Raw genomic sequence first — 461,373 nt, 5'->3', positions numbered from 1 at the left:
CTGTGTTTAAAAACTTAATTCGCAGAGCACTTATTTATCCAAACCTTTTTCCTTCAGAAAATTCGACATCAGGTCGGCGATTTGCAGGTTATTCAAGTCGGAAAACGGGAAATGGGTATTGCCCCGGATGCCGAGTTCCGGCAGATGCACGACGGTTACGTCGCCTCCATGTTTATTGACGGCATCCCGCCACAACCTCGCCATGGCAAGGCGCACCCGCCATCCATCCGCGCCGGGGTTGGGAGAGGGTTTTTCGGGAATATTGTCGCCGTAGTAGATGATGATGGGGATTTTGGTGAGTTTCATAAAATCCGACATCGGCACTGCCACTGCTTCGAGCGTACCGCCGGAACTGGGCATCGGCGCAGGCACTTCCCCTTCCGGGAACAGAAAGCCGCTTCCCGGCTCATAAGACACAATCGCCTTTACGTTTTGATTTTTAACGGCGGTGATCCATCCCATTCCACCTGAGTGAGAATGGGTGACAAGAATGGCGGGGCCAATTTTATCAAACAGCGCCGAAGCGGCATCCGTCGTCACATTTATGTCGATAGGTCCAATATTGGGCGTCATGGACCGGAAATATTGGTTCAGCGTGTTGGTGTCGCGGGCGAATTGTACGCCGTCAAAATAATTGGGCCATATACCCACCCGAAAGATGCCAAACCATTGTTGTTCGTCGGGCGTAGGCGCGATGGTGGCTGGTACCGTGCTGCGGCCTGCATCGCCCCGTCTGGGTTGGTCGAGGAGATACACGCCGAAGCGGCGGCGCAGGAAAATATTTTGAAAACCCTCCCTTCCATCGGGCGTAGTTTCCCAGGTTTTGGAAAACTGACCGATGCCATGCCACATGACCAGGGGCAGTTTTCGGGCTTTCGCGGGAATTTGATAAAAAATATATGCATGGTCGCCGCGGAAGGTTTGTCCATCGGGCGTTGGCTTGTAGGGGTCGAATGTTCCGGGGTTGGCGATTACCGTGCCGCCTACGGCGAAGCTGCCTTGTTCCTGAATCGTGAGCGGGCTGTTGCCCGTGTTGTCTTTCATGGATGCGCATGCAGCAAAAAGAATTGAGGCTGTAATTGATAAAAGGACGAAGCCTATTTTTCGGTTTGTCATTTTTTTGTTTTTGAAAATTCTTTGCTAATGTTGGATGCTATGGGTGTCTCGCACACTGCTGAATGTCAAATCCAGCAACTTCCAATCACCCCCTTGTTTTTTGTAAATTTCGGTAACCGTAAATTGATTCGACACCTCTTCGCCGCGTACCACCGCCAGCAGCGTGATGCGGTTCCAGAGTATGGCGGTGTCGTCAATCATCTCCACTGCCACATCGTGGACATCGGCTTTTTTGTACCAAATACTTCCGGTTTTGATGATTTCGAGCTCCCTGTCCTTGTTCCATGTTCCGCTCATGTGGACAAATTTCGATTGCTTGTGGAAGAGCGGTTCAAGTTTATCCACATCGTTGTCCGCCATCCAGTGCCATTTATTCTTTGAAAGTTCTATGATTTCCTGCTCAACATTCTTAAGATTGGCCTGATAAAAGCTGACCAACTTATTCACCGCCTGCGAAACATACTCCGGCTTCCAATAGGTCTCGATGTGCGTTGCGCCATTTATTAGGAACAATTCCTTGCTTTTTGCATTGGTCGCTTTTCTAAATGCGTCATCGGTCATATAGTAAGTGTCGGCTTTGCTTCCGGCAATCATTAAAAGGGACTGGTCAATCAAATCCATATTAGTGCTTGCATCCCAAGCCATTAAATCCAGCAAACTGCTCATGGTGTACCTGAAGGTGGAATTTGGATGGGCGTGGGTTCTATTGTAGTAATAGTGGCCCTCACGATACAAATCAAACGGCATTTTGTCTGCCATCTCATCGGTCCATTGGGCATCGGCGGCATAAAGTGTTTCGCCTCCGGCCGCTTCCAATGCCCGCGCCTCCGACGCTTGCTTTAGACGCTCCTCAATAGTGGCTATTTGTGAGTTCATAAAACCATTCCGCCGCACCACCCCTGAATTGAACATACTTACCGTCGCAATTGCTTTAAACCGTTTGTCTGCCTGCGCTGCCTTTAAAGAATAACCGCCGCCGCCACAAATCCCGAGCAGCCCCAGCTTTGCAGTGTCAACACCTTGATATAGAGCTATAAAATCACCCATGGCATAAATATCTTCAATGCGGTTTGCCGGCTTGTCTACATTTCGTGGCGTGCCTCCGCTGCCGCCCTGGTATGCCGCATCTGCCGTGATGGTGATAAAACCCTGCTCCGCCAAACGCTGCGCATACAAACCCGCAACCTGTTCTTTTACGCCGCCGTTGGGGTGTGCAATGACAATTGCAGGATATTTTTGGGTATCATCAAAATTCGGCGGGGTATAAACGTTTGCCGCTATTGCAATATCCTTTATTTTATAGGTGACTGGGTGGATATTGACCTTGCCTTTTACATTTTTGGTAATGGCTCCCTCATAGACCAAAGTCCAAGGGTTTTGTTGATTCGTTTTTTGAGCGTTTACAATGCCCATTACCGTCAATATTGTCAGTGCGATTGATGTGATTTTTTTCATTTTTCCTTTGTTTAATTTAACTTGGGTGGTACGGCGGATTTGCAAACCTGCCGTACCACTTGGTTTGGGCAGATTGACTTCACAGCACAAAGGTCTTGGCGTGTTACTTCAAAGATGGTATATGGATTACGGCATCTTCTACCAATTTTACTGGTTGGGCTGCCCCGGCGGTCAAGCTTTTCCGGAAAGGGCTAATTTTGTTGTTCAAAAAACAATTCCGACGTATGGTACGCACCTACAACTTCAATACGGTCAACGAATACAATGCTTTTAACAACCACAAAACGTTGCATCCCTTGGTGAGCGTGATTGATTTCTCCAGGGCAAACCCCAGGTCCTGGGGCGGAGAAAAGTCTATAAGAATTATCTACGGTTTTTACTGCATTTTTTTGAAGGAGGTAAAATGCGGCGACCTGAAATACGGGCGCAATTACTACGACTATCAGGAGGGCACTTTGGTTTTCACCGCGCCGGGGCAGGTGATGGAATTGGAAAACACGGGCGAAAACTACCAGCCCGTTGGTCACGCCCTAGTGTTCCATCCCGACCTGTTGCCGGGCACTGCGCTTGCCAAAAGTATCGGCGATTATGGCTTTTTCAGCTACAACACGAACGAGGCGCTACACTTGTCGGAAAGGGAAAGACAGATTGTCATGGATTGTTTTTCAAACATCGCGTTCGAGTTGCAACAAACCGTTGACAAACACAGTAAAAAGCTCATCGCCTCCAATATCGAACTGTTCCTGAACTATTGCGAGCGTTTTTACGACCGCCAGTTTATCACAAGGGACAACGCCAACAGGGGTATTCTGGAGAAATTCGAGGAACTGCTCAATGCCTATTTTTCATCGGACAAGCCACAGGAAATCGGCTTGCCGTCGGTCGCGTATTGTGCCCGTGAGTTGAACTTGTCCGCCAATTATTTCGGCGATTTAATCAAAAAAGAAACAGGCAAATCGGCGCAGGAATATGTGCAAAACAAAGTCATCGAAACCGCAAAGAACAGGGTTTTTGACACCAATAAAACCATCAACGAAGTGGCTTTTGAACTGGGGTTTAAATACCCGCAACACTTTAGCAGGCTGTTCAAACAGAAGACCGGAATGTCGCCGAGTGCGTATCGGACGCCCAATTGAGACATTGGAGATTTGACAACTTTTCAAAATGTCGAATCTGGCCTATGCGTTTCTGAATTTCAAGGAGCTGATTTCGACATGCTTTTTGAAAAAATTATTGAAATGCGTCACTTTCGTAAAACCGAGCGTATCCGAAATTTCCGACACATTCCAGTTGCTGTGCCGCAGCATGATTTTCGTGGCAAAATGAAGAAATTCAAAAGAAAGGCCGTCAAAGGGTTTTGACGCGCCAAATGACTTTTACAAATCCGTTACATCGTTTTACACGCAAAAAAGCCGCTTACACCCGTGCCACCCACACTTTTGCTGCATTGTTTCACCAAACACAAACAATGTCATGCAAATTCACATTCTCGTTCTTTTGCTCTTCTTTCAGTCCCTCGTTTCCTGTCAGCAGAATCAGGGAGAAAACCAATCCGTAGCGGCCAGCCTCGCTTTCCTGTCCATCTTAGGCAACCAGCAATGCTCAGAAAAGGCTCCGCCAACGGCGGCAAACATCATTTTTCAATCCACAGACGGGGGGCAGAGCTGGCAGGATGTCAGCGACGGGCTGCCCGAGAAGCTGCCGGTCGGACGTGTTTTTGCCGACGGCAACGAAATCTATTTGGCTTCTGGAAGCGGTTTGTACCACAGAAGCACCGCCCTTGTAGCCCGGGTGTGGGAAAAAGAGGCTTTTCTGGACGAAAATGTCACCGATGTCTTCCCCGGACAGAGCGGGCTGTATGCCAGCAGTTACCAGAACGGTTTTTTCAAAGGGATACTGGGCACGGGTATATGGACACCCATGCACAATGCACTGGAAGACAAAACGGTGCGCACCATTTTGGAAACCCCGGACAGAACAGTTTTCGTCGGCTGCGAAAGCGGTATTTACAAATCTGCCGACGACGGGAAGAGTTGGAAACACATCTTTGCCGACGAGGGGGTCAACAGTTTCGCTGTGTCGGGCGATGTGCTGATTTGCGGCTCCTACAGTGGCTTGATGCGCTCGACCGACGGCGGCGAACACTGGGATTGGGTGCTGACGAGCGACGGTTCGGCATTCAAAACAAAACGCATCGAGGGTGGCTTCGTCACCGTCACCGACGGCGGCACACGGCGGGAAGGCAAGCCGAACAAGCTTTACACTTCTGCCGACGAGGGCAAGACTTGGCAGCGCATAGACGAGGGGCTTTCGCTGGCTCGTGATATTTACGATATAGTGCAAGCGGGTAAATACCTCTTTTGCAGCACCGATGCTGGCATCTCCCGCTCCACCGACGGCGGCAAAACATGGGAGCTCATGCGCCCTCGAACCGACGAAAAGGAGATGTTTCATTTAGCCGTTTCGGGGCAAATGGTTTTTGCCGTGCAGGTGTTCGGGTGCTAAAAAATGCGTGAATCGGCTAAATACCTTTCTCGCTGTGTGTGCTGTTGGCAAGTGGCGACATCAACTGTTCGCTGGGGTTGTGTAAAAAAGCCCCACTCTTTTGAGGCTTTTTGCACAACCCCCAAAAACCTCCTGCCTTTCTTGGCGGGGATGCTTCAGCGGCAACAATTATTTGTTCTGAGATGGCCAGAGGAATGTCAAGCGAATATCAATAACGCTGCAACACCTGTCGCACTTCCTCTACATACCCGCCACCAAAAAGGTTGACGTGAACCAGCAAATAGTAGAGCTGATAAATGCCTATTCGCTCCTCAAAACCAGCCTCTATTGGCCACGCCGCCGCATAGCTCTGATAAAAAACAGGGTCGAAGCCACCAAATAACCTGCTCATGGCCAAATCCAACTCACGGTGCGAAAAGGAAGCGGCGGGGTCAATCAGCACGGGCTTGCTCTCCGCGTTGCAAAGAAAATTGCCGCTCCAAAGGTCGCCATGCACGAGCGCGGGCGGCTCGTGGGGGCAGATGGATTCAAGCCGTTTGCATAGCTGCTCCAAACGTCGCTCGTCGCCCGTGTTCAGGCGCTCAAGTTGGCAAGCCAGTTTCATTTGGGGCAGCAGGCGTTGTTCTGTGTAAAAGGCTGGCCAAGTGTCGTGCCGGGTGTTTGATTGGGGTAGGGAGCCGATGAAATTGTCGTGTGCAAATCCAAATTGCGCGGAGGTGGTGCTGTGCAATACTGCCAACGATTCGCCGAAATGCTCCCAAAAATGACGATTGCGTTGGCCCGGAGCGATGTATTCGAGCAAGATAAAAGCGAATCCTTCCACAGCGCCATGCCCTAACACCTTAGGTACTGCTATCACTTTGGATGCGCCCAGCAACGCTAGTCCCAATGCTTCGGTTCGGAACATTTCAGGGGCCTGCTCCCCTGAGTTGAATTTCAGGAAAAAAGTCGCGCCATTGTGGGTTGCGATCAAGGCTGCCCGATGGATATCGCCCCCCGAAAGTGGTTTTGCGTGTAGCCGGGATGCGTTCAACAATTGCTGAAGATGCGATTGAAGTGGGATAGGGAGCATAATGGTGTAGATTGAAAAAATGAGTACCCAACTTTGGAATTAAATCTATCTTTGCCGCGTTTTCGGACACACAATGTCAGGGCCCGTAGCTCAGGTGGTTAGAGCGGCTGACTCATAATCAGATGGTCGCGGGTTCAATTCCTGCCGGGCCCACCAAAGCACAGCAAAAATGCGAATCGGCCTCCGCTCAATAGAGTGGAGGCCGATTCCTTTTCGCGTCAGGAGCATTGCTTACCGTTTTGCGGTGAAGTCGTACTTTAAGCCCCAGTATTCTTTTATGACCATTTTCACGGAGCCAACAGACACGGGGGTTTCTATCAACAATGGGATGCGATTTTTATCGTCTGACACCCATACGGTCATCTTTGTACCGTCCTTGAACACCTCCCCAGCGATGACATCCGGCTGAAATTTCATGGTGTCGTACTTGCCCATGCCATAAACCTTCTTCTTTGCTTCCTTGCCCATGTACTTCATTTTCAGTGGGAATTCTTCCTTGTCCATGAAAATACGGAATGGAAGAGCGTACCCCGGTTGCTGGCTGGCAAAATCCACGTTGCGCAAATTATAAAGGCTGGAGAGTACGTCGTGCACACAATCTTGCACCGTGTGCTCGGTTTTTGTTTCTGATTCGCCCTTTTTCTTGGAGCGCCAAACGGTCATCTTGCGGTCGCGCTGATTGAAGGAAATTTTTTCAAAAATATGGTAATTGCCTTCATTCACGCTCCGCTCTGAATAATTGGGCAGCAAGGTGTTTTTGTCCACCCAAGAATTGTATTCGTCGCGCACCGAGAAAAACCACTCATAAGAGGGATAGGTGGAGCCAATGGCTTGATAATGCCACTGATTGCCTTCGTCGAAGATTTTGAAGACGACCTCGCCAGCAGGCACCCACACAAAATTGAGGTTGTAGTAAATTTTGTAGGTGATTTTTTCCCCGTTCTGGAAGGTCGTGTTAGTGTTGGCGCAAGGCTCTGGGCCACTGCCTTGAACAGTGGGACTTTGAGGCGTGAAGGCAGTGAGCGAAAGGCCGAGAAAGAGTGCTATTGGTTTAATCGTCATATCCGAGTGATTTGGTGATATTGACGGAAACGAGTGAAAAAGTACCGAGTAACGCGGGCAAAATTAGGTTTATTATCCATAAAACGAAGGTTGCAGACAGGCTACTGATTTCGTTTGCGCCAAAATGAGACCACGCGAAAACGGCAAGGCTACCCCTTACCAACAGGCCTGCCAAGGCTGGCAATGGCACGACCGTTTGCAACAGGTATATCGTTGCCACGCCTGCATACCCTGCTAAAAAGCCGACGTTAACGCCAAAAAAATGCAGCAAAAGGACGTATTGCGTCGAATAGATGGCGTAGCGCAGCACCGACCAGACAAGTATGTTGGTCAACGTGGTGCGTTCGATTTTTTCGAGAAAATAAACATCGCGCAAGTAAGAGGGAAGCCGGTTCAGAAAAGGAATCCGCCGGGCAAGTGGCAGCAAAAGCCGAATGTTAAAAAATAAATAAAACAGCGCCGCGAGCGGCAAGGCCGACAAAACCAGCAAGCCCGCTTGCCAGGAAGTATCCCATGCAAACACCTGCCCCGCAAACCATAAGCCACCCAATATTCCGCTCGAAAGCAGCACCAAGTATTGGCTCATGCTGCCTACCATGTTGGCCAATAGTGCTTTCCATTGGTTTTCTGGCCGAACAAACAAGATACGGGCACCGTATTCGCCCACCCGATTGGGCGTGAAAAGGGCAAAACTCATTCCTGCCAACACTGCTTGTAATGCTTTCCATCGGGTCATTGGCTCCGTTCGGGCGACGAGTGGTTGCCATTTTTGCACTTCCGCCAACCAATTGAATGGAAGCAAGCCGACAGCGCCTATCAGCCACCACGCATTGGCATCGCCCAACTGAAGCCAAAAAGTAGCGGCGATTTCTCCCAGATTGTCCCGCTTGGACAGTTCGAAGTACAATACTGCCGCAGGCAACGCCATCGCCAACGCTTTGAATGAGAAATTGAGCAGACGTTTTTGAACGGAGCGTTTCCCCATCGCCACGCTGCGCGTATTGGAAGAAAACATGGAGCGAAGTGATGTGTGTTTTTTTGGGGGGGAATAAAAATGGGCAATTCACCCAAGAGTGAACTGCCCATCTATGTCTTGACGCAAACTTTTGAGAATTAAAAGCCAGCGTCTTTGTTGCCTTGCATCTTGCCACCCGTGCCTGCGTTCGGGCCTTCGGGGCGAGCCATTTCGGTTTCGCCTTTGGCAACGCGGAATTCCACGCGGCGGTTGGCCAAGCTCGAGCTGCTTACTGGCACCACCGGGCTGCTTTCGCCAGCCCAGTTGAGGATGACGCGGCTGCGGTCAATGCCATGCTGCGCTACCAAAAAGTCAATGGCAGCCTTGGCGCGGTTGTAAGACAGAACGTTGTTGTGGCGCTCTGAACCACGACGGTCGGTGTGACCAACGGCCACTACCTTGATGTTCGGGTTTTGCTTGAGCACAGTAGCGACTTGGTACAGTTTCTCATACTCACTGAAGCGGAGTGCGTAGCTATTGTCAGCAAAGTTCACGCTGGGGAAGAACCAATCGTTGGTCTTTGGCTCCGGGAACTTAATGGCTGCGATTTTCGCGTCAACGATGCGATTCACTTCCGGCTCGGTGGTGTATTTTGGCACTTGGGCTACACCATCAGCATCCACGGGGAAGCCGGGAGGCGAGAAAGGTTCTTTGTCTTTGTAGTCGGGTACTTTATCGCCATCGCTGTCGAGCGTCACGCCACGAGTGTCAACGCGAGCACCTGCTGGGCTATTGATTTCTTGGTCAATAGCGTCAATGATGCCGTCGCCATCCGTGTCGGTCGGGTCGTACACCGGGCGTGCTTCCAACGCTGCAATGGCATCGCCGATTTGCGTCATCGGGTTGGCCCAATAGAGCGGCTCGGATTTTTTCAGACCAGTTTTCTTGTCTGTGCCACCCAAGTTGAAGTTGAGCGAAAGGTGGGGAAACTGGAGAAGGTCACGGTAGGTCGTGACCGGGCGACCGACGTTCTCGTCGCTATCAAGGAGGTCTGCTCTGCCGCCGAAGACGGAGTAAACAGTGTGCTCAAGACCGATGTTGAACCGTGGGCCAACGCGGAAAGCCAAGCCTGCACCCAGTTCGAGGTGGCCAGTGGCGCTCGATTCGATTTTGCCCGATGTAGAGCCATCCGTTTGTTGGATGTTCGTGAACTCGGTGCTGTAGCTGTTCACGCCAACACCAGCAAACACGTTGATGAGCAGCTTGCGGTGTGGCTTGTTGAAGCGGAAATTGTTGACAGCCACGACAACTTGCCCACTGCCCGAAAGCCAAGTGTTCTCGGAAGTGCGTATGCCCTCTTCATTTTTGGTGGAAAAATAATTTCCGTTGAAACGAAGAGAGAAAAGGTGGTCGAGGGACTTGCGCACATGCAAGCCTGCACCGATGCCGGGGAATTTGGCATCAATGTCGCCAACAATGAAGGGTAAGCCCAAGTCCACCCCCAATTCCCATTGATCGGCAGGGGAGAACGAGCGGTAAGTGCCCGTCGGAGTGGATTCCTGTGCGCTAAGCGCGAAGGAAACAAGAGCAAAAAGGAGAGCAGAGAATAATTTTCTAACCGTCATAGGGTCACTGCTTTTTTGAATGAATGAATGTTAACAGTTTCGTAATTGTTTTTGGAAAAAAATGTTCAGCATTGAAGGGTTTTTCGGGAAAATCGGGCGCAAGTTCCCACAAGTTTTTGAAAAAGAGGCACTAAACCCCCAATTTTCTTAGCGCCAAAGATAGAGCGTTGGTGGAAATTTGAAGGGGAACGGCATTTATTTTTAATGTTTCTTCCAATGCACGGCGGATGGTGCTTGAAGTGTCGCCGAAAATGGCTTGGTCTGTCATGGCCGCGTCGGGCTGCATCAGGTAAGCAAAAACCCGCGCCATGCCACAGTTGGCAATGAAGTCAGGAATCACGCCCGTGTGTTCGTCGGCATATCGGGCGGTAGGCCCAAAAAACACCTCGTCGTCCACAAACGGCACATTGGCACCACACGCAATCACCTCCACGCTGCCATTCAAAAGGTCGTCCACTTGAGCACGGGTCACTAGCTTGGAAGCGGCACCGGGAATGAAAATATCGGCACCCATTTTCCAGATTTTTTCATTCGCTTCATCGAATGGCAGCAAGTTGTCCGCATTGAGTTTGTTGCCCAATTTAGCATTGAAAAGGTGCTTGACCTGTTCCAATGTCAGGCCATCAGGGGCCAATATGCCCCCTTCCCGGTCAATGATACCGATGATTTTCGCCCCTTCTTTTGCCAAGTAGCAAGCTGCCGCAGAAGCGACGTTGCCCCAACCTTGTATGATGGCCGTCTTGCCCGATGGCGTTGTGTGGTGGTAAAGGTCATAAAAATGACGCACCGATTCGGCTACTCCGTAGCCCGTGATGAGGTCAGCCACGGCGTGTTTGACGGTGCCGCCTTCAGGCACGAAGTCAGCGTCTTCCACAATCTTGGTGCAGCCATAACGCAGTTGGCCTATAATGTTGATTTGCTGGCCTTCCGTGGGCTTCAAGTGACCTTTCACGATGCCCTCCTGCGGGTGCCAGAGGCCAAGTGCCTCCGTGATGGGCACCACGTCTTTGATTTCGTCCACGTTGAGGTCGCCACCCGTCCCGTAGTATGATTTGAGCAGCGGAAGGACGGCACGATACCAGCGACCCAGTACCGCCCAACGCCGAGGGTCGGCGGGGTCGAAATTGATGCCGCTTTTGGCACCACCTATCGCCGGCCCGCACACGCTGAATTTTATTTCCATCACTTTGGCAAGCGAGATGACTTCTTCGCGGGTCAACCCTTTGCGCATTCGGGTGCCGCCGCCTGCCGCGCCGTTGCGGAGTGAATTGATGACTATCCAGCCAGCTGCATCTGTCTCAGTGTCGTGCCATTCAAAAACGATTTCGGGGGTCTTGGCTTTGTACTTGTTTAGCAGTTCTTCCATGTAGTGTGGTGGTGTTCAGTTTTTTATGGGGGAATAATGGGCATCGGTTGGGCTAATTTTGGATTGGCCTGATTTGGCGGCGCAAAAGTAGAGAAAAAGCAATCGGAAAAGCCGTTGATAAAAACTGTTTACTTTTCGGCAAAAAAACGAGCGGTGTCTTGGCGCCGTCTTACCTACGCTCACAATGTTGCAAAACTGGCTCAAACCCCTTTCGGCATCCTTTATTAAATCCGCGGACTCGCTTTCGGCGACGCATTTTGGGAAAAACATACTCGTTTTTCGGGACCAACTGCCTGACCTGAAGAAAGTGAAGGTCGCATTGGTAGGCGTGGGGGAAAAAGAAGCAAATGTCGTGCGCGAAAACCTTTACCGCACCGCCTGCCCATTTCCCAAAGGCACGGTGGCCGACCTCGGCAATTTGAGAAAGGCAGAGGCTTCGCTGCTCATTCCGGTACTCTATGAATTGCTGTTGGGAAAAGTATTGCCCATCGTCGTCGCAAGTAAGGACGAAATGGCTCGTGCTCAGTTTTTTGCCTATCAGGATGCCAAGGCATTGGTCAACATGGCCGTTGTGGATGAGCGATTTCGATTGGGTGGCAAAGACGAGGTTTACACGCCTTTGCTCTCCCCCGTCCACCCGCTGCTCTTCAATTTTGGTCTTGTTGGCTTTCAGGCACACCAGACCCTGCCGGAACTCTCCCAATTTTTAACCCAACACAATTTTGACGCGGTACGACTTGGCAAATCAAGAGCAGCCATAGAAGAGACAGAACCAGTGCTGCGCGATGCCGACTTGTTGGCTTTTCACTTGGGGGCCCTCAAGCAAAGCGAAGCCCCCGGCGTGACATCTGCTTCTCCATCCGGATATTTTGCGGAAGAAGCTTGCCAACTGTGCAGATATGCGGGCATGAGCGACAAGTTGACCTCTTTCGGCATTTATGGCTATCGCCCCGAACTCGACCGCGACGCACAGACCGCGCAGGTGGCCGCGCAAATGGTTTGGTATTTTTTGGAAGGCTTCTTCGGCAGGAAAAACGACTTTCCGACATCGAAGACGGGCCTTACTGAGTACATCGTCGCGTTCAGGCAGCTGAACTATCAACTTACCTTTTGGAAAAGCTCGAAAAGCGGACGGTGGTGGATGCAAGTGCCAGTAGCGAGCAAGAAAAAATTGGAGCGTCATCGGTTGGTGCCTTGCTCTTATCAGGATTATCAACAGGCTTGTAGGGAAGATTTGCCCGAGCGGCTCATGCAAGCCTTGCAGCGGTTCGGCTAGGTTTTGAAATCCAACAGCAACTGTTTCACTTCCGACTGAAAATTGTCCGCATCGTTGTCGCAGAACACTACCTCGACGGGCAACACGAAAATGGGCGCACGGCTTTCACGCAAAAAAGCCTCGTGGAGCTCAAGCCGTGTCGCGTCTTTTTCGGTCGTCAAGATGACTTTGTTGCGATAGGGTAGCGCGTCGAACCGGCGCAGGATGTCGTTCAAGTCCGTTTCGTCGAAATAGTGGTGGTCCTCGAATTCCATCGTTTGCACCGAGCCTGTTTGGTTTTGCAGATATTGTAGCAAATAGTCCGTGTTGGCGATGGCACTCACCAATAATATATGTGTGTCGAGGTCGAGCGGGCGACGCACTTCGGGGCTGAACAAACCGTAAGGCTGCCCATATTGGTAGCGTGTAAAATAAATGTGCTGACGCGGGTAAGGGTCAATTTCCATCATAAACTCATAACGCTGGTGGGGCGAGAGGTCTGGAGGGCATTTCGTGACGATAATGATATCCGCACGGCGGTATCCGTGCCGCCATTCGCGCAGCCGCCCCGCGGGAAGGAGCCAATCACGGGTGAAAGGGCGGCTGAATTCGGTGAGCAGGATATTCAAAGCCGGAGTGACGGCGAGATGCTGAAAAGCGTCGTCGAGAAGCACGCATTGTATTTCTGGATTGCGGCGCACTAGCTCAGGCACGCCCAAGGCCCTGCTTTCACTGACCCCGATGGGGATTTGGGGAAACTTTCGCTTGAATTGAAGCGGCTCGTCGCCCACCCTTTCGGCGTTGTCAATCACCGTCACCGGCAAAAAACCATAAGTCTTGCGCCCATAGCCTCGGCTCAGCACCGCGACGTTGATGTATTGGTCGAGCCAACGCAACATATACTCGATATGCGGCGATTTGCCAGCCCCGCCCATTGACAGATTCCCGATGGAAATGACCGGGAGGTCGAACCGAACACTGCGCAAAGCGCCTACGCGATAGAGCAGGTTGCGAATACCCACCCCTATCCCATAAAGCAAGGCGAGAGGGAGCAATAATACGCGAATGACGATATCTTCTGACATATCACAGCGGCTCGTTGAATAGGTATGCTGCGCGATTTTTGTTGAATCGGCGACAAAAGAAAAATCCCGAAGGCAAACAACCCTCGGGACTTTTAAGTGGTACCTCCCAGAATCGAACTGGGGACACATGGATTTTCAGTCCATTGCTCTACCATCTGAGCTAAGGCACCAGCCTGCTTGGAAAAGCGGGGGCAAAGATAAAACGACTTTTCGCAAATGCGAAAGAGGTATTTGCGATTTTTTAAAAAATGCCTCAATAGCGTTGGATAATAGACGTTGAGCGTTGGACATTTGGCGTTGAAACAACCATGGCCCACATCACTTTACCAACGTTTCCACCACCATGTTTTCCAATTACTTAGCTGCTCCTTTTGTTCTTGCCACGCTGCTGCTGCTATATCTGGCTTGGGAACGCGATGCGAACTATGCAGTATGGATGATTCCTTTCGTGGTGTCGGCAGCCGTCATCTATATTTTTGCCCCGCAGATAAACTGGTGGTGGTATAGCCGTCGCCCGCCACAATTAGAACCAAGCCTCATTGGCCTGTTGGAGCGTTTTTCTGGTTTTTATCAGAAACTCTCGGCGCCCGACAAGAAGAAATTTCGGGACCGTATCGTGTTGACCCGCATGGGCACCGATTGGGAACCAATGGCTTTTGAGGATGAATCCGTGCCTCCCGATGTCCAATTCGCGCTTGCCATACCGTCCGTGATGCTGACGTTCCGACGCGAAAAGTTTTTGTTGGAAAAATTTGAAAAGGTCGTCGTGTTTCCCCGCCCGTTCGCCACGCCGGAATACCCTTACGACCATGCTTCCGAACTATATGCGCCTGATGGCTGTCTGCTTTTCTCGGCAGAACAGGTGATGCGTGCTTTTGCCGAACCCCAGAATTGGTACAACGTGGCGCTGCACGAATACGCCAAAGCTTATGCGCTCTCCTACCCCGACGAGCCGTACCCGCCTTTTTCAGAATCGGATGTATGGGAAAAACTGGAGACTGCAAGCAAAATGCCGCGTCAACATATCGAATCGGTCATTGGCATCGCGGGAGTGGATGCGCTCCCGGTTGCAATCCATCATTATTTCTCATTCCCGGCATCGTTTCAGTCTGTTTTCCCTGACGAGGCAGCGACGTTCCAGCGCATTTTCGGCTGAGATTTTCGCACCTTTGCAGTGCTGACCTAGCTGACACACCTTAACCTTGCTTAGTGAAATGGGCGGGTTGTTGCTGCAACCTTTTCAAATCCAAATCAGTCGGACATCAACTATGCCTTCTCACCACTCAACCCATTCCTCTCCTCTAAAAATAGGCACACGCGGCAGCAAGCTCGCGCTTTGGCAGGCCGAGTTTACTCGTTCAGAGCTGGCTCGCGTCGGCGTGGAAAGCGAATTGGTCATCATAAAAACACAAGGAGACTTGGTGCAGCATCTGAGTTTCGACAAGCTGGAAGGCAAGGGTTTTTTTACGAAAGAAATAGAGGAGGCGCTGCTGCGCGGCGAGATTGATGTCGCGGTACATTCCATGAAGGATTTGCCTACCAGTCAGCCTGAGGGGCTGGTCATCACTGCTGTTTCGTATCGAGAGAACCCCGCGGATTGGCTTATCGTTCGTGCAGACGCGGTGTCGGAAGGCGCTATTTTCAAGCTTGCAAAAAATGCCGTAGTGGGCACATCTGCCAACCGCAGAAAGGCGCAACTCCTTGATTTTAGGCCCGATGTGCGGCTTCAAGACATCCGTGGCAATGTGCCAACCCGCCTCGAAAAATTGCGAGGCGGCGATTTCGATGCCATTTTTCTGGCAGCCGCCGGCGTGACACGATTGCATCTCGACCTGTCCGGCTTCATTTTGGTCGAGCTCAATCCACGCGAGTTTGTGCCAGCGCCAGCTCAAGGCGTATTGGCGTGGCAAACCAATCGCGACGACACCACCACGCGCCATATTTTAAGAAAGATTCATCACCCGGAGATTTCTGCCTGCACCAATGTGGAACGCAGGGTGCTGCAAATGCTCGAAGGCGGCTGCCAATTGCCATTGGGGGCCTACTGCGAACGCGACGAGGCAGGGCATTTCCATGCCTTCGCGGCCTGCGACATCGGCGGCGCCATGCGTCGGGTACGGTTGTCGTCGAGCACACATTATGGCATGGCTGAAAAATTGGTCACTGAACTGAAAAATGGCCCCGCTTGAATGTTTTTTCAGGTGCCGTCCGAACTCAAATTTGATTGTCTTGTTTCCAAGAAATTGGCAACCATATTTTATCACAAAACGAACAATCGAATTTATGGCCACTTTCAAAAGAATCTTGCCTTTTGCCGCATTTGCTCTCCTTTTGGCGGCGTGTTCCCAATCCTCAAAAGTTGACCCCGCACAAGCCGCAAAAGCTCAAAAACTTGCGGGGAAATACATGGGCATCACCCCCTGCGCCGATTGCGAGGGCATCGAGTACACGGTGACTCTCAATCCCGACTTCACTTACACCGCCTCTATGATTTACAAGGGGAAGAGCACCGACCCATTTTCTTCTTCCGGGAAATGGTCTTATTCCGCCGACGACAAAATAAAGTTGGACATGACCCCGCCAGAGGGCATGAACCAGTTCGAAGTGGGTGAAAATCAAATCACGATGCTCGACCAGCAGGGCAACAAAATCACGGGAGCCTTGGCCGACAGATACATTCTATATCGAGAAGGCTTTGCTCCGCCCCCATCGCCCCACGCCAAGAAAAAAGAGGCTGGCATCAACTTCATTGGCATGGGGACAGAGCCATTCTGGGCGCTCGATATTGACTTTGAAAAGTCAATGCAGTTCAATGTGTTAGGAGGCGACACCATCAACGCCCCTGCCGTGAATGCCAAAAACTGGTCGGGCGGCAATCTGGTATATGAGGCCAAGACCGACAAAGGAACGCTCAACGTCGCCATCCGCAAGGAAGCTTGCAACGACGGCATGAGCGACAACCAGTACGAATACTCTGTCACCGTGAAGTCAGGCAATAAGGAATACAAAGGCTGCGGTGTCTATCTCGCGGGGTCTTTGGGGAGCCTCTGGACGTTGAAAAGCATCAACGGTGCCGCGCCCGACTCGGCTGCGTTCATGAGAGGGAGGCCCGTGCTTCAGATTGATGCTACCCAAGGGCGCTACTCTGGCACTGATGGCTGCAACACCATCAACGGAAAAATTACGATGGACGGCGGCAAAACCACTTTCTCGCCCGGCCCCTCTACCATGATGGCTTGCCCCGGCAATGGCGCAGCCGACTACGTCAAAGCCCTGTTTGGAGTGACGGACCATAAGCTAACAGACACGGAATTGACGTTGCTCACTGACGGGAAGCCTGTGTTGGTGTACGGTTTGTAACGGATGTATTGTCTCGCAAAAGAAAATCTCCGCCACGCGACAAGCGTGGCGGAGATTTTCTCTTAAATACTCCCATGAACGAGCAAGGCAGGCCAAGACCTTTCAAATGAAGAGCGGCTAGCCAAACAGGCCGAATCAAGTCAGTTGAAATACATCAACGTTTTTCTATTTTTTGCGTGGTGAGATTGCGTCGGTTACGGTCGAGGATTTGCACCAGATACATTCCTTTGGGCAATTCGGCCACCGAATACTGTTCGCCTTTGGCAAACTCAAATTCCTTGACTTTTTTGCCCACCAAATTATAGACGACAAGGAAGCCAACGACATCGTTTTTGTCTTGAACAGAAATGAACTCGGTAACGGGATTGGGATAGATGGAAAGATCGGGTCTCGAGTTGCTTTGAGCGCGAAGCGCCACACCTACCAACACGAAGGCGAATAAGAGTAGGATTTTTTTCATAAGCAGATTATGAAGATTAAGGAGACTTCACTGGGAAGCTTAAAAATGAACAATTGGTGTGAGACTGATTAAGTTGGCGCAAATTATGGTGAAAAAACCAAGCCGCCAAAACAAAGTTCGGCACATTGACAAAAAATTAACCCCACAGGCACAATAGATACAGGCGTTAAATCGGGTTTTCCTACCGTTTGTTCGTCATCAACCGCCGCTTATCCTTCAAACCGTCCAATAAATCGAAATATCGCATTTCCGAAAAATTTTGCCTTGCGACGACCTGCGTGAGGCTGACCGTGCGTACCCGCCCGCCCCGATTCATCACATAATCGTTTTCGGGGTCGCCGACGCTGCCAGTCAGGTGGAGGCGGTAGAGGGCGGAGGGCATAGGGTTGGGGTTTTTTGCGAGCCATTCGCGGAACACTTGTTCTCTTCTTGCTTGCATCTCAGGCGGGTAGAGCGTGGCCGAGCACCAAAAATGCGCCCAGTCGGGCGGTAGATTTTTCAGATGACGCTGCGAGCCATCCCAGCGCAATTCCGTGATTATGTTTTTTTGAAAAAACAGAAAGGTAAAAGGCTCGATGCCGTCGAGGTCGTAGTGTTGAAAAAAATCGTCGGGGCGCTCCCATTCAAAGAAATCGAGCAAGAGCAGTCCCCGGCTGCGGCGGTAGGGTGGGTTGTGGTGGTGCCTCAAAAAAGCGCCATTGAGCAGGCAAGCCGTCAGGCCGCTGTTCGAGGCAGCCACCCAAGCCCCACCTGCCTTTGTGTCACGCGGGTAAATGAGCGTTCGCCCCCCCGTTTTTTCCACAGAGATATGCTGTGGAGAGCGGCTGGGCGCTTCGTCTCGATTGTGGGTGAGGATATACCCCGAAGTATTGGGGAAAAAAGTGACAGTGCACATTGGGCACGAATAATTTTGAGACAAAGATATGCCCGGATGAAAAAGATATGCCCGGATGAATATGATTTGCGAGATTGCCTTGATTGACAAATTGAATTGGCATACCGCGTGCCGCCAATTTTCAACATAGTCGAAAGCGCAATCTGCGCAGAATCAAAGGCATCAATCATGATAATCTGACAAATCCCAGCGAATAAAGGTATAAATCTCTGATTTTCAAGCATTTTAAATGGGCATTTTTTCGCAAGCCCGGTTTTTGCCAAGCAAAGATGTTTGAGCAATCGAATTGGATTGGTTGCGTCGTCACGCTGCCATTTTCAGAACATACTCCTGCCATTTTGTCAAAAAAAACGTTTTCCCAACAGATGGAATGAAATGTGATGAGCTTCGCCTTTCCGCGTAAGCTGAAAGCGTATCTTTGCGCCGTTTTTGGCACAACCCATCCCCCCAACACAGGGACTAACCACGACAAAAAATGTTTGGCTTTTTAAAAAAAATAATCGGCAGTAAACAAGACCGCGACCTCAAGCAATATTTGGCCGCCGTCGCCGAAATCAATAATTACTTCGAGCAATATCAGCATCTCTCCAACGACGAACTTCGCTCGAAAACCCTCGAATTTCGTGAGCGCATCCGCGAACATCTCAAAGACATTGATGCCGAAATTGTCTCGGTCAACCAGCAAGCCCTCGATGTCGAAGATTTCAACGAGAAAGAGCGCCTCTTCAAAGAGGTGGATGAACTGCGCAAAGACCGCGACAAGGCCCTTGAAGATATCTTGCTCGACATTTTGCCAGAGGCGTTTGCGGTGGTGAAAGAAACCAGCCGGCGCTTTACCCAAAACGAAACCTTGACGGTCACGGCCACCGACCACGACCGCAATCTGGCTGCCAAACCTGGCAAAAGCTACATCGCCATAGAAGGTGACAAAGCCATCTGGAAAAACAAATGGACCGCTGCGGGTGGCGACATCGTGTGGAACATGGTTCACTACGACGTGCAGCTCATCGGTGGCATGGTGCTCCACGATGGCAAAATCGCCGAGATGGCGACCGGTGAAGGCAAGACCCTCGTCGGCACGCTGCCCGCCTACCTCAATGGCGTGGGAGGAGAAGGCGTGCACGTCGTCACGGTGAACGACTACCTCGCCCGGCGCGACTCAGAATGGGTAGGGCCTATTTACGAATTCCTGCTCCTCACGGTAGATTGCATTGACAAGTATCGCCCGCACAGCCGCGAACGCATCGAGGCTTACCGCTGCGACATCACCTTTGGCACCAACTCCGAATTTGGCTTCGATTATTTGCGCGACAACATGGTGATTTCACCGGAAGAGTTGGTGCAGCGCAAGCACCACTACGCCATCGTGGACGAGGTTGACTCGGTGCTGATTGACGATGCGCGTACTCCCCTTATCATATCGGGGCCAGTCACTCGCGGCGCTGAAGACCAAGAGTACGTCGAGCTCAATCCCGCCGTGAAAAGGCTCGTGGAGGAACAGACAAAATTGGCCTCGCAGTTTTTGAATGAGGCACGCAAGTCCATTTCGGCAGGCAACCTAAGCGCAGAGGCAGGCGGCGGCGGCTTAGCCCTGCTGCGAGCGCACCGCGCACTGCCTAAAAGCCGCGCTTTGGTAAAATTCCTCAGCGAGGAAGGCATAAAAGTACTCTTGCAAAAAACTGAAAACGTCTATTTGCAAGAGAATAGCAAGCGAATGCCAGAGGTGGATGCCGAGTTGTTGTTTCACATAGACGAAAAAAACCGCAACGTCGAGCTCACCGATAGAGGAGTCGAATTCCTCTCACGCTTCAACAACGACCCCAACTTTTTCGTGATGCCAGACATCGGCGAGGAACTGGTGAAAATTGACCGCGACCCCTTTTTGGGCCACGATGAAAAAGTGGAAGCCAAGGAGCGGTTGTCGCAGGACTACGGCATAAAAAGCCGCCGCATCCACGCCATTCACCAATTGCTCAAGGCGTATGCCCTTTTTGAAAAAGACAATGAGTACATCGTGTTGGAAGGCGAGGTGAAAATAGTGGACGAGCAAACGGGGCGCGTCATGGAAGGGCGCCGTTATTCTGACGGATTGCACCAAGCCATCGAGGCGAAGGAAAATGTGAAAGTGGGTGAAATCACGCAAACTTATGCTACCGTCACGCTCCAGAATTACTTTCGTATGTACCACAAGCTCGCGGGCATGACCGGCACCGCCGAAACAGAAGCCAAAGAGCTGTGGGATATTTACAAACTTGACGTGGTGGTCATCCCGACCAACCGCCCCATTACCCGAAAAGACGAGGAAGATTTGGTCTATAAAACGGCTCGTGAAAAGTACAATGCCGTCATTGACGATATTGTGAAACTGCGCGACGCTGGCCGCCCCATCTTGGTCGGCACCACCTCAGTCGAGATTTCTGAGCTGTTGTCCAGAATGTTGAAAATGCGCGGCATTGACCACAATGTGCTGAATGCCAAGCAACACCAACGCGAAGCAGAAATCGTGGCAGAAGCGGGTTTGGCCGGAAAAGTGACGATTGCCACCAACATGGCAGGTCGCGGCACAGACATCAAACTCGGCCCCGGCGTGAAAGAAGCGGGCGGCCTCGCCATTGTCGGCACCGAGCGCCACGAAAGCCGCCGGGTGGACCGTCAGTTGCGCGGTCGAGCCGGTCGTCAAGGCGACCCCGGCTCCTCCCAGTTCTACGTCTCGCTCGAAGACCAGCTGATGCGCCTCTTTCAAAGCGACCGCATCGCCGGGCTGATGGACAAAATGGGGCACAAGGAAGGCGATGTGATTCAGCACTCGATGGTCACGAATAGCATCGAGCGCGCGCAGAAAAAAGTGGAGGAAAACAACTTCGGCATTCGCAAGCGCCTACTCGAATACGATGACGTGATGAACATCCAGCGCGAAGCGATTTACAAAAAGCGGCGCAATGCCCTCTTTGGCGACCGCTTGGCAGTGGACATCAACAATGCTTTTGTGGCCATCACCTCCGAACTGGTGCAGGTGCATCGGGAAAGCGGCGACTTTGAAACCTTCCGACTGGATAGCATCCGCCTCATCGGGGTTGACCCGGAGATGGACCCCACTTGGTTCAAATCGGCACCAGTTGGCACCGTGACAGCCACTTTCCAGCAACAAGTGTTCGACTTGTACGAACACAAATCCAAACAAGTCGGCGAACGTCTTTTACCCATCATACAAGATGTGTATGCCCGCGAAGGACACCGCTACAAACGCATCGTCGTTCCCTTCACCGATGGCAGCATGGGGTTGAACATCAGTGCCGACATGGAGCAAGCCATCAAGTCGGAAGGCAAAACTATCATGCACGACGTGGAAAAAGTGGCCACCCTTGCCCTCATTGACGACGCTTGGAAGGAACATCTGCGCAACATTGACGACCTAAAAGAATCCGTGCAAGGCGCATCTTTCGAGCAAAAAGACCCACTCGTCATTTACAAAATGGAAGCCTACAACCTGTTTGAAGGCTTGATAGGTCACATCAACGCCAACGTGACCTCTTTCCTCCTAAAAGGCTCGCTCGCCCTGCCCGACGAGCAGCAAATGCGCCAACAACAGGCTGCCCAAGAACGCGCCGAAGCCCAACGCCGCGCCCAGTCAAGCCGCCTCCGCGTGAACGCTGGCCAACAAATGACAGAAACGCAGCAGGCTGCCCAGCGAGCGGCCATATCAGCCGGGCACAACGGCCCCGTGCAGCGCGTGCAACCCATCGTGCGAGAAAAAGTGGTGGGCCGCAACGACCCCTGCCCTTGCGGCAGCGGCAAGAAGTACAAACATTGTCACGGGAAATGATTTCCTGAGAAGATATTATTTTCAGCCTGCGAATTTCGATTTGCAGGCTTTTTTGTTTTCGTCACATATACCAATGTTCCGCTCGTATCCCGTCGTTTTGGCTTGGCGCGTTGCCCTCCTGACGCTGCTTATCGCAGGGGCGGCCTTCTTCATCGCGCAGCAAGAGAAAGGCTGGTTTTTGCCCTTCGCCCTATCGGCACTTGCAGCCTTAGTAGCGGCCTTCAGCCTCTTTCGATATGTCAACGACACCAACCGCCGCCTCGCTCGTTTCTTCGAAAGTGTGCGATATTCCGACTTTGCCATTCGCTTTTCCTCGGGAAAAGAAAAGGGTGATTCGTTTGCGGAAGTCAACAGGCAATTCAACGAAGTACTCGAAGCCTTCCGCCAGACGAGGGCTGAAAAAGAGGCCAACCTGCTGTTTTTGAACACCATAGTCCAACACCTCAGCACAGGGCTGCTTGCTTTCGATACGCACATGAATGTGCTTATCAGCAACAACGCCGCGTTGCAGCTACTCGGCGTGTATCGCTTGCACCACCTCAACGACCTGCCAGAGCGACACAAATCGCTGGCGCAATTTGTCCAAAAACTCAACACCAAAGGGAAAATACTATATCAGCCCGAAACAGGCCAACAGCTCTCGGTGCAAGGCGTGAGCGTCAACCTGCAAGGCCGCGCGGTCCGCCTGCTCACACTCCAAAACATACACCCTGAGCTCCAACGGAAGGAAGTGGACGCTTGGCGCAACCTAACCCGCGTGCTTCGCCACGAAATCATGAATTCCGTCACGCCCATTGTCTCATTGGTGGAAACGGCGCAAGACATCGTCGAGCACGATATGCCCAACCACCCCGCCGCCGGCGACCTCGCCGAAGCCCTCGAGGTAGTGGCCGCCCGAAGCCGGGGCTTGGTCCAATTTGTGGAAGCCTACCGAAGTTACACATCCATCCCTCAACCACGACTGGCCGATATCTCGGCAAAAAGCCTGCTCGACCGCGTGGTCGCCATGATGGTGGCCGACGACAAAAACACAAGCATCCACATCGAAACCTCAACCCACCCCGAAAACCTTCAATTGCGAGCCGATGCCGGTCAATTGGAAATGGTGTTGCTCAATTTAGTCAAAAACGCCTGCGAGGCGATTACCCAACAACGAGCCAACCCACCTCTATCCGAACAAGAGGCCAATCACAGCCAGTCAGAAGGCGAGCAGCGTATCGTGCTCCGCGCCAGCGCCGATACCAAAGGCCGCCCCTTCATCGAAGTAGAGGACACAGGCCCCGGCATACCACCCGAACTGCTGGAAGAAATTTTCATCCCGTTCTTCACCACCAAGCCTACCGGCACAGGTGTCGGCCTCAGCATTTCGCGTCAAATCATGCAGCTGCACGGGGGCGACATTCGGGCCAGCTCCTCATCAGGTGGCGGTGCGCGGTTTGTTTTGGAGTTTTGAACAAAACCATCCCCCCGCCAGACCGCCAACACATCGTCCCACCCTTTTGAATTTCACCGCCACCCGTTTTGTCGTCGTTGTGAAATTTTATTCGGTCAAAAATTTCCCTAATTTTCAACTTGTTATGAAAAATCAAGTGGAAAAAGTTTGACAATCCCTTGCACAGCCCACAAGGGAGCTCTACATTTGCGGCCTCTTTGAAAAAAGGGGGTGGAAGGGAGTTTGTTTGGGTGCTGTTTTTCCGTTTATTTTCCAGCATCCGAAAGAATAGTCCCGCCAATGAATCAACCGTTCAACACATCAACAATTTCTCATAAATGGATACGCTGAGCTATCGGACCAAATCCGTCAGTGCGGAACAAGCAGAGCGCAAGTGGTACGTCGTGGATGCCACCAATCAAGCAACAGGCCGCTTGTGCGCCCACATTGCCTCCATCCTGCGCGGCAAAAACAAGCCGACTTTCACGCCACACGCCGACACGGGCGACTACGTCATCGTGATTAACGCCGACAAAGTGCGTTTCACGGGTCAAAAATGGGCACAAAAAGAGTACAAAAACTACTCCCATCACCCCGGCGGCTTGAAAATCACCCTCGCCGAGGAAATGCTGCAAAAACACCCCGAGCGCATCATCGAACGCGCCGTGAAGGGCATGCTGCCCAAAACCAAACTGGGCAACGCGATGATAAAGAAACTCTTTGTGTACACTGGCAACGAGCATCCGCACGCTGCCCAAAAACCAGAGGCAATCCAATTTTGATTTGAGCATGAGATGAACCCGGCAACATGAAGACTGACAAACGAGGTTGTCTTCGCGCCAGTTGCCAAATTCATTTCATCGTCAAATTATCTCATTATCAACATTGTCACATTCAGAATTATGGAAATGATAAATGCTGTCGGGCGTCGTAAAACAGCTGTCGCTCGCGTCTATCTAATGAAAGGGGAGGGCAACATCACGGTGAACGGCAAAGATTACCGCGAGTACTTTCCCCAAATCCACGTCCAGCACAACGTGAAAGACCCCTTCGTGGTGGTGGGAGCCGAAAACATCTACGACCTCAAAGTGAACGTGCGCGGCGGTGGCTACAAGGGTCAAGCCGAGGCCGTCCGGATGGGTGTGAGCCGCGCTTTGGTGAAGCTCAACGAAGAGTTCCGCAAGCCACTCAAAGCCAAGAAGTTCCTTACCCGCGACAGCCGCGCCGTCGAACGCAAGAAGTACGGCAAGCCAAAAGCGCGCAAACGCTTCCAGTTCTCCAAACGCTGATTATTTGCTGATTGGCGATTGTTGGCCCGTTGTTTTTGTCTCAATACTCCAACAATTCCAAGCTGGCACATCAACGATTCAACACATCAACATTTAAAAACTTGCTTTTGAACAATGCAAAAGCCCACCTATAAAGAATTGCTCGATGCAGGCTGCCACTTCGGCCACCTGCGTAAAAAGTGGAACCCGAAGATGACTCCTTACATCTTCATGGAACACAAAGGCATCCACATCATTGACCTGAACCGCACGGCTGACATGCTCGAACGCGCCGCCATCGCTATGAAAGCAATGGCCAAGAGCGGCAAGAAAATCATGTTCGTCGCCACCAAGAAACAGGCTCGCGACATCGTGCAGAAAGCCGCTGAAAGCGTCGGGATGCCTTTCGTCACCGAGCGTTGGCTCGGCGGCCTGATGACCAACTTCGCCACCATCCGCAAGTCGGTGAAAAAAATGCAGGGCATCGAGCGTATGTTGGCCGACACCACCCTCACCAGCATCACCAAAAAAGAACGCCTCACGCTCAGCCGCGAACACGCCAAAATGGTCAAACACTTTGGCGGTATCGAGCAACTCAACCGCCTGCCCTCGGCAGTGTTCATCGTGGACATCCACCACGAACACCTCGCCTTGGCCGAAGCCCGCAAATTGGGTGTCAAGACTTTTGGCATGGTGGACACCAACTCCGACCCGACCTTGGTGGATTTCCCAATCCCCAGCAACGACGACGCTTCCAAAGCCATCGCTTTCGTGACGAACTATCTGACCGAGGCGATTCGTGAAGGCCTGGAAGAACGCAAAGCCGTCAAGAGTGAGGAAAAAGAAGTCGCAGAAGCATGATTTGAAGGCTTTTAGGTCTTGCAACAACATCGAGCCATTCGACTGTTCTTCCAAACGACCTCCCCGCGCCTCTCATTTCATTATTCCTTAATCCCGAAAGAAACCAAGCCTCGCGCAGGGCAAATACCTTTGCGTGTTCAACCATCAATCACTCAACAATCATTTTTTGACAAATAATATGGAAACGGTAAAAATAGCGGTCGCCGACATTCAAAAACTTCGTGAAATCACCGGAGCTGGCATGATGGATTGCAAAAAAGCCCTTGAAGAAGCTGGCGGCGATTTTGAGAACGCTCAGGACTGGCTTCGCAAAAAAGGCATAGCCAAAGCCGCCAAGCGTGAAGATAGAGAAGCCAAAGAAGGCGTGGTGGTCGCCAAGACCAACGACAGCCAAACACGCGGCGTGGTCGTGGCGCTCAACTGCGAAACCGACTTCGTGGCACGCAACGACAACTTCATCGCACTGACCAATAAAATTGCCGACATCGCGCTCGAAAAGTTTCCCGCCTCGCTTGACGAACTGCTGGCCCTTCCCTTTGAGGGCGGTGTCACCATCGGCGAAAAAGTGGGAGAGCAAAACGGTATCGTCGGCGAAAAAATCGAGCTTAGCCGCTACGAGCGCATCGAGGCACCTGCCGTGCTTACCTACAATCACTCGAACAACAAACGTTCCGTGTTGGTCGCACTCAGCCTTGCCGGTCAGGACGAAGCTGGCCGCAACGTTGCCATGCAAATTGCCGCGATGAACCCGGTGTCGGTCGGCAAAGACGACATTGACCCGAAAATCGTGGAAAAAGAAATCGAAATCGGCAAAGAACTCGCTCGCAACGAAGGCAAAGCCGAAGATATGCTCGAGAAAATCGCATTGGGCCGTCTCAACAAATTCTACCAAGAAAGCACATTGCTGAGCCAAAAATATGTGAAGGGCGCGGGCGAAACCGTTGACCAGTACCTGAAATCTCTGAACAAAGATTTGACGGTGCAATCCTTCAAGCACATCTCGCTCTAAACGCGTCTTTTTGCGAATAAAAACATGAGCCACCCTCGAAGCTTCGGCAACGTGGGTGGCTCATCTTATTTTTGCCCTCCCATGCGGCTCTCCGTCATCATCGTCAACTACAATGTGCGCCATTTTTTGGAGCAAGCCCTGCTCTCCGTGCGACGTGCCGTGCGTGGCATAGAGAGCGAGGTGTGGGTGGTGGACAACAATTCTGTGGACGACTCGGTGCGCATGGTGCGAGAAAAGTTTCCCGAAGTCCGCCTACTCGCCAACAAGGACAACCCGGGCTTCGCGGTGGCCAACAACCAAGCCATCCGACAAAGCACCGGCGCATACATACTGCTGCTCAACCCCGACACGCTGGTGGAAGAGGATACCTTTCATAAGTGCCTTGATTTCATGGAGGCCCACCCGGAGGCCGGAGCCTTGGGCGTAAAACTGATTGATGGTAGTGGAAAGTTTTTGCCGGAAAGCAAGCGAGGGTTCCCCTCTCCGTGGGTGGCTTTTTGCAAAACCTTCGGCCTCTCGGCGCTTTTTCCGAAAAGCCGATTGTTCAACTATTACCACCTTGGTCATCGGGGCGAGGACGAAACCTGCGAGGTGGATGTGTTGGCGGGAGCCTTCATGTTCATGCGGCGGGCGGCGCTCGACAAGGCTGGCCTGCTCGACGAGGCGTTTTTTATGTACGGCGAAGACATTGATTTGTCGTATCGGATTGTGCAAGCCGGCTACAGGAATTATTATTTTCCCGAAACAAAAATCATCCACTACAAAGGGGAAAGCACTAAAAAAGGCAGCCTCAACTATGTTCGCACCTTCTATCAGGCCATGATTATTTTTACCCGAAAACATTTTACCGGGCGACGGGCGGGGCTGTTTATCATCATGCTCCAAGGAGCGATATGGCTTAGGGCAGGCATGACCCTGCTAAAAAATATCTGGTCGAAAATTCGCCTCCCGCTGCTCGATGCGTTGTTGATTTACGGCGGGCTTGTTTTTCTGAAAGACTTCTGGGCAAATTATTACTACAAAGAACCGGACTGGTTCAAGACCAACGTTTTGTGGTTCAATTTTCCACTTTATATCCTGATTTGGCTCGGCGCTGTATGGCTCAACGGCGGCTACGACCAACGGTACGACCTGCGCCGGTTGGTGCGGGGCCTCGGCATCGGCACGCTGATATTGGCCGCTGTGTATGGTTTTCTCGACCTTGACTACCGACCCTCTCGGGCATTGGTGCTGATGGGGGCGGTATGGGCCGCGTTGGCAACGGTGGGAGTGCGGGCGCTGACACATTTTATTGAATTTCGCAATTTCCGAATCGGGCGCGACCGTGTGAAAAATCTCGCCATCGTCGGCTCGGCGGGGGAAAGCGCGCGGGTGATGGGGCTGTTGAATCAAGCAGGCGTGGCGAAGAATCTTATAGGGCGCGTCAGCCCAACCCCTGCGCTCAACGAGGCAAGGGAAGGGGAGGGTGACGCGCTGGATGCCTCGGCTGCTTCTTTTTCCAAGGTCTCGGAAGAGGGGGCGCTCGGCGAGGTTTCCCAGCTTGATGAAATCGTTCGCATTTATCGGGTGGACGAGGTGATTTTTTGTTCAAAGAATATGCTAGCGCAGGATATCATGTCGTGGATGACGCGGCTAGGGCCTTCGGTCGCCTACAAAATTGTGCCCGAGGAAAGCTTGAGCATCATCGGTAGCAGCAGCAAAAACGAGCCGGGAGAGCTTTACACCATTGAAATTAGGTACAACATAGCGCAGCCGGGGCAGCGCCGCAACAAACGAGTGTTTGACCTGATGCTGTGCGGCGCTTTGTTGGTCACGCTTCCCCTGTGGCTTGTTTTTTCCGGCCATCGCGGCTCGTTTTTCAAAAATTGGTGGCCCGTCCTATTGGGCAAAAAAACTTGGGTAGGGTATGCCCCATTTGCTCAACACGATGCGCTGCCTCCCTTGAAGTCGGGCGTGTTTTCGCCGTTGGATGAATTGGAAGGCTTGAAAGTCAGCGACAACGCAGGGGCGCGGCTCAATTTTCTTTTCGCCAAGGACTGGAATGTTTGGAGGGATTTGGACATTATTTTACATACGCTCAAATAGATTCTTCAAGCGCCAGTTGGCGACAATTCTCTTTTGTAGGCTCGAATAGTTTTGTCGCATCTTTTTCTCACCTTTTAAATTGAAAAAACGATGCGCAAAACAATCTTACTGTTGCAGCTATTCTTTTCCCTTTCTCTAAATGCACAAGTAGAATTTGCGCCGTTAGGTGCTGTTTGGCACTACGATTTTTATCCAATAGGCCCACCCATTGTTTCCACTTATGTAAAAGTTGAGGTGACTGGTTTGGGCTTCATTCAGGGCAAGCTTTGCAAACGGGTAGTCAGTGCTCATTCTGGCTGCGCCGATGCGTGGGGAGAGGTTTATATGTATGAAGAGGCTGGTAAAGTGTATCGGCTGCTCAATGGGCAATTTCAGCTTTTTATTGACTTCAATGCCGGGCCGGGAGAAGGCTGGTCGGTCGTGACCAACGCGCCTTACGGCAACGACACCCTCATGGTTCAAGTAGATTCCGTGTCGTACGTCACTTACGACGGGATGCAATTGAAAGTGCAGCATGTGTCCTATCCGAACCTTGCCATCGGGGAGCCTAACGGAAGCATCATGGAGTGGGGGCATACTTTCACCGAGCGGCTTGGCAACAGTCAATATATGTACCCGCAGGTGGGGGTGTGCGACCCTCCTGTTTTTGGCATTAGGTGTTATGAGGATAGCGAAATCAATCAATCGTTTGTTTCTTTTCCCTGTGACACGACTACTTTCTACTCAAGCGTGACGGACATAGAAGTGCTTGCGCGCAGTGGCCTGCTGTTTCCGAACCCTGCCCACACAAGTGTCTCTGTCACATCCGAGGTGGATGCGGATGAAGCGGTTTTTCAAAATTTGATAGGTGTGGCACCTGTCCGCCGTCGGCTCGGCCAGTCTATGGAGATAGAAATAGCCGGTTTGGAAGCGGGGCTTTATTTCGTCTATCTATATCGGGGCAAAAGATTGGTCGGGATCGACAAGCTGGTCATATCGAAGCGCTGAGCCTCGCAAACGGGGCATTTCAAATTGTCGCTTAATGTACGCCGGAACAGCGTTCCGATTTACCTGCGACAATTTGAAACGCACCCTCGTAATCTGTCCTCATAAGGATAGCTGACGGAACGTTTCGGCTTAATGACCGCCTCACTTTTGTGCCTTGCTCGCCAGCCAAACGGCAACGGCCAAAAACACAAGGTTGGGTATCCATATACCCAGCATAATCGGCATGGAGCCGCTGGTGGCGAAGGAGATGGCAAACTTGGACAACAAGATGAAGCCCGCCCCGATGCCAATGCCTATAGCCAAATGCAATCCCATGCCGCCGCGCACTTTGCGGCCAGCCACTGCCAGCCCGATGACGGTAAGGATGATGTTGGTGAAAGCGTCGGCGGTTCGGCGGTGCATTTCCACGGCGTATCGTTTCACGTTGGAAAGCCCCCGGCTACGGTCGCGTGCTATGGCTTCTCGCAATTCGGCGCTGGTCATTTCCTCGTTTTGGTTGTGATACCAAGTGAAATCCTGAGGGGTGAGGTTGATGGCCGTGTCAAGGGGTTCGTTGTATCTTTTGTAGCCTTCGCGCAAGCCATCGAACGTGCGGACGCTGTAGTTGTTGAGTTGCCAGCGGTTGGAGTCCTCTTTCCAACTGGCGTTGTCGGCTTCCAAAATACTGACGATGCGGCTTCCTTCAAATTTTTCGAGCCTCAGCCCGCTGGCAGTCTTGCTGTTTTTGTTGTATCCTCTCACGAAGACCTTAGTGTCGGGCGACACCAGAAAATGAACGTTGGATGTTTTCCCTTTGTCCTGTCCAGTCGTCCAGACGTAAGTGCGCTCGAATTTCAACCTCGATTTGTTGAACTCTGGAATGATGAAATGATTGAGTGCCAGATGCAGCGCCGCTATCGTTCCTCCCACGATGAGATAAGGGCGCAAGAGGCGCTGAAAGCTCACCCCTGCATTGAGGATGGAGAGTATTTCCGAGTTGAAAGCTAGCCGCGAGGTGAAAAAGACCACCGCAATGAGCGTGTACATCGGCATCAAAAGACCCGACATGTGCATCACGAAACCGGGATAATAGTCGAGCACGATTTCCTTGACGGTGCAAGGTTTTTCAATGAAGCTCTTGACCTTGTCGCTGAAATCAATGGCTACCGATATGAGCGAGCAAATCAGCAAGGAAAAAAACAGGGTGGAATAGTACTTTTTGGCAAGGTATGCATCCAGCACCTTGATTTTCGGGAAATTCTTGAATGTGTCGGGGAAAATCTTCATCTGCTAACCTCCGTTCGCGGCTCTTAAACGCGGCAAGGTAAGTTTAAGTTGCTCAATGCGCCGACTGTCGGCAGCGGTGACGGTGAGTAATAAATCGTTCCATGCAATCTCTGCGCCGCTCTTGGGAATATCGCCTTTGAGCTCGAGCACGAGGCCTGCGAGCGTGTCGGCGTTGCCACGCACGGTGTCAAATATTTTTTCGTCCAATCCTGCGATGCGGCACACGTCGTTGAGCAAGGTTTGGCCTTCAAAAAGATAATTGTATTCGTCCAGTTTTCTGAATCGCACTTCGCTTTCCTCATCGAATTCGTCGCGGATGTCGCCAGTCACCTCTTCAAGAATATCCTCCAACGTCACGATGCCCGACACGCCGCCGTATTCGTCCACCACCACTGCCATGTGAATTTTTTGCTCCTTGAATTCTCGCAATAGCTCTGCGCCTCGTTTGCTTTCCGGCACAAGCAACAAGTTGGTGCGAATGAGCGATTGCCACTCAAAATCGGCAGTTCTGTCCAAATGTGGCACGATGTCCTTTACATACAAAATGCCTGTCACGTTGTCCAGCTCTTCGTGATAGACCGGAAAACGCGAGAACTCTGCTTCGCGCACGGTGGCGAGGAGTTCGTGAAAATCGGTACGGAAATCCAGCGCCACCACCTTGGAGCGAGGCTGCATGACTTGCTTTACCGTCACGTCGCCAAATTTGACGATGCTTTTGAGGAGCTCCAGCTCGCGTTTCTCACTCGTTTCGGTCATCACTTTGGTGGCGGCCAAATCCGTCGCGGTGGGTTGTTGAGTTCCCTGCGAGGGTGGTTTTTCCCGTTTGATGATGGGTGAAAAAATTTTTTTCCAAAATAAGACAAACCAACCGAGTCGTTGCATCAGGAAAATGGCGTTCCCATTGAGAAAACGCGGATTGTCCACGCTTTTCAGCGCCCAAAATAGCGTGGACAGCGTCAGCGCGAACGCGATGGCCGACACCGACCACAGCAACTCGCCCGGCAGCTCCCACTGCTGCGAGAGGTGATACAATACCGCGCCTTGCGACCGCATAAGACTGGTGGCGAGAAAGATGCTCAGCAGCAATTTCAAAAGGAGGCGAGCCAGCAACAGCGCAGCCATGACGGGGCGAATGTCGCGTGTGAGTGCGTAGGCACGCTGCGCCGCCTTGGAATCATCGGCTCGCAGTTGCTCCGCGTCTTGCGAAGAAAGGGCCACCAACGAGCGTTCGGCGAGCAAGACGAGGAAGTAGAGCAAAAGACCAAGAAGAAACCAACCCATGTCGTGTCAAAAAAGCAAGAGGCAAAAAACGAAAGACAAGCGATTGTCTTCTGTTTTTTGCCTCTTTGTGCATCAGAACGGCAAATCGTCGCCTTCGGTAGGTAATGGCGGGGCCGGGTCTGCCGCTGTGGGCGTGGTGGAGACTTCCGTGTTGCGACTCATGGAGTGCTCGGAAGTAGGGATGCGGAAGTCGCTGCCGCCTCCTGCGCCGCCCTCTTGTTTTTCAAGCATGCGGATTTGATTGGCCACGATATCCGTCACATAGCGGTCTTGGCCTTCTTGCGTGGTGTATTTGCGGTAGGAGATTTTGCCTTCCACAAATACTTGCATTCCCTTTTTGAGGAATTTCTCGGCACGCTCGGCGAGGTCGCGCCACACGACCACGTTGTGCCACTCGGTCTGCTTTTGCCAGTTGCCGTCCTTGTCTTTGTAGTTTTCGTTGGTGGCAAGAGAGAAGCGGCCCACTTTGGTCCCGTTTTCGAGGGTGCGCACCTCGGGGTCTCCTCCGAGGTTGCCGATGAGGGTGACTTTGTTGATCATGGTCAAATGTTTTTAGGTAAAAAAAAGCGAGTTTAAAACAACGATAAAGATAAAGCACTTTCCCTCAAATACTGGTCAATTATTCGAGGCATGGCGATATTTTTTTTCAAATTTGTTTTTGGGATTCGCGTGCATCCTTCGAATGGGGCGCGGTCGAACGTGTCGGACGGCGTGTTTTCGGGGAAGTCAATTTCGCAAAAAATGGCTGTCACGACGCGGTGCGTGAGTGTTTGGCGATATGGTCTTGAAAATCGTATCGAGCCGCCTCTTGGAATCATTGAGTTCAACTCCTCTTCAAGGTTTTTCGGCAAAGCGGGCAGCTCAAGCATGGGGAACTCCCACAGGTTTTGCCATATATCCTTGTCGGTGCGTTTTCGGACAAAGGTGTCGCCCTGGAATTGGGCCACGAGATAGAGGAAAAATCGTTCTTTTTTTACCGGCGCTCTTGATTTTACGGGCAGTGTGGAGACACGCTCAGTTCGCAGCGCGACACAATGATTTTGAAGCGGGCAACTTGGGCATTTCGGCTGTTGCGGCGTGCAGTGGGTCGCGCCAAAATCCATGATGGCTTGGTTGTAGTCGCCGGGACGCGCCGGGTCGAGCAATTGCTGCGCAAGCGCGGCGAATTCTCTCTTTGCGTGCGGTGTGTCAATGGGCGTTTCGATGCCAAAATATCGGGCAAGCACTCGATAGACGTTGCCGTCGAGCACAGCGTGTGGCAGGTCAAAAGCGAAGGAGGCAATGGCGGCGGCAGTATAATCGCCCACGCCTTTGAGCGTGCGGATGTTGGCGAGTGTGTCGGGGAATTGGCCCTTCAGTTCGTCGGAGATGTATTTTGCGGCAAAGTGGAGGTTGCGAGCGCGGGCGTAATATCCAAGTCCTTCCCAAAGCTTCAGCACTTCGTCTTCCGGCGCATTGGCCAAATGGTGGACGGTTGGGTATCGCGCTGTGAATCTGTGGTAATAGGGCAGCCCTTGTTCCACGCGGGTTTGCTGCAAAATGATTTCGGAGAGCCAAATTTTGTAGGGGTCGCGTTCGCCTTTCCATGGGAGCGGGCGGTGGTGCCGGGCAAACCAAGCAAGTAGCTGCTCGCGGAAAAAGAGGTGCTCATTCATCGCCCATTTCTTCGTCGTCTGGCGCCTGTTCGTGTTGAGGAGAGGCGGGCGTGCCGTTGCCGTTCAGGATGCCCATGGCCGCCATGGCGCGTTCGCTGGCGAGCTGTTCGGCGCTTTTTTTATTGAAGTCATCAGCGGTGCCGAGTTTTTTGCCATCCACATACACCGCCACCTTAAACTTGTCGCGCTTTTCGCTTTTGTATTTGGCTACCACTTTGTATTCGATGTTGCGCCCGTTTTTCTGGCACCATTCGAGCAGCTGGCTTTTGTAGTTGTCGTCGAAGCTTTCCAGTTCGTGAATGTCCAGATAGCGTCGCAGGATGCGTCGGATGACGTATTGCTTGGTGCGCTCATACCCTACCTCAATATACACCGCTCCCACAAGTGCCTCGAGTGCATTGCCAAGCATGGACTTGGAGAGTCGGGTTTGGTTGTAATTGGCCAAGAACAAATCCAGCCCCATTTTATCGGCGATTTCGTCCAGCGAGTTGCGCTTCACGATTTTCGAGCGCATTTTTGTCAGAAAGCCCTCGTCGGAGTTCGGATATTTTTTGAACAAATACTCTCCTACGATGGTGCTGAGTACCGCGTCGCCGAGAAATTCGAGCCGCTCGTTGTTGGCGATGGCATAGTCGCGGGTGTTAAAAGTGCTTTTGTGGAAAAAAGCCAGTTTGAACAAGGACAAATGGGTCGGCGTGAACCCAATCAGCGTCTTTAGGCGCCGGGCAAGTTCTTTGTCGGGGTGGAGGTAATAGTTGTAGAAACGTCGAATAAATCGCACGGAGTCAATGTTTTTGGGCGCTAAATGTCACACCTGTCGGAAAATGATGGAGGCATTGTGTCCCCCGAAACCAAACGTGTTGCTGAGTGCTGCTTTCACTTTGCGCTGCTGGGCTTCGTTGAATGTCAGATTGAGTTTGGGGTCTATTTCAGGGTCGTCGGTGAAATGGTTGATGGTGGGGGGAGCGAAGTTATGATGAATAGCCAAGATGCAAGCAATGGCTTCGATGGCACCGGCTGCGCCGAGCAAGTGGCCGGTCATGCTCTTGGTGGAAGAGATGTTGATGCCGCTGGCGTGCGAGCCGAACACCTTCTCAATGGCCTTCAGCTCTGCCACATCGCCCAACGGTGTCGAGGTGCCGTGGGTATTGATGTAGTCAATGTCTTCTGGCTTCATCCCAGCATCCTCCATCGCAAGATTCATCACGTTGATGACTCCGAAGCCTTCGGGATGGGGGGCGGTGATGTGATATGCGTCGGCAGTGGCAGCGGCCCCCACGATTTCACAATAAATCCTCGCGCCGCGTTTTTTGGCGTGTTCGTATTCTTCCAGAATAATCGTGCCAGCACCTTCGCCGAGCACAAACCCATCGCGGTCCTTGTCGTAAGGACGAGAAGCTGTTTTGAAATCGTCATTGCGTTCGCTGAGCGCCTTCATCGAGTTGAAACCACCGATGGCAGTTTTTGTGATGGTCGCTTCCGACCCCCCCGTCACTATTATATTCGCCTTGTTCAATCGAATATAATCGAAAGCGTTCATCAAAGAGTGTGAGGACGAGGCACAAGCCGATACGGTGGCATAGTTGATGCCCCTGAAACCATATTGGATGGAAATCATGCCTGCTGCAATATCCTGAATCATCTTGGGGATGAGGAATGGGTTGTGTTTGGGCACCCCGCTACCGAGGACGTGGTCTTCGATTTCCTTTTCCAAAGTGGCCAAGCCTCCTATGCCCGAAGCCCAGATAACCCCCACCCGGTCTTTGTCAATAGCTTCGAGGTCGAGGCCCGAATCCTTCAAGGCTTCCGCCGCCGTCACCATTGCGAATTGAGTGAAACGGTCAATGCGGCGCACTTCCCGCCTATCGAGATGCTCTTCTGGGTTAAAATCCTTGACTTCACAGGCAAAACGGGTTTTGAACTGCGTTGCATCGAATTGCGTAATTAAATTGGCACCGCTCACGCCTTTTTGCAAACCTTCAAGATAGGCAGCGACGGTATTGCCAATGGGGGTGATAGCGCCAATGCCAGTTACGACGACTCGTTTCATAATGTGTTCAGAATTTGGACGTTATGCTTCCTTCGCAAAAGTATTGTCAAGTCAGAAAGCAGTGATTAGGCTGGCAAAGGTAAGGCTTTGGCTCTAATCCATGTTAGCACTTGTGGCTGGAAAAAGCGAAAGGTTCAAAGCGTGTTTGCTTTGAACCTTCCTGTCAACAAAACTCGGGTTTAGGCGCGTCGGAGCGTTTATCAAATTAGCTGGTGTGCGCTTCGAGATATTCGATGGCCTGACCGACTGTCTGGATTTTCTCGGCCTGCTCGTCGGGAATAGACACATCAAATTCTTTTTCAAATTCCATGATGAGTTCTACGGTGTCGAGCGAATCGGCGCCAAGGTCTTGAATGAAGTTTGCCTCGTTGGTCACTTCGTTTTCATCCACGCCCAGTTTGTCAACGATGATTTTCTTTACGCGTTCGGCTACGGTTGCCATGTTTTTTTAAATCTTTAAGTGAAAAAAAGTCAATTTTTCGAGGGGCAAAGAAACGGCTATCCGTTAGTTTAAAAAAATTTTTCCACTTGAAATTTTACCACACCCCGTTTCGGTGTTATACCATGATTTTGTAAAAATAACACTTTGTCAAAAAAAATCATAACCACCAAATATGCTTGCGAAAGCCCCTTAAAGTCTTTGTTTTGGCGTTCAATTTGCAAAAACTTTACTTTTAGTGGTAGGCGCAATTCAAACAAGTGTCATACTTTTGTTGCGCCCTCTTATTGTAAGTTTTACACTTAAAGTAAAAAAGGCATTATGACGCTCACAGAAGTTGCTACCTTGCTCGAAAAAAACACTCCCTATATGCGCAAAGACGGTTCGCAGAACACCAAAATCGTCGCTACCGTAGGCCCAGCCTGCAATACCTATGATAAGCTGCTTGAATTGGTGAAAGCTGGCGTGGACGTGTTCCGCCTCAATTTCAGCCATGGCTCACATGCCGACCATTTGGAGGTCATCGGGCATATCCAAGCCATTAACGAACAATACAACACCCATATAGGCATTCTTGCCGACTTGCAGGGGCCGAAGCTGCGTGTCGGCAAAATCAGGGACAACGCGCTGCCGCTTGGCTCGGGCGATGTCATCACGATTGTCAACGACGAGCTCGCGCCCGGCACCAAAGAGGGCATCTATATGTCTTACCCCCAATTTGCGGAGGATTGCGAGGTGGGTGAGCGTATCCTGATGGATGATGGCAAGCTGGTGTTTGAGGTGATAGAGACCAATAAGAAAGACACGGTTCGTCTCAAATGTCTGCATGGGGGCATCTTGAGCAGCAATAAAGGGGTCAACCTGCCAGACACCAACGTCAAGCTGCCTTCCATGACCGAAAAGGACAAGGAAGACCTTGATTTCATACTCACGCAACCCGTCAATTGGATTGCGCTTTCCTTTGTGCGGCGGCCAGAAGATATGTACGGGTTGCGCGACGCGCTTCAGCGCAGCGGGCACCAAGCCAAAATGATGGCCAAAATCGAAAAGCCGGAAGCGGTGAAAAATATCCGCGAAATCATCCGTGCCTCCAACGCCATCATGGTTGCTCGTGGCGACCTTGGCGTGGAAATGCCGATTGAGCAATTGCCCATGACACAGAAGGAAATCATCCACTTGTGCATGCAATATGCCCGGCCCGTCATCGTGGCCACCCAGATGATGGACAGCATGATTCACAATCCCTCACCCACCCGTGCAGAGGTGACTGATGTGGCCAATGCGGTGTTGGACGGTGCTGATGCGGTGATGCTTAGCGGCGAGACCTCTGTGGGAAAGCATCCCAAATTGGTGATTCAATACATGTCGCGCATCATAGAGGAGGCGGAGAAACAGTATTGGCCCCAAATCGAAACCCGCAGGCCTTATCCTTCCGCCAAATTCAAATTGTTTCACTCGGATGTCATTTGTTTCAATGCTTGCCGAGTAGCGGAGGAAATTGGCTCGGTTGGTATCGTGGGCCACACGATTTCGGGATACACGGCATTCAAGGTCAGCAGCTTCCGCCCAAAGTCGAAGATTTTTATTTTCAGCAACAACAATAGCCGCCTCAACTCCATGAATCTACTTTGGGGAGTGCAGTGTTTCTACTACGACCGCTTTTCCTCTACCGACGAGACCATCGAGGATTGCATCGAGATATTGAAAAACGCGGGCCATATCAAGACGGGCGACACTATCGTGAACACGGGTTCGATGCCAATGGACAGACGATTGAGCACGAATATGTTGAAAATCACAGAGGTGGAATAACGGAAGGTCTTCGTCTTAATGAAATGAGGGGGTGCTATGTTTGACATATAGCACCCCCCTCTCGTTTGTATGACCAGCTGTTTCTCAATCTCCCCAACCCGGCTCATCTTCCACCACTTTGGGCTGTTTGCGCACGATGCCGTATTCCATCTCCTTCTGGCAGGAGCCGCAGATGCCGTAAAGATTGAGTGAGTGGTGCGTGATTTTGAAATTCAGCAACTCGCCCACCATATCCTTGATTTGCTGCACCCGTGGGTCGCAAAACTCGACTACCTTGCCGCAATTGGCGCATATAACGTGGTCGTGTTGTTTGTAGCCGTAAGACTTCTCGTACTGCGCGAGGTTTTTCCCAAACTGGTGCTTTTTTATCAGGTCACACGAAACCAACAGTTCCAAAGTGTTGTACACCGTAGCTCGACTGACGCGATAATTCCGATTTTTCATGTGGATGTACAGCTGCTCCGCGTCGAAGTGGTCGCTGCGTTTGTAGATTTCCTCCAAGATGGCAAATCGCTCGGGTGTTTTGCGAAAGCCGTTTTTCTCCAATTGAGCGGAAAATATGTTGAGGACTTGCTTGATGCGTTCCTCTTCGGTGCGTTGCGCGGTCATCATATTTCTTTCTCTATTTCGGGCAAAAATACCGCTTAAAACAGTCGGGTGTTGGTGAAAGTTGAAAAGAGGGACCATTTGCCTCAAATTGTTTTATCTTGCCAGCCCGAATCATGGCAAAACCACGCACCATCTTTTTCTGCTCCAACTGCGGCGCATCCTCCCCCAAGTGGCTGGGCAAATGCCCCCATTGCGGCGAGTGGAACACCTATCAGGAAGAAATCATCCAGAAAGAAACAACGACGGAGGAAAAACGAAAATCATGGGCGACCTCTGCCAACGGTGGCCGCGCTGAATCTCCCAAGCCCGTATCACTCCACCAAATCGAGACAGGCCGCACCGTCCGCCTCGCCACGCCCGACCAAGAGCTCAACAGGGTGCTCGGCGGCGGCATCGTGCCGGGTTCGCTCGTGCTCATGGGCGGTCAGCCGGGCATCGGCAAGAGCACGTTGATGCTGCAAGTCGCCATGCACCTGCCCGCTAAAATCCTGTACGTCAGCGGAGAAGAAAGCGAGGAGCAAATCAAGATGCGTGCCGACCGCATCGGTAGCCCTAAGTCCGACTGCTACATCCTGACCGAGACGAACACGACCAAAATCCTCCAACAAGCACAGGAACTCCAACCCCAACTCATGGTCGTGGACTCCATTCAGACCATGAGCACGCCGCACCTCGACTCTGCGCCGGGCGGCATCGCGCAGGTGCGCGAGTGCGCGGGCGAACTGCTCCGCTTCGCCAAAGAGACCAATATCCCTGTCTTCCTCATCGGCCATATCAACAAGGAGGGCGACATCGCCGGGCCGAAACTGCTGGAACACATCGTGGACTGCGTGCTTCAATTCGAGGGCGACCGCCACAACACTTACCGCATCCTGCGCACGCTGAAAAACCGCTTCGGCAGCACCGACGAAATGGGGATTTACGAGATGCAGGCGGTGGGTTTGCGTGAGGTGAGCAATCCCTCGGAACTCCTTTTAAGCCAAAAAGACGAGGAACTTTCAGGCTGCGCCGTCGCCGCCACGATGGAAGGCATGAGGCCAATGCTCATCGAGACACAGGCGCTTGTGTCGAAAGCCGTGTTCGGCACGCCACAGCGTTCAGCCACGGGTTTTGATATGCGGCGGCTTTCGATGTTGCTGGCTGTTTTGGAAAAACGCTGCGGCTATTTTTTCAGCATCAACGACGTGTTCCTCAATCTCGCGGGCGGCATCCGCGTGGAAGACCCGGGCATTGACCTCGCCATCGTCGCCTCGCTGATTTCGAGTTTGCAGGACGTGAGCATTCCGTCCAATATCTGTTTCGCGGGCGAGGTCGGCCTTTCGGGCGAAATTCGCGCCGTGCAACGCGTGGAGCAGCGCATCGCCGAGGCCGACCGGCTGGGCTTCAAAGAAATTTATGTCTCGAAATACGGTATGAAAGGCATTGACCCGAAACGCTACGGCATTCGCATTCAAACACTTGGGAAGGTGGAGGAGTTGAAGCGGGCGTTGTTTAAATGAATTTTCTTCTACCGCAACACCGTCACATCCCCCGTCACCACCTCTACTCGACCCGGCAGCGTTTCCACCTCTGCCCAAAAAGCGTACACGCCCGGCAGCGCCTGTATGCCTTTGAATGAACCGTCCCAACCTTCTGAGGTGTCGTTGGTAAAAATGCCGCGTCGCTCGAAAACCAAGTCGCCCCAGCGGTCGAAAATAGCCAATCGGCGGATGGGCATGGGGTCGCGAGTGAACAAGGTGAAGCGGTCGTTGCCCTCCGAAGAAGCCGGGCGTATCACGTTGGGCGCAAACACATTGGGCACCACCGGGATAAACATACTGTCCACGGCTGGGCAACCTTCCGCGTCGAGTACCGTGACCGCCACCCAAGTGCTTGCCTCAGGCTGGAAGGCGTAGGCGAGGCAGTCCGCGCAGAGGAGGCGCTCGTTTGGCGGCTCCCAAAACGCCGACACGACGGGACGACCGGGCAGGGCTTCCAACTCGACTTTGCCGCCCGGCTTGAGTGGGTTGGGCAACAAACGCACTTTCAACGAGACCGAAAAACTATCCGGCTGGCCCATCATTGCCAACAGTGGCCGATTGTAACAGCCCGTCACATCGCGCGCCACGAGCGGGTATGCCCCCATGGAAAGGCCGCTGAATGTGCTGCTCGGTAGAAATGTGCGTCCATCGTCAATCGAAAACTGATAGGGCGGCAGGCCGCCGTAAGGGGTGCCGAAAGTGATGTGCCCGTCGGAAAAGCCGAAGCAGGATGGTTCTTCCACGGTGTATTCAAATGCGGGAGAGTTGAAATCAATCACAAGGGTATCGGACGCAAAATCAGTGCGACGGCACACGCCCAAATATCCGGTGGCAGTGTATTGGCCGGGTGTGTAAACCACCAAAAACGTGTCTGCCCCATATTGCAGCACCGAATCTTCCAACATCCATTGTACTCCATCGAACACTCCATTGGCCACCAAAGTGTCGGGGCAAACACCATCCCCCGCCACCTTGATTTGAATGTCGGGCCTGAGTGTTTTGCTAAAACCCGAGTAAAACGCCGCGAAACTCGCGGGCTGGTTGCGCCCAAACATAGCGACTTGCACCGCGCCTTCCGCCACCACGCTCAACAAATTGGGGGTGCTGTTTTCGGAAAAAAGATTGAGCCGGCGATAGGTCACGAATTCGGGATAGCCCAACACTGGGGCAGGAGCGCCCATTGTCACCTCCGAACCATCTATTTTCACGGTCACCAAAGAATCTTTCATGGCCACAATCATCAGCCCGCCCTCGAAACGCATGGAGCCGATGCGATTCGGCTCGTATATGTTGTCCACCGCGTTTGGGATGCCGCAGCTGATGGGCGGCACAAAAATCAGCCCGGCGGTGCGCATCGCGTCGTCGCTTTGTGCGGTGCCTCCAATCATTTCATACACAAATACAGGTTCCGAACTGCGGATGTAGAGGTTCCCGTTGGCGGTGTAGGCGGCGGTTGGCGCGATGTAATACTGCCCTGCGTTGAGATTGGCGGCGGGTGTCGTATTGCCATTGAACCACACCTGTGTGCCGTCGCGGTGTGCTATGACGATAGGGCGTTCGAGGATGGAAGAGCCATTTCCCCTGCATAATATGTACTCTTTCCCCACCTGCTCGAAAGGCGCGATTTGGTCAATGCCAATGTCGTGTGCCGTGAACTGCACCGGAGCGCCTACCCACGAGCCGCAATTGACCGCCACAGGCTTGGTGGCTTTGAGCAATGCGCCCATGAGGCCGTTGGGGGGCTGCACGCTCTGACTTGCGATGATATAATTGGAAAAAACAACCGTCTCGCCTTTTTGGAGCGTCACCACGACCGGGCCAGTGGATGGCGTGCTGGTGTTGCCAATTTGAAAATCGGTGTCGGGGTGAAAACCCGATAGCGTCACTTCGGTGTCGTCTTCCGAAGCCATCACGCCGACAAAATTGGAGCGGCGGTCCATGCCATCCACTTCCTGCACCAGATGGCCAACGCGAAACTCGGTACCCAGCGCCGCCCGGCCTTTGCAGGTCAGGTCGCCAGCGTGAAATCCCGACGCGGCATGAACCCTGTAATAGGCATAAAATTTTTTCGGGCCATCTATCACCAGACCCTTTCCCTGCAAGGGGGTGTGCAGCTGGCTGGCCGATACCAAAACAGGCGTGGTGGGTGGCAGCCCCAAATTGAAACGAAACGGCTGCGCGTTGCTTATCTCCGCCGTTGTCACCAAGTTGCCCGCGCCGTCGCGGACGTTCACGGTGAAAGGCTCTGGTTCGGGCGTCGAAAGGTACAAGTATTGAGGCCCCCACTCGTTGCGGGCGTGCATGGGCGGTAGCCAGTGAATGGTGTCCAACTGGGCGAAGAGGGGAGCGGCAAAAGCCATCGCCATGAGGGCGAGCAAGAGTCGAGTTGCTTTCATCACCAAGCGAATTTAATGGCTTAAACTTACTGCCATTTGCGCGCTGCGTCGCTATGGTGGGTATTAAATATCGGAGAAAAGCATGGTTTGGCTTGGAATGTCTTTTGCAGAGAGCGTCACCCCTTTTTTGAAAAAACATAAAACTCCTCATCCACCACTAGTTCGTCCTTTTTGCCCAACTTGCATGGGCTTGATTTCCACTCTGTTGTGGGATGGATGAACTCAAACTTTTTAGGCGAGAGCGCCACCTTCAAGGGCATATCAAACCCCTCCACGCAGTTTGTCCATCGGTATTCCACCTTGCCTTTTTTGAGGCGATATTCGAGCACCGGGATGTCTGTGGTGCGCAGATATTGGTCGAACACCTTTTGCAAGGGTTTTCCCGAATGTTTGATGATGTATGCCTCCACTTGTGTGCCGTCCACCGTTTGGTGGTAAAAATCGCGGTTGAGGCCGCGCAGGATGGAGCGCCACTGCGCGTCGTTGTCCACGACTTGCCGGATGGTGTGGAGCATGTTGCCGCCCTTGTAGTACATATCGGAAGAGCCTTCGTGGTTCACGCCGTAGATGCCCACGATGGTTGATTTGTTCTCAATCATCCGGCGGGTGCCTCGAATGTATTCCGCGCCTGCCGCTTTTCCGTAGTGATATTCGGTGTAAAGCCCTTCGCTGTAATTGGTGAAACTTTCATGCACCCACATATCCGCGATGTCGCGATAGGTGATGTTGTTGGCGAACCACTCGTGCCCCGATTCGTGAATGATGATAAAATCCCATTTTTTGCCCCAGCCTGTGCCAGACAAATCCATGCCGAGGTAGCCGTTGAGATATTGATTGCCATAGGTGACGGAGCTTTGGTGCTCCATGCCCAGATAAGGCGCCTCCACCAATTTGTAGCCGTCTTCATAAAAAGGGTAAGGTCCAAACCAATGTTCGAACGCCCGCAACATCGGCTTCACTTGCTGAAACTGCTTTTGGGCCTTTTCCAAGTTTTTCGGCAACACATAATAATCAAGCGTCAGCACCCCCTTCTCCCCGTGGAAAGTGTCGGCGAAATGTGTGTAGTCGGCGATGTTCACGTTCACGCCGTAGTTGTTGATGGGATTCGACACAAACCACTCGAAGGTGCGCGTGCCGTCGCCGTTGTCGGTCGCTCGGCGGAGCCGACCATTCGAGACGTCCATGAGGCCATTGGGCACGGTGACGATGATGGCCTGCGAGTCAGGCTCGTCGTAGGCGTGGTCTTTGCAAGGCCACCACACGCTGGCGCCAAGCCCTTGGCACGAGGTGGCCACGAAAGGCTGGCCTTTGTCATCTTTCGACCAGCTGAAACCGCCATCCCATGGGGCATTGACGGCTACTCTGGGCTTGCCCGAATACCACACGGTGAGTGACTGTCGGGAGCCAATGGGCTGTTCTTTTTTTAGTTCGACGAAATAGGCGTTTTTGCCTTGCCGAACGACTTCGAGCGGTTCGCCATCTTGTTCGGCGCGTTCGAGCACAAGTGGGGGTTGCAGGTCAATTTGCAGCTGGCGCTTGGGGCTGAGCACTTTGTAGTGTATCTCGTTGCTGCCAGCGATGCTTTTTTCAGATGGATTGACGCTCAATGTCAATTTGTAAAAAGTCAAATCCCACCACGCGCGTTCGGGCGTGATGCTGCCTCGCAGGGTGTCGTCTTTGGTGAAAACGGGCATTTGGGGGTAAGCAAATTGCGCGACGAGCAAAAAAAAGGCGCTAAGGACGAGGGGCTTCGAAGCAGTCATAGTGTGGAGCATGGACATTTATTCGGGTGATACTTTGCCGACGTTCCAAGCAGCGGCTGCGCCATGAGGTAAAGCTCGCAACACTGACGCAATGCCTTGAAAACGTTCGCAGAACGGTTCAAAGTTAGCGCAACGTTTGCTATCAAGGTAGAAAGTTTCTGCTGCTTTATCGGCGGAAGGGAAAAATCGGGGGAGCAACCGCGACCCATTTGCTGTTCGTCGCTGCCAAAAAACATACCTTTGGAGTATTCAAAATCGTTTTGCGTCGAATAAGAGAGCATCCAAAAATTCGCCGTTGAAAAAGGGCGCCAAAGCCCTCCACTTGATATGAAAAAGCTGACATTGCTTTTGGGATTTGTATTCGTGCTGTTTGGCATGGCCTTGGAGCATGTTTGGGATTTTCTTGCTGCGCCAAAAACGGTTTGAACAGGTTATGCCTTGATTCACCAAAATTTTTTTGGATGTTTGCCGCCCCTATTTCATCCCGCCGATAGCCCCGAACCAAAAGCGTTGGCATCTGTTTTGCCATGTTGTCTATCCCTTAGGCCATTCATCCGACCAGCTTTTATGTTATTCGCAACACCAACAAGGGGTGGTGTCTCCGCATCTGCGCATCATTCTATGCTCACGCTCGACCTTTTCACGCCGAACGACGATGCCCGACCTGTGTTCCTGACGGGGACTTTCAACGCTTGGACTACTCGCGACGAGCGCTTTAAGATGTTGAAAGTAAAAGACGGACACTACCAATTCACTTTCAAGGAAATACCGCACACAAGCGAGCCATTCGAGTACAAATATGTGAAAGGCGGCTGGGAGGCCGAGGAGCTTGGGCAAGATGGTTTCCCGCCAGTCAATCGTCGCATGGAAGTGCCGCGTGGCAAAGTGGCCGATGTGGTGCCGCGCTGGAAGCAGCACACCGAGGGCTACGACCCGCAGTTTTATCCCGACATTCAAATCGTGGCCAAACGGTTCAACGTGCCCCAATTGCGCCGCCGCCGCCGCATCGCCGTCATGTTGCCGTGGAATTATCACCAAACCACTCGCCATTATCCGGTGCTTTATCTGCAAGACGGACAGAACCTGTTTGAAGACGACGCGCCTTTCGGCACTTGGGGGGTGGACAAACGGTTGGCCGCACTTGCCCAAAAGGGGAAGGGCGATTTCATCGTGGTGGCCATTGACCATGGCGGCAAAGAGCGCATCAAGGAATTTTCGCCGTATCACTCGTCGCGCTGGGGCGAGGGGCTTGGGCGCGACTACGCCCGCTTTTTGGCGGAAACACTCAAGCCGCACATTGACAAGCATTTTCGCACCTTGCCCGACCGACAGCACACTGGCATCGGTGGCAGCAGCATGGGCGGGCTGATTAGCATCTACGCAGGCTTGATGTTCCCTGAGGTGTATTCCAAGTTCATGATTTTCTCTCCCTCATTGTGGGCTTCTCCCAAAATATACGCAGAGCCGATGTACTTCGCCGCATTCGATTCGCCCACAAAAATTTATCTCTATGGGGGCAGTCAGGAGGGTTCGGGGATGTTGCCCAATTTGAAAAAATTCAAAGAGGCGGCGGAGCGAGCAAGTCGCGGACGCACTCAGGTGCGTCTTGAGACAGACCCGGAAGGGAAGCACAACGAGGCACGTTGGGGGCGTGAATTTCCCAAAGCGGCAACGTGGTTGTTTGGGGATGAGTGATGTCCTCCGCGGGCCGTCATCGGCCAGCCGCATTCAGTCGGGTTTTCACTTTTTCAAAATCGGGGTGTTTCACACCTGCTTCTTCCAAGATTTTGATGTCGCCGAGAAACACGTCGCGGAAAGTGGGGTAGTTGTTGCGCCCGTACTCGCGCTCTTTGAGCGGCTCATACCAATCGCGCCAAGCCTCTTCAAAGCGTCCTTGCAACACGAGGGAGGTGGGCATATTGGTTTTCAGCACCTTATTCTCGACGGTGGTCTCGTCAGGGACGATTTCCAAGCCACGTCTGCTGGCCAACTCTACCGCTTTTGCATGGCTTTCGCGCCGGGTGGAAAGGTGTTGCCATGCAATGGAGGTATAGCGTGAAGCAACCTGCCGGCGAACCCTTGCGCTGGTGTCAATGGCAAACAACTCGTCCTCCAGTTGCCGCAAGACGACAAGGAAATTCAGGAGTTCCTCATGGCTCAGGGAGGTGTCTTTTGCATAAAATTGTGCTTCAAGTGTAGCATCCACCCAAAAATAATTGTCCGAAGTCTGATTGAGCCTTTTGATTTTTTCCATATCAAGCGTAGTGCTTGTTCTTGCGGCGAGCGCCACCATCCGAGCAAAGGTGTAAGCATTTGGCAATACGCCCATTGAGCCCGCCTTGTCATAAAGACGCTTGGCTTTTTCCCATTCGCGTCGGTCGTAGAAGAAATCGGCGCTGCTCAGCACCTCGTCGGCATTTTTCAACAACATGAATTGCTCGAAGTCAACTGTTTGACCAAGGCTATCGGCCATTATCTGTAGGCGATGCAACACAAAGCTGGTGGGCTGAATGCGGGATGCTTTCTCAAGCAAGAGCTGCGCTTTCGACCATTGGCGGGCATTGAAGAAAAAATTGCCGTACTGCTCCAATTCATAAGCATCTTCACTGCTCAAAAAGCGATTGAATTCAGGAGGCTCTTGCCCCGTTTTTTCGGAGATGCGATAAATCTGAAGCAAGTTGTCCGTCCTATGTTGCTTTCGCTCGACCATCTCATATAGATGTTTGGATGGCCCCCATTTTTCAGCGACGTAATACATATATGCTGCTTGACTCAACCCATTTGGCTCGTTGGCCAGCACATCAAATCTACTCATGTCGAACGGTTGACGCAACGTGTCCGCTATCACATTGAGTTGAAAGAGGCTGTGTGCGTTGGCTTGCACGGAAGTCGCTTTTTCATATACCGCTCGAGCGTCCGACCATTGTTTTTTGTTTAGCAAGAAATCCCCGTAGTAGTTCAGCTCGGGGAAGTTGCTGGATTGGAGGAAGCGGCGATTGTCGAATGTACGGCCAGTCTGTTGGGCGATGTCGTACAGATGCGTCAAGGCTCTGGGCGTGTGTCGAGTTGTTTCGAGACGCTCATAAAAAGCCTCTGCCTCATTAGGTTCATTGCGGTCGTAAAAGTAAAAATCGGCAGCTTCGGCCAATATGTCGGGGTCGTTGGAAGCCAACACGCTGTCCCTACTGATGCCTGCGCCCGCTTTTAACAAGTCAGAGACGCTCAAGGCTTTGCTTTGACTGATATAGGTGGTTGGGTTGTCCCACAATATCGTACGGCCCCAATCCGATTCTTCCACAATATACCGACTATCAGGTGTGAAATAAGCTTTATTCACATTGTTTGCGGCACCTGAGAAGGTGCGCAACGGGCGACCGTTGTTGTCCCAGACGATAATTTTATCTCTGCTCCACGCGAGTTTGAAGCGACCATCTGCCGAGATATCGTGGCCCTCCAAGCTTGACAAACCTTCCAATATCTGTGAAACGCGGTAATGCCTATCGAATACCTGTAAGTATTCGCATTTGCCAGCTTTGAGCTTGTAGCTGAGCACGCGGCCATCGGGGAAAAGAAAATTACTTGACCTAATGGGCAAACTACCGCTGTACCGGCCTGCTTCACGGCCATTGCTGTCCAATATGTATGTGATATGGTTGGGATAGGCGTTGGCCGTTGCATACAACAGGCCATTTGAGCCGTAAGCCAGTCTCTCTATGTTGGCAGGCGCTGTCCATCTTTTGGAACGCTGGGTAGGCATATCCCAAACTGTAATTTGTTGATTGTCGTTGGCAATGGCCAATTGTTGACCATCTAAGGAAAAGCTATAAGAATACGATTTTGGCGCATCTACCAATAATTTGCCGCGTTTATCCCATACTTTTAGCCTGTAATCAGGATAATCCTCAATTGCCCAGATGTGGCCAAAAGGCGAAAAACCAATGGAGGAAAATAACCCATTTATCTGTGCTGCCAACACGCCGTTTTTGTCGAATAGATATGTTGACGTATCTCCTTGAATATAAAAATCGGAGCCATCCGGGGAGAATTTAACAGAATGCATATTGTTATACCTAGCATTGGTTTTAGCATCCAACACACCAACTTTTTCTCCTTTGTCATCCCAGATTAGAGCATTCCCTTTGTTATTAACGCTCAATATGCGGTCACCCATTGGCGAAATCAATACAGTGCCAGTAGCCAGCTCATCCGCTCGAAATGTATGCTTCAAGTTCCCATCGTAATCCCAAGTCCGAATCGTGCTATCGGGACAATGGACCAAGAGTTGTTTGCTTTTTGATAAAAAATGAATGTCGTCGGATTGTATGGGGTAGTAAAATGGTGCGTGCAGGGTTGCCACTAAATTTGTGACGGAATCCAGTATCTGTATGCTAGCGCGAGCGTTTTCATACTCGCCCGCTGCTATTCTTTCGCCGTCGGGAGAGATTTTTAAAAAGGAAGCGACCTTTGCGGGAGTCATGTTTTTTTGCCACAGAAGCACCTCCCCTCCATCGCCTACACTAGATAAAACATTTCCTTTGGGAGTGGTAACGATAGAAGAAGACCTATCATGTATCCTGATTTGGGAGAAGGTCTTCCTTTCAATATCGTAAAAGCCTATATTGCCGCTATGAGAAGAGATTGCTAATACTCGGCCATTCTGCACGAATACTATCTTCGCTATACCATAACCAAAGTCCGTGTAGGTTAATGGGAGCTTGGTTGTGGTCAAGTTGACGTAATCAATTAGCATCAATTCGGAGTATTGAAATGTCGCTATCTGACTATTTTTTTCACTGATAGCCAATTTATAGCCCGAATACAACATTCTAACAGAATCCAGCTGACCTGTTTCTATATCCTTTAAAATCAAAAACTGACTCTTTGAGATTATCAGCTTGCTTCCATCGGGTGTGAATTGCACTTCGCTTGCGTGGGTTTTTTTGCCCCATAGTGTGTCAATAGTGCGCCCCAATGTATCCACGAGCACAAAATTAGGATAACCACTATTGCTATACCCGCCCAAAAGGATAAGCGAGCCATCGGGGGAATAGCTTCCTTTAAAGGTATTCTTTTCCAAAAAACTATTGGAGAATTTCCTGACCACGTCTCCGGTCTCTATATCCCATACGGTACAGGTATCATGGACAATTAGCAAATGCTTGTTGTCAGGAGAGAATACAGGTTGGCCCAACATTCCCTTTTGTCGGTCAAATGTTTTTAGTAAAGCCCCATTGTCGCTATCAAGGAGATATATGCTGTCTTGCCCTTTTGAAACGATATACCTTCCATTCGGCGAAAAGACCGCATCTCCTCTCGTTTGGGCATGGATAGGAGCAGCCCAACGCTGCTTTCCATCCAAGCCCCAAAGACGCATGGTGGAGTCGGTTCCGCAAGTGATGAGTGTTGTCCCGTTTGGAGAAAACGCGATGTCGTACACCCTGCCAGTGTGTGCTTTGAAGGGGCGATACACCCATGCGTCGGGGGCGCTGGCGATGCTGTGCATCACGGTTGCCACTCCCGGCTCCATGCAATACTGGCCGGTCGAATCGAGCGACTTTTCCCAAGCCATGGCGGCCAAATGTCGGCCAAGGGTGGGATTCTCTGTTGCTTTTGACAAGGCGAGGGCTGCCAATCGGTTGGCCTCGGAGGAGCGCTCGGCTTTTTGTTTTTCTAGCAGCGTGGTGCGCTCGGCGTTCAAGGCGCGGTAGGCATTGGCTTCTGCTTGGCGTTTGGCGGATTCAGCTTCAAGGCGCTGCTGCTCTATTTTTTCAAAAACGGCCAACACCTTGCGATTCACCTCGGCTGAGGTGGCGGCATCACACTCTTCCTTAGCCGAAAGGTATTTTTTCAGAGCGCGGTCGTACTGCTTGTTTTTTTCAAAATCGGCGGCTTCGCGCAGTAACCTTGCGCAATCGGTATATTGCGCGTTGAGGGGCGCGAAACCCGCCAACCAGCAAAGTGTTATGAAAAGTAGGTGCGTTTTCGGCATGGCAAGTATCATGGTTTGGGTGATGCTGCGATAGTGACGATAATAAGTGATGTTGACCAAAGGCACTATTAGACTTGTTGCGGTGGAGGCCTTTGGCGAAGGGAAAGCCCTCCACCGCAACAACTCTATTCATTGCGCTCCAGCAGGCGCACTTGCTCCAACAGGTCGGCGCGGGTAGAATCCACCCCTAAAGCCGCGCGCAACATTTTGAGCTCGAGCAGCGGCTCTCCGGTGAGTCGGTGTGTTTCAGCCTTTTTCAGGTAGTCATCCACCTGTTTTTGTTTTAGCTCGGCGAGGCTTCGCTCGGCATTTTGTTGCGACATTTCGGCCTTCAATTGTGCGTCGTGGGCCAATCGGCTTTGTTTTATCGCCATGATGGAGGTCACTATGGATACCCCCGCAAGCACGAATCCGATAACGGCATAGCGAGTGGCGCGTTGGCGCTTGCGGCGTTCTTCCGTCAGTTCTGCTTGGCGTTTTCGCTCTGCCTCGGCGAGCTCTGCTTGCCGTCTGCGTTCGGCTTCTGCTTCGGCGGCACGCAGCTCTGCCTCCAAGCGGCGTGTTTTGGCTTTCAAAACCGGGGCCACGAGCGTGTCGTGGCTGAGCTCGTAAGTATATCCCCCCCGCAGGTTAGGCTCTGCCCGTAGCAAATGTGTGTCCACGAGACGGAGCAGCAGGTCGTCGCTGATGCCGTAGGATTCATGGATTTGCACATCGAAGAGGGTAAGCCGCCGTTGCTCTTTTTCATAGACCAGCCCTTCCTCAATAAGTCGTCGGGCGGCCAGCTGTTCTGCGGGGTCGTCTATTTGGGCAATCTGGTTGTCGTAATAGTGCCTAAACACCTGTTCAGGCTCGCCCACGTCGTCTGGCTCGATGAAGTAATCGGCAGACCGGTACACATACTGTTCGATGGATTGACAAAGTATCTGCAACTGGAAGGATTCGATGGGCTGTGTTCCGCCTTTGGTCAGGTAAGCAAGCATCGTATCGAGCGCTGCGGGGGCATACTGGAAGGGCAACGTGGCATAAGAGCCTTCTTTTTGAGCGGGTTGCTCTATGGCAGCACGCGCCTCCGCTGGGCTAAGGGATTGCAGCTCGTATCGTTGCGAGAGTATTTGCGGCACAAAAGTGGAAAGCCGGTCGAGGAGGCTCATGCGGTCGGAGCGGATAGCGCACACGATTCGGATGTTGAGGCGGCTTTCCAACGCCGCTTCTTCCTCGTCGGTCAAGAGGTCGGGTTGGGCAAGCAGAAACAGCTCGGCCATTTTGCGCACGCGCTGTGGCACGGCTGTCTGGAGTAGTTCGGCGAGTTGTCGCCCGAATTGTTGCACCGCTTCGTCGGGATAGGTGAACAGCTCCTCAAATTGGTCGAACACCAGCAAGAATCCCTGTGGCACAGGTGCCGGGTTTTTGCTTGCCGAGTTGGGGGCTAGGGCGTTGAGCTGGCGAGTTTTGGCAGCATACCACAGGGAGCGGTCGTCGGGAAAAATCTTTTCCAAAAAAACAGGCTGGTTGAAGCCGCGCAGCAAAAGTTCGCGCGTAATCTGGACGGGCGCGTCGGTCTTGCTCTCCGTCCATGCGTTGAATCGCACGACGATGGGCTGCCATCGGCCTTCATTTTCCACGCGGGGCAAAAGACCTGCGTTGAGCAAGGAACTTTTCCCCAATCCTGATTTGGAATAAAACACCACCAACTGCTCTATTTGCAACAGGTTGTGCAGCTCGCGCACGGCCTGCTCGCGCCCAAAAAACAAGTGTTGCTGACCCAAGGCGAATGGCCGGGCACCTGGGTAACGGTAGGGCAGGTGGGAAGGGTTTGATTTCATGGGAGTTAGGCAGGTTGCATGGCTGCCTCACGCACCCGATTGATGAGGGCGGCAAGGTCGTAAGTGATTTTTGCGCGTTCCACGTTGTCTTCTTGAGTGTATAGAACCCCCGCTTGTGCCTTGCGTTCCAAATTCTCGAAGCGACTCATCATCAGCACAGCTTGCATTTCCAGCTCGCGGAATGGCGGATGGGGGCTGCGGGCTGGCGACAACAGCACACGGAGCGAGTCGAGTGCGTTGCGGGTATCGCCGTAGGCTATCAGGTTCATGATTTCGTCGGGCGTATTGACCAGTTTGGGGGTTGGCGGGGTGGCATCGGCGGGGGGTGCGGAAGGGCTTTGGCGGAGCATCCCCTTGTCGGCACAGCGTTCGTGAAGCTCCTGCACGAATGCCTGAATGTTCTCTTCCACGAATTGTATTTTAAACTGCTGCTCATACATGGAGCGCGTCGTAGGGTCAAGCGCGTCGGGGGCAGGCGAGATGCGGTCGAAGTTGGCCCCGTCCGCGTGAATGCCCAATACGCGAAGTAGCAACTGCATATACCACTTCCCAAAGGGTATTCCGAGAAAGATATAGTTGTTGGCTTGCAAGAGCTCTGCTTTCAACTCTGTGTTCATACGTCCGCCAGTGAACACCGCTTCCAAATAATCGAACAAATCATTGTGGGTCAGCACCAGCGACTCGTCCTCTTCCACCCAGCCGAGCAGATTGAAGAATACGGGGAGTTCGCTCACGGGTTTTTCCAAGGGCTTTGCCGCTTGGCCATAGTGGTAGTAGGTGGCTTGATGGGCCACCCTATGCGTCGTCAGCACTTTGGAGGGCAGGCGGTCTGGCACAAAAGACACGATGACCTGAAAGGGAATCTGCGCTATTTTTTCAAAAATAGCCTCTGCCTGAGGAAATGGCCCGTTGTAAAAATCGCGCATCTGCGAAATGACGCGCGAACGAAACTTGTTTTCACGAAACAAGAAAAAACCGTCATTTTCGTAGAACGATTGGATGTAGGGGTGTTTGGTGTTTCGAGCGTCCAGCGCGCGACAAAGCGCCTCTTCCAATGGTGTCCCTTCCGCATCGGTGTAAACCTGTGGGCCGATGATAAGGACACATTTCCTGCGGCGGATGGTGTCGGTGATAAAATTCCAGTCTGTTTGCAAGGCGAATTTGGCTTTTTTGTACTGCCTCAAAGTTAATGTGCCGACACGAGATGATGTCAATAAAAAAACGCGGAAAATTTTTGTTGAGTCTTTTTCGCCTTTAATCTGGGCATATCTTCGCCGTTCTCAAACTGACACCATGCGTCATTTATTCACAGCCTTTTGTTGTTTCCTATGCAGTGCTGCGCCGAAGGTGCTCTATTCCCAAACCACTTACCTGCATTGCGGTCGCCTTGTGCCTATCAAAGGCGAACCTCAAACTGCTGTCACTCTCGTGGTGCAAGGCGACACTATCGCTCGCATTGAGCGCGGTTACACCGCTGCGCCAAAGGGCGTGCAACTTATTGATTTGAAAAACAAAACCGTGTTGCCGGGGCTGATTGATTGCCACGTTCATTTTGAATTCGAGCAAAATCGCAATTCCTACAACGAGCGCTTCACGCTCGGCGAGGCCGATATTGCTTTTCGCGCCGCCTTGTATGCCAAACGAACCCTTGAAGTGGGCTTCACGACGGTGCGCGACCTCGGCGGGCGCGGCGTGAACATCGCTTTGCGCAATGCCATCAATAGCGGTTTTGCCGAAGGCCCGCGCATCGTCACCTCCGGCAAAACCCTCAGCATCACGGGAGGGCACGGCGACCCTACCACTGGCGCTCGCGAGGACTTGTTCGACCCTCCTCCCGGCGCGGAAGAGGGCATCGCAGATGGCCCTGATGCTTGCCGAGCCGCCGTTCGCAATCAGGTGAAGCGCGGCGCCGATTGCATCAAGGTGTGCGCGACGGGTGGGGTGCTCTCGCTTGCACGCGACGGGCGACTGCCCCACTATGCAGAGGACGAGCTTGTCACCATCGTGAAAACCGCACGCGACCTGGGCGTGGATGTCGCGGCACACGCGCACGGCGACGAGGGGATGCGGCGCGCGGTGGAGGCTGGCGTTGTCAGCATAGAGCATGGCACCTTCATGAGCGAAGCCACTATGGATGCCATGATAAAACATGGCACTTGGTATGTGCCCACCGTCACGGCTGGCAAAGCGGTGAGCGACAGTGCGCAATTCGCGCAAGGGTTTTTCCCAGAAGTGGTGCGGGTGAAGGCGCTCAACATTGGCCCGCAGATTCAAGCCACGCTCGGCAAGGCATATAAAAAAGGCGTGAAAATAGCTTTCGGCACCGACGCGGGCGTTTTCCCACACGGCAAGAATAACCTTGAATTTGTTTACATGGCCGAATCCGGCATGAAGAACAGCGATGTTCTCCGAGCAGCCACGCTTGACGCGGCTACCTTGCTTCGCCTGCAAGACAAAATCGGCAGCCTCGAACCCGGGAAATTGGCTGATATCGTGGCAGTAGAGGGTAATCCGCTCGACGACATTCGGGCCATGCTCAAAGTGCCTTTCGTGATGAAGGATGGAAAGGTTTTCAAAAACGAATAAAAGGATTGTCATTGTGGTACTGGGCTTTGGCGATGGAAAGCCATCCACCGCGACAACTCTCAAATCACTGCACCCGCCTCCCCTTCCATTCATATTTTTTGAAAAACAAACTTGCCGTTCCAACGATGGGGATGTATAGCGTGTGCAGAAAAAATGACGGGACAAACCACCTCAACAAGTCCGTTCTTTTGAAGAAAAAGCACATTTCACGCAAAAAAACAAAATCGGAAAGTGCCTTGACGCTTATTTGAAAAAGCAACACCCATGCTAAAACTGGCTCAAAAACCAATACGCACAGTGCGAAGTTGAGCCAAATGCTCCAACAGAACAAAAAGACAACCAACAATGCCAGCCTGACTGGCCATTCTGTCAAGACAACATTCTTGGTGCCCCAGCGCAAGCGTTGCTGAAAAAAAGACCTCCAATCGGGTTTAGCCTCTGTGAATACCGTCGCAGAAGGGTTTTTCAAAAAAATGACGCCACCGGGCCATCGAGCCGCTATCTTCTGAAGCAGGAACATATCGTCGCCAGAAGCCAGATGCTCATTGCCGTCAAACCCCCCGACCTCCTCAAACACGGCTTTGCGATACGCGAAATTGGCCCCATTCCCCATGCGCTGCCAACCGTAGAATATACCTGCCCCCGTGATACCCATCAAACCCAGCAAATCAAGCGATTGGAAACGTTGGAGCAGATTGTGTTCGCGGTGGAAGGCGACAGGCGCGACGACTCCCTTGCGATTGGCACCCAATCCCGACACCAACAATCGCACCCAATCTTTGGGCACCTCGCAATCTGCGTCGGTGGTCACGATGACATCGCCTAAGGCATGGGCAATTCCGATTTCGATGGCCTTTTTTTTCCAAGAAAAAATAACAGTCGTAGGCGAAACAAAACGCGCTAAGCGAAGCAGGCTAACGGACAATAGGGGGTGTTGGGCAGAAAATTGCTGCACGATGCCTGCGGTGTCGTCGTCCGAATGGTCATCCACTACGATAATCTCAAGCAAATGGGCTGGATAGGAACCCTCCACAATGGATTGCAGACAGGCTTTGATGTTGGCCGCCTCGTTGCGTGCGGCCACTACCACGCTGACCCGCTCGCTGGGAACCAAATTGTTAGGGGGGCTATGCCATTCGGGCAAGGCCCGCCAGCCGTGCCGATAGAGCAGGAGCAGGCCAGCGTATGAAATTGTCCAAAGAGCGGAAACGATAAGCATACCCCAGACAAAGACAAATCCCCCGTGAACCTGAGATTCACGAGGGATTTGCGCATTTTTTGTTGGCTCACAAGGACTCGAACCCTGAATAACAGAACCAAAATCTGCTGTGTTACCATTACACCATGAGCCAATCGCTTCAAAAGCGGGGCAAAAGTAGGTCGAGATTCGCTACTGTGCAAGGTTGAGCCAAAAAAAATTCTATTTCACCCGCGTCCAATACTGCGTTCGGTAAAACGGACCCAAATAGCCTCGCACTACCAGTGTGTTGGGGTCGCCTTCCTTAAGCCAGATTTTGCAACGGTACCACTTGCCTTTTTCAGGGTCGAGGATATCTCCTGCCTGCCACATGCCTTCCTTCAAGACCATGTTGACAAGAATAATCATGTTGAGCACAGGCTGGTTTTTGCGCTCACCGGGACATTTGTCACAAAGGCGGTCAGCGCGTTCGCGCAAGAGCTTGGTGATTTTGCCATACAGTTTTCCGCCTGCCTCATAAATTTCGACATGGCTCTTTTCTTCGTTGGTTTCGTCGTCCTTTGTTTTCCAAGTGCCGAAGACGCTTTGCGTATGGGCTGCCACAAAAACAAAGATGGCGGCGAGCGTGAGCAGCGTTTTTTTCATAAAAAAGGAGGTTTGAGTTTTGTCATGAAACGGTTATCCGTAGAGTTCATAGTGAATTTGCGAGCGAGCGTAGCCCAATTCGAGCAGCAGATTGGCCACCGCCTCGTCTATCATGTTGCTCCAGCCACAAATATAGAAATCCACGTCGGGACGCACGTTTTTGTAATGCTCCATATATATTTGGTGCACATGACCCCGATAGCCCGACCAGTCGGGTTGGCGCGATAGCGCGATATCGTAGCGGAAACCGGGCATGGTTCGCGTGAGTTCTTCAAATTCGGCGCGATACAGAATGTCGCTTTCGGTGCGCGTTCCAAAAATAAGATGGATGTTCCGATGTGGCTTGCCGCTTATTTTTAGGTCGTGCAGCATACTGCGAAAGGGCGCTACCCCGGTGCCGGTGCAGATGAAAACGAGATCTTTTTCGATACTGTCGGGCAGCACAAACCCGCCGTCTGGCCCTTTGAAGCGAAGGGCCGAGCCGGGTTGCACTTCTTCGAAGAGATATTTGGTGGCGATGCCGTTGTCCGTTCGGACGATGCAGAATTCCAGCACGTTGGAGCCGTCAGGAGCGTTGGCGATGGAGTAGCTGCGCCAGCGTTGTAGGCGCTTGTCGCCGATGGGCAAATCCATCGTGATGAATTGGCCAGCTTTAAAATCAAAGGATTGCAGCTCGGGAACCTCAACGGAAAAGTGATTGACCTGTGGGGCTATCGGCTCGCTTTTTTTCACGCGGCCATCATACCAAGTAGTGGGCATTTTAAAGTGTGTGTGTTTGCCCCATTAACAGTTGTTGGTGGCATCAGGTTCAGCAACATTTGTCAGAAAGGCAACGGAAAGTCGTCGTCGCGATAACCTCCCTGAAAATCGTCCCACTCAAAATCGTCAAAATCTTCGGGTGAGGAAGGCTCTGGGTCGTCGCCTTGCAGCTCGGCATTCACGTCGGGGCGGTAAAAGTAGAGCCAAGCCATCAAGTCCTCTTCCACAGCAAATTTCCGCCAGCGGTCGCGCTCTTCATCGTAGTCCCAATCGAACTCGCTGGGTTCTTCGTCCTGTCTCAGCCATTCGTAGAATTCCTGCACAGGTGTCAATTGGGTTTCTTCCATCTGTTGCCGATGATATTCCTCCCAACTTTCCACCTCGAATTGGGCAGTGTCCTCCACTTCCTTGCAGAAGCAATTGTCAGTATCTCCCAACGGACAAATCCCTTGTGCGCGATGACAGCAGAAATCAATTTCAGCCCCAAAATCATGATGATAACGCACCGTTTCCCTATACATCCACTCCACCATGAGCGTGTAGCGCCGCCGTGCCGTGACACGCGAGGGGCATTCCCAACTGATGCGCCAAGCACGCCACAAATTTTCCAATGCTTTCAGCACATCCGTCACTTGGGCTTTTGTGAGGCGGTCCACAGGCGGAAAAGCATCGGGAGGAAGATTGAACAAATCGCTCAATCGGACAAAGCGCACATACAACCCATCTGTGGGGGTGTCGTCGTCGTCGTCGGAGAAAGGTGAGCGGAAAACATACGAGCTCGACTCTGGCGCAAGGCGTGCAGCCGCTTCCAAATCGGCGAGCAAATGAGCGAGGTAACGTTTCATGACAATAGTTGAAAACTAACGATGTTTCCGACGTTCAAAGTTGTTTCAAAAAAATGGAAGTTTGCTCGAAATACCGTAATTTTTTCAAAAAAAATTTTCGCAACGAGGAAAGACTGCGTCAGTATACATACGGAAACACGAGAGCGAAACGCCGTCGCTTCCCGCATCGGGAGCAAAAATGTGCGAAAAAACTGCAACGTTTTTCCCCCTTGTTCGTCATTGAGCCAAAAAAAATTGATATGCGCTATCTCCTACTTGTCTTGATGCTATGCTTGCCAACCCTTTTCGTCACGGCTCAATCCTGCCCCTGCACAGAGCAATTCGATTGGCTTCGCCAGAAATTGGCGCTCAACTATTCAGGCTACCGCGACAAGGTGACCTCGCACAATCAGGCCGAGTTTGACCGCCACACCGTAGGTTTTCGGGAAAAAATCAGTCAGGCGCAGTCGGATACTGCTTGCCTGAGGCTCATGCGTGAATGGGCGCAGTGGTTTCGAGACGGCCATGTGCAATTATATCAGAAGACAGGGCCAGTCTCCGACAACCCCGCCGAAATCCGCCAGCGGTTTGCGGATTGGGAAAACATCGCGCTCAGCGAAACCGAAGCCCGTGCCTATCTCGACCAAGATGGGCGCGACTCAGTGGAGGGTATCTACGACATGGCGGGGGGCAATTATCGCGTGGCTTTGGTGCGCCGCGAGTCAGCCCGGCGCGATTTTGCGGCAGTCATCCTGCAAGCCGACAGTGTGTGGTGGATGCCCGGGCAGATAAAATTTGAATTGAGGCAAAACGCCCCGGGTACGTTTGATGCCCGCTTCTTCATGCGCGACCACTCTATGCGCGATGCCACAGCGACTTTCGACAATGGGAAGCTGACTTTCTCGGATTTGGGGCCATGGCACAAGCAATACCCCGGCACACCAAGCACGCCCGAAAAGCCCCAAATTTTCACGCTCAAACAACTTGACGCGCAGACTTTGCTGCTCACCGTGCCCACCATGAACGAGACGGTACGATTAGAGCTTGACAGTCTCGTGAAAGCCAATGCATCACTTTTGGAACAAACCGAAAACCTCATCGTTGACTGCCGCAACAACGGCGGAGGGAGCGATATTACTTTTTATCCACTGCGGCCATACATCCTTGCCGGTTCGGTAAAAGGATACAGAGGGCAGATATATGCCACCGAGGACAATGTCGAGAAGTACGACCGATTGCGCAAAGACAAAGGTTGGCCCAAAAAATATCGCCGTCAATTTGCTCGCATCGCTCGAAAAATGCGCCGCAACATGGGTGGATACTTCGGCAAATGTGGCGAGGCGACCATGAGGTCCAAAAATGTGAAACCCTATCCCAAACGTGTCGCCATCCTCATCAATGGCCATTGTGCCAGTAGTTGTGAGCAGTTTGTCTATTATGCCGAACAAAGCAGCCGCGTCACGCTTATCGGCCAAAACACAGCGGGCATCATGGACTACGGCAATTTGCACAATCTTGATTTCCCCTGCAGCCAGTTCGGACTAGCCTATCCCACCTCTCGCTCTTGCCGTGTGGAGATTGGCAAGGCCATTGACGGGACTGGGATTGCCCCCGATATTCGGCTCGACGAAAAGGAAAAGGATTGGGTGGAGTATGCGCGACAGTATCTTTCGGGGAAATAATTAGGTGCCATGTTTGTCCACATGAAGTCACGAAGAGCCATAAATTCGACTTTTCCTTTGAGGCCATGCAGGATATCCTCGAACGCATAGGCCGCAACAAGTCTAATGATATGTTTCACATGCACAAACAGGAAGGCACACAAGACAACCTCTTCGTAGAAAGTTGGAAAACCAACTCACGCAACAATTGGTCAAATTGGTAGAGGATTTCAGCCTTGATGTGTCCACTCAGGTAAAAGCAGCCTAACCCTCCCCCCCAAACCTTTCACGCAACATCTTCTTTAACGCCAGCATCTCATCCCTGAACTGCGCTGCCGTAATGAAGTCCAAATCCTTCGCGGCTTTCTTCATTTTTGACTCCGACTCGGCAATCATTTTTTCCAACTGGCTGCGGGTCGCATAAGCCACCACTGGCTCGGCCGCGAGGGTAATTTCATCTTTTTCAACGTAGTATTTCGTCGGCTCCGAGCCGCGAATGTCGAGGATACTGCGCGTGGCGAGGATTTGTTCCTTCGTTTTGGTCACCGTCGTCGGCGTGATGCCGTGCTCCTCGTTGTAGGCAATTTGAATGGAGCGGCGGCGGTTGGTCTCGTCTATCGTGTTGCGCATCGAGTCGGTGATTTTGTCGGCGTAGAAGACGACGAGGCCGTTCGAGTTGCGGGCGGCGCGGCCGGCCGTTTGTGTGAGCGAGCGGGCATTTCGCAGAAAACCCTCTTTGTCGGCATCCAAAATGGCGACAAGCGAAACTTCCGGCAAGTCAAGTCCTTCGCGCAGGAGGTTCACGCCAATCAACACGTCGAACTCGCCGAGCCGGAGGTCGCGCAGGATTTCCACCCGCTCCAAAGTCTCCACTTCCGAGTGGATGTAGCGGCAACGCACGCCAACTTTGGCAAAATAATTCGCCAGTTCTTCGGCCATGCGTTTCGTCAAAGTCGTGACCAAAGCCCGTTCGCCGACCTCCGTGCGTTTTTGAATTTCTTCCAGCAAATCGTCAATCTGATTGAGCGAAGGCCGCACTTCGATGGGCGGGTCGAGCAGGCCGGTGGGGCGCACCAATTGTTCCACCACAACGCCTTCCGTTTTTTCCAACTCGTAATCGCCCGGCGTGGCGCTCACGAAAATCACCTGATTTATCATGCCCTCGAACTCCTCGAAACTGAGCGGACGGTTGTCCATCGCCGAGGGCAGGCGGAAGCCCCAATTGACGAGCGACTGCTTGCGCGAACGGTCGCCGCCCCACATCCCGCGCACCTGCGGAATGGTGACGTGGCTCTCGTCCACAATCATCAGGTAGTCGTCGGGGAAATAGTCGAGCAGGCAAAAGGGGCGCGTTCCCGGCTCGCGGCGGTCGAAGAAGCGCGAGTAGTTTTCGATGCCGGAGCAGTAGCCGAGTTCTTTTATCATTTCAAGGTCGAACGACGTGCGCTCGCGGATGCGGCGGGCTTCCGCCAGTCGGCCTTCAGAGATGAAGTATTTTTCCTGCGCCGTCATTTCGTCCTGAATAGCTGCCATGATTTCGGTCAGGCGTTCTTTTGGCGCAACGTAGAGATTGGCGGGGAAAATGGCGGCCTCGTTCATGGCGTTGACGCGCTTGCCCGATTGCAATTCAATGCTTTCGATGCTCTCGATTTCGTCGCCAAAAAAAATGACGCGGTAGCCCCAGTCGGCGTAAGGCAGGTTGATGTCCACCGTGTCGCCGCGCACGCGAAAGGTGCCGCGCGCGAAATCCGTCTCCGTGCGCGAGTAGAGGCTGTCCACGAGCGAGTAGAGGAACTGCGTTTTGTTCAACTTCATGCCCTTGTGCAAGCGGATGATGCCGATGGCGTAGTCGTCGGGGTTGCCCATGCCGTAGATGCAGGAGACGGAGGCCACGATGATGATGTCGCGCCGACCGGAGAGCAGCGTGGAGGTCGCTTTCAGGCGGAGTTTGTCCACCAACTCGTTGATTTGCAAATCCTTCTCGATGTAAGTGTCCGTCACCGAGATGTAGGCTTCGGGCTGGTAGTAGTCGTAGTAGGAGACAAAATACTCCACCGCGTTGTCGGGAAAAAAGGTCTGGAACTCGCCGTAGAGTTGGGCGGTGAGGGTTTTGTTGTGGGTCAGCACCAGCGTCGGTTTGTTCAGTTGGGCGACGACGTTCGCCATCGTGAAGGTCTTGCCGGAGCCGGTGACGCCGAGCAAAACCTGCGCGCGTTCGCCGCTTTTCACGCCGTTCACGAGTTGCTCGATGGCCTGGGGCTGGTCGCCGGTGGGCTGGTAGTGGGAAGTGATTTTGAAATTCATAAGCCCACAAATTTCGGGGTTTTTGGCGGAGTTTTTAAAAACTTTTTGTGTTGGAAAAGTTGGGGAGGGGGAGAATTTTTGTGGGGTTTTGTTTGGTGGGTGGGCGGGGTGGGGGTATTTTTGGGCGATTTTCATAAAAACGGCTGCGTGGCAAAAAAATGAAATACGCATTAGTAAATGGTACAAAAACAGAAGCGACCAAAGGCGTCAAAGGTGTTTGTCCAATTTGTAATTCAGAATTGATTGCAAAATGTGGAGAACGTAAAGTAAACCATTGGGCACATAAAGGAACTCGGAATTGCGACCCTTGGTGGGAACCAGAAACCGAGTGGCATCGTACTTGGAAAAATAACTATCCTGCTGAGTGGCAAGAAACAATTTTATTTGAAGAACAGACAGGCGAAAAGCATATTGCAGATGTTCGAACGGTTCATAATCTCGTAATTGAGTTTCAGCATTCACATATTAATCCACAAGAACGCACCTCACGAGAGAGGTTCTACAAAAATATGGTCTGGATTGTTGACGGGACTCGCTTACAAAGAGATTATCCTCGCTTCCACAAAGGAATAGGAAATTTTAGGAGAACAAATCAACAAGGTGTGTATTCTGTGGATTTTCCTGACGAAGTTTTTCCGAGAAGTTGGCTCAATAGTTCAGTTCCTGTAATTTTTGATTTTTGTGGTCTATCTACAATCGCGCAAGACGAAATTAAAAATACTTTATGGTGCTTATTGCCTCAAAAAGATGTGATACGAGCTGTTGTCGTTGGATTAAGAAGAAAAGATTTTGTTCAGATAACACATAATAGAGGTCAATTATTTCCAGAGCCCGAGAAACCACAACAAAGACAGATAACAGCACCACAACAACAATTAAAAGTTCAAATAAGACGTAGAGAAGACACGCATTATTATGACCAAAAAAGAGGAAGATTTGTAAAAAAGAGACGTTTATGAATACGGCGTATAATTCTTGCCGTTGTTGGCGGCTATGCCTGCCCCCTCCCCACCCCCAGCAACGTATCCGTCGGAATGTTCAAGTGCTTGTGCAGGGCGAGTATCATTTTGGCCGTGCGTTTGCGTTTGCCGCTCAGCACTTCCGCTTAGGTGTGGCATCAGAAAATGCTTTCTTTTTGGCTATAAGTTCCGCAACCGGATGCGAACAATCTCGCCCGCGTTTTCCGCCACAAGAATAAATGGAATAGAAAAATCAAGTTCGGAGGCGAGAATAGCGGCAAAAGTTTCTACATGAACTTCCGGCGATTCGTGGCCGGGGCGCAGGTAAACAACTCCGTAGAAAGGCACGTTGTCCCGAAATATCAAAGTACCGAAATCGCTGTCTTCGGAGATAACGACCCGTTGTTCGGCGAGCGCGAGTTCGAGAATTGCCCGGTCGCTAAGCCGAAACAAACGCTCCTCTTTGATGTCGAACACATCAAGCCCCTCCGCTCGCAGGAAAGCGACCAGTTCCTTATCAATGTTTTCGTCGGTCAGGAAACGGAGTTGACGGGTATTCATGTCTGTGCGTGGGTGCGGACTTCAATTACGACTTCGTTGCGAGCAAAACGCGCCGCGTAACGGATGGCTTCTCTGACAAGTTCGGGCGTCAGAAGGGGGTGTTTCCGGGCGATGCTTTCAGGCGTGCCGCCCGTGCCAAGCCAATCCATGATGATTTCCACGCTGATACGTGTGCCTGCTATGCAGGGTTTGCCGCCAAGAATTTCCGGTTCAGACACGATATTGGGAAACGGATTCGTCATGTGCCTTTATTTTTCCACAAAAATAAGTGTTGTTATGAAGTCTTGTCTTTTTTCTTTGCCCCTCACTGTGCAGCCCTCCCCACCCCCAGCAGCGTATCCGTCGGAGTGTTCGAGTGCTTGTGCAGAGCGAGAAACCCATCTACCATCTTGTAACCGCCGACTTTCAATCGGCGGCCAGGCGAATCCTACCAACTACATCTATCATCTTTACCGAACATCCGCATCAAGAAACCAGATGTTGATGCTTTGTAAAGATGATAGATGAAAAGAGAAGTGGCGTGCCCCGCCATTTCAATGGCGGGTTACAAGATGATAGATGTGTTTTCTTGTTCCCACAAGTCTTCCTTTCTCAACACGAAAAATCAGGAACGGCAAACGGCGGCTGCAAAAGTTTTTGTGTGAAAGGTGTTCGATTGGCTGCGATTAAAAAACTTTTTGTTTTTTAAATTTTGTTTGTTTTACTTTCGCCCTAAATTTTTCCACTGCTTTTCTTAACATAAAGGCTATGTCAAATGCAGCAAAAAAAGAGTTGCCGCCCGCACAACGCGAAGCACTCTTCGACACCTTGAAAACCCGTTTTGAAAAAAACATGAACCGTCACAAGGGCTTAGAATGGGCTAAAGTGCAGGCGAGGCTCGACGCGAATCCTGAAAAACTTTGGTCGCTCCATGTCATGGAAGAAACCGGCGGCGAACCGGATGTCGTCGGTCATGATGCGAAGACGGGCGAATACATTTTTTACGATTGCTCGGCGGAAAGCCCCAAAGGTCGCAGAAGTGTTTGTTACGACCGCGCAGCGTGGGAGTCGAGGAAAGAGCATAAGCCAGCAGATAACGCGATGGATATGGCGGCTGCCATGGGCATCGAGATTTTATCGGAAGAACAATATCAGGAGCTCCAGAAACTTGGAAATTTCGATGCGAAAACGTCGAGCTGGCTGAAAACTCCTATCGACATTAGAAAACTCGGTGGCGCCATTTGCGGTGATTTTCGATACGGCAGGGTTTTCATAGGTCACAATGGCGCAGAATCTTACTATGCCGTCAGGGGATTTCGCGGCTCGCTGAGAGTTTAATTTCCCCTATACTATAGCGACGTTATGTGCGTCGTGACAAACACTCAGGCTATGTCTGCTACCCGCCCCCAGCAGCGTATCCGTCGGAATGTTCAAGTGCTTGTCCACAATAAATGAACGCGTTGCGTTTATTTGCCTCCTCCATATCTCGTCGCTTTGTCTAAATACGGCTGTCCTTTTTCTGGCTGCCCCATGTCTTTGTAAGCAGACCCGATGTAGTTGAGCAGCGTCACGTTTTGTGGGTCATATTTCAGTGCCTCCTCCCATTGCTCGATGGCGGCGGGAAAATCGCGCTTCATCGCCATCACGGCACCGAGGTTGCGCCGCGCATCCACGAATCGAGGGTCGAATTTGATGGACTCCCGGTACACCCGTTCAGCCTCGTCCAATTGATTGCGAAGGAAATAGATGAACCCCATGTTGGAGAGCACCTTTGCGTCGTTGGGCCTGTATTTGAGTGATTGTTGGTAGTCGTCGAATGCTTGATCGTACTTTTTCAATCGGAAATAGGCCAAGCCCCTGCTGCCGTATGCATCGTGATATTGCGGGTAGAGTTGGATGGCTTTGGTGTAGGCATCTATGCCTTTGAGCACCCATGTCGAGTCGAGCACTTCGCCCGTTGCTTCGTCGAGGCCCTTTTTGGTCAGTTCGAGGGCGTGGTGGTAGTTCAATTTGGCACCGTTGGGCGAATGACCGATATCGGCGGCATACAGGGTGCCGCTGTCAAACCAAGCCGGGTTGCGGCTGATTGTTTTCACGCTATATGTTGCCAAAAGAATGCCTGCCGCGCCCCAAAGTGCGATGCCTTTGCCGTTGGGGTTCCAAATCTCGCGCAAGTCGTTGACATTGAACAAGCGGCAAAACAAATAAGCCACCGCGAAGGCAAACCCAAGTGATGGCACATACAGCAAGCGTTCGCCATAAGATGTGCCTATTTGAATCAATACATTGCTGAAAAGCGAAAACGTGATGAGGTAGAAGAGTGCTGCGAAAGAGAGAAAGTGCTTTTGCTTGAGGTGGAGCAGCGCCCAGATGCCCATACCGAGATAGGTCAGCACCCCCAACACGGCCCGCCAATCGGCAAATGTGACAGGCGTCATTTGGGGGTAGCCCATATCGTGGACGAGCGGGTGGGGCAGTACGAGCGTCCACAGATAGCGGCCGCACATCATGAATGCTGAGGCGAACCTTTCGCCTTGGTTGGCAGCGCCGACAATGAAGTTGTCGAGCACCGAAAAAATTTCCTTGTGTTGCTGCGCCGCGATGACGTTTTGGCGAGCCATCAAAAACACTGCCGCCGGCAGTAGCATCAGGGCTGTCAGCCGAAGGTTTTTGCCTAGTGAAAGAGAAGTGAAAAACCACATCGTAAGCGGAAAAACCGCGAGAAACGTGATGGCGCTTTCTTTGCAAAAAAGACCAAAGCCGTAAAAAGCAACCGAGGCCAAAAGCCAAGCGCCATGCTTGTTGTCGAAATAGCGCCACAGTGCATAAAGAGAAGCCGTACAGCTCAACAAGGCCAGTATCTCGTCCACGCTTTTGATGTTGGCCACCACCTCCGTATGAACCGGATGCGCCATGAAAATCAAGACCGCCAAAGCGGTCAGGACGGGTGGGTAATTTGTCAAAATCCGGCGCCAAGTGACCCAAAGCAGCCAACCCGTCAAGGCGTAGAGCAACACATTTATCAGGTGGGCAAAGTGCGGGTCGTCAGGGGCGATTTGCCACTGCCAAGCAAAAAGCGTGAGCGGGATGGGGCGATACAGCGAGCCGGGGCTGCTCCAGACCCCATAGCGATATTCGGTGGTGAAGATGGTGCCGATGTTTTTCAGGCCGCCCTTCACGACCCAGTTTTCCTTGATGCTCGAAAAATCGTCAAGACAATAATCGTGTTGCAAGGTGTTGGCATAGAGCAAAAAGCCGAGGGCGGCGGCAAGCAGACCGACCAACCATCCGAGCCTGATTGCGTGCGCGGGCGCATGTATTTTGGGGGGGCTGACGGAAGGCTTGTTTTTCTGAACGGGGCGGGGGGGAGGAGCAGATTTGGCAGATTTTCGCTTCGACATGGCGCATTGATTTTTCCTGAAAAAACCAGCGCCGAAGGTAAGGAGATGCCCAAGAATTTTTTAAACCCCAACAACACACTGCCCAACAAAGCGGTTTTTCCTATACTTGCCTTTTTTGACACTATAAATACGGTTCAATGCCTCTTTTTTCATCTTTCAAATGTCTTCCCCTTGTGTGGGGCACATGGCTGATGTGTGCCCCGGCGCTGCTTTTGGCCCAACGCGGCGTGGATGAAAACCCGCGCAACGAGAGCCTCGCACTGGACGATAATATACGCTCTGCGCAGCTCTATCTCGCAGGGGCGCCACTTTCGCTCCCCATTGTTGACCTCAATGCCCGCGACAATGTGCTGATACTTGAATTCGACCATTTGGGCACCGATTTGAAAGACTACATCTACACCATCGTGCATTGCAACAGCGACTGGCAACCTTCGCAACTCTCTGACCAAGAATACATCGATGGCTTCCCCGAAGACCGTATTTTTGATATAGAGAGCTCCATCAACACGCTTTATCAATACACCCATTACACCCTCTCCTTGCCCAACCAGAACATGCGGTGGGCGCGGTCGGGCAATTATTTGCTGAAAATTTTTGACAACGACGACAACCGAAGGCTGGTGCTGGCGCGGCGTTTCATGGTGGCAGAACCACAGTGGCGCGTGGAGGCAAAATTCGTCAGCCCGGCAGTGGTGAGCAAGCTCAACACGCACCACGAGATTGATTTCACGGTGGCATTTCGGGGCGTTCGTATCGCCAATCCCCAAAATGACGTAAAGGCTTTTGTGCTCCAAAATGGCCGCTGGGACAATGCCATTGGCCCGCTCAAGCCCTTCGTCGCGCGAGGCGAGTCGCTGGTCTACGACTATCAGGATGTGGTGGTTTTTCCGGCGGGCAAAGAGTGGCGATATTTCGATATGCGCTCTTTCGAGTATCGCGGCGACCGGGTGAAGGCCATCAACAACACGGGCGACTACTACGAAGTGACGCTGCTCACCGACCAAGACCGGGCGGGCAGCACCGTCTCCGAACGGATTGATTTGAATGGGCGATACTCCATTGAAAACCAAAACTTCAACCAGACCGTGTTGCAATGCGATTACGCAAAAGTGTTGTTTTCCGTCAGCCAAAACGCGCCTATTTTCGACCGCGACGTGTATGTGTTCGGAGAGCTGACGAATTGGCAACTGAAACCCGAATGGAAGATGGACTACAGCCCAGAAGCCAAGGCATATTTTGTGGAATCACCGCTGTTGAAACAGGGGTTTTACAACTACGAATATCGCGTGGTGAACCCCCTCACGGGCGACATTGACTTGGCGGGCGTGGAAGGCAATTGGTACGAAACCAGCAACCTTTACACCATTCTGGTCTATCACCGGCCATTTGGCGAGCGATACGACCGACTAATGGTGGCCACTTCGTTCGATTCGAGGAGCCGGCAGTGAGGAACGACACTCATCGGGTCACGAACTTACCGTCCGATTCCACGCGCCCGTTGACCGATACCGTGTAGAAATAGAACCCACTTGGCAAGTCGTGTTCCCAAGTGTATTGATTTTCGCCATTCGCGGGCGGGGTGGGTGTTTGAATGTGAGCCAGCAATTTCCCAGCGGCATCATAAACACGCAATCGGACTTGGTCGCCCCGGCGGACGTAGTATTTGAAAGTGAGCGCACCGTCGGTCGGATTAGGGAACACCAAGGTCTTAAAATATCGGCTCGGCGAATAGTCCTCTGCGTTCAAGGTCGCCATCTTTCCATCCATCCATTCCAAGCGATGGACGAGCCAATTTTTCAAATAATCAACATGCTGCTGATAAGTGCCGCAACAGAACGCATTGGGCCATACCCATGTATGCAGCACCGGCCATCGCTGCCAATTGCGCACCTGTGCCTGCGACACCACCCCCGTCAGCGAATCAACCATGCTAGTCACGTGGGTGGTCGCCAGCAAATCGCCGCGCAATTCCTTCCATCGGCTGTGAAGTCGCTGACGAAAAGATGGGTCGTTCCACAAGGTGCGCCACCAAAAGTGGATGACCCAGCCGTCGTTGGGGCAGTGGTTGTTAAAGTCAATGGCCCAGCCGGTGTACGTCTCTCCATTGCAATAATTGGCGTTGCCCATAGCGATATTGAAGTCCCAAACTGGCCCTGCGTGCAGGCGCTCGTCTTTGCTGTCTTTGTCCTTGTGAAAAAAAGTGCTAAGTCGGTAGGCATCCACGTTTTTCGTCAGCTCGTTGATAATGACAAAATCAACAAACGACTGAACATCAAGGTATTTTGGATAGCCATTTGCCGAATCGGCGAAATCCGGCGAGGCCATCAGATTTTCAAAATCCGTCATCCACGTCCTGATGTATTGCCTTTGAGCGGGTTGAATATCGCTGGGTTTTGGGAAATGAAAATGATAATCGGTATTTTGCCAAGCGCCGGGTTGGGGGGGATAAGGGGATGTCCACCCGCCCGTTTGTGAGCCAGTGGATTTGTCCATCTTGATGATGTACCCTCCCGTCAGGTCGTCGCCAGACAGGTCGGTGGCGGTCAGGTTGGCGATGTTGACGCGATTTTTGTCGCGTTTGATGCGCTCCGTCACGAGGTAGATGCCTTCATAGCTGCCATTGAGCACCAATTCGACGAATCGGGTGCGCGAAGCCCAAGGCATGATGCGGCGGGCCATTTCGAGCGTGAAAGCATCGCGCACAAGGCTCTTGTCGTTGAAAGGCGCGAGAAAAGCCCAGTCGTTCTCGGCAGGCATACCTAGAAGCTCGACGTTCAGATTGTTGCCGTTGGCATCGCGGGTTTCCACGGCGTAGGGTTTTTTGTCCGACAAGTCCTGCGAGGTACTGCCCCTTCGTTCAATGCCAATGAAGCCATCATAGCCATTGGGGGCATCGTTGATATGGTTGCTCTGTCCGATACCATTGTCAATGACCTTCATCTGTGCCGTTATCTTTGGCTCATCCGGTATGGATTGGCCATTGGTGGAGATGATGACGATAGGCAAATTGGACGATTGAAAATTGACTTGACCAAAAATGACGGCGGGATAAATCCAGCAAAGCAGTAGTGTTTTTTTCATGGCGGAGACTTTTGTCCATGCAAATTTGAACAAACCAATTGACAAACCAGCAATAAAACTCCACCAAGCCCCCCATGGACGCTCGTTTTTACAATTCGTCCAAGTCATACAACCTGTACGTCTGAATGGCCTCCTCCAATCGCCTCCCAAAATCGGGCACCTCGGACACACCGCGTTTTGAGAGCTCCTTCGCCCATTTTTTCCAGTCTTTACCTGCCGATTTTTTCACGCCCCCGTACCACTCTTGGCTGGTCAGGTGTATGCTGAAATCACGAAAGCTAGCCCAAGCCGTCTCGTAGCGCCGCAAGCAGCGTTCATCTATTTGTGCCGTGCCGCCCTCCCAATCGGACGAACAGGGCAGGGCAAAGAAATTGTTGGTGCGATTCACCCATTCGGCCTTGCCAGCCGTGCTATTCACAAAAGCGCAACCCAGCAACACAGACGAAGGAATGCCAAATTTCTTTCGCTCGCTGATGGCGACCTGCTCGAAGCGCCGAACGAAAGCAATGGATGCCGCCTTGTCGGCCACCGGCTTGGCCGATTTCGCGGGCGCTTCCGACGAAAAATCAAGCATCGCTTGCGCCTCCGTGTCCGTGTATTTTTCTATTTTGGCGGCAGGTTGCTCCTTTTGGCTCGGGGTGGCGGAACCGCTCGATTTGGAAGGCACAAATTTTCTTCCAATGGCCATCAAAAGCAGCAGCACAAGCGCAATGGTAAACCAATTTGTTTTTAAAAATTTCCAGTTCATAGCCGATTCGTTTTACAACGTTTTTTATTAAATTGTTTCAAATTGAACCTCTTGTCGAGGAATTGGCAAAAATTTAGAGCAAATGTAAAACACTTTGTTTTTAATTCAAAGCATTTTTTTGAAAAAATCATACACACCCTCCACTTGTCAAACACCATGCTTCCATGACCCTCTCCAACGCTTCGAACGCTTTAAAAAAATACTTCGGCTACGATGCCTTTCGCCCGTTGCAAGCAGAAATAATCGAAGCCGTTTACAACAAACGCGACGCGCTCGTGCTGATGCCCACGGGCGGCGGAAAAAGCATCTGCTATCAGATACCAGCGATTACGCTTGAAGGCGTGGCGGTGGTGGTCAGCCCACTTATCGCGCTGATGAAAGACCAAGTCGAGGGGCTGAGCGCAACGGGTATTCCCGCAGCGTTCATCAATAGCACGCTCACTTCCGAACAAACACGCAACGTGGAAAACGCACTCATGGCAGGCTATGTCAAGTTGCTCTACGTCAGTCCTGAAAAGCTGGTGTCGCAAAATTTTCAGCCCTTGCTCAAGCGGCTCAAAATCAGTCTTTTCGCCGTGGACGAGGCGCATTGCATCTCTGCTTGGGGGCACGATTTCCGCCCCGAGTACACCCAGCTCCGTTTTTTGAAAGAACAATTCCCCGACGTGCCCATCCTGGCGCTCACCGCCACCGCCGACAAACTGACCCGAAAGGACATCATCGGGCAACTTCAATTGCCCGACCCTGCCATTTTTATAGCCTCTTTCGACCGCCCCAACATCAAACTGACGGTGCGGCCCGGCCAGCGGCGATTGGAACAAATCATCGAGTTTTTGAAACAGCACCCCCAACAATCAGGCATCATTTACTGCCTCGCGCGAAGGACTTGCGAAGAACTTGCCGACAAGCTCAACGCACGCGGATTCAAAGCCGCCCACTACCATGCGGAAGTGCCACCCGCGCAGCGCAGCAAAACTCAAGAGGATTTCATCAACGACCGCACGCCCATCATCTGCGCCACCATCGCTTTCGGCATGGGCATTGACAAGAGCAACGTGCGCTTCGTGATTCACTACAATATGCCGCGCAATCTGGAAGGCTACTATCAGGAAGTGGGGCGCTCAGGTCGCGATGGTTTGCCAGCCGATGCGTTGCTGTTCTTTAGCTATCAAGACGTGATGGTCTATCGCGACATGATTGAGCAAGGCGAGGCGGACGACACGCAGAAAGAGCTGAAAACAGCCAAACTCAATCGGATGTACCAATTTGCCGAAGCCCCCGTCTGCCGCCGAAAGACCGTGCTGTTCTACTTCGGCGAGACTTACGACCGCAACTGCGGCAACTGCGATGTGTGCCTCAATCCGCCGCGTCAGTTCGATGGCACCATTGCTGCCCAAAAGGCCCTATCGGCCATCATGCGCACCAAAGAAAGCGTGGGCATGAACATGCTTGTTGACATCTTGCGCGGCAGCCAACGACGCGACATTTTTGAGCACAAGTACAACGAAATCAAGACTTACGGCGCTGGCAAAGAGCACACCTTCGACGATTGGCTCTACCTGCTATCCCAAATGCTGCATATCGGCCTCGTCGAGATTGCTTACGATGAGCACAACTGCCTGAAAGTGACCGATGAGGGGAAAAAAGTACTGTTCGAAGGCAAAAAGGTATCGCTTGCGATGCCGCAGCCGAAAGTAAAAAGCAAGCCCGGCGAGAAGCTGCCGGTGATGCCCGAAAAGTCGAAATCACAGATGTTGAAGGAAGAGCTCTTTGGGCGCTTGGTTGCCCTGCGTCGCAGCCTTGCACAAGAGCAAGGCGTGCCGCCATATCTCATCTTCAGCGATGCCACCCTAGATGATATGGCTGACAAACGCCCCTTTACCGATGCCGACCTGTTGCAAGTCAGTGGTGTGGGCGAGCGCAAGCTGCAACTTTTTGGCGATGCTTTTATCGGTGAAGTACGGCGATTCGTGCTGGAAAAAACGGAGGAGGGCAATCGCATCACGGGCAGCACTCAGCTCATTTCCTTCAACTTGTTCCAAAAAGGGCATCTGGTGGAGGAAATCGCCGAGATGAGGGGCATCAGCGCCCTTGCGGTAGCAGGCCATTTGGCCACCATGTACGAACGCGGCGAAACGCTCGACATCAGCCAGTGGGTCTCGCCGGAGGAACGCGACATTATTCAAGGTGCCTTGCCCATGTTTGCGGAGCCATTCGCCATGAAGGAGATATTCGAGCATTTTGGCGGGCGATTCAACTACGACAAAATTCGGTTCGCCATCGCTGACTACAAGCGCCATCGAGGTTGACGCGCGATGCCACCAAGGTGTGGCAGGGGTAGGGGCAAAAAAAATGCGGCGCTCGTTTGCGCCGCACGGTTTCCCGTATATAATCTCATGAAAAGTTTCGAATCAGGTGGTCAATGAATTTGCCGCTTCTTTTCATATCGCCGCCGTTTGTTCTCATTGACGATACAAAAGTGCGGGAGGTTGTCCCATCTGCAAAGGACAAAAATAGGCGTTTGTTGAATGGTTTTCGAGGGTTTAGAAGTTGTGTTTTTTTCAATTTTGTTTAAAAAATTACGGTTTTGAATCTTAATTTAAAAAAAAATATGACAGGCGGACGAGGTTATAGAGGTGTTTTGTTGAAAATTTGTTTCGTTGGATAAAAAACTATTGAGTGATTTTTTTTAAAAAAACGTGGTTGCGGGTCCGCAAAGACCAAAAATCGTGAGCACAATTAGGCTGTTGATTCTCCTGAACGCTTTCAGCATGGCTACTGATTTAGCATGTTTTTTTCGCCTAAGCGAGTGGGTTGTACCTTATTGCGAAGAGAGAGTAGCTGGGCGCGAGGTATATGGCGGTCGGAATATGGTCTATGGTTGGATTCCGAGTCAGGAAGAAAATCTTGCCCTTACGAGTAGGCACAAAAAAAACGCGGCGCTCGTTTGCGCCGCGTCGGATTTCCCGTATATAATCTCATGAAAAGTTTCGAATCGAGTGGTCAATGTTTGCCGCTTCTTTTCGTTTTGCCGCCGTTCTCTTTCATTGACAGTACAAAAGTGCGGGTAGTTGGCACAAGTGCAAAGAACATAAAAACGAATTTGTTGAATGGTTATCGGCGCGAGTTTTTTACTAAATCATGTCGTTCTTTGATAAAAGAGCCTTTTTTGACTCAAAAGGGACATATTTATATGCTGAAAAACAAGGCAAAGTTTGAGGGTTTGTTGAAAATTTGATTGTCAAAAAAACTTAATTTTTTTAGAAAAAAAATTTTGAGGAGAAAAAAAATCAAGCCTGTCTCCTGTTTTCACTCCATTTCGAGCAACAATTGGCCTTTATCTACCGCTGCGCCTTGTTGCACCATCACCGCTTTCACCTGTCCATCGTTGGCGGCTTTTATCACGTTTTCCATCTTCATGGCTTCGAGTATCAAGAGCGGGTCGCCCTTTTGCACGGTTTGCCCGGAAGCTGCCATGACGGTGAGGACAAGGCCGGGCATGGGAGCCTTCACGGTGTTTGTTTTTTTGCCGCTGTTTGCGTGAAGGCCGAGTTGTTGAACAAGTCGTTCGTAGTGGTCGGCGATTTTCACCTGATAGTTTGCGCCATTTATCCTGAGTGTGAAACGTCGGGTGGCGTAGTCTGCCTCCAGCAATTCGGCGCGAATGGAGCGCCCGTTGTGCAAAAGGTGGAATTGTCCATCTGCTTCGGCGAGCAGGTCCAAATTTTTGGCATCCTCCGGGAGGGCATCGAACTCATGTCGGTCGTTGACGGAGATGAGAAAAGGCTCTGTGAACATGGGTTGTGATTGATATTGCGTACGAGGGGGCTTTCAAAAGACCTTGCATGTGAGCACGGTAATGTCGTCGGGGTAGGGCTGGCGCTCGCGGTAGTGTTCGATGTGGGCTAGCAATTTGGTATTGAGTTCCTTGGCGCCGAGCGCGGTATGCGCTCGCAGGAAAGTAATTAGTTTTTCCTCGCCGAACTCTTCCCCTGATTTGTTGCTCACGTCGGTGAGGCCGTCTGTGTAGGAGAAGATGAGTGCCTCGCTGGTAAGGCAGAGGCTCCCGATTTCGAGGAACGGCAGCTCTGGGAGCCAGCCCAGCACGGTGCACCCGTTTTTGAGGGGGAGCACCTCGCCATCCGCGAGCAACAACGGCGGGGTGTGGCCTGCGTTGATGTAGTGAAGCGTGCGGTTGGTGGGGTCGTATTTGGCGAGGAAGAGCGTGATGAACTTGTCGCCTTGCGTGACGCGATAGACGGCGGCGTTCAGTTCCTGCACGATTTCTTCCAAAGTGGGTCGGCGTGTGATGAGCGCGTGAAAGTTGGCCTGAAAATTTGCCATCAGCAGGGCTGCCGACACGCCCTTGCCCGTGATGTCGGCGATGCAAAAGGCAATTTTGCCGTCGGGGTATTCCACCACGTCGTAGTAGTCGCCGCCCACCGCGAAGTGTGGCTTATAGATGCTCGAGAGCTGATATTTTTTCCCGGCAGGGAGGCGCGAGGGCACGAGGGTGCGCTGAATTTCGGCAGCCACTTCCACCTCGCGGTTGAGGACTTCTTGGCGGAGCTGCTGTTTGAACAGGCGCTTGTTCTCAATGGCCACCGCAATCACGTTGGTAATAGTGGTGACAAACTGCACCTTGTTGTACACGTCGTCCTCGTCGCCAAACCCTCCCACGAAAGCGTAGGCAATCGGCTCGTTCTTGTGCATCACGGGTATGACGAGGTCGAACTCTCGAATCAGCGGATGACTGCTGCCCTCCACGCCCTGCTTGGTGCGGAAATGGGTGAGCTCGTCGTTCACGTCGTGTTCGAGCAGGCGTTCATCAAAGCCCGAGAAGCTCATGCACTCCCACCGGCCAGCCTCTTTGAAAAAAAGCGCCATTTTGCGGATGCCAATCTCCCAGCGGAGAAAGGAGCTGTACATATTGAACAGCCCGTCTGCAGCCACGTTTTCGTTGATGGCTTGCGTGATGGTGAGCAAGCTGTTGATTTGCAGCTGCTTGAGGTTGACTTCGCGCTCTAATTTTTCAATCCTCGAAAGGGTTCTCTTTATTTCCTGTAATTCAGGCATCAGTTTTAAAAATTCATCGGAAAGGTACGGATACCTATATTTTTGCCATGCTTTTTCCTTAAAAATCTAAAACTTGTGACATTTGCACCCGCAAAGCCGTCATTAGTTGCTTTTTGTTCGCTGTCGCGGTTTTCGACTCTACGAACTGACAACGAACAACTAACAACAAGAAACGAACAACCATCAGCAACCAACAACGAGCAACCAACAACGAGCAACCAACAACGAGCAACCAACAACGAGCAACCAACAACGAGCAACCAACAACGAGCAACCAACAACGAGCAACCAACAACGAGCAACCAACAACGAACGAAGATTTATGGAAGACTTAGCCAAAACAATGACCGAAGCGAAGGCCCACATGGATAAGGCCCTCGAACACCTCGACCACGAACTCGTCAAACTGCGCACAGGCAAGGCATCCACAAGCCTCATCGCCGACCTCATGGTAGAATACTACGGTGCGCCCACTCCGCTTCCACAAGTCGCCAACGTGCAAGTGAGCGATGCTCGCACCATCGTGATTCAACCCTGGGAACGCAATATGCTGGGGCCTATTGAGCGCGTCATCATCAACGCCAATCTCGGCATCACGCCGGCCAACGACGGAGAAGTCATTCGTCTCATGGTGCCACCACTTACGGAGGAACGTCGCAAGGAATTGGTGAAAAAAGCCAAACACGCTGGCGAGGAAAGCAAAGTTGGGGTGCGCAACGCCCGCCACAAAGCCCTCGACCACATCAAAAAAGCAGTGAAGGAAGGGGTGCCCGAAGACATGGGCAAGCGCAAGGAGACCGAGCTGCAAGACCTCGTGAACAAATATGTGGAACAGGTGGACAAAATCGTGGCCGCCAAGGAAAAAGAAATAATGACCGTTTAACTCAAACGGTGCTCGACGCACGATTCACGGTACACGGAAAAACTCCGCACCGTGCACTGTGCACCGTGCACCGTGAACCGTTTCAATAATGAACTTAGAAAAATACCTCGTCGTCGCGGGTGTTCCGGGCGTACACAAATTGATTGCCACGCGAGCCAACGGCGTCGTCATTGAAGACCGAAAAGAAAAACGCACACGCTTCGTGCCTGCCCGACAGCAACAAATAACCCCCCTTGCCACGGTCAGCATCTTCACGGACACGGAGGAAGGCACGGTGTTGCTCACCGATGTCTTTCAAAAAATGCTCGACCAGCTCGAGGAAAACCCTCCCGTGAGCCTCGATTCGGCAAGCCCGATTTTCCGCGACTATTTTACCAAAATTTTGCCCGAACACGACCGCGACCGAGTGCACATCAACGACATCAAAAAGTGCATCAAGTGGTTCAACTTCATGCGCGAAAACGGCATATTTGAAGAAGCCAAACGCGAGGCGGAAGCAGCTGAAGCTGCTAAAGAGGAAGACAAGAAAAAAGAGGAAACCGCCGAGACACAAAAAGATTGATTCGATTAACGTGATTGAATCGAACTCAATCGGCCCAATCGGAACAATCGGAGTACCAATCGGCTCAATCGAATCAACCAACTCAATGTACAAAGGAAAAAAAGTCGTCGTTGTGCTGCCCGCTTACAACGCCGCCAAAACACTCGAAAAAACATACCGCGAAATCCCCCTCGATTTGGTGGATGAGGTGATTCTCTGCGACGACCATAGCCGTGACAACACGGCGACGCTCGGCAAGCAATTGGGCATCCGACACATTATCATCCACGAAAAAAACACTGGCTACGGCGGAAACCAAAAATCGCTCTACAACAAGGCGCTGGAACTGGGGGGCGATATCGTCATCATGCTCCACCCCGACTACCAGTACACGCCGAAGCTCATCCCCTCCATGGTGAACATCATCGGCGAAGACCTCTACCCAGTGGTGCTCGGCTCCCGCATACTCGGCATGGGCGCGCTCAAAGGCGGTATGCCGCTCTACAAATACATTTTCAATCGGCTCCTGACACTCACCCAAAACCTGCTCATTCGCTACAAACTCTCCGAGTATCACACAGGTTATCGCGCCTTCAGCCGCGAGGTGCTGGAGACCATCAACTTCAATGGCAACTCTGACGACTTTGTGTTTGACAATGAGATGCTCTCCCAAATTGTCTATGCAGGCTTCGACATTGGCGAGGTGACTTGCCCGACCAAATACTTTGAAGAGGCTTCAAGCATCAATTTTCGCCGCAGCATGAAATACGGTCTTGGCGTGTTGCGTGTGTCGTGTTCGCATTTTCTGCAACGACTGGGGCTGGCAAAGTTCGAGATGTATCGGCGAATGAAGTGAGCAGGTCCCCTCACCGCGCCACGACCACTTTCCGCGTGGTCACCACCCGCCCCGATTCGGCCACGAACCGGAAGAAGTACACCCCGGCTCCGAGGCGGCTGACATCAATGCGCTGCGTGGTCTGCGCCGCGGCCCAGAGACCGGCGCGCACCACCTGACCCGATGGCGCCACCAGCTGCCAGCGACCCTCCATCGGATGGTGGAGGCTGACGAGCACCTCGTCGGTGGCGGGGTTGGGAGAAAAGCCAATAAAATCTGGTTCTTTTTCGCCTGTATGGGATGAACTTACGGTCTCACAGGTATCATCCTCGCTCCATTGCTTGTAATGTGGCATATTGGGCATGGTGTTGCCGTTTCTCGCTGCCAGTTCGAGGGCATATTGTTGCAAATCACAATCCGCCCCATAGCAGTTTGGGCTATTGATTACATGAAGGTGCCTGTTGGGCGCCCTCCCAGCAATGTATATCTTCCCATCTGGCGCTAGCCTCGCTTGGCAAAAACGTGTCGTTGCAAGAATGTCTGGGGGGGTATTTAACTCTCCGACAAGAATCCGGCTACTGGATATATCGGAAGCCGATATGTCGAATTGCCAGAGTTTATTATGGCATGGGGCATAAATAAAGCGAGAGTTAGAGGAAAAGGCTGCGCCGTTAAAGTTAAAAGTGTCTTGCCCAAAGTCTATTTTTATCGGATTGCTTAACGTGGCGGTATGGTCATCAAAATCAAAGATGCTCAGGCCAAAATAGAAGTTGCCTCTCGCATATTTTAGGTTGTTGGGAGAAAAAACAGCTTGCCCTTGTGGGTCATTATCTCCCCATATCTGCCCGACACATTGGATAAAAGCGGTATCAACCCCGTTCTCAGTTAGCAAAAACGTCCAGTAGCAATTGGAATGTGACTTTGGCTGTATGACCCACCAGTCTTTCCCGTTGGCATGCCTTGCGGCCTGTATCATCCCCCTTGAAAAGGTGTCTTGCAAAAGGACCACATTTTTCTCTACCACCCTCCCCAGCCCATTTTCCATCGCCATGTCTATCACGGAAAAATAGAGTGTAACCGGAGCCAGCGGGAAGAACGGCTGCATGAAATAAGGGTCGCCGATGTCCGTGTAGAACAGGTAATACAGGTGGGAGCTGCCGGGCTTTGGCAAGGCTATAATACCTTGAATTAACGGATTGCCCCCGGTTTTGCAGAAGCTGGCTTCCAAGAGGTCTTTCCCGATAGAGTCTCCATTGGCCATCACCTGATGGGCGGCGTTGGCGATGTAGCAGCCGTTGGAATAGAACAGCAACCTGCCCACGGAATCGCACATAATGGCACAGGAGCCTTCAAATTCCATTTGTTTGTTGACAGGCTCAATTTTCAGCGTGTCGCCATTGAAATTGAGGATAGTGCCGGAAGGGTAAGGGCTGTTGAACCGCCCAAAAATCAATTGATTGCCGTAGCCTTGTTGAGCATTTGCAGAAAATGCAGACAAGATAAAGAGCGAGAAAAAAGAAAGCACGAGGCGCATGACCTTACGAAAGTTTGTGTGGCAAAAAAGAGCAGGCCAGCTCGGTGTAGCTCCGTGCGCACGCTCGAAAACGCGACACCCTTACAAATGTCGGCAAGCCGACGGTGAGAAGCAAGGGAGCGCGAAAAAACTTAACAGTGGGGAGAATGGCGGCATGGCGTGCCTGCCGCCGCTTGCTTGCCAATCGGTGCCGGAAAATCTTGCAACGCTGCCGTTGGTTGGGTTTGCGCCAGAAATGGCAGGGTGGAAAAAACTACAGCCCTGCTCTCAACGTTCCTCGAGTAGTTTTTCCAAATAATGCGTCTTGATGCCGAAACCCGCCTTCAACGCCGCTACTTTTTCCAAAACCATTTCCTTCCGTAGTGGAGCGCCCGCAGTGGCGGCAATCATCACATTCTTAGCCGTGTGTTCGGTGGATATGAACTCGAACACCTGCGTTTTGTAGCCCTCGGCTTCGAGCAGGAGTGCGCGAATGCCATCGGTCACGATTTCTGCCTGGCGCTCTTCGAGTATGCCGTGCCGCAACACGGGGGCGAGTTCGTTGCGCGTGTGCATTTCCTTGCGGATTTGTTTGTGGCAACAAGGTGCCGCGACGATGATTTGGGCTTTGTTGCGGATGCCCGCTGCCAGCGCCAAGTCGGTGGCTGTGTCGCAAGCGTGCAGCGCGATGAGCATATCCAGCCGTTCGGGGCGATAGTCGGCTATATCCTGCGAGATGAATCGAAGTCCCTCGAAACCAGCTGCTTGGGCGGTTTCGTTGCACAGCGCCACCAAGTTGGGGCGCAGCTCGATGCCTGTGATGTGTGGGGTTAGGGAAAGTTTGTTTTTCAAAAAGTCGTAGAGGGCAAAGGTCAGGTACCCTTTTCCCGAACCCATATCGGCGATGTGGGGGGCGGTGGGGAGCGGGCAATCGCGCAGCAGGCTGCCAATCACCTCAAGGTACTTGTTGATTTGGCGCCATTTGTCTTGCGCGTCGGCTCGAATTTGTCCCTGCGCGGTGGTGATGCCCAAGGCGTGTAGCCATGGGGCGGTGGGGGCGAGCATGCGCAGTTTGGTGCGGTCGTGGGTGGTATCGGCGTTGGTCGTGTGTGATGCTTTTTGGGAAGAGAAAGTAGGTTCGCCGTTTTTGGAAAAGCTCAGATGGAAATCGCGAGCGGTGGTGAGCAAATCCGCGTTCAAGAAGGAGTGTCCCAACAGCTGCTCCAATTGTAAGATTGCCGTTTCTATGTCAAAGTTTTTGACCTCGTCGCGGGTTTTGTAACGAAAGGTGAACGATACGAAAAGACCTTTTTTCAAGGTCACAGGTCGGAGGTAGATGTTTTTGAGGTCGGCAGTGGCTGCCGGGGTAGGCTTGCTCAGGATGCATTTGAGCATAGAGCCTGCTTCGAAGGCGGCTCGAAAAGCGGCGAGGAATTGGAAGCGTGGCATGGGAGGGGGTTATCTGTTCGCTTCGCGGCGCAATTGGGCGCGTCGGCGTAGTTCCTCTTCAATCACGCGCTGCGCGTATTCGAGCTCGCCTTTGCTCTCGAAGCGTTTTTTTTGCCAAAAAACGATGAAAAGAAAACCTGCGAAACACAAGGCTGCTGCTCCCAAGGTCGCAAAGGATGGCCATCGAAAACCCACGAAATGAAGTATCACCGCAAGCAGTGCCCAACCGGCCCCCACTACGCCGACGAACATGGCCAATCGTTGGCGGCCTTTGAATAGCGCGAGCCGACTGCGGGTGCGTGCATGGAGTTCCATCAAGTGCTCGGCCCCAAAATGCGTCGGCCCCAATTCGTCGAGTAAACGAAAGTCATCGCTGGCCTCGCGTTCGAGGCGCTCAAAAACGTCGGGCATTTGCGGGCGACGAAACATGGCAGTTACATTTTTTTCACAAGAACGAAAAAACAGGGGCAAAGGTTGGCTGGACTGGAGCGGCGTGATGGATTTTGGCGGACAAAATTCAACTTTTTTTCAATGTGCGTTGACAGGGCCTCTAAATTTATTTTGAGGTGCGTATTTTTCCCCGTCGTTCATTGCCTCTGTTTCTCTAAAACCTCTCAACCGCTCTCAATTTTACACGAAAATCCCAGTTCCGCCAATCGCCAACACACCACTAATCAACAATTCCACAAATCAGTTTTGTATGATAGCGCACGACCCTAAATCGTGGCTCCCTGCCACTTACCGCTTTCAACGCTCCGACACGCTGCGGAGGCTTTTCCCATGGATAATCGCTGTGTGCGTTTATTCGGCCTTTGTCGCGTGGCTTGAGTTGGAGTATTGGAAGTTGAGCGAGGATAGCAACATCCGCAATATCTCCATGATGCACACGCTGTTGGGGTTTGTCATTTCTTTCGCGCTCGTTTTTCGCACCAACACGGCCTACGAACGCTGGTGGGAAGGTCGCAAGCTATGGGGTGCTTTGGTGAACAACAGCCGCAACCTTGCCATGAAACTCGCAGCTATGTTGCCCGAGGGGGATTCGGCTCGTGGCTATTTTCGCATCATAATTCCAGCCTATGCCACCGTTTTGAAAAACCACCTGCGCAGCAACGACACGCGCATCGAGCTGTTCGACCATTTGCCCGACGACGTGCGCCGCAAGCTTGACGCGGATAAGCACATTCCCAACCAAGTGGCCGCCATGATGTTCAGGCAGGTCAGCAATCTACACAAGGAGAAAAAAATCACGGGCGAGCAGATGCTCTTTTTAAATGCGGAGTTGCAGTCGTTCACGGATATCTGCGGGGCCTGCGAGCGTATCAAAAACACGCCGATTCCATATTCTTACAGCACGTTCATCAAAAAATTCATCATCGTCTATGTCGCCACGCTTCCTTTTGGGTATGTGTTCAATTTGGGCTACTATGTGGTGCCTATGGTCGGGTTTATCTTTTATGTGCTGATTAGTTTGGAAATCATCGCCGAGGAAATCGAGGAGCCTTTCGGAGCGGACGAAAATGACTTGCCGTTGGGCCGGATGGCGCAGAGCATCCAAGCGCACATCCATGAGCTTATTTGATGCGTATTCCGAGTTTTTACACTCGTCGGGCGATTTCGATTCGTCCGACGAGTGTAGGAGAGATGCCGCTACAAAATGGCTTTGTTGCGGCGCAATTCGTCCCTCAGGTTGGGTTTCAGCCGGTCGGCAGCCTGCACCAACATATCTTCGTCGCGGGGAAATGGCATGGGCGCGTTGCCGATGCGGCGCTTTGTTTGCTCGCTGAGTGCTCGGCGGTCGCCCGTGAAGGTGCTGGCGTAGTTTTCAAATAAAATTTCGGTGCCCATCTCGCGGGTGTCGAGCAGGGTGTTGCGATAGGCATCATAGATTTCCACCGCGCCGGTCAGCCGGGCTGCTTTTGTTTGATAGACCTCTAGCACATTCGCGTAGATGCACACTTTTCGGGGCACTTTGATGTCATTGCCGAGCGAGTCTTTTTTCACATTGCCCCTTTCGTCGAGTACATATTCCCAGCCGTCCTCTATTTCCTTTTCGTCGGTGTAGGCGCGTTCGTGGACGCGCTCTGGGCTGATGTCCACTTGACGGATTTTGAAAATTGCTTTGTAATCGTATTGAGCGCCGGGCTGTGCTTCAAAGAAAAATGCCTTCCATTCGCTGTCCAAATCGCGCTTGCTCATGGTCGTCACCCGCTCCACGAATGAGCGCGGCAGCATTTTGTCGGAGTGGTTTTTGACTTCAAAGAGGATGTACGAGGTGCCGAGGTCGCGGGCGCGTTCGCTCAGCTGCTCTGTGTCTTTGTAGTGGCGGAAGTATTTTGTCTGCAAATCCTGCAATTCGCGGAAAGCTTCGCGGGCGGCAAGGCGGTCGCCATTTTCGCCTCGGGCGAGCAGGGTCTTGGCGCGGTCATAGACATACTCTGCTGCTTTTTCGCGGCTTTCGCGCTCCAGCGTGGCGATGTCCACAAACTCAAACCGGGCGCGGTAGCCGTCCTTCGACACGAGGGGGGTGAGGGGGCTGACCTTGCGCTGACGGGCCGCCATGTTGCGGTGGATGGCATTGATGCGCTCCCAGTTTTCGGGTCGGCCACTGGCAGCGAGGCGCTCCGTGGTGGCGAGGTCGCGGGCTTGGGCTTTCTGAAAAGCCGCTTCCAACCCTTGCACGAGTTCGGTTTTTTTCTTCGATTTGCCGCGCAATTTGCCGACGCAAAATTCGATGGCGCCATCGTAGTCGCCGCTTTCGATGAATTTTTGTGCGGTGCGGCAGGAAGTCAGCAAAAAAGCCAACAGTAGGAATGAGACGAGTATGTGGGTCTTGGCAAACATGATTTTTTCGTTTTTGTGACTGCTTTCAAAAATCTGCCTGAAAGGTGCAGGGCTTTCTTATCTCGCGTCTTTTAAAAGATGTTAGGGCTTTTGCAAAATTTGTTAAAATCCAAAACGGCTTGCAAACGCTTGTAAATCAACTTTGAAATACATGGAAAAGGTAACTGAGAGTGCTTCAAAATACCGCCATCTGGAAAAAATGAGTGTGCGCGAATTGCTGCTCAACATCAATGCGGAAGACCAGCTCGTTCCTTTGGCGGTGGCGCAGGCCATTCCCCAGATAGAGGCGTTGGTGGAGGCCATCGTGCCGAAAATGCGCGAGGGAGGGCGCCTGTTTTATATCGGCGCCGGCACTAGTGGGCGGCTCGGTGTGGTGGATGCTTCAGAGATTCCGCCCACATTCGGAGCGCCCCCTGAGTGGGTCGTGGGTCTCATAGCGGGGGGGGACTCGGCCATTCGCAAGGCTGTGGAGGGCGCGGAGGACAGCGAGACGCAGGCTTGGCAGGATTTGAAAATATGGCAAGTGGATGAGCTGGACACCGTGGTGGGCATCGCGGCTTCAGGCACCACCCCTTATGTGATTCATGGCCTTAGGGCTTGTCGGGAGCGGGGTATTGCCACGGGCTGCATCACTTGCAACCCCGGCGCGCCGCTATTGGCCGAAGCCGATTTCCCGGTGCTTGCGGTCGTGGGGCCGGAGTTCGTGACGGGCAGCACGCGCATGAAGGCGGGTACCGCGCAAAAGTTGATTCTGAACATGATTTCCACTGCTGTCATGATTCGGCTTGGGCGGGTGCAGGACAACAAAATGGTGGATATGCAACTCTCCAACAACAAGCTGGTGGACAGGGGCACGAAGATGATAGTGCAAGCCACTGGCTTAAGCTACGAGGCTGCCCAAAAGTTGCTGGCGCGATTCGGAAGTGTGCGTGCGGCGTTGAGTGCTTATGGGTCTTGATTGCACAGGCGGGGTTTTTCGCTTCCTCATTTGGCGGCTCCATTCACGGGGCATTGACCGAGTGCGGCACGAGTTCCTCAAGCCTCATTCCCCGCGAGCCTTTTATCAAAATCAGGGCATCGTCGAATCGTTGTTGCGCGAACCAGTCCTTTGCTGCGGCGGTATCGGCAAAATGGATGGCTCCGTGTTTTTGAAAATGGGTGCGGCCAAATTCGGGGCCTACCAACACGAGTACATCGGGACGCTGGCGAGCAGCGAAGCGCACGATGGCTTCATGTTCTTTTAGGCTTTCCTCGCCCAATTCAAGCATATCGCCGAGAATTGCTACCTTCTGTTTGGCCGAGATGGCTTTCAGGCTTTCCAATGCTGGCCTCATGCTTGAGGGGTTTGCGTTGTAAGCATCCAGCAGAATAGTGTTGTCGCCATATTGGAGAAGTTGGGAGCGGTTGTTGGCAGGTTTGTAGTTTTCGAGGGCAGTTTTGATTTTTTCTGCGGGGACTTTGAAATAAACGCCAAGCGCGATGGCGGTCATCACATTGTTGAAGTTGTGATGGCCCACGAGCTGTGTCTGAATTTCCACCACATGGTCAGATTCATCGGATAGAAACGCTGCTCGTATGAAAGGGGCTTCTTCCACGAGCATCACTCGAATCGTCTCTTTATCATCGCCGGGGACAAGTGCTTCCGTTCGGGTGTACTGGATGCGTCGGCGATGGTGTCGTGTCATGGAAGAGAGGTATTTTTCAGATTGGTTGACGAATACCCATCCATTGTGCCGAGCGAGGTAGCGATAGAGTTCGCCTTCGGCTTTTTTCACGCCTTCAAGGCTGCCAAACCCCTCCAAATGCTCCTTCCCGATATTGGTCAACAACCCGTGTGTGGGGCGGGCGATTTCGCAGAGTTGAGCGATGTCGCCGGGTTGGTTCGTCCCCATTTCGAGCACGGCCACTTCCGTGTCGTCGGGCATGGAGAGCAGTGTAAGCGGCACACCGATATGGTTGTTGAAATTGCCTTTGGTATAATGGCACGGGTAGTGGTTGGACAACACCGCCGCGATTAGCTCTTTTGTGGTCGTTTTTCCGTTGGAGCCTCCAATGGCGATGACAGGGATATCGAACTGGCGACGATGATGGGTGGCTAAGTCTTGGAGCAAATGCAGCACGTTTGTCACGAGCAAGCAATTGCTGCTTTTTGCGTAAGCCGGGTCGTCTATCACGGCATACGCTGCGCCTTGTTCCAATGCCTGTAGTGCAAACTTGTTGCCGTCGAAGTTGTCGCCTTTCAGCGCAAAAAAGAGGCAACCAGGCGTGAGTTGCCGAGTGTCGGTGCAGACGACGGGATGTTGTCTGTATATGACGTAAAGCTCTTGTAATGAAAGCATAAGAAGGGCAAAAATAGGTGAATCGCCCGAAGTGTCGCGCCTAAAAAAAATGAGCCATTCCGAACACTGCGGAATGACTCATGCGAAACAATAAGGATTGGCAGCTCCCTACAAAACTAGTAGCGGCGTTTCACCTTTTTCTTCTTTGTTTTGAATTCGTTGCCCTTTTCATCGTTACCGATGGGGTTGCCCGTTCGTGTCATGGCACAGCGGAAGCCAACAGTACGGCTGGCTTTGTCCTCTTCAAGGAAACGGCGAGCACCCGGCGAGAGCCAGAATGCGCGGTCGGCCCAAGAGCCACCTTTGATAACGCGAGCCTTGTCGCTGATGAGGGTGCTGATACCGTAGCGATATTCCACCTGCGATTCTTTGTCGCCGTCGAGGTAGTTGTACACTTCGGGGCGTTTGTAGTTGTCGCGCAGGGCGGTGGTGGTAGTGTCCATCAGTTCATAGATCAAGCGTCCCAAGCTGTCTTTGGTGACAGGCTGTCCCGTTTCCGGGTCGAGTTGTTTGGTCATGAAGATGTTGCCGCGATATGGGTTCAGGTCGTGGTTGGCCACATCCTCCAAGTCGGAAGAAGTCATCGGACGATAGAGGTCGGCAGTCCATTCGTTCACGTTGCCAGCCATGTTGTAGAGACCGTAGTCGTTGGGCCAGTTGTCGCGCACTTTGGATGGGAAGAACGATTTGTCGTTCAAAGCACCGGCCATACCGCCATAGTCCCCACCGCCGCGCTTGTAGTTGGCAAGCATGGCGCCTTGGTACCTGTTGCGCTTCTGATAGCGCACGGTGTTGCCGTCCCAAGGATAGATGCGGCGGTCGGTGATAAGTTCGTCCTTGCTGTTTGCTTGCTTGCCGATGAGCGAGAGGGCTGCGTATTCCCATTCGGCCTCTGTCGGGAGGCGGTATGCGGGCAGCAGGATACCGTCTTCGAGGCGCACGCCGCGCTCGCCGCCTGTGCGGCGGTCTGGCAGGTTTTTGCGGACGGCTGGCTCATATTGGCCCACCAGATAGGCTTCTGTGTTGAAGTTGTTTTCGTTCTTTTGGTCGGGTGTGGGGTCAATGATGCCGCGCTCGATGAGAATCATCTCGTTCACGCGGTCAGTACGCCATTTGCAAAATTCGTTGGCTTGGTGCCAGTTGACGCCCACGACGGGATAATCGTCGTAAGCAGGGTGGCGGAAGTAGGTCTCCACCATTGGCTCGTTGTAGGCCAATTCGTCGCGCCACACGAGGGTGTCGGGCAAGGCGCGTTTCCAGACTTCTGGATAGGTTTCGCCAAACACGCGGTCCACCCAGTAAAGGTATTCGCGGTAGTCAATGTTGGCAATTTCGGTTTCGTCCATGTAGAACGAGGAGACCGTCACGCGGCGAGCCACGTTGTTCCATTCGTAAGTAGCATCTTGGTCGGTGATGCCCATCGTGAAGGTGCCGCCTTCGATAAGGACGAGGTTCGGACCCGTGGCTTGGCCAGGGGTTTTCACTTTTTCAAAGCCACCCCACTTCTGGTCGTTGTACTTCCAACCGGTAGAGGAGGAACGCTCGGTTTTTTTACCGCAGCTAGCCAGCAGGAAGATGAGCAGGACAAAGCTTAACCCGTGAATGAGTGTTTTTTTCATTATTAAAATACAGGTTTAGAAAATTGAGCAGCAAATGTAGGCAAATAAAACATTTCAGAATTCCGGGCTTTCAAAATTTAACGAAAGCTGTTGGGTTCACTGAAACATTCGGATGCAATCGTTGAGGTCGCGGCGCTTCTTTTTGCGCAGATTTTCATTTTGGTCAAACAAAATACCGAGGGTGAGTTCGTAAGTGCCGCCTGAACGCCCCGCCAGCCCAGACACCGTGAGGTCGTAGCTAAGCCCCATCTTGAAAATGCCTTCGCGAAAACCCGCGAGCAAAATGACCGCGTCCGCATTGCGAAAAGTATGCCGATACCACCCTCCCCCGATGAAAGGCCCTAACGCTAGATAGGCTCCGACATTCAATTGTTGGTAAGGCCCTTGGGAAACGAACAAAAAATTCGGGGAGATAAACGAGGTGTGTTTTAGTTTATTGCCCTTTTTAACGAACAGCTCCGTGCCCCCATGCAGGGTGTAGCGAAGCGGCAAACCGCGAGAAAGATTGTCGTTGACGAGCAGGATGCCATCGTTGGGTGTGTTCAGGTGTTTGAGTGCCACGCCGAGGTAAAACCGTTCGCTGAGCAGGAGCATCCCCGCGGAAATGTCGAGTTGTGCGCGCGAGGCGAATTCGGGCGGCACCTCGTCCGTGCCGTTGCCAACGCCGCCGATGGGGTCAATCTGGTCGGGGAAAATAAGTTTTTGCCAGTCGAGATGGGTTTGTTGGGCGCCAGCTTCCATGCCAAGTTTGATGGCCCAATGGTCATTCACGTTGAGCCGATAAGCATATATGGCTGAGAAGCGGGTGGTGCGCAAGATGCCATCGCCTGCATTGTCGCCTTCCAGATTGAATCCAATGCCGCTGTTGAGCCGCTCCAAGCTTTGCTCGTAGAACAATGAATAGGTGCGGTAAGCATTGTTGAAGCCCGACCATTGATTCCTGTAGGCCGCACCCATGCGCGGGGCGATGGCGCTACCCGCAAACCCCGGGTTGATTTGAAGGGGCATGGCATAGAATTGAGAGAAAATCGGGTCTTGCGCTTGTGCGGCGAAGCCCGCCAAAAGAAATAGTGCGGCAAAAAGTTTTCTCATAGTCTGAACAGCTTTGGCGGGAACACGGTGCTTTGGGTTGTCTGACATTCTCACCGCAAATCAGTCCCCCAAGTACAGGGGCCGCTCAGGTGGTTTTGAACGAACAACACTTGCGGTAATCCGAAAATCATGTGATTCAATCAAGCTCATCCCCAAATCCTTTTTAATCTGGGTATAACGACGCGAAGTTCTGTTCAGTTGCGGTGAAAAACAAATGTTGCACGAGGCTTAAATCCCAAAATTGCTTGTTTTGTGCGAATATGCTGGAAACGTGGGACATTGTGGGCATTATCACAATTCTTGGTATTTTTCCGACGTGAAAATCAACAGTATCCAAATCGAGGCAGCATCCCTAAGCAGCGTGGTTGACTTTTACCACCACCTGCTGGGCTTGCCGTGTGTCGCCGATGCGGGCAATGCCTATGTCTCAATTGGCGATGCCACGTTGATATTTTCCGAAAACCCGACTGCAAACGGCATCCATCACTTCGCTTTCAACATACCCTGCAATCAAATACGAGAGGGCATGGCGTGGCTCGAAAGGCTTGGGATTGTGCTCATTGCCAATGATAAAGGCCATACGCGCATAGATTTCCCAGATTGGAACGCGGAGGCTGCCTATTTTTTTGATGCGGCGGGAAACATCGTGGAACTCATCGCCCGCCGCGATTTGATGAACGAAAGCAGCCAACCTTTTGGCCCCAGCTCTTTGCTTGAAATCAGCGAGATTGGCATCGTGGCCGATGATGTGTTGGCGTGGAGCGCAAGTGCCGCGGAACGTTGGGGCATCTTGCCATTTGAGAAGCAAAAACCAAGCGCCGATTTTTCTGCGCTCGGCACAGACCTCGGGCTTTTCATCGTGGTACCGGAAGGACGCAAGTGGTTCCTTACCGACTTGCCCGCCACCAAAACCTCTTTGGTGGCGCGCTTTGAAAATAACAAGGGCGAGATGTTTGCCTACAACAGCCGAGACAGCCTCGGCTGAACACATTTTGCCTTCTGCCGACAAAATCCCACCGTTGGCGGCGCATTTTTAGCCAAACCCTGTGGTTAATTTTTCGATTCACTACTTTTGCCCCTCGTTTTAAAAAACAAAGGAACGGAGGCGGCGTTTAAGCCCCCATCCTTTTAGACAAGGCGTTGGCAGGTGATTGACTTTAAAAACAGACAAGTCAAAAAACGCAGCAGACAATCACCCCCAATCAGTTGCAAATCAGGCTGACTTTCCATTCAAATAACTCAAAATAATGGCACAATTCAATTCGGACGTAGAAGCAGTAGATGCGCTGGCGCAGGCATACAAAGACCTTTCCGCAGAAGTCGGCAAAGTAATCGTCGGACAAGACGATGTGGTACGAGCAGTTATCATCACACTTTTCTCAAATGGTCACGCGCTGTTGGTGGGCGTTCCCGGCTTGGCCAAAACGCTCTTGGTAAGCACGATAGCCGAAGTGCTCGACCTTGATTTCAAACGCATACAGTTCACTCCTGACTTGATGCCCTCCGATATCACAGGCTCCGAAATTCTTGACGAAGACCGCCATTTCCGCTTTTTGCGCGGCCCCGTCTTCGCCAATATCATTCTCGCCGACGAAATCAACCGGACACCTCCCAAAACCCAAGCGGCACTGCTCGAAGCCATGCAAGAGCGTTCCGTCACCGTGAGCGGTTCGCGTCATGTGTTGCCGTCGCCTTTCTTTGTGCTCGCCACACAAAACCCCATCGAACAGGAAGGCACCTACCCACTGCCGGAAGCACAGTTGGACCGTTTCATGTTCAACATCCCGCTCACTTACCCAACCTACGAACAGGAGGTGGAGGTGGTAAAAAACACCACATCTTCTTTCAAGGCCGAATTGCGTCATATCCTGAATAGCGACCAAATCCTCGAATATCAAAAACTGATTCGGAAAATACCTGTGAGCGACAACGTGCTGGAATACGCGGTAGGGCTGGCCTCCAAGACCCGCCCCGGCACCGAACGCGCCACCAAAGAGGCAAACAACTACCTCGGATGGGGCGCTGGCCCTCGCGCAAGTCAATATCTCGTGCTAGGTGCAAAATGCCACGCCGCTATTCGAGGCAAATACTCTCCAGACATCGAGGACGTGCAAGCCATCGCCAACCTTGTGCTGCGCCACCGCATCGTGCGCAACTACAAAGCCGAGGCAGAGGGTGTGACCGAAGAAAACATCATCGAAGCATTGCTGTAATGCTCGACACAACGGGCATCTTGCCCGATATTTTAGCGCAATGGCCAAGGAATGGACACTCGGCGAAAAATCCGCCGAACTGAAAAAAGAGACCGAGCATGCCGTGTTGGTGAGCCTCATCACGCCCGAAGTGACGGAGACCCAAGCACACGAATACATGGATGAGCTCGAATTTCTCGCACATACCGCTGGGGCCGAGACGGTCAAGCGGTTTACCCAACGCCTGCTCCACCCAGACCATCGCACCTTTATCGGCAAAGGAAAAGTGGAGGAAATCCAAAAATACCTCGAGCGCCACGAGGAAGTGAACATGGTTGTTTTCGACGACGACCTTTCGGGCAAACAAACGAACAACCTCGAAGAAGCCTTGAAGGTAAAAATCGTGGACCGCTCCACGCTCATCCTCGACATCTTTGCCAACCGCGCCCAGACGGCACAAGCCAAAACACAAGTCGAATTGGCCCAAATGAAATACCTGCTGCCTCGCCTACGCGGCCTTTGGACGCACTTGGAGCGTCAGCGCGGCGGCATTGGCATGAGAGGCCCCGGCGAAACCCAAATAGAGACCGACCGGCGCCTGGTGCAGTATCGTATCAAGTCCCTAGAGGAAAAACTCAAAGACATAGACCGACAGAGCCAAACCCAGCGCAAAACACGCGGCGAGCTTATTCGAGTGGCGCTTGTGGGCTACACCAACGTCGGGAAAAGTACCCTGATGAACCTTCTCTCAAAATCAGAGGTGCTGGCCGAAAACAAACTTTTCGCCACGCTCGACACCACTGTGCGAAAGGTAGTGTTCGGCACCATGCCATTTTTGCTCTCCGACACGGTGGGGTTCATCCGAAAGTTGCCACACCATCTGGTGGAAAGTTTTAAAAGCACCCTCGACGAGGTGCGCGAGAGCGACATCCTGCTCCATGTGGTGGACGTGGCGCACCCTCAGTTTGAAGACCATGTCCGCACCGTGCAAAAAACGTTGCTCGAATTGGGTGCAGCAGAGAAACCTACCTTGATGGTTTTCAACAAAATAGACCTCTATCGCGAACGATATTTCGACGATTTGCTCGACCCATCCACGCGCAAAGAATTGGAGCAAGACCTGCACGCGCGTCTGCGCGACGCTTTTGGCGAGAACATCTTCGTTTCTGCCAAATCGAAAGAAGGCATGGAGGAATTGCGCGAGCGCATGACGCGCCTCATCAAAGAAGCTTACGTGGTGCGCTACCCGCATCAGGTGAAAAGTTGGTAGCACAAGTGTGATTGACGCTCGCGGCTGCCACCCCACATCGGGAGCAGCCGCGAGCGTCAATCGGCGATGGTCACTCCACCACTAATTTCCTAACCGCGCTGCCCTGCTTCGAGGTCAGGTGCATCACATACACACCCTTAGGAAGGTCCGCCACATCCAGCGTGGTTTGCTCGGCAAATGTACGCTCGCGCACTATCTTGCCTTGAACATCGAGCAATACCAGCGATACGGGCGCAAAATCCGCCACCGTCACTTGCACCCTGCTGGTCGCCGGATTGGGCGTGATGTCCACTTGCAACATTTCCTGAGGAGCTTTCACCGAAGTCAGGCAGCCGGGCGTGTTTCCCCAAATCACGGGAATCGTCAAGCCCAACGAAGCTGTCCAATCGGGACATTCCGTTGGCGAGGCCGACACGGAGTAGTTGCCCGGAGTCGTCACCACCAGCGTGTCGTTGTTGGCTCCGGCTATCGGCTCCCAATCGTTGTACCACTGGATGTTGAGCGTGTAAGGCAGCAGCACCTCCATCCAAACAGTATCACCTGAGCAAATAATCAATTCGCCTTCCGGGCTGATGGAAAAATCGCCAAACGAGGACACCGTCACGGGCAAGAACGCCAAGCCATCCACCAACACCTCCGGGCTTTGTTCGGCGCAGCCGTTGAGCGTGGCCGCGACTGAAATATAAGACGGCGTATCGTAGTAGGCATCCACTTCCAGCGTTTGGCTGGTGGCATTGGGTATCGGCTGTGCCGAACCACCCGAAAAAGGCCGTTTGTACCACTGGTAACTATCGTACTGCTGTGTGCTGAGGATAGAAGTGGACTCGGGGCAAAGCAACAGGTTCCCCGTCACCGTAGGGTCGTGCGGACATTGGGCGTTGGCTCCAGCCCAAAGCAAAAAAGCGGCGGCACCCGCAAGTGCCGCCTTGATGGTCGTTTTCATGCTTAAATGTTTAGTGTTTGAAAAAATCAATTGGCACCATAGACACTTGTCATTTGCGGGAGGGTTGGGCTGAAATTTTTTTTTAGGATTTTTTTAACCAAGCCTGCTGCCATTTTGTCGCAAAAAAACGGGTGGCACAATTCTCGCCAAGCGAACCGCATCACACGAAGGCATCCTACATCCCGGCATTTTTTCTCTCAAACCCACTTTTTTTCATGCTTAATTTTCTTGCAACGGAAGGCGCGGCTGCGAACAGCAGCGAGCGCCGTGGCCGGGCGAATGAGCAAGATGACTACCTGCTCGATGCTTATTCCCAGACCGTCACCGGTGTCGCTCGCCGTGTCAGCAGCGGTGTCGTTCACCTGAAAGTCCAAAAACCAACGCCTCAAAATCGTCGGCAACAACAGCAAATGCCTCCCGGAGGGGCAGGCACTGGCAGCGGCTTCGTCATCAGCTCTGATGGTTTCGTGGTGACAAACAGTCATGTCGTGAATGGTGCCACCCAAATCGAGGCCAGCTTGCCCGATGGGCGTTCGTTCCATGCCCGCGTGGTGGGCGACGACCCAGCCACCGATGTGGCGGTGGTCAAAATTGACGGCGACAACCTCGCCACGCTTTCTTTCGGCGAAAGTGACCGATTGCAGGTCGGCCAAATCGCCATCGCCATCGGCAACCCCTACGGTTTCCAGTACTCCGTGACGGCGGGCGTGGTCAGCGCCTTGGGGCGCACGCTCCGCAGTCAGAATGGCCGACTTATTGACGACGTGATTCAGACCGATGCCTCGCTCAATCCCGGCAATTCCGGCGGCCCTTTGGTGGATTCGTTTGGCAATGTCATTGGGGTCAACACGGCGGTTATTTTGCCAGCGCAGGGATTGTGTTTTGCGGTTGCTGCCAATTTGGCCAAGTTCGTCGTCGGAAAACTAATACTCGAAGGCCGCGTGCGACGAGGTTATCTCGGCATCGCCGCACAGGCCGTGCCGCTGCCCAGCAAATGGACACAAACGCTGGAACTACCCACCAAAGGCGGCATTCAAATTCAAAACGTGGAAGCCGACGGCCCGGCCAACAACGCGGGCTTGAAAGCAGGCGACATCATCGTGCAGTTTGAAGGCAAGCCCATTGACTCGATTGACGAGCTGCACAAGGCGCTCGACGAAACCACCATCGGGCGGCGCTCCAGCCTTTGGGTGCTGCGCGATGGCAGCCTTAAAAGTGTGGCCGTGACACCAGGCGAATTGAAATAAGCGATTCGACCGACGAAATCGCCTGCACGCTCGGCATTGCCCACCATTCAACAGTTAAGTGCTTTCACTCTTCTCTACAATCCCTTACCATTGTGCAAAATTTTCAAACAAACACTTTGAATCATGCACACTATCTTGGGTATCAACGGTACGGTCGGCTTGGGTTTGGCCACCGCGCTTCGCAGACAAAATATACCAGTGCGTGGCGTAAGCCGACGCCCCTTTCCCGGCGACTGGGAACACCGACAGGCCGACGTGACCAATCGCGCCGACGTGCTTAACGCAGTGGATGGCTCCAAAGTCGTATATCTGTTGGTTGGGTTGGAATACAACATCAACATTTGGCGTCGCGATTGGCCGGTGATTATGGAAAACTGCATAGAGGCGTGCCAAGCCAACGATGCCAAGTTTGTATTTCTCGACAACGTGTATTCTTATGGCCTCGTGGAAGGCGCCATGACGGAAGAGACACCCCACCGCCCCAGTAGTGAAAAAGGAAAGGTACGCCAACAGATTGCCGAACGCTTGCTCGAGGCTTTTGACAAAAAAACAATTCGCGGCTGCATCGCACGCGCCGCAGATTTTTATGGCCCCGACTGCCAAACCAGCATCCTGAACCTCACGGTCTTTGAAAGATTGGCAGCGGGCAAATCGGCATTTTTGATGGGACGGGCCGATAAAATTCACACCTATACCTACACGCACGACATCGGGCCAGCACTAGCGCTGCTTGGCACCGACGCTCGCGCCGATGAACAAATATGGCACCTCCCGTCGTCCGCCGAACGCTGGACAGGCGAGGATTGGGTGAAAGCTGCCGCCACGGCCTTTGGTGTGAAGCCCAAGTTCCAGACGACCCCGACTTTCATGTTGCGCATCATGGGCTTGGGGAGCAGGCTTTTCCGCGAAATGGCAGAGATGAACTACCAATTTGCGCACGACTATGTTTTTTCCTCCGAAAAATTCGAGCGCGCATTCGGCATGAAGCCGACATCGTACCGGCAAGGCTTGGACGCAACTGTGGCTTATTATCGGAGCAGAAAAAGCTGAAGCACTCATCCACAAACAATTATGGAGACCTCTCCCGAACTCAACTATCTCGATAGCGCCCGAAAACTTTTCGGGTACTACCGCGAGCTTGGCGACAAGGCACTTGCCCAGATTGACGACGAGCACATTCATTGGCAGCCCTCGCCCGAAAGCAACAGCGTGGCCATCATCGTGAAGCATCTGAACGGCAATATGCGGAGCCGCTTCACCGACTTTCTCACCGCTGATGGCGAGAAGCCTTGGCGCGACCGCGAGGCGGAATTTGAAAACGATTATGCCAACAAGGAAGAACTATTGGCCGCGTGGAACGAAGGCTGGGAATGCTTTTTCGATGCTGTGAACCCTCTCACGGACCGCGATTTGGATAAAATCGTTTATATCAGGAACGAGGGACACACAGTGTTGGAAGCCCTGTCGCGCCAACTCGCCCACTATCCCTACCACATAGGCCAGCTGGTATATCTGTGCCGCCTGTTGGCAGGCGAAAAATGGCAATCGCTCTCGATTCCGAAAGGCGGGTCTCGGGCGTTCAACAATGAAAAATTTGCGCAAGAAAAACAGCGCAAGTTTTTTGCGGAAAAGCGGTGAGCTTCATTGACGCTCGAGCGTTTTCACTCGCATCGTCACCGTCTCCAAAGGCTCGTCGTCGCTGTTTCGAGGAAGTGCGGCGATTTTATCCACCACATCAATGCCCGCGGCGACTTCGCCAAAAACCGTGTATTGCCCGTCCAACTGCGGCGCGCCACCTTTTTGTTTGTAAAGCGCACGCAGTTCGGGGGAGAATTTTTTGCCCAATTGCTGCTCCCACTTGTCCAAGGTGGCATCCGTTTGTGGCCGGCCCTGCACGATGAAGAAAAGCGAGCCGTTGGCCGCTAACGCGCCCCTCAATAACGGACGCTGCGTTTGGGCGGGTGGGGTAGTCGTCAGTTGAGGCACCTCGCGGGCGTAACCGCTCTGCACCACAAAATCGCGCTCTATGCGACGCACGCGAAGGCTGTCGTAGGCACCCAAACGAATCAGCCTAAGGAAAAAATCGCGGTGGCGGGGAGTGTCGTCGTAAAGCCGCACTCGTATGTCGCCCATGCTAGTGTGGATGATTGCCTGCGTGTTTTTCTTTGATTGGCAACCCGTTGTCAGAAAAAGCGCGAGAGAAAGAAAAGCGCAGCGCAGCGCCGAGGCGAGAGATGTTGGGAAGAGCATCAATTGGGCTTGCGGGTCAACACCTTTTTGTCGCCTGACCATGTGAAGGTGTCTGGCACATATATCTTGGCCTCTGGAAGTTCCGTGATTTCGCCATCGGGCGTTTTGACCCTTTTCTTTTTTCGGTCGGGCATTCGAGTGTAAATTTTCACCTCCGGCATCGCAATCGTATCCATCGCCACATCGTATCGCCCTTCTTTAATGAGGTAATCAAGTATCTCAGGCGAGCCGTGCGAAAGCAGCACATTTGTCTCGATGAGGATGGTGCTGCCTGCCCAAGACTGAATGTCGTAGACATCGGCTATGTCAAGATTGACCGTTTTCACCGAGTCCACCTCAAAAACCTGATATATCGTGCGCGACATTTGCGCGTGTGCGGCAGTGGCTGAAACAATGATGATGATGAAGAAAGATAGAAGCAAACGGGTCATGGCAGTGACTATTTTGTGCGCAAAGTTCGCTCAATCACCGGATAAATATACTTCACGCCTTCAAGTTTTCAGCATGAGGAGGGTCGATGAAGGTAGTCAAGGGTTTTTGAGGGTTGATGAGTCGCGCAGCCCACCCTACGTACAGCCGTTCGGGACAGTACCCAAAAAACAATTGCCCGCTCACGTCAACGTGATGCGGGCAATCGAATTGTGTGCGCCGAGCACGTCGGAACGCGCTCTTTATGGCGAGTGAAAAACAATCCCACTACCTTTTGGCCGCAAAAGCCTCAGCATTGGGCATTTCTATTTTCAAATCTTTGGGCACAAACACCACGAACGTAAGTGTTTCGCGCAACTCCTCTCCCTTGATTCTGATTTGTTTCTGCATGTTTGGCGCCGTGATGGACAAGGCATTGCCGTTTGCTTTTGATATCAAGTTGTAACGACCGGCATTGGCGAGCTCGCCGAGCATCGCGTTGTTGCCTGTGGGGATGCTTACAGTAATGTTGATGCGAACGTAGGGGTTGTCCCACACTTTCAAGTCTATGGAACCCGGCAAGTCCAGCACGATGGTGCCTTTTTCTTCCGTGTTGAAAGACTTTGCAAAGGTTTTTTCCGCGGACTGTGCGGCGATGTCGAGGGAAAGCGTGAGGAGGATAATGGCGAGAAGTGCTATTCGTGTTGTCATGGTAAACCTCCTTTAAATTAATTTGTCGGTTCAAAGTAAAGATTTTTTTTTGGAAAAAGCAAGGAATCCGTGAAATTAAATTCTATTTTTCTTTACGAGATATGAAATAGGTTGGTTGGGCGCAGGTTGACTTTTGTGTTAAGCAGAGGCTGGAACGGGACATTCGCTTACCTTCGCGGCAAACAACACCGTAAACAGTCAGGCATGACATCACAAGTCGTTTTACATCGTTTTTTGCCACAACGCAACCTTGCCATGTTTCGCCTTTTCATGGCCCTTGCGCTCTGGTTTCATGGCACATCTGGCACCGCGCAAACTCCATCCGGCAATGCCGCGCTCCAAAATGGGCCCATGCTCGGCCATGTGGATATGCGCGAGGCGTTGATTTGGGTGCAAACCACCGCGCCCAGCACCGTAGTGGTGGAATACTGGGAGACGAGCAACCCATCGGCAAAAATGAAAACCGCTCCCGTCGTCACCACCAAAACACACGGCTTCACCGCAAAATGCGTGGCCGACCAAGTGCAGCCAGGCAAAGCCTATCAGTATGCCGTGCTCCTCAATGAGCAAGCAGTGAAGCTCCCTTTCCCCACCACGTTCAAGACACAACCCTTGTGGCAATGGCGCACCGACCCTCCCGCTTTCTCGGTGGCAACGGGCAGCTGTGCCTACACCAATGAGCCAGTGTATGACCGCCCCGGCAGACCGTATGGCTCCAATTTTCAGATATACGCCAGCATATACCAACAAAACCCCGACGTGATGCTTTGGCTCGGCGACAATGTCTATTACCGCGAGCCGGACTGGTTCACGCGCACGGGCATGGTGCATCGCTACACGCACGACCGCTCCATCCCCGAATTGCAGCCGCTACTGGCCTCCACGGCGCACTACGCCATCTGGGATGACCACGATTTTGGCCCCAATGACTCCGACGGCACGTTCGTTCACAAGGATATGGCATGGGAGGTTTTCCGAGATTTTTGGGGCAATCCCACATTCGGTGTGAATGGGCAAAAAGGCTGCACCACCTATTTTCAATACATGGACGTTGATTTCTTTCTGCTCGACAATCGCTACTTTCGCACCCCCAACGAATGTCGCACCTGCCCTGAGCGCACCTTGTTGGGAAAAGAGCAGCTGAATTGGTTTTTAGGCGCGCTGGCACAAAGTCAGGCACCCTTCAAAATAGTAGCCATCGGTGGCCAATTGCTTACGACGAGCGTGAAGCACGAAACAGCCGCCAACCTTTTCCCCGCCGAGCGCGACACCATTTTGAATTTCATTGAAAGGGAAAATATCAAAGGCGTTGTTTTTCTGACTGGCGACAAACATTTCACCGAACTGAGCGCCATGAAAAACGGTGCGGGCAATTGGGTCTATGACCTTACCACTTCGCCGCTTACCTCAGGCACCAACCCCAATGCAGAAGAAAACAAATGGCATGTGGAAGGCACGCGCGTGAACACGCACAACTTCTCCATGCTCCGCTTCAGCGGCACTCGCACCGAGCGAGCTTTGGAAATCACAAACTACGATGCCGACGGCAAGGAAACGTGGAAAAGAACCATCACAGCCAAGGGAATGAAATGACGCGAGGCGGCGGCGACAGTCGAACTGCTCATTGTTTTCACGAATATCTCAACAAAATCAGCCAAACAAAAAAAGACCTCTAATTCGCACAACCTGTCCCGAAAACCCGGAGCAGCACATTGTTTAACTATCGCACTATACATTGCACAAAATGTCTCCTTTTAATCCGGTAGGGGTGATTGGTGCCGGCAGTTTTGGTACTGCGGTTGCCAACTTGTTGGCGCACAATGCCGACGTATTGTTGTTCAGCCGCAGCCAAGAAACGGTGGATACCATCAATCAGAGCCGTTCCCATCTGGGGGTGGAAATCGCCGAGAGGGTGGCCGCCACAAGCGACTTGGAGGAGGTGGCACGGCGCTGCTCGCTCATCATGCCTATTGTGCCATCCAATAGTTTCAGGCAAGTGACGCAGGCCATCGCTCCCTACCTGCGTCCGCGTCACATCATCATTCACGGCACCAAAGGATTCGACCTCAAAGACGTGGAGGAAGACGAGCTGGAGCGCCCCGGCCTCGTGCTGACCCGCTCCAACGTGCGCACCATGAGCGAGGTGGTGTTGGAGGAAAGCAGCGTGGTGCGGGTAGGATGCCTTTCGGGGCCTAATCTCGCCGCTGAAATCATGCAAGGCCAGCCCACCGCCACTTTGGTCGGCAGCCGGTTCCGCGAAGTCATTCAGGCGGGACAGGTGGCGCTGAATAGCCAGCGTTTTCATGTATTTGGCTCCTACGATATTCTCGGCGCAGAGCTCGCCGGCGCTTTAAAAAACATCGTAGCCTTAGGCTCCGGCATCTTGGGCGGCATGGGCATGGGGCGCAATATCCAAGGGCTGCTCATCGCGCGCGGGCTGGCCGAGATGGTTTATTTCGGCAAATCGCTCGGCGCTTCGAGCCAAGCCTTCATCGGTGTGGCGGGCATTGGCGACCTTGTGGCGACGGCGACCAGCCTCAACAGTCGCAACTACACTTTCGGCACACGCCTTGCTCAAGGGGAAACCACCGCCCAAATCCGCGACACCATGCCCGAACTGGCAGAAGGGGTGCGGACGCTCCGAATCGCCCACCAACTCGCCCGTCAATACAAACTGCATGTGCCGATAACGAATATGCTATACGCAGTTGTTTTTGAGGGCTTCCCCATCGAAAAAGCGTTGGAGTACCTGATGACTTATCCGTATGCGGTGGATGTGGATTTTTTGTAAACGGGCTTGTCAACAAATCGCTAATAGCCCCGTTTTGGCGCATTGATTGCTCTATTTTTGCCCGCGTTTTTTAAAAAACTAAAAATTTTCAAAAACGATGAGGCATTTGAGATTTATCCTGTTACCCCTGCTTTTCGGCGCTGGCATCGCATCGCAGGCACAAACCAATGTAGCCCAAGCCGACTTCGACAGCACACTCATTCAAGTTCAGATAGAAGGCATCCCTGCCGGGAAAACCCGCCTTGTGGGCATCTATGGCGACCGCAATTACTTGGCCGACTCGGCTGATGTGGATGCCAACGGACGCTTCGAGATTCGGCGCAAAGAACCGCTCCCCGCTGGCTTCTACACCTTCCTGCTGCCCGGCGGCAACAAGAATTTTTCCATTCTCATTGACCAAGACCAGCGTTTCGCGCTTCGCGCCAAAGCCGACGACATTGCCAACACAATGCAGGTGAACGGCTCCATCAACACGGACTTGTTCTACAAAAACGCCATGTTTCAGGCCAAACAAGACCCTGAAATCCAGCGAACTTCCGAACTGATGAAAAACAACCCGGAAGACTCGCCGGCCTATCAGCAAGCCAAAGCGCGGCAAAATCAAATCCTCGATGAGCGCAAGGCACATCTCGACGAAATCTACGCCAAATACCCCGACGCTTTTTTCACCAAATTCAAACAAGCAGGCCAAAACCCCGAACTCACCTACCCGCGCAAACCTAATGGCGACCTCGACACATTGGCACAGCTGCTGCAATACCGCAGCCAATTCTGGGAGAACGTGGACTTTACCGACGAGCGACTGCTGCGCACCCCCGTCGTCGGCAACAAACTGCGCCGATACATCAAGGAAATGGTGCCCCAAAACCGTGATTCCATCATCCCCGTAGCCGACGAACTGATTCGCCGCGTGTTGCCCCACAAACCTTATTTCCAATTTTTTGCAAACTGGATTGCCCTGCAATACGAAAACACCAAGACCACAGTCATGGATGGCGAGGCGGTATATGTGCACGTCGTGAAAAACTTCTTCACGCCCGAACTGGCGTTTTGGGACAAGCCCGAAAATCTGGAGAAATTGCAAAAACACGTCTGGGAAATGGAGGCCAGTCTCCTTTGGAAAAAAGGCGCCGACGTGAGGGCAAAGGATATTCTGACCGACAAGGAGAGAAGCATCTACGAACTCACCGCCCCTATCGTGGTGGTGTTCATGTTTAGCCCCGACTGCGAGCATTGCCAAAAAGACGCTCCCAAAATCCAAACCATCGCCCGCAACTGGAAAAGCCGGGGGGTGGATTTCTTTGGCATAGGTGTCAGCACCACGGCTGAGGAGTTGAAAACGTTCACTAAGAAACACGGCTTTGATTTCCCCGTCGTGTTCGACCCCACCAATCGCGCCATTTACGCCAAATACTTCGTGGATATCACACCGGAACTTTACATCCTCAACAAAGACCGCATCATCGTGGCGAAGAACCTCAAAGCCGAGCAATTGGAAGAGGTGTTTCAGCGTGAGCTCAACAAACTGAAATAGGGCAAACTCGCTTTTCGATGGGCATGACGCACGGACAACAACACTGCATCCACACTACCGGACATTTTCAAATTTGCCATGAAGCCGCGAAGACGCAAAGCAGAATACTCACTGATTTGCCGCATTTTGTGCCTTTTTGTCTTTACGGCACAAAAATAATGTTCAGTAGTGCGCACTGCATCCCTTCGAGAGATTATTGACTCATCCTCCTCCGAATTTTTTTTGATTTAAAAATGCCGGATATCCTGCGCCACCTCAGGATATCCGGCATTTTTAAATCATTTTTGAGTTGCGCCAAAAGCCTCATGCTTGATTTTGTCGTCAGAAACGGGGCTGGCAGGCCGTCAAAAAAAGGCGGTTCCCAAGTATCCGTCAATGCGCCATTTCGGCCGACTGTGTATTCAGCATGGGCACATACAGCTCCCCGTTGAGCACGTTGCGCGAGATGACGATGCGCTGCACCTCTGAGGTGCCCTCATAAATCTGCGTGATTTTCGCGTCGCGCATGAGGCGCTCCACATGATATTCTTTCACGAAACCGTAGCCGCCGTGAATCTGCACGGCCTCCACAGTGTGGCGCATGGCGACTTCCGATGCGTAGAGCTTGGCCATGGCTGCGGCTTGGTCGTAGTTGAGTCCTTGGTCTTTCATCAAGGCAGCGCGATAGACGAGCAGTCGGGCTGCTTCTATTTCGGTGGCCATGTCGGCGAGTTTGAAAGCAATGGCTTGATGCTGGCTGATGGGTTTGCCAAAGGCGCTGCGTTCTTTGGAATAAGCAACGGAGAGCTCATAAGCGCCTGCTGCGATACCAAGCGCCTGAGAAGCGATGCCGATGCGACCACCGGAGAGGGTTTTCATGGCGAATTTGAACCCAAAGCCGTCGTCGCCGATGCGATTGGCCTTGGGCACTTTCACATCGGAATACATGATGCTGGTCGTGTCGGAAGAGCGGATGCCGAGTTTGTCCTCTTTTGCCCCGATGGTCACGCCCGGCCAATCGGCCTCCACGATGAGGCAATTGATGCCCCGGTGCGCTTTTTCTGGATAAGTCTGCGCCATCACGAGGTGCAGTTTGGAGGTGGCGCCGTTGGTAATCCAGTTTTTGGTGCCGCTCAAAAGGTAATGGTCGCCCATGTCAACGGCTGTGGTACGTTGGCTCGTGGCATCGCTGCCTGCCTCTGGTTCGGAAAGACAGAATGAGCCAATCCACTCCCCCGTGACGAGCTTTGGCAAGTACTTGCGTTTTTGCTCTTCGGTGCCAAAAGCCTCAATGCCCCAACAAACGAGCGAGTTGTTGACGGACATGATGACAGAGCAGGAGTTGTCCACTTTGCTGATTTCCTCCATCGCCAGCACATAAGAAAGCGTGTCCATGCCTCCGCCGCCGTACTCAGGCGAGACCATCATGCCAAGAAAGCCGAGTTCGCCCATTTTTTTGACTTGCTCTGCGGGGTAGATGCCCTTCGAGTCGCGCTCAATCACGCCGGGCTTTAGTTCGTTTTGGGCAAAGTCGCGGGCCGCTTGTTGCACGGCCAAATGCTCTTCGGTCAGGTGAAACATAGTTTGAAAGATTTGACGGTTCGCTGTTTGCGGTACATGGCTCACGCTGTGTGAAATATGGTACCGGTGAATGATGGGCCAATGCCCCTTGTGTGGTGATTAGGAGCATTTTCGGGGGTAAAAGTACGTCAACTTGCTCGAATCAATCGGAGTGGCCGATTTTTTAGAATTCGTCTGTTTTTTGGTGTGGCTGGCAATAGCTAATCCAATTCGAAGTGTTGCGCAGTCGGAAGCGGTTCTTTCACGATTGCCGCCAGACAAAAAATTGCAGTGAATCGACAGCCATTCTCGCTTTGGCGGGTTCTGAGCTGTCATCCCGGAAGCATGGAAGGGTGACATCTCAAAAACAGGCCGAGGTGTCAGCTTTTTATACCTTGATTCGCTAGGATTTGTTAGATGAACATGATTGATGTTATTGATTTTGAACAGATTGCGATTGCAGCCATGCCCAAAACCTAACGGCGCGAAGTATAGTTCCTCAAAAGATGACACCTCTTACAAACCGAGAATGGCTGGTGAATCGAACTTGCCGAATCCGCAAGCGTCGCAAATCCAATTCCAACCCTGTGCAAACATCTTCGCCGGAGAGCGTTCTGTCAAAACCTTTGAGCTCCTATTTCGAGCCATCTCTCGTCCCTCCCGTTGGCTCGAAAGATATAGGTGATGTGACTATTTAGGCAGGGGCAGCGCCCCGAAAAATTGGTAGGAGATGTTTGAAATTATTTCGTGAGGGGCAGCGCCCCAGAATATGTTTTCGGGGCGCTGCCCTTGTCTAAGTAGTAGCTTTCTGCCTTTGAAACGAAAACGGCGCGAAAGGCAATCAAGCCTTCCGCGCCGCGTCGCGCCAACCAGAAGGTTGGCGTTACAGTTGCGCCTTCACCATCTCGGCAAACGCCGCCACTGTCACAGCCCCTTGGTCGCCCTCGCCTTGCTTGCGCACGGCGACGGTGCCGGCCTCCACTTCCTTTTCGCCCACGATGAGCAGAAACGGGGTGCGCTTCAGTTCGTTGTCGCGGATTTTGCGGCCAATCGTCTCGTTGCGGTCATCCACTGAGCCGCGCAGGTCGTCGGCCTCGAGTTGTTGCTTGACTTGGTAGGCGTATTCCACAAACTTGTCCGACACGGGTAGGATGGCAAATTGCTCCGGCGAGAGCCAAAGCGGGAATTTGCCCGCGCAGTTTTCAATCAGCACACCCATGAACCGTTCCATGGAGCCGAACGGTGCGCGGTGAATCATCACTGGTCGGTGCGATTGGTTGTCTGCGCCGACATACCAGAGGTCGAAGCGAATCGGCAGGTTGTAGTCCACTTGGATGGTGCCGAGCTGCCAAGAGCGCCCCAATGCGTCCTTCACCATGAAATCGAGTTTTGGGCCGTAGAACGCCGCCTCGCCGAGTTCGGTCACGGTTTGGAGGCCTGCTTCCGCCGCCGCGTCAATGATGGCTTGTTCGGCTTTTGCCCAGTTTTCGTCAGAGCCTATGTATTTCGACTTGTCGTTCGGGTCGCGGAGGCTGATTTGGGCGGTGAATTTGTCAAAACCCAATTTTGCCAACACATATCGAGTGAGGTCGAGCGCGCCGAGAAACTCGTCTTTGATTTGGTCTTCGGTGCAGAATATATGGGCATCGTCTTGCGTGAAGCCGCGCACCCGCGTGAGGCCGTGCAGCTCGCCCGACATTTCGTACCGATAAACGGTGCCAAACTCTGCAATGCGCACTGGCAACTCGCGGTAGGAGCGCGGGCGATGGCCATAGATTTCGCAGTGATGTGGACAGTTCATCGGTTTGAGCAGAAACTCTTCGTCCACGTCGGGTGTGTGGATGGGCTGGAAGGAGTCTTTGCCGTATTTTTCCCAGTGGCCGGAAGTGACGTAGAGCTTTTTGCCTCCGATATGCGGCGTGATGACGGGCTGATAGCCGCGTTTGAGTTGTTCTTTTTTCAAAAAATCCTCCAAACGCTGACGCACCGCCGTGCCTTTCGGAAGCCATAGCGGAAGCCCCTGCCCCACTTTTTCCGAAAACATGAACAGCTCCAACTCAGCGCCCAATTTGCGATGGTCGCGTTTTTTGGCCTCCTCCAGCATTTGCAAGTACTCATCGAGTTCTTTCTGCTTGGGGAAAGTGATGGCATAGACCCGCGTCAGCTGCTTGCGCTCCATGTCGCCGCGCCAGTAAGCGCCGGCGAGGTTGAGGATTTTGACGGCTTTGATAGGCTCGGTGCTCGGCAGGTGCGGGCCTTTGCAGAGGTCCACGAAATTGCCTTGCTGGTAGAAAGTGATTTGGCCGTCTTCCAAGCCGTCAATCAGTTCGAGTTTGTACTCGTCGCCTTTTTCCTTAAAAAACTTGATAGCGTCGGCTTTGGAGACTTCGCTGCGTTTGTACTCGCTTTTGTTGCGGGCCAGCTCGAGCATTTTTTGCTCGATTTTCTGGAACTCTGCGGGGGTCAGCATTCGGTCGCCCGTGTCCACGTCATAGTAGAAGCCATTTTCGATGGCAGGGCCGATGCCGAATTTGGTGCCGGGAAACAGCGATTCCAGCGCCTCGGCGAGCAGGTGAGCGGAAGAGTGCCAGTAGGTTTGCTTGCCCTCTTTGTCCTCCCATTTGTGAAAAACGATGGTGGCGTCCTCATTGATGGGGCGCGTCAAATCCCGCACTTCGCCATTGACGGAAGCTGCCAGCACGACGCGGGCAAGACCTTCGCTGATGCTTTTTGCCACGTCGAGCGCGGTGGTTCCGGCGGCATACTGACGAACGTTGCCGTCGGGGAATGTGATGTTTATCATTGAAAAAGTGTGTTTTAGCCCACCCAAACGAAAGGCGGGTGCCTGTGCTCCATACGAACGGAGTAGGCGGTTTGTAAAAAAAAATGAGGCACAAAGGTAGAGGGCGGAAATATGAAAAACGAGGGAACCTGCAACCGCCTGAAAAAATAGGCTTATCGCGGTGGGGGGCGTTCCCTTCGCCAAAGACCTCCACCGCGATAAGCTTAATCATTTTCGTGCGATATAAAGCCCTGTCAAAATCACCCCTGTCCCCGCCAAGTCAAGCGGGCCAATCATCTCGCCGTCGAAAGCGCCCAACCCAATGGCCGCCACGGGCAAGAGGTAAGTGACGGAGGTGGCAAACACGGCGCTGGTGCGCTGCAACAACCAAAAATAAAGAATGGAGCCGCCCACCGTGCCCAACAAAGCGAGATAGGCGATATAGCCCAAGCCTTCCATCCCGCGCTCGTCGCGTTGGGCTTCTTCCCAACCGCCCGACCACCAAAGCCCCGTGAGAAACATCCAGCCCGTCAGCACGAATGCTGCCGACGCGATGCCCGCCGGGTGTTGGTCGCGCAGCCACTTGTTCACCACATTGGCATTCACCGCGTAGCACACCGTTGCTAGGGCGCACAGGCTTGCAAAAAAGGCATTGCCCGACATGTTGCTTTTGCTGTTGAACAAAATCAGCATCGCCGCGCCCAATAGGCCGAGCACCACGCCTATTATTTTCCGTTGGGTAAATTTCATTTCAAAAAACGCCACACCGAGCATGAGCGTGAACAACGGCGTGAGCGAATTGAGCACTCCGGCAAGGCTGCTGTTGACGTGCTGACCCGCCACCGCAAAGAGAAAATTCGGAATGGCCGAGCCGCAAAACGCCACCACAAGCAGGGGCCGCCAGCGTCGCCAGTCAATTTTCGACCAAAAGGCCGCCGCCACGGGGAGGTAAAGCGCCGTGGCCAACACCATGCGCCACATCGCCATTTGAAGGGGGGAGAAGATGGCTACCGAGCGTTTGATGAATAGAAAAGAAGCGCCCCATATCAGGGCCAAAACAAACAAAACGAGCCAGTCGAGGGCGGAAGGGGCGCGGGAGGACATGGGCGCAAAGGACGGGAGTTTTGTCGCACTGTCGTATCGCTTTTTTATCGCGTTTTTCGTCATTTTGTATGCGCTGAATAATAGAATACAGTCCAATCGCCGAGCAGATAAAATGGGGTGCCAAATGCCACCCATAGAATCTACGACCCAACTTGACGAATACTGCTGACCGCGTCTCTGATGAATATGTTGCACCTTATCCCCAACTGTCTTGTCCTTAAATACGTCTTGTCCCAAAAGGCCTATTGGCTGGGTGCGGCAATCGGAATTTTTGCAAAAGCATTAGTATGCCATTCTCTCTCAACTTTTTTTCAGGTAATTTGAACGGTTTTCGGAAAAAAGTAGCCATTGCAGAAATAACACCGGACGAATTGTTTGAGGCACCTTTAATTTGCCGAATCATTGCCCTCCGACCTTTCTCTTTAATTGCACTTTTTCTCACCTTTTCAACAACAACTACTACTTATGAAACATTTTTTTACCCTGCTCCTGCTTTCCACCATTGTGGCAGGGAAGATGGGGGCGCAGTCCTTCATCCCTCCGGTCTGTCAATCAGGCCAGCCAATAAGCTCTCCAACCTGTGTCTCGGCGTGTGTCAACTGCGACATGAACAGCGGTTTTGACGACCAGCTTTTTGCCTTCCCATTTCCTGACATTGTGGTGAATTTTTGCGTTGATGCACCGGGGCAAGGCCCTCTTGTGCTCACGAACGCTCGTTGGTATGCCTTTATCGCGGGCTCGTCATTTGTTGAGTTTTCTTTTAAAACCACAGGTTGCTCAAGCGGCAGCAACATTGACGTAGGCCTTTTTGCTTATTGTCCCACGTCGGGGCCGGGGAATGAGGCGTTAAGTTGCGCCACCCCTCTCGACCCAAATAACCCCACTCTTTCATTCAATGGGTTGAGCGTCGGCGACGTGTATCTGTTGGTGGTGGACGGTGACAACGGTGCTGTTTGCAAATACAGCGTTATTGTCTCACAAGGCTCGGCCAATCCCCCCAATCTGGGGCCTTTGGGTGTAATAAGTGGGCCTACCGAAGTCTGCCCGAAAGCCAAAGTGAAATACAGTGTGCCACCCGTAACGTTTGCCACTACCTACACATGGACGGCGCCTCCGGGTTCAAAAATAGACGGTGGCTCCAACATTGTGACAAAGTATGTGATTCCTGGCACGTTGTTTACCGCCAACACGGTTGAGGTAGAGTTCGGGCCTGTGGGCGGCAATGTCTGCGTGTCGGTCTCGTCGCCATGCAAAGACCCCGTCACCACCTGCCTGCCAGTGACTAACACCGCGATTCCAATTACCGTCTTGGATAGCGAAGTGTACTGCTACGAACAGCTTCCCATTATTTGGTCCGAGCAGCCTTACACGGCGCTGCTCACACCCGGCACTTACACATTGACTTCCACGCCGTATCAATCGTATTTGGGCTGCGATAGCGTGGTGCGGCAGGAGATCAAGGTTCTTCCCCGAAAGTTCAGGGTGTTGCCAGTCAACTACCTATGTGAGCCTGAGTGTTTTTACGTCAATGGATTTGAGTTCTGCGAAACAGGTACTTATCTCGAAATCGTTCCCTCCGCTGATGGATGCGACAGCACTGTCCAATTTTCACTCGTAAAAATCCCAGTGAAGGCAGCGGCGCAGGTATCCGACACGCTCACCTGCACGAAAACCGAAGTGCTTTTGACGAGCAACGGCTCGTCGCAAGGCAACACCGTGTTCTACGAATGGCTCAACCCTTCCGGCCAGACCATCAGCACTCAAAGCACTGCCTTGGCTACCGTGCCGGGCGCTCACACGCTTATCGTGACCAATTTCGGAGGTGGCAAGGCTTGCAAAGACTCCGTAATGGTCATGGTGGCTGCCGACACAACCCTGCCACAGGCTAATGCGGGACCTGACATGATGCTGTCGTGCGCCCAAGCACAGATACAATTGCAGGGTGCAGGTTCCGCCGGCCCTCAATACTCCTACCTGTGGGTTGCATCCAATGGCGGCAACATCGTGTCAGGGGGAGCAACTTTGACCCCCATAGTGAATGCTACGGGCCTGTACATTCTGTATGTGACAGATAATGAAAACGGCTGTGTTTCTTTTGATGTAACAAAAGTCACTGCGCAAACCCTCCCCCCGACAGTCAGTGCCCAAGGTGGCTCCCAAACCTGTGTACAGCCAAGCGTCACCTTGCAGGCCACCACCAATGCCGCAAACCCGACTTTCCTTTGGAACGGCCCTGGCGGCTTTACTTCCAATCAGCAAAACCCAACGGTGAATACGCCCGGCAACTACACCATCATCGTCACGGATGGCGCTACGGGCTGCTCCAACTCAGCCGTCGCTATCGTAGTTGATGATGCCCAACTTCCCGGCGCTTCAGCAATCGGCGACACGCTGACTTGCGCCGACACGGATGTCGTCATCAGCGGCAGCTCGCCAGCCTCGAATCCTACTTTCTCATGGTCAGGCCCGAACGGGTTCGCCTCCATGCTGCAAAACCCAACTGTCGGGCTTCCGGGCAACTACATTTTGACCGTAACAGGTTCAAACGGCTGCTCCAGCACCGCTACCGCTGTCGTCTCGCAAAACATCGCCTTTCCGGGTGCTACGCTTAGTGTTACTGGCAATCTGAACTGCAACAATGCCAACACCAATCTGGTCGCCACCAGCAACCCGCCCGCTAGCATCCTCAACTTCACTTGGACCAACCCCGACGGCTCCACCACTAACACGGGCAACAACCCCGCGCTCAATGTCAATCAGCCCGGTGCTTACAGCGTAATGGTCACCAACACCATCAATGGCTGCACCAGCACCGCCACTACTACGGTGATTCAAAATCCGAACGTGACCGCCTCTGCCGCGGGCAACAACGTGTTGTGCAACGGTGCCCAAAACGGCAGCGCGACCGTCACGCCGGGCGGCGGCAACAACACCTACACTTATCTGTGGAACACGGGTGCCAATACGCCTACCATCAACAACCTCGGTGCTGGCACCTACACGGTGACGGTGACCGATGGCGAAAACTGCACGGCCACCGCAACCGTGACGGTCACGCAGCCTACCTTGCTGCTGGCCAATGCCAGCGCCACCCCGCAAACAGGCAACGGAACCATAGACGGCACTGCTACTGCTGCCCCAACAGGCGGCACCCCGACCTACTCGTTCAATTGGAACACAGGTGGTACCACGGCGACCATCACCAACCTTTTGCCGGGCAACTACTCGGTCACCGTGACGGACATCAATGGTTGCACAGCGGTCGCGGTCGTCACCGTGAACGCATTTAATTGCACCATCGCAGCGACCGTGCAATCGCAAAATGTAAGTTGCGCAGGTGCCAATGACGGTTCAGCCACCATTACCGTTACGAACGGCGTTGCGCCTTTCACTTATTCTTGGAGCAATGGGGGAGAGACCAGCACCATAGAAAACCTGGCACCCGGCTCCTATTCCGGCACCGCTACCGATGCTGCGAATTGCCCGACAGAGGTCTTGGTCTTGATAACAGAGCCTGCCCCGCTGCTGGCCAATGCTTCCTCGACCAATGCAACTGGCCCCGGCATCAACGATGGCACCGCTACTGCCGGCTCAACAGGGGGCACACAACCATATTCTTATTTGTGGACAACGGGCGAAACCACTGCAAGTATTGCGAATTTGGCACCGGGAACCTACGGCGTAACGGTTTCTGATGCCAACGGCTGCACCGCTACCGGGTCAGTGGAAGTGATAGCCAGCGAGTGTGGCCTTTCCTCTGATTTTCTGGCTGTTAACCCCTCTTGCAATGGGTTGACGAATGGCCAAATAACTGTGCTTATCACGGGAGGCAACGGGCCATTCTCTTATCTGTGGAGTTCAGGCGGCACCGCTCAGACGGAGAGCAATCTCGGCGAAGGCACATATACGGTCTCCGTCACAGATGCCGAGGGATGCCAAATAACGAGCAGCGTCGCTTTGACACAACCACCTTTGCTCACAATAGTGACGGAAAGCATAACAAACACCGATTGTGCTGGCCTCCCGAAAGGCTCCGCCACCATATCAGCGGAGGGCGGAACGGGCACTATATCAATCGCCTGGAGCAACGGCCAAACCGGGCCTACCGCTATCAACCTCGTAGCGGGCAGTTTTGGGGCAACCGCAACCGACGCAAACGGCTGTACAGCCACCACCTCGGTTACTGTTAATGCAGTGGACACTGAATCGCCAGTGATTGTCGGCGGGCCAGTTGACGTGGCGCTTGGTTCGACTGGCACCGTGACGCTGACCGCGCAACTGCTTGGCGTGACCGCTACCGACAACTGCGCCGTGAGCAGCATCACGATTGCGCCGACCAATTTCAACTGCACTCAATTAGGGCCGCAATCCATCACGGTGACCGCGACGGACGATGCGGGCAACACAAGCACGGCCATCGTGGTAGTCACCATCATTGACAACTCGCCACCAACCACCAGCTGCCCGCCAAGCATAGTCCGTTGCTTTGGCAACAACGTCGTTCAATACGGCGCACCCGTTGCCACCGACAACTGCCTTGGAAATGGCGGCTTCTGGACACTCTCGGCAGGTTTGCCAAGCGGTGCCACCTTCCCCTTGGGCGTGACGACCAACACCTATACATACACGGATGCGGGTGGCAACGCAGGCTCTTGTAGCTTTGAGGTGACGATTCTCAACCAAATAGTGGTCAACGCCGATGTTACGGACGATTTTAACAACCAGAGCGTCGGTGCGATAAACTTGACCGTCACGGGTGGCCTTCCTCCATACACCTATGTCTGGACCAAGAACGGCCAACCGTTCCCGGCCAACACAGAAGACCTGACAAATCTGGGTGCTGGAGAATACGTTGTTGTTGTCACCGATGCCTTTGGCTGCACGATTCAGAGCCAAACCTTTGAAGTGCGCAACACGGTGGATGCCAAAGAGCCGAACTGGGCTTCGGAACTGCTCATCAGGCCGAATCCGACCAGTGGCCATGTATCTATCATTTTCCCCGACGGGGTAAATGACGAAGTGCAACTAACGGTGCTCGACATGACCGGACGGCGCGTTATCCAACAATTCGCCACCGCACCCACACAATTGGATTTGGACTTGTCCAGCCTGCCAAGCGGCGTTTACCCGATTCTGTTGCGCGTCAAAGATGAAATGCTCGCGCGGCGGATTGTGGTAAGCAAATAATTTTTTCGCAGCCGAAAAAACAAGTTGTCTCCGAAAGAGGCTTTGAATTGTTGCGTTTGAGGCGGCGACTGGTGCAGTCGCCGCCTCATTGCGTTGAAAACCCATCGGCATAAAACAAATCAATGCCCGCCACCCATCGGTGCGGGTGCTTGCCCTCCATCGCTTTTCGCGAGTTTCACAAACAACACCGCTACCGCGCCGCAGAGCAGCAGCGCCCCCGCCAGCCGAATCACATTTTCGGGATTGCCGCCGAGCCAAGCCCGATAGTAGAGCGGCAAGGTGAAAATCTGAATCATCATCGGAATCACGATGAACATATTGAAGATGCCCATGTACACACCCGTGCGTTCGGGGGGGATGCAGCCCGCGAGCATGATGTAGGGGTTGCCCATCATGCTTGCCCAAGCCAAGCCGATGCCGAGCATCGGAATAAACAACATGGGCTTGTTGCTAATCTCCGGGATGCACATCATGCCGATACCCGCCAACGTGAGGCAGATGCTATGCGATATTTTCGGCCCGAATCGCTTGGTGAACGGCATGAGCGCAAACGCCCCAACGAAGGCGATGAAATTGTAGAAGCCGCCAATCTGCCCGTTCATCAGCCCCGCCTCGCGGAAGCCTGCCGATGTTTCTTCCGTAGTGCCAAAAAAAGTGGTGGAGAGCGACAACACGATATATTGCCAATAACAAAACATCGCGTACCACTGAAACAACTTTACCAACGCCAGTTGCTTCATCGTCAGCGGCATATCTTTGATGGCCTCCCATATTTCCTTAAAAGTGTTTTTCAGCCCGAGCGGCGCTTGGCGAATGCGCTCCATCTCCTCTTCGCTTAGTGGGTTTTCCTTTGTGGTCTTCACCGTCCAGAGGATGGAAAAAATGGAAAAGAACGCGCCAATGATGAACGCCGCTACCGTGATGTAAGGGATGTTTTTGGCGTTCACCGCGTCCTTGTTCATGCCGATGAACACCAAAATGGATGGCGTGAGATACGACAGGGTTTGCCCCAAGCCCGTGAAGGCGCTCTGCGTCAGGAAGCCAGTAGAATGTTGTTTTTCATCCAATTTGTCGCTCACGAAAGCGCGGTACGGCTCCATCGTCACGTTGTTCGCCGCGTCGAGTATCCAGAGCAGACCCGCCGCCATCCACAAGGTGCTGCTGAAAGGCATAAAAAAAAGGCTAATGCTGCAAAACACAGCCCCAATGAGGAAATAAGGCGTTCGCCGGCCCAATTTACTCGTCGTCTTGTCGCTCATGGCTCCGATAATCGGTTGCACGATTAACCCGGTCATTGGCCCGGCCAGCCACAGGTAGGGCAGGCTGGCCTCGTCGGCACCCAAGTATTTGTAAATTGGGCTCATGTTGCTCTGCTGCAACCCGAAGCTGTACTGTATCCCGAAGAAACCAAAGTTCATATTGACGATTTGCCAAAAACTCAGGTGCGGTTTTGTGTTTGCCATGATGATAAAAATAATTTGTGGCAAACGTAAGATGGGGAAGCGATACTGGACGAAAAAAATTTGGAACCTTTTACAATCCCGCAAGCCACTGGCACAGCACGGTGGTCGCCTCCGCGATTTTGGGGCAGTGGGCTTCCACAAAATCGTCGTCCGGCTCCCGTCCGGCCGGCAATGCCCGGCAGGCCTCCAACACCTCCCGACCATCGAAATCAACATAGGACAAGCGTGTACTAAAGGTGGATTCCCGACAGCCAAAATCGGAACCGGGCAGCAGGGCCACGCCAGCCTCGTCGAGCAGTAGCCGGCAAAAATCTCGGTCTGTGGCAATGCCGCGCCGATGCAGCGCGTCGCGGTAATGTCCAAAATCGGGGAAGAGGTAAAAGCCGCCTTGGGGGTGTGGTATCTCAACCTTGGCCTGCTGGAGGCGGACGCGCATGTAGCTGCCTACTGCCGCCAATGAGCGACGCACCAAGCCGAGATATTCCTCTATTTCGGGTGTTTCGAGAAAGGCGCTCACGGCAGCGTATTGGATGGGTGCACTGGTGGAGGTAAAGGTTTCGCTGGCGCAAATGGTCATGGCCTGCATGAGGCGTTTCAGCCCATTGGGAAACACAAAAAAGCCTAAACGCCAGCCACCTGCGCCACACCATTTGCTGAGGCCACCACTAATAATGGTGCCTTCGGGATAAAACTGTGCGATAGAGGTGTGCGCTCCTTTGTGGTCGAGTTCGCTGTAAATTTCATCGGATAGCACAATGACCTTGTAGTGCCGCGCTACTTCTGCCATCGTCATCAGGGTCTGCCGGTCATAGGTGGTGCCAGTGGGGTTGGCCGGATAGTTCAGAATGACGAGCCGAGGGCGTTCGGGGTCGGCGGCACAAATCGCCTCCAACTCATCGGGCATGAGCAACAGCCCGTTGGAAATGCGCGTGCCTACGCGCGTCACGCTGCGCCCGATGATTTGCGCCTGTGGCGCATAAGAAACCCAGCTGGGTGCCGGGATGACGATTTCGCCGTAGTACGACAGCTGGAGCAAGAACATGAGCTCCTTCGACCCGGGGCCTATTAGCACCTCATCGGGCGTGGAGCGGGTGCCTTTTCGGTGGTTGACAAAATTGGAAATGGCTTCTCGCAGCGCGGGAAGCCCCCTCACGGCGAGGTAATCTTTTTCGTGGGCGTGTTCTTTCAAGGCGTTCACGACCAAATCCGGCACAGGGAAAGGTGACTGCCCAAAGCCGAGCTTGAACACTTTTTTCCCCTGCCGTTCGAGCAGCTTCGATTTTTCATTGATGGTGACGGTGGCGGAAGTGCTTAACCCAAATAAATTTTGATTGATAACGGTGGGTATGGGAGCGTTTGACAGCATGATTAAAAAACAAGATGATGAGAGGTGAAAAAGGCTAACAAACCCTTTTGTCGAAAGGTTTTGCGGACACAAGGATAGGCACTGCGCCCCGAACAAAAAACGAACCCCACGCAACGAACAACCTTTTGCTACCTTTGCCGGACTACCCCGACCGTATATAGTATAACAACCCGGCCCGTACTATCCGGCATGAAGGTTACTGCCGCCCAACTCGCTCAACTCCTCGAAGGCTCGCTCGAAGGCGACCCGAATGTCACTGTCAGCCGTCCTGCTCGCATCGAACAAGCAGGCGAAGGCGATATTGCTTTTTTGGACAACGCCAAATACGAATCATTTGCCTACACTACCCAAGCATCTATCCTGCTGGTGCACAAATCCTTTCTGCCAGCACAGAAAGTGAAGCCAACCCTGATTCGGGTGGACGACGTGCGCAGCAGCCTTGCCCTGCTGTTGCACAAGTTCGACGTGGATGCCCAACCCAACGGAGCTTCCGTTTCGGAACAAGCCTCTGTGCACAAGAGCGCCAAAATAGGCATTGGCACGAGCGTGGGAGCCTTCGCGGTCATTGAAGAAGGGGCGGTGATTGGCAACAACTGCATCATCTATCCGCAAGTTTTTATTGGGCGCAATGCCCGCATCGGCGATGGCTGTCGTTTGTTCCCCGGCGTGCGCGTACACTTCGATTGCGTGATTGGCGAGCAATGCACCCTTCACGCCAATGCAGTCGTGGGTGCCGATGGTTTCGGGTTTGCGCTGCAAGAGGATGGGTCTTGGAAAAAGGTGCCTCACGTGGGCAATGTGGTACTCGAAAAAGATGTGGAAATCGGTGCCTGCACTTGCATTGACCGCGCCGCCATCGGGAGCACGGTCATCCATCAAGGTGCCAAACTCGACAACCTCATACACATCGCGCACAACGCCGAAATCGGGTACCACACCGCGCTGGCCGCTCAGGTGGGCGTGGCGGGCAGCACGCGCATCGGCGACCATTGTCAAGTCGGCGGCCAAGTGGGCTTTGCGGGGCACCTCACCATTGCCAACGGCACCCGCATTCAAGCCCAGAGCGGTCTCGGCTCCTCGGTCGAAAAGCCCAATACTGCCTTGTTTGGCAGCCCGGCCATTGGCTACAAAGACTTTATCCGCTCGCACGTCGTGTTCAAACACCTGCCGGCGCTCCAGCGCAAAGTGCTTGAGTTGGAGAAAAAGGTGAAAGACCTCGAAGGAAAATGACGCGACCTATCGCGGCACCTCGATTTTTTTCACGATTTCGTCCAGCACCTCGCGGGTGGTGTAGCCTTCCATTTCTCGTTCTGGCGTGAGTATGACGCGGTGATTGAGCGCCGGATAGGCGACGTATCGAATGTCGTCGGGAGTCACGAAATGGCGCCCTGCCATGGCGGCGACGGCTTTGGCCGTTTTCATCAGGGCGAGCGATGCGCGAGGGCTGGCGCCGAGGAAAAGGTCGGCGTTGTTGCGCGTGTTATGGACGATGGCCGCGATGTAGTCCAACAATTCTTCCCGAATATACACCTGCTCGATGATGCGCTGCGAGTCGGCAATTTCCTTGGGGGTGATGACGGCCCCCACCGTCTCGCGCAGCACCCCAGAAAAGTCGTTTTTGAAGCGCCGTAGGATGGCCTGCTCTTCCTCAAGGCTGGGGTAGTCAAGTATGATTTTGAACAAAAAACGGTCGAGTTGCGCCTCCGGCAATTTGTAAGTGCCTTCCTGCTCGATGGGGTTTTGGGTGGCGACCACGAAAAAGGGCGCTTCCATCGGATAAGTCGTGCCATCCACCGTCACTTGCCTTTCTTCCATCACCTCAAACAAGGCAGCCTGCGTTTTCGCGGGGGCGCGGTTTATTTCGTCTATCAGCACCACATTGGAAAAAATAGGCCCGGATTTGAAGTTGAATTCCGACGTTTTCATGCTGAAAACTGGGGTGCCAATCACGTCGGCGGGCATCAGGTCGGGTGTGAACTGGATGCGGCTAAATCCGGTGTGGATAGTGCGGGCCAAAAGTTTGGCTGTCAGTGTCTTGGCGATGCCGGGCACTCCTTCCAGCAAGACGTGGCCACCCGTGAACAGGGCCACAAGCAATTGGTCGAGCAATGCTTCCTGCCCCACGATGACCTGGGCGATTTGCGCCTTCACGAGTTCTGCGCGCCGCATCACGGGGGCCACGTCAAGTGAATGACCGTGCCCCTCCGTCTCGCCCGGGGGGCTGTTGGTTTCCGTTTCGGTAGGCTCTGAGTTTTTTTCTTCGTTTTCAGACATGATGTTCTATGTTGTTTGAACTGGCGAGAGGCAGTTTCGTCCGTTGTCGCGGAAGCATTTGTTGGTTGGAGGATTTTGCCCGCCGTTCTGCCACACTCATTTTGCTTTTTTCCAAAACTGCTCCATCGCAAGGTGCAAATCTACCATCATTTTTTCGGTCGGTTGATATTGCACCGCGGCGATGTATTGGCTGAAAATATCGCGGACGGCGGTCTCGGGCACCTCCGAGACGGCGGCCAGTCGGTGCATGAAATCGCCGTCGAGACGCGGTTGGTGCGTTTCGGGGGCAAGGTGGGCCACCAAGCCATAACGCTCGCGGATTTGATGGATGAACAGTTTCATGCCCTGAACGCAAAGCCCTTGATAGTTTTTTTCCCTAAAATGCAGGTGCGCGATGGTGCTGATGAACTCGTAGGAGGAGTTTTCATTTTTGGGCAAAACAGGGATGATGCGTTGGCGGCGCTTGGCTCGGAAAATCAGCCAAACGAGCGCCAGCCCAACCAACAGGTACCACGCCCATGCCAACGACGGCTGTTTGAGCACATAAGAAAGTGGATGCTCCTCCTCAAGGGAGCGCGAGAAGGCGCTTCGATTGCGCCGACGGGCGACGGCTTCAGGCACTCGGCTCATTGCATCCCAGTAGATATCGCCCTCTGGCAGCCACGAGAGCACACCCTCCACATACTTGCGGGTGTTGGGTTGCAACAGGCTGTAGTTGGAAAAAACGATGGGGTTCGTATGCAGCAAAAATTGCCCCTTCCCGTAAGTGAATTTGGCAAAATTGATAAACGAACGGTTCAGGTAGCCCAACGGAAAGTGGGGCAACGAGTCGCAGAAATACCGCTCTTCGATAAAATGCCAATTGTAGGGTTTGGGCGTGTTTTGGTGGGCGTAGTGAAACATTGCCGAGTCGGTCTTGGGTTCGCGCAGCGACATAATCACCTCGCTGGACACGAGTGTGCCGTAGTCATTCCACACAGCCTCCGGGCATTCGTTGTAGTAGAGGTCGAACATGAGGTCGAACGGGATGGTCTTGCTCGAGACCAATGCCGTGTTGCCCATTTCCACGAATTGGAGCAGGTGTTCGGTACTCGCCGAATCCATGTAGATGGCTTCTCCGACGAATACATAGCTGGCCTGCCCCGTAGCATCAAGCGGCAGCTCTTTCGTGATGCTTTTGTTGAGATTGAGCAGTTTTTTGTTTGGGAAATAAGAGGAGAGCAGGCGGTGAAGAATTTGGGTTCCGTAAGGCTCGGCATTGGTCTCGCTGTATGCCTTTTTCGACCACGCATCGCTCCAGTCGAATCGAGGTCGCCCCGAATCGTAGTTGAGATACAACCCCACCGCCAGCAGCACGACGGCCAGCAGCGCAATGAGCAGTGGTGTGCGATTGGAAGACATTTTTGAGCGCGATTGGGTGTGTGTTGTAACGTGCGTTTTGCTACAAAGTCGCTAAGGCACAAAGGTTTGGAAATCAACCATATTCAGGCGGCGACTTGAAGTCGCCGCCTGAATGGCACACGTTTTCAGCAGGGCGCTTCAACGCCGACTTCGCATTATTTGATGACGCGCATTTTCATCTTCACGTCTTTCACCGGGCGGTCGCCGGGAGCAGTTTGCACAGCGGCGATTTTGTCAATGACATCCAAGCCTTTGATGACTCTGCCGAACACCGTGTAGTCGCGGTCGAGGAAAGGGGTGCCGCCGACTTCGACGTAGGCTTTGCGCTGTTCGGGTGTGTAGTGAAACCCTTTGGATGCCTCGATTTGGTTGAGCGTCTCTTCCTTGGCTGGCCCGCCGCCTTGCACGATGTAAAACTGCGAACCGGATGATTTTTTCTCCGGGTTGTTGGTGCGGGCAGCAGCAAGCGCGCCTTTGATGTGCACTAGCGAATCCACGAACTCGGCGGGGATTTGGTAATTGGGGCCACCCATGCCAAGCGCCTTGCCAGCCGGGGCATTGCGCGAATCGGGGTCGCCGCCCTGGATCATGAAGCCATTGATGACGCGGTGGAAAAGCAGGTCGTTGTAGTAGCCTTCCTCGGCCAGTTTGATAAAGTTGTCGCGGTGTTTGGGGGTGGAGTTGTAGAGTTCGGCGGTCATGGTGCCAAACTCGGTTTCGATTTCCACGAGGCAGCGCTCGGGTGCGGTAATTTGTACCATTTGTTTCTTAATAACTGTTTTAGAGCCTTTTGTGGCTTTGAGTGTGACTTCGTAGTTGCCGCTGTGCGTGTAGCGGTGGACGGGAGCGGCTGCCGTGGAGGTGGCGCCATCGCCGAAATCCCAAGCATAGCTATCGGCTTTCACCGAGTGGTTGAGGAAAGCTACTTCCACCGGGGCGATGAGCTTGCCGGTGGGGTAAGTAAAGTCTGCCACGGGTTTTACGGCGCAGGATGTGAATAGGATGGCTGCGAGTAGTGTGGGGAAAATGAGTTTTTGCATAAAAGATGATGGTTGAAATGTCAGGAAAATAGATTGGCTGCGGCGGGAGCCGCACAAGTCTATGAGCGGCAAAGATGCGACGAAGGGCGGATTCGTCACAATTTACAATTCCCCAGCCAAGAGCCGTAGCCGTATTTCCGTGTCTTTCAGCCCATACAGCACGAGGTTGCGCCGCGCCAAAGCCTGTTCGAGGGTGTTTTGGGCGGTTTGCACTTCGAGGGCGTTCGTCTGGCCGAGGCGGAAACGCTCCGTGCTTACGTTGAGGCTTTCCCGTGCGTTTTTCACGTTGTCTTCCTCCAAGGCGAGCACTTGTTGGTTGGTCTTAAAAAAAATGAGTTGGTTGTCCAGCTCTGCCTCCACCAAGAGGCGTTGGGCTTCCAATACATAGTTGGCTTGTTCGGCTTGTACCCTTGCTACCTCCACTTGGCGTTTGAGGTCGCCACCCGTGTAGAGTGGGACGACGAGGCCGGCGCCCACGGTGAGGCCTGCTTGGGTGTTGTTGAGCAAGAAGCCCGCGCCATTGTCGGAACGCTGGGCGCTGAGTTGGCTGATGCCGGTGATGCGGGGCTTGTTGAGGGTGCGGTTTTCGTCCACGATGAGGGCTGCTACTTCCGCGTTCTTTTTCATGGAAAGCAGGCCGGGGTTTTGCCGCATTATTTTCTCCAAAAGCGCGTCGCGGTCGGGGGTGTAGGTGTTGGCGAGGTTTTCATCCACGTCGAAGGGGGTTTCGGGCGGGCGCACGAGCAGGCGGTTGAGCTCGCGTTTGGCGGCGCTGGTGGCGGCTTCCTGATTGAGCAAGTCGGCGCGGCGCTGGTTGAGGTCAATGCGGGCTTGGAGGGCGTCGGTTTGGGCGGCAAAGCCTGCGGCGAGCCGGGCCTCGGCGATACGCAGCCGCTCTTCGTTGAGCGTGATGACTTCGGCAAAGGCGCGTTCGTTGAGGCGACTGCGCACGATGTTGTAGTAGGTCTGCAACACGATGGCTGTCGTCTGCTGCACTTGGTTTTGGAGGTTCAGTTGGCCGAGCGATTCGAGTTCTTCGAGGCGCTTTTTGGCGATGTGCATACGTCGGCCATCGAAGAGTGTCCAGTTGAGTTGCACGCCTGCGTTAGCCACGTTGAAAGGTGCGCCCAAGGCGTCGAACTCGTTGCCGTTGGCGAGTCTTTGCTGGAAGGCGCTCAGGGTGAAGTTTTCGTTGGCGACGAAATTCACGGTGGGCAACATTCCGGCGTTGGCCTTGATGTTGTTGAGTTTTGCGATTTCGGCATCGGCGCGGCTGAGGCGGATGTCGTAGTTGTTTTCCAAGGCGATGCGCACGGCTTCGCCGGGTGTTAGGATGGGGGCGGGAGCATCCTGACCACGCAAAAACAAGGACAGGAGGAGACAGGGGAGCAAAAGGTGTTTTTTCATACGACAAATGTAAAACGGCATAAACGCTGGATTGGATGTTGGGGTTTTAAAAGTTGGAACAACAGTATGAGGGTGTATTTCAGATTGTCGCTTTTTTACGCCGGGACAACGTTCCGATTTACTTGCGACTATTTGAAACCCACCCCAGTATGAAGCCATGCGCGAAACGGCAACTTAATCCCCATTCGGTCGTTGTAGGGGCATACTTTGCTGGTCATGTCTTACCTGCCACTTTTCCCGCTCAATCTGGTCGCCTTCCCCGGCGAAAAACTCAATCTGCATATTTTCGAGCCGCGCTATCGTCAGCTTATCAATGAGTGTATCGAGCAGAACTCCACGTTTGGCGTGCCTACTTTTCTGAACAACTCGTTGCCGGGCTATGGGACGGAAATGCAAGTGACGGAATTGGTGACGCGCTACGAGGATGGCCGCATGGATGTTCGCACAAAAGGCGTGCGCGTGTTTCGCCTGCTTGATTTTGAAAATCCCGCTCCGGGCAAGTTGTATGCGCACGGCGATGCTTTTTTTTATCCCGAACCTGTTTCCTCTTCGCTCGCGCTGCCTCAATTGGTGGATTTGGTGGAGAAACTTTATGCTATTTTCAAAACAACGCCGCCTTTTGATACCTCGTCCTCACAGCTTTTTTCCTATCAAATCGGGCATGGTGTGGGGTTGCCGCTTGAGGGCGAATACGAGTTGCTGACGTTGGAGAACGAGATGGAGCGCCAAGAGTTTTTGCGCGACCATCTTCGGGAGGTGCTGCCAGTGGTGGAAAACATGGAGCGCACGAAAGAACGCATTCAGATGAACGGGGATTTCAGACAATTTGGGTCGCCTCTGCCTTGAAGGCTCGTTGTGGGTGTGGGCTGTTTTATTACAAGGTTTTTTTTGAAAGATTGGTCAGCCCCAAGCGCAGAGGACTCTGTTGTCAAGCTTATATGTTTTTGACAGGATTTACAAGATTTGCAGGATAGATGCGGCGGATTTGCCGCCAAAAACCCTGTAAATCTTGTAAATCCTGTCAAAAAAGACAGCGCCTGTCGGTCGGGAACATGGGCGGCTATTGAAAAAATGTCTTTGACGTTGGCCGTCATGCCATTTCAGGCTCTTTCTTCTCTTCTTTTTGCTCAACACTTTGCCGCGGCCCTTCTTCCTCATGCGCCCAGGGGGCTTGGTGCCGCTGTTTGCCGCTCAGGAATGTGTACATGGCGGGGATGACGAACAGCGTGAGCAGCAAGGAGAACAACAATCCGCCCACCACCACCATGCCCAACGGAATCCGGCTCGTGGAGGCTGCCCCAAACGCCAGCGCGATGGGCAAGGCGCCGAGCACGGTGGCCAGTGTCGTCATCAGAATGGGGCGCAGGCGGGCTTGGGCGGCCTCGAACACGGCTTGCTTTTTGGGCATTCCCGCGTCGCGTTTCTGATTGGCGAACTCGACGATGAGAATGCCGTTTTTTGTGACGAGGCCGATGAGCATAATCATGCCGATTTGCGAGAAGATGTTGAGGGTGTTCCCCGTGATGGAAAGGGTGAGGAACGCTCCCGCGATGGCCAGGGGCACCGTGAGCATGATGATGAACGGGTCGCGAAAGCTTTCGAATTGGGCAGCCAAGATGAGATAGACTAGGCACAAGGCCAAGATGAAAGCGAACATGGTGTTGCCGCTGCTCTCGCGGAAATCGCGCGAGGCACCGCTGAGGTCTGTCACAAAAGTGTCGTCGAGCAATTTGGCTGCGATGGCCTCCATCGCCTCGATGCCTTCGCCCAGCGTTTTGCCGGGCGCGAGTGCCGCACTGATGGTGGCTGATTTGTAGCGATTGTGGTGATAGTATTGGGGCGGGTTGCTGGTCTCCTCTATGCGCACGATGTTGTCGAGTTGAATCATGTCGCCTCGGTTGTTGCGCACATAAAGGTTTGCAAGGTCGAGCGGTTCGTCGCGGTTGGAGCGGTCCACTTGTCCGATGACTTGGTATTGTTTTCCTTCTTTCAAAAAATAGCCGAAGCGCCGCCCGGAGAGCGCCATTTGCAATGTGGAGCTCACATCAAGCACGCTCACGCCCAATTCGGCTGCTTTCAGGCGGTCAATGGAAACTTGCAGCTCTGGTTTGTTGAATTTCAGGTTCACATCCACATTGGCAAAGGTGGAGTCTTTGCGGGCTTCTTCGAGGAATTGCGGGACAACCTCTTTCAGTTTTTCAAAATTCAAATTTTGCAGCACGAACTGCACGGGCAGCCCGCGCCCGAACCCGACGGTGATGGTCTCTTCTTGGTTGGGGAATATCCGCGCTTCCGGCATTCGGCGGGTCATGGCCAACAGTTGGTTGTATATCTCCTGTTGGCTGCGCTTGCGCTGGTCTGGCTCGGGCAGCAGAAGACTGACAAAACCAAAATTGGTGCTGCTCGCCCCAAAGCCGGGTGCGGTGATGCCAAACACCATTTCATGCTCGGGCACAGAATCCATGATGGTCTTGGCGATGTTGTAGATGATGCTTTCCATCTGGTCGTAGTCTGTGCCTTCGGGCGCAGACACGTTGGAGCGTATGATGCTGCGGTCTTCAAGTGGGGCGAGCTCGCTCTTCAAGGTTTGGCCGAAGTACCAAATCATGCCAAAGCAACCCAGCAGAATGGCCATACTGCTCCACCGATAGCGCATGAAAGAGCGCAGCGCAGTGCCATACACCCTGTCCATTGCTTTGAAAAACGGCTCGGTGGCGTTGTAAAACCACCCGTGTTTCACATAGCCGCCCAACTTTACGTTCAAAACGGGTGTCAGGGTGAGCGACACAAATGCTGAAATCAATACCGCCCCTGCTATCACCACCCCAAATTCGCGGAACAATCGGCCGGTGAAGCCTTGCAAGAAAACCACAGGGATGAACACCACTGCCAGCGTGACGGAGGTGCTGATGACGGCGAAGAAAATTTCTTTGGTGCCTTCTCGGGCCGCCGTCCACTTGTCCATGCCCGCCTCCATTTTTTTGAAGATATTCTCCGTCACCACAATGCCGTCGTCCACCACGAGACCCGTAGCCAGCACGATGGCCAACAGCGTGAGCACATTGATGCTAAACCCAAAAATATACATCAGGAAGAAGGCCCCGATGAGCGACACGGGGATATCCACCAAAGGGCGCAGGGCGATAATCCAATTGCGGAAAAACAGGAAAATGATGAGCACCACGAGCGCGACGGCGATGAAAATGGTCTCCGTGACCTCGCTGACGGCGCGGCGCACAAAGCGCGATTTGTCAATGCCCACGCTCATCACGATGTCGGGGGGCAATTCTTTTTTGATTTGCTCGTAGCGGCGATAAAACTCGTCGGCAATCTCCACCCAGTTGCTGCCCGGCTGCGGGATGATGGCCATAGAGACGCCTTGCACGAGGTTGCGTCGAGCGCCGGTTTCCTCGTTTTCGGGGCCAATCATGGCTTCGCCGATGTCGCGGAAGCGGATGGTTTGCCCCGCTGTTTGCCGCACTATCATGTTGTTGAAGTCCTCCTCCGTTTGTAGTCGGCCAAAAGTTTTCACCGTCATTTCCGTTGCGTCGCCGCGCACTTTGCCGCCCGGCAGTTCCACGTTTTCGCGGTCAAGAGCAGCCTGAATGTCCTGTACCGTGAGGTTGAAGGCCGCTAATTTGGGCGGGTTTATCCAGAGCCGCATGGAGGTTCTTTTTTGCCCAAAAATGGCAACCTGCGACACGCCGGGGATGGTCTGGATTTTCTCCATAATCACGTTTTCGGCGTAGTCGGATAGCTCCATGATGTTGCGCGTGCTGCTCTGAATCGGCACGAACATGATGGGGTCGCCGCTGGCATCGGCTTTGGTGACGACTGGCGGAGCGTCAATGTCTTGCGGCAAATTGCGCAAGGCTTGGCTCACTTTGTCGCGCACATCGTTGGCCGCCTGTTCGAGGTCAACGTTCAGGTCGAACTCGACGGTGATGTTGCTGTTGCCCAATGCCGATGAGCTGGAAATGGTGCGAATGCCGGCGATACCGTTGATGGCTTTTTCGAGCGGCTCGGTGATTTGGCTCTCGACGACCTCGGCGTTGGCGCCGGTGTAGTTGGTGCGCACAGTGATGTTCGGCGGGTCAATGGCCGGGTACTCGCGCACGCCAAGGAAGCCGTAGCCTATCGCTCCGAAAAAGACGATGAGGATACTCATGACAGCGGCAAGGACGGGGCGGCGGAGGGAGAGTTCTGGTAAGTTCATGTTTTAGGATGTGCGACAAGCGGTGTGGAGGCTAGTGAGGGCATGTAGGAAAAAGCAAAACAGCGAAGGGAGAAGATGGTTTTCGTTTCCAATGGCTCTGAGCAGGGCTTTGGCGGATGGGGATGAGCCACACTTCGAGGCCGTTGTTCACGATGAAAATTTCCTCGCGATTGGCCAAACTGTTTTGGATACTTTTGGAGCGTCCTTTTTGTTCCGGCTGGGTTTGGGCGCGTCGTGGCGCACCTCTTTTCTGAAGCGGCTATCGCTCCGAACGATTCTATGGCAGGTTTTGCTCGCGGGCCGTGCTTTTCGATGCGAAAGTAGTGTGTTTGATGGCGAGTTTTCCTCTAATTTCCCCTCCTAAAACTCAATTTCATAGCAACCCGCATCGGGTGTCACCGCGTCGCGGCTTTTGCCGTCCAAGTCCTTGTCAATGCCGGGAATTGGCATGGCATAGCCGTTGGCGATAGAGCGCATGGTGTCCAATCGGAAAAGGCTTTTGTTGGGGTCAATAAAGATAGTGTCCAGTGTGGTCGCGTTGATGCAAGGCTGGCAACGGTCGAAGAAATCCGGGTAGGCCGTTGCTTTGGTCAGGTCGCGCACGCGCACGATGCAATGGTCGAATCGGAAATCGAACTGCGTGGGGTCGTCCAAGCGGTCGAACAAAGTGATTTGGTCGGGTCGGCTACCCATGAAAATGCAGTTTTTGAATCGCGCCTTGAGAGGGTTCGACACGAAATCAAAGCAAAAATCATCGAGGCATAGCGCGTTGCCCATGCGGAGGGCTTCCCCCCGCACACCATAGTTGGCCGCCGTGCAATAAGTGAAGTTGTATTCGCCTCCATACTCCAATTGGATGGAAAAACCCGTGTTGCGATAAAAAAGGCAGTTTTCAGCGTCAATTTTAGCGTGCACCCCGATGAGGGCGCTGCTGGCGGTGTTGTAAATCTGCGTGTTGCGCAGCGTCACGTCCACTGCCGAATCTGCGCGGATACCGATGATGGAGTTGCGCACGATGCAGTGTTCGATGCGGTGCCCTTTGGTGCCTGCTTGCAGCCATATCCCTGTCCATTGGCCGGCTTCCTCCCTGAATTCCGGCTCCAGCCGGTCGCCCTCGAAAATGACAGGATTTTCCAAAGTGCCCTCCACGATGAGCCGTCCCGTGCCGAAAAAGGCCAAAAAGCCATCGTTGTATCGGTAGATGGCGGTGTCTGTCACTTGACGAGCCAACCCGCCATGCACATATACCCTCGTGCCGGCGGGAATGCGCACCGTGCAGTCATCGATGCCCAACACGCCATAAATGACGTAGGGGCGCGGGTCGTCCCACACCCATTCGCCGCCGTTGCAACTGTAACTCACAATGCCGCTTGCCCCAAAACGCGATGGGAGATACACGGCGTTTTGTCCCCAAGCCTCCAGCACGACGGTTTGCAAATTGCCGTTGGTTTCAAAAAACAAATTTTCAGCCAGCACGAAGGGGCTGGCGCTGGGTGGTTCGTCGGGATTGATGGTGACTTCCGCAAACACATAGAGGCTATCGCGGGGGGCGATTTCGATGTCCGTGTGCAGGTTGCCCGGCAGCCCGTCCACGTTCAGCCGAAAACGCGACGACGTGCCTTTTTCCAAATAAATCCTTGAAATGCGAATGCTTTCCCTGTGGCGATTGTAAATTTTCAGGATACGTGTGGCCGACCCCAACTCGGTGAACGTGGTGTCGAAACGCAACGTGTCGGTGCTGAACTCGAGCTGGTCTGCCGGGTCTGTGGTGAATTTTTCTTTCTGACAAAAAGCAAGCGAAAGCAGTAGTGGCAACAAAAACAGGCTATGGCGAAGTCGCATCGTGTGTGTCCGAAAATAAGTTTGGATGTTGGCGGCAAAGGTAGGAAGGGGGTTGCACGGCACGGCGATAAAATCCATATATGCCAAGTGGCGCAAAACTTCGGCGCAGCAGCACCCGTTGAAAGGTGGGCAAAGATAGAGAACGAGTAAAAAGATATTTCGCACTCTCAAGTTTTTTCCCGCACCATTGCTTCCTGCTCTACGGCCTCGTCAGCGAGATAGGGTACCGTGGGCAAGCTTTTATGATTTCAAGAAACAATGCATCGAGGCATAAAGGCTTGGTATGTTATGTAATAGATATCATGTACTTTTATACCTCGCGCCGCCAAGTTTTCAGCATCGTCTAGGGTAACGTTTACTAAACTTTTGAAGTTTAGTAAACGTGATCTCATCCTTCCAACCATGCTGAAAACTTGGCGGCACGAGGTATAGCAACGAGGTTGGCTCAAACCTTTATATTTTCGACTTTGACCGTTGCGCAGGTCTTTTAACTAATCAGATTCAGATTAAAGGAATCAATCGAATAGGTGGTGTAGCTATCTCCTTCAACTCCCGCTACCTCTACAACAACAGGAGTGACACCGCCTTTCAATACGACCTCCATGCCGCCGACATCCCCGCCAGTCGCAAGGTAGTGGCCGTCTATGACGGATTCACCGACCCTTTCCCCGTCACTTTTTTATGATGCAACTCTCCCATGACGGACGCAGCCCGGTGTTCAGGATGCACGATATGACGGGGCGATTGGTGCGCGGGGAGCGCGTCGTGCTGGGGGTGAACGAAATGGAGGTGGGCGATTTGCCGCCGGGGATGTATTTTTGGAGCGTGGAGGCGAAGGACGAGGTGGTGAAAAGTGGAAAAATCGTTAAAATGGAAAAATAAGCATCATTAGATGCTTTGGCTTTGGACAATGTTGGATGGTAATGCTTATTGACGGGGATGCCAATAAGGGCAGCAATCTGCCAGCAGATGTTTGGTTCGCTCAAATCACGTCCGACACACAGGCGCTCCAATCCAGCGGATTTTTAAAACTCAAATAAAAATAAAAAAATCATGAAAAACAAGCTCATCACTTTCGTTTTCGTCTGTTTTACATTTCAGACTCATGCCCAAACCTTCGCTCCCGTCGGCTCAAAATGGGTGTATTGCTACGCAGTCAACGCCGTAGGCGGCGCGGAAGGCTACGACACGTTGGTAGTCGAATCTATCGCCGAAACCCATTTCGATACCTTGCCTTGCAGCGAGCTTCAAGTGACATACTGCTATTCATCGGGAGATTTTGGCTGTGGGCTGGTCTCAAAAGCCACTGTTTGTCAAGACGACAAGAAAATTTACTATCGGGAAGGCGATTCGCTTTATTTGTTACACGATTTTGGCTTAATGCCCGGCGACACCTTGCGCATTCGCTACCCAACGGCACTCGATACTTTCAACCGACTGGCGATAGATTCGGCTTTCTTCGCTAGTCCTTCACTTCGCTATTTTGACATCGTGGTTGTGGATACCACAACGCTCGACCTGAATGGCAATGCAGTGTGGGCGCAGACTTTTGCCGAAGTCAGCGACGATGATGCTTTCCATCCATCTTGGTATAGCGGTCAGTTTCTGGAAGGCATCGGCAGCACGGCGGGTTGGCTGTTCCCACGCGCCATCAATGCTTTGCAAGAAGAGCACATCCCAGTAAGTCTTATCTCTTACACTAGCTCGACCTTGAACGGCAACTTCTTGAATCTTAATGCTTTTTGTCAAACAACATCCACAAAGGGCATCAAGCCTGTATCTTCCGTGAAAGTGTGGCCAAACCCCGCAAAAACAGTGCTGAACCTTGAAGTGCCCACAACGGGCGAAGGTGTTCAGGTCCAGATATTTGATGTGAGCGGCAAAATGCTTGTGACGGCAACAAACTATGCTCTCGACACTATACAGGTGAATATCGCCAGCTTGCCTCCGGGAATCTACTTGTTCAAAGCAATCATGCCGGCTTATGGCATCGCGGCAGGTAGATTTATGGTTGAGTAGGTCATGGGATGGGGCCAAACTCAGCGTACTCCAATGGACTGGCATTTCATGGCTGCAATATGGTTCATGATTCAAATGAACGACAAGGTTTTTTTGGTAGCCTGCCAGCCATCAGGCAGGCTACCAAAAACAAATCCAACAAAGCTTGTCAGTCGGCAGGAAATATGGGGGCCTACAATTTTCCCAAAGTTGCTTGCACGAACCTAGTCAAGGCCTCGCCGCGCAACATTCCTTGCTGGAGCAAAGCGAGGTGGAGGAGGTACTGGGAAAAATTGTTCTGCTCGCCCGTGTCGGCGATTTTCACCAGTTTCTGCGCGATTAAGGGGTGGTTGGTGTTTACCACCACATTGTAAGCATCGAAGGAATCGCCCATTGCGCCCATGCCGTGCATGGCCTGCATTTCTTTCATCCGCCGCATGAACTCCGGCTTGGTGATGATGACGGGTTGGTCGTCGGGCGAAAGGGGGGAAAGCGTGACGGAGGCACCAGCCTGCTTGTTCGTTACCGCTTCAAAACATTGCTTCACCGTCTCTTGCTCTTTTTCCGAGAGTACCGACTCGCGTTTATCATCTTTTTGCACCAAGTTGTCCACCGTGTCGGAGTCCACGCGCACGAACAGCAGATTGAGGTCGCCGCCGCGATATTCGATATGTTGCATCCAATGATTGTCGAGCACCGTATCGAGGAGCAGCACGTCGTAGCCTCGGCTTTCGGCTGCTTTTATTTGCGCGTCGTAGCCCTCCGGGTCGTTGGTATAGATGGCGACGACTTTATTGTGCTTATCGGTCTGGTTGGCCTTGATTTTCTCTTTGTAGTCGTTGAGCAGGAAGGAATCTCCCTTCACGTTTTGCACAAGGACAAAGTTCATGGCGCGTTCTTCAAATTTTTTATCGGAAATCATTCCATATTTTACGAAAACACCCAAGTCGCGCCATTTTTGCTCAAAGCCTTGACGGTCGTTTTTGAAAAGGTCGTGAAGTTTGTCGGCCACTTTTTTCGTGATGTACTCGCTGATTTTTTTGACATTGGCATCGCTTTGCAGGTAGGAACGGGACACGTTGAGCGGAATGTCGGGCGAATCAATCACGCCATGCAAGAGAAGTAGCCATTCGGGCACGATGTTGCGCACGTCGTCGGTGACATAGACTTGATTGCAGTATAGATGGATTTTGTTGCGCGTTACCTCCAAGGCGTTGCCCAATTTGGGGAAATACAAAACACCCGTGAGATTGAAAGGATAATCAATGTTCAGGTGAATCCAGAACATTGGCTCGGGTGCCATTGGGTAGAGCTGGCGATAAAATGTTAGATATTCCTCGTCTTTGAGTTCGTTAGGCTGTTTCTTCCATATTGGGTGCGTCTCGTTGATGATATTGGGCACCTCTCGTTTTTCCTCCTTTTTCTCCTCGCCAGTCTCGACATATTCCGTCTTCGTGCCGAATTGGATTGGCACGGGCAGGAACTTGCAGTATTTTTCCAACAGCCCCTCTATGCGAAATGAGTTGAGGAAATCGGTGTTTTCCTCATTAATATGCAAAATCACGTCGGTGCCGCGCTGCGCTTTTTCCACTTTTTCGATGCTGAACGCCGGGCTGCCTTCGCAGGTCCATTTCACTGCCTCAGCACCTGCCTGCCACGACCGCGTGACGACTTCCACCTTGTCGGCCACCATAAAAGCGGAATAGAAACCCAAGCCAAAATTGCCAATGATGGTGCTGTCCTTGTGTTTTTCCAAGAACTCGGCGGCACTGGAGAAGGCAATCTGGTTGAGATATTTGAGCACCTCCTCCTCAGTCATGCCGACGCCTTTGTCGCGGATGATAAGCTGCTTGTCGGCTTCGTTGAGAATGACCTCAATGGTAGTGTCGCCTATTTCGCCCTTCACCTCGCCCCGATTGGCAAGCGTGGTGAGTTTGGTGGTCGCGTCCACGGCGTTCGACACCAACTCGCGCAGGAATATCTCGTGGTCGGAATAGAGGAATTTTTTGATGATGGGGAAAATGTTCTCGGTCTGTACGGAAATAGTACCTGTCTGCATAATTGTTGATGGGTTGAGTGAGTTGTCTGGCTCTCTTGCGTTTCAAATGGTCGTCTTTCGTACGCCGTAACGCTGTTCAGGCGTGTGCGCCCACAGGGTTCTGATTTACTTGCGACCATTTGAAGTGCAGTCCTCGGGAGCGGTATCGCTATTAAAGCAATCGTTCAGAGTGTGAAAAATGGGCAACGAGGCCTAATCCCCGTTTTCAAAGGGTATGCCAGCCGAATTTTGACTGTCAAAATGTCTTGCGCGGTATTCGAAGGTTTTCAAAAGGCTGAAAAACAGGGGTTTTGGAGACTACCTAAAAAAGGTTGTAAAAAAAATTACGTCGGAAAATATGTGAGACGAGGGCAAATTGGCATGGCTAATTGGCACAGTACTTGTCTTAATCGAACTGCGCTTGTGCGCGGCGGGTCGCCAAAAGTTTTCAGCGATGGCGATTCGGGGAAACGAATGGTGGAATCAAAGTTTCCATAAGATTTAAGGTCAAATGTGGCCTTGAACCCGTGGCGAGGGACCAGTCCGTCTGGGGGGTAGGGCTGGTCTCCTCACCACAATTTTCGTTGAAGAAACACCTTCGAAAATCTTGGTAAACAATTGTTTGATGAAAGCGAAAGGCAGAAAGTTCGGTTGCGGACCTTCTGCCTTTCGCTTTTTTGCTACACAGCCGGATGGTGGGCGTTTTTCATTCGCCTGATTTTGACAGCGGCCAAAACGGCCAAGCTTATCACAAAAAACACCGCCAAAGCAGCCACACTGTTGCGCATCCCGCCCGTGATATTTTCCACAAACCCAAACACAAAAGTGCCCGCCACCGTAGATATCTTGTCCATCACGTCGTAGAAACTAAAGTAGGAAGCGGTGTCCGGCGTGTTTTCAGGCAAAAGTTTGGCGTAAGTCGCTCTTGAAAGCGACTGAATGCCGCCCATCACCAGCCCGACCGCCCCTGCGAGCAGGTAAAAATCGAGACCCGTTTGCACGAAATATCCCGTTATGCAGATGCCCGTCCAGATGATGAGCATGGTCATCATCGAAAATTTGTTGCCCTTCCGCCCAGAGAGTTTCGCCGAAGCCCAAGCACCACCGATGGCGACTATTTGGAGAATCAGTACCAAGAAAATGAGCCTTTGCGTGTCGAAGTGAAGCTCTTTTTCCGCGAACGTGGATGCGAGAAAAAGCACTGCCTGCACCCCCGCGTTGTAGCAGAAAAAAGCGAACAGGAAAGCCTTTGTGTTCGAGTCGCCCTTCACCACTCGCCACACTTTTTTTATTTCCTCGTAGCCCTTGGTCAACAGATTCTCGCGGGTAGTGGGTGGTGCGTCGTTGGGCAAGCGCCGCAGCGGAATCTGCGCGAACCCTATCCACCACAGGCCAACCATGACAAAAGCGGTAGGCACGGCCTGCAAACCGTCGGAGAAGCCGAACCACTCGTAGTTCATGATAACTATAAGATTGACAACCAGCAAGATGACACTGCCGATGAACCCGTAACTAAAACCTTTCGCGCTGACATCGTCGTAGCGGTCTTCGGTGGCGATGAGCGGTAAAAACGAATTGTAGAACACAATCCCGCCGGCAAAGCCAATCGTTGCCAAAACGAACCCCGTCACCCCTACCCATAAGGTTTTCATGCTAGTGAAGAACAGCAACGAAATGCAGGCCAAGGCCCCCAAAGTGGTGAAAAAGCGAAGAAAGACTTTCTTCTTGCCCCCATAGTCCGCGATGCCCGACAGCAGTGGCGAAATGGCGGCGATGACCAAATAGGCAAATGAGATGCTCCAAGCGTAGAGGGTGCTGTTCGACATTTGCAAGCCGAACACGTTGAGCGTGTCGTTGGTTAGTTCAAGAAAATAGCCCGGAAAAATAGCGACAGTGATGACCAGCGCATAAGCACTATTGGCCCAGTCGAAAAACGCCCAGCCATTGATGACACGCTTGTCGTTTTTTTGAGGTGTTATGGCGGCGGCAGAATCAGTTGTTTCCACGACAGGAAAGTTTTTCGTTTTGCAGTATCATGCAAAGGTGGGAGTTCCCGCGCTCGTTGAGTAGGAAACGGAAAAAAATCTTGAAAAAAGCAAGGGCCGACTATTCAAACACCACCTCCACCACATCCTCCACTTTCAGCCCCAACAGCGTGGCGGCCTTGCCCATGTTCACCGCGATTTCGAGAAAACCCGCCATGTTGAACAAGCAAAGTTGTTCGCCCGGCGCCACGTCGCAGTAGTTTTCCGAAAGTTTCGTGATGGGGTCGTTGCGTTTGAAAAAGAGGGAAAAAGCGCGACCGTTCAGGTTTTTTTCAAACACCTCGCGGCGGATGTTGACCACGACGTTTTCAAAATTGTCCACATGAATCACCGTGCCGCGAATGCGCGTGGGCGTGATGACAGGCTGAATGCTGATGCGTTCCAGCAGCGGCGCGGCAAATTCGCCCAACTCGTCGAAGGGCTTGCCAGAGATAAGATGCGCCGTCGCATCGGCGAAGACGGATTTTACGGCAAAATGCTCCGACGCGTCGGCAGGCAAATTGCGGAGATTGGCGGGGTCAAGGTTTTGAAAAAGCAAAGTCAGCAAGCCGTTGTCGGGCGCGAGAAAAAAATGTCCCTCATGGCGGGCGGCCACGAAGCGAAATTCGGGCTGATACACACAGTTGACGCCGACGAGGTGAATCGTGCCTTCTGGAAATTCGCGCCACACATTTTGCACCACAAACGCCCCCTGCACGATGTCGAAAGGCTTGATATCGTGCGAAATATCCACCAACAAGATGCCCGGCGCACGGCTGAGCAACGCGCCTTTGAGCGCGCCGGTGTAGAAATCCTGCGTTCCAAAATCGGTGGTGAGGGTGATGAGTTGCATTTTGGCTTAGTTGTTCGTTCGGAGAAATTTAAGAAACTTAATAGCGCGTTTTTTTGTTGGGAAATCCGCTTGCGCCACTCTATTTTTGTGGGCAAAAGCGGGGTTCGTTTTTTACAAAAGGCAAGGAAGTCCGGCGCGAAAATACCACTGAAAATCAACCCGCTAAGCGCCGTTCGCTTCCCGCTGCCAAAAAAATTAGAGGACTAAAATTTGAGCGAAATCATTCTCACCGTCGAGGGCGTTGACCCTGTGGAGCTGTTCGGCGAAAACAACGCAAAATTAAATCTTTTGCGTAAAGCCTTCCCCGATGTCACGATTACGTCGCGTGGCAACAATCTGAAAATCACCGGAGAAAAGAAGGATGCCCAAGCGGCCAAAGCCAAATTCGAGATGATGGCGCGCTACCTGCGCGAACATCACGAACTGCCCGTGCAAACGGTGGCCGACCTCATGGGCGGCGAAAATCCCTTCGACGTGCGCATCCCCGTCAATGGCGACGGCGCGAGTGGCAACACCATCCTTTTCGGGCGCGATGGCAAGCCCATCAAGGCCAAAACACGCAATCAAAAGCGCATGGTTGAGGTGTGCGAGGTGAACGACATCGTGTTCGCGCTCGGCCCGGCGGGTACAGGCAAGACTTACACGGCGGTCGCCATCGCCGTGCGGGCGCTAAAAAACAAGTTGGTCAAAAAAATCGTGCTGACCCGCCCTGCCGTCGAAGCGGGCGAAAATCTTGGTTTCCTGCCCGGCGATTTGAAAGAAAAAGTGGACCCCTACCTGCGCCCGCTCTACGACGCGCTCGATGATATGTTGCCCATGGACAAACTCAATTTTTTCATGGAAAATCGCGTCATCGAAATCGCGCCGCTCGCCTTCATGCGCGGTCGCACTTTGGACAACGCCTACATCATCCTCGACGAAGCGCAAAACGCCTCGCCGCTCCAACTCAAAATGTTCCTCACGCGCCTCGGCCCTTCGGCCAAGTGCATCATCACGGGCGATTTGAGCCAGATTGACCTGCCAGGCCACCAAAAATCAGGCCTTCGCCAAGCCGTCGGGATGCTCGGCGACGTGGACGGCATCGCGGTCATCAATCTCACGACCGAAGACGTGGTGCGCCACCGTCTCGTAAAGGAAATTATCAAGGCTTACGAAAAAATAGAGGCCGAGGAGCGTGCCCGCAAGGAGCGCAAGAAGGCGGAGCAAAACGCTGACAAGGAGGAACTTGAAGATGCAAAACCTAATGGCGAGCCATCAAAGTCAGGTCAAGCATGAGCAGTGCAGTCGTTTACACCGTCGGCCACTCCAACCATGAGCCGGAAGCCTTCGCCGATTTGCTCCAGCATTTTGGGGTCAATTGCCTCGTGGATGTGCGCAGCGTGCCAGCGAGCGGGCGGTTTCCGCAATTCAACAAGGTGGCTCTGTCCGAATTTTTAAAGGGCAAAAACATCCAGTATCTCCATTTCGGCAAAGAGTTCGGCGCAAGACACACAGCTCCCGAACTGCTGGACGAGGAGGGCAAAGTTGATTTCGAGAAAGTGCGACAAACAGAGGATTTCAAAAGTGGCGTGGCGCGTCTGCGCGCCGGCCTTGAAAAGGGCTACTCCATCGCGCTCATGTGTTCTGAGGCCGACCCTTTCGACTGTCATCGCTTTTCCATGATTTCCGGTTTTTTGGAAAAAAACGGCTTTGAGGTAAAACACATTTTGAAAGACAAAACCCTGAAAACCAACCTCCAACTCGAAAACCAACTTCTGAAAAAATACCACAAGCAGCTGCCGTTCGCACCCTCGTTGGAAGAACAAGTGTCACACGCATACTTGCTGCGCAACAAAGACGTGGCATTCTCGCCATTCAGCGCCGACGCAGACACCGAAGAGCAGATTTGACCACCCGTCAAGCCTAAAAACCGACAACCATGAATGAAAAAATCCTCGCCCTCCTTCACTCTCCTCACCCTTTCGACACCTATTTCAAGAGCGTTTTTGGCATCGTCGAGGCGGCGCGCCAACTTATCGAGTTCGCGGTACCGAAAGAAATTTTGGAAAAAATGGACCTCGACACCTTGACACTTGCTTCCGATACTTATATTGATGAAAAACTGCGGAAGTCAATGTCAGACTTGGTTTATGTCTGCGATTACGAAAGAGGGCAGAAGGCGCGGATATGTGTGCTATTCGAGCACAAAAGCACTCATCCGGGGCGCATGGTCTATCCCCAAGTGGGACGCTATTTGACTGGTGCACAGGAGGAAGACGTGAGGCAAAACAGGGAAAACTTCACGCTGACCATTCCGATTCTTTTCTATCATGGCGAGGACGCTTGGAACCCCAAACCACTCCACTCGCTTTATGGGGCCATTCCCGGCGAGCTCGCCCGTTTTATCCCTGCCTTTGACTTTCTCGTGGTAAACTTGCAGAAAATGAGCCGCGATGAAATACTGGCGATAAGAGAGTTCTCCCTACTGCGCAACATTTTTTTAGCCATGAAACGCGCTTGGGACGACAATTTTTTCCGCAAACATTACCGCGACATCGTTATTTTTGTGGACGAAAACGTGAGAGACGAAGCGCTGCTCTTGTTGTTCGACCTCACATGGCTTTTCGTTCAGCACATCTCATCTCTTAAAACGGAGGATTTTATGGAAATCGCAACTGCATTGCCCCAGCCTCAGGAACAAAAGGCAAAGACCGTCATTGAGCAATTCAGAGAGAAGTTTCAGAAAGAAGGCATGGAAAAAGGCATGGAAAAAGGCATGGAGGTGGCCATGGAAAAATCCATCCGGCAAATCATGCTCAAGCGCCCGCAGATGCCCGACGAAGAAATCGCTGACCTGTTGGATGTCTCTCTTGAAAAGGTCAAAAAAGTGCGTGCCTCGCTGCAACAGTCCTGACCGTGATAAAGCTTTATACCATCGGCTTCACGAACAAATCCGCTCGACAGTTTTTCGATTTGCTTCGCGACGGCGGCGTGACCAAAATCGTGGACACACGCATCAACAACGTGTCACAACTCGCCGGATTCGCCAAAGGGCAAGACTTGGCCTTTTTCGCCGAAGCAGTCGGCGGCATGGGCTACGAGCACAACCTTGATTTTGCCCCCACCAAAGACCTGCTCTCCCAATACCGCGACAAAAAACTCTCTTGGGACGAATACGCCACCGAATACCTCGACTTGCTCGACCGCCGCAAAGTCGCCCAAAAAACCGACATCGAAAGCCTCCACCGCCACTGCCTCCTGTGCAGCGAACACGGCCCCGAACATTGCCATCGCCGTCTGCTGGCCGAGTATTTTCAAGCCGTGCGCCCCGAAATCGAGATTGTTCATTTGGTGTGATTTGAGTGATTGTCTCATTCTCCCAATTCCCTCATTTAAAAGTTGAAAACCATGAAAACGACCTTCATTTGCCTCGCCAATTCGTACAAAGAAGGCGGCCGCTGCGTCGCCGGGATTGAATGTCACAACGGCACACCGCTTTGGAACGAGCATGACAAGCCGCGCTGGATTCGTCCGGTGAGCGCCGACACGCCGCACGGCGAAATTGACTCCCGCCTCTCCTACAAATTGAAACTGCTCGATGTCGTGGAAATGGACGTTTTCGACCCCGTGCCAGAGGGCCATCAAGTAGAAAACGTGTTGTTCAACCCTAATTCTTTGAAAACAAAAGGCGTTTTTCCAGCCCAAGAACTCGAAACACTGTGCGACCAATACCAACCCTTTCTGTTCGGCAATGCCTCCAACGCCGTCTCGGTCGAAGAAGCCAGCGAACTGTCCGAATCCCTCACACTTATCAAGGTAGTTGACTTCCGATTTGCCATAAAGCACAGCCCCTCCAAGCCCGACAAGCCCCACGTCCGCCTACATTTTGATTTCAACAAAAATCAATACAACCTGCCCGTGACCGACCCCATTTTCCTGCGCGAGATTCAATTTGACCAAGACTTTCTGAAAAACGCGCCGCGACTTTACCTATGCCTCTCGTTGGGCATCCTGCATGAGGGGCTGCACTACAAACTCGTGGCAGGCATCATACCAGCGACACATTCTTAACGAACTGTTTGATACCAAAGACATTCATTTCCGGCGAGGCGTACTACTTTTGCATTAGTTTTTCAACGCACACAAACACCCTCCCCGCACATGAAGCAAACCGCTACCCTTTTCGCGCTTGCCCTTTGCATCGCCCCTCTCGCCGACATGGCAGCTCAGGAGTTCCTCGTTCAAATCGCCGCGTATTCCGAAAAAATGCCCGATGCCTTTTTCAAGGAAAAAGGTGTTGAGAAGATCGCTTGCACCAGCCAGATGGGGATGCACAAGTATTTTGCGAGTGCTTGCCTCACTCGCGAGGACGCGGAAAAAATACAGGCGGAGATGATAGGCAAAGGCTTTCCCTATGCCATCATCATTGATTTGGAGGAAGAAAGAGCACTCAACGAAACCCATTGCCCCTACTTGCGCAATGGGAAGGCTTATGCCCAGTTGCTCAAAGGCACAGAGAAAGAGCGAAACATCTTTTTCGATTTTGGGAAACACAGCCTCGACGCCGAAGCAAAAGAGGCGCTCGATTGGGTGTGTGCAAGACTCAAAGAAAATCGCGATTTCAAATTGAAAATAGAAGGCTACACCGATGGAGTAGGCAGCGCCACCGCCAATATGGAACTCGCGGGCAACCGCGCTCGCGCCGCTCGCAACTACCTCATCGGCAAGGGCGTGCGGGCAGATAGGATGTTCATCAAAATTTTTGGTGAGGCAGAGTCTTTGGCACCCAACTCGGAGGAAATCAGCGAAGGCGTCAAGCAAGACCTGCCAGAAAATCGCAAGTGGAACCGCCGGGTCAAACTACTCATCTTCGAGGGTGAGGATGAGGCGGACAACACCACTGGCGGTAAATAATCACCACCTGCGCCGCCCCAACGACAGCACCGTGGCGGCAAGAAACAGCGCAATCACCGACAGGAAATAGACCACATCGCGGGTGTCGAGCACCCCGCGACTCACCGATTTGTAATGGTATTCGATGCCGATGGCCTGCACAATGTCGTCGGTTTTCCCGAAGAAGACAGGAAGCCTGCTGAGAAAATCAAAAGCAAGATAGACAAAGAAGCATAGGAACGTGGCAAGCACAAAAGCCACTATCTGATTGTTGGTGAGCGAGCTGGCAAATATGCCGATGGCCACAAAAGCGGCGGCAAGAAACAACAGGCCAATGTAGGAGCCAAGTATGCCCCCAGAGTCCAAGTTGCCCGGTGGCGCACCGAGCCGATACACCGTGAAATAATAGAGAACCGTTGGCACCAATGCAAAAGCCACCAAGACAAAGCAGGCAAAAAATTTGCCACCCACAATCTGCCAATCAGTGATGGGGCGCGTCACCAAAAGCTCAATCGTGCCCGTTTGTTTCTCCTCGGCGAACGTCCGCATCGTGACCGCGGGAATGAGAAACATGAACACCATCGGCGCGATGCCAAACAGCGTGTCAAGGTTCGCGTAGTTGTTGTCCAGCACACTAAATTCCGGAAACACCCACATGACAAGCCCCATCAGCACGAGAAACACCCCAATGACGATGTAGCCGATGAGAGAAGAGAAAAAGGTGTTTATTTCTTTGCGAAAAATCGAAAACATGATAAGTCAAAAATGCGCGAGCGTCTTGATGAAGCCCGTTTCAGTCGCTAAATAAGAATGGTGTCGCCTTATTTCGTCAGTTGCTGGAAAACTTCCTCCACCGAGTAAGTATCCTTTCTCAATTCCAACAAAGTCAGTTGGTTGCTTACCGCAAAGGCAAAGATGTCGGCCCGAATATCCTTGTCGGCAGGAGCCGTGAGTTGCCACTGGTTGTTGCCAAGGCGCTTCACCGTCTGCACGTTTTTGATTTTCGACAGCAGGCTTTTGTCTGCGCTTTCGGCAAACTCCACCGTGACAATCGTTTGCCCCGTGAACTGTTGTTTCAGCTCATGAATTGGCGCGTCGGCCACCAATTTGCCCTTGTTGATGATGATGGCTCGGTCGCACACGGCCTCTACCTCTGCAAGGATGTGAGTGCTGAGAATTACCGTTTTCTCCTTTCCCAAATCCTTGATTAGCTGCCGAATCTCGATAATTTGGTTCGGGTCGAGACCGCTCGTAGGCTCGTCGAGAATAAGCACCTCCGGGTCATGGAGCATCGCTTGAGCCAGACCCACTCGCTGGCGATAGCCCTTGGAAAGCTCACCGATTTGCTTGTGGCGGTGGCTGGTGAGCCCGGTGCGCTCCACCATTTCATCCACGCGCTGACGAGGATTCGCCACCCGATGAAGCCCTGCCGTGAATGCCAGATATTCGCGCACGTACATATCGCGGTATAGCGGATTGTGCTCAGGCAAATAACCGACGCAGGCGCGGGCTTCCATAGGTTGCTCGCTCACGTCGAAGCCGCACACCTCCGCCTTTCCGCCGGTCTGCGGCAAATAGCCTGTTATGATTTTCATGGTGGTCGTCTTGCCCGCGCCATTGGGGCCGAGAAAACCGAGCACTTCGCCCTTTCGCGCTTCAAACGACACGTCGTCCACAGCGCGCTGGGTGTCGTATATTTTCAGGAGGTGAGTGATTTTGACGGACATAAATTTGGGCTGAACGCTTGTTGGGGTGTTTTTGCATTTTGGGAAAAACAAGCGGCAAACTTACATGAAAATCCCGTTCTCGCAGGAATGAGATGAAAAAACAAACGCCCTGACGAAGCAAGGTAGGAAGCGGACGGGCTAAAAAACGTCCGCCGCAAAACACTTTCATTTTTCATCAAAGCAAAAGGCAAACGAAAACCCACTCATCGCCGTTTGACCGTATATTCCGTCAAAGCTAGTTTCAAAAATCAAAAACCATGCACTCAAAAACATTTGCAACCACCTTGTGGCTATGCTTAGCTGCCCTTGCGCTTCAATCCCAAACGGCCCCCTCCCATGCGGGTCTCGACTCACTCTTGCAAAAACACGTCTCCGAAACAGGACGGGTAAACTACAAAACCTTGAAGGCAGACAAAGACGCGCTGGCTGCTTATTGCCAGACCCTAAGCGACCACCCCGTGCAAGACTCATGGGCACGCGAGGAAAAATTGGCTTACTGGCTCAACGCCTACAACGCCTTCACCCTCAAACTCGTCGTGGACAACTACCCCACCAAGAGCATCATGAACTTCGACGGCGGCAAAACATGGGACGTGAAACGCATCAAACTCGGCGACAAAAAATACAGCCTCAACAACATCGAAAACGACATCATCCGCCCGCAGTTCAAAGACCCACGCATCCATTTTGCCGTCAATTGCGCCGCCAAATCGTGCCCCCCGCTTTGGAATCGCGCCTACACTGCCGAAAACCTCGACTCCGCACTCGATGCCCGCGCGCGTGCTTTCATCAACGACACGAATTACAACACCCTCTCTGACTCCAAAGCCTCGGTCAGCAAGATTTTCGAGTGGTATGCCTCCGACTTTGGAGACCTCAAGAAATACCTGAATCAATACGCGACTACCCGGTTGAAAGGCAGCGCTGTGGTCACGTTCAAAGAGTACGATTGGGGCCTGAACGAGTGATTCGGAACTCCCGTCAACAAGCGCCCCCATGCCGACAATTGGTCGGCGTGGGGGCATTTTTTTGCCCATAGAGCAGCGTCGCGCCATTTTTATGCCCCATAAATACGGCTTGCTTAAACACAATTTTTGAATGACAAAACAAACCAAATTGCCCTTTCGTCGCGGATTTTCTTTTTCAAAATTCTAATGTTAAAAACGTCGGGCAATTGACGGTTTTCCTGTAACCTTGCCAAAAATTTTTAAAAAAAATGAAACGCCGATTTTTTCGCCAATAATGTTTCAAGCAACTGAAAATCATAGAATTAAACTTTATTTTCAGACTGTTGCGCAGAAATAGTTCCTAACAATGCTCCCCCATTTTGTCAAACTGGCCTTTGGTTTGCTAAGGCCGTTTTGCCCAGCAATAATTTCTTTATTTTTCCAATCTTAATCCCTCTTGCAGATGGCATCTAACTACGGACCAAAACAGACCCTCACCCAAAAACTTCAGCAAAAACTCTCGCCCCAGCAGATTCAACTGATGAAGCTGCTACAAATCCCAACGGCCACACTCGAGCAGCGCATCCAAGAAGAACTGGAAGTCAACCCCGCGCTCGAAGAAGGCGACGAAACCGCCGACCTCACCGAGGGAATGTCAGAGATGGACCTCGCCGACGCCGATTTGAGCTACTACGAACGCGAACAAAAATCCGAATCGGGCGAAAACGGGTCTGATGCCGAAACCAACGACGGCGATGCCTCGAGCGACGCGGAATTGCTCGACGAAATAGACCGCGACACCTCGGAAGACTATGCCGATGAAGAAGAAGCCGTCAGCCTTCGCGACGACGACGTGGAGCTTGATGACTATCTCATGGACTTCATAGAAGACGACCCGGCCACCTACAAAACCCGCGACGAAGGACGAGGTGGCGACGAGGAGGAGAAAACAGTGCCGCTCGCCTTTGAAAACACATTCCACGAATATCTCGAACAACAACTCGGCCTGCTCGACCTCGACGACGAGCGCGAACGCGCCATCGCCATGCAAATCATCGGCTCCATTGACGACGACGGCTACCTGCGCCGCGAGACCTCTGCCATGGTGGACGATTTGCTCTTTAGCCAAAACATATCCACCCACGAGAAAGAAATCAATCGAATCCTCACCAAAATACAACAGTTCGACCCGCCCGGCACAGGTGCCCGCGACTTGCGTGAGTGTTTGTTGCTCCAACTCCACCACCGCCTTCGCCAAGATGAGGACAGCTTATCGTACGAAGAAAAACTGGCCGTCCAAATCGCCATTCGCATCATTGACCACTTCTTCGACGAGTTCACCAAAAAGCACTACCAGAAGCTCTGCCGCCAGCTCAACATTGACGAGGAAGACCTCAAATGCGCGGTGGATGAAATACTGAAACTCAATCCCAAACCTGCCAGCGGGTTTGCTACCCGCGGCGACCGGGCGCTCAACTATGTGGTGCCAGACTTTCTCGTGAACAACCGCGACGGCGAGCTCGAGCTCACCCTCAATGCCCGCAACGCGCCCGACCTCCGTATCAACGACCAATACCGCGACATGCTCAAAGCATTCCACGCGGGCCGAAACGGTCGCCGCCCGACGAAGAAGGAAAAGGAAGCCGTCTTGTTCATCAAGCAAAAAATTGATAGCGCCAAATGGTTCATTGATGCCATCAAGCAGCGCCAACAAACCATGATGCTCACGATGGGGGCCATTCTCAAACACCAATACGATTACTTCCTCACAGGCGACCAGAAGAAGCTCCGCCCCATGATTCTGAAAGACATCGCCGACACGACCGGATTGGACATCTCGACCGTGAGCCGGGTAGCCAACTCAAAATATGTCCAAACCGAATTTGGCACCAAGCGCCTCAAAGACTTTTTCTCCGAAAGCCTGAGCACCCAAGACGGCGAGGAGGTCTCTACTTTGGAAGTGAAAAAAATCCTTACCGACATCATCGGGGAGGAAAACAAGCGCCGCCCGCTTTCCGATGAAAAGCTCAAATCCATGTTGATGAAAAAAGGCTACAACATCGCTCGGCGCACCGTGGCGAAATACCGGGAACAACTGAACATCCCGGTGGCACGCTTGAGAAAAGGACTTTGAGCAGCGCGTGAGCAGCGCCATCAACCGAGCACGCTCGCGTTCATCAATTCTTCGATTTCTTCCAACTCGATAGGAATGTTCTCAAACAAATCCACCGGGCCATTGTCGGTGATGAGGATGTTGTTTTCGAGGCGGATGCCGAGGCTCTCGTCAGGAATGTAAATGCCCGGCTCGCAGGTGAACACCATGCCGGCGCGGAATGGCTCATAGCGATGCATAAGGTCGTGCACATCAAGACCGAGATGATGGCTTGTGCCGTGCATGAAGTATTTTTTGTAGGCAGGCTTGTCTTTTTCCTGCTTCTCAATGTCTTCGCGGCTGATAAGCCCAAGCCCAAGCAACTCGCTTTCCATGATTTTGCCCACCTCTTTGTGATATTCCTCCAGCGTGTTGCCCGGCACGAGCATGGTCTTGGCCTCTTTCATCACACGGTGCACGGCGTTATAGACGGCACGCTGGCGGTCGGTGAACTGACCATTCACCGGGATAGAGCGCGTGAGGTCCGCATTGTAATTGGCGTATTCGCAACCAAAGTCCATGAGCACCACTTCGCCGTCCTTACACTGCTGATTGTTCTCGATGTAGTGCAACACGCAAGCGTTCTTCCCCGACCCGATGATAGGCGTGTAGGCGTGCCCGGTGGCACCATTGCGGATGAACTCATGGATGATTTCCGCCTCTATCTCATATTCCCACACGCCGGGCCGGGCGAATTCGAGCACACGGCGAAATGCCTTGCCCGTGATGTCAATGCAGTGCTGAATGGCATCCACCTCCCACTGGCTTTTCACCGTCTGGAGTTTTTTCAGGATAGGCTGAGAGCGGTGAATGGTGTGTGCCGGGTAGCGGTCGCGGATATATTTGGCGTAGCGCAAATCGCGGGTCTCCACTGGCGAGAGATACCGGTCGTTTTCGTTGAGATTCAGGTAGATGCTGTCTGCGAGCAATATCATCTCGTTCACGACCTGTTCGGCCTCGTCGAGGAAATATACCTTTTCGATGCCCGAAGCCTGTTGCGCCTCTTCCTTGGTATACTTGTGGCCTTCCCACACGGCGAGGTGCTCATTGGTGCGGCGGATGAGCAGCACCTCTTTGTGCTCATCTTTGGGGCAATCTGGGAAGAGAAGGAGCATGGTTTCTTCTTGGTCAATGCCAGAAAGCCAGTATAGCCCCGCGTTTTGGCGAAACGGGAAAAATTGGTCGCCAGAGCGGGGCATTTGGTCGTTCGAGTTGAAAACGGCGATAGCGCCTGGTTTCATCTCGCGGGTGAAGCGTTTGCGATTGTGTTGGAAGAGGTCAGGGCTGAGCGCTTTGTATTTCATGACGAGTACGATTATGAAAAATTTCTCGGCGCAAGAATGAGACTTTTGCCGAAATCTACAAGCCGCGCCTTTTGTTAAAATTTAGGTTTGTCATCGCTTGGCATCCTATCGCCGCGCTCCGAGCGCGGCGCGGCCTTGCGCGGCTCGCTGCGGCAATTTTTTTTGTCTTAAAATTTGCCCCAAAACCAAAAGCACTACATTTGCCGTCAGTCGAACGACTCAATTATTTTTCACTCAACATTGACAACAGCGAAATGAATTTCCCAGACAAATTCAGATACACCGAAGACCACGAATGGGTTCACCTCGAAGGGGGCAACGTCGCATTGGTAGGCATCACCGACTATGCGCAAAGCGAATTGGGCGAATTGGTTTACATCGAAGTGGAAACCGTCGGAGAAATCGTGGATGCCCACCAAGTATTTGGCACCGTGGAAGCCGTGAAAACCACCAGCGACCTGTTCATGCCAGTAAAAGGAAAGGTAGTGGAGTTCAATGAACAGGTTGACGATGCCCGCGGCGGCAATCCTGCGATCATCAACGAAGACCCTTACGGCAAGGGCTGGATAGTCAAAATAGAGGTTTCCAACCCCTCCGACCTTGACGCACTGATGACCGCCTCCGCCTACAAGGCGCACGTCGGTCAATAAAGCAACCGTCGCTGCTATTTCCTTTCAACGCTGGCTTTTGGTTACTTTTGTGACGAAGGCCAGCGTCTTGTTTGTCCCTTTGGCGAAGGCCAGTCATACCCAACGAAAAGTGGTTTGCGAAAAAATACCCGTTCAAGTCCTTGAAAATCATTGTTGTCAATCAAGGAAATCTCGCAAATCATTTTCATTTGGGTACACAATAATTTAACCCCTCCCAAACCCGCCGTCTCGGTACTTTTGCCGATTATTGTGAAAAATATCATGTTGGAAAAAGTAAAACTGAGCATCGTCATCCCGACCAAAAACGAGGGCAAGTACATTGGCCAAACCATCGGCCAGTTCGAGCCTTATCTCGAAAAGTACAACCTCGAAATCATCATTTCGGATGCAGACAGCCGGGACGACACGGCAGCGGAAGTGCAGCGTTGGCAGGCAAAATGCGGCGAGCGGGTGCGCCTCGTGACGGGGCCAGCCAAACAAAACATCGCCATCGGGCGCAATCTTGGCGCAGCGCAAGCCAAAGGCGAACTGCTCTTTCACACGGATGCCGATGTGCGCATTCCCAACAAAGACAGGTTTTTTCAAACGGTTTTTGCAAGGTTCGACCAATCCGCCATCGTCGCCGCCACCGTGCCGATATGGGTCTACCCAGAAGAATCGGGGCTGCCGGACAAATTGTACCACATCCTGATGAACTCTGTGATTCGCCTGTCATTCATGGTCGGGGTTTATCTGGCCAAAGGCGAATGTCAGTTGGTGCGGCGCTCGGTGTTTGAAAAAATCAACGGCTACAACGAGACCATTGTGGCAGGGGAAGACTGCAATTTGTTTTACCGATTGCACAAAGAAGGGCGCATCGGGTATTTTTACAGGCTGTCGGTGCATCATTCGCCGCGCCGTTTTCGGGAGTACGGCTACCTGCGCCTGAGTTTGATTTATCTTAGGGAAGGGCTTTCTTTGCTTTTTTTGAGAAAGTCATACATGAAAGAATGGACACCTGTGCGGTGATTTCCGGGGTTGATTCTGAATCGGCCCAATCCCGAAAAAGTCTCCTCGTCCATTGCTGAAGTCCAACATCTATTGACTACACCTTATGACACCCAAGTTTGAAAATCTTACTTCCAACCTTCGTTACGACGCTCCGGCTGCACTCGTTGTTTTTTTGGTGGCCTTGCCGCTTTGCTTGGGCATAGCGTTGGCCTCTGGGGTGCCGCTTTTCGCAGGCATTCTTACGGGGGTGATAGGCGGGGTAGTGGTGGGGCTTATCAGCCGTTCGCCTTTGAGCGTGAGTGGCCCGGCGGCAGGCCTGACGGTCATCGTGCTGGGCGCGGTGGAGAAATTGCCCACGTTTGAGGCTTTTTTGTTGGCGGTGATGCTCGCGGGAGCCTTGCAAATCCTATTGAGCGTGTTAAAAGCGGGTGTTATTGGAGATTTCATTCCGTCCGCCGTCATCAAAGGAATGCTCGCGGCCATCGGGTTGATTTTGATTTTGAAACAAATCCCGCATGCCTTAGGCTACGACCGCGACCCCGAAGGGGATTTGGCATTTGTGCAAAGTGATGGCGGCAACACTTTTTCCACGTTGCTGAAAATGTTCGATAACATCTCTCCGGGAGCGGTCATCATATCTTCTATCTCTCTGGCTTTTCTGTTTTGGTGGGAAGGGGCGTCCCTGCGCAAAAGGGTTCAGTGGTTTCAGTACCTTCCGGGGCCTTTGCTTGTGGTCGCTTTTGGCATTTTAGCCAACATCTTTTTCAAGGCCAACTTCCCAGCGCTCGCCATTTCAGATAGTCATTTGGTCTCCATCCCCGTCGCTGAGTCGTTTGGCGAGTTTTTCAAACAGTTCCATTTCCCGGATTTCACCCAAATTGGGAACAGGGACGTTTGGACCTCAGCGGTGACCATTGGTTTGGTAGCGAGCATCGAGACATTGCTGTGCATAGAGGCCGTGGACAAACTCGACCCGCTCAAGCGCATCTCGCCAACCAACCGCGAGCTCTTTGCGCAAGGCATTGGCAACATGACGGCTGGCCTCATAGGCGGAATGCCCCTGACTTCGGTCATCGTGCGCAGCTCGGCGAACGTCAGTTCGGGCGGACGCACCCGAATGTCCACGATACTTCACGGAGTCTTGCTGGCGCTCTGTGTGATAGCCATTCCGGGTCTGCTCAATAAAATCCCATTGGCAGCTTTGGCTGCCGTGCTCATCTCGGTTGGCTACAAATTGACCCAACCTCGTATTTTTGTGGATAAGTACCAAAAAGGCTGGGCGCATTTGATACCCTTTGTGGTCACTATTGTCGCTATCTTGCTCACTGACCTCTTGATTGGAATTGCGATAGGGCTGTTCGTGGCCGGAGCGTTCATCCTATACAATAACTTTCACTCGGCCATCATTCATATCAAAGAGGGCAACAAACACTTGATTCGGTTCAAAAAGGATTTGTCCTTTTTGCACCGGCACGAACTCAAAAGAGTGTTGAAAAGCCTCACGGAAGGCAGCGACGTGGTGATTGATGTCAGCCGGACGGGTTTCATTGACCTCGACAATATCGAAATCATCAACGATTTTATCCAAACAGCGCATTTCAAGAATATCAACGTATCAGTACATCGCCTCAGCGGCCAAGCAACACAAATCATAAATACTTCTGAAACATGAACACTTACGATCGCTTACTCCTCGAAAACAAAGCATGGGCAAAAGAAAAAGTAGTGGAAGACCCTCAGTTCTTCGAACGCTTGGTCAATGTGCAACGGCCTGAATTTCTCTGGATTGGTTGTTCGGACAGCCGAGTGCCACCCGACCAAATCACCCAAACCCAGCCGGGCGAGATTTTTATCCACCGCAACATCGCCAACTTGGTCGTTCATACCGACCTCAATATGCTCAGCGTGTTGCAGTATGCGGTGGAAGTGCTGGAAGTGAAACACGTCATCGTGTGCGGCCACTACGGATGCGGCGGCGTGAAGGCGGCGTTGTCGCGCCATTCCTATGGCATCATCAACAAATGGCTGCGCAATATCAAGGACGTGTACCGTCTGAACGCCGCGGAAATCGATGCCCTCAGCACCGAAGATGAGCAGGTCAATCGCCTCATCGAGCTGAACATCCAGAGCCAAGTGCTCAACCTTGCAGAGACCTCCATCGTGCAGACCGCGTGGAAAAGACACAATCGCCCCCATTTGCATGGCTGGGTCTATGACCTCCACGACGGCCTCATCAGGACTTTGATGGACATGCCAGCCAATACGCCGCTGCCCTATCCAATCTACCAGTTCGACAACTTGGTGTAAAACCTTCTCCATTACAGCTCGTGACAGTGTTTTTTCAAAAAAACGACATAGCAGACCATACCTCGCCCCATACAGAAGCAAAAAAAGAAGCCCGTGGCGCGTTTGCCACGGGCTTTTTCACTAAACCGTTTCTATTGTATGAAGCTACAATTTGAACTCCCAAACGTGTGCCAAAAAGAAAAAATTTCCCAAACAAGCAAAAAAAATATCGCCTGACCAACAATTCTTTGCCTCAAAAGCCAAAAACACACAAAAAACCCTGTTAAATATTGCTACTTAACAGGGACAAAACAAAAAACAAACACTATGAACAAATGGTGATGAAGTGTCGAAAAAAGATTTGGTAAGGCATCTTTGATTGACCGGAGAGCAAAACGAAGTTTCGCCCGCAAAAGTTTTGGCCAAATACTAAGGGCAAATATACGATGGTTTTAGGGTTCTAAGTGTTTCGACATTTTTGAATTTTTTTTTGCTCGATGGCCATCCCTCTCTCATGCTTCTGAACCTGCCACTTGACCCATTTTTTACCAAAAATCAAAAACCCGCGCACACCTTTGCGAGTTTCTCGTGCCTAACTTTTTTTCCAGCAACTAAGAACATGCATACGCGCAACCCACACATCCTGCTCCTGAGCATCGCCGCCCTATTCGTTGCCTGTGGCTCAGCCGAAGAACAAATCAACCGCCGCGCCAGCGCCGCTCAGGCAGCCAACAACGCCCCTGCCCTCACACCCGATGGCATGGCCATCTTTCGCCAATACTGCGTCCTCTGCCACGGAGCCGACGGCAAGCTCGGACTCAACGGCGCCAAAGACCTCACCGCCACCACCCTGACGCTCGAAGAACGCATCAACATCATCGCTTACGGCAAAAAATTGATGACGCCTTTCAATGAAATACTCACACCGGAGGAAATAAAAGCAGTGGCCGAGTACACGCAAACATTAGTTAGCAAGCAATGACAACAAAGGACTCCCTCATTCTGGTCACGGGCGGCACTGGATTCCTTGGCTCCTATCTCGTGCGGCTGTTGGTGAAAAAAGGCTACCGCGTTCGCGCCCTGCGCCGGGCCTCCAGCCCGATGGACTTGGTACAGGAAGCTGCTTCCGAGGTGGAATGGTTCGAGGCCGATGTCACCGACATCGTGGCATTGGAAGACGCCTATCAGGGTGTCACCCATATCATGCACTGCGCGGCCATCAGCTCCTTCCACCCCCGCGACGCGGAGCGCCTCCAAAAGACCAATGTGGACGGCACGACGAACATCGTCAATCTCGCCTTGGATTTTGGCATCCAAAAATTGATTCACGTCAGCAGCATCGCGGCATTTGGCCGCTCCAAGACCCGCCCACGGTTGGACGAAACCTCCAAATGGGTGCAAAGCAAAGGCAACAGCCGCTATGCCATCAGCAAATACCTAAGCGAGCAAGAGGTGTGGCGTGCCCATGCCGAAGGGTTGCCGGTAGCCATTGTGAACCCCGCCGTCATACTCGGAAGCGGCTTTTGGGAGGCGGGGTCGCCGCGATTTTTCAGCCAGATAGACAAAGGGCTGAAATTCTGGCCAGTAGGCAGGGGAGGCTTCGTGGATGTGCGCGATGTGGCTCAATTCATGCTCCTCCTGCTCGAAAGCGATATTTCGGGCGAACGCTACATCCTCAATGCCCACAACGCGTCCTTCCGCGAGCTCTTTGAGATGATTGCCAACGCCTTGGGCACCAAGCCTCCCCCTATCAAAGTGACACCCCTCCTCGCAGAGGTGGCTTGGCGGGTGGAATGGCTGAAAGAGAAATTGCTGGGCGCGGAACCTGTCGTCACCAAAGAAAGTGCGCGTAGCAGCGTATCGAGCTTTTACTACGACAATGCCAAATCGCGCTCCGTTTTTGGCTTCCAATACCGCCCCTTGGAGCAGACGGTGCAGGAAGTGGCGGCACAATTTCTGGAAGCTAAGAAAGAGGGCATGAAGGCAAAAGTGCTGGCGCTTTGACGCGCTCGATGAAGGAAATTTGAAAAAACTTGGACAGGACAGCAGACATTGATTTTTGACAGGATTTACAAGATTTACAGGATTCTTCGCTGCGAAGCCGCCTCATCCATCCTGTAAATCCTGTCAAAAACATGATGCTCCATCACTTCATGCACGACATCAACTTCGGTGAACAGCACTTTTGGGGGCGCGTTCTGAGTGAAGCGGCGCAGCAATTCCTCCTTCGACTCGACTTTAACAAAGTCGAACTGTACGAGCATTTCCAAAAACGCTTTTTCTTTGTCAAAGGACAGGATGATTCGTGCGGTGGCGGCTGGCATGGCGGGGGGGGCTTTTTGCGAGGGAAAACAATTTGAGCAAGGTAAGTTAGTGGTCGTTTTCGGGATATTGTTAAAAACTTCCCCTCCCGTTTTCCCCAACCGCTCCCTATCTTCGCCCACTTTTTGTACGCCGGAATGGTATTCCGGCAGTGAGCGAGCCGGAATACCATTCCGGCGGACAACCCGAAGAAAATGCGGCTCAAATCATTAGAAATCAAGGGATTTAAAAGTTTTGCCAACGAAACCGTCCTCCACTTCAACGCCGACGTGACCGGCGTAGTAGGCCCCAACGGCTCCGGCAAAAGCAATGTAGTGGATGCCATCCGCTGGGTGCTCGGCGAGCAGAAAAGCCGCGAACTCCGCCTCGACAAAATGTCGTCGGTCATCTTCAACGGCACCAAAAAACGCAAAGAAGGCCAGATGGCGCAGGTCACTTTGACCTTCGACAACACCAAAAACGTCCTCCCCACCGACTACGGCACGGTCAGCATCAGCCGCATCCTCTACCGCTCCGGCGAGAGCGAATACCGCCTCAACGGCGTCACCTGCCGCCTCAAAGACATCACTTCGCTCTTCCTCGACACGGGCATCGGCGCCGACAGTTACGCGATTATCGCGCTCAACATGGTCGAAGACCTGCTCAGCGACCGCGAGCAGGCGCGCCGCCGGATGTTCGAGCAGGCCGCCGGCGTGAGCAAATACAAAGCCCGCAAACACGAAACCCAGCAAAAACTCGAAGCCACCGCCGCCGACCTCGACCGCGTGGAGGATTTGTTGTTTGAAATCGAAGACCAACTCAAAAAACTCGAAAAACAAGCCGAGCGCGCCCGCAAATACTACGACCTCAAGGACGAGTACAAAAAACTCAGCATCGAACTCGCCGTCCACAACCTCGCCCGACACAAAAAAACCTTCAAAGATTTGGAAACCCAAATCGCCCGCGAAGAGGACAACTACCGCTCCACCGAGGCCATGTCGCGGCTTTTGGAAGCCGACATCGAGGCCAAACGCAAGAGCCACGTGGACAAGGAAACCTCGCTCAGCGAACAACAGCAGGAGGTCAACCGCCTCACCGGGCGCATTCGCGGTAAGGAAAACGAAAAGGCGATGCTGGAACAAAAACGCTCCTTCGTCGCCAACGACCTGCAACGCCTCAACGACCAAATCGCCAACAATACCAACCAGTTGCGCACACTCGATACCGAAATCGAAGGCTACCAGACCGACCTGAACTACGAGCGAAACCTCGAGGCCGAACTCGAAGCCGCCCTTTCCGAAGCGCAAAAATTGTTGGAAAAAGTTCGCGCCGACCACAACCTCTTGAAAGGCAACCTCGACGAATTCGTGAAAGAACAACAAGGTTTGGAACGCGAAATCGTCGAGTTGGAAAAAACCAAAGCCATTCAGACCAACCAAATCGAAAACCTCCGCCGCGACGTGGAGCGCACCCTCGGCGACATTGCCACACGCCGCGAGGAGATGAAGGTTTTGGAAAAAAACATCGCCGAACAGGACAAGTCGGAAGCAGCGCAACTCAAGAAAATAAAAGACTTGGAAGCCTCCGAAACCAAACGCAAAGCCGACATCGCCGCCGCCGAGCAGCAGCAAGACGAGTTGCTCAAAAAAATCGCCGCCCACAACCGCCAACTCGACGCCCGCCGCAACGAGTACAAACTCACCAAGAGCATGGTGGAGTCGCTCGAAGGTTTCCCGGAGAGCATCAAGTTTTTGAGCCAGCAAAAAGACTGGGCGAAAAACTGCCCCCTGCTTTCCGACCTGATTTACGTCCGCGAAGAATACCGCGTCGTCATCGAAAACTATTTGGAGCAATACCTCAACTACTATGTGGTGCCCAACGTGGACGAGGCGGCCAAGGCCATCGCCCTACTCGGCCAGAGCCAGAAAGGCCGCGCCAACTTCTTCCTGCTCGACGCTTTCCGCGACTACGCTGCGCCGTTGGCTTTGCTGCCCGGCGGCATCAGGGCGGTGGAATTGGTCGAGGTGGAGGCGCAGTACCGGCCGCTGGTGGAGTTCCTATTGGAGAATGTCGTCATTTCAGACGACCCCGCTTTGCCGTCCCTAATTCCCAATCCCGACCTGACGGTTTTATCCAAATCCGGCACTTATGTTCGCCGCAAATTCAGCGTCTCCGGCGGCTCCGTCGGCCTTTTTGAAGGCAAAAAAATTGGCCGGAAAAAGAACCTAGAGATTTTAGAAAATGAAATAAAAAAACTCGAAACCACTGAAAACCAACTCAACAGCCAACTCGCCACGCTGCGCGCCCACCTGCAAAGCCTGAAAAACGCCGACCAGAGCACCCTGCTCCAACGCGAACGCGAGAGCCTCAATCGCCTCGGTCAGGAGAAGGCCGGGATGCAGGCCAAGTTGGACAACATCGCCGCTTTCGTCGCCAATTTCGACGCACAGGCCGGCGATGCCAACGAGCGCATTGCGGCGCTCACCGAAAGCAACGCGGCCATCGAAAAACAGTTGGCAGAGAAAACCCGCGCCGCCACCGCCGTCCGCGAGCGACTCGCCAACGCTGACGGCTCCTTCCGCGACGTGGCCGAACATTTGAGCCAAACGAGCGCGGCGTTCAACCAGCAAAACATCGAGTTCATTCGCCAGCAAAACAAGGTCAACGCCTTCCGGCAGGAATTGACCTTTCGGGAAAAACGCCGCGAAGAACTTCGCCAAACGCAGGCTTCCGCGCAAACGACTTTGGCACGCAACGCCGACGAAATTCAACTCATCGAGGCTGAAATTCAGCAGATTGAGACGGATTTACAGGCGGCTTATTTGGAAAAAAAGGAAAAGGAAACCTCGCTCAGCGCCGTCGAACAAACGTATTTCAAAGCCCGCAACGAAATCCACGAACTCGAAAACAAGCAGCGCGACAACTTCCGCCAGCAGCAGGATTTGCAGGGTTTGGTGAACCGTTTGAAGGAAAAATTTTCCGACGTCAAATTTGAAATCACGGCCATCGGCGAGCGGTTGCGGGCGGAATTCGGCCTCGGCGTCAACGACGTGATTAACCAGGAACCCGACCCGGCCTACCAGCGCGACACCCTCGAGCGCGAGGTAAATAACCTCAAACGCCGCCTCGACACCTACGGCGAAGTCAACCCGATGGCCATCGAAGCCTACAACGAAATCAAGGAGCGCTACGACACCATCGCCGGGCAGCGCAACGACATTCTCGCGGCCAAAGAAAACCTCGTGCAGACGATGAAGGAAATCGAGGAGACCGCCACCGCCCGCTTCCTCGAAGCCTTCGCCCAGGTGCGCGAAAACTTTATCGGCGTGTTCCGCACGCTATTCACGGAGGACGATTCCGCCGACCTCCTGCTCACCAACCCCGACGCGCCCCTCGAATCGGACATCAACATCATCGCCAAGCCCAAAGGCAAGCGCCCGCAGACCATCGCCCAACTCTCCGGCGGCGAAAAGACGCTCACCGCCACCGCCCTGCTCTTCGCGCTCTACCTCCTGAAGCCCGCGCCCTTCTGCATCTTCGATGAGGTGGACGCGCCGCTCGACGACGCGAACATCGAGAAATTCAACCGCATCATCCGCCAGTTTTCCGCTGATTCACAGTTCATTGTCGTCACCCACAACAAAGCGACCATGGCGGCGGTGGACACGATTTACGGGGTGTATATGCCCGAACAGGGGGTGTCAGCCGTCACGCCCGTGGATTTCAGGAAGTTGGGGCACGAGGCGATGGTGTTTGAGGCGGGGTAGTTTGGGAATTGATTACATTTGCAGTCAAACAAAATACAATGGACAAGAGAAGCCGCTATCGAATTACCGAAGTCAGTCAAGCCAAGCAAGTTTCTAAAGAATATCTGGCTTTGTATGATTTAGATAATGCCGTTGAATTCGGATTGCCCGAGATTGACGACCGTTATCACATTTGGCGGGTCCCGGTGCTTTCCAAGCAAAAAGAGAATATTGGAGAAATTGTGATTGATGCGATTTCAACATTAATAAACGAAAAAAAAACCACTAATCCCGATATCCTCGAATCGAGACTTTTAGGCAGGAAACCTACTGTCAATCACAATGGACATTCAAATGGCAACAGTGCTTTGCCCAAAGTTTCCAACTTGCGAAACACTGTTGGGTTTGGCGATTCCGAGTTGCTTTTGCAAGAAACACCGAACGAATCCATTGACTTGATTTTCACTTCACCGCCATATTACAACGCTCGACCTGAGTACGCTGAATACCTTTCCTACGAAGAGTATCTGTTGAAAATCAAGAAAATAATTCACCAATGCCACCGCGTATTGAATGAAGGGCGGTTTTTTGTGATGAACATTTCTCCGGTATTGATTCGGCGTTCAAATCGAAACGAAGCATCTAAGAGATTGGCTGTACCATTTGACTTTCACAAACTTTTTATAGAGGAAAATTTTGAGTTTATTGACGACATTCACTGGGTAAAACCAGAAGGTGCAGGCTGGGCGACAGGACGAGGAAGAAGATTTGCCGCCGACCGGAATCCGTTGCAGTACAAGCCTGTCCCAGTCACGGAGTACCTCTTAGTTTATCGGAAAAAAACTGATAAACTAATTGATTGGCATATCCGCAAGCATCCAGACCAAAAGTTAGTAGAAGAATCTAAAATCGAGGACGGTTACGAGACAACTAACCTCTGGAAAATCCATCCGGCTTACCACTCAAAGCATCCGGCGATTTTCCCACTTGAATTGGCTGAAAAGGTCATCAAATATTACTCCTTCAAGAATGATGTGGTATTTGACCCCTTTGCAGGAACGGGGACAGTCGGAAAAGCGGCTGTCAAACTTGGCCGACGTTTTGTGTTATTTGAGCAAGACCCTGAATACCTGCAAATTATTAAAGACGACATTCACGATTGGCTTTTAAGTGAGACCACAGATGTGAATTGGCTCAATACCGAACCTGCACCCGTCCGACAAGCTTCATTGTTTTGAAAATGAAAGAGAAAGAGTCCCTTGCAAAGCACATCCCGAAATTTGGAATTTCGATTGCCAAATACTCTGGCGGACAGATGATTGACCGTATTGGACAAGATATCATGCGCGAAGTTGTTGTGTCAATTTTATGTGGTGGAAATGTGCGTTCGCTCACGGAAGGATTGACTCAAAGGCGGATTTTTTTGTCAAATGCAGCATTGCTTGTCAGCTTTCTGCGAGCTTCAAAAGACATCAAAAATTTTGAAAAACAGATATCTGAACTGGCCAGCAGTGAACTAACCACAGAGAAGCTTTCTCAAGAACACAAAATGTATTTGCAGTGGTTTATCGGGCTGACGGGTAAAAGCATACAGAATGTACTGCGCAGTGACCACAACGAACTGACTCAATATTTAAAGGAGTTAGACAACGCTTTGTCGAATGCAGTCACTCAAACTGTTGAGGAGTTTGGGGAAATTGTCGGGCAAATCACTGTTGATAAAGAAAATTATCCGCTCAATTTACAAGCAATTCTACGTCTATTTCTTGCTATCGGCGCACAAACACTTGCTGTGAGAGGCTCAGAAAAATCCATGTATGGCAAGTTATTTGAAAAATTAATCTTGGGCAGCCTTTTAACAATTTTTGGATTCAAAAAAATTGACCCGAAAATTTCAACCGAATCGAAAAAGGTGTTTTGGCTCTCGGAACGCGGCGACAAACGAGAAAGCGATGCTACTCTGCTCATAAAACCTGGACGCGGCGTACGGTTTGATATTGGTTTCATCGGGCCTGGAAACACAGAAATCTCACTCGACAAAGTTTCCCGTTTTGAAAGAGAAATGGATTTTGGGAGAACACAGCATTTTATGTCAACGATAATTCTGATAGACCGAATAGGCGAAAGCAGCAGAATCACAGAACTTGCCAAGCGAATTGAAGGTAATATTGTTCAAATGTCCATGACACATTGGGTCAAGGAGATTGCTCAGATTTTGAAAATCTCCGCCGGGTTCGAACATCCAATTTTGAAAATGAACTCTGAAAGTCTAGTGCTTTTTCTCAAGAAAGAAATGCAAAAGATTGATTTGAAACAATTTGCTTGACTTAAATACTGCGTGGATAGAAATCCTCCCCGTCACGGCCACTTCAAAATCCGACTCAGAAATCTTGCAAACGGTCGCCCCAAAAAACGCCTATATTTGTCGTGCAAAAATTCCAATCCATGACTGACATCCACTGGCAAGACTACATCACTTCTGACTCGGACATCCTGTTTGGCAAGCCCGTCGTCAAAGGCACACGCGTTCCCGTGCACCTTATTTTGGAGAAATTGGGCAAGGGCGAAACCATCGCGGACTTATTGCTCGCCTACCCGCGCGTTTCGGAACAGGCCATTCAAGCCTGTCTTATTTTTGCTGCCGAAACCGTTAAAAATGAAACAGTTGTCTCGGTAGCCGCCTAGGTTTTCCCATGAAAATTGTCGCCGATGAAAGCGTAGATTTCTGAATCGTAGCGGCTTTGCGCGGCGAAGGTTATGACGTTTGGGCGGTCGTGGAGGAAGACCCTAGCATCATGGATAAGCAAGTTTTGAGCATCGCGCTTTTGACCAAAATGCTCTGCTGCTGACAGAAGATAAGGACTTCTGGGAATTTGGTGATTCGACTTCGCTTACCGCATCGCGGGATTTTGCTCATTCGCTTGGGCGATTTTCAATTTGACGTAAGAATTGAATTGGTTCTTCGCGCCATTCGTGACAATCTCGCGGATTTGCCCAATAAATTTGCTGTGCTGGACGGGCGGAGGTTGCGCATCAGAGCAAAAATTTGAAACTCAAAATCAATCCCTAAGGAAAGTCTCGTCGTCACGGCCAATTCAAAATCCGCAACGAAGTCCACGAACTCAGAATAACACCCAAAACTTTCCCGACATCAAAGTCCAGCAAAATAGCGCACCAACTCATGGCCCGCATGGACGGGCTGTTCTTGCCGTTCCGAATGCGCCGGCGCTTTCCCCGTAGCAACAAAATCCAGAATTGCCTGAGTGATGTTGGCAGTGCCCAGATGGTGCCCGCCCTCCGACGGGCTGTATAAGCGGCTGCCTGGCCAAAAATCGAAATAGCGCCGCGCCTCCTTGTAGGGGGTCACGTGGTCGTTTGGGTTGTGCACCAGCAAGCCTTCGATGTGGGCAAGGTTGGCCGTCATCATGGCGAAGTCAAAATGCTCGATGGGTTGCCCTGTGCGCTGTTCGAAGAAGCGAACCATCCGCCAGTAAAGCCCTGGCCACAGCCCCAGCGCCTGTTGGTATTCGCGGAATACCGAGGGGGCGAAACTGAACGAAGCCATGATGGCCATGCGCTGTGGGTGCAGGCGATGGGGCATCCCTTGCAGCGCATAAATGCTGCTGCTGCCGCCAAACGAGTGGGCCACGATGGTGTCTGCTGGGCCATATTCCTCCAAGAGCGCCCTGACAATGGCCGCGTTGAGTGGGATGTTGAGTCGCCCGGCGGGGGCGAGGCCGTGTCCCGGTGGGTCGTAAGCCAGCACTCGGAATCCCGCCGTCAGGAGTTCGGGCACAAAATGCCGCCAGCGCCCTGCATTGTAGCCCCAGCCGTAGCTGAGCAGCACCAAAGGCGCTTGTGCCTCGCCCCAGTGATATTCCACGATGGATTGCCCCGCGACCACTCGCCGCACTTGGCGGGCAGTCTCCAAAAAGGCGCGTTCTTTCTCGCGCACTTTCGGCTTGGGCGGCGTGGAGAAGAGGTTGACGGCCCATTTCACTGCTTGGGCAGGGGCGACCAGTGAGCCGAGATTGAGGCCAAAGCCTATGGATTGATAAATGAGTTTTTGCATGATAATGAAAATTTAGGCAGATACACCGCCGCGCATTTTTTTCCCGAACAGCGCCACCGCCCGCGCCACAAACCGCTCCAGGTGCTGCTCGTCGCCCGTAAGTTTGTACATCGTGACGGAGCCTTCATATTCGAGCAGCAGGCGATAGGCCATTTCGGTGGCTTCTTCTGGCGGCATGACCTCAGAGAGAATATGGGACACCGTGTCTTGCCATTCGGCGAAAATGGTTTGGATTTGCTCGTTGAACAGTCCTTCGCGGCCTGTTTCGAGGGCAGTGTTGGCAAAAAAACAGCCTCGCCGCTCGTACTTGGCCAGCCGATTTTGCCGGCGCAGCAGCTTTTCCAGCCGCTGTTCGGGCGGCAAATCCTCTTGCGCCACGGCAAGCACGTAGCTGCGCAACTCGTCCAGCGCATACTCCACCACAGCTCCCATGAGGCTCTCTTTGGAGGTGTAGTGGTGCATCAGCCCAGACTTGCCCAACCCCGTCGCTTCCGCCAACATGCTGACTGACGTGCCGTAGTAGCCGTGCCGGTTGAACACTTCCCAGCAACGACGCAACAAATCCCTTTTTTCAATTTTTGTAATTGGCATTATACCGAACGTTCGTTCGGCAAAGGTATGATGGAAATTATTTCCTGCGCAAGCTTGGGCGAAAAAAAAATCGCAAGCCCCCAATGAGTGGCCGTAGTTTTGCCCTGTAAGACTTCGCGCAATGAATATATCTCTTCTTGGAAAAAATGCCCTTGTGGGCGGTGCGAGCGCTGGCATTGGCCGCGCCGTAGCCATGGAACTCGCCGCGCTTGGTGCCAACGTGACTTTGTTGGCTCGCACCGAAAGCACTTTAAAAGAGGCCGTTGAGAGCCTTGATGTTGTTCAAGGGCAGAGACATGGCTACATCGCTGCCGATTTTTCAGACGCTTCAAGTTTATTGGAAAAAGTGTACGCTTTGCTCGAACGCCAGCCCATCCATGTGTTGGTGAACAACACGGGAGGTCCTCCCGGTGGCCCCATTACGGCGGCGAGCAGCGAGGCGTTCTTGGCAGCCTATCACAACCACTTGCTGTGCAATCAACTGCTTGCCCAAGCCGTGTTGCCCGGGATGAAGGCTGCCGACTATGGGCGTATCATCAACATCATCAGCACCTCGGTGAAGGAGCCGCTGGACAATCTCGGCGTGTCGAACACCACTCGTTGGGCGGTGGCGGCTTGGGCCAAGACGTGGGCCAACGAGGTCGGGCGTTTTGGCATCACGGTCAACAACGTGTTGCCCGGCTATACCCGCACGGGTCGCCTGTTGGAAATCATTGAGAAACGCGCCTCGTCAAGCGGGCAAACGGAAGCCGCCGTGGAAGAGATGTTCAAAAGCCAAGTTCCACTCCGCCGATTTGCCGAGCCGCAAGAAGTGGCTGCGGCAGTGGCGTTTCTCGCCAGTCCGGCAGCGGGCTACATCAACGGCATCAACTTGCCAGTGGATGGGGGAAGGACGCGGAGTTTGTAGGAAACTGTTTCTAAGCCGTCACTGAAGCGGCACGCACGCCCATTCGGATTTTCTCGTGAGCGAGCGCACGGTGAAGTTGAAAATGCAACGCTGGCCATAACCTACCCGGAGGCCGTCTTTGAGCCATTCTTCTTTTTCCGGGCAATCAGGCTTTCGCGTCACATCGCTCTCCTCTGCTGGCATGAGGAAGTAGATTTTTTCGGCATTGACCACTTCCGGGTCGCCATAGTAGCGCGTGTTGTATATCTGGGTCATGTTGTCCACGTCATATACAAACAGCTCTCGCCCGTCGGGGCCAGTGCCTGTGTCCACGAACAGTTTGTTCTTGCACACGCCTTTGAAAACGCCGGCATCTGGCATCGGAATCACGAAATTGGGGCGGTTGGCATCGCGCAACACGGTGATTTGTTCGCCGGGGGTTTTTGGGTCGCGAGTGATTTTTACGATATAGTGCTGGTAAATGAACTCTTCGGAGTTGGCGGTCAATGGCGACCAAGTTGCTTTTTCACAGCCCTTGAACCCTGCCAGCGAATCCAGCTTGCCCATGGGGAGCGGCTGTTCGGGTTCGGTATTGAGGGGGGTGCTATCGGAGACAATCGTTTGCCCTTCGGGCAACGGGGTGTTTTTGCAGAAGGAGAACGCGAGCAGAAGCGCGGTTCCGGTGGCGAGCAAAAAGAGATTTTTCATGTAAAAAAATGCTTGAGGGATGATGAATACTTGCTTTGCGGCCGCAAAAATCCTGAATTCAACCGTGATAAAATAGCAAATTCAGCTTTTTACCGACAAGCCGTTTTCCCCGGCCCACATTTTCAGGTCGCGTTGCTGAATGGCTGCTGCCATCAAATCGGGTAAAAGCGAGGGGGTGCAGGCAAAGGCAGGGATATCCAGCGTGCCCAAAATGGCGGCATTGTCGTGGTCGTAAGCGGGAGCGCCTTCGTCGCTGAGCGCGAGTAGCGCCACGAAAGTGACACCCGCTCGGCGCAGCGCGGCTGCTTTTTTGAAAAACGCCGCCACGTCGCCTCCCTCGAACAAATCGCTGATGAGCACCAGAATGGTGTCTTGGGGCGTGTGGATAAGTGTTTCGGCATAGTCGAGCGCCTTGGCGATGTCGGTGCCGCCGCCGAGCTGTGTGCCAAAGAGCAGTTCGACCGGGTCGTGTTGGTGTTCCGTCAAATCCACCACGGCGGTGTCGAAAGCCACCACGTTGGTCTGTACCGAACGGATGGAGGCCAGCACCGAGCCCAGTATGCCTGCGTGGACGACAGAGCCAGCCATGGAGCCGCTTTGGTCGAGCAAGAGGACGACGTGGCGCAGTGCATGGCCTTTGCGTCCGTAGCCGATGAGTCGTTCGGGGATGATGGTTTGGAGGTCGGGTTGATAGTTCTTCAGGTTTTGATAAATCGTGCGGCGCCAGTCAATCTCATTGGGGCGAGGGCGGCGATTGCGGGCGCTGCGGTGGAGGGCGTTTTGCACGGCTTCGCGCAGGGGGGAGCGCAATTTTTTTTCCAAATCCTCCACTACTTTTTTCACCACGAGGCGGGCCGTTTCGCGGGTTTTGTCGGGCAGGGCTTTGTTGAGCGACAGCAAGGCGCCCACGAGGTGCACGTCTGGCTCCACGCTGGCGAGCAGTTCGGGTTCGAGCAAGAGTTGGAGGAGGCCGAGTCGCTCAAGCGCGTCGCGCTGCATCACTTGCACCACGGGTGTGGGGAAATAGCGCCGGATGTCGCCTAGCCAACGATTCACGTTCGGGGAGGAAGCGCCGAGTCCACCCTGACGTTTTGCGTCGTAGAGTGCTTCCAGCACTTTGTCCATGCCCTGTTGCTCGGCGGTCAGGCTGACCGTTTGTTCGGCATCGGCTTTTTGTCCGAGTATGAGTCGCCATTTTTCGAGCGGTGTGAGTAGGGGTGTGGTTGTGTTTTTTTCCATGGCAAGTTTCGTGAGCAGCAGGCGGTTGTTTTAAAATGATATTTTGGCGCGTCGGCGGGTTTTGATTTTTTATTGACAAAAAACTAGTAGAAACTTTTTGAAAAAATATTCGCTCTGTTGTTGTGCGAACAAGCGGGAGTTTCGACACCTGATTTTAAAAACAACTTTCACACAAAACGTTTTTGCCAATGAATGCATTTTTATCACTTGGCCGCTGGCTTTTTCCCGTTCCATTTGCCGCGTTCGGACTGATTCACCTTCTCAATGCACAGGTCATGGCTGACAATGTGGTGCCCGCCTATATGCCCGCGAAAATAGTGTGGGTATATCTGTCTGGTCTTGGACTTATCGCGGCAGCCGTGAGTATGTACTTGGGCAAGTACGACAAATTGGCCGCCACACTGTTGGCTGTTTTTCTGCTGTTTGTGATTCTGATGGTGCATCTGCCGGGCGCCATGTCGGGCGGAGAGGGCGCACAAACCTCTGTCTCCATGGTGCTAAGGGATTTGGGCATGATGGCGGGCGCGATGATATACGCGTTGCACCTTGCCATAGACCGCTCGGTGGTGGGGTAAACGACCGCTGATGAACGAATGTATGGAACACGGGTGAAATGGCTTGGATGGGCGCTCCCGCCAATGTCTGTTTTGTCCGCGTTGCTTTTTCACTCGCTTTGCCGATGCGCTCCAAAATAGGGCAAAGCCAAGTCTTTTTCGGCCACGATGACTTGCGATAGGTCTATTCCCCAATCAATTTCGAGCGAAGGGTCGTCGAAGCGGATGCCGCCTTCGTGTGCTTTTGAGTAAAAATTGTCGCACTTGTAGAAAAACTCCGCCGTCTCGCTCAGCACCACATAGCCATGCGCCATCCCTCGCGGCACCAATAGTTGGCGCTTGTTTTCCGCGCTCAGGCGAATGCCATACCACTGCCCGAAGGTAGGGGCATCGTCCCTCAAATCCACCACCACATCGAGCACCTCGCCTTCGAGCACGCGCACTAATTTGGCTTGCGCCATCTCGCCTACTTGATAGTGCAATCCTCTCAAAACGCCTCGCGTGGAGCGGGCTTGGTTGTCCTGCACGAACTGCATGAGCACACCCGCCTCTTCCCAAGTGCGTTGGTTGTAACTTTCAAAAAAATAGCCTCGCTCATCGGGGAAAATGCGCGGCTCGAAAATGATGAGGCCGGGAAAAGGTGTTTTTACGAAAGGCATTTGATTGGTTCGATTAAGACGGTTGATGCGTATTGAGCCGATTACCTGCCCGGCCATGTGCGGCGGAAGGAGTTCGGTTGTGTGCCGATTGTTATTTAACCTGTCTGGCGATTTGGCACATTTTCACGCTCTCGTCACCTTGCTTTCCGTCATTCCCAATGCGCGTTCGCGGCGACGCTGCACGCCCGCTGTCACCAGGATGCTGATTTCATAAAGTAGATAGAGCGGGATGCCGACCAGCGTTTGCGACACCACATCGGGTGGTGTGATGATGGCCGCAACGATAAGTATGGCCACGATGGCATAGCGCCGGAAGCTGCGCAAAAACGCGGGGCCGACCAGTCCAATCTTTGCCAAAAAATAAGCCACGATGGGCATTTCAAAAATCAGCCCCGTGGGTAGTGTGAACATCGTCATGTAGGTGACGTATGAGTCGAGCGTGGGCGACATGACCACGCCGTCGAGCGTGTAGCCTGCCAGAAAGTTGATGGAAAAGGGCGCTATCACATAGTAGCCGAACAACACCCCTAAAAGGAAGAGCAGCGAGCAGATGGCTACCACGCCGCGCACGGCGCGGCGCTCTTCGTCGAGCAGCCCGGGGCTGACGAATTTCCAGAACTCCCAGAAGATAAAGGGGAAGGCGCCGATGAATCCCAGCCAGAACGACACATAGAGGTGCTGCATCAATACTTCGCCCAACTGTCGGGGCAATATCTCGAACGCTACCGGCTTGAAGCACATCTTGTCGCCCAGCCCCACCGTGTGAGAGAGCGAGCACATAGCCTTGTAGGTGGGGAAATCGGCGTGGCGGGGGCCAAAAATCAGGGTGTTGAACACCAAATCCTTATTCATGAAAGCTACCGTACCCACCACGGCGATAGCCAATATGGAGCGCAAGATGTGCTTGCGCAGCTCGGCGATGTGCTCAAAGAAGGACATTTCGCCTCGTTCTTTTTGCAGGCGCTCGGTTTCGTGTTGCTGGTCGAGTGGCATGGTGGATGTTGTGTTGAAAAGCGGTCGTCACGGCGTTCGAACGGGCGGGCAAAGGTAAAGTTGAGCAGAATAATTCGGCGGCCTAAACGCTGTGTTTGGCCGCGAGTTTTGCTTGTGCGCAAAGATTTAACACAATGAGCGCCTTGCAGTCACGTTTATTCGCCATTTTTGCGGCGTTTTTATCCTCTACTTTTAACAATACTCGTTTTTTTTTCACAAAATCCGATTATACAATCAATGAGAAGTCTCCTGCCTTTGCTCTTTGCGTTGCTGTTTTTGAACACGCTGCGCGCTCAACAAGATGGTAGTTATTTTGAGATGGGTTTTTTGTTGGGACTGACCAACTATTCGGGTGATTTGGCGGAAAAAGCCATTGAGCTTAAAGAAACCCAGCCCGGCTACGGGCTTTATTTTCGCTATCACTTCACGAGGTATTTTTCCGTCAAGGCACACGCCTACTCAGGCTCGATTTCGGGCGACGATGCCAACTCCTCTGTCTTGAATTATCGCAAGCTGCGCTTTTCCACTTCTCTCATTGAGATAGGTGCGGTGGGGGAATGGAAAATACTTGGCAGAGAGCGATACACGAACACCGGGATTCACAATTTTTTCATCACTCCATATCTGTTTGGCGGGATTGGCTACACTTTTACTGATGCCAAAGCAGAATTTTACGGCACGCCCGCCGAAGGAGAGTTGTACTTAAAAACATTCCCGCCGGAGGAGGGGCTGCGCAAGAATTTTCTCTTGGCGCCGGTGGGTGTCGGGGTGCAGGCCGATGTGCTCGAACGCCTCGTGCTTGGCGCCGAGATTGGCTTCCGCCCTGTTTTTTCCGACGACTTGGACGGTATTCGCATCAACGGCAACCCCAACAAGGGCGACTGGTACTATTTTGCGGGCATTACTTTTTCGTTCATCCTGAGCGACCCTGAAAAAAAGCGGCACAAGCGCAGTTTTTAATGATTTGTTTGCTGCTTCGGCCTTTCAACTTTTGGCGCTTGCATACCTTTGGCCGCCTCTGTTGAAAGGCCGAATTTTTTTTCTCCATGCAAAACGAATTGCTGCTTGGGTTCATCGTGCTGTATATGCTCGGCACCTTGGCCATTGGCTGGTGGGCCTCACGGCGGGTAAAAACGACCGCCGACTTTGTGGTGGCTGGCAAGCGCCAGCCCCTTTTCATGGCTTCATGTGCCCTTTTTGCCACATGGTTTGGCTCCGAGACCGTGATGGGCGCGTCTTCGGAATTTGCGCAGCACGGCTTGCTGGGTGTCATCGAAGACCCTTTTGGCGCGGCCCTGTGTCTGTTGCTCGCCGGGTTGTTGATTGCCCGCCCGCTTTACAAACTCAATCTGTTCACGTTCAGCGATTTTTTTCGATTGCGCTTCAACAAAGCCGCGGAAGTTACCTCGGCGTTTTTCATGGTGCCATCGTATTTTAGTTGGATTGCGGCGCAGATAGTGGCGCTGTCCATCGTTCTTCAGGCTGTTTTCGGCTTGGAGCGGGCTTTCGGTGTCTTGATTTGCACCTCGCTTGTTTTGATTTACACTTATATCGGCGGGATGTGGTCGGTGACGATTACCGATTTCGTGCAGACCATTGCCATCATCATCGGGCTGGTGGCCTTGACGGTTGATTTGGTGTTGCAAGTGGGTGGTTTTGAGCAGATGGCCGCGGTGGCGCCCGAGGGTTTTCTCCAGTTTTTCCCAGACCCGAAGGCGACCGACATCATCGCATGGTTTGCGGCTTGGATGACGATTGGCTTGGGCAGCATCCCGCAGCAGGATGTGTTCCAACGGGTGATGGCTGCCAAAAACGAGCGCACCGCCGTGTGGTCTTGCTATGCTTCGTCGGTGATGTACCTCACGATTGCGTTCTTGCCGTTGATTATTTGCTACTGTGGTCGGATGCTTTACCCACACCTGCTGGATGACGATGCGCAGATGATGTTGCCCACGATGGTGTTGCAACACAGCGGCTTGGGAATGCAAATTTTGTTTTTCGGGGCGCTTTTGTCGGCGATTCTCAGCACTTGCAGCGGGGCGATGCTTGCCCCTGCGACAGTAGTGGGCGAAAATCTGGTGCGTCCGCTCTATAAAGATGTCACCGACGCGCAGCTGCTTCGCATCATGCGCCTGTCGGTGGTTGGGGTAGCTATCGTGACGGGGAGCATGGCTTTGATGCGCAGCAACATCTACGAGTTGGTGGGCGAATCGTCGGCGTTGAGTTTGGTGTCGCTGTTCACGCCGCTCATTGCTGGTCTGTATTGGAGAGGTGCCTCGGCCACGGGGGCTATCGTGTCCATGATAGCGGGCATGGCAGTGTGGCTGCTAACTGTTTTTATCTTGCCGGAAGAACCAACCGACGAACAGGGTGTTTGGTGGCACATCCCCCCGATGCTCTACGGCTTTGCGGCGAGCATTGTGGGCATGGTGGTGGGTAGCTGGTGGCGACCAGAGCGGCGGGTGGATGCGATGGGCAGCATCACGGCGATGGCAGAACGAGTAAATCAATAGCCCATGTCCCCGTTTTTCAGCCTCAGGGGAGCATGGGTCAATCAAATAATCATGGACAAACGCCGAACATTGATATTACAATTGGAAGTTGTCTGGTGGGTAGCCACCCTTTTCGTCGCGTGGGCGGTGCTCTACCCCATCCGCAAGGCGATGCACGTGTGGCCTTTTGAGTGGTGGAATGTGGCTTTCGTCATCGTGTTGATTACGCTTTCGCGCTACATTTTTTTGTTGAAACACACGTTTTTGGCCAAAAAGCAAATGCTCAAAGTGGCGCTCATGTTGCTGATGGTGCCGCTTGTGTTTATCCTAATCAATGGGCTGCACTCGTTCATGAATTTTGTCGAGGAAAAAACCTGGGACCCGCTCACAGGTCATTTGCCACCTGACGACAAGCAGGCGATTGAGCATTATATTTGGGGAGAAATGCTTTTTTTTGGCGCGGGCAGCATCATTTCGGCACCCATACTCGCTGGTAGGCTGCTCCTTTCCATCTGGCGCACCCACAATCGGGGCACGGTGTGACGGCAGGGAGACGAACAATTTGATGCCGCACTGGGCAGCCTGCTAAAATTGACGATTTCTAAACTTGGCGCTTACGCACTGTTTGCCGCATCATATTCGGCACCGAATTGTTTACCTTTATCCCACGAAGCCCACCAAATTTTGAGTTTGTTTATGGAAATAAAAGAAAAAATGCCTGCCACCACGCACTCGTTGGAGGAGCAGTTTCAGGCAAAAATTGACGCAGACATTCGCATCGAGCCGAAAGATTGGATGCCCGATGCCTATCGCAAAACGCTCATTCGCCAGATTGGCCAGCATGCCCACTCCGAAATCGTGGGGATGCTCCCAGAGGGCAATTGGATAACGCGCGCCCCCTCGCTCAAGCGCAAAGCCATCCTGCTCGCCAAAGTGCAGGATGAGGCGGGTCACGGCCTCTACCTTTACGCCGCCGCCGAGACCTTAGGGGTCGGTCGAGACGAGATGATTCAAGAATTGCACAGTGGCAAAGCCAAATATTCCTCCATTTTCAATTACCCCACGATTACTTGGGCCGACATGGGTGCTATAGGTTGGCTGGTGGACGGTGCGGCCATTTTGAATCAAATACCTATTTGCCGATGCTCTTATGGCCCTTATGCCCGTGCGATGGTGCGGATATGCAAAGAGGAAAGCTTTCACCAGCGCCAAGGCTTCGAAATCCTGCTCACGCTCGCCAACGGCTCGCCCGAACAACGCGCCATGGCCCAAGATGCCATCAATCGCTGGTATTGGCCATCGGTAATGATGTTTGGCCCCTCCGACTCGGATTCGACACACAGCGAACAAAGCATGCGCTGGAAAATCAAGCGCTTTAGCAACGACGAGTTGCGGCAGCGATTTGTGGACATGATTGCGGAGCAGGTGAAAGTGCTCGGGTTGACCATCCCCGACCCTGATTTGAAATGGAATGAGGAGCGCGGTCACTATGATTTTGGCCCGATTGACTGGGAAGAGTTCTGGAATGTGGTGAAAGGCAATGGCCCATGCAACAAGCAGCGCATTCAGACCCGCCGCAAGGCTTACGACGAGGGGGCTTGGGTGCGCGAGGCAGCGTTGGCCTATTCAGAGAAAAAACGTCGGCGCGAGGAAGAGCGGCTGACCACAAAAGCCGCGTGACGGTTGGGCAGCTCGCAATATGAAATCGGCCATCTCGCACAATCGAGATGGCCGATTTCCTTTGGAAGCAATGCAACAACCTTCTATCCCCCGTTTTTCACCAATCGGTTGTGCTCATCGGGGAAAATGGCGATGGGGCTGAACAGTTTGGCTTCTTCCGGTGTCATCAGCGCGTAGGAAATGATTATCACAACGTCACCGACTTGCACGCGCCGGGCAGCGGCACCATTGAGGCAGATGACCCCGCTGCCGCGCTCCCCGCGGATAGTGTAGGTCTCGAAGCGCTCGCCGTTGTTGTTGTTCACGATTTGCACCTTTTCGCCTTCCATGATGTTGGCTGCCTCCATCAACTCCTCGTCAATGGTGATGCTGCCGATGTAGTTCAAGTCGGCTTGCGTGACGCGCACGCGGTGTATTTTGCTTTTGAAAACTTCTATGAACATGGTGTGTCCTTTTCAAAATTTTGGTTGGATAAAAACAACCAGAGGGTGCTTTTGGTTGGGCAAATGTAGAGCCTTAGACGGGTTTCCTACCCCTACGTTTCAGAGTTTTGCAAAGCAGCGGGCGTTTTTGAGGTTCCCTCGAAGAGCAATTTTCTCGTTAACCTACCGTTTTTGCCCCAAAATTGACCAAACCATGCAAAAACGCTTACTGCCCTTCCTCTTTTCTTTCTTCACCTTCGCCCTCTCTGCCCAAGTAATGGGCAACTACGGGGAACAACAAAAGACCTACCAGAACATCAATTTCAGCGCACAATATCGCGGCGTGGCAAAAGCCGCCACTTTCATCGGCGACAACCAGTTGGAAATCACGCTCAACGCCCTTTCCAACCAAAAAGCAAGCTCGTACACGGCCATTTTCAACCTGCTCCAACTCGGCAAAACCGCCGACGAAACCAACTCCCTTCTCAATAACAGGCTTGGCGGCTTCCTCGCGGATTTGAAAAATATGGGCATTCCCGCCGACGACATTTATGTGGACATGGTCAATTTTTTGCCCAAATACGAATACGACATGACCAAAAAACTCTTTTCCAAAAAGACCTACACCGAAATCCCCAAAGGCTTCGAGCTGCAAAAAAACGTTCACATCCGCTACACCGACCCGTCGCTGCTCGACCGCATCGTGACCGCCGCCGCCAAGCAGGAAATTTACGACATCGTGAAAGTGGATTACTTCGTCAAAGACCCCAGCGCCGTCTATTCCCATTTGCGCGAAACGACTTTTGAATACCTCAAAAAAATTGAGAATCAGTATAAAAGCCTCGGCATCCACCTTGACTCTGCCTACCTCGTCACTGCCGAAAACGCATGGGTGGCCTATCCCATCAACCGCTACGAAAAGTATCAAGCCTTCAGCGCTCAACGCCTCGATGCCGACGAAAACAGCAAAATCACCACCGTTGACAAACCCATTTCCCGATTCTACAACGCAGTGCCCGCCAACGACTACGACATTGTCGTCAATCCCGAAATTCTCGAGCCGGCGGTGCAATTTTCCTACAACCTCGTGGCGCGGTTTACCCTTCCACAACGGAAACCGCTTGAAAAAACCATCTTGAAAAAGGAATTCATCATGGTCACGCCCAACGGTGAGGTGAAATCCCTCAAAATTGAGTGAACCTCTTTCAAAGTCGGCTTTCCGGCTTACCTTTGCGCCGCTTTTTCAGCATCAGAATTTTGGCATTCTGTCGGAATCCGTCCGCTTCACGAGGGAAATCGCGGTGTACGCGCGCTTGGATTGGACGGACTCCGAAAGAACAATAGAGGAAATAAAGAATAACGTTCAAAGAAATGCGCCGCACGAAAATCGCCGAGCTCCTTCACATAGACCCGCCAACTGGCGGGATGGAAGTTTTGGTAAAAGGCTGGGTGAAAGCCTTCCGCAACAATCAATTTATCGCCCTAAACGACGGCTCCACTTCGCAAAACCTGCAAGTGGTGGTGGATTTTGAAAATACCGCTCCAACCACGCTCGACCGCATCAAATTTGGCGCGGCCATCGGCGCTCGCGGCCAACTTGTCGAATCGCAGGGGAAAGGCCAAAAAGTGGAAGTGAAGGCCAGCGAAATCACCATATACGGCGACTGCAACCCAGAAGAATTCCCGCTTCAACCCAAGCGACAATCGCTCGAATTCCTGCGCGAGCACGCCCATCTGCGCTTCCGCACCAACACTTTCGCGGCAGTGTTTCGCATCCGCCACGCTTTGGCCTACGCGATTCACAAGTTCTTCAACGACAAGGGTTTTTACCATCAGCACACGCCCATTATCACGGCTAGCGATGCCGAAGGCGCGGGGGAGATGTTTCAGGTGACGACACTGCCGTTGCACAAAATCCCCCGCACCGAAAGTGGTGAAATCGATTTTTCGCAAGACTTCTTCGGCCGCGCCACCAACCTTACTGTGTCCGGCCAATTGGAAGCCGAACTAGCGGCACTCGCGTTGGGCGAGGTTTACACCTTTGGCCCCACGTTTCGCGCCGAAAACTCCAACACCACGCGCCACCTCGCCGAGTTTTGGATGATAGAGCCCGAAATGGCCTTTTATGACTTGGAGGAAAACATGAACCTCGCGGAGGAAATGCTTCAATACGTCATTCGTTATGCGTTGGAACACTGCGCTGATGATTTAAAAATATTGGAAGACCGCCTGATAGAGGAAGAAAAGACCAAGCCACAAGACCAGCGCAGTGAGATGAGTCTGACCGAAAAATTGCGGTTTGTCATTGATAATCACTTCGTTCGACTGACCTACACCGAGGCGATTGATATCCTGAAAAACTCCAACCCGAACAAAAAGGGCAAGTTCCAGTTCCCGGTGGAAGGGTGGGGCACCGACTTGCAAAGCGAACACGAGCGGTATCTGGTGGAAAAACACTTCAAAAAGCCTGTTATCCTGACGAACTACCCCGCTGCGATTAAGGCATTCTATATGCGGCAGGATGAGGCAAAAGAAGGAGTGCCCGGCCCGACGGTGGCAGCCATGGACATCCTATTTCCGGGCATCGGCGAAATCGTGGGCGGCTCGCAGCGCGAAGAGCGACTGGAGAAATTGCAAGCCCGCATGAAAGAGATGCACATACCCGAAAAAGAACTTTACTGGTACTTGGACACTCGGCGTTTTGGTTCTTGCCCTCACGCAGGCTTTGGCCTCGGCTTCGAGCGACTGGTTCAATTCGTGACGGGCATGACCAACATCCGCGACGTGATTGCGTTCCCGCGCTATCCGGGCAACGCGGAGTTTTGAAGGCGGCGAGGCGCGTGGAAGTCATCCGGGTTTATAGTTTTTAACATTTTTTGAAATTTTTTTTGTGGCAAACGTGACGGAATGGACGAAAAAACGTCTGAAATCCGCCTTTTTCGAAAGAAAATGGAAAAAATTTTCCACACCCCCTTGCGCTCGGCATTAAGAAAATCTTAAATTGCACCGTTTTTCAAACTAATCCGCATGAACGCTAACCCAAAATCAACCCTTCGCTAATCCTTATTGCCGACCCGAACTGTGTTAATTTGACTGTGGCGCTTTTCCCTTGACACCGATTTCCCACCCAGCCCAACCTTGATGAAAGCGATAGTAATACCAACAGTCAAGTTATTTTCTAACAAAGATTTGCGAATGAGCGACTTACACACAAATTTGACGTTGCCGTCCAACCCCGATAACGTAGCCAAAGTAGAACCTTTCGTACACGACGTAGCAATCCGCTACAATCTTTCTCCCGATATTCAAGGAAATATACTTGTCAGCCTCACGGAAGCAGTCACCAATGCGATTCTGCATGGCAACCAAGCTGATGGCAACAAGTGCGTGTCCATTTCTTTGCGCCGCCAAAAAGACGCACTTTCGATTCGTGTTTCGGATGAAGGCGCTGGTTTCGACCCCGCGTGCGTGCCCGACCCCACCACATCCGAATGTATCGAAAAATGTGGCGGTCGCGGCCTCTTTCTCATGCGCCATTTGAGCGACGAATGCAAGTTTATCCGCAACGGCAGCACAGTGGAAATGCGCTTCAAACTCTGCTGATTCTCAAGAAATTATTTTCAACATAAGGCCTCCGAAGTTCAAGTCAACTTCGGAGGTCTTGTCTTTGGTCGCCATGCAATTTCCAGAAATAGACAGCCCCGACATCTCTCGGCAGCCTATCGAGTTTTTTTTCGACGACGTGGTATTTAACTTGCCTGAAGAAGCTGCTCTGCGCGAATGGCTCATGGGAATCGCCCAAGCAGAAGGCAAGCCCATCGCCGAGGTCAATTTTATTTTTTGCTCCGACGAACAATTGCGCCACATCAACGTGGAATTTCTCGACCACGACTACTACACGGATATCATTACGTTTGATTTTAGCGACGATGAAGCGACCATGCGGGGAGAGATTTATATCAGCTCGGAGCGCGTGACGGACAACGCACGCGAGCATGGTGTATCATTCCTTCAAGAGCTATGCCGTGTGATGGCGCACGGGGTGTTGCATATTGCCGGATATGGCGACAAAACCCCTGAACAAGAAGCGAAGATGCGAGCGAAGGAAAACTATTATTTGAACGACATCAAAGCCCTGATTGACTGAGCGCGAGAGGCGCTTCGCACACTACCGGATATTTTCAAATTTGCCACGAAGTCACAAAGAATCAAAGCAAAATACTCATTGATTTGCCGCATTTTGTGCCTTTGTGCCTTTAAAGTACAAAAATAATGTTATCCAGTAGTGTGGTGTTTACACCCCTGCGCAAGGGTTGCGAGGTTGACACGCTAAGAGACTGTTTGAATTTACAAAAACGGTGATTTGAGTATTGGGAGTCAGCCAGAAAAAGAAGGTATTGTGGTGTGAAAAAACGCTACTCATCTTCTCTGACTGACACCCAATGGAAGTATGTCGAAAACAAACTTCCACAAGAAATGCTCAAACGCAAGCGCAAATGGGCGTTGCGCCTTTTGTTTGATGCCATCCTTTATGTGCTCAAAAACGGCATTGTGTGGGACGATTTGCCCAAGGATCTCCCCCGCACGACACCGTATATTATTACTTCAAAACTTGGCGAGACGGCGGTGTTTTCGAGTTGTTGAACCTTGAAATGAGCGGCGATTTCCGCCAAAAACAAGGGCGGGAACGTTCCCCCAGCGCGGGGATCATGGATTCGCAAAGTTCAAAAACTATCGCCATTAGCCATCAAGAGTCCGGTTTTGATGCCGGAAAATTGGTCAAAGGGCGCAAAAGACACCTCGTAGTAGATGTTTTGGGCTTGGTTTTGGCGGTTTTTGTCCATTCGGCCAATATTCAAGACCGCGATGGGGCAAAAATGCTGCTCCAACGTTTGTTCGACAACCGATGGGATTTTCCCCGTCTGAAAGTCTTTTTCGCCGATGGGGGGGTACGCCGGACATTTGCTGAGTTGGGTGGACAAAACTTTCAAAAAATTGAACTAGGTTTTGAACATAGTCAAACGAAACGAACCCCACAAATTCCAAGTCCTGCCCAAACGATGAGTCGTCGAAAGAACCTTCGAATGGCTGACTTGGTCGCGTAGACTTTCAAAAGATTATGAACGACGAACTGAATCTCCTGAAGCCTTTATTCATCTCGCTATGATCCGAATTCTGGCTATCAGATTAGCAAAAAATTAAAATTCAAACAGCCTCTCAAAAAGCATGAAAACGATTTTCGATTCTCGATAGGAAGTTGTTTGAGAGCGCGAAGTAACGAAGAATCGAGCGCCTCCCCCATTTTTTCACCCCCATCACTACCTTTGCCACATGGAAAACAGCTCGCACCACGAGGCACCCATTCCGCCTCACCGCTTCCTGCTGGAGGAGATACAAGCATTGCAAACCTTTGAGAAACAAGTGCTTGAAAGAGTGAACTACTACATCTGGCACAACCAGACCGAGGCAGGTACCATACCTCACCGTTTTTTATACGCAGTGGAGCTCCTGTTCGACGGAGGGGAGCCGCTTCTCCTTTCTTCGGGCGATGATTCGGAAGCCATTCGACTGCTCACAGCGGAGGCGCTGACGGAGACAGCCCGCAGGCTACAACAGATGCACGGCAAGCCAGTCATGCAGCGTGCCGTGGCGGGCATCCAACCGCTTTGGCGCGAAGTGGTGGGCAAAATGCTGGAACATATCCGCCTCACGCGCGACGAAGAAGGTCTCTATCTCAACGACTCTATATTGCTCGACTTTGGCGAACACCGTGTGCTGGTGTATCTGAGCGAGCGCGAGGGACTGTTGGCGGCTACTTATTAGACACGCCCATTCCATTTCACACATTCCCGCCGCATCTTTGCGCCTATGGCCCGCATCCTGCTTATCGAGACCGCTACCGAAGTTTGCTCCGCCGCTGTTGCCGTCAATGGCGAAGTGACAGCCATCGTCGAAGAACCACATTCACCCCATCACGCGGCACTGCTCACCATGCAGGTTCGAGCGTGTTCCGAGCGTTCAGGCATCCCGTTGGAGGCGTTGGATGCCGTGGCGGTTAGTCAAGGCCCCGGGTCCTACACCTCCCTGCGAGTAGGCGCTTCCGTGGCAAAAGGCATCTGTTTCGCGCTCGACAAACCTCTCATTGCCATCAACACGCTCCTGTCGCTCGCATGGGCAAGTCGCCAATATATCGCTGATATGCCCAACCCTATTTTCCTCCCTATGCTCGATGCCCGGCGACAAGAGGTTTGGCTGGCTGCCTACGATGCCGACCTGCGGGAAATAGCGCCCGAACAACCGCTCATTTTGGAAAACGATTTGTTTGGGAAGTATTTGACTGACCATTTCCCTTCGCTTGATGGCGCTGTGCTTGTGGCAGGAGGAAACGGTAGTCAAAAACTCGAAAATGTGCCGATGCCTGAGAATACGGTTTTTTCGCCTGTGAAAAATTGTTCGGCACGGCATTTGTCCGAGCTCGCGGAGCGGTTTTTCCAAAATGCTGAATTTCAAAACACAGCGTATTTCGAGCCATTTTATATGAAAGCGCCCAACATCACGACTTCCTCTAAGGCGCTGTTTTAGCAAAAAATGCACTCCGGTTTCAATTTGTTAAATCCGGCGATTGTTTTCGTCAGGCTATCAAGGGTTTTATGTTTTAGGGTAAATTTGTATGTCAGTTTTTAAGAAGGAGAACTGGCACAATTTTGGAAAGCAGTAACCCATCAAAATCCGAGTTTATTATCCTTTCAAAACATTTAGTATGAGAAAAGCAAACGCCGAAACGGTCGCGTTGAAAAATGGGAGCAACATTCCCCTCGATTACATGGAGCTGCGCAAGGCCGCTCTTGTGCTTCGTGCAGTGAATCACAAACTGCGCCAACGCATCATTGACCTGCTCGAAGAGAACAAAACTCTGACGGTGACGGACATCTATGTGAAACTTCGACTCGAACAAAGCGTGGCCAGCCAACACTTGGCTATCCTGCGGCGTGCGGGCGTGGTTCGCACCGACCGGCAAGGCAAGTTTATCTTCTATTCGTTGGACAAAGAGCGCCTCAGTCAGATTTCCTCCTTGGTGGAAGAACTCGCTGCTTAAAAGCCATTTAGCAGATTTTCAACTCGATAGATGCTGTACATTGTCCCGCACAGCGGGACGGTGTGCAGCATTTTTTGTTGGTTCGAGAAACCTTTGATAAGTAGTGGGGGGGAGAGGGATTTTTGAGTTGAACATAGAATCAATGAACCCAAAGCAGCCCATCTTCCCTCCGCCTTTTACCTTACTAGACTAGATCTTTTATGTTGGTTCAAAAAATTATTTCCTCCGGGCACTTGCACACCCGGAGTTTTTATTTGAATCTTTGCATCATTGTACCGATACAATGTTGCAGTCCCAATGACCCCCAATGACCCCCAATGACCCCTAATGCCCCCTAATGACCCCCAATGACCCCTAATGACCCCTAATGACCCCCAATGACCCCTAATAACCCCTAATAACCCCCAATGACCCCTAATAACCCCTCAATGACTTAAAATCACATTATGAACATCCTCCTCCTCGACAACCTCGACTCGTTCACTTACAACCTTGCGGACTTTTTCCGCCAGCTCGGTTGCAAGGTCACTGTCTTTCGCAACACCGCCAACCCAGAGACCATCGCGCAGACACCATTCGACCTCCTCGTGCTTTCCCCCGGCCCCTCCGTGCCGCGCAAGGCAGGTAATTTGCTCAAAATCATCGGTCGGTTTTACCGCGAAAAACCCATCCTCGGCGTGTGCCTCGGCCATCAGGCGCTCATTGAGTTTTTTGGCGGCACCTTAGCGAACATTGCCCCCGTGCACGGCAAATCATCTCCCATTCAGCACGACGGACGAGGCATCTTCACCGGGCTGGAGCAAGATTGCCGAGTGGCGCGCTACCATTCATGGGCTGCCGACACCGTGCCGCCTGAACTCGAAATCAGCGCCCGTGCCCACGACGGCACGGTGATGGCAGTGCGCCACAAACGCCTGCTCATCGAAGGCATCCAATTCCACCCGGAATCGGTGCTAAGCATGAAAAATCAAGTCGGAATGCGGATGCTCCGCAACGTGGTGGCAGGCCGACTCTCCGCTGGCAATCGCATCTATCACACGCTCTCTGAAAAACTGCAAACAGGGACATTGCTCAAAACAAACGCGCTTCGCGCCTTCCTCCAAGCCGTCGAGGAAGGTCAACTCTCGGAAGACCAAAAACAAATCCTGCTCGTCTCCCTCAGCCACAAGCTGCGCAATGCCAACGAGTTATGCGCCTTCATCGAGGCAATCATGGACTTCAAATCCCCAAGTCCCCACATTCCCAAATCCTCATTGACAGACATCTGCGGCACAGGCGGCTCCGGCCTGCCGCGCATCAACACCTCCACGCTGGCGAGCCTCCTGTTGGCACATTGCGGCCTTCCTATCGCCAAGCACGGCAACCGCGCAGCGGCGGGGCGTTTCGGCAGTTTCAACCTGCTGGAACGCCTCGGCGTGCCTGCCTACTTCGCTCCTGAAGAGGCCTCACGGACGTTGGAGGCCACCAACCTCGCCTTTGTGTTTGCGCCCGATGTGCATCCTATTTTCCGGCACTTTGCGCCCGTTAGGGCAAAAATCGGCGTGCCAACCGTGTTCAACGTGCTGGGGCCATTGGTCAATCCCTATCTGCCAGAACGACAATTCATCGGTACCGCCTTCGCCGACTTGATGGAGGTGATTTTTGAAACAGCCATCCAAATGGGCAAACGCCACGTCATCGTCGTGCGCGGGCAGGATGGCTTGGACGAAATATCCGTGAGTGCCCCGACCCGCGTGTTGGAATATCGTGACGGCGAAAAACGCGACTATGAAGTTTCGCCACGAGATTTCGGTCTCTCGCCCCTGCCATTCGAAGCCGTGAGCGCCGCCAACCCCGAAGAATGTCTGCAAATCGCTCAAGCCATGCTCGCGGGCATTCCGACGACAGAACACTACAAATTGGTGGCGGCGAATGCGGCATTCGTTTACACCAAATTTGTGGAAACCATACCCCTGCCAGAAGCCTACGAAAAGATGGAGCGTCTGATTTTTGAAGGCGCGATGGGTGAGGTCTTGGAAAAATACCTGGAATGCACGGAAGCAATGTCAGAACCCGTTTGAACGGCATGAACGATGACCTAACCACCTACTACGACCGACGCGCCACCGAGTACGAGGCTATATACGCCAAACCCGAGCGACAGGCCGATTTGATGGCCGCGACGCAAGTGCTGCAAGCCTTTTTTAAAGAAAAAGAAGTCTTGGAAGTCGCCTGCGGAACAGGATATTGGACAGAAAAAATCGCCCAGACCGCTCGCTCCATCAAGGCAACGGACATCAACGAGAGCGTCTTGGAAATTGCTCGACACAAGCGGTATCCAAACCAAAATGTCGCCTTTGAGGTCGCCGACCTCTATCAACTAAATCTGCTCAGACCCTCGGAAGCCCTGTTTGGAGGGTTTTTGTGGTCGCACATTCCGTTGCAAGCGTTGCCCAAGTTTATTCAAAAAACAAACGAATTGGTTGCGGCAGGCGGCACGGTCGTGATGATGGACAATCGCTACGTCGAAGGCAGCAGCACCCCCATTTTCAGCCGCGACGAAACGGGGAACACCTACCAGCGACGACAATTGCAAAATGGCGAGACCTACCTTGTTTTGAAAAATTTCCCCAATCAAACTGACCTTGAAAACGCCCTTCAAGGAAAATGCTCGACACTGCAATGCATTCAATTTCAGTATTTTTGGATAGCGGTCTGGCAAACCAACACCCCCATCGTGGCATGAGTATTTTAGAAAAAATAGTCGAGTCCAAAAAGCGCGAAATCGAGCGGTTGCACGCGCAGCACGATATACGCGAACTGCAAGAGCTGGTGGCTCAAAATCATCCGAACGCTCCGCCGCGTTTCTACCAAGCCTTCGCCGAAACCCGCGCACGGGGCGAGCATTTTTTCATTGCCGAATTCAAGCGCAAAAGCCCCTCCGAAGGCTGGCTCGACCACGACGCGGACTTGCCCCCCCAAGTGTGTGCCTACGCCCAAGCAGGCGCGAGCGCCATTTCCGTCCTGACCGACGAGCCGTTTTTTGGCGGCTCCTACGCCGACTTGAAATTAGCCGCCCAAACCCTCCACCTTTTACCTTCTTCCACCCTCCATCCTCCACCTTTGTTATTGCAAAAAGACTTTATTCTCAACCCCATCCAAATCTATCTGGCCAAACTGCACGGAGCGGACATCATCCTGCTCATCGCGGCCATTTTGGAGCCGGAGCAATTGGGTTATTTGAAAAAAATAGCTGAATCACTGGGTATGGGCGTGCTCGTAGAGGTACACGACGAGGCAGAACTGGCAAAAATCCAGCACCTTGATTTTCCGGTCTTGGGGGTGAACAACCGCGATTTAAAAACCTTTCGCACGGCGCTCAACCGGGTCAACGTGTTGAAAAAACAGGCGGGCGGAAGATTCGTCGTTGCCGAATCCGGCATCCGCGACTACCGTGATTTTCAGGCCGTTCGCCACGCCGATGGCTTTTTAATTGGGACGGGACTGATGCGAGCAGAAAAATTGCCGACTCGATTTGAAGCTCATTTTCAAGGCCGAGGGAAGTTTCTTTTCAAGGCCTGTGGCATCCGAACGCCGGAAATGCTGACTGCTTTTAGTGACGGGTTGACTTCGAGTCAACCCGTCACCAAAAACTCCCCTGACTTCATCGGCCTCAATTTTTCCCCCGTAAGCCGCCGTCGGGTGGATGCCGAAACCTGTGAGATTTTGAAAAACTCACAGGTTTCAAACGCGGTGGCTGTTTTTTACAAAAACACCGAAACCGACATCCGCGAGACACTCGAAAAATACCCCCTCCATGCCGTCCAGTTGTATGCCCACGAGGTGTCGCCGGAGTTCGTGCGCAGCCTCAAACAGCGAGTCATGCTCGCCATGTCAATACGCGAAACGGCTGATTTGCAGCAACTTGAACCTTTTGCTGCCGACGTGGATTTTTTCATCCTCGACGGAGCCACGCCAGGCAGCGGGCAGCGCGTTGGCGCAGCGATTCCAGCTGGTTTTCCATATCCGTTTTTACTGGCAGGCGGCCTCAACGAGGAAAATCTGGAAGTCATTTTGAGCTATGAAAATTGCCTCGGCGCGGACATCGCATCGGGCATTGAAACAGATGGGCAGGTAGATGTGGGGAGAATACACAGAATCGCGGAGCGGCTGTCAGATTTGAAAGAAATTGTTGAAAAAAAAATTTATTTGGCAAAATAGCCTCTACCTTTGCCCCATCATTTACCAAACCCGGTACTTGTCCGCCCTGGACAACAAGCCTTTCCCAAAAAGGCTTTGCCCCATGAAGGCCCGCCAAAGGCTGGCCGCCGCGTACGATTCCGGCCAATTCAAATTCATGTTATTCAAAGATTTATCGCTCATTGAGCCGCTTCTTCGCGCGCTCGAAACCGAGGGCTACGAGCGCCCCACGCCTATTCAGGAACAAGCCATTCCCCCCGTCCTTCAGCGCCACGACCTCTTGGGTTGCGCCCAAACAGGGACTGGCAAAACCGCCGCTTTCGCCCTGCCGATTCTTCAGATTCTGCACGCTGAACGTACTGCCGCGGGCCAACGCGAAGGCAAACGCCCCATCCGTACCCTCATCCTTACACCCACCCGCGAACTCGCCATCCAAATCGGCGAAAGCTTCACCGCTTACGGCCGAAACGCTGGGGTGCGCAACCTCGTCATCTTCGGAGGCGTGGGCCAAACGCCCCAAACTGACGCGCTCAAACGCGGCACCGATGTCCTCATCGCCACCCCGGGCCGTCTGCTCGACTTGATGAACCAAGGCTACGTCTCTCTGCGTGACATCGGCATTTTTGTGCTCGACGAGGCCGACCGAATGCTCGATATGGGTTTCATCCACGACGTGAAAAAGGTTATCGCCAAACTGCCGACCGAACGCCAGACGCTTTTCTTCTCCGCCACCATGCCACCCGAAATCGCGCATCTGGCTGATTCGATTCTGAAAAATCCGGTGAAAGTAGCAGTCACCCCCATTGCCTCCACCGCCGAAAAAGTGGCGCAGAAGGTGTTTTTTGTGGAGAAAAAAGACAAAAAATCATTGCTCATCCACCTGCTAAAAGACAAAACCATCACCTCCGCGCTCGTCTTTTCGCGCACCAAACACGGCGCGAACAAAATCGCGGGCGACCTTACCAAAGCAGGCATCCGCGCCGAAGCCATTCACGGCAACAAGTCGCAGAACGCCCGCCAAGCCGCGTTGGGCAATTTCAAATCAGGCAGACTCCGCGTATTGGTCGCCACCGACATTGCCGCGCGCGGCATTGACATCGAGGAGCTTTCGCACGTCATCAATTTTGATTTGCCCAACATCCCAGAGACCTACGTCCACCGCATCGGTCGCACGGGCCGTGCGGGGGCGAGTGGCATCGCACTCTCTTTTTGCGACGCTGAGGAAGTGGCATACCTGAAAGATATTCAAAAACTGACGGGCCAGCTCGTACCGGTGGAACGCGACCATCCCTTTGCCGCCGACCTCGCCGCGCCAGGCTTGCCAGAACCGCGAGGCGGGAAAGGTGACGGCAAGAGCGGCAGAAAGCAGCCCGCTCAAGTCACAAAGACTCCCGCGCCACAACGTCCCGGCACGATACCCTTGCCCGAACGCAAACCAGACACCCAACGCCAAGAGCGAAACGGACACCCCGTGCAAGGGGTTGTTGGCAGGGATGCCAACAATGGCAGAGACGGCAGGAACCCCAACAACAGCAGGGATGCCAACAATGGCAGGCAAGGCAGGGATGCCGATAACAGAAGGGCAGAAGGTGTTGTTGGCAGGGATAACGGCAGAAACAGGAACGATAACGGCAGGAGCGCCAACAACGGCAGAAACAATGACCGCCGCGACGACAATAGGCGTAATGAGCAACGCCGCGAACAATCTCAAGGCTCGCGCCGCGACGCTCGCCCTGCTCGCCGCGACGACCGCGACCGCTCGCAACAGAAACCAGCTGCCAAAGAAGTGGCAAGCATCATGCGCAATCGTTTTGCTTCCATACTGGAAGTCGCAAGTATCGAAAAACAGGCCCGCCCGCCCAAGCCGAAGCCAAACTATCGGGACCGCGACGACCGCAATCAGGACAACAAAACGGGTGACAACCGCCCACCCTTCAAAGGCGACAAGAAGAAGCGTTGGTAAGGGCGGCGATTTGCGCACAAAAAAGAGAGCGACGGGCAACCGCCGCTCTTTTTTTGTGGAGAAAAAGCGTTTTGCTCGGTTGTAACCGAGAAAAATGCAAATATTTCTCGGTTACAACCGAGCAAAATGCCTATTTTTGTGTTTAAAAAACGCTGATGCTCATTCGACGTACTTTATTTGACACCATTCTTCAACGGCTTGCGCCGGGCAAAGCAGTCATTTTGTTTGGTCCGCGACAGGCTGGTAAAAGTACTATTTTGGACGAAGTTGGGCGGCACAGCACACTCAAAGTTAGGAGGCTTGACTGTGACGACGCAGCAGTACGGTTGCGTCTGGAGGTTCAGACGCTTCCCAACCTGCAAAACGTTGTGGGAGATGCAGAGCTGCTGCTGATTGATGAAGCACAGCGAGTCAAAAACATCGGTTTAACCTTAAAAATCATCATTGACCAAATCAAAACACCTCGCCTTCTGGTATCGGGTTCATCTGCTTTTGAGCTGGCCAATATAATTAACGAACCGCTAACGGGTCGCAAGTGGGAGTTCATGCTCTTGCCTCTCTCGGCAAGTGAAATGGTGCGACATCATGGGACATTTGAAGAGGAGCGTCATCTCAGGCAACGCATGATTTTCGGGATGTACCCAGAAGTGGTGACTCATCCCGGCTTGGAGCGCCAAACACTTAACCAAATCGCTGGCAGCTATCTTTACAAGGATATTTTTTCATTTCAAGATTTGCGTAAACCAGAGCTGTTCGACAAGTTGCTGAAGGCGCTGGCCTTGCAAATTGGCAGCGAAGCGTCATACAACAATTTGGCAGAGGTAATTTCGAGTGACATTTCCACGGTGCAGCGGTATGTGGATTTGCTGGAGAAATCTTTCGTTGTTTTTCGGTTGCAAGCGTTTAGTCGCAATTTGCGAAATGAGATCAAAAAAAACCGCAAAATTTATTTTTGGGATTGTGGCATCCGAAATGCGCTGGTAGGTGATTTCCGACCGCTCGAACTTCGAAATGATATCGGAGGTCTGTGGGAGAACTTTTTGGTAGCCGAGCGAATGAAGCACAATCTGTTTCGGGAGTTTTATGGCCGTTCCTATTTCTGGCGCACCGTGAAGCAACAAGAAATTGATTATCTTGAAGAATATGACGGTCGCTTGCACGCTTACGAGTTCAAGTGGAACCCTGCCAAAGGCGCTTCTCTCCCCTCGGTGTTTTCAGATGCATATCCCGATACGCAGTTCAAAGTGATACACCCAGAAAACTACCTCGAGTTTTTGGCACCGGATGCAAAAATCATCTAAGCCCTCGCACCAGTATCATTCTTTCGATTGACTTGCGTCATTCTTTCCCCACTCGTGCAGCCAGACTTTTGTGACATCATTAAACAAAAATCACCGCACGATATGAAATTCGAATTCAACCTCTCCATGACCGAAATCATAGTTTCCTACCTGTTGATGATGCTCATCATTTTCATCGGTCTTTTTTCTGGCATGACATGGCTTTGCTTCTTGGCACTTCCCATGTTTTTGCGTGGCTTGATGGGGTGGTGCCCGCTGAAAACATGGCTGAGGCAGACAGCGCATTGAACAATACTTGTTTTTGAATTGAAAGCGGAAAAGTGCAGCGGCTGCCCTTCGCAAGAGGGGTGGCCGTTTTTCCTCGCTAACGAAACAAATTGGGGCCGTTTATCGCACTGATGACGGATTTTGTCAAAAGTTGCAACCAAGCCCTCCAAACCAATCCCTATTTTTGCCACATCCATGAAGCAGTTTTTCTCATTCATACTGGTGTGCAGCATGCTTGGCCAAGCCTCCGTCCGCACGGCTTGGACACTGCATTATCAGTGGAATCGGGCTGTGTACCTGAAAAACTGCGAAAATCGCGACAAACCCGAAATGCAATGCGACGGCAAGTGCTACTTGAAAAAGCAAATGGCCGTCAGCGAGCAGAGCGGACCCAAAGAGCCGCAGCTCCCCGAAGGCTTCCATCAAGTTCGGGATATTCAACTTTTTTTCGAGTCTGCGGCGCTTTTCCCCCGATTCTGTGCTTCGGGTTTGTTGGCCGAATCACGCCCCGCCTATTTGGAGCGGCGCTTGCCAGACGCGCCACACGCGGCCATTTTCAAGCCGCCCGCCGCCTGAGAAATCCACAGATTGACATCAGGTTTTTCACCAAACATTTCTTTTCTTATGCGAACACTGTTCATCGCGGTGGCGTTGCTGGCTATATTGCCAGGTGCGTCGGCTTGTGATGTTTGCGGTTGTTCCATCGGTGGCAATTATTTCGGCATCTTGCCGCAATTCCACCGGCACTTTGTGGGGCTGCGTTGGTCGGAACAGTCGTTCCAATCGGCGCACAGCCGCAATGCCGCAGAGGCTGGGCATTTCGACTCCGACGAGTCGTTTCGCACGGTGGATTTGCTGGGGCGTTTCTATCCGTTTCGTCGGATACAGATGCTCGTGTTGATGCCGTATCATGATTTTCGCCGCCTGGAAGGGGCCCAAACCACGCATACGCAGGGTCTTGGCGACGCATCCATCATGGCGGGTTACATCTTGCTCGACACGGGCGATAGCCTCGACAGAAAATGGCAGCACACGCTGACGCTGAATGGGGGAGTGAAGCTCCCTACTGGCGACCATAACCGCACCAGCCCGGAAGGCAAACTGCTGCACCCAAACCTTCAGTCTGGTTCCGGCACCACCGACTTCATGCTGGCCGCCACCTACACCTTGCGACGCGGCGCGTGGGGGTTCACCGCTGATGCATTGGGCCGACTGAACACCACCAACCGCCAGCATGACTATCGCTTCGGCAACCGTATCAGCGGCTCCGCCAAAGCTTTTTACTGGAAAAACAAGGGGCGTCTCACATTCCTGCCCAACGCGGGTGTCTTTGCCGACGCGGCGCAAGCCAACACGGGCGACCGCGATTTCACGGAAGGCACGGGCGGTGCCATTGCACTTGCGACTGCCGGGCTGGACGTGTACATGGGCCGTTTTTCCACGGGGTTCACTTTCCAACACCCTTTTTGGCAGCACCTCGGCGATGGGAAGGTGCATAGCCGCAACCGTTGGATGGCGACCCTCAACTACATTTTTTGAACACTCTAACCTTCGTTTTCTTAAACACATTTTTCAACATGAAAAAGCAATATTTTCTGCTAATACTCGCGCTGTTGTTTGGCGCCTTCATCTTCGATGCTTGCAAAAAAGACCATGACCACGACGACGACCTCACAGGGGTGGGCGATGTGGAAATAGAGTTCGACCACAGAGCAGGCACCGACGCGCTGGTGTTTGGTTCTGAATATACCAACGCGGCGGGCGAAAAGTTGAAATTCACCACGTTCAACTATTTCGTCAGCAACATCGTGCTCATCAAAGGGGACGGTACTGAATTCGTGGTGCCGCGCAACGATTCCTACTTCCTCGTCAAGCACGACGAGCCGAGCACCCGCGCAATCAAACTGAGCAATGTGCCAGCGGGCGATTATTCGAAGTTGCGGTTCACGATAGGCGTGGACAGCCTCAAAAGCGTGAGCGACATCAGCGAGCGGCAAGGCGTGCTCGACCCTGCGGGGGCAGCCAACGGTATGTACTGGAGCTGGAACTCCGGCTATATTTTCGTGAAAGTGGAAGGCACTTCGCCAGCCGCACCCATCGAGCCGGGTTCGGGCGAGCGCATTTTCCAGTACCACACGGGACTCTACGGCGGCTTCACCACGCCTACGCTCAACAACCTGAAAACGGTGACGCTCGACATCCCACATGGCGACGTGGCAAAAGTGCGCAAGGGACATCACTCGCCGCACTTCCACCTCTTTGTGGACATTTTGGAGATGTTCAAAAATCCGACGAACATCAGCGTGGCGAGCAATCCGACCTCGCACGGTGGACCATTCTCCAAAACGGTCGCAGACAACTACGCGGATATGTTCTCGATTGACCACGTTCACAACTAATTTGTTCACGGCAGGCAAGAGCCTCGTCGCGCGCGGCTCTTGCCTGATTTCAATTTTTTGAAAATGAAGAACTCGTGCATTGTATGGTCGCTACTAGTGTTGTTGCTCGCCTCATGCGGCAAAGACGAACAACCATTTGCCGGAGTGCCACAACCCTCCAATTTTCCGCAACCAGTCTATAACTTGGACAAAAACCCGGTGACGGAAGCGGGCTTTGCGTTGGGAAAGCGCCTGTTCTTCGACCGCCTGCTTTCCCGCGACACCAGCATCGCCTGTGCGGATTGCCACATCTCTTACGCGGCATTCAGCCACCCCGACCACCCCACGAGCCACGGGATAGACAATCTTTTCGGGCGGCGCAATGCGCTGCCCGTGCAGAATATGCTGTGGAGCAAAGAGTTCTTTTGGGATGGGGGCGTGCCCAACCTCGACCTCGTGCCGCTCAACGCCATCGAAAGCCCGGTGGAAATGGACGACAACTTGCCCAACGTGTTGAAAAAGCTGCGCGCGCACCCAGAATACCCTGCCATGTTCGATGCCGCCTTTGGCACGCCGGAAGTCTCCACAGCCAGTTTCCTGCAAGCCCTCTCGCAATTCATGGCCATGCTCGTGAGCGCCAACAGCCCCTACGACAAGTATGTGCGCAACGAGCCGGGCGGCAGCCTCTCCACGGACGAATTGGAGGGTATGGCCATTTTCAAACTCAAATGCGCATCCTGCCACGCTACTGACCTCTTCACAGACCAGACCTATCGGAACAACGGCATCCTCGACGACTTTTCGCTCGACAAAGGCCGGTTTGAGGTGAGCAGCTTGCCCGACGATGTGGGGCGTTTTCGCGTGCCCTCGCTCCGCAACGCGACGGCCACCAGCCCCTATATGCACAACGGAAAATTCAAGACCCTTTCGGCGGTGCTCGACCACTACGCCAGCGGGGTGAAAGACTCGCCCACGCTCGACCCGCTGCTGCGACAGCCCGACGGCACATTGGGCATCCCGCTTTCCGCAGATGAAAAAACAAAACTGCTCGCGTTCCTAAAAACCTTGACCGACGAGGAGTTTTTGCGGGACAGAAGATTTGCGGAGTGAGCTGTTATTTGCAAAACTTTACCAGTTAAAAGTGCCGCGCTGTGTCAAGCGTGGCACTTTTTTTTCGACCTTTGCCGCCACAAAATCTCCCCGCTAATTTCACGACCAAACCCAGTTCGATGAGCAAATTAAAATACCGGCGCCTGCTACTGAAACTCTCCGGCGAAAGCCTCATGGGCACGCAAAAATTCGGCATCGCAGCCGATATGCTTCAACACTACGCTTTCCAAATCAAAGAGTTGCACGACATGGGTGCCGAAATCGCCGTCGTCATCGGCGGAGGCAATATCTTTCGGGGCATTCAGGCGGAGGGGTCTGGCATAGAAGGCGTGACGGGCGACTACATGGGGATGCTCGCCACCGTCATCAACGGCCTCGCCCTGCAAAGCGCCCTCGAAAGCATCGGCATCCAAACCCGCCTGATGACCGCCCTGCGCATGGAGAACGTGGCCGAGCCGTACATCCGCCGCCGCGCCATCCGGCACTTGGAAAAGAGCCGTGTCGTCATCTGCGCCGCTGGCACGGGCAACCCCTATTTCACCACCGACTCCGCTGCCGCCTTGCGTGCCAATGAAATCAACGCCGACGTCATCCTAAAAGGCACGCGCGTGGACGGCATCTACACCGCCGACCCTGAAAAAGACCCCATGGCAGTCAAATTCGACAAACTCACCTTCGCCAAGGTCATCAGCCTCGGCCTCGAAGTGATGGACATGACGGCCTTCACGCTCTGCCAAGAGAACAACATGCCCATCATCGTTTTCGACATCAATCGGCCCGACAACCTGCGGCGCATTGTGCTGGGCGAAGAGGTGGGAACACTCGTGGAAGGGTAATTAAAGTCATTATTTCATGTCATCAAGAGTTATTGACTGTTGGGTTTTAATGACTTTATGACTCTTAATGACCCTTTTCTATGCTCAACATCATCTCCTACAACGTCAACGGCATCCGCTCGGCCATCTCCAAAGGCTTTTGGGAATGGCTTGCCGAAGAATCGCCCAACCTAATATGCCTGCAAGAAACAAAGGCGCAACCGCACGACGTGCCGCTCTTGGAACTTGAGGCGCTCGGCTACCGCCATGCCTTCCATTCCGCCGAAAAAAAGGGCTACAGCGGCGTGGCAACTTTCTCGAAAAAAGCCCCCGACAACGTCGTGTTCGGCTGCGGAATGGAAAAATACGACCGCGAGGGCCGCATCCTTCGCACCGATTTCGACGACTGGAGCCTGCTAAATTGCTATTTCCCCTCCGGCACGACGGGCGAAGAGCGGCAGGCGTTCAAAATGATTTTCCTCGACGATTTTTTTCGATGGATTCAGGAGTTGAAAAAGGAACGCCCGCGCCTCATCGTCGTCGGCGATTACAACATCGCGCACTCTGAAATTGACATTCACGACCCCAAAGGCAACAAAAATACCAGCGGCTTCCGGCCCGAAGAGCGGGCTTGGATGACGAAATGGTTTGAGAGCGGCTTCACCGACGCTTTTCGCTACAAACACCCCGACTTGGTGGAGTACAGCTGGTGGAGTTTTCGCGCCGGCGCGCGCGGCAACAACAAGGGATGGCGGATTGACTATCAATCCGTGTCGGACAACCTGAAGGGCCACATCGCGGAAGTCGGGCATTTGACGCAAGTGACGCACTCCGACCATTGCCCGTTGAGAATGACGATAGACTTGTGATGCGGCTCATGGCGAGCGCTTGTTGCGGAGAAACAAACAATACGACGATTGGGTGGTTGATAGTGCGGGTTCGCGCCGCTCGTTGTTTGTTTGAAAAAATTTAATGGTGCTGCCAAAGGGCGAGGGCGTTCGTTTCCGTCAAAAAATATACCTTTCCCCTCAAAAAAATTGATGTTCGGAACCCATTCGGTCGCTTCCCTTACCTGAGGCATCGAGCAGCAACATTTCCGAACAACCGCGTCCGCCACCGCAACGATGAAAGACCGATTTCTCTCCTGGGCCTCCGCCCTGCGCATCGGAAGCCACACCTTCCCCGCTACGCTGCTGCTCGTGATGTTGGCCACGTTTGCGGCATTGGGGCTGGGGCCGTTGCTCCATTTTGTTTTTGGCACGGGCTGGGTGGCTCCTTTGGTATTGACGCTGCTTCTTTTTTTTGCGTTGATGTTTTTCAAAAATCTGATTTTTAAAAACATATACAAAAACGCGCCCACAGAGGGGGAGGCGGCCTTGTTGGAATATCTGGTACAGCAAAACGTGTCGGGCACTCCCGGCGAGGAAGAGGTAGAGATGGAACTGCTCGAAAATGCGCTTCATCTCAAGCAGGTGCGCGCGCACGACTGCATGGCTCCCCGCCCCGAAATCGTGCACATTGACGTGCGATCATCGGTGGCCGAGCTGCGCCAACTGTTCATAGAGAGCAGCCTGTCGCGCATCCTTGTGACCGAGGGCGAGCTGGACAACGTGTTGGGTTATGTGCATGTGCAACAGCTGTTTTCCAAGCCGAGCAACATCCGCAGCATAGTGATGCCCATCAAGTTTGTGCCGGAGACCATTCAGGTGAATGATTTGCTCAACAAGTTCATCAAAAACCGCACGAACATCGCCTGTGTGGTGGATGAGTACGGCAGTCTCGCGGGGCTTGTCACGCTGGAGGACGCGCTCGAACAACTTTTTGGCGACATTGACGACGAACACGACCAAGAAGAGTTCATCGAGGTGCAAATATCGGACAGGGAGTATCTGTTCTCCGGGCGCCTCGATGTGGATTATCTCAACGAAAAATATCCCGCACTCGCCTTGCCGGAAGGTGACTACAACACACTTTCGGGGTATTTGGTGATGACGACCCAGACGATTCCCGAACAGGGCGCTCGGCTGGAATTGGATGGCAAGACCTTCGTGCTCGAGCTGGTGAGCGACAAGAAAATAGAGACCGTGCGCGTGTTGCTCCAATGAGGCACTGGTGTTGCAAAAGGAAATTCGGCATCTCTCCTTACCCTCAACCGTAATTTTTCATCCCAATATGTTGAAAAGATTTTTTTTCATCCCCCTCTTTGTCGGCATCGCCACGGTGGTCGTAGCCGCGCATATCAGCGGCACATTCAAAAACGCCGCGCCCGGCGACCGGGTCGAACTGTTTGTGCCCCACTACTATGTGGATGGCCGCAGCAGCCATTTCTGGGCCGAGCTGGACGGCCAGCTGTCGTTCGTCATGGAAGCGCAATTGCCGGAGGCACAGTTGGCTTTTTTGAAATACAACGAGGACCGCTTGCCGATTTTTCTCGAGCCAGACGATACGCTGGGTATTCGAGCGGATATTTTTCAGTTCCCGGTGGTCGTCGCCTTCAACGGGCGCGGCAGCGCGAACAACCGCCTCTTGCAGCAGTATTTCAAAATCAACCCGCCCGACTACGACGAACTGAACAACATCCGATTCAAAATCGGCCAGTGGTGGGCGGTGGTGGAACAGGTGATGAACGAGCGCATGGAAGCGTTGTCCCCGACGGATTTCAAGGGTTTCTTGGATAAGCGCCGGGAGGCTGCCTCCGCCCTGCTCGACGACTTTTCGGCCAAACACCCCAACACGCTCACGCCTGCTTTTTTCGACTGGATGGCAGCTGACATTACTTACGATTGGGCCTACCACCTGCTGTTCTATGGCCAGGTGTACGCCAATCGCTATCAGATTCAGCCCCCGTTTTTCGACTTTCTCGACGAGGCTCCCATCATCAGCGAGGCGATTGGCAATGATTGGTACCGCCATTTTTTGCAGGTGCTGATGGCGCGACAAGTGGCAAAGACGGGCCAGTTGGACAATTTCTACGCCCGCCAATACGAGCTGGCCGGGCAGATGCTATCGGGCAAGTCGCTTGCGTTTTTTCACTCTGAGATGATACGCATGGCTTTCACTAGCGAACGCTACCGCGAGATTTTGCCTTATTACACCCAATTTTTGCAAACAAACGAGTACCCGGCCTACGACGCGAAAATCACGGGTCTGTATGAGAAAATAGCCCGTGTGTCGCCGGGCACGGTGGCTCCGCCTTTTACCGGGAATGACTCGGATGGCCGGGCGGTTCGCTTGGCACAATTTCGCGGGCGCGTGGTGTATCTCAATTTTTGGGCGAGCTGGTGCAGCGCCTGTTTGAAAAAAATGGAAATGTTCGACAACTACGCTGCCGAGCTCAACAGCCGGGGCATCGAAATAGTGAATGTATCCATTGACGAAAATCCGGCGAACTGGCGTGCCTCGCTGACGGCACGCGGCTTCAAAGGCTACCATGTGCTGGCATCGTCGGGCTACGACCGCAACATTGCCCTCACTTATGGGGTAGAGACGGTGCCGCAGTATTTCATCATCACCAAAAATGGTTCTTTTGCCGACAAGCCTACTGGCAATCAGCCCGAAGACATCAAACAACAGCTGCTTCAAATCGCGGCGAAGTCCTATTGAATGACAGTAAAAGACAAAGGCATCTACACAGGCTTACTGGAAGCCAAGCAACTGGGCGAAAAACGGCTGGCCGTGCTTTTCGACCCCGATAAGCTCCGCCTTAAAAAGATGGAAGCGGCACTGGAATTGGCCGTCGAGTGTGGGGTGGACTACTTTTTTATCGGCGGCAGTCTGGTGGTGAACAACATGCTCGACGGCCTGCTTGCCCAAATCAGGCAGCGTTGTGCCATTCCCCTTGTTCTTTTCCCGGGCAATTCTTTCCAGCTCAGTTATCGCGCCGATGCCATCCTGTTCCTGTCGCTCATCAGCGGTCGCAACCCGGAGCTGCTCATCGGTCAGCATGTCATCTCCGCGCCTTTTCTGAAAATGTCGCCGCTCGAAATCATCAGCACCGGCTACATACTCGTGGATGGCGGCGTAATGACCTCCGTGCAGTATATGTCGAACACCTATCCCATCCCGGCGCACAAGGACGACATCGCCGTGTGCACGGCATTGGCTGGCGAGTTGCTGGGCTTGAAACTGATGTATCTGGATGCGGGCTCGGGTGCCCAAACGCCCGTCGCGGAGCGGATGATAGAGGCGGTGAGTGGGGCCGTGAGTGTGCCGCTGATTGTGGGAGGCGGCATTCGCACGCCGGAAAAAGTGGCCACCAACCTTCGCGCTGGCGCGGACTTGATAGTGGTGGGCAGCATGGTGGAGCAAGACCCTGCCGTGATAAGGGATATGGCCGCGGCGGTCAGGGATTTTCAGAGGGTTTAGAAGCTGTTTCTCTACCTCTTCTGCCCTTGTTGGCGGGGAGGCCAACAGGGGCACCAAATCAGATATGAAGGGGCAGCGCCCGGGATGTGTTTCGGGGGCTGCCTCTCCCTTAAACATTAGACTTGTCGCGGTGGAGGCCTTTGGCAAAGGGAAAGCCCTTTTTCCGACTGGCTTCGTTAAATTTTTCGCCGAATATGCCCGATTTCGACTGCAAAACTTGCCTCGCCAGTCGAAAAAATGACAATCCCCTTCACTCAAAGCCCTCCACCGCAACAAACCTATTGTTCTTTCTGGTTCAATTTCCGCCAGTGCCATTTCTTCTTTCCCATTCGGCCAAGTCCGACTCGGCTTTTTCCATTTCGCCCAGCGACTTGTAAGCATTGCCCCGGGCACGGTAGGCGCGAGCGAAGTTGGGGTTGAGTTCGAGTGTCCTCGAAAAGTCGGCGACAGCATCGTTCAGGCGGCCCAGATTGAGCAGCGAAAGACCGCGATTGTAGTATTGCTCCGCGTCATTGGGATATTGCTCCAGATACTTGCTCAGGTCGGCCACGGATTTTTCGTATTGTTTCATCATCCCATACAAGCCGCCGCGAAACTTGTAGGATTCATACAAATTAGGATTGATTTCCAAAGACTTGTCAAAGTCCCGGATGGCTTCCTTTATTTTGCCCTTGTTGCCGAAGTGCTTGGCGCGTGCCGCATACATAAGCCCGTTTTGATAATATCCGTTTTCGATGGCATTGCTCACAACGGTGTTGGTGTCTTTCCATACCCCGATTTGCCGAAGGCAAAGTATCACTATCAGGCCAAGCCAAGCAAGGCCTATCCATCGCAGCCCACCTGACAGGCTCGGCCACCGCTCTCGCAGTGCTTGCCATCCTTTCACCAAAATCAGACTGGTGCCAATCATCGCCAAGTAGTTGTAGTGGTCTGCGATGAACTCAAACGTCCCGTGCGACACGAACGGAAGCATAACGGACACATTTGCGAAAAAGAACAACAAGCCAAACCAAAACCATGATGCTTTTTCGCGATAGCGCCAAGCGGCTACGAAACTGACAATCACGACAAATGGCGCAATCAGATAAGGCCACGGTAGATGGCCGTTCACTTTGTCGAACGAGTAGTAGATGTTTAGTTTAAATGGGGCAAGCGTGTTGAACCAGTAAAAAACAGGGGTGTAGCACAACACCTGCAAGCGTTCCAAGAGCGTAAGCTCGCTTCCCGGCGTCTCGGTGACAATGGCCGACTGGGTGCGGGAGTAAATGGTGAGCAGGCCAAAAATCAGGGCTATTAGGAAGAAAGGAAGGTAGCCAAGCATCTGACGCGCTCGTGGCATGGCGGGCTTGCGCCAAAGGTCGAGCACCACAAGCACCAAAGGAAGGGTCACTGCGGCGCTTTTCGAGAGGCAGGCGGCCACGAAAAGCAAGAGTGACAGGTAGTAGGGTTTCGCCTCTGCCGGCCGTTCGGCATAATCGAGATATTTCAAACACGATAGCAAAAAAAACATGGAAAAAAGCGGGGTGCTAAATCCCGCTATCCAAGCGACCGATTCTACTTGAATAGGATGGATGGCGAACAGGAGCGTCACGGCCAATGATGTCTTTGCCCCAATACTCAAGCGGGCCAGCAAACGAAACACCAGCCAGATGTTGAAGGCGTGAACGGCAAGGCTAAATAGGTGATACCAGAAAGGGTTGTCTTTCCCCAACGTGTACGCCACGCCATAAACTGCCCATGTGAGGGGGGCGTACATACCCAAGTTGAAGGAGGAGAACAGTTTGAAATCGCGCACTGCCGGGTTGTCAACAGTAGCAGTATGGTCGTCAATGCCCAGCAATTCATTCGTCAGGCCCGTGCTAAAAACCAATACCCCCAGCACGAGCGGTATCCATGGCATCCATTTATCGGAAATCGTTTGTTTGGGCATTGGCGTTGCTGCCGACTTTGAGGGGCGAGCATGGGGCTTTGGCGCATTTTTTTTTGCCATGAAAGGAAGTTTTGACCTATTCCGGCGAAAGGTACATCGAAGGCTTCCATTCCAGCAATACCCTATTCGCTTCAACGCACCGCCACGCTCAGCACAGGGATTTTGGAATGATTGACCGTGTCCTCCGTGAGACTTCCAAACAGTAGGTGCGACAAGCCCCTTCGCTGATGAGTGCCCATCGCAATCAAATCTGCCCCCACTCGTGCCGCAAATTGCAAAATGGAGGCCTCTTCATTGAAGTTGCTGCCCAAGGTGTGGACGCTGAAGTTATTCAGCCCTGCCTTTTGTGCGAAGGAACCCGCCACCTGCTCTATTTCCTGCTCCGAGCGGAGCATAGCAGGGTTGTTCAAATACAACACCTTGACCGTGAAAGGCCAGTGCCCCTGCCACTCGGCCAATTGCTCGAACACGGGCATTTGGTTTTTCTCCAAAGTAGAAGGCAGCACCACCGTTTTCAGGTCAAAATCACCCGATTCCTCCGGGACGGCAAGCACCGGACATGGAGCCGTGCGAATCACTTTTTCTGTGTTGGAACCCACAAAGAACTCTGCCGCGCCTGTGGCCCCCTTTGTGCCAATCACCACCAAATCGGCCTTGTCCTCTTCCGCCACGCGCCGTATGGACGCATAGAGCAAGCCCTCTTCTATGCGAGTGTCAATGTCAAGTTTTTCAAATCCCGGCTCAGCCACCAAAGACTTTTTGGTGTGCCGAAACTCATCGGCCACCATGTCGTAATAACTTTTCATGTCGTAGGAGCCGATAAAATTGTATTCCGGCAGCACGGGCGCGTAAGCAAGCGCCGTGTTGGTGTGCATCAGCCCGAGCCTTGCGCCGGTTTTGGTAGCTATGGTAGCAGCTACGCGCAGGGCGTGTTTGGCATTTTTGGAAAAATCGGTGGGAACGAGTATTTTTTTCATAAACGGAGGGAGATTTTGTTCGGACAAAAATCTTATTGACTGGATTGACAAGATTTGCAGGATTGTTTTTCAATCCGGTCAATATGGAACCTGAATCCTATCAAAAAAACGGAGTTGCACAAAGGTCTCTTCCCCCTCCAAGCCGTGCCATGACAGGGGTCACGCCGCTGGGTGAGTTTGCTCAATAAGGATATTTCACATCGGTCAGAAACAATCCTTGCGGTGGCACGCTTAGGCTCTTTTTTAGCGGCTGTTGCATATCCAAAGCGGATTTCACGTCGTCCAGTTCTATTTTCCCCAACCCGACGTTGAGGCAAGCGCCCACTATGAGCCGCACCATGCCGCGCAGAAAGCGATTGGCCGTGACGTGGAATACCCAGCGGAAGGCCTCGTGTCGTTCCTCCCAACGAGCCTCCTTCATTTCGCAGTCGAAATGTTCCAGCCCGCTGCCTGTTTTACAAAAAGGAGAGAAAGAAGTGTAGTGAGGCAGCAGTGCCGCCACGCGCCGCATTTTTTCAAAATCAACTTTTCCATGCTGGGGAAAGAGCCAAGCCGTGTCGGTCGCAAATGGGTCTTTCCGCAAGGCGATGTGGTATTCGTAGCTGCGCTCGTAGGCATCATAGCGAGCGTGCGCGTCGGCAGGCACTTGCCTTATGGAGTGCGCGGCGATGTCGTCGGGCAGAATGCTGTTCAGGCCATTTAGAAAAGTGGAGGGCAGAGTGCCTGCTGCGTCGAAATGCGCCACATAGTATCGGGCGTGCACGCCCGCGTCGGTGCGCCCGCAGCCAGTCACCTCAATCGTTTGTCTCAAAATTGTGGAAAGTACCGCCTCTAGCGTGGCTTGTACCGATACGGCATTGGGCTGCACTTGCCAGCCGCTATATCGGGTGCCGAGATAGGATAGCACAATAAAATATCGCGTGGCCGTTGGCAAGCTGGCTTCATACATCGTTTTGTCCCCCTTGCGCTTTCAGATGGCTTTGAATGAATGCGTCGCAAGCTGCATCCAACATATCGAAGACCTCTGCGAATCCATCGTCGTCGTAGTAGGGGTCGGGCACCGAGCGGTTTTGGGTGGGGTAGATTTGGTTGAGTATCAAATCCACTTTGGCTCGATGCTCGTCGTCGCGGGCGTGGCGCAGCACGTCGCGGAGGTTTTGGGTATCCATGACGAAAATGCGGTCGAAGCGGTCGAAGTCGGCGGGCTGGAATTGCCTTGCCCGCTGGTAGGTGATGTCAATGCCGTATTGACGCGCTGTTTTGATGGAGCGGCTGTCGGGTTGTTCGCCCACATGCCAGTACCCCGTGCCGGCGCTGTCCACTCGCCAGTCAAGTCCCGCTTGAATGGCTTTGTGTTGCATGATTCCTTCTGCCAGCGGGCTTCGGCAGATGTTGCCGAGGCAAACCATGAGTATTTTCATTGCACTAAAATATCTTGCTGTATTTCAACAGAAACGCGCCTGTCGTTTGGCCGCCGCGACCGTTGTAAGGCAATTTGGCGGCATCCTCGCTGCCGAAGTTCTTCTGCACTTTCACGTCGTGGTCGTAGAAGTATTCGGCCAGCAAATCCAGCGAAAGGCCTTTGAAGAGGGCGATGCTAAAGTTGTTGGTGAACAGCACGTCCACGTTTTGAGGCTCTTTCAGGTAATTGGAAAACAGTCTCAAGCCATTGGTGACGGAGAGGCGGTCGCCAAAATACTTGTTGTTGTAGGCTGCCTTGAGTTCGGAGCCGAGGCCGAAAAAGGTGTTTTTGCCTTCCTCGTTGCCATGAATGTTGAGGGCGGCGATGTTGTCGTCAGCAACCAAAATGTATTGAACGCCGCAAGGAGAATAGAAAAAAGACAGGTGCGAGTTGGGCTTGTAGTCAATGCCCGGCGCAAAGGTGATTTGAAGCGGGGAGAACAGTTTGGCCACTACTCGGTCTTCGTCGCTCACGGGGGAGAGGTAGTTGCTCTGGTAGGTTTGGAGCAAGAGTGTTTGCGCAAAGAAGTCTGCTGCGACGAACCATTTGTCGCTGCCCATTTTGCGGCCATAGCGGGAGGTGAGGCGCGACACATCCAAGTTTTTCAAAAAACCTCTTGGCAGAGAGGGGTCGGCAGAGCGCAATTTTTGTGCGGAGAGTTGTAGCGAAAAGGCGTTGTTCCAGAACCATTTGTCCTCCTTCCTATTGGCAAACAAAGTGCCGAGGCCACCGATGCCAAAGCGTCCGCCGCCGCCGCCCACGCGCGGGTTGGAGATGCCCATGCCAGCCAAGTCGAGGCCAAGGCCGCCACCCACCGTCCAGCCGAAGGTGTCTTTTTGTGCCATTGATGTCACTTCGTTAAGGCGGGCATCGCTGGCTTCTTGCGCATTGACAGTAAGCAGATTGAAACAAAAGAGCGCAATCAAGATGGTGTAAAGTGCTTTCATGTGTAGAAACAAGTTTTGTGAAAAAAGAACGGGTTAGAGCAATCATTCGCCGGGTTCGAGCAGGTTTTCCTCCTGTCCGTCCGGGTAAAAAACTTCGACCTTTTCGGTAGCCAACTTGCTCAAAGGGATGATGATTTCGCTTTTGTCGGTTTGTAGCGTCAGGGAAGTGGCATCTATCATAATCACTTTGCCGCGCATCCCGATGATGCGGATGTCGTCGCCTACCTGAACTTTGTTGCGGTTGTAGCCACTTGCGAGGTAGTTGGAAAGCAAATCGCGCGAGGCGATGCCGTAGCCCACCGCAAAAGCCAACGCCAATGCCGCGATGATGATGGAAAGATTGAGGGCCATGAAGCCGGTGTTGATTTTGGCTTGGGCCAAGGCGCTGATGGCTACGGTGATGAAAAGAAAGTAGAAGATGGCGGTGGAAATGACTTTGGCGGAAGGCAAGCCCATGGATTGGCAAGTGGTGAGGGCGATGCCGCGCACCATCTCGGCAAGGAAAAGCCCCAGCAACAGCAGGATGAATGCCGAGAAAAGCGCCGGAATGTAGTCCACCAAGTCGCGCACCATCTGAGTGATGGCGGGGATGCCCAAAATATCGGTCGCAAAAATCACGAACCCCAGCATGAGCAGGTAATAGACCATCTGCGACAGCACCGACGACACCTCGATGCGCATTCCGCTGCGCTGCACGATGTCAATGTCGTTGAGCCGTTCGGCGAGGCGGTCAAGGCCCAACCCCGACAACACGCGGCGTATGATTTTGCGGATGCCTTTGGCGATAAGCCAGCCGATGAGCATCACCATCAAGGCAAAGGTCAGTTTGGGGATGGCGGCTGAAAAACGGGCGAGCAATTCCGCGAATACCCCGTTTTTCAGTTGGTCGAGAAAGTCCATACAATGGCAGGAAAGGAAGATTGTGAAAAGAAAGCCGAACATGACAGTTCAGCGGTGTTTTGCTTTCAATTTTGTTTTCGACAAAAAGAGAGGCCTCTTGCGATGGTTCGCAAGAGGCAGCGCGTCAAATTGTTTCTTTGTCCGATGGAAGCAGCCGCTCGCTGTTGGCTCCTCCTCCGCTCGAAGGCGGGCGGCCTTCGGGTATGATGGGCGATGAATACCGCCCTTTGGGGGGGCGGTGTGGGCCGGATTGTTTGGCGCCGGCGATGAGGTGAGCTGCCGTTTGAAGGGCATTGGGGACGAATAGTTCGATTACTCGGCCGAAGTGGGAGAGGGTGTGCGCCTGATGAAGCAAGTTGCGCTCTATTTCGTTGAGCACTTCTTGGTGTTCTTCTTTATTTTCCCAGTCGCCTTGCCATTCTTGGAAATTGTTGGCCATAAGCGGATTAAGTTTTTTGCGCCCGTTGCCGGGTGAGCGGTTAACTTGTAGATTTTTTCGATAAGCAAAAAAAGTATTGGAGCAAGATGCTCTTAAAAATTGATTGTCAGGTGGTGCCCTCTATGGGGTCGGTGGCATACATCTCGTCGTAGATGTGTTGCGCTTTTTGTTTGGCTCGCATGATTTGCATTTTGATGGCGCTTTCCGTCTTGCCCAACACGTCGCCGATTTCCCTTATCTGCAAATCATCAATGTATTTCATCATCAGGATGGCCTTGTCGCCCGGCGGAAGGCGGTCAAGGACTTTGGCCAGCCGTTCCTGCTTCATCTCAAGCAACACGCTGTCAGGTATTTCCACTTCGGGTTCCTTGCTGATTCTGCCCACGTCTTCCGTGTAGAGGAGCGGTATTTTTTTCTTTTTCCGAATGAGGTCAATGCAATAGTTGTAGGTGATTGAATAGACCCAAGTGGAGAAGGATGACTGCTCCGTGAATTTTGAGAGGTTGAGCAAAATTTTGATGAAAATATCTTGCGTGGCATCGCGTGCCAGCCCTTCGTCACCCAACATGGAGATGCACTTGGCAAATACCTTGTTGGCGTAGCGACGGTATAGCATGGTGAAATACGTTGTGTTTTGCCCTTGCAAGTACAAGGCAATCAGCTCTGTATCCGTATAATCTTTTGCCTTTTTGGCGGCGATGGACGACACTTCCGGGTGTGTTTATGAAAAAAAATGAAGCAAAAATACCCCCGCAAAGAGACGAAAAAAGCCGCAAAACAAAGCCGACGCACTTGGTTTTCTTTAAAACCGTTAATGGGACGTTAAAACCTTGTTTGCGTCACAGCCTTGCTCGCACAAACTTTGAGGGAGCGTTTTCTTTGCCGCAAATAAATTTTTTCAAATGAAATTATCGCTTCTCTTTGCTCTTTGCGGCATCGGTTTCAATATCCTTTCGGGGCAAAATGTTCAAATCACCGCTGAGTTTCCTTTTGGCATCCCGCTGCTCCAACCCGACAGTGTGGCAGTCAACACCAACGATTTGTTGAAACGCGACAAACCTACCGTGCTAGCCTTTTGGCTCACTACCTGCCGCCCGTGTCAGATGGAATTGGCCAGCTACGCCCAGCATTGTGCGGATTGGCAGCAAGAGGCCGATTTCCGCCTGCTCGCCGTCTCGATTGACTTCCCCGAACGCTGGCCTCAGGTAGTACAGATGGCGAACGAAAAGGGCTGGCCTTTTCCTGTCTATTGGGATTATTCCCGTGCGTTCAAGTCCGTGCTGCCGGGCGGGTTGAACGGCCTTCCCCAGGTTTTTTTGTTCGACGCGAATGGGACGCTCGTTTGGCACCATAAAAAGTACGCGCCGGGCGACGAACAGACATTGTTTTCCCAAATCAAAAATCTGACGCGATGAAATGGTTGCCAATATGCGCGATGCTCCTGTGGTCGCTCGCCCTCGCTTGCCAACAACAGCACTCGCCCCAGCCCGTCGTACACACGGTGCTCGGCCCAATTCCTGCCGACTCCTTGGGTACAACCCTCATCCACGAGCATGTTTTCCTCGATTGGAGTCCGGTGGGCAGCTATCATCCCGAAACTTGGCAACGCGACACTGCCTTTGCGGCCATCCTGCCCCACTTGCTCGAAGCCAAGTCGCGCGGTGTGCGAAGTTTTTTGGAATGTACGCCCAACTATTTGGGGCGCGACCCTTTGTTGTTGCGTCGCCTGTCGGAAGCAAGTGGGCTGCACATTCTGACCAACACGGGTTACTATGGCGCTCGCAACGACCAGCACGTTCCGGCCTCCGCTTTCAAGGAAACCCCGCAAGCAATAGCCCAACGATGGGTGGAGGAATTTGAAAAAGGCATAGAGGGCACGGGTATTCGACCGGGTTTCATCAAAATTGGCGTGGATGGAGACTCAACGCTTTCAGAGATAGATGCCAAAATAGTGCGAGCGGCGGCGCTGGCTCACTTGCGCACCGGATTGACCATCGTGGGGCACACAGGCGCCAACACGCAGTTGGCCCAACAACAATTGGACATCCTTGCCGCCGAAGGAGTAGCGCCCGACGCTTTTGTTTGGACACACGCGCAGGGCAGCCCCTCAACGTCGCTCACCGAAATGGCCCGACGCGGCGCTTGGGTCTCTCTCGATGGGCTGGGCTGGGTGCATCCCGATACGCACGGGGGCGACTCCACCGAATTCAACCGTTATGTGCAATGGTTGCAGCGCTTAAAAAGCAATGGCCTGCTCCATCGCACCCTTATCGCGCACGATGCCGGCTGGTACACCCACGGCGAACCGGGCGGCGGCCCTTACACACCCCACACCCTTATTTTCGACCTGCTCTTGCCAACGCTGCGCAAACAAGGATTCGGCGAGCGGGATTTTGAGCAATTGCTGGAATCGAACCCCAAAGAAGCCTACCAAGTGAGGGTGCGAAAAAAATGACGCACGCTCCCCGTCCTTTTTTTGAGGATTACCAATGCCCGCAAGGATGCCCTCACAAGATTTCTCTACTTTTGCCCATCAACAAATCAACATTCCACAAATCAACAACTCTCAAAGCATGAGCGCCATCCGTGAAATACTCGCCCGCGAAATACTCGACTCACGCGGCAATCCCACCATCGAAGCAGAAGTTTGGACAGAAACAGGTTTTGCAGGCCGCGCCGCCGTGCCCAGCGGAGCCAGCACCGGCGTGCACGAGGCAGTAGAGCTGCGCGACGAAGATGCCAGCCGCTACCTTGGCAAAGGCGTGAAAGAAGCCGTCAAAAACGTGGAGAAATTGCTCCGCCCCGAGCTCGTGGGCATGGAAGTGACCGACCAAATCCGCATTGACCGCTTGATGATAGAGCGCGACGGCACGCGCAACAAATCGAAAATCGGCGCCAACGCCATCCTCGCCGTCTCGCTCGCCACAACACACGCCGCAGCCGAAGAGCTGGGCCAACCGCTCTATCGCTACCTCGGTGGCGTGAATGCCCATGTGTTGCCCGTCCCGATGATGAACATTCTCAACGGTGGCTCGCACGCCGACAATGGCATTGACTTTCAGGAATTCATGGTGATGCCCGTGGGCGCCGATTCTTTCCGGGAAGGGCTGCGCATGGGGGTCGAGATTTTTCACCACCTGAAAAAAGTGTTGAAAAGCAAGGGATACGCCACCAATGTCGGCGATGAAGGCGGGTTTGCGCCCGGCATCAAAAACAACGAAGAAGCCATTCAACTCGTGATGACAGCCATCGAAGCCGCAGGCTACCGCCCGCTCGACGACGTGGTCATCGCGCTCGACCCCGCCGCTTCCGAATTTTTTGACCAAGAAAAAGGCGAATACGTCTTCAAAAAATCAACGGGCGAACGCCTGTCGCCAAAAGACATGGTAGCTTATTGGAAAGACTGGTGCAATCGCTACCCGATTTACAGCATCGAGGACGGCCTTGCCGAAGACGACTGGTCGGGCTGGAAATCGCTCACCGAGACCCTCGGCCATCGCATCCAACTCGTGGGCGACGACCTGTTCGTCACCAACACCGAGCGCCTGCAAAAAGGCATTGACGAGAAAGTAGGCAACTCCATACTTATCAAAGTCAACCAGATTGGCTCACTCACGGAGACCATCGAGGCGGTCACCTTGGCCACGCGCCATGCTTACACCTCCGTCATCAGCCATCGCTCGGGCGAGACCGAAGACACCACTATCGCCGACATCGCCGTGGCGCTCAACACGGGCCAAATCAAAACCGGCTCGGCCTCACGCTCCGACCGGGTGGCCAAATACAACCAACTACTTCGCATCGAGGAAGAATTGGGCGATGCCGCTACGTATTTGGGAAGGGCGATTTTTGGGCTGTGACAGGAACATGGCATTTTTACGAGCTGTGACCAGAAAACCTCGTCACAGCTCGTTTTTTTGCAGAACCAACCGTGAAATAAATCATAATCCCCCACCGCGGCACAAGCATCAGCGCCCAGCCTTTCGTTTCATTTTCGCAAAAATTCTCCCGCATGAAAATTTCCCTGACAAAAATCGGCACCACCACCCACTGGCTCATCGTGCTTTGCCTGTCCGTAGCCGTCAGTCATTGCAAAATTTTCCAAAAAACCGAAAGCACCGCCCCCCCCCCTTCCAAACCCTCCACCACCCGCGAGTCCACGTTTCGCAAGGAAATAGTGAGCTATGCCGCCGGATTCAAAGGCTCAAAATATACCCCCGCCGGCAAAAAGCCCGAGACGGGTTTCGATTGCTCGGGTTTCACCAGTTATGTGTTCCAACATTTCGACATCTCCCTCTCGCCCGCCGCACGCGAACAGGTCAAACAGGGCGTGGAAAAAGACATCAGACGAGCGCAGCCCGGCGACCTCATCTTCTTCCGCCGAAGCGCCAACGAACCGATTTTTCACGTCTCGCTCGTAAAGTCGAACAACGGCAAAGACCTCGTCGTCATACACAGCACCACCTCGCGGGGCGTCATCGAAGAAGACGTGCTGAACAGCACCTATTGGAAACAATACATTGACTCCGTGCGCGATGTGGTGTCAGAAAAATTTTAGCCGCCACCTATTGCTCCCCGCCCTCGTCAGCGCATGGCTGGCAGCCAGTTGTGGAAAGAACGACGTGCGCCGCGTCGTCACCCCCGCGTTTTATCATTGGAAAACCGTCCTGTCCCTCTCGTCCGCCGAGCTTGCCTGCCTCGACTCTTTGAGGTGCCAAAAACTCTACGTCAAGGTATTGGACATCGGGCGCGCCCCTGCATCGGGGGCCATCCAACCCTACTCCCTGCTCGACATTGCGGACACCGCCGGCCTCGCTCGGTTTGAAGTGGTGCCCACCGTTTTCATTGTCAATGAGGTGTTCAAAAACATCGAGGAAGAGAAAAACGAGTGGTTGGCCCGCAAGGTGGCATCGGCGCTCGTCGCGCCGGAAGCGGAAGGCATCATGCCGCAAACCAACCTTTCGCGCCACCCCTTTTTTGTGGGGCAGCCGGAAAGCAAAACACGCGAAATTCAGTTCGACTGCGACTGGACACCCTCCACCCGCGATGCGTTTTTTCAATTTTTGGAAAAAATAAAAAAACACCTGCCAAGCCACGTTCGCCTGAGCGCCACCATACGCCTGCACCAGTACAAGTTCCCACAAAAAACAGGCGTGCCGCCCGTCGAACGCGGAATGTTGATGTTTTACAACACAGGCAATATCGAGCACGCGAACGCGGCCAACTCCATTTTTCGCTCGGAGGATGTCAGAAAATACCTCGTGGGAGCACCCAAAAAATACCCTTTGCCACTTGACTTAGCCCTGCCCATCTTCTCGTGGGCGCTTATCTACCGCGACGGCGAATTGTGGAAAATCATCCCCGAAGCCCCCGAACAGGCGCTGAGCGACACCAGCCGCTTCCGGCCGAGCAGGCCAGAAACATTCGGCGGGACGCACCCGACCGCCCCCCTCTTCCACATTCAAAAAGGCACATTCCTGTCAGGTCACTATCTTCGCCCGGGCGACCTGCTGCGCGTGGAAGCGATGGCACCCGACACGCTCCGCGAAGCCGCCCGACTGGCAGCCACCGCCCATTTGGCGAACGACGCGACGCTCGCGTTTTTTCACTTGGACACCACAACGGTGCGCCGCTACCCGGTTCAACTGCTCGACAGCGTATGCCAACTGGTACAATTCCCAGCCACAAACAAATAGCCGCGTGCCTTGCGCTCGGCCTGTCCGTCTTGCTTTTTGCCTCTTTCCACCCACACGGCGAACAGGCTGCCACCCCCGTCCAGAATTGCAACCCCGATGCCAAGCCCTTTTATGGCTACTCATTTTTATACCCCGAAATCATCAACGCAAATGCCGCTTACGCCCCCTTCTTTTTGCGCTGGGACGACTATTACCAACAAGTATATTTCAACAGAGACATCCAACGCGACGAAAACGTGCGAGAATGGATAGAGCGATTCTGTGGCCAACCGGAATATGCCGACGTGGAAATGGTGGTGTACGAATCCAACTTTGACGAGCTCGTGCGGCTGCGCAACGCGGCGCTCGACCCCAAAAAAGGCATCGCATTGCCCTACACGATGGCAGGCAACACGTTCGCCGAAATGCTCGCCATCAACGGCTGCACCGAAGTGATTGATTATCTCATGTACGCCAAAAAATGCGAGCCTTACGTCATCGCGCAAGGCGACGGCTGGACGCTCCCCGAACGCGACCCAAAAACGATGCACACGCTGATAAACGAGGGGATGGGGCGCTTCGAGCAAACCGCTTCCAACTTCATCCGCCTGCGCTATGCATACCAGATAATCCGATTGGCCCACTACGCCCGCGACTGGACTTATGTGGAATACCTCTACAACTTCCTCATTCCCAAAATTGACCTGAAAAAGCCCAGCATCATCTATTATTGGATCGTCGGGCATTTGGCTGGCGCCAAACAAAAATTAGGGCAATACCCAGAGGCCGCCTACCGCTACTCGCTGGTGTTTCGGCATTGCCCATCCAAACGGGTGCAGGCTTGGCGAAGCTTGGCCATCCGCGACGACCAAGATTGGGAACAGGCGCTGCGGCTTTGCCAAAACGACAAAGAACGGGCTACCCTCTACGCCATGCGGGCCAGCCGCTCGCGGTCGTTGGCAATAGACGACCTGCCGCAGATTTACCAATTAGACCCGCAGAGCAAACAGCTGGAAATCATCCTCGTGAGCAATTTGCAGGAACTGGAAAAAATATACCTGCGCACTCCCGTCACCGACAAAAAACACGGCCAAGCCATTGGCGACATCAAGCGACAAAACGCTGACAAACTGCTGCTCGATTTGCAGCGATTTGTCCGAACAGTCGTCCGCGAAAAAAAGGCGGAAAACCTCCCGCTATGGCGAGCCGTCGAGGGCTACCTCGAACTCTTGGCAGGCGACCGCTACGCGGCAGGCGCGACTTGGAAACGCTTGGAAAAAGACCTTGGCAAAGCCAAAAAAACCGACAAAAACCTCAGCCGTCAACTCGAAATATGGCGTTGCCTGCTTGATGTGGTCAACCTCGACACCATTGCCGAAGGAAAGGCCGACAGCGTCGCCTACCGAATCAGAGACCGAAAAGTGTTCAGGGAACACGCGCACTTCGAACCCTTTTTGCAAGACTGGCTCTCACAACACTATGCCTCCCAAAACCAACCCGGCAAAGCCATCCTTGCGGCTTACCCCCCCAAGGCCCTGCGCTACAATCCTGACCTCGACATAGTGGACGACCTCCTGAGACTGGCCGAGTCGAGCAATTCGGTGCTGCTCATCCAAACCATGATGATGGACACCAACCCCGACCGTATCCGGGCAGAGCTGCTCGAATTGAAAGGCGCGTATCTGCTAAGCATCGGCGAGCCAGAAGCCGCTTTGTCCACCCTGCGAAAAATAAAGCCAACCGAAGAAGTCCGCCTGCCCAAATTCAGCCCCTTCCGCGAGAAAGTGGGCGAGCGCATCCACCGCGACGTGGCTGATACCATGCTGCTGACACGCAGACAGGTGGCCGAAAAAATCCTTGAATTTGAATTTTTGGCAAAAGCCGCCGAGGCCGAACGCGACCCCATGGCAGCCCGATACTATTACCTGTTGGGGCTGGGCTACTACAATATGTCGTACTTCGGCTACGAGTGGGAAGTGATGGATTTTTACCGCAGCGGCTACAACCAGCTGCGACTGGCGCAAGGGCCAGTGTTTCCCCTGCGCAACTCGCCCAAAGGCAACCGCGAAAACACGGATGTGGGCCGCGCCCTATTTTATTTTGAAAAAACCCTGCGCGTCGCCCCCAACGCGGAAGTGGCCGCCCGCGCCGCCTACATGGCTGCCCGATGTCGGCAAAAACAATGGTTCTGCACCCCCGAATGTACCTATCGCCCCGGCAGCCAGCTCATACCCGTCTTGCCTGCCGAGTATATGTACTATTACAATCTACTCATCACAAGATACTCAAACACAAAATTTTACAACGCAGTGGTGAAGGAGTGCAAGTGGCTGGAGGCGTATGCGCGGTGAGGCCTCCTCTTGTAAGGCGATATTATAGGATTTCGTTCAAAATGATTTCAAGTTCGCGGTCCAAATTCCTATTAAATGGTCTAAACGGTATGCCTAAGTTTTCTAAAACAAGCGTGAATCTTTGATAACCATTGCTTGACCTTAGCTCAACCCAGTTTATCTTAAGCTGATCTAGGGCTTTGTTGCATGAATCCCCTCGCGAAGCCGGCTTCGCGAGGGGATTCATGCAACAAAGCCGTTCAGGGTCAAATTCAAAAGAACTACCAAAAACGGTAATGGCGACCTTGGCTTGCCTGAATTTTTGCAATTTGAAGGGGCTTTTTATGACAAAGTCCGCTTGAGATGGTAAAGTGTCTTTGAATTATACCTTGATTCGCTAGGATTTGTTAGATGAACATGATTGATGTTCTTGATTTTGAACAGATTGCGATTGCAGATATGCCCAAAGCCTAACGGCGAGAAGTATACAAAAGCAACGCGAATCACGGGTTGAAACTTTCAAGCACCTATTCATGGCGATTTTTTTAGAAACTATGCGAATTTGAGGTTGCGACCATTAAAGGTTTGCCCACGTCCAAGAGGAGCCTTGTTTCGCACACCTTGCAAGATGCGCAGATAGAGGCTTTTGGAACCCAATTATAGTTCATTGTAAAAATGCCATGAAAATGCCTATCAACAGTGCCTCCGCGCAAGTCAATGCCCTTTTGCAACAACAATTGGATACCCGCCGAACTCCGGGCATCTATTACGCCTTTTTTGACGCAGACCGCCTCCTGCATGAGTTTACCGGTGGCAAGGCCAATGTAAAAAACGGAACACCCGTAAATGCGCAAACGGTTTTTTACGGATACTCCATGACGAAAACCTTCACGGCGACGGCAGTGATGCAATTGGTCGAACGGGGCAAACTGCATTTGGATGCCCCCGTGAAAAACCATCTGCCCGATTTTGTCTATGGCAATTCAATCCTCGTGCGCCACTTGCTGGCACACAGCGCTGGTTTGCCCAATCCCCTGCCCATCGGTTGGATACATCGAGCGGAAGAGCACGCCGGGTTCGACGAGCGCGGATTTTTCAAGGCCGTGCTCCAAAAACACCCCCAAACCCGGTTCGCGCCCAACGAGAAATTTGCCTACACCAACCTCGGATACATCGTGTTGGGCTGGCTCATCGAACAAGTGTCGGGCATCCCCTACCAACAATATGTGGAGCAAAACATACTGCTCCCGCTTGGCCTTTCAAAACATCTCGGTTTTGCCTGTCAAAGCCACTGGAAAGTAGCTACTGGCTATCAAAAAGCCTTCAGTTTTGGCAACTTCTTGCTCGGTTTTTTGCTGGACAAAAAGCAATTCATGGGCGAAAAAACAGATGGCTGGAAAAGCTTTCGCTCCATCTACCTCAACGGAGCGGCTTATGGAGGGCTTATTGGAATGCCGAGCGGGTTTATCTCTTTTGCTCAAAGTTTGTTGAAACCCGATGGAGGGTTGTTGTCGCAGCAAAGCAAACAAATGATGTGGCAAGAAAACGAACTGAACAACGGAAAAGGCTCGGGCATGAGCTTGGGTTGGTATAAGGGGGGGCTGTATGGACAACCCTACTCCTGCCATGCAGGCGGGGGGGGAGGGTTTTATTGCGAACTCAGGGTTTACCCCGAATCCGGGTTGGGTAGTGCGGTTTTTACCAATCGAAGCGGCTTCTCGGACGAGCGTTTGCTCGACAGGTTCGACGCGCCATTTTTTACAAAATAATACCGTCGTGATTTGTCGGGATTATCCAGATGCCCCCGATGGACATCTGCGTGTTCAAGTCGCGCTTTGTGGCGCGAAAAGCAACATCGCGCCGCAAGCGCCGCCCCGACATCCGTCCCGCCAATAGGTTGCAAGAGCGCCCTCGCATGATTTTCCCTGATTTGATGCCTGACAAGGGCGCGATTCGCGGCTGATTTCACACATTCATGTGATGTTGTGGCACCTCGTCACGCGCCCAACTTTGCAGCACAAAAACAAAAATTTGAAAAAAGCATGAAAACACTTGAATCGAGAATCATCGAAAACCCACTCATCAAAGACCGCGTCACTTTCCTCGAAACATCCGCCGAGACCAACGGGAAATACACCCTTGTGCAAGTAGAGCTTGCTCCCAGCGGCGGCAACGAGCTGCACTATCACAAGACCTTCGAGGAAACCTTCACCGCAGTGGAGGGCGTGCTGGGCATTCAGGTCGGCAAGCAGATAATCCATCTGAACAAAGGCGAAAGCGCCACCGCCCCCATCGGCTCGCTCCACCGTTTTTTCAATCCGTCCGACACCGAAAAGGTGGTGTTCAACGTGCTGCTCCAACCCGGCAGCGAAGGCTTTGAAAGGACGCTTCAGGTGGCCTACGGCCTCGCCCGCGACGGCCGCACCTCCCGCAAAGGAGTTCCCAAAAGCCTTCATCACATGGCACTCATCATCCAATGGAGCGACACCAACCTGCCCGGCGTGTTCAGCTGGCTCGAAAGGGGATTCCGCTTGTTGGCGCGACGAGCCATCAAAAAAGGCATGGACAAAGAACTGATTGAACAGTATTGCCGTATTTGACACATTCCTTTTTCCACACCCCGCGCCGCCAAATTTTGAGCATGGTCAAAAACGCAATCTTTTCAAAATCAAGGAGAGCGGTCATGGCCATCTGATAAAATCCCGGCGAATCACGGTATGAAAACAGGGTGCATGTCAAATTGTCCCTTTCACGTGCCGGAACGCTGTTCCGGCATATATCGGAACAGCGTTCCGATGTGCTTTCGACAAGTTGAAATGCACCCTGTAAAACGCTCGCACCCATTGCTTGACAATTTTGAATTGGAAATGAAAATAGTCACGGAAAGTTTTGCGGTACCCCCCGATTTGCAACCCTACATCGGCTCGTTTTGGTATATGTTGGCCGACGGCCCTGCCCATGAGACATCACCCATACAATACTGCTTGGCCAACGCTATGGTGGAGATGATTGTCCACCTCACCCCGCCATTTCACCATCATGGCTACATAGGTGGCAAATATGCCCAATTTCCAGAGGCTTTCGTGGGCGGCGTGCATGTGGGGCCAGTGTTGTTCCAGATGCAAGGCGGCACGGGGATATTTGGCATTAGCATCAAGCCAGAGACTTTTGTCACACTGTTCGAGCGCCCTATCGGCGAGATGGCTGATAGCTTCGCGGAAGCCCGCTCTATTTTTGGCGATACGCTCGGCGACCTCATCAAGCGTATTCAGGATGCCCCCTCAAACGAAAACCGGGTGCAAGTCGCCATTGAATTTTTCCGTCAACGTGCGGCGCTTCGCACACGGCACGACCGATTCTACTTCACGGAGGCCATGCAATACATCCGCACTTCCACGGGCCAACACTCGGTGGACGAAGTGTGTGAAAAAGTATTTGTCGGCAAGCGCCAATTGCAGCGCATTTTTCAGGAGAACCTCGGCATCAGCCCCAAAACCTACGTCCGCATCGTGCGCTTCAGGAGTGCTTACGATTTTGTGCAGCGCCACCCCAAGACGACTTGGACCGAAATCAGCCACAACTTTGGGTATTCCGACCAGTCGCACTTCATCCGCGATTTCAAGGAATTCACAGGAAAGAACCCAACTTCGTTCCTGACTGGCTTTGCCCCACAAACAAGCACTCCTTTGGCGACAAAGGCTTGACAAATCCCCCCCTTGGGCATCGCATGAATTTTCAGGATTCAAGTGCCACAAACGTGTCACGCGAAGCCCCGCTCACACCTTCATGTGATTTCGGCCCCGTTCGTCCTACCCTTAACTTTGCATCATCAAAAATCAAAAAAAAGGTGGTTTGAAAATCTTGGTACTTACCAAAAGCAACCCGGATTCGACCTCACACCTTTGCGCCATCAAAAACCAACGCTACACCTTGATTCGCCGAGCGTTAAACTTGACAACGCAAAGCATAATCAAACCAAGCAGCCCCATTCATCCCGCTTCAAAATGTCGCTTTTTTTCAAGCCTGCGCAGCCAACGACCCCGACCTTTGTGCCGTGAAAACATGAAACCATGATTGCTTGACAAACATCATAGGAAACCGAAAGCGAGCACATCGCCCCACAACAAAGAATGTCGCTTTTTTTCAATCACGACCTGTGAAAGCACCTGACCTTTGAGCCATGAAAACCATTCTGAAAAACCTGTCGGAAACAGTTTTTTTAATCTGAAAACAAAAACGAAAAAGATGAAAAAAGAACCTTCTTCCCGCCGCGCCGTGCTGCTCCTCGTTTGACCGGGGGGGCGCCGCGCATAAGCGGAGCGAGCAAATGGCGCCATTCGCACCCATGCTCCGGGCATTTTAGCCCGCGTCGGCCACCGCCTTTGCCGACGAAAACTATCCGGTATTTTCATTTTTTTTCAAAGGAGGCTCAGCTGCAAGAGCGGGGCCATAGAGCGCAGTCTGTCCCGCCGTGAGCGGCGGCGATGACGCCACAAGTTCGAACCCTCATTGGTTCGGGATGGGCTGCTTTTTTTCAAGAAAACAAAAACAGTTAACTCAACCATGCTTGCCACAACAATCAAAAAGCCCGTCGCCACAGCAGGCGAAATCCGTTGGCTTAAAAATGCCCAAATCCGATTCCTCATCAATCCCGAGGATACGGGTGGTGACTTCGCCATTGTGGAACTGACCTCCCTCGCTGGCTTGGAGCCGCCCCCACACATTCACCAAAACGAAGACGAAACATTCCTGCTGCAAGAAGGGGAAATGCGCTTCTTCGTGGGCGAGCAAGTGATTGATGCCAAGCCCGGCATGGTCGTTTTCGCGCCTCGCGGCATTCGCCATTCCTTCAAAATCCTGACCCCGGCGGCGCGATTTCACCTGCTCGTTTCGCCCGGCGATTTCGCCAATTATTTCCGCGAAGTCAGCACCGAAACCCCTTTGGATGGCCCAATCGAGCCTCCACCGCCCGCTCAATTGAGCATCTATACCCAGTACCTCGAACGACACTACAACATTCGCTTCTTCCACGACAGCCTTTGAAAACCACACAACTAAAACCCTTTTTTTCACTCATCACCAAACTTTTGAATTAAGCATGAAAGCCCTTCTCTCGAAAATTAACTTGACCGCCCTTGCGCTGCTCTTGCTCGTTTTGCCGAGCCTCAACAGCTGCGAAAAAGACAAGGACGACACCCCAGCCCAACAAACGCACGCCATCGGAGGCAAATGGACTGTTACCTCTTTTCTCTTCGACAACGTGGAGGGCATTGGACTCATCATCGCGGCTTCTGAACTCGAGTTCAAGCCGAGCACTGCCTCCAAAGGCGATTTTTCTTGGAGCATCACCTACAAAAACAACAGCACCAACACGACCACCGGCTCCTACGAAATCGTGGGCAGCAAAATCAAACTCGACACTCGCGGCGACGAAATCCTTGAATACAATTTGGAAATCAATGGCAACGCCCTTCAAATCGCCGGAGATTTCAACCACGATTACATCACCGTGAAAGCTGCGCGGAAGTAGGGGGCACTAGGGGTAATTGTGGGGTCATTGGGGGTCATTAAGGGTAATTAGGGGTCATTCGGGTTCTCAGAGAGTGTTCAGAAAAGTGTGTCAAAACATACCGGATGTTTTCTTTTTACGCAATACACGTCGCGCTTAAAGGAATGTAAATTATTGAAAACCAAAACTCTGTGCCCTTCGTGCCTCTGTGTTTTCTTATCGTCTCCCTTGGGATGACACAGTTTTCTGAACACTCTCGGTTCTCAATGACTCTTCAATAACCCCCAATTACCCTTAATGACCCCCAATAACCCCTAATTACCCTTAATAACCCCCAATTACCCCTAATAACCCCTAATAACCCTTATTCCCTACACACCACTTTTTTCACAATCAAATTTTGAAGCAATGAGCGCAAAAACCCTTCTGGCACTTCCCCTGATGGCAGCCATTTTCTGGCTGAGCAATTGCCAACAACAACCCTCTGACAAACCAGCAACCGCGCAAGCCAACCTGTCCAAGGAAGCACAAGTACAGCGCGGCGAGTATCTTGCCGGATTCGCCATGTGCGACGACTGTCACACACCCAAAATAATGACGGAGCATGGCCCACAGTTTGATATGTCGCGCCGCTTTTCCGGCCACCCCGCAGGGGAGCCATTCGACACGACGGGCATGAAAGATTTGGCGACCACGCGATTCGTCGCGGTGTTTAGCTCGGGCTTGACCGCCTATTTGGGCCCATGGGGCGTCTCTTACGCAGCCAACCTTACGCCCGACGACACCGGCATTGGCAATTGGACAGAGGCGCAGTTCATCAAAGCCATCCGCGAAGGCAAAAGCAAAGGCATGGATGGTACGCGTCCATTGTTGCCGCCCATGCCATGGGAAGTGGTGCGCAACATGACCGATGATGATTTGAAGTCCTTGTTCGCCTATTTCAAGTCGGTGAAGCCCATCCAAAACGTGGTGCCGAATCCGAAGTCGCTTTAAGACAGCGCACGGTTGGCACGGCACATCAGGTCAGGAAAAAGTTGTCGCATCTGCACGGTTTAGGGTGATTGGGAGGGGGGAAATACGGTGACAAAAGGAGCCGAAAATTTCGACTCTGAATCTCGTTTGTTTTTGCCAAGATTGCCCCCCCCCAATTCGCTCCAAACCGAATTGCGACACCTCCCTGCTTGGCATCGAAAAAGACAGCCTCGCAAAAGCCATCATTATCCGTTAACATCTAAAACTTTCACGAAATGAAAAACGCATCTCTTGCGGCGCTTTGCCTTTTGCTCGTCACCGTCACAATGACCAACTGCCAACAACAATCTGTCGAAAAGCAACCGGCGGTCGCCGATGCCACTTCCAAGGAGACACCTCTTCAACGCGGGGAATATCTCTCCAACATACTTGGCTGCGACGATTGCCACACACCCAAAAACATGACCCCGCAAGGCCCGGTGCCAGACATGGCGCGTCGCTTCATGGGACATCCGGCAGAAGAGCCGTTTGAGGCAGGCGACGTGAAAAAAGCCATCGGCGAGCGCTTTGTGGCCGTGTTCAGCCCCGGCATGACCGCCGCCGCAGGGCCGTGGGGCATCTCTTACGCCGCCAACCTCACGCCCGACGACACGGGCATCGGCAACTGGACAGAAGAACAGTTTATCAAAGCAATCCGGGAAGGAAAGTCAAAAGGTATGGAAGGCACCCGCCCCATCCTGCCGCCAATGCCTTGGCCGGGCTACGCCAAAATGACTGACGATGACCTAAAGGCCATGTTTGCTTATTTGAAAACCGTGAAGCCCATCCAAAACGTGGTGCCGAATCCGAAATCGCTTTAAATCGCCAGGGGTTGTTGGAGCCATTTGGCAACGCGCTCCAACAACCCCTCTACGCACACTCCCGATTCCATGTCGCAACTTGTCTCTTTTCTGTCGCAAAATGCGACGGCGGGAGAGGCTCGTGCCTCGGAAATTTGTCTCACTATTCAAACACTCACAACTCACAATGAATATCCTCGAACAAATGCTCGCCCTCGTGGCCCTCGTGGTTAGCGGGGTAGGTATCCGAACCATTTTCAGCGCCGTTGCCTTGCGCCGCCGCTTGAAATAAACGCAGGCCAGAACGCTGTCCCGGCAGCTTCCCCAAACCATTTGGGAGTCGGCGCAACGTTCCGACACATTTTTAAAAATTAAGCTTTTGAAAAAATGAAAAAACTGATTTTCGGCAACTTGCTTGCTATCGCCCTCACCCCAATTTTTGCCCAACCAGTCAGCAAAACCGACGTGCAGGCACTGCTGCGCGAGCTGCCTGCCCCACCCACGACCGTCGCCGAGGCCTACGACCGCGCATATCCCAAAGGCGCCACCAAGCCCAACGCCATCCAACACTACCAGCAGTGGACGGGCAAAGTGGAACGCGCTGGCTCGGAGGTGCAGAACCTCATGGCCGACTTCTATCGGAAATACCCCACCGGCACTCGCCCCGTGGCACAGCCGGTCGCCACCGCCAGTCCCCAACAGCAAGCCTCCATGGATGCCGCCACGACCGAGCTGGCTCAAAAAATGCTCAGCGACCCGGCTTTTGCTCAAAAATTCATGCAAATGAGCGAGCAGGAGCAACACGCCTATATCGCCAAGCTCTTGGCCGATAAGGGTATCAAGCCCGCGAGCGGAACGCCCAACACGAACACCGCTGCCATCGCCGGCACAGACGTGGAATGGATTGCCCTTTGCAACGACTATACCTCGGCTGCCACGGACATGAGCCGGTTGGAGGCACAAGCAGCCTTGCAACAAAAATATCAGGCTCAACACGATGAAGTGCGTGCTTGGACCGAGGCCGAAATCAAAAAACTGCCCCTTTATTCTTTTGGTGAATATGGGCGCGACCACGACCCCGAACAGGTAAAGGCAGTGCGCAAACAGGGGTTGGCCAAACACCGCGAGGTGGCGGAGGCTCTGCTGAAAGAAGCCCTTCCCATGTTCGCCCAACTCCGCCAAGCACTCGAACAACGCACCGCCCCCCTCAACAACGCGCTCAAAAGCGTTCAGTATGGCGCGTCATACGACTTCGGCCATTTCTACACGACGGTGCTTGGTACCCAAGCCATGATACTGGGCGAATTGGATGCCTTACTGAAAAACGAGGTGGGCATCATCAATGAAGTGGCACAGTGGGAGTACGACTGGCGCAACTTTAAGTAAGGGGCATTTTTCAGAACGCGCATGGGGCGATTCGTCGCCCAAAATAGGCGACTCGGCAAATACCATTTGTGGTTGCGCCTTCTGCCAACGCAATTTTGAGGCAACAAAACTTCCAATGGCTAATTAAAACCGACCATTCGCTCAATTGCACCTTGCCCCACCCGAATGCGAACATAGTTTTGCAACGATTTTTGAAATTAAGCTATCACAACGACGAAAACCATGAACGTCCTCTTCCTAATTCAATCGGCCCTGCCCTCGCCCAGTCAGATGAGTGAAGTGCCCGCGCCCGCTCAATGGCCGTTGGTCAGCCCCGAAGAACACCACTTGCTCGAAGCAGCAGCCGTCGGCGAACCAAAAGCCTGCGCCCTGTTGGTGCGGCGCTATCGGAGCGCCGTATATGCCGTCGCGCTCCGTCTCACGGGCAACTCAAGCGATGCCGACGAAGTAACTCAAGATGCTTTTTTGCGTGCATTTCGCTATTTGCCCAAATTTCGCGGCGACAGCAGCTTCAAGACGTGGCTCCTCCGCATCGCGGGTCGCGTCGCCATTGACCACCTGCGTCGCAAGCGGTTGGCGACCGTCTCGCTCGACGCGCCCGAATCGCCCGTCGCCAAGTTGACGGAAAAAAGCCCCAGCGGGTTGCAGCATTTGATGCAAAGCGAGCGCAGCGCCCTGCTCAAAAAGGCCATGGAAAACCTTTCCAAAGAAGATGCCTCAGCCCTGCAACTGTTTTATTTTCAGGAAAAAAGCATACAGGAAATCACCGTCGCCTTAGGTTGGACCGAAACCAACACCAAAAGTCGGCTCAGCCGCGCCCGTCAGCGCCTGCGCGGGGTGTTGCTGGAAAAATATGCCAACGAGTTGGAGGAATGGCATTGAGACAAGCCCATCCACGCCATTGAAAAAGCACAGCCGCTGCCTTGGAGTTTTCCGAGGTGGCGGCTGTTTTTTGGTGCCGCTGTTGTAGCGGAAGCAAATCAGGTTGGTCTGATGCCCAAGCGATTATCTCAAGTTGTTGTGCTCCAACTTTTTGATTTCACTAATCTGCACAACTGGCTGGATATTAGTATAGTTTTTAAAATCACTTACGATGGCATCTCTGTTCTGAGCTATCGCTTTGTTGTACTCATCCACATTCCGCACATAAAAGTAACCAATGGTCACAAAAGGCACCTTATCTCCGGGTGTTCTACCCGCTATGCCCTTGTCAATTTCATAAAACTTTAAGTTTTTGCCTAAAAACCCAGCTACCATTGGCATGTGTTTCTTTTCATAATAATCCATGTCAAAGGTTTTGTCTTCCCCATTAGGGTAAAGTATAGATACTTTGAACATCCCGATTTCTGGAATGGAAGCGTTTTTTGTATGAGTGGTTTTGCAGGCTACCAAGCCTGTAAGGACAAAAATTAGCGAGAGGAATTCAATTTTAGCTGTCATGTAAATTCAATGTTTCGTGGTAAAAACTTAGGCAGGGGCAGCGCCCCGAAACATATTCCGGGGCGCTGCCCCTGCCTAAGTAGTCACGTTCGTTTTAGGGTTGTTTTTTTCAGTTGGATAAGGGGGCAAGGCGACCGAAAATCAGCATCAAGGGGAAAAGTGTCTGCAAAATTCGACGGCGGACGGCTGTCGTTCCAGCCAAATCGCCTACCATTGCGCCCAGTCCCGATATGTCGGGATTCGGTTCTGGTCATGGCGCTTGTGTATAAGGCGTAGGAAACCCAAACGTACACGCTTTTTATTTCTCAACTGCGCACAGGCTCTGTTCCAATCGAAAATTTTTCACGAACCATTGATAATGAAAGAGTTTAAAATAACGACAGCAGATGGCCTGAAAATAAAATTTAGGTTTTATACCTTGATTCGCTAGGGTTTGTTAGATGAACATGATTGATGTTCTTGATTTTTAGCAGATTGCGATTGCAGCCATGCCCAAAACCTAACGGCGCGAAGTATATTATGGCGACAGCAAAGGATTGGATGCCTGTGTAACATCTTCGCAAGAGTCATCGAAAGTGACAAGCAAAAATTGGCCGAACTCGGCAATAGTATATGGAAAAATGGCTCACAAGAGTTGACGATAGCGGGGATAAACGAATGACCATGCAAAAAGCACAAGAAAAATGACCTATACCAAGGTGCGTTTCAGATTGTCGCAATTAAATCGGAACGCTGTTTCGATATGTGTGTCGGAACAGCGTTCTGACGTACAAAAGCGATAATTTGAAATACACCCTATACATAAGTTTTGCCTCTGCTGGCGATGGGCGCGGCGTACTGCGCCAGCAGAAGCGTCGTTTATGCCGTACAATGGAAAAAGAGACCATGATGCCGACCTATAAGATGTGTGTTTGGGTGTTTGTTCGTTCCGCGCTGTCGAGAGGTGGAGGCGGCCTGTTTACGCTTCTCCTTCCTGCGCTGCTTTTTTCTCAAAACCCGACGCAACCGCCTGCCGCACAACAGGACACCCAAAAACTCAAAATCGAGACGGCCTTCCTCGTTGAGTATTTTGTGAAAGGCGACCGCACCATCCAAAAGCTCAGCGGCAATGTGCGGATGCGTCAGGAAAACACCTTGGTTTTCTGCGACACTGCCACCCTCGACCAAGATTTCGCCGTGCTGAAAGGCCAAGTCGTCATAGAGCAAGGCGATTCGGTCAAGGTTTTTGCCGATAGCGCGCACTATCATGCCGGCACCAAGATCAGCGACCTTTTCGGCGACGTGGTGTTGGTGAATGGTATTCAGCAGCTGTTCACCACTCGACTGCGCTACGACATGGCGAACAAAATCGCCACTTACCACACCGGAGCCATGCTGACCAACGGCAAAAGCCAACTCACTAGTACGCACGGCTATTATCACGTGAACGAAAAGGAAGTCTATTTCAAGGGCGATGTGTTGGTGACCGACCCTGAATTCACCATGCGAACCGATACGATGGTGTTCAACACGGAGACCCAAACCTTACGCTTCGTGGCTCCGACTTTGATAAGCCAACAAAAGGGAAGAATCTACACCGAAGGCGGTTTCTACGACATTGAGAATGATTTTGCGGTGTTCGACGTCAACCCGCAATATGAAAAAGAAGGGCAAATCGGTCGCGCTCGCAAAATGCGGTATTCCGGCGAAACCAAAGAATATGTGCTCGAAGGCGATGCCTACATTGAGGAGAAGAACCGCATGACATCGGCGAATGTCATCCGTTACAACACGCAAAACGACGACATCGTGCTGATAGGCGATGCGCATTACCAAGATAGCACGCGCGACATCGTGGGCGAGGAAATCCGCTACAACAGCCAGAACAAACGCTACCAAATCGCCGGAAGGGGCCGTGTGAGCGACCCGCCCAACATCATCGAAGCCGATTCGCTTGATTTCGATGATGCCAATGGCAGCGGCGTGGCCTTGGGCGACGTGGTGTGGACGGACACGACGAGCGATTTCACCATCCTCGCATGGCGCATGGATTACAACAAGGAATCCGACTATCTCAATGCTTATGGCGGCGCGGGCGAGGCGGGTGCCGACGGGAGGCCGCTGATGAAGTCCCTCATTGACCGAGACACGCTGTATTTGGCTGCCGACACGCTGACTTCCTTCAAGCCCGACACCTCTTCAGACACCCGACTGCTGCTCGCCCACTTGGATGTGCGGATTTACAAAAGCGATTTGCAAGCCGTGTGCGACTCGCTCTCGTTCAGTTCGGAAGATTCTATTTTTTGGTTTTACAAGCTACAAAACCTGCCCATCATCTGGGCCGACACTTCGCAGTTTTCCGCCGACACGATTCGGATTTTATTGAAAGACAAAAAATTGGACAGGATATGGCTGCGCCAAAACGCGCTGGTCATCAACTCGGACGATGAATTGCTTTTCAATCAAATCAGAGGGCGATACACCACCGCTTTTTTTCGCGATGACCAAATACGCGAGATGCTGGTGGAGGGCAACGCGCAAGCCGTATATTATGCGCTCGACGACGCACGCGCCTACATCGGCGTAAATGAAACCGAGTGCTCGGAAATGCGCCTCTTTTTTGGGAACAACAAAGTGGAGGGCATCAAATTCTACAACGAACCATCGGGCAAATTCATACCCATGCGAAAGGTGGGCAGGGAGTCGAAAAAACTCGACGGCTTTTTTTGGGAAAAAGCACGAAGGCCTCAAAGTCTGGAAGATTTGTTCAAGCCCTTTTGACCCCGCCCATGAAGAGCGGCTATCTCGCCTTCACCACGCGCACCACTCCGCTTTTCCCGCTTTTTGCCGATTGGAAAAAAAGGCCGTACACCCCCGGCGGAGCATCGCTCAGCTCCACCGTCGTGATGCCATCCAATGGCAGTTGCCCTCGAAAAACCACCCTCCCGTCCATGCTCATGGCCGTCAGCAGCCAAGTAGTGTCGGCCTCGGGTGTCAGCGCCTCGATGTGAATGGAGCCGTCGGTGACAGACGGATAGACCGACAGGGGCAATTGATGGTTTGCATAAGCGAGATGCAATTCGTGCGTGGGGGTCACGATGGGTGGGGTGGTTGTGCCCAAGTCGCAAACCGGGGGGGCAGGCAGGTTGGGGGTATTGTTTGGGCATAGAGGCAACGGGGGAATGCGTTCGTGAATGGAATGTTTTTCGATTGGCTTGCCGCACACCACCGTTCGGATGATGAACGCGGGGAGCTGCACAGCCAGTTCTTCGGCCCATGCCGGCTCTCCGATGTCGTGGCCATAGCCTTTGCCTGTGAGCATGTAATAGTTCCCACCGAGCGCCCTGACGTGCTTTGCGATGCCGCATCCGCCATATACGATGCCGCCGTAGGTTTGGCAACAGGGTACTGGGGGGCCGCTGTCGTAGGCCACAACACCGTCGTTGGTGCCGTGCACGATGCCGACGGCGATGCCCTGTTCCGTTATCTCTTTTGTGCCAATCCAGTCGAGGTCAAGAATTGCGCCCGCCATGGGTATGCAGGCTCTTATGCCAGTCACGGGGTCGAGCGGCTCCCCAAGATACTTGCCGCTCACGCCGGCGCTGGGGATGACCTGCTGTACCTCGTCCTGGTCCATAAACGCGACATTGAGCGCCGTGTAAGCACCTGCACTGTGACCTCCCACAATAATTTTTTCGGGGTCAATATGATAAGTAGCGGCGCGTTCCTGAAGCCAGCGAATCCCGTCGTGCACATCCACCGCCGCCACATAGGCACTTGGCACGAATGAATACGGCCAGCTGACATTGCAGGGGTAATTGGTGGCTCTTGCCACCACACAGTCGGTGCGGTTACAGAGCCTATAGCCAACGGTGGCTGCCACGAACCCCTTCTCTGCCAGTGACTTGGCCAGCCCATCGAAGTCGAGATAACTACCCCAAATGAAATAACCGCCATGAATCAGGATGACCAAAGGGCGGCGTTCGGCGGCGGGCAAATCGGTCGGATAATAGACCCGTAGCCGGATGTTATCGGGCACATTGAAAAACCATTCGTCTATCTGTGGGGCGGTTTTATACACCACGTCGTCGTAGGCCACCGGGCGAGCAGGTTCCGTGAAAACGACGGTATCGCCGATACAGTAGCCTTGAGCGAAGAGTTGAAAAGAGGCAAGCGACAGGGCAAAGGAGACGATTTCTTTTTTCATGTGAGGAAAGATTAAGTGGAATAAGTGTTGACAAAGATGAAAACTCCCGCTATATCCTCGTTCACCCAAAGTCGTGAATTTGCCAATATCCTCGTTCTACCTGTTTTCCGTGAGCGGTTGGGGTGTTTCGGTCGAAAGCCACACCTTTGATTTGCAACAATTTCTTGAAATTTGCGTCCCCTTATCTCGTCGTTGTGAGGCGATGGCGTTCATTTCATCATTTTGCCAAATGACGTTGTGGCGAACGCGCTGCTCAAATGACTGACCTTAATGACTTATTCCCGATGCTTGACCTTACCTTTCAATATCCTGCTTGGTTTCTCATTTTTTGTGCGTTGTTGGGACTGGGCTATGCGATGCTGCTCTACTACCGCGATACGACTTTCCGCGAACAAACACCCCGACTTCACCTGTGGCTGGGCATCATGCGCTGGCTCGCTGTGACCATCCTGAGTGCTTTGTTGCTTTCTCCTTTGCTGAAAAGTTTGCTGACCGAGACGAAGCGACCTGTGGTGGTGCTGGCGCAAGACCAATCGGAAAGCATCGCCGCTGGATTGTCGGGCGAGGCGTTGGAGCAGTACAAACAAAATTGGCAAACGCTGCGCGAAGACCTTTCTGATGATTATGAAGTGCGCGAACTAGCTTTTGGCGATGCCGTGCGCGAAGGGGTGAATTTTGAATTTTCGGATAAAGTGACCAACCTCTCCGAACTTTTGCGCGGCATCTACGACCTTTTTGGCGGACAAAACCTCGGCGCGGTCGTCATTGCCTCGGATGGCGTTTACAACGAGGGCAGCAACCCCGCCTATTCGGACGCACAGCTCTCCGCCCCCATTTATTCGGTGGCTTTGGGCGACACGACTCCAAAGAAGGATTTGCTCGTGAAAAGGGTTTTTCACAACAAAATCGCCTACCTCGGTGATAAATTCACGGTTCAAATTGACGTGGCGGCCACCAATTGCGCCGGGCAGCAAACGGTGCTCAACGTCAGCAAGGTGGAAGGCGAGCAGACGCGAGCGCTGCATAGCATCCCCCTCTCGGTGGTGGGCAGCGACTTTTTCACGACCAAAGAGGTGACGCTCGAAGCCGACCAACCCGGCGTGGCACAATACCGCGTGAGCGTCGCCACGCTGCCGGGCGAGGCCTCCACCGCCAACAACCGCAAGGACATTTTTATTGACGTGCTCGATGCTCGCCAGAAAATACTATTGCTGGCCAATGGCCCGCATCCCGATGTCTCAGCGACCCGGCAGACGCTGGAGGTCAATAAAAACTATCAAGTCACCGTCGGCATGGCAGGCGACCCGGGGCTGGATGTGACCAAGTACGATTTCGTGGTGTTGCACAATCTGCCCTCCAACACAAATGAGATTTCGGGCATCTTGCGCGTCCTCAACGACAAGCGGATACCGCGCCTTTTCATTGCGGGTATGCAGACCAATTTCACGGAGTTGGCAAAGGAACAAGGATTGGTGAGTATGCAGAGCGACGGTCGGCAGAGCGACGACGTGCAGGGAAAGGTGTCGTCGCAGTTTGCTTCGTTCACATTGGACTCAAAAGTGCTGACGGAATTGCCAAAGTTCAATCCCGTCACTTCGGCATTTGGCAAATTTGCCGCCACCCCGCAAGCGCAGGTGCTGCTTTGGAAACGCATCGGCAAAATTGACACCGAACAACCGCTGCTCGCTTTTGGCGAAACCAACGGCATCAAGACTGGCATTTTCCTCGGCGAGGGGTTGTGGCGGTGGCGTTTGTTCGACTATATGCAGCACCAAAACCACGATATTTTTGACGAATTGGTCGGCAAATCCGTGCAGTATCTCTCCCAAAAAGAGGACAAACGCAAATTCCGCGTCAACCTCGACAAGAGCATTTTCAATGAAAACGAGTCGGTCATGTTTGGCGCGGAGCTCTACAATGACAACTATGAGCTGGTGAACGACCCCGATGTGGCCATGAGCATCCGCAACAGCGATGGCAAGGAGTTCACCTACACTTTCAACAAGTTGGGCAAAGCCTACTCGCTCAACGCGGGCATCCTTCCTGTGGGCAACTATACGTTCAGGGCGCTGACAAACTTCAACGGCCAAAATCTGAGTTACGAAGGGCGCTTTAGTGTGCGGCCTATCGAGTTGGAACTGTTTGAAACAACGGCCAATCATTCCGTGCTGCGCCAGTTGAGCGCCCAGTATGGCGGCGAGACGGTGGCACCGAGCGAATTGGCGAGCATCGCGGCAAAAATAAAGGCCAATCAGACCGTGAAGCCCGTCATCTATCAGACGACAAAAACCAATCCGCTCATCAACTTGAAGTGGATATTCGCGCTATTGGCTGGGCTGTTGGCGGCGGAGTGGTTTTTGAGGCGATATTTTGGCTCTTACTGATTTCAAAGCCAAGTCACCTTTTCTTCAATGGGTTGGCGCTTGCCGGGGATTGCCGGCATATTGTGCCATCCGAGGTAAAAGAAGCCGAGACAGCGCTCGCCGGGCTGCAAACTCAAAAATGTGTCAGCTTCCAAAGCCGCCCTTGGGGTGCTCCAATAGCAACCCAGACTCGATGCCGCGCAGGTGAGCCACATGTTTTGAACGGCCATGGCGACGGCGGCGATTTCTTCAAACTCAGGCACTCGCTCTTCCGCGTCGCGCTGCATCACGATGGCGATGACAGCTCCGGCCAATAGCGGGTTTTCTCCGCTTTTTTTCATTTTTTCTTCCGAAAACTGCTCCGGCGGGGTGTTTTTTTGGTAAAAATCCGAGAGGTAAGCGCCCAACTTTTGACGGCTTTCTTCCGAATGAAACACCCGAAAGCGCCAAGGCTCGGTGAGGCGGTGTGTGGGTGCCCAATTGGCGTTTTCCAATAATTGCTCGATAAGGGCGCGTTCGATGGGTTTTCCCGGAATGTAGAATTTCGGGAAAACGGCACGGCGGCGGAGAATGAGGTCGGTGATGTCCGAAACGGTCATGTGAAGAAGATTTTGGCGGCAAGTTATACCTTGATTCGCTAGGATTTGTCAGATGTCCATGATTTATTTCCTTGATTTTGAGCAGATTGCGCTTTTTGCCATGCACAAAACCTAACGGCGCGAAGTATACGCAGCCTCTACTTCTTCCTGTGCGGCTGGCTCCACCTGTGCCTCTTCCTCAGGCGTATCAATGATGTCCAACTCCACGCGCAAGTTGCCGATGATGAATTCTTGGCGTTCTGGCGTGTTTTTGCCCATGTAATAGTCCAAGACGTGGTCGAGGTTGGTGTCTTCGGGCAGGATGACCGGGTCGAGGCGGATGTTCTCGCTGATGAAGTCGGCGAACTCGTGGGGTGATATTTCGCCCAGCCCTTTGAATCGGGTGATTTCGGGTTTGCCGCGCAGTTTTTGAATCGCCTCCTGTTTTTCCGTTTCCGAATAGCAATAATAAGTTTTCTGCTTGTCGCGCACGCGGAACAGCGGTGTGTCGAGGATGTAGAGGTGGCCGTTTCGGACCAAATCGGGGAAAAACTGGAGGAAAAACGTGAGCATCAGGAGGCGGATGTGCATTCCGTCCACGTCGGCATCGGTGGCGATGACGACTCGATTGTAGCGAAGGTCGTCGAGCGAGTCCTCGATGTTCAGGGCGTGTTGGAGCAGGTTGAACTCCTCGTTTTGATAGACGATTTTTTTCGTCAGGCCGTAGCAGTTTAAAGGTTTGCCGCGCAGGCTGAACACGGCTTGTGTGTTCACGTCGCGGGCTTTGGTGATGGAGCCGCTGGCCGAATCGCCTTCTGTGATGAAAATCGTGGTGGCCAGTTTGAGCTCGTCCGGGCCTTTTTCGTTGAGGTGGTATTTGCAGTCGCGCAGTTTTTTGTTGTGGACGTTGGCGGCTTTGGCGCGTTGGTTGGCGAGTTTTTTTACCTCCGAAATTTCTTTGCGCTCGCGTTCGCTCTGTTTGACGCGTGCCTCCATCGCCTTCGCCGTGTCAGGGTTTTTGTGCAGATAATCGTCGAGCGCCTTTGACAGGAAGTCGTTCATCCAGGTACGAATGGCGGGGCCGTCGGGTGCGATGCGCTCCGAGCCGAGTCGGGTTTTGGTTTGGCTTTCGAAGACGGGTTCTTCCACGCGCACGCTCACGGCAGCGATGATGCTTTCACGGATGTCTTTGGCATCATAGTCTTTTTTGAAGTGGGTGCGCACTACTTTCACCAGCGCCTCGCGGAAGGCGTTGAGGTGGGTGCCTCCTTGCGTGGTGTTTTGGCCGTTCACGAAAGAGTAGTTCTGCTCGCCGTAGTGGTTGCCGTGTGTCATGGCGATTTCGATGTCGTCGCCTTTGAGGTGGATGATGGGGTAGCGTGTTTCTTCTGTGCCTGTTTTTTTCTCCAGCAGGTCGAGCAGGCCGTTTTTGGAGTGGAAAGTTTTTCCGTTAAAATTGATTTTCAGGCCTGCGTTGAGGTAGGCGTAGTTCCAAAGTTGTTGCTCCACGTACTCGTTGACCCATCGAAAATGGCGGAACATCCCATTGTCGGGCTTGAACACGATGAGCGTGCCGTTTTCTTCTTTCGTGGGTTCCAGCTTGCTCTCCTTTTTCAGGTTGCCAAACTGAAACTCCGCCCATTTCATTTGTCCCTCTCGCACGGCGGCGACTTTGAAATACTCCGACAGGGCGTTCACGGCTTTCGTGCCGACCCCGTTGAGGCCCACGGATTTTTTGAATGCCTTGGAGTCGTATTTCGCGCCAGTGTTGATTTTTGACACGACATCCACGACTTTGCCGAGCGGGATGCCACGACCGTAGTCGCGCACAGTGACACCTTCCTCGTTGATGGTCACGTCAATCGTGCGACCATAGCCCATCGCGTACTCGTCTATGGCATTGTCGAGTACTTCCTTCAACAGGACGTAGATGCCGTCTTCGGGGGAGGAGCCATCGCCCAATTTGCCGATGTACATTCCGGGGCGCAGGCGGATGTGCTCGCGCCATTCGAGGGTTTTGATTTCTTCTTCGGTGTAGCGGATTTCTGTCATTCCTCGTTGTTCGTTGTTCGTCGAACGCTGTTCGTTCTTGGCCGAACGGGTTTTGGCAGCTTTGTTGGCTGTTTTCGATGTTTTATGATGAGCGCCCAAAGTAACGGATTTTTATAGTTTTGACCTGTGAAAAGAAAAACGACGGGCGAAATTAAAACATTTTTTTCAATAAAAAAACAAATTGTGTTTTTGTGAAAGACAATTTTTCCACTCGTTCTGCCGAATATGCCCGCTTCCGCCCGGGTTATCCGCCACAGTTGTTTGATTTTTTGTTCGCGCACTGCAAGGGGTTTGATTGTGCGTGGGATTGTGCCACTGGGAATGGGCAAATAGCCGTGGCGTTGGCGGGGCGTTTTCGATGGGTGGAGGCGACTGACATCAGCGCCAACCAACTGCATAACGCCATTCGACATCCCAACATCAGGTATAGTGTGGAGGCTGCCGAGCATCCTTCTTTTTCTCCCGATGCTTTCGACCTCGTGACGGTGGGGCAGGCGGCGCATTGGTTTGATTTTGAAAAATTCTATCCAGCAATAAATTATGTGATGAAGCCTGGCGGGTTGCTGGCTTTGGTGGGGTATCAACTTTTGACGGTTGACCCTCCGACGGACGAGGTCATCCAGTATCTGTACCGCGATGTTTTGGGGAGTTACTGGGATGCCGAGCGGCAATTGGTGGATACGGCATATTCAACGATTGCTTTCCCTTTTTCCGAGATAGCGTTGCCCGATATGGCGATGACATATCAGTGGACGCTCTCGCATCTGCTTGGCTATCTTGGCACATGGTCGGCGTTGCGTCATTTTGAAAATAAGAATGGCTGCTCGCCGCTTACCGCGTCTTTTATGGGTTCGCTTCGCAATGTTTGGCCTGAGGGGGTGACGAAGACGGTGAGGTTTCCTGTTTTTGGGAGAATTGGGCGTGTTGGTGTCTGAACGGGCGCAAAGAAGAAGGCACAAGGATTCGCTTTCGGAATCTTTGTGCCTTCGGGAATTGGTGGCGTTGATTGTTCGGTGCTGTCAATTCAGTTTGAACTGCACCATCACCCCTGCGTTCACGGTCGTGATGGGGAAAGATTGGGATGTTTTGGGCACTGTCTTTCGGTAGTCGGTGAACAGGCGGAGCGAGAGGCGCCGATTGAGCGCGTACTCGACCGAGGGGTTGATGCTGATGGTGCGGGCACCGCGTGTGGGCACTGCTTCTTCGAGTTGGTCGAGGCGGTGGTTCACGGTGATGTCGTCGCGTATTTCGAAGTCGAATTTGAAGTTCAAGTCGTTGGGTTGCTGGCCTGTGCCGCCGCGTGGGGGCGGGGGTGTGGGGGCATTTGGCTTGGCTGGTGGTTTTTTCGACTTGCCTTTTTTGGTTTTGTTGCCAGTGAGGAAGCCGATGTTGACGTTTTTCATGCGATAGCCGAAGCCGACCACATAGCCGGAGGAGCGTGTTTCCGCGAGTTGGTAGTCAATGAACGACATGGCGAGGGTGCGGCTTTTTTTGAAGTCGAGTTTGAAGGCCATGTCGTTTTTGAGTTTGACGTCCATGCCAATGAGGGGCGACATCTGTTCATTGATAAGCACCTGGGGTATTTCAAACCGGGCGATATAGTTGAAGCTCAGCTCATCTTCCGTGTATGGGTTATTGGGGTCGTAGAAGATGTCTGTGTTGTAGGAGCTTACTGTTAGGGTGCTTTTATAGCCGTGCGTGATTTGGACGCTGGCAAAATACTTTTTAAGGTTGCCGATTTTTGAGAGGCCGTTGTATGTGAGTCGCCAGTTGGGGGCGGGGCGGGTTTTGAATACATCCAAGCCCACGGTGTTCGGGTCTTGTTTGTTGTATGCGGCCAAGAAGGAGGGTATCAATACTTCCTGATGGATGCGTCCGTACCCTTTTTTGTATTCTCCGGCATCGTCGGGGTCGCCGTGCGGATTGGTGTCGCCTGCCAACACGCCCAACCGCTCTGATATGATGGGGCGGTACGACTGGTAGCGGGCAAATAGGCCGTTGATGTCGTTGTTGAACAGGGTTTGCATGGAGAAATAGGAGACGGTGAAACTGCCGAGGTCGCGTTGGGCGCGAGATATGAAACCCACGGAGTCGGGGTGGAGGTCGAAGTTTTGGTCTTTGAAAAGGAAGGTGTTGTTGCGCACATATTGGCGGTTGCCGGTGACTTCCACGCGGAAGTCCTGAAACGGCTCCAATGTGATGCCGCCGTCAATGTTTTGGGTGTAGTTGCGCATCACTTGTTGGTTGAGTTCGGGGCGGTGGGTTATCCAGCCATTGTCACCCGCGTCTTTAAACCAGCGGTCGGATGGCTGCACGCCTGCCACGAAGGCCCAGCCTGGGGCTTTGAAGCCGCTGCTTTGGCCCATGAGCTCTGGCTCGGGGGTGAATCCGGGGATGACGGTTCCGTAGTTTTCGCTGTATGTGAATCGCGCTTTCCGCACCAGCATGAGCGGGCGCAGGGCGACTCGTTCGGCGGTGGATGGCTGTCGGTCTTTGTTTTTGTCCTTGTCCTTGTCCTTGTCTTTCTTCTTTTTGTCCTTCGGGTCGTCCTTTCCTGTGCCGGATGGGTCGTTGGTGCCTGCGGCTCCGGGTGCTCCTGCCGGGCGCCCGCTTCTGGGGTCGGGCGGGTTGTTTTTGCCCCCGGGGCCACTTCCGCCACTGCCGCCGCTGCCGGGTGCTCCGGGGGTGGGGAGTGGGTTGTTGCGGTCGTTGGTTCTGGGGCTTGATTTTTGTGCGCCGGGCTTGCCGGGCTTGTTTATTTTTGACAAATACTTGCTCTTGTCGTAGAGTTTGGCCAAATCGAAGTCTCCGTTGATTTGGCGGATGTTGTTGTTCTGAATGACGTTGCCGAGGTGGCGTGAATTGACGAATTCTTGATAGTCGCCGGCGTCGAGGTTCTGCAATTTGAGGGATTGTGCCGTCCAGATATAGCCTGCTGTGTAGGAGGCTTTCACCGTCATCCAATCCATGAATGGGAAGAAACGAAGTGGCACGTTCCAGTTGATGCTGGCATTGTGCTGATAGTTTTTCGGACGGCCTAGGTTCCTGATATTCGTCCAGATGGAGTCGCGGCGTTCTTTGTCGGTGTAGGCCACGCCGTCGGGTTTGTATTGATAGGGTTCGTCAATGAGGTTGCGTGCGATGGCGTCGAAGTTGAAGCGCAGGGAGCGCGAGATGTCCCAGCCCACGCTGTAGTCGCGGTCCCAGGTGAAGCGGCGATTGTAGTAGGTGTTCAGTTCGGGGTCTTCTCCTGCGAAGCGCCAGGTTGTCACTTGGGTGATGCGTTCCAAGTCGGTGCCGACGGCGTAGGTGTTGGGTATGGGGTTGAAATTGAATTCCTTGATGAATTTGAGCCACTTTTCGTTTTTCACCAATTTTTTGAAAGGCTCGATGGGTTTTAGCCCTGTCGCATACTGGTAATCAATGCCGCCTTTGTATTGTTTGAGGTGGTCGTTGATGATGAAGGGTGTTCGGCGGCGTGTTTGGTTGAAGGCATAAGTGAGGCTAAAATTCTCGATGTTCCAAGGCATGGGTTTTTTATTGCCTCGCCGTTCTTTGCGCACGTTGGTGAAGTTGAAGCCGCTTATTGTGGTCACGTCTTGCGCCACTGTCCTGATGCTGTCGCGTGCTGCCGGGTCGGTTTCTTCGCGCAATTTGTCTTTCAATTTGATGTCTAGGTCATAAGGGTCGTATTCGGGGTTGCGCGTGATATTGGAGTACTGGACATAGAAGGGTACTTTGATGCCTGTTTTTTCTGGCAAAAACTTGCCCAATTCGAGGTTGGTGGACACGTCGTATTGAATGACTTCCTCGCGCTGGCGTTGGATGAGTCTTTGCTCGATGCTTCCCCAGCCGATGCTGGTGTACATCCCGGCGAGGGAGATGTTGCCGAAGTCGGCTAATTTCATGTCCACCCGTGCTTGCCCGGCCCAGCCGGGTTGTTCGTTGAACCCGTTGAGGCGCAATTCGTTGAGCCAGACTTCCACGCATTGTCGGCTTTGGTCTTCCGACACGTTGCGCACGCCAATCATGGCGCCTTTGACAAAGCCGAGGTTTGGGTTGCCCACCACTTTTACCAGGCCGCGCGGGTTGTCGGGGTCTGGCACGACGTAAGCCGTGTCGAGCCGGGCATTGGCATCGTTGCGTAATTTTTTCACGTCGGTCAGCAACTCTAGCGGGAAGTCGAAGCTGTTCTCTGGCCGCCATACCTCGTCTTTGTATGCGCGGCTATCCGGGTTGCCGTTCAGGTTGTTCACGTCGGAGGGCATGAGCGGCAATTCGTACTCATAGTAGTTGTTCACATAGTCGGAGCCGAGGCGCAGGAATACCGTCAGTTTGGTGGAATCCAAGGGGAACGAAATCGGGTCGCTGGCTTCGGCGTGCACGAACATCTTTAAGCGTTTGAATTGCCTCAAATCCATGTTCAATGGTTTGAAAACAGCTCGTGCATCGCAGTATTGGAGGCTGCAAATTGTCATGGCGAGCGATTGCTCGTTTTGCAACACGTCGGGGAAGGCGCCGACGGATTGTTCACGCGAAATACCAAAGGGGATGGTGTAGTTGAACGGTGTTCGGGCGGAGTTGACCTCGATGCTCACGGCGTTCACGTCGAAGGCGGTGGCGCTCCACGGCTGGTCGGTGGGTTTGCAGGAGAGGATGTCCTGCGTGAAGCGCCGCCACTGGTTGCGGCCCAGTTCGAGTGTGGCAAAACGGAACGTGGTGCGCTCGGTGAAGCCTTTCCAGAACAAACGGATGAAGCGGATGGAACGGAAGTCCTGAATGCCGCCGATGGTTTGGCGGGTCTGTAGGTCGAGTGGCACTTTGAAACGATACCAAACGTAGTAGGGGCCACCTACTTCTTTTTGGAACACCACTGTGTCGGTGATGATGGATTTCAGCGTGGGGTCTTCGAAGTCAATGCCCTCGAAGGTGACGATATTGCCGGATGCGTCGCGGACTTGAACGGCTCCCTTAATCAGGGGGATTTGGTAGCGGAAATAGGATTCGTTTTCGTTGAGCGAGTTGTCGCGGTTAAGGTCTTCGGAGTCGGGGATATTGGTGGCCGATGGGTTGAGGTTGTTGGTGTTGTTGACGGGGGAGTTGCCTTGTTGGTTGTTGAACTTGCGATAGCGGGTCAGCATACCCGGCGAGGTGGATTTGAAGCGCTCGTCGAGGTAATAGATGAAATCGTCGTTGGAAGGGTCGTCAAGGATTTCTGCCTTGGCGTTGGGGCTGAGGTCTGAGCTTTGAATGAGTGCCAGCCAATCGCTGAAGTTGTCTCGTTCGCCGTCATTGTCCAAGCCATCGAGGCCGACGTCTTGCAAGCCGCGTTTGGCGGGGTCGTTGTCGAACGCATTGACGACGGGAGGCAACACGGGCACTCGGCCCCATGGGGTGCGGGCTGTGGTTCCGGTGCCTTGGCCTGTGGGCAGGGCGTTTTCAAAAAACTGCCGTCCGTCGCGCATGATGTCTTCCGAGATGGTGCCGAGGTCAATGTACATGGTTCCGTCGGTAGAGACGTTGCCGGGGTCGTCGGTTTTTTCCATATAGGGGTTGAGCATCCAGAACTCCACGAATTCGATGTTGGCGGCTTCGAAGTCGTTGGTGTTCAATGCTCGCATGATGCCTGCCCAGCGGGTGGCTGGCTCGTTGAGTTTGCCCGATATGCCAATGCCTTTTGTGTAGCCGGGATAGCCGCCGTTCGGCAAGTCGAAGTTGTAGGGGCCTCTGTCGCGGGGATAGACGGTCACATCGAACGAACGCAGGTTGGATTGTTCGAGTGGTGTCAGCTGTCGGTTGGGGAAAATGTCCTGATATTGGATGATGCGCGAGTATGGGTTGACCGCATCAATGCCGTCGCGGGCGCTAGGGTCGGGTACATACCAAGTGATGCCTGCGCGGTTGGCTCCGCGAGCCAAGATGATGTTGGTGTCGAGGAAAGCACTGGATTCGGGGAACAGCTGGTCGTCGCCTTGTGGGGTAGAGGCGATGACCCAAGCATTGGCGGGATTGGCCAGCGGCAAGTTGGCCGTTGTTCCCTCAAAGTCGTCAATATAGACGGTGCCCCCTTTTTCGCCGCCTTGGTTGATGGCGCGGTTGTGTCCGGGTCGGAGGGCTGCTATTTCTGCCTGCGCGGTGATGCTCGATGGTTCTTTGGTGGAAATGAAGGGCAGTTTGTCAACAAGTCTGGTGAGCCAGGGGGCATCTTTTGAGATGTTAAAGTCCAGCCCATACATTTTGTTGTTGATGGGGTCTTCGCCGATATTGACCTTTTGCGTCAGTGGGCGCTCGAAAAGGTTCATGTAGGTGGCCCCGATGTTGATGTCTTTGCTGAGTTCGTAGTCGAATCTCATGCCGAGCATGGAGCGGCTTTGGAAGCCAAATAGGGTGTTGTCCTCATAGCTGACGCTCACGTTTTGCCCCGATTGCAGGATGGCATCGTTCAGGATTTTGACGCGGCCAATGTTGTAGTCCACTTGGTAGTCCTGGCCCTCTATGAGTTGTCGTCCGCCTGCGCTCACACGCACGGAACCTCTTGGCAGGTTGAAGGTGCCAAGCGAAATTTCTGAGGAGGTGCTGGATTTGTATTGGCCTCTCAGTGTGAAACGGTTGAGCTGTTGGAACTCCCGCGCACGGAACAAAGTAGAGTCGTACAGTTGGGGGTAAGCATACCGATTGATGGTTTCTTGCGACACGCCCGAGTTGGCCATCGTGTCAGCCAAATAACGGCCAAAGGGCTCCAACACCGGGAACATGACGCGGCCGCTGCGCAGGTTGATGGTGAGGCCCGGCACGAAGTCGAAAATGCCGTCAGGGCCGGGGTCGCCTTGCAGGTTGAGATTGTCAAGCCCGAACACTTGGAGCAAGGGGCGCGAGCGCAGGTTGGCAGGGAGGGTAGCGTCGTCGAGGAAGCGTTTTTGTCCTTTTCCGGGGTCTTCGTAGAAAATGTCGAATCGGAACTCGTTGGGGTCCACGTTGGCTGCACCGACCGCGTACACGTTTTTCATCATCAAGTCCCATATCGGATAGCGTACGTTGGCTGTGGTGCTTTTCAGCATCTTGAGGAAGAGCACGTTCTGATTGAGCGAGTCGCCGTTGGGCACATCGCTCGTGAACTCACCAATTTTGTATGGCTGTCCATTGTAGGTGTATTCCAATGCCACAGCCACCACTTGGTCGGGTTGCACGTTGAGATTGACGCTCAGGAAGCCGAGTTGTTCGTGGTAAGTATATTCCGCCGGGGAGAGCAATCTGCCGCGCACTTTCTCGAAGTCGCGGATTTGCGTCATGCCGTAGGGGGGCGTGGTCAGTCGGCTCACGATTTTATCGGAAAAGCGGAATGCCTTGTCAGCCTTGATGTCTGCGGCGATTTGCGGGTAAATCTGGTTGTTGCTGTTGTCGGGCAAGGGATTGCCCTTGATGTCTCGTGCTGGCGGTGCCGGAAGCGAAAAATCCGGGCACAATGGGCAATCTGGCACATCGCCGTCGAGGTAAGGGGCGGGTTCGGCCAAGTCCATGATTGCCACGATGTCGCGGACGTTTTCCGTCACCAATTTGTCGTTGGTTATCCAGACCTCCATGCGCGTGATGTTGAACAAGGACATGGGCACGGGTAGGCACGACATGGCTGGCTCGAACTCGTTGCGGTTCCACTGGCTGATGAGGAAGTGGCGGTTTTCGTCGTATTCGTCAATGGGTTTCTCAAACAATTGTACTTGGGCGCCACCTTGCAAGTTGAGGTTTTGTTGTCTGGAGCGTTGTTGCGCCAACAAGAAAGTCCAGCGGAGGTGGCCGAATTTCATTTCTGTTTTCACGCCAAACAGGTTTTGCGCGCCTTTGATGAGGTTGGAGCGCAGCGGCATGGACACGTTGCCAGCCTCTATATTTTGCAAAATCTCGTCTTCCCCAAAAGTCTTGGTGTCATACTTGATTTTCATCTGATTGTCGAAATCGAAAGTCGCCCGCGTGTTGTAGTTGAAGTTGAGGTCGAGCTTTTCGCCGATTTTCCCCGCCGCGCTCATGTTGATATCCATGTCGAAATCGAATATCCCGGTGCGTTGTTGGCGCAGGGTAAGAATGGGGTTTTGAATCTTTTGATAGTTGAAACCAAAGGTCAGGTTGATGTTGCCCTGTGGCCTGACGGTGACCTCCGTGCCGCCGAACAAGCGGTCCACCAAGGAGGTCTTGACATCGAATTTGGCAATTGGGTCAGCAAGGCCGCTACCGCTGCCGTCGCCCGGCATACTCACTCCCTGCAAGCGGTCGAAATAGTCTCGTTGCTGTTTTTCGTCGCGCCATTTCACATACTCGCTAAAGGTCATGTAGGTGGGTGCCCGATAATAGTCGTCGCCGATTTTCTCCGTCACGATGTACATATTGGTCTCGGGGTCGTACTCCACTTTTTGCTCTATGGCTTTGGGGTCTTTCAAATCAATTGGGTTGGCCCCGCCGCTGTTGATGAAATCACCAAAGCGTTCGCCTAAGGGAGGAAAAGTGTCCGACGGAGCAGTGGCTGTTCGTCTGGCGGCCTGAACGTCGGTAGATGCTGGCGAATATTCGACCGCCAACGAAGGTTTTTTTTCCGGGAAAAATATCGTGAGCACGCTTTCTCTTACACTTTCGGGGTGGGAGAAGGCGTACAAAGTGGCGAGGCAAAGCAGTCCGGTTAGCGCAAGAAGGAAATTCTTCTTCGTCATTTTCGATAAAGCAGGTGGATTTGTCGGTGGGCAACTCTCGTGCAGCGGTGACAGAAAAGCTGATTGTGGCAGTGTTTTTTTCTGAAAATCAACGTGTTGTCATTGCTTCGCGCATGAATTGCCGATTGGAAAAAGAATAAGCGTGGGGTTGACGCAGAAAGGCGCGACAGGGTTGCCTGATGCGGTGGGCGATATGCGCACAAAACAGAAGCCCGCACTGCTCTTATGCAGCGCGGGCTTCAAATTATGTTTCATGAATGTAACCTCTTCGGGATGGCCTCTTACTAAAATTCCTTCATCATCGCGCCATAAGCTTCCCGGAGGCTACCAGCTTACCATCGGCGGTAAGCTGGTAGAAGATTACTCCAGCCGGGAGTTGATGTCGGAACAATCGGAAAGTGGGATGATTAAAGAAAGAATCGGTAAGTAATCGGCCTTGGGAATCGTACAATCGCAAGCCAAAGGTTCGCGCTTGCACGCCCTTCACTTCAAAGGTGGCCATATCGTCCATTGGGTTAGGATACACCCGCAGGTCGGCACCCGGATAGTGAATTTCTTTCGTCTTCACGATGAGGTATATCGAATCCTCGCAGACGGTGTGAAAAGTCTGGTTCGTGATAACCGGAGCATTGAAGTCAAAGTAGATAGCAGCGCTGTTGAGGATTTTTGCCCCGCATTCCAAAGTCGGTTTTTGGGATACGCGAAACTTGACAAAACCCTCGCTTGCGCTGCTACCCGGCACAAGATTAATGTTGGGGAGTGTGAACTGCACGATGCCATTTCCATAGACCTCAAAATCATAGGGGTGGCTGGCAGCGCCTGGATAAACCGTGCTTGGGTCGAGTGCCGCGGACAAGGTGTCGCGGATGATGACTTGCTGCACGGTGGTTGTCCCGGTGTTGCGGAACTGGATTAAAAAGTCCAAATCGGTTTCAGGACTGACGTAGTGGGCCACGTCATAGCCTTTGGGATGACCTCTCTTAATAAATGTCGGGTTGTAATCGGTTTCGTTGCTTTCCTGGCAGTCCGTCTCGACAAAAGCGTCGGCATCGTCCTCCGGGAACATGGTATAGAACCCAAGCGATATCGGATTCTGTGTATTATCGGTTTTGCATCCTTCTATTGCCGCTGTCGGATACCCCGCACCCGGATAGCCGGGGCTTTGGGTAGCGATGATGCGGATGGTTTTGTTGTTGGCCTCGCGGCTCCACACTTCCACTTCGCCCAACGGGCCAAGCGTGCCTGGGGGTAGTGTGTAATCGGGGTCGCCTGGGGGGATAAGCATGATTAAATCTTCCGCAATTACATAACTAATAGGTGTAGTTACGGGGTTGATGGTACGATTGAGTAAAGACAAACGCACGGTGTCGCCGTCGCAACGCGCTCTCGCCCCGATTATCGAGCCATCCCAGTTGACGGTTGGCGCGCAAAAAGTGTCGGGATAAATATGTGCTACTGCGCAATGCGTTTGCCCCGTAACAGTGCCGCAGTCCAAAAACGCTGTAAACTTGAAGCCACCGCATTCTCCTTCCGCAAGCGTCCCGATGTTGAACGCATAATTGTTGCTGCCCGGAGGAGTCTCGACACCGGGAATGGTGCTGGAAACCAAGCTCAAGGCGGGGTCTAAGGCGACTTCAACGCGCGTGTTGTTGGATGAGGATGAGCCTGTGTTGCAGTACCGCACGGTGTAAACATTGTCGGCACAGCGACGCAAAATGGGGGTGGCTATATCCACTTCGTTGCGTGGGCACAAGTACTTGGCCCATATGGGTATTAGTGCTGAAATCGTGTCGTAAAATTGGGGCACCGATACTTTCACTACCCCGTTGCAGGCTTCCCAGTTGTCATTGGGCGCAAAAAGCTTGATGTCGTACTGACCCGTATCAACAGCCAGGCGAAAGTTGCCGCCCTGCGTGGATACCGCATAGCGCGAGAAATTGGGGCTTGTGATGCTAACCACCCAGCCTTCCATGTCTTTTTCCCCTGCGTCTTTCGTGCAGTTGACATTCAGGTCCTGAAAGATATTGCCCTCAATATAACTGGTGAAAACCAGACAATTCAAATCGGCTTTGACCAGATAAGCGTTTGATTCGGAAGAATTGAAGAATGGGTTGCTGTAGCCTGCCGCCGCTGCGCCACCATCGGGGGTAGCTACCACTCCAAACCCTTCATCGGCACCTGCTTTCCCCACCAGCACGTCGCACAACTTTTCGCCCTCTTCGTTTAAGCGGGCCAGATACAAGTCCCCCAAGGTACCGCCTGTGTCAATGTCTTTTCTGCCCGCCACAAAAAAGCCTTTGCTTTTGTCGGCGGAGATACTGTTAAAAACCGTTTTGGGGTAAGTTTTTGACCACATAAAGAAGGGGCTGCCGCTGCCATCTATTTTCATCACAAAACCAGCACCTCCTTGACCTTGATTGGTGCTGCCCGCCAGCACAAAATGACCATCCAGTGTCGGTGCGACGGCTCTGGCAATGTCATCCAAATTGGAGAAACCGTAAGTGTTTTCCCAAATAACATCTCCATCTGCGTCGAGCCTGATGGCATAGAACTGAAAATCGCCGGGGAGCGCGGTCTGCACGCGGAAACTGCCTGCAACCACCAAATCGCCTTCGGGGGTCAGTACTATGGCATTGCCTTGCTCCTTGGTGGCAGGCTGTCCAATGGTTTTTTCCCAAAGCACTTCCCCTTTCGCATCTGTTTTGATGAGGTAAACATCCTCTGTCCATTCTCCTGTCACTTGTATCAAATGATTGACGGTGTACCCGACTACCACCAAACTGCCATCGGATAGTTCCACAATTCCCCTCGCCTCATCGTTCTGATTACCGCCGAATATCTTCGTCCATAACACATTGCCGAAAGCATCCGTCTTGAGCAGGTAGGCATTGCGTCCTCCTGGGCCTACCCCCTGTATATTGCCAGCTATGGCATAACCACTGTCGCGAGTGGCTACAATGGCTTTACCCTCTGCAAAGAAGCCTCCCGTGGGATAATTCTTGCTCCATTGCAAGTCGCCATCGGCATCAGTCTTAATCAAGTAAATCTGACCAAGGTTGTAAAAACCTGTCATCACATAGCCACCATCGGGCGTTTGCGTGATGGCGTTCAGTTGGTCCAGTCCTCCGCCACCATACACGCGCTCCCAACCCTGCCCGACAACGAGCGTTGCGAACAGCAGGAATGAGGCAGTCAAAAAATGCTTAAACATGAGATTGCGGATTAGGCTTGGCAATAGCCTTTGTTTGACGATACAAAAGTGCGGGTGATGTTTCGACGGGTAAAAGACAAAAAAAAGCATTTGTTGAGCAGTTTAGAATGGCGATTTTTTTTGAAAATTGAGGCGAAGTTTTCAAAATTTTAAAAAAAAATGAATTTTGAACCTTAAACCTCAAAAAATATTTAGATTATCGATGGCTGTTTTGAAATTTTGTTGAATAGATAATTTAAAAATTTCATGCAAAAAAGTGTTTTGGTGGAGATTCTCCGCTCCCTTGAAAAGAAGGAGATGCGCGACCTCAACAAATGGCTGCAATCGCCAGCGCACAACCAACGACAGGATGTAGTCAGGTTGTTTGACTATCTGGGCAAACATCTCTCGGACGAGGGCGAGTCGCTGGGAAAGGAGGTGGCTTGGCAAGCGGTGTTCCCCGGGCAGCCATACGACGATGCCTATATGCGTCAAGTGATGTACTTTCTGCTGAGGGCAGTAGAGGAGTACTTGGTTTTTTCATACTACACACGCGACGGCGTGCGCTACCAGCTGGCGCTTTCGCGGATTTACCGACGGCGAAAATTAGACAAAGCCTATAAGCAGTCGCATCGCTTGGGTTGGGAAAACCTTCACAAACAACCTTTGCGCAACGATTTTTACCTGCTCAACAAATTCTTCTTCGAGCAGGTGGAATACGAGCATCGCATGAACATCACCCAAAATGCACCAGTCAATCTACAGGAAACAGCCGATGCATTGGAGAGATGGTTTTTGGAAGAGCGTTTGCGCATCAGCAAGGATATGTTGGCACATCAAAGCATTTATCAGAAAATCAATTACGACCATGGATTGCTGCAGGAAGTATTGGCCTATGCTAACAACAAGGCAATGCTGCATGAACCCGCCATAGGCGTTTATTACAATACTTACATGGCGCTCACCCATCCGGAGGAAGAAGCCTATTTTGATGAATTGGAGCGAAGGATACACAATCAAATGGCGTTTTTTAATCGGTCAGAGGTACGGACTCTATATCTCGCAGCATTAAACTACTGTGTGCCAAAAATCAATCAAGGCAGGCAAGACTTTTACAGAAGAGCCTTCGAGCTGTATCGTAGCGGGGTGGAAACAAAAATACTTTTGGAAAACGACAATCTTTCACGATACACCTTTTTGAACACAGTAAGCAGCGCCTTGAAAGTAGGGGAATTTGACTGGGCCGAAAAGTTTGTTGAAAATTTTCAACAGTATTTGGAAGAAAAACAACGGCATGGCACAGTCAACTTTGGTCTTGCTCGCCTCTTTTTTGAAAAGGGGGAGTATGATACCGCACAGCGTTACTTGGTGGCTTTTGAGTATGATGATATGTTGCAAAATATCGTGGCCAAAACCATGCTGCTCAAAATTTACTACGAACAGGATGAGTTTGATGCCTTCGAGTCACTCCTCGAAAGTCTCCGCATCTACCTACAACGCAAGGAAGCATTGGACCCCACCCGTAAAGCTGCCTACAAAAACATGATAAGCTTGATGAAAAAAATGTTGCACCTCAACATCTACTCCAAGCCCCAGAAAGAAAAATTTCGCGAAATGGCCACCCAGACCAACCCGTTGGCAGAGCGGGAGTGGTTGTTGAGGCAGGTGGACGGGAAATAAATTCGTCGTTTCTTTGCAGACTTTTTCACTAAAACACTCAGAATTGAAACAGGGATATAAAGTCGTGTTGCTGGTGCTGCTGGTGCTGCTGATTGACCAGAGTTTCAAATTTTACATCAAGACGAATTTCAGAATCAACGAGCAGGTCTATCTATTCGGCCTTGAATGGGCGCGGCTGCTGTTCGTTGAGAATGAAGGCATGGCCTTTGGCATCAAGTTCAATGTGGACCATGGCGGTTTCGATTATGGGAAACTGATATTGAGCCTGTTCCGCATCCTGATGGTGACGGGGCTGATTTGGTACACCAAAGTGCTGCTGAAAGCCAATGCCCCCATGGGATTTGTCTATTGCGTCGGGTTGATTACCGCCGGGGCGTTGGGCAACATCATTGATAGCACTTTTTACGCGCTTATTTTTAGTGGTGATTACCACGAGGTGGCCCGATTGACGCCTTTTGGCCAAGGTTACGGGCTGGAAGAAGGGCTGCCCATGCGCGGATTTTTGCACGGGCGCGTGGTGGATATGTTGTACTTCCCGATGTTCAACATCAACCTGCCCGAATGGCTCGGGGGGGGCAGTTTCCTGTTTTTTAGCCCCATATTCAATGTGGCCGATGCCGCCATCACGACGGGCGTTTTGAGCATCTTGCTTTTTCAGCGTCGCTTTTTTCGCGATGGTTTTGTGGAGGAGCCTAAGCCCCCTGTCTCCGTGGATGAGGCATTGCTCATCGAAGAAACGACCACACCTGATTTGGAAGAAGACGTAGCGGACACGCCGTCAAAAGAAAAAAACGAGGAGGCTTGAAGTGGCTCGCGTCCCGAACGGCGAATGAACCTTCGTCAACTCAGCTCCCGGCAAGCGCGATACAGGTCTTGCCAGTCGTCGCGTTTTTTCACCACTGTTTCCAGATATTCTTGCCAGACCGCGCCGTCCGTGGCGGGGTCTTTCACGATGGCACCCACAAGGCCGGCGGCAAGGTCGTGGGCGTGAAGTTCGCCATCGCCAAAATGCACGGCGAGCGACTGCCCCTGGTGTATCACCGAAATGGCCTCGGCTGTGCTCAGGGTAGCCGTTGGGCTTTTGAGCCGTTCGCGGCCATCTTCTGTTTTGCCCCCCCGAAGCTCGCGGAATATGGTGACAAGTCGCTGTATCTCGCGCACCGGTGCCGCTTCTGGGGGCAGTTCGAGGGATTTGCCTAATGCGGCCACGCGATTTTGCACGATTGTCACCTCCTCGGCCAGCGTGTCGGGCAAGGGCAGCACTACTGTGTTGAATCGCCGTCGCAAAGCTGCTGACAGTTCGTTCACCCCTTTGTCTCGGTCGTTGGAAGTCGCAATGAGGTTGAAGCCCTGACGCGCTTGCACTTCCGTGTTGAGTTCGGCCACAGGCATCGTTTTTTCGGAGAGCAGGGTGATGAGGGTGTCTTGCACGTCGGCGGGGATGCGTGTTAGTTCTTCCACGCGCACCAACTTGCCTTCGCGCATGGCCGCCATGACTGGGCTGGCGACGAGTGCCTGCTCTGAAGGGCCTTCGGCGAGCAAGCGTGCGTAGTTCCAGCCGTAGCGGAGTGCTTCCTCGTTGAGCCCCGCGGTGCCTTGCACGAGCAGTGTGCTATCGCCGCTGATGGCAGCGGCAAGGTGTTCGCTAACCCAAGTCTTGGCCGTGCCGGGCACACCGAGCAAGAGCAAGGCGCGGTCTGTGGCAAGCGTGGCCACGGCGATTTCGATAAGACGGCGGCGACCATAGTATTTTGGCTCGATGCGCACATCGCCCGCCTGCCCGCCCAGCAGGTAGGTGACGACAGCCCAAGGGGAGAGCCGCCAGTTGGTCGGGCGAGGGCGGTCGTCGTGAGCCGCGAGGGCGGCCAGTTCGTGGGCGTAGGCTTGTTCGGCGTGCGGACGTATGATAGGCGACATGGGTTGTAGTTTTCCGCCCGCTCGGATGAGCATCTGTTCGGACGGGATTTGAAAGTTTGTGGTTTGAAGCCCGCCCGGCCAAGCAGAGCGGACGGGTTTGGCAAAAAATCGCAGGGGCAGGCAGCCTGAACGAGACTTTTGTCGTCAACCCGTACGTTTGTGCGGCAAAACTAATTTTTCCATGCAAATCACTCGATTATCACTTTTGGCGCTATTCGGATTTTTGGCGCTTTTCATTTCTTTTTGCAAAAACAACCCTGTGGAAACGGTGGAAAGCCGCGACAAAGAGGGCCAATTGGAACGCTGGCAACGCCGGAAGCAGGATTTTGCCAAAGAAGGTCTTTACCAGCGTTTTTCAGCCAATGGGCAACTGCTCGAAGAGGCTCGCTACACCAACGACACGCTGGATGGCGAGCGAAAATTTTATTTTCCCAATGGCAAAACAGAAGCTGTGGAGCGTTTTCGCAGGGGGCAATATCACGGCAAGTATCAAAGATTCTACGAGAGCGGCCAGCTATACGTCGAGCAGGAGTTCGTGGATGGCGCGATGCAAGGGCTGAGTATTGTCTATTATCCGAACGGTGCCATCAAAGAAAAAGTAACGATTCGCAACAACACGGAGGACGGCCCTTTCTGGGAATACTGGGAAAATGGCAACTTAAAGGCAGAGGGTATCTATGTCGTTTTTGAGGACGAACCACTGGAACACGGCGAGCTCAAAGAGTACAACGAGAGCGGCGAACTGATTAGAATCGCTCAATGCGACAAAGGTGTCTGCCTGACTACTTGGAAAAAATAGGCGTGATGTCGAAGTCGTCTCACAGGCCATTTCGTCATTGGCAATGAGCAATTTTCAATGACTCATGAGATGCCCTCATCCGCACAACGAACACACAACAATACGACCATGCATATATTTTTACGGACAATCGCCGCAGTCCCGTTGCTTTTTGCTCTTGGCACTTGGCATCACGCAAATGCCCAAATCACGGGAGGTCAACAGGTGTTTTCATTTCTGAAACTTTCTCCCTCGGCCCGCATCACGGCATTGGGCGGAATGCAAATCGCAGTGAAGGACGATGACTTGGCTTTCGCAGCGGCCAACCCCGCCGCGCTGAACCCGGCTATGGATGGTCGCATCACCTTCCAGCACAACTTCTTTTTGTCCGACATTCAGCACGGCTATGTCGCTTATGCCAACGACCTCAAGAAAATCGGCTTCACCGTGCACGGGGGTATCCAGTATGTGGGCTACGGCGACATTCCGTTGGCCGACGAATATGGCAACAGATTGGGCGGCAATGTGCAGGCCTCTGAGACGGCGCTGACCCTCGGCGCAGCGCGTCCACTCACCGACCGCCTATCCTTGGGCCTAAACGTCCGCATGGGCTTCTCCACTCTCGACATCTACAAATCCTCCGCCCTCGTGGCCGATGCTGGTATGCTGTATGCCGACACAGCTCGGCGCTTCACGGCCGCGCTGGTACTGCGCAATGCAGGCACTCAACTCTCCACCTACAACGGCAATCGGGAAGACTTGCCATTCGATGTACAGATCGGCATTACCAAGCGTTTTAGATACTTGCCTTTTCGCTTTGGCATCATCGCCCATCACCTCCACCAGTGGGAAATACGCTACGACGACCCCAATTTTCAGGACGACGGCACCCTCATTTTTGGCGGCAGCCCCACAGCGGGCGTGAGCAACAATGGTGTGGACAATTTTTTCCGACACCTTATTTTTAACGGAGAATTTTTGCTGGGGCGCAACGAGGCGTTCCAGCTGCGATTTAGCTACAATCATCTCCGTAAGAAAGAGTTGTCGGTGCGCAACTACCGGAGCCTCGCAGGATTTTCCGGCGGCGTAGGCATCAAAGTCAGCCGTTTCCGCATTGACTTTGGTTATGGAGCCTACCACCTCGCGGGCGGTGTGGTGCATTTTGGCCTAAATACCAATTTAAAGGAGTTTTTTTAAAACCCATCCGAGCGAGCACCCCCCCGCTCGCTCCGCTTGGCCGGGCAAGCACAAAAAAGCTCAGCCCGTCAGCAACACCGCAATCAGGTAGTCCGCCAACAGGATGAGTATGTCGCTAAACACCACCGCACGGGTGCTGGCTTGGCCGAGCTCGACGCTCCCGCCTTTCACATAGTAGCCTTGATAGCAGGAAACACTTGTAAGGATGAATGCGAACACCACCGATTTCACATACATCATAAACACATTGTACGGCACAAAGAAAGACCGTACCCCTTGAATGTATTCGGCATCGGTGATGAGACCCGTTGGGACGCTCGCCAAATACCCACCGATGATGGCCACAAACGCCGAAAAAGTAACCAACAGGGGAATGACGACCACCGCCGCGAACAACTTTGGGGTGATGAGATAAGCGGCGGTGTTCACGCCCATCACCTCCATGGCATCTATGTGTTCTTTCTGGCGCATCCCGCCGATTTCCGCAGCCATGTTGGAACCCACTTTGCCCGCCAAGACCAGACAGGTAATGGTGGGCGACAACTCTATGAGCGCCAAATCGCGCACAATGTAGCCAATGTAATAGCGTGGTACTAGCTGACCATCTAACTGATAAGCAAACTGCACCGCCGCCACTGCCCCGATAAAAACAGAAATAAGGCACACGATGATGAGCGAACCGACACCGATATCATTCATTTGCCGAGCGGTCTCCTTCCAATACATCGAAAGCTTTTCAGGGCGGCCAAATGCTTGTTTCATCATCAGCAGGTAGCGCCCCAGATGATGCAGATAGTTGTATCTTGAGAGAAAATCCATATTTGCGGCTCGAATGGGCTGCGACTTGAGGGCAGGCTGCCCAAAGGCGATTTTTTAAAAATCCTTGAAGCAAGGAATCAGGTTCAAAGGTTCAAGTTTTTTCAAACTTTGAGGCAAAAAAATTGTCCTGCAAACACGGCTGCCCGCCAACCAATATCAATAACCAATTGCTCATCTCCCACGTTTATGAACAAAACCGCTGTCGTCACAGGTGCCACGAAAGGCTTGGGGCGTGCCATTGCCGAGATTTTTGCCGAACATGGCTTCGACCTCTGCGTCTGCGCGCGCACGGAAGCTGACTTGGATGCCATGCAAGCAGAGTGGAAAACCCGTTTCCCCCACACAAAGCTGCATACCTACCCCGCTGACGTAGGGAAAAAGTCAGAAGTGCAGGAGTTCGCCCGCTTTGTTCAAAGCACTTGGCAACACCTCGACGTGCTGGTGAACAACGCTGGCATATACCTGCCCGGCGGCGTGGCCGACGAGCGCGAAGGCTCTTTGGAAACCTTGTTGGAGACCAACCTTTTTAGCGCCTATCATCTCACGCGGGCCTTGCTTCCAGCCATGCTGTCGCACCGCAGCGGCCACATTTTCAATATGTGCAGCATCGCCAGCCTCATAGCCTACCCGAATGGCGGCGCTTACACCATCTCAAAATTTGCCCTGCTCGGCTTTTCCAAATGCCTGCGCGAAGAGATGAAAACCAAGGGAATCAAAGTGACAGCCATCCTGCCCGGCGCCACTTGGTCGGACTCTTGGCGCGGCGCGGATTTTCCCGAAAAGCGCCTCATGGAAGCAACCGACATTGCCAAAGCAGTATGGGGCTGCTATAATCTGAGCGACGCGGCAGTGGTGGAGGAATTGTTGATACGCCCCCAATTGGGCGACCTGTGAATCTTTTTTTACCGCAAAAACTCCGGGCAGCGAATGTCGCCAAAATAGTACATCATCCCGATGGTGAGGAAGGCATACATATCGTTGCTCTTCCCATTGCCGCGCTGGCGACCGGGCTGCCCGATTTTGGGCTCCAGCGAGCGGTCGGCCAGTTGGGCAGCGATTTCGCCGCGCTGCGCACGGATGTCGCGGATGTCGGCGTAAGATCCGCTCACATCATCCAGATAGTCGGTGAAAAGTTTGCGCCCGCTCAACTCGATGTTGAGGCTCCAGCGATATGACAGGTCCATCTTGAAACCGAACCCGTAGGCAAGCGCACCCTGTGTGGTGTTGTATTCCTCGCCGCGAAACTGCCCTTCCGTGCCCATTTTTGTCAAGTCATAGCGTTTCCCGTCCAACTCGGCGCGAGGGTTGAAATAAAACATCGTGATGCCGGCAAACAAATAAGGCGTGTAGAAAAAATCTCTGTGACCGTGAATGTAGGGCATGAAGTTGAACTCGAACTGAGCCGTGCCATCAATCAAAATACTCTCGAAAGAAAGATTGCGCCGACGCTCAAACTCGTTTTGGGAATCGGCATCGAAGGCACTGATTTTGCCATAGGTGAACCCCAGCCGTGCCGCAAGTCGGTCGTTGAAATTGTAGCGTGCGCCAAAACCACCCGACAAGTGGAGCCGATTGACGCGCCAGTTAGTGTTCAAGTCGCCAAAATAGTTCGAAGCGCCGACCCATCCGCCCACCTCCGTGCCGCGCATCTGTGCGAAAGAAAATTGGCTGGTCAGGACAAGTCCGCCCAAGAGCGCCCAAAATCGAATGTGCTTCATGTTCAAAAGAATATACAGGGAAATACCCTCGAAAATCAATTTTTGAGTAAAAAATCAAGGACATTTCGGGGAACGTCCGCAAAAGTAGCGCGATTTTATGGTTTGTCGCCATCGCCCGCCAAAAACGTGCGCGAAGCAGACTTCGTATAGGTAAGAGAAAGTTTAAAAGGACTGGCGAGTGATGGGCTGACAGGCTACTCTTGTGCTCCGTGATTTTGTGAATACCCTCACCCTGTGGCACACGGTCACGAAGCGCCCCGCTTAGGACACCCATTGCCGCATCACCAGCCTCCCACCTTCCGATACAGCCCCACCGACACCGATGGCGCGGCCAATGCATTGGTGCCGACAAACGCGCCAGCGACAAGGGCGCTTACCCCCCATTTCCCTTTATGCTCCCAAGCAAGGCCAAGCTGTGGAGATACATACTCCACATTATTGGCGAAAAGGCCGTTCGTGGTGCCGTCAGGGTTGCCATTGAAAAAGGACTTGACCCCGGCGAGTTTGGCCGAAGCCAAAAGCCTGCTCTGCACCAGCCAATAACCCGCCTCGACTTGGTAGCGAAACTCTTCGGAAAAACCTTTCGTGCGATGATTGATGCCTGCGAAGCCATTGGTGTACCAACGAGCAGCGCCGTAGCCCCACTCGACGCGGAGTTGTTGGCTCCACTCGCCGTCGCCCGTGTAGAGCAAGTCAGGGTTCGTGTAGTCGCCGCTGGGGATGCCGAGCCAAGCCGAGCCGCTTAGCACGAAACTACCTTTTTTCAAAAAAACGTAGCGAATACCGAGGTCAACATCGCCAAAAGCCGTGTTTTCCAAGCCCGGTTGCAGCACCTCGCCCGTAATCGCGCCCACGCCTTCGTTCACTGTGTTGCGCACCAAAAACGGGACGTATCCGATGGCAGTCAATTTGTTCGTAAGGCCATATTCGCCATAAAAAGCGGTGGTGTAGTTGCCCAGCAAAGTGCGAGAGCCGTTGAGGTCGTAAATGTTGCCATCGGGGCCAAAATAACTGCGAGCGCGTATGAACGAAAAATCAAGTTTGAAAAAGCCGTGACCTTTGGGCTGCGGCCAGCCGTTGGCAAACATAGGCGCGGCGGCGAGCAAAAAGAATGTGACAAGTGCGATAGTTTTATTTTTCATGTCTTTTTGACAGGATTCACAAGATTTACAGGATAAGGCGGGTGGGACGTTTACGAAACTTTCAAAGTTTCGTAAACGTGGTTTCCTAATTTCCAAGCTGCGCCGTGCCGAAACGCACGTTGAACGGGATGCAGTAAATCACCACATAGTTGAAATCAGTAAGCCCCACGCCTGCGGGCACGGCGTATTCTTGTGCGCCGCTGTTGCTGAGCAGGTTGGCGAGTTTCAGGCTGTTTTGCGAGCTCAGCGAGCCGGAGGCTGTTTTTGCCAAATAAACGCCGAGCTGTGGGCCGTTGGACGATTGGAAATCGCTGCCGAGCAAAAGTCGAAGCCCCGCGCCTGTTTGTTGCAGGGTGGTCGTTCCTTTCACCGAATACCCCATGTTGCCCGAAAAAGTGCCGCTGCGCGAAACACCTCCGGCAGGTGTCACTTGGAACGTAACGGGCAGGCTCTTCACCCCGTTGACGGAAGCCGTCACTGCCGATATCCCCTCGCTTTTCCCAGTGGCGATGCCGCTGGCGCTGACGGTCAGCACCGCGAGGTTGGCGCTCGTCCAGTTCACGTTGGGCGAGGGCAGCTCTTGGTTCGCGGCATTGTAGGCTTTGGCGCTCAGTTGGAGATGGGCACCCACGCCGAGAGAGGTCTGGGCAGTCGTGATGACCACTTTTGCCACCGAATTGTTGTTGACCGCGACGGTCACAAGCACAGAATCGGCCAACCCGCCCGGGGCTGTGGCGACGGCCCATGCCTGACCAGCGGCAACAGCAGTCACAAAGCCCGCGGTACTGACCGAAGCCACCGCCGGGGCCGAAGAGCGCCACTCCACAAGCCCAGATTGGTTTTCGCCCAATTCATTGATGTAGGTGCCAGACAACTGGCGGGTCTGCCCGATGGAAAGTGAAATGGCGGCGGGTTCGACACGGAGCGTTGGCTCCAAAATTTCTGGGACGATTTCGGTTTTGACACAAGCGCCCAAAGCAAGCACTGCCAAAAGCGAGAGGAAGAGTCTGTTCCGATGGTTCATACCTGTCGTTTTTTGTTTTTGAAAATGACGACGGTAGAACTTTCAAAATTGGAGAAACGTGGCGCGACGGGGCCTAAAGGCAAGTGACTTGTCGGGGTGGGGACAAACAGAGCCTACCCCGACAACCGCCGCACTGTCTTCGCATCACCCATCACGCTGCTCTCATTGGCATCCTTGCGCTTCGTGTGGACGCGAAGGATGCGCTGGTTTTCGGCTTTCACAAGCGGGTCTTTTTTGTGTTTCCAGAGCATTTCGCGGGCGAAGGCGCTGGTTTTTTCCAAATCCACGACAGGCGCGGGGTAATCGAGGCCGGGCCGGAACTGGTAAAAAGCCGCCTCCAAAGCCGTCACTTTCCACGGTTCGCGGGCGAAAGGCGCGGGCAAATCGGCCAGTTCGGGCAGCCATTTTCTTATAAAAACGGCCTCCGGGTCGTGTTCTTCGGCCTGTTTCACGGGGTTGTAAATCCGAATCGTGTTCACCCCCGTCGTGCCTGCCTGCATCTGAAACTGCGAATAGTGAATGCCCGGCTCGTAGTCCAGAAACATCCGCGCCAAATGGTGGACACCTGCTTGCCAGGGTTGCCAAAGTTGGTGCGTGAGGAAGGAAACGAGCATGGAGCGCATCCGAAAATTGAGATAGCCCGTCGCCGCCACGCAGCGCATACAAGCATCCACGAGCGGAAATCCGGTGCGGCCTTCCTGCCAGGCCGCCACGAGCGCGGGGTCGGTTTCCGTGCGGATGGTGTCGAAGCCCCGGTTCAGGTTTTCAAACTCCATGCGGCACTCGGCCTCGAATTTTTGGATGAAGTGGCAGTGCCAGAACAGGCGTCTCGTGAACTGGCCGAGGTTGTAGCGGTCGCCCGTGTGCTCGGTGGCCGCGCGGGTCGCCTGCCACACCTGCCGCATGCTCAGGTTGCCCCAAGTCAGATAAGGCGAGGTACGGCTGCAACTGCGCCGCGCCTCTTCCGGCTTTGCTATGTGTTTGAAATACTGTGACTTGCGCTCGTGGAGGAAACTGTCGAGGTAGCGCCGGGCGGGATTTTCACCGCCGGGTTGCATTTGTTTTTCGGGCGAAAAAAGGGCGGGTGGCAGCGGGTTTGCCCTGAATTTTTGCAAAAAATCGTCGGGCAAAATGGCGGGTTGCCACTGCGAAAAATCCGGTTCGGCGAAGGGTTGGCTCATGGTGTCCACCCATTTTTGCTCCCAATTTTTTCGGTTAAAAAGCCGTCGTGCCACACCACCTGTCTGAAATTCGCGCCACGCGATGCCGTGTTTTTTGCAAAAATCCGCTACTGCCAAGTCGCGGTCGAAGGTGAGCCGATTGCCTGTTTCCTCGTGCGAAAAAATTGTTTTTACCTCGAAGATGTCGCGCAACGCATCCAGCACGGGCAGCACCTCGCCGTGCAGCCAATACAGCGGGATCCCGCGCGGCGCTAAACGCGCCTCCATGTCGCGCAGGCTTTCCCACACGAATCGCCAGTGCCGCACGTCGCTGTCAGGATGGCGCATCCACGACGGTTCGAAGCAGTAGAGCAGCAGCAGGGGCAGCCTTTCGGCGATGGCCGTTTGAAGCGGTGCATGGTCGCTCAGGCGCAGGTCGCGTTTCAGCCAGACGATGTTCACAGCGGGCAACATGGCGGGAGAAACAATGCACTACGGGAAGTGGTTTTCAGTGAGTATGCCCATACACCCGAAACCCCGCCCAGAAAAACGGGTGCGCTTGCGCTGGGTGTTGGTGTGCGAAATTGATTTGCGCCTTGCGCAGCGCCATATCCTTGGTCATACTTTGTTGCAGATTGCGGTAAAAGTCAACCATGAGGTCGGCCGTGCTTCTGTCGTGTGCCACCCATTGAGAGGCGACCACGCTGCGAGCGCCAGCATACAGAAACCCCCGCACCAAGCCGATGATGCCCTCGCCTCGAAGGAGTCGCCCCCCACCCGCTTCGCAAGCCGAGAGCACCACCATGTCGGCAGCCAGCGCCAACGCGAACAAATCTTTGGCCAACAACAGTTCGCCGTCCGATGAGGCGGCCACGAATGAAAAGTCTCCCTGACGGTCGTCGGCTCGGCTGTGCGTGGCCAAATGGAGCATGGTGTACCGTGGCGCGTCGTTGCGGAAGCGGGTCAGGCTGGTGGCTGAGCCCAGCCAAGTATCGCCTTTCACGAGCGCGGCGATGGCTTGCACCTCTTCGCCAGAATAGGGCAGGGTATGGAAGCGGCGGTTGGCTGCGGCGGTTTGAGCGTCTTGCTGCCGGGAAAATGGAGCAATGCCCAGCCACTTTTTTTCTGCTTTTTTGACAGGTGGTGGCTTGATTTCGAGCAGTAGGTTTGGCGAAAGGGAGTAGCTAAGCGCCTTTTCGCGCAGCCAGAACGGGTAGGTGCGAAAATTGTCCGCATCCATAGGGGCGCCGGACAGGAGTGCCCCGAACGGCAAGTGCCAAAGTTTGCCGTCGGGGATGAGTACGATGCGTTCGGGCAGCACGGCGGCTACGGGCGCTATAAGTTGCTGGTACACCTCTTGTGCGGCAGCCACATAACGGTCCAAGCTGCTGTCGTAAAGGGCATCGGTGGGCATATCGGCGGTGTGGTATGCGCTCAGGGATTGCTGCACCTGTTCCAGCGCATCGTTTAGTGAGGCATCCATTGGCAGCGTGTGTACGAGCAGCGTGTCGCGGGTGCGCACGAAAAGGTGCAGGTTGTTGGCCGTTTGGCTGAAGAGCAGGAGGGCTTGGTCGGGGGCGAGTGTGCGGCGGTGCAGTTCGTCGCTGGGAATGTCGCGGCCCAATTTGCGAAGTTGGAAGTAGGCGGGGTGCTCGCGCTCGATTTGGCGCAACAAGGCATCATATTCCTGTCGCCACTCGGTCAGGTTGCTATTAAGCCAGAGCAGATTGCTGTCTTGGTGTGCGTCGGCCATAAAGCGGGATGTTTCCAGTTCTTTTTCAGCAAAGACGATGCGTTGCCGGAGGCTGCTCTCGGAGAGGATAAGTGTGTCGGATATGCCAGCATACCGAAGCGCACCGAGTTGTCGCATCGCCTCGGCAAGCAGGAAGGCTTTGCTTTTGCCTGCAATTTGAAAGGCCACTTCGGCATGTCGGGCATCGCCAGTGGCGACAAAAAGTGCTAAGCGCGTGTCGAGCCAATGTTCCAATGCGGGGTGGTCGAGGTCGTAGAAAATTTCGCGGGAGCTGTTGACGGTGATTTCCTCCACTTCGTGAAAGAGGGTTTCGGCGGCAAGGGCGGCGAAGTGCTCTGACCGAGACAACAGGGCAATATCGCGTGTTTGCTCCCAGACGCGATATTGCGTTCGGGAGTACAATAGACAAAGTTCGCGGAAATGGTCGCGCGGCAGCACTTCCGATGGGGTTTGCAACGAGTAACCAGCGGCGGCAAATGCTGTGTCGCAGCGTAGCAGACAGGAGCTCCAATCGCCTTGCGCAAGGGACAACTCGGCCAATTTTGTGTAAACGCGGAATAATTGGGCATAGTTGCCGCCCAAATGTTCTTCAATGATGCGCAACACTTGGCGGTAGCACACTTCGGCTTGTGCGTACCGATGTGCCGAGACGTATGCCTCGGCCAATACCTGCAAGGTTCCGATGAGGTGAAAATCCTTGCCGCTATAGTATTTTTCATTGGCAGAGACGCAGGCTTCGAGTTGCTCAATGGCCAGTTCAGGTTGTTTTTCGCGCAGGTAAAACGAGCCGAGGTCTTGTAGAAATTGGATATAGTCGAGGTCTTTTGCGCCTTCTCGTAGGTATATGTCCTTGGCTTCCAGCAGATAGCGCAAGCCAGTCTCGGATTCTTCCATTTGCTGGCAACACCACCCGATTTTCACATACAGGTCAGCGAAGTAAGAGTCGCCGGGCTTCAGCAGGTTTTTCAGTTTGGACAAGGCAAACAGATATTGTTCTCTTGCTCTTGCGAAGTCGTGCAGCCCGAACCAAGCATTTCCGAGATGATAGCCAGCGTAGCCCAAACCCTCGTGGTTTTGTCGGTCGGCATATACTGCACGGGCATTTTCCAATGGAGGAATGGCCGCGTGGAATTTTTTTTCGGCATTCAGCGCCGAACCGATACCTACCCGTACATCGGCCATGACACGCGCAAATCGGACGCTGTCGGGGCGCAGGAGTTCCAAGGCTCTTTCCTCGTGGTGGTGCACTTCCCGAAAACGATATTGCTTGCGAAGGGTCAGACCGATTTGGTGGTGGCAAATGGCTTGACGCAACGTATCGCGTGCGGTTTCAAAAACAGGCAAATTTTGAAAGTACAGGTGGAGGGCCTCTTGCTCCCGGTTGAGTTCCCGCAATCCGCGGGCGACGAACATACGGGCAAAGGCGGTCTTGGGATGGTCTGAGCCGTAGAGGCGCGTAAAAATGTCAATTGCTTTGGTCGCTGAGGTTATTTCCTCCGCATAATGATGGGCATTGTGGTGCTGTCGGGCATTGTTAAGGAACTCTTCTGCCAAAAGCGAGTCGTTCCGCACATCAGAATCGGTTTGGGCAACCGTCCAACTTGGGAGGCTCAGAGCAACTATTAGGCAAAGTATGGAAGTCGTGCGTAGCATCGCTTCATTGCATGGCTGCTTTCAGCTCTCGCGCCTGCTCCCAATACGGGTGCTCTGGTTGGGCCAGCAGGGCATCAAGTTGCTGCCGGAAGGCCGGTTCTTGTTCGGGCATTTCAGCCAATCGGCACAGCAGCAGACCCCATTCGGCGGCGTAGCGGTACTGGCGGCTGCGTTGCTCCGCGAGGGCGCTGAATCTTCCGGCGGCCTCGTCAAACCGGTTCAGGCGGAACAGGGCATGGGCGGCCAAAAATGTGGCGGACTGGGCGCGTTCACCCTCGGCTTGTGCGAGCAGGTCGAGTGCCCGTTGGTATTCGCCGGCACTGTATGCCTCCTGCGCCTCGGCAATCGCATCCGACACGCCCTCGGCTGGAACGCGCCGGTAAGCAGACGGGCTTGGAGCATCCAAGTGGCGAATGGCCAAAAGGCGGTAGTCGGGGCGGGCACGCCGCTTGGCTATGGGTTTTTCCGAAGCGGGTGCGGGCGGTGGTGGCTGGGGTGTTTCGGGTATGACAGGGGTGTTTTTTTGTGATTCCGGTGTGATGGGGGCGGCTCGTGGAGCGGGCGCATTGCCCGGAGGCAAAAGGAGCCAAACCAACACGGCCAAAAATAGGGCACCGACGACCAGAGCGACTTTCCAGCCAAGCGTGCTGCCGTTTGCCGCTCCGCGTCGTTTTTGTTTTGCCCAAGCTTGAAACAACTGGCGGCTATCGGCGGCGATGAGGAGCTCCGAGGCGGCCATCTCGACACGGAGCAAGTTCACGCGACGGGCGAAGTCAGGTTCACTAGTGACCAGTGCCTCCAAAACCGCCCGCTCAGGGGCGGTGAGCCGCCCCTGCAGATAGTTTTTGATGTGTTCGTCTGGTAGTTGTTCGTGCATGATAACCTTGTGCGTGGATGGTGTGATTATGACAATAGCGGGTGTCTCATAAGTCGTTGAACATTGAAAATTGGCCATTGAACATTGAAAATTTCAAAATTGAATGTCCAATTTTCAATGAACAAGGAGGGAATTTCACATTGTCGCTTTTGTGCGCCGGAACGCTGTTGCGGCATATATCGGAACAGCGTTCCGATTTACTTGCGACAATCTGAACAATTGCCTTGGCGAGCCTCCTTTGGTCACCTCTCCATTTCTCCGACAAACCATTTCTCCAACAGTGCCTTGAATCGCTTCCGACACAAAAACGCTTCCTTCTTGGCTACGGCACCACTGGCGTAGCCCATTTGGTTGGCGATTTCCTCCATGGAGTAATCCAACTGATACAGTTTCAAAAGGTTGCGGCATTTATTAGCCATCTGTTCCAACAGTTTTTCCAAGTGGTCTCGGCGCTCGTCAAGGAGGAACGCCAGTTCGGGGTCGCCGCTGGGTGGCGGCTCGGGCGGTGTTTCCATGTATCGGGTGTTGTTTCGTCCGGTTTTTTGCTGCTCGTTGTACCAATGCCAGCGCACGATGCCCATGAAGTAGGCTTCGATGCTGCCCTCGCCCCGATAGTCGCCCAGCCGGAGTTTTCGGTCGAGCACGATGAGTGCTTCCTGAAACACATCCTCGCCGTCTTGTCGGTTGCCGCCGTGCTTGCGCACATGGGCGCTGCATAGTCGGCGCAGTCCCTCATTGTCGAACAAGGCTCGCAAGGCTGCTTCCCGCTGGGCGGGAGCGTTGCTGACGAGTGCAGCGATGATGACTTCCGGTGCGAAGTCGGGGTTGTGCATGTTATGTTGGAAAAGTGGTGGCGTGGTTACCGCTGTGCAAAGGGAAAAATTTTTTTCGAGAAATTTTTATTTGAGACGGTAACCTGTTGGGGGGGTAGGGTAACAATTTGGGGTATGCGGGGATTTCCTGTTTGAATGAGTGATTTTTTCACCTAAAATGACATTTTATGAAAGCATTTTACTGCCTTGTAGCACTGTTTCTTGCGCTCCTATTTTCCGTCTTATAAGCCGACTCTATCTAATGGTAAACGGTGTAGTATTAACCCAAGCAATATGAAACATATCATTCTTTTCAGCCTAATGTTTGCCTGCTTGAACATGGCCGTGGCCCAAAAAGCCAGCCTCCGCTTGCTGCCCGAGGCAGGTCTGTCCTACCCGCTCGGCGATTTCAAGTCGCAGAACGTGTATGCGGCAAAGGGTTACCAATTTGGTGGGCACTTGGACTTGATGTGGGGCAATTTCGGCCTCGGCCTCTACGGCGGCATGGACAAAAACAACATCCAATATGAAGACCTGCTCCCGGCAAGCAACTCCGGCCTGAGCATTGTGAAAACGGCGGATATTGAGCAGGGATATTGGCGGCAATTAGCCGCCGGGTTAGGGCCTGTGTTGAGACTGAATCTCTCGAAGCGGCTCAATTTTGAGTTGTCTTCCAAAGCCGGCGTTGCACAAATCGCTTATCCGAACTACAGCCAATTGGTCAATATCGGCACGCCACCCGTTCAGGAGTTTACGCTATACCAGACTAATAATGAGGCCGTTGCGAAACAGTTCAATCCCATGCTGCTTTCCGCCGGGCGGTTGAACATCGGGCTCGCGCGGAACATTGACCTGTCACTCTCGGGCAATTTTCGCCATGTGCGGGACGTACGCCACGCCTATCGCTTCCTCGATGGCGATTTCAGCCCCAACATGACGAACGAAGCGCTGCTCGAAGCCCTCCGCACAGCGCCCACGGTGGCGGAAGTGCGCAAGTGTCATTTCAACAGCGTAGGCGTGACGGTAGGGCTGGGCATTATATTCGGAGGAAAGAAGGACAGGCCTGATGAAGTCAAAATAGCCCCGCCCGTGCCCGAATACCCGGAAGACGGTGCCACCATTAGTACGGAGGAGGCAGACTCGCTCGTGTTGCAGTGGCAGCGGGAAAAGCCGGAGACCGCCAAGGCGAACTACAACCTGTGGTTGTACAAGGTGGCGGAATCCGGTCGAGGCGCGGACTCCCTGATTCTCAAAACAAAAACGCAGCGGAAGAACTTGCTTGCCTTGCCACAGAGCGTCCGACTGGAGCCGGATCAGACGTACAAGTGGCGGGTGCAGGCGGTGGACGACAATAAATTGAAGCCCTGCCCCGGCGATTGCTACAGCCTGTATGCCACCTTCCAGGTGGGGGGCGACGAGTCTGTTTATTACTACGAATTGCTGACCAAGGATGCCGGCAACTATGTGGAAGCAAAAGGCCAACTGCGGGTCAATTTGCCCAAAAACCTTTACCTGCAAGGGAAGGTAGGCGGCAGTATATTCAATGCCAAAAACGAAGAGGTGCTGAAAGTGGAGAACCTGTTGCCGGGCAACCGCAGCGCTTTTCATACGACCGACGAACAGGGCCGTGTCGCCTTCAGCCTGCGCGGCCTGCCGGTAGGCTATTACCGCCTCGAAGTGCAAGACGAGCAGCACCGGCGGTATTTTCTCAGGTTCAAAATTGGAAAAAGCACCGCGCATGAAAAGGATTAAAAACAGCGTAGGTCTCCTGTGTATAGCATTAGGTCTTGCCATGGCAGGCTGCACGGCCAAGTCAGAACCCGCACGAGCACCTGTGCTGGATTTCATCGCTCTTGCGGACTTTGAAGACGCTCCGGCAGGGTTTAGCCAGGTGTTGCTGCGCATGCAATTGCTCCACACCCGTGCGGACATACTCAAGCACGGCTTGAGCACGCCGGAAGAGCATCAGGCACGGCTTGCTTATTATCGGACGCAATTCCGGGAGGATGTTTTCTTAGTGTCCGGGGCAGATACCATCCCGTGCTACGATGCCCATGCAGAGCGGCTGTACATGGATTTGCCGTACATGAATTTCATCCTGACCTTCAATCATCCCGTCGCCCAAGGCGACGAACTCCTTGTCCGCGACGTGGTCTATTCCGGCCAAACGGTATTGGCGACCATTCAACCTAAAACACAATTGCAATGAGAAAACGAGTCATTTACGCCCGGATTTTATTGGCCATCATGGTACTCCAGGTGGTATCGGGAGTGCCAGCCTATGCGCTTACCGGGGGACCTTCCCAGCCGGAGTTTCAGGCATTTGAACCTATCGGCACCACGGAGATGGTGAACCTACCCGACGGCGGATTCACCTACAACATACCGCTCATGGACATCGGGGGCTACCCGCTGAACCTGTCTTACCATTCCGAAATCACTTCCGACATGGAGGCCTCCTGCGTAGGACTGGGCTGGACGATCAACCCCGGGGTCATCAACCGGAATGTGCGGGCGCTGCCGGATGATTTTAATGGAGGGGAAGATGCCGTTCAAAAAGAATACAACTTGAAAACCAATAGAACTTTCGGTGCCTCACTCGCCTTCAGTTATGAAATATACGGACTTGATGCAGCGAAAGGGATAAACAGCGAATTGAATTTGGGATTGAGGATGGGGGCATTTTACAACAATTATTGGGGCGTCGGTTATGAATTTGGATTGTCGCCGGGCATCTCGTCGGGCGATAAAGGAGCCGGCTCTTTGACCGCCAGTTTGGGGTTCAACATAAACTCTCAAGGCGGCGCCAATTTCACTCCAAGCCTGCGGTATTCTAAAAAAATGGAGGACATAAAAGACATATCCAATTTCGGTATGGCGGCAAGTCTCTCTACGGCAATAAATTCAAGGAACGGCCTGAAATCCGTCAACATGTCTGCCGATTTTTCTCAAAACATAAAAGACCAGCGGATAGGTGACAAGGATGTAAATTACGCCTCGGCAGGCAGTTCCGCTTCGGCTAGTTTCAATTTCGCCGGTAATACGTTCACGCCTGAATTCACCATGCCACAGGCCAACTATTCCGTGTCGGTCAACGTAAAACCAATGGGTATTGAACTCTTTGGCTCTAATGGTGCGCCGAACATCTCTGGATACTACTCGGAACAGGGACTGCGTAGCAAAAAGGTGAATAAAGCGGCTTACGGTATGCTGTATGCTCAAAACGGCTATCAGAATGATAATGCTCTGATGGATTTCAATCGAGAAAAAGACGGCGCCTTCCAGGATTACAGCATTCACCTGCCCATCGTCAATCCGGGCTATGACGTGCTGAGCGTCAACGGACAGGGCATCGGTGGCAGTTTTCAGTTGAAAAGAAGCGACGTGCCCGTGTTTTTTGATGCCAAAAGCGATGCTATTGGGCGCGGCGGTAGCCTTGGGATAGAAATTGGAACCGGCAATACGGCCCACGGTGGCGCCGACATCAAATTTAACATGACCAACAGCATATCGAAGAAATGGAGTAAAAATAACCTTTTGCTGAACAAATACAACTTTGTCGGCAACGCCGGCGAAGGCTATGAAAGCGCCTATTACAAGGCCGCCGGGGAAATGGCCGTAGAGTCGGACGACCAATACTTCGAGTACATCGGCAAGGACCAGCCGGTAACCGCCGTGCTGAAAAAAGGCTCCAAATCTTTTAATGTGGAAACCCGGGACTTTCTTGTCACCGACAAAGGCACCACTGTAAAAACGCCTCAAAATACAGCAGTAACAAGAAAAAAACGCGAGCGCCGCAATCAGGTCGTTTCCTACCTCACCGCCGATGAAGCGGCCATATCCGGCCTCGAAAAGAGCATCAATACGTATGAATTTCCAAATGGCAGCCGTACGTCCGTTTCCCGCAAAGGCCAATACCGCAAAGGGCACCACATCTCCCAGATTGAGGCGGTTCAGCCCGGCGGCATGCGCTACATCTATGGCATACCCGCCTACAACATTTTGCAAAAAGAAGTAACGTTCAGTGTAGCGCAATCTGGAGTTAATTGTAGCGAAGGCGTAGTGATCTATAATGGCGCTAAAGACGGGGACAACAGCCCCAAGAACAAGAAGGGACAGGATAACTATTTCAGCGCCGTTACTACTCCGGCTTACGCGCATTCCTATCTGTTGACGGCTGTATTGGGGAAAGACTACGAAGACCGCACCGGAAATGGGCCTACGGAAGACGATTTCGGCTCTTACACCAAAATCAACTATGCCCGGATGAGAAACCCGGTAACCCAAGACACCGTCTATCACTGGCGCTTGCCTTTCGGGGAACAACGGGCTAACTACAACCCCGGCTTCTACTCCAAGGCCCACGATGATAAGGGAACTTATGTTTATGGGCAAAAGGAGATACTCTATGTGTACTCCATCGAGTCCAAAACCATGGTGGCCGAGTTCCATTACAGCGAACGGTTCGATAGTTACGGGGTAAAAGATGAAAACGGCGGCTTTGCGGCGTACAACCTCAACAAGAAATTGGATAAAATCGTCCTGTATGCCAAACCCGACCGGATTAAAAACGGCACCAAAGCGACTCCTATCAAGACAGTTCATTTTACCTACGACTACAAACTCTGCCCCGGCACGGACAATTCAAAGAAGGACATAAAAGACAACCCCAACGGCGGCAAATTGACCCTGCGAGGCCTGTACTTTACCTACGGCCATTCGCAAAAAGGCAAACTGTCGGAGTACAGATTCCAGTACAAAAACGAGGGCGCCAAGTACAGCAGCAAAGACTACGACCGCTGGGGCTACTACAAAGCCGGAGTTCACCAGAACCTCAATTGCGCCAATCCGGGTAAAAATGACCCGCTCGGCAGCGACGAGTTTCCTTACTCCGAACAGAACGAAAACACGGCCAACGCCAACGCCGGCACTTGGTCGCTCAATCGTATTGACCTGCCCTCCGGCGGTACCATCAAGGTGGATTACAAAGCCAAGCACTACGCTTATGTGCAGGACAGGCCGGCCATGCAGATGATGAATATCGCCGGAGTGGGCAGCGTAAACGGGGACAAACTTTACAGTTTGACCAATCCATTCCAGAACACGTTCAAGGTCTTCTTTTTCCTTAAGAATCAGAACATTACTCCTGCCGAGTTGAAAAGAGACTACCTGAGAGACATCAAATTCAATGACGACCATATTTATTTAAAATGCTTGGTAAAAATGAACTCGGGCCCATTGAACAATGAGCGATGGGAATATGTATCGGTCTATACTCAAATTGCATCTTGTGGAGTCGAAAAACACAATGGCATCAACTATGGGTATGTCAATCTCGTGGCACTTCCTGTAAAAGATGATATAAATCCAATAGGCAACAACATCAACCCCGTCACCAAGTTTGCGCTCCAGTACATGCGCGAAAACCTGCCGGAAATCGCTTATGATCAAGACCCGGTGGACGAAAGTTCTATTCGTTTGGACCTCGGCTTGTTCAAGCCGCTGGCAGCCATGAGCAAACAATTCGTGGATTTGGTGCATGGCTTCAACAACGTCATGATTGCTCGCGGGTATGCCAAAGAAATCTCCCTGAAGCGTTCCTGGATAAGGCTCTACGAGCCTAACGGTGTGAAATTCGGCGGCGGCAGCATGGTGTCTCAAATCGTCATCGAGGACAACTGGGACAAAATGACGGGCGACCCCAACGCCGGCTTCCGTTACGGCCAGGAGTACGACTACACCACCGAGACCATCCGCTCGGACGGCAGCAAAGACACCATCAGCAGCGGGGTAGCCGCGTACGAACCGCTCATCGGCGGCGACGAAAACCCTTGGCGGAAGCCGCACGTCCTCAAGGAAAAGCGCCGATTTGCTGCCGATAACGTGCATTTTGTGGAAGAGCCTTTCGGCGAAGTTTTTATGCCCGCGCCGCAAGTGGTATTCGGCAAGGTAACGGTGCGCAACCTGCAATACGGCAACGTGAAGCGCACCGCCACAGGGCATACCGTGATGAAGTACTACACCGCCAAGGATTTCCCGGTGAAGCCCAACCGAACCAACCTGCAGCGCCTGCCGGAGCGGGTAAGTCCCATTTTCTCCTTGTTCAAAATCAAACTCAAAGAACACATGAACGCCGCGCAGGGCTACCTGATGGAGACCAACAATATGCACGGGCAGCCCATGTCGAGCGAAGTATTTGATGAAAACGGTGAGAAAATCTCCGGGGTGCATTACTACTACAAAACCAAATCGCCCGGAGTATTAGACAACGAAGTGGACGTCATACATGCCGACGGCAGCGTCAAAAAGGGGCTGTTGGGTATCCATTACTCCTTGGCCGGCGATGCCCGACATTCCAAATCCAACACGCTGTCGGCCGGTGTGGCTTTCAATTTGGATGGGTATATGATAGGCATTCTTCCGGTTATGATCCCAATGCCTTGGCCCGACTATGAGGCAAGCGAAGAGCAATTCCAGTCCGTGTCCTTCACCAAACTCATCCACAAGTGCGGCGTACTGGAACGCGTAGAGGCCGAAGACCTCGGCTCGCGCATAGCCACCGAAAACTTGGCCTGGGATGCCGAAACGGGCGAGGTCTTGCTCACGCGCACCTACAACGAGTTCAAAGACCCGATTTATAACCTCAAACTGCCCGCACACTTTGCCTACAAGGGCATGCAAGGGGCTTACCAAAACATCGGGTTTGAAACAAGCATCAACCCGGTGTCGAATGGCTTGGGGAAGTTGACCTCGACCACCGCAGCCAACTATTTTCTGCCCGGCGACGAAGTGCTCCTGAACGGCACGACGAAAGCCTGGGTGCTGCACGTCAACACAGCCAACCAACAACTATACTTGATAGACATCAACGGTCAACCGCTCACTCCCCCCACCGGCAAAATCAAAGTCACCCGCTCTGGCTACCGCAACATGCCCTCCACGCAGATTGGCAGCATCACCTCAATGGAAAATCCCATCAAGGGGAATACACTGGTACTCAATAAAGACACCAAGGTGCTGCACGCCGAAGCCGTGGAGTACAGCGAAAACTGGCAGTCCTTCTGTGGGCCGGCGAAAAACGATGAAGCAAGCAATTGCTTCCGAAAAGACATCCCCGTCAATCCTTTCGTGCGAAATGTGCGCGGCGAATGGCGGCCCGAACGCTCCTGGCTCTACCTTACGGAGCGCGACAGGAAGCCGCTGCCATCCAGCGCATCCAACAACTCCAGTACTGACCTCCGCGACAACGGCGCCTACACGGCCTTCAATTCTTTCTGGCAAAAACCGACAAGTGCCGCCGCCGGCGCGCTATGGCGCAAAGACGACAAGGATTGGATTTGGTCGGCGCTGACCACCCAGATCAACTCCAATGGCACCGAACTGGAATCGCAAAACCGGCTCGGGCTGTATTCGGCAGAAATACTCGGCTACTACCACCAACTCATCACTGGCGTGGCGGCCAACAGCCGATACCGGCAAATAGCTTTTGAGGGCTTTGAGGATTTCGACTACAATGCCGCCTTGCCCTCCGGTTGCCCTATCCCGCGTCATTTCGGAGAGGGGTTTAATAAAGTCAGAATTACCAACAAAACCAGCCATTCCGGCAAGTACGCACTGGAAGTGCCTGGTTCGAGCAAGGAAGTTACCATCAACTACGAAATTTGGGAGAATTGCCCCGGCAAAACAGACGTCCCCGCCCAACGGGCACGCACGCCCTTCGTCTTGTTCGATTGCGAGTGTATCCAGTCTTTTTCCCCCGACCCCGGCAAATACGTGCTGACAGCCTGGGTGAAGGAAGGCAACGGATTGGGCAAGCGGTTCTACGATCAGCACAAGATGGAGGTGTTTACCAGCAGCGGAATAGCAGGCTTGTTTCGGGCGGCAGGCCCCATCATTGACGGCTGGCAGCGCGTGGAAGGGGAGTTTGACATCGCCAAGGGCGATACCCACATTCGGCTCGAACTGGCGGCTTTGGACAAAAATACAACGGTCTATTTCGACGACATCCGCATATTCCCCTTCAACGGGAGCATGAAAAACTATGTGTACGACGACATCTCGCTGAAGTTGCTCGCCGAGTTGGATGCCAACGGCTACGCCAAATTCTACGAATACAACCAGGCCGGCGAACTCATCCGCATGAAGCAGGAAACGGAACGGGGCATCATGACCATCCAGGAATCCAATTACAGCAGTCCAAAAAAATAAAATACCATGCGCACCATCCTATTCAAACTTTCGCTCTTCACCTTCGGCTTTGCCTTTTTGGCAGCGGGCGATCACCCGCAAATGCCGAGCAAACCCGCGCTTTCCGACCCCAAGGCGGTGCTGGAAAACCTGCAGACGTTTTACGCGACGCATCCCTACATATATCACGAGTTGACCTATACGCTCTACGCCGATCACCAGACGGCCACGCCCCACTCGGTTGACCACGGCATTTTCATCCAAAGCGGCGATACGCGCTACGCACGGTTGGCCGCTATTGAAAGCCTCACCACAAAGGATTACACGGTTGCGATTGACCACGACGACCGATTGGTGTTGCTCGCTAACCGCATTTCCCTGCCGCCTACGGCTGCACCGATAGACCCGCTGGAAGTCTGGACAGCCAACCCGGACGAGGTGGAAGTTCGCTACGCGAGCGAGCAGCACGATGTTTTGCTGGTCAGTACGGAGTACGGTGAAGTGCAGCAAGCCGAAATTTGGTACGACAAGCAGACCTTCCAACCGGCCAAAATCATCTTGAAATACCGACGCAGCATCGTATTGGAAACCGATGCCGAAGGCGACCCCGTGCAGCCCCGCATAGAAATCGAGTACCGGAACACTTCCTTCGACGGGCAGGGCCGCGAACGCCTCGACCTGAACGGCTACGTCCGCCGCAAAGGCGAAGACTGGGCGCCCGTTCCCGCCTACCGGGACTATGAGTTCATCAACAACATCCGCGAATTGGCGGTACAAAACTGAACAACATGAAAGCGGCTTTTTTCAAATACGGCCTGTGGGTATTGCCCTTGTTCCATGCGGGTGCGCTCTTCGGAGGCGTGGACCCGGTGCAAACCGTCACCATGTCCGGCAAGTCATTTATATCGGGCAGCGGAATCTTGCCGGTGCAAAAGTCCTTGGTCAACAGCCACCCGGACTTCAACGCCACGACCTATTCCTTCCCCTCGGGTCAGCAAGTGCGGAAAATTGGAAACACCCTGCAACTGTTCCTCAACCCTGATGCTGCTACGCATATCAGTTTTCCGTACGCGCTGGAGGTAGAGGTTGAAATCAAAAAATTTGAACTCGGTGCGGCTGCTCCGAAAGTGGACAAAGTTACCCTGAAAATCAACTACAACCCCAAGGAGCGAACTGAATGGATAGAAAAAGCCAACTACCACTTTGTCAATTGCGGCAGGGTGGAACACCGGGTGCTGACCGTAACCCTGACCGACGGCAATCCCCCAAGCCCGACAAACCTGTCTCCTGCACAACGCCAGTTGGTGTCCACCGTGGTAGGCTTGCGCTCCGAGATGACCGTGGAGCGTTACCTGACTTTCAATTTTCAGGCAACGCCGACCTTTTTGCCGCCGAACCTCCTGACCGCCGGCAACGAATTGGAAATCAAATGGCAGCCCATGCCCGGCGCCGAGTACTATGACTTAGAATGGGCTTATGTGGACGACTACGACAGGGACCCAAACAACCAGGTCATCAAAATCCCGCCAGCGCAACTGGAACTGGACAAGCACTTCAATTTGGCCCGCAACTCCACCCGGGTGCGCATCACGGAAACCCGATACACCTTTCCCTTGGTGTTTGAAAGCGGGTACATCCTCTACCGGGTGCGCGGCATCGGCATGGACTACGACCCCGCCAAAGACATTCTGTACCCCATGACAGGCCGATGGACTACCGACCAGGCCCCGACCGTGGCCGCCTGGCCGCATAAATTCACCATTACGGCACCCTTCGAGCAGGACAAAATCAACTGGCAGGTCGTCGCCTCCTACGCCGAAGAGGGCAAGAGCAAGCGGGTCATCAGTTTTATGGACGGTACCTACCGCGCCCGGCAAACCATCACAGGCCTGAGCACCGAGCAAGAGGCGATGGCGGCGGAGCAGATATACGACCACCAGGGCCGCCCTGCCATACAGGTGTTGCCCGTGCCCACCAACGACCCGACGCTCAAATACTATAAGCACTTCAACCTGAAAGCGCCCGGACAACTGTACAACAGGAACCACTTTGACATTACCAAATACAACTTGTCAGGACCGTGTGAAATATCGGCAGACCCTATGCATGCCGCATCTGGTGCATCCAACTACTACTCACCGGCCAACCCCAAGAAAACCGGCCACAACGCCTACCTCCCCGATGCGGAGGGCTACCCCTTCATACAAACCGAATACACCCCCGACAATACTGGCCGCATCCGCCGGCAGAGCGGCGTAGGGCCGCACCACAAGTTGGGCAGCGGCCACGAGACCGTGTATTACTACGGCACGCCCGTACAGGAAGAACTGAGCATGCTTTTCGGTGTGGAAGTGGGCGATGCCAACCACTACAAGAAAAACGTGGTGCAAGACCCCAACGGCCAACTCAGCGTCAGTTTCCTTGACCTCAAAGGCAAGGTCATTGCCACCGCATTGGCCGGAAACCCGCCCAAAAACGTGGATGCGCTTGACAGTTACAAGCCGTACCAGATGGACATAGACCTGATGGTCTTCAACCAGGCCGACTCTATGGCCAACGAACTTGTCGCTTCCCGGAGTTTTACGGTTACTACCCGCAGCGACTATGTGTTCAACTACTCGGCATCGAGGCCGGCCTTCGAGGCGGCCCTGTGCAAGGGCGCTAAACTGTGCTACGACTGCGTCTATGACTTCGAAGTCAAAATCATTGACAACTACTCCTGCAATACCGTCAAATACCATGAGGTCAAGCAGATCAATCTCCTGCAGTTCAATGCGGACGGGAGCATCGCCGTCAACGACGCCTGCCCCAAAAGCCCCACGTCGTACAACCACTCGTTTACGCTGAAAGACCTGCCCGTCGGCTCCTACACCGTGACCAAAACCCTGAAGGTCAACCCGGCAGCCACCGAGGCTTACGTTCAGCATTACTTAGACCGCTTCAAAAAGGAGTGCGGCGATGTCTATGACAAAATTCTGCAATCCCACCTCAGCAAGGTGGACTCCTCCGCCTGCGACCTCGCTGACGACGAGGAGCCGCTAAACCGCTGTGAAATTGCCCGACAGGGCATGCTGGGCGATGTAAGCCCCGGCGGGCAGTACGCTCACTTGGATTGGGCGACCTATTCGTCCAATGACCCGTTGTCGGTGTTTAACGACCAAAATCGCTTGCCGGAGGCCGGTGCGCATTGGAAAAATTCAAGCCTCACCTACTTCGATGAGCAAGGGAAAGTCGTTCAATTCAAAGATGCTGCCGGAAATCCGGTATCTCATACAAGCCTGACTTTGCAAACCTTCTTGGAGGACTGGTGGCAACCCTCTTTTGCCAATACCCTGCTGCCTTTCCACCCCGAGTATTGCTACCTGCAATGGTGCGAGCAGGATATGCCGTCGTTTGATTTTGATGTGGATCTGGCGCTGATGGCTACCTACAACGAAGCCAAGACAAAAGGGTATTTCGACATAGCCAATCCAACATTGCTTCGGGCTAAAGACCCGTATTTTACCAGTACTGGAGGCGGCACCACTGGAAGCCCGACTTGGGTGTCGCTGATGGATCAGGCAATCAATGTCTATTACCAGAATACTGCGCAGAATATACCAGCGCACAGTATGCTGCAGGTGGCGGTGCGGACCGCCCTTCAATCGGCGAACCTGCCGCATGCCCTGGGCGATGCCAACAATTGGATTGCTAACCCTACCGCGTCTTTGCAAGACTCGGTGTGGAGGCATTTTCGAGCGCTGTATTTAGCGAAAAAAGAAGCACTGCAGTACCGCAGCCGCACTTTCTACGCCGTGAACACCTGTTCCAACAAGGGCGGCTACAACGGCTGCATCGGAGCTGAAAATTTCAACTGGTTCAGCACCGGAGCAGGCAGTGTCGCTTTTAACGGACCATTCAACTCCAACACTTCGCCTGCCACAGCCTGCCATTGGACCACCTACCACCTGTACCAAAACAAAGCCAAGCGCTTTCCCAGCATCTATGACATGCCGTTCGACTTCGACCCCTACGGCGACCCGAATACGGTGCTGCCGCAGTTTGCGGCATGGGCAGGCGGCATGACAGGGGAGTACTGCGACACGTGCACATGCAACAAGGCGCTGACACAGTTTGTGAATTGGATAATAGACACCAAGCCTTACTTAGCCGGTTCGCCTCAAAATACGCCCTTGCCGACCCTTCCGTTTACGGCCGATTTGCTGAAGGTATTCAGCAACTGCAACATACCATCCGTTACGCATTTCAAAGCCGCGCTTCAAACCAATATTAATAATTTGGACGTACAGTTAATCAGCGGAACTGCCATTATCGGCTGGATATTCCTTAGAATTCCTGCCGGCTCCCCCGTAGATTGGAGAAATGCCGACAGCCTGAGTTGTATCAAATACATAGGCATTGACAGTTCATTTCATACTGCTGGCGCCACGCTGTTCAACAGTTCCAAACAGGCGCAGCCGATAAAACTGAGATTCCGACCGGATTGCAGGATCGAACAATGCACCGACCCTGGCCTCGCCTGCCCGACCACTTCGGAAGCCAAGTACCTGGCTACCCTGTTCAACTCCCTCATCAGCCAAAAGATGCTGGACAAGGCCCTGACCCTGAACAGCAACTACCTCAGTCCGGGTTTTGCGGCCTACTTCAACACCCTGCCCAACGTCCAAAGCCCCGTCACCTGGAGCGGCAAGGTCGTGGGCAATACCCTTGATGCCACCCTGTCGAGCAGTCAGGTCAATTGCCGCTTCACACTTGACCTGCCGCCCGGCTTATCCCTCGTAGGCCTCGGCCCGGTGCTCGCCTTCAAACCCGACCACAACCAGACCGACCCTACCACCGGCTACACCTACCACGCCGTCATGCAGGTGGCCCTCCTGAACGGAAACGGCACGGTCAGCATCGGGGTAAAAAGCCACTGTTTCCCCCTGAGTTACTGCGGCAAATGCCCGCCCGGGCAAACCCGCCCCGGCCTCGCCCCGGTTACTCAAGTACCCGACAACAAAGGCCGAAAGCCCGGCAACAAACCTGTAACCGTCAGCCCAGTCCAAGACCCTCCCGGCAACCTCAGCGTTGTGGCTGCACACGACCCCACCAAACCGTGCTACCCCTGCGACCCGTTGGACTATACGCTTACTTACGACAGCCTGACGCTCCCCGGCGGCCTGAATGCCCGCGAGCAAAGCGTGATGGTGTATAAAAAACCGCCCGCCAACCTCTGCGACCCCTGCGTGTGGCCCGACAGCCTGCCCACCATACCCATGCCCAACCCCTGCCTCGAATACCAGATATTGGCCGCCTACGCCAATGCCGAGTACGAATGGCAGCAATACTTGGACTCGTTGGCCGCCGGCATCCGCAACGGCTATGTGCGCCACTGCATGGCCGCAGCAGAAACCTTTACCGCAAAATACACCGACGACCTGCACCATTTCACGCTCTACTACTACGACCAGGCCGGCAACCTCCTGAAAACCGTGCCGCCGGAAGGCGTGAAACCGCTGTCGCCGGCTGCCACCAGCGTGGCCATTGACTACATGCGCCGAAAAGTAAAAACGCCCGTCAACCCCAAACACGAAATGGCGAGCGACTACACATACAACAGCCTCAACCAGTTGCGCAAACAGACCATCCCCGACCACGACGGGCCGAGCGAGTTTTTCTACGACTACCTCAGCCGCATCGTGGTGTCGCAAAACCCGGAGCAGGCACTCCACAAACGCTACAGTTACACCCTCTACGACCCGCTCAACCGGCCCTACGAAACCGGCGAAATCCTGAACGCCGCCACGCCCATGACCCCGGCTTTGGCCAAAAACGAACCCCAACTCAAAAACTGGGTCGCCGCGCAGACCAAGCGCGAGGTGACCCGCACCCAGTACGACAAGCCCCTGCCGGGCATTGCCGCACAGTTTTTCAACGGCGACGACCGCAACTACCGCGACCGCATCGCCTCCGTGACCTACTCCGAACTGGACGGTAGCCCCGTGAAGCACTCCACCTACTACCGGTACGACATCCACGGCAACGTGGCGCAGTTGGTACAGGACGTGCACGGCCTCGGCCCAAAAAGGCTGGAATACGACTATGACCTCATCAGCGGCAACGTGCTGGAAGTGCGCTACCAACCGAATGAGCCGGACCAGTTCATCCACCGCTACCAGTATGATGCCGACAACCGCATCATCACCGTGCGCACCAGTCGCGACGGCCGGGTGTGGGATGCCGATGCCGACTATTACTACTACCGCCACGGCCCGCTGGCCCGCACCGCATTGGGCCAAAATCGCGTGCAGGGCCTCGACTACGCCTATACCCTCCACGGCTGGATAAAGGGCGTGAACAGCGGCGCCCTCAACGAAAATGTGGACATCGGGCGCGACGGCGTGCCGGGGCCTTCCCTGTACAAGACGGCCAAAGATGCTTTCGGCTATGTGCTGCGCTACTACACCGACGACTACAAGCCCATCGCCCCGCCCGCTCTCGGCTGGGAGCCGGCCTACGCGGGCACGGCCTTCCACCGCCCGCAGCGCGACCTGTTCAACGGCAACATCCAGAGCATGATTACCGCCATCGGCGAGCCCGCCGGCGCCAATACGAATTTCAAGCCGCTGGGCTATGCCTACACCTACGACCAACTGAATCGCATCACCTCCATGCAGGCTTACGACGGGCTGAACGCAAAACTCAACAACTGGAACACCCTGGTCTCGGCTGCCTACGCCACGACCTACTCCTACGATGCCAACGGCAACCTGAAAACCCTGTCTCGCAGAGCCGTGGCCGCTACCGGCACGCCATTGGACATGGACGATTTCAAATACCGCTACTACCCCGGTCGCAACCGTCTCGAATACGTGGACGATGCCGTGCCCGCCGGCAACTACCCCGACGACATAGACGACCAAAGCCCCGGCAACTACCGCTACGACGCCATCGGCAACCTGACCGAGGACAAGTCCGAAAACCTGCGCATCCACTGGAACGTGGCAGGCAAGGTGAAGTACATCCAGAAAACTGCCGCCGCCGAGCGCATTGATTTCAGTTACGACCCCACCGGCAAGCGGGTCATCAAAAAAATCACCAACACGGCCACCAAAAAGGAAACCTACACCTACTACGTCCTCGATGCCACGGGCAACGTGATGGCCACCTACACCAACGTGGAAACCCCGCCGCTCAAAAGCAGGGACTACCGCCTGCAATCCCTCTACCTCTACGGCAGCAGCCGCCTCGGTGAGGAGCGCATAGACACGTTCCTCACGGCGCTGAAGAACATGCAAAACCGCCAAAACGACACCGAGTACAGCCACCGCAGCCGCGGCGCCAAGTACTTCGAGTTAGGCAACCACCTCGGCAACGTGCTGGCCACCGTGAGCGACCGCAAACTGCCCTACGACCTCGGCAGCGATGGAAAGGTGGATGGCTACGACGCAGATATGTGGACGGCGCAGGATTATTATCCGTTCGGGAGCGGGATGCCGGGAAGGGAGTTTTCGGAAGGGGGGTATCGGTATGGGTATAATGGGATGGAGAAAGAACTCGGAGAATTTGCAATTGATAACAATTATTCATCTCATTATCGACAGTATGATTCGAGGCTTGGCAGATGGTTTAGCATTGATCCTCGCGCTGACAATACAATTGGTTGGTCACCTTATAATAACAATTTAAACAACCCTATATTCAATAAAGATCCTAATGGAGATGTAATCCCATATCTTATTTATGCATTTGTAGCAGCGGTAATCGTAGATGCGGGAATACAAGCCTCAATAAATTATGCAATAGATCCGAATTCTGGATGGGAAGTCGCAGTTAGCAATATTGATTGGGGGGATGCTTTAATTACTGGAGGTGTGACAGTAATGACAATGGGAACAGGAACTGAAATATCATTAGCAAGTTCCATAAATAATACTTTGACAAAAAAGTTGACTCAAGTAGTAGTCAAAGGAGAAATACTGAAAGCATCTATAGATTATATCCCTGCGAACTCTAATTCATCAGAAGAGAGATTAAAAATTGCATTTGTAAATAAGGATGGGTATGATGTTGCAATTGATTTGGCATTTGGATTTGCAAGCAATGAAGCAACCGACGTTGTTTTAAAAGAATTTAAAATGTCAACAAAATATGACACATATCAAATAAAGAAAAAAAACAATATGAAGCCTGTTGACAGAGGCTATTATTATACAATGGAAGATGTTGCTAACTCTCCATTAACAGAACAAGTAGTCGACAAAGCAATGAACTATTTTTCTGGAGCAGCAAATAAAATTGCTACAAATAAACAATCTGAAAATGATTCTGAGCAGTCAACTAGCCATCAGGACAAGTCAAGCAACAATTCAAAATCAACTTTGAAGATTAAAATGTATGCTACTATGGCCGATGCTTTACGTGTTTCTACTCCCCATAACATAATAACTGATAATGCCAGTTCAGAAAACAAATGACGGTAGTGTCAACCTATGAGTGATTTTGGATAAAAATGATTGATTTCACCACTCGATATTTGGCACTACCCAAATGTTCAGCAACAATAAAAAAACCACAAGGCTGACGAGCGTTTATGACGCAAGCCGGGCATCAGCCAGCCTCTGACTGGCACGGTAAAAAACGAGATAGCGAAATTACGGGCAGGTGGAAGCATCAGCCCAACACAAAACCAATCCTGACAGTATGAATGTACGACATTTTATCTTCTTCCTCTTCCTCTTGCCCTCGGCGGCCCAGGCGCAGAGCGGCGGGTTTATGCTGCGGGTGGAGCAGCGCCCAAAATGTCTGAATCAGAATTCGCAGGATTGGAGAACTTGTAAAACGCGGCACGGTGAAAATTTTAGAAATTCCGAGATTCTGAAAATCCTGATTCAGACAGAAAAATGCCGCAACATGATAAAAGACACACTGACCTACAAAATCATCGGGTGTGTTATGAAGGTACGCAACACGCTGGGGCCGGGCTTTCAGGAGGTATAATCAGGTTTGCGAAACTTTCAAAGTTTCGCAAACCTTTTGCGGGCCTGAAAAACAGAAACGTGACACACATCAGAAAAATCAGCATCATGCAAAATACAACCCATTCCCTCACCAAGGCGACCCTCATTTTGGCCGCCGCCATAGCCCTCCTTCTCTCCCTCCCCGCCTGCCAAAAATGCGAGACCCTCGAGCAGGTCGTCACCCCGCCTCCGGCGCGGTGCGGGGGTGCTTTTTACGCCCTAAAATCCGAATCGGGGGTGAATTTGGCCTTCAGCCTGCACGAGTTCGCCAAGCCCGTGCCGGAGCCGTTTGCGTCGGTCAGCAAGGCCGGGCCTTTTGGTGTGCCGACAATGCTCGGGTTTATCCGCTCCAACTTTTCCGCTTACGACAGCACGAGCAGACGCTATGTGTATTGGCACTATTACGGCACCGGCGACCAGTTCTTTTCTTTCAATGCAGGGTCGGGGCTTCCCACCCTCACACCGGGGCCGAGGATTGACGTATGTCCGGTGTTTCACAAAGGCCGGTTGCACACTATTTACGCGGAGCAATTCAGTGCATCCGAATGGTTTTACAGCATCAATGAGGTCAACCCTATTACTGGATTGGACGGTGTGGGGCTTATAGGCAACAGCGCAACGACCAACAGCCCGCTGCGCCCGGAGTATATGTCAGCCGTTTCCACCGGCGGAGATTTATTCTATTTCCTCTCCGGTACCAACCTCATCGAGGTCAACCTGAACGCCAATACCTCCCGGCATATAGACATTGACCGCTCCTATCATCCCATAGACAACATCGTGCAGTACTTCGGGCTGGAATACAAACGGGACGAGGGCGTGCTTCTGGCTATGAGAAACACCAACAACGCCACGACAGGCGAGGTAAAAACGACGTTGGTTTCCATCCGTGTCACCTCTGGTGATCCGGTAGTGACCACCCTCTTTGATATTTCCGCCGGCCTGCCCGCCGGCCCGGAGCGCTTCGTCAACCCGGAGTTTTACTCCAGCGCATTCGACCCTTGCGACAATACCTATTATGCTACTTCCAAACGGGGATTGGAGATCATCACTACCCGCTTCATTGAGGTCAACCTGCCAAAAAACGAGATGAAGCAGCGCGTGCTGGATGGGTATTGGTATGGGTTGGAGTTTGCGGGGCGATGAAGTCAATTGCTCCCTTCCGAAAACCAACAAAAGCAAATGAATTGCCCTTCACTCCCATCAATTATGAAAAAAGCACTGCTGCTGGCCCTCTTCCTCTTCTGCCTGGTCCTTCCCGCCACCGCCCAATCCTGCCTTCCTGAAGGCATCACCTTTTCCAACCAAGCTGAAATTGACAATTTTCAGGCGAATTACCCCGGCTGTCAGGTCATCGAAGGTGATGTGCTCATTCCCTTGGACGGTATCAGCAACCTGCAAGGATTGAGCGCGGTGCGGAAAATAGCCGGGAGCCTCAGGATATGGTTAGGCTCGTCCATCACAAGTTTGCAGGGCCTTCACAACATAGACACTATCGGCGGTGAACTCTTGGTGTTCGGTGCCGGGATAGTGAATTTTCAGGAAATGCAGCAACTGCGGCATGTCGGCGGCCTGTACATAGGAAGCAACCCGGCCTTGACGAGTTTGGCCGGATTGGAAAACATACATATAATCCCCGGTGACTTGAGTGTTGTGGGAGCCAGCCAACTGACCAATTTAAGCGGCTTGGACAACCTCCAACACATCGGCGGAACGTTCAGCATCGCTACTTACAACGATTCGTTGCTGCAAAACCTCTCCGGCGTGGGCAGTCTGGAAACCATCGGCGGCGATTTGGTCATTTCAGGCAATGCTCGCCTCCCAAGCATCATCGGGCTGAACCGCCTGCGTGCTGTGGGCGGCTTGGTCATCCAGGACAATAACGCCTTGACCGACCTGAGCGGCCTGGACAGTTTGGCTACCGTAGAAAATCATTGTTTGTTGAGCGGCAACAACGCGTTGCTCGCACTTACCGGCTTGCAACGCTTGAGAACCGTGGGCGGCAACTTTGGCTTGAACAATAACCCCGCCCTTGTCAACTGTCTTGGGCTGGAAAGCCTGCAATCCGTTGGCGGAGATTTCACGGTGGCCAATAATGCTGGGCTACAGAATCTTATCGGCTTTGACAGCCTCCGCAGCATCGGCGACAGCCTCATGGTCTTGTTCAATCCTTCGTTGGTGAGCGTGAGCGGTATGCCCATGCTGGATTCTATCGGCGACGCTTTTCGCCTTTCGTATCACGACGCGCTCACGCATTTGGGCAGTTTTGACCACCTTGCATACATCGGGGGCAATTTCCATCTCCAATACAATCCCCTGCTGGCTCAACTGACCGGGCTTGAACACCTCCACTCCATCGGCGGGCATTTTATCATTGACAATACAATCACCGGCTTGCAGGGCTTGGACAATCTGACCTTCATCGGCGGCAATTTTAATGTACATGACGCGCTGACGAGTTTTCACGGGGCGGAAAATCTCGCCCATATCGGCGGCAACCTGACCGTCATCTACAACCCTGTCCTTACCGACTTCGAAGGCTTGAACCAACTCGCTACCGTTGGAGGAAATTTATATGTCAATAAAACGCCGATGCTGCAAAGTTTGAGCGGTTTGGAAAATCTCGTGACAGTCGGCGGGGATTTGATTCTTGACAACCAATCCGGCTTGACGAGCGTGCAGGCCTTGTCGAGTCTGACTTCCATCGGCGGGCAATTTATCACGCCTTACTTGCTGGCGAGTTTCGAGGGGTTGGAAAACCTGCAAACCATCGGCGGCTACTTTGGTTTGCAGGGGCATTGGCACGTGACTGATTTTACCGGCCTCGAAAATCTCAGTTCCATTGGCGGGGCTTTTTATGTGAGGGTTGCGCAGTCATTGACAAGTTTTAAGGGGTTGGAAAGCCTGCAATCCGTCGGGCTTTGGATGCGGATTGAGGACAACCCGGTACTGGCTTCCTTGAAGGGTTTGGACAACCTGGTTTCCATTGGGCCGGAAATCTCGTTTATAGATAATAACCCCAACCTGAGCGAATGTGCCATCTATGGCATCTGTTCGCTGCTCTTCAACAACGACCCCAACGGCACCGTCCTCGCCGTTTACAACAACGGCCCCGGATGTGATTCTTACGCAGAGGTCGTCTCCCGATGCAACACCATCCCGGTGCAGGTGCAGGTATTGCTCGACCACGATGGCGACTGCCTGGCCGGTCCGGGCGATGTGCCTGCTCCTGATGTACAGGTGCGCTTGGTGAGCGGCGGTCAAATGGGCTTGCGAGCCAGCGACGCGGAGGGGCTGCTGCATTTCCGGTATTTCAACACCGGGCCGTTCACGCTTTACCTGCCACAATACCCCTCGGCGAACTGGGCGGTTTGCAAAGACGACATGGTCATTGACCCCGGCCCGGCGCCCTTGCAGGACACCATCAAGGCGACATTCATCCTGGCGCCGGTTCAGCAGGAATGTGCTTCGCTGGAGGTGACCCTCGGCATGCCGTCCAATTTCAGGGGCTGCGTTGCCACATCAGAGATGGAGGTATCCGTGCGGAACACCGGCAATATCCTCGCGGAAGACGTTATCCTTACCCTTGTCAAACCATTGGAGTTGGATATTGTCGCGAGCAACCCGCCGTTCGCGCAGCAAAACGGCGATACGCTGTATTTCGAGTTGGGAGACATGCTGCCCTTGGCTGCCGCCACTGTTAAAATGACGGTAAAGACCAACTGCAATTATTTTATCTTCGAGCGAACGCTATGCGTGGAGGCTTTCGCCCGAACCCTGCTGCCCTGCCCGTTTCTGCCCCCGCCTTCCTCTGAAATCAAGCTGACGGCAAAATGCCTTGCAGACACAACCCTGCGCTTTACCATAAAAAACATCGGCGACGCGCCTACCTCTGCACCGCACGATTACCGCCTTATTCGGAACGAGGAAGTGTTCCAAACCGGCAATTTCAGCCTGATGAGCCAGGAAAGCATGACCGTGGATATGCAAGCGGATGGGGCAACTTATCGCATGGAGGCCACTAAATATGCCAATGGAGCCCTGACGGCTGTCGCGTTGGAGAACTGCGGCGGGTTGACACCTTTCTTAGTCAATGCCTTTTGGCTGGACAGAGGTCCGCCGGAGTATGATTTTGCCTGCCGGGAAGTCGTTGGTGCTTTTGACCCAAACCAAAAAACGGCGGTCCCCACAGGGGTCGGCCCCGAACAATTGGTCGAAGCCAATACCCCCTTTGAATACACCATTGACTTTCAGAACACGGGCACCGACACGGCTTTCCGGGTGCTCCTGCTCGACGTGTTGCCCCCGGGGTTGGACATCAATACGTTCCGGCCCGTTGCCGCCTCGCACGAATATGTCTGGGAAATACGCGGCATGGACACGCTGGAGGTATTGTTCTTTCCCATCGCTCTGCCCGACAGCAACGTGAACGAACCGGCCTCGCACGGCTTTTTCACTTTTGCCATCCAACAACTTGCCGACTTGCCCGACGGGACGGTTTTTGAAAACAAAGCCTCCATCATATTTGACTTCAACCCACCCATCGTCACCAACGTCGTGCGGCATACCATCGGACGGTTGCTCGTGCGTGTGGATGAGCCACAACGGCGCACACCGCTGTGGCGCGTCCTCGGCAACCCCACTGGCGAAGCGGCCACATTTATTTCCACCGAACCCATCGAGGGCGACAAACGCTTCGACCTGTTCGACGCCTCGGGGCGGCTGGTTCGCACGGCGCGGTTCTCCGGGCAGTCCTATGAGTTTCGGCGTGAGGGTTTGCCGGCAGGATGTTATCTCTTTCGGGTCAGCGATGTCGCAGGCAGGGTTTGTGCAGGGAAAATTGTCGCATTGGATTGAGCGACCTCGTTTAAAAAAGGCTCTTTTGGGAAAACTCGCAGACTGTATGGTGCCACTGGCGCGACCCGTGCGGCCAAGCTGTGCTGGGCGTAAGGCACTCGCAATGCAAAGTGGTTTTCAAAAAACCGCACGCTGTGTGTCCAGCGCGGTGTATCGTTGTCCTACCTTTGCCCAAAACCTAACCAACGCACAATGGACATCACCCAACAAGGCTACGTCCGCACCGACGTGACGACCGATGGCGTAGCGCATATCATCTTCTACCACCCCAACCACAACAGCCTGCCAAGTAAGTTGCTGCACGACCTCGTGGCGGCATTTGAGGCCGCAGGGAAAAATCCCGAGGCAAAAATCGTCGTCCTCCGCAGCGCCGAACACAAGACTTTTTGCGCAGGGGCGAGCTTCGACGAACTTGTCGCGATTGACGATTTTGAAACAAGCCTCGCTTTCTTCTCCGGCTTTGGCAATGTCATCAACGCCATGCGGACTTGCCCCAAAATCGTCGTCGGGCGCATTCACGGCAAAGCCGTGGGCGGTGGCGTGGGCTTGGCGGCAGCGACGGATTTTTGCATGGCTTCGAAGTGGGCCTCGGTGCGGTTGAGCGAACTGGCGGTAGGTTTTGGCCCTTTCGTCATTGGCCCGGCGGTGGAGCGGAAAGTGGGCGCGGCAGCTTTTGCTCAAATGGCCTTGAACCCTTCGGAGTGGCTCACCGCCGATTGGGCGAAGTCGAAAAATTTGTTTCAGGAAGCCTTCGACACGGTGGAGCAATTGGATGCCTACCTCGCTCATTTTTGTAAAAACCTCTGCTCGTACAGCCCGGAGGCACTCCGCGAACTGAAGCGGGTGTTCTGGCAAGGCACAGAACATTGGGACGCGCTGCTCCCCGAACGAGCGGCAATTAGCGGCAGGCTGGCACTGTCAGATTTCACGAAAAAAGCGATTGCGGAATTTAAAAAAGGCTGAAAAGCCAATTGTTTTAAGTACGCTCGAACGCTTCCTAAATTTTTTATTCAATGCAGCACACTGACTGGACCTACGAGGATTTTCGCGCTTTCGCGATGCTTTTTGCCGCCAACACCGACGGTTACATCACTGCCGACGAGGAAGAAATAATTGCCCCCACGCTGCCCCCCGACCGCTACGAGGTGGTGAGGCAGCGTTTTTTGGAATGTTCGGACGCGGAAGCGTTGGAAGTCATTCTTGATTGCAAAGAAAAATACTGCGCCACAGACGCGGATAAGGACAAGGTGCTGGCCGATATGAGGGCCATCTACGAGGCGCATCAAGGGTTTGAACATATTGAGCGCGGCGTGCACCACATTTTTGAAAGGCTTTTCAAATAGCCCGATTTGGCCCTTTTGCAGTGCTGCCCTTGCAAGGCTACTGCGCCTTTGCATCCTGTTCAAAGTTCATTTTGAAGCCAATGCGTTGGTTCGGCTCTGGCAGGTCGTCGTCGTAATCCTCCCAGTTGGTAATGTCGGTCATGAACGTTTCGATGTGCCGAAGGATATAGGCATCTTTAAGTTCCTCTGGCCGATAGATGGCGATAGTTTTGGGTGGTTGCGGCTGACCGTACTTTTCGATGTACGGGAAATTGATGAGCACCAGAATCTTTCCATTGAACAACTGCTGATAACCAAGCGAGCCGTTTTGCTTGATGAGGTCGCGGCGCAGCTCGCCGCCAACTGGCTCGCCCAAGCCGCTCTCCGAATGGCCGAGCGTGAGCACCACGGCTTCGAGGTTTTCGATGTCGTTGCGTTCCTCGATTTCACATTCGAGGCCACCCGCCTCGGCCAGTTCCTTGAGCCGGTCAATGATGGTTTGCCGAAGGCCGTTTTGCCAAGCCTCCCGGTAGCGTTGCGTGTTTTCGAGGATTTCTTTGTAACGTTCGACTTTCTTCTTGAAAGCGTTCGTATCTGATTCGGTGTAGGCCATGTGAGAGTGGTTTGGGTGGTTTGAGCACCTTGTCCGGCCAAGCGGAGCGGACGGAGTTGGGGGCGGTTTATTGTCCTTTGGGGGGTGTCTTCTTTTTTTGCACTTTTATTTCGCCGCCCAATTGCAGAATGCTTTCGGGCGGTTCGGTGTTGGCGAACACGCGCAGGATGCGCAGCTGCCGCCCGGCTTTGTCTGCGGTGTTGAACTCTACTTTGATTGCGCCCGTGCCGCCGGGGGCAATAGGCTCTTGGGGCCATTCTGGCACGGTGCAGCCACAAGTCGTTTTCACTTCGGCGATAACAAGCGAATCCGTGCCAGTGTTCGTGAAATGAAAAACGCGTGTCACGACCTCCCCCTGACGGACGGTGCCAAAATCGTAGAACGACGAGTCGAAAGTGACGCTGGTGACGGGGCGGCTTGCGAGGGAGTCAGGCGCGGGGGCATATTGTGCCAAGAGCGATTGAGCCACAAGCAAGCAGGAAGCAAGAGCGGAGATTTTTGTTGCCTTCATGTTTGAGGCAAATGTAAAACAGTTGGTGTTTGCATTGGCAACAAACCCAACATGATTCCTACATCATGCGTCTCGTTTGGTCAATGTTTTTGCCGCGAGCGGGTGTGCAGGCCTTTCTTGCTGCGCACGCTCACCCAATACTGCCCCCGCTTCAACTCACTGACCTGAATGCTCAAAAAAGATTGACCCGGCAAGGAAGGTTGCCATTGCTGGATTAGCCTGCCGCCCAAATCCCCCACCGCAACTTCCAAAAACGCATCCTCCGCATCGAGGAGTTGCAAATGGAGCCAGTCCGTAGCGGCACGCGACGGCTCCCCTCCCGGTGGGGGTGGGGCTGACGCGAGCGGCCAAGTGTTTAGAATCTTTTGTATACCTTGATTCGCTAGGATTTGTTAGATGAACATGATTGATGTTCTTGATTTTTAGCAGATTGCGATTGCAGCCATGCCCAAAACCTAACGGCGCGAAGTATAAAAAAAGGCCTGCCGTTCAATTCTTCCACCGCCAATGAGCAAAACCGCCCTCCACGCTGCCAAATACGCCTTCTCGTTGAGCAGGCCAACCTGACCTCAAAGGGCGAACGCCATGTAGGTATCGCCCGAACGCCGCCCCAGCTTGCCGCCGCCGCAGGCGATGACGACATACTGTTTGCCACCTACCGAGTAGGTTGCGGGCGTGGCAAAGCCACTCGCGGGCAAGTCGGCCTCCCACAACAATTTGCCGTCCGAACGAGCAAAAGCACGGATTTTCTCATCCTTTGTGGCAGCGATGAACACCAATCCGCCCGCTGTCACCACTGGGCCGCCATAGTTTTCCGTGCCCGTGTGGCGGATTCCTTTTTGCTTCAGTTGCGGGTCTTCGCCAAGCGGCACCGTCCAGCGATACTCGCCCGTGTTCAGGTCAATAGCATTCAGTGTGCCCCAAGGCGGCTTGATGGCGGGCTGGCGAGTTTCGTCTTGCAGCCTAATGTAGCCCGTGTGCGTGAACGGAATGCCCGCTTCCTGCTCCGCGGCGTGTTTGCCTCCGTTGGGCGTTGGTTTTTTGTCAGTCAAATAAGCGACGATGGCCTCGCGCTCCGCGTGAGATAGGTGGCCGAACGAGGGCATCGCGCCTTTGCCTTGCCTGACGATTTGGCCGAGAAACTGTTCCGAGCGTCGCGTTTTGATGCCCACCAGATTGGGATTGGCTCCGTTGCCTTGGCGATTCAGCCCGTGGCAGCCCGTACAATGCGTGGCGTAGAGTTTCTCCCCTTGTCCCACTTGGCTGCCGTCGCTTTTAGGCAAGTCCACCATGCGCAACACCCATGGCATTTCGCTGCTGTTCACATAGAGCACCCCCTCTGGGTCAGCTGCCGCGCCACCCCATTCCGCGCCACCATCGAAGCCCGGCAACACAAGCGTCCCGACTCGGCTCGGCGGGCTATAAAATTCTTTTTGCAAATTGGAAAAAACCACTCGCAGGCTGTCGCGCTGCTCCGAATAGGGATTCAAGTCGGCCTCCGTTATGTGTTGGCGGGCAAAAGGCGCGGGCTTTGCGGGAAAAGGCTGCGTCGGCCACACCTCCTCGCCCGGCATCGCGCCCCAAAATGGAACAGGCCGCTCCTCTATTTTGAACAACGGCTGCCCCGTCGTGCGGTCGAACAGGAACACCATGCCCTGTTTGGTGGGCTGCGCCACCGCGTCTATTTTTTTGCCAAAACGACTGACCGTCAGCAACGTAGGCGGGCAAGGCAGGTCGCGGTCCCAAAGGTCATGGTGGGTGGTTTGGAAATGCCAGAGGCGTTGTCCGGTGTTCGCGTCAAGTGCCAAGAGGCAGTTGGCAAAGAGGTTTTGGCCCTTGCGGTTGCCGCCCCAAAAGTCGAACGCCGCCGAGCCAGTGGGAATGAAGACGATGCCACGCTCCGCGTCGAGCGTCATGCCCGCCCAGCAATTGGCACCGCCGACGCGCTGCCAAGCGTCGGGGTCTTGCCAAGTCTCGTGTCCGTATTCGCCGGGGTGCGGGACGGTGTGAAAAATCCAGCGGCGCTGTCCCGTGCGCACGTCGAAGGCGCGAATGTGGCCGGGTGCGGCATCGGCACCTTCTGAAACCCGCATGCCCAAGATGAGAAGGTCGCCATACACCACGCCGGGCGAGGTGTTGACGATGAAAAAATCGTTTTTGTGGTAGTCCAAGTCGCGGCGCAAATCCACCTTGCCTTTGTGGCCAAAAGTGGAATCGGGCTGCCCCGTCGTCGCGTCCAGCGAAATCAAAAAAGTACTGGCGCAGTAGAGCAGTCGTTGGGCCTTCCCATCCGTCCAGTGTGCCAATCCTCGGCAAATGCCTGCCCAAGAGTTTTCGCCGCCGAGCCACTCGAAAGTGTTGAATTTCCACCGTTCTTGCCCTGTGGCGGCATCAAGCGCGAAAATGCTCACGTCGGGCGAAGCACCATACAGCACCCCATTGATGATGAGTGGGTTGTGCTGGATTTGAGTGGTATTTTTCACCGTGTCCGCACCGCCACTTTGATACGTCCAGGCGACTTTCAGACTGGCGACATTGGCAGTGTTGATTTGGTCGAGCCGAGAAAAATGGGTGCGCCCGTCGTCGCCGAGATAGGCGGGCCAGTCGGTATTTGTGGCAGTAAAATGGCAGGCGGAAAAAAGCAAAAAGAAAGCGGCAAGGGAATATGTAAAGTTGGGCATGAGACGGGCAGGTTTAGGGCGGCTAAAATACAAGCCTTAGAGGCTCTAATACTCCGCGCCCTCAAGTCTTGAGCATGGCTACTGCTCAAAATCAAGCAGTGCAATCATAGCCAACTGGCAAATCCCGGCAAATCAAAGTATAAAACAGTTTCTTACCAAAAAGCGGGATTGCCCTACTTTTGAGCTTCAAAACAAAGCATATCCTGCGCATGCGTTCCATTTTTCTTTTGCTCTTGGTGGCATCAAGCTGCCAGTCGAATGTTCGCTCCGACAGACAGGACATGGCACCCAGCGGGCAAGAAGGCGTGCCACCGGGCACGTTGGTTTCCAGCCCGCCACCCGCCACCCCCGCCCCAACGGTGGATATTGATTATTTGCTCGGAAAATTCAACCCAGCCACGCACCCCAATTTTGTGACAGTGGGCAAACCATATTCCGACAAGCCCGGCATGCTCATGCGAAAAGAGGCATTCGAGGCATTCAAGTTGATGCACAGCGCCGCAGAAAAAGACGGTGTGGTGTTGAAAATCATTTCCAGCACCCGCAACTTCGACCGTCAGAAGACGATTTGGGAGGAAAAATGGAGCCGTTTCGCCAAGGATGCCCCCGGCGCCAAAGCCCGCGCCCTGAAAATCCTCGAATACTCTTCCATGCCCGGCTCCTCGCGCCACCATTGGGGCACCGATATTGATTTGAACGACCTGAACAATCCCTCGTTTGAGCAAGGGGGCAAGTTCGAAAAGGTCTATCAATGGCTCAGCGCCCACGCTCACGAATACGGGTTTTGCCAACCCTACACCCCAAAGCGGCCATCGGGCTATTTTGAGGAAAAATGGCATTGGTCGTACCTTCCCCTCAGCAAGTCTTTTTTGGAACAATACGAAAAAAACATTCAAGACGCTGACATCAAAGGCTTCAAAGGCGCGGAAACGGCAGTCGAAATCGGCATCGTGAAAAACTACGTTTTGGGAATAAATCAGGCTTGCAAATAACAGGTTGATGAGGGTTGATAAAGGGGGAATGTTCAGAAAAGCGTGTCAAACCTTCCTGCATGTTTTTTTACACGGCGAACGCTGCGCTCAAAGAAGCGCAATCATTGAAAACCAAAACTCTGTGCCACCGTGTCTCTGTGTTTTCTCATTGCCCGAATTGGGGTGACACACTTTTGTGGACACTCTCCTCATCAACCCTCATCAACCTTCATCAACCCTCATCAACTCTCATCAACCTTCATCAACCCTCATCAACTCTTATCAACTCTTATCAACCCTCATCAACTCTTATCAACCCTCATCAACTCTTATCAACCCTCATCAACCCTCATCAACTCTTATCAACCCTCATCAACTCTTATCAACCCTCATCAACCCTCATCAACTCTTATCAACCCTCATCAACCCTTATCAACTCTTATCAACCCTCATCAACCCTTATCAACTCTCATCAACCCTCATCAACTCTTATCAACTCTCATCAACCCTTATTCAAAATGGCCTACACCGAATCAAATATGCTTCCGCTCGGCACCAAAGCCCCGGATTTTGCCTTGCCCGACACGGTGAGCGGGAAAACCGTCGCGCTGAAAGACGTGGCCGCTGGCGCACGGGCGACGGTGGTGATGTTCCTGTGCAACCACTGCCCCTACGTCCTCTACGTCAACCCCGAAATCGTGAACGTGGTGGCGGAATATAAGTCGAAAGGCGTATCGTTTGTCGGCATCAGCAGCAACGACGTGGTGACCCATCCCGAAGATGCGCCCGACAAAATGAAAACCCACGCGGCGGAAGCGGGCTACACATTTCCCTACCTTTACGACGAAAGTCAGGACGTGGCCCGCGCTTACGACGCGGCTTGTACGCCAGATTTTTATGTTTTTGACCATGATTTGAAACTCTTTTATCGCGGCCAACTCGACCCCAGCCGCCCCAAGCGCAATCCGATTCCCCCGACGGGCGAAGATTTGCGGACGGCGCTGGACGCAGTTTTGGCCGGAAAACCCGCCCCCGCAATTCAACGACCGAGCGGGGGGTGCAACATTAAATGGAAGGAGTAACCAATCCACAAATCCACTATTCATGCGACCACAGCAAATCACCGACGCACAAATCAACGACTTCATCGTCGCCGGACTGAAAGAAGACATCGGCGCGGGCGACCACACCTCTTTGGCGACGATTCCGGCAGACAGCCGCAGCCGCGCCGTGTTGAAAATCAAAGACTACGGCGTGTTGGCGGGCATAGAGCTGGCCGAGCGCATCTTCCGCCACCTCGACCCGACCGCCAAAATGACCGTCCACAAGCCCGACGGCTCCGACGTGCTCTTCGGGCAGACCGGCTTTGAGGTAGAGGCCAACACGCGTGCCTTGCTACAAGCCGAGCGCCTTACCCTCAACACCATGCAGCGCATGAGCGGCATCGCCACGCTCAGCAGCCGCTTCGCCTTCGAGGTCGGCGACTTGCCTGTGAAAGTGCTCGACACGCGCAAGACCACGCCTCTCATTCGCTTTCTGGAAAAATGGGCCGTCAAAATCGGCGGCTGCGAAAACTACAGATGGGGCCTTTATGACTGGATAATGATAAAAGACAACCACGCCGACGCGGCGGGTGGTGTTCGCAAAGCCATCGAAAGAGCGCGTGCCTATTTGAAGGAAAAAAATCTCAATCTCGGCATCACGGTCGAAGTACGCAACTTGGTTGAGTTAGAGGAAGTTTTGAACACGGGCGGCATCACGCGCATCATGTTCGACAATTTTGAAATTCCGATTTTGCACGAAGCCGTCGCTATAGTGGGCGGTCGTTTCGAGACCGAAGCCTCTGGCGGCATCACCCTTTTCAACGTCAGAAAATATGCCCAAACAGGGGTCAATTATGTTTCGGCAGGCGCCTTGACTCATTCGGCGCAACCGCTGGACCTTAGTTTGAAAATTGTTCGTTGATAGTTGTTTGTTCTTCGTTCGGAGAGCGATAGATGGCAAGCAAACAACTGAAAACGAACAACTAAGAACCAATAACTATGAACCAGTAACCAACAACTAAACTCATGTCATCCGACGATTTTTACTGGTACGCCAGCGTGCTGATTTTCATCCCGTGGGCGCTGTTGATTTTTGCTCCCAGATGGCAATACACCGAACCCATTGCCTTTGGCTCGGCGGTCGTGTTGTTGTTGGCGGCGGCTATTTTCACCATTCAATACTTAGTGGGGGCGGAAGGTGGCGGCAGCCTGCGCTCGTTGGATGGATTGACCAACCTGTTCCGCAGCAAGGAAATGCTCCTGACGGGCTGGCTCAACTACCTTTCGTTCTGTCTGCTCGTCGGCACTTGGCAAACGCACGATGCGCGGCAGCTGAAAATCGGGCATATTTTTCTCATCCCCAGTTTGTTGCTCACAATGCTGACAGGGCCAGCGGGGTTGCTGCTCTACCTCGTCGTGCGTTTTTTTAAAACCAAAAAATGGGAAGTCGGGTGATTCACCGCGAAAACGCGGGGAAATTTAAAAGTTGTGTAAAAACTTAGGCATCCAACCCAAGTCAATGTAAAATTGTTTTAGCGAATACATCTGGTTCATGGAGTTATCGAATGACATATCGGTATTGAAGGATTTGGTCATGGTCTTGCTTGCCAAGGTTGAGGCACTGGAATCCGAGAATGCTGCCCTTCGGGCGGAAGTTGCCGAATTGCGTTCGCGCCTAAAGATGAACAGCAAGAACAGTCACAAGCCGCCGTCGTCAGATGGTTTGTCCAAGAAACCGGGCCTTCCCAAAGAGCCGCCCAAAAAGAGCGGCGGCCAGTTGGGCCACAAAGGCAAGACGCTCAAGATGGTGGACACGGTGGACCACGTTGTGGTGCACCATGCCACATCCTGCTCCTGCTGTTCGAAGGATTTTTCCACTGCCGACGTGGTTGAAGTGGCCCAAAAGCGCCAGGTGTTCGATATTCCCGCACCCCGCATGGAGGTCACGGAGCACCAGTTGGGCGTGGCGGTCTGTTGTGGCAGGCAGCATTGGGGCTGTTTTCCGCCCGAGGTAGGCCAGCCTGTGCAGTACGGTTCCCGGATCAAGGCGCTGAGCGTCCTGTTGAACAACGACTACAAACTGCCGCTGGAGAAAATCGAGCAACTCATGGGCGACCTGTGGGGCTGTTCGTTCAACGAAAGCACCGCCCTGACGGCCAACGCTGGCATGTACCAAGCCCTTGAGCCGATTGAGGAACAAATCAAAACGGCGGTTTTGGCCTCCGATGTGGTTCATTTTGATGAAACGGGCATGCGGGTGGAGAAAAAACTCCACTGGTTCCACGTCGCCTCGACCGCGCTGTTCACCCACCTGTTCGTCCACAAAAAACGGGGCAAGGAGGCGCTCGAATCCGAAGCCTCGCTGCTCAAGGACTTCACCAAGCGGGCCGTGCACGACTGCTGGGCCAGTTATTTTGACTTTCAACAGTGCAAGCACGCCCTCTGTGGCGCGCACCTGCTCCGGGAACTGACCAATCTGGCGGAAAACGGCTCAAAATGGGCCTCCCAAATGCACCAGTTTGTCCTGCAACTCTACCAAGCCAGCCAAAAGGGCACCGGGTCGGTGGCCGACCCTCAAACCTGGCGGCACCACTTCGAGCAAATCTGCCAATCGGCCGACAGGGAAGAGCCGCCCCCCAAACAGGGCAAAAGAGGAAAGCCCAAAAACTCGAAGGGACGCAACCTGCTCAATCGCCTGGTCAAGCACCGGGACGAGTGGCTTGCCTTTGCCTTTGAGCAAAACGTGCCGTTCACCAACAACCAAGCCGAGCGCGACATCCGTTGCCTGAAGACCAAACAAAAGGTCGCCACCAATTTCCAAACCTTTAAAGGGGCGCAGCACTATGCACGCATACAATCATTTACCTCAACTCTACGCAAACATTCAATGAACGTGTTCCAGAACCTGACAAACGCTTTTGATAGGAAAACTATCGTTTTTAAGGCTGGCTAAGTTTTTACAAAGTTGTTGATTATCAGAAATAAAACCCGCCGCCCCTTCGCGGCTCAAAGCCCTTGAAGCGACTTACCTTTGTGCCTAAATTTATCCATTAACAAAAGACTCGTTGCGGTGAAGGCCTTTGAGTGAAGGGAAAGCCCTCCACCGCAACGAGTCAAAAAACAACCACTCATTGGATTTTACTGAATTTGGATTCGACCCCGACTTGCTCGACGGCATAGAGGCCCTCAATTTTAAAACTGCTACCCCCATACAGGCGAAAGCTATTCCCGTGATTTTAGAGGGCAAAGACCTTATCGGCATCGCGCAGACGGGCACTGGGAAAACAGCCGCCTTCGTGCTGCCCATCATCCACAAGATATTGGAATCGAACGAGGCCAACTATACGCAGGCGCTCATCATCGTGCCGACCCGCGAGCTGGCCATGCAGATTGACCAAGCCATTGCCGCGTATTCCTATTTCACCGACATCTCCTCCATTGCCGTCTATGGCGGCGGCGGCGGGAAAGATTTTGCGCAAGGCAAAGAGGCCATCACAAGCGGCACCGACATCATCATCGCCACGCCGGGACGGCTGCTTGCGCATATCAATTTGGGCTACGTCAATTTTTCGCGTCTGCGCTTTCTCGTGCTTGACGAGGCCGACAGAATGCTCGACATGGGTTTCATGCCCGACCTCACCAAAATCATCAAAACACTCAATCCCCAACGGCAGAGCCTGCTCTTTTCCGCCACCATGCCACAAGGGGTGATGAAATTGGCCAAAACCCTCTTACGCAACCCCGTCACCGTCAGCATTGCCCTGTCGAAACCCGCCGAGGGGGTCAGCCAGGGAGCCTACATGGTGAACGACCGCCAGAAATTGCCGCTGATAGCCGATATTCTGAAAGACCGCACGGGTCAGCGCATCTTAATATTCTGCTCGAGCAAAATCGCCGTCGGCCAACTCTACCAGCAATTGAAAAGCCGAGGGCTGCCAATTGCCCGAATCAGCAGCGACCTCGAGCAGGAAGAGCGCGAACAGGTGATGCTCGCCTTCCGCAACCGCCAAACCGACATTCTCGTCGCCACCGACGTGCTCAGCCGAGGCATTGACATTGACGGCATTGACCTCGTGGTGAACTACGACGTGCCGCGCGACGCAGAGGACTATGTGCACCGCATCGGTCGCACGGCCCGCGCCGCCCGCAAGGGCGCCGCCCTCACCTTGGTCTCTCACGCAGACTTGGTGCGCTTCAAGCGCATCGAAAAATTGATTGGCAACGAGGTGCCGAAAATCCCCGTGCCGCCACATATCGGCTCAGGCGAGGAGCGCGACCGCCATCGCTCGCGCCGCAAGCCACAGAAGGCGAAACCTGTCAGCACGGGAAAACAAGAGACCGATAAAAAGCCTCCGGGCGAAGGTGAAAAATCGCAAAGAAGGCGACGAAGAAGAAGGGGCAAGGGCAAACCCAAAGTGGGGGGGGATGCTGCATGATTTATCTTGACAACACCGTAAACGCCACCCACGCGCACAGATAGGCCAGCCCACTCATGAAGAAGAACTGGAACAAAGGCCATTTCCAGCTGCCCGTCTCGCGGCGCACCACAGCCAGAGTGCTCATGCACTGCATCGCCAGCGCGTAAAAAACCAGCAGCGAGATGCCTGTCGCCAAAGTATAGACAGGCCGTCCGTCCCTAAAAGTATCCTCTCGCATTTGCCTTCGCAAACGGCTATAACGCTCAAAAGGACGTTGGTTGGCGGCTTCCTCCTCCTCCACCCTGCCCACGCTCTCAAGGCTGTAAATGGTGTACATCGTGCCATTGAACACCTCTCTTGCCGCAAATGAAGAGAGCAAGGCAATGCCGATTTTCCAATCGTAGCCAAGCGGCGCGATGAGTGGTTCTATAGCCTTGCCCACCATGCCCGCGAACGAGGCTTCCAGCCTTTTGGCAGCCACCAAGTCGTCGAGCGAGTCTTGCGATATCTCTGCCGTAGCGGTGGCCTTCACCTGCGCCTCGGCGTTATCCAAAGCGCCGGACGGCCCCGTGTTGCCTAAAATCCACAAGATGACAGAGATATAGAGAATGATTTTGCCTGCGCCGCTGATAAAGGCTTTGACTTTTTCCCACACCGTGAGCCACACGTTTTTCCAGTGGGGCATCCGATAGACGGGGAGCTCCAGCGCGAGATAGGAAGGGTCGCTGGTCCGCAAGAGCTTCTTGAATGTGTAGGCAGCCCCCAAGGCGGCGAGCAGCCCGAAGAAATACATCCCACCAAACACGAGCGACTTGGTCCACCAGCTGCTGTGGGGCAAAGCCACCGGGATGAGCACCAGATAGACCGGGATGCGTGCGCTGCAACTGATGAATGGCGTCACCATTACCGTGATGAGCCGCTCTTTCCAGTTGCTGATGGTGCGTGTGCCCATGATGGCTGGCACCGCGCAAGCACCACCGCCAATGAGCGCCACGATGCTCCGCCCGTTCATGCCAAAGCGGCGCATGGTTTTATCAAAAATAAATACCGCCCGCGCCATGTAGCCCACTTCTTCCAAAATGGTGATGAGCAGAAAAAGCAGCGCGATTTGAGGCACAAAAACCAAGATGCCCTGCAAGCCCGGCAATACCCCTTTGGTCAGCAAGTCGGTGAACCAATTTTCTCTCAAACCCCCGCTAATGGCATCTATCACTACGCCAATGCCGCTTTCCACCCAGCCGCCCGTGATGTCGTATCCAAAAAATATCGCCATAAAGACCAGCAGCATCACGCCAAAAAAGATAAGTGGCCCAAACCAACGGTGCGTCAGGATGGTGTCAATACGGTCAGTAAAAGTGGTGGGCTCGACGGAAGGTTGCGACACCGTCTGCCGCACGATGGGCGTGAAGCGGTCGAAGCGGTCGAGGGTTTCGTCCACCTGCACCCGCAAGGACTGGAAATCTTTGGTCTGCACGATGGCGGCCAATGTCTCACGTTCCTGTTTTTGCAAAAAAGGCAACCAAGCGTGATGATGGGCCAGCAACAAGGCGTGATAGGGGCTACCCGTCGCAACATTGAGCTGTGCCGCATCGGCCACCTGTTTTTCGACCTCCCGCAAAGGATAAAATGCCGATGTGGGGCGTCGGTGGTGCCCGTCGCCGTTCAGCAATTTTTCCAAATCGAGCAACAACTTCTGGATGTTCTCGCCTGTGCGCCCACTGATGGAGACCACCGGCACCCCAAAGCGTTCGGCCAATTTGCCAGTGTTCACTTTGATGCCTGCTTCAGCGGCAGTATCGGCCATATTGAGCGCCATAAGCATCGGCAAGCCCAAGTCAAGCAGCTGCGTAAACAACAGCAAATGCTTCTCCAAGTGTGTCACGTCGGCCACATAGACCAGTGCGTCAGGGTAAAAATCATCCTTGGGATTGGTGAGCACGGTCGTGACGATTTTCTCGTCGGAAGAGGTGGGGTGCAAGCTGTAAGTGCCGGGCAGGTCAATCAAGAGCGCCTCCGCTCCGCTGGGGAAGCGCAAACGACCTTCCTTCACTTCCACCGTCACCCCGGGAAAATTGCCAGTTTTTTGACGCAGCCCGGTCAGTTGGTTGAAAACCGTGGATTTGCCGCTGTTCGGGTTGCCAATGAGTGCTATCTTCGGGACTTTGCCGCGTGCTTCTTTCATGCTTCCAATAAAATGCTCGCGGCCTCCTCTTCACGGAGCGCTAAGCGGACACCATCAACTTTTACATAATAGGCTTCGCCAAAAGGTGCGGGGCGTACCAACTCAATGCGTACGCCAGGCAGTACCCCCATGGCGGTTAATTTTCCCGCCAACGTGGGGTCGGTGAAGGCAAGCGTGAGGGCGCTTTCGTTTTGTTTCAGGTCAGGAACGGTGCGGTAACGGCGCTGCATCTTAGAAAGGGGCTTGGTTAAGGCCAATAATTTAGTCAAAATCTAAACACGGCAAATGTAGAAGCTGTTCGCCAAACGCCAACAAAAATTCTGCAAGGGTTTTGTCAGTTGTTGCGATGATTAGAATCATTGTGCAGACGAGAAAAGCGCGTGAAGGGTGGCAATCGCCAAAAAAATCTCAAAAACAGAAAGTCGCCACCCAAGCCGAGCAAATAGAATTAAATGCTTTAAAGTCGCTGTTAAAAAATATAGTTGACGATGATTTGGTTTTTTTACCAAACAATTACATAGTTTCGCCCCACGAAAAGCAACTTTCATCTTTCACAAACATCAGGACAAAATGGAACAGGTTCTACCTTACCTTCTCAACACATTACTCGGCGCTGGCGGTGGCTATTTGGGCAATATGCTCAAAAAGAACGGCCTCGGCATGGTCGGCAATCTGCTTTCCGGCGCTGTCGGAGGCAACGTGCTTCCGCTCATCGTGTCAGCCGTCATGGGCGGCGGCGGTGGCGACAACATGATTTTGAACATCATCACCGCCTTGATAGGCGGCGGCGCGGGTTCGCTCGTGGGCGGTTTGTTCAAAAAAGCACCGGGAGCAGCGTAATGTGCCGTTGAGAAAACAAGAAAGAAGGCGATTCCGAATGTCGGAGTCGCCTTTTTCGTTGAGGGGCCTATGCCGTCAATACTCAAAACCGAACCCACTTGCTTTTGCTCTTTCCGCTCGCAATGACTTTTTCGATAAACCTCATGCCGCGCACACCATCTTCCACGAGCGGAAAATCGGCATACAGCGGATTGGGCTTTTTGCCCTCAATGTGCGCGCGGACACAATGCGCGAAATTGCGGTAGATGTTGGCAAAAGCCTCCAAATAGCCCTCAGGATGCCCCGCCGGAATGCGGGTGTGCGCCAGTGATTCGGGATAAAGCGGCCCCACGCCCGTGCGGAAAATTTGCGTCTGCCTGTCCAGCCACTTCACGACGAGCGTGTTGGGTTCCATCTGTCGCCATTCAAGCCCACCTTTTTCGCCATAGACACGGATGTTCAGGTTGTTCTCTTCCCCAGCGGAGATTTGGCTGGCGTGCAGGATGCCTTTTGCGCCATTGTCGAAATGAAGCAGCACGTTGCCATCGTCGTCGAGCTGGCGGCCCGGCACGAAAATGCTGATGTCGGCACAGATTTCGGTGATTTTTAACCCCGTGACGTATTCCGCCAGATTTTCGGCATGGGTGCCGATGTCGCCCATTGCGCCGGCGATGCCGCTGCGCTGGGGGTCGGTGCGCCACGCGGCTTGCTTCGAGCCAGTATCCTCGGCCTTGGTGCTGAGCCAGCCCTGCGGATATTCCACCACCACTTTTCGGATGTTGCCCAATTCGCCATGTTTGATCATCTGTCGCGCCTGCTTCACCATTGGGTAGCCCGTGTAGTTGTGTGTGAGCGCGAACACCAACCCGGTTTTTTCCACCAACTTTTCCAGCGCGAGGGCTTCTTTCATGTTGAAAGCCAATGGCTTGTCGCAAATAACGTGGAAACCGTTCTCCAGCGCCATCTTGGCGGGAGCAAAGTGGACATGGTTGGGCGTGACGATGCTGACGAACTGCATCCGCTTGTCGGGGCGGAGGCGTTTTTCGCGCTGAATCATCTCTTTGAAAGTGCCGTAACAACGGTCGGGCGGCAGGCCGAGCTCCGCGCCGGAAGCCTTGGATTTCTCTGGGTCGCTGCTGAAAGCGCCACAGACGAGTTCGATTTCGCCATCCAATGCGGCAGCCATGCGGTGCACCCCGCCAATGAAGGCGCCTATGCCCCCGCCGACCATGCCCATGCGTATCTTTTGTTTCATAATGAGCAGGAGGAGATTGTGTGTAAAATCAGCGATATGCTGCCGCAAAGCAAGGATTTTTTATCTGATTTTTCCACTTTCCGCTGTTCTCTCCATTTTCGTTTTGAAAAATAAAAAAATCCGCGTGTACCTTTGCCCCGTTATGAAAATCGAATGCGCTCTTCTGCATCATCGCCATCATCTCCTGCCTTCCGGCAAGCGATGAGGTATTGGCGCGCTTGAGCATTTGCTCCATTCACCCAACCCGGCTTGTCGTGTACTCGGCAAGCCGGGTTTGTTTTTGCCAACAACCCAACATTATGCTTCGTATTGCCATTCAAAAATCCGGTCGCTTATTCGAGGACTCCGTCGCCCTGCTGCACGACGCGGGCATTTCTTTTGGCAGCAACCCCGGTCGCTTGCTGCGAGCGCAAGCCGACAATTTTCCGCTGGAAATCATTTTCCTGCGCGACGACGACATCCCGGAATATGTCGAGGAAGGGGTGGTGGATGCGGGAATCGTCGGCGAGAACGTGGTTTTGGAAAAACAAAAAAACGTGCGCACCGTCGAGCGGTTGGGATTCGGGAAATGCCGCCTCAGTCTTGCCATGCCCAAAAGCACAGCCTACGACGGCGTGCAAAGCCTCCAAAACCTGCGCATCGCCACCACTTATGGCCGGGTGCTTGCTGCCTTTTTGGAAAAAAACAACATCCGCGCCGACATCCACGAAATCAGCGGCGCCGTCGAAATCGCGCCGTCGCTTGGCTTGGCCGATGCCATTTTCGACATCGTGAGCACGGGCAGCACGCTGTTGGCCAATGGCCTTCGTGAGGTGGAGACCGTGCTCGAATCCGAAGCCTTGCTCGTCGCCAGCTTTGCCCTCGAAACGCCCAAGCAGGAAATACTCGCTCGCCTGCTGTTTCGTCTCCACGCCAACCGCAACGCCAAAAACCACCGATACATCCTGATGAACGCGCCCAACGACCGCCTGCACGAAATCGCCCGCATCATACCCGGCATGAAAAGCCCGACCGTGTTGCCGCTTGCGGTGGAGGGTTGGAGCAGTCTGCACAGCGTGGTGCCGGAAGCCGTTTTCTGGGACGTGTTGGAGCAGCTCAAGGCCGCTGGGGCTGAGGGCATCTTGGTAGTGCCCATAGAAAGAATGATTGTCTGACGCAGCGATGAAAAACATGAAAGTATTAGCCAATCCATCTCAGATTCAACTTGCGGCAGCCCTCACCCGCCCACTTGATGGGCAAGCTGCCGAACGCCGAAGCAAGGTAGCCGCCATGCTGGATGCCATTCGCAGTGAAGGCGAAGCGGCGGTGCGGCGTTTTTCCCGACAATTCGATGGTTTTGCCGCCGAAACGTTTGAGGTCGCCGCGGCAGAACACAAAGCCGCCGAACAACAGGTACCCCCCGCTTTGAAAGCCGCTATTCGACAGGCACACGCCAACATAAAGACCTTTCACGAAGCGCAAAAAGAGGAAGTCCGACGCATCGAGACGATGCCCGGCATCGTCTGCTGGCGCAAGGGTGTGCCGATTGAGAAGGTCGGTCTTTACGTTCCCGGCGGCACCGCGCCGTTGTTTTCCACGGTGCTGATGCTCGGCGTGCCAGCCCAGCTGGCAGGCTGCGCGGAAATAGTGCTCTGCACCCCGCCTCGCCCTGATGGTTCGGTGCATCCGACAGTATTGTTCGCGGCTCGGCAGTGTGGCATACACCGGGTGTTCAAACTCGGCGGTGTGCAAGCCATCGGCGCGATGGCCTATGGGGTAGCCGGGGTGCCAGCCGTGTGGAAAATTTTTGGCCCCGGCAATCCGTGGGTCACGGCAGCCAAGCAGCTTGTGAGCCTTGAAGGAGTGGCCATTGATATGCCTGCGGGTCCTTCCGAAGTTTGCGTGGTGGCCGATTCGACGGCCCATCCCGCTTTCGTTGCGGCGGACCTGCTGAGCCAAGCAGAACACGGTGCCGACAGTCAGGTGTTGTTGATTGCCACATCGGGGGAGTTGTTGGAGCAAGTGGAAGTGGCGCTGAGAACACAATTGGCGGATTTGCCGCGTCGTGATTTTGCCGAAAAATCGTTGGCCAACAGTTGCGCCATTCTGGTGAGCGACTTGCAGGAAGCCATGCGCATTGCCAACCAATACGCACCCGAACACCTGATTTTGCAGGTCGCAGATGCCGCGCAATGGGCAGAAAAGGTCGTGAACGCGGGGTCGGTTTTTCTCGGCGCGTTCACACCCGAAAGCGCGGGCGATTACGCATCTGGCACCAACCACACCCTGCCGACCGAGGGCTGGGCACGGTCATATTCAGGCGTTTCGCTCGATGGTTTTTTGAAAAAAATCACTTTTCAGCATATTTCTCCCAACGGTCTGCGCGCGTTGGCCCCCACGATTGTCGAAATGGCGCGGGCCGAGGGCTTGGATGCCCACGCACGGGCTGTGGAAATGAGACTGTCAACAACGGAATCATCAAGCCAGCCACCCGTTTCAAACATCTGACAATGAGCAACTTTGAAGAAAAAATAAATGCTTTGCTGCGACCCAACATCCGTGGGTTGAAGCCGTACTCGTCGGCAAGAGACGAGTTCAAAGACAGCTCCATGTCCTCGACTCTCCACCCTCCACCCTCCACCTCCCTTTTTCTCGATGCCAATGAAAACAGCCTCGGCAGCCCATCAAGCGACGATTACAGTCGCTACCCCACTTCGCAACAGATGCTTCTCAAAGCCGCCATCGGTACACTGAAAGGCATCGCGCCAAGCCAAATTTTTTTGGGCAACGGCTCTGACGAGGCCATTGATTTGCTGCTTCGGGCTTTTTGCGAACCCGGACGCGACAACGTGATATTGATGCCACCCACTTATGGGATGTATGCGGTGCAAGCCGACATTCACGGCACGGAACAACGGCAAGCGCCGCTGCGCCCCGGCTTTTTGCCCGACGCACAAGCCGTGAAGGCAGCGACGAACGAGGCGAGCAAATTGTTGTTCCTCTGTTCGCCCAACAACCCTACCGGCAATTGTCTGCCCGAAATATTCATCTTGGAAATGCTTCGGGATTTTCCCGGCCTAGTTGTGATTGACGAGGCGTACATGGATTTTTCGACGATGCCCTCGTGGGTGTCGCACTTGCCTCGCTTCCCGAATCTCGTGGTGTTGCAAACGTTCTCCAAAGCATGGGGCATGGCAGGCGCGCGAGTCGGCATGGCCTTCGCCCATCCGCTCATCATCACTGTTTTGAACAAGATAAAGTACCCCTACAACTTGAGCACGGCCAACATCCGATTGGCTGAAGAAGCCATAAAAAACGAGGCCATCGTGAAGAGAAATGTCGGCGCATTGCTTGCCGAACGCGCTCGCTTGGAAAAAGAGCTGCCCAAGTTGGCTTGCGTGAGACAGGTCTTTCCGAGCGATGCCAATTTTTTGTTGGTGCGGATGGCGGATGCGGACGCGGCCTATCGGTTTCTGGTGGAAAACGGCATCGTGGTGCGCAACCGCAGCAAAGAGCTGCATTGCGAAAATTGCCTGCGCATCACCGTCGGAGCACCCGATGAGAACACACGTTTACTGCACACCCTCGACAAATACACACCTTTGTGACCATGCAAAAAATACTTTTTATTGACCGCGACGGAACCCTCATCGTGGAGCCGCAGCCCGACCAACAAGTGGATTCGCTGGAAAAACTCGAATTCGTGCCGGGAGTCATTTTTGCGTTGGCTCGCATCGTCCGCGAATTGGACTATGTGCTCGTCATGGTAACAAACCAAGACGGGCTTGGCACGGATACTTTTCCCGAACACACCTTCTGGCCCGCTCACGAAAAAATGTTGAAAACGCTTGAAAACGAGGGTGTTCGATTCCGGGCAGTACACATTGACCGCAGCTTCCCGCACGAAAACCTGCCCACGCGCAAACCCGGCATTGCCATGCTGCTCCAATACCTGAACGGGGAGGTTGATTTGCCAAACTCTTACGTAGTCGGCGACCGCCTGACCGACGTGCAGCTGGCCAAGAACCTCGGGACGAAAGCGATTTTTTTGAAAAACGCCTCGGGCATAGCGGCAGAGGCGGTACCGGGAGCAGTGTTGCGGCACGCACGTGGCATTGAGTATAATCCCGAAAATCAGGACTTGGAGGCCGCATTGGTGGCAGAACACTGGGAGGAGATTTATCAATTCTTGAAACTGCCGCCTCGCCGTGTGCGCCACCAACGCACCACCCGCGAGACGAACATCACCGTCGAACTAAACCTCGACGGCACAGGGCAAAGCAACATCCACACCGGACTTGGCTTTTTCGACCACTTGCTCGACCAATTGGCGCGACACGGCGGCATGGACTTGACCATCGAGGCCAAAGGCGACCTCCACATTGACGAGCATCACACCATAGAGGACACGGCCCTTACGCTGGGCGAAGCGGTAGCTTTGGCGCTTGGCGACAAAAGGGGCATCGAAAGGTATGGCCTACCGATGGACGACGCGCTGGCGCAGGTCGCTATTGACTTTGGGGGGCGCCCCTGGTTGGTGTGGGATGCCGCGTTTCGCCGCGAAAAAATCGGCGATGTGCCCACGGAAATGTTTCCGCATTTTTTCAAGTCCTTTTCCGATGCCGCCCGTTGCAATCTCCACATCCGCTGCGAAGGCCAAAACGAGCATCACAAAATCGAAGCGATTTTCAAAACATTTGCCAGAGCCTTGAAAACAAGCGCCAAGCGCGACCCCCACAACCCCGAACTGCCCACCACGAAAGGCGTTTTGTGAAGACTTGGCGGAGAGCTGATTTCATCACTATCGAAACCATGTTCAACTTTTAAAAAAAGTCTCGCAACCTTCTACCTTCCAGCTTCCACCCTCCACATCGCGAAACAAACATGACAGCTATTGTAAAATACAACGCCGGGAACGTGCAGTCCGTCCTGTTCGCACTCGAAAGGTTGGGCGAAAAAGCAATATGGACCGACGACCCAAAATTGCTGCGCGGTGCCGCTCGGGTCATTTTCCCGGGCGTGGGCGAGGCATCGTCGGCCATGCGCTACCTGCGCGAACGTGGATTGGACGTGCTGCTGCGCTCGCTGCAACAGCCGGTGTTGGGTATATGCTTGGGCTTGCAACTTTTTTGTCGCCACTCGGAGGAGAACGACACCACCTGTATCGGTATCTTCGACGCGCACGTTCGGCGCTTCAACGGAGCAGCCGCCCACCCCCCCCTTAAAGTCCCCCACATCGGTTGGAATAATTTGTCCCATCTTCGCGGCGCTCTGTTTGACGGCTTGGAAGAAAACAGTTTTGTGTATTTTGTCCACAGCTATTACGCCGAAGAAAACCCGGCGGCAACGGCAAGAGCGGAATATGGCACGAGGTTCAGCGCCGCTTTGCAGCGCGACAATTTTCACGCCGTGCAGTTTCACCCCGAAAAATCGGGCGCGGTGGGGCATAAAATCCTGAGCAATTTTTTGAAAATCAAAGGGTAGCAACAAACAAACTGCCTCGGGCAGCAAATTTTTTTTACATGGAAATCATTCCTTCATTCGACCTGCTGGACGGCAAACTCGTCCGGCTTCGTCAAGGCGATTTTGACCAAAAAACCGAATACTCGGCCAGCCCCCTCGAACTGGCGCTCGAACTCGAAGCCGCAGGCATCCGGCGCCTCCACATGGTGGATTTGGACGGTGCCCGCAGCGGGCGGCCTGCCAACCTGCACATTCTCGCCGACGTGGCGGCTCGCACCCGCCTGCAAATTGACTACGGCGGCGGCTTGCGCTCCATTCCCTCGCTCAAACAAGTATGGGATGCCGGAGCGATGCTTTTCTCCGTGGGAAGCGTGGCGGTGTTGGCACAAGACGAATTCAGTGCATGGGTCGAAAAATTTGGTCCCGAGCGCTTCCTCGTGGGTGCCGATGTGCGCGACCGCCAAATCGCGGTGCATGGCTGGCGCGAGCAAACGGAGGTCTCGCTATTCGATTTCATTCGGAAAATGCGCAGCCTCGGCATCAGCCAAATATCCGTGACCGACATCGCCCGCGATGGCGAGCTCTCCGGCCCGGCACTCGACCTTTACCAGGATATTCTGGGCAAGTTCCCCGATATTCACTTGGTGGCCAGTGGCGGCATCAGCGACGTGTCCGATTTGGAGGCGCTTACGGCGCTGGGGTGTAGCGGCGCCATTGTCGGCAAGGCATTTTTTGAGGGGAAAATACCGCTTCAGTACTTCCGCGTGTTTTCAAAAGTGTAGCCTTGACGAGAGGCCAACGAAACCCAACGAGCCTAAAAATTGGCGACATCCATTCATGCTCGCAAAACGCATCATCCCCTGCCTCGACATCAAAGATGGGCAAACCGTGAAAGGCATCCAGTTTGAGCAGCTGCGCCAAGCAGGCGACCCCGTGGAACTGGCCGCTGCTTACAGCCGTCAGGGCGCGGATGAGCTTGTTTTTCTCGACATCGCTGCCACGCAGGAGGGGCGCACCACTTTTGTTGACCTAGTGCGACGCATTGCCCAAGTGCTCGACATCCCGTTCACCGTCGGCGGCGGCATTGGCTCGGTGGAGCAGGTCGGACGATTGCTGCAAGCAGGGGCCGACAAGGTGAGCATCAATTCCGCTGCCGTGCGCCGACCCGATTTAATCAATGAATTGGCCCAAGCCTTCGGCAGCCAATGTGTCGTGGTCGCCATAGATGCTCGCCCCCACGATGATGGTACTTGGCACGTCTATCTGAACGGTGGCCGCATCGCCACCGAGCGCCATGCACTCGAATGGGCGCAGGAAGTCGCTCGACGCGGCGCCGGGGAAATCCTGCTGACTTCCATGCAACATGATGGCACCCAAAGCGGCTTTGCGCTCGAGCTCACGAGCGCGGTTTCGCAGGCCGTTGCCATTCCCGTCGTCGCTTCCGGCGGAGCAGGAAAAAAGCATCATTTCCTCGATGTTTTCAACGAAGGAAAAGCAGATGCCGCGCTGGCCGCCAGCGTGTTTCATTTTGGCACAATACCAATACCGGAACTAAAACTTTACCTGAAAACGCATGGAATATCCGTTAGACAGCCCTGATGCGGCGACACCTCAAACCCTATCACCCGATTTCGCCAAAATGCATGATGGGCTTGTGCCTGCTGTGGTGCAGGATGCGCGAACGGGGGTGGTGCTCATGCTGGGATACATGGATGAGGCGGCACTCGCTCACACGCAGGCGACGGGACTTGTCACTTTCTTCAGCCGCTCCAAGCAGCGGTTGTGGACCAAGGGCGAAACTTCGGGACATCACTTGCGCCTCCACGATGTGCGCCTCGATTGCGACCAAGACGCTATTTTGATAAAAGCGTTCCCTGCCGGGCCGGTGTGCCACACAGGGGCCGACACTTGCTGGGGCGAACAGAATCGAGCCGTTTCTTTTTTGCTGGAATTGGAAAACATCATACACGAGCGGGGAAAAGCTTCGCCGGAAATGTCCTACACGGCGCGGCTGCTGGCCGAGGGCATTCCCAAAATAGCGCAAAAAGTGGGAGAGGAGGCCGTCGAGACGGTCATCGAGGCAATGGGCGACAACCGCGAGCGGTTGCTCAACGAGGCCGCAGACTTGCTCTATCATTTGCTGGTGCTGCTCGCGGCCAAACAAATGCGCTTGGAGGAAGTGGAAGGTGTTTTGAAAGGGAGGCATTTGAAGGTTGAATCTGCCGTTATCGGTCAGGGACATCCGACAAATCTTGGCGAATCGGGGTAGAAAAAAAAGAGGGAGCCTTCCGGCCCCCCCCCCTCAGGGCAAACGCATCAAAATGGCACAAACCTCGGAGAGGTCAAATGTTGGTAGAAACGCCCCATTTTCGCGGTGTTTACGACCCCAGCGGGGTCGAATGTTGGTGACCTGTTTGCTGCGATAGACATTTGACCTCTCCGAGGTCGTGATAATTATCACAAAAACACACCATCTCTACCAACATTTGACCTCTCCGAGGTCGGTTGTATTTTGATGCGTTTGCCCTGCGGCCCCCCCCTCACTCACTTGTTTTCACATTCCGGGTCGGGTCACATTTTGGGCAACAGCACCGCGTCCACCGAATGAATCACGCCGTTGGACTGGTACACGTCGTAGGTCGAGATATTGGCCGTGTTGCCGTTTTCATCCTTCAACACGATGTTGCGCGGGCCATTCATCATGAACGTGAGTGTGCCGCCACTGACGGTTTTCAGCGAGTTTTCACCCTTTTTGAGTTTTTGAGCAATGGCATCGAAATCAAACCTGCCTGCTACCACATGGTAGGTCAGCACTTTGGTCAGCGTAGCCTTGTTTTCTGGTTTGAGGAGGGTTTCCACCGTGCCGGCTGGTAGGTTCTCGAAGGCATCATTGACAGGGGCAAATACCGTGAAAGGCCCCGCGCCTTGTAGCGTTTCCACCAGCCCGGCGGCTTGCACGGCTGCCACGAGCGTGGTGTGGGCTTTGGAATTGCTCGCGTTTTCCACGATATTTTTTTTCGGGAACATGGCTTCGCCGCCCACCATCACGGTGTTGTCGGTCTTTTGTGCGTTCAGGGCAAGGGTGGTGAGGACGAGTGCGAGCGCGAGGCTGGCATTTTTGAGCAATGCTATCATTGTTGTGCTGTGTTTGAAAAGTGTTTGTTGTGAAAAAATTTGTCTCGAAATCTGTATCGGCACTTACGAGGGTTGTGCGCGATTCGGTTTTTGCGGCCATGAATTTTTCTGTCGCTTCCAAAAGAAGTCGTCTGTTTGGGCGTTCTTTGCGGCTAAATTCGCACGTTATGTCATCAAAAAACATTCGCTCCAAATTAGCCCTTGCGCTGCTCGCCTTGTTCGCGGGTTCCTATTTGGTGTTGTCGCTGCCGCGCTGCAAATCGGACGGTACGCCTCCCGCAAAATCCACCGCGACGCAAACGCCGCAGCCTGCCGCTCCGCCCATTTCGGTGCCGACTTTCAATGCCGACTCGGCTTATCATTTTGTGAAAAAACAAGTTGATTTTGGCCCGCGCGTGCCCAATTCGGAAGCACATCGCAAGTGTGCCGCGTGGTTGGCGAGCGAGTTCAAGCGGCACGGGTTGGAGGTGATAGAGCAAAAATTTCAAGCCCCACATTTCAAAGGCGGAACGTTTGATGGGGTCAATATCATTGGCCAATACAAACCTGAAAACCCCCGCCGGGTCTTGTTCGCGGCGCATTGGGACAGCCGTTTTCAGGCTGACCAAGACACCAAGGATAGGAACAAGCCCATCTTGGGCGCCGACGACGGTGGCAGCGGGGTGGGGGTGTTGCTCGAAATGGCCCGGTTGCTTGCCCAACAGCCGGTGGATATCGGGGTAGATTTTGTGCTGTTCGATTTGGAAGACCAAGGCGATGATTCGGACGACGGCAAAGACAACAGCAAGACGTGGTGCCTCGGCGCGCAGCATTGGTCAAAAAACCTGCACAAACCCGGCTATATGCCCCTCTACGGCATCCTGCTCGACATGGTGGGCGGTGCCAACCCAAAGTTTCAGAAGGAGGCCATCTCCATGCAGGCCGCGCCAACCATTGTGGAAAAGGTGTGGAGCACCGCGGCGGCGCTGGGCTACTCCAACGTGTTTGTGCCGGAGGCGGGTAATGCCGTCACCGACGACCATTATTTCGTCGTGATGAACGCCCGCATACCGATGATAGATATCATCAGCAGGCCCGGAGGCACCAAGACGGGTTTTGTGCCGCATTGGCACACGCACGACGACAATATGGATGCTATTGACAAAAATACGCTCCGCATCGTGGGCGAAGTGGTGACGACTGTGCTCTATCGCACCGCAGGCGGGGTGTTGTGAGTGCGTGTCTATGCCTCACTGCTAAAAGTTGCACACCGGTCGGGCGAATCAAAATCGCCCGGCGAATTGAGCGAGATAGAACTTATGGCCAATTTTTCCCTCCAACGTTTTTTTCAAAAATACACGGGTTTTTTGCGCAACCTGAAGCCTCTGTATGTGCTCAACAATGTGTTGAACGCCCACCGTCTGCGGCACAATCGCATACTTTATCGGCAATACGGCGTGCGCAAAAGCATATTCAGCCCCATCGGCAGCCGCGATTTTGCCGGAAAACAAGCCGCCGACCTTCCGTGGCTCGACCATCCCGACGCTTTGGAGCGTTTGGAGCAAAATGTGGAATTTCTGAAAATGAACGAGCGGACGAAAGGCAAAGTCAGGCAATTCGTGACGGAGGGCTACACGGTGCTGGAGCGTTTTTTCCCACAGGAAGACACGGACGCGCTCAACGAGGAAGTGGATACTTTGCTGAAAACGGGTAAGGCCGAATTCAACTTCACAGGGCGCAAAATTTTCAATCTTTGGGAAACCAGCCGCCTGGCCGACGAGCGGTTTTTTCGTCGCCCGGAGCTGACGCAGATGCTCTCTTTCTTGTTGGGGAAAGAAGTAGTGCCGTTCCAATCGCTCAATTTTACGCTCGGCAGCGAACAACGCGCACATTCGGACTCTATTCACATGACCACTCAGCCACCCGGCTATCTTATCGCGGCGTGGGTGGCACTCGAGGACTGCACGGAGGACAACGGCCCGCTTTTCTACTACCCCGGCAGTCATCGGCTGCCCTACATCACGACGGGCGACTATGATTCGGGCAACACGGCGCTGCTCATCGGCGAACATAGCAACCGCCGCTATGAAGACAAAATAGCGCAAGTCGTGCAGGAAATGGGGCTTCAAAAACAACTGTTTCTCGCCCAACGTGGCGATGTGCTAATATGGCACGCCAACTTGCTCCACGGGGGCAACCCCATCAAAAAGCCCGGCGCGACCCGCCGCAGCATGGTGTGTCACTACTTTGCGGAGGGGGTGGTTTGCTACCACGAACTGTCGCAACGACCCGCCCTCATGCCGAGGCACGGGGTCTGAGGCTTGCCCATCCAAGCGGAGCGGCTGGGAAAATTTCCCACCGCTGTCGCCGCGAGATATTCAGGTGGTGGGGGCGACACGACACATTCTCAATGCGCTGCTTCGAGTACTCATCCAAATATGCCTCGCGCCGTCAGGTTTTGTGCATTCGGTTGGCGACGGTTACTAAACTTTCAAAGTTGAAGTACTGAGACAAAATTATTCAAGCATTTCACACGACGACACAACGGCACAAAGAATTGATTATCAGAAAAATAAAATCGCAGTGTCGCCGTGTCGTTGTGTGAAATAAATCTGTCCGGGTACTTAGTAAACGTGTTTTCGGTTTGGACCATGCACAAAACCTAGCAGCGCGAGGTATAAAAAACCATATTTTCGCGGCGTTATGCGCCTAACCATCCTACAACCCACGCTTGTTTGGGAGAATCCTGTTGCCAATAGAGAAAATTTTGCTCAACAACTCGCCCCCTTGCGCGGACAAACCGACCTTGTGCTGCTGCCCGAAATGTTCACGACCGGATTTTCCATGAATGCCGCCGCGCTCGCGGAGCCAATGGACGGGCCGACGATGCAATGGCTCCGCCAAACTGCCGACGAATTGGGTGCCGCCGTCGCGGGCAGTTTTATTTGCGAGGACGGTGGCCGGTTTTTCAATCGCCTCGTCTTCATGCGTCCGGGTGGGGCGCTCGATTTTTACGACAAAAAGCACTTGTTTTCGCTGGCGGGCGAACCGAATTATTTCACTGGCGGCAAAAAAAGGTTGACGCTGGAGTGGCGCGGGTGGCGCATCTGCCCCTTGATTTGTTATGATTTGCGTTTCCCTGTTTGGAGCCGCAACGCGCCCGGTTCGTTTGCGGGCAGAATGGAGCCGCTCTACGATTTGCTGCTTTATGTGGCCAACTGGCCTGCCCGCCGCGCACACCATTGGCGCTCGCTTTTGATGGCGCGGGCGATTGAAAATCAAGCCTACGTCGCGGGGGCAAACATTGTGGGCACCGACGGCAATGGGCTGGATTACGCGGGGGATTCGGCGCTTATTGATTATTCGGGAGCAATTATTTTTGAGCAAAATGGGCAAGAGGCGCTCCTTACTGCCGAACTATCGTTGGAAAATTTGCGCCAATACCGTTTGCAATTGCCCTTTTTGCAGGATGGCGATGTTTTCCACTTTCGTTAGTAACTTTTTTCCATATTTTGTTTCAAAAGCATGGTTTTCTGAAAAGCGTTTCTACCTTTGCCCCGGCTTTTGTGGATTTTACTCCATGCAATGGTTCTTTTTCAAGTCCTTCCGGTTAACATTTCCGCCATGCGCAAAAGCCGCTTGAACCACTGTACACCCGCAAAAAACATCACTAAAACCAACTTTTCGCCTGTGGCGGGGCGAGCGATGGCAAAAGGCCCATCGTCGAACCAAAACGACATAATTTATGTCAGACTCAATTCCTTCCAGTTGTTGCCCCAATAGACCTTTTGCATTCTTACTCGCTTCCCTCTTCATTTTTTTCACCAGTTCGGCTTTTGCCAACAACACTCCCGGAGTGCCACGCCCCGACGCAGGCGAGCGCATGCTCCAGTTGCGCACTTACATTGCTGGCTACGCTCAAAATTTCACCGGCATCCGATACAAACACGGCGGTGGCGCTTCGGCATCGGGCTTCGACTGCTCTGGCTTCACGAGTTTTGCCTTGCGCGAGTTTGGCATCACCGTGTCGCCCGCATCCTCGGCACAAGCCAAGGAGGGCGAGGAAGTCAGCCTCGATGCGGTGCAGCCCGGCGACTTGGTGTTTTTTGGCCGCCGGGGGCGCGTCACGCACGTTGCCTTGGTGGTGGAGCGCACCGCCGAGGGCATCATCTGTGTGCACAGCACTTCTTCAAGGGGTATCGTGGTGGAGAACATCTCCACATCCGGTTATTGGCGCCCCAAAATCATGTTTGCCCGCGACGTGATTACGCGGCAGGCACTGGACAAACACTTGCTGGATGAAATCGGCATTTCGCCTGTGCTGCTTGCGGCATTTGATGAAATGACCCCGGAGTGCGCCGAGGAGTTTGAACAAGCGTGCCGAGAGGTAAGCCCGTTGCCAATGCTGGCCTCGCTGGATGCGCAGGTCCAGTTCAAAATGGCGTATCGTACAAACTAATTCACCAACTTCAATAGGCTACCATGCCTAAAACTCTGTGCGAGGGGAGCATCGGGGTGGCATTCGAGGCCACCACATCCAAACAAAACGTTCTTTGAGGAAAAAGGGCGCTCCGCGTTGCGGGGCGGCCCTTTTTTCGTCGCCCCCTCCGCTCCGCTTGGCCGGACAAGCCCTCAAGCAACTCAAACAACTCAACCATGCCTAACAACATTCGCATCCGCCCCGCCACCGAAGCCGACTTGCCTGCTATCCACGCCTTGATGTACGAATTGGCGGTGTATGAAAAAGAGCCTGAGGCAGTGTTCACCACTGTGGACGAGTACACGGAGGATTTTAGGAACGGCTTGTTTGAGAGTCATGTCGCCGAGATGGATGGCCAAGTGGTCGGCATGACCTTGTTCTTCATGGCCTATTCCTCTTGGAAGGGGAAAATGCTCTATCTCGACGATTTTGTCGTGACCGAATCGCATCGGCGCTATGGCATCGGGCAGATGCTGTTCGACGCTTTCGTGGAAGAAGGCCGCCGCAGAGGATGTCGGTTGGTCAAGTGGCAGGTGTTGGATTGGAACGAGCCTGCGCTGGCTTTTTACAGGAAAAACGGAGCCATCATCGAGACGGGTTGGTGGAACGGGAAGATATTTCATGCCTCGTCGGATGCTCACCGATAGGTCACGGTTTTGGGGTCACTTATCCTCGTCGCTCTTGGGCTTGAAGCGCCACAGGTCGTGTATCATGACCCCGATGATGATGCCAGCCGGCACAAAAAACACCTCAGTGTGCAGGCGCGGGAACACGCCCACGCTAAACATGGCGCCCGCCAAAAAACTGACCATGACGATGACGCGCAGCAGGGCCTCGCGCTGGATGAGCCGCCTTTTTTCGCCCTCCGAATGAAATATCTCCGCAATGTCAACCCCCAATTCGTTCACGACCCCCGTCATCTGGCTCGCTTTGATGAGCGAGGAGGTGGTGAGGCTGACCATCGCGTTTTGGATGCCGATGGAAAAAAGAATCATGCCCGGAAAAGCCACGGGGTTCAGGGCGGCTGAGTCATCGGCTGCCGAGCCAACATAGATGAAAATGCTGGCCACCACCATGAGCGGCAGCAAATGAAGATAGCGCCATTTGAGCAGTTTTTCGCGCTCCACGCACCAGCCTGCGAAGAAGCCTCCCAGAAAAAACGCGAACAACCACAAAAAGATAGACCCTGCGGTGTTGAGCTTGCCCTCGTACAAGTCTTCGGCGATTTGGGGCAGCAGCCCCGTCACGTTCGTCACTACCACCGAGAAGGTCATCAGGCCAGCGTAGATGACGATGCCGGAGCTAAAGGGATAGATAAACGCATAGAGCATTTTGATGCGGAAAGAACGCCGCCGCACCCGCTCGCTCGGTCGGGGCAACATACTTACCAACGTGGGAGGATAGAGATATTCGTACCAGCGATTTCTCATAAAATGATTACTTGCAAGTGAGGCGGAGCTGACGAAGGACGATTGATGAGGCTGCTCCGACGAGAATTTGCGACTTTTGCCGCGATTCGCAAATTTAACCATAACGCACTAAAATCCATGCGCACTCTTACTTCGTGGCTCCCAATTTCTCCTGATTCTGATTTTTCGCTTCACAACTTGCCTTATGGCGTGTTTCACACGGGCGACGGGAAAGCCCGCGCGGGCATCGCTATCGGCGAGCATATCGTTGATTTGGCAACTGCTGCGGAGGCCGGATTGTTCGGCAAGCGCCGTTTTTTTAAAAAAATATTTGAACAAAACACGCTCAACGAGTTCATCGCGCTCGGCAAGCCCGTCACCAACCGCGTTCGCCAAAAAGTGTTGACGTGGCTCACGCAAGCCGCCGCACCTGAAAATGCCACCCGCCTGTTGGTGGAGCACCGAAAAGCGACCATGTTGCTCCCGGTTCGCGTGGGCAATTACACGGATTTTTACAGCAGCATCGAGCATGCCACCAATGTGGGCAAGATGTTTCGTCCCGACAACCCGCTGCTGCCCAACTGGCGCTGGATTCCGGTGGGCTATCACGGCAGGGCGTCGTCGGTGGTGGTGAGCGGCACGCCTATTCGCCGCCCGTGGGGGCAGATTCTGCCCAAAGACCAAGAAACGCCCGTGTTCAGTCCTTCGCGGCAGCTCGATTTTGAACTTGAAATGGCGTTTGTTATCGGGAAGGACAGCTCTCTGGGAACACCGATAGCGGTGGACAAGGCGGATGAGCATATTTTTGGCTTGGTGTTGTTCAACGATTGGAGCGCCCGCGACATACAGCGCTGGGAGTATGTGCCGCTTGGCCCTTTTTTGGGTAAAAATTTTGGCTCCTCCATCTCCCCATGGATAGTGCCACTCGAAGCCCTCAAACCCTTTCGCGTGAAAGGCCCAAAGCAACAGCCTGCGCCGCTCCCTTATCTGCAACACGGCTCCAAAGGTGGGCACAACTTCGACATTGCGCTGGAAGTAGGCATCAGGGGCGAAGGCGCTGGCACGGAAACCATCGTGGCACGCTCCAACTCCAAATACCTTTACTGGTCCATGGCGCAACAACTGGCGCACCACACCGTGAATGGCTGCAACGTGTGTGTGGGCGACCTGATGGCTTCCGGCACGATTAGCGGGCCTCAATCGGGCACCTACGGCTCCATGCTTGAGCTCTCATGGGGCGGCAAAGAGCCAATTCGGCTGAACGACGGCACCACGCGCACTTTCCTGTCGGATGGCGACACGGTGACGATGCGGGGCTGGGCTGCCAAGGGCGGCCTTCGCGTTGGGTTCGGCGAGGTGAGCGGAACAGTGCTGAAGGCTTTGGATTGAGCGGTGCGCGGCTTTGTTTACAAAAAAGTAAAGATGGAAATGGGAAAAGGATGGGCGAGTGGATTCTATATTTGCCCAATTAGTTCAAACACTACGCCCTCATGAAAAAATTGCTACCAATCATCGCCCTATTTGGCCTTTCATTTCAAATTGCGGCACAGACTGTTCTTTATACCCAGACTTTTAATGGTGTTTCGGTCCCTGACCTGCCCGGTGATTGGTCGGCTACTACTGACCAAATTTTTACCAACAGCGCCACACCTTCATCAGGTTACTCGGGGGCATCTGGTGGCAACAACTTGTTGTCGCGCAATTGCAACCCTAATGGCGAGGAACGGAGTTTTCAAGTGGATGGGATTTCGAGTGTGGGCTATGGAACGCTGACTGTTAGCTTCGGCCACCGGCGGACCAACGCATTCACACCAGCTGTTGCACTTGAATGGAGCAGCGACGGCTCATCTTGGAACACAATAGCTTATAACTCCGCTAACGCTGGTACTACTTGGGCACTGTTTACTTCGGCCACCTTGCCAGAAGACGCGGAAAACCAAGCCAGCCTTAGCTTCCGGTGGACTTATGTCACGGCCGTTGGGAATGTGCCTTGCGACAATTTTGCTGGCAACTACCGTATAGATGATTTTAAAGTTACTGCGGGTTCGGTGCTTCCGGTGGAGTTGATAAGGTTTGCAGGCTACAGGGAGCAAAACACCACCCGCCTCATCTGGCAAACCGCTACCGAAACCTCTAGCGACTTTTTCTCTGTGGAGCGCAGCGCCGATGGCCAACGGTTTGCGGAAATAGGTCGAAAAAGAGGGGCAGGCACCACCTACGAACCTCAATCATACACATTCACCGATGAAACGCCCTTGCCCGGCATCAACTATTATCGTCTTCGCCAAGTTGATTTTGATGGTCGGTTTACTCACAGCAAAGTGGTCACCGTATCGTATGAGCAACCTGCCTCCATCCACCTCTTCCCCTCTCCCGCCGCCGACCGGCTAGCCTTGCAGTTGGACAAACCTTTGTCGGAAGATGCTGTTTGGGCTATGTTTGACCAATCGGGCCGGCTCGTCCAACGCGGCGTGTTTGCCTCGCATCAGCTCCTGCCCGATTTCGACTTGACGACACTCTCTGCTGGTTTCTACACTTTGCAAGTCATCGCCGGACGCGACTCTTTTGCACGGAAGTTTCAGAAACAATAGCCTTTCCTCTCTTGTTTTGTGCTGTCGTTCCAACCCCTCAATACGCTCAACTCCCATGCTCAAACACGTTCTCTTCGACAATGACGGCACCATAGTGGATTCGGAAATCATCGCCGTGCGTACCTCTTTGAGTTTGCTCCGCACTTATGGTCTCCACATAAGCGAGCAGGAATATAGCCGCCGTTTCCCTGGCCTCTTGGAACGCGACATTGTGGCGATTGTCAGTGAGGAATACGGCATCCGGGTGCCCGATGATTATTTTGACCAACTACGCGCCCTGCACATTGCCGCATTCGACACGGAGCTGCGGGCCATAGCGGGCATGCCCTCCCTTTTTAAAAAATTGAAAACTCCCAAAAGCATGGTCTCCAACGGCAGCGTGCGTCATGTGGAGCGATGCCTGCGCCGGGTGCGGTTGCGTGCGGCCCTCGATGGGCATATCTTCTCCGCGGAACACGTGGAACGCCCCAAACCTCACCCCGATGTGTACCATTTCGCGTTGGAAACCCTGCGACTTCAGCCCGCCGACCTCCTTGTGGTGGAGGACAGCCCCACAGGTGTGGTGGCTGCCAAACAGGCCGGGCTTCGAGTGGTGGGTTTTCTCGGCGCGGCGCATATTCACGACGGTCACGACGAGCGGCTGCTTGAGTGCGGCGCCGATTTTATCGCGGCGGATGCGCGGGCATTGGCGCGGCTTTTCGAGCGGTTTGGGGTGCTGTGAGGCTGGAAGGTAAAGTAGGGCGCCCTTGATTTTCAAAAGATGAGAAATGTTTTTGCCGCGCCTAGTGACTCTTCCCTCATCCTTCTCATCCCGATTCAAATTTCTTTCTCACACCGCGGCATATCCTTGCACAGTTGCTCGTTGGCACTCTTTTTGTCATCCGCCGGTAGGCGCAACCGTTCGCTCCACGAAGACTTCTACGGTCGAGCGCACTCGGCTTTTGTCCTCGTAGCGTACCCTCTTTATGAGACTGCTTCAATAAGTGTCTGAGCATCAAGCACTCGGAGGTTTTAGCTCGCCAATCGCATTCGGAAAAACCCAAAGTCCGGTGGCTTATTTGAAGAGAAGGGAGAAAATCGCCAGCGTACCATGCGGTTCAAAATGCCACCCTTATGTTTGTATGGACATAATCACATGGCTATCACCTCGACCATTTAAAACATTCGCGCCCCCGGAACCTCCCATAGAGCGTGGGCAAAGTCGGGAGTGCGACATTTACTTGGTTGGGCTTGTCACAGCGAGCAGCCTTCGGAAATGCGCCAGTTGCGGCAGTCCACCCCTATCGGTTGTTTTGTCGCAACCAGCAGGGCGACAAAGCGAGTTTAACCGTCAATTGGAGGTGGCGGAAAACAAGAGTTCCATGCAATTAAAAATGTAAAAAATATAACATAAAATAATCCGTGAGAGAAATTTATAACACCAAGGTAATCGGAAGTATCGAGCAAGGAACTATTATCAATAGTTGCATTGCTGAAAACTACAATGGTGTTTCAGTCTTTGGGATAATAATCACCCCTCGTTGCGACATAGACAATAATAAGGTCTCAACGGTTCATTACCTGCCTGTCATTAAACTTGATGATTGGATTGCCGTCGATTTCTGGTTGATATTTTCCAGCAGAGCCAAGAATGAAGTAATTGGTAAACTTTACTCAATTCTTGAAAGATACAAATTGAGCCGTACATTGATAAAATCATTTAGCCCAAGTCAACTTCGAGAGACGCTTAAAGACCAAATCAATAAAAAAGACGATTTAGATAAATTCAGCAAATTATTGTCTGATTTAGAAGAAATGTCAAAAAAATTTCACGAAATTGACAATTTAGAAATCAAGCGATTGATTGAATCCTACAACAAAGTATCTAAAAGTGTTTTTAAGGAACTAAAAGAAAATAAAATAAAAGAGTTTTACCTTTTAGAAAGTTGGGAAACCAATTCAGAATACTATGTGGTTTTATTGCGAGAAATAAGAAAACTGACTTATTCATTAGCAAATAAGGTATCTCGTGGTGTGTATCAATATGAGATTTCTGAAAGTGATTTCAGCAATAACGATATTGCCCGAAAACCAGAAGGTGATGAATTTGTCTATTCTACTGCGACGCTTAAATCTCCTCATATTGAGCATTTGATTCAGCAGTTTTTTTGGAATTTTGGCAGAATTGGCGTTGAAAACCATCCAGAAGACCTAGAATCACAATTCCATAACAAGGCTGTAAACTTAATTTGAAATAACATGAATTTTCTTTTTATATCTTATGATGCGATTAAGGAACTCACATCGGTTCATCAATTGCAAAGTTCAGACTTCAACGAAAGTTTAGATATCTGCAAAATCTTAAAAGGAGAGTTGGGGACTTGGAAAAGATTTAATATTATTTTCTCAAAGGCCGAGAAGGGTGGATTCTTTTTTACAACTCAACCAGATATAAAAAAAGGGATTGTGTTTGATTTGACCACATTCAAAGGGTTCGAATCTGCAAAGAACGACCAATTGATAACAATTTTCCAGAAAACACTAAAGTTTGCAATTCGTTATTTTGAAAAATTACCTCCTACAACATGTGAGAGGCATCTACCGGGTACAAGTTTTAGCCTTGTATATCCATTTCCTTGGGTAGCGACGAAAGATGTTTACAGAATTACAGTAGATAGAGATGCTGATTCAGAATGGTTTGCAAAAAGGCTAAAGCAATATTTATTAGTCTTTGCAGATGGAGGCGCAGAAAATATCCAAAAACCATCATATACTATTTTACATAAAGCAGCGGAAGAGGCAATTAATATTTGTAGATATTCATCTGAATTATTTAAGACAGAAACTGCAAATGCTGAGAAAATTCATGCTCTAAAACTTACTCAATTAGAACCACAAAATGATTTATCAATAATTTCAAATATTGGCTTTTCTAACTGGCAACATTATTTAACTAATAATCAAAAAGAATTTATTTTTAAACCTGTTTCTGGACCCGAAAGACTTGAGGGGGCAGCCGGGACAGGTAAAACCCTGACGATGATACTTCGGTGTATCAACTTGATTAAAGAGAATTATGAATCGGGCGGAGTCTATCATATACTATTCATAACCCATTCAATTTCTACAAGAAATCAAATACTTGACATATTTCGGTCAAATTTTGAAGAAATTGACTTATTTTTAGATAAAAGCCATTCATCTGTTAGTGTTACGATTACTACTTTACAAGAATGGTGTATAACATTTTTAGGTGCTAATATCGGAAGCACAGAGTATTTAGACAGAGATGCCCAAGATTCAAAAACTCTTCAGAAGATGTACCTTGATGAAGCAGTATCAAGGGCACTTGCTAATGATTACTCTTCATTTAAATTATTTTGTTCAGAAAATTTTCTCCATTTCTTTGAAAATACTGACAGAGAAGAATTATTGGAGATGATTCAACACGAAGTTGCCGTAACAATAAAAGGAAGGGCAAATGAAGATAAAGAAAAATATCTAAACTTACCTCGTCTAAAATATTCAATACCATGCACAAAAGAAGGCGATTTGAGTTTCCTTTTTTTGATATATCAATATTATCAGGAAATGCTAAAACTTACTAATCAATTCGATAGCGATGATATAATTATTTCTTCTCTGGGGCAACTTAATACGCCAATATGGAGACGACGTAGAGAGAAAGAAGGCTTTACCGCCACATTTGTTGACGAAACGCATTTGTTTAATTTAAACGAACTTTCGATTTTTCACTATTTAAACAAAGAATCGTATAAGCAAAATATTGTTTTTACTATTGATAAATCACAAGCGGTTGGAGACAGGGGACTTGTTGATGATGTGCTTTTTGATGCTTTGGGATTTGAAAATTTGGAGGCAAATGCATCTCAAAGATTAAATACAATTTTTAGGAGTTCACCTGAGATTGTAAACTTGGCATTCACTATTCTATCATCAGGTGCAACCCTATTCACCAACTTTGAAAACCCATTGGAAAAAGCGTCATTTAATTTTACCGAAAAAGAAGAGAAGAAGTCAAAATCACCTCGTTATATTTTGAAGGAGAATGATGATGTTTTAATTAAGGAGGCGTTGCTCGAAGCAGAAAAAATGAAAAAAGAGTTGGAGACGCAAAATTCCAAAATTTTAATAATTTCCACAACTGAATTATTATTAAATAAGTTGGAACAATATACAAGGCAAATAAACAAACCAGTTGAATTACTAAAAAGCAGAGGCGATTTAGAAACTGTTAAATCTGCAATTAGAAGCAACCGCTTTTTAATAGCCGGAATAGACTATGTAGGTGGATTAGAATTTGACGGAGTGATAATCGTGGGTGTAGATAAAGGAAGAGTTCCTCCTATGTCGACTGATAATTACACGGAATCGTCTCATTTTTTAAATTATGCTTGGCATAACAGAATGTATGTAGCGATAACTCGTGCAAAATATGCCCTCATAATAATGGGAGAAAAAAGCAGGGGGGATAGTAAATTACTTGAATCAGCAATTGAAAATGAACTCCTAAAGGTTGAATAAAATAATGCATGGAACAAAGCACTCAACGCCTATGCCGCCCAAACCCAACCCGCAAAGCCAACGCAGGGCGGCACAGCGTGAGTGCCACCGTTCTCCCAAACTAAAATAAAACAAAAAATAAAAACAATATAAACAACATTGAAAATACAAAAACAAAATGTATTAAAAATATAATTAAGGAAACGTACCTTTGCGGCTCAAAAGAATAAGATATGTCATACATAAGAGTTTTAGGTGGAGGGAAGTCGCAGGTAATCAAGGACTTAGCCTTTTGTGCTTTGCTGGAAGGCAAACTTCCGGCTGCCAACAAACAGTTTTCCATCCTTTTCAACGAGTTTGATGATGTGGTGCGGAAAGAAGACAGCCGGATTACAAGAGAGGCGATGAGCAACGTTCACGGTGATTGGTACGAATGGCTTTTGGCAGTATGCGCATGGAATTACTTCGTGAAAAACGAAAACTCCCACTTGGCGATACTTCTGCCAAACGTGATACAGTTCGATGTTGCTACTTTGTACGAGAAAAGGTTGAATAACCTGATTATAGACCTAAAAAAGAAGGTTGCAGAAGTATCGGAAGTTCAATTGATTACATCGAACCCCGATTTTGTAATTATAGACGGAGATTTGGCAAGAGAAGTAATTGGACAAGTTTCTGCAATTGACGAAATAACCCCGGATAACCTGACGGAGCTCGAAGGAACGTACCAAAAGTTCATTGACAAGTGCAATTTTGAGCAAATCGAAGGCTATATTTCAGTTAAGACTTCGCTCCGCCCGGATAGGCGTTTGCAGATTTCGCATGAGGGCAGCCTGATGAAAGCCTTGTACGCCCACCTTCAAACGAGGGAATGGATAACATCGCCGAAAGGGTTGAAATACTATGCTGTGGCGACCAAAATAACGGAGCCGGATAGAAACGCATTGAAAACGGTTGCTACACACTCTTTGACAACAGTTTTCAGTTTGCCACAAGCAGCAGTAGATGAGGTTTACGAGGTCAATACACTTCAACAAGCAAATCTTGCTTTTTCCTCAATTCTAAGTTAGTGGATATTTGCTTTCGCAGGGCAAGACCTAATGCTTTCGCAAGCCCCGGAGGTACGGCATTCCCAATTTGTTTTCCGCAGCTAACAAGGGTAACGTTGGCACGCCCAAAAGTTTTAAATTCCCACTCAAAGGGAAAATCTTGAAGCGCAGCCATTTCAATGGTGTTCAGCCCTCTATCTTCAAACGGATGAATATACATTCCTTTGGCACAGTTGTATGCCGCTGTCCTTATCGTCACGGAAGGGAAATCCGCAATCAATCGCCCGAAAGTGTCATTTCCTTGATGTTTGCCCGTTTTCCAGCAATCAGGGCGGAGTTCGTCCGGCAAAACCTTGAAGTTTTTGCCTTGTTCAACGTAGGTCATGCGCTTTTTGACGATTGGCGAAACGCCCATTACGGCATAGTCTTTCCGTTTGGCATATTCCGAAGGAAGTTTATCAAAAGCCTGTCTGACCGTAACCCAATTTTCGGGCTTTGTTTGAGGAGTAGGCGATAATTCGGAAGTGAACAAATCCCAAGTTCTATTATCTTTTATATGAGTGGGCAACGGAAATGCTGGTTTTTCATCGCCTTTAATGCCAATTAAAATGAAACGTTCCCTTCTCTGCGGTACACCGTAATTGGCAGCATTTAGCAGAGAATAAGAAAGACTGTACCCTGACCCGTTAAATTGGTCGAACATATATTGAAGCACATTAGAATGCTTGCTTTGAGTTATCCCAGCAACATTCTCAAAAATAAAGGCTTCTGGTTCAATTCCTTTGACCATTCTGACAAACTCCAAGAACAAATCGCCGTTTTTCTCATCGTTTTCGCCTTGTTTTTTGCCAATGTTACTGAACGGCTGACAAGGTGCTCCACCGACAACGAGGGCAACTTTGCCTCTTTGAAGTCCTGAAAATTCAAGTAGTTCGTCCACTTCGATTTCACGGATGTCGCCCGGTTGCCTTTCGAGCATCCGACCATCTTTGATTTTCACGGGATTGTCGAACAATAACCACTCCGGACGATTATGGCGCAAAGTAGAGCGGCAATTAATGTCGTTTTCGATACACACGACCGTTCGGAAACCTGCTTGTTCCAAGCCAATATCAAGCCCTCCCGCACCTGAAAAAAGGCTCACTACGGTATAGTCCATACCATTGAGTGTGGCATCATGTGCGGAGGTCGGGATGTAGGTCAGCCCAGTTCTATTGTTCTTGTATCTCATAAGTAGCCTTTTTCTTTGATTTGTAAATTGCACGAGGTTCTTCAACCATATCGGCAGAAATTTCGGGGCAGAAGGATTTGCAGCCTATGGCAACAAGACATTGGACAAGAAATGCAGCACTAAAAGTGCCTCTGGACATTTTGCTATCAATGCTTGCTTTGGTTTCTTCAACCCCTATATCTGCAAGTAAATCAACAAGTTGTTCGTAGGTAATGCCCCTACGCACAATCTCTGATTTGAGAAGTCTTTTAACCTTGTCGTGCCAAATACTTGAAGTCATGGCGCAAAGGTGGAAATAACCGGCATATATGCAAACAAAAGGTCAAAAATAAAAAAAATGGGCATGAACAACGGATGTACGCCTATGCCGCCGAAACCCAACCCGCAAACCCAACGCACGGCGGCACGGCAGCAAGCCAACCGTTAGCAGCAAGTTTAACCGACAGTATGCGTATAAACAAAAAAGCCAAGAAGTGTTATGTTGACATGTAGCGAACTCATAGAGAAAAGAGATAAATTAGCAAATGGCGAAATCGGATTAGAGGTCACAAAAGCAAAATATTGGAATGGCTTCAAAGAAGGACAACGTTCTTGGCATACAAAGGACTGGAAAGAAAGAATATCTGAATTCATTAAAGAGGTAGTGGAAATATTTGACTGACATTGTAATTTTTCGCCATGATAACAGAAGTTCGTCGTTGCCACCGCTGTGAAAGCAGCAACATCGTCAAAAACGGGAAAAACCGCTCCGGCACCCAAACCTACAAGTGCAAAGATTGTGGTTGCTGCCGGGTATTGGACAGCAAGCAGCCCAGCAGGAACCTAGACCCCGAACTGATGGAGCGTGCCTACCAAGAGCGGCAAAGCCTTCGGGGCACAGGCGTTCGCTGAACGTCTCGTATCGGACGGTGCTCAATTGGTTATACTTCGCGCCGTTAGGTTTTGAGCATGGCTGCAATCGCAATCTGCTAAAAATCAAGAACATCAATCATGTTCATCTAACAAATCCTAGCGAATCAAGGTATAAAAAAAGCTTGGCAACTTCCCCCTTTCAAAACCACCATTGAGGAAGGACAAGCCGACGGCCGGTTAGAGGCGGACGAACTGTTCGCTTACATCGCCGTGAAAATCAATCAAGTACGGGTCTGGATTGTTCAGTGCTGTAGAACAAGGCGGATACTCTCCTTTTTCATTGGCGACGGCTCGGTGGGGTCGTGCAAGCGACTTTGGCGCAAACTCCCCTACGAGTACCAAAAATGTCTGATTTTCAGCGATTTTTGGACGGCGTATCAATGTTTGCCCAGCGAGACACACCTCATGGTCGGCAAAGAGACCGGACTGACCAACCATGTCGAAAGGCTGAACAACACCTTGCGCCAGCGCATCAGCCGACTCGTCCGAAAGACCCTCTCTTTCTCCAAAAAGGAGTATATGCTAAACCTGCACTTCAAACTATTCGCATACCACTACAATTTAAATGTTGTCAGGTAAAAATTTCCACCACCGAAATTTCAACGGCTGTAAGCGAGGCACTCAAAAATAGTAAGGAAGAAATTGCCGAAAACGCTCTACTTGAAGGAGCATCCGCCGAGTTTGTTGTAAAAAACGCAGGACTTTCTATCGAAAAAATCGGGCCGTCATCGAACGGCTTGGCCTAAACAAATCAATAATCGCCTACCAACGGATGTGCGCCAATGCCGCCGAAAACCCACCCGCAAAGCCAACGCAGGCGGCGGTGTGCGTGAGTGCAATCGTTCAAAACACATAGTTCAACGTCAAATTGAACCGATATGCTGGCATGGGCAGTCCCGGGGTGCGCACTTTCACCACATCACCATCAATCGCGGCGACCAACTTCGAGCCGATGAAGGGAATATCGCCCACCGTTCCTTGCACCCTGTCGCGGAAAGCCGCGAGGTCTGCCTCAGGGTCGTTGGTGGTGTAGAGGAATGAGCCGCTCAGCCATTTGATATCCACGCCGACAAGAGTGGCATCGAGGGTAAGGAAATCGCCGAGCCGAAACTGAACACCCGAAGCCGCCCCGACACCAAACCCTCCCACACCGCCCTTCACGGTTGTTTTGTAGGGGCTGTCTGCTTGCTGTGTGGTGCGGGTGAGGGAAAAATTGTTGTACCGACCATAAGGCGCGAGATAGAAGCCATTGGGCGCGTTTTTGCCCAAATAAAAACGCTGCTCCAGCACTGCCCCGAAAGAAGTGAAGCGATTGGTGGTGGTGGCAACGTCGTCCTCCAAATCAAACTTGCCCCCCAAGAAACCGGGAGCAGGCGTGGGGCGAGGCACACTTACAAGCAGGGAAAGGGATTTGTTGTGGGCATAAACCCATTCGCCGTGCAGATTGGCTTTGCCGCTTGGCAACAGGAGGCTGAAAGGGGCCAAACCGATGCCAAACCGATTTTCGTGTTCGTGTTGAGAAAATTTTTGTTGCGCGGTGGCATCAATGGCTGCGGCGAGGCAAAACGTGAGGGATAGGAGCAAAGCCAAAAATTTCATCTTGAATCATTTTTTGGCAAAACGAGAGGCGCTCGTTACCTATTGGTGAATGCTGTGTTAAGACAATGTTTTATAGTTAGCGAAAACCACACTAATGGATATTTTCAAATTTGCCACGAAGTCACAAAGACGCAAAGCAAAATACGCATTGATTTGCCGCATTTTGTGCCTTTATGTCTTTGTGGCACAAAAATGATGTCCAGTAGTGTGGGCGGAAACCTTCTTCAATCGTGGGTAGGGCGGCGGCGTTGGAGGGTGTCGGCACGGATGGACGCGCCACCTAAAGACACCCTCGCCCGCCGTCGAGTGCGAACAGGCGTTCTTTCATGGTTCTAACACATATCGGTAACGCCGCTCTTCGTGTTCGCCCCAATTGTCCTTTGCCCAAAATTGGAATTCTATCACGTCGCCCGGTTTGAGCGGGCCGGGGCGAGGCAAAGACAGGTTTTTGATGGTGATGCCCGCATCAAGCGTGATACTGTTGCTCCGAAGGTTTCGGTCGCTTTGCAGCGTGCCTCCAAACGCACCATTGACGTAGTAGGCAAATTCCCAGTCGGTGATGAACTGGTCGTCCGGGTCGGGCGCGGTGGTGACGACCCGCATGGCGAATTGCAAATAATCGCCCGGCGTGCGGGTTCCGCTCTCGTCGTCGTCAAACCAGCGCACGTCAAAGTGAGCGAGGCGGAGCGGGAAAGGAGCGCGGTCGCAAGAGGAAAAGAGCAGGGCAGTTGCCAAAATGGGCAATAAAAGGGTCTTTTTCATAGCTGTTATTTTGGGGCAAACGTAGGGGCAGGCATCCAGCCAAGTCAAGCGTCACAATACGGTTTAGTATGGTTTTAACTTTTAACAACATGGAAACAGGGCTTTAACAGAACGGGAAAATGAGCGGGCCTAACTAATGGCTGGAGGTGTCACCAAAAGTAAATACTGTTAATAATCTTGAAAATCAAAAGTTTGTGAAATATAGCCCTACCTTTGACCCGGCACATCGCCACATCACAATTTCAATTTTTATACATGTACAGTGGAACCGTTAAGTTCTTCAATGAGGCCAAGGGATTTGGCTTTGTTGTTGACAGTGCCTCAAACGAGGAAATTTTTGTTCACGTCACAGGGCTGATTGACAACATCCGTGAAGGCGACAACGTCACGTTCAATACCGAGCGCGGCAAAAAAGGAATGAATGCAGTTGATGTCAAAATCGCGTAAGCGATTCAAGACATTTGATTCATAAAATTTCTGAACCTCCGGTGGGCGACCATCGGAGGTTTTTTATTGGCGGCTTTCCTACCTTCGCCCCGCCGTTCCCAACTAAAACCCACTCAAACCAGTCCGAACTATTTCCCATGCAACTCGACAGTTTTGAAGTCATTGGCGGCCAGCCGCTCAAAGGAGAATTGCAGCCGCAAGGTGCCAAAAACGAAGCCCTGCAAGTCATCAGCGCCGTGCTGCTCACCGACGACCCAGTCACCATCGCCAACGTGCCCGACATACTCGACGTGAACAAACTCATCGAGCTCCTGCGCGGCCTCGGCGTCACGGTGGAGCGCCTCGCGCCCGATACTTGGCGCTTTTGCGCCGGCACGGTGGACATCGCCTACCTGCGTTCCGACGCATTTATGAAAGATGCTGGACGACTGCGCGGCTCGGTCATGCTTATTGGCCCACTGCTCGCGCGGTTCGGACGCGCCACCCTGCCCAAGCCCGGCGGCGACAAAATCGGCCGACGACGCCTCGACACACACTTTTTGGGTTTTCAAAAATTGGGCGCGGAGTTCAAGTACGACGACGAAAAAGACATCTACTACGTGGAGCAACCAAAAGGGGGATTGCAAGGCACCTATATCCTCATGGACGAAATTTCCGTGACGGGCACGGCCAACGTGGTGATGGCGGCTGTTTTGTCGAAAGGCAAAACGACGATTTTCAACGCCGCCTGCGAGCCTTACGTGCAGCAACTTTGCCAAATGTTGGTGCGCATGGGCGCGAAAATCGAAGGCCTCGGCTCGAACCTTTTGCACATCGAAGGCGTGGAACAGCTCGGTGGAACGGAACACCGCTGCCTGCCCGACATGATTGAAATCGGCTCGTTCATCGGCTTGGCCGCCATGACGCAGGGCGACATCACCGTCAAAAACGCAGGCGTGGAGCACCTCGGCATCATCCCCTCCACGTTTGAAAAATTGGGGATTCAAATTGAACGAAAAGGCGACGACCTGCACATCCCCGCTCAAGAGCACTACGAAATCCACACCTTCATAGACGGTTCCATCCTGACAATATACGATGCGCCGTGGCCGGGTTTTACCCCCGATTTGATGTCCATCGTTTTGGTCGTGGCGACCCAAGCCCGGGGCAGCGTGCTAGTGCATCAAAAGATGTTCGAGAGCCGACTTTTCTTCGTGGACAAACTGATTGACATGGGCGCGCAAATCATCCTCTGCGACCCGCACCGCGCCACCGTCATCGGCCTCGACCGCCGCTACCCACTGCGCGGCATCGAAATGACTTCGCCCGACATCCGCGCGGGACAGGCGCTTCTGATTGCCGCACTCTCAGCCAAAGGCCGAAGCATCATCCACAACGTGCACCAGATAGATAGAGGGTATCAGCACATTGACGAAAGGTTGAACGCAATTGGGGCGAAGATTCGGCGGGTGTGAGGAATTGACTTTCGATGACGTACTTTCGCAGCACATTGTTTAGCAAATGATTCAACGTCTTACTATCAAGAACTTCAAAAAATTTGAAGAGGTGTCCTTTGAATTAGGCACTCCTTTGGTATTGGTGGGCCCCAACAACTCAGGAAAAACGTCCCTGTTGCAGGCCATTACTCTCCTTGATGTTGGCCTCCGAAAAATCGCCAGCCAGCCTCGCGGAGGGAAACAGAGAACTGGCATTGCTATCAACCGTCGGGATTTGGCATCAATACCTATTCCAACCGCTAAACTTTTATGGTTTCAAAAAAACGTCCGACAACACGAAAGGGAAAACGGCGGGGGGCTGACAAAAACCAAGAATATTCTAATTGAAATTGTTGCTGAAGGTTTTTCTCAGGGTAAGTCTTGGACAGTTGGGCTGGAATTCGACTATGCAAACGATGAGTCCTTTTATGTTCGACTCCTAAGAAAAGATGAAAAAGGTGAAGAACGCCACAGCCTCCCTCCGGAGGCTTTGTTGACACGGGTAGCCTATCTTCAACCTATGTCAGGTTTGGCTTCACAAGAGGACAGACTTACACGAGGGTCGGTTGACCGAAAAATCGGCGAAGGAAAAACAGCTGATGTAATTCGCAACATCTGCTATCAACTCCTGAACCCAGAAACAAGCGAATATTTAGAACCGGAGGAAGCGTTCAGAAAATGGGATGATACTGCTCGGATTTTGAAACAAAAATTTGGACTATCTATTCAAGCACCGGTTTATTACCCAGAGTCAGGTCTTTTGGAAATGAAATATACAGAGAATGGCGTGGAGTATGACTTGACATCTGCTGGGCGAGGGTTTCAACAAACGTTACTTTTATTGTGCTATTTGTTTGCCCACCCTAACAGCACGATTTTGATGGACGAACCCGATGCACATTTGGAAGTTTTGCGCCAACGAGAAATATACCAACTGATATCTGATGTGGCCAATAGCCAAAATTCTCAATTAATCATAGCTTCCCATTCAGAGGTTGTGCTGAGCGAAGCCGCAGCCAAAGGCGACCAAGTGGTAGCTGTGATTGAGCAACAAGCCATACCGTTGATTGACCGCCACATGGTTCAGCAGGTCAGAAAATCGCTAACAGAGATAGGTTGGGAACGCTATTACAAAGCTAAATTGAAAAAGCATATCCTCTTCTTCGAAGGTGAGACTGACGACCTGATATTGCAGGCTTTTGCCAAGATACTGGGCCACCCGCTCTATGAATTGCTACCGACAGCAAATGTTGATTATTTAGGCAGCAATCAACCAAACGAAGCATTCAAACGCTTTGCCGCACTCAAAGTAGTCGTTCCCGATTTGAAAGGTGTTGCACTTTTCGACAATCTCTACGGCAAGCAGACAAGCCCTGACTCTCTCGTGCCAGTACTTCAATGGCAGCGCTGCGAGGTCGAAAATTATTTTTTGACCCCTGAACTGATGTTGCGCTGGGCAGGACTTAATCGAGATTTGTTTAGTGCGGCGAGTATTGCACAGATGCAACAAGCGATAGAAAACTTGACTGCACCCATTTATTTGAGCAATCGTTCCCATGAGTGGTGGTCCAGAGATCCGCGCTCAACATGGGGTGAAGACGTATTTCGAGAATATTTTGAAAAAAGGCATGAGCCTATGATGATGAGAAAGGGCACTTTTCATCACTTAATTGATTTATTAGAACCTGCGGATGTTGAACCTGAAATTATCGAAAAATTGGATACAATTCTTCAAGTTTTTAAGTAATATCAGCACGCGATTGGGGCGAAGATTCGGCGGGTGTAGATTGATAGCAGCTGAAAACCTGTGCTATTCATGTGATGGTTCGAAGTCAAGACATGAATAAGCGTTCGAACACCAAGGCTCCAACATTTCAGCCCATGATTCGCGTTTCACCGCATTTGACATAAAAACTACAGAAAAAAGGATGATTGGGAACATAAAAAATACTGCATTGCGGGCAATGCTGATATTATTGCTTAGCTCTTGCGCAAGTTTAAAAAGCGGAAAAATCAACTCTCCGTTCGATAAGAGCAATTGCAACCAACAGGTCACGCCGCCCTACGCCAAAGCCGACCTTCCAAAGCCCATTCACGAAATAGAAATTGACACGGCCATTGCAAGCCGCTTTTCGTTTCACGCATTGAACACCGCAAACGCAATCGGAGTGCTCAATCTGTTGACAACGTTTGTAAACCTCCGAAAACAATATGAACAAAACCCAACCATCGAACAACGAATCGAAATCGCCGAACTGTCCCGCAAAATCAACCAAAGAATAATAATTTCCTCGCTTGAAATTTCGGCAGTCGCTTCCGAAATGGACTGCGAGGAAGAACGAGCCGACCAAATCGCAACTTACTTGAAAAGCAAGGAAGATGACGCGGAAACCAAGCTGACGGTCGGGGCCATCATCGTGGGCGCGACGGGGGCCATCGTGGCAGGGGCTTTATTGGCAAGCGGCGACGACAGCAATGCGCCAGAGTTCATAGGGATAGGTGCAGGCTTGATAGAGGCCGCGTTGGGTCTGTCCATTCTTGCCAACAAAAGAAAAGTCGAGTTTTATCATCCAAGAAATGCGCTGAGGGACATTTGGGCGGCACCCGACGTTTCGGAAATTTTCCCGGCATCGGTTTGGTATTACCTCACCTACGAAAACCCCGGCCAAGCATACAAGTCGGTCAGGCAACAACTCGTTGATAAGTGGGTGAGTTTTGGACAAATTGCCGACACCAGGGAAAAAGACAAGGAAAAAGTACACGCTTTGTTCTTTGGCGATGGCGGCCAATACACAGCCGACCAGCTGACCAACAGAGCCAACATGCACGACCAGATTGAGGCACACATCAATCTGATGAAACAAAATCTCAAACTATTGGCGGTAGAGTTTGAGAAAATGCACAACGAATAACATAGGCGGCGGCGATGGGAATGCCCTTTGTTTATCGCCCCTCCCGCAACGCCGCTGCGTAAGCATTCGGCAAAGGACTTTCCTCCACCGCACGAGCCGCTTTTTCCACGTCATAATCGAAACGGGCGAACGTCACGCGGATGCCATCGGCTCGCTTCAGGCTGCTGTGTTCGTCCAACTCGAGCACCACATAGCCTCCTCGAGGGTCGCCATCCTTGGGCTTGCCCACCGAGCCGATGTTGATGGCATGGCGAAAACGCGGCTCAGCATCCGTGACAGCGTTCAGCACGCGGTGATATGGCTTGTGCGTGTGGCCGAAGCAAAGCACATCGGCATTCGCTCCTTCCAAAATGCGCAATAGGCTCGCCTCCTCGCGGTCTTCAAACAGGTATTCATTGATTTTGCGCGGGCTGCCGTGCACGAGCAGCAGCGAAATAGGCTCGCCGTCCTGCATCTCCAATTCGACGCGAATATGCTTGGGCAATTCCCGCAAATACTGGCGTTCGTTGGGCTGCACGATTTGGTTGGTAAATGAAATGGACACCGCGCCATTGGCTTTTTCCGCCTCGGTTTTGTACGCGCAGCCACAGTCGTCGCTTGCCCGGCCAATGCCATAATCGTAGTTGCCGGCAATGGTCGGTATGCCTCGGCGACGAATTTCACGAATGACCTCGTTGGGCCAGATGTTGTAGCCCACCAAATCGCCAAGGCAGAAAATCTGGTCGGGCTGGTGTTTTTCCACATCCTCAAAAAAAGCCTCAAGGGCCGGAAGGTTGGCGTGGATGTCGGAGAAAAGCGCGATTTTCATAGAAAAAGGTGGTCAATAAGGGCGTGTTTATTGTTGCGAAGGGATGCCTCTCTGTCAGGTGCCGTATTTCAAAATCAATGAAATCTGCCCACTATGCCAAGCCGTGTGTGTGCAAATCCGTGCCAGTGCCTCGGCCTTCGTCTTTCGACCGAACTCTTTTGTTTCGATGTAATACTCCCAATCCGTGTCGCTTTGTTTTTCAAGCGCGGCACGCAACACCCGATGAGCCTCCTCCAAATGCGCGAGCAAGGCATCCAAATCCGTGAACTGTCCGTGAGTTCTGGCCAAAGGCCCGACGGTAGAGGCCCGCACCGCGATAGGCTCGCCAAACACATTTTTGGCAAAAAGTTGCTCCACTTCGCCGATGTGTCGAAGCAGCCAACCCAGCGAATTGGAATTGGGGTGCAACCGTCGCGTCAAATCCGCCGGCGCGATGTTGGGCAACTGATTGGTCAGCCGTGTGCGCCCCTCTTCCCAGAGAGCAAGCATGAGTTCAGTCTTGGTCATCATTATGTTTCGATGAGGATGCCTCGCAAGCAAATCCTTACAGGAAGCGCCACTTCATGAGTTCCTACACTGCATGGTTGGGCCTGCCGAAAACAATGCTTGCGAGCCATCCTCAAATCGCTTGATTTAGCAACAGCCGCTACCCGGCGCACAGCAGGCACTGCCTGCCTCGGCGGCCAGATGGCGCATCTCGACTTTGCGCTTTTCCGCCCGGGCCATTTTTTGGGTAGGGTCGCCACCCGGCTTTTCAGCAAAAACCGTGACGCTGAAAATGCCTGTTTTGGACGCGACAAAGGTCTTCAATTCTTCTTCCGAAAGGTACTCGCGCAGGATTTCGTCGGGAATCAAAATCGGCTTTTGCTTTTGCACACTCAAGTTTTCAAAACCCGTTTGGCGAATGATGTTGAGGTATTCGTCTCGTTGGATGGCTCCCGAAACACACCCCGCGTACATCTCGGCGGCGTTGCGCAGCACGTCGGGCAATTCGCCCACAAGCACCACGTCGGAGATGCTGAAATGCCCGCCGGGACGCAACACGCGCCGTATTTCACCAAACACTTTGGGCTTGTCCGGCACGAGATTGAGCACACAGTTGCTCACCACCACGTCCACAGAGTTGTCGGACACCGGCAGGTCTTCAATGTCGCCTTGCCGGAATTCCACATTGTGAAAGCCTCTTTTTTCGGCGTTTTCTCGGGCTTTCTTTATCATGGCTGGCGTGAAATCCACCCCGATGACTTTGCCCGTAGGCCCGGCCTCGGCCCTTGCCACGAAGCAGTCGTTGCCCGCGCCGGAGCCGAGGTCGAGCACCACATCGCCTGCTTGGATTTGGGCAAATTGGGTGGGCAGGCCACAGCCGAGGCCCAAGTCGGCATCGGGATTGTAGCCTTCGAGGTCGGTGTAAGAATCCGACATGATGTTGTAGGTGCCGGGCGTTCCGACACCACAGCAGGAGTTGGCATTGGTGGTTTTGTCCTGCAAGGCAATTTCCGAGTATTTTTCCCGGACGATGGACTTAATCTGTTCTGCGGTTTGCATAGCGTAAAAATTTTAGTTGTGGATGAAAGCAATGGAGATGTGGCAATCGGGGGGGCTTATCGTAGAAAGACGATGGTTTTGGCTAAAAAAATAGCCCATCATGCTTCAGCAGCATGGTGAGCCAGCGGTGTGGAGGAAAAATGATTTCAATATCTGCTCAAATTTTTGGAAGGTCTGGCGGTTGATGCAGTAACAGGATTTCGCCCCGTCCACCGTGCCTTGAATTAGGCCGGCTTGTTGCAATTCTTTGAGGTGTTGCGACACGGTGCTTTGTGCCAAGGGCAACACTTCCACGATTTCGCCGCAGATGCAAGTTTGCCGCCGTGCTAGTTCTTTCAAAATAGCAATTCGCGCTGGGTGGGCGAGTGCTTTGGCGAGTGCCGCGAGCTCCTGTTCGTCGCGCCCGAAGGCTTCTTTTTTAGTGGTGGCCATGTTCGGTTCGGTTCATTTTCATCGCAAAAGTACGATGAACTTTTTGGAAGCCAAATTTTCGAGAAAAAATTTTATCGTTTTTTTACGATTAAACCATTCTCTGCAATCACAACCCCTCATTCCCAAGCGCCTTCATCATCGCTTCCGCCTTCAACAAACACTCCGCATATTCATCTTCCGGCACCGAATCGTACACGATGGCACCGCCCACCTGTGCGGACACATATCGAGCGGCGGCGTTGTAGAGGATGCTGCGAATCACCACGTTGAAATCAAAATCGCCCGCCGGGTCGAAGTAGCCCACTGCGCCAGAATATAGTCCGCGCCGGGTGTTTTCGGAACGCTCAATCAGTTCCATCGCCATCACTTTTGGTGCGCCGGTCATGCTGCCGGGGGGGAAAGCGTCGCGGAGGGCATTGAGGGCATTAGAGTTATTAGAGTCATTAAGGTCATTGGGGTCATTGGGGGCATTGGGGTTATTGGGGTCATTAAGGTCATTGGGGTCATTAAGGTCATTGGGGTCATTGGGGTCATTGGGGTCATTGGGGTCATTTAAAAAATTACTTTTAATGACTTCTAATGACTTCAACGTCCCTGTAATTGTAGAAATCATCTGGTGCACCGTCTCGAAGGTGTAAATGCCGAAGAGTTCTTCCACCCGCACCGAGCCGGGCACGCAGTTGCGCGCCAAATCGTTGCGCACCAAATCCACAATCATCACGTTTTCGGCGCGGTCTTTTTCACTATTCAGCAACTCCTGCCGAATCCTGTCATCCTCGCCAGCGGATCTGCCGCGTTTTCGCGTCCCTTTTATGGGCTGCGAAATCACTTTCCGCCCTTCTTTTTTCAAAAAACGCTCCGGGCTGGCGGAAAGCAGGTATCGGTCGCGCCAGCGCATGAACGTCGAAAACGGCGCTTTGCCAATCGCGTTGAGCCGTTCAAAAACCGCCACCGGGTCGAGCGCGGCATTTTCAGCAAAAAACTCCTGACACAAGTTCATTTCGTACAAATCGCCCTCCACGATGTGTTGGCGAATAGCCTCGACTTTTTGCAAATACTCGGCCTTTGACATTCGTGGCATCAATTGAATTTCTGCATTTTTCTCTTCCGTCAAGCTGCCGGCATCTGGCTCTGCCATTTTTATTTCCTCAAAAACCGCTTTCGGCAATCGCCCGATGGTCTGGATTTCAATGTGGTTTTCCCGAATGCCGATGACGATTTCAGGCTGGAAAAAACCCAAATCCGGCAGTCCGATGCCGTCGAAATTTTGGGAAGACAGTCGCTCCACCTCGTTTTTTAAATCGTAGCCGAAAAAACCGAAAAGCCAATCCCCTCCCCCTTTGCCATCGCGTAAGAAACTCTGCAAGGATTTCAGTTGCTCAAAAGATTGTCCCGCATTTGCTTCCAAAAAAGTTACCGCTCCAGCGGCGGCGAGACATTCCCAACCGCCTGTGGTCAGGCGGTGACTTGAAGTCACCGCCTGACTGTGGCCGTTGCTGTCGAGATACACCGCCAATTCATGCCCCGCTGCCCAGTGAAGCAGTTGTTTTTTCCAAAAAGCAAGGTCGTCGAGTGGGAAAAAAGCGGTTTGTCGCATTCAATGTATTGCGGAACGCTGTTCCGCACCGGTATAAGTTTAAGGGAACGGTTGGTCGTAAGTTCATGCCTGCGGAACAACGTACCGCAATGCAAGCCCCGCTGGCCAATCCAGCGTCGCAGCTTCTTCTTGCGAAACTTTCCAAAGCAGTGCCTTTATTTTCAAGAACGTATCTTTCACCTCACTCTGGCGGATGCCGATTTCGAGCAGGCCGCGCTCGCCGTATTCCTCTCTGAGGATGTTGATGTCGAGTTTTTTAAGGGCATTCATCACGTCGGGCATGAGCGCGTAGTCGAAGTCGAGCACGAAGGTGTCTTTCACAATTTTTTCCACAATCGCCGCGCTGCGCAAAGCCTCGGCGGCAGCTTCGCGGTAGGCATTGATGAGGCCCGAAGTGCCGAGCAAGGTGCCGCCGAAATAACGCACCACCACGACCACCACTTCCGTCAGCCCGAATGCGTCAATCTGCCCCAGAATGGGTCGCCCGGCTGTGCCGCTGGGTTCGCCGTCGTCGTTGGCGCGGAAGTGGCTGCCGTCGGGCGACAGCCGCCATGCGAAGCAGTGGTGTCGCGCCTTGAAGTGTTCCTTGCGCAGCGCCTCCACATGCGCCAGCGCCTCTGCCTCGCTGCTCGTCGGCCATGCGTAAGCGATGAATTTGCTGCCCCGGTCTTTGAATTCGCCGGTAGCGGGAGCCGCAAGGGTGTGGTAGTGGTCTGTCATGGCAGCGAGAAAGCTATTGGCGAGAGGATAGAGGCAAAAGAATCAAACAGATTTTAACTTTCTTCTTTTTTAAGAAATTCGAGCAGCTTGACAAGGTCGTCCGCTATCTCGCCGCGCATTTTTTTCAGTTCATCAGGATGAACACCAATAGAATTGGGGCCCATCGCCACACTGCACATGCCTTGGATTTTCAGGGCTCCTGTTCTTGCCGAGGGGATTCTTGCAAGACTTCGAGCAGCTGACAGGAAGGAGTCAAAATTACCTTGAGCAATGAATCGCTCTGCTTCGGCAACGGCAGTATTTTTATCTTCGTATACCCCATTCAATACTTCTTTGGCATCCATGGGTTCAAACTTGCCCCCTTGTTGGCAGATGAGTTTCGTGTTGTGTTTAGCGTACTGGATTACATCGAGCAAGAGGAATTCAGTGGGCTTTTTAGCGTTTTTGCAATCTTCACATGGGCAGAGGATGAATTCTTTTTCTTCTAAACCTTTGAAGGCTTGCTTAACCTCTTTCAAATGGGCTTGGATGTCCAAAAGCCTTATTTTTTTCCCCTGCCCTGCGATGCGAATACTTATTTCTCTGGTAATTTGATTTTCAATGACTTCGGCCATGGTGCCTTCCTCCCAACGAAGTACAACGCCGTCACGCCAGACGTAATCCTGATAGATGTGGGGGCTCATTTTGGCGATGAACTGTGTGACAATACCGCTTGGCATGAACTCGTATTTATATCGGTACTGAATCAGGCCTTCAGAGGGAAAACCTGCATAGTATTTGGACTCTGGGGCAAGTAATTGAGGGGCGATGTAGGTGTCGCTCATGCCATGTACGCGATAACAAATGCCAAATTGCTCCATGATGGCAAGCAGATTCCGCTCGTGGCCGCGATATCTTTCGCCCGACCAGATTTCTGAAAGCCTATCTTCAGTAAAATGCCCTTGCTGTCGTTGGATAAAATCTTTGTCCAGTGCCTTGTAGACAGCACTAGTGAACCATTCGTTATTCAGAATAATCAAATCTTCGAGCCACTTGATGTTGGGAAAATGTAAAACAATGCCCAGACGGTGAAATGTACTCAAAAGGGTTTCCATTTGGGATTGGTCTTTGACTCCGTTTTGTTCGCAAATTTCTTTGAATTTAGATTTTTTGATATGGTCATCAGATATCTCTCGAAGCGCTTTTCGCACTTTTACCCAATTGGCGGGCAGTTCTCGGCCAAGCACGTCGAGTTTGCAAAATTCTGTCTGAATCCTCGATATTAAATTTCTAAAACGTTCATCGTTCTGAGCAAAATCGACGTCTATCGGTTCTCGAATAAGGTTCTTAAACGGCTCGAATATTCTGTTTTCTAGGGAAATCGTTCGCTGGGCACCTTCTCTGGCATTGAAAACTGTAAGTATCGGGCAACTTTCGCCTGTGCGAAGCGTGACGGCATTTAGCCAGTAAATAAAGGTGGAGGCAACTGTTTCTTTGTCTTCTTTACGATTGCTGCTGAGCAGAACATAAAGAGTGTCTTCTGTAAGGAAAAGTTGATGGGTCGTATAATAAAGTTCTTGGCCGCCGAAGTCCCAAATGTGGGCAATCATGTCCTTTTCTTCGCCTTTTCCTTTCACACGACCTTTAAACGGATACTCTTCGATGAGGATACCTTCGGTGCGCTTGTCGGTTTCGTTGGGAACGCGATGGTCGGGATTTCTAAGCTTGCGGACCAAAGTGGTTTTTCCAGCTTCTCCTGCTCCGACGATGACAATTTTGGCTTCGTACAGATAATCAATTCCTTGCGCAGATGAGGCGGACAAAAAGTCCATCAATTGCTTCCGCCCCCCTAAAATTATCTCAAAGCCTGGGCTTTTAAATGGAATGCTTTGGTCAATAACGATGCAATTACGCATGATGCCATGGTCCACCTCCTTGATTTCCATCCCTTTTTCGAGCAGCGGCAAAAGCGGACGAACATCCCTGATTTTGGTCTTTCGCAAATCGAGCAGCAGCAGATTGGGCATTTCCAATTTGGGCAGCCGGGTAATGTTTGTCTCCTGCAAATCCAGCATCTGCAAGTCTTTAAATCCGGCCAAAATATCTACCGAGCGGTCGTCAATTTTGGTGCGCTTCGCGTCCAATCGGGTTAGTTTTTTAAAACCTCTGATAGGTTGAAGCGAAGAAACTTCTGTCTGATTGATGACCAATTGTTGCAAACTGCCGGCAATCCAAATCTGCGGCAAATCTTTTACCCTAGTATTGTAGGCCTGCAAAACTTCCAGATTGCTCAGATTGGCGATAGGGTCAAGGCTTCTTACATAAGTGTGGTGACAAAGTAAATGGCGAAGTTGTTCCATCTTGTTCAAAGCACTCAAATCTTCCACGCTCGTATTGGAAATGTCCAATTCTTCAATACTCGTCAAACCGGCGAGATTCGTCAAATCCTTCAGCCCCCAACGACCTTCCGCACCTCCGGCGAGCACCAAACGCTTCAATTTCGGAAATGAACTGCCAAACCAAGACGGAATGGAATTTATCTTATTTGCTGTTCCTGAAACAATAGAGCGTTCGGCTATCCAGCGATTGTTTTGATGATTATCTTTATCCTCGTGCCAAGTTTGAAATTCCGAAGAAAAAGTAAGAACCTCAAGGTTCCTTAATTCTTTTATTTCTTCAGGAATTTCGACAAGACCCAAATTCCCCAAATCAAGCCGCGCAAGATTGTTTTTTTTATAGTGTTTGATGACTTCTGCAAGGGTGGTCCGCATACTTCAAAAGGTTTTGTTTTTAACAGGCAATAAATGCAATGCGGCAAATGTGCGGCAAATTTTTTCAAAAGTCACACCACTTATACGGAAGCGGTATTTTTGCCGAAACTGCTCGATTCAATGAATTCCACCACTTTCCAAGCCGCCATTCGCGCCGGCATCCCCGCCCAACTGCCCCCCAAAAAAGAACTTGACCCCACCGTCAGCCACGCGCCGCGCCGCGTCGTGGAAGGCGTTTTGTCGGAAAAAGAAAAAGTGCTGGCCGTGCAAAACGCCCTGCGATACTTCCCCCCGCACTGGCACCGCGAACTGGCGGCAGAGTTCGCCGAAGAACTCGCTCGCTACGGACGCATCTATATGCACCGTCTTCGGCCCGACTACGCGATGTATGCGCGACCCATCGCCGAATACCCTTGCCAATCGCAGCAAGCCGCCGCCATCATGCTGATGATTCAAAACAACCTCGACCCCAAAGTCGCCAAACACCCCCACGAACTCATCACCTACGGCGGCAACGGCGCGGTGTTCCAAAACTGGGCGCAATACCTCCTGACCATGCGCTACCTGTCGGAAATGACCGACCAGCAGACGTTGGTGATGTATTCCGGCCACCCAATGGGACTTTTTCCCAGCCACCCCGACGCGCCGCGCGTGGTGGTGACCAACGGCATGATGATTCCGAATTACTCGAAAAAAGAAGATTGGAACAAATACAACGCGCTCGGCGTGACGCAGTACGGCCAAATGACCGCCGGCTCTTACATGTACATCGGGCCGCAAGGCATCGTGCATGGCACCACGATTACGCTGCTCAACGCGGGTCGTAAAATGGGTCTGGGCGACGACGACTTGCGCGGCAAAGTGTTCGTCACCAGCGGTTTGGGCGGCATGTCGGGCGCACAGGCGCTGGCGGGAGTCATCACAGGCTCGGTCACGGTCATCGCCGAAGTGGACGGCGACGCGGTGCAGCAGCGCCTCACCGACGGCTACATCCAAAGGGAAAATGTCTTCAATGACCTGAATGACCTCATCATCACCCTCGAACGCTGCCGCCGCGACAAGACCGCCGTCGCGCTCATCTATCACGGCAACATCGTTGACCTCTGGGAACGCTTTGTGCGCGACAACATTCGCGTCGAGTTGGGCAGCGACCAGACGAGTTGCCACAATATTCACGACCTCGGTTATTGCCCGGTCGGTTACACTTTCGAAGAAGCCAAACAGTTGTTAATCAAAGACAAAGCAAAATTTCTCGAAGAAGTCCGCGCCACGCTGCGCCGCCACGTCGCGGCCATCAACCTCATGGCCGAGCGCGGCACTTATTTCTGGGATTACGGCAATGCCTTTTTGAAAGAAGCCAGTGAGGCAGGTGCTGATGTTTGGAAAAATCGCGGTGAAGGCATTTTCAAATATCCTTCCTACGTCGAGGACATCATGGGGCCGCTCTGCTTCGATTACGGTTTCGGGCCTTTTCGTTGGGTTTGTTGTTCGGGTTTGCAAGAGGATTTGGACAAAACCGACCAAATCGCAGCGGGTATTTTGGAAAAAATGCTCGCCGAAGCACCCGCCGAGATTCGCGGCCAACTGAACGACAACCTCATCTGGATTCAAAAAGCCAAGCAGCAAATCCCCGTAGTCGGCTCCAAGTCAAGGATTTTGTACGCCGACTCGGAAGGCCGCATCCGCATTGCGCAAGCCATCAACGATGCCATTGCCAGCGGTGAACTGGCCGGGCCGGTGGTGCTGGGCCGCGACCACCACGACGTGAGCGGCACGGATTCGCCCTTCCGCGAAACGGCCAACATCTACGACGGCTCGCGCTTCACGGCGGATATGGCGGTGCAAAACGTCATCGGCGACGCCTTTCGGGGCGCCACGTGGGTGAGCCTGCACAACGGTGGCGGCGTAGGCTGGGGCGAGGTCATCAACGGCGGTTTCGGCATGGTGCTCGATGGCTCGGCGGATTCGGAACGACGGCTGAAATCCATGCTCTTTTGGGACGTGAACAACGGCATCAGTCGTCGCGCTTGGGCACGGAATCCACACGCGCTCAGCACATTGCAACGCACGATGGAGCAGTACTCTGACCTAAAAGTGACGGTGCCGTATCTGGCGGATGAGGCGATGGTGCGAGAGGCGATGGGAAGGGAGAAAGTTTGAGAGGAAGATTTGGTTTGTTAGCTCATGCGAATCACGGGTTGAGGCAAGATGTTGAAAACGTCTGCTATTTGAGTGGTGACTTGAAATCACCGCCTGAATAAGCAATTGAATAGCCTTGTTGCGGTGGAGGGCTTTGAGTGGAGGGGATTGTCATTTTTTCGACTGGCAAGGCAAATTTTGCAATCGAAATCGGGCATATTCGGCGAAAAATGTAACGAAGCCGGTCGGAAAAAGGGCTTTCCCTTCGCCAAAGGCCTCCACCGCAACAAGTCTAATGGATATCAATAAGTCTTGCTCAACACAAGCAACTGATTTTTGATAGCCTCCGGCTGGCTTGTGGGTGCCTTATCGGCAAAATAGCCATTCTTGCCAATGATGAAATACTGTGGTATCGCTTCCACCCCATAGGCTGCGGCGATGTTGAGTCCGCCGCCCGCCGAGGCCAACAAGTTGCGTCCCTTGAACCCTCGCTCAGTGAGCGCGGAGCGCCACTTGGAGGGGTTTTCGTCAATGGAGATATTGACAATCTCGATGCCCAGCCGCTCCAATTCGGCTGCATAATGGTCAAACTTTGCCATTTTCTCTAAGCAGGTGCCGCACCAGCTCGCCCAGAAATTGAGGTAAACGACGCGCCCGCGCATCTGCGCCAGCGACACCTCGTTGCCCTTTGCATCGCTGGCGGTAAACATGGGCGCGGGCAACCCGGGCGACACGCGAGCGACTTTTTCATACAAATCGGTCACTTTGGCCTCGAAGGCTGGGTAAGGGTTGGTCTTGACAAAATCAGTGTAGAAGGGCAGTATTTCCCGGTAGCGCTCGCCGCTGAAAGCAAGCCGAATCATCTCCGAGCGAAAAAATGCGAGGGGCTTATCGCGCAGCACCTCGCCTGCCAGCGCGTATTGACCCGCGTAGAAGTTGTCGGTTTGCTCATCTTTGGCAAGATGCCAGGCGATGAGGGCTTGCAAGAACTGTCGGTACCAGTCGCTGCCAATGGCCTTGCAAAAATTGGGCGCTTCGTATAAAAAATCGAAGAACTCTGGCTGCACGGAGTGTCTTTTGGCAAACACATGACCGTAGAAAAGAAGGTGGTAGGCCCACGAGTAGGTAATCTCGGCGGAAAGCCATTCGACGAACGCGGGTGTCAGTGCCCCCGGCAATGTGGCTGAAAAATCCTTGAGCATGGCGATGTTGGCTGATTTCCGGGCATCGAGAAATGCCTTGAACTCGGTGGGGGCCAAGTTTTCCATTCGCTCGTACATCGGGGGTTCGACGGCTGCCCACCAATGCCCGATTTTCAGTCGGAGATTGTTCATTTCATCATAATCGGGCGGGTTTTCCTTAAAAAATTGTTGCAGCAAGCGGTTGTTCGCGCCAGCGCGGCCTCCCAGAGCCAAAGGCTGCAAAAAGCGGAAAGCATCTGCCTCAATTGTCAGGGTGTCGTTGGGTTCGAGGAAAACGGGCAGGTGGTTGAAATTGAAAACGAGGAAAGCCAACTGTGGCTCTGGCAGCGGCGCTTCGAGCGAAAAGGCCAGCTGCTGGTCTAATTGGACCCAATAGGTGTCGCTGTGGCCGTCCACATAATAATGCGGCACGAAGAGCTCGACCCGGTCGCCCGGTCTCGCATTTTTGAAAAAGCCCGTGATGCGGGCCGATTGCGCTGTGTAGGCGCAAAGTGTAAGCAGGATGACAAAAAGGCGGGTTTTGGCCATGGATGAAAAAATTTGAAAACTCAAGCGAAAGGTAAGCGCGTATCTCCTACGACTTCAACGGACATTCAGATTTTTTCTCCATTTTTTAACAAACGATATTTCCGATGCAAATTTTTACCACCGTGAGCGCAATGGCGCTCTTGTTTCTACCTGCATGGGTGCGGGCGCAGAGCTTGTTTGGCGGTTTTATGAATGGCGATGGCCGCGGTGCCGTGGCCCTTTCGTACACCGCAGAGCGCTATTCTGAGGTCTTTCTTGTGCCAGCGGATGCCGACCGGGTGCCGATTTTCAACAAGATGGAAGTGAACAGCATCAATCTGTATGCTACTTACGGACTGAGTCCTCGGTTGGATTTTGTGCTGAACCTGCCTTACATTCAAGCTAAAGGTCACGCCTCGCAAGCCACGCTCGAGGAGTTGGGTTTCAAAAACGAGCGAAAAGGGCTGCAAGACATTTCCATTTACCTGAAATACAGGATTCGCAGTATCGCGCTGGGAGCCTACCGGATGGATTTCTTGGCGGCGGGAGGTGTCAGAACCCCCGTGAGCAATTACGAAGTGGAGCGGGGGTTGCAGTCTATTGTGGCCATTGGCAATCGCGCTTCGACGCTGAATGGAATAGGCGTGGTTCATTTTCGCACACGCATAGGCTTTTATTTGACGGGACAAGGCGGCTACAGCTATCGCACTGGTCAAGTCCCCGATGCCTTTGTTGGCGAAGCACGAGTGGGCTATGGCACCCGCCGCTTTCAGGTGGCGGCATGGTACGCCCAACAAGTTTCTACAGGTGGCGTGCATATCCTCGGCGAGGGATTCGACGGTTTTTTTCCGGCAACCGATGTGAGCTACACCCGTGCTGGGCTAAACGTGTATGTGCCAACCGTAAGCGGTTTCGGCGTATCGGCTGGCGTGAACAAATACGTCAGTGGGCGCAACGTCGGCAAGGCGATTGTTTTTACCGGAGCCGTCGTCTTTGCTTTTCGGACAAGCTCAAATTGACAATCGCCTCACTTCCTCTTTTCTATCAAAGCTTTTCAAAATTTAACTACCATGTTCCGACATCATACAAAGCTACTCCTTGCCTTTTTTGTGGCCATCCTTTTTGCCGACTCGAGCTGTGTGAAAGACCCTTCTGACGCGCTGCCCTCTATTGCCGATTTGGTCGTGTCGAATCCCGATTTTAACACTCTTGAAGACGCGGCTATTCAATGCAATTTGGTGTTTGTGCTATCCAATCCCAACGCAGGCGACCCTTCGGGCGATTTTACGGTGTTTGCTCCCAACGACAAGGCTTTTGCTCGGCTCAACCTGCTCAACAGCGACGACTTGACGCAATTGAAAACCGATTTCCTGACTCAAACAGTCCTGTACCATGTCTCGAATGGGAACCTGCGCAGCAATGAGTTGTCGGAAGGCAACCAGTCGGCTTCAGTCATAGGCATCTCGCGCCGAATTGTGTTTGCGGGCAACGACCGATATATCAACGGCTCCAAAATAATTGCCACTGATGTGAGGGCTGCCAACGGAACGGTTCATGTGCTTGACAAAGTGTTGCTGGCAACGGGCCTTGACATCGTGCAATCGGCGCTTGCACTGCGTGACACTCAGGTGTTCAAAACGCCCGAACTGACGTTTCTCGTGGAAGCGGTGCTCTATGCCGAACTGGCTGGGGCGCTCAGCGCGTCGCCCGGCAGCCCGTCTTTCACGGTGTTTGCCCCGACCGATGCGGCGTTCAGGCAATTGGGCATTGATTTGGGCGTGTCGCTTGAGGTTCCTTCGGACATCCGCCAATTGCCGAAAGATGTGGTTGCGGCGGTGTTGCTGCATCATGTGGTGGCAGATGGCGGAAAATTCACCTCTGAGATGAATCAAACCAGAATCAAACCGCTTGGCGGAGGCACGGATTTGAGCATCGCCAGATTTTCAAATGGCGACATCGCCATCGGAGGAAGGGGCAACAACTCGCTGGCAAAGGCAGTGATACCCGATATTCTTGCGACCAACGGGGTCATACATCTGATTGACAGGGTGTTGCTGCCTTAGCCGACACCTCTACTTGCAGTTGGCAGGCACCGGGATTTCCTTGTTTTGTTTGTTCACAAAAAACAAATCCACGCAGCCTTCCAGCGTTCGCCCGGTTTTGTAAAGCGCCATGCCTCGCAGGTGGCGAATTTTGTTGTCGGCGGGGAAAAGCCGCACTGCTTTGTCGAGCGCCTCCATGCTGGTGGCGCTCTTTTCTTTTTCGGCGAGTGCCGCGTCGCTCAGCGCCTGATAAATCACTTCCTTGTAGCCTTTGAGCAAGTCTGGGCAGGCTGCGCTGTTTGTGGCGAAAGGCAAGGAGAGATAGTATTGGGTTTCGCTTCCCAGCGCGGGGTATTGCACGCGCCATTGGCCGCTGGTCTCCTGCAAAAACGCGGTGGCGGCTGCCTTGAATTCCTTGCCCAGATTGTTGTAGTCAATCATCTCGAGCACAAACGGGGCACCTGTTTGCTGGTTGATTTTGAACTTGACATCCACGACACCGAATGCGCAGGGCTGGGCGGGGTCTTTGGTTTTCGGGGATTTTAGGTAGGTGTCTTGAAAATACTCGTACCCGGCCTTGCCTGTCGCAAAAAATGGCTTGGGGTCGGCATTGGCCATTTTGACGGTGGGTCTTTCGCTGCTTTTGAGCCTGAAACGGACGGTTGTTCTCAGCAACACGCTCACTTTTTCTCCGTTTTCCTCGCCGGGCAGCCAGACGATGTTTTTTTCCTTCAACAACTGGAACAGGCGCCTGACTTCTTCGCCGCAACCTAGGCCAATGTCGTTTTTCAGCGCGAGGTTGCGGATGTGCCCGTCTCGCCCCACCACAAACTCGACCTGAATATCCCCTTCCAAACCAATTCGGAGCGCGTCTTCGGGGTAAATCAGGTGTTGCAGGAAAAAGTCGTTCAGATGCTCCAACGAGCAATCCCGGATATGTTCGTCCTTGCGGCCTTTTTGCCGGCAGGTGCCGAGCGCGGGCATATCGTCGGGCAATTCATAGATTTCGTCCTCATCTTCTGGTTTGTCGAGCGTCGGGAACGCTTTGTTTCTCCCTTCCCAACTATACACCACCGTCACCATCACGGGAGTGCGTGTCGCCTGTCCGTCGGCGATGGCGGGGAGCCATCGCACGTCGTCGCGTTCCATTTTTTTGAGCACGGCCAGTGCGTTGGCATCATATTCTTTGATGCCCAAATCGAGGATGCGGGGGGAGTGCACCTTGCCGTTGGCATCCACCGTGACCCTTACTCTCACCATCACGGGTTTGAAATCAGGCGACTTGGCCGCGTCGGGATATTGGAGGTTGTCCGTTATGTATTGTTGCAGTTTTTCTTCCGCGCACTTGATTTTTTCCTCGATGGAGCGCCCCGTCAACTCGCAGCCCGGAAAACGAGGCGGTTGGTTCAGCGCATTCAAGGCGCTTTTTGAGCCGTCGTTTTTATCGGCGATGACAATGGCCGCCGCCTCTCCGTTTTGGGCGCAGGCATCTTTGGCGAATGCAAACAGGAAAAGCCCCATCGTCAGGGCGACAACACGGCACACAGGATTGTTGGACATGGTGTTGGATTTTGTATTGAGCGACAGCGATTTGAATGAATTGAAATGGCAGTCATGCTGAAAACTCGACGAAGCGCAGTGTGCAAACGAGGTGGGAGGGTTCAACTTGCACGCACAAAGGGGGGGGAGAGACGCGGCACAGCATTGTCAAAGCCGATTTTCAAGAATGGTGCCATTTGATACGAGAAAGCGCCGCTATTCAGATTTCAAATCAGATGGTTTTTGTCTGCCGTCACCCATTTTGTCTTGGGCATAAAAAAGGTGGCACGGCTAAACAGAATAGCCGTGCCACCGCATCAAAGTGTTTTTTCAATAAGGATAAACGCGCTCAAAAAAAGTCACCTTTCCACACTTGCCTGATATCGCTGCACCGGGTTTTTGATGACAGGCACCGTTTTCAAATAGGCGAAAATCGCGCTCACCTCCTCGTCGGTCAGCATGGAGTGAGGTGCCATCGGGCGCGAGAGCATACCTCCATCGGGCTTTTTGCCGAAGCGCACGGCCTCGATGAATTGTTGTTCTGTCCAGTTGCCAAGGCCTGTTTCTTTGTCCATGGTCAGATTGGCGCTAAACACAGGCTCTCCGGCCTCGTTGCGCATCTCGGTGCCACCGCCGTAGTATCCAAAGCTTTGCTCCGGGTGCAAGGCGTTTGCTTTCAGTATATCGCCCGAGTGACACATATAGCAGTTGCTCAGGTTGTCGGCCACATATTTTCCAAAAGCAATTTTATTGGATGCGTCGGGGATGACAATCGGCTTTTCGGGGAGCGGCGGAGCCTTAAACAAGATGTTAGAAAGGGTTTTTATGAACAAATTGAAACGGTTGGGCGGATACTCGCGGCTGTCGGGCGCAAGGCGCGGGTCGTCGGAGCGCAACCATGCGATGACCGAATAGAGGTCTTCGTCGGCCATCAAGGAGTATTTGGGCATGAAGGGCGGCGACCAGTGTCCGTCTTTGTGAATGCCGGTGCGCAGGAAATAGTAGAGTTCGCCGTCCGTCCAAGCGCCGATGCCGTGCACGGGGTCTTGGGTGATGTTCAGGGTGTTGATTTTGCCGAACATGGGCGGCAGGTCGTTCATGGGCTTGCCCACCAGTTTGCCGTCGGCGGCTGCGTGACATTCCATGCAGTGCATGGCTCCGATGGCCGCCCCGCGTGCCAGCCGTGCGCTGTCGGGTGTCACTTGCAGGGTTTTGACGTGTTCAGGTGGGGCATATTCGTATTGGGGAACACCTTTGAAGTGAAAGAAAGCAAGGCAGGCTGCCAACAGCAGCACGATGCTACCCAATAGGTAGCCGATGATTTTCATAGCTTTTTTCATAAGGAAAGTTGCTTAATTTGAAAGTTGTTGAAGTGCAGGAAGCGCCATGCAAGTGTGGCACGCCCAATGATGTTTTTGATTTCGAGTGCAAAAGTGAAAGGAATGATTAGAGGCGCCAATCACATGAATGTGCGAGTGAATCGGTTTCGTGAGTGGGCTGTTTCACGCGGTGATTTTTTGTTTGTAAATCAAAATGCCTACCCACATTGCCCACACGATTGCAAGAAGCAGGTAGATATTCAGGCCTATTTCCGCCAGCATCTTCAACCCGGCCATGTTGCCCACACTATCCAGTAAGCAAGCCACTCCCAATGCGATACTCACATTCCCGGGTGATTTGAGCTCCGTGCGCAATGCTACGCCAAGCCCTACCCACCATACGCCGCAGAGGAACGTCTCCAAGATGTTCCACATTCCGCCATAGACGATGGCGGCAATGTTGCTGGCATCTGCTTGCAACATTGCTTGTTGCGCTACATTTGCCGTAAGATACGCCTGCATTTGCTGCGGCCACACCGAGGCAAGGATGGCCGCGCCGATGGAACCGATGAGGATGTAAGATAGACCGCAAAATGTGAGCGTGTTTGCCCAAAGCGTTTTTCGGCTCAAATACCCGTGCAGGTAAAAAGCGACGGGTGTGAGCAGCAGGTAGTAACCGAACATATCGAGCAACATCGAACCTTTCACAAGTGCGTGGTTGTGCGAAAATCGCAACATGGACGACGGGTCGGCAAAAGTGTCGAAGTCAAACTCGACGGCTAAAGTGCCTACCAGCATGCTTGCAAAAGCCAAAATGGCAGAGAGCATGGTGAGGGCGCCGACTTGGCGATTGAACTGGGTCGTTGTTTTCATCTTTTAGATTTAAAATGATTGTTGTGATGGACGGTGCAAAAGTCCGGGCGCCTCCTTTCCCAACAAGTCGTATTTTGCGACATAAAAGTGACATCTTGCGACATGGATAGTTCTGCTTCCCTTTGGGTGACGATGCCTATTATCCGCAACATCGTGTATGGCGCGGCGGAACGCGGCGCAGATGTGCAACAGCTCTGCCGGGAAGGCGGCATCACGCCTGAAATGCTGGAAAAGGACGATGTGCTGGCAGGGTTGGAGGTGAACTGCAGCATCATGGAGGCGGCACTGCGGCTCACGAAAGACCCCTTCTTGGGGCTTCGCATCGGTCAAGCCACCTCGCCCGTCGTGCTCGGAATGGTCGGGCTGCTCATGGAGAGCAGCCCCAACTTGCAGACCGCCCTTGTCAACCTTGAGCAATACGTGCGCACTGTCACGAAACTCTACGATTTTTACACGGAAGTGCGCGGTGAGGAGCTCACGCTTTATTGCGAGCCTATCCCTGCTTGGAACAACCTCTCGCCCGAAACCGCCCGCATGAGCGTGGAGCTCTCTTTTTCGGGCACCCTGCATATTGTGCGAATGTTGACCGGCAAAACCCTCTATCCCCTAAGGATTTCGATGCGTTATCCGCGCCCCCGCGACACGCGAGAATATCTGCAAATCCTAAAAGCGGAACCCTCTTTCGGCCAGCCGAGCAACCACATCGTGTTTCGTTTGAAAGATGTGCGGCTTCCGGTCATAGGCCACAACCCCACACTGACGGCCCTGTTCCGCGATTTGTTGGAAAAAGAGATTGCCAAAACCCGTCAGCGCGAATCGTTCGCCAATGAAGTGCGGCGGGCATTACTACAAAATTTCAACACCACGCTGCCTCAATTGACCGACGTGGTGACGGTTTTTAACAGTTCTCCCCGCACCTTGCAACGCAAGCTGAAAGACGAAGGCACGTCTTTTCAGGAAATAGCCGAGTCTGTCAAGCATGAGCTCGCCCTCGGCCTGCTGAAAGACTCTTCGCTGACCGTCAATGAAATCGCCTACAAACTGGGCTATGCCGAGCCAAGCGTGTTTCGTCGGGCATTCAAAAAATGGACAGGGACCAACCCAAAGGCATACATGGGCTGATAAAGGTTGTAAGATTCATGGGAAATGGTCTTTCACCGAACGGTGCTCAATTGGATGCCCACTGGCAAATCGGTGAAACAATAGGCGATATTGACAGCCACAAAAACTTTCGAGCGCCTGTGGATCGGGCGGGCGACATTGGGCGTGGGGGTTGCGGTGCTGGGCCGAGCACCCTATCTTGCGCCCCAACAAACATTCACCGTACCATGAAGCGATTTTACGCCGTTTTGCCCACCATCCCGCTGACGAGGATGGCGACGCTTTTGCTCCTGCTTTCTTTTTTCAACTGCAAAACCCCACAACCCGCCGCGAGCATCCAAGTGAGCACCGCGCCGTTCCTCTGGGAGAACGCCAACATCTATTTCCTGCTCACCGACCGCTTCTATAACGGCGACCGCAAAAACGACCGAAATTTTGGCCGCACCGCGCCCACCGCTCCGCTGCGCGGCTTCATGGGGGGCGACCTCAAAGGCATCACCAAAAAATTGGAGGAAGGTTACTTCGACCAATTGGGCATCACCGCGATTTGGTTCACCCCGGTGGTGGAGCAGATTCACGGTTTCGTGGATGAGGGCACTGGCGCGACCTATGGGTTTCACGGCTACTGGACGAAAGATTGGACCCGTCTCGACCCCAACTTTGGCACCGAAACCGACTTGGCCGAGCTGGTGGAAAAAGCCCACAAGCGCGGCATCCGAGTGGTGCTCGACGTGGTCATCAACCACACAGGCCCCGCCACCGAAAAAGACCCCGTGTGGCCCAATTGGGTGCGCACCGGGCCGCCCTGCACCTACACAGGCTACAAGACCACTATCGAATGTACGTTGGTGGAAAACCTGCCCGACATCAAGACCGAGCGCAACGAACCCGTCGAACTCCCTCCTTTTTTGGTGGAAAAATGGAAGCGCGAAGGCCGCTACGAAAAAGAGGTGGCCGAGCTCGATGCTTTTTTCAAACGAACAGGCTACCCGCGCGCACCTCGTTTCTATATCATCAAATGGCTGACGGACTACATTCGGAAATTCGGTGTGGATGCCTACCGCTGCGACACAGCCAAACACATTGAAGAAAGCGTGTGGGCCGAACTGCGCAAAGAGGCCGACCTCGCCTTCTCCGACTGGAAAAGAAGCAATCCCGGCAAGGTGTTGGACAAGAACGACTTCTTTATGTTCGGCGAGGTCTATAACTACAACATTTCCGCAGGGCGGCTCTATGACTTTGGCGACCGCCAAGTGGATTTTTACAGCTACGGATTTAATAGCCTCATCAATTTTGAATTGAAAAACGACGCGCAAACCCCCTCTTATGAAGCCATTTTTTCCAAATACTCTAACCTGCTCCACAACCAACTCCGCAACCTAAGCGTGGTCAACTACCTCACCTCGCACGATGATGGCAGCCCTTTCGACAAGGAACGCAAAAAACCCTTTGAGGCAGGCACCAAGCTGCTGCTGTGCCCAGGCTCGTCACAAGTCTATTATGGCGACGAGACCAACCGCACGCTCATCGTGCCTGGCACTCAGGGCGATGCCACGCTCCGTTCATTCATGAATTGGGAAGAACTCGCCTCCAACGCTTGGCGCGGCGGCCACAAGGCACAAGACGTGTTGGCACACTGGCAAAAACTCGGTCGCTTCCGCCGGGAGCATCCAGCAGTGGGTGCGGGGGTACACACCATGCTTTCCGAAAAGCCTTATCTGTTCAAACGGATGTACGTCTCCGACCTTTTCTGGGACACGGTAGTGGTTGGATTGGATTGGCCCCGGGGGAAAAAAGAGGTGCCCATGCACGCCACATTTGCCGACGGCACGGTGCTGACCGACTATTACTCCGGCCAGCAAGTCGCGGTGAAAGACGGAAGGGTGGTGCTGGATACGCCGTTCGAAATCGTGCTCTTGGGAAAGTGACAAGGATAAACTTTAAACCCAATTTCTTGCTTTTCAAGCGTTTATTGTTTTCAAATTTGTAAAAAACAAGCAATTCGGAAAAAAGCCTTCGGGTATGCCGTTCCGTACGGATTCTTTTTTGGAATTTGGCAGCTCGAATTTTTCACGTTGAAACTGTTAACCAAAAAGGATTTCTTCCTATGACACGAACTTTCACCTTTAAAAGCGTGCTTGCCGCCCTCTTCCTAACTTGTTGCGCGCACATCGCTTTCGCACAAACTTTCTGGACAGAGACTTTCTCTGACCAAACCACCGCCACCACCAACTGGGTGCATGGCGGCACCAACACGGGTACCCAAACATGGAAATGGAGCAATGTGCCCAATGCGGGTGCTTGGATGCCTGCAGCCTTCAATGCTCCTACTGCTTCCACAGGGTATATGTGGTTCGACTCGGATGCCAACGGGGAAAACTTCCCTCACGATGTCACCCTGACGGGCGTGGGTGTCCCAGCCAATTGCACGGGCAAATCGAACGTCCGCCTCAAGTTCAACACCTACTACCGCAGCTTTTCCGGCACGGAAGTGTGTCGCTTGGGTGTCAGCACAGATGGCACGAACTTCACTTATCACAACATCCCAGAAATTGATGCTTTGGTGCAAGAAGGCGCTGGCACAAGCATCTATCACGGCGTGATTCAAATCGCGCTTCCCGAAGCTGCCAACCAGCCGCAAGTATGGCTCCAGTTCCGCTATCAAGGCGAATACGAGTACTACTGGAAAATAGACGACCTCGAACTCATCGAAGAAACTGGCCCAGTGCCTTGCGACCAAAACCCCAAGGCCATTATTTGCGACAATTTTGACAGCTACAGCACAGCCATCAGACTCGGCCCACAAGCCACCCACTGGACGACTTGGAGCGGCACGGAAGGCGGTACGGAAGATGGCATCGTGAGCACGGAACAAGCTTTCTCCACGCCCAACTCGCTCAAAATTCAAGGCGGTGGCCCACAGGACGTAGTGCTCAACTTGAGCAACAAAACCACTGGCAACTACAGCGTGAAGTGGAAGCTCTATTTTGCCACAGGCCGACTGGGCTACTACAACATCCAAAACGTGGTGCCGATTGGCGCAGGCTCTTGGAACATGGAGGTGTTCTTCAATGCCAATGGCGCAGGCGACATACAAATCAGCAGCGCCTCGGTCGGGACTTTTACCTATCCATACAACACTTGGTTTGATGTGGAACACAGAGTTGACCTCGACAACAACCTGATATCGGTGTACATCAATGGCAACTTCGTGAGAAAAGTGGGCTACCCGAACAACTTGGGCGGCATCAACTTCTACGGCATCAACGCGCAGCACGTTTACTATGTGGACAACCTGGAGTATGTGGAGCTCGACCCTGTCGTGTTCAATGTGGACGAATGTGCAGGCGCAGTGGATTTGTCGCTCTTCTTCGGCCAAGCGCCCACGGTGCCACAAACCACTGGCATTTTCGACAACACCAACGCCACCGTCAGCCCCACCGACCCAGCTGCGCCTAGCTGCTGGTCCGATTTCGTCACAGGCACTGGCCCCGTTGTTCCAAAACTTGACGGCTCCATGTGGTTCACCTTCACAGGCGACGGCAACAAATACCACATCGAAACCGTGCCTTGTACCACTGGCAGCAACTACATTGACGATGGCGACACACAAATGGCCATCTACACAGGTCAATGCGGCAGCCTTACACAGATTCTTTGCAACGAAGACATCTATGGGAACGGCGAGCCTGACTATCGCGCCGGTCTTGACATCGAGACCGTCAACGGCACCGACTACCGTATGCTTATTGATGGATGGAGCGTCGGCAACTTGGTGGCTACTGGACAATTCTGCATCGAAATCACCCGCCTCCCGACCATCACTTGCGCACAAGGTCAAGTGGGCACCTACACCGTATCGAACAACGGTATCGTGTGCGACGCCACATCCACCAACACCGTGCTCACGCTCGGCAGCGGCTATGTCATCCCGACCATCGGCCCAGTATTCGGCATGTCTTGGGCTATCTCTCAGCAACCCATCCCTGCTGGCACTTGGCCTCCTTTGGCCACAGGCTACTGGGGTAGCTTTGCCGTGAACCAGAACCCCTACATACCCAACCTGACCAACAGCGGCACCCCATTGGCACAAAACCAAATTTGGTTTTTCACGCCCATAGTGGTGGCTTCTGCAATTGACAACTCTCCAGCTGACCCTGCATTCCTGCACCAGCTCAATGTTGACAACGCTTGCTTCTTCGTTGGCCAGTCCACTCCGCTAACCCTCCTCGGCCCACTTGACCCATTGGGCGCCACCACGACCGTCACGCCCGCTAGCCCGGGCAGCAACAACGGCGCTATCAACCTGACCATAACAGGCGGCTCTGGTTTGTTTGCCGTCGAATGGACAGGCCCCGGTGGCTTCACTTCGAGCGATGAGGACATCTCTGGTCTCGCAACAGGCACTTACACCGCCATCATCACTGACCTGACGGGGTGCGCTGACGAAATTGACGTGACCGTTTCGGTCACCACTTCGGTGAAAGACCCGGCTTCGGTGAAATCACTCACAGTGAACCCGAACCCGACAGCAAGCACGACACTGCTCAATTTGGTCTTGGAAACAGCATCCGACGTGCGCGTCGAAGTGGTCAACACGCTCGGCCAGACGCTGCAAACCATTGATGCCGGCAAAGTGAACAACTACGCCCAGCAAATTGACCTCTCTCGTTTCAACGACGGCACATACTTCCTGCGCGTCATCGTGAACGGCGAGACAGCCATCCGCCGCGTGGTGCTCAATCGTTAATTCGAGCAATCGCAACCTCCTCCCGAAGGAGTTTTTTGAAAAATCGACAAGAGTCTCCTGCGACTTTATGCAGGGGACTCTTGTCTTTTCCGACCTTACATCCTCTATCCTCCATGCCCGAACCGTTAAAAAACATATTCTCCCGCGCACTCTTGGAGCCTTTCGCAGCAGAAGTGCGGGCCGTCTGGGAAAAATTTGAGCCACAGCACTTTTTGCAAAGCGTGTTCGATATCGAATGGGAATCGCGCGAACTCAAGCAACGAGTGCGCCACATCAGCCATTCGCTCCGCGCCCATTTGCCACCCGATTACCCGGCTGCTTTGGAAATCGTGGTGCAAACGACGCAGCGGTATCTCGCTCGGCACGGCGACAAATTGACCTTTGAATACACATTCCTGCCCGACTTCGTCGAAGCACATGGCGTTGCGGAACCCGACCATTCTATTCCCGCACTTGCGACACTCACCCGATGGAGTAGCGCCGAGTTCGCGGTGCGCCCGTTCTTGCTCCACTATCCCGCTCGGATGCACGCTCAGATGCTCGAATGGTCGCGCCACGAGAGCGCCATGGTGCGCCGCCTCAGCAGCGAAGGCATCCGCCCTCGTCTGCCTTGGGGCATGGGTGTGCCCGCGCTCAAACGCGACCCCGCCCCTATATTGCCTATACTTGAAAACCTGAAAGACGACCCCGCCGAGACAGTGCGCCGCTCTGTGGCCAACAATCTCAACGACATCGCCAAAGACCATCCCGACCTCGTGCTGAGCATCGCGGAACGTTGGTTGGGACATTCGACAGCGACCGATTGGGTGGTGCGCCATGCCTGCCGAGGTTTGTTGAAAAAAGGAAACGCCAGAGCGCTGGCACATTTTGGTTTCCAGCAAGATGTGAAAGGCATTGTGGTGTCGGATTGCGCACACTCCAAACAAGTACGCATCGGCGAGCAACTCAACTTTTCTTTTTGGGTCAAAAACACCGCGACATCGCCTGCGCAAATCAGGCTTGAATATGGCATCGAGTATCAAACCATTTCCGGCAAGCCATCGTACAAGGTTTTCAAAATCAAGGAAATGGAACTGATGCCCAGTCAATCGGAATACATCATTCGCAGGCAGCGATTTCAGGATTTCACCACGCGAAAACACTACCCCGGCCCGCATCGCCTGCGTATCTTGGTGAATGGCATCGCTTCTGCGGAGGGTGTTTTCGAGGTGTTGTGAGGCTCGTGGCAAAGCACGCAAAGGCTCTTGCCCTGCTCTTGCCCTCTTCATTTTCAAATGTTGCGGCGAGCACTTTGCGCAATTGGCTTTACAGAAATGAACTCGTTTCCCGACTTTTGCGGGCGTATGTACTCATTGCTCAAGCCGCTGCTTTTCCTCCTCCCGCCCGAAACCGCGCACCGCGTCACTGTTTTGTTGCTCGATTGGGCCGCTGCCTTCCCACCCACGCGCATTTTGCTGCGCAAGATGTACCGCTTGCCCGACAAACGTTGCGAGCGCCGTGTGATGGGGTTGACTTTTCCCAACCCCGTGGGCCTCGCAGCAGGTTTTGACAAAGATGGAAAACACATCAGAGGAATGGCCTGCCTCGGCTTTGGCTTTGTGGAAGTAGGCACCGTGACGCCGCTTCCGCAAGATGGCAACCCGCGGCCGCGCTTGTTCCGGCTGCTTGCCGACCATGCGCTTATCAATCGAATGGGGTTCAACAACGAGGGGCTTGAGGCGCTGGCAAGGCGCTTGAAAAACCTGCGTGAAAAAGGCGCTCCCAATGGCCTCATCATTGGGGGCAACATCGGCAAAAACAAAGCGACACCCAATGAGCAAGCCGAACGCGATTACCTCCTTTGCTTCGAGGCGCTTTTCCCGTGGGTGGATTATTTTGTGGTCAATGTGAGCTCCCCAAACACACCGGGGCTGCGGGCCTTGCAAGAAAAAGAACCGCTGACCCGGCTCTTGTTGCTGCTGCAGGAAAAAAATCAATCACGGCCCGCGCCCAAACCTATTTTGCTGAAAATCGCCCCCGACCTTACGGACAGTCAATTGGACGACATCGCCGACATCGTGAACACGACTGGCTTGGCGGGAGTGATTGCCACCAACACGACTATTTCGAGAGACCACCTGCGCACGCCGAAGCTCCGCGTCGAGGCGATGGGGGCGGGTGGTTTGAGCGGTGCTCCCCTGCGCGAACGGGCCACCTCCGTCATTCGCTACTTGCGAACAAAACTTGGGAAAGAGGCCGTTATTATCGGTGTGGGGGGCATAGAGTCGCCTGCTTCGGCCCAAGAAAAGTGGGAAGCTGGTGCCGATTTGGTGCAGGTTTACACGGGCTTGGTGTACGAAGGGCCGAGGCTGGTGAGGCGTATCCTTGAAGGGGCGAGGGATAAATAGCAGGTTACTCATCGAACCCTTCCGGCACCAGCAGCTCGAAATAAGACTCGCGCCCGATATGTGGGCAAAATCGTTCGGTGAGTTCTTCCAAAGTACCGCGACCGTTTTTGAGCGGCCGGTAATCTCCGCCACCAAGGCTGAAATACGTTCGGCGCTCGGCTTGAAAAATGCGTTTTTGAGGGTCAATCAAGATGAAACGAAAATTGTCGTCGTACTTTTTCCACATATAAAGCGGCCTTCGTAAGGCTGTTCGTGAATTTCAAAACCATCGGGCAATTCGTCAATCAGGTCGGGATATTGCAGCGACTTGACGATGTAGTAGCGTGTGCCGCCTTTGGCGGTTTCGACAGCGCGGAAGTAGTGGGTCTGGCGGCAGCGGTTGGTGTAGGTGAGAGGCATGGGAGGTGAAAACTAAAATGCTATCGGTTGCGTCAATTTGGGCATCCCGTCATACGTCCTGCCCTCCAATAATCTACCTGATTTTTTCTTGTTGGTGCCGCCCCATTGCTTGAAAAAGAAAGCTACTCTGGCTGTTTCGCATTGATTTTTAATGTCTAACACCCATTCCGTTTTTATCGGGCGAGGTTTGCGACCGCTCTCCCCGCCGACGATAACCCAATCAATTCCCCAAAGGTCGAGGTTCGGTAAAGGACCAATAAGTGGTTCAAGAGAAAGGAATTTGATGAGGGCTGGCGTTTGTTTCAAATACTGAATTCGGTTCTCAACTTTCTGATTTTCAACTGATACGCCCATCCAGATATTTTCTGTCCAAGTCAGTTCACCAGCGACTTCTGCCAATCGTTCGGCTCGTTTGGTCAAAACCTGAAACTGATGCTGACGGCAGTCGTTCATCACGCCAAACACCATTTTGATGTAGTCGAGTGGAACATCTTCATGAAAGAGGTCGCTCATGCTGTTGACGAAAACAACTTTGGGGCTTTTCCACTCGTAAGGTCGCAATAATTCTTCCGGGTGCGTCTTTACCACCTTGAATCCATCTTTGTATTTCTCCAACCCCATGGCTTTCAGCCGCCTTGTCAATACCTCGGCATAGCAGAATTTACACCCTTGCGAAATCTTGGTGCATCCCGTAGTTGGGTTCCAAGTCATTTCTGTCCATTCGATGCGGGAGTGTGCCATGATAGTCAGGTTATTGTGTTGTATTTTCTAACGATTTCATTGGCTATTTTTACTGCGCTTGGGTTATTGGAGGCCATGAGGAAATGAAAAAGAGTAGTATTTGATTCGGTTTTCAAAACGTATGTTTCAGAGACAAATTTGAAAATCGCGCCAAGCCTACTTCGATAAAGTTCGGCCGATTTCTCAATCGCTCTCTCTTCTTTTGTCACAACTGTTTCGGGACCAAATAGCGTTTGTACTTCCTTTTCTTTGTAAAAGAACTGTCGAATTTCATCTCTACCCATTCCCAAAAAAACCTCTAGTTTCCCAAGCCAAGCATCCGAGATGTTTCCGTCATTTTTTAAAAGACGACTGACCCCCATGCCAGTTGGAACTAAAACCCACGTATCAATCGAGAGATTCTTCAAACACTGAATTGCATCCCATTCTAATTGCATTCCGCACGGGTCTATAAAAGCGAGAATCTTATAAGGCTTGCCTTTGGAAGTCTGAAGAAAGCCTGCAAGGGCTTTTAGCTTTGTGTTACAGTCTTCTTTTACAGTATAAATCGTTTTTTGAGGAAAGGCCGACTTGGTACTTTGTTACAAGGTTTTTAGATTGCCTTCATGCAATTCAACGAAGTAGTATTCGTCAAAAGGTCGAGGTTCCTCAATTTCTATACCTCGCGCCGCCAAGTTTTCAGCATCGTCTAGGGTAACGTTTACTAAACTTTTGAAGTTTAGTAAACGTGATCTCATCCTTCCAACCATGCTGAAAACTTGGCGGCACGAGGTATATAATTCGTCGAGCCGCTCCAATAATCTCTTTTCGGTTCTCATCTTTTTCTTTGACAATTAGCCCACTTCCTGCAAATCCATCAAAATACATCAATTTCCAGCCAAATTTATTGGCATAGACGTTCATGATAGTCAAGTAAGCTTTGGCGTACTCAACCAATATTTCAATCTTGTTTTCAGTCCAGTTACCTCCGAAGGAGTTCATAATCAGGATTGGTTTTAGGTTTGGAATGCAAATTTAAAACAAAAAATAAAACACAAAAAGCTTTCCAATTCACCCCGCACTCCCCCCCCAACTCCCTCACCGCCGCGATGAAGTCGTCAGTGTTGCTTCAACATTTCCACAAACTCCTTTTCTCGAAGCATCCGAACTGTTGGGAAAGGGATTTTTTCAAGAATTTTGAAGTGTTTGTCCTCGGTCACAAGGTAGTCGGCTCCGGCGGCAATGGCACAATCCACAAATTTGTCATCGTCAGGGTCGGGGGTAATGAGATTCCATTTGAAATACCGGGTGACGAGCCTCAAATTCGGCAAATGGAGGATAGCGTCAAGAACGGCTGCTGCAAGTTCGGCATTGGTTTGCTCAGTGATAATCTCCTCATATTAAGCAAGAACCTCGGTCGTCACGCACAAGTCAAACTTCCCTTGCCGAAGCGATTGCCATATCAGGTGGGTTTTAGAGCGAGACGAAAAACAAGTCAGCAGAACATTGGTGTCGAGGACAATGCGCATGATTCGGACATCTGTTCAATTTTCCTTTTTGTACGGTGTGCGCATACGGGTTTGCAGTATTTTTTCCACCGTTTCATCATTCCAACCTTTTTCGTCCCAGACTTTATCAGCGAGCGCCGTCACTCGTCGGAATTTGAAATCGAGCAAAATCTGTTTCAGCTCGCGGAGTTCTTCGTCCGAGAGGCCCACGGCAAAGAGTTGGAGCAACTCTTGTTGGGCGGCGTTGAAAGGCGTTTGCATGGCTTCCATGTTATTTCTTTTAGAACTCAAAATTACGGAAAAACTCAATTCACCCCACACTCCACGCCCAACTCCTTCACCGCGGCGATGAAGTCGTTGTCCACGTTCACCTTGCGCGCGGCGGAGCGGAAGGCGAGGCGTTCTTTGTTGGTGAAATCCACCAGTTCCATGCGCAGGTCGTGTTTGCCTTTGTGCGCCGAGCAAAGTTGTTCGATGCGCTCGATGAGCGTGCCCGAAAGGGTTTCGACCGGGATGCGCAGGGTGATGGAGGAGGTTTTTTCCTGCCCGACGGTTTCCAACAGTCTGGCGTTCAGCACGCGAAATTCAAACTCGTCGGAGTTGTAACGCTGCTTGTATTCGCCTTCCACATAGACCGTCGTGCCTTCCTCGAAGAAGGATTTGAATTTGGCGTAGGTCTCGGAAAACATCGTGATGTCGAGCGAGCCGGTGTAGTCCTGCAAGGTGAAACGCCCCCAGCCCGTGCCTTTTTGGCTGATGCGGTGCTCTGCCTTTAGCACAAAACCCGCTACGTTGACCTTGCGATTTTTGAAGTTTTCGACGTTGGCGAGCGGGGTAGCGAAGGTTTCCCATTCGTAGCGAAAATCGTCGAGCGGGTGGCCGGAGAGGTAGAGGCCCACCACGTCTTTTTCTTTTTGCAGTTTCAGCACGAGGTTCCAAGGCTCGGCTTTCGGCACGGGCGGCTCGGCGATGCCGACGGTCTCGGAGAGGTCGCCAAAGAGCGAGTTGACCGACATGATTTTTTCCTCCTGATAGGCCGCGCCGTATTTCAGTAGGTTTTCGATAAATGTTTCGTACTTGTCGGAGGGTTGGAAGAAGGCTGCGCGGTGCAAGGTGGGTTTGCCCGGCGCGATGTTGGTATTTTCAAAACTATCAAACGCGCCGGCAAACACAAGGCTCTCCATCACGCGCTTGTTGACCACGCGCAGGCTGACGCGCCGCATGAAATCGTGAATGTCCTTGAACGGGCCGTTGGCCTTGCGCTCGGCGATAAGCACCTCGACGGCGGCCTCGCCCACGCCTTTCACTGCCCCCATGCCGTAGCGTATTTCGCCTTTTTTGTTTACCGAAAAATTGACTCCCGATTCGTTCACGTCGGGGCCTTTCACGGTCAAGCCCATGCGCTTGCACTCTTCGAGGAAAAAGGTGATTTTGTCAATGTTGCTTTGAGAATGGGTCAGCACCGCCGCCATGTACTCGGAGGGGTAGTGGGCTTTCAGGTAAGCCGTTTGGTAGGCGACGAAAGCGTAGCAGGTGGAGTGCGACTTGTTGAAAGCGTAGGAGGCGAAGGCTTCCCAGTCGGTCCAGATTTTTTCGAGCTTGTCCGCCGGGTGGCCTTTGGCGACCGCGCCCTCGATGAACTGCCCTTTCATCTTGTCGAGCACGGCTTTTTGCTTTTTGCCCATCGCTTTGCGCAGCACGTCGGCATCGCCTTTGGAGAAGCCCGCGAGTTTTTGCGAGAGCAGCATGATTTGTTCCTGATAGACACAGATGCCGAAAGTGTCCTTCAAATACTCCTCCATGTCGGGCAAATCATAAGTCACCTGCTGCCGTCCGTGTTTGCGGGCGATGAAGTCGGGGATGTACTCCAACGGCCCGGGGCGGTAGAGGGCGTTCATGGCGATGAGGTCGTCGAATTTGTCGGGCTTGAGGTCGCGGAGGTATTTCTGCATCCCTGCGCTTTCAAACTGGAAAGTGCCGTTGGTCTCGCCGCGCTGGTAGAGTTCGTAGGTTTTCGGGTCGTCGAGCGGGATGGTGTCAATGTCAATTTTAACCCCGTGATTTTGCTCGATGAGCCGCAGGGCATCGCGGATGATGGTGAGGGTTTTTAGCCCCAAAAAGTCCATCTTGATGACCCCCGAATCCTCGATGATGGAGCCTTCATATTGGGTGATGAGCAATTCGGTTTCCTTGGAGGTGCAAACGGGGATGATTTCGGTCAAATCCTTCGGCGCGATGATGATGCCTGCCGCGTGGATGCCGGTGCCACGCACCGAGCCTTCGAGCACCATCGCTTCTTTGAGCACTGTGCCTTCGGGCGAATCTTCGGCGGCGAGGTATTCACGGAGTTTTTTGGCATTCTCGATGTCCTCGGCCATCAAGCCTTCTTTTTCGCGCAAAGAGCCTTCGCCGTCGAGGGGTGCGGTCAACACTCTTTTGAGCGAGATGCCGGGTTTTTCGGGGACGAGCTTGGCCAAAGCGTTCGACTGGTCGAGCGGCAAATCGAGCACACGCGCCACGTCTTTGATGGACATTTTGGCGGCCATGGTGCCGTAGGTGACGATTTGAGCGACCTGCTGTTTGCCGTATTTTTCCACCACATAGTCAATGACTTTTTGGCGGCCTTCGTCGTCGAAGTCCGTGTCAATATCGGGCATGGATTTGCGGTCGGGATTCAAGAATCGCTCGAACAGCAGTTGGTATTTGATGGGGTCAATGTTTGTGATGCCGATGCAATAGGCCACCGCGCTGCCTGCTGCCGAACCGCGCCCCGGCCCGATGAACACGCCCAGGTCGCGCCCGGCCTTGATGAAGTCCGACACGATGAGAAAGTAGCCCGCGAAGCCCATCGTTTTGATGGTGTGGAGTTCAAAATTGAGGCGCTCCTCGATGTCGGGCGTGATGTTCCTGTAGCGTTCTCTCGCCCCTTCGTAAGTCAGGTGACGGAGGTAGTCGTCCTGTGTTTGGAATTCTTGCGGGATGACGAAGTTGGGCAGCAGGATGTCCTGCTTGAGTTTCAGATGCTCGCACTTGTCCACGATTTCGAGCGTGTTGTCCAAAGCCTGTGGCACGTCTTTGAACAGTTCGCCCATCTCGGCCTGTGTCTTGAAATAGAACTGGTCGTTCCAGAAGGCAAAGCGCCCGCCTTTCATCACCGTGCCTTCTTCCACGAACTCGCGGATGGCGGGCGTGGCTTGTTTCTCGCCCGTGTTCACGCACAGCAGGATGTCGTGGGCGTTCCAGTCCTTTTGGTCCACATAGTGCGAGTCGTTGGTGCAGATGGTTTTCACGTTGTACTCCTTCGACCAGCGCAGCAACACCTCGTTCACCTGGTCTTGCTCCGGCATCTGGTGTCGCTGAATCTCGATGTAGTAGTCCTCGCCGAAGAGGTCGAGCCACCACTCGAATTCTTTCCGCGCCTCCGCTTCGCCTTTTTTCAAAATCGCCTGCGGCACCATCGCCCCGATGCAACAGGTCGTCGCAATCAGCCCCTCGTGGTATTGCAAAATCAGCTCTTTATCAATGCGCGGGTATTTGCCGTAAAGCCCTTCGATGTAGCCGAGCGAGCAGAGTTTCACCAAATTCTTGTAGCCCTCCGGGTTTTTGGCGAGGAAAAGTTGGTGATAGCGACGGTCTTTGTCCTCCTTCGTGAAGGTGCGCCGATGCCGGTCGGTCACGACATAAAACTCGCAGCCGACGATGGGCTTCACGCCTTCGTGTTTGGCGGCTTCGGCCACGAACTGGAACACGCCGAACATATTGCCATGGTCGGTGATGGCGAGGGCTGGCATGCCATCGGCTTTGGCTTTTTTGAACAGCGCAGGGATATTGGCCGCTCCGTCGAGCAGGGAGAACTGGGTGTGGCAATGGAGGTGGGCGAATTGTGGCATGAGCGGTGCTGATTTTGGGCAAATTTAAAACAAAACGTAGCAGACTTGGACAGTATGTGGAAAACTTGTAGTTTGGGAACCTAAAATTCTCCAACTGAATGTCACTGCTGCCAAATGCTGAATTTGCTTTTGTCCCGATGGAAAAATTGAGGGATTACGCGCTCAATCCTGAACACCCCGCTGGAAAGCACAAAGCAGCAGTTTTCAAATCTGTGTTGGGTATGACCGTTGCTGATGCTGACTATTTGAAAGACAAATCATGGAAGCGGTGTTAACACGAGAGGCGATTCCCACGAGATTGGACGAATTTGGTCAGCGATACCAAATTGAATTTGAAATTGAGCGAAATGGCCGAAAAGCAACGGTTATGACTGCTTGGATTTTAGAGCATAACGAACTTGCGCCCCGACTGACAAGTTGTTACATCAAATAAACAAACGATTATGAATCAGGAAATTAAATTGCTCGATGTTGTCGCCCTGTTGAGGCCGATACCTGCCGAAAACTTGAAAGTAGGCCAAGTCGGCACGGTGGTAGAGGTGTTCAGCGACGATGATTTTGAAGTGGAATTTGCAGACAAACAAGGCCGGACGATTGCAATGCTCCCTTTGAAAAGGGCGGATTTGCTGGTGCTGCGGTATGAGTTGGAGGCGGCGTGAAGCTATTCGGAATGGCCGAGGCGTTTGAGGGCTTCTTTAGCATTTTCATTCCCTTGTTTTGCAGCCTTGCGATACCATATTACCGCTTCTTCAATATCTACCTCCATAAATTTTCCTAATTCATAAAGTTCGCCTATCCTAAATTGAGAGAGAGCCCAACCTTTACGCCCCCCTCTAAACAAAAATTCAAAGGCTTTTTTCTCATCCTGTTTAACTAAGCCAGTTATTATATACCTCGTGCCGCCAAGTTTTCAGCATGGTTGGAAGGATGAGATCACGTTTACTAAACTTCAAAAGTTTAGTAAACGTTACCCTAGACGATGCTGAAAACTTGGCGGCGCGAAGTATATGTAGCCAGAGTCGCGTCTGGCTGATGGTCGAGGTGATGACCCGTGTGGCACAAAAGCCCATCGCCAAAAGGGGAGCAATCGTGGCAATCTGAACAATCTCGACCAATCAAGGTGCGTTTTGCCCACTCTTGTCAAAAACTTGTGCGTGAGAAGCAACAATTCTTCGGAAATTAGCCCCTGAATGTTTGTCAAACAGAAACAGTTCCATGAAAAAGACTACGTTTACACTGGTGACGCTCTTGGCATTGGTTGCCGTGCTTCAAGCCCAAACCACCCATTTTTTCCAACCCATCGTCGAAAGCGCCATACCCCAGCGCGATGATGACGAACGAAGCATTTTTCCCTCAAAATATAAAACTTATCTCCTTGACTATGAGGGTATAAAAGCAGCCTTGGCAAAGGCACCGCGCGAATTTACCACTGCCGCAAAAGAGAAAAAATGCGTCGTCCACATCCCATTGGCCGATGGCTCGATGGAGGCGTTCAGTGTGTGGCAAACAGCCATCATGGACGAGGATTTGGCAGCACAACACCCCTATATCCGCACCTTTGCAGGCGAATCACTACAAACACCGGGGCGCACCGTACGGCTCAGCCACACCGCACGCGGCTTCCGAGCGATGGTGTTGCAGCCCGACCTCGGCGTGGTGTATGTGGACCCATACATAGAGGGCAACGGGGCTTATTGCATCGTTTACGACCGCGTTGACCTGCCCCGCGACGAGCGCCGACTGAGCACAGGGGTGACACCCACCGAGGGCGCACCGATAGTGGCCACTGCCGACGCGCCTTACGCACCCACCGCAGAAGCACGAGGCACGTTGCTGACACCCGTGAAACTGAAAGTATTTCGCTACATAGCAGCCACCACAGGACAATTCGGGCAAGATCACGGCGGCACCAAACCGCTCGTGCTTTCCGCCGTGGTGGAATACACCGACCGAACAAATGCTATTTTTGAGCGCGATGCCAACATTCGCCTCCAGCTGGCCGCAGCCACTCAAAACGTGATTTTCCTCAACCCCGGCGACCATCCCTATTCCGGTGTCACGGTGCAAGACTGGATGAGCCAAAACCCAAACGTGCTGAACACTTACTGCAACTTCAACTCGCACGACATCGGCCACGTCTATGCTCGCTACATCACCGGTGGAGCCATCGGAGTGGCAGGTAGCCTGGGAAATGTGTGTGGCACAAGCAAGGCGGCTGGCTGCTCAGCTGGCTATGGCGGCAGCAACTATGGCGACGGATTCATCAGCGTGATAGGCCAAGAGGTAGGACACCAACTCAACGGCGGACACACTTGGAATCGCTGCAACGGTGGCAATGGCCGTCATGGAAACTCGGCCTTTGAGCCGGGCAGTGGCAGCACCATCATGTCTTATCACGGCGCTTGCGGCACGGACAACGTGGATGGCCCCAGCTTGCTCAGCTTTCATTCGGGTTCGGTGGAAGAGTTCCAATTGTTTTACACCCAGCAAAACGGCAGCACTTGCGGCTCGTTTTTAGAAACCACCAACAATCCGCCCGTCGTCACACTGCCATATCAGAACAATTTCTTTATCCCCATCCAAACGCCTTTTGAGGTGAACGGCAGCGCCACCGACCCCGACGGCGACTCTTTGACGTATAGCTGGGAGGGCAAGGACACTGGCCCCGAAGTGGCGCTTGGCGAGCAAGAAGCCAACTCGGCCATTTTTCGCGTCTATGCGCCGGGCAGCGCCACCAACCGCTATTTCCCCCGCCTCAGCACGATACTGTCCAACCAAACGTACAAGGCCGAATTGTTGCCCGAATATACCCGCAACGTGACCCTCCGGCTCGTAGCCCGCGACAATCGGCCCGACGGCGGCGGCGTAGGCTGGGCCGACGTGGCATTCAAGGCCTGGGGCGGTGCCGGGCCGTTTCTTGTGACGGCACCCAACTCGTCGTCCGACATCTGGCGCGTGGGTGAGTATGTGAATGTGACTTGGGACGTGTCGAACACGAATCTCGCACCCGTGAACTGCAAAAACGTCAATATCCGACTCAGTACCGACGGGGGGCAGACCTATCCCATCACTTTGGCATCGGGAGTGGCCAACGACGGTGGCCAGTATGTACTGGTACCCAACCACCTAACTACCGCCGCACGAGTGCGAATTGATGCGGCGGACAATATCTTCTTCGACATCTCCAACGCCAATTTCAAAATCCAGCAACCCACCGAACCCACGCTCACGCTCGGCCTTTCGGCGGATGCCGCGGATATCTGCCTGCCCAATACGTTCACCAGCGAGGTACTGACGGCTGGCTCGCTGGGCTTCAGCAACTCGGTCAGCATCGAGTTGGCGGGCGATTTGCCCCCCGGCGCCACCGCTACTTTCAGCAAGACGACACTCAATCCCGGCGAAAGCAGCACATTGCAGATTGACCTGCAAAACGTGACACAGGAAGGCATCTACACCTTCAACGTGCAAGCCAGCGCCGCAGGTAGCCCTGTGTTGGTGCGCCCCATCACGTTGCGCCTCATTTCCAACGACTTCTCCGCGCTGTCGCTTGCCTCGCCCGCCGATGGCCTCACCAACGCCTCGCTGGCGCAAACCTTGAACTGGAACACCGCACCCGATGCCGAATCGTACGACGTGCAATTCTCCGACACGCCCTCTTTTTCTACCATACTGGCCTCCCAAACAGCCACCACGCTCCCATCCTTCGCCATTCCGTTTTTGCTGGAAAAAGGCAAGGCTTATTACTGGCGCGTGCGCCCGCGCAACGAGTGCGGCATACATGACTGGACGGAGCCATTCTTCTTTGCCACTTTCCCCGAAAACTGCTCCGTGTTCGCGGCCAACGATTTGCCCAAAAGCATAGCGTCCAACGGCACCCCCACCGTGGAATCAAAAATCACGGTGAACGCAGGCGGCATTGTCAGCGACGTGAACGTGCAGCAAATCAAGGGCTTCCACGGCTTTTTCAAGGATTTGGATGCCACGCTTATTAGCCCACAAGGCACCCAAGTCGTGTTGTTTTCGCAGAAATGCGGCAACTACAACGGTTATTTCAACTTCGGCCTCGACGACGATGCGCCGGGGCAGTTACCCTGCCCACCTGCCAACAATGGTCTTTACTACCGCCCCGAAAACCCACTCGCTCCGCTGTATGGCCAAAACAACACGGGCATCTGGACGCTGCGCGTGAAGGACAACGTGGTGACGGGCGGCGGCACGCTCGAAATTTTCAAACTCGAGTTTTGCACCTCCGTGTCGGTCAGCCCGCCCTACCTCGTGAACAACCATCCGCTGCTCCTTCCGCAGGGTACCAACAAACTCATCACGCCTGATTTGCTGCTCGTGGACGACGCAGACAACACGCCCGCCGAACTGCTATACACGCTTTTGACCGTGCCCCAATTTGGTCTGCTCAACAAAATCGGCTTCGGCAACCTGCAGCCCGGCCACCAATTCACCCAAGCCGAGCTGAATGCTGGCCTGCTTCGCTTTTTCGACTATGGCACCAACACGGGCGGCACAGATGGTTTTCGCTTCATGGTGACGGACGGGCAAGGCGGCTTTTTCGGCACACCCAACTTCACCATTCAGCCGTTCAACCCCGTCAGCACGCAGGAGCCAAGCGGCATGCTCCCGTCGTTCAGCCTTTTCCCCAATCCCACCAGCGATGCCGTGTGGCTGACGCTCGACCGCCCGGCAACCTCCGAAATGTGGGTCAGCCTTTTCAGCGCGGCAGGCCAATTGTTGCAAACAACGAATATGCCCAACGGTACCGAACGTTTGCAGATGCGAGTAGGCAGCCTGCCAAAAGGGATTTATCTGGTGCGCGTGGAAGGCGCTATGGGCACGGGTGTGCGAAAATTGGTGGTGGAATAGAGAGGGGGTTCGAGGGCCTGCCCAGCCGCTCCTCTTCTTGGTCGGGCAAGCCCTCGAACAGCCGCTTTCGCTGCCTTCCTAAACATCTCTTGCCCATCGCTTATGACACCACTCGCTGAACGGATGCGCCCCCTGACCCTCGCCGAATTCGTTGGCCAAGAACACCTTGTGGGCGAAGGGGCAGTGTTGCGGCAAGCCATCGAGCGTGGCAAAATCCCCTCTTTCATCCTTTGGGGGCCACCCGGCGTGGGCAAAACGACATTGGCGCAACTGGTAGCCAAATTGCTCAACAAGCCCTTTTTTCAGCTATCGGCCATCAATGCTGGCGTGAAGGATATCCGCGAAGCCATCGAGAGTGCCGACAAGCAGAATTTGTTCCAACAAAGAGGCGCGATACTGTTCATTGACGAAATCCACCGGTTCTCCAAGAGTCAGCAGGATGCGCTGCTCGGCGCGGTGGAAAAAGGCATCGTGACCCTCATCGGTGCCACCACCGAGAACCCATCCTTTGAGGTCATCCCCGCGCTGCTGTCGCGCTGTCAGGTGTATGTCATGCAGCACCTGACCAAAGACGAGCTCATCGGCTTGGTGAATCGGGCGCTCGCACGCGACGAGTCTTTGAAAAACCAACACATCGAAATCGAGGAATACGACGCGCTCTTGCTCTATTCGGGCGGCGATGCCCGCAGACTGCTCAATGCACTCGAACTAATCGCCAACTATCGCCCCGCAGGAGATGCCCCATTCCGCATCACGAACGAAATGGTGCGCGAACTCATCCAACAGAACGCCGCACTCTACGACAAGACGGGCGAGCAACACTACGACATCATCTCTGCCTTCATCAAAAGTATGCGCGGCAGCGACCCCAACGCCGCGGTATATTGGTTGGCGCGAATGTTGGACGGCGGCGAAGACATCGAGTTCATCGCACGGCGCATGGTCATCCTCGCCGCTGAAGACGTGGGCCTCGCCAACCCAAACGCCTTGTTGCTTGCCACCACCACCATGGATGCGATTCGCATGATTGGGATGCCCGAGGCACGCATCATTCTCTCCCAATGCGCCATCTACCTCGCCACCTCTCCCAAGAGCAACTCGGCTTACCTCGCCATCGAAAAAGCGGCTGGAGTGGTGCGACAAACGGGCAGCTTGCCCGTGCCGCTTCACCTGCGCAACGCGCCGACAAAACTGATGAAAGAACTCAACTACGGCTCCGGCTATCAATACGCGCACGACTTTGAGGGCAACTTTGTGCAGCAGGACAACCTGCCAGAAGCAATAGACGGAACCATCCTCTATGAGCCGGGGCAAAACCCCACCGAGGAGCGGACACGAGCAAAACTGAAAGCAGATTGGAAAGGAAAGTATGGGTATTAGTTCGCCTAGCACCCCGCGTACGGTCAGTGGCAGCAGCTGTATTCACATGATTTTTTCCACTTCATAAATCGAGTTGATTTTTCCCGCAAACAAGCAGTAAAAACGAGGCTCGGAGCGCAATAGGGAAATCTCCGTCGGCCGTCCGTCGTCAATGTAACTGGCTTTCAATTTCGACTTGATAGTGAAATAAGAGAACAGATGCTCGAACTGCACCGCGTCGCTGAAATACTGCCGCATCTGGGCAAGCATCTTGTACGCATTGCTATCGGGCCGACGCGGGCACTCGGTGCAAATACCCGGTGCTCCCGGGCGACAGCGCGGGTCGTCGGCCACCTGACAGTCGAAACGCGGCAAGTTGTCGTAACTGATTTTGTGGTGCGTGTAAGCAACCGACGAAAGCGACAGCAACCCACTCAGCCCATAAGGCATAATCGAGCCAAAAGGCCCATCCATCACCGTCAATCCTTTGCCCGCAAACTGCGGGGAAGCCACAAAAGCAATTTCCGAAATCTCGTGAGTCAGTGCCAAATCATCCACGCCAAAAAGCCGATTCACGGCATTGGTGGCGGCATAGGTGGCATTGATGACGACGGGGGTTTGGAGGCTTGCTCGGCCAAGCGCAGCGGACGGGGTAGCGAGGGTTTCGATGAGCCATGTATGACCTTGGGGGGTGGCTTGGTGGACTTGCGTGTTTTTAAAAACGGTGATGCCCAGCGTGTTTTCCACTTGGCTGCGGTAAAACTCTCGGAGCAACACAGGGTCGAACGAGTATTCCTCCGTCAGGTACAGTGCCTCCAAGCGATTGAAATTGAACAGCGGATGCGTAGGCACGCGCTCGCAACGGATGTGGAGATATTGGCAGAAACGCTCGAATTGCAAGGGAGCAGTGAAGGAGCCAAACCGGTCAATAGCGTAGTATTTTTCAAAAGCAAAATTGACGAATTGACGATGCTCGGCAGTGAAACGCTCCTTGTGTTCGTCGCTCAGCGCCGCCGTGGCAATGCTGCGCGGATAATGATACCCCCCATGCAGCCTTGCTTGATTGACCAAAGACGCTTTCTGGAACAACCGCGATTCTTTTTCCAACAATGCCACACGCGCTCCCTTTTTGGCGAGATAGAGCGCGGCATAACACCCGAAGATGCCCCCCCCGATGACGACAAAGTCAAAACGTTGCATACCGCAAAGGAATGGGGTAATGCGCTAATTTGAGAATGGGGCAAGGTGCTAATTTGAGAATGGGGCAATATGCTACACCGAGTATGTTTGGAAAACTATGCCATCCCAATGGAGACAATAAGAAAACACAGAGACAGGGAGGACACAGTGTTTTATTTTCAACAGATTATCAGTCATTTTTGGTTTGAAAGAGGTGTCAAAGACGGCTGGATATTTTCAAATCCACCAAAGTAAAAATCGCCGGCATTGCTTCGTTCTCGAAAGGAAATGTGAACGCGGGCGCGAGGAGTTGCACTTTTCCCCAAATCCCCGACCTTCGCCCTCCAAAAATGCGCACATCCTGTCTCCTCTTGCTCTTATTGCCACTCACAAACTGCAAAACCTCGCGTCCTATGCCGCTATTCACCATTCCGTTTGAGACCAATCCCAACCAAACCCTCACCTACGCCGAAATCATCGCTTGCTACAAGAAAATGGCGAAGGCATACCCGGCTATTTTCAACCTGACGACCGTCGGTAGCACCGACAGCGGAGAGCCGCTGCACATGGCAGTGCTCTCGGTCAGCGGAGAGTTCGACCCACAAAAAATACGGCGCTCCGGCAAGCGCATCCTGCTCATCAACAACGGCATACACCCCGGCGAACCGGAGGGAATTGACGCGACCATCCTGCTGCTGCGCGACTATCTGGGCGACCCAAAACTCCTCAAACTCCTGAAAGACCTGGTCATCGTCGTCATTCCAGTCTATAATGTGGATGGCTGCCTCAACCGCAACTCATTCAGCCGCGCCAATCAGGATGGCCCCGAATCCTACGGATTTCGCGGCAATGCCCGCAACTACGACCTCAACCGCGACTTCGTGAAGTGCGATTCGCGCAATGCCCGCACCTTCAACCACATTTTCCAAACTTGGATGCCCGATATCTTTGTGGACAACCACACCAGCAATGGCGCCGATTACCAATACACCATGACGCTGATTGCCACCCAACACGACAAACTGGAGGCCCCGCTCGGCTCGTTTTTGCAGGAAACAATGCTGCCCGCCCTCTACGGCGAAATGAAAAAGCGCAACTGGGAAATGATACCTTACGTGGATGGCCCCGGCGAAACGCCCGACAGCGGCATCAGCGGCTTTTGCGACTATGGCCGATACTCCACCGGCTATGCCTCCCTCTGGAACACCATAGGCTTCATGCCCGAAACCCACATGCTCAAACCTTTCGCCGACAGGCTGTGGAGCAATTATCACTTCATGGATGTGGTGGTCAAATTCATCATCGCCCACTCCCAAGCACTCGGCAAAGCACGCGCCGAAGCCTTCGAGCGCACCCGCACCAAGCGAGCATTTGTCATCGAATGGACCCTAGACCCCAACCGACGCGACACGCTCCATTTCAAAGGCTACGCGGCCAAATACAAACCCTCGGAGGTGAGCGGGCTGCCGCGCCTGTGGTACGACCGCTCCGAGCCGTACGAAAAACCGATTCCCTACTACAATTACTTCAAGCCCCAAGTCACGGTCGAAAAACCGTATGCCTACATCATCCCCCAAGCATGGGAAAACGTGTTGGAGCGCCTCCGAATCAACGAGGTGGAAATGTATCAGTTGAAAAAAGACGTAGAGATAGAGACGGAGACCTACTTCATCCGGGATTTCAAAACACGCAACCATTGGGAGGGGCACTATTTCCATTACAACATTCAATCGGAGAAAAAGACGATGCGGCGAAAATTCCACAAAGGCGATTTTGTCATTTTCACCAACCAAAACGCCAACCGCTATTTGCTCGAAACGCTCGAGCCAAACGCACCCGACTCTTGGGTGGCTTGGAATTTTTTCGACCCCATCCTCATGCAGAAGGAGTATTTCTCAGCCTACGTTTTTGAAGATTTGGCCGCGCAGTTTTTGAAAGAAAACCCCGCCGTGCGAGCCGAGTTGGAGGCGAAACGCGCCGCCGACCCAGAGTTTGCCGCCAGTGCCTCGGCTCAGTTGGATTGGGTGTATCGCAAATCGCCATGGTACGAGCCATCGCACCGCATGTATCCCGTGGGGCGCGTGGTGAAGGCAGTGGATTTGCCACTAAAATAAGCACGCGGCTCAAAAAGTCTTTTGTCTTTCCCAGTAGTTTTGCTCTTCCACCTCGTCGAGCAAGCCCAAATAATTCAGGTAGCGCAGTTCGCTCACCTCGCCTTGGCGCAGTGCCTCATGCACGGCGCAGCCCGGCTCGTTGCGATGTAGGCAAGCGCCGCCAAACTTGCAGTGCTCGGACAGGGCAAAAAACTCGCGGAAGCTGTGGGCGATGTTAGCCTTGTCTTTGTCGTTGAAGGCCAGTGTTTTGATGCCGGGCGTGTCAATGAGAGCGCCGCCAAAGTCGAGGTCGAACATTTCGGCGAACGTCGTGGTGTGTTGGCCTTTGCCGGAGTAATCGCTGATGTCGCCCGTGCGGAGTTGGAGATGGGGCTGAATGGCGTTCACAAGGCTGCTCTTGCCCACACCCGATTGTCCGCTCATGAGCGTGGTTTTGTCTTTCAACAGATGTTTGAAGTGCTCTAGCCCAATGCCCTGCGGCACTGAGGTCAGCAGGATGCCGTAGCCGATTTTTTCATACACTTCCTTCATTTCGCCGAAGGTTTCCATAGCGGCTTCGTCGTACAAATCGGCTTTGTTGAACACGATGGTGACGGGGATTTCGTCGCGTTCGGTCATCACGAGGAAACGGTCAATGAAGCCCGGTTTGAGGGTAGGCTGCACGATGGTGGTGATGAGCACGGCTTGGTCTATGTTGGCCGCCAGCAGATGCAGGTCGTGTTTGCGGCGTGGCGATTGGCGCACCACATAGTTGCGGCGCGGAAGGATGGTTTTTATCAGCCCTTGTCCAGAGCCTTCAGGCAGCACCTCCACGCGGTCGCCGACGGCGACGGGGTTAGTGAGAGGCACATCGTCGAGGCGGAATTTGCCGACGATGCGACATTGCAGCACTTCGCGGGTCTCGTCCATTCGGACGTTGTACCAGCTGCCAGTGGATTTTATGACGGTTCCGGTTTGCATATTCGCAATGGCTTTGCCTCAGAGAGGGCAAATGTAACCGCTCCCAACACTCCATTGTTAGGAAGCGTTCCTTTGATGCGATAAATCCTTTTTTTGTGAAAACCTTAGACAGGGGCAGCGCCCCGAAAAATTGATAGGAGGTGCGCGATAATAGAGTTGTTGCGGTGGAGGGCTTTGAGTGAAGGGGATTGTCATTTTTTCGACTGGCAAGGCAAGTTTTGCAGTCGAAATCGGGCATATTCGGCGAAAAATTTAACGAAGCCAGTCGGAAAAAGGGCTTTCCCTTCGCCAAAGGCCTCCACCGCAACAAATCTATTGCTCTCCCCGGATTTGAACAGATTGGTGTCGCTGTTGGCATTCCGCCAACAACGGCGCGGCGGAGTGAAGCGCCAAGCCCGGCCACTCGTTCCACCGCTTCTTGGAAAATGTGTGTGGTCACTCAAACAAGCACCGCCCCACCCACATCAGCGCATCCACCCCCTGCACCTCATAGTCCTCATAGCCCGTGCCCCAGGCCACGCGGATTTTGTCGAGCTCGTTTTTGCGAATTTTTTTCACGATAGACGCATCCAAAGCATATTGTGCGCGATAGCTGACAGATTGGCCAGAGGGGTCGAACGTGCCCTCGTCGTTGCGCAGGTTGACTAAGGTGAAAGTGGTGCCATCTATGAATTTCAGAATCGCCACGCTGTTGCGCCCCAGCGAGCCGAAAGTGCGTCGGGCATTGGCATCCTGAATGCGAAAATGAAGGTGCAAACTCACCAGCGAGCCACCGCTCGAAAGGGCACCTTCGCACAGGATATGCGGTTGGTCGGGCGGCAGTATTTTTTTCATCACCGCATTGGTGTAGCGAAAGAGCTCCACGCGCTGCGTTTCGCGGTAGGTTTCCCCCGAAAACTCGTCGCGTGTGCTCACGGCCAGGGCGCAAGGTCGCTGCGGCGGGTTGCGCAACACATCGTCGGCGGGGTCGTAGGGTTTGTATTTCGGGCCGGGCTTGCCGGGCTTTTTCTCTTTTCCCTTGCGCTGCGCGACCGATGCGCTGTCGGTTGTCACGACGACCGAATCGCCCACCCCCGTCGTGCCGAGCATATCGGCAATGGGTTTTTCGGCAGGCGGGTGGAGCAGCGCATCGAGTTCCTGCACCTGCTTGTGTGCCTTTCGGAGGTTTTTGCGTTGGTTGGCCGCATCCATGTTGGCTACTTTTTCGGCGAAGGCGAGGGTTTGCGTGGCTTGTTTGTGATTTTTCTGGGCTGTTTTTTCCGCGCTTTTGGCATTTTTGAGGATGGCCGCCAGGGAGTCGAGTGTGGTTTTGGGGGTGAGGGTATCCTGTTTGGCCGTTTTCCAAGCCTGTTCAGCCGTCTCGCGTTCGGCGGTGGCAGAAGAGGCCGCCTGCGCGAAGTCGGGTTCGAGTTGTCTGGCGACATTCGAGATATTGACCGCCAGCACCGAGAGGTCCCAATCGGGGAGGCTATCCAGCGCGGGCAAGGTGTCGGGCAGGGCGATGGCGTTGTTTTGCGCGGTCAGCGTGGTGCCTGCGAAAAAACCGCAAGCCATGACGATGAGCGGAAGAAATCGGTAGTTCATAAGCAAAAAGACGATTCAGGGCGGAATGTGGGGCTGAAAAGCAGGGCAAGTTCTAATTTCGCGGCAAAAGTAAGCGTCGTTGGGGGCATTATAGACCTTGCGCTTGCCATTCTGGGCGGATTTAGCCAGCATGACAAAAACAGAGTTGCCCTTGACCATTCGCTCAACCATTTTTCACTTGCCTTTTCTTTTTCGCTAATGAAACGTTTTTCCACAGTTTATCTCGTTTTTTCTCTTGTTTTACTTCTAACCGCCTGCAATTCGGGCAACAAGCAAGCACCTGCCAAAACGATGGAATTTACCAAAATACCAGTCACCTATCCCGCCACGCGGAAAGACACGAGCGTGACGGACGATTATTTTGGCACAAAAATCAAAGACCCCTATCGCTGGCTCGAAGACGACCAGAGCGACGAGACGAAGGACTGGGTGCAAAAACAGAACGTCGTCACGTTCGGCTATTTGAGCCAGATTCCTTACCGCGAAAAAATTCGCACGCGGCTGGAGCAAATCTGGAACTACGAAAAATTCGGCACCCCGTTCAAGGAAGGCGGGAAGTACTATTTTTTCAAAAACGATGGCCTTCAAAACCAGAGCGTGCTCTATGTGCAGGACAATCCCAACAGCGAGGCCAAAATGGTGCTCGACCCCAACACGTTTAGCCCCGACGGCACCACGTCGCTGGGCGAGCTCGATTTCTCAAAAGACGGGCGCTATCTCGCTTACAGCATCTCAAAAGGCGGTTCTGACTGGCGCACGATTCTGGTGAAAGACCTGCAAACCGGCCTTATGCTGCCCGACCAAATCGAGTGGGTCAAATTCTCCGCCATCGCTTGGCAGGGCAACGGGTTCTACTACACCCGCTTCCCACAGCCTACCGAAGGCGCCGCGCTCACGGCAGCCAACAAATTTGGCGCGGTCTATTTCCACCAGTTAGGCACCGAGCAAAGCGCCGACAAGCTGATTTACGGCGACAGAGCGCATCCAGACCGCTCGTTTGGCGCCGCCACTACCGACGACGAGCGTTTCCTCTGCGTGGTGGGCTGGGAAAGCACCAGCGGCAACACCCTTCAGTTCAAAGACCTGACAAAAGACAAAGCCGCCTTCATGCCGATAGCGACCACCTTCGAGAAAGATTTCGCGGTGGTGGACAACATCGAGGACAAACTACTGATACTGACCAACCACGACGCTCCCAACCAGCGCCTCATCCTCGTGAACACCAACAACCCCAAACAGGAAAACTGGGAGACCCTTGTGCCGGAAGACACGGCGGACGTGTTGCAAGGCGCGGCAGTCTGCGGCGGCAAAATCGTGTGCAGCTACCTACACGATGCTTCGAGCGCCTTGCGGGTATTCGACTTGCAGGGCAAATTGCTCAAGGAGGTGAAGTTGCCCGAAATCGGCACGGTGGGCGGCGTGAGTGGCAAAAAAGACGAACAGCAGGCATTTTTCAGTTTCACCTCGTTTTTGCGCCCCACCACGATTTATTCGTTGGACATGAATTCTCTGGAAATCAAGGTGTTCAAAGCGCCCAAACTTGATTTCAACCCCGATGCTTTCACCACCGAGCAAGTGTGGTATGCCAGCAAGGATGGCACGAAAGTGCCCATGTTCGTCACCCGCAAGAAAAATATCGCGTTCGACGGCTCCAACCCGACGCTCCTGTATGGCTACGGTGGTTTCAACATTTCCGTGACACCGGCTTTCAATCCGTCGCGCATGGCTTTGATCGAAAACAACGGGATTTACGCGGTGGCCAACATTCGCGGTGGCGGCGAGTTTGGCGAGAAATGGCACGAGGCAGGCACCAAATGCCGCAAGCAAAACGTGTTTGACGATTTCATAGCCGCCGCCGAGTTTTTGCTCGAAAAAAAATACACCTCCAGCGAGCGGCTCGCCATCATGGGCGGCTCCAACGGCGGCCTGCTCGTGGGCGCTTGCATGACCCAACGCCCCGAACTTTTCAAAGTTTGTTTCCCGGCAGTAGGTGTGTTGGATATGCTGCGCTATCACAAGTTTACCATCGGCTATGCTTGGGCGACCGACTATGGCCGCAGCGACAACAAGGAGGAATTCCCCTGCTTGGTCAAATACTCACCGCTTCACAACATCAAAAAAACGGCTTATCCGGCCACGCTCATCACCACTGCCGACCACGACGACCGGGTGGTGCCAGCTCACTCTTTTAAATACGCCGCCACCTTGCAAGAACATCAACAGGGCGACAACCCGACGCTCATCCGAATCGAGACCAGCGCGGGACACGGGGCTGGCAAGCCGACGAGCAAATTGCTCGACGAGGCCGCTGATATTCTGAGTTTTATGCTTTGGAATATGAAAATGCAGGTGATTTATTGAAAACGATTGGCCCGGAATCGCGTAGATGAGGCATGACCGTTCACAAAACGGTCATGCCTCGCCACTTATGCCCAAAGCTTGGCGATGTGAGGTGTGAAACAGTTTCTAATCTCCGAAAGGGAGAAACATATCCCCCGGCACTTCCATGCTCGTAGGTGGTTCGGGGTGAATCGGGGCCCCATTGAGCACGCGCTCGTACAGCACGAGATAGTCCTGCGCCATGCGGGCCGCGGAGAAATGCTCGCGGGCATATTCGTGGCATTTGGCTCGGTCAAATGTCTCGGCGTGACGCACCGCTTCCACCAACTCGGATTTTTTTACGGATAGGCACCCAAAATCGCAGTAAAAAGCCTCCACCACGCCGTTGCCACTATGGGGCTTTCGACCATTGTCGAGGTGAATTTTTTTGCCCAAGAGTTCGGGCAACGCGCCGTAGGGAGTGCCAAACACCGGGCAGCCGAAATAGAGGCTTTCCGCCACCGCCAGCCCAAAAGGCTCGTGCCAGATGGCCGGGAAAATCAGCCCCTTCGAGCTGTTGAGAAGGGCATTGCGCCCCTCAGGATTGAGCACGCCATGAAATCGGACGTTGGGACTGAGCGTGATGCGCAGGCCCTTGCGAAAGTTGACCCTCGTGCCGCCCACGACGTGCAACCTCGCCCCCACTTTCGACGCGATGTCAATAGCGCCGCGCACGTTTTTGCTGCGCCATGCCGCGTTGCCGAGGAAGTGAAAAAACATTCGGTGATTGCCCATTTCGGGCGAGCCGTATTCCTCGAAATCAATCCCGTGATGCACATATTCGGTGCCACCGTGAAGCCATGCGTGTTTGGCCGACACGAACACCGTGTTGCGGTCGAAGGCGCGTGGTTCTGAGGCATTGCCGTGAAAGGTGGCGAGCCAAGGTTTTGAGATAGGCGACAGCGGCTCACAGTGAAAGTGAACAAGGTCGGTATCGGCGGGAATCTGCTCGTCGAGCGGTTTTTTTTCGTCGTAAGGCAACACTTCCGCAAACGGGCATTTTGAGTCTTTTTTGGCTAAAAAAACCACTTTGTGCCCCATTTTCACTAAGGCTTTGCCCAACCACCAAAGCACGCGCTCCGCATCATCGTAAGTAGTTATTGGGATTTTGCTATCGCTAACCAAGAGAATTTTCATTCAAAGATATTGTGTCAACCCTTTGTGGCAAATGTGCGAATATCTCCCCGGAACGGCGCAACAATAGCAGCGGAAAAATACTCAATTTTGTCCCGCCATGACGTACCGCAAAACGCTCGACTTCCTCTACGCGCAGCTGCCCATGTATCACCGCGTCGGTGCGGCAGCTTTCAAAAAAGATTTGACGAACACCCTCGCATTGTGCGAGCATTTGGGCAACCCACACCGGGCCTTCAAGAGCATCCATGTGGGCGGCACCAATGGAAAAGGCTCGGTGAGCCACCTTTTGGCCGCCGTGTGCCAAGCCGCCGGCCTGAAAACAGGGCTTTACATCAGCCCACACTACAAGGATTTCAGGGAAAGAATCAAAGTCGATGGCCACTACATCGCCCGGCAAGAAGTGGCGGATTTCGTGGCCAACCACCGCGAAGCTATCGAGCGCATCCAACCCTCTTTTTTCGAGCTCTGCGTCGCCATGGCGTTCGACCACTTTGCCCGCCAACGGGTAGATGTGGCCATCATAGAGGTAGGGCTTGGGGGGCGCTTGGACAGCACCAACGTCATAGAGCCGCTGTTGAGCGTGATTACCAACATCAGCTACGACCACCAGAATATGCTCGGCGACACGCTGCCACAAATCGCCTTTGAAAAGGCAGGCATCATCAAGCCTCGCGTTCCCGTCGTCGTGGGGGAGACACACCCGGAGTCCGCCCCTGTTTTTTTGAAAAAAGCCGCCGAGACGGAATCCCCCATCATTTTTGCCGACCAACATTTTCTGGCGGTGGAAAAAAGAAGCGACGCCTGGGGGCATTCCTTCTACGATGTTTTTAAAGACGAAAAACTATACCTCGAAAACTTGGAGATGCAGGCCGCAGGGCCATTTCAGTCGCGCAATCTGGCCACCGCCATTCAAGCTGTGGAAGTGCTGAGCCGCGAGGCGCTACCCCTGCATCTCCATCATCTGCGCGAGGGGTTGCGGCACGTCAGGGAATTTACCCGCTTCATGGGGCGCTGGCAAATCATCGGCACGCGCCCCACCATCCTGTGCGATAGCGCCCACAACGAGGCGGGTCTTCGGCTGGCATTTGAGAAAATCACCGAAGATACCACGCCGCGCCGATTGCACATCGTCACGGGGTTTGTGAATGACAAAGACGTGGACAAGGCGCTGAGGTGTTTTCCCCGCGAGGCTGGTTATTATTTTGCGAAAGCCAACATACCTCGCGGCTTGGACGCGCAAATGCTGCGCGCACGGGCTGCCGCGCACGGGCTGCACGGCAGCGCCTATTCCTCCGTAAAAAACGCTTTGAAAGCCGCCAAACGCGCTGCCGCGCCGGAGGATATGATTGTGGTCATAGGAAGCATTTTCGTGGTGGCGGAAGTGTTGTAGGGCGCGCTATCCAAATTGCTCGCTGAAGTATCGGCGGACGGGTTCCGGCTTGGTGCTTCGCATTTCCTCTTCCAATAGTTTGTCGAAAAGGGGTTTTAGCGATGGGTTGTTTTTCACCTCCTTAATCGCTTCGTCGAAGGAAAAACTCCTCAGCAGGCTTCGGTCAAAATTCGCGTCAATGGCCTCGTCCTTCATCAGGGCGATGGAGCGCACCGTGGCATATCCGTGCCCCGTAAGGCATATTATACCGCCCATCGTCTTGCTATCGGTGTGCGGCGGGAAGTTGAGCATCATGTAGGAGAGCAGGATGGAGCCGCGTCGCGGGTGCGTGGAGATGCAGAGCGTTTGGCTGCGCAGCGCATCACTCACGTTGACCTCTATGAGGCAAACCTGTTCGTTGAAGATGTCGCGGTGATAGTGGCTGGTGTAGCAAGTGCCCTTGTAATACTCGTTGATGTGCAGCACCGATTGCACGATGTTGTAGTCCTCGTCGAAACGCCAAACTCGATAATAACAACCCGCGAGGTAGTCAATCATATCCACGTCGCGGCGCTTTGCCTCCAAAAAATCGAGGCTTATTTCCTCATCCTTTACTTTGAAATTGTATCGGTGGGAAAAAAGATAACGTTTCACGCGCAGCTCCTCCGAAGGGGACATGATGCGGTCTTCGCGAACTAAAATAGCCTCGCAACACATCGGGTAATGGTCCTTGTAGGACGAGACGGCCTGCACGGCGCACAACATAGCCTCTCTTTTCTGAGGCTCATAGCCAGAGCTGATGATGAGCTTCATCTGGTCGCCAGAGTCTTCGTCCGTCAGCATGGCGTGTATTTTCCCACCTACCAAGGTGGCCGTGCCCACATATTCTGGCTCCTGATTCAGGTCGTGAAATCCTTTCTGCTTGATGACGAACGGCTCTTTGCCCCAATCAATCTGCAACGTAAACTCGCGCACATCGTGGCTTCTGTAAGAGTAGAAAAACGCTCGATAATGGGTCACTTGGGTCGTTTGCGACACCCTTGACGCAGCGGCGCTTTTTTGCAAAAAATCTGGGAGGCTGTCGTAGCCGGCGAACATGGCGTAAGCATCCGAATAAGGCTCCTGCAAGGTGCACTCTTTGTTCTTCGCCTTGAAAACTTCCCTGTATTTGTTGTAAAGATTTTGCCCGTTGAAAAAATGCTTGGCATCAATGCCTTCCCTCCACCTGCTCTTGGGGATGTCGCGCTTGAAAATTTTTGTGAGGTAATCAAACACCTCTTCGTCCGTCACCATCGCCTTTTTTAGGCTCATGGCGTTTTCGGGCGCCGCTATCGAGTATTCGTCCACGGGAAAAGGGTCGTGCTCCCGAAAGCCAAAGAAGGCAGAGGCATTTTTTTCGACTTCATTGTAGTCAATCCTGCCCAAATATCGCTCAAGTATTTTGTCGAACAATCGAGTGAATTCGGCAGCGGAGAGTTTTTGTCGGCGAGCCATGAGGAGCAGATGGTTTGCTGGAAAGGGGGTGCTTCTTTTCGAGAAAAGTATTAAACGAAACAGCACTTTGCTAAAAAAGTTCTTGCAAACAAAAGGCATTTATTCCACAAATCGGAAAAAAATTTTGCTTGATATGTGGGACTCAGCCTAGCAAAACAGTTGCGCGAAACAAACAAATTTCTAAAATTTGCCCACTCGAAGGCCTCATGTAGTTTTGTATCATGTTTTTTCGGACAATTATTCTGATTTTTATTGACTTATCGAAACTTCAACATCGGGCGCATCGCCCGATTCTGCCAAACGACACCCTGTTATCCCCAGCCAAGTCCTATTGCCCACTATGCGAGCGAGAGGTGGTTTGAAGGTTCCAATTCGGACGAGCTGCATGAAAGCCGCTTCTCTGCTCGCGCTTGTCGAAGGTTTGTTGTGGAAGAGCAGTGTTTTTCCGACAAAATGCTGAAATTTCTGACAAGCAGAGAATTTTCGCAACTTTGAAGCGCCTTCGGGAACACAACATTATGTCCCCGATGTTTGACAAAACATCATGTCGCGGCAAGCACGGGTTAATCCAAGAAAAAGCCCATGAGCGCAAATGAAAAAGACCCGCTTTTAAGGGTGCGCCAACACCGAAAAAAGCAGGTCTCATCCTTTCACCGAAACCCCGCATATTGGGGCAGCAGTTGATAATAGCGCACAAAAATACTTGCTGTCTGCACATTTAGTGCTTTGCGGGGCGAAAAATTTTCAAGCCATGCCGTCCCTCTACCGTATCCCACCTTAAGCACCTTTTCCCTACGCCTTTTCGCCTTTTTGCAGCCCTCGGCGCCTACGTTGGTCGCGGGTCGAGGCTGCTGTCGAATGGCTTCCGGCCAATGCCTGCCGTCAATTAGCCCTTTCAACGATGCGCGAGCGACGTTGGCCTCCACGCCTTTGCCCCGAAAGACCGGGCAAAAACCTTTCTCCACTTTCAAACACACAACCAAACCATGCGAGCATTAGCCTTCCTCTTTCAAATTGCTGTGTGCCTGCTGCTGATTTTTCACTACTTGACCTGCGCCACACAACATTGCCCACCCACGCAAGAGCAATCCTTCAAGGAGCTCGAACTGAACAGCAGCCGCTACCACCACCATTGCGTCACCGTGACCGGAAAAGTCATTGACAAACTGGCTTTCGTTGTACTGAACCTCTACTACCTGCGCGACACAGAAGGAAACACACTGATGGTCACTGTGCCATTCGATGCGCCGATGCCCTCTATGGGCGACGAGCTTGAAGTCAGCGGCCAATTGAGCGAGTTTTTCAACATCAGCGATATATGGAACCCGTGGGTGATAGTCGAAACGAACCGAAACGTGACAAAAAGAAACGTGACAAAGCCCGCAGCACCCACTGAGAGACGAGAGGGCGGAACGCCTATCTTGCCTTATTGACTATCGGGGGCCTATCCGAACATGTCGCTTGCGGGTAGGCCCCATTCAGCCGGACAAAATTTCTCACTTCAATCACAACTCAGCCATGAATGACATCACAATTTGGATGGTGGGGGGCGTGATGCTATTTTTGATAGCCCCCCTGCTATCGTGGATAGGCAACCTCAAAAACCAACTTGACAGGTCGGAAATGGAGCGAAAGATGGAGCAAGAACGCCACCGTAGAGAATTGGAGGAAAAGGAACAACAACTGAGCAAGGCACGCAGCGTGCCGTTTCGCACGAAACTGATATTCTCCGTGATGCTCAGTGGTATTGCCAAACAGATGTTTGATGAGCCTTTCATTGTTGTCGGGGTATTGGCATCCACCTTGCTCGCCATGATTTTTGACGGTTTCGATGCCTGATACTTCGAAGGATATGCCACGGGCTGCCTTGGGGCCTCATTTGAAAAAACACCTTTGTTAGCTGGGATTTGTCAGTTCACCATGATTGCTCTCCTCGATTTTGAACAGATGCTGCGCGAAGTAGAGGATGGTTCGTTGGGAGCACGAAACCCGGACGTGTTTTCAAACAATGAAGCCCACCGAGGCAGCCCGAATTATTTCCGTTCAGCCGCCTCGCCGCTCACCAGGTTTCCGAAAAAAATAGCATTGGCAAACATCCGGTTGGTACCGTACCAAAAAGCGCGGAAATTCGGATTCCCCGCAAAGCACACCACGCGCCCTCTGCCGAGACTCCCCACCGTGACCGCCGCCGACTGGGCCACCAAGGGCTGCTGTTTGGGATGTATGTACCCTGCCAGCAAAGGGTTGGCGGTAAATACGGCGGGGGTGGCGTAGGGGTTTTTGGTGGTCTCGACGAAAAGCGTGTCGCTCAGGAACATGGGCAATCGCGGGCTTTCGTAGCCGAAGCATACGGGATGCGTCAAGTCAAGTTCCGCCTCAAAAATAGAGCCTGCCATGCGCCGTGCGCCCCGGTCGTCGCCCACCATATCGTATGGGCGGCGAGCGGGTTGGTCGTAAGTGGCGTTGCGGAATTCAAGCCCCACAAGACCGGCGCTTTTGAGCCACCGCAATGCTCCCCCTACCGCTACCACCGTGCCGCCATTGCTGGCAAACTCGCGGATTTTATCGGAAAAAACGCCTTTGCTGTAAGTGCCGCTGGGCAGTATCACGACGTTGTATTTCAACAGGTTGAGTTCTGAAAAACGCTCCGTGTTCACCATAGTGACCGGCAGGGCGTAGCGGGTGTCGAGCAGATGCCAAATCTCCCCAGCCGACTCGGGAGTGATGCCTTCGCCAGTCAACATCAGCACCTTGGGCTGACGCACCGCAGGGAAATTGCTGCTGCCCAAATCGGGGCCATCTGAGGCCATGCCGTTGGCGACGGGGAAAACGGGTAGCACGCTGCCGAGCTCGTTCATGCGTCGAAGAAGCGAGTCCTCGTCGAGCGGTTGTTTCTCCGCCGGCACCACAAGGCTGCCAGCAGCGAAACGCCGTCCGCCCACCTCGAAAGGCTTCATGGCCACTTTCACCCGAATGCCCTCCTTGAGCAATTGACTCAACACCATCGGCAATTCGTAGCCCACCGCTCCCACGACGTAGGCATAAGCAGGCGTGGCCATGCGCGAAACCCCATAGCGCGAGGTCAGACCCACCCCCGCTTGTTGGCTCACCCAACGCGGGTCAAAATCCTTGCTCTTCACCGCCGCCCAATCCACGCCGAAGGCATCGGGCAGCGTCCAAGCCGATATGTCGTAGAAAACACTGTCCTGAAAGTTGGTGCGCCGCTCAAAAATGGCTTTCACGAGGCGATACTGTGCTTGTTCGCACGGCACCCAGAAAGCGTTGCCTGCCTCGTAAGCGCGCCCCTCTACCACTGCTTTTCCTGCCAAGTTGCGCACCTCTATTCGGTGGCGCATCAGCAGGTTGAGCAGCTCGCGCCCCGGCAAGTCGCGGTTGTCGGCAAATAGATACCCTTTCACCTCGTCCTTCCGCGCCGCCTCGATGGCTGTTTTGTAAAAATCGCGGAGGTATTCGTTCAATTCGACACGCATCTCACCCACAGCCTTCAAAGTGGAAAGAGAGGCCAATACTTGGTTTTTGATGGAATAAGGAAAAGTCAGCAAGCCATTGTCGGTTTCTTGCGCACTGCCTCGGCTGCTGGCCTGTTCGAACAAAATGCCGATGCTGCCCTGCACGTCGGGATAGGTAGAACCCTTTCCATAGTAGAAATCGTCGAAGCTTTCCTTGGTGTAAAACAGCACCCGATGCTCTGAAAGAAGCCGCGCGTGGTAGGTCGCTATTTTGGCGGTCAGCTCCTGATTTTTGTCGGGCGTGAGCGGATGGACGCGGGAGGGGATGCCGGGCTGGAAAAAGAAAGTGGCGTTACTGCCCATTTCGTGGTGGTCGGTCAGCACATTGGGGCGCCATGCTTGGAAGAGCGCCACACGCCCGCCACTTTCGGGCTGTTGGGCCACGAGCCAGTCGCGATTGAGGTCGAACCAGTAATGGTTGTAGCGTCCACGCGGCCAGGGTTCGTTGAATTCGTCGCCTGCTGGGTCGGCAGAGCCATGCAAACTGCGTCGGCTGTTGACCCAAGAGGAGAACCGCTGCAAGCCATCGGGATTGAAGCAGGGGTCGAGTAGGATGACCGTGTTGAGCAGCAATTGTTCCACTTCCGTGCTTTGCGCCGCGGCGAGGTGGTAGGCCACAAGCAAGGCGGCATTGCTGCCGCTGGCCTCGTTGCCATGAATGGAGTAGCCCATGTAATTCACCGCCGGCAAGCTTTTCGCATCCAATTTCCCGCTCTGAGAAGGGTCGGCCAATTGACCGCGCACCGTTTTGATTTCCTCCAATCGAGCGTGATTGCTGGCATCCGTGATGAAAAGACACAGCAGAGGCCGCCCTTCGTGCGAACGCCCATATTCTTGCAAGGCCACGCGCTCGCTCGTTCTGGCCAATTCGCGCATATAGCCAACCAATTGGTCGTGGCTGACGTGCCACTCACCCGGTTCCCATCCGAGGTAGGACGCCGGGGTTGGAATAGCGGGGTTGTAGTTTGCCTTAGGCAAATAATAGCCAAGAGAAGGGCCGTTTTGGGCAAAAACCGGGCAGCATGAAGCCACAAAACCCAACAGCAGAATGGCAGCAGAAAGCCGCAGAGCAGCAAGTTTTTCCATCAAAAAATCAATTTGGGGGGGAATGTACGGCAAATTTGAAGCATCATTTTTCATCTTCGCCCCTGCAAAACTTCCGAGTCACGACCATGCAAGCCACCTTCACCCGTCAAGAGAAACAATTCACAGCCGACCTTTCGCAACCAATAGACTTGTCCATTTTGCTTAGGGAGGGACTGGAAAACGTCAACTGTTTTCACGCGCCGCCCGTGGAATACTGGCCAGTGGTGGCGGGTGATTTTGTGGGCAGCACGGCGCAAGGTGGGCTGCTCAATTTTTTCAACGTTCGCTTCAACCCGCATGGCAACGGCACGCACACCGAGTGCGTCGGGCACATCGCCCAAGAACGTTATGTGCTGCGCGACTGTCTGCTTGAATCACATTTTTGGGCAAAATTGGTGAGCGTTTACCCGCAAAAAACTGACGGTGGCGACCGCGTGATTTTTCGCGCACAACTCGAATCGCTGTTTGAAAAAAACGAAGCGGAAGCACTCATTGTCAGAACCTTGCCCAACGACGAGTTGAAGACGCGCACCAACTACTCCGGTGCGAACCCGCCTTATTTGCATCACGAAGCGGCCAACTATCTGGTGGAATGTGGGGTGCAGCACCTTCTGCTTGATTTGCCTTCCGTTGACCGCGAGGAAGACGGCGGCCAACTGCTGGCGCATCGGGCGTTCTGGCAATATCCCTCCACGGCCATCCGCAAGCACTGCACCATCACGGAGTTGATATATGCGCCCAACGAAGTCAAGGACGGTTTTTACCTGTTGAATCTGCAAACCGCATCGTTCGATTTGGACGCAAGCCCGTCGAGACCCATTCTTTTTCGATGCGCTGTCTCGCCCTAAAATAATTTCCGGGGCCAAGAGAACCCTCTTGCCCTCGACCCAAACGTTAATTTTTTAACAGCCCGTCATTCTTTGGAAAAATCCTCGCGCAAATGGACTTTGCCCTCCGTGCCACCCAAAGCAGAGGGGTGGAAAACAACCGCGTGTTTGATTCGCTTTTGAAATATCATTTTGCGAATAGAGAAAACAAAGCCCGTGTTCAAAATCCTGAGTGGCAGTTGCATGGGCGTTTCGGAAGATGATTTGGGTCGCGAAAACAACATCGCTGCGCCTCCACGCTTCGTCGAATACCCTTGCCCGCAGGCTATGCCGTTTGTTTGCAAAACTTTAACTTCAAAATCTTAACCGTTTTTAACTTTCTCTTAACGCCCGTCGTTACTTTTGCCTCGCCTTAGTGCAAAGGCACTTTCACGCCGAATGCCAGTGGTGAGGCAAATTTTTGAGGTACGACGCTCACGCATTGGGAATCAGTACGAAATGAGGCAAAAACATACAATTGATGTGCTGATTCCTGCTTGGAACGAGGAAGAAGCCCTCCCGTTGGTGTTGGCAGCCCTTCCGAAAACATGGGTGCGACAGGTGGTGGTGTGCGACAACGGCTCCACCGACCGCACGGCGGAAGTGGCAAAAGCGGCAGGCGCACACCTGGTAAGTCAACCCGAACGAGGCTACGGAAATGCCTGCCTCGCCGGGATGCGTTACTTGCAAAGCCTACCCCCGTCCGAACAGCCCGAAATAGTAGTGTTCTTGGATGGAGACTATTCAGACTACCCGGAAGAGTTGCCCAAAGTGGTTGCTCCGATTTTGACAGCGGGGATGGATATGGTCATCGGTTCGCGGCGATTGGGAGGCATGGAAAAAGGCGCAATGACCTTCCCGCAGCGATTTGGCAACTGGCTCGCACCGCTGCTCATCCGATGGTTTTATGGCTATCGGTTTAGTGACTTGGGGCCGTTTCGGGCGATTCGATGGGACAAATTGAAAGCGTTGGGGATGCGCGACCGCAATTTTGGCTGGACGGTGGAAATGCAAATCAAGGCTGCCAAGCAAAAATTGCGCTGCACTGAAGTCCCCGTCAGCTATCGCAAAAGAGCTGCGGGGCACAGCAAGGTTTCCGGCACGGTGAAGGGAGCGATTTTGGCCGGATGGAAGATTGTGACGACCATTTTCAAATACCTTTTTTGATTGACGAATTACGATTGACGAATTACGATTGGTGATGTCTTGCGAAGTTCTTTTCAATGTGAAAACTCATCGCTTCCGAAATCAACAATCTATGACGATACTCGGACACTTCGGAACATTCGTAAATCCAAAATCCCAAATCCAAAATCCCAAATCGCAAATCAACTTCCTACCTACACACAACACATCCTAAACTTAATATGTACGGTCTTCATTCGCTCTTCGAAGCATTCAAGTATCAGGCTTTCGTTGATTTTGGCTACCTGATGCTCCTCATTTACTTTCTCGCCATGAGCGGCGTGACCATTTACGCGCTCCTGCAATTTCATTTGTTGTATCTCTACAAGCGGTTCCACAAGGAAAACCCGAAGATTCAATACAAACAATACGGCCCACAAGACGAGAATGCACCTTTCGTGACCGTGCAACTCCCGATGTACAATGAAATGTATGTCGCAGAGCGCATCATTGACTATGTGGCCGCGCAGGAGTATCCGAAAGACAAATTTGAAATCCAGATACTCGACGACTCCACCGACGAGACGGTTGGCATCGTGGCAGCCAAAGTGGCCGAGTACAAAGCCAAAGGGTTCAACATCGAGCACATCCACCGCGTCAATCGCCAGGGCTACAAGGCTGGCGCGTTGCAAGAGGCCATGCCCAAAGCTAATGGCGACTTTATCGCCATTTTTGATGCCGATTTCACCCCGCGTCCCGATTTTCTGCGCACCACTATGGCCTATTTTGAAGACCCAAAAGTAGGCATCGTGCAAACGCGTTGGGAGCACATCAACGCCGACCACAGCATGTTGACCAAATTGCAGGCACTGCAATTGAACGTCCATTTCACGGTAGAGCAGGCTGGCCGCTCCTACGGCAACCTGCTGCTCCAGTTCAACGGCACGGCAGGCGTGTGGCGCAAAAACGTCATCAACGAAGCTGGCGGCTGGCAAAGCGACACGCTCACGGAAGACCTTGATTTGAGCTTTCGCGCCCAAATCATGGGCTATAAAATCCAGTATCTGGAAAAACTCGGCAGCCCGGCCGAGCTGCCCGAAGACATGAACGCCTTGAAAGGCCAACAATTCCGCTGGAACAAAGGCGGCGCGCAAAACGTGCGCAAGCTGTTAAAGCTCGTGTGGAACACCAACAAACTCACCGGCATCCAAAAAATGCACGCCATCAGCCAACTGTTGGCCTACGGCGTGTTCTTGTGGGTGTTTATCGCCGCGGTGAGCAGCATACCGCTCGCATTTGCCTTCCAGCAATTGGGCATCTCCACGCACTTCCTTTCGTTCTCGGTGTTGGGCCTTTTCTCCGTGGCGGCCATTTCATACACCGCCAATATCACGGCTGCGCTCAACCGCACCGCACCGCCCACCTTCTGGGAAAAAGTACGCTTTTTTGGCCTGTTCATTTCCTTTTTGCCCATGTCGCTCGGGTTGTCGCTTTACAATGCCGTCGCCGTCATCGAAGGGCTGCGTGGCAAAGTGTCGGCGTTCGTGCGCACCCCCAAATATGGCTCCACTGACCAGCAACCGGCAAGCACGCAAAAAGCAGCGTACAAGGCCAAGAAAATCTCTTGGGTCACTATCGCCGAAGGCATCATGGCGTTGGTGTTTGCAGCGGCTGCCGTGGTCGGCATCGTGACGGACAACACGGCGTTCATTCTCTTCCATTCGATGTTGTCGTTTGGCTTCGCCACCATCTTCTACTACTCATTGAAACACCTGCGGTTGCGTTGATTGACAAAACAACCATTTTTTGAGCTATTCAGCATATCAAAGCCCTGCCCGGTTTTCTCGGAGCAGGGCTTTTTTCTTGGAAGTTTTTGTTCCTTTGCCACCATAGTCAGACAAGAGAAATCTCATTGAATTGCAGCGCACCTAACCTTGCAATTGATTTTCAATGGCACGACAACGTCTGATAGCTATATGGTACCCAATGGTTGCGCGGGCCATTCCGAAAAAACAACCCCAATTCGGGTCATCTCACACACGCGAATGACTAATCGCATCCAACCCGCTTCACTTGTCCACCACAACAAGTCCATTCTAAAACCCTCCTACTTATGCGACCCAACGATTTTGTCAAAGCGTATCTGCCCTATGCCCTGGAAACCGAAGCCGCCACAGGCATCAGCGCCGCCGCCATACTCGCCCAAGCAGCCTTGGAAAGCGGCTGGGGCGAAAAAGCTCCCGGCAATATGTTTTTTGGGGTGAAAGACCCCGACAAAGGCAAGACAGGCAAAGGCCAGCTCATCGTCACCACCGAGTATCTCAAAAACCCGAACGCGCACCACCTGTTCCCGGAAGTGATTTCGGTGGTGTGGAGCGACAAGTTCAACAAATGGAAATACACGGTGCGCGACTGGTTTCGCAAGTTCGACACGCCTGCGGGCAGTTTTCTCGAACACGCCCATTTGTTCTTGAAAAACCCGCGCTACGCGCAGGCGGTCGCCAACGGCAAAGACCCGGAGCGGTTTTTCCGCGAGGTGCAAAAGGCGGGCTATGCCACCGCACCCAACTATGCCGACGTGCTGATAGCCGTCGCCCGCACCGTTCAGCGCAACATGCCTAGCGAGTTTGAAAGCGCAAACACTGGCGATGCCGACTTCCCCATGCTGCCGGGCGAAGAGGAAATGTGGATGTATATGCCGCATTCCGAATCGGAGTGAATGCCCCCCAATTTTTGCTTATCTCTTGCCAAATCCGCACAATCTCCATTTTCATAAATGAGGGATGAGATACATTCGCCCGCACTTGAAGGAGCGGAACGTGTGTGTGTTCCCGTCATTTTCCCTTCGTGTCTTTTTATCCAAATCAACACTTTCCCATGTTTAGAAAGTTTACCACTACCCTACTGTTGCTGCTCGCTGTGGTCGGCGCAGCCCAAGCACAAGCCCTTTGGTCAGAAATAGCGGAAGAAAAAATTCCGCTCTTCGGCGAACGCCGCATTGTGCCTCAAACTTACCGCACCGTCCGGCTCGACCCAACGGCGCTCCAACCGCTCCTCACGGCCGCCCCAGAGCGTTTTACCGCCGCCGCCGCCAAAACGAGCGACCAGCCCATCATCAGCATACCCATGCCCAATGGCAAGGCGAGCCGGTTTCGACTTACCGAATCGCCCGTAATGGCACCCGAACTGCAAGCAAAATTCCCAGAGATACGCACCTACACAGGTCACGGCATTGACGACCCGACGGCCTTGCTCAAATGCGACTGGACACCACACGGCTTTCACGCCATGGTGATTTCCCCGCTGCACAGCACCGTGTTCGTGGACCCTTACAGCCACGGCGACACCGAGCATTACACCGTTTATTTCAAAAAAGATTATTTACCCCAAAAAAACGACGCGCCGTTTGTGTGCGAAACGCCCGACGAGGACTGGCAGGAGATTACCCTCAACGAGAGCAGCGCAAAATTGCAAGGCGACTGCCAGCTGCGCCGCTATCGCTTGGCTTTGGCTTGCACAGGTGAATATGCCATATTTCACGGCGGCACCACCCAATTGGCCCTTGCAGCCATGAACACCACGATGAACCGCGTGAATGGCGTGTATGAGAACGACTTTGCCATCACGATGCAAATCATCGCCAACAACAACCTGATTGTTTATCTCAACCCGAGTACCGACCCCTACACCAACGGCAACGCCAGCACCATGCTCGGCCAAAACCAGACGAACATCACCAACGTCATCGGTGCGGCCAATTATGACATCGGTCATGTGTTTGGCACCAACAGCGGCGGCGTGGCAAACTTGGGCGTGGTGTGCAACAACAACAACAAGGCACGCGGCGTCACAGGGTCAGGCGCACCCATCGGCGACCCGTTCGACATTGACTATGTGGCACACGAAATGGGACACCAGTTTGGCGGCTCACACACGTTCAACGGCACTGCCAGCTCATGCAGCGGCAACGGCAGCGCCGCCAGCGCCATGGAACCCGGCAGCGGCAGCACCGTCATGGCCTATGCGGGCATCTGCGGCGCGCACAATGTGCAGGCTAACAGCGACGACTACTTTCATGCACGCAGTATCCAGCAAATAGGCACGTTTGCCGTGACAGGCACTGGCAACAACTGCCCCGTGAAAATCAACACGGGCAACAACAATCCCTCCGTGAATGCCGGCCCAGACTACATCATCCCAAAATCCACGCCTTTCGCACTCACGGCAACAGGTAGCGACCCCGACGGCGATGCCCTCACCTACTGCTGGGAACAAATAGATGCCGCATTGGGCACGACCAACCCGCCTGCCGCCACGAACGCCACCGGGCCAATGTTCCGCTCCTTCAAGCCAGTAGCATCACCCACTCGATGGTTCCCGCGTCTGACGGATCTGGTGTCGAACACCAACTATGCTTGGGAAAGACTGCCCGGTGTGGCACGCACCCTGACATTCAGAGTAGTATTGCGCGACAACAACCCGAACGGCGGATGCACCGCCGAGGACGACGCGGTGCTCACAGTAACTGACGCAGCAGGCCCCTTCCTCGTGACCGAACCCAACACCAACGTGGTCTGGTATGTAGGCGAAACCAAGACCGTCACTTGGGATGTGGCCAACACCAATGCCGCCCCGGTGAACTGCGCCAACGTGCGCATCCTGCTCTCCACCGATGGAGGGTTCAACTATCCCATCGTGTTGGCGGCTTCTGCGCCCAACACCGGCTCGGCCAATGTGACAGTGCCCGACAACCTGTCGAACACCTGCCGCGTGAAAGTGGAGGCCATAGGCAATATCTTCTTTGACATCTCGAATCAAAATTTCCGCATCGAGCTGCCGCCCTCACCGACATTCTCGCTAAGCACTTCTGCCAACACGTTGCAGGCTTGCGCGGGCGAAACGGCTTCCTTCACCGCCAACGTCGCTTCCATTTTGGGCTTCGACGACCCGGTGAACCTCGTGGTCACGGGTGCCCCAGCAGGCGCATCGGTCACGATTGCTCCCAATCCTGCCACGCCCCCGGGTGTCGCCACCATTGCTATTGACAATATCACCCCCGACATGGCGGGCAACTACACCTTGACCTTGGAAGCCACTTCCGGCCCCATCGTGCAGAGCGCGGATGTGTTGCTGAGCATCCTGCCGGGCGCTCCGGCAGGTGCCCTAGCCAACAGTCCTTCCGACGGCAGTTCGGGGTTGCCGCTCAATGTGAACCTTGAATGGGATGCCGTGCCATTTGCACAAAGCTATATCGTGGAAGTAGCCACAAATCCGTCCTTTGAAATAGGCGCGATAGTACAATTGGCGATGCTCAACAACGCAGGTTTGCAGACCACAACGCTCCAGTCGGGAACGGTTTATTACTGGCGCCTGAAAACGACCAACGACTGCGGAGAGAGTGAATACTCCCCTGTGTATGCCTTCCAAACAGGCAATTTGACGTGCGGCCAAGTGTTCAGCAGCACGGATGTGCCAAAAACAATAGATGCCAATAGCATCAACACCGCCATATCGGCACTCAACGTCGTATCGGACAAAGCCATAGCCGATGTGGACGTGGCTATGGTGGCCAGCCACACCTATGTCGGTGATTTGGATGCCAGATTGGTGTCGCCGACCAACGACACGACCGTCCTGTTCGACCGGCCCGGTGTGCCAGCCACGCAGTTCGGATGTTCGGGCGACAATTTAGCCTTGATATTCAACGACAACGCGCCACAAACCGCCGCGCAGTTGGAATCAATGTGCAACACGATTCCGCCCGCGTTGAGCGGCGAGTTCCAGCCCATCACCCCGCTTGCCGTCGTGAATGGCAAAGACGCGCAAGGGGAATGGCAGCTGCTGGTGCGCGACAACTTTGCCGACGATGGCGGCAGCATTGTGGCGTGGAGCCTCACCTTCTGTTTTGCGGAAGAGGTACCAACAGGCGTTTTGTCTTCAAACAATCCCCTCTCCGTGCCAGCAGGTGGCAATGGGGTGATTAACGAAGCACATCTGTCAATTTCGCTTTCCGGCGACGAGGAGCAAGGGAAATTCGTGCTGTTAAGCCTGCCGCAACATGGTGCCTTGTCCCTGAATGGTGCCCCATTGGGCATTGGCGGCTCCTTCACGCAAGCCGACATCAACGCTGGGCTGGTCGTCTACACGCACAGCGGCGATGCGGCCACCTCCGACGCATTCCAGTTCGATGCGATTGACCTCAACGACTTTGCTTGGGTGCACAACGCCACGTTTAACATCATTATCATTCAGAACGACCTTGCGGCCACACTCGCCCAAACGCAAGCCATTCTGTGTCACAACGATGCCAACGGTCAAATCACCGTCAGCGCATCCGGGCTTGATGGGCAATACCTCTACAGCCTCAATGGCGGACCCAACCAATCCTCCAACGTGTTCAGCGGACTTGCGGCGGGCAATTACACCGTCGTAGTGACGGGACAGTTTGGCTTTACCGCGACCACCAATTCCGTTGTCCTCAACAACCCGCTCCCACTCACCGCCAGCAACAACGTGGTGGACGCTCAAATAACGGTGAACGCAACGGGCGGCACGGGGGCACTGGAATACAGCCTCGACGGGGATGACTATCAGCCCTCCAACGTCTTTGAGGACATGGCTAATGGTGTGTACACCATCATCGTGCGCGATGCCAATGGCTGCACCACCACGACTCAGGCCATCGTAGCCGTGAATACGCTGCTGGCGACTTTGAGCGTGCAAACACCCATCAGCTGCTTTGGTGGCAACAATGGTGTCATCGCCGTCACCATCGGTGGTGGGCAAGCGCCGTTTGAATACAGCCTGAACGGTGGCCCTTCCCAACCGGAAAACATCTTCTCCGGTTTGGCCGCAGGTGACTACACCGTCGTGGTGAGTGATAGTGAGGGCTTCACTGCCAGCACCAATCTCTTGACTTTGACAAACCCCTCTGCCATCACCGCCAGCGCCAACGCCAACCTGAACACGATTACCGTGACCGCTGCTGGCGGCACCGGGCAGCTTCAATACAGCCTTGACGGGACGCTTTTCCAGAGCGCCAACACATTTGGAAACTTGCCCAACGGCGATTACACGGTGACTGTGCGCGATGCCAATGGTTGCACCGCCACCACACAAGTCACTGTGGATGTGCCAGCCTTGGATATCGTCGCGCTCAATCCGAACACAGGCATCTTGTGTTTCGGCGCGGCGACCGGCACCCTTGAGGTGCTTGCCACGGGTGGTATCCCTCCTTATCAGTATGCGCTTAATGGAGGTGCGTTCCATAGCAGCAATGTCTTCACCAATCTGGGTGTCGGCCCCCACGTCGTGGTCGTGCGCGATGCCATCGGAAACGAAGTAGTCTCGCAGGAATTTGTCTTCCCACAGCCACCAGCCTTAGTGGTGACGGTGGAGGTGGATGGCAACGATGCTGACATCATGATAAGCGGCGGCACTCCTCCATATACCTATACCTTCAATGGCCCGGTGCCACCTGTCAACCTGCCCAACGGCACTTACAACCTGACAGCTACCGATGCAAATGGCTGCACAGCCACTACCTCCTTCACAATAGATGTGCCCCCGCTTGCCGCCACTGTGGAAGTCGTCGGCACCGACCCTTGTGCGCCCTCCGTCACCATTGAGGTCACAGCGACTGGTGGAGAAGGCCCTTATGAGTATTCGCTCAACAACGAGCCGTTCCAGAGCAGCAATGTCTTTACCATCTTCTCCGGGCAAAACACGGTGCGCGTTCGAGACGTGACCGGCACCATTATCCAAGTCCCCGTCACTGTTACCTTCCCCACGCCCGTGGAGGTGACTGCCGTTGCCACGGGCGATACCATTGTGGCATCGGGTGCGTTCGGCAATCCGCCCTATCAGTACAGCCTTGACGGGGTGGCGTTCCAGATGTCCAACATTTTCCCCAACCTGCCCAACGGAACCTACACCGTCACGGTGAAGGACGCAGCGGGTTGCACGAATACTGTCGAGGTGGAAATCAACGTCATTGGCACGGTAGAGCCAAGCGCCGTGTGGGGCCTTGTGGTGTCGCCCAACCCAAGCACGGGCCTATTCCGCGTAGCGATGGAGCATGCGCCAGCCACGCTTCGGGCGGAATTGTTCGACGCTGCCGGGCGCCGCGTCCGCACGCTTGATTTCAACCCGGGTGCAGGTGGTGCGTTCAGCACCCTGCTTGATTTGCAGGACGCACCGCAGGGCATCTATTTGCTGCGCCTGACCGACGGGGTGCAGTGGGGCAGCGTACGCCTGAGCGTGATGCGCTAACGAGATTGCGTGAGAAATGATGGCAAAAAAAAAATGGCCGTCAAACGTTGTGCTATTCAGGCGGTGAGAAATCACCGCCTGAATAATTTGATATCAAACGCCAAGAAATTTCAACCCCGCATCAGCTGCTCATGCTCGCCCTCTCTGATTTTGAATGAATCATGACTTCGCTCATGCTGAAAACTTGACGACTCGAAGCATATACTTCGCGCCGTTAGGTTTTGGGCATGGCTGCAATCGCAATCTGCTAAAAATCAAGAACATCAATCATGTTCATCTAACAAATCCTAGCGAATCAAGGTATACATTGGTCTGAGCAGTGCATTCCCCTACTTCTCTCCGGCATGAATTTTCGCCGCAGCGCGAGGTGTAACAACTCATTCGATTCAATCCTCACCAATCAAACCTGACCCAATCCACGCACACCACGCCGCGATTGGGTTCTTTTTTGTTTTTGAACACAAAGAATAAATCGCAGTAAGCGCGGCAGCCGTTGGCACGGTTCGCGGGAAGGGCGATTTTCATTTCCTCAAAAATTATCCGTTGCGCATCGGAAGGTGCCAAGTGCAAGGTGCCAAGAAGCGAGCCATCGGGGCTGCCCGTGCGCAGTTCGAGCAGCCCGCCGGCACTGTCGCCAAAGCCCAAGCGCAAGACCAGTGATTTTAGCCCCGCTAGGTCAACGTGCCGAAACGCGAACCACGCGTTGTGCTTCAAGTCGCGCAGCACCACCGTGTCGTTGTCGAAAGGTCGGTGCAGGCTTACGCCCTCGCTGCGTTCGTCGCATTTTTCGGCTTGCAGCACGGCCGGGCGCAGTATCAAGGTCTCGCTACCCTCCAATGGCGGCAACCCTTGATGGCCTCGGTCACGGTATGCGGCCTTCAACAAATATGCCCCCGTCGGGCCAGCAAGCACATATCTCCCCTCCAAAGGAAGCGACTGCACGGGTTTGGGAGGAGCGCCGAGCGACAGTATCCACAGCGACATCTGTATCGCCTCTTCCTCTCTTATTTGCGGATGTGGGGTCATGTACGACGCGCCCCAATTGCCCCCGCCGCCGTAGATGATTTTTCGGTAAATGCTCGGCACGGCGAAGGCAATGTTGTTGCGATATCGCTCGGCCACAGCCTGAAAAGACGGGCCATTGATTTGCCTGTCAACGGTATGGCAGCTCTTGCAATCGGACTGCTCCACGAGGCGCTTGCCTTCGGCGTATTTTTCGGGTTGGGCCGTCGAGGCGGGAGTCGGGGCAAGCGCTGCGGGGTTGATGCCCTTTTCCAAATACTCGACCGATGTGCTGATGGCGTGCGGCGCAATGCCGCCATTGCTCAAAGAGCCGTCCTCGCGGTCGTCCACCGCAAGTCGGTAGTGCAGCGTGTCGCCCGCGCGATAAAAACTGCGATTGCGCCCGCCCAAATCCCACCACACGCGCGGCGGCTCATTGCCGACGCTGATGAGCTTGCGAGCAGTGGCGGTGGCACCGTGCGCATCCGTCACCGTCAGCGTCGCCTCGTACACGCCCGGTTTTGGAAAAACATGCACCACGCCAACCTCCCCCGATTGCCCCGCACGCCCTTTGCGGCGCGTGTCGAGCGTCGTGCTTTGCCCATTTTTTTCAGACAGTCGAGCAGGCACAAAAGACCCGCTTGCGAGGGGTGAAGCGTCTCCAAAATCCAATTGATAGGTAAGCTTGTCTCCGTCGTAATCTTTTGATTTTGAAAAAGAAAAAACAACTTCGCAGGGAGTGCCACACGCGGTTTTGTTTGCTTCCAACATTGCGATGGGGTGGCGATTGCCCTGCACGAAATCAATTCTGCTCAATCGCGCGTCCTCGTTTGACGAATACCAGCGCGTGCCGTATTCGAGTACCCAAAGCGAGCCGCTTTTTTGGTCGAGCAGCATATCCATCGGGCGGCTTAGCGGCACCGAATCGGCGAAAGGCTCCAACCGATAAAAATCGCCCAAGCTGTCGAGCGTCACAGCCATGAGCCAGTTGCGCATCCAGTCGTAGATGATGAGTTTACCGTCGAAATATGTCGGAAAACGAGTGGCTTCGGGATATTTGTCGCAGTAATAAACTGGCCCGGCCATTGCGTTTCGCCCGCCCGTGCCCACATTCGGAAAGTCGCGGATTTTACTGTACGGATACCATATAAAGGCGGGCTGGGCTGGTGGCAACATCTGCGCACCCGTGTTGTTGGGCGAATCGTTCACGGGATTTTGAGAAGCGAAAAACGCCCCCGATTGTTGGGTGGAAAAATCGTAGGCTCGATAGGGCTGATTGTCTGCCACGAAATAGGGCCAGCCATAGTTTCCAGCTTCGCGGGCGCGGTTGATTTCATCGAAACCCATGGGGCCGCGAGCGGTGTCGGAGTGCCAAGCGTCCGGGCCGATGTCGCCCCAAAAGAGCAATTGGCGACGCTCGTCGTACGAGATGCGAAAAGGGTTGCGACAACCCATGACGTAGATTTCTGGACGGCCACCCTGTTGCTCGTCGGGCGCGGCGCCGTTCTTCACGCGGAGGTCTTTTTTTGCAAACAAATTCCCCGCCGGGCAAACATACCCTCCATCGTCCGAAGGCTTTATTCTCAAAATTTTACCTCTCAAATCGTTCGTATTGGCAGCGCTCCGCTGCGCGTCGAACGCTTCCCTGCCCCGGCGCTCGTCAATGGGTGCAAACCCATCGGAGGCAAAAGGGCTGGTGTTGTCGCCTGTCGCCAAGAATAGATTGCCTTCCGCGTCGAAAGTCAGGCTGCCGGCGGCATGGAAGCAGTCTTTGTGGCCGACGGGGATGGTGAGCAACACCGTCTCGGAAGCGCGGTCGAGGGTGTCGCCCTGAAAGACGAAGCGCGACAGTTGGTTCATGGAGTCTTTCAAAGAGGAATAGTACAGGTAAATCCATCGGTTGACGTGCCAATGAGGGTCAATGGCGACCCCAAGCAGGCCGTCGCCCATTTCGGAATAAACAGGCAGTTTTGTCACCGTGTTCAGCAGACCTGTCGTGGGGTTGAACAGTTTTATTTGCCCGTGCCGCTCGATGAGGATGATTTTGCCATCGGGAAACTGGGCGATTTCCATCGGCTCGTGCAGGTCGCTAGCCAACACCGTCTTGACGAACCGCGTTGGGTCGGGCGCTCTTTGCGTTCGGCAGCGCCCGTAGTTGAGCGGGCGGTTTTTCCCGATGGCATAGCGCAAGCCATCAAGCAAGTGTCGCTGGAAAACGGGAGCGCTGTACGACGCGGGAATGTGACCCAAGGCGGTGTAAAAGGCCCGCCCCCCGTCGTATTCGTGTCGCCAAGCCAAAGGGTGTGGGGCCTCGTCGGCAGCGTCATCTTTCACGCGCAGCAACCACTCGAGGTCTGGCTCAAGCGAGCGGAAGTAATACACCTCGTCTTTCCAATGCCACGGCTCGCAATTGTTTGTTGGGCAATTTTCAACATAAAGGTCAATGTCTCGAATGGGCGGGTGGTGCTTGAAATATCCGCCCACCAAGCCTCCGTACCAACGCCAAGTGTATTCCGTCGCGGAGGCCGAATGGATGCCCACAAAGCCGCCGCCCGCCTGAATGTATCGTTCAAAATCTGCCTCCTGTCGCGGGTCGAGCACTTCGCCATTTGTGTTTAGGAACACGACGGCGGCATATCGTTTCAGGTTTTTTTCGTTGAAATCGTCGGCATTTTCCGTCGTGTCCGCCAAGATGCCATTTTCGAGACAAATTTTCACCAGCGCCTCTTTTCCCGCTTCGATGCTCTCGTGGCGGTAGCCCGTTGTTTTTGAAAAAACAAGCACGCGCGGCGGAGTGTCCCAGCGGGTGCAGTTTTGAAACAATGCGCAAACAATAAGTATGGAGATAAGGCGATTCATCTTCGGTGGGTGCTGGAATAATGCCCGCGAAAAGTATGACAAGGAACGGGGATTGTTACATTTGCCACAACTTGAAGCACAGATGAATCTTCAAAACGCTCTGCTTGCCATTTGCCTTCACCTTTTTGTTGCTGCCGCCGCGCAAACTAGCGCGAGTGCTATTTTTGACCGAAACACGGTGGAGACGGGCGACACGTTTGCGCTGCGTGTGCTTGTGGCTGGCGTGAATGCCCAACCCGGCACGGTTGATTTCTCTTCTTGGCGCGAATTGCTGCCTCCCGAGAACATCCTCTCGCAAACTGGCTGGACCCGCTCTGGCAACCGTTGGATGTGCCAATTCACTCTGATTGCTTTCGATAGCGCCTTGCTGCAACTTCCACCGCTCAAAGTCACGCTCCGCTTGGGCGACACTTTGCGCTCCAACCCGCTCGCTCTCACGGTGAAACCCACCTACGCAACCGCCGACCTCAATGAGGCCGAACCTATCCGCGATATATGGCGAGAGCCGACGCTTTGGGCGGACCATTGGCCTTGGGCGGCGGGTGCTTTGGCAGGCTTGGCGCTGATGATTTGGCTTTGGCGCAGGAGAAAGAAAAGACCCGTTGCCGCGCCGAGCATTGTGGTGCCGTCACCCGCGCCCGTGGTGCCGCCGCATCAGGTGGCTTTGCACAAGTTGAACGTTTTGGAGCAAAAACAACCATGGAAACACGGCCAATTGGAGCCGTTCTACGCCGAATTGAGCCTCATTGTGCGGGAATATCTGGAAGGGCGGTTCGGCATTCCGGCACTGGAGTCCACCACGCGCGAGATTTTGCCGTTGTTGAAAACCGTCGGATTCCCCGAAAACCTGCGCGATACGGCTCGCCAAGTGCTACACGAATCCGACATGACAAAATTCGCCCAACATCCGCCCCCTGCCCATTTTCACGAAAAAGCCCTAAACATGGCCCGACAACTCATTCTCGCTACCACCCCACGCGACCCATCCATCCATCCCGGCAATCCATTCAAGTAATGCCACCCCAATCGTAAATCGTCAATCGCAAAATCGTCAATCGCAAATGTCCTTTGCCCAGCCTTATTGGCTTTTGTTATTGCTCCTGCTGCCCGTGCTCATGTATGTCTATCGCCGCACGGCCAACAAACGCCACGTCGCCCTGCAAGTGTCGCGGCAGGTGGCCATGCGTGGCGTGAAAACTTGGGTGGTATATGCGCGAAAATGGATTCAGGCGCTGCGTTGGGTGGTGCTGGCGCTGCTCATCGTGGCCGTCGCTCGGCCACAAAAGATGTGGCACGAGGAAAAAATAGAGGCGGAGGCACTCGACATCATGCTGGTGATGGACCTCTCGCCGAGTATGCTCACCAGAGATTTCTCGCCCGACCGGCTCACCGTGGCCAAGCAAATTGCCAACGATTTCGTCAGTCGCCGCCAATACGACCGTTTGGGCTTGGTGGTGTTTTCAGGTGGCGCTTTCACCCAATGCCCACTTACCAACGACCGCCGCATCTTGCAGGCGTTCATCAACAACTTGCAAGTAGGCCGCCTGAAAGACGGTTCGGCCATTGGTATGGGCATCGCCACGGCGGTCAACCACTTGAAAGGCTCCGAAGCCAAGAGCAAAGTTGCCATCGTGTTGACCGATGGCGAGCAAAATGCAGGGGTGGTTGGCCCTATCAAAGCCGCCGAAATCGCCCGCGCGTTGGGGGTGAAGGTATATACCATCGGGCTGGGGGCCGACGGCACGGTGATGTCGCCGACGTTTCAAAATCTGGATGGTTCGTTTGCCTTCGCTGCCCGCACCATGATTTTTGACACCCAGCTATTGGAGGATGTGGCACGGCTGACCGGGGGCCGATTTTACCGCGCACGCTCCGCTGGCGATTTGCAAGGTATTTATGCCGAAATAGACCGTTTGGAAAAAACAAAAATCACCACCAGTACGGTGCATCACACCCTCGACATTTATTTCTGGCTACTAGACGCGGCGTTTTGCCTGTTGGTGCTGGAAATGCTGCTCCGATGGGGCCCCCTGCGCGTGATTACCTCATAACTTTCATACACCCCCTCAACCTCTCTCAACAACCATGTTTCGATTTGAAAATCCAATACTCCTTCATTTGCTGTGGGCCGTTGCCTTACAGGCGTTCTTGCTATGGGTTTATTGGCGGTGGCGACAGCAGGCCTTGCAGCGGCTCGGTTCGCCCGCTTTGGCACAGCGACTCATGTTGGGCTTTTCCAAAAAACGCTTTTGGGTAAAAAATGCGCTGTTTGCGGCAGCGGTAGCACTGGTGGCCATCGCCATTGCCAATCCACAACAAGCCGTGCGACGCACCCCTCCGCCGCAACAAAGCGCGGATGTACTGATTGCCCTCGACATTTCGCAAAGCATGCTGGCGCAGGATGCCAAGCCCAGCCGATTGGAGCAGGCCAAGCGCCTCATTCTGCAATTGGCGGAGGCGCTCAAAGGCGAAAGGCTTGGCCTGGTTTTTTTTGCCGGAAACGCCTACATCCAAATGCCGCTCTCTACAGATGTGGAATCGTTGATGTTGTTTGCTCGCAATGCCAGTACTCAATTCATCACCGACCAAGGCACCGACATCGGTGCGGCGATTGATTTGGGTGCCCGCTTGTTTAGCTCGGCTTCGCCAGCGGGCCGTGCCCTGCTCTTGATTTCGGACGGGGAACACCACGAGGCCGATTTGCTCGCTCGTGCCAGCAAGGCCCGTTCGGAGGGCATCACCTTGCATACCGTTTGCGTGGGTTCGGCTTCCAATGCGACCATCCCGCTTCCCAATGGTGGCCTGAAGCGCGACTTCACAGGCCAAGTGGTGCGCACCAATGCGAACCCGGCGTTGCTGCGCGATATCGCCAAGGCTGGTGGCGGCCTGACGCTCAACGCTGACGATGGGAGGGCTGTGAGCATTTTGGCCGATGAGGTGAGGAAATTGCAAAAAACCACTGTGGAAGCGCGAGCCTACACCGAATATGTTTCCTATTTTCATTGGTTGGCGTTGCTGGCGTTGCTGTTGCTGGTCGTGGAAGAGGGGGTGTGGTGGCAAAAAAGCTAGCGATGCAAAATCTGCTGATTTGCGTTGACTATATCACAACCTGTCTTGAAATATCGGGATTATCACATTGACAATAATCAAATTGCATTCTTGAAAAACGCACTGTCTCGACATCTTGTCATCGCTGCGTTGTCGCTATGCCCGGCAGCGTCGCTCGCCCAGTCAGTCCATCGGCAAATGCGCCAAGGCGACCGCCACTACGACGAAAAATCGTGGAGCGCTGCAGAGGAAGCCTATCGAAAAGCAACACCAAGCGCATCGGCCTGGCACAACGCCGGCAATGCTGCCTACCAACAAGGCAAGTATGAGGTGGCCGCCGAATCGTTCAAAAAAGCCGCCGCCGCCGCTACCCCCGAAGCACGCTCGGCAGCATTTTTCAATTTGGGAAATGCCTATCTGCAACAAGGGAAATACGCGGAAGCCATTGCCGCTTATGAAAAAAGCCTGCGCCAGCAGCCCAACCGCTTCGACGCCAAAAAGAACTTGCAAATCGCCAAAAAGAAACAAAAAGAGCAACAAGACCCGCCACCTCCTCCGCCTCCGCCGCCGCCACCACCCAAGCCTCAACGCAACTATCTCGACCAAGCCCACCAACCCCTCAAAAAAGAGGAGCCTTCCGCAGGCCTCTCCCCCGACGCGGCCAAGCATATCCTACAAACGCTCGTAGTGCCCGATGAAGAAAAAAGCGCCCGTGAGTACCGGACCCTCGCGCCTTCCACCAAGCCTTCGCGGGTGAAGAAGGATTGGTAGTGGCGCCAATCTTCTGGTTGGCCGAACGTTGCGTGCCAACCGGAAGGTTGGCGTTACCACGAAAAATCGGCAGGAAGATTTCTGCCACTGTTGGCGGGGATGCCAACAGCAAGCGGTGGAGCGAGTGGTCAAGCCCGAGTACTCATCCCGTTATTTTTTGCTGGCGAGGATGCCAACGAAGGCATCAATCTCGCAATCCTCCGCCTTCTAACGAAATTTGTAACTACTCAGACAGGGGCAGCGCCCCGAAACACATTCCGGGGCGCTGCCCCTGCTCAAGTAGTTGCCGAAAGTGTTTAAAAATTTTTTCCACGACGCCATTTTTTACCGCCGTCGGCGCGCCAACCAGAAGGTTGGCATCACTTTTTGATTTCCTCAAAATCCAACTTCCTCAACTGCGCCGCTCGCCACCAAGTAAAGACCGCAATCAGAATCGTCATCGTGCCGCCAAAAACCACCGAAGGCACCGTGCCCATCAGTTTGGCCGTCAGCCCACTCTCGAAGGCCCCGATTTCGTTGGATGAGGTAATAAAAATCGAATTGACCGACGACACGCGCCCTTTCATGTGCTCAGGGGTGAGGTGTTGCATCAGCGACGAGCGCACATACACACTCACCGCATCGAACACGCCTGCCAAAAACAGGAAGAAAAACGACAGCCAAAACAACCGCGACAACCCAAACCCAATGATGCACACGCCAAACCCTGCCACACAGGCGAGCATCAATTTGCCCGCGCCTTTCCCCAAAGGCCGGTGAGCGATAACGAACGCCATGCCGATGGCACCCAGCGACATCGCCGCCCGCAAAATGCCCAAGCCTTCCGGCCCCACTTTCAGAATATCTTTGGCAAATACCGGCAACAACGCCACCGCCCCTCCAAACAGCACAGCGAACAAATCGAGCGCGATGGCAGCGATAAGTAATTGATTGCTAAAGACGAAGTGCAAACCCGCCTTGATGCGCTCCACCGCAGGCTCCGAATGGTCGGTAGTCGGCACAGGGCGCGGCGCGATTTGAAACACAAAAATCAAGGCGAACAGACAAAGCACGCTCATCACGCTAAAAGTGAACGACACCCCAGCAAAACCGTATAATATGCCACCCAGCCCCAGCCCCGTGATGCTGGCCACCTCCCAGGTGCTGCTGTTCCAAGCGATAGCGTTGGGCAATAGTTTTCGAGCAACCAATTGAGGCAAAAAAGCGAAGTTTGTCGGGCTAAAAAAACCCCTCGCGATGCCCGTGCAAAATATGACCGAATAAATGCCCGCCAACAGAATCGCCTTGGGCAGTAAATCTCGCCAAGCGGCTAAAGTCAACAACCCAACGGAACAAAGGAAAAGCGTAAGGATGCATCCAATCAGGATGCTGCGCCGATTATACTTATCCGCCAAGTGTCCCGCCCAAAGGCTGATACCGATGGCAGGGATTGCCTCTGCCAGCCCTATGAACCCCAACATCAGCGGGTCGTTGGTGAGGTCATAGACGAAGTAGCCGACTGAAACCGACATGATTTGGATGGCCAGCGTGGTCATCATCCGCATGGCGAGAAAGCGGCGGTAGTCGGGGATGCGCAGGGCAGCGTAAGCGTCTGTCAAAATTGTTGAGGTGTTGAGATATTGAGGTGTTGAGATATTGGCGCAAAAGAACGAAAGGCTTGTATTGGAAGTTCAAAAGCAGGCATTTTTCTCAACGCTATCAGAATTAAACCAGATTTCCCAACTTTGCCCGTTCAGACAAATCACCAAATCCACCATTCAACACATCCACCACGACATGAAATTACTCGAAGGAAAAGTTGCTCTCATCACAGGCGGCTCGCGTGGCATCGGCGAGGCGCTGGTGCGCAAATTCGCCGAACATGGCGCAACGGTCGCGTTCACCTACGTCTCGGCTTCCTCCAAGGAACGCTCGGAAAAACTCGCCGCCGAATTGGGCGCCAAAGTCAAAGCCTACCAAAGCGACGCGGGCGACTACGCCCAAGCCGAGGCTCTTGTAAGCGAAGTCGTAAAGGACTTTGGCAAGTTGGATGTGTTGATTAACAACGCAGGCATCACCCGCGACACGCTTATGCTCCGCATGACCGAGCAACAATGGGACGAGGTGATTCAAACCAACCTCAAATCAGTGTTCAACCTCACCAAACACGCCCTCAAGCCCATGATACGCGCTGGCGGCAGCATCATCAACATGAGCTCCGTCGTGGGTGTGTTCGGGCAGGCCGGGCAAGCCAACTACGCCGCTTCCAAGGCGGGTATCATTGGCTTCTCCAAATCCATCGCGAAGGAATACGGCTCACGGGGACTTCGCTGCAACGCCATCGCGCCCGGCTTCATCGCCACCGAAATGACCGACGCACTCGACGAAAAAACGAAGGAGGGCTATCTCAGCGCCATACCCATGAAGCGTTTTGGCTCTGGCGACGACGTGGCGAACGCTTGCGTTTTTCTCGCTTCCGACATGGGCGCCTACATCAGCGGTCAGGTGATTTCGGTATGCGGGGCATTAAATTGTTGAATCTGACCGCCAATTGCCCACAAATACCAAAATTGTTTTTTCCCCTGCGAAATTAACCCACGCCACATAGCGTTCCTCAACCTGACAACCTGCTTCCAAAGTCCGCGAAACTGGCGGCTTTGGAAGTTTTTTATTTGGTAAAACTTAGGTAGAGGGTAGAAGGCCTAGGACGGAAGGTAGAGGGTGGGAGGCTGATTTCATCTCCATTGAAACAGTAAGCAACCCCAAAGCAAGTCTCTCAATACCTTACCCTAGGCCTTCACCCAAGTAGTCACTTTTTTTGTTAAAATTCACACCTTTGCAACGCGACAAACAGCGCAAATAAAACATAATGGACAAAATCAAAATTCTCTGGGCCGACGACGAGATTGACATGCTCAAGCCCCACCTCATGTTTCTCCAAACCAAAGGCTACGACGTGGTGACGGCCTCCAACGGCCACGATGCGGTGGAGATTTACTTGGAACGGACCAACGATATTGACGTGATATTCCTCGACGAATCCATGCCCGGCCTTACCGGGCTGGAAACGCTGCCCAAAATCAAGGAAATCAACCCAGCGGTGCCAGTGGTGATGATTACGAAAAACGAAGCCGAGCACGTCATGGAAGAAGCCATCGGCTCCCAAATTTCCGACTACCTCATCAAGCCCGTCAACCCCAATCAAATCCTGCTCACGCTCAAAAAAATCATTGACAACAAGCGGCTCGTGCGCGAAAAAACAGCGATGGACTACCAACAGGAGTTCCGCCAGATTTTCATGCAAATCACCGGCGGCCTCGACTACATGGAATGGGTAGATGCCTACAAGCGCATCGTGGGTTGGGAGCTCCGCCTCGATGCCAACCAAGCCGAAGTGGGCGACATTCTCGCGCAGCAAAAACAGCAGGCCAACGTCGAGTTTTCAAAATACGTCGTGAAAAACTACTTCGACTGGGTGGACAAAAACAAGGAGGTCGGCCCCGTGATGTCGCATTCCATGATGCGCAAGCACATATTCCCACATATCGGAAAGGGGGTGCCGACCCTTGTGATATTGCTCGACAACCTCCGCTACGACCAATGGAAAGTCATCGAGCCTTTCGTCAACGAGCAATTCAGGACGGAAAACGAAGGCTATTTTTTCAGTATTTTGCCCACCGCGACGCAGTATAGCCGCAATGCCATTTTCGCTGGCATGATGCCAGCCGACATCGAGCTGGCCTTTCCCGACAAATGGAAAAACGACACCGACGAGGGCGGCAAAAACCTGTTTGAAGATTTCTTTCTGGAAAAACAACTCGACCGCGTGTTTCGCAAAGGCGTGAAATGGGACTACTTCAAAGTCACCAACGTCAATCACGGCAAGGAACTCAACGACAACATTCTCAACTACTTGAACAATGACTTGACGGTCATCGTCTATAATTTCATTGATATGCTCTCCCACGCCCGCACCGAGATGGAGGTGTTGAAAGAACTTGCGGGCGACGAACGTGCCTATCGTTCCCTCACGCGCTCGTGGTTTTTGCACTCGCCGCTTTGGACGGCACTTCAAAAACTCGAAGGACGCGACGTGCAACTCTTCGTCACCACCGACCACGGCACCATCCGGGTGCAAAGCCCTTCCAAAGTGGTCGGCGACCGCGAGACGACCACCAACCTGCGCTACAAAGTGGGTCGAAACCTACAGTACGAGCGCCGCGACGTGCTCGAAGTGCGCGACCCCAAGCAAGCAGGCCTGCCGCGCCCCAACATCAGCAGCACGTTCATCTTTGCCAAAGAGGATTACTTCTTCCTCTATCCGAACAACTACAACCACTTCCACAACTATTACAAAAACACCTTTCAACACGGAGGCATCAGTTTGGAAGAAATGATTTGCCCGGTAGTGCGCCTACGGAGCAAGTGATGCCAATCTTCCGATTGCCTACCATCAAGGGCAAAGCACATATTTTTATACCTCGCGCCGCCAAGTTTTGGACATGGCTGCAATCGCAATCCGCTCAAAATCAGGGGCATCAATCATGCTCATCCGATAAATCCTAGCGAATCAAGGTGTAAAGTTGCGCCTTAAGCGCCTTCGCTTCCTTTTGGAAAGGATGCCCGTTCTGATGCACCACATCGTCCACAATGATTTTGGCCTCATCCACCTTGCCTGCCTTCAGCAAGGCCAAGGCGGTGTACCATTGGGCAGTCTCCCAGTCGTAGCTGTCGCTGCTGACTTGTCGCAAAGCGGCCAACGCCTCATCGGCCTTGCCGAGCGCCAATTGCGACACGCCGAGATAGAGCAACGCCTCAGAGCGGCGGGCGAACGAGGCATCGCCAAGCAGTTGTTCCAGCCCAGCGACGGCAGCGGCGTAGTCGCCCTGAGCGTATGCCGTTTGCCATGCTGAGGGAGCAGCATCGCGCACGGCGGGGGCAGCAGGTGCCGCAAAGTGTGCGGCAAAAAGTTGCTCAGGCGCTTGGCCGGGATCTTGGTTGAGCAAGAAAGGAAGGGCAGCGAGCAGCAGCGCCAAAACGGCGGCAGCGGCGTAGAAGAATTTGCGATAAGTATTCATGGCTCGCAGGTTGGAAGTTTGCAAAACAGGTTCTTTCTCTGCTTGCAACAACTCTTGGGCGTATTCCGACAGCCGAGCTTCGAGCTGGCGGTCGCCCTCCTGCCGGATGGCGGCGAGCATCGTCGCGTATTCCGACACTTCCTGCGCGAAAGCCGGGTCGTCGGTCAGGCGCTGCTCAAAAGCAGCTTGCTCTTCCGCCGAAAGTTGATGCAGGCGGTATTTCCGAAGGAACTCATAGAGGATTTCATTCATGGTGCGAAGTCGTTTTGATGCCGACACGAACTTAGACGGCTGACGGGGCAAAAATCTCAATGACGTGGATTTTTTCTGAATTTTATTTGCCCGCCCCGCATTATCCAACAATGTCCATACATTTGGCGAAAATCCAAAAAACCAGACATATTCATGAGAACTCCTCTACTCTGGCTGGCTATGCTTGCACTAGGGTTGGCCTTGTGCAGCCAAATTTCCGAGCGTGCTCCCGACGAGCAGGCAGCCGACATAACAGGTTGGTTGAAACAAACGGACAAGTACATTGAAGAGGGCGAATACGACAGCTCCCTCGCATTGGCACAACAGGTTGTACTCGCGGCGGAAAAAACAGCCAATTGGGAGGCATGGGGCAAGGCACAAATCCATTACCTCGGCTCCTGCTACTACCTGAATCGAAGCGCCGAAGCCGTCGCCACCTTTCCCCAACTCGAACATCTCGGACGAGCACACATCCATCCCGACAGCACCTTTTGGGGCGGATACTTCAACGTGGCAGGCGCTATTTTTGACCAATTGGGCAACTACGAGGAAGCCATTCGCTACGGCCTGAAAGAAATCGCTTTCTTCGAAAAAAACGGCGACCACGCCGCCCAAGCCATCGCCAGCAACAACATCGGCGCATACTACCTACGCCGCGGCGACTACGACCGCGCGCTCGAATACACCCAATCCGCCCTCCAACTTTACCGCTCCAACCCCAAGACCGACCCCGCCGACCTCGCGTGGACCTACGGCAACTTAGGCGCTATCTGGTATCGGAAAAAAGACTACCCCCGCGCCGTCGCCAATGCCCACGAAGCCCTCTCCATGTTGGAAAAACATTTTCCGGGAGAGCTGCCGCACGATTACATCGTCGCTTACAATGACTTAGCCAACGTGTATGTGGAAAATGGAGAACCCGAAAAAGCACTGGAATACCTGCAAAAGGCACTTGCCGTACACAAAAAGAACAGAATCGAACGCGAAATAGAAAACGTCTGGCACAATCTCGGCTATGCCTACCGCATGATGGGGCGCTACCCCGAAGCCACCGTTTATCTGAAAAAAGCCATCGAACGCTATCGCCCCAACCACCCCAACCTCGGCAAGGCATACCGGCATCTGGGCATCATCGCGCAGCACCAAGGCGACCTGCGCGGCGCGTTGACCTACCATCAGCAGGCACTTCGCAGCCTGACCGACTCTTTCCCTCATCAGGACATACTGGCCAACCCCGCCCCACAGCGCGTGAATGCCTATTTCGATTTCCTTTTCACCCTCCGCGACAAAGGCGAAACGCTCCGCGAACTGGCCACAGCAGAGTCTAACCCCGTGTTTTTGGAGGCAGCACTGTCAACTTATGACTTGGCAGCCGGCGTGCTCGACAGTATGCGGGCAGAATATCAGGAAGGCTCGCGCCAATTCTGGAACGAGGAAGCACAGCCCATCATAGAAAACGCCATCGCGGTAGCCATGCAACTGCATCGCAACACGGGCGATTTGCGATATTTGGAAAAAGCGTTCGAGTATGCCGAAAAAAACAAGGCCCTCCTGTTGGCCGAGGCCCTCCGCGACGCCGCTGCCCGCCAGCAGGCAGGCATACCCGACTCTGTTTTGGAACAAGAAAAATCGCTGAAAATTGACATCGCTTTTTACAAAAGACAAATTTTCCGCGAACAACAAAGAACCCAACCCGACACCACCAAAATTTTGCTTTGGCAAAAAAACATCCTCGAACGCCGTCGCGCCAATGAAGCCCTGCTCACCCGATTGGAGCAATCGTACCCAGAGTATTATCGAATCAAATACAGCGCCCCCCGACTCACTATCTCGGCGTTGCAACAGCGCCTTCCGCCCAACACCAGCCTGCTGCAATTTTTCAAAGGCGACCGCGAGCTGTTTGTGTTCTACTTCGACCAACATACCGCAAAAGGCTTGTCGCTACCGACCGACTCCAACTTTGTCCACGCTTTTGAAAGGCTGTTGCGCCAGCTGCGCGACCGCGACCAAGCCGCCGAACAAGGGCGCAGCGCCGCCGCCATAGCGCAGTTTGCCGCCGATGCCCACTCACTCTATCGCGTGCTGTTGGCCCCCGTCGTAGCGCAAATCCCCGAAAAACTCGTGGTAGTGCCCGACGGCAACCTGGCCTATCTGCCCTTTGAGCTCCTAGTCAGCAAGGAACCCTCGGCACCCACCAACTATGCCCAGCTCCCGTTCCTGCTGCAGCAGACAGTGCTCCGCTACGAGTACTCGGCCAGTTTGGCGCTGACCCAACCCACCAGCTCTCGTGCTAGCCAACTGTTCGCGGGATATGCCCCCGCCTACGACGAAGACAGCGTGGTGGCTACCTCTCGTGGCGACCAGCGCAACTGCCGCGACGCGGATGCAGCCACTTTTGCGGCGCTACACAGCAACCAAACCGAAGTGTCGCAAATCGCCCGCCTGCTCGGTGGCCAATCATATCTGGGCAAAACAGCCACAGAAGCCAACTTCAAACAACGCGCCCACGAATCCCGTGTGCTGCATTTTGCCATGCACGGGTTTCTCAACGATTGCGACCCGATGTACTCTGGGCTGGCATTCAGCAGGCCACGGGGAAGGAAAGGCGAGGACACCAGAGTTGTTGGCGAGGACACCAGAGTTGTTGGCGAGGACACCAGAGTTGTTGGCGAGGACACCAGAGTTGTTGGCGAGGACACCAGAGTTGTTGGCGAGGACACCAGAGTTGTTGGCGAGGACACCAACAACGGCAGCAGCAACGACGAAGCGAACGATGGTTTTTTACATACTTACGAGATATACAACCTAAAAATGAACGCCGAGCTAGCCGTGTTGAGCGCCTGCAACACGGGCCAAGGCCAACTGGCCAAAGGGGAAGGCGTGATAAGTTTGGCGCGGGCGTTCAAATACGCGGGATGCCCCAATGTGCTGATGAGCCTCTGGCAAGCCGACGATGAGGCAACGGCACACATCATGCAGGACTTCTATCGCCACCTGAAAAAAGGAATGGGCAAGGCAGAGGCGATTCGGCAAGCCAAACTCGATTACCTGTCTGCCAATACCCGCAATCACCCTTTTTTCTGGGGCGCGTTTGTGCTGATTGGCGATGACGCGCCCGTCAGCCGACCATCGTCTTTTGGCCTGTGGTATGCGTTGGCATTGGCCGGGATGGGGGTGGCGTTGTGGTGGTTTTGGCGCTTTAGAAGCAGAACCCGATAAGAACAGAACTTTTCTTTTTCAGGACATTCCATTGAGCAAACACGCATTTGTACGTCTAATCCTCCCGAAGAGCTTCCCCGCACAAAGCGTCTGGTCAACTTTTTTTCATCCATAAAATAACTACACCATGGCAACAACGAACAATATCAAGGTCAAAGTAGTGCGGGTCGGCGACCCCAACCTCACTGTCACGCTCGAATCAAACGACGGAGGAACATTTCCCGCGTATGTGAAACTGGTGGCCAACCTCAGCAACAACAATCTGCCCAATGGTAGGCTTCAGGTCAATAATTCAAGCAGCCCCAGCACAACAGGCGCATCCTCCGTCACCATCCAATGTGGTTTTCCAGACAGCTCTTATGCCCCCGGCCAGAGCTTTGGCTACGATATGACAGCCAATCCCTCGACTGGCACAGGTGTCCAGTTTTCGACGGACAACGTCAACTGGCGCAACTTTCCCGGCACCTACTCCACCGACGGCCAACCGTGGAGCGGCACCGTCACATCGCAAGACTTTACACCCGACGAGATGGCCGTACTCGCCTCGGTTCCCACTACCGCAAAAGGCAACGCTTCGCTCTGGGAAAGCATCGTGGCATTCTTCCGCAGCTTGTTTGGGTTAAAATAATATCAGATTGTCCTCAAAAACCTTTCTTTGCCAAATCAAGGGCGGTCTCACAACCCAAATGACTATTGGTCACTGCCCAATAGTCATTTTTGAATTTAAAATTCAATGTTCAATGCCTTGTGGAGAAGCCTTACCAAATCAACTTACTGTGTTTTAAAATGTCAGCCGATGAAGCATTTTGCCCTCCTCCTGATTTTTGCCCTCAATGCCTCGTGCCTTGCCGCTCAAGCAGAGCCAGTTGCGCCGCTCACCATTTTTGAGCAGCTCACCGCGACGGAAGCCTGCGAGCTCACTCTCGAAGCAGACCTCACCACTTTGGTCGGACAAAAGAAAACCAACAATTACTTGCCCGGCACGTTGCGCACCAAAGACGGAAAATCGTACCCCTTAGAGCTCCGCGCACGAGGACGCTACCGCCGCAAAGTGTCGCAACTGGCCCCGATAAAGGTGAAATTCAGCAAAGAAGACCTCCGCAATGCGGGTTTGGACACTCTCAACGAAATCAAAATCGCCTTGCCCACTACCTTCACCGATGTGGGCAACGAACTCATCGTGAAGGAATACCTGGCCTATCGGATGTTCGAACTGGTGTCGGATGCGCATTTTCGCGCCAAATTGGTGAAACTGACCCTGAAGGACACCAACGAAAAAGGTTCCGGCACCAAGAAAGTGTTTGCCATTTTCATTGAGGACGAGGAAGAGGTGGCGCATCGAATCGGCGGAACGCCCGATGGCACTTTTGGCGTGAAAATCGAATCGCTCGACCAACAGCAAGCCGCCTTGGTGGTCATGTTCCAATACCTCATCGGCAACACCGACTGGGATTTTTCCATGCACCGCAACGTAGAGTTGTTCATGATGCCTAATGGCAAGCGGTTGGCATTGCCCTACGATTTTGATTTTGCAGGCTTGGTCAGTGCGCCCTATGCCAGCCCCTCGTCGGAAAGCGGCGTGAAAACCGTGCGCGACCGTTATCTGATGTCGTCGGACGTTGATAGTGAGGCGCTCAAGACGGCCATTGCCACCTTGAAGTCGAAAGAGAAGGAGTTTTATCAGCTTTGCCGCACCAAACACCTGCCCAGAACGGCTTCTGCCGACATGATTGGTTTTCTCCAATACTACTTCAAAAACATGGAAGGCAAGGACGCAGCGCCGACGGTGATGGCAGAAAAGCGGGAATGAGCGGCGAGAGTAGTGTGGTGTCGTGATATTCAGGCGGTGAGTTCAAATTCACCGCCTGAACAATTGCTCGTGCATATCGAATGCCCAAGACCTTCATTTCCCCATTCACTTGCTTCACGTTTCGGCGTTGCGCAGCAGCGCCTGCCGGAGTTTTTGCAGGCAAGTGTACTTTTTGCTGTTCACGCTAGCGGCATTGCTAAACCCAATGCGTTGGGCAATCTCTTCGGCGCTGTAGCCCCAATAGTCGGAGTCGAGCAAAATCTGTTTGCATGGCTCGCCCAACTGTTGGAGCTGCTCCATCACCCGCGTTATTTGGTCGGACAAGATGAGATTTTTCAGCGAGTCCTCGTCGCTGGTCGTTTCGCGCGCCGATTCGAGCGGCTCGGTCGGGTGAGCATTTTTGGAGCGCAACAGGTCAATACATTTATTGGAATAAATGCGCGTCAGATAGGTTGAAATGGAGCTCTCGCCGCGAAAAGCACCCTCCACCAGTTGGTTACGCAAGGCAATCACTGCCGAATTGTAAGCCGATAGCACCTCATCGTCGCCGAGCGAGCGATACTTCTGCCGCCCTTGTTTGGCCATGTAGAGAAACTGTTCGTAGAGCCGCCGAATCCCCCTTTCCTGACGATGGCCGCCAGCCTGAATTTCCGCAATAAAATAATCGTCAGTATATCGCATGATGACACGCCCGTAAGACAGGGCAATTTTACAGGAAACCACAGGAGATTTTTCACAGGTTGGCGATTTCTTTTATCTTCTTTATGTTTGCCCACCTTTCTTGCCCAACAAATCAAGCGATATTTACGTCAAGCAACAAATCATCATTCCAACATGGCCGACACAAAAGCACATTTATTGTATGTAGAGGACGACGAAAGCCTGAGCTTCGTGACTCGCGACAACCTCGAGCTCAACGGTTACGAAGTCACTTATTGCGAGGACGGGCAAAAGGCCCTCGATGCCATACAGTCGAAGCAAAAATTCGACCTCTGCATCCTCGACGTGATGTTGCCCGAAGTGGATGGCTTCACGTTGGCACAAGAAATCCGCAAGCGCGACGAGGTGGTGCCCATCATCTTCCTGACTGCCAAAAGCATGAAACAAGACAAAATACACGGCCTCACCATCGGTGCCGACGACTATATGACCAAGCCGTTCAGCATCGAGGAACTGCTGCTGAAAATAGACATCTTCCTGCGCCGCACCAAGTACGCCAACATCCTCAAATCCAGCACGCCAGTCAGCATCGCCCGTTATTCTTTCGATTACAAAAATCTCAGCCTCACCGCCGAAGGCTACTCCGAAACACTCACCCAAAAAGAGGCCGACCTACTCAAACTGCTCAACGAACACCGCAATCAGGTGGTGAAACGCTCCTTCATCCTCGAAACCATCTGGGGCAAGGACGACTACTTTTTGGGGCGCAGCCTCGACGTGTTCATTTCCCGTTTGCGAAAATACCTCAGCCTTGACGACCGCATCAAAATCGAGAACATCCATGGCGTGGGGTTCAAATTCAAGGTGGACGATTGAACGTTGATGAGGTTTGACAAAGGTTGATGGGTTTATTGTTGGAATTTGAGACTGTGTGGACAATAAATCAACCCTCATCAAACCCTCACCAGCCTTGAAGCCTCGCTGCCCTATACCCTATTTTCAATGCAATCCATCTTTTACGACCACCCGCACGGCAAAATACACACCCTCCGGTTTGGCACTGGCCCAAAGCTGCTCATTGCCTTGCACGGATTTGGCGACCGCGCGCGGATGTTTGCGGTGCTGGAAGAAGCCTTGGGAAAAAACTACACCGTCGTGGCAGTGGATTGGCCTTTTCACGGGCAAACGGAATGGTCGGAGCGCACGTTCACCAAAGACGACTTGCTCGGCATCATTCGTCAAATTCTCGCCCAACACGAATGTGAGCGATTCTGCCTCATGGGCTTCAGCTTCGGCGCGCGACTTTCGCAAGCCATGCTGCCCGAACTCGCCCCACATCTCGATAAACTTTACCTGCTTTCCCCCGACGGCGTAAAAACAAAAGGCATGACCACTGCCGTGCACACTCCCATGTGGGTGCGTCGCCTCTTGTTCAGGGTTTTGCAAAAACCAGAGTGGTTTATCCGCCTCGTGCAATGGGGGCGCAAAACAGGTCTCGTGCCACCCCTCATCCATCATTTTCTGACCAACAACCTCAACCGCCCCGAACGTCTCCAACGCACTTTCGGGTGCTGGCTTTCCCTTGACTCCTTCTACCTCCGCCGCCGACACATCAAAGCCACTTTGCAAAAAAACAGCCTGCCCACCGATGTTTACATCGGGCTGAACGACCGCTTCCTGCACCAAAAAGCCCTGCGCAATCTCTACGAAGGGCTGCCCAATGTGCGCGTCTTTTGGCTTGAAGAAGGCCACCGCCTTGTGGGAGAGGGCTTGGCGGAGGAAATCATCGCAGCGATAAAAATTTAGGCATGGCTGCATAAGGCCGCCATTCGACCCCCTACTTTTGCCCGGCATGAGCCTTCACCTCAACGACAGCCTGAACTTTATCGCCAAAATCACCCCGCGCCGCGCTTGGAATTTTGCCAAGGTGCTGGCTTCGTTTTATTTGTCCCGATGGACGCGCCGTCCCCTCCAATGGGGGCTTCCCGTGACGGTCAGCATAGAGCCTACCACCGCTTGCAACCTGCGCTGCCCCGAGTGCCCCAGTGGGCTGCGGGCGTTCAGCCGCGATACGGGCAATCTGAAAGCCGATTTTTTCCGAAAAACGGTGGATGCCTTGCACCGCGACCTCTTTTACCTCATTTTTTATTTTCAAGGAGAGCCTTACATCCATCCCCAATTTCTCGATATGGTGAACTACGCGCACCGCCGCCGCATTTTCACCACCACAAGCACCAACGGGCATTTTCTCGACGACGAGAATGCGCGCCGCACGGTGGAAAGCGGCCTCGACCGACTCATCATCTCAGTGGATGGCACCACGCAGGAGACTTACGAACAATATCGGGTGGGTGGCTCGCTTGACAAAGTGTTGCAAGGTGCCCGCAACGTGGTGGCTTGGAAACGCAAACTGAAAAGTCGCCGCCCGCATATCATTTTTCAGTTTTTGGTGGTGCGGCCCAACGAGCACCAAATCGCCGACATACATCGGCTCGCCAAAGAAATCGGCGTGGACGAGGTGAAACTCAAAACTGCCCAAGTGTATGACTATCAACAGGGCAACCCGCTCATCCCCACCCTCCACCGATATGCTCGCTACCGCCAATCCGCCGATGGCTCGTGGCAGGTGAAGCACGCCCTTGCCAACCATTGCTGGAAGCTCTGGCACGCCTGCGTCGTCACTTGGGATGGGGTCGTGGTGCCTTGCTGTTTTGACAAGGACGCGCAACACCGATTGGGTGATTTGAAGCAAGCCGCTTTCCGCGATGTGTGGCACTCGCCTGCGTACGTTGCGTTTCGGCGAGCTATTCTCAAGGGGCGCGACCAGATTGATATCTGCCAGAATTGCACGGAAGGCTGCACGGTCTGGGCTTAGATAGGGCTTCTGGCTTGAAGGTTTGTGGTTGGCTGGGCAGGCCGCCAACCGTTAACCCTGTTTCACCTTTTCTCTCAACAACGCCCTAAATCGCTCCATCTCGCTCGCCGTTCGGAATGCCGACTTGGGGATGGGGTTGAAAATTATTTTGTTTTGATAGAGCAGGAACCATTCGGGCAGTTCGCTCGTTCGCTCGAACGCGCTCCAGGCATGGGTCGCCTGTGAGGTTGCCGTCTCTATCCTGACTTCTGTCTCATCCACTATGTAGCGAATTGGCTCGTGCAGATTCTTGGCGGCTTTGAATGCCCGCTGCAACATGAATCGAAACAGAAAATACCAGACGGCCAAAAACACCGCGCCCACAATGAGCCAAGCGGCGCCACTTGCGGGATTGATAGCGATGTTCAGCAGGAGAATGGCTCCGATGATGATGCCCCAAAGTGATAGGCGCTTCGCCATGACGCGCTGCATCAAACGGATGTAGGATTTCATTTCCAACGTAAATTCAAGCTTGATTGGCTCCATTATTCGCTGATTTTAGAGAAACGAACTAAAAACTTAGGTAGAGGGCTGATTTCAGATTCATTGAAAAAATATGCCGCCCAAAAGTAGGTCTCACGGGTCTCTACTCAAGTTTTTTACGAAACAACTATTCAAGCTCAAGGCACAAAGCTACTTTCTTCATCATGAAAAACAATTACGACGACTTTTTTGCCGCCAACCGGCACGGCTGGAACCTTCGGACCGAAGTGCACAAGACCTCCGAATTCTACGACGTGGAAAAATGGAAGCAAGGCGGCAGCAGCCTTACGCCTATCGAGCTGCGCGAGGTGGGCGATGTGGCGGGCAAATCGCTCTTGCACCTTCAATGTCATTTTGGGCAGGACACGCTTTCTTGGGCGCGACTGGGGGCACAGGTGACGGGTTGCGACCTTTCGGACAAGGCCACTGAGTACGCCCGCCAGTTGTCGGCGGAGTTGGGCATACCCGCCCAGTTTGTCTGCTGCAATCTTTTTGACCTGCCCGCACACTTGGATGGCCAATTCGACATTGTTTTCACTTCTTATGGCACGATTGGGTGGCTACCCGAACTAGCAAGTTGGGCCAAGGTGATAAATCATTTTCTGAAACCCGGCGGCCTTTTCTACATTGCCGAGTTTCACCCGGTGGTATGGATGTTCGATGAGCAGATGGCTTTTTTCAAATACCCTTATCACAACATGGGGGTCATCGAAACCGAACAGTCGGGCACTTACGCGGACCGCTCTGCAAGCATAGCGTACAAGGAGTTTGGCTGGAATCACAGCCTTTCGGAGGTCGTGAACAGTTTGACGGGCGAAGGCTTGCGCATCGAGTTTTTGAACGAGTACCCCTATTCCCCTTTCGATTGTTTCGATAAAACGGTGAAAGGCGACGACGGCAACTACCGCATTCGAGGGTTGGAAGGAATCATCCCGATGGTGTTTTCGATTGGGGCGCGGAAACAGTGAAGTGGGCGGCTCACATTTCTCCCGTTTCTCTCAGAACGCGCTGCATTTCGCTGAATTGGTCGTCGAGCAAGCGGCGAATTTCGGCGCGTTCCCACTTGTATTCGAAGCCCAGAAAGCGATTTTCGTAGTGGTTTTCGGCGAGCGGGAAGAGGCCGAGGAAGTGGGCGTTCCATCGGATGCGACCTTTGCCGGTGAGCTCGCGGAGGGGCAATTCGAGATATTCCTGTTTGGGGAAATAGAGGTAAATGCCTTTGATGTTGCGGATGATGTCAATAGCGATTTCGCGTTCCAATCGGCGGTTTTCGTGGCGAAACTCGCTGATTTCCCGATAATAACGTTCTTGTTGGTTGGCGTGGCGGTGGTCGGCGATGCGTTCGCGCGCCGTCAAGAGACGGAAGTGTTCGGGGTGGGTTTCGTTCAATTCGCGCAACACGGCAGCGGGGTCGAAGCCGCCGAGCGTGGCAAATGCAGTCTCTTTGCCTTCTTTTGAAATGTTGAGCCAGCAAAATTTTCGCTCTTCCGTCAGTTCGCGCCACACGAGGTCCAAAAACCGCGCTTCGGGATGCAAGCGATAGTTGCTCATCGCCTCGCGCAGGAGCCGGGCCGTCGCGGGGCGCTGGCGCTCGTCGCCTGGCTTGATGCGCTCATAATTCGGCAAGATGCTTTGGGCGTAGAGGTTGCTGGCAATCGTCTGGCGCAATTTCTCCTCCGTCCAGAATAAATCTTCCGGGCGGTGTTGTTCCAGCAACCAATCGTGAATCATTTTCAGCGCGGCTTGCGCATCATATCCAAGGGCGCGGCTGTGCGGATGAGCGGCCAACTTGTCGGGGTCGTGATGCAGCCACAACATCAGGCCATCGCCCACGAGCTCGCGCACGCAGTTTTCCAAAAAAATCCGCCCTCGCTCGGGGTATGCTCGATAGGCTATCACCCATCGGCGGAGGCAGTTCACCAATCTCCGGCGTGCGTCCTCGTCGCTCAAGCGCCGAAAATCCGTCCATTCAAGACCCTTTTTTACTGCTTCGTATTCAGCGTTGGTGTCGGCCACAAAGAGCAGGTACACCGCTTCCTTGATATTGGGTTGCACCTGAAGCCAGCCAGCGTTGCCAGCCATGTCGTGCACTATTTTTTCCACGATGGCCTGAGCGTCGAAGTCATAAAGAGCGCAGTCGGCGTGGTTGCGCACCGTGCCGTGCTCGTCCAGGTCGAACCAGCGGAGCGACGAGTCCGCCGTGCCTGCGACCTGAGCAGCCGGGAAAAGAAGCTCCGGCAACAGGTATTCGAGTGCCATGCGATAAAACGATTGCCCTCTGCCGTCTTTGTCCACATCGCCAAACATCTCGGCGCCCAGCAAACACGCATGGACAAACCGAACGACCGAAAGCCGCTGGTCGGTGTAGGGGCGACGGCGCTTCTCATCCTCGGCAATTTGCTGGGCCAGCACTTGGCGCTTGGCGAAAAGACTGAAATACAAATCTTCGCGCAGCAGGTCGCCTTGCTTCACGATTTTGGTCAAATCATCGGCCTCCATGCCCTGCAACATATCGAGCAGCTCTTGGATTTCGCCCAACAAGTCGTAGTTGCCCAATGGCGCGAACTGGAAAAAGCCGCCCACCACCTCCACGTTTTTGACCCAGTGGTACTTGCCGCCGCCACACGACTCCACCACCGCCGCTTCCAGCAGCTCCTCGGAGGGATACACCAGGCGACAGATTTTCAGCGTGTTGTCGAGAATGATGCGGAGTGTGTTTCGGTTGTCGGGCTTGTCCTCCGCGTGTTTGCCCGTGTGGAGTATCGAGTCGTTGGGGAATTGATAATAAATCCGAAGGGCCATATCTGAAAGGCTTTCGGAAGCGATGGCCAGATTGTGCAAACCCGTGGAAGAAGGGCACTTGCCGTCGCGCTGATACTTGCGGTATCGCTCCGCATAGAGCAGGACGAATTGCAACATTCGGTCGTTGCCCTTGGCGGCTTCCCGCAGGATTCGCTCTGGTGTTTCTTTCTGCATGAAAGTGATGAGCAGATATTCGTAGAGCTGGGCCGATTGGGGGTCAATGCGCGTGCGAACGTGGTCGCAAAGCGAGTATGCCTGTGCGTAATTTTTTACGGCCAAGGCATCCCTCGCCAAGAGCAGGCTGCGACGGAAATCGCTTTTTTGTTCAAAAGAAAGCAGGCCGATTTGCTCCAAAGCCTCTTGTTCGCGTGGGCCAACGGGCAGGTTGAGCGTATCGGGAATGGCGATTTCGTCGGCGGGCACAAAAAATGGCGGCACCGTGCTGATGGCTCGGCTGCCGGGCACGAAATGAAAATAGTCGCGAATGAAGACGTCTTTCCAGCCTTTCGCCAGGTCGGCCTCCGGCAACCCGCGGATGAGGTGTTGCAGTTCGAGCTCGATGGGCCTTGCTTTTTCCTTCAGCTCGTCAATGTTGATTTGGGACAAGCGGGTTTGCTCGCGCAGCTGCTTGAATTTTTCCTCGATGTCGAGCACCACGCGCTTGGTCTTGACGCTTTCGATAAGTCGCTTGAGCAATGCCAAGAGCGGGGCATGATTGATGCGGTCGGTCTGAGCGAGCAGGCGCTCGCGCACATCCTCGATGGCGAGGGGCAGTTCCACTTTGGCTACGGGCAAGTCGTTGGAGCGTGGGGTGGCAGCCAGCACCTCTTTGGCAGCCTCCACGGTACGGAGCAGCTGGCGGTCGCGGGCAAAGCCATGCTGCTCGATGGTCTCGCTGGCAGGAAGCGCCGCTTTGTAGGGGGCAAGCACCGCTGGCACCGCTGCCGCGCGCGCCTGCACTGTCAGTATTTGAAGGGTGGGGCGGCCGCGTTGCACCTCCACGGCTGTGGCGGCCTCCCAGCGCACATCCGGGGTGTCTTCATAGTTCATGGAAAGCACCGCGACGAACAAGTTGGTTTTTTCCAAAAAAGCCTTGGCCTTGGCGCGGAATTCCTCCGCAGGCACTTCTTCTTTGTTCCAAAAGACGAGCGTGAAATCCGTTGTGGCAAAAGCGAGATTGAGTTGCCGCACGAGGTCTTGTGCGGCAGCACTGTCCTTTTGGTCGTAGGAAACAAAAATATGGAGCGGTAGCGGATTGGGCATGGCGCGGGTTTGGGGGGCAAAAATCAAAATATCGCTGGCGGTTTTCCAATTTTTGACCGAGAATTGTCGCGCTGCCGCTCAATAACTCATGTGGCATGAACCTTTCTCCGCCAATTGTATTTCCCTGTTTCACAGATTTCAACACATTCAACCATGTGGCAAGAAGAAAAAAATCGGCTGCAACGCACCTTTAAGTTCAAGGATTTTGCCGAGGCTTTCGCGTTCATGACGGAGGTGGCTTTTGCCGCCGAAAAACACAATCATCACCCCAATTGGAGCAATGTGTGGAACACTGTCGAGATTCAGCTCACGACGCACGACGCGGGCAATATCGTGACGGACAAGGACCGACAGTTGGCGGCAGCGATTGATGTGATATTTCGGAAATATAGCTAATCTGGGACGGCACTCTATCTGCTCCCAATTGGGTTAGGCGAGTAAGACAACACTGGTTCCATGGCAAAAACTTCGGCGCCATTGGCAAATTCGTATTGATGGGTGACGAGCTCGTCGTATTCCATGAGTACGTTGGCTATGAATTTTGCCAAATTTACTGGCACAGCGTTGCCAATCTGTTGCTCCCTTTCCGATTTGTTTCCCCAGAATTTAAAATCTGGTGGGAATGTCTGAACGCGAGCGCGTTCTTCAAAAGTAAGTGGTCTTAATTTTTCACTTACGTGCACAGGGTCACCGGGATGGCCGGGATACCCCTGAGGTATCGGGCGATTGACCCCCCTAATAGTCGGACTCGGCTCATCTATGCTGAAAATACCTCTTCGGGCATAACTTCTAGGATGGCGATAATAATACTCTATGTCTAACTCGTTTCCCATGTATTCTCTCAAGGTAAGGGGCTTGGAGGCCAATTTTTTTCTGAGTATCCCTTCAAACATCAATGGGTTCAGGTTTTTTGCTCCGACCAAAAAAAATCGTTTCCTCGCTTGCGGTACGCCACAAAGACTTGCGTCAAGGACATTCCAGTACATGTTGTATCCCGCTTCTTTAAAAATTTGCTTGGCCTCTACCAGTTTGTTGGATTTGACGATTCTTTCTACATTTTCCATCACGAAGTATTTAGGCGCACACAATGCCACAATCTCAGCAAACGTGACCGACAAGTCCCCTCTGCCTAAATTCTCGTCTCTCTTGCCGGCACTTGAAAAATCTTGACAAGGAGGCCCGCCGATAATCAGGTCGGCCTCTATGCTTGCAATATGCTCTTGCACCATTTTATTGGAGAGGTCCGCGCAAACAATCGGGTGTTTGAAGTTCAGCTGGTATGTATTGATGGCTGCCTGCCACGAGTCAAAGGCAGCCACTATCTCAAAGCCTGAACTCTCAAATCCGAGAGACAAACCGCCACATCCAGCGAAAAGGTCAATGGTTCTCATATAAATCCGGGTCGTTTACGATGGAAGAGTCAAACCTCCTCTCAGGGCTAAGGTATTTAACTCCATTTCCCTGTATGATGTTTTTTATCTCAATCTTCGAAACGCGAGGTTGCAAAATAAAGTCGTTTTGAAGGTATTTGCTTGTCACATTTCCGTTAATGGCAAGTGCTTTGTCATTTTTCGGCCCATAAGACAGCCTATCCATAATTTCACCCGCATTGACCATGCCCGTTCGGTTGAAATCATAAAGCATTTTCACCACCCAAATCATTGTTCTTATCGGTCTGCTCACTTCCTGCGCTCTCGTCTCTTTTGGCCCGATACGTTCCAACAACAAATACAAGAATGATACGTCACTCCAAACGAATACATCAAGGCAGTGGTCTTCCAATATGGGGGACTTGCCCTTTGTTTTCCAAATTGGCTGCACTATCAATGGGGTCTGATATTTTTCCATTTCCGAACACACGCCTTTGGCTATGTCCAACATTTTAGGGAGGCTAAGCAGCACCTCGTGGCTATTGACCCAGTCTCGGATATTGTCTAAATGAGTATCCATGATGTTTCGCAATATGTGCCGCTTGTTCTTGAAAAAAAGGCAAATGCTTGAAGCGATGTATGCGATAGTAGGTGTTCGTATGACTAACTCCGCCCCATATCGTTGCTGCTCAAATCCAGAAGTCGTATTGTCAGGTATCGCCGTCAGCTTTATTTCAAGTGCCCTCACATACTTATTTGTTGATTGATTTTTTATGACCAAATCAATTGGATAACTTCTACCTGCCAATACGTCATTGAAGGGCATATATTCCTGCTCAAATCCGAAGAAAATATCTGGCGCATTCCAATTCATCCCGAACACGTCATTTGTGTCAATGTGTTCTTGGATTACAGCTCCGTTGGCATCGTATTTAAGATAAACACTGGGCAATGCATTATGCTGCATATAACACAGCAGGGCTGTGGGAAATGAAGAATTAAACTGATTTTTTCCCCAACTAACGGATTTTGAGAAATCCCTGTTAGAGTTGACGAGTCCAAAAAGCCCTGCCGACATACAAAACAATCAATATGAATTAACTTCAAATGACGCAAAGATAGTCATCTCCTTGAAGCAGTCATTTCTACATTTGCGGCAAACTGAAATGGCTTTTGCCAGCGCCCTGCCATGCAAATCAACTCAAAACTGCCCAACGTCGGCACCACCATTTTCACCGTGATGTCGGGTCTTGCCAACCAAGTTGGCGCCATCAACCTGTCGCAAGGTTTCCCTAATTTCGACCCTGCCGAGCGTCTGCAACGGTTGGTGGCCGAGCATATCGCCCGGGGAGCCAACCAGTATTCGCCCATGCCCGGCGTGCCTGCCTTGCGTGAGCGCATCGCCGAAAAAATCGAGCGGATGTATGGTGCAAAAGTCAACCCGGACACTGAAATCACCGTGACGGCTGGCGGCACCCAAGCGATTTTTTGCGCTATCGCCGCTTTTGTCCGACCGGGCGACGAGGTCATCCTGCTTGAGCCTTGCTATGACTCTTATCGGCCCTCGGTGGAGACGATGGGTGGCGTGGCCGTCGTCCATGCCCTTTCGGCACCTCACTATCGGGTGGATTGGGCGGCGGTGGGCAGGCTCATCACACCACGGACGAGGATGCTTTGCATCAACACGCCACAAAACCCTACCGGCACTATCCTGAACGAATCAGACATGCTGGCCATCAATGACCTGCTGCGCGACACGAATGTGCTGCTGATGAGCGATGAGGTGTACGAGCATTTGATTTTCGATGGCGAACAACACGCTTCCGTGCTGCGCTATCCCGAACTCTATGCCCGCTCGCTGGCCGTTTATTCTTTTGGAAAAACCTATCACAACACGGGCTGGAAAACGGGTTACTGCGTGGCACCGCCGGAATTGACCCGCGAGTTTCGCAAGGTGCATCAGTTCAACGTGTTCTCGGCCAACCACCCGATGCAAGCCGCGTTTGCCGACTTCATGGCCGACCCGACGGAGTATCTCGGCTTGCCGCAGTTTTACCAACAAAAACGCGACTGCTTTTTGCAGGCGATGGCTCACACGAGATTCCGTCCGCTCCCTTGCAAGGGCACTTATTTCCAGCTCTTCGATTATTCAGCTATTTCCGACGAGCCTGATTTGGGTTTTTGCAAACGGCTCACCACCGAGTTTGGCGTGGCGGCCATTCCGGTCTCTTCTTTTTATTCAGATAGAAAAGATGAAAGGGTGGTGCGGTTCTGCTTTGCCAAAACGGCGGACTTGCTGGAGCAAGCGGGCAAATTGTTGGAAAAAGTGTAGCGCAAGGGGCGGCGCTCACCTTGTCAGCACGACATAGTCGCGCAACAGCGTCTTCAAAAAATTGGGCCGGTCGAGCGGGCGCTGCTCGATGTCGAGCAAGGGCATGAGATGCGTCACTAAGTCCTCCATCGCTTCTGCGTGGGCGCTGTTGGGATATCTTTGAAGCCGCACCAGCAAGTTTTTGATAAAAATCATGTCGCGCTCGCTCAAGCGACGCACTTGCGGATATACGGGTTGATAATTATCGAGCGAGGATATGCTCAAGATGTCTTCCAGCCTGTAGTTGAATTGCGAGCCAAACAGTCTGATGACCGATGTGTTGGCTGCCATGTCGCCAAATCGCTGACTTTTCCCGGTCGTTTTGATGAGCAGCACCCCCACCACGCCAGCCGAGAAGAGTGTGTCCACCAACTGTAGCAAGGCTCGCAGCATCACGTCGCTCCACTCAGGGTCTTTGCCGTCGAGGCGCACGACTTTGATGTTGGTTGCCATCTTGCCGGGGGTTTGCCCGCTGTTCCAGATTTCAAAAAAAATGTTGTAGAGAAAATAAATCAACAACGGTAGCAGGAAAAGCGCGATGGCCTCGTCGTCAAGTCTTCCGAACACACGGCCCAACAGTTGAAACAGCAGTATGTATCCGAATATCACAATTAGCAAATCGAGGAGCCATGCGAGCATCCGCTCGCGCAGGGGCGCCAGCTCGTACTCGATGGTCACGTTCTGCGTGGTCGTGATTTCGATGGTTTTGTTCATGCGTTGTTGCGAAAAGGGTTAGCCGCTCACTTGATATTCGCGCAACACGTCGTTGAGCGAGACTTTTTTGTCGGTGCTTTCTTTGCGCTGCCCGATGATGAGGGCGCATGCGACTTGATATTCCCCAGCGGGAAATTGCTTGGCATAGGTGCCCGGAATCACCACCGAGCGGGCTGGCACCCGCCCTTTGAGCATGACAGGCTTTGAGCCAGTCACGTCAATGATGTGCGTGCTTTGCGTGAGCACCACATTGGCGCCCAACACAGCCTCCCGCTCCACATGAACGCCCTCCACCACAATGCAGCGAGAGCCGATGAAACAATCATCCTCGATGATGGTCGGTGTGGCCTGCGGCGGCTCCAGCACACCGCCAATGCCTACGCCGCCCGCTAGATGCACGTTGCGGCCTATCTGCGCGCACGAACCGACGGTCGCCCAGGTATCCACCATCGTGCCGCTACCCACCCAAGCCCCGATGTTGACGTATGAGGGCATGAGAATCGCGCCCTTTTCGATGAAAGAGCCATAACGCGCCAACGCTTGCGGCACCACGCGCACGCCTTTTTCCTCAAAACCTATTTTGAGCGGGATTTTATCATGAAACTCAAATGGCCCTACCTCTATCGTCTGCATTTCTTGGATGGGGAAATAAAGCAGGATGGCTTTTTTGAGCCATTCGTGGGTAAGCCAAATGCCATCGGCCTGCGGCTCCGCGACGCGCAGTTCGCCCGCGTCAAGTGCCGCTATCACTTCGCGGATGGCTTTTTTCACTTCCCAATTTTGAAGAAGCGAGCGGTCGTCCCAAGCAGATTCAATAATTTCTTGCATGCTGCTGATGTGCTAATAATCAATGAGATGTTGCCGAGGTTGGCTTGTGCTTTCGTCCTACGCCAGCATACCCACAAACTCGTCGAACAGGTAACGCGCATCGTGTGGGCCGGGGCTGGCTTCCGGGTGATACTGGACGCTGAATGCCGGGTGATTTTTCAGTCGAATCCCCTCCACCGTGTGGTCGTTCAGATTGATATGCGTGGCTTCCACGACGGAGGGCGCGTCATAGACGGCTTGTTCGAGCACGCCGAAGCCGTGATTTTGGCTGGTCACTTCGCATTTTCCCGATAGCAGGTTTTTCACCGGATGATTCAGCCCGCGATGCCCATGATGCAGTTTGTAGGTGGGCAAGCCAGCCGCCAAGGCGAGCAATTGCTGGCCCAAGCAGATGCCGAAGAGCGGCTTTCCGTCGGCAAGCATTTTTTTCACCGTTTCCACCGCGTAGGGCATGGAGGCCGGGTCGCCGGGGCCGTTGGAGAGAAAATAGCCGTGCGGGTTCCAAGTTTTTATTTCTTCAAAATCAGTTTTTGCCGGAAAAACTTTCAGGTAGCAGTCGCGCTGCTCGAAACATCGCAGTATGTTCTTCTTGACTCCGAAATCCATGACTGCCACGCGAAACCGAGCGTTTTCGTTGCCGATGAAGTAAGGCTCTCTCGTGGTCACATGGCTCGAAAGTTCAAGCCCAGCCATGGGGGGTGTGGCATCGAGTCGTTTTTTCAGTTCGGACACATCGTCCGTTTCGGAAGAGATGATGCAGTTCATCGCGCCGCGTTGGCGGATATGCTGCACGAGCGCCCTGGTGTCCACGTCGTGGATGGCCACCACGCCTTCCTGTTCAAAATAATCTTGGATGCTTTTGTCGGCCAACAGGCGGCTATATGGCACGTTGAAATTGCGACACACGAATCCCGCGATTTTCACGCTGTCGCTTTCAACCTCTTGCTTTTTAATGCCGTAGTTGCCGATGTGAACGTTGGTGGCGACCAGCACTTGCCCGGTGTAAGAGGGGTCGGTGAAAATTTCCTGATAACCGGTCATGCCAGTGTTGAAGCAGATTTCGCCGGTGGTGGTGCCGGTTTTTCCGGCTGCTTTGCCTGTGAAGACGGTGCCGTCTTCGAGAAGGAGAGTGGCTTTTGACATAGATGTGTCGGTGGGGAATTAGAGTTATTAGGGGTCATTAAAGTCATCGAAAAAGTTTTTGAAGAATAAAAACGACTCTTAATGACGCTCGACGACCGCAATTCCCGCTTTTGGGCTGCAAAGGTCGGGAAAGGCGGTGAATTTTTCCCTGTGTGTGGGTTCACGTTTTTGGCATGGGGTCTATAAAGAGACACAAGTCATACGAGACTTGTGGTGGTGGAGGCCTTTGGCGAAGGGAAAGCCCTTTTTCCAACTGGCTTCGTTAAATTTTTCGCCGAACATGCCCGATTTCGACTGCAAAACTTGCCTTGCCAATCGAAAAAATGACCATCCCCTTCACTCAAAGCCCTCCACCCCTGCAAGTCTACTTTTTAACCAAACCAATCTTTACTGTTATGAGACATTCATTGCTCTTTCTGATGGCCGGGCTTTTGTGGGTTTGTTGCAAAGTACAAACTCCGCAAGGCCCTATGGAGGTCATCCCGCCCAAAGCCCATCCCGGCGACATGGTTGTGTTGCGCAATCTCGACCCGGGTGTGACAGGCAAATCAACCGAAGTGATTTTCGAGAAAACGGGTGCCCCGATTGTCGGGGCGTTGGACTCCGTGGGCTTGAGGGTATTGGTGCCCAACATCAACCCCGGCAAAGTGACGGTGCGGATATTGGAATCCGGTCGTGAAGTAAATTCCGCTCAGATGGAAGTGCTGCCCACAATTGCCACCCAGTTGCTTTTGCAGATGGATGCGGAGGGCAAAATCAGCACCATCTCCAGAAAACCATATAGCGGCGGCTTTGAAGAAGGTTTCTCGAAGGCCAGCCGCCAACTTTCGTACGACCTCGTGAATCGGGAGGGCCAAGTGCTTTTCTCTGCCTCCATCACTTACCCGGCAACCGAGCGAAGGGAGGTGTTTGAAGACCCTCAGGGCGCCAAAATCCGCCAAGCAAGCGAAAAGCCCCAAAGCATTGTGTTCCCCCTCAAAATTCCAAATATAGAAGGCGCGACCGCGATTCGGCTTTATGATTCGGGGGCGGGCGACTTGACTCAGGCGAGTGAACGAGCCAAGCGCAAGCTCATTCAGGAAATCAACATTCGTTAACCCATTCACTTTCCAAAAATTTTATGAAAAAGATATTCTCAGTGCTCCTATTGGCAGGAGCGGGATTTTCGATTGCGCATGCTCAAGTGGACATTCAGGCGAATGGAAGCCTCAATTACACAACTATTCTGAACAATGGTGCCACGACCAGCAAATACGATATCGTGTTCATAGGCGATGGATTCACCACGAGCGAACAAGCACTTTTTAATCAAAAAGTGGACGAGGCCGTGGAAGCCCTGCGCAACCTTCCCCCTTACAGAGATGCTATGTGTTCGTTCAATGTCTGGCGCGTCAATGTCATCTCTCAGGAATCCGGAGTTGACAAGCCCGCTCAAGGCATCACGCGCAACACCGCGCTCGACTGCCGCTATGGCAACCCACCCGCCGAGGCCGAGCGTTGCATCCGCTCCGACTCTCCAGCCAAATGTTATGAGGCGGCAGGATATGCCCCTGCCTACGATGCCGTCTTTGTGCTGGTCAATGACACGCAGTGGGGCGGTTGTGCAGGTGGCTTGGTCTTTTCCTCCATCTCGCCCAATTTTCAGCAAATCATCACACATGAGCTGGGGCACAAGGTGGGAGGTCTGGCCGATGAATATGATTGTTATGTGTGCGACGGCAGTGACTCTGGCCGAAACTATACATTTGGCGAACCCTCTGAGGCTAATCTGACTGCCAACACGAACCGCACCACTACCAAATGGGCCGACCTGATTCTCCCCACCACGCCGATACCCACCACAACGGGGCCTGCCGGCACGGTAGGCCTGTGGGCAGGGGGCGGTTATTATGCCACAGGAATTTTCAGGCCTCAGCAGAGCTGTCAAATGCGTACTGCCAGCCAACCGTTCTGTGCGGTATGCAACAGGGAGATGTACAGAATCATGAGCGAGCGCTGCACGTTATGCGAACTGAACCCATTTTCCATCATCTGCTATATACGTCGCGACCTCTTTGAGTTTCCCTGGCGCGAACGCATTCGCTGGCCTATCCCCTGGCCTTGGCCTCCTTGCCTCAGTTGCCCGTTCGACTTGGATAGAGTGCGTTATGAAATTAGGTTTGACGAAAAAATACTGGCGGGCAGCACGCTGCTCGTGAAGGACAAAACAGGAAAAATACTGGCGAGAGGGGCGGTTGGCAAAAATGGCGAGCCGTTGGTCGTTACCTTCGAGGGAAATCGCTTTACTGCCTACGATATTGAATTCGAGTCGGGTCAGCCGCAAGCCGACAAAATCACGCTCAGGCCAAAAATCACCGCAAATCCGAAGTGAGCCGATTTTCAGGAAACCGACCTGAAAACGAAGTTTGCAAATCGGGGAATTGCCGGACAGGCAGTTCCCCGATTTGCATAATGTTTGGGAGCATTTCAAATTGCCGCTCTTGTACGCCGGAACGCTGCTCCGGCAATATCGGAACAGCGTTCCGATTTACTTGCGACAATTTGAAATGCTCCCAATGTTAAGTTTTTCATCGGAGTGTAAACTTAACATTGCGTCTGTGTAAAGTACCAGATTTTTGCAGGGTCAAATTCCAATCGTTTTACAAATCTGTATCCGTTTTTATGAAAAAGAAGATTGAAGCGCTGCTCAAGGACGGGAGTCTGGAGGGCAATGCGGGTTTTGCGCCGGTGTTCAAGGCGCATCAGTCGGCCAAAAACGCTTTTGAAAAGGCCAAGAAGGAAAAATTCGAAGCCAAACAGGCGTATCGCTCCGCGCTCGAGCAAGGTGAAAAAGACAACGAGCGACTACTCGAACTGCTCACTGCTTTCCGCCAAGCGAAATCCATGCAGCAATACCATCGGGCAGGGTTCAAACTGGCCCTCCATCGGCTGCACGGCTGGGTGGAGTCTTGGCTGAAAAACGCGGAGGTGCCGCACGAGCCTAAAAAGGCAAAGACAGCCCAGCCAAAAGCACCCAAGACGGCGAAGGCCAAAGCACTCGCCAAGACGGGCAAGACCCCCAAAGCTACAGGCAAGCCTGCCAAGGCCGCCCGCTGACAAGTTCGGATTTAGTGCTTTTTTGAGGTTAATTCGACCATACAAACCGGGTTGTCGTGCGATGACCCGGTTTTTATTTGCCCCGATGTTAGAAAAAGTGTGTCCGGTTTCTGAAAATTCAGGCATCAATCGCACACTCCATGAGCGGCACCAACTTGCAGGAACAACTTTTTGACCTCATCCTTTCGCGCTACCCTCGCCGTGCCGACGCAGTGGAAGCGCTCTCCGCCATTCTTCATCTAGCCAAAGACCCCATCTATCGGCGCCTGCGCGGCGACACCTTCCTTTCCCCGCAGGAGCTCACGACCCTCGCAATGCACTACCGCATTTCATTGGATGCGCTCATTGCCAGTCAAAACAACAGCGTGGTGTGTCAATTCAACGCCTTTTCCCGGAAATTGTCCGACTTCAGCGACTATTTGGAAGGGTTCGTGACCGACTTTGAACAGATTCGCCGATTGCCCAACGCGCATCTTTTTTACGCCTCCGCAGAAGTACCCGTGTTTACCTACAGCCTCTTCCCGGAACTGATAGGGTTCAAGCTCTACATCTGGGGGCGCACCACTTGGGATTTTGATTACCTGCGCCTGCGCCCTTTTGATTTCGATTTGGTGACGCAACCCGTCATCCGCCTCAGCCAGACCATGTTGCAGCACTATCTCAACATGGACAGCACGGAGCTGTGGACGGTGCATTTGATGGACAACACGCTCGCTCAAATCGAATATCACACTTATTCAGGTGGCTTTCGCAACCCTCAGGATGCCCTTGTTTTGTGCGAAAAACTAAGCGATTGGGCACATCACATCAAATCCGTCGCTGCGGTGGGGCGCAAATTCGGCTTTGGGGAAAAACCCGAGAACGCCGCGGGCCTCCTGCACTTGTACCACAACGAGATGGTCTATACCAACATCACGGGCTTGGTGACCTCCGACGTGGGGCGCATGGTATATTCGGCGTTTTGCAACCCCAATTTTTTGCTGAGCAACGACCAACGACTGTGCGACTACACTGAATCGTGGTTTCGCCATGTGCTGGCAAAATCCACCCCCATCAGTCAAGCCGCCGAAAAAAAACGCGACTGGTTTTTCCGGGAGTTGACGCGCAAAATCGAGCGTGTGCGACAGAGAATCGAGATACATATCGAAGAGAATCAATGATGCTTGGAATCGCAGGCGTAGTTTGTGATTTTTTTGAACTATCCCCCCCTCAGGGCAAACGAATCAAAACGGCACAAACCTCGGAGAGGTGAAATGCGGGTAGAAACTGGAGCGAAATTCTTACCTTTGGCACAGCCTCATGCGACCAAGACCGTGAAAAGATACTCCTTCAAACCCTCACTCTTTACGCCGCAAATCTTTACGATATGCCACCAACAGAAGTTCAACAATTAAACAAGTCAATCCCCAAGCCGGAGCGGGACTGGATTAATGAAATACCCGAAATCTTTGGGGAAAGATGGAAAAAACGAGGCTTGCGCGAAGGACGAGCGGAAAAAGAACGTGCTTTCACTATCAAAACCATCAAAAAATTCCCAGAATGGAACGATAGCGAGGTTGCGGAATTTGTAGGCGTCAGCATAGAGTTTGTGCAGCAGGTTCGCAAAGAAATAGGGTAGCAACGGTTGGGCAATGACTTTTGATTTACATTCGAAGCCTCCGAAAGTGAAGCCTTCACTTCCACACAGGAAAGACCTTTGCGCCTTTCTGAACGAAGCCGTCCACCGCTACAATACGCCCGATTTTATCGCCAACGACCCCATTTCGGTGCCGCACCGTTTCACCAAATTACAAGACCGCGAAATCATGGGGTTCTGGACCGCCACGCTCGCTTGGGGCCAGCGGAAAACCATCATGCAAAGCGCTCGTCGGCTCGCCGAACTCATGGACGACGCGCCTCACGATTTCATCGTCAATCATTTGGAGCAAGACCGTGCCCGTTTCCTCGATTTCAAGCACCGCACCTTTCAAGCGACCGACACACTTTGGTTTTTGGAGTTTCTCCAACATTTTTACCAAAAAAACACCTCGCTCGAACACGCCTTTGCCAACCATCTATCTCCCAGCGACGACACGGTAGAAAAGGCGCTGAGGGGTTTTCACGACCATTTCTTCGCTCATCCCTATGCGCCTGAACGCACACGCAAACATGTGGCTACTCCCGCACGCGGCTCCACTTGCAAACGCCTCAATATGTTTCTCCGATGGATGGTGCGGCAGGATTCGGCGGGCGTGGATTTTGGCCTTTGGAAAAAAATAAAGCCCGCACAATTGCTCATCCCGCTCGATGTGCATGTGGAACGAGTGGCACGACGAATGGGGCTGCTGCGACGAAAACAAACCGATTGGCTGGCTGTGCTCGAACTCACCGAGAACCTCCGAGCCTTCGACCCGGAGGACCCAGTGAAATACGATTTTGCGCTGTTTGGGCTGGGGGTATTGGAGCCACATCAATTGGTGCCGTAGCGCACCAAGCGACGCACGTAGTACCAATGGGCGGACACATAAAACGGAAGGGTCTCCTCCACCAACCCAATGCCTTCCGCATACCGCTTATGCAGGGGGCGCACTTTGCCAGCCCGGTCGTAGCCGGGCCACATCACAAAGACATCTTGCGCATTTTTGGTGACAAAAGTGCCAGCCCCCACGCTGACGAGCAAATTGTCGTCGGTCATTTTTCGATAGACAAAGCAGAGCGTGTCGGGCTGCATGCCGACAAACACCTCGTAGCGGTGTTGGAGTGTGTCCACGAAATTTTCGGAAGAAAACAAAACTTGCCCCTCCGAACTCACCAGATAATGCAACGAATCGCGCAAAAAGGCGGCTTCAAATCCGGGGGGCGACGCGAGCTGGTCATCCATGTACTTGAAGTATGTTTTGCCATGAATGATGGTGTCCTTTTCCACAAACGTGCTGTCGAAGATGCCCAGCGGTTTTAATCCGTTCGAGTCCAGCCAGTGGCGCTCATAGACCCAGTAGTTTCCTACTTGTAAATTGGTGAAATTGGCATATTGCTGTGTGTCGCCGAGTGTATCGTCGGCATTTTTGCACGCAGCCCAAAGAGAGGATGCGAGGATGAGAAGTGCCAGATAGTTTTTCATCATTGTTAGTTTGCGTGGCTACAAAATGCAGGGCAAAACCCTCCCTTTGCGGCACGCCACAGGGCCAACCGCATTGGGTACATTTCAGAACCATCAAGTGAAAAATGGAAACGTCGCTATTCAGCAGCGACTAAGCCGATAAATGCGTACTTACTGGCTTAATGAAGACTTCAGCAAATCCGTTCGGGTTGTCTGGTGGAGGAAATTTTACAAAATTGTTTTTGCCAATGTTTGTCATCCCCACTCACAACATCGCGTATGATGCCAAACAACGACGGTGATGCCTTGGGAATGTTCCCTATTGATGCCTTCATATCTTTCCCAAACACACCGCCAAACGCTCTCGCCAGTGCGGGATTTCCAGTCCAAACACAGCCTTGATTTTTCCCTTGTTCAAAAGGCTGAACGGTGGCCGCCGGGCGGGCGTGGGAAAGTCTTTCGTATCGATGGGATGTACCCGGCACGCCATTTTTTTTATTTCGAAGATGGCGTGGGCAAAGTCGTACCAGCTTGTCACCCCTTCGTTGGAAAAGTGCCAGATGCCTGCCGCCGTTTCGGGAGCCACGTCTTTGTTTTCGACCTTTTGAATCATGAGCAGTATCGCTGCCGCCAAATCGGGGGCGTAGGTGGGCGTTCCAATCTGGTCGAACACGACATTCAGTTCCGAACGCTCCGCGCCGAGGCGCAGCATGGTTTTCACGAAGTTGTTGCCAAACTCCGAATATACCCACGACGTGCGCACGACAATGGCGAACGGGTTGGCTTTCAGCACGGCGCGGTCGCCGGCGAGTTTGGTGCGGGCATACACGCTTTTGGGGCTGACCGGGTCGCTTTCGCGGAAGGGCGTATTCTGCCGATTGTGATATACATAATCGGTAGAGAGATGCACGAGCGGAATGCCATGGGCGGCGCAGGCTTCGGCGAGGTGTTTCGGCCCCGTCACATTGATTTTGCGAGCTAGCGCAGGCTCGCTTTCAGCCTTGTCAACGGCGGTGTAGGCAGCGCAATTGATGCACCACTTGATTCCTTTTTCGCGTCGAAAGAATTCGATGACGGCCTTGCGAGCCGTGATGTCGAGTTCTGGAAAATCATTGAAGACGAACCGTCGGTTTGGGTGTTGCGCCGCGAGTTGGCGGAAGCATTGGCCAACTTGGCCGTTGGCGCCAGTGATAAGGATTGCCATGCGGCAAAAATAGGTATCTATGCTGGTTGGGAGCGAATCGTATTTTTGCCCAAATTTTAAGCTAATGAAAATACTGTACCCCCTCCTTCTCCTACTCGTTGCGTCCCCTCTTTTTGCCCAACCCGTCGAGCGTTCTTTGCAAATCAGAAAATCAGATACGGCGATAAAATTGGACGGCTTGTTGGACGAGATGGCGTGGCAAACCGCTGATGTCCTCACCGATTTCAGGCGCCAGTTCCCAGTGGACACTGGCTTGGCGACTGCCCGCACGGAACTCCGCATGACTTTCGACGACCGCTATCTGTACATCGGCGCGGTGTGTTTTCAAAGACAAGAAGACTACACGATTCAGAGCCTCAAACGCGACTTTGCGGCTGGCACGAGCGATGTGCTGAACATTCTCTTCAACCCCTCGAAAGACGGCCTCAACGGTTTTTTGTTCGGGGTAAGCCCGCTCAACGTGCAGCGTGAGGCGCTCATTGACAACGGCACCACCCAATCGCTTGACTGGGACAATCGCTGGGAATCCGCTGTGCAAAACCACGACGACCGTTGGGTCGCGGAAGTGGCGATTCCGTTCAAGACCCTTCGGTATTCGGTGTTGCCGGGTGAAAATTCGTGGAAGTTGAATTTTGTGCGCACCCGCATCAAAAATTGGGAAGTCAGCACATGGCAGCCAGTGCCGCAACAGTTCCCGCCGAACAATCTTGCCTTCACGGGCATCCTGAAATGGGAGACACCGCCCCCCAAGCCTGGCGCGAATGTCGCGCTGATTCCTTACGTTATCGGCGGCTACTCGAAGGATTGGAAGCGCGACCCCAGTTCTTTGGAGGTGCGGGAAAAAGCCGATAGTTGGACGCGCAACGTCGGTGGCGACGCCAAAATCGGCATCACGCCTTCTCTGAATTTGGACTTGACGTTCAACCCCGATTTTTCGCAAGTAGAAGTGGACCAGCAAGTGGCCAACCTGAGCCGTTTTGAGCTGTTCTTCCCCGAACGGAGGCAGTTTTTTCTTGAAAACAGAGACCTCTTCGCCATGTTTGGCTTCCCGTCCACCAGACCGTTTTTTTCTCGCAGAATTGGCTTAGCCCGCAATCCGTTGACTGGCTTGAACGAGACGGTGCCCATCGTCGCGGGCGCTCGTCTGAGCGGAAAGTTGACCGACGACCTTCGGGTGGGTCTGCTCAATATGCAAACAGGGCGCATTGACTGGGACACGGCAAGGGCGCTTCCCGCAGCCAATTTCACGATGGCGACGCTACAGCGCAAAGTGTTCGGGCGCAGCGCGTTGAGCGGTGTTTTTGTTAACAAGCAGAATTTTTTGGAAAATCTGAACGAGTCGCAGCGTGGCAGCTTTCAACCGTGGAACCGGGTAGCCGGATTGGAATACAACCTGTTTTCGCAGGACAATCGCTGGGAGTGTGAGTGGTATTACCACCGCTCTTTTTCACCCAACCCGAAGCAGCGCGGACAGACCTTCGCCCAATATCTTGGCTACAACGACCGCCACTACGGCGCTTGGCTGGGCTACATGAACGTGGACAGCAACTACACGGCGGAGGCTGGCTTTGTGCCACGGGTGGGGATGCAGGAGTTTTATCCCGGCATACGGCGCACGTTTTATCCAAAGCATAAATTCATCAACACTTGGCAAATCGGCGTGGACGGCACCTTGGTTTATTCGCTCAAATTCGAGGAAACCGACCGCGACATGGCTGCATACATACAAACGGAATTCAAGGACCAAACCAGCATCAGCCTCGCGATTTACAATGCCTTCACTTACCTGTTCGAGCCTTTCGACCCGACCAATCAGAACAGGCCGGATGTGGAGCCGCTGCCGGGCGATAGGGGCTACACCTATTCAGGTGCGCGGCTTCGGGTGAATAGCAGTAGAGTGTACGCGCTGCAAGGGGGCCTTGACCTGACTGTGGGACAATTTTTCAACGGCAATACCGTGCGTGCGGAGGGTGCTGTGACCTATCGTTGGCAGCCCATTGGCACTCTTGCGCTCGCGTACAGCTTCAACCGGATAAAACTGCCGGAACCTTACGCATCGGCGGATTTTTGGCTGTTGGGGCCGAGGGCGGAGCTGTCATTTTCGCGGAATTTGTTCGTCAGCGCCTTTTTCCAATACAATACGCAGGTCAACAATTTCAACATCAACACCCGCTTGCAATGGCGCTTTGCCCCGGTCTCGGATGTGTTTTTGGTTTATACCGACAATTCGTTTGCGGAAATTGTACCCAACACCCCTGTTCGTTTTTTCTCGCCAAAAAACAGGGCGTTGGTGCTGAAGGTGGTGTATTGGCTGAACGTGTGAGGTCAAACATCCAACACGACTTGCAGACTTTGGTCGAGCATTTTTTGTTTGTTCAGGGCGAGGTCTCCCAGTTTTTGGAGAAAACGGTTGTTGTCAATGGCGCCGCGGATATGCGTGACCAACGCATCGGAATCTTCTTTTAGACCAGCTTCCCCTTTTGAGATTCGCAGCCTCAGCAAGTTGGCTGAAGCGACAAATTTGGTGGTGATTGGGCAAATCATGGTAGTGTTGATTTTGCCGTTTATGAGGTCGCTTTGCATCACAACGACTGGTCGCTTTTTGCCCGGCTCCGCCCCAAAACGAGGGTCGAGGTCAGATAGCCAAATTTCGTATTTTTTTTACCATGGTGGCCATAATTGCGCAGACTAATCAACAGGGTCTTCCATTTCCTTAAACACCTCGTAATCAGCGGCTCTTACAGCGAGGCATTCTTTCTCCAACTGTTCTGCCAGTAGTTTTCGACGCTGAATTTTGTTGTAATAAGCCACAGCCTCATTTATGTAGGCATTGCGGTTTTTATTGAGCTGCTCGACGAGGGTTTCCAATTCAACAAAAATCGGCTCTTGCAATTGTAGAGACATGGTTTTAGTGCCCATGTGGTGTTGCTTTTAGTGATACCACAAAGATATGTTCGATTGCCCTTTTTTCCAACATCGTTCTATCCTCGGCCATTCTTTGCGTTATTTGCGGCTTCGTGCGTTGCATTTATGAAAATCAAAAAAAACGTTTCCCTGCTCCCGTTCAACACATTTGGCATCCCCGTCGAGGCGGGTAGTTTTGCCGAGGTGCGCAGTGTCCATGATTTACGCGTGGCCTTGCGCTCCGACATTCGCCCAGTTTTCGTGCTGGGCGGGGGCAGCAATGTGCTTTTCACCCGCGCGCCGGAGGGGCTGGTGCTGAAAAACGCGATTCGCGGCATTGAAGTCACGCGCCGTTTTAAGCATAAAATATGGGTCACGGTCGGCGGTGGCGAAGTGTGGCACGACTTCGTGATGTGGGCGGTGCGGCAGAATTTTGGCGGTGTGGAAAACCTAAGCCTCATACCCGGTTCGGTGGGGGCTGCACCCGTGCAAAACATCGGTGCCTATGGGGTGGAATTGAAGGATGTGTTCGTCGGCCTTCGGGCAGTGGAGCTGGCGACCGGGAAGGAAAAGTATTTTACGCGGGCCGATTGTCAGTTTGGCTATCGTGACAGTTTTTTCAAAAAAGAAGGCAAGGGAAAATACTGCATCACAGCCGTCACGCTGTCCTTGACGTTGCGCCAACACCGCATCAACACCTCTTATGGCGACATTCGCAAAACGTTGGAAGCCAATGGCATCAGTCGCCCCACCATTGCCGACGTGAGCCAAGCCGTCATTCAAATTCGCTCTTCCAAATTGCCCGACCCTGCCAAAATCGGCAACTGTGGCTCCTTTTTCAAAAACCCAGAGACCGAGCGAGCTACCTTGGAACGTATCCGACTGACGCATCCCAACGTCCCGCATTTCGACCTGCCACCCGACGAGCGGCGCGTGAAAATACCTGCTGGTTGGCTCATCGAGCAATGCGGGTGGAAAGGCAAACGGGTGGGCAACACGGGATGCTACGAAAAGCAGGCGCTGGTGCTGGTCAATTACGGCGGTGCGACGGGTGAGGAAGTAAAAAACTTGGCTTTGGCTATTATGGATTCGGTGGAGCAAAAGTTCGGGATTCGCATTGAAGCGGAGGTGAATGTTTTGTAATGATTGGGAATAATACCACCAAAATTCATAAAAAAGCCGTCCAGTCTTTTCGACTGGACGGCCACAACATAACCATGAAAACAATTAACCAATCAAATGTTAGCCCTTTCATTTGAGTATTTCAAAAAACCATGCCAAACCGGGGGGAGCGGCTCTAAAATTCTTGCCCGACTTTGTTAAAGTTACGGAGCGGCGTTTTTCAGCGGGAAATGGCGGTTAGTGGGTCAGCACCAACTGCTGCGCGGCGAATGAGCGCGAGCGGTTGTTCGTGTCGTGCACTTTGACCGCGTACACACCTGCCGGCAAGTTGTTCAAATGTAAGGAGCCTTGATTCGAGATGTTGTTTGATTGAAAAACGACCTTTCCGGCCCAATCAGCGATGGTCACAGAAATGAGTTGCACATCGGAGGGCAGCTCGATGCGCACCGTCCCGTCAGTAGCGGGGTTGGGGAATAGCGACCAACGTTCCGCCTCTCTTTCAACCGCTGTGTTGGAAAGCACGAGCTGGCAGGTCAGATATTCCAAAATCGTGGTGGCCTTCACCCAAAAGGTGTCAACGTGTGGCACAAAGGCCGCTTGCTGTGCACTATATATATCTGTGTGGCCGCCGCCCGGCACCGTCTGCAAGTCGTGCAGCAAGTCGTTGCTTTCCGCCACCGGGTGAATCAAGCCGGTGCCTTCCAGATAAGCGATGCCAGCGGCCAACCCATAAGCGTAGGGAACAGTGGCATCGGCGGTGCCATGTATGCTCGCCAGGGCAATGTCCTTGTTGTCCACCCATTCGCTGCGATAGATGCCCCCCGACATATTCACCACCGCTTTGATGGCAGATGAATAGGTCTTGTTGGAGGCTGAGCCACTGTTGCCGTTCAACCCGCCATTCGCATTTATGGCTGATTGGATGAACGCGGGCAACACGTCGGCGCTATCCAGAAATCCGGCATGGAGTGCCGTCACCGCGCCTGCCGAGTAGCCACCAATGAAGATGTTGTCCGCATCTGCGCGGAATTGATTCTGCGTGGCTGCATCCTCGCGGAAGTAGCGCACCGCGGCTTTCATGTCGCCCACCGCACGCACGGCTTGGTCAAAAATCTTCACCGAGTCGGGTATGCCCAGAATGAAGAATGGGTACAGCCTGTATTGAATGGTGGCTGCCACATATCCTTTTTTGGCGAGTAGTGTGCAGAAGTCTCTCATGTCGCTTTTGTCGCCGAAAATGAAACTTCCGCCATGTGCCAACACGACCACTGGGCGCGCGGCAAGGTTGTCGTCTTGGGGTTCGTACACATCCATCAAAAGGTTGACCGGAGTGCCCAATTGATTGGTGGCGGTGGCGTACTGCACGGTTGTTTTTTTCACGGTGCCGAACACGTCGTTCTTGTAGCGCGAGCCGTCGCAACCTGCATTTTGGGAGAATACATAGGGAGAAAGTGCCAACAAGGGCAAGAGGAACAAAATGGGTAGAGCGAGTTTTTTCATACGAAATTGAATTTTAAGCAAATGTAGAACTTAAAGCATTAGAAACGGGCAGTGTATACAAGTTGCTTGCTCCTGTTTGAGAAAAAAAAGAGCAGCCCCCTTGCTTGGGAGCCGCCCGAATGTGTCGTGCAATAAGGTTGGTTGCCTCAGATTATTTGTTCGCTTTCTTTTTCCATTCGTTGATGGACTTCTCGTTCATGCGCGGGTAGTCGGAGTTGCCATCAGCCTTGGCCAGTTCGGTGCTGCGCTCGGCAGTGGCGATGGCATCTTTGAAACGGCCCAGTTCGGCCAAGATGAGTGCTTTTTGGCGCACTATCCAGAATTTTTCACCGCCTTTTTCGAGCGATTTGTCCACCCATGTGAGGGCTTGGTTCATGTCTTTTTTCTCCTCGTAGTAGTAGCGAGCGGCGGCGTAGTAGGCACCTGCTTGCGGGCCATCCAGGGTGTTCTTGATGTCGGCCATCACTTTCGTGTCGGTGTCAACGGTGAAAGGCACAGCCACTTTGGTGAACTCCCAAGCGATTTCGAGGTCAGCGCCGTTGTTCCGAAGGTTGTTGATCCCGATGGTGAAGGTTTCCACGGCATCGCGGAGGTTTTGCGCGGGCACGCTCACGCGCGCTGCCACGTCTTCCTCTTTGTAGTCTTTGCCGGGCGTGCCCCAGAAGTTCGTGTTTTTGTAAAAAATGACCGACCACTCTTTTTCGCCGGGAATGGTGTAGAGGGCGTAAGTGCCAGCCTTCACTTTGGTGCCGCCGATGCTGACTTCTTCGCCAAAGGTCACTTTGGTGGAAGCATTGGCACCGGTGCGCCACATTTCGCCGAACTGCACGAGTTCGCCAAAGACTTTGCGGCCTCTGGCACTGGGGCGAGAGTATTCCACGTCAACTTTCATCAGACCAACCTCTTGGTTGATTTTGCAGACAGGGCTGGCAGCGGGGGTTTTGATTTGAGCAAGCGCGGGCGCAGTGGCCAAAAGCGCGAAAAGGGCAGTTAAAAAGATGAGTTTTTTCATGTTGTAACAAAGTTTGGTGTTGAAACACAGGTCTTGGAAAATGGTTGGCAAAGGTACGATGCTTGTGGCCTTTGGAGTAAGTATTTCGGGAATTCCGCGACGGATTGTCGCGGTTGGTCACGATTGGCTGGGACAATTCTGGGGTTGCATCTGCGAACAATGCCATTGGGAGCAATACTATCAAGGTAGCAGTCTCGTACATTTGCCCACTTGCCGAAATGATTCTATTCCGTCTTTGTCATCTGATTTTTTATGCTCGATTTTACTTGTTTGCCATTCGGCCTGCTCACGCCTTATGAACTTTACGAAATCATGGTGCTGCGACAAGAAGTGTTTGTGGTGGAGCAGCATTGCCCGTATCTGGATGCCGACGGAAGAGACCTTGATTCGTGGCATCTGATGGGGCGCAATCCGCAGCGGCAACTTGTTTGCTACACACGCTTGTTGCCCAAAGGACTGGCATATAAAGAATATGTGTCTATCGGGCGGGTGGTGTCGTCGCCTTTGGCTCGCGGCACAGGTGCGGGAAAGATGCTGATGCAGCGCAGTATCGAGATGTGCAGGCATTTGTTTGGCGATGAGCCGATAAAAATTGGGGCGCAGACTTATCTTGTCCGTTTTTACGAAGGTTTTGGTTTTCGCTCCACGGGGGAGGAGTATTTGGAAGACGGCATCCCGCATACAAAGATGGTGCTGGAGGCTGGCGCATGAGTGCGCCGCTGCTGAATATGTTACACGTCGCGCCGTCAAGTTTTGGGCATGGCTACAATCGGAATCTGTTCAAAATCAGGGAGAGCAATCATGGTCATCTGACAAATCCTGACAAATCAAGGTATACTTCCCATTCGCCAACGAGGCGGCTTGCTGCCCGCGCTTATCAACAACATGAAAAAATTCGCCATTTCCGACATTCACGGCTGCCGCAAATCTTTTCTGGCCCTGCTTGACAAAATAGCTTTGTCAAAAGCCGACACGCTTTACCTGTTGGGCGATTATGTGGACAGAGGCCCCGATTCCAAGGGTGTGCTGGATGCTATTTTTGACTTGCTCAAAGATGGATACACCGTGCGTTGCTTGCGTGGCAACCACGAGGCCATACTCCTCCGCTCCTTGTACGACCTGACGGGGCTTGACAATTGGCTGCAAACGGACGGCAAAAAGACTTTGGACAGTTTTGCGGTGGAAGCCACACATCAAATCCCCGAGTCGTATCTTGAGTTTTTGCGGGAAATGGACTATTTCATCGAAACGGACGGCTACATCCTCGTTCATGCCGGGCTGAACTTCAAACTTTTCGACCCGCTCAAAGACCAGCGCGACCTTTTGGTGATTCGACATTGGTACGGCGATATCCGCTACGACTGGTTGGGCGAGCGCATCATCTTGCACGGACACACGCCGCTAGCCCGCATGGACATAGAGCAACAGCTGAACGAGTTGGCCGAAAATCAATACCTAGACCTTGATGGAGGTTGCGTTTATGCGGGAAGCGAGCGCCCGGAGCGGGCGGGTCAAGGAGTCCTATGCGCGTTTGACATGACCGACCGACGCTTGTATTTTCAAGAAAACATCGAGTGATGGGGCGTTTTTATGCGAAATACAGGCGTTTTTTCTCTTTTCCTTCTAATTAGTTGTGTTTTAACTGTCAACTGATTCGCCTTTGAGCGAGGGTTAGTTGGGGCACCTGTTACTTTGTGTCAAGTTCAGGAAAAAAAGACAGCGGTTTTTTCAAAGTTATGATTTACACCTCTGGCGCGTCGAGCATAAACCCCTCCCCTGAACCAGACGCGCAAAAGGATGTAAAACTCCAAACCATGTAGCATTATGATACCGATGCAAGTAGAGGAAACCCTCGCCACCCCCCAGTCCTTTCGTTTTACGGGACAATCCGTCGTGACGATTCAGGAACTCCCCACCACTGGTCCTTGGCCAGCCAATCTGATTGACAACAAACTCATCCAGTGCGAACAGCCAGTGCGTTTCGGATTCCAATGGACTGTCAGCGGCGTGTTGGTGCCCTTGCTGAGCAACTCCAACAGGTGGAAAGTGCAGCTGCACTTTGAAAAATGGGGCCCGCTTGAGTTTGACCTCGGTGCCAACGGCACTACCTACGTCAACTTTGTGCCTGTCAGCGGACACACTTACAATGTGGTCATCACGCTGCCTGCCAACTCCATCCCAGAGGGCGTGTTTGAAGTCGTGGCCATCCTGCGCCTCTACGACCAACGCAATCAGCCCATCCCGGTGGCGGGTTTCGCCGAACTTGGCAAAATCGAATTCTACGAAGCAGCCTGAGCTGCTCGCTCGTAGGCGATTCGCTAAAAGCCGCTTCTTCCCCTCGGGGCTGGGGCGGCTTTTCTTTTCACCTAATAAAAACCGAACACCATGAGTGCTCATCACAAAGACAAGAGAACAAAAGAGCAGATACTTAAGCTGCTTGACAACGCCCTCACACAAGAGGAGCATCTTTCCGAAAAAATAAAAAATCTGGAAGTTCAACTGGCTGACTGTCGCAAGAAAGCAGAAGACCCTCGTCACGAACTCACCGAAGGCGCACTCTCGGCCAGCAAGGTTTCTTTTCGCATTGACTACTACCGCACCGCAGAAAGTGGGCCGCTGAAAGGTATCATCGAACACCTTCCTTCCCGTCACAACAGGCCCTTCGAAGGGGAGGGCATTGATACCATTAGTGTATTCATCTATCATTTTCTCAATGAAGATGTGGGAAACTCACTCAAAAAAGCCAAGACCGTTGCTGAAAAAAAATCGGATTTGAACTTACCTAAAGAAGCTGCAATAAAAACGCACACTGCCATGCCACACACAGAATCAACCGCTACGACATCTATCGAGATGGTAGATGCTTCCACCACTCTCGAAACGACCACTACCTTAGGGTCAAGTTTGATGCGTCGCCTGAAAGCCGAGTTTGAGGAAGAAACTAAAAATGTTGAAACCAGCACAAAGGATAAGCCTCCGTATGTCGAAACAACCAATTCAGGCATATCGCCAAGAGTGCGGCGACTTTTGGAACTTTCTGCTACCGAGATGGTGACGGACAACCCGCACACCAAACAAGCGATGCCTCCCCAAGAAGAAACTGAGCCAACAAATGCAGGCCAAGGCAGGCTGCTACAACGGTTGAGAAAGGAATATATGGAGAGCGTGAATCAGTTGTGATGGACCACTCTTCTCAAACCCTCCAAGTTTTGCTCACGGGTACTCATGCCTATGTGCTGTGCCGTTGAGCGGCCTCGGCGCACGTTCATTTCGCCCGTTTTCCAGTTGAGCCGGCGTTCGTAATCCTGACAGTGCGGACAACGCCAAGTAATCCACTCGCCATCGCGGTGGCTGGTGCATTCGTGTATGTCGGAGGGAAGACCCTCGACGTGCAATAATTCGCTCATTGATAAAAAAGCGCTTCAAGATGAAAAGATGCAGCTTATGAGGTGAGCTTCCAACGATTTGAGGATTAGAGGTCGAAAAAGATGCAAGAAAGCAAACAAAAACCACTCCATGTGTTGACGGAGGCTGCTTTTTTAACATTAAATCGGCGAAACAGTTCTAGAGCAGCTCGGAACGCCAACAAGAAGAGGGGATTAAGAATTAAATTTCGATTAAATTAAGTTCGGGTGTAATTTTTGCGCGCAAAAAAAGGTTCTTTTGCTGATGTAAAAACAGACACATTGACCACTCTGCGTCACAGAGTTCACTTGAGCGGAAATTTTGCCAAGCCCCTTTTTAATCCCCCACTCCATGCCCGCCTCATCCAAGTCGGCTTCCGCAATCGCTCTCTCCTGCTAATCTAAACAAGCAAGCGACCGAGGTCACAAAACAGGTATTCTGAAAAAAACCACAAGTTGAAATCATGTGCAAACATGATAGGCATTAATATTCTTCCATCAACCAAACTCAAGCCCTATGGCGAATACCAAAGTATTGCTTTGTGGCAACCACGCCCCCCTCTTACAAATGTTGCGCAACACAAGCAACATACCTGTTGAACAAGCCGCCAACGACAGCGAGTGCCAGTCTTTCCTGCAAATGAGCGAGGTGGGGATGGTGGTCGTGATTCATGTGCCGGGTAGCGACGGCTTCTCCACACTGCGCAATTGCAAACGCAGCAACCCTAACGTACCTGTCATCGTCGCCACATCCGATTATTCCGGCCCAACCACCCGCCTCCTCCTAAAATCCGGCGCAGAGGATGTGCTTGGATTGCCTGTCAAAAGCGACGATATCCTTGCGTGCTACGAGGCATATCTGCCCGGCTATCGGCTCAAGCCATCGGCAGGGAAAAACGGAAAGTCCAATCATGCGGCGGGCAAGGCGCTGTTGGCGGCAGTAGCCCCCGGCATGGTGGTCGCTGGCGTTGACATGGCACAGCTTCCCACCGCTCCCGATGCCTTTTTGCCCACAACGGGTCAGGACACCGAGTACGCGTATCGAGGGCTGGAGCTCTTCTTTTTCGGCTCATTCGGGGTGCTGCACAATGGCCGCCGGATAGAGTTTACCAATCAAGCCAAACACCTCTTTGCCTATTTGGCCTACAATCACCCTCGCGCTCTTTCACGCGACCACTTGGCTCGTACTTTTTGGCCCGACAAGTATGAGAGTATGCCCGAATTTGCCCGCAAGAGCCTCAATGTGGAACTTTGCCACATCCGCCGCACCTTGCGAAACCAAGCTGGCGTGGAGCAGGATATTTTGGTGTTTGAAAAAAATGCCTACCGCTTGCAACTCGAACGCTCCCCAGAATCGGACGTGCTAACCTTCAAGGCATTGCACCAAAAAATTCAGGAACACTTGCGGAAAGAAGGGGAAGCGCCCGATGTGTTGCTTCAAAACGCCATCAAGACTTACAAGGGCAATTTTCTCGACGATTTCCCGGCAGACACTTTTGGCTGGGTCGAATTCGAGCGCCAGCATCTAAGCTCCGTGTTCGAGCAAATAGCCGACCTGTATAGCGCCCAGTTGTGCGCCAAAAACGACTACTGGAAGGCCATAGCCGTATGCAACGAGATACTTGGCCGCGATGCACGCATGGAAATAATCCACCGCAGAGCCATGCAATGCTATGCCAACCTCGGCATGGCACACAAGGTGGAAGCACAATACAACCTGTGCTGCAAAACAATGGAGCAGGAATTCCAATCGAAGCCCTCACCGGAAACGATTCAACTGTACGAAGAAATCAAGAACAAAGGCAAAGCAGCGTGACGAAGGTCAGCATCTGACTTTGATTCGTCAAAATTCCTCAGTAGTGGGTCTATGGGATGCATTGAAAAGTCAATGACATCCCATAGTCACGTTCAGACAAAGGGTATATCTATTGGTGAACTAGGGGGTGAATCCTATTAGCATCTGATGTTCAAGCATTTATTCAGGCGACGATTTCAAATCACTGCCTGAATGGCACATGTTTTCAGCCCCCCAGATTCGCATACATTATGAAAAAAATCCCGTTTAAGCAACTCAAAACCGCACACCAATGGAAAAGGCAAAAACCCGCCAGCAAATCGCCATCGAATATGGCATCAGCCCCAAGACACTGGGGCGCTGGCTCAAAAAAGCCAACATACAACTGCCCGCCCGCGACCTGATACCGCCGGCATTGCTCGGAGAGATATACGCCCGGTTCGGCCGTCCGGTCGTGACCAATGGCGGCTGAAGAAGGCCAATCGTGTCCGTTGCAATCCATTAGGCCTCACCCCCAAATTTGTGTCACGCAACGAGGCTTTTTTCGCCGCTTGCGAGCTCAATCATCAGGGCAGGTTGATGGTCGCACTACCCTTCGTGTTAGCAAGGGTGTTTCTCCAATTTTTTCCAACAATCATGAAATCCTCTGAAAAAACGATTGAAGTAGAACAAAATGGCGACGGCACCACCAGTCACTCCGCCGTGTCGAACACCCCTTCCGGGCCCGCGCCCTCACCCCGCTCTCTCTCGCTCGATGAGCTTGAAGCCGACGTGATGCTCTCAGAAGCGGACTTGGAAGAGATGGATGCCGATTTGGAAGCCAACCAAGACGAATTCTTGCCGGATGCCTATTTTGGCACCTACCCCGACGCGCAACCACGCAGCCTGACCGAGGTCATCATCGGTACAGACGACCGCGTTCGCATCAACCCGACCACATCTTTCCCCTGGCGTGCGATATGCGCCTTGCGCATCACGGCTGCCAATGGCAATCGTTACATCGGCACAGGGTGGCTCATCAGCCCGCGCACGGTCATCACGGCTGGACACTGCGTGTTCATGCACGCCGCTGGTGGTTGGGTGCGCTCCATCGAAGTCATACCGGGACTTAATGGCGCACTCAAACCTTATGGCAGCGGTGTCTCCACCAATTTCCGCTCAGTCAGTGGATGGGTCAGCAGTCCCAATCCGAATTTCGACTACGGTGCCATCATCTTGCCGCCCAGCTACAAACCGGGACTTGCCACGGGTCTTTACAAGACTGCTGTCTTGAATGATGCCACACTGCTGGGCATGACCCTCAACCTATCCGGCTACCCGGGCGACAAAGGGGGCAGCCAGCAGTGGTTCCACTACAAGAAGCCCAAATCCGTCAACAGCCGAAGAATCGTGTACGACATTGACACGATGGGAGGTCAAAGCGGCTCGCCCGTTTGGTACAAGTCGGGGGTTGACCGTTTTGCGGTCGGCATCCACACCAACGGACACGCATCGGGCAATTCTGCCACGCGCATCGTGCCCGCTGTGCGTACCAATTTGAACAATTGGGCATCCTTGGGTCTATGAGTCGTCCGCATTTGCTGCAACGGGGGTTTGCACTATTGGTGCTAACCCCCGTTTTATCCTTTTACTGTGCTCAAGTGGAACCAACAAAGTCATTCAAAAAAATGGTCAAAATCGAAGGCATCGTTTTGCAAGACAACCTACCCCTCAGCGACGCGGTGGTCACTGTCGTGGAAGGCTCTCAACCGTTCCACGACATAGCGTCTTTGACTGACAGCAGTGGCGCTTTCACCCTGGAGTTGCTGCCCGGCACCTATCTCATCCGTGCTTATCACGACGACCGGGAAACAGAAACAACCATTGAAGTGCGTCCCAATCAATCGGAGGTTTCTGTCCAGCTCAGGTTTTAACGGGTGCGTTGTATAGCGTTGGTGCTACCTTTGCCCCATGAAAGTTCACACACTTGATTTGGGGTTTCTGAATATCGAAAATGCCATCGCTTCCTACGTCGTTGAAGGAAGCGGTGGCTTGGTTTTGGTAGAAACCGGCCCCGCTTCCACGCTGGCACACTTGGAAACAGCCTTGCAAAACAACAACTGGCAGCTGACCGATTTTCAGCACGTTTTTCTCTCTCACATCCATTTCGACCATGCGGGGGCTGCGTGGGCCTTTGCTCAAAAAGGCGCCACCGTCCACGTTCACCCTAAGGGGCTGCCACATTTGATGGCGCCTGAGAAACTTTACAACTCCGCCCGAATGATATATGGGGGACAAATGGAAGCTTTGTGGGGGCCAATGCATCCCATTGAGGCATCGCGGTTGTCCGCTCCATCGCATGGCGACACCGTTCAAGCCGCCGGACTGACGTTCACGGCATGGCATACGCCCGGCCATGCGGTCCACCACATTGCGTGGCAAGTGGGCAAGGGTGCCGAGTCGAGCCTGTTCACCGGAGATGTGGCCGGAGTGAAAATAGGCAATGGCCCAGTGGTCCCGCCCTGCCCACCACCCGACATCCAAGTGGAAGACTGGTTGGCTTCCATTCGTTTGATGCGCGAGCTGCCTGCCGAAACACTTTATCTGACACATTTTGGCAAAATCACCGACAAGACAACCCACCTGAACGCGCTCGAAAACCGTCTTTTGGCTTGGGCGGAATGGATGAAACCCTATGCCGAACAGCAAACCCCAGCTGAGCAAATCGTGCCGCTATTTGAAAAATATGTGGCGGACGAGCTCACCGCGCTTGGTGTGGACGAACGTGGCTTGCGTCGCTACGAGGCCGCCAATCCAGCCTTCATGTCAGTGGCCGGCCTGCTGCGTTATTGGAAAAAAAAGTTTGAGCGTTGACACTGATTTAGCCACCTACAATCCCCTATGGATATTCTACAAAAACTTGAAGGACAGGAAGTTTTGATTTTGGGCGACGTGATGCTCGACCGCTATCTCACTGGCTCCGTGAGCCGCATCTCGCCCGAGGCGCCCGTGCCTGTCGTGTTGCACCACGCCACGGAAGACCGTCTGGGGGGCGCAGCGAACGTGGCGCTCAATGTGCGAGCATTGGGTGCCACTCCCATCTTGTGCAGCGTGGTTGGGCGCGACGAGGATGGCGAGCGCCTCAGGCACATACTCCCGGAATACGACATCACGGCAGAAGGCATCGTGGCATCGCCCATGCGCCGCACGACGGTCAAAACCCGCGTGTTGGGCAACAATCAACAGATGCTCCGCATTGACAGCGAGGACGCTCACGACCTGAATGAAGAGGAGACGAATTTCTTTTTGCAAAAAGTATCGCAATTGCTGAAAGAGCGCCCTATTCGCATCGTCATTTTTCAAGACTACAACAAGGGAGTGTTGACCCCATCCGTAATTCAGTGGATGGTGACCGCGGCAAAAGAAAGAGGGATTATGACTGCCGTGGACCCCAAGAAAGCCAACTTTTTCGCCTATGAGGGCGTGGATTTGTTTAAGCCCAACTTGAAAGAAGTGAGGGATAGCACGCCATTTTCGGTGCAGCCAGAGTTGCCGTCGCTTCAGCGAGCTTCGGATTTTTTGCGCGAAAAATTGCGAAATCGTTTTACGATGATTACGCTATCGGAAAAAGGCTTATTTTTGGACGGCGGAAATGACGGGGCGATTTATCCGACGGAGCCACGCGACGTGGCAGATGTGAGCGGGGCGGGCGATACGGTGATAAGTGTGGCGGCATTGGGATTGGCGGCAGGTTTGGACTTAAAGACCATTGCAGCCTTATCCAATCTCGCAGGGGGACAAGTGTGCGAATTTCCGGGGGTGGTACCTGTGCGGCGCGACATTCTGGCCAACGAGCTCAAACATTTTTTCACATAAACAATCCGCGCACCATGAAGGCTTTCTTTACATTACTTTCATTTCTCGTGGCAGCAACAACCCTCCAAGCACAGTATTCGGCAGTCCCTGACACCCTCGTCAAAGAACGTTTTGAGACCGACCCCACTCCTTTTATGCTTCCCTTTCCTTCTGGCGACGACCAAGACTGGGTAAACTATGACGGCGACATGATGGAAGGCAATTGCGTCGTGGACGATATAACCCCACCTGCTTGGTATTGGGAAAGCGACTTGGGAGCAGAAAACGCGGAAGAGGCTACCAACTCCGCATTCACCAGCTGTTCTTGGCTCGACACCACAGGGATAAGAACCGACAATTGGCTCATCGTGAAACCCATCTTCATACCCGACGACTCTTATTGGCTGTGTTGGCGCTCGCTCACCTTTGAAGGGCCACGTTTTGTGGATGGGTACAAGGTTTTGGTTTCAAAAACCTCCAACGAGCCTACCGCCAACGTATTTGCCGACACGCTGTTCAAGGCGGCAGAAACCATCAACGCTCCCACGTTTTTCACGCTCGACGTGAGCAAGTTCAAGTACTCGGAGGGCTACATCCACGCCAACGGCTACACGGACACCAGCTACTACTTTATCGCCTACGACGATGCGGGATTCCCCTACTACCGGGGCAAGATGGAGCCACACTCCGTCTCGCTGCACCAATATGCCAACGAAACGATTTACATCGCCTTTCTGCACGATTCCTACGACGACCATTTGTTGCAAGTGGACGACATTATCGTGACCAACTCGCCTCCACCATCCTCCACCCACTTAATAGGCAATATGCTGTACTTCAATGTCTTGCCAAACCCTGTGCAAGACAAGGCGTATTTTTCATGGAAAATGAAAACGCCCCAAGAAGGCCGTTTGCTCGTGGCCGACAGCGCCGGGAGAATCGTGTCGCAGCAAGCTTTTGGTAGCCGCGCAGAAGGTCAGATTTTTGTGGAAACACAACGGTGGGCTTCAGGTGTTTACTATTGCACGCTGGAGACAGCAGCAGGCCGGGCCACCACAAAGTTGGTCAAGATGTGATATTGCGCCCGTTCGGCAGAAAGACACGGGCGCATCGTGTTTACGTGTCCTTCTGCCGAATGCTCGAGTTTGCCGAAATCTTCGTTCGGTGTGTGTTATTTAAAAAATTTGTTTCTTTGCCCCATCTTTTTACTGTAAACACGTCCTTTGACATCCCATGTTAAGTCGCCGCAGCGTTCGAATCAAAGTGATGCAATTGTTGTATATGCTCAATCGCGACGAGCAGCTCGCTTTTCCCGATTTGGTGAAGGAGTACAACGATGGCATCTGGAAGACTTATGAGCTTTACATCCTCCATCTTTATTTGCTTCTCAAAGTAGCGCAATACGCCGAAAAAGACGCTGCCAATCGCGCTGCAAAACATCTACCCTCCGATGAGGACAAGGCGTTCACACCGCGACTTTACAGCAACCCATGCACCCAAAGCCTTGCCAACCACAAGGAGTTCCTCAACATCGTCGCCAAATACAAGCTCAACCAAAACATTGACAACGACCACGTCCGCGTCATGTACAATGCCTTCGCAGACACTCCCGAATATAAAGCCTACCTCGCGCTGACGGAGCCTACCAACGAGGAACACGCGAAAATCCTGCTCGAACTGTATCGCGTTCTTGTCGCCAACGACCTTTTCATCGAGATTTCGGAAGACCACTACAACAATTGGCCCGATGACGAGTCGCTCGTCGTGGGGGCTATCAAAAAGACCCTCAAGGCAATGCCCGTGAGTGGCGAGTTTTACAAAGAATTTGAACCCGCGGACGAGACCGTGCGAGAATTCGGCGAGCAATTGCTCCGCAAAACCTGCCAAGAAGACCTCGCTCTCTTCGAGCAGATAGAACCGACGCTCAAAAACTGGGATGCTGACCGAGTAGCCGTGCTCGACATGATTATGCTCAAAATGGCGCTGTGTGAGCTGCTGCACTTTCCCACCATTCCCACCAAAGTCACGCTCAACGAATTTGTCGAAATCTCAAAAATTTACTCCACCGACAAAAGCAAGGACTTCATCAACGGCATTCTCGACCGGCTGATGAAAAAGCTCCTGAAAGAAGAAAAAATCGTGAAAGAAGGCCGCGGATTGATAGAGTAGCACTCGTGTTCCGAGCTGACGGCAGTATTCGCTGGAATTGTTTTCTGGCAGGATTGACAAGATTGACAGGTTTAAGAAACAATCCTGTCAATCCTGTCAAAAAAAAGAGACTCGCAGCCGATTTCGGAACATGAGCCGAGTCCTCCATTTTTTGGAGGGGCATCAATTGAGCGTGATAGGCTTGCCCTCGTAGAAGTCCAAGATTTTAAGTTTGAACAAATAGTCGAAGCGGGCCACCGTCAGGTCATTCTCTGCAATGTCAAGGTTGTTACGAGCGGTGGTGAGGTCAAGCGTGTTCACAGCGCCGAGTTGGTGGCGTTTTTCAGTATTCTCATAAGCAATTTTGGTAGCATCAAAAGTTTTCTGCGCGGCATCCAGCTGTTTGCGGGCTGCGCGAGCGTTGGCAATCGCCGTTTGGATGTCGTTTTTAAGTTGCTGACGAGTCTGATTTTGTTGCAATTGGGCATTCAGCACATTGAGGCGGGCACGCTCCACGCTAAGCCGTGTGCGACCATTTTGATAAATGGGGATGCTGATGTTTAAGCCTACTCCCTGGCCAAAGTTCTGGTCCATCTGCTTTAAATAAGGAATCTTATCGTATTCAAACCTGCTGACAAACTGCTGGATAAAAGCATCTTCATTGTTGATGCGCACAGGAATGGGCGGGGAAAGCTCCTGACCGAGGAACCTGCCGTTTTGAAAATCAAGAAAACGGGTAGAGTAGTTGCTGGTCAGGTTGGCAAAGAGCGATACCGAAGGCCAATAGGCTGATTTGGCGACATAAACCCCTTCTTCCGCGCTTTTGATGCGGTAATCGGCGGCACGGACGTTGGGCTGTGTGCCCAATGCCACATTGTAGATAGGGGTCAATGTCATTGCTTCGGGCGCGGCATCTGCTGGCACGGATATCGTGGGTCGTTCGATGCGGAGGTCGAAGTCAGGTTCCAGCTGGAGCAATTGTTTGAGGCTGAGGTAGGCCAATTCGACGCTGTTTTGTGCCTGCACCGCTGCTTGCTCGCCTTGCGCGATTTGCGCCAGGATATTGAAGCGGTCGGCGGCTGGGAGATTGCCAGCGTCAATCAGTTTTTGGGTGGCATTGAGTTGTTCGGTACTGGTGGCCACTCGCTTTTGGGCATTTTTCAACTGTTCCTCAAAAAGCAGGATGTTCAGATAAGCTTGCGCGATTTGCAGCGCGAGCGTGTTGGTGGTTTGTTCTGCATCGGCTCGCGATGCTTGCGCATCCCACGATGCCTGCCGCGTGGAGTGGTGAATGAAACCACCGTTGAACAAGCCCACGCCAGCATTCAGACTGACGCTGTTGAAGCCTGTGGCAACGGTGCTGAACTGGTTGGTGGTGGGGTCAATAGTGCGGCCAAACTGTTCGCCCGCATTGAAACTAGAGCTCACGTTGGGCAAGCGAGCGGCCTTGGCTTGGCGCTCGGAAAGCAAAGCCGTTTTCACGTTGGCTTCCGCCTGTTTCACGCTAAGGTTATTCTCCTGCGCATAGAGAATGCAGCGTTCGAGCGACCAAACTTCTTGCGCGCGAACGCCCGCCGCAAAGAAGAGGGCGGCAAAAAGGGGCATTAGAAAGTGCTTCATAGTGTAACAAAGTGATTGTACCTGTTTTTCAGCCGTTTTTATCCGAATGCAAGAGTACGCAGACACTTTGGAGACGTGCGAGAATTTTCTATAAATGAATGTTTTGGGCGGATAAAATGGAAAAATTTGCGTGTCCTTGCAACCGATGCTCTATAAACTTGCCTGTGTGGGCAAGCGCCTTTTCTCAAATTTTAGTCAACTTTGCCACCGCAATATCAGTTGTAGCGAAAAACACTGAGAACTGCGCCCTCGCATCAATTAATACCATTTATTCATGAAACGAAGCATGATAGCTGGCATCGGCCACTACGTCCCCGAACGCATCGTGACCAACGATGAATTGACCCGTGTGATGGACACCACCGACGAGTGGATTCAGGAACGAACTGGCATCCGAGAACGTCGATACGGCCAAAAACACCAAGAGACCACCTCTTCCATGGGGGCTGTCGCCACGCGCATCGCTTGCGAGCGTGCCGGCATAGAGCCAACCGACATTGATTTCATTATTTTCGCCACGCTTAGCCCCGACTATTACTTCCCGGGCTGCGGTGTTTTGCTCCAGCGCGAATTGGGCATCACACACAAGGAAGTGGGCGCGCTCGACGTGCGCAACCAATGCAGCGGCTTCGTGTATGCGCTCAGCATTGCCGACCAGTTCGTAAAGACAGGCATGTATAAAAACGTGTTGGTGGTTGGCTCCGAGATGCACTCGATGGGACTTGATTTTAGCACGCGCGGACGCAACGTGACGGTCATCTTCGGCGACGGAGCGGGAGCAGCCATCGTGCAGCCCACCGAGGCTCCCGAACGAGGCATCCTCACCACCAAACTACATTCCGATGGTACCCACGCCGAAAAACTTGCCTTCATCAATCCCGGCTCTCACGGCGGATATCATTTCAAAAAAATGGGCGAGGAAATAGATTTTGGTTACCCGCCTGCCGACACTTACGGCGAGATTTTCCTGACCCCCAAAATGATGCAGGAAGGGATGTACTATCCCAACATGGAGGGCCAATTTGTTTTTAAAATGGCCGTGCAGAAATTTCCTGAGGTGATTCACGAGGCGCTGAACGAGGTGGGGCTGAAACCATCCGATATCAATATGCTCATTCCGCACCAAGCCAATTTGCGTATCAGCCAATTCGTGCAAAAGATATTGGGGCTGCGCGACGACCAAGTCTGGAACAACATCCAAAAGTTCGGTAATACCACCGCTGCATCGGTGCCGATTGCCTTGTGCGAGGCTTATGAGGCCGGAAAAGTAAAAGAAGGCGACTTGGTTTGTCTGGCGGCGTTTGGCAGCGGGTTCACTTGGGCAAGTGCGTTGATTCGTTGGTAAACAGCCCTCTTCGGCGCTGCGCGACGATGCTTTTCACCGCTTTTTTACAGCGCCAACTATGCAGCAATTCGCCCATGAACAAGATTGCTAAGGCCACGCAAATCAATACATTGTGTGCGATTTGCACCCCGCGAAGCCATGCGTCGAAGAATGGCTCTATCACGAAAAGCTCGAGGGCGACAACCAGTGCTGCCAGCAGTGAAAATGCGATGAAGACGGCCCGCGTTTTCATCAGCCAAACGGGCTTTTGCCGGAGCAGGCATTTCTCCAAAAAACGGCGCGGCATCGGGGCGTCGGGGGCGATTTTTACCAACTCGCGCAGCACATGAATGGCCTTCGGGTATTCCTCCAAATGAAATAGCGAAATGGCTTTCCGAAAGAGCACGCGCTCGTACAAGTCCTCGCCGCCCCACGACTCGACATTTTGCATGATGATGATTTCGAGCAAATGGTCGCTCATCACCAGATGTTTGCCGTGTTGTCCCGTTTCAAAAAGCGCATTGGCATACACGAGCGTACACTCCAGATATTCGTCGAACTCCAATGCGCGAATGCCGTCCTCATACTGCTCATAAAAGCGCACGATGCCGTGAAAGTCGGCGGATTCCAAAGACTTGAAGTCCCGATATAGGCGCAGGCGATTGGCTGGCAGAAAATTCATGATTTGAATATGGGTGACTGCTGCTTGTTGAACAGCTGGCGAGCAAAGAAGTTTTTTGGATACAATCGAACACCCCGGAGAACGCATTTGTCCGCCGGGGTGTTCGATTGTGTCACACACCCTGTGCCGCAAAAACGCAGGGGCGATATTGACTATTGACACGTTGTCGTATTGCCGCTCTCAGTTTCTTCTCACCGCCACCGGCATCGCGTCGTCGTAATCGCCGGTCAGCACAGGCGTTTGCACATTGGCGGTGTATTGGCGCACCTTCGTGTACACATAATCGTACAATTCCTTGATGGTGATGAGATAGTCGTTGTTCGTGTCCGCTTTACCTTTCATGCCTTGCAGCAGGTAGTAAGTGAACACGCCTTGCCGCAACCCGTGGTCTTCGAGCGACAGCTCTTCAGCCTTCGACGACATCAAGAGCGCCACCCCTCCATTGGCATCTTCAAAGGCTTGGTAGTAACGCTGGAGCGTCACGGGCACAGGGCTTTTAGCGGCCATTGCCCCCGCTCCTTGATTGAGCGAGCCGCTGTGACAGGCATCGGCGATGCACAGTTTGTGTTTCGCTTTACTTTGTTTAAAAATTTGCTTGATTTCGTCGTGGCGGAGTTTGTTGTTGTAGCCGTCGTAGTCCACAGGCAGGAAGCATCCGTTGAGGCCGTGACCACTAAAATACAGTATCACCACATCGTTGGCATCGGCTTTCAGGAAGTACTCGCGCATTTTCTTCAAGATGTTCTCGCGGGTAGCGTCTTCATCAATGAGGATAGTCATCTGACTCTGCGGCACGGCTCCTCCTTCCACGCTGCCGAGGAAGGAATAGAAACGGTAGGCATCGTCGTCGGTGAATTTGAGAGAGGGCATGGAGGTGTAGCGTCCCACACCCACGATGACCGCCCAGATTTTGACCGATTGGCTCGATTCCATGCGCACTGGGTCGGCGGGGATAACCTCCTGCGAATCCAGCTCTTTCATCGCGGCACCATTGAGCCAGACAGCCCCATAGACCCTTCCGCCAGCAAAGTACATGATGCCCTCGCCATTTGGCGCGTTGCTGGCCCATTCGCCTTCGTAACGGTTGCCGTCGGCATAATAACACACACCTTTGCCGCTTGGGTACCCATTTTTGAACTCACCTATCCACCGCGAGCCGTCGGGATAGTCGTAGTACCCCCTTCCATTGGCACAATAAACCGAGCCGCAGTTGCGAAGGCCAGCCACGTCCGGCTTAGTGGGGTTGGGTTTATTCGCGTTGGTAGGCTTGTTCTGGGCTTGGGTGGTGGCCGCAGTGGTGTTTGGGCTGTCTGATGAGCTGCTGACAAAGTTGCCCATTGACCAAGTGCCCGTTGTGGCCTTGCCTCTTGAATCCACGAGTCGGCCTTGACCGTTTTTGCGGTTGTTTTTCCAAGAGCCGGTATAGTAGGCCCCATCGGGATAGTACATGGTGCCTTGTCCCTCGAACTTGCCGCTTTTGAAGTCGCCTTCGTAGCGTTCTTTCGATTTGAAATAGTACTTGCCTTTGCCGTTGGGCTGGTCCATAAACCAACTGCCGACGTACTTGTCGCCATTGGAATAGGTCATGGTGCCTTCTCCGTTGATGCGGTTGCGGCTGAACTGACCCTCATAGACATTGTTGTTGGCGAACACGAGCGTGCCACGGCCCTCGCGGTTGCCGTTGACGAACTGCCCTGTGTACACCGTGCCGTTGGAATAGCGGTATTTGCCCGTTCCGTTTTGGCAATTGCCAGTTAGGCACTGTGCGTTGAGGTTGTTGGGAATGAACGCTGTGGCGAGCAGGAGTGCCGGCACAAGCAGGCGGACGAATAGATTATGACCCTTCATGTGTTTGAAGCAGGATTTAAAAATTGTTTTTGCGAAAAAATGCGGATAGACGAAGGGTGCAAGCAGTTTTGTTTGAATTGATTAAACTCGGAAAAACCGGGTTCCTGAATCGTGCAATGCAAAACCACCGTATCGAGCAAAAAATCCTTCGTCACCACAAAGAAAAGCCCTTATAGCGACATATAGCAAAAATCTCCGTTCAAAAGGTACTGATTTCTTTGCCGCCGCAACGGAACAAAAGAACGAACGCAGGCGAAGGATAGTTTGTCAAACGACGAGTGGTTAACTTGATTTTAAGAGGCTCGGGCAAAATTGCTTTCGCGGCTTTGCGGGGCAACCGGGCGGATTAACGATTGCAGGAACGAGGTTCGGCTTTTCTAATATTATGCCACAGGCTGCCTTGCATCGTTGATTTTTGTACCTTTGCACGGATATTTTTCAGCCAAAATTTTGATTTTCAACAATTTGAAAATTGTTTAAAACCATGTTAAAAAAACTCCTGTTCGGCTTTGCTGCCGCCATGCTCCTCACCGCTTGCGGTGCAGACTCCAACGCAAAGGTCAGTGCTCAAACCGCTGACCCCTCCAAAGACGGCAAGCACTTCGGCACCTTGATTGATGCCGACAACGCGATTTCTTACGACGAGCTCATCCCGAAAATGACCACTACCGATTCGCTTGCCGTGAAAGTGAGCGGGAAAGTGGGCGAGGTGTGTCAAAAGAAAGGCTGCTGGATGACGCTCGTACCCGAACAACCCGGACAGCCGGAGATGCGCGTCACGTTCAAGGACTACGCCTTTTTCATGCCCAAAGACCTCGCGGGCAAGCGCGTGGTGGTGGACGGCTACGCTTATGTGGACGTGACGCCGGTGGACGTGCTGCGCCACTACGCCGAAGATGCCGGCAAGTCAAAAGAGGAAATCGAAACAATCACCGAACCCAAGCGCGAAGTGGCTTTCGAGGCCGCAGGGGTGGTGATTGTGGATTGATGCTTTTTTGACGCAAAATAAACTTGTTGCGGTGGAGGCCTTTGGCGAAGGAAAAGCCTTTTTTCCGACTGGCTTCGTTAAATTTTTCGCCGAATATGCCCGATTTCGACTGCAAAATTTGCCTTGCCAGTCGAAAAAATGACAATCCCCTTCACTCAAAGCCCTCCACCGCAACAAGTCTAATAAAAAAAGCTCGCCGTTTGACGCGGCGGGCTTTTTTTATTGTTGCTAATGCTGTGTGCCCCCCCCGCTCCGCCTGAGGTCAAGTCAACATTCCCGCAATCGTCGCCGTCATGAAACACGCCGCCGAACCTCCGATGAGCGCCCAGTAGCCGAGTTCGGTGAGTGTCTTGCGCTGGTTGGGCGCGAGCGTGCCGATGCCGCCTATTTGGATACCGATGGAAGCAAAATTGGAGAAGCCACATAGGGCATACAAGGCAATGATGACCGATTTGGGGTCGAGTTGTGTCGTCTTTTGAAGGTCGCCGAGCGCCCCGTAAGCCACAAATTCGTTGAGCATCGTTTTCATGCCCAATAGCTGCCCGATCGCTGTGCAATCCTGCCACGGGATGCCAAGCAGCCAAGCAAGGGGGGCGAACACCAAGCCAAGCAAATAGGTAAAGGTAAGCCCCTCGAATCGGCCTTTGGTGGCCTGACTGATTTGGGCATTCAGCCCAGTCCATTCTCCGATGCTATGTTGCAGAATCCAGTTGAGCATATACACCAACGCGGTGAACACGATAAGCATGGCTCCCACGTTCACGGCAAGTTTGAGGCCATCGGTGGTGCCGCGAGAAATGGCATCGAGCAAGTTGTCGCCCACATGCGTGTCTGCCTTTTGGAGTTTATCCAAGTCTTGTTTTTCGGTCTCGGGCAACAAAATTTTGGAGCAAACGATGGCCGCTGGTGCCGACATAATGGACGCAGCCAAGAGGTGTCGGGCAAAATAAAGCTGCCGTGCAGGGTCGTCGCCACCCAAAAAGCCCACATAAGCGGCGAACACACCACCCGCGATGGTGGCCATGCCTCCGGTCATCAGACACAGTATCTCGGAGCGTGTCATATTGGCCAGATAAGGCCGGATGATGAGCGGTGCCTCCGTCTGCCCGATGAACACGTTGGCGGCAGAGGCAAGACTCTCCGGGCCGCTCATGCCCATGCTTCGAGTGAGCACCCACGCGATGCCATACACGATTTTTTGCAAAATGCCGAAGTAGAACAGCAATGCCGACAGCGCCGAATAGAACATGACCGTCGGGAGCACCCTGAAAGCGAAGATGTAGCCGAACCCCTGCCCAGTGGCCAAATCCCCAAAGAGAAACTTTGCGCCGTTTTCAGACCACTCGATTACAAACGTGAACAGTTTGGCCACTTGGTCGAAGGCCCAACTCACTCCCGGTACTTTGAGCACCAAGAGCGCGAATACCAACTGGAGCGCCACGCCCGAACCCACCAGACGCCAGTTGATGGCCCTTCGGTTGCGGCTTAGCAAATAACAAGCGCCCAGTAAAAAGGCCATGCCGAGCAGGCCGCGCAAAACGTTGTCGAAATGAGACATGCAGTGTCGGGTAAATAAGGCTTTTGAAAAATTGTCTTTACGGCGGCGAAAAGTACGCCTACACTTCGGTTTGAAAAAATTTATGGCTCATAGCCTATTTTCGCCCCCCGACTCAATCATCAATCAACAAGGTATGAGACCCTACATTATCGGCATCACGGGTGGCAGTGGCAGCGGGAAAACGAGCTTTATCCGTCGCCTGCGGGCGGCGTTTTCGGAAGAGCAGCTGTGCGTCATTTCGCAAGACGACTATTACTTGCCCAACGACCAGCAGCAACGAGACCAAAACGACGAAATCAATTTCGATTTGCCCAAGTCGTTCGACAAAAAGAAACTGCGCGAAGACCTCCAACGGCTCATCATTGGCGAGGCGGTGACTATCCGAGAATATGTTTACAACGACATGAAGGTGGAGCCTAAAACCATCACCCTTCAGCCAGCGCCCATCGTGGTCATCGAGGGGTTGTTCGTTTTTCACTTCAAAAAAATCGCGGCACTGCTTGATTTGAAAGTGTTCATCAATGCCAAGGAAAACCTAAAAATCATTCGCCGCATCCTGCGCGACCAAGCAGAGCGCGGCGACGTGCTCGACGGGGTGCTGTACCGTTACCAGCATCATGTGTTGCCCGCTTACGAAAAGTACATCTTGCCCCATAAAGAGGAGGCCGATGTCGTGATAAACAACAACCAAGACTTCGAGCGCGGGCTGGAGGTGCTCATCGGCTTTTTGAAATCAAAACTGAACGACGTAGTTTTGTAGCAAAATCGCTTGATATGGGATTGAAAACAGCATCCGAACAGGAAACTTTCGTCGTCCGTGTGGACCGACGCTACACGGCACAGGATTTTGAAAACCTGCCGCCCGGCCCACCCTATTACGAACTCATCAACAATCGCCTCGTCATCGCTCCCTCACCTGAAATCCCCCACCAGCGCACTTCACTGAGCCTTGTAAAAAAAATGGTAAAAACTTAGTCAGCTTCCAGACGCAGAGGACTCGGATGACAGCCTTATATATTTTTGACAGGATTTACAAGATTTACAGGTTTTTTGGCGGCGAAGCCACTTCATTGAACCTGTAAATCTTGTAAATCCTGTCAAAATTCAATGTCTGTTGTCCTGCCTAAGTTTTTACAAAAAATGGATGATTTTGTCGAGGAACGCAACCTCGGCCTCGTGCTCGAAGCCCCTATGGATGTGGAATTGGACGAGGACAACGTGTTTCAGCCCGACATCCTTTTTATTTCAAACAAAAGGCTCGGCATCATCAAAGAAGGTCGCAAAATCAAAGGCGCTCCCGACCTCGTGGTGGAGATTCTTTCCTCCAACAAAAAATACGACCAAGAGGAGAAAAAGTATGTCTATGAACTCCACGACGTGCGCGAGTTTTGGCTGGTTGACACCAAGAAAAAAACGGTTGAGGTGTTTGAAAATCAACGCAAGGAGTTTGTGCTGCTTCAAAAAGCCTACGTTGGCGACACGGTGCGCTCCAAATTGCTCAATGGGTTTGAAATTGCCGCAGATTATCTTTTTCGAGAAATTCCAAAGCCATAGCCCAAAGCAGGCACAAGGGGAGATGATTCAGCCCCACTCAAAGGAGCCATAAAATTTCTTTCCAGCGAGGAACTCTCCCGACCGCTCGACGTTTTATACTTCTCGCCGTTAGGTTTTGGGCATATCTGCAATCGCAATCTGTTCAAAATCAAGAACATCAATCACGTTCATCTAACAAATCCTAGCGAATCAAGGTATAAGACCGCCATGTCGCACCACCCTCCACCCGCCCGGCTCTACACCACTGCGTTTCTCCTGCTTTGCCTTTCTCACGCGCTGTTTGCCGCCAGCTTCAACATGATGATACCGGAGTTGCCTGCCTACCTTTCGGGCATGGGCGGTGGCGAGCACAAGGGCTTGATTATCGCGCTTTTCACCATCACGGCGGGTGTGTCAAGGCCATTTAGTGGCAAACTGACCGATACCGTCGGGCGGCTGCCCGTGATGTACGTTGGCACGTTGGCCTGCATCGTTTGCGGGCTGCTCTACCCCGTTCTGGCGTTTGTGAGTGGCTTCTTGGTGCTGCGTTTTTTTCACGGATTCAGCACGGGTTTCAAGCCGACAGGCACTTCGGCCTATGTGGCCGACATTGTGCCGCCGGGTCGCTTGGGCGAGGCGATGGGCATACTTGGCATCTGCTTTAGTTTGGGCGTGTCGGCCTCGCCTCCGTTGGGCAGTTGGATGGTCAAATACTTTGAGGGCAACCCCAACCCCATGTTCTATGCCTCGGCGGTGCTGGCTGCGCTCTCGGTATTTATCTTATTCAATTTGAAGGAAACCCTGCGCAACAAGCAGCCCTTCCGCTGGGGGCTTCTAAAAGTCACAAAAGACGATGTGTTCGACCCGCTCGCGCTGCCTTCGGCGCTCGCCATGATATTTTGCTACTTCAGTTACGGGGTCATTCTCACTTTGCTGCCCGATTTGAGCGACCATTTGAATGTCGGCAACAGGGGGCTTTTTTTCACGCTTTTCACCCTTGCAAGTGTTTCCACGCGGTTTTTTGCCGGAAAAATCTCCGACCGCTTGGGGCGGGTGCCTGTGCTGAAAATCTCCGCCCTGCTCATCGCGGCTTCCATGGTGATTTTTGCAAAAGCGGACACCCCACACCTTTTTTATCTCGGTTCGGTCGTGTTTGGTCTCGGCAACGGCGTGTTTGCCCCAGCCATCAATGCCTGGACGGTGGATTTGGGCCGACCAGAGCAAAAAGGCCGGGCACTGGCTACCATGTATATCGCGCTGGAAATCGCTATCGGCGGTGGCGCCTTTTTGTCGGGTTGGTATTTTGCAAATGACTGGTCAAGAATGCCTGCCGTGTTTTATTTTGCAGCCGCTATGAGCCTTGCCGGGTGGGTTTATCTCACGGCATATGGCAAACGTTTCACGTCCCCCCATCAAAGGCCAAAGACACAACAATGAACGCCACCAATCGCTCGCTCCTCATCGCCGTGCTTGCCTGCCTCGCCATGGGGCTGTTTGCCAAATCGCCGCAGTTTTCCGGTGGGAAATCGTGGATTACCATTGCGCTCCTTGTGGCCACCGTCGCACTGAGCGTGTGGGGGTTCTGGCTCGGCTTGCGCGGCGCAAGGCAACAACGAACGGCTTGGTCGTGGCTGGCTCCGGGCATCAACGCCTTCCTTTTTATCACCATCTTGGCCTTTTTGGGGCTGATGTTGTTTGCCTTGCACGATTTTATGCCCAGGTGAGAAAGGATTGGGGCAGGGCGAAATTGTTTTGGATTTACGATTTACGATTTACGATTGGCAAGCGAGAAAGGATTGGGGGGCAGGGCGAAATTGTTTTCGTTGGTAGGAGATGGTTGACAATAGCACTTACTACGCCTTCTTCTTAAAATAAAACCAGTACGCCCCCAGACCCACTGCCGCCACGCACATCCCAGCCATTGCCCGCACGGGATTTTCAACCAACGTGAACACGATGAACCACATCGAAATGCCCACAAACACCAACGGCGTGAATGGGTACAATATCGTGCGGTAGCCACGCTGCGCATCAGGCCTTTTTCTGCGAAAGACAAAAATCGTGGTGCCCACCAGCATCAGCCCCACCCAGTCCATAAAAGTCACATATACGATGAGGTTCTCAAAAGTCCCCCAGAACAGCAATAGGACGAGCGACCACACGCTTTGAGCAAGGATGGCATTCACCGGCGTTCGCCAGCGCGGGTGCACCTCGGCGAGTTTTTTGAAAAAAATGCCATCGCGAGCCATTGCGAAATAGATGCGCGGTGCCGTCATGCAGTAAATGCCGGTGGTGCCAAAAGTGCTGAGCGCAATCAAAAAAGCCATGAGCACCCCGCCCCACGGCACGAGGTTGTTCAGCGCATCGGCAGCGACGGTTTTTGACTGAGCGATTTGTTCCACTGGCAGCAGGCGCATATACGCCACGTTGGCCAACACATACACCAGCGTGACGATGAGCGCACCCAGTACCATGGCGCGTGGCACATTGCGCTGGGGAGTTTGTGCCTCGCCCGCCATATAGGAAGCATGATGCCACCCCCCGATGCTCCACAACACCCCCACGAACGCCAGCGCAAAAGCACTCCACAAATTGGCTGGTGGGCTGT

Annotated in this window: 381 protein-coding genes, 3 tRNA genes and 2 pseudogenes (1 of these 386 only partly in view); 222 read left to right on the top strand and 164 right to left on the bottom strand. The window is 53.0% G+C overall.

Translation table 11 applies throughout. The features are described 5' to 3' along the window. Positions 1–30 precede the first annotated feature (30 nt). Both KIS77_10945 and KIS77_10940 read right to left on the bottom strand, forming a co-directional pair. Complete coding sequence (locus tag KIS77_10945; GenBank protein ID MCW5922853.1) at positions 31–1,044, bottom strand: alpha/beta fold hydrolase; 1,014 nt, start codon at positions 1,042–1,044, stop codon at positions 31–33. Positions 1,045–1,140: 96 nt separating this feature from the next. Then, positions 1,141–2,571, bottom strand: coding sequence for a DUF4440 domain-containing protein (locus KIS77_10940; protein ID MCW5922852.1), 1,431 nt, complete (start codon positions 2,569–2,571; stop codon positions 1,141–1,143). A gap of 224 nt (positions 2,572–2,795) precedes the next feature. Between KIS77_10940 and KIS77_10935 the strand changes: the two genes are divergently transcribed. The 3 genes from KIS77_10935 (at position 2,796) to KIS77_10925 (ending at position 5,076) form a co-directional block, all read left to right on the top strand. Next, entirely contained in the window at positions 2,796–3,707 is a 912-nt protein-coding gene (locus KIS77_10935) for a helix-turn-helix transcriptional regulator (protein MCW5922851.1), read from the top strand. Between the two features lie 12 nt (positions 3,708–3,719). Continuing rightward, on the top strand, positions 3,720–3,932 hold the full coding sequence (locus tag KIS77_10930) for a hypothetical protein (GenBank protein MCW5922850.1): 213 nt from the start codon (positions 3,720–3,722) through the stop codon (positions 3,930–3,932). Between the two features lie 112 nt (positions 3,933–4,044). Continuing rightward, a complete protein-coding gene (locus KIS77_10925) occupies positions 4,045–5,076 on the top strand; it encodes a hypothetical protein (protein ID MCW5922849.1) in 1,032 nt (343 codons plus the stop codon). A gap of 208 nt (positions 5,077–5,284) precedes the next feature. Here KIS77_10925 and KIS77_10920 read toward each other — a convergent pair whose 3' ends face one another. Further along, entirely contained in the window at positions 5,285–6,148 is an 864-nt protein-coding gene (locus KIS77_10920; GenBank protein MCW5922848.1) for a fructosamine kinase family protein, read from the bottom strand. A 79-nt stretch (positions 6,149–6,227) separates the two neighbouring features. Here KIS77_10920 and KIS77_10915 point away from each other — a divergent pair. After that, positions 6,228–6,304 (top strand) — tRNA-Ile (locus tag KIS77_10915). Between the two features lie 75 nt (positions 6,305–6,379). Here KIS77_10915 and KIS77_10910 read toward each other — a convergent pair. The 4 genes from KIS77_10910 to KIS77_10895 all read right to left on the bottom strand — a co-directional run bounded on the left by KIS77_10910 (position 6,380) and on the right by KIS77_10895 (position 11,156). Then, positions 6,380–7,210 (bottom strand): DUF3108 domain-containing protein, encoded by an 831-nt coding sequence (locus KIS77_10910; protein ID MCW5922847.1) that lies wholly within the window; start codon positions 7,208–7,210, stop codon positions 6,380–6,382. Next, complete coding sequence (locus KIS77_10905) at positions 7,200–8,225, bottom strand: flippase-like domain-containing protein (protein MCW5922846.1); 1,026 nt, start codon at positions 8,223–8,225, stop codon at positions 7,200–7,202. The genes KIS77_10910 and KIS77_10905 overlap by 11 nt, the downstream gene beginning before the upstream one ends. A gap of 98 nt (positions 8,226–8,323) precedes the next feature. Then, positions 8,324–9,790: an OmpA family protein gene (locus tag KIS77_10900; protein ID MCW5922845.1), complete on the bottom strand. Its 1,467-nt coding sequence runs from the start codon at positions 9,788–9,790 to the stop codon at positions 8,324–8,326. Between the two features lie 130 nt (positions 9,791–9,920). After that, positions 9,921–11,156, bottom strand: coding sequence for a Glu/Leu/Phe/Val dehydrogenase (locus tag KIS77_10895; GenBank protein ID MCW5922844.1), 1,236 nt, complete (start codon positions 11,154–11,156; stop codon positions 9,921–9,923). 184 nt (positions 11,157–11,340) lie between these two features. Between KIS77_10895 and KIS77_10890 the strand changes: the two genes are divergently transcribed. Next, the gene (locus KIS77_10890) at positions 11,341–12,432 is read left to right on the top strand and encodes an arginase family protein (protein ID MCW5922843.1); all 1,092 of its coding nucleotides are present in this window, start codon (positions 11,341–11,343) and stop codon (positions 12,430–12,432) included. Here the strand turns inward: KIS77_10890 and lpxK are convergent. Further along, on the bottom strand, positions 12,429–13,496 hold the full coding sequence (gene lpxK / locus KIS77_10885) for a tetraacyldisaccharide 4'-kinase (GenBank protein ID MCW5922842.1): 1,068 nt from the start codon (positions 13,494–13,496) through the stop codon (positions 12,429–12,431). The two genes, KIS77_10890 and lpxK, sit on opposite strands and share 4 nt — an antisense overlap. A gap of 97 nt (positions 13,497–13,593) precedes the next feature. Continuing rightward, positions 13,594–13,666 (bottom strand) — tRNA-Phe (locus KIS77_10880). Positions 13,667–13,839: 173 nt separating this feature from the next. On the opposite strand from KIS77_10880, the gene KIS77_10875 reads away from it, so the two are divergent. The 3 genes from KIS77_10875 to KIS77_10865 all read left to right on the top strand — a co-directional run bounded on the left by KIS77_10875 (position 13,840) and on the right by KIS77_10865 (position 16,856). Beyond that, positions 13,840–14,652 (top strand): hypothetical protein, encoded by an 813-nt coding sequence (locus KIS77_10875; GenBank protein MCW5922841.1) that lies wholly within the window; start codon positions 13,840–13,842, stop codon positions 14,650–14,652. Between the two features lie 112 nt (positions 14,653–14,764). Next, positions 14,765–15,685 (top strand): hydroxymethylbilane synthase, encoded by a 921-nt coding sequence (gene hemC / locus KIS77_10870; GenBank protein ID MCW5922840.1) that lies wholly within the window; start codon positions 14,765–14,767, stop codon positions 15,683–15,685. Positions 15,686–15,779: 94 nt separating this feature from the next. Further along, positions 15,780–16,856, top strand: a complete 1,077-nt coding sequence (locus KIS77_10865) for a copper resistance protein NlpE N-terminal domain-containing protein (protein ID MCW5922839.1) — start codon at positions 15,780–15,782, stop codon at positions 16,854–16,856. Between the two features lie 154 nt (positions 16,857–17,010). On the opposite strand, the gene KIS77_10860 is transcribed toward KIS77_10865, so the two are convergent. Both KIS77_10860 and KIS77_10855 read right to left on the bottom strand, forming a co-directional pair. Further along, on the bottom strand, positions 17,011–17,316 hold the full coding sequence (locus KIS77_10860; protein MCW5922838.1) for a T9SS type A sorting domain-containing protein: 306 nt from the start codon (positions 17,314–17,316) through the stop codon (positions 17,011–17,013). A gap of 181 nt (positions 17,317–17,497) precedes the next feature. Beyond that, complete coding sequence (locus KIS77_10855; protein ID MCW5922837.1) at positions 17,498–18,211, bottom strand: NRDE family protein; 714 nt, start codon at positions 18,209–18,211, stop codon at positions 17,498–17,500. 475 nt (positions 18,212–18,686) lie between these two features. On the opposite strand from KIS77_10855, the gene secA reads away from it, so the two are divergent. From secA to KIS77_10815, 8 genes are all read left to right on the top strand, one after another. Then, positions 18,687–22,034 carry a preprotein translocase subunit SecA gene (secA, locus tag KIS77_10850; GenBank protein MCW5922836.1) on the top strand — a complete coding sequence of 1,116 codons (3,348 nt, stop codon included), beginning with the start codon at positions 18,687–18,689 and terminating at the stop codon, positions 22,032–22,034. Between the two features lie 73 nt (positions 22,035–22,107). Continuing rightward, positions 22,108–23,487 carry a histidine kinase gene (locus tag KIS77_10845; GenBank protein ID MCW5922835.1) on the top strand — a complete coding sequence of 460 codons (1,380 nt, stop codon included), beginning with the start codon at positions 22,108–22,110 and terminating at the stop codon, positions 23,485–23,487. Positions 23,488–23,804: 317 nt separating this feature from the next. Beyond that, the gene (rplM, locus tag KIS77_10840) at positions 23,805–24,248 is read left to right on the top strand and encodes a 50S ribosomal protein L13 (GenBank protein ID MCW5922834.1); all 444 of its coding nucleotides are present in this window, start codon (positions 23,805–23,807) and stop codon (positions 24,246–24,248) included. A 120-nt stretch (positions 24,249–24,368) separates the two neighbouring features. Beyond that, complete coding sequence (rpsI, locus tag KIS77_10835) at positions 24,369–24,755, top strand: 30S ribosomal protein S9 (protein ID MCW5922833.1); 387 nt, start codon at positions 24,369–24,371, stop codon at positions 24,753–24,755. A gap of 114 nt (positions 24,756–24,869) precedes the next feature. After that, positions 24,870–25,595: a 30S ribosomal protein S2 gene (rpsB, locus tag KIS77_10830; GenBank protein MCW5922832.1), complete on the top strand. Its 726-nt coding sequence runs from the start codon at positions 24,870–24,872 to the stop codon at positions 25,593–25,595. Positions 25,596–25,773: 178 nt separating this feature from the next. Beyond that, the gene (locus KIS77_10825) at positions 25,774–26,604 is read left to right on the top strand and encodes an elongation factor Ts (protein ID MCW5922831.1); all 831 of its coding nucleotides are present in this window, start codon (positions 25,774–25,776) and stop codon (positions 26,602–26,604) included. An 81-nt stretch (positions 26,605–26,685) separates the two neighbouring features. Then, complete coding sequence (locus tag KIS77_10820) at positions 26,686–28,689, top strand: glycosyltransferase (protein MCW5922830.1); 2,004 nt, start codon at positions 26,686–26,688, stop codon at positions 28,687–28,689. A 90-nt stretch (positions 28,690–28,779) separates the two neighbouring features. Then, a complete protein-coding gene (locus KIS77_10815; GenBank protein ID MCW5922829.1) occupies positions 28,780–29,676 on the top strand; it encodes a T9SS type A sorting domain-containing protein in 897 nt (298 codons plus the stop codon). 141 nt (positions 29,677–29,817) lie between these two features. Here the strand turns inward: KIS77_10815 and KIS77_10810 are convergent, their stop codons facing one another. From KIS77_10810 to KIS77_10780, 7 genes are all read right to left on the bottom strand, one after another. Beyond that, on the bottom strand, positions 29,818–30,942 hold the full coding sequence (locus KIS77_10810; protein ID MCW5922828.1) for an LptF/LptG family permease: 1,125 nt from the start codon (positions 30,940–30,942) through the stop codon (positions 29,818–29,820). Between the two features lie 3 nt (positions 30,943–30,945). Then, positions 30,946–32,223, bottom strand: a complete 1,278-nt coding sequence (locus KIS77_10805; protein MCW5922827.1) for a CBS domain-containing protein — start codon at positions 32,221–32,223, stop codon at positions 30,946–30,948. A 72-nt stretch (positions 32,224–32,295) separates the two neighbouring features. Continuing rightward, a complete protein-coding gene (locus KIS77_10800) occupies positions 32,296–32,763 on the bottom strand; it encodes a single-stranded DNA-binding protein (protein ID MCW5922826.1) in 468 nt (155 codons plus the stop codon). 32 nt (positions 32,764–32,795) lie between these two features. After that, positions 32,796–33,878, bottom strand: a complete 1,083-nt coding sequence (gene mutY / locus KIS77_10795) for an A/G-specific adenine glycosylase (GenBank protein MCW5922825.1) — start codon at positions 33,876–33,878, stop codon at positions 32,796–32,798. After that, positions 33,871–34,659, bottom strand: a complete 789-nt coding sequence (rnc, locus tag KIS77_10790; GenBank protein MCW5922824.1) for a ribonuclease III — start codon at positions 34,657–34,659, stop codon at positions 33,871–33,873. The genes mutY and rnc overlap by 8 nt, the downstream gene beginning before the upstream one ends. A 27-nt stretch (positions 34,660–34,686) precedes the next feature. Beyond that, positions 34,687–35,928 (bottom strand): beta-ketoacyl-ACP synthase II, encoded by a 1,242-nt coding sequence (fabF, locus tag KIS77_10785; protein MCW5922823.1) that lies wholly within the window; start codon positions 35,926–35,928, stop codon positions 34,687–34,689. A 205-nt stretch (positions 35,929–36,133) separates the two neighbouring features. Beyond that, complete coding sequence (locus KIS77_10780; protein ID MCW5922822.1) at positions 36,134–36,370, bottom strand: acyl carrier protein; 237 nt, start codon at positions 36,368–36,370, stop codon at positions 36,134–36,136. A 366-nt stretch (positions 36,371–36,736) separates the two neighbouring features. On the opposite strand from KIS77_10780, the gene pyk reads away from it, so the two are divergent. After that, complete coding sequence (gene pyk, locus KIS77_10775) at positions 36,737–38,179, top strand: pyruvate kinase (GenBank protein MCW5922821.1); 1,443 nt, start codon at positions 36,737–36,739, stop codon at positions 38,177–38,179. A gap of 84 nt (positions 38,180–38,263) precedes the next feature. Here pyk and KIS77_10770 read toward each other — a convergent pair whose 3' ends face one another. Then, positions 38,264–38,788 (bottom strand): transcriptional repressor, encoded by a 525-nt coding sequence (locus KIS77_10770; protein MCW5922820.1) that lies wholly within the window; start codon positions 38,786–38,788, stop codon positions 38,264–38,266. A 113-nt stretch (positions 38,789–38,901) separates the two neighbouring features. On the opposite strand from KIS77_10770, the gene radA reads away from it, so the two are divergent. Next, entirely contained in the window at positions 38,902–40,287 is a 1,386-nt protein-coding gene (gene radA / locus KIS77_10765; protein ID MCW5922819.1) for a DNA repair protein RadA, read from the top strand. An 8-nt stretch (positions 40,288–40,295) separates the two neighbouring features. On the opposite strand, the gene KIS77_10760 is transcribed toward radA, so the two are convergent. The 3 genes from KIS77_10760 to KIS77_10750 form a co-directional block, all read right to left on the bottom strand. Then, on the bottom strand, positions 40,296–42,704 hold the full coding sequence (locus tag KIS77_10760) for a gliding motility-associated C-terminal domain-containing protein (protein ID MCW5922818.1): 2,409 nt from the start codon (positions 42,702–42,704) through the stop codon (positions 40,296–40,298). Between the two features lie 116 nt (positions 42,705–42,820). Then, entirely contained in the window at positions 42,821–44,467 is a 1,647-nt protein-coding gene (locus KIS77_10755) for a M1 family metallopeptidase (protein MCW5922817.1), read from the bottom strand. A 166-nt stretch (positions 44,468–44,633) separates the two neighbouring features. Beyond that, a complete protein-coding gene (locus KIS77_10750) occupies positions 44,634–44,996 on the bottom strand; it encodes a hypothetical protein (protein MCW5922816.1) in 363 nt (120 codons plus the stop codon). A 38-nt stretch (positions 44,997–45,034) separates the two neighbouring features. Here KIS77_10750 and KIS77_10745 point away from each other — a divergent pair, with 38 nt between their 5' ends. Then, entirely contained in the window at positions 45,035–46,162 is a 1,128-nt protein-coding gene (locus KIS77_10745) for an alpha/beta hydrolase (GenBank protein ID MCW5922815.1), read from the top strand. A 16-nt stretch (positions 46,163–46,178) separates the two neighbouring features. On the opposite strand, the gene KIS77_10740 is transcribed toward KIS77_10745, so the two are convergent. From KIS77_10740 to KIS77_10730, 3 genes are all read right to left on the bottom strand, one after another. Beyond that, positions 46,179–50,516 carry a hypothetical protein gene (locus KIS77_10740; GenBank protein ID MCW5922814.1) on the bottom strand — a complete coding sequence of 1,446 codons (4,338 nt, stop codon included), beginning with the start codon at positions 50,514–50,516 and terminating at the stop codon, positions 46,179–46,181. 65 nt (positions 50,517–50,581) lie between these two features. Continuing rightward, the gene (locus KIS77_10735; protein ID MCW5922813.1) at positions 50,582–52,282 is read right to left on the bottom strand and encodes an ATP-binding protein; all 1,701 of its coding nucleotides are present in this window, start codon (positions 52,280–52,282) and stop codon (positions 50,582–50,584) included. A 5-nt stretch (positions 52,283–52,287) separates the two neighbouring features. Then, on the bottom strand, positions 52,288–53,436 hold the full coding sequence (locus KIS77_10730; protein ID MCW5922812.1) for a hypothetical protein: 1,149 nt from the start codon (positions 53,434–53,436) through the stop codon (positions 52,288–52,290). 139 nt (positions 53,437–53,575) lie between these two features. Between KIS77_10730 and KIS77_10725 the strand changes: the two genes are divergently transcribed. Next, on the top strand, positions 53,576–54,868 hold the full coding sequence (locus KIS77_10725) for an amidohydrolase family protein (protein ID MCW5922811.1): 1,293 nt from the start codon (positions 53,576–53,578) through the stop codon (positions 54,866–54,868). Between the two features lie 64 nt (positions 54,869–54,932). On the opposite strand, the gene KIS77_10720 is transcribed toward KIS77_10725, so the two are convergent. The 5 genes from KIS77_10720 to KIS77_10700 all read right to left on the bottom strand — a co-directional run bounded on the left by KIS77_10720 (position 54,933) and on the right by KIS77_10700 (position 58,315). Beyond that, positions 54,933–56,087, bottom strand: a complete 1,155-nt coding sequence (locus tag KIS77_10720; GenBank protein ID MCW5922810.1) for a glycosyltransferase — start codon at positions 56,085–56,087, stop codon at positions 54,933–54,935. Positions 56,088–56,149: 62 nt separating this feature from the next. Continuing rightward, positions 56,150–56,220 (bottom strand) — tRNA-Gln (locus KIS77_10715). 68 nt (positions 56,221–56,288) lie between these two features. Continuing rightward, positions 56,289–56,711 carry a DUF2147 domain-containing protein gene (locus tag KIS77_10710; GenBank protein ID MCW5922809.1) on the bottom strand — a complete coding sequence of 141 codons (423 nt, stop codon included), beginning with the start codon at positions 56,709–56,711 and terminating at the stop codon, positions 56,289–56,291. A 33-nt stretch (positions 56,712–56,744) separates the two neighbouring features. Beyond that, positions 56,745–57,470, bottom strand: a complete 726-nt coding sequence (locus KIS77_10705; GenBank protein MCW5922808.1) for an FAD-dependent oxidoreductase — start codon at positions 57,468–57,470, stop codon at positions 56,745–56,747. A 62-nt stretch (positions 57,471–57,532) separates the two neighbouring features. Beyond that, complete coding sequence (locus tag KIS77_10700; protein MCW5922807.1) at positions 57,533–58,315, bottom strand: hypothetical protein; 783 nt, start codon at positions 58,313–58,315, stop codon at positions 57,533–57,535. Positions 58,316–58,554: 239 nt separating this feature from the next. On the opposite strand from KIS77_10700, the gene KIS77_10695 reads away from it, so the two are divergent. Beyond that, positions 58,555–59,976, top strand: coding sequence for a hypothetical protein (locus tag KIS77_10695; protein MCW5922806.1), 1,422 nt, complete (start codon positions 58,555–58,557; stop codon positions 59,974–59,976). 243 nt (positions 59,977–60,219) lie between these two features. Here the strand turns inward: KIS77_10695 and uvrB are convergent, their stop codons facing one another. Then, positions 60,220–62,259, bottom strand: a complete 2,040-nt coding sequence (uvrB, locus tag KIS77_10690; GenBank protein ID MCW5922805.1) for an excinuclease ABC subunit UvrB — start codon at positions 62,257–62,259, stop codon at positions 60,220–60,222. Positions 62,260–62,417: 158 nt separating this feature from the next. On the opposite strand from uvrB, the gene KIS77_10685 reads away from it, so the two are divergent. Next, the gene (locus KIS77_10685; GenBank protein ID MCW5922804.1) at positions 62,418–63,218 is read left to right on the top strand and encodes a hypothetical protein; all 801 of its coding nucleotides are present in this window, start codon (positions 62,418–62,420) and stop codon (positions 63,216–63,218) included. A gap of 180 nt (positions 63,219–63,398) precedes the next feature. Here KIS77_10685 and KIS77_10680 read toward each other — a convergent pair whose 3' ends face one another. Together KIS77_10680 and KIS77_10675 are read right to left on the bottom strand one after the other, a co-directional pair. After that, positions 63,399–63,779, bottom strand: coding sequence for a DUF5615 family PIN-like protein (locus KIS77_10680; protein MCW5922803.1), 381 nt, complete (start codon positions 63,777–63,779; stop codon positions 63,399–63,401). Further along, positions 63,776–64,021 carry a DUF433 domain-containing protein gene (locus KIS77_10675; GenBank protein MCW5922802.1) on the bottom strand — a complete coding sequence of 82 codons (246 nt, stop codon included), beginning with the start codon at positions 64,019–64,021 and terminating at the stop codon, positions 63,776–63,778. Before KIS77_10675 ends, KIS77_10680 begins: the two co-directional genes overlap by 4 nt. 505 nt (positions 64,022–64,526) lie before the next feature. Here KIS77_10675 and KIS77_10670 point away from each other — a divergent pair. After that, on the top strand, positions 64,527–65,096 hold the full coding sequence (locus tag KIS77_10670) for a DUF4256 domain-containing protein (protein ID MCW5922801.1): 570 nt from the start codon (positions 64,527–64,529) through the stop codon (positions 65,094–65,096). Between the two features lie 128 nt (positions 65,097–65,224). Here the strand turns inward: KIS77_10670 and KIS77_10665 are convergent, their stop codons facing one another. Continuing rightward, entirely contained in the window at positions 65,225–67,159 is a 1,935-nt protein-coding gene (locus tag KIS77_10665; GenBank protein MCW5922800.1) for a tetratricopeptide repeat protein, read from the bottom strand. A gap of 137 nt (positions 67,160–67,296) precedes the next feature. Between KIS77_10665 and KIS77_10660 the strand changes: the two genes are divergently transcribed. Further along, positions 67,297–68,610, top strand: coding sequence for a DUF5103 domain-containing protein (locus KIS77_10660; protein MCW5922799.1), 1,314 nt, complete (start codon positions 67,297–67,299; stop codon positions 68,608–68,610). Between the two features lie 10 nt (positions 68,611–68,620). Here the strand turns inward: KIS77_10660 and KIS77_10655 are convergent, their stop codons facing one another. Both KIS77_10655 and KIS77_10650 read right to left on the bottom strand, forming a co-directional pair. Then, entirely contained in the window at positions 68,621–70,243 is a 1,623-nt protein-coding gene (locus tag KIS77_10655) for a CotH kinase family protein (GenBank protein MCW5922798.1), read from the bottom strand. A gap of 88 nt (positions 70,244–70,331) precedes the next feature. Next, positions 70,332–70,991 (bottom strand): glucosaminidase domain-containing protein, encoded by a 660-nt coding sequence (locus tag KIS77_10650; protein ID MCW5922797.1) that lies wholly within the window; start codon positions 70,989–70,991, stop codon positions 70,332–70,334. 164 nt (positions 70,992–71,155) lie between these two features. Here KIS77_10650 and recQ point away from each other — a divergent pair, with 164 nt between their 5' ends. Then, positions 71,156–73,300, top strand: a complete 2,145-nt coding sequence (gene recQ, locus KIS77_10645) for a DNA helicase RecQ (protein ID MCW5922796.1) — start codon at positions 71,156–71,158, stop codon at positions 73,298–73,300. Positions 73,301–74,300: 1,000 nt separating this feature from the next. Here recQ and KIS77_10640 read toward each other — a convergent pair. Both KIS77_10640 and KIS77_10635 read right to left on the bottom strand, forming a co-directional pair. Beyond that, on the bottom strand, positions 74,301–74,789 hold the full coding sequence (locus KIS77_10640; protein ID MCW5922795.1) for an acetyl-CoA carboxylase biotin carboxyl carrier protein subunit: 489 nt from the start codon (positions 74,787–74,789) through the stop codon (positions 74,301–74,303). Positions 74,790–74,822: 33 nt separating this feature from the next. Then, on the bottom strand, positions 74,823–76,067 hold the full coding sequence (locus KIS77_10635; protein ID MCW5922794.1) for a SpoIIE family protein phosphatase: 1,245 nt from the start codon (positions 76,065–76,067) through the stop codon (positions 74,823–74,825). 322 nt (positions 76,068–76,389) lie between these two features. Here KIS77_10635 and frr point away from each other — a divergent pair, with 322 nt between their 5' ends. The 3 genes from frr to KIS77_10620 all read left to right on the top strand — a co-directional run bounded on the left by frr (position 76,390) and on the right by KIS77_10620 (position 78,347). Beyond that, entirely contained in the window at positions 76,390–76,950 is a 561-nt protein-coding gene (frr, locus tag KIS77_10630; GenBank protein ID MCW5922793.1) for a ribosome recycling factor, read from the top strand. An 88-nt stretch (positions 76,951–77,038) separates the two neighbouring features. Then, positions 77,039–77,512: a hypothetical protein gene (locus KIS77_10625; GenBank protein ID MCW5922792.1), complete on the top strand. Its 474-nt coding sequence runs from the start codon at positions 77,039–77,041 to the stop codon at positions 77,510–77,512. Positions 77,513–77,597: 85 nt separating this feature from the next. Beyond that, positions 77,598–78,347, top strand: coding sequence for a glycosyltransferase family 2 protein (locus KIS77_10620; GenBank protein MCW5922791.1), 750 nt, complete (start codon positions 77,598–77,600; stop codon positions 78,345–78,347). Positions 78,348–78,357: 10 nt separating this feature from the next. Here the strand turns inward: KIS77_10620 and KIS77_10615 are convergent, their stop codons facing one another. The 3 genes from KIS77_10615 to KIS77_10605 all read right to left on the bottom strand — a co-directional run bounded on the left by KIS77_10615 (position 78,358) and on the right by KIS77_10605 (position 81,717). Continuing rightward, positions 78,358–79,860 (bottom strand): T9SS type A sorting domain-containing protein, encoded by a 1,503-nt coding sequence (locus tag KIS77_10615; GenBank protein ID MCW5922790.1) that lies wholly within the window; start codon positions 79,858–79,860, stop codon positions 78,358–78,360. Between the two features lie 267 nt (positions 79,861–80,127). Continuing rightward, on the bottom strand, positions 80,128–81,288 hold the full coding sequence (locus tag KIS77_10610; protein ID MCW5922789.1) for an SAM-dependent methyltransferase: 1,161 nt from the start codon (positions 81,286–81,288) through the stop codon (positions 80,128–80,130). 9 nt (positions 81,289–81,297) lie between these two features. Further along, positions 81,298–81,717: a hypothetical protein gene (locus tag KIS77_10605; protein MCW5922788.1), complete on the bottom strand. Its 420-nt coding sequence runs from the start codon at positions 81,715–81,717 to the stop codon at positions 81,298–81,300. Here KIS77_10605 and KIS77_10600 point away from each other — a divergent pair. Both KIS77_10600 and KIS77_10595 read left to right on the top strand, forming a co-directional pair. Continuing rightward, entirely contained in the window at positions 81,716–81,853 is a 138-nt protein-coding gene (locus KIS77_10600) for a hypothetical protein (protein MCW5922787.1), read from the top strand. The genes KIS77_10605 and KIS77_10600 overlap by 2 nt on opposite strands. Before the next feature lie 135 nt (positions 81,854–81,988). After that, positions 81,989–82,867: a hypothetical protein gene (locus KIS77_10595; GenBank protein MCW5922786.1), complete on the top strand. Its 879-nt coding sequence runs from the start codon at positions 81,989–81,991 to the stop codon at positions 82,865–82,867. Between the two features lie 68 nt (positions 82,868–82,935). Here KIS77_10595 and KIS77_10590 read toward each other — a convergent pair whose 3' ends face one another. Further along, a complete protein-coding gene (locus tag KIS77_10590; protein ID MCW5922785.1) occupies positions 82,936–84,129 on the bottom strand; it encodes a hypothetical protein in 1,194 nt (397 codons plus the stop codon). 151 nt (positions 84,130–84,280) lie between these two features. On the opposite strand from KIS77_10590, the gene murQ reads away from it, so the two are divergent. Continuing rightward, positions 84,281–85,087: an N-acetylmuramic acid 6-phosphate etherase gene (murQ, locus tag KIS77_10585; protein ID MCW5922784.1), complete on the top strand. Its 807-nt coding sequence runs from the start codon at positions 84,281–84,283 to the stop codon at positions 85,085–85,087. A gap of 43 nt (positions 85,088–85,130) precedes the next feature. On the opposite strand, the gene murF is transcribed toward murQ, so the two are convergent. From murF to KIS77_10570, 3 genes are all read right to left on the bottom strand, one after another. Beyond that, positions 85,131–86,468 carry a UDP-N-acetylmuramoyl-tripeptide--D-alanyl-D-alanine ligase gene (murF, locus tag KIS77_10580; protein MCW5922783.1) on the bottom strand — a complete coding sequence of 446 codons (1,338 nt, stop codon included), beginning with the start codon at positions 86,466–86,468 and terminating at the stop codon, positions 85,131–85,133. A gap of 116 nt (positions 86,469–86,584) precedes the next feature. Then, complete coding sequence (locus KIS77_10575; GenBank protein MCW5922782.1) at positions 86,585–88,087, bottom strand: SUMF1/EgtB/PvdO family nonheme iron enzyme; 1,503 nt, start codon at positions 88,085–88,087, stop codon at positions 86,585–86,587. A 96-nt stretch (positions 88,088–88,183) separates the two neighbouring features. After that, positions 88,184–89,179 (bottom strand): type IX secretion system membrane protein PorP/SprF, encoded by a 996-nt coding sequence (locus KIS77_10570; GenBank protein MCW5922781.1) that lies wholly within the window; start codon positions 89,177–89,179, stop codon positions 88,184–88,186. A gap of 241 nt (positions 89,180–89,420) precedes the next feature. Between KIS77_10570 and KIS77_10565 the strand changes: the two genes are divergently transcribed. The 3 genes from KIS77_10565 (at position 89,421) to hflX (ending at position 92,641) form a co-directional block, all read left to right on the top strand. Further along, the gene (locus KIS77_10565) at positions 89,421–90,164 is read left to right on the top strand and encodes a hypothetical protein (GenBank protein ID MCW5922780.1); all 744 of its coding nucleotides are present in this window, start codon (positions 89,421–89,423) and stop codon (positions 90,162–90,164) included. A 262-nt stretch (positions 90,165–90,426) separates the two neighbouring features. Beyond that, positions 90,427–91,392, top strand: a complete 966-nt coding sequence (locus KIS77_10560) for an AAA family ATPase (GenBank protein MCW5922779.1) — start codon at positions 90,427–90,429, stop codon at positions 91,390–91,392. A gap of 40 nt (positions 91,393–91,432) precedes the next feature. Beyond that, positions 91,433–92,641 (top strand): GTPase HflX, encoded by a 1,209-nt coding sequence (gene hflX / locus KIS77_10555; GenBank protein ID MCW5922778.1) that lies wholly within the window; start codon positions 91,433–91,435, stop codon positions 92,639–92,641. 70 nt (positions 92,642–92,711) lie between these two features. On the opposite strand, the gene KIS77_10550 is transcribed toward hflX, so the two are convergent. Beyond that, positions 92,712–93,584 carry a T9SS type A sorting domain-containing protein gene (locus KIS77_10550; GenBank protein ID MCW5922777.1) on the bottom strand — a complete coding sequence of 291 codons (873 nt, stop codon included), beginning with the start codon at positions 93,582–93,584 and terminating at the stop codon, positions 92,712–92,714. A 215-nt stretch (positions 93,585–93,799) separates the two neighbouring features. Here KIS77_10550 and KIS77_10545 point away from each other — a divergent pair, with 215 nt between their 5' ends. The 3 genes from KIS77_10545 (at position 93,800) to KIS77_10535 (ending at position 96,469) form a co-directional block, all read left to right on the top strand. After that, positions 93,800–94,831 carry a trypsin-like peptidase domain-containing protein gene (locus KIS77_10545; protein ID MCW5922776.1) on the top strand — a complete coding sequence of 344 codons (1,032 nt, stop codon included), beginning with the start codon at positions 93,800–93,802 and terminating at the stop codon, positions 94,829–94,831. Between the two features lie 123 nt (positions 94,832–94,954). Next, positions 94,955–95,881: an NAD-dependent epimerase/dehydratase family protein gene (locus KIS77_10540; GenBank protein ID MCW5922775.1), complete on the top strand. Its 927-nt coding sequence runs from the start codon at positions 94,955–94,957 to the stop codon at positions 95,879–95,881. A gap of 21 nt (positions 95,882–95,902) precedes the next feature. Further along, entirely contained in the window at positions 95,903–96,469 is a 567-nt protein-coding gene (locus KIS77_10535) for a DUF1572 domain-containing protein (GenBank protein ID MCW5922774.1), read from the top strand. Between the two features lie 3 nt (positions 96,470–96,472). On the opposite strand, the gene KIS77_10530 is transcribed toward KIS77_10535, so the two are convergent. From KIS77_10530 to KIS77_10520, 3 genes are all read right to left on the bottom strand, one after another. Beyond that, positions 96,473–97,123: a peptidylprolyl isomerase gene (locus KIS77_10530; GenBank protein MCW5922773.1), complete on the bottom strand. Its 651-nt coding sequence runs from the start codon at positions 97,121–97,123 to the stop codon at positions 96,473–96,475. Further along, a complete protein-coding gene (locus KIS77_10525; GenBank protein MCW5922772.1) occupies positions 97,081–97,512 on the bottom strand; it encodes a hypothetical protein in 432 nt (143 codons plus the stop codon). The genes KIS77_10530 and KIS77_10525 overlap by 43 nt, the downstream gene beginning before the upstream one ends. A gap of 265 nt (positions 97,513–97,777) precedes the next feature. Then, a complete protein-coding gene (locus KIS77_10520) occupies positions 97,778–98,200 on the bottom strand; it encodes a hypothetical protein (protein MCW5922771.1) in 423 nt (140 codons plus the stop codon). 270 nt (positions 98,201–98,470) lie between these two features. Here KIS77_10520 and KIS77_10515 point away from each other — a divergent pair, with 270 nt between their 5' ends. The 3 genes from KIS77_10515 (at position 98,471) to KIS77_10505 (ending at position 102,525) form a co-directional block, all read left to right on the top strand. After that, positions 98,471–99,793: an alkaline phosphatase family protein gene (locus tag KIS77_10515; protein ID MCW5922770.1), complete on the top strand. Its 1,323-nt coding sequence runs from the start codon at positions 98,471–98,473 to the stop codon at positions 99,791–99,793. A 151-nt stretch (positions 99,794–99,944) separates the two neighbouring features. After that, positions 99,945–100,991 carry an NAD(P)-dependent glycerol-3-phosphate dehydrogenase gene (locus tag KIS77_10510; GenBank protein MCW5922769.1) on the top strand — a complete coding sequence of 349 codons (1,047 nt, stop codon included), beginning with the start codon at positions 99,945–99,947 and terminating at the stop codon, positions 100,989–100,991. 97 nt (positions 100,992–101,088) lie between these two features. Next, a complete protein-coding gene (locus KIS77_10505) occupies positions 101,089–102,525 on the top strand; it encodes a redoxin domain-containing protein (protein MCW5922768.1) in 1,437 nt (478 codons plus the stop codon). Positions 102,526–102,897: 372 nt separating this feature from the next. Here KIS77_10505 and KIS77_10500 read toward each other — a convergent pair whose 3' ends face one another. The 3 genes from KIS77_10500 to KIS77_10490 form a co-directional block, all read right to left on the bottom strand. Further along, positions 102,898–104,085 carry an acyl-CoA dehydrogenase gene (locus KIS77_10500; protein ID MCW5922767.1) on the bottom strand — a complete coding sequence of 396 codons (1,188 nt, stop codon included), beginning with the start codon at positions 104,083–104,085 and terminating at the stop codon, positions 102,898–102,900. Between the two features lie 862 nt (positions 104,086–104,947). Further along, complete coding sequence (gene thrS / locus KIS77_10495) at positions 104,948–106,867, bottom strand: threonine--tRNA ligase (protein ID MCW5922766.1); 1,920 nt, start codon at positions 106,865–106,867, stop codon at positions 104,948–104,950. Between the two features lie 207 nt (positions 106,868–107,074). Continuing rightward, on the bottom strand, positions 107,075–108,013 hold the full coding sequence (locus KIS77_10490) for an EamA family transporter (protein MCW5922765.1): 939 nt from the start codon (positions 108,011–108,013) through the stop codon (positions 107,075–107,077). Positions 108,014–108,415: 402 nt separating this feature from the next. Here KIS77_10490 and KIS77_10485 point away from each other — a divergent pair, with 402 nt between their 5' ends. Then, positions 108,416–113,137, top strand: a complete 4,722-nt coding sequence (locus KIS77_10485) for a T9SS type A sorting domain-containing protein (protein MCW5922764.1) — start codon at positions 108,416–108,418, stop codon at positions 113,135–113,137. A gap of 119 nt (positions 113,138–113,256) precedes the next feature. On the opposite strand, the gene KIS77_10480 is transcribed toward KIS77_10485, so the two are convergent. Both KIS77_10480 and KIS77_10475 read right to left on the bottom strand, forming a co-directional pair. Next, a complete protein-coding gene (locus tag KIS77_10480; GenBank protein MCW5922763.1) occupies positions 113,257–114,600 on the bottom strand; it encodes an MFS transporter in 1,344 nt (447 codons plus the stop codon). A gap of 70 nt (positions 114,601–114,670) precedes the next feature. Then, positions 114,671–115,966, bottom strand: coding sequence for an aminotransferase class I/II-fold pyridoxal phosphate-dependent enzyme (locus KIS77_10475; GenBank protein ID MCW5922762.1), 1,296 nt, complete (start codon positions 115,964–115,966; stop codon positions 114,671–114,673). A gap of 189 nt (positions 115,967–116,155) precedes the next feature. Here KIS77_10475 and lpxD point away from each other — a divergent pair, with 189 nt between their 5' ends. After that, the gene (gene lpxD, locus KIS77_10470) at positions 116,156–117,196 is read left to right on the top strand and encodes a UDP-3-O-(3-hydroxymyristoyl)glucosamine N-acyltransferase (GenBank protein ID MCW5922761.1); all 1,041 of its coding nucleotides are present in this window, start codon (positions 116,156–116,158) and stop codon (positions 117,194–117,196) included. A gap of 6 nt (positions 117,197–117,202) precedes the next feature. Here the strand turns inward: lpxD and KIS77_10465 are convergent, their stop codons facing one another. From KIS77_10465 to KIS77_10450, 4 genes are all read right to left on the bottom strand, one after another. Continuing rightward, positions 117,203–118,240, bottom strand: a complete 1,038-nt coding sequence (locus KIS77_10465) for a MoxR family ATPase (GenBank protein MCW5922760.1) — start codon at positions 118,238–118,240, stop codon at positions 117,203–117,205. 96 nt (positions 118,241–118,336) lie between these two features. Beyond that, positions 118,337–119,641, bottom strand: coding sequence for a hypothetical protein (locus KIS77_10460; GenBank protein MCW5922759.1), 1,305 nt, complete (start codon positions 119,639–119,641; stop codon positions 118,337–118,339). A gap of 155 nt (positions 119,642–119,796) precedes the next feature. Then, entirely contained in the window at positions 119,797–120,681 is an 885-nt protein-coding gene (locus KIS77_10455; protein ID MCW5922758.1) for a peptidylprolyl isomerase, read from the bottom strand. 102 nt (positions 120,682–120,783) lie between these two features. Continuing rightward, positions 120,784–122,088, bottom strand: coding sequence for a TolC family protein (locus KIS77_10450; GenBank protein ID MCW5922757.1), 1,305 nt, complete (start codon positions 122,086–122,088; stop codon positions 120,784–120,786). A 216-nt stretch (positions 122,089–122,304) separates the two neighbouring features. Between KIS77_10450 and KIS77_10445 the strand changes: the two genes are divergently transcribed. Then, the gene (locus tag KIS77_10445; GenBank protein ID MCW5922756.1) at positions 122,305–122,934 is read left to right on the top strand and encodes an LON peptidase substrate-binding domain-containing protein; all 630 of its coding nucleotides are present in this window, start codon (positions 122,305–122,307) and stop codon (positions 122,932–122,934) included. A 244-nt stretch (positions 122,935–123,178) separates the two neighbouring features. Here the strand turns inward: KIS77_10445 and KIS77_10440 are convergent, their stop codons facing one another. Then, on the bottom strand, positions 123,179–126,304 hold the full coding sequence (locus KIS77_10440; protein MCW5922755.1) for an efflux RND transporter permease subunit: 3,126 nt from the start codon (positions 126,302–126,304) through the stop codon (positions 123,179–123,181). A 360-nt stretch (positions 126,305–126,664) separates the two neighbouring features. Next, complete coding sequence (locus KIS77_10435) at positions 126,665–128,311, bottom strand: right-handed parallel beta-helix repeat-containing protein (GenBank protein MCW5922754.1); 1,647 nt, start codon at positions 128,309–128,311, stop codon at positions 126,665–126,667. A gap of 516 nt (positions 128,312–128,827) precedes the next feature. Between KIS77_10435 and KIS77_10430 the strand changes: the two genes are divergently transcribed. Both KIS77_10430 and KIS77_10425 read left to right on the top strand, forming a co-directional pair. Further along, a complete protein-coding gene (locus KIS77_10430) occupies positions 128,828–129,028 on the top strand; it encodes a T9SS type A sorting domain-containing protein (protein ID MCW5922753.1) in 201 nt (66 codons plus the stop codon). A 171-nt stretch (positions 129,029–129,199) separates the two neighbouring features. Then, complete coding sequence (locus tag KIS77_10425; protein MCW5922752.1) at positions 129,200–130,165, top strand: T9SS type A sorting domain-containing protein; 966 nt, start codon at positions 129,200–129,202, stop codon at positions 130,163–130,165. Positions 130,166–130,337: 172 nt separating this feature from the next. Here KIS77_10425 and htpG read toward each other — a convergent pair whose 3' ends face one another. The 3 genes from htpG to KIS77_10410 form a co-directional block, all read right to left on the bottom strand. Next, positions 130,338–132,203: a molecular chaperone HtpG gene (htpG, locus tag KIS77_10420; protein ID MCW5922751.1), complete on the bottom strand. Its 1,866-nt coding sequence runs from the start codon at positions 132,201–132,203 to the stop codon at positions 130,338–130,340. Between the two features lie 659 nt (positions 132,204–132,862). Then, on the bottom strand, positions 132,863–134,188 hold the full coding sequence (locus tag KIS77_10415) for an MFS transporter (GenBank protein MCW5922750.1): 1,326 nt from the start codon (positions 134,186–134,188) through the stop codon (positions 132,863–132,865). Positions 134,189–134,288: 100 nt separating this feature from the next. Beyond that, on the bottom strand, positions 134,289–135,059 hold the full coding sequence (locus KIS77_10410; protein ID MCW5922749.1) for an SAM-dependent chlorinase/fluorinase: 771 nt from the start codon (positions 135,057–135,059) through the stop codon (positions 134,289–134,291). A 210-nt stretch (positions 135,060–135,269) separates the two neighbouring features. Between KIS77_10410 and KIS77_10405 the strand changes: the two genes are divergently transcribed. The 6 genes from KIS77_10405 (at position 135,270) to KIS77_10380 (ending at position 139,952) form a co-directional block, all read left to right on the top strand. Then, positions 135,270–136,334 (top strand): PhoH family protein, encoded by a 1,065-nt coding sequence (locus KIS77_10405; protein ID MCW5922748.1) that lies wholly within the window; start codon positions 135,270–135,272, stop codon positions 136,332–136,334. Continuing rightward, the gene (locus KIS77_10400) at positions 136,331–136,948 is read left to right on the top strand and encodes a DUF488 domain-containing protein (GenBank protein ID MCW5922747.1); all 618 of its coding nucleotides are present in this window, start codon (positions 136,331–136,333) and stop codon (positions 136,946–136,948) included. Before KIS77_10405 ends, KIS77_10400 begins: the two co-directional genes overlap by 4 nt. A 29-nt stretch (positions 136,949–136,977) precedes the next feature. Next, a complete protein-coding gene (locus tag KIS77_10395; protein ID MCW5922746.1) occupies positions 136,978–137,952 on the top strand; it encodes an Rpn family recombination-promoting nuclease/putative transposase in 975 nt (324 codons plus the stop codon). Between the two features lie 2 nt (positions 137,953–137,954). Continuing rightward, complete coding sequence (locus tag KIS77_10390; protein ID MCW5922745.1) at positions 137,955–138,395, top strand: DUF488 domain-containing protein; 441 nt, start codon at positions 137,955–137,957, stop codon at positions 138,393–138,395. Positions 138,396–138,446: 51 nt separating this feature from the next. Next, positions 138,447–139,109 (top strand): hypothetical protein, encoded by a 663-nt coding sequence (locus KIS77_10385; protein ID MCW5922744.1) that lies wholly within the window; start codon positions 138,447–138,449, stop codon positions 139,107–139,109. 90 nt (positions 139,110–139,199) lie between these two features. After that, the gene (locus KIS77_10380; GenBank protein MCW5922743.1) at positions 139,200–139,952 is read left to right on the top strand and encodes an OmpA family protein; all 753 of its coding nucleotides are present in this window, start codon (positions 139,200–139,202) and stop codon (positions 139,950–139,952) included. On the opposite strand, the gene gldF is transcribed toward KIS77_10380, so the two are convergent. After that, complete coding sequence (gene gldF / locus KIS77_10375; protein ID MCW5922742.1) at positions 139,953–140,684, bottom strand: gliding motility-associated ABC transporter permease subunit GldF; 732 nt, start codon at positions 140,682–140,684, stop codon at positions 139,953–139,955. A 68-nt stretch (positions 140,685–140,752) separates the two neighbouring features. Then, on the bottom strand, positions 140,753–141,658 hold the full coding sequence (gldA, locus tag KIS77_10370; protein ID MCW5922741.1) for a gliding motility-associated ABC transporter ATP-binding subunit GldA: 906 nt from the start codon (positions 141,656–141,658) through the stop codon (positions 140,753–140,755). A gap of 257 nt (positions 141,659–141,915) precedes the next feature. Here gldA and KIS77_10365 point away from each other — a divergent pair, with 257 nt between their 5' ends. Then, a complete protein-coding gene (locus tag KIS77_10365) occupies positions 141,916–142,626 on the top strand; it encodes a DUF547 domain-containing protein (protein MCW5922740.1) in 711 nt (236 codons plus the stop codon). Between the two features lie 442 nt (positions 142,627–143,068). Further along, positions 143,069–144,739, top strand: coding sequence for an RNA polymerase factor sigma-54 (gene rpoN / locus KIS77_10360; protein MCW5922739.1), 1,671 nt, complete (start codon positions 143,069–143,071; stop codon positions 144,737–144,739). Between the two features lie 20 nt (positions 144,740–144,759). Here the strand turns inward: rpoN and KIS77_10355 are convergent, their stop codons facing one another. Then, a complete protein-coding gene (locus KIS77_10355) occupies positions 144,760–146,061 on the bottom strand; it encodes an aminopeptidase P family protein (GenBank protein MCW5922738.1) in 1,302 nt (433 codons plus the stop codon). A gap of 254 nt (positions 146,062–146,315) precedes the next feature. Between KIS77_10355 and gcvH the strand changes: the two genes are divergently transcribed. The 6 genes from gcvH (at position 146,316) to KIS77_10325 (ending at position 151,991) form a co-directional block, all read left to right on the top strand. Next, positions 146,316–146,711, top strand: a complete 396-nt coding sequence (gcvH, locus tag KIS77_10350) for a glycine cleavage system protein GcvH (protein ID MCW5922737.1) — start codon at positions 146,316–146,318, stop codon at positions 146,709–146,711. A 261-nt stretch (positions 146,712–146,972) separates the two neighbouring features. Further along, the gene (locus KIS77_10345; protein MCW5922736.1) at positions 146,973–147,719 is read left to right on the top strand and encodes a glycosyltransferase; all 747 of its coding nucleotides are present in this window, start codon (positions 146,973–146,975) and stop codon (positions 147,717–147,719) included. An 85-nt stretch (positions 147,720–147,804) separates the two neighbouring features. Further along, on the top strand, positions 147,805–149,373 hold the full coding sequence (locus tag KIS77_10340; GenBank protein MCW5922735.1) for a SulP family inorganic anion transporter: 1,569 nt from the start codon (positions 147,805–147,807) through the stop codon (positions 149,371–149,373). After that, positions 149,370–150,008, top strand: coding sequence for a carbonate dehydratase (gene can, locus KIS77_10335; GenBank protein ID MCW5922734.1), 639 nt, complete (start codon positions 149,370–149,372; stop codon positions 150,006–150,008). The genes KIS77_10340 and can overlap by 4 nt, the downstream gene beginning before the upstream one ends. Positions 150,009–150,606: 598 nt before the next feature. After that, positions 150,607–150,969, top strand: coding sequence for a cytochrome c (locus KIS77_10330; protein MCW5922733.1), 363 nt, complete (start codon positions 150,607–150,609; stop codon positions 150,967–150,969). Continuing rightward, positions 150,966–151,991 carry an SDR family NAD(P)-dependent oxidoreductase gene (locus KIS77_10325; protein ID MCW5922732.1) on the top strand — a complete coding sequence of 342 codons (1,026 nt, stop codon included), beginning with the start codon at positions 150,966–150,968 and terminating at the stop codon, positions 151,989–151,991. The genes KIS77_10330 and KIS77_10325 overlap by 4 nt, the downstream gene beginning before the upstream one ends. Positions 151,992–152,065: 74 nt before the next feature. Here the strand turns inward: KIS77_10325 and KIS77_10320 are convergent, their stop codons facing one another. Beyond that, positions 152,066–152,311: a hypothetical protein gene (locus KIS77_10320; GenBank protein ID MCW5922731.1), complete on the bottom strand. Its 246-nt coding sequence runs from the start codon at positions 152,309–152,311 to the stop codon at positions 152,066–152,068. Between the two features lie 192 nt (positions 152,312–152,503). Here KIS77_10320 and smc point away from each other — a divergent pair, with 192 nt between their 5' ends. The 4 genes from smc to KIS77_10300 all read left to right on the top strand — a co-directional run bounded on the left by smc (position 152,504) and on the right by KIS77_10300 (position 158,719). Then, on the top strand, positions 152,504–156,055 hold the full coding sequence (smc, locus tag KIS77_10315; GenBank protein MCW5922730.1) for a chromosome segregation protein SMC: 3,552 nt from the start codon (positions 152,504–152,506) through the stop codon (positions 156,053–156,055). Between the two features lie 38 nt (positions 156,056–156,093). Beyond that, positions 156,094–157,272, top strand: coding sequence for a site-specific DNA-methyltransferase (locus tag KIS77_10310; protein MCW5922729.1), 1,179 nt, complete (start codon positions 156,094–156,096; stop codon positions 157,270–157,272). A 2-nt stretch (positions 157,273–157,274) separates the two neighbouring features. Then, complete coding sequence (locus KIS77_10305; GenBank protein ID MCW5922728.1) at positions 157,275–158,360, top strand: CfrBI family restriction endonuclease; 1,086 nt, start codon at positions 157,275–157,277, stop codon at positions 158,358–158,360. Between the two features lie 119 nt (positions 158,361–158,479). Beyond that, on the top strand, positions 158,480–158,719 hold the full coding sequence (locus tag KIS77_10300) for a DUF433 domain-containing protein (GenBank protein ID MCW5922727.1): 240 nt from the start codon (positions 158,480–158,482) through the stop codon (positions 158,717–158,719). Positions 158,720–159,185: 466 nt separating this feature from the next. Here the strand turns inward: KIS77_10300 and KIS77_10295 are convergent, their stop codons facing one another. Together KIS77_10295 and KIS77_10290 are read right to left on the bottom strand one after the other, a co-directional pair. After that, on the bottom strand, positions 159,186–160,106 hold the full coding sequence (locus KIS77_10295; GenBank protein ID MCW5922726.1) for an alpha/beta fold hydrolase: 921 nt from the start codon (positions 160,104–160,106) through the stop codon (positions 159,186–159,188). 12 nt (positions 160,107–160,118) lie between these two features. After that, positions 160,119–160,697, bottom strand: coding sequence for a TetR/AcrR family transcriptional regulator (locus KIS77_10290; GenBank protein MCW5922725.1), 579 nt, complete (start codon positions 160,695–160,697; stop codon positions 160,119–160,121). Positions 160,698–160,818: 121 nt separating this feature from the next. On the opposite strand from KIS77_10290, the gene KIS77_10285 reads away from it, so the two are divergent. Continuing rightward, complete coding sequence (locus KIS77_10285; protein ID MCW5922724.1) at positions 160,819–161,604, top strand: SDR family oxidoreductase; 786 nt, start codon at positions 160,819–160,821, stop codon at positions 161,602–161,604. Positions 161,605–161,622: 18 nt separating this feature from the next. Here the strand turns inward: KIS77_10285 and KIS77_10280 are convergent, their stop codons facing one another. Together KIS77_10280 and KIS77_10275 are read right to left on the bottom strand one after the other, a co-directional pair. Continuing rightward, complete coding sequence (locus KIS77_10280; GenBank protein ID MCW5922723.1) at positions 161,623–162,291, bottom strand: hypothetical protein; 669 nt, start codon at positions 162,289–162,291, stop codon at positions 161,623–161,625. A gap of 81 nt (positions 162,292–162,372) precedes the next feature. Further along, complete coding sequence (locus KIS77_10275) at positions 162,373–163,530, bottom strand: VWA domain-containing protein (GenBank protein MCW5922722.1); 1,158 nt, start codon at positions 163,528–163,530, stop codon at positions 162,373–162,375. A 188-nt stretch (positions 163,531–163,718) separates the two neighbouring features. On the opposite strand from KIS77_10275, the gene KIS77_10270 reads away from it, so the two are divergent. Continuing rightward, positions 163,719–164,105: a DoxX family membrane protein gene (locus tag KIS77_10270; GenBank protein MCW5922721.1), complete on the top strand. Its 387-nt coding sequence runs from the start codon at positions 163,719–163,721 to the stop codon at positions 164,103–164,105. 89 nt (positions 164,106–164,194) lie between these two features. Here the strand turns inward: KIS77_10270 and rfbC are convergent, their stop codons facing one another. Both rfbC and tatC read right to left on the bottom strand, forming a co-directional pair. Then, positions 164,195–164,743, bottom strand: a complete 549-nt coding sequence (gene rfbC / locus KIS77_10265; protein MCW5922720.1) for a dTDP-4-dehydrorhamnose 3,5-epimerase — start codon at positions 164,741–164,743, stop codon at positions 164,195–164,197. Positions 164,744–164,866: 123 nt separating this feature from the next. Beyond that, on the bottom strand, positions 164,867–165,736 hold the full coding sequence (gene tatC, locus KIS77_10260; GenBank protein ID MCW5922719.1) for a twin-arginine translocase subunit TatC: 870 nt from the start codon (positions 165,734–165,736) through the stop codon (positions 164,867–164,869). Positions 165,737–165,973: 237 nt separating this feature from the next. On the opposite strand from tatC, the gene KIS77_10255 reads away from it, so the two are divergent. The 4 genes from KIS77_10255 (at position 165,974) to paaA (ending at position 169,908) form a co-directional block, all read left to right on the top strand. Beyond that, entirely contained in the window at positions 165,974–166,696 is a 723-nt protein-coding gene (locus tag KIS77_10255) for a hypothetical protein (protein MCW5922718.1), read from the top strand. A gap of 98 nt (positions 166,697–166,794) precedes the next feature. Beyond that, positions 166,795–168,249: a sodium:solute symporter family protein gene (locus tag KIS77_10250; protein ID MCW5922717.1), complete on the top strand. Its 1,455-nt coding sequence runs from the start codon at positions 166,795–166,797 to the stop codon at positions 168,247–168,249. A 51-nt stretch (positions 168,250–168,300) separates the two neighbouring features. Beyond that, positions 168,301–168,771, top strand: a complete 471-nt coding sequence (locus KIS77_10245) for a hypothetical protein (GenBank protein ID MCW5922716.1) — start codon at positions 168,301–168,303, stop codon at positions 168,769–168,771. Positions 168,772–168,942: 171 nt separating this feature from the next. Then, entirely contained in the window at positions 168,943–169,908 is a 966-nt protein-coding gene (gene paaA, locus KIS77_10240) for a 1,2-phenylacetyl-CoA epoxidase subunit A (GenBank protein ID MCW5922715.1), read from the top strand. An 83-nt stretch (positions 169,909–169,991) separates the two neighbouring features. On the opposite strand, the gene KIS77_10235 is transcribed toward paaA, so the two are convergent. Then, positions 169,992–170,351 carry an aspartate 1-decarboxylase gene (locus tag KIS77_10235; GenBank protein ID MCW5922714.1) on the bottom strand — a complete coding sequence of 120 codons (360 nt, stop codon included), beginning with the start codon at positions 170,349–170,351 and terminating at the stop codon, positions 169,992–169,994. 193 nt (positions 170,352–170,544) lie between these two features. Here KIS77_10235 and KIS77_10230 point away from each other — a divergent pair, with 193 nt between their 5' ends. From KIS77_10230 to KIS77_10120, 23 genes and pseudogenes are all read left to right on the top strand, one after another. After that, on the top strand, positions 170,545–171,528 hold the full coding sequence (locus tag KIS77_10230; GenBank protein ID MCW5922713.1) for an SIMPL domain-containing protein: 984 nt from the start codon (positions 170,545–170,547) through the stop codon (positions 171,526–171,528). A 173-nt stretch (positions 171,529–171,701) separates the two neighbouring features. Beyond that, the gene (gene asnS, locus KIS77_10225; protein ID MCW5922712.1) at positions 171,702–173,156 is read left to right on the top strand and encodes an asparagine--tRNA ligase; all 1,455 of its coding nucleotides are present in this window, start codon (positions 171,702–171,704) and stop codon (positions 173,154–173,156) included. 369 nt (positions 173,157–173,525) lie between these two features. Continuing rightward, the gene (locus tag KIS77_10220) at positions 173,526–173,933 is read left to right on the top strand and encodes an ATP-binding protein (GenBank protein MCW5922711.1); all 408 of its coding nucleotides are present in this window, start codon (positions 173,526–173,528) and stop codon (positions 173,931–173,933) included. A gap of 73 nt (positions 173,934–174,006) precedes the next feature. Next, complete coding sequence (ybeY, locus tag KIS77_10215) at positions 174,007–174,477, top strand: rRNA maturation RNase YbeY (GenBank protein ID MCW5922710.1); 471 nt, start codon at positions 174,007–174,009, stop codon at positions 174,475–174,477. A 257-nt stretch (positions 174,478–174,734) separates the two neighbouring features. Then, a pseudogene (locus tag KIS77_10210) lies at positions 174,735–175,532 on the top strand (IS5 family transposase). A gap of 129 nt (positions 175,533–175,661) precedes the next feature. Beyond that, positions 175,662–176,153: a hypothetical protein gene (locus KIS77_10205; GenBank protein ID MCW5922709.1), complete on the top strand. Its 492-nt coding sequence runs from the start codon at positions 175,662–175,664 to the stop codon at positions 176,151–176,153. Between the two features lie 45 nt (positions 176,154–176,198). After that, positions 176,199–176,912, top strand: coding sequence for a tRNA (adenosine(37)-N6)-threonylcarbamoyltransferase complex dimerization subunit type 1 TsaB (tsaB, locus tag KIS77_10200; GenBank protein ID MCW5922708.1), 714 nt, complete (start codon positions 176,199–176,201; stop codon positions 176,910–176,912). Positions 176,913–177,090: 178 nt separating this feature from the next. Further along, positions 177,091–177,426 (top strand): helix-turn-helix transcriptional regulator, encoded by a 336-nt coding sequence (locus tag KIS77_10195; GenBank protein MCW5922707.1) that lies wholly within the window; start codon positions 177,091–177,093, stop codon positions 177,424–177,426. A 446-nt stretch (positions 177,427–177,872) separates the two neighbouring features. After that, on the top strand, positions 177,873–179,486 hold the full coding sequence (trpD, locus tag KIS77_10190) for an anthranilate phosphoribosyltransferase (protein MCW5922706.1): 1,614 nt from the start codon (positions 177,873–177,875) through the stop codon (positions 179,484–179,486). 5 nt (positions 179,487–179,491) lie between these two features. Then, complete coding sequence (locus KIS77_10185) at positions 179,492–180,151, top strand: class I SAM-dependent methyltransferase (protein ID MCW5922705.1); 660 nt, start codon at positions 179,492–179,494, stop codon at positions 180,149–180,151. Then, positions 180,148–181,626 (top strand): bifunctional indole-3-glycerol phosphate synthase/phosphoribosylanthranilate isomerase, encoded by a 1,479-nt coding sequence (locus KIS77_10180; GenBank protein MCW5922704.1) that lies wholly within the window; start codon positions 180,148–180,150, stop codon positions 181,624–181,626. The genes KIS77_10185 and KIS77_10180 overlap by 4 nt, the downstream gene beginning before the upstream one ends. A gap of 136 nt (positions 181,627–181,762) precedes the next feature. Further along, positions 181,763–183,568 carry a DEAD/DEAH box helicase gene (locus tag KIS77_10175; GenBank protein MCW5922703.1) on the top strand — a complete coding sequence of 602 codons (1,806 nt, stop codon included), beginning with the start codon at positions 181,763–181,765 and terminating at the stop codon, positions 183,566–183,568. Positions 183,569–183,723: 155 nt separating this feature from the next. Continuing rightward, on the top strand, positions 183,724–184,869 hold the full coding sequence (locus KIS77_10170) for an ATP-binding protein (protein ID MCW5922702.1): 1,146 nt from the start codon (positions 183,724–183,726) through the stop codon (positions 184,867–184,869). A gap of 102 nt (positions 184,870–184,971) precedes the next feature. Continuing rightward, complete coding sequence (locus tag KIS77_10165) at positions 184,972–185,157, top strand: DUF2892 domain-containing protein (GenBank protein MCW5922701.1); 186 nt, start codon at positions 184,972–184,974, stop codon at positions 185,155–185,157. A gap of 174 nt (positions 185,158–185,331) precedes the next feature. Beyond that, complete coding sequence (locus tag KIS77_10160; protein MCW5922700.1) at positions 185,332–185,712, top strand: hypothetical protein; 381 nt, start codon at positions 185,332–185,334, stop codon at positions 185,710–185,712. A gap of 48 nt (positions 185,713–185,760) precedes the next feature. Further along, positions 185,761–186,675 carry a hypothetical protein gene (locus KIS77_10155; GenBank protein ID MCW5922699.1) on the top strand — a complete coding sequence of 305 codons (915 nt, stop codon included), beginning with the start codon at positions 185,761–185,763 and terminating at the stop codon, positions 186,673–186,675. A 38-nt stretch (positions 186,676–186,713) separates the two neighbouring features. Continuing rightward, positions 186,714–187,535: a hypothetical protein gene (locus tag KIS77_10150; GenBank protein ID MCW5922698.1), complete on the top strand. Its 822-nt coding sequence runs from the start codon at positions 186,714–186,716 to the stop codon at positions 187,533–187,535. A gap of 63 nt (positions 187,536–187,598) precedes the next feature. Beyond that, complete coding sequence (locus KIS77_10145; GenBank protein MCW5922697.1) at positions 187,599–188,624, top strand: cytochrome-c peroxidase; 1,026 nt, start codon at positions 187,599–187,601, stop codon at positions 188,622–188,624. A gap of 119 nt (positions 188,625–188,743) precedes the next feature. Continuing rightward, complete coding sequence (gene pyrH, locus KIS77_10140) at positions 188,744–189,460, top strand: UMP kinase (protein ID MCW5922696.1); 717 nt, start codon at positions 188,744–188,746, stop codon at positions 189,458–189,460. Positions 189,461–189,540: 80 nt separating this feature from the next. Next, positions 189,541–190,308, top strand: a complete 768-nt coding sequence (gene xth, locus KIS77_10135) for an exodeoxyribonuclease III (GenBank protein MCW5922695.1) — start codon at positions 189,541–189,543, stop codon at positions 190,306–190,308. 255 nt (positions 190,309–190,563) lie between these two features. Then, complete coding sequence (locus tag KIS77_10130) at positions 190,564–191,544, top strand: CBS domain-containing protein (GenBank protein MCW5922694.1); 981 nt, start codon at positions 190,564–190,566, stop codon at positions 191,542–191,544. Positions 191,545–191,611: 67 nt separating this feature from the next. Then, positions 191,612–193,042, top strand: coding sequence for a TlpA family protein disulfide reductase (locus KIS77_10125; GenBank protein ID MCW5922693.1), 1,431 nt, complete (start codon positions 191,612–191,614; stop codon positions 193,040–193,042). Beyond that, positions 193,043–193,804, top strand: a complete 762-nt coding sequence (locus tag KIS77_10120; GenBank protein ID MCW5922692.1) for a geranylgeranylglyceryl/heptaprenylglyceryl phosphate synthase — start codon at positions 193,043–193,045, stop codon at positions 193,802–193,804. A 295-nt stretch (positions 193,805–194,099) separates the two neighbouring features. Here the strand turns inward: KIS77_10120 and KIS77_10115 are convergent, their stop codons facing one another. From KIS77_10115 to KIS77_10080, 8 genes are all read right to left on the bottom strand, one after another. Further along, positions 194,100–195,794 carry a tetratricopeptide repeat protein gene (locus KIS77_10115; GenBank protein MCW5922691.1) on the bottom strand — a complete coding sequence of 565 codons (1,695 nt, stop codon included), beginning with the start codon at positions 195,792–195,794 and terminating at the stop codon, positions 194,100–194,102. Between the two features lie 71 nt (positions 195,795–195,865). Then, positions 195,866–196,711 carry a universal stress protein gene (locus tag KIS77_10110; protein MCW5922690.1) on the bottom strand — a complete coding sequence of 282 codons (846 nt, stop codon included), beginning with the start codon at positions 196,709–196,711 and terminating at the stop codon, positions 195,866–195,868. A gap of 181 nt (positions 196,712–196,892) precedes the next feature. Beyond that, positions 196,893–197,660: a tRNA pseudouridine synthase A gene (locus KIS77_10105; protein MCW5922689.1), complete on the bottom strand. Its 768-nt coding sequence runs from the start codon at positions 197,658–197,660 to the stop codon at positions 196,893–196,895. Next, complete coding sequence (locus KIS77_10100) at positions 197,653–198,132, bottom strand: low molecular weight phosphotyrosine protein phosphatase (protein ID MCW5922688.1); 480 nt, start codon at positions 198,130–198,132, stop codon at positions 197,653–197,655. Before KIS77_10100 ends, KIS77_10105 begins: the two co-directional genes overlap by 8 nt. A 4-nt stretch (positions 198,133–198,136) precedes the next feature. Continuing rightward, entirely contained in the window at positions 198,137–199,120 is a 984-nt protein-coding gene (locus KIS77_10095; protein MCW5922687.1) for a DUF3078 domain-containing protein, read from the bottom strand. A 42-nt stretch (positions 199,121–199,162) separates the two neighbouring features. Beyond that, complete coding sequence (locus KIS77_10090) at positions 199,163–200,062, bottom strand: mechanosensitive ion channel (protein ID MCW5922686.1); 900 nt, start codon at positions 200,060–200,062, stop codon at positions 199,163–199,165. Between the two features lie 82 nt (positions 200,063–200,144). Continuing rightward, entirely contained in the window at positions 200,145–200,459 is a 315-nt protein-coding gene (locus tag KIS77_10085) for a hypothetical protein (GenBank protein ID MCW5922685.1), read from the bottom strand. Positions 200,460–200,565: 106 nt separating this feature from the next. Next, positions 200,566–201,075, bottom strand: coding sequence for an RNA polymerase sigma factor (locus KIS77_10080; protein ID MCW5922684.1), 510 nt, complete (start codon positions 201,073–201,075; stop codon positions 200,566–200,568). 286 nt (positions 201,076–201,361) lie between these two features. On the opposite strand from KIS77_10080, the gene KIS77_10075 reads away from it, so the two are divergent. From KIS77_10075 to KIS77_10045, 7 genes are all read left to right on the top strand, one after another. Next, a complete protein-coding gene (locus KIS77_10075) occupies positions 201,362–201,874 on the top strand; it encodes a TlpA family protein disulfide reductase (GenBank protein MCW5922683.1) in 513 nt (170 codons plus the stop codon). Next, positions 201,871–202,914 carry a hypothetical protein gene (locus KIS77_10070; GenBank protein MCW5922682.1) on the top strand — a complete coding sequence of 348 codons (1,044 nt, stop codon included), beginning with the start codon at positions 201,871–201,873 and terminating at the stop codon, positions 202,912–202,914. The genes KIS77_10075 and KIS77_10070 overlap by 4 nt, the downstream gene beginning before the upstream one ends. A gap of 118 nt (positions 202,915–203,032) precedes the next feature. After that, the gene (gene eno / locus KIS77_10065; protein ID MCW5922681.1) at positions 203,033–204,319 is read left to right on the top strand and encodes a phosphopyruvate hydratase; all 1,287 of its coding nucleotides are present in this window, start codon (positions 203,033–203,035) and stop codon (positions 204,317–204,319) included. 152 nt (positions 204,320–204,471) lie between these two features. Then, a complete protein-coding gene (locus tag KIS77_10060) occupies positions 204,472–205,017 on the top strand; it encodes a C40 family peptidase (GenBank protein ID MCW5922680.1) in 546 nt (181 codons plus the stop codon). A 10-nt stretch (positions 205,018–205,027) separates the two neighbouring features. Continuing rightward, positions 205,028–206,155, top strand: a complete 1,128-nt coding sequence (locus KIS77_10055; GenBank protein ID MCW5922679.1) for a hypothetical protein — start codon at positions 205,028–205,030, stop codon at positions 206,153–206,155. Then, a complete protein-coding gene (locus tag KIS77_10050) occupies positions 206,119–208,485 on the top strand; it encodes a hypothetical protein (protein ID MCW5922678.1) in 2,367 nt (788 codons plus the stop codon). The genes KIS77_10055 and KIS77_10050 overlap by 37 nt, the downstream gene beginning before the upstream one ends. 659 nt (positions 208,486–209,144) lie before the next feature. Next, positions 209,145–210,233 carry a beta-lactamase family protein gene (locus KIS77_10045; protein MCW5922677.1) on the top strand — a complete coding sequence of 363 codons (1,089 nt, stop codon included), beginning with the start codon at positions 209,145–209,147 and terminating at the stop codon, positions 210,231–210,233. On the opposite strand, the gene KIS77_10040 is transcribed toward KIS77_10045, so the two are convergent. Then, positions 210,223–210,381, bottom strand: coding sequence for a hypothetical protein (locus tag KIS77_10040; GenBank protein ID MCW5922676.1), 159 nt, complete (start codon positions 210,379–210,381; stop codon positions 210,223–210,225). The genes KIS77_10045 and KIS77_10040 overlap by 11 nt on opposite strands. A 125-nt stretch (positions 210,382–210,506) precedes the next feature. On the opposite strand from KIS77_10040, the gene KIS77_10035 reads away from it, so the two are divergent. The 8 genes from KIS77_10035 (at position 210,507) to KIS77_10000 (ending at position 218,052) form a co-directional block, all read left to right on the top strand. Beyond that, positions 210,507–211,064, top strand: a complete 558-nt coding sequence (locus KIS77_10035; protein ID MCW5922675.1) for a cupin domain-containing protein — start codon at positions 210,507–210,509, stop codon at positions 211,062–211,064. A 267-nt stretch (positions 211,065–211,331) separates the two neighbouring features. Continuing rightward, a complete protein-coding gene (locus tag KIS77_10030) occupies positions 211,332–212,168 on the top strand; it encodes an AraC family transcriptional regulator (GenBank protein ID MCW5922674.1) in 837 nt (278 codons plus the stop codon). Between the two features lie 859 nt (positions 212,169–213,027). Beyond that, entirely contained in the window at positions 213,028–213,507 is a 480-nt protein-coding gene (locus tag KIS77_10025; GenBank protein MCW5922673.1) for a cupin domain-containing protein, read from the top strand. A gap of 55 nt (positions 213,508–213,562) precedes the next feature. Then, positions 213,563–213,994 carry a hypothetical protein gene (locus KIS77_10020; GenBank protein MCW5922672.1) on the top strand — a complete coding sequence of 144 codons (432 nt, stop codon included), beginning with the start codon at positions 213,563–213,565 and terminating at the stop codon, positions 213,992–213,994. A gap of 387 nt (positions 213,995–214,381) precedes the next feature. Beyond that, on the top strand, positions 214,382–214,966 hold the full coding sequence (locus KIS77_10015) for a diheme cytochrome c-553 (protein ID MCW5922671.1): 585 nt from the start codon (positions 214,382–214,384) through the stop codon (positions 214,964–214,966). A 254-nt stretch (positions 214,967–215,220) separates the two neighbouring features. Further along, the gene (locus KIS77_10010) at positions 215,221–215,805 is read left to right on the top strand and encodes a diheme cytochrome c-553 (protein MCW5922670.1); all 585 of its coding nucleotides are present in this window, start codon (positions 215,221–215,223) and stop codon (positions 215,803–215,805) included. A gap of 366 nt (positions 215,806–216,171) precedes the next feature. Continuing rightward, positions 216,172–217,170, top strand: a complete 999-nt coding sequence (locus KIS77_10005; GenBank protein ID MCW5922669.1) for a hypothetical protein — start codon at positions 216,172–216,174, stop codon at positions 217,168–217,170. 222 nt (positions 217,171–217,392) lie between these two features. Continuing rightward, positions 217,393–218,052, top strand: a complete 660-nt coding sequence (locus tag KIS77_10000; protein MCW5922668.1) for a sigma-70 family RNA polymerase sigma factor — start codon at positions 217,393–217,395, stop codon at positions 218,050–218,052. 123 nt (positions 218,053–218,175) lie between these two features. On the opposite strand, the gene KIS77_09995 is transcribed toward KIS77_10000, so the two are convergent. After that, entirely contained in the window at positions 218,176–218,610 is a 435-nt protein-coding gene (locus KIS77_09995; protein ID MCW5922667.1) for an EthD family reductase, read from the bottom strand. A gap of 783 nt (positions 218,611–219,393) precedes the next feature. Here KIS77_09995 and KIS77_09990 point away from each other — a divergent pair. After that, on the top strand, positions 219,394–221,370 hold the full coding sequence (locus KIS77_09990; protein ID MCW5922666.1) for a hypothetical protein: 1,977 nt from the start codon (positions 219,394–219,396) through the stop codon (positions 221,368–221,370). Positions 221,371–221,389: 19 nt separating this feature from the next. Here the strand turns inward: KIS77_09990 and KIS77_09985 are convergent, their stop codons facing one another. Next, positions 221,390–222,796 carry an alpha/beta hydrolase gene (locus KIS77_09985; protein ID MCW5922665.1) on the bottom strand — a complete coding sequence of 469 codons (1,407 nt, stop codon included), beginning with the start codon at positions 222,794–222,796 and terminating at the stop codon, positions 221,390–221,392. A 284-nt stretch (positions 222,797–223,080) separates the two neighbouring features. On the opposite strand from KIS77_09985, the gene KIS77_09980 reads away from it, so the two are divergent. Next, positions 223,081–225,180: a hypothetical protein gene (locus KIS77_09980; GenBank protein MCW5922664.1), complete on the top strand. Its 2,100-nt coding sequence runs from the start codon at positions 223,081–223,083 to the stop codon at positions 225,178–225,180. A 2-nt stretch (positions 225,181–225,182) separates the two neighbouring features. Here KIS77_09980 and KIS77_09975 read toward each other — a convergent pair whose 3' ends face one another. Together KIS77_09975 and KIS77_09970 are read right to left on the bottom strand one after the other, a co-directional pair. Continuing rightward, positions 225,183–225,758: a nitroreductase gene (locus tag KIS77_09975; GenBank protein MCW5922663.1), complete on the bottom strand. Its 576-nt coding sequence runs from the start codon at positions 225,756–225,758 to the stop codon at positions 225,183–225,185. A 111-nt stretch (positions 225,759–225,869) separates the two neighbouring features. Continuing rightward, positions 225,870–227,789, bottom strand: coding sequence for a type IIA DNA topoisomerase subunit B (locus KIS77_09970; GenBank protein ID MCW5922662.1), 1,920 nt, complete (start codon positions 227,787–227,789; stop codon positions 225,870–225,872). Between the two features lie 191 nt (positions 227,790–227,980). On the opposite strand from KIS77_09970, the gene KIS77_09965 reads away from it, so the two are divergent. Beyond that, on the top strand, positions 227,981–228,724 hold the full coding sequence (locus KIS77_09965) for a class I SAM-dependent methyltransferase (GenBank protein MCW5922661.1): 744 nt from the start codon (positions 227,981–227,983) through the stop codon (positions 228,722–228,724). An 84-nt stretch (positions 228,725–228,808) separates the two neighbouring features. On the opposite strand, the gene sprA is transcribed toward KIS77_09965, so the two are convergent. Both sprA and KIS77_09955 read right to left on the bottom strand, forming a co-directional pair. Then, on the bottom strand, positions 228,809–236,485 hold the full coding sequence (sprA, locus tag KIS77_09960; protein MCW5922660.1) for a cell surface protein SprA: 7,677 nt from the start codon (positions 236,483–236,485) through the stop codon (positions 228,809–228,811). 298 nt (positions 236,486–236,783) lie between these two features. Continuing rightward, positions 236,784–239,696: a hypothetical protein gene (locus tag KIS77_09955; protein MCW5922659.1), complete on the bottom strand. Its 2,913-nt coding sequence runs from the start codon at positions 239,694–239,696 to the stop codon at positions 236,784–236,786. A gap of 246 nt (positions 239,697–239,942) precedes the next feature. Here KIS77_09955 and KIS77_09950 point away from each other — a divergent pair, with 246 nt between their 5' ends. Both KIS77_09950 and KIS77_09945 read left to right on the top strand, forming a co-directional pair. After that, positions 239,943–241,355: a hypothetical protein gene (locus tag KIS77_09950; GenBank protein ID MCW5922658.1), complete on the top strand. Its 1,413-nt coding sequence runs from the start codon at positions 239,943–239,945 to the stop codon at positions 241,353–241,355. Positions 241,356–241,398: 43 nt separating this feature from the next. Further along, positions 241,399–242,160: a lipoprotein signal peptidase gene (locus KIS77_09945; GenBank protein ID MCW5922657.1), complete on the top strand. Its 762-nt coding sequence runs from the start codon at positions 241,399–241,401 to the stop codon at positions 242,158–242,160. A gap of 35 nt (positions 242,161–242,195) precedes the next feature. Here KIS77_09945 and KIS77_09940 read toward each other — a convergent pair whose 3' ends face one another. Beyond that, positions 242,196–243,272, bottom strand: coding sequence for an AAA family ATPase (locus tag KIS77_09940; GenBank protein ID MCW5922656.1), 1,077 nt, complete (start codon positions 243,270–243,272; stop codon positions 242,196–242,198). Between the two features lie 181 nt (positions 243,273–243,453). On the opposite strand from KIS77_09940, the gene KIS77_09935 reads away from it, so the two are divergent. After that, complete coding sequence (locus tag KIS77_09935; GenBank protein MCW5922655.1) at positions 243,454–244,071, top strand: toxin-antitoxin system YwqK family antitoxin; 618 nt, start codon at positions 243,454–243,456, stop codon at positions 244,069–244,071. A gap of 108 nt (positions 244,072–244,179) precedes the next feature. Next, the gene (porQ, locus tag KIS77_09930; protein ID MCW5922654.1) at positions 244,180–245,247 is read left to right on the top strand and encodes a type IX secretion system protein PorQ; all 1,068 of its coding nucleotides are present in this window, start codon (positions 244,180–244,182) and stop codon (positions 245,245–245,247) included. Between the two features lie 60 nt (positions 245,248–245,307). Here porQ and KIS77_09925 read toward each other — a convergent pair whose 3' ends face one another. Beyond that, on the bottom strand, positions 245,308–246,066 hold the full coding sequence (locus KIS77_09925) for an ABC transporter permease (protein ID MCW5922653.1): 759 nt from the start codon (positions 246,064–246,066) through the stop codon (positions 245,308–245,310). A 186-nt stretch (positions 246,067–246,252) separates the two neighbouring features. Here KIS77_09925 and KIS77_09920 point away from each other — a divergent pair, with 186 nt between their 5' ends. Further along, positions 246,253–246,960 carry an SDR family oxidoreductase gene (locus KIS77_09920; protein ID MCW5922652.1) on the top strand — a complete coding sequence of 236 codons (708 nt, stop codon included), beginning with the start codon at positions 246,253–246,255 and terminating at the stop codon, positions 246,958–246,960. An 8-nt stretch (positions 246,961–246,968) separates the two neighbouring features. On the opposite strand, the gene KIS77_09915 is transcribed toward KIS77_09920, so the two are convergent. From KIS77_09915 to KIS77_09885, 7 genes are all read right to left on the bottom strand, one after another. Then, a complete protein-coding gene (locus tag KIS77_09915) occupies positions 246,969–247,784 on the bottom strand; it encodes an outer membrane beta-barrel protein (protein ID MCW5922651.1) in 816 nt (271 codons plus the stop codon). 281 nt (positions 247,785–248,065) lie between these two features. Continuing rightward, complete coding sequence (locus KIS77_09910) at positions 248,066–248,926, bottom strand: hypothetical protein (GenBank protein ID MCW5922650.1); 861 nt, start codon at positions 248,924–248,926, stop codon at positions 248,066–248,068. Between the two features lie 85 nt (positions 248,927–249,011). Beyond that, positions 249,012–249,950, bottom strand: a complete 939-nt coding sequence (locus KIS77_09905; GenBank protein MCW5922649.1) for a DM13 domain-containing protein — start codon at positions 249,948–249,950, stop codon at positions 249,012–249,014. A 113-nt stretch (positions 249,951–250,063) separates the two neighbouring features. Beyond that, complete coding sequence (locus KIS77_09900) at positions 250,064–251,584, bottom strand: deoxyribodipyrimidine photo-lyase (GenBank protein MCW5922648.1); 1,521 nt, start codon at positions 251,582–251,584, stop codon at positions 250,064–250,066. 34 nt (positions 251,585–251,618) lie between these two features. Continuing rightward, complete coding sequence (locus KIS77_09895; protein ID MCW5922647.1) at positions 251,619–254,435, bottom strand: CHAT domain-containing protein; 2,817 nt, start codon at positions 254,433–254,435, stop codon at positions 251,619–251,621. A gap of 85 nt (positions 254,436–254,520) precedes the next feature. Beyond that, positions 254,521–255,393, bottom strand: coding sequence for a hypothetical protein (locus KIS77_09890; GenBank protein MCW5922646.1), 873 nt, complete (start codon positions 255,391–255,393; stop codon positions 254,521–254,523). Positions 255,394–255,635: 242 nt separating this feature from the next. Next, on the bottom strand, positions 255,636–256,226 hold the full coding sequence (locus KIS77_09885; protein MCW5922645.1) for a sigma-70 family RNA polymerase sigma factor: 591 nt from the start codon (positions 256,224–256,226) through the stop codon (positions 255,636–255,638). Between the two features lie 273 nt (positions 256,227–256,499). On the opposite strand from KIS77_09885, the gene KIS77_09880 reads away from it, so the two are divergent. From KIS77_09880 to KIS77_09835, 10 genes are all read left to right on the top strand, one after another. Beyond that, positions 256,500–257,957 (top strand): hypothetical protein, encoded by a 1,458-nt coding sequence (locus KIS77_09880; GenBank protein ID MCW5922644.1) that lies wholly within the window; start codon positions 256,500–256,502, stop codon positions 257,955–257,957. Continuing rightward, positions 257,944–258,414, top strand: coding sequence for a hypothetical protein (locus KIS77_09875; GenBank protein MCW5922643.1), 471 nt, complete (start codon positions 257,944–257,946; stop codon positions 258,412–258,414). Before KIS77_09880 ends, KIS77_09875 begins: the two co-directional genes overlap by 14 nt. Then, complete coding sequence (locus tag KIS77_09870; GenBank protein ID MCW5922642.1) at positions 258,411–264,413, top strand: hypothetical protein; 6,003 nt, start codon at positions 258,411–258,413, stop codon at positions 264,411–264,413. The genes KIS77_09875 and KIS77_09870 overlap by 4 nt, the downstream gene beginning before the upstream one ends. A gap of 6 nt (positions 264,414–264,419) precedes the next feature. Beyond that, a complete protein-coding gene (locus tag KIS77_09865; GenBank protein MCW5922641.1) occupies positions 264,420–265,175 on the top strand; it encodes a hypothetical protein in 756 nt (251 codons plus the stop codon). Between the two features lie 5 nt (positions 265,176–265,180). Further along, positions 265,181–272,851, top strand: coding sequence for an RHS repeat protein (locus KIS77_09860; GenBank protein MCW5922640.1), 7,671 nt, complete (start codon positions 265,181–265,183; stop codon positions 272,849–272,851). A 226-nt stretch (positions 272,852–273,077) separates the two neighbouring features. Continuing rightward, a complete protein-coding gene (locus KIS77_09855; GenBank protein ID MCW5922639.1) occupies positions 273,078–273,374 on the top strand; it encodes a hypothetical protein in 297 nt (98 codons plus the stop codon). 86 nt (positions 273,375–273,460) lie between these two features. Continuing rightward, on the top strand, positions 273,461–274,540 hold the full coding sequence (locus tag KIS77_09850; GenBank protein ID MCW5922638.1) for a hypothetical protein: 1,080 nt from the start codon (positions 273,461–273,463) through the stop codon (positions 274,538–274,540). A 63-nt stretch (positions 274,541–274,603) separates the two neighbouring features. After that, positions 274,604–278,251, top strand: a complete 3,648-nt coding sequence (locus tag KIS77_09845) for a hypothetical protein (protein ID MCW5922637.1) — start codon at positions 274,604–274,606, stop codon at positions 278,249–278,251. A gap of 192 nt (positions 278,252–278,443) precedes the next feature. Beyond that, positions 278,444–279,214: an enoyl-CoA hydratase/isomerase family protein gene (locus KIS77_09840; GenBank protein MCW5922636.1), complete on the top strand. Its 771-nt coding sequence runs from the start codon at positions 278,444–278,446 to the stop codon at positions 279,212–279,214. A gap of 50 nt (positions 279,215–279,264) precedes the next feature. Beyond that, on the top strand, positions 279,265–279,594 hold the full coding sequence (locus tag KIS77_09835) for a hypothetical protein (protein MCW5922635.1): 330 nt from the start codon (positions 279,265–279,267) through the stop codon (positions 279,592–279,594). A 37-nt stretch (positions 279,595–279,631) separates the two neighbouring features. Here the strand turns inward: KIS77_09835 and KIS77_09830 are convergent, their stop codons facing one another. The 4 genes from KIS77_09830 to KIS77_09815 all read right to left on the bottom strand — a co-directional run bounded on the left by KIS77_09830 (position 279,632) and on the right by KIS77_09815 (position 283,378). Further along, a complete protein-coding gene (locus tag KIS77_09830; GenBank protein MCW5922634.1) occupies positions 279,632–280,186 on the bottom strand; it encodes a hypothetical protein in 555 nt (184 codons plus the stop codon). A 67-nt stretch (positions 280,187–280,253) separates the two neighbouring features. Beyond that, a complete protein-coding gene (locus KIS77_09825) occupies positions 280,254–280,697 on the bottom strand; it encodes a DUF1573 domain-containing protein (GenBank protein ID MCW5922633.1) in 444 nt (147 codons plus the stop codon). Positions 280,698–280,777: 80 nt separating this feature from the next. Continuing rightward, positions 280,778–280,978, bottom strand: a complete 201-nt coding sequence (locus KIS77_09820; GenBank protein MCW5922632.1) for a hypothetical protein — start codon at positions 280,976–280,978, stop codon at positions 280,778–280,780. Positions 280,979–281,266: 288 nt separating this feature from the next. Then, entirely contained in the window at positions 281,267–283,378 is a 2,112-nt protein-coding gene (locus KIS77_09815; GenBank protein ID MCW5922631.1) for a PQQ-binding-like beta-propeller repeat protein, read from the bottom strand. A 209-nt stretch (positions 283,379–283,587) separates the two neighbouring features. Here KIS77_09815 and KIS77_09810 point away from each other — a divergent pair, with 209 nt between their 5' ends. The 6 genes from KIS77_09810 (at position 283,588) to KIS77_09785 (ending at position 289,828) form a co-directional block, all read left to right on the top strand. After that, positions 283,588–284,370, top strand: coding sequence for a M15 family metallopeptidase (locus KIS77_09810; GenBank protein ID MCW5922630.1), 783 nt, complete (start codon positions 283,588–283,590; stop codon positions 284,368–284,370). Positions 284,371–284,867: 497 nt separating this feature from the next. Then, the gene (locus KIS77_09805) at positions 284,868–285,431 is read left to right on the top strand and encodes a thioredoxin family protein (protein MCW5922629.1); all 564 of its coding nucleotides are present in this window, start codon (positions 284,868–284,870) and stop codon (positions 285,429–285,431) included. Between the two features lie 22 nt (positions 285,432–285,453). Then, the gene (nadC, locus tag KIS77_09800; GenBank protein MCW5922628.1) at positions 285,454–286,314 is read left to right on the top strand and encodes a carboxylating nicotinate-nucleotide diphosphorylase; all 861 of its coding nucleotides are present in this window, start codon (positions 285,454–285,456) and stop codon (positions 286,312–286,314) included. A gap of 104 nt (positions 286,315–286,418) precedes the next feature. Then, positions 286,419–286,847, top strand: coding sequence for a DUF4281 domain-containing protein (locus KIS77_09795; protein MCW5922627.1), 429 nt, complete (start codon positions 286,419–286,421; stop codon positions 286,845–286,847). A gap of 97 nt (positions 286,848–286,944) precedes the next feature. After that, positions 286,945–288,345, top strand: a complete 1,401-nt coding sequence (locus KIS77_09790; GenBank protein MCW5922626.1) for an IS66 family transposase — start codon at positions 286,945–286,947, stop codon at positions 288,343–288,345. Between the two features lie 178 nt (positions 288,346–288,523). Further along, on the top strand, positions 288,524–289,828 hold the full coding sequence (locus KIS77_09785; protein ID MCW5922625.1) for a DEAD/DEAH box helicase: 1,305 nt from the start codon (positions 288,524–288,526) through the stop codon (positions 289,826–289,828). 1 nt (position 289,829) lies between these two features. Here the strand turns inward: KIS77_09785 and feoB are convergent, their stop codons facing one another. Together feoB and KIS77_09775 are read right to left on the bottom strand one after the other, a co-directional pair. Continuing rightward, positions 289,830–291,992 (bottom strand): ferrous iron transport protein B, encoded by a 2,163-nt coding sequence (gene feoB / locus KIS77_09780; GenBank protein MCW5922624.1) that lies wholly within the window; start codon positions 291,990–291,992, stop codon positions 289,830–289,832. Further along, positions 291,989–292,222, bottom strand: a complete 234-nt coding sequence (locus KIS77_09775; GenBank protein MCW5922623.1) for a ferrous iron transport protein A — start codon at positions 292,220–292,222, stop codon at positions 291,989–291,991. Before KIS77_09775 ends, feoB begins: the two co-directional genes overlap by 4 nt. 340 nt (positions 292,223–292,562) lie before the next feature. On the opposite strand from KIS77_09775, the gene KIS77_09770 reads away from it, so the two are divergent. Next, complete coding sequence (locus tag KIS77_09770) at positions 292,563–292,832, top strand: hypothetical protein (GenBank protein ID MCW5922622.1); 270 nt, start codon at positions 292,563–292,565, stop codon at positions 292,830–292,832. Positions 292,833–292,914: 82 nt separating this feature from the next. Here KIS77_09770 and KIS77_09765 read toward each other — a convergent pair whose 3' ends face one another. Next, entirely contained in the window at positions 292,915–294,042 is a 1,128-nt protein-coding gene (locus tag KIS77_09765) for a Gfo/Idh/MocA family oxidoreductase (GenBank protein ID MCW5922621.1), read from the bottom strand. A gap of 52 nt (positions 294,043–294,094) precedes the next feature. After that, on the bottom strand, positions 294,095–294,301 hold the full coding sequence (locus KIS77_09760) for a hypothetical protein (protein MCW5922620.1): 207 nt from the start codon (positions 294,299–294,301) through the stop codon (positions 294,095–294,097). Between the two features lie 64 nt (positions 294,302–294,365). On the opposite strand from KIS77_09760, the gene KIS77_09755 reads away from it, so the two are divergent. The 8 genes from KIS77_09755 (at position 294,366) to KIS77_09720 (ending at position 301,777) form a co-directional block, all read left to right on the top strand. Continuing rightward, positions 294,366–295,220: an ATP phosphoribosyltransferase gene (locus KIS77_09755; protein ID MCW5922619.1), complete on the top strand. Its 855-nt coding sequence runs from the start codon at positions 294,366–294,368 to the stop codon at positions 295,218–295,220. 16 nt (positions 295,221–295,236) lie between these two features. Continuing rightward, complete coding sequence (gene hisD / locus KIS77_09750; protein MCW5922618.1) at positions 295,237–296,553, top strand: histidinol dehydrogenase; 1,317 nt, start codon at positions 295,237–295,239, stop codon at positions 296,551–296,553. Positions 296,554–296,555: 2 nt separating this feature from the next. Beyond that, on the top strand, positions 296,556–297,653 hold the full coding sequence (gene hisC / locus KIS77_09745; protein ID MCW5922617.1) for a histidinol-phosphate transaminase: 1,098 nt from the start codon (positions 296,556–296,558) through the stop codon (positions 297,651–297,653). 2 nt (positions 297,654–297,655) lie between these two features. Further along, positions 297,656–298,819, top strand: coding sequence for a bifunctional histidinol-phosphatase/imidazoleglycerol-phosphate dehydratase HisB (hisB, locus tag KIS77_09740; protein MCW5922616.1), 1,164 nt, complete (start codon positions 297,656–297,658; stop codon positions 298,817–298,819). 110 nt (positions 298,820–298,929) lie between these two features. Next, entirely contained in the window at positions 298,930–299,529 is a 600-nt protein-coding gene (hisH, locus tag KIS77_09735; GenBank protein MCW5922615.1) for an imidazole glycerol phosphate synthase subunit HisH, read from the top strand. Positions 299,530–299,567: 38 nt separating this feature from the next. Continuing rightward, positions 299,568–300,290 (top strand): 1-(5-phosphoribosyl)-5-[(5-phosphoribosylamino)methylideneamino] imidazole-4-carboxamide isomerase, encoded by a 723-nt coding sequence (locus tag KIS77_09730; GenBank protein ID MCW5922614.1) that lies wholly within the window; start codon positions 299,568–299,570, stop codon positions 300,288–300,290. Positions 300,291–300,345: 55 nt separating this feature from the next. Then, positions 300,346–301,107, top strand: coding sequence for an imidazole glycerol phosphate synthase subunit HisF (hisF, locus tag KIS77_09725; protein ID MCW5922613.1), 762 nt, complete (start codon positions 300,346–300,348; stop codon positions 301,105–301,107). After that, complete coding sequence (locus tag KIS77_09720; protein MCW5922612.1) at positions 301,082–301,777, top strand: bifunctional phosphoribosyl-AMP cyclohydrolase/phosphoribosyl-ATP diphosphatase HisIE; 696 nt, start codon at positions 301,082–301,084, stop codon at positions 301,775–301,777. The genes hisF and KIS77_09720 overlap by 26 nt, the downstream gene beginning before the upstream one ends. Before the next feature lie 302 nt (positions 301,778–302,079). Here KIS77_09720 and KIS77_09715 read toward each other — a convergent pair whose 3' ends face one another. Continuing rightward, positions 302,080–302,643, bottom strand: a complete 564-nt coding sequence (locus KIS77_09715; protein ID MCW5922611.1) for a fasciclin domain-containing protein — start codon at positions 302,641–302,643, stop codon at positions 302,080–302,082. Between the two features lie 167 nt (positions 302,644–302,810). Between KIS77_09715 and KIS77_09710 the strand changes: the two genes are divergently transcribed. The 5 genes from KIS77_09710 to KIS77_09690 all read left to right on the top strand — a co-directional run bounded on the left by KIS77_09710 (position 302,811) and on the right by KIS77_09690 (position 307,749). After that, entirely contained in the window at positions 302,811–303,857 is a 1,047-nt protein-coding gene (locus KIS77_09710) for a M28 family peptidase (protein MCW5922610.1), read from the top strand. Positions 303,858–303,923: 66 nt separating this feature from the next. Continuing rightward, positions 303,924–304,940, top strand: a complete 1,017-nt coding sequence (locus tag KIS77_09705; protein ID MCW5922609.1) for a phytanoyl-CoA dioxygenase family protein — start codon at positions 303,924–303,926, stop codon at positions 304,938–304,940. Positions 304,941–305,325: 385 nt separating this feature from the next. Continuing rightward, positions 305,326–306,117: an amidohydrolase gene (locus KIS77_09700; GenBank protein ID MCW5922608.1), complete on the top strand. Its 792-nt coding sequence runs from the start codon at positions 305,326–305,328 to the stop codon at positions 306,115–306,117. Between the two features lie 250 nt (positions 306,118–306,367). Beyond that, positions 306,368–307,081, top strand: coding sequence for a C40 family peptidase (locus KIS77_09695; protein MCW5922607.1), 714 nt, complete (start codon positions 306,368–306,370; stop codon positions 307,079–307,081). A gap of 197 nt (positions 307,082–307,278) precedes the next feature. Next, positions 307,279–307,749, top strand: a complete 471-nt coding sequence (locus KIS77_09690) for a GNAT family N-acetyltransferase (protein MCW5922606.1) — start codon at positions 307,279–307,281, stop codon at positions 307,747–307,749. Positions 307,750–307,764: 15 nt separating this feature from the next. Here KIS77_09690 and KIS77_09685 read toward each other — a convergent pair whose 3' ends face one another. Next, positions 307,765–308,532, bottom strand: a complete 768-nt coding sequence (locus KIS77_09685) for a DUF1275 domain-containing protein (protein ID MCW5922605.1) — start codon at positions 308,530–308,532, stop codon at positions 307,765–307,767. Between the two features lie 117 nt (positions 308,533–308,649). Here KIS77_09685 and fahA point away from each other — a divergent pair, with 117 nt between their 5' ends. The 6 genes from fahA to KIS77_09655 all read left to right on the top strand — a co-directional run bounded on the left by fahA (position 308,650) and on the right by KIS77_09655 (position 316,675). Further along, positions 308,650–309,900 carry a fumarylacetoacetase gene (gene fahA, locus KIS77_09680; GenBank protein ID MCW5922604.1) on the top strand — a complete coding sequence of 417 codons (1,251 nt, stop codon included), beginning with the start codon at positions 308,650–308,652 and terminating at the stop codon, positions 309,898–309,900. Positions 309,901–310,001: 101 nt separating this feature from the next. Next, entirely contained in the window at positions 310,002–311,102 is a 1,101-nt protein-coding gene (locus KIS77_09675) for a T9SS type A sorting domain-containing protein (GenBank protein ID MCW5922603.1), read from the top strand. 55 nt (positions 311,103–311,157) lie between these two features. Next, positions 311,158–311,823 (top strand): HAD family phosphatase, encoded by a 666-nt coding sequence (locus tag KIS77_09670; GenBank protein ID MCW5922602.1) that lies wholly within the window; start codon positions 311,158–311,160, stop codon positions 311,821–311,823. Positions 311,824–312,503: 680 nt separating this feature from the next. Further along, entirely contained in the window at positions 312,504–313,334 is an 831-nt protein-coding gene (locus tag KIS77_09665) for a hypothetical protein (GenBank protein MCW5922601.1), read from the top strand. A 6-nt stretch (positions 313,335–313,340) separates the two neighbouring features. Continuing rightward, complete coding sequence (locus KIS77_09660) at positions 313,341–315,626, top strand: UvrD-helicase domain-containing protein (GenBank protein MCW5922600.1); 2,286 nt, start codon at positions 313,341–313,343, stop codon at positions 315,624–315,626. Positions 315,627–315,838: 212 nt separating this feature from the next. After that, entirely contained in the window at positions 315,839–316,675 is an 837-nt protein-coding gene (locus KIS77_09655; protein MCW5922599.1) for a Cfr10I/Bse634I family restriction endonuclease, read from the top strand. Here the strand turns inward: KIS77_09655 and KIS77_09650 are convergent. Together KIS77_09650 and KIS77_09645 are read right to left on the bottom strand one after the other, a co-directional pair. Further along, entirely contained in the window at positions 316,626–317,885 is a 1,260-nt protein-coding gene (locus KIS77_09650) for a DNA cytosine methyltransferase (protein ID MCW5922598.1), read from the bottom strand. The genes KIS77_09655 and KIS77_09650 overlap by 50 nt on opposite strands. Then, entirely contained in the window at positions 317,866–318,165 is a 300-nt protein-coding gene (locus KIS77_09645; protein ID MCW5922597.1) for a hypothetical protein, read from the bottom strand. The genes KIS77_09650 and KIS77_09645 overlap by 20 nt, the downstream gene beginning before the upstream one ends. Before the next feature lie 198 nt (positions 318,166–318,363). On the opposite strand from KIS77_09645, the gene KIS77_09640 reads away from it, so the two are divergent. The 3 genes from KIS77_09640 to KIS77_09630 all read left to right on the top strand — a co-directional run bounded on the left by KIS77_09640 (position 318,364) and on the right by KIS77_09630 (position 319,376). Continuing rightward, a complete protein-coding gene (locus KIS77_09640; protein ID MCW5922596.1) occupies positions 318,364–318,546 on the top strand; it encodes a hypothetical protein in 183 nt (60 codons plus the stop codon). Between the two features lie 17 nt (positions 318,547–318,563). Continuing rightward, positions 318,564–318,776 (top strand): IS1 family transposase, encoded by a 213-nt coding sequence (locus KIS77_09635; GenBank protein ID MCW5922595.1) that lies wholly within the window; start codon positions 318,564–318,566, stop codon positions 318,774–318,776. Positions 318,777–319,007: 231 nt separating this feature from the next. Then, on the top strand, positions 319,008–319,376 hold the full coding sequence (locus tag KIS77_09630) for an IS1 family transposase (protein ID MCW5922594.1): 369 nt from the start codon (positions 319,008–319,010) through the stop codon (positions 319,374–319,376). 264 nt (positions 319,377–319,640) lie between these two features. Here KIS77_09630 and KIS77_09625 read toward each other — a convergent pair whose 3' ends face one another. Both KIS77_09625 and KIS77_09620 read right to left on the bottom strand, forming a co-directional pair. Continuing rightward, the gene (locus KIS77_09625; protein MCW5922593.1) at positions 319,641–320,396 is read right to left on the bottom strand and encodes a hypothetical protein; all 756 of its coding nucleotides are present in this window, start codon (positions 320,394–320,396) and stop codon (positions 319,641–319,643) included. 324 nt (positions 320,397–320,720) lie between these two features. Further along, positions 320,721–321,158, bottom strand: a complete 438-nt coding sequence (locus KIS77_09620; GenBank protein ID MCW5922592.1) for a hypothetical protein — start codon at positions 321,156–321,158, stop codon at positions 320,721–320,723. Between the two features lie 255 nt (positions 321,159–321,413). Here KIS77_09620 and KIS77_09615 point away from each other — a divergent pair, with 255 nt between their 5' ends. The 4 genes from KIS77_09615 (at position 321,414) to KIS77_09600 (ending at position 325,992) form a co-directional block, all read left to right on the top strand. Then, positions 321,414–321,605 (top strand): cold shock domain-containing protein, encoded by a 192-nt coding sequence (locus KIS77_09615; GenBank protein MCW5922591.1) that lies wholly within the window; start codon positions 321,414–321,416, stop codon positions 321,603–321,605. A 137-nt stretch (positions 321,606–321,742) separates the two neighbouring features. Continuing rightward, on the top strand, positions 321,743–323,059 hold the full coding sequence (murA, locus tag KIS77_09610; protein MCW5922590.1) for a UDP-N-acetylglucosamine 1-carboxyvinyltransferase: 1,317 nt from the start codon (positions 321,743–321,745) through the stop codon (positions 323,057–323,059). A gap of 46 nt (positions 323,060–323,105) precedes the next feature. Beyond that, on the top strand, positions 323,106–324,827 hold the full coding sequence (locus KIS77_09605) for an AAA family ATPase (protein MCW5922589.1): 1,722 nt from the start codon (positions 323,106–323,108) through the stop codon (positions 324,825–324,827). Between the two features lie 217 nt (positions 324,828–325,044). Next, on the top strand, positions 325,045–325,992 hold the full coding sequence (locus KIS77_09600; protein ID MCW5922588.1) for a hypothetical protein: 948 nt from the start codon (positions 325,045–325,047) through the stop codon (positions 325,990–325,992). Between the two features lie 31 nt (positions 325,993–326,023). Here the strand turns inward: KIS77_09600 and KIS77_09595 are convergent, their stop codons facing one another. The 7 genes from KIS77_09595 to KIS77_09565 form a co-directional block, all read right to left on the bottom strand. Beyond that, positions 326,024–326,800 carry a metallophosphoesterase family protein gene (locus KIS77_09595; GenBank protein MCW5922587.1) on the bottom strand — a complete coding sequence of 259 codons (777 nt, stop codon included), beginning with the start codon at positions 326,798–326,800 and terminating at the stop codon, positions 326,024–326,026. Between the two features lie 54 nt (positions 326,801–326,854). After that, on the bottom strand, positions 326,855–327,310 hold the full coding sequence (locus KIS77_09590; GenBank protein MCW5922586.1) for a DinB family protein: 456 nt from the start codon (positions 327,308–327,310) through the stop codon (positions 326,855–326,857). Positions 327,311–327,433: 123 nt separating this feature from the next. Continuing rightward, complete coding sequence (locus tag KIS77_09585; protein ID MCW5922585.1) at positions 327,434–328,345, bottom strand: arsenite methyltransferase; 912 nt, start codon at positions 328,343–328,345, stop codon at positions 327,434–327,436. A gap of 105 nt (positions 328,346–328,450) precedes the next feature. After that, positions 328,451–328,777, bottom strand: a complete 327-nt coding sequence (locus KIS77_09580; protein ID MCW5922584.1) for a winged helix-turn-helix transcriptional regulator — start codon at positions 328,775–328,777, stop codon at positions 328,451–328,453. Between the two features lie 106 nt (positions 328,778–328,883). Beyond that, positions 328,884–330,374, bottom strand: coding sequence for an anthranilate synthase component I family protein (locus KIS77_09575; GenBank protein ID MCW5922583.1), 1,491 nt, complete (start codon positions 330,372–330,374; stop codon positions 328,884–328,886). A 63-nt stretch (positions 330,375–330,437) separates the two neighbouring features. Continuing rightward, positions 330,438–331,094, bottom strand: coding sequence for a YigZ family protein (locus KIS77_09570; protein MCW5922582.1), 657 nt, complete (start codon positions 331,092–331,094; stop codon positions 330,438–330,440). 53 nt (positions 331,095–331,147) lie between these two features. Further along, positions 331,148–333,844 carry a hypothetical protein gene (locus KIS77_09565; GenBank protein ID MCW5922581.1) on the bottom strand — a complete coding sequence of 899 codons (2,697 nt, stop codon included), beginning with the start codon at positions 333,842–333,844 and terminating at the stop codon, positions 331,148–331,150. Between the two features lie 33 nt (positions 333,845–333,877). On the opposite strand from KIS77_09565, the gene KIS77_09560 reads away from it, so the two are divergent. After that, positions 333,878–336,004 (top strand): urocanate hydratase, encoded by a 2,127-nt coding sequence (locus tag KIS77_09560; protein MCW5922580.1) that lies wholly within the window; start codon positions 333,878–333,880, stop codon positions 336,002–336,004. Between the two features lie 281 nt (positions 336,005–336,285). Here KIS77_09560 and KIS77_09555 read toward each other — a convergent pair whose 3' ends face one another. Beyond that, the gene (locus KIS77_09555) at positions 336,286–337,713 is read right to left on the bottom strand and encodes a redoxin family protein (GenBank protein MCW5922579.1); all 1,428 of its coding nucleotides are present in this window, start codon (positions 337,711–337,713) and stop codon (positions 336,286–336,288) included. A 104-nt stretch (positions 337,714–337,817) separates the two neighbouring features. On the opposite strand from KIS77_09555, the gene KIS77_09550 reads away from it, so the two are divergent. Both KIS77_09550 and KIS77_09545 read left to right on the top strand, forming a co-directional pair. Then, complete coding sequence (locus KIS77_09550) at positions 337,818–338,711, top strand: hypothetical protein (GenBank protein MCW5922578.1); 894 nt, start codon at positions 337,818–337,820, stop codon at positions 338,709–338,711. A gap of 51 nt (positions 338,712–338,762) precedes the next feature. Continuing rightward, positions 338,763–339,755 (top strand): fasciclin domain-containing protein, encoded by a 993-nt coding sequence (locus KIS77_09545; protein ID MCW5922577.1) that lies wholly within the window; start codon positions 338,763–338,765, stop codon positions 339,753–339,755. Between the two features lie 9 nt (positions 339,756–339,764). Here the strand turns inward: KIS77_09545 and KIS77_09540 are convergent, their stop codons facing one another. From KIS77_09540 to KIS77_09530, 3 genes are all read right to left on the bottom strand, one after another. Further along, positions 339,765–341,294: an energy transducer TonB gene (locus tag KIS77_09540; protein MCW5922576.1), complete on the bottom strand. Its 1,530-nt coding sequence runs from the start codon at positions 341,292–341,294 to the stop codon at positions 339,765–339,767. 338 nt (positions 341,295–341,632) lie between these two features. Then, on the bottom strand, positions 341,633–342,613 hold the full coding sequence (locus KIS77_09535) for a cytochrome c (GenBank protein ID MCW5922575.1): 981 nt from the start codon (positions 342,611–342,613) through the stop codon (positions 341,633–341,635). 162 nt (positions 342,614–342,775) lie between these two features. Further along, positions 342,776–343,465, bottom strand: coding sequence for a hypothetical protein (locus KIS77_09530; protein ID MCW5922574.1), 690 nt, complete (start codon positions 343,463–343,465; stop codon positions 342,776–342,778). 102 nt (positions 343,466–343,567) lie between these two features. On the opposite strand from KIS77_09530, the gene KIS77_09525 reads away from it, so the two are divergent. The 5 genes from KIS77_09525 to KIS77_09505 all read left to right on the top strand — a co-directional run bounded on the left by KIS77_09525 (position 343,568) and on the right by KIS77_09505 (position 351,703). After that, positions 343,568–344,587 carry an AraC family transcriptional regulator gene (locus tag KIS77_09525; protein ID MCW5922573.1) on the top strand — a complete coding sequence of 340 codons (1,020 nt, stop codon included), beginning with the start codon at positions 343,568–343,570 and terminating at the stop codon, positions 344,585–344,587. Between the two features lie 206 nt (positions 344,588–344,793). After that, positions 344,794–346,494 (top strand): hypothetical protein, encoded by a 1,701-nt coding sequence (locus tag KIS77_09520; protein ID MCW5922572.1) that lies wholly within the window; start codon positions 344,794–344,796, stop codon positions 346,492–346,494. Positions 346,495–346,673: 179 nt separating this feature from the next. After that, positions 346,674–349,316 carry a T9SS type A sorting domain-containing protein gene (locus KIS77_09515; protein MCW5922571.1) on the top strand — a complete coding sequence of 881 codons (2,643 nt, stop codon included), beginning with the start codon at positions 346,674–346,676 and terminating at the stop codon, positions 349,314–349,316. 113 nt (positions 349,317–349,429) lie between these two features. Beyond that, positions 349,430–350,533, top strand: a complete 1,104-nt coding sequence (locus tag KIS77_09510) for a DNA alkylation repair protein (GenBank protein ID MCW5922570.1) — start codon at positions 349,430–349,432, stop codon at positions 350,531–350,533. 126 nt (positions 350,534–350,659) lie between these two features. Next, complete coding sequence (locus KIS77_09505; protein ID MCW5922569.1) at positions 350,660–351,703, top strand: quinone-dependent dihydroorotate dehydrogenase; 1,044 nt, start codon at positions 350,660–350,662, stop codon at positions 351,701–351,703. 4 nt (positions 351,704–351,707) lie between these two features. Here KIS77_09505 and KIS77_09500 read toward each other — a convergent pair whose 3' ends face one another. The 8 genes and pseudogenes from KIS77_09500 to dnaE form a co-directional block, all read right to left on the bottom strand. Next, positions 351,708–351,929, bottom strand: a complete 222-nt coding sequence (locus KIS77_09500) for a hypothetical protein (protein MCW5922568.1) — start codon at positions 351,927–351,929, stop codon at positions 351,708–351,710. Then, positions 351,890–352,102, bottom strand: a complete 213-nt coding sequence (locus KIS77_09495) for a hypothetical protein (GenBank protein MCW5922567.1) — start codon at positions 352,100–352,102, stop codon at positions 351,890–351,892. The genes KIS77_09500 and KIS77_09495 overlap by 40 nt, the downstream gene beginning before the upstream one ends. Positions 352,103–352,114: 12 nt before the next feature. Next, the gene (locus KIS77_09490) at positions 352,115–352,813 is read right to left on the bottom strand and encodes a phage Gp37/Gp68 family protein (GenBank protein ID MCW5922566.1); all 699 of its coding nucleotides are present in this window, start codon (positions 352,811–352,813) and stop codon (positions 352,115–352,117) included. 35 nt (positions 352,814–352,848) lie between these two features. After that, positions 352,849–353,391 carry a three-Cys-motif partner protein TcmP gene (gene tcmP / locus KIS77_09485; GenBank protein ID MCW5922565.1) on the bottom strand — a complete coding sequence of 181 codons (543 nt, stop codon included), beginning with the start codon at positions 353,389–353,391 and terminating at the stop codon, positions 352,849–352,851. A gap of 130 nt (positions 353,392–353,521) precedes the next feature. After that, positions 353,522–353,824, bottom strand: coding sequence for a hypothetical protein (locus KIS77_09480; GenBank protein MCW5922564.1), 303 nt, complete (start codon positions 353,822–353,824; stop codon positions 353,522–353,524). A 116-nt stretch (positions 353,825–353,940) separates the two neighbouring features. Further along, positions 353,941–354,351: pseudogene (locus tag KIS77_09475) on the bottom strand (putative toxin-antitoxin system toxin component, PIN family). A 15-nt stretch (positions 354,352–354,366) separates the two neighbouring features. After that, positions 354,367–354,600 carry a hypothetical protein gene (locus KIS77_09470; protein MCW5922563.1) on the bottom strand — a complete coding sequence of 78 codons (234 nt, stop codon included), beginning with the start codon at positions 354,598–354,600 and terminating at the stop codon, positions 354,367–354,369. 35 nt (positions 354,601–354,635) lie between these two features. Next, a complete protein-coding gene (dnaE, locus tag KIS77_09465) occupies positions 354,636–358,220 on the bottom strand; it encodes a DNA polymerase III subunit alpha (protein MCW5922562.1) in 3,585 nt (1,194 codons plus the stop codon). 98 nt (positions 358,221–358,318) lie between these two features. Here dnaE and KIS77_09460 point away from each other — a divergent pair, with 98 nt between their 5' ends. Both KIS77_09460 and KIS77_09455 read left to right on the top strand, forming a co-directional pair. Then, entirely contained in the window at positions 358,319–358,495 is a 177-nt protein-coding gene (locus KIS77_09460; protein MCW5922561.1) for a hypothetical protein, read from the top strand. A gap of 168 nt (positions 358,496–358,663) precedes the next feature. After that, positions 358,664–358,879, top strand: coding sequence for a DUF4926 domain-containing protein (locus KIS77_09455; GenBank protein ID MCW5922560.1), 216 nt, complete (start codon positions 358,664–358,666; stop codon positions 358,877–358,879). A gap of 2 nt (positions 358,880–358,881) precedes the next feature. On the opposite strand, the gene KIS77_09450 is transcribed toward KIS77_09455, so the two are convergent. Next, positions 358,882–359,061 (bottom strand): sel1 repeat family protein, encoded by a 180-nt coding sequence (locus KIS77_09450; GenBank protein MCW5922559.1) that lies wholly within the window; start codon positions 359,059–359,061, stop codon positions 358,882–358,884. Positions 359,062–359,435: 374 nt separating this feature from the next. Here KIS77_09450 and KIS77_09445 point away from each other — a divergent pair, with 374 nt between their 5' ends. Next, positions 359,436–363,095 (top strand): T9SS type A sorting domain-containing protein, encoded by a 3,660-nt coding sequence (locus KIS77_09445; GenBank protein ID MCW5922558.1) that lies wholly within the window; start codon positions 359,436–359,438, stop codon positions 363,093–363,095. Positions 363,096–363,197: 102 nt separating this feature from the next. Beyond that, entirely contained in the window at positions 363,198–364,475 is a 1,278-nt protein-coding gene (locus KIS77_09440; GenBank protein ID MCW5922557.1) for a replication-associated recombination protein A, read from the top strand. A 42-nt stretch (positions 364,476–364,517) separates the two neighbouring features. On the opposite strand, the gene KIS77_09435 is transcribed toward KIS77_09440, so the two are convergent. After that, positions 364,518–365,654: an FAD-binding oxidoreductase gene (locus KIS77_09435; GenBank protein ID MCW5922556.1), complete on the bottom strand. Its 1,137-nt coding sequence runs from the start codon at positions 365,652–365,654 to the stop codon at positions 364,518–364,520. 392 nt (positions 365,655–366,046) lie between these two features. Between KIS77_09435 and KIS77_09430 the strand changes: the two genes are divergently transcribed. After that, complete coding sequence (locus KIS77_09430; GenBank protein MCW5922555.1) at positions 366,047–367,747, top strand: hypothetical protein; 1,701 nt, start codon at positions 366,047–366,049, stop codon at positions 367,745–367,747. A gap of 9 nt (positions 367,748–367,756) precedes the next feature. Here the strand turns inward: KIS77_09430 and rsgA are convergent, their stop codons facing one another. The 3 genes from rsgA to KIS77_09415 form a co-directional block, all read right to left on the bottom strand. After that, the gene (rsgA, locus tag KIS77_09425; GenBank protein ID MCW5922554.1) at positions 367,757–368,707 is read right to left on the bottom strand and encodes a ribosome small subunit-dependent GTPase A; all 951 of its coding nucleotides are present in this window, start codon (positions 368,705–368,707) and stop codon (positions 367,757–367,759) included. Between the two features lie 435 nt (positions 368,708–369,142). Beyond that, entirely contained in the window at positions 369,143–370,291 is a 1,149-nt protein-coding gene (locus tag KIS77_09420; GenBank protein MCW5922553.1) for a hypothetical protein, read from the bottom strand. A gap of 15 nt (positions 370,292–370,306) precedes the next feature. Further along, complete coding sequence (locus KIS77_09415) at positions 370,307–370,450, bottom strand: hypothetical protein (GenBank protein ID MCW5922552.1); 144 nt, start codon at positions 370,448–370,450, stop codon at positions 370,307–370,309. 132 nt (positions 370,451–370,582) lie between these two features. Here KIS77_09415 and KIS77_09410 point away from each other — a divergent pair, with 132 nt between their 5' ends. Beyond that, complete coding sequence (locus KIS77_09410) at positions 370,583–372,652, top strand: S9 family peptidase (protein ID MCW5922551.1); 2,070 nt, start codon at positions 370,583–370,585, stop codon at positions 372,650–372,652. A gap of 105 nt (positions 372,653–372,757) precedes the next feature. Here KIS77_09410 and KIS77_09405 read toward each other — a convergent pair whose 3' ends face one another. Further along, the gene (locus KIS77_09405) at positions 372,758–373,807 is read right to left on the bottom strand and encodes a glycosyltransferase (protein MCW5922550.1); all 1,050 of its coding nucleotides are present in this window, start codon (positions 373,805–373,807) and stop codon (positions 372,758–372,760) included. A gap of 97 nt (positions 373,808–373,904) precedes the next feature. Between KIS77_09405 and KIS77_09400 the strand changes: the two genes are divergently transcribed. Beyond that, on the top strand, positions 373,905–375,197 hold the full coding sequence (locus tag KIS77_09400; GenBank protein ID MCW5922549.1) for a bifunctional folylpolyglutamate synthase/dihydrofolate synthase: 1,293 nt from the start codon (positions 373,905–373,907) through the stop codon (positions 375,195–375,197). Between the two features lie 6 nt (positions 375,198–375,203). On the opposite strand, the gene KIS77_09395 is transcribed toward KIS77_09400, so the two are convergent. Both KIS77_09395 and KIS77_09390 read right to left on the bottom strand, forming a co-directional pair. Then, complete coding sequence (locus KIS77_09395; GenBank protein ID MCW5922548.1) at positions 375,204–376,670, bottom strand: hypothetical protein; 1,467 nt, start codon at positions 376,668–376,670, stop codon at positions 375,204–375,206. Positions 376,671–377,320: 650 nt separating this feature from the next. Then, complete coding sequence (locus KIS77_09390; GenBank protein MCW5922547.1) at positions 377,321–377,635, bottom strand: hypothetical protein; 315 nt, start codon at positions 377,633–377,635, stop codon at positions 377,321–377,323. A 21-nt stretch (positions 377,636–377,656) separates the two neighbouring features. On the opposite strand from KIS77_09390, the gene KIS77_09385 reads away from it, so the two are divergent. Continuing rightward, a complete protein-coding gene (locus tag KIS77_09385) occupies positions 377,657–378,103 on the top strand; it encodes a hypothetical protein (GenBank protein ID MCW5922546.1) in 447 nt (148 codons plus the stop codon). Between the two features lie 85 nt (positions 378,104–378,188). Then, entirely contained in the window at positions 378,189–378,509 is a 321-nt protein-coding gene (locus KIS77_09380; protein ID MCW5922545.1) for a hypothetical protein, read from the top strand. Positions 378,510–378,703: 194 nt separating this feature from the next. Here the strand turns inward: KIS77_09380 and KIS77_09375 are convergent, their stop codons facing one another. Then, positions 378,704–381,286: a zinc carboxypeptidase gene (locus KIS77_09375; GenBank protein ID MCW5922544.1), complete on the bottom strand. Its 2,583-nt coding sequence runs from the start codon at positions 381,284–381,286 to the stop codon at positions 378,704–378,706. A gap of 86 nt (positions 381,287–381,372) precedes the next feature. On the opposite strand from KIS77_09375, the gene KIS77_09370 reads away from it, so the two are divergent. After that, a complete protein-coding gene (locus KIS77_09370) occupies positions 381,373–382,134 on the top strand; it encodes a cyclase family protein (GenBank protein ID MCW5922543.1) in 762 nt (253 codons plus the stop codon). 65 nt (positions 382,135–382,199) lie between these two features. Here the strand turns inward: KIS77_09370 and KIS77_09365 are convergent, their stop codons facing one another. Continuing rightward, a complete protein-coding gene (locus KIS77_09365) occupies positions 382,200–382,358 on the bottom strand; it encodes a hypothetical protein (protein ID MCW5922542.1) in 159 nt (52 codons plus the stop codon). 253 nt (positions 382,359–382,611) lie between these two features. On the opposite strand from KIS77_09365, the gene KIS77_09360 reads away from it, so the two are divergent. From KIS77_09360 to KIS77_09345, 4 genes are all read left to right on the top strand, one after another. Continuing rightward, positions 382,612–383,319 carry a glycosyltransferase family 2 protein gene (locus KIS77_09360; GenBank protein MCW5922541.1) on the top strand — a complete coding sequence of 236 codons (708 nt, stop codon included), beginning with the start codon at positions 382,612–382,614 and terminating at the stop codon, positions 383,317–383,319. Positions 383,320–383,519: 200 nt separating this feature from the next. Continuing rightward, positions 383,520–385,064, top strand: a complete 1,545-nt coding sequence (locus tag KIS77_09355) for a glycosyltransferase (protein MCW5922540.1) — start codon at positions 383,520–383,522, stop codon at positions 385,062–385,064. 326 nt (positions 385,065–385,390) lie between these two features. Further along, positions 385,391–385,996, top strand: a complete 606-nt coding sequence (locus KIS77_09350) for a glucosaminidase domain-containing protein (GenBank protein MCW5922539.1) — start codon at positions 385,391–385,393, stop codon at positions 385,994–385,996. A 158-nt stretch (positions 385,997–386,154) separates the two neighbouring features. Continuing rightward, positions 386,155–391,548, top strand: a complete 5,394-nt coding sequence (locus KIS77_09345) for a proprotein convertase P-domain-containing protein (GenBank protein MCW5922538.1) — start codon at positions 386,155–386,157, stop codon at positions 391,546–391,548. A gap of 393 nt (positions 391,549–391,941) precedes the next feature. Here KIS77_09345 and KIS77_09340 read toward each other — a convergent pair whose 3' ends face one another. Next, positions 391,942–395,409, bottom strand: coding sequence for a ThuA domain-containing protein (locus KIS77_09340; GenBank protein ID MCW5922537.1), 3,468 nt, complete (start codon positions 395,407–395,409; stop codon positions 391,942–391,944). Between the two features lie 82 nt (positions 395,410–395,491). Here KIS77_09340 and KIS77_09335 point away from each other — a divergent pair, with 82 nt between their 5' ends. The 4 genes from KIS77_09335 to KIS77_09320 all read left to right on the top strand — a co-directional run bounded on the left by KIS77_09335 (position 395,492) and on the right by KIS77_09320 (position 399,228). Beyond that, a complete protein-coding gene (locus KIS77_09335) occupies positions 395,492–396,424 on the top strand; it encodes a hypothetical protein (protein ID MCW5922536.1) in 933 nt (310 codons plus the stop codon). A gap of 46 nt (positions 396,425–396,470) precedes the next feature. Next, entirely contained in the window at positions 396,471–397,460 is a 990-nt protein-coding gene (locus KIS77_09330; protein MCW5922535.1) for a VWA domain-containing protein, read from the top strand. Positions 397,461–397,494: 34 nt separating this feature from the next. Beyond that, a complete protein-coding gene (locus KIS77_09325) occupies positions 397,495–398,478 on the top strand; it encodes a VWA domain-containing protein (GenBank protein MCW5922534.1) in 984 nt (327 codons plus the stop codon). Positions 398,479–398,568: 90 nt separating this feature from the next. Then, entirely contained in the window at positions 398,569–399,228 is a 660-nt protein-coding gene (locus KIS77_09320; protein ID MCW5922533.1) for a tetratricopeptide repeat protein, read from the top strand. Positions 399,229–399,587: 359 nt separating this feature from the next. Here the strand turns inward: KIS77_09320 and KIS77_09315 are convergent, their stop codons facing one another. Next, positions 399,588–400,826, bottom strand: coding sequence for an MFS transporter (locus KIS77_09315; GenBank protein MCW5922532.1), 1,239 nt, complete (start codon positions 400,824–400,826; stop codon positions 399,588–399,590). Between the two features lie 178 nt (positions 400,827–401,004). Between KIS77_09315 and fabG the strand changes: the two genes are divergently transcribed. Then, positions 401,005–401,745, top strand: coding sequence for a 3-oxoacyl-[acyl-carrier-protein] reductase (fabG, locus tag KIS77_09310; protein MCW5922531.1), 741 nt, complete (start codon positions 401,005–401,007; stop codon positions 401,743–401,745). Between the two features lie 331 nt (positions 401,746–402,076). Beyond that, on the top strand, positions 402,077–403,636 hold the full coding sequence (locus tag KIS77_09305) for a PglZ domain-containing protein (protein MCW5922530.1): 1,560 nt from the start codon (positions 402,077–402,079) through the stop codon (positions 403,634–403,636). A 133-nt stretch (positions 403,637–403,769) separates the two neighbouring features. On the opposite strand, the gene KIS77_09300 is transcribed toward KIS77_09305, so the two are convergent. Continuing rightward, a complete protein-coding gene (locus tag KIS77_09300; GenBank protein MCW5922529.1) occupies positions 403,770–404,537 on the bottom strand; it encodes a tetratricopeptide repeat protein in 768 nt (255 codons plus the stop codon). 153 nt (positions 404,538–404,690) lie between these two features. Between KIS77_09300 and KIS77_09295 the strand changes: the two genes are divergently transcribed. The 3 genes from KIS77_09295 (at position 404,691) to KIS77_09285 (ending at position 409,566) form a co-directional block, all read left to right on the top strand. Beyond that, positions 404,691–407,756: a CHAT domain-containing protein gene (locus KIS77_09295; protein ID MCW5922528.1), complete on the top strand. Its 3,066-nt coding sequence runs from the start codon at positions 404,691–404,693 to the stop codon at positions 407,754–407,756. Between the two features lie 127 nt (positions 407,757–407,883). Next, entirely contained in the window at positions 407,884–408,384 is a 501-nt protein-coding gene (locus KIS77_09290; GenBank protein MCW5922527.1) for a hypothetical protein, read from the top strand. 168 nt (positions 408,385–408,552) lie between these two features. Then, complete coding sequence (locus KIS77_09285; GenBank protein ID MCW5922526.1) at positions 408,553–409,566, top strand: hypothetical protein; 1,014 nt, start codon at positions 408,553–408,555, stop codon at positions 409,564–409,566. 114 nt (positions 409,567–409,680) lie between these two features. Here KIS77_09285 and KIS77_09280 read toward each other — a convergent pair whose 3' ends face one another. Beyond that, positions 409,681–410,247, bottom strand: a complete 567-nt coding sequence (locus tag KIS77_09280; protein MCW5922525.1) for a sigma-70 family RNA polymerase sigma factor — start codon at positions 410,245–410,247, stop codon at positions 409,681–409,683. A gap of 153 nt (positions 410,248–410,400) precedes the next feature. Here KIS77_09280 and KIS77_09275 point away from each other — a divergent pair, with 153 nt between their 5' ends. From KIS77_09275 to KIS77_09265, 3 genes are all read left to right on the top strand, one after another. Continuing rightward, positions 410,401–411,102, top strand: a complete 702-nt coding sequence (locus KIS77_09275) for a response regulator transcription factor (protein ID MCW5922524.1) — start codon at positions 410,401–410,403, stop codon at positions 411,100–411,102. 126 nt (positions 411,103–411,228) lie between these two features. After that, the gene (locus tag KIS77_09270; protein ID MCW5922523.1) at positions 411,229–412,032 is read left to right on the top strand and encodes an alpha/beta hydrolase; all 804 of its coding nucleotides are present in this window, start codon (positions 411,229–411,231) and stop codon (positions 412,030–412,032) included. 46 nt (positions 412,033–412,078) lie between these two features. Then, on the top strand, positions 412,079–413,101 hold the full coding sequence (locus tag KIS77_09265) for an SPASM domain-containing protein (GenBank protein MCW5922522.1): 1,023 nt from the start codon (positions 412,079–412,081) through the stop codon (positions 413,099–413,101). A 51-nt stretch (positions 413,102–413,152) separates the two neighbouring features. Here the strand turns inward: KIS77_09265 and KIS77_09260 are convergent, their stop codons facing one another. Further along, the gene (locus KIS77_09260; protein ID MCW5922521.1) at positions 413,153–413,626 is read right to left on the bottom strand and encodes a YcxB family protein; all 474 of its coding nucleotides are present in this window, start codon (positions 413,624–413,626) and stop codon (positions 413,153–413,155) included. A 161-nt stretch (positions 413,627–413,787) separates the two neighbouring features. On the opposite strand from KIS77_09260, the gene KIS77_09255 reads away from it, so the two are divergent. Further along, on the top strand, positions 413,788–414,591 hold the full coding sequence (locus tag KIS77_09255) for a class I SAM-dependent methyltransferase (GenBank protein ID MCW5922520.1): 804 nt from the start codon (positions 413,788–413,790) through the stop codon (positions 414,589–414,591). 10 nt (positions 414,592–414,601) lie between these two features. Here KIS77_09255 and KIS77_09250 read toward each other — a convergent pair whose 3' ends face one another. Beyond that, positions 414,602–417,688: a TIR domain-containing protein gene (locus tag KIS77_09250; GenBank protein ID MCW5922519.1), complete on the bottom strand. Its 3,087-nt coding sequence runs from the start codon at positions 417,686–417,688 to the stop codon at positions 414,602–414,604. Between the two features lie 153 nt (positions 417,689–417,841). Between KIS77_09250 and KIS77_09245 the strand changes: the two genes are divergently transcribed. Further along, on the top strand, positions 417,842–418,084 hold the full coding sequence (locus KIS77_09245) for a 4a-hydroxytetrahydrobiopterin dehydratase (GenBank protein ID MCW5922518.1): 243 nt from the start codon (positions 417,842–417,844) through the stop codon (positions 418,082–418,084). A gap of 14 nt (positions 418,085–418,098) precedes the next feature. Here the strand turns inward: KIS77_09245 and KIS77_09240 are convergent, their stop codons facing one another. Continuing rightward, the gene (locus KIS77_09240; GenBank protein ID MCW5922517.1) at positions 418,099–419,079 is read right to left on the bottom strand and encodes a DNA cytosine methyltransferase; all 981 of its coding nucleotides are present in this window, start codon (positions 419,077–419,079) and stop codon (positions 418,099–418,101) included. Continuing rightward, positions 419,066–420,136 carry a HindVP family restriction endonuclease gene (locus KIS77_09235; GenBank protein MCW5922516.1) on the bottom strand — a complete coding sequence of 357 codons (1,071 nt, stop codon included), beginning with the start codon at positions 420,134–420,136 and terminating at the stop codon, positions 419,066–419,068. Before KIS77_09235 ends, KIS77_09240 begins: the two co-directional genes overlap by 14 nt. A 111-nt stretch (positions 420,137–420,247) precedes the next feature. Between KIS77_09235 and KIS77_09230 the strand changes: the two genes are divergently transcribed. Then, positions 420,248–421,390 carry an aminotransferase class I/II-fold pyridoxal phosphate-dependent enzyme gene (locus KIS77_09230; protein MCW5922515.1) on the top strand — a complete coding sequence of 381 codons (1,143 nt, stop codon included), beginning with the start codon at positions 420,248–420,250 and terminating at the stop codon, positions 421,388–421,390. A gap of 15 nt (positions 421,391–421,405) precedes the next feature. Here the strand turns inward: KIS77_09230 and KIS77_09225 are convergent, their stop codons facing one another. From KIS77_09225 to carA, 3 genes are read right to left on the bottom strand one after another with little or no spacing between them, the layout of a single operon-like run. Further along, positions 421,406–422,143, bottom strand: a complete 738-nt coding sequence (locus KIS77_09225; protein MCW5922514.1) for an RDD family protein — start codon at positions 422,141–422,143, stop codon at positions 421,406–421,408. A gap of 18 nt (positions 422,144–422,161) precedes the next feature. Continuing rightward, positions 422,162–422,980: a 2,3,4,5-tetrahydropyridine-2,6-dicarboxylate N-succinyltransferase gene (locus KIS77_09220; GenBank protein MCW5922513.1), complete on the bottom strand. Its 819-nt coding sequence runs from the start codon at positions 422,978–422,980 to the stop codon at positions 422,162–422,164. Positions 422,981–423,028: 48 nt separating this feature from the next. Further along, on the bottom strand, positions 423,029–424,114 hold the full coding sequence (carA, locus tag KIS77_09215) for a glutamine-hydrolyzing carbamoyl-phosphate synthase small subunit (protein MCW5922512.1): 1,086 nt from the start codon (positions 424,112–424,114) through the stop codon (positions 423,029–423,031). 395 nt (positions 424,115–424,509) lie between these two features. On the opposite strand from carA, the gene KIS77_09210 reads away from it, so the two are divergent. The 6 genes from KIS77_09210 to KIS77_09185 all read left to right on the top strand — a co-directional run bounded on the left by KIS77_09210 (position 424,510) and on the right by KIS77_09185 (position 429,675). Then, positions 424,510–425,211: a hypothetical protein gene (locus KIS77_09210; protein MCW5922511.1), complete on the top strand. Its 702-nt coding sequence runs from the start codon at positions 424,510–424,512 to the stop codon at positions 425,209–425,211. 23 nt (positions 425,212–425,234) lie between these two features. Then, positions 425,235–426,485: a hypothetical protein gene (locus KIS77_09205; protein ID MCW5922510.1), complete on the top strand. Its 1,251-nt coding sequence runs from the start codon at positions 425,235–425,237 to the stop codon at positions 426,483–426,485. Positions 426,486–426,775: 290 nt separating this feature from the next. Continuing rightward, on the top strand, positions 426,776–427,210 hold the full coding sequence (locus KIS77_09200) for a hypothetical protein (protein MCW5922509.1): 435 nt from the start codon (positions 426,776–426,778) through the stop codon (positions 427,208–427,210). A 140-nt stretch (positions 427,211–427,350) separates the two neighbouring features. After that, positions 427,351–428,370, top strand: a complete 1,020-nt coding sequence (locus tag KIS77_09195; GenBank protein MCW5922508.1) for a hypothetical protein — start codon at positions 427,351–427,353, stop codon at positions 428,368–428,370. 206 nt (positions 428,371–428,576) lie between these two features. Further along, positions 428,577–428,828 (top strand): hypothetical protein, encoded by a 252-nt coding sequence (locus tag KIS77_09190; protein MCW5922507.1) that lies wholly within the window; start codon positions 428,577–428,579, stop codon positions 428,826–428,828. A gap of 13 nt (positions 428,829–428,841) precedes the next feature. Beyond that, on the top strand, positions 428,842–429,675 hold the full coding sequence (locus tag KIS77_09185; GenBank protein MCW5922506.1) for a TIGR02757 family protein: 834 nt from the start codon (positions 428,842–428,844) through the stop codon (positions 429,673–429,675). Here KIS77_09185 and KIS77_09180 read toward each other — a convergent pair. Continuing rightward, positions 429,660–430,313 carry a hypothetical protein gene (locus KIS77_09180; protein ID MCW5922505.1) on the bottom strand — a complete coding sequence of 218 codons (654 nt, stop codon included), beginning with the start codon at positions 430,311–430,313 and terminating at the stop codon, positions 429,660–429,662. The two genes, KIS77_09185 and KIS77_09180, sit on opposite strands and share 16 nt — an antisense overlap. A 307-nt stretch (positions 430,314–430,620) precedes the next feature. Continuing rightward, positions 430,621–431,493 carry a dTDP-4-dehydrorhamnose reductase gene (rfbD, locus tag KIS77_09175; protein MCW5922504.1) on the bottom strand — a complete coding sequence of 291 codons (873 nt, stop codon included), beginning with the start codon at positions 431,491–431,493 and terminating at the stop codon, positions 430,621–430,623. A gap of 64 nt (positions 431,494–431,557) precedes the next feature. Between rfbD and KIS77_09170 the strand changes: the two genes are divergently transcribed. Further along, a complete protein-coding gene (locus KIS77_09170; GenBank protein MCW5922503.1) occupies positions 431,558–433,816 on the top strand; it encodes a carbohydrate binding family 9 domain-containing protein in 2,259 nt (752 codons plus the stop codon). Between the two features lie 2 nt (positions 433,817–433,818). Here KIS77_09170 and KIS77_09165 read toward each other — a convergent pair whose 3' ends face one another. After that, complete coding sequence (locus KIS77_09165) at positions 433,819–434,142, bottom strand: type II toxin-antitoxin system PemK/MazF family toxin (protein ID MCW5922502.1); 324 nt, start codon at positions 434,140–434,142, stop codon at positions 433,819–433,821. Between the two features lie 39 nt (positions 434,143–434,181). Continuing rightward, on the bottom strand, positions 434,182–434,397 hold the full coding sequence (locus KIS77_09160) for a hypothetical protein (protein ID MCW5922501.1): 216 nt from the start codon (positions 434,395–434,397) through the stop codon (positions 434,182–434,184). A 126-nt stretch (positions 434,398–434,523) separates the two neighbouring features. Here KIS77_09160 and murB point away from each other — a divergent pair, with 126 nt between their 5' ends. Next, entirely contained in the window at positions 434,524–435,540 is a 1,017-nt protein-coding gene (gene murB, locus KIS77_09155) for a UDP-N-acetylmuramate dehydrogenase (GenBank protein MCW5922500.1), read from the top strand. A 216-nt stretch (positions 435,541–435,756) separates the two neighbouring features. Here the strand turns inward: murB and KIS77_09150 are convergent, their stop codons facing one another. After that, on the bottom strand, positions 435,757–437,019 hold the full coding sequence (locus KIS77_09150) for a carboxylesterase family protein (protein MCW5922499.1): 1,263 nt from the start codon (positions 437,017–437,019) through the stop codon (positions 435,757–435,759). Positions 437,020–437,170: 151 nt separating this feature from the next. After that, positions 437,171–438,031, bottom strand: a complete 861-nt coding sequence (locus tag KIS77_09145; protein MCW5922498.1) for a DUF2911 domain-containing protein — start codon at positions 438,029–438,031, stop codon at positions 437,171–437,173. A 252-nt stretch (positions 438,032–438,283) separates the two neighbouring features. On the opposite strand from KIS77_09145, the gene KIS77_09140 reads away from it, so the two are divergent. From KIS77_09140 to KIS77_09125, 4 genes are all read left to right on the top strand, one after another. Continuing rightward, complete coding sequence (locus KIS77_09140) at positions 438,284–438,742, top strand: GNAT family N-acetyltransferase (protein MCW5922497.1); 459 nt, start codon at positions 438,284–438,286, stop codon at positions 438,740–438,742. Positions 438,743–438,916: 174 nt separating this feature from the next. Continuing rightward, positions 438,917–439,609 carry a serine/threonine protein phosphatase gene (locus KIS77_09135; GenBank protein ID MCW5922496.1) on the top strand — a complete coding sequence of 231 codons (693 nt, stop codon included), beginning with the start codon at positions 438,917–438,919 and terminating at the stop codon, positions 439,607–439,609. A 246-nt stretch (positions 439,610–439,855) separates the two neighbouring features. Continuing rightward, positions 439,856–440,326: a hypothetical protein gene (locus KIS77_09130; GenBank protein ID MCW5922495.1), complete on the top strand. Its 471-nt coding sequence runs from the start codon at positions 439,856–439,858 to the stop codon at positions 440,324–440,326. 90 nt (positions 440,327–440,416) lie between these two features. Beyond that, complete coding sequence (locus KIS77_09125) at positions 440,417–441,211, top strand: hypothetical protein (GenBank protein ID MCW5922494.1); 795 nt, start codon at positions 440,417–440,419, stop codon at positions 441,209–441,211. On the opposite strand, the gene KIS77_09120 is transcribed toward KIS77_09125, so the two are convergent. Continuing rightward, entirely contained in the window at positions 441,202–441,438 is a 237-nt protein-coding gene (locus tag KIS77_09120) for a hypothetical protein (protein ID MCW5922493.1), read from the bottom strand. The two genes, KIS77_09125 and KIS77_09120, sit on opposite strands and share 10 nt — an antisense overlap. A gap of 514 nt (positions 441,439–441,952) precedes the next feature. On the opposite strand from KIS77_09120, the gene KIS77_09115 reads away from it, so the two are divergent. The 8 genes from KIS77_09115 to nusB all read left to right on the top strand — a co-directional run bounded on the left by KIS77_09115 (position 441,953) and on the right by nusB (position 449,233). Then, entirely contained in the window at positions 441,953–443,251 is a 1,299-nt protein-coding gene (locus KIS77_09115; GenBank protein ID MCW5922492.1) for a winged helix-turn-helix domain-containing protein, read from the top strand. Between the two features lie 271 nt (positions 443,252–443,522). Beyond that, the gene (locus KIS77_09110; protein MCW5922491.1) at positions 443,523–443,702 is read left to right on the top strand and encodes a hypothetical protein; all 180 of its coding nucleotides are present in this window, start codon (positions 443,523–443,525) and stop codon (positions 443,700–443,702) included. A gap of 164 nt (positions 443,703–443,866) precedes the next feature. Then, on the top strand, positions 443,867–444,796 hold the full coding sequence (locus KIS77_09105) for a serine protease (GenBank protein ID MCW5922490.1): 930 nt from the start codon (positions 443,867–443,869) through the stop codon (positions 444,794–444,796). Positions 444,797–444,897: 101 nt separating this feature from the next. After that, positions 444,898–445,143 (top strand): carboxypeptidase regulatory-like domain-containing protein, encoded by a 246-nt coding sequence (locus KIS77_09100; GenBank protein ID MCW5922489.1) that lies wholly within the window; start codon positions 444,898–444,900, stop codon positions 445,141–445,143. Positions 445,144–445,180: 37 nt separating this feature from the next. Next, on the top strand, positions 445,181–446,083 hold the full coding sequence (locus KIS77_09095) for an MBL fold metallo-hydrolase (protein MCW5922488.1): 903 nt from the start codon (positions 445,181–445,183) through the stop codon (positions 446,081–446,083). 27 nt (positions 446,084–446,110) lie between these two features. Then, on the top strand, positions 446,111–447,085 hold the full coding sequence (locus KIS77_09090) for a carbohydrate kinase (protein ID MCW5922487.1): 975 nt from the start codon (positions 446,111–446,113) through the stop codon (positions 447,083–447,085). 14 nt (positions 447,086–447,099) lie between these two features. Beyond that, positions 447,100–448,140, top strand: a complete 1,041-nt coding sequence (locus KIS77_09085; protein MCW5922486.1) for a T9SS type A sorting domain-containing protein — start codon at positions 447,100–447,102, stop codon at positions 448,138–448,140. A 187-nt stretch (positions 448,141–448,327) separates the two neighbouring features. Further along, on the top strand, positions 448,328–449,233 hold the full coding sequence (gene nusB / locus KIS77_09080; protein MCW5922485.1) for a transcription antitermination factor NusB: 906 nt from the start codon (positions 448,328–448,330) through the stop codon (positions 449,231–449,233). A 162-nt stretch (positions 449,234–449,395) separates the two neighbouring features. Here nusB and KIS77_09075 read toward each other — a convergent pair whose 3' ends face one another. Then, a complete protein-coding gene (locus KIS77_09075) occupies positions 449,396–450,832 on the bottom strand; it encodes a TolC family protein (protein ID MCW5922484.1) in 1,437 nt (478 codons plus the stop codon). A 274-nt stretch (positions 450,833–451,106) separates the two neighbouring features. Between KIS77_09075 and KIS77_09070 the strand changes: the two genes are divergently transcribed. Then, positions 451,107–452,177, top strand: coding sequence for a ketoacyl-ACP synthase III (locus KIS77_09070; GenBank protein ID MCW5922483.1), 1,071 nt, complete (start codon positions 451,107–451,109; stop codon positions 452,175–452,177). Here KIS77_09070 and KIS77_09065 read toward each other — a convergent pair. Beyond that, on the bottom strand, positions 452,146–452,838 hold the full coding sequence (locus tag KIS77_09065; protein ID MCW5922482.1) for a hypothetical protein: 693 nt from the start codon (positions 452,836–452,838) through the stop codon (positions 452,146–452,148). The genes KIS77_09070 and KIS77_09065 overlap by 32 nt on opposite strands. A 180-nt stretch (positions 452,839–453,018) precedes the next feature. Then, the gene (locus KIS77_09060) at positions 453,019–454,686 is read right to left on the bottom strand and encodes a caspase family protein (GenBank protein MCW5922481.1); all 1,668 of its coding nucleotides are present in this window, start codon (positions 454,684–454,686) and stop codon (positions 453,019–453,021) included. Between the two features lie 520 nt (positions 454,687–455,206). Between KIS77_09060 and KIS77_09055 the strand changes: the two genes are divergently transcribed. Then, entirely contained in the window at positions 455,207–455,674 is a 468-nt protein-coding gene (locus KIS77_09055; protein MCW5922480.1) for a DUF4920 domain-containing protein, read from the top strand. A 262-nt stretch (positions 455,675–455,936) separates the two neighbouring features. Here KIS77_09055 and KIS77_09050 read toward each other — a convergent pair whose 3' ends face one another. After that, positions 455,937–457,232, bottom strand: a complete 1,296-nt coding sequence (locus KIS77_09050) for a Na+ dependent nucleoside transporter (protein ID MCW5922479.1) — start codon at positions 457,230–457,232, stop codon at positions 455,937–455,939. Between the two features lie 133 nt (positions 457,233–457,365). On the opposite strand from KIS77_09050, the gene udk reads away from it, so the two are divergent. From udk to KIS77_09025, 5 genes are all read left to right on the top strand, one after another. Next, positions 457,366–457,992: a uridine kinase gene (gene udk / locus KIS77_09045; GenBank protein MCW5922478.1), complete on the top strand. Its 627-nt coding sequence runs from the start codon at positions 457,366–457,368 to the stop codon at positions 457,990–457,992. Between the two features lie 14 nt (positions 457,993–458,006). Beyond that, positions 458,007–458,207 carry a hypothetical protein gene (locus tag KIS77_09040; protein MCW5922477.1) on the top strand — a complete coding sequence of 67 codons (201 nt, stop codon included), beginning with the start codon at positions 458,007–458,009 and terminating at the stop codon, positions 458,205–458,207. 132 nt (positions 458,208–458,339) lie between these two features. Further along, positions 458,340–458,786, top strand: coding sequence for a Uma2 family endonuclease (locus KIS77_09035; protein MCW5922476.1), 447 nt, complete (start codon positions 458,340–458,342; stop codon positions 458,784–458,786). Between the two features lie 207 nt (positions 458,787–458,993). Continuing rightward, positions 458,994–460,202 carry an MFS transporter gene (locus KIS77_09030; GenBank protein ID MCW5922475.1) on the top strand — a complete coding sequence of 403 codons (1,209 nt, stop codon included), beginning with the start codon at positions 458,994–458,996 and terminating at the stop codon, positions 460,200–460,202. Beyond that, positions 460,199–460,489, top strand: coding sequence for a hypothetical protein (locus KIS77_09025; protein MCW5922474.1), 291 nt, complete (start codon positions 460,199–460,201; stop codon positions 460,487–460,489). Before KIS77_09030 ends, KIS77_09025 begins: the two co-directional genes overlap by 4 nt. 129 nt (positions 460,490–460,618) lie before the next feature. On the opposite strand, the gene KIS77_09020 is transcribed toward KIS77_09025, so the two are convergent. Then, a protein-coding gene (locus KIS77_09020; GenBank protein ID MCW5922473.1) for an amino acid permease crosses the window boundary here: on the bottom strand, positions 460,619–461,373 show its 3' portion. The gene runs 571 nt beyond the window's last position; 755 of the gene's 1,326 nt are visible here — the last part of the coding sequence; its start codon lies off the right edge, out of view — the gene reads right to left on this strand; it ends in the stop codon at positions 460,619–460,621.

It is taken from the genome of Saprospiraceae bacterium, assembly GCA_026129545.1.
GTDB lineage: Bacteria > Bacteroidota > Bacteroidia > Chitinophagales > Saprospiraceae > M3007.
Note: the sequence above shows the minus strand (reverse complement) of the source record. Positions and strands in the feature narration are given on the sequence as shown.

What these genes read in the sequence shown, in the direction of transcription:
- KIS77_09420 (MCW5922553.1), bottom strand. Translation starts at nt 370,291, where the DNA reads ATGAACTACCGATTTCTTCCGCTCATCGTCATGGCTTGCGGTTTTTTC.
- KIS77_09585 (MCW5922585.1), bottom strand. Translation starts at nt 328,345, where the DNA reads ATGCAAACCGCAGAACAGATTAAGTCCATCGTCCGGGAAAAATACTCG.
- KIS77_09670 (MCW5922602.1), top strand. Translation starts at nt 311,158, where the DNA reads ATGCTCAAACACGTTCTCTTCGACAATGACGGCACCATAGTGGATTCG.
- KIS77_10820 (MCW5922830.1), top strand. Translation starts at nt 26,686, where the DNA reads ATGCGGCTCTCCGTCATCATCGTCAACTACAATGTGCGCCATTTTTTG.
- KIS77_09765 (MCW5922621.1), bottom strand. Translation starts at nt 294,042, where the DNA reads ATGGTCGGCGGGGGCATAGGCGCCTTCATTGGCGGGGTGCACCGCATG.
- KIS77_10255 (MCW5922718.1), top strand. Translation starts at nt 165,974, where the DNA reads ATGAGAAGTCTCCTGCCTTTGCTCTTTGCGTTGCTGTTTTTGAACACG.
- KIS77_09910 (MCW5922650.1), bottom strand. Translation starts at nt 248,926, where the DNA reads ATGAAAAATAAAACTATCGCACTTGTCACATTCTTTTTGCTCGCCGCC.
- KIS77_09360 (MCW5922541.1), top strand. Translation starts at nt 382,612, where the DNA reads ATGAGGCAAAAACATACAATTGATGTGCTGATTCCTGCTTGGAACGAG.
- KIS77_09135 (MCW5922496.1), top strand. Translation starts at nt 438,917, where the DNA reads ATGAAAAAATTCGCCATTTCCGACATTCACGGCTGCCGCAAATCTTTT.
- KIS77_09530 (MCW5922574.1), bottom strand. Translation starts at nt 343,465, where the DNA reads ATGAAAACAACGACCCAGTTCAATCGCCAAGTCGGCGCCCTCACCATG.
- KIS77_09695 (MCW5922607.1), top strand. Translation starts at nt 306,368, where the DNA reads ATGTCAGACTCAATTCCTTCCAGTTGTTGCCCCAATAGACCTTTTGCA.
- KIS77_09345 (MCW5922538.1), top strand. Translation starts at nt 386,155, where the DNA reads ATGTTTAGAAAGTTTACCACTACCCTACTGTTGCTGCTCGCTGTGGTC.
- KIS77_09570 (MCW5922582.1), bottom strand. Translation starts at nt 331,094, where the DNA reads ATGACAGACCACTACCACACCCTTGCGGCTCCCGCTACCGGCGAATTC.
- KIS77_10675 (MCW5922802.1), bottom strand. Translation starts at nt 64,021, where the DNA reads ATGACGAATCCGTTTCCCAATATCGTGTCTGAACCGGAAATTCTTGGC.
- KIS77_10705 (MCW5922808.1), bottom strand. Translation starts at nt 57,470, where the DNA reads ATGCCCACTACTTGGTATGATGGCCGCGTGAAAAAAAGCGAGCCGATA.
- KIS77_09715 (MCW5922611.1), bottom strand. Translation starts at nt 302,643, where the DNA reads ATGATAGCATTGCTCAAAAATGCCAGCCTCGCGCTCGCACTCGTCCTC.
- KIS77_09100 (MCW5922489.1), top strand. Translation starts at nt 444,898, where the DNA reads ATGGTCAAAATCGAAGGCATCGTTTTGCAAGACAACCTACCCCTCAGC.
- KIS77_10460 (MCW5922759.1), bottom strand. Translation starts at nt 119,641, where the DNA reads ATGTCTTCCAATCGCACACCACTGCTCATTGCGCTGCTGGCCGTCGTG.
- KIS77_10150 (MCW5922698.1), top strand. Translation starts at nt 186,714, where the DNA reads ATGAAAAAGCAATATTTTCTGCTAATACTCGCGCTGTTGTTTGGCGCC.
- KIS77_09395 (MCW5922548.1), bottom strand. Translation starts at nt 376,670, where the DNA reads ATGGCTCGCCGACAAAAACTCTCCGCTGCCGAATTCACTCGATTGTTC.
- KIS77_09305 (MCW5922530.1), top strand. Translation starts at nt 402,077, where the DNA reads ATGGACAAAATCAAAATTCTCTGGGCCGACGACGAGATTGACATGCTC.
- KIS77_09535 (MCW5922575.1), bottom strand. Translation starts at nt 342,613, where the DNA reads ATGAAAAAAGCTATGAAAATCATCGGCTACCTATTGGGTAGCATCGTG.
- radA (MCW5922819.1), top strand. Translation starts at nt 38,902, where the DNA reads ATGGCAAAACCACGCACCATCTTTTTCTGCTCCAACTGCGGCGCATCC.
- KIS77_09515 (MCW5922571.1), top strand. Translation starts at nt 346,674, where the DNA reads ATGACACGAACTTTCACCTTTAAAAGCGTGCTTGCCGCCCTCTTCCTA.
- KIS77_10310 (MCW5922729.1), top strand. Translation starts at nt 156,094, where the DNA reads ATGGACAAGAGAAGCCGCTATCGAATTACCGAAGTCAGTCAAGCCAAG.
- KIS77_10815 (MCW5922829.1), top strand. Translation starts at nt 28,780, where the DNA reads ATGCGCAAAACAATCTTACTGTTGCAGCTATTCTTTTCCCTTTCTCTA.
- murQ (MCW5922784.1), top strand. Translation starts at nt 84,281, where the DNA reads ATGGAAAAGGTAACTGAGAGTGCTTCAAAATACCGCCATCTGGAAAAA.
- KIS77_10560 (MCW5922779.1), top strand. Translation starts at nt 90,427, where the DNA reads ATGGCACAATTCAATTCGGACGTAGAAGCAGTAGATGCGCTGGCGCAG.
- KIS77_09065 (MCW5922482.1), bottom strand. Translation starts at nt 452,838, where the DNA reads ATGAATTTTCTGCCAGCCAATCGCCTGCGCCTATATCGGGACTTCAAG.
- KIS77_09970 (MCW5922662.1), bottom strand. Translation starts at nt 227,789, where the DNA reads ATGACAGAAATCCGCTACACCGAAGAAGAAATCAAAACCCTCGAATGG.
- KIS77_10860 (MCW5922838.1), bottom strand. Translation starts at nt 17,316, where the DNA reads ATGAAAAAAATCCTACTCTTATTCGCCTTCGTGTTGGTAGGTGTGGCG.
- fahA (MCW5922604.1), top strand. Translation starts at nt 308,650, where the DNA reads ATGCGCACTCTTACTTCGTGGCTCCCAATTTCTCCTGATTCTGATTTT.
- KIS77_10090 (MCW5922686.1), bottom strand. Translation starts at nt 200,062, where the DNA reads ATGTTCGGCTTTCTTTTCACAATCTTCCTTTCCTGCCATTGTATGGAC.
- KIS77_09350 (MCW5922539.1), top strand. Translation starts at nt 385,391, where the DNA reads ATGCGACCCAACGATTTTGTCAAAGCGTATCTGCCCTATGCCCTGGAA.
- uvrB (MCW5922805.1), bottom strand. Translation starts at nt 62,259, where the DNA reads ATGAATTTCAAAATCACTTCCCACTACCAGCCCACCGGCGACCAGCCC.
- KIS77_09545 (MCW5922577.1), top strand. Translation starts at nt 338,763, where the DNA reads ATGTTCCGACATCATACAAAGCTACTCCTTGCCTTTTTTGTGGCCATC.
- KIS77_10285 (MCW5922724.1), top strand. Translation starts at nt 160,819, where the DNA reads ATGAATATATCTCTTCTTGGAAAAAATGCCCTTGTGGGCGGTGCGAGC.
- KIS77_10625 (MCW5922792.1), top strand. Translation starts at nt 77,039, where the DNA reads ATGAACTTAGAAAAATACCTCGTCGTCGCGGGTGTTCCGGGCGTACAC.
- KIS77_10905 (MCW5922846.1), bottom strand. Translation starts at nt 8,225, where the DNA reads ATGTTTTCTTCCAATACGCGCAGCGTGGCGATGGGGAAACGCTCCGTT.
- KIS77_10535 (MCW5922774.1), top strand. Translation starts at nt 95,903, where the DNA reads ATGGAGACCTCTCCCGAACTCAACTATCTCGATAGCGCCCGAAAACTT.
- KIS77_09205 (MCW5922510.1), top strand. Translation starts at nt 425,235, where the DNA reads ATGAAAAAGATATTCTCAGTGCTCCTATTGGCAGGAGCGGGATTTTCG.
- udk (MCW5922478.1), top strand. Translation starts at nt 457,366, where the DNA reads ATGAGACCCTACATTATCGGCATCACGGGTGGCAGTGGCAGCGGGAAA.
- KIS77_10290 (MCW5922725.1), bottom strand. Translation starts at nt 160,697, where the DNA reads ATGCCAATTACAAAAATTGAAAAAAGGGATTTGTTGCGTCGTTGCTGG.
- KIS77_10620 (MCW5922791.1), top strand. Translation starts at nt 77,598, where the DNA reads ATGTACAAAGGAAAAAAAGTCGTCGTTGTGCTGCCCGCTTACAACGCC.
- KIS77_09270 (MCW5922523.1), top strand. Translation starts at nt 411,229, where the DNA reads ATGCAATCCATCTTTTACGACCACCCGCACGGCAAAATACACACCCTC.
- KIS77_09865 (MCW5922641.1), top strand. Translation starts at nt 264,420, where the DNA reads ATGCGCACCATCCTATTCAAACTTTCGCTCTTCACCTTCGGCTTTGCC.
- KIS77_09410 (MCW5922551.1), top strand. Translation starts at nt 370,583, where the DNA reads ATGGAATTTACCAAAATACCAGTCACCTATCCCGCCACGCGGAAAGAC.
- KIS77_10410 (MCW5922749.1), bottom strand. Translation starts at nt 135,059, where the DNA reads ATGCAACTCATCACCCTCACCACCGATTTTGGAACGCAGGATTTCTAC.
- KIS77_10430 (MCW5922753.1), top strand. Translation starts at nt 128,828, where the DNA reads ATGATGCAACTCTCCCATGACGGACGCAGCCCGGTGTTCAGGATGCAC.
- KIS77_09085 (MCW5922486.1), top strand. Translation starts at nt 447,100, where the DNA reads ATGAAGGCTTTCTTTACATTACTTTCATTTCTCGTGGCAGCAACAACC.
- KIS77_10500 (MCW5922767.1), bottom strand. Translation starts at nt 104,085, where the DNA reads ATGTTTCACCTGACCGAAGAGCATTTGGCCGTGCAACAAGCGGCCCGC.
- frr (MCW5922793.1), top strand. Translation starts at nt 76,390, where the DNA reads ATGGAAGACTTAGCCAAAACAATGACCGAAGCGAAGGCCCACATGGAT.
- KIS77_09790 (MCW5922626.1), top strand. Translation starts at nt 286,945, where the DNA reads ATGGAGTTATCGAATGACATATCGGTATTGAAGGATTTGGTCATGGTC.
- KIS77_10485 (MCW5922764.1), top strand. Translation starts at nt 108,416, where the DNA reads ATGAAACATTTTTTTACCCTGCTCCTGCTTTCCACCATTGTGGCAGGG.
- KIS77_09185 (MCW5922506.1), top strand. Translation starts at nt 428,842, where the DNA reads ATGACTTTTGATTTACATTCGAAGCCTCCGAAAGTGAAGCCTTCACTT.
- fabG (MCW5922531.1), top strand. Translation starts at nt 401,005, where the DNA reads ATGAAATTACTCGAAGGAAAAGTTGCTCTCATCACAGGCGGCTCGCGT.
- KIS77_10940 (MCW5922852.1), bottom strand. Translation starts at nt 2,571, where the DNA reads ATGAAAAAAATCACATCAATCGCACTGACAATATTGACGGTAATGGGC.
- murB (MCW5922500.1), top strand. Translation starts at nt 434,524, where the DNA reads ATGAAAATCAAAAAAAACGTTTCCCTGCTCCCGTTCAACACATTTGGC.
- KIS77_09055 (MCW5922480.1), top strand. Translation starts at nt 455,207, where the DNA reads ATGCTCCTCACCGCTTGCGGTGCAGACTCCAACGCAAAGGTCAGTGCT.
- hisF (MCW5922613.1), top strand. Translation starts at nt 300,346, where the DNA reads ATGCTCGCAAAACGCATCATCCCCTGCCTCGACATCAAAGATGGGCAA.
- KIS77_10635 (MCW5922794.1), bottom strand. Translation starts at nt 76,067, where the DNA reads ATGCCTGAATTACAGGAAATAAAGAGAACCCTTTCGAGGATTGAAAAA.
- KIS77_10155 (MCW5922699.1), top strand. Translation starts at nt 185,761, where the DNA reads ATGCGAACACTGTTCATCGCGGTGGCGTTGCTGGCTATATTGCCAGGT.
- KIS77_09325 (MCW5922534.1), top strand. Translation starts at nt 397,495, where the DNA reads ATGTTTCGATTTGAAAATCCAATACTCCTTCATTTGCTGTGGGCCGTT.
- KIS77_09075 (MCW5922484.1), bottom strand. Translation starts at nt 450,832, where the DNA reads ATGAAGCACTTTCTAATGCCCCTTTTTGCCGCCCTCTTCTTTGCGGCG.
- gldF (MCW5922742.1), bottom strand. Translation starts at nt 140,684, where the DNA reads ATGTTTTCGATTTTTCGCAAAGAAATAAACACCTTTTTCTCTTCTCTC.
- trpD (MCW5922706.1), top strand. Translation starts at nt 177,873, where the DNA reads ATGAACATCCTCCTCCTCGACAACCTCGACTCGTTCACTTACAACCTT.
- sprA (MCW5922660.1), bottom strand. Translation starts at nt 236,485, where the DNA reads ATGACGAAGAAGAATTTCCTTCTTGCGCTAACCGGACTGCTTTGCCTC.
- KIS77_09615 (MCW5922591.1), top strand. Translation starts at nt 321,414, where the DNA reads ATGTACAGTGGAACCGTTAAGTTCTTCAATGAGGCCAAGGGATTTGGC.
- KIS77_10665 (MCW5922800.1), bottom strand. Translation starts at nt 67,159, where the DNA reads ATGTCGAAGCGAAAATCTGCCAAATCTGCTCCTCCCCCCCGCCCCGTT.
- KIS77_09050 (MCW5922479.1), bottom strand. Translation starts at nt 457,232, where the DNA reads ATGTCTCATTTCGACAACGTTTTGCGCGGCCTGCTCGGCATGGCCTTT.
- KIS77_10095 (MCW5922687.1), bottom strand. Translation starts at nt 199,120, where the DNA reads ATGAAAGCACTTTACACCATCTTGATTGCGCTCTTTTGTTTCAATCTG.
- KIS77_10280 (MCW5922723.1), bottom strand. Translation starts at nt 162,291, where the DNA reads ATGAAAAATCTCTTTTTGCTCGCCACCGGAACCGCGCTTCTGCTCGCG.
- KIS77_10525 (MCW5922772.1), bottom strand. Translation starts at nt 97,512, where the DNA reads ATGACCCGTTTGCTTCTATCTTTCTTCATCATCATCATTGTTTCAGCC.
- KIS77_09090 (MCW5922487.1), top strand. Translation starts at nt 446,111, where the DNA reads ATGGATATTCTACAAAAACTTGAAGGACAGGAAGTTTTGATTTTGGGC.
- KIS77_09940 (MCW5922656.1), bottom strand. Translation starts at nt 243,272, where the DNA reads ATGTCGCCTATCATACGTCCGCACGCCGAACAAGCCTACGCCCACGAA.
- pyrH (MCW5922696.1), top strand. Translation starts at nt 188,744, where the DNA reads ATGAGCAAATTAAAATACCGGCGCCTGCTACTGAAACTCTCCGGCGAA.
- secA (MCW5922836.1), top strand. Translation starts at nt 18,687, where the DNA reads ATGTTTGGCTTTTTAAAAAAAATAATCGGCAGTAAACAAGACCGCGAC.
- KIS77_10340 (MCW5922735.1), top strand. Translation starts at nt 147,805, where the DNA reads ATGACACCCAAGTTTGAAAATCTTACTTCCAACCTTCGTTACGACGCT.
- KIS77_09905 (MCW5922649.1), bottom strand. Translation starts at nt 249,950, where the DNA reads ATGAACCATCGGAACAGACTCTTCCTCTCGCTTTTGGCAGTGCTTGCT.
- KIS77_10640 (MCW5922795.1), bottom strand. Translation starts at nt 74,789, where the DNA reads ATGTTCACAGAGCCTTTTCTCATCTCCGTCAACGACCGACATGAGTTC.
- KIS77_10355 (MCW5922738.1), bottom strand. Translation starts at nt 146,061, where the DNA reads ATGAAATACAAAGCGCTCAGCCCTGACCTCTTCCAACACAATCGCAAA.
- KIS77_10590 (MCW5922785.1), bottom strand. Translation starts at nt 84,129, where the DNA reads ATGTTTGCCAAGACCCACATACTCGTCTCATTCCTACTGTTGGCTTTT.
- KIS77_09975 (MCW5922663.1), bottom strand. Translation starts at nt 225,758, where the DNA reads ATGACCGTTTCGGACATCACCGACCTCATTCTCCGCCGCCGTGCCGTT.
- KIS77_09095 (MCW5922488.1), top strand. Translation starts at nt 445,181, where the DNA reads ATGAAAGTTCACACACTTGATTTGGGGTTTCTGAATATCGAAAATGCC.
- murA (MCW5922590.1), top strand. Translation starts at nt 321,743, where the DNA reads ATGCAACTCGACAGTTTTGAAGTCATTGGCGGCCAGCCGCTCAAAGGA.
- KIS77_09160 (MCW5922501.1), bottom strand. Translation starts at nt 434,397, where the DNA reads ATGTCTCTACAATTGCAAGAGCCGATTTTTGTTGAATTGGAAACCCTC.
- rpsB (MCW5922832.1), top strand. Translation starts at nt 24,870, where the DNA reads ATGCAAAAGCCCACCTATAAAGAATTGCTCGATGCAGGCTGCCACTTC.
- KIS77_09555 (MCW5922579.1), bottom strand. Translation starts at nt 337,713, where the DNA reads ATGGCCAAAACCCGCCTTTTTGTCATCCTGCTTACACTTTGCGCCTAC.
- KIS77_09520 (MCW5922572.1), top strand. Translation starts at nt 344,794, where the DNA reads ATGAAGCGATTTTACGCCGTTTTGCCCACCATCCCGCTGACGAGGATG.
- eno (MCW5922681.1), top strand. Translation starts at nt 203,033, where the DNA reads ATGAGCGCCATCCGTGAAATACTCGCCCGCGAAATACTCGACTCACGC.
- KIS77_09480 (MCW5922564.1), bottom strand. Translation starts at nt 353,824, where the DNA reads ATGAACTCCTTCGGAGGTAACTGGACTGAAAACAAGATTGAAATATTG.
- KIS77_10920 (MCW5922848.1), bottom strand. Translation starts at nt 6,148, where the DNA reads ATGCTCCCTATCCCACTTCAATCGCATCTTCAGCAATTGTTGAACGCA.
- KIS77_10030 (MCW5922674.1), top strand. Translation starts at nt 211,332, where the DNA reads ATGAAAATAGTCACGGAAAGTTTTGCGGTACCCCCCGATTTGCAACCC.
- KIS77_09255 (MCW5922520.1), top strand. Translation starts at nt 413,788, where the DNA reads ATGAAAAACAATTACGACGACTTTTTTGCCGCCAACCGGCACGGCTGG.
- KIS77_10365 (MCW5922740.1), top strand. Translation starts at nt 141,916, where the DNA reads ATGCACTCAAAAACATTTGCAACCACCTTGTGGCTATGCTTAGCTGCC.
- gcvH (MCW5922737.1), top strand. Translation starts at nt 146,316, where the DNA reads ATGAATTTCCCAGACAAATTCAGATACACCGAAGACCACGAATGGGTT.
- KIS77_10145 (MCW5922697.1), top strand. Translation starts at nt 187,599, where the DNA reads ATGAAGAACTCGTGCATTGTATGGTCGCTACTAGTGTTGTTGCTCGCC.
- KIS77_10935 (MCW5922851.1), top strand. Translation starts at nt 2,796, where the DNA reads ATGGTACGCACCTACAACTTCAATACGGTCAACGAATACAATGCTTTT.
- KIS77_09170 (MCW5922503.1), top strand. Translation starts at nt 431,558, where the DNA reads ATGAAAATACTGTACCCCCTCCTTCTCCTACTCGTTGCGTCCCCTCTT.
- KIS77_09625 (MCW5922593.1), bottom strand. Translation starts at nt 320,396, where the DNA reads ATGAAATTTTTGGCTTTGCTCCTATCCCTCACGTTTTGCCTCGCCGCA.
- KIS77_09655 (MCW5922599.1), top strand. Translation starts at nt 315,839, where the DNA reads ATGTCATACATAAGAGTTTTAGGTGGAGGGAAGTCGCAGGTAATCAAG.
- KIS77_10270 (MCW5922721.1), top strand. Translation starts at nt 163,719, where the DNA reads ATGAATGCATTTTTATCACTTGGCCGCTGGCTTTTTCCCGTTCCATTT.
- KIS77_10480 (MCW5922763.1), bottom strand. Translation starts at nt 114,600, where the DNA reads ATGGCAAACACAAAACCGCACCTGAGTTTTTGGCAAATCGTCAATATG.
- KIS77_10120 (MCW5922692.1), top strand. Translation starts at nt 193,043, where the DNA reads ATGACAGTAAAAGACAAAGGCATCTACACAGGCTTACTGGAAGCCAAG.
- carA (MCW5922512.1), bottom strand. Translation starts at nt 424,114, where the DNA reads ATGTCAAAAGCCACTCTCCTTCTCGAAGACGGCACCGTCTTCACAGGC.
- KIS77_09640 (MCW5922596.1), top strand. Translation starts at nt 318,364, where the DNA reads ATGTTGACATGTAGCGAACTCATAGAGAAAAGAGATAAATTAGCAAAT.
- KIS77_10440 (MCW5922755.1), bottom strand. Translation starts at nt 126,304, where the DNA reads ATGAACTTACCAGAACTCTCCCTCCGCCGCCCCGTCCTTGCCGCTGTC.
- KIS77_09195 (MCW5922508.1), top strand. Translation starts at nt 427,351, where the DNA reads ATGAGCGGCACCAACTTGCAGGAACAACTTTTTGACCTCATCCTTTCG.
- hflX (MCW5922778.1), top strand. Translation starts at nt 91,433, where the DNA reads ATGGCCAAGGAATGGACACTCGGCGAAAAATCCGCCGAACTGAAAAAA.
- KIS77_09405 (MCW5922550.1), bottom strand. Translation starts at nt 373,807, where the DNA reads ATGAAAATTCTCTTGGTTAGCGATAGCAAAATCCCAATAACTACTTAC.
- KIS77_10075 (MCW5922683.1), top strand. Translation starts at nt 201,362, where the DNA reads ATGAAATTATCGCTTCTCTTTGCTCTTTGCGGCATCGGTTTCAATATC.
- KIS77_10060 (MCW5922680.1), top strand. Translation starts at nt 204,472, where the DNA reads ATGAAAATTTCCCTGACAAAAATCGGCACCACCACCCACTGGCTCATC.
- KIS77_09720 (MCW5922612.1), top strand. Translation starts at nt 301,082, where the DNA reads ATGGAATATCCGTTAGACAGCCCTGATGCGGCGACACCTCAAACCCTA.
- KIS77_09070 (MCW5922483.1), top strand. Translation starts at nt 451,107, where the DNA reads ATGAAACGAAGCATGATAGCTGGCATCGGCCACTACGTCCCCGAACGC.
- KIS77_10895 (MCW5922844.1), bottom strand. Translation starts at nt 11,156, where the DNA reads ATGGAAGAACTGCTAAACAAGTACAAAGCCAAGACCCCCGAAATCGTT.
- KIS77_09870 (MCW5922642.1), top strand. Translation starts at nt 258,411, where the DNA reads ATGAGAAAACGAGTCATTTACGCCCGGATTTTATTGGCCATCATGGTA.
- KIS77_10475 (MCW5922762.1), bottom strand. Translation starts at nt 115,966, where the DNA reads ATGCTGTCAAACGCTCCCATACCCACCGTTATCAATCAAAATTTATTT.
- KIS77_10125 (MCW5922693.1), top strand. Translation starts at nt 191,612, where the DNA reads ATGTTGAAAAGATTTTTTTTCATCCCCCTCTTTGTCGGCATCGCCACG.
- KIS77_10205 (MCW5922709.1), top strand. Translation starts at nt 175,662, where the DNA reads ATGGAAAACAGCTCGCACCACGAGGCACCCATTCCGCCTCACCGCTTC.
- asnS (MCW5922712.1), top strand. Translation starts at nt 171,702, where the DNA reads ATGCGCCGCACGAAAATCGCCGAGCTCCTTCACATAGACCCGCCAACT.
- KIS77_09835 (MCW5922635.1), top strand. Translation starts at nt 279,265, where the DNA reads ATGCAGCACACTGACTGGACCTACGAGGATTTTCGCGCTTTCGCGATG.
- KIS77_09375 (MCW5922544.1), bottom strand. Translation starts at nt 381,286, where the DNA reads ATGGAAAAACTTGCTGCTCTGCGGCTTTCTGCTGCCATTCTGCTGTTG.
- KIS77_10805 (MCW5922827.1), bottom strand. Translation starts at nt 32,223, where the DNA reads ATGGGTTGGTTTCTTCTTGGTCTTTTGCTCTACTTCCTCGTCTTGCTC.
- KIS77_10465 (MCW5922760.1), bottom strand. Translation starts at nt 118,240, where the DNA reads ATGTCTGAAAACGAAGAAAAAAACTCAGAGCCTACCGAAACGGAAACC.
- KIS77_10670 (MCW5922801.1), top strand. Translation starts at nt 64,527, where the DNA reads ATGTCAAATGCAGCAAAAAAAGAGTTGCCGCCCGCACAACGCGAAGCA.
- KIS77_10070 (MCW5922682.1), top strand. Translation starts at nt 201,871, where the DNA reads ATGAAATGGTTGCCAATATGCGCGATGCTCCTGTGGTCGCTCGCCCTC.
- KIS77_09590 (MCW5922586.1), bottom strand. Translation starts at nt 327,310, where the DNA reads ATGATGACCAAGACTGAACTCATGCTTGCTCTCTGGGAAGAGGGGCGC.
- KIS77_10545 (MCW5922776.1), top strand. Translation starts at nt 93,800, where the DNA reads ATGCTTAATTTTCTTGCAACGGAAGGCGCGGCTGCGAACAGCAGCGAG.
- KIS77_10445 (MCW5922756.1), top strand. Translation starts at nt 122,305, where the DNA reads ATGTCTTACCTGCCACTTTTCCCGCTCAATCTGGTCGCCTTCCCCGGC.
- KIS77_09335 (MCW5922536.1), top strand. Translation starts at nt 395,492, where the DNA reads ATGAATCTTCAAAACGCTCTGCTTGCCATTTGCCTTCACCTTTTTGTT.
- KIS77_09935 (MCW5922655.1), top strand. Translation starts at nt 243,454, where the DNA reads ATGCAAATCACTCGATTATCACTTTTGGCGCTATTCGGATTTTTGGCG.
- KIS77_09540 (MCW5922576.1), bottom strand. Translation starts at nt 341,294, where the DNA reads ATGTCCAACAATCCTGTGTGCCGTGTTGTCGCCCTGACGATGGGGCTT.
- KIS77_09200 (MCW5922509.1), top strand. Translation starts at nt 426,776, where the DNA reads ATGAAAAAGAAGATTGAAGCGCTGCTCAAGGACGGGAGTCTGGAGGGC.
- KIS77_09995 (MCW5922667.1), bottom strand. Translation starts at nt 218,610, where the DNA reads ATGACAGCTAAAATTGAATTCCTCTCGCTAATTTTTGTCCTTACAGGC.
- KIS77_09635 (MCW5922595.1), top strand. Translation starts at nt 318,564, where the DNA reads ATGATAACAGAAGTTCGTCGTTGCCACCGCTGTGAAAGCAGCAACATC.
- KIS77_09490 (MCW5922566.1), bottom strand. Translation starts at nt 352,813, where the DNA reads ATGACTTGGAACCCAACTACGGGATGCACCAAGATTTCGCAAGGGTGT.
- KIS77_10780 (MCW5922822.1), bottom strand. Translation starts at nt 36,370, where the DNA reads ATGGCAACCGTAGCCGAACGCGTAAAGAAAATCATCGTTGACAAACTG.
- KIS77_10345 (MCW5922736.1), top strand. Translation starts at nt 146,973, where the DNA reads ATGTTGGAAAAAGTAAAACTGAGCATCGTCATCCCGACCAAAAACGAG.
- KIS77_10900 (MCW5922845.1), bottom strand. Translation starts at nt 9,790, where the DNA reads ATGACGGTTAGAAAATTATTCTCTGCTCTCCTTTTTGCTCTTGTTTCC.
- feoB (MCW5922624.1), bottom strand. Translation starts at nt 291,992, where the DNA reads ATGAAAGAAGCACGCGGCAAAGTCCCGAAGATAGCACTCATTGGCAAC.
- KIS77_09760 (MCW5922620.1), bottom strand. Translation starts at nt 294,301, where the DNA reads ATGGAGCAAATGCTCAAGCGCGCCAATACCTCATCGCTTGCCGGAAGG.
- KIS77_10800 (MCW5922826.1), bottom strand. Translation starts at nt 32,763, where the DNA reads ATGATCAACAAAGTCACCCTCATCGGCAACCTCGGAGGAGACCCCGAG.
- KIS77_10570 (MCW5922781.1), bottom strand. Translation starts at nt 89,179, where the DNA reads ATGAGAAAACTTTTTGCCGCACTATTTCTTTTGGCGGGCTTCGCCGCA.
- KIS77_10550 (MCW5922777.1), bottom strand. Translation starts at nt 93,584, where the DNA reads ATGAAAACGACCATCAAGGCGGCACTTGCGGGTGCCGCCGCTTTTTTG.
- KIS77_09380 (MCW5922545.1), top strand. Translation starts at nt 378,189, where the DNA reads ATGAATGACATCACAATTTGGATGGTGGGGGGCGTGATGCTATTTTTG.
- KIS77_10910 (MCW5922847.1), bottom strand. Translation starts at nt 7,210, where the DNA reads ATGACGATTAAACCAATAGCACTCTTTCTCGGCCTTTCGCTCACTGCC.
- rfbC (MCW5922720.1), bottom strand. Translation starts at nt 164,743, where the DNA reads ATGCCTTTCGTAAAAACACCTTTTCCCGGCCTCATCATTTTCGAGCCG.
- KIS77_10660 (MCW5922799.1), top strand. Translation starts at nt 67,297, where the DNA reads ATGCCTCTTTTTTCATCTTTCAAATGTCTTCCCCTTGTGTGGGGCACA.
- KIS77_09130 (MCW5922495.1), top strand. Translation starts at nt 439,856, where the DNA reads ATGATACCGATGCAAGTAGAGGAAACCCTCGCCACCCCCCAGTCCTTT.
- KIS77_09250 (MCW5922519.1), bottom strand. Translation starts at nt 417,688, where the DNA reads ATGCCCAATCCGCTACCGCTCCATATTTTTGTTTCCTACGACCAAAAG.
- KIS77_09565 (MCW5922581.1), bottom strand. Translation starts at nt 333,844, where the DNA reads ATGCGGACCACCCTTGCAGAAGTCATCAAACACTATAAAAAAAACAAT.
- KIS77_10490 (MCW5922765.1), bottom strand. Translation starts at nt 108,013, where the DNA reads ATGACGAAAAACGCGATAAAAAAGCGATACGACAGTGCGACAAAACTC.
- KIS77_09210 (MCW5922511.1), top strand. Translation starts at nt 424,510, where the DNA reads ATGAGACATTCATTGCTCTTTCTGATGGCCGGGCTTTTGTGGGTTTGT.
- KIS77_10810 (MCW5922828.1), bottom strand. Translation starts at nt 30,942, where the DNA reads ATGAAGATTTTCCCCGACACATTCAAGAATTTCCCGAAAATCAAGGTG.
- KIS77_09145 (MCW5922498.1), bottom strand. Translation starts at nt 438,031, where the DNA reads ATGAAAAAACTCATCTTTTTAACTGCCCTTTTCGCGCTTTTGGCCACT.
- KIS77_10770 (MCW5922820.1), bottom strand. Translation starts at nt 38,788, where the DNA reads ATGACCGCGCAACGCACCGAAGAGGAACGCATCAAGCAAGTCCTCAAC.
- lpxD (MCW5922761.1), top strand. Translation starts at nt 116,156, where the DNA reads ATGAAGGTTACTGCCGCCCAACTCGCTCAACTCCTCGAAGGCTCGCTC.
- KIS77_09415 (MCW5922552.1), bottom strand. Translation starts at nt 370,450, where the DNA reads ATGGTCAAGGGCAACTCTGTTTTTGTCATGCTGGCTAAATCCGCCCAG.
- KIS77_09235 (MCW5922516.1), bottom strand. Translation starts at nt 420,136, where the DNA reads ATGTCGGCAGGGCTTTTTGGACTCGTCAACTCTAACAGGGATTTCTCA.
- KIS77_09370 (MCW5922543.1), top strand. Translation starts at nt 381,373, where the DNA reads ATGCAAGCCACCTTCACCCGTCAAGAGAAACAATTCACAGCCGACCTT.
- KIS77_10945 (MCW5922853.1), bottom strand. Translation starts at nt 1,044, where the DNA reads ATGAAAGACAACACGGGCAACAGCCCGCTCACGATTCAGGAACAAGGC.
- lpxK (MCW5922842.1), bottom strand. Translation starts at nt 13,496, where the DNA reads ATGTCAGAAGATATCGTCATTCGCGTATTATTGCTCCCTCTCGCCTTG.
- KIS77_10540 (MCW5922775.1), top strand. Translation starts at nt 94,955, where the DNA reads ATGCACACTATCTTGGGTATCAACGGTACGGTCGGCTTGGGTTTGGCC.
- KIS77_10755 (MCW5922817.1), bottom strand. Translation starts at nt 44,467, where the DNA reads ATGACTGCTTCGAAGCCCCTCGTCCTTAGCGCCTTTTTTTTGCTCGTC.
- KIS77_10455 (MCW5922758.1), bottom strand. Translation starts at nt 120,681, where the DNA reads ATGCAAAAACTCATTTTCCCCACACTACTCGCAGCCATCCTATTCACA.
- KIS77_09460 (MCW5922561.1), top strand. Translation starts at nt 358,319, where the DNA reads ATGTCACTGCTGCCAAATGCTGAATTTGCTTTTGTCCCGATGGAAAAA.
- KIS77_10425 (MCW5922752.1), top strand. Translation starts at nt 129,200, where the DNA reads ATGAAAAACAAGCTCATCACTTTCGTTTTCGTCTGTTTTACATTTCAG.
- KIS77_10760 (MCW5922818.1), bottom strand. Translation starts at nt 42,704, where the DNA reads ATGAAAGCAACTCGACTCTTGCTCGCCCTCATGGCGATGGCTTTTGCC.
- KIS77_10725 (MCW5922811.1), top strand. Translation starts at nt 53,576, where the DNA reads ATGCGTCATTTATTCACAGCCTTTTGTTGTTTCCTATGCAGTGCTGCG.
- KIS77_09340 (MCW5922537.1), bottom strand. Translation starts at nt 395,409, where the DNA reads ATGAATCGCCTTATCTCCATACTTATTGTTTGCGCATTGTTTCAAAAC.
- KIS77_09830 (MCW5922634.1), bottom strand. Translation starts at nt 280,186, where the DNA reads ATGGCCTACACCGAATCAGATACGAACGCTTTCAAGAAGAAAGTCGAA.
- gldA (MCW5922741.1), bottom strand. Translation starts at nt 141,658, where the DNA reads ATGTCCGTCAAAATCACTCACCTCCTGAAAATATACGACACCCAGCGC.
- KIS77_10695 (MCW5922806.1), top strand. Translation starts at nt 58,555, where the DNA reads ATGCGCTATCTCCTACTTGTCTTGATGCTATGCTTGCCAACCCTTTTC.
- KIS77_09400 (MCW5922549.1), top strand. Translation starts at nt 373,905, where the DNA reads ATGACGTACCGCAAAACGCTCGACTTCCTCTACGCGCAGCTGCCCATG.
- KIS77_09845 (MCW5922637.1), top strand. Translation starts at nt 274,604, where the DNA reads ATGAAAAAAGCACTGCTGCTGGCCCTCTTCCTCTTCTGCCTGGTCCTT.
- rfbD (MCW5922504.1), bottom strand. Translation starts at nt 431,493, where the DNA reads ATGGCAATCCTTATCACTGGCGCCAACGGCCAAGTTGGCCAATGCTTC.
- hemC (MCW5922840.1), top strand. Translation starts at nt 14,765, where the DNA reads ATGCCTTCTCACCACTCAACCCATTCCTCTCCTCTAAAAATAGGCACA.
- KIS77_10110 (MCW5922690.1), bottom strand. Translation starts at nt 196,711, where the DNA reads ATGAAAAAAATACTCGTTCCCACCGATTTTTCCAAAAATGCCAAACAC.
- KIS77_09470 (MCW5922563.1), bottom strand. Translation starts at nt 354,600, where the DNA reads ATGGAAGCCATGCAAACGCCTTTCAACGCCGCCCAACAAGAGTTGCTC.
- KIS77_10330 (MCW5922733.1), top strand. Translation starts at nt 150,607, where the DNA reads ATGCATACGCGCAACCCACACATCCTGCTCCTGAGCATCGCCGCCCTA.
- KIS77_10115 (MCW5922691.1), bottom strand. Translation starts at nt 195,794, where the DNA reads ATGGCAAAAAAAAATGCGCCAAAGCCCCATGCTCGCCCCTCAAAGTCG.
- KIS77_10170 (MCW5922702.1), top strand. Translation starts at nt 183,724, where the DNA reads ATGCTCATTCGACGTACTTTATTTGACACCATTCTTCAACGGCTTGCG.
- KIS77_10085 (MCW5922685.1), bottom strand. Translation starts at nt 200,459, where the DNA reads ATGGCCAACAATTTCCAAGAATGGCAAGGCGACTGGGAAAATAAAGAA.
- nadC (MCW5922628.1), top strand. Translation starts at nt 285,454, where the DNA reads ATGCGACCACAGCAAATCACCGACGCACAAATCAACGACTTCATCGTC.
- KIS77_09675 (MCW5922603.1), top strand. Translation starts at nt 310,002, where the DNA reads ATGAAAAAATTGCTACCAATCATCGCCCTATTTGGCCTTTCATTTCAA.
- KIS77_09290 (MCW5922527.1), top strand. Translation starts at nt 407,884, where the DNA reads ATGGCAACAACGAACAATATCAAGGTCAAAGTAGTGCGGGTCGGCGAC.
- KIS77_09660 (MCW5922600.1), top strand. Translation starts at nt 313,341, where the DNA reads ATGAATTTTCTTTTTATATCTTATGATGCGATTAAGGAACTCACATCG.
- KIS77_09285 (MCW5922526.1), top strand. Translation starts at nt 408,553, where the DNA reads ATGAAGCATTTTGCCCTCCTCCTGATTTTTGCCCTCAATGCCTCGTGC.
- mutY (MCW5922825.1), bottom strand. Translation starts at nt 33,878, where the DNA reads ATGAATGAGCACCTCTTTTTCCGCGAGCAGCTACTTGCTTGGTTTGCC.
- KIS77_09510 (MCW5922570.1), top strand. Translation starts at nt 349,430, where the DNA reads ATGCCCGAACCGTTAAAAAACATATTCTCCCGCGCACTCTTGGAGCCT.
- KIS77_09550 (MCW5922578.1), top strand. Translation starts at nt 337,818, where the DNA reads ATGCAAATTTTTACCACCGTGAGCGCAATGGCGCTCTTGTTTCTACCT.
- KIS77_10865 (MCW5922839.1), top strand. Translation starts at nt 15,780, where the DNA reads ATGGCCACTTTCAAAAGAATCTTGCCTTTTGCCGCATTTGCTCTCCTT.
- KIS77_10230 (MCW5922713.1), top strand. Translation starts at nt 170,545, where the DNA reads ATGCAAAAACGCTTACTGCCCTTCCTCTTTTCTTTCTTCACCTTCGCC.
- KIS77_10025 (MCW5922673.1), top strand. Translation starts at nt 213,028, where the DNA reads ATGCTTGCCACAACAATCAAAAAGCCCGTCGCCACAGCAGGCGAAATC.
- KIS77_09230 (MCW5922515.1), top strand. Translation starts at nt 420,248, where the DNA reads ATGCAAATCAACTCAAAACTGCCCAACGTCGGCACCACCATTTTCACC.
- KIS77_09035 (MCW5922476.1), top strand. Translation starts at nt 458,340, where the DNA reads ATGTCTGTTGTCCTGCCTAAGTTTTTACAAAAAATGGATGATTTTGTC.
- KIS77_10720 (MCW5922810.1), bottom strand. Translation starts at nt 56,087, where the DNA reads ATGCTTATCGTTTCCGCTCTTTGGACAATTTCATACGCTGGCCTGCTC.
- KIS77_10235 (MCW5922714.1), bottom strand. Translation starts at nt 170,351, where the DNA reads ATGTTCATAGAAGTTTTCAAAAGCAAAATACACCGCGTGCGCGTCACG.
- KIS77_10180 (MCW5922704.1), top strand. Translation starts at nt 180,148, where the DNA reads ATGAGTATTTTAGAAAAAATAGTCGAGTCCAAAAAGCGCGAAATCGAG.
- KIS77_09575 (MCW5922583.1), bottom strand. Translation starts at nt 330,374, where the DNA reads ATGCGACAAACCGCTTTTTTCCCACTCGACGACCTTGCTTTTTGGAAA.
- KIS77_09755 (MCW5922619.1), top strand. Translation starts at nt 294,366, where the DNA reads ATGCTTCGTATTGCCATTCAAAAATCCGGTCGCTTATTCGAGGACTCC.
- KIS77_10080 (MCW5922684.1), bottom strand. Translation starts at nt 201,075, where the DNA reads ATGCTATACCGTCGCTACGCCAACAAGGTATTTGCCAAGTGCATCTCC.
- KIS77_09240 (MCW5922517.1), bottom strand. Translation starts at nt 419,079, where the DNA reads ATGAGAACCATTGACCTTTTCGCTGGATGTGGCGGTTTGTCTCTCGGA.
- KIS77_09805 (MCW5922629.1), top strand. Translation starts at nt 284,868, where the DNA reads ATGGCCTACACCGAATCAAATATGCTTCCGCTCGGCACCAAAGCCCCG.
- KIS77_09710 (MCW5922610.1), top strand. Translation starts at nt 302,811, where the DNA reads ATGTCATCAAAAAACATTCGCTCCAAATTAGCCCTTGCGCTGCTCGCC.
- KIS77_09955 (MCW5922659.1), bottom strand. Translation starts at nt 239,696, where the DNA reads ATGTTTAAGCATTTTTTGACTGCCTCATTCCTGCTGTTCGCAACGCTC.
- KIS77_09440 (MCW5922557.1), top strand. Translation starts at nt 363,198, where the DNA reads ATGACACCACTCGCTGAACGGATGCGCCCCCTGACCCTCGCCGAATTC.
- KIS77_10100 (MCW5922688.1), bottom strand. Translation starts at nt 198,132, where the DNA reads ATGAAAATACTCATGGTTTGCCTCGGCAACATCTGCCGAAGCCCGCTG.
- rplM (MCW5922834.1), top strand. Translation starts at nt 23,805, where the DNA reads ATGGATACGCTGAGCTATCGGACCAAATCCGTCAGTGCGGAACAAGCA.
- KIS77_09810 (MCW5922630.1), top strand. Translation starts at nt 283,588, where the DNA reads ATGCGTTCCATTTTTCTTTTGCTCTTGGTGGCATCAAGCTGCCAGTCG.
- KIS77_09225 (MCW5922514.1), bottom strand. Translation starts at nt 422,143, where the DNA reads ATGAACAAAACCATCGAAATCACGACCACGCAGAACGTGACCATCGAG.
- KIS77_10385 (MCW5922744.1), top strand. Translation starts at nt 138,447, where the DNA reads ATGAAAACGACCTTCATTTGCCTCGCCAATTCGTACAAAGAAGGCGGC.
- KIS77_09890 (MCW5922646.1), bottom strand. Translation starts at nt 255,393, where the DNA reads ATGCACGAACAACTACCAGACGAACACATCAAAAACTATCTGCAGGGG.
- KIS77_09505 (MCW5922569.1), top strand. Translation starts at nt 350,660, where the DNA reads ATGTACTCATTGCTCAAGCCGCTGCTTTTCCTCCTCCCGCCCGAAACC.
- murF (MCW5922783.1), bottom strand. Translation starts at nt 86,468, where the DNA reads ATGCTTTCATTACAAGAGCTTTACGTCATATACAGACAACATCCCGTC.
- fabF (MCW5922823.1), bottom strand. Translation starts at nt 35,928, where the DNA reads ATGAAACGAGTCGTCGTAACTGGCATTGGCGCTATCACCCCCATTGGC.
- KIS77_09260 (MCW5922521.1), bottom strand. Translation starts at nt 413,626, where the DNA reads ATGGAGCCAATCAAGCTTGAATTTACGTTGGAAATGAAATCCTACATC.
- KIS77_09985 (MCW5922665.1), bottom strand. Translation starts at nt 222,796, where the DNA reads ATGAAAAAAGAAATCGTCTCCTTTGCCCTGTCGCTTGCCTCTTTTCAA.
- KIS77_09855 (MCW5922639.1), top strand. Translation starts at nt 273,078, where the DNA reads ATGAATGTACGACATTTTATCTTCTTCCTCTTCCTCTTGCCCTCGGCG.
- KIS77_10600 (MCW5922787.1), top strand. Translation starts at nt 81,716, where the DNA reads ATGGCAGTTACATTTTTTTCACAAGAACGAAAAAACAGGGGCAAAGGT.
- KIS77_09355 (MCW5922540.1), top strand. Translation starts at nt 383,520, where the DNA reads ATGTACGGTCTTCATTCGCTCTTCGAAGCATTCAAGTATCAGGCTTTC.
- hisC (MCW5922617.1), top strand. Translation starts at nt 296,556, where the DNA reads ATGAGCAACTTTGAAGAAAAAATAAATGCTTTGCTGCGACCCAACATC.
- KIS77_09265 (MCW5922522.1), top strand. Translation starts at nt 412,079, where the DNA reads ATGAGCCTTCACCTCAACGACAGCCTGAACTTTATCGCCAAAATCACC.
- KIS77_10700 (MCW5922807.1), bottom strand. Translation starts at nt 58,315, where the DNA reads ATGAAACGTTACCTCGCTCATTTGCTCGCCGATTTGGAAGCGGCTGCA.
- KIS77_10185 (MCW5922705.1), top strand. Translation starts at nt 179,492, where the DNA reads ATGAACGATGACCTAACCACCTACTACGACCGACGCGCCACCGAGTAC.
- KIS77_10245 (MCW5922716.1), top strand. Translation starts at nt 168,301, where the DNA reads ATGGACAAACGCCGAACATTGATATTACAATTGGAAGTTGTCTGGTGG.
- KIS77_10530 (MCW5922773.1), bottom strand. Translation starts at nt 97,123, where the DNA reads ATGGTCAGGCGACAAAAAGGTGTTGACCCGCAAGCCCAATTGATGCTC.
- KIS77_10020 (MCW5922672.1), top strand. Translation starts at nt 213,563, where the DNA reads ATGAAAGCCCTTCTCTCGAAAATTAACTTGACCGCCCTTGCGCTGCTC.
- KIS77_10750 (MCW5922816.1), bottom strand. Translation starts at nt 44,996, where the DNA reads ATGGCAAAACAGATGCCAACGCTTTTGGTTCGGGGCTATCGGCGGGAT.
- KIS77_10380 (MCW5922743.1), top strand. Translation starts at nt 139,200, where the DNA reads ATGAAGCAAACCGCTACCCTTTTCGCGCTTGCCCTTTGCATCGCCCCT.
- rpoN (MCW5922739.1), top strand. Translation starts at nt 143,069, where the DNA reads ATGGCATCTAACTACGGACCAAAACAGACCCTCACCCAAAAACTTCAG.
- KIS77_09560 (MCW5922580.1), top strand. Translation starts at nt 333,878, where the DNA reads ATGCAATGCGGCAAATGTGCGGCAAATTTTTTCAAAAGTCACACCACT.
- KIS77_09980 (MCW5922664.1), top strand. Translation starts at nt 223,081, where the DNA reads ATGCTTGACCTTACCTTTCAATATCCTGCTTGGTTTCTCATTTTTTGT.
- KIS77_09125 (MCW5922494.1), top strand. Translation starts at nt 440,417, where the DNA reads ATGAGTGCTCATCACAAAGACAAGAGAACAAAAGAGCAGATACTTAAG.
- KIS77_09525 (MCW5922573.1), top strand. Translation starts at nt 343,568, where the DNA reads ATGGATAGTTCTGCTTCCCTTTGGGTGACGATGCCTATTATCCGCAAC.
- KIS77_09245 (MCW5922518.1), top strand. Translation starts at nt 417,842, where the DNA reads ATGTGGCAAGAAGAAAAAAATCGGCTGCAACGCACCTTTAAGTTCAAG.
- hisB (MCW5922616.1), top strand. Translation starts at nt 297,656, where the DNA reads ATGCAAAAAATACTTTTTATTGACCGCGACGGAACCCTCATCGTGGAG.
- KIS77_10295 (MCW5922726.1), bottom strand. Translation starts at nt 160,106, where the DNA reads ATGCAAAAACTCATTTATCAATCCATAGGCTTTGGCCTCAATCTCGGC.
- KIS77_09110 (MCW5922491.1), top strand. Translation starts at nt 443,523, where the DNA reads ATGGAAAAGGCAAAAACCCGCCAGCAAATCGCCATCGAATATGGCATC.
- rpsI (MCW5922833.1), top strand. Translation starts at nt 24,369, where the DNA reads ATGGAAATGATAAATGCTGTCGGGCGTCGTAAAACAGCTGTCGCTCGC.
- KIS77_09915 (MCW5922651.1), bottom strand. Translation starts at nt 247,784, where the DNA reads ATGAAGCACATTCGATTTTGGGCGCTCTTGGGCGGACTTGTCCTGACC.
- KIS77_09920 (MCW5922652.1), top strand. Translation starts at nt 246,253, where the DNA reads ATGAACAAAACCGCTGTCGTCACAGGTGCCACGAAAGGCTTGGGGCGT.
- KIS77_09150 (MCW5922499.1), bottom strand. Translation starts at nt 437,019, where the DNA reads ATGAAAAAACTCGCTCTACCCATTTTGTTCCTCTTGCCCTTGTTGGCA.
- KIS77_09120 (MCW5922493.1), bottom strand. Translation starts at nt 441,438, where the DNA reads ATGAGCGAATTATTGCACGTCGAGGGTCTTCCCTCCGACATACACGAA.
- KIS77_09300 (MCW5922529.1), bottom strand. Translation starts at nt 404,537, where the DNA reads ATGAATGAAATCCTCTATGAGTTCCTTCGGAAATACCGCCTGCATCAA.
- hisD (MCW5922618.1), top strand. Translation starts at nt 295,237, where the DNA reads ATGAAAGTATTAGCCAATCCATCTCAGATTCAACTTGCGGCAGCCCTC.
- KIS77_09650 (MCW5922598.1), bottom strand. Translation starts at nt 317,885, where the DNA reads ATGAGATACAAGAACAATAGAACTGGGCTGACCTACATCCCGACCTCC.
- KIS77_10015 (MCW5922671.1), top strand. Translation starts at nt 214,382, where the DNA reads ATGAGCGCAAAAACCCTTCTGGCACTTCCCCTGATGGCAGCCATTTTC.
- KIS77_10395 (MCW5922746.1), top strand. Translation starts at nt 136,978, where the DNA reads ATGAATGAAAAAATCCTCGCCCTCCTTCACTCTCCTCACCCTTTCGAC.
- KIS77_09825 (MCW5922633.1), bottom strand. Translation starts at nt 280,697, where the DNA reads ATGAAGGCAACAAAAATCTCCGCTCTTGCTTCCTGCTTGCTTGTGGCT.
- KIS77_09685 (MCW5922605.1), bottom strand. Translation starts at nt 308,532, where the DNA reads ATGAGAAATCGCTGGTACGAATATCTCTATCCTCCCACGTTGGTAAGT.
- KIS77_10875 (MCW5922841.1), top strand. Translation starts at nt 13,840, where the DNA reads ATGTTTTCCAATTACTTAGCTGCTCCTTTTGTTCTTGCCACGCTGCTG.
- thrS (MCW5922766.1), bottom strand. Translation starts at nt 106,867, where the DNA reads ATGATAAACATCACATTCCCCGACGGCAACGTTCGTCAGTATGCCGCC.
- KIS77_09730 (MCW5922614.1), top strand. Translation starts at nt 299,568, where the DNA reads ATGGAAATCATTCCTTCATTCGACCTGCTGGACGGCAAACTCGTCCGG.
- KIS77_09885 (MCW5922645.1), bottom strand. Translation starts at nt 256,226, where the DNA reads ATGCACAACCCCGACTTCGCACCGGAAGTCATCATCGCTGCACTCGTC.
- KIS77_10855 (MCW5922837.1), bottom strand. Translation starts at nt 18,211, where the DNA reads ATGTGCACTGTCACTTTTTTCCCCAATACTTCGGGGTATATCCTCACC.
- KIS77_10130 (MCW5922694.1), top strand. Translation starts at nt 190,564, where the DNA reads ATGAAAGACCGATTTCTCTCCTGGGCCTCCGCCCTGCGCATCGGAAGC.
- KIS77_10685 (MCW5922804.1), top strand. Translation starts at nt 62,418, where the DNA reads ATGAAATACGCATTAGTAAATGGTACAAAAACAGAAGCGACCAAAGGC.
- KIS77_09455 (MCW5922560.1), top strand. Translation starts at nt 358,664, where the DNA reads ATGAATCAGGAAATTAAATTGCTCGATGTTGTCGCCCTGTTGAGGCCG.
- KIS77_09385 (MCW5922546.1), top strand. Translation starts at nt 377,657, where the DNA reads ATGCGAGCATTAGCCTTCCTCTTTCAAATTGCTGTGTGCCTGCTGCTG.
- pyk (MCW5922821.1), top strand. Translation starts at nt 36,737, where the DNA reads ATGCGCAAAGACGGTTCGCAGAACACCAAAATCGTCGCTACCGTAGGC.
- KIS77_10735 (MCW5922813.1), bottom strand. Translation starts at nt 52,282, where the DNA reads ATGAAATCAAACCCTTCCCACCTGCCCTACCGTTACCCAGGTGCCCGG.
- KIS77_09140 (MCW5922497.1), top strand. Translation starts at nt 438,284, where the DNA reads ATGCTCGATTTTACTTGTTTGCCATTCGGCCTGCTCACGCCTTATGAA.
- KIS77_10105 (MCW5922689.1), bottom strand. Translation starts at nt 197,660, where the DNA reads ATGTATGAAGCCAGCTTGCCAACGGCCACGCGATATTTTATTGTGCTA.
- paaA (MCW5922715.1), top strand. Translation starts at nt 168,943, where the DNA reads ATGCCTGCCACCACGCACTCGTTGGAGGAGCAGTTTCAGGCAAAAATT.
- KIS77_10650 (MCW5922797.1), bottom strand. Translation starts at nt 70,991, where the DNA reads ATGAACTGGAAATTTTTAAAAACAAATTGGTTTACCATTGCGCTTGTG.
- KIS77_10035 (MCW5922675.1), top strand. Translation starts at nt 210,507, where the DNA reads ATGAAAACACTTGAATCGAGAATCATCGAAAACCCACTCATCAAAGAC.
- KIS77_09365 (MCW5922542.1), bottom strand. Translation starts at nt 382,358, where the DNA reads ATGCAACTGCCACTCAGGATTTTGAACACGGGCTTTGTTTTCTCTATT.
- KIS77_10325 (MCW5922732.1), top strand. Translation starts at nt 150,966, where the DNA reads ATGACAACAAAGGACTCCCTCATTCTGGTCACGGGCGGCACTGGATTC.
- KIS77_09040 (MCW5922477.1), top strand. Translation starts at nt 458,007, where the DNA reads ATGGGATTGAAAACAGCATCCGAACAGGAAACTTTCGTCGTCCGTGTG.
- KIS77_10010 (MCW5922670.1), top strand. Translation starts at nt 215,221, where the DNA reads ATGAAAAACGCATCTCTTGCGGCGCTTTGCCTTTTGCTCGTCACCGTC.
- KIS77_09605 (MCW5922589.1), top strand. Translation starts at nt 323,106, where the DNA reads ATGATTCAACGTCTTACTATCAAGAACTTCAAAAAATTTGAAGAGGTG.
- KIS77_10890 (MCW5922843.1), top strand. Translation starts at nt 11,341, where the DNA reads ATGTTGCAAAACTGGCTCAAACCCCTTTCGGCATCCTTTATTAAATCC.
- tatC (MCW5922719.1), bottom strand. Translation starts at nt 165,736, where the DNA reads ATGCCACTCGACCAGCAACACGAAACCGAGCGCCTGCAAAAAGAACGA.
- KIS77_10300 (MCW5922727.1), top strand. Translation starts at nt 158,480, where the DNA reads ATGACTGACATCCACTGGCAAGACTACATCACTTCTGACTCGGACATC.
- KIS77_09115 (MCW5922492.1), top strand. Translation starts at nt 441,953, where the DNA reads ATGGCGAATACCAAAGTATTGCTTTGTGGCAACCACGCCCCCCTCTTA.
- KIS77_10305 (MCW5922728.1), top strand. Translation starts at nt 157,275, where the DNA reads ATGAAAGAGAAAGAGTCCCTTGCAAAGCACATCCCGAAATTTGGAATT.
- KIS77_10605 (MCW5922788.1), bottom strand. Translation starts at nt 81,717, where the DNA reads ATGTTTCGTCGCCCGCAAATGCCCGACGTTTTTGAGCGCCTCGAACGC.
- KIS77_09500 (MCW5922568.1), bottom strand. Translation starts at nt 351,929, where the DNA reads ATGTGGAAAAAGTACGACGACAATTTTCGTTTCATCTTGATTGACCCT.
- KIS77_09795 (MCW5922627.1), top strand. Translation starts at nt 286,419, where the DNA reads ATGTCATCCGACGATTTTTACTGGTACGCCAGCGTGCTGATTTTCATC.
- KIS77_09815 (MCW5922631.1), bottom strand. Translation starts at nt 283,378, where the DNA reads ATGCCCAACTTTACATATTCCCTTGCCGCTTTCTTTTTGCTTTTTTCC.
- KIS77_09925 (MCW5922653.1), bottom strand. Translation starts at nt 246,066, where the DNA reads ATGGATTTTCTCTCAAGATACAACTATCTGCATCATCTGGGGCGCTAC.
- KIS77_10505 (MCW5922768.1), top strand. Translation starts at nt 101,089, where the DNA reads ATGAGGCATTTGAGATTTATCCTGTTACCCCTGCTTTTCGGCGCTGGC.
- smc (MCW5922730.1), top strand. Translation starts at nt 152,504, where the DNA reads ATGCGGCTCAAATCATTAGAAATCAAGGGATTTAAAAGTTTTGCCAAC.
- KIS77_10045 (MCW5922677.1), top strand. Translation starts at nt 209,145, where the DNA reads ATGAAAATGCCTATCAACAGTGCCTCCGCGCAAGTCAATGCCCTTTTG.
- KIS77_09190 (MCW5922507.1), top strand. Translation starts at nt 428,577, where the DNA reads ATGCCACCAACAGAAGTTCAACAATTAAACAAGTCAATCCCCAAGCCG.
- KIS77_10845 (MCW5922835.1), top strand. Translation starts at nt 22,108, where the DNA reads ATGTTCCGCTCGTATCCCGTCGTTTTGGCTTGGCGCGTTGCCCTCCTG.
- KIS77_10925 (MCW5922849.1), top strand. Translation starts at nt 4,045, where the DNA reads ATGCAAATTCACATTCTCGTTCTTTTGCTCTTCTTTCAGTCCCTCGTT.
- KIS77_09770 (MCW5922622.1), top strand. Translation starts at nt 292,563, where the DNA reads ATGGAACAGGTTCTACCTTACCTTCTCAACACATTACTCGGCGCTGGC.
- KIS77_09950 (MCW5922658.1), top strand. Translation starts at nt 239,943, where the DNA reads ATGCAAAAAAGTGTTTTGGTGGAGATTCTCCGCTCCCTTGAAAAGAAG.
- recQ (MCW5922796.1), top strand. Translation starts at nt 71,156, where the DNA reads ATGACCCTCTCCAACGCTTCGAACGCTTTAAAAAAATACTTCGGCTAC.
- KIS77_10655 (MCW5922798.1), bottom strand. Translation starts at nt 70,243, where the DNA reads ATGAAAAAAACACTACTGCTTTGCTGGATTTATCCCGCCGTCATTTTT.
- KIS77_09645 (MCW5922597.1), bottom strand. Translation starts at nt 318,165, where the DNA reads ATGACTTCAAGTATTTGGCACGACAAGGTTAAAAGACTTCTCAAATCA.
- KIS77_09775 (MCW5922623.1), bottom strand. Translation starts at nt 292,222, where the DNA reads ATGCAGCGCCGTTACCGCACCGTTCCTGACCTGAAACAAAACGAAAGC.
- KIS77_10520 (MCW5922771.1), bottom strand. Translation starts at nt 98,200, where the DNA reads ATGACAACACGAATAGCACTTCTCGCCATTATCCTCCTCACGCTTTCC.
- htpG (MCW5922751.1), bottom strand. Translation starts at nt 132,203, where the DNA reads ATGCAGACAGGTACTATTTCCGTACAGACCGAGAACATTTTCCCCATC.
- KIS77_09330 (MCW5922535.1), top strand. Translation starts at nt 396,471, where the DNA reads ATGTCCTTTGCCCAGCCTTATTGGCTTTTGTTATTGCTCCTGCTGCCC.
- KIS77_09595 (MCW5922587.1), bottom strand. Translation starts at nt 326,800, where the DNA reads ATGAAAATCGCGCTTTTCTCCGACATCCACGCCAACCTTCCGGCCCTT.
- KIS77_09875 (MCW5922643.1), top strand. Translation starts at nt 257,944, where the DNA reads ATGAAAAGGATTAAAAACAGCGTAGGTCTCCTGTGTATAGCATTAGGT.
- KIS77_10160 (MCW5922700.1), top strand. Translation starts at nt 185,332, where the DNA reads ATGAAGCAGTTTTTCTCATTCATACTGGTGTGCAGCATGCTTGGCCAA.
- KIS77_10320 (MCW5922731.1), bottom strand. Translation starts at nt 152,311, where the DNA reads ATGCCAGCCGCCACCGCACGAATCATCCTGTCCTTTGACAAAGAAAAA.
- KIS77_10040 (MCW5922676.1), bottom strand. Translation starts at nt 210,381, where the DNA reads ATGCGAGGGCGCTCTTGCAACCTATTGGCGGGACGGATGTCGGGGCGG.
- KIS77_09850 (MCW5922638.1), top strand. Translation starts at nt 273,461, where the DNA reads ATGCAAAATACAACCCATTCCCTCACCAAGGCGACCCTCATTTTGGCC.
- KIS77_10680 (MCW5922803.1), bottom strand. Translation starts at nt 63,779, where the DNA reads ATGAATACCCGTCAACTCCGTTTCCTGACCGACGAAAACATTGATAAG.
- KIS77_09435 (MCW5922556.1), bottom strand. Translation starts at nt 365,654, where the DNA reads ATGCAACGTTTTGACTTTGTCGTCATCGGGGGGGGCATCTTCGGGTGT.
- KIS77_10000 (MCW5922668.1), top strand. Translation starts at nt 217,393, where the DNA reads ATGAACGTCCTCTTCCTAATTCAATCGGCCCTGCCCTCGCCCAGTCAG.
- ybeY (MCW5922710.1), top strand. Translation starts at nt 174,007, where the DNA reads ATGCAATTTCCAGAAATAGACAGCCCCGACATCTCTCGGCAGCCTATC.
- can (MCW5922734.1), top strand. Translation starts at nt 149,370, where the DNA reads ATGAACACTTACGATCGCTTACTCCTCGAAAACAAAGCATGGGCAAAA.
- KIS77_09295 (MCW5922528.1), top strand. Translation starts at nt 404,691, where the DNA reads ATGAGAACTCCTCTACTCTGGCTGGCTATGCTTGCACTAGGGTTGGCC.
- KIS77_10510 (MCW5922769.1), top strand. Translation starts at nt 99,945, where the DNA reads ATGTCTCCTTTTAATCCGGTAGGGGTGATTGGTGCCGGCAGTTTTGGT.
- KIS77_09180 (MCW5922505.1), bottom strand. Translation starts at nt 430,313, where the DNA reads ATGATGAAAAACTATCTGGCACTTCTCATCCTCGCATCCTCTCTTTGG.
- KIS77_09060 (MCW5922481.1), bottom strand. Translation starts at nt 454,686, where the DNA reads ATGAAGGGTCATAATCTATTCGTCCGCCTGCTTGTGCCGGCACTCCTG.
- KIS77_09580 (MCW5922584.1), bottom strand. Translation starts at nt 328,777, where the DNA reads ATGGCCACCACTAAAAAAGAAGCCTTCGGGCGCGACGAACAGGAGCTC.
- KIS77_10610 (MCW5922789.1), bottom strand. Translation starts at nt 81,288, where the DNA reads ATGCCACGCTTCCAATTCCTCGCCGCTTTTCGAGCCGCCTTCGAAGCA.
- KIS77_09445 (MCW5922558.1), top strand. Translation starts at nt 359,436, where the DNA reads ATGAAAAAGACTACGTTTACACTGGTGACGCTCTTGGCATTGGTTGCC.
- KIS77_09860 (MCW5922640.1), top strand. Translation starts at nt 265,181, where the DNA reads ATGAAAGCGGCTTTTTTCAAATACGGCCTGTGGGTATTGCCCTTGTTC.
- KIS77_10575 (MCW5922782.1), bottom strand. Translation starts at nt 88,087, where the DNA reads ATGAAAAAAACACTCATTCACGGGTTAAGCTTTGTCCTGCTCATCTTC.
- KIS77_09105 (MCW5922490.1), top strand. Translation starts at nt 443,867, where the DNA reads ATGAAATCCTCTGAAAAAACGATTGAAGTAGAACAAAATGGCGACGGC.
- KIS77_09690 (MCW5922606.1), top strand. Translation starts at nt 307,279, where the DNA reads ATGCCTAACAACATTCGCATCCGCCCCGCCACCGAAGCCGACTTGCCT.
- tsaB (MCW5922708.1), top strand. Translation starts at nt 176,199, where the DNA reads ATGGCCCGCATCCTGCTTATCGAGACCGCTACCGAAGTTTGCTCCGCC.
- KIS77_09025 (MCW5922474.1), top strand. Translation starts at nt 460,199, where the DNA reads ATGAACGCCACCAATCGCTCGCTCCTCATCGCCGTGCTTGCCTGCCTC.
- KIS77_09880 (MCW5922644.1), top strand. Translation starts at nt 256,500, where the DNA reads ATGAAACATATCATTCTTTTCAGCCTAATGTTTGCCTGCTTGAACATG.
- KIS77_10450 (MCW5922757.1), bottom strand. Translation starts at nt 122,088, where the DNA reads ATGAAAAAACACCTTTTGCTCCCCTGTCTCCTCCTGTCCTTGTTTTTG.
- KIS77_10165 (MCW5922701.1), top strand. Translation starts at nt 184,972, where the DNA reads ATGAAATTCGAATTCAACCTCTCCATGACCGAAATCATAGTTTCCTAC.
- KIS77_10710 (MCW5922809.1), bottom strand. Translation starts at nt 56,711, where the DNA reads ATGAAAAAAACGCTGCTCACGCTCGCCGCCATCTTTGTTTTTGTGGCA.
- KIS77_10745 (MCW5922815.1), top strand. Translation starts at nt 45,035, where the DNA reads ATGTTATTCGCAACACCAACAAGGGGTGGTGTCTCCGCATCTGCGCAT.
- hisH (MCW5922615.1), top strand. Translation starts at nt 298,930, where the DNA reads ATGACAGCTATTGTAAAATACAACGCCGGGAACGTGCAGTCCGTCCTG.
- xth (MCW5922695.1), top strand. Translation starts at nt 189,541, where the DNA reads ATGCTCAACATCATCTCCTACAACGTCAACGGCATCCGCTCGGCCATC.
- KIS77_09620 (MCW5922592.1), bottom strand. Translation starts at nt 321,158, where the DNA reads ATGAAAAAGACCCTTTTATTGCCCATTTTGGCAACTGCCCTGCTCTTT.
- KIS77_09030 (MCW5922475.1), top strand. Translation starts at nt 458,994, where the DNA reads ATGTCGCACCACCCTCCACCCGCCCGGCTCTACACCACTGCGTTTCTC.
- KIS77_10220 (MCW5922711.1), top strand. Translation starts at nt 173,526, where the DNA reads ATGAGCGACTTACACACAAATTTGACGTTGCCGTCCAACCCCGATAAC.
- KIS77_09840 (MCW5922636.1), top strand. Translation starts at nt 278,444, where the DNA reads ATGGACATCACCCAACAAGGCTACGTCCGCACCGACGTGACGACCGAT.
- KIS77_09600 (MCW5922588.1), top strand. Translation starts at nt 325,045, where the DNA reads ATGCTGATATTATTGCTTAGCTCTTGCGCAAGTTTAAAAAGCGGAAAA.
- KIS77_10195 (MCW5922707.1), top strand. Translation starts at nt 177,091, where the DNA reads ATGAGAAAAGCAAACGCCGAAACGGTCGCGTTGAAAAATGGGAGCAAC.
- dnaE (MCW5922562.1), bottom strand. Translation starts at nt 358,220, where the DNA reads ATGCCACAATTCGCCCACCTCCATTGCCACACCCAGTTCTCCCTGCTC.
- KIS77_10175 (MCW5922703.1), top strand. Translation starts at nt 181,763, where the DNA reads ATGTTATTCAAAGATTTATCGCTCATTGAGCCGCTTCTTCGCGCGCTC.
- KIS77_09495 (MCW5922567.1), bottom strand. Translation starts at nt 352,102, where the DNA reads ATGCCTCTCACCTACACCAACCGCTGCCGCCAGACCCACTACTTCCGC.
- KIS77_10615 (MCW5922790.1), bottom strand. Translation starts at nt 79,860, where the DNA reads ATGCGCCTCGTGCTTTCTTTTTTCTCGCTCTTTATCTTGTCTGCATTT.
- KIS77_09900 (MCW5922648.1), bottom strand. Translation starts at nt 251,584, where the DNA reads ATGTTGCCCGCTGTGAACATCGTCTGGCTGAAACGCGACCTGCGCCTG.
- KIS77_09430 (MCW5922555.1), top strand. Translation starts at nt 366,047, where the DNA reads ATGCCGCTATTCACCATTCCGTTTGAGACCAATCCCAACCAAACCCTC.
- KIS77_10515 (MCW5922770.1), top strand. Translation starts at nt 98,471, where the DNA reads ATGGCCCTTGCGCTCTGGTTTCATGGCACATCTGGCACCGCGCAAACT.
- KIS77_10595 (MCW5922786.1), top strand. Translation starts at nt 81,989, where the DNA reads ATGATAGCGCACGACCCTAAATCGTGGCTCCCTGCCACTTACCGCTTT.
- KIS77_10825 (MCW5922831.1), top strand. Translation starts at nt 25,774, where the DNA reads ATGGAAACGGTAAAAATAGCGGTCGCCGACATTCAAAAACTTCGTGAA.
- KIS77_10005 (MCW5922669.1), top strand. Translation starts at nt 216,172, where the DNA reads ATGAAAAAACTGATTTTCGGCAACTTGCTTGCTATCGCCCTCACCCCA.
- KIS77_10050 (MCW5922678.1), top strand. Translation starts at nt 206,119, where the DNA reads ATGCCAACTGGTACAATTCCCAGCCACAAACAAATAGCCGCGTGCCTT.
- KIS77_10275 (MCW5922722.1), bottom strand. Translation starts at nt 163,530, where the DNA reads ATGGAAAAAAACACAACCACACCCCTACTCACACCGCTCGAAAAATGG.
- KIS77_09700 (MCW5922608.1), top strand. Translation starts at nt 305,326, where the DNA reads ATGCGCCTAACCATCCTACAACCCACGCTTGTTTGGGAGAATCCTGTT.
- KIS77_10400 (MCW5922747.1), top strand. Translation starts at nt 136,331, where the DNA reads ATGAGCAGTGCAGTCGTTTACACCGTCGGCCACTCCAACCATGAGCCG.
- KIS77_09280 (MCW5922525.1), bottom strand. Translation starts at nt 410,247, where the DNA reads ATGCGATATACTGACGATTATTTTATTGCGGAAATTCAGGCTGGCGGC.
- porQ (MCW5922654.1), top strand. Translation starts at nt 244,180, where the DNA reads ATGCATATATTTTTACGGACAATCGCCGCAGTCCCGTTGCTTTTTGCT.
- rsgA (MCW5922554.1), bottom strand. Translation starts at nt 368,707, where the DNA reads ATGCAAACCGGAACCGTCATAAAATCCACTGGCAGCTGGTACAACGTC.
- KIS77_09275 (MCW5922524.1), top strand. Translation starts at nt 410,401, where the DNA reads ATGGCCGACACAAAAGCACATTTATTGTATGTAGAGGACGACGAAAGC.